Origin of the sequence: Reyranella massiliensis 521 (assembly GCF_000312425.1) — a bacterium.
Taxonomy (GTDB): domain Bacteria; phylum Pseudomonadota; class Alphaproteobacteria; order Reyranellales; family Reyranellaceae; genus Reyranella; species Reyranella massiliensis.
In genome coordinates this window covers 9,002-339,001 of sequence record NZ_HE997181.1, presented here as the reverse complement: position 1 = coordinate 339,001, position 330,000 = coordinate 9,002, and the positions used below count along the sequence as shown (strand labels likewise).

Below are 330,000 nucleotides of genomic sequence, written 5' to 3'. Positions count from 1 at the left end.
CGACGTCGATTTTCAGCGCGAACTGAAGGAAGGTCAGAAGTTCACCGTGCTGCTCGAGCAGCTCGTAACCAGCGACGGCCTGGTTACGCACCCGGGGCGCCTCCTCGCCGGCGAACTACGCCTCTTGAAGCGCACCGCGACGGTAATCCGCTTCCGCCCGCAAGGCGGCGCCGATGGCTTCTACAACCCGCAAGGCGAGAGCGTCATACGGTCGTTTCTGCGCACACCCATGGATGCCTCGCGAATCACATCGCGCTTCGGCATGCGCGAACACCCGATTCTAGGCTTCAGTGCGCTGCATGCCGGTGTGGACTTTGCAGCGCCTTCCGGCACGCCGATCCTCGCCGCCGGTACAGGAAAGGTCGTCGCCGCCGGACCGAACGGTGGCTACGGACTCTACGTGAAGTTGCAGCACACGAGGGACGTTGCGACAGCCTACGCCCACATGTCGCGCATCGGCCCGGGCATCAAACCCGGTGTCTCGGTGCGTCAGGGTCAGGTGATCGGTTTCGTCGGGTCGACCGGAATGTCGACCGGCCCGCACCTGCACTACGAGTTCCACCGCGGTGGAAAGCAGGTCAATCCGCTCAGCCAGAAGTTCGCGATGCGCGGCACTGTCGGCGGCAAGGACGCCGCGCGCTTCCGCGCGCTGGCGCGCCAGTATCTCAGCCAGATGAAGAACGCGCCGGCTGCCTCTGATCTCGCCAAGAAGGCTGCAGAAAAGAAAACGACGCAGACTCCGAAGGAATCTGCGTCGTCGCAAATGGCCAGAATCAACTAACGCGACCTGCGTCCGGCTGCATCGAGCCGGACGCACAAGTGCCGGTTTCTAGTCGGCGGCTTCGCTCATCACGCGTTCGCCGCCGACCGTCAGCTCGCCGTTCTCGACACCGATATCGACGGTGTCGCCGTCCTTGACCTTGCCCTCGAGCAGGAGCGAGGCCAGCGGATTCTGCAGGCTGCGCTGGATCACCCGCTTCAAGGGTCGCGCGCCGTAGACCGGGTCGTAGCCACGGTTGGCCAGCCACTGCAGCGCCTTGCTGTCGATGTTGAGTCCGATCTTGCGATCGCTCAGCAGCTTGCGCAGCCGGTTGAGCTGGATCTCGACGATGTCCGTCATGCTCGCGCGGCTCAGTCGGTTGAACAGCAGGATCTCATCGAGGCGGTTCAGGAACTCCGGACGGAAGGCCGCCCGCACGTCCTCCATCACCTTGTCGCGCACCGTCTCGGCCGATTCGCCGTCGCGCAGCGCGGCAAGATGCGAACTGCCGAGGTTCGAGGTCAGCACGATCAGCGTGTTCTTGAAGTCGACCGTGCGGCCCTGTCCATCGGTCAGGCGACCGTCGTCCAGGACCTGCAGCAACACGTTGAACACGTCCGGGTGCGCCTTCTCGACCTCGTCGAACAGGATCACCTGGTAAGGCCGGCGGCGGACCGCTTCGGTGAGCACCCCGCCCTCGTCGTAGCCGACATAGCCCGGCGGCGCGCCGATCAGACGGCTGACCGAGTGCTTCTCCATGAACTCGCTCATGTCGATGCGGACCATCGCCTGATCGTCGTCGAACAGGAATTCGGCGATCGCCTTGGTCAGCTCGGTCTTGCCGACGCCGGTCGGGCCCAGGAACAGGAACGAGCCGATCGGCCGGTTCGGGTCCTGAAGGCCTGCCCGCGCGCGCCGCACCGCATTCGCCACGGCACGGACGGCTTCGTCCTGGCCGATGACGCGCTTGCCGATCTGTTCCTCCATACGGAGCAACTTGGCGCGCTCGCCTTCCAGCATCTTGTCGACCGGCACGCCCGTCCAGCGCGACACGACCGCGGCGATGTCCTCGGGCGTGACTTCTTCCTTCACACCCTTGCCGCCCGCGACCTCGTGGCCCTCGGCTTCCTTGAGCTTCTTCTCGAGGTCGGGAATCACGCCGTAGGCCAGCTCACCGGCCTTGGCCAGCTCGCCCTTGCGTTGCGCGATCTCGAGCTCCGAGCGTGCCTTGTCGAGCTGCTCCTTGAGCTTCTGCGAGTCCGCGAGCTTGTCCTTGGCCGACTTCCATTGCGCCGTCAGGCCCGCCGACTTCTGCTCGAGCTCGGACAGCTCCTTCTCCAGCCGCTCCAGCCGGTCCTGCGAAGCCGTATCGCTCTCCTTCTTCAGCGCCTCGCGCTCGATCTTGAGCTGCATGATGCGCCGGTCGAGTTCGTCGAGCGCCTCGGGCTTGCTGTCGACCTGCATGCGAATGCGGCTCGCGGCCTCGTCCATGAGGTCGATCGCCTTGTCCGGCAGGAAGCGGTCGGTGATGTAGCGGTTGGACAGCGTCGCGGAAGCCACGATCGCCGCATCCGCGATGCGCACGCCATGATGGAGCTCGTACTTCTCCTTGATGCCGCGCAGGATCGAGATCGTGTCCTCGACCGTCGGCTCGGCGACAAACACCGGCTGGAAACGCCGCGCCAGGGCGGCATCCTTCTCGATGTGCTTGCGATATTCGTCGAGCGTCGTGGCACCCACGCAATGCAGCTCGCCGCGCGCCAGCGCCGGCTTCAGCATGTTGGAGGCATCCATCGCGCCATCGGCCTTGCCCGCGCCGATCAGGGTGTGCAGCTCATCAATGAAGACGATGATGTCGCCTTCGGCCGCAGAGATTTCCGAGAGCACGGCCTTCAACCGCTCCTCGAATTCACCGCGATACTTGGCGCCGGCGACCATCGCGCCGAGATCGAGCGCCATCAGTTTCTTGTCCTTGAGCGACTCAGGCACGTCGTCGTTGACGATGCGCAGCGCCAGCCCTTCGGCGATGGCGGTCTTGCCGACGCCGGGCTCGCCGATCAGGACGGGATTGTTCTTGGTGCGACGGCTCAACACCTGGACGGTGCGGCGAATCTCTTCGTCGCGACCGATCACCGGGTCGAGCTTGCCGTCTCGCGCCGCCTGGGTGAGGTCGCGCGCATACTTCTTCAGGGCGTCGTAGCTGCCCTCGGCGGACGCGGAGTCGGCCGTCCGGCCCTTGCGCAGGTCCTGCACGGCCTTCTCGAGCGCCTGGGGCTTCACCCCGCCCTTGGCGAGGGCGTCTGCTGCCTCGGTGCCCTTGGCGAGCGCAAGCGCCAGCAACATGCGTTCGACCGTGACGAAGGAATCCCCCGCCTTGTCGGAGATGGCTTCGGCCTGATCGAACAGGCGCGCGGTCTCGGGCGCCATGTAGATCTGGCCCGCGCCCTGGCCCTCCACCTTGGGCTGCTTGGCCAGATTGGCCTCGACAGCGGCGTGAACGGCCCGCGAATCGCCGCCGGCGGCGGTAATCAGGTTGGCTGCGAGACCCTCGGGATCGTCGAGCAGCACCTTCAATATGTGATCTGGGACGAGGCGCTGATGACCTTCCCGCAACGCCAGCATCTGGGCGCTCTGCAGGAAGCCGCGCATGCGATCGGTGTACTTTTCCTGGTTCATTCCTAACCCTTTCTTTTACGCCCCCGTCGAGTGGCGGGCGGAAGAGCGGACCCTCGGAGAGGCATCCTGCAGGCGATATGGGGAGAGTTCTACGGCGTGCAAGACCGTAGGGCATGTGCGGCTTTGCGCCGTCTTCGAGCTGCGCTAAGAACGCCCGCCCTCGCGGGGCGGAAGACAATAACGGAGAGCAAGGCATGTCCGGCGGACACGGTCACGTCGATAGTTCGAACAAGAAAATCGCCCTGCTGGTGGCCGTTCTGGCCGCATTGCTGGCCATCTCGGAGATGGGCGGCAAGAGCTCCCAGACCAACGCTCTCTCGAGCCACATCGATGCCTCGAACACCTGGACATTCTTCCAGGCCAAGACGATCCGTCAGACCATCATGAGAACTGCCGCCGAGGAGGCGGAAGCGACGTTCAAGGACGGTCCGCAGGACCTGCCGCCGGCACTGAAAGTGCAGATCGACCGCTGGAAGCAGACGGCCCAGCGCTACGAAACCGAGCCCGAGACCAACGAAGGGCGGCGGGAGCTGATGGCGCGGGCCAAGGCGAAGGAACAGCAACGGAACACGTCGTTGGCTGCCTATCACATGTTCGAATATGCATCGGCGGCCTTTCAGCTCGCGATCGTGCTGGCAGGTGCGGCCGCCCTGACGAGTGTGATCTGGCTGACCTTCCTGTCCCTCGGCCTCGGCGCGGTAGGCGTGGCCTTCACCGGCCTCGCCTTCCTGGCACCGACACTTATCCACCTATAGGAAACGCCCGGAGGCTACTGCCTCCGGGCGTTTTCCAAAGATATCGGAAGATCTGAGGACTCAGCCGCCGCGGCGGCCCGTCGCCGGCGTGAATGCCGGCACGTCGGGCTGCTCTTCGGCGGCAGGGTCTTCCCCGGCCGGTGCATTGCGCCCGTTCTGGAGAAAGGCGACGCTGCCCAAGCCGGGCTCGCTGTCGTCGCGGTCCTCGCCGCGGCCGCCCTGACGCTCGCCGGAAGCTTGACCGTGGCCATTGCCATTGGCCTGCGGTTGACTGCCACCCGGCTGGCCTTGCGGCTGCTGCTGGCCCGCCTGACCTTCCTCGCTACCCTCGCCCCAACCCTGGTTGTTGCGCTGGACGAAGCCGCCCATGGACTGGATCATTCGGAAATAGTGGTCGGCATACTGCCAATAGGCCTCGGCCAGGATGCGGTCACCCGAGGCTGCCGCCTCGCGTGCCAGTGCCTGGTACTTGTCGAAGACCTGGTGCGCGTTGCCGCGGACCCTCACATCGGGGCCGCTGCTGTCGAATATCTGGTTTCGATTGGGCGGGCGGTTGGGATTGTGATGCTGCTTGTGATGATGACCGCCGCCACCGCCGCCGCCACCACTGCGACCGCCGCGCGACCGCTGACGATTGTTTGGTCTCATTAAACCTAAGGCCAGTTACACGCCGGACGGATGGTTGTTGTTCGGGCCCCTTTGCCCTTCCCTGGGCGCCGTCCCGGCTGATTTTAGAGGGTTGGTGTCCGCCGCCACAAACCGGTCGGACCAAAGCCCCCTCCAAGGGGCAAACGAAAGCTAGTCCGATTCCATGAGGTTGCCAACCCTTAATGCTGAAAAGCTACAACTCGTTCCACACCCCCGAGATCTTTCCGAGGAGGGCGAGGGGACATCCCTGCTGCCGAAAAAATGCGAGATATATCAATAGCTTGACCCTCTCCACCTTCGACCAATGCCCAGCCCCCCGGCACAATCAGCCCCGGAGCGGCTGCGGCAATGATGCGATAGGCCTCGAGCCCGTCCGGGCCGCCGTCCAAAGCGAGCCGGGGCTCGTGGTTGGCCACTTCCGGCATCAGGGTCATGATTGTGGACGTTTCGATGTAGGGCGGATTGGAGACAAGCAGGTCGAAGGGCCCGTCCAACCGGCCCGCCCAGCCCGCCCGACGCCAGTCATCGACCACCAGCCGCAGACGCGGCGCAACGCCCAGCGTTCCAGCATTCTCTCCGGCGATGACGACCGCCTCGGGGGAGGCATCCACGCCAGTTCCGGTCGCATTGGGATACTCTCTGAGCAGGGTGAGCAGCAGACAGCCTGAACCGACGCCCAGGTCGAGGATGCGCAATGGACGCTCGCGCTCCGGCAACAGATCCAGCACCGTCTCGATCAATGTCTCGCTGTCGGGACGCGGTACGAGCACGGCCGGCGACACCTTGAACGGCAGCCCCCAGAATTCCCGCTCTCCCAGGATGTAGGCCATCGGTTCGCGCCGCACCCGCCGGCCCGTGAGTTCGCGCATCGTCGCCACGACGCCGGCCGGCGCCGGGTCGCCGCCATGCGCGACGAGCTGCTCGACGCTGAGGCCGGCGGCACGGCCCAGCAACAGGCGCGCTTCGAAGCGGACATTATCGATGCCGGCTGCCGTAAGGGCGACGGCGGTATCGCGGAGCAGCGCGTCGTAGGTCGGGCCTGCAACCACCGGCTAGGCCGCGAGCTCCGCCAGACGGCCGGCCTCGTCGTCGGCGATCAGCGCGTCGATGATCTCGTCCAGCGCCCGCCCTTCCATCACCTCGTCGAGCTTGTAGAGCGTAAGGTTGATGCGATGGTCGGTGACGCGGCTCTGCGGAAAATTGTAGGTCCGAATCCGCTCGCTGCGGTCGCCGCTGCCGACCTGGCCCTTGCGGTTGGCGGCACGCTGGGCATCGAGCCGCTGACGTTCGGCATCGTAAAGGCGCGCGCGCAGGATCTTCATCGCCTTGGCGCGGTTCTTGTGCTGGCTCTTCTCGTCCTGCTGGCTGACGACGACGCCCGTCGGGATATGGGTGATACGGACCGCCGAGTCGGTCGTGTTCACTGACTGACCGCCCGGGCCGGAGGCGCGGAACACATCGATGCGAAGGTCCTTCTCGTCGATCTTGATGTCGACATCCTCGGCCTCCGGCAGCACCGCCACCGTCGCGGCCGACGTGTGGATGCGGCCCGACGCCTCGGTCGCCGGCACGCGCTGCACGCGATGCACGCCCGACTCGAACTTGAGGTGAGCGAAGACGTTGCGGCCGGTCACGGTGGCGATTGCCTCCTTGTAGCCGCCGATGCCCGTGTCGGAGAGCTCCATGACCTCGAACTTCCAGCCATGCTCGGCGGCATAGCGCTGGTACATGCGGAACAGGTCGGCAGCGAACAGGGCTGCCTCGTCGCCGCCGGTTCCCGCCCGGATTTCGAGGATGGCATTCTTCTCGTCGGCCGCATCCTTGGGCAGCAGCATGCGCTTCACGTTGCGTTCGAGGTCAGGAAGCTGCTTCTTGATCTCGGCCGCCTCTTCCTCGGCAATCGCCTTCATGTCGGGATCGGAGGCCATCGCCTCCGCATCCTTCAGTTCCTGCTCGGCCTTGCGCCAGGCATTCACGGATTCGACCAATGGGCCGAGATCGGCATATTCCTTGGAAGCCGCCACGAATTTCTGTGAATCAAGATTGCCGGCCGAAAGCTGGGCTTGCAGTTCGGCGTAGCGCGCGACGATCTGTTCGAGTTTCAGAAGAAGCGACACTTCAGACCTTCAAAGCTGCAGCGAGGCCGTCGAGCGGCACCTCGCGTTGAGTGCCACTGTCGAGATCCTTGAGCTGGGCGACGCCCTTGGTCAGTTCGTCGTCGCCCAGGATGATCACCGCGCGGGCGTTGACCTTGTTGGCCCGCTGCATACGCCGCTTCATGTTGCCGCGATAGTCCTGCTCGACGGCGATGCCGTCCCGGCGCAGGACGCGGGCAATGCCCAGGGCCTTGCTTTCGGCAGCGGCCCCAAGCGGTGCGATCACGACAGGCCGCGGCGGCGGCGCTGGCTCGTTGCACAGCATCATCAGACGCTCGATGCCTCCCGCCCAGCCGATGCCCGCGGTCGGCGGCCCCCCAGTTCGGCGATCAGCCCGTCGTAGCGACCGCCGCCCAGCACCGTGCCCTGGGCGCCGATGTGGGTGGTCACGAACTCGAAGGCCGTGTGGGTGTAGTAGTCGAGGCCACGGACCAGGCCCGGATCGACCTCGAAGGCGATGCCGGCGGCAGCCAGGCCATCCTGCACCGTCTTGAAGAAATCCCGGCTCGCCTGGTTCAGGTGGTCGGCGAAGGACGGTGCGTTGGCGTTGATCTCCTTGTCGCCTTCGTCCTTGCTGTCGAGGATGCGCAGCGGGTTGCGCTGCAGGCGGCCCCTGGAATCCTCCGACAGCTTGTCGACATGGCCCGAATAGTAGTCGACCAGCACCTTGCGATAGCCGGTCCGGCTCTCGGGGTCTCCCAGCGAGTTGATCTTGAGGACGCAGCGGTCGAGGATCGTCAGCCGGTCGAGGATATCGGCAGCGACCGAGATCACTTCGATATCGGCTCCCGCCTCGGGCGCCCCCAGCACCTCGAGGTCGATCTGATGGAACTGGCGCTGGCGCCCCTTCTGGGGCCGCTCGTAGCGGAACATCGGACCCGCCGCGAAGACCTTCAGCGGAAGCTGCTGGACGAGTTCGCCGTTGGAGACGAAGGCCCGGCAGATACCGGCCGTATATTCCGGCCGCAAGGTGAGCGATTCGTTGCCGCGATCGTTGAAGGTGTACATCTCCTTGGAAACGACGTCGGTCGTCTCGCCGATGCCGCGGGCAAACAGCTCGGTGAACTCGAAGATGGGCGTCGCCATCTCCCGGTAACCGTAGAGTCGCGCCACGTCGCGCGCCGTGTCGACGACATGGGCGAAGCGCCGGTATTCGTCGGGGAGAAGATCGTGCGTGCCGCGCACGGGCTGCATTTTGCTCACGGGAAGTCGCCTTGAAAATTCGTCGAAGGAAGGAAGCCTGTGACCGCTACTCTGCGGCGGCTCGATGTCGATCCGCCTCGGCGGCCTTGGCAGCCTCGATCTCGGCCGCCTTCTTCTCGATCAGGCCCGCCAGATGCTCGACGATGTCGGTGTCCTTCATGCGATGGTGCGGAACACCCGCGATGTAGACCTGGTGCGTGCCGTTGCCGCCGCCAGTGAAGCCGATATCGGTCTCGCGCGCTTCGCCGGGACCGTTCACCACGCAGCCGATGACCGACACCGTCATCGGTGTGGTGATGTGGGCCACACGCTTTTCCAGGGCCTCGACGGTGCGAATGACATCGTACTGCTGACGGGCGCAGGACGGGCAAGAGATGATGTTGACGCCGCGATGACGCAGGTTCAGCGCCTTCAACATCTCGAAACCGACCCGCACCTCTTCTTCCGGCTCGGCCGAGAGCGAGACGCGGATGGTATCGCCGATGCCGGCCCACAGAAGCGCGCCAAGCCCGATCGATGACTTCACCGTGCCGGTGCGCAGACCGCCGGCCTCGGTAACGCCGATATGCAGAGGATAGTCACAGGCGTCGGCGAGCTGTTGATAGGCCGCGACGGCGAGGAAGACGTCGGATGCCTTCACGCTGATCTTGAATTCGTGGAAGTCGTGATCTTGCAGGATGCGCGCGTGATCGAGAGCGCTCTCGACCATCGCCTCAGGACAAGGCTCGCCGTACTTATCCAGCAGATCCTTCTCCAGCGACCCGGCATTGACGCCGATCCGCATGGAGCAGCCATGGTCCTTAGCCGCCTTCACGACCTCGCGGACGCGTTCGGCTGAACCGATATTGCCGGGATTGATGCGCAGGCAGGCCGCACCGGCCTCGGCAGCTTCGATGGCCCGCTTATAGTGGAAATGGATATCCGCCACGATCGGGACCTTGGCGGCCCGCACGATCCGCGACATCGCCGCCGTCGAGTCTTCGTCGGGGCAGGACACGCGAATGATGTCGACCCCGGCCTCTTCGCAGCGGCGGATCTGCGCGATCGTCGCCTCGGCGTCCGCCGTCAGCGTGTTGGTCATGGTCTGGACCGTGATCGGAGCGTCACCCCCCACAGCCACGGATCCAACCATCACCCGCCGCGACTTGCGGCGCGCGATGTCGCGGTACGGTCTGATGCTCATGCTTGGCAATGTAGCGGCGGCAGGCCGGCTTATCCAGCCGGCGGACTGCCGCGACCTTCTACGCTACCGGGCTTCGGTAATGCGGTAGGCGATCCCGGCCGGGACGGTGTAGCTCTCGCCAGCACGCACATAGGTCTGCGTCAGCACGTCGCCATTCGGTGCCCGCAGCTCGACCCAGCTGTTGCGCCGGACGCTGATCGGGGTGTTGACCCTCACAGGCAGCGGCGGCGGCACGGCGGCAACATCTGCTGCCGGCTGACGTGCGTTGGCCTCTTCGACCGGAGGCTGTCCCTGCGTCGGCTGCCCCTGCACGGGCTGTCCGGCGAGGTTGAGGCGCGGCAGCTCGATCGGGGCCGGCGGCTGCGCAGCCTGAGCCTGACCGATCGCGGGGATCGACATCACTACCTGCGGCGGCGGTGCGGGAACGGCAACGACGACGGGCGGCGGCAATGCGGGCATGACGGCCGGCGCGGGAGCGGCCGGCGCTACCGCCGTCATCGGCGCAGCGGGGGCTAGCGACGGTGCAGGCTCCGGGCGGTGAGCCGGCCATATCTCGGCCGGCAGATTGCCCGACGCACTCCGGGTCTGGCGAGCCGGCGCAGGCGGCGTCGCCTCTGCTTGCGCGGGTGCAGTCGTTTCCTTTTCCGACGGCCGTGCCGCCAGCAAACGATCCGGCACCGGCGGAACCTTCTCGGCAACGACAGCCTGTTCACGCGGCATGTAGTGCCACACGCCGTAGCCGGCGCCGACAACGAGCAGGACCGTCAACACGGCGAGACCGATCGGAGCACGCTTCTCGACGATCGGGAAATCAGCAGGCAGCGCCACGGGGCGCTTGATGGGAACGGGGCCCGACAGATGATAGGCCGTCATGACCTTCTCGGGATCCAGGTCGACATGCGCTGCATAGGCGCGCAGGAATGCCGGGATGTAAGCCGCGCCAGGCAACTTGTCGAAGCGACCCTCTTCGATGGCTTCGATGTGATTGCGACGAATGCGCAGACTCTTTTCGACTTCAGGCAGACTCAATCCACGCGCTTCACGCTGGTCGCGAAGGAGTCGACCGACCGCTCGGCCCGGTGCGGCCTCACGTTCAATCGCCCGCCAGTCAACCTGATCCGGCATCGAATATCCCTGCTTGTCCCCTCGTCGCGACTTTTAGCAGAGGCCCGATGACAGGGCAAAAGCGATTCGAGATGTCGTCGTTAAATTTCGATCGCGTGATCGGCGGCGAAGAGGCGCAGTGTCTCACGCAACGGTCGATCCGGTTGTGAAAGCGCAGCGGTCATGAAACCAACCGCGTCGTCGAGATCGAGCGAACGAATCATTGCTTTGACGGGACCAATCGCACCTGGCGACATCGAAAGCGTACGCACGCCAACGGCGAGCAACGCGAGAGCTTCGACAGGGCGACCTGCCATCTCGCCGCAGACGGCAAGATCGACACCGGCAGGCCGCGCCTTTTCCACCACAAAATGTAGCAACCGAAGCAGAGCTGGGGACAAACTGTCGTAGCGACCCGCAAGCCGGCTGTTGCCGCGATCAGCAGCGAAGAGAAACTGCATAAGATCGTTCGTTCCCACGGAAATAAAATCGACATGGGGCAGCAGGCTGTCGAGCTGCCATGCCAGGGCGGGAACCTCGAACATAACGCCAACACGCAGACGCTCGGGTTCGACCATACCTCGCCGCCTAGCGCGCTCGAGCTCGAGGTCGAGCAACTTACGCGCGCTCAGAAGTTCTGCGACATCGGCGATCATGGGGAACATCACCGACAACGGCCGTCCGTTGGCGGCCTGAACCAATGCGCGGAGCTGACCGCGCAGCATCGCCGGGCGGTCGAGGCCGATGCGGATCGCACGCCACCCCATGGCGGGGTTTTCGTCGCCGAACGCACCGACGTACGGCAACACCTTGTCGCCCCCAACATCGAGGGTGCGGAACGTTACAGGGCGTCCATCGGCGAGGTCGAGCACGCGGCCATAGAGCCAAGCCTGTGCATCGACATCGGGAAACTCCGAACGCACCATGAACGGAATCTCGGTCCGGTACAGACCGACGCCGTCGGCTCCCGTGTCGTCGAGATGCTGCATGTCGATCAGCAGGCCGGCATTCATGTGCAGCGAGATCGGCGCCTGGTTGCGTGTCACCGAGGGCAGGTCGCGCAGCGCCGCGTACTTGCGACGACGTTCGGCGCGTGCATCGATCGCCGCATAGACGCCCTGAAGGATGTCCTCGGCCGGCCGAACGAGGACCTGGGCATTGTCGCCATCGACGACGATCGGATCGCCGGCCTCCACGCGGGACAGCACATCGGGCGCCCGGCCGACGACGGGAATGTCGAGGGCGCGTGCGACAATGGCGACATGGCTGAGTGCCGACCCCTCTTCGAGCACCACGCCGCGCAGCCGCGTGCGGTCATAGTCGAGAAGTTCGGCGGGGCCCATGTCGCGCGCGATGACGATCATGTCATCGGGCAGCGTGCTTGGATCGACGGCAGCGCGGCCGGTAAGGCGCAGCAGCAGGCGGTTGCTGAGATCCTGCAGGTCGCTCAGCCGCTCGCGGATATAGGGATCTGTGGACTGTCCAAGCCGGGCGCGCACATCGTCGAAGGCGCGCTGCACGCCTGCTTCGGCCGTGAGGCCCGAGTCGATGGCCTCGCGCACGCGCTCGATCCAGCCGCGATCGTCGACAAACATGCGGAACGTTTCCAGGATCTCACGCTGCTCGCCCGACTGCATGTCGTGCGCTTCGAGCATGCGATCGACATCCTCGCGCACGCCGTGCAGAGCCTCCTGGAAGCGCTGCTGCTCCTGCGCCGCATCCTCCGCAACGATGCGCTGAATGACGATGCGCGGCTCGTGCAGCACGGCTCGCCCGATCGTGACGCCCGGGGTGAGCTGGACGCCGTCGACACGCAAGGGCAGCAGACCGATCCCGTCGACCTGCTGCACCTCGTTGGGGCTGACGATGTGGCCGGCCGAGACCAGTTCCGCCAGCACCATGGCGATGGTCTGCAGCGTCTCGATCTCTTCCTCGTCGTACTGGCGACGCGTGCGGTTCTGCACCACCAGCACGCCCAGCACGCGACCGGCGCGCAGGATCGGGACGCCGGCAAGCGAGTGATAGATCTCTTCGCCGGTTTCCGGCCGGTAGGCGAATTGGGGGTGGGCCTGCGCGTCGGCGAGGGCCAGCGGCCGACCATGGGCGGCAATGTCACCGACCAGACCTTCGCCCACCCTGAGGCGCGTGCGGTGCACGGCCGACGGATTGAGACCCTGGGTGGCGAACAGCTCCAGCACCTCGCCTGCGCGCAGCAGGTAGATGGAGCAGACCTCGGCCACCATCTCGTTGGCAACCAGGCGCGCAACCTCCCCGAGCGTGACCTCGACCGCGTCGGCACGCGCCATCGTGTCCCGGAGCCGCTTGAGGAGCATTCGCGGTCCGGCCGGAGGAGTGGATCGCTCCATGGTCAGACCGCAGGATGCTTGAGTCGGATTACGACAAAGCTGCGGTTGACGATGCCGGCACGAACTCGCCCATAAGCTCGCCACTCCTCGGCCGCCGGAATGGTCGGACAGAGGTCTTGGCAAGCCATAGGGAGCTCGGCGCGCATAGCCCGCTTATAGCAAGACCCGCGCCGAACTGCCTACCGGCTAATTCGCATAGAGAACGTGGGATTTGCGATCAGGCCGCGTCCAGCTCATAGGCCGTGTGAAGGGCGCGGACGGCAAGCTCCGTATACTCGGCGGCCACGAGAACGCTGATCTTGATCTCCGAGGTGGAGATCACCTGGATGTTAATCCCCTTGGCCGCAAGGGTTTCGAACATCTTGAGCGCGACACCGGCATGGCTGCGCATGCCGACGCCGATCACCGACACCTTGGACACGTTGATGTCCGACTTGATCTCGGAAAAGTGGAGTTCGGCCTTGGCCTGCTCAAGTCGCTGCACCGCGCGAGCAAGATCGGCCTTGGGCACCGTGAAGGTGATGTCGGTCGAGCTGCCGTCGAGCGAAACGTTCTGCACGATCATATCGACGTTGATGTTTGCCTCGGCCAGAGGGCCGAAGATCGCCGCCGCCACGCCTGGCCGGTCCGACACTTGGGTCACCGTGATCTTGGCTTCATCCCTGGCGAAGGCGATGCCGCTCACGACAGACTTCTCGAGCCCCTGGGCCATGATTTCTTCCTCGTCCACAACCAGCGTTCCGGGGAGGTCGCTGCCGAGCGCCTCGTCGAACGACGACAGCACCTGCACCCGCACATGATGATTCATCGCTAGCTCGACGGAGCGCGTCTGCAGCACCTTCGAGCCCAGCGACGCCATTTCCAGCATCTCTTCGTAGGTCACCCGGTCGATCTTCTGGGCCTTTTCCACAATCCGGGGATCGGTCGTGTAGACGCCATCGACGTCGGTATAGATGTCGCAACGATCGGCCTTCAGGGCCGCCGCCAGCGCCACCGCCGACGTATCCGAGCCGCCGCGGCCCAGGGTCGTGATGCGGCCCTCGGGCGACACGCCCTGAAAGCCCGGCACGATCGGGACCTCGCCCGCCGACATGGTCTTGTCCATCTCGGTCGTATCGATCTCGATCACCCGGGCCTTGGAATGGGCAGAATCGGTCTTGATCGGAAGCTGCCAGGAAACCCAGGAGCGCGAATTCACGCCTTCCTGCTGGAGCGCCATCGCCAGGAGGCCGATCGTCACCTGCTCGCCCGTCGCGACGACAACGTCATACTCGCGCGGATCATGCAAAGGCGTGATCTCGTTGACCCACTTGATCAATTGGTTCGTGGCACCCGACATGGCCGAAACCACCACCGCGACCTCGTTGCCCCGCGCGACTTCGGCTTTTACTTTACGCGCAACATTCTTGATACGATCCGTGTCGCCGACCGAAGTACCGCCGAATTTTAGAACAATGCGCGCCATAGCCCTACTCGAAGGGGAAGCCCCCGCCTGGAAAGCGGGCTATAGACACCGCCGGCGCCATATGGGTCAAGGGTAGCCATGGTCGAAAGCGCGCATATCCCCGCTGCCGGAACGGTCGATCCTGCCGAGGTCGAACGCTTTTCGCGTATTGCCGACGAGTGGTGGGATCCCAGGGGCAAGTTTGCCCCGCTCCACCGGCTCAATCCGGTGCGGATCGGCTATATCCGCGACCGCGCTGCCGCCCACTGGCAGCGCGATGCCCTGTCGGGCCGACCGCTCGACGGTCTGTCGCTGCTCGATATCGGCTGCGGCGGTGGCTTGCTGAGCGAACCGATGACCCGGCTGGGCGCAAGGGTGACCGGCGTCGATGCCTCCGCACGCAACATTACAGTCGCCGCCCTCCATGCCGAACGCCAGGGTCTTTCGATCGACTACCGCCAGGGTACCGCCGAAGCACTGGCCGGCAGCGGTGCGCAGTTCGACATCGTGATGGCGCTCGAGATCGTCGAGCATGTCTCGGATGTCGATCTTTTCCTGCGTTCCTGCGGGAACATGGTGAAGCCGGGAGGCCTGCTGTTCCTCTCGACGCTCAATCGCACGGCCAAGGCCTGGGCGATGGCCATCGCCGGCGCCGAATACGTGCTGGGCTGGCTGCCGCGCGGCACCCACGACTGGAAGAAGTTTCTGAAACCTTCGGAAGCCGTGCACGGTCTGCGAGACGGCGGCATCGACGCGCAGGAAATCGTTGGGGTCGTCTACAGTCCGCTCAGCCGCCTCTGGTCGCTGAACAAGAACGACCTGGATGTGAACTACATGCTCTACGGAATCAGGCGCGCGGCCTAACGGCCGGCGCCGACACGGCGGATACCGATTGCGTCAGTTGCCGCGCGGGATCCAGGGCAGGCGACCGAACTCGATACCCTCTTCGGCAAGCGCCTCGGCTTCCTCGTCGCTCGTCTCGCCGTAGATGCCGCGCCTGTCGCTCTCGCCGTAATGGATCTTGCGTGCCTCCTCGGCAAACTTGTCGCCGACATGCTCGCAGTTCTTCTCGACTTCGGCGCGGACCTTGAGCAGCGCCTCGCGCAGCTCCTTCGGCATGTGCCTGGCAAGGGCCGCCATCTGCTGCTGCTCTGCCGACGGGGCTGCGGGCGCCGCCACGGGAGCCTCGGCAACCTCGATCGGCGCCTCGTCGCTGCCCTTCTTGCCGATGCGGGGCGCCATGATGGCGCGCTCCACCTTGGACGAACCGCAGACGGCGCAGCCGATCAGCGACTTCTTTTCCTGGCGCTCGTAAGTCTTGCTGTCCTTGAACCAGCTGTCGAATTCGTGGCCCTTGGCGCAACGCAGGCGATATAGAATCATAACGCCGTCGAAAATGGTGGCTTGTCGCGCCAGACGCAAGGCCCGATTGTCGCGCCCCATTCGCCCCTTTCGCACCAAGACACATACGGAATGACCGCCTCTCCCTGGATCGTCACCTGGGCCGGCCTGCTGCCGGCGGACGCCACCGTCCTCGACATCGCGGCCGGCAAGGGCCGGCATAGTCGATACTTCGCCGCCCGCGGCCATCGCGTGACGGCGATCGACCGCGACGTGAGCGAACTTGCCGCCGCCGACGGCATCGAAGTCATCGCCGCCGATCTCGAAGACGGTTCGCCCTGGCCGCTCAGCGACCGCCGTTTCGGCGCCGTCGTCGTGACCAACTACTTGCACCGGCCCTTGTTTCCCGTCCTTTTCGAGGCGCTACAGCCGGGCGGCATCCTGCTCTACGAGACTTTCATGGTCGGCAACGAGCGCTTCGGCAAACCGAGCCGGCCCGAATTCCTGCTGAAGGATGGCGAACTGCTCGACCTGGTGCGCGGTCGTTTCTCGGTAACCGCCTACGAAGCGCGGATGATCAGCGAACCCAGGATGGCGATGGTGCAGCGAATCGCGGCCCGAAAGACATCTTAGGGCCGACAGTCCCGTCCCGCCGCCTATTCCGCCGCCTTCGCCGCTGCCGCCTTGTGCAGGGCCGGTGCCGTATATTCCCGGTCGTGCGTCAGCGACGGCACCATCTTGCGGGCCTCGCCGATCTTGGCCGCATCGATGTCGGCCACGACGAAGCCGGCCTTCTCGCCACCGGCATCGGCCAGCACCTCGCCCCACGGCGCCACGACGATCGAGTGGCCGTAGGTCTTGCGGTTCGAGCCCTTGTGCGTGCCGACCTGCGCCGGCGCGAAGACGAAGCACCCGGTCTCGATAGCCCGCGCCCGCATCAGCGTATGCCAGTGCGCCTGTCCGGTCGGCACGGTGAACGAAGACGGAATCGACAGCATCGTCGCCCCGGCATGGGCGAGATCGCGATAGAGGTAGGGGAAGCGCAGATCGTAGCAGATGGTCATGCCCAGCACGCCCCACGGCGTCTCGGCCAGCACCGCCCTCTCGCCCGGCCTGAACGTCGAGGACTCGCGATAGCTCTCGCCGCCCGCGAGCTGGACGTCGAACATGTGGATCTTGTCGTAGCTCGCGATGATGCCGCCTGTCGGGTCGATCAGGTAGGAGCGATTGCGGATCTGCTCTTCGCCCGGAACACGTACATGGATGGATCCCAGCAGGAACCACGCGCCGATGTCGCGGGCGCTGGCCCGGCAGGCCGCGAGCATCGCGTGCTCTTCTTCGGTCTGCGCCTTGGCCAGGGTCTCGGTGCGATTCGCCCCGATCAAGCCGGTGTTCTCGGGCGTCATGATGAAGTCGGCGCCGGCATCGCGGGCGAGCTTTGCCTGCTCGCGCACGAACGCCACGTTCTCCAACACTTCGTTACTGACGTTGGTCTGGACGAGACCGGCCTTGAAGGACGACATCGCCGCGGCTCAGCCCGGCTGGGCGAGCAGCGCGTCGAGCTTGCCCGCGCTTTCGAGAGCAGCAAGTTCGTCGGAACCGCCGACATGCTCGCCGTTGATGAAGATCTGCGGCACCGTCGTGCGCCGGGACCGTTCACGCATCTCGCTGCGCTTCTTGTCGTCCATCATCACGTCCATTTCCTCATAGGCAGCGCCCTTCCTGTCGAGCAGACCTTTTGCCCGAGCGCAGTAACCGCAGAACGGCGTGGTGTAGATTTCGATCTTGGCCATGGTGGGTGAACCTCTTTCCGAAACTATACAGCCGGCCGGATGACCCGCGCCAGCGTCAGGACATCGACGCAATCCGCCCCGGCGCGTTCCAATACGCGGCTGCAAGCTTCGACCGTCGCCCCGGTGGTGAGCACATCGTCGACCAGCAGAATGCGCTTGCCGGTCACTTCAGATCGCCAATGCGGATGGACATCGAACGCCTCGCGAACATTGCGCCGACGCTCCCGGGCGCGCAGGCCGGTCTGCGAACCTGTCCAGCGATGACGACGAAGCAGATCCGGCGCCAAGCGCACCTTGTGGGGAGGAACGAGCTGCCGCACGAGAACGCGCGCCAGCAAGGCTGCCTGGTTGTAGCGACGCATGAAGAGACGCCGCCAATGAAGCGGCACCGGCGCGACGAGATCAGCCGACGCCAGAAGTTCGGCGCCTGCTCGCGCCATCCAGCCGCCGCAGGCCCGCGCGATATCGGTGCGGTCACCGTGCTTGAAGGGCAGGATCAGGCGTCGACTCTGATCGTCGTAGATCAGTGCGGCGCGCGCACGATTGTAGTGCGGCCGTCGAGCCATGCAGCCGGCGCAGAGAGCTTCCGCTCCCAGGTCCTCCTCGAACGGTGTGCCGCAACAGGCGCAATGCGGCGCCGACACGAAGCTGAAATCCTGCCAACACGCGGCACACAGCCCTCCAGGCTCGCCGACGATCTCGTTGCATCCGAGGCAAAGCGGCGGCAGGACGGCGTCCAATGCCGTCCGCCCCGCCCGCGTGCAGGCTTGGCCGAGCCCAAGAGGCAGGCGTGTAAACATCGAACCGATTGGGCCGTGCAAATACGCCGACAGGATGGCGTCCCCTACCCGCCGTCGCTCTTTCGCCTTACATACCCCCTGTGACGAGCCCTGATCCCCTGCTGGTTTTCGACCGCGCGACCCTGCGCCGTCGGCGCGAGCGCGCTGCGCGGGACTGGGAGAGTCACGCCTTCCTCAAACGCGAGATTGCCGGACGGCTGGTCGAGCGGCTGGACGATGTCCGCCGCCACTTCGCGCTCGCGCTCGACCTCGGCAGCCACGGCGACGAGATCGCAATCGCGCTCCGCGACCGGCGCAGCGTCGGCGATTTGATCCGCAGCGATCTTGCCGAGCGCTTTGCTCGTTGCGCGGGCGGATCGGCCGTCGTCGCGGACGAGGAACATCTTCCCTTTGCCGCCGCCAAATTCGATCTCGTCTTGAGTGCGATGAGCCTGCATTGGGTGAACGACCTGCCCGGCACGCTGATCCAGATCGGCCGCATCCTGAAACCCGACGGGCTCTTCCTTGGCGCCCTGCTCGGGGGAGGAACGCTCTGGCAGTTGCGCCAGGCCTTTGCCGCGGCAGAGAGCGAAATCGACGGCGGGCTCAGCCCACGCATCTCCCCCTTCGCCGATCTGCGCGACGCAGCGGGCCTCCTGCAGCGTGCGGGCTTCGCCCTGCCGGTCGCCGACAGCGAGACGATCGATGTCGACTACGAGAATGCGCTGGCACTGATGCGCGACCTCAGTTCCATGGGCGAGAGCAACCTCGTGGTCGAGCGCCGTCGTCAGATCACGCGGCGCGCCACGCTTCTGCGGGCAGCCGAACTCTACGGCGAGCGCTTCGCCCGCCCGTCGGGCCGGGTCACGGCAAGCTTCGAGGTGCTCTTCCTGCATGGCTGGGCGCCGCATGCCTCCCAGCCCAAGCCGCTCAAGCCGGGAAGCGCCGCGCAGCGCCTGGCCGACGCCCTGGGCGCCCCCGAACAAAGCGCCGGCGAGAAAGTGGAGCGGAGCTAGATCGTGCCATCTGTGAAATTGCGGTTCAGCGAAGTGCTCACCGAGAGCTTCGGTTTCTTCTTCGGCAACATCCGCCTCTTCTTTCATATCGTGACGATTCCCTGGATTCTGTCCCTGGTGATCCGCCTCATCGGCTCGCAGATGCCGCGCGAATCGCTGATCCCCGTGCTGGCCGAAAAGCTGATCGACGTCGTGCCGATGGTCATGTTCATGGTCGCCTGGCAGCGAGTAGTGCTGCTCGGCCCGCATCGGCTGGACCGGCTGCCGGGGCTCGGCTGGTCGGCGCGCGAGACGGCCTTCCTCGTTCACCTGGTCAAGATCGCCGGCGTCACCTTCCTGCTGCTCTGCGCCTTCATCCTGACGATGGGCGAGATCGACCCTGCGGCTTTTACCGCCGGTGTGCCGCCCGATCCCGAGGCCGCGGCCAAGCAGACGCTGCTGGCGCCGCTGGCTTCGGCCTTCATCGTGTCGGCCTTGATTGCCCTGCGCGTCAGCTTCGGTCTCGCAGCGACCTCGGTCGACGAGCAGGGTTCGCCCGTTCAGTCCTGGGCGCTCAGCCGCGGCAATGGCTGGGTCATCGTCGGTTCGTTGTTCTTGATTTCCTTTGCCGGCACCATGGTGACGGCGGCCTCGGTCCTCCTGCTGCTGGGCTTCATGCGCGGCGTGCTGGGAGCCGACTTCGCCTCCTATGTCGTGACCTGGACCTTTGCGCTTCTGGTCTCGTATGCCGGCAACGGCGTGCTGGCGACGGCCCAAGCCATCATCTTCCGCAGCCTGACCGGCTGGCGCGAAGGGGTGAGCCTGCCGTCGACCGTCTCGGAGCGCGGCTAGAGAAGGTCGCGCAACAGGCCGACCAGAGGCAGGTCGGCCGGGGGCATGGGATAGCGCGCGAGTTCGACCGGCGGCACCCACTTCAAAACCTGGCCCTCGCGTGGCCTGGGCGTGCCGCTCCACTTGCGGCAGGCAAAGACCGGCATCAGCAGGTGGAACTTCTCATAGCCATGGCTGGCGAAGGCGATGGGTGCGAGGCAGCTTGTCGCGGTCTCGATGCCGAGTTCCTCGTGCAGTTCCCGCACCAGCGCCTGCTCGGGCGTCTCGCCCGGATCGACCTTGCCGCCCGGAAACTCCCAAAGGCCGGCCATCGACTTGCCAGGCGGCCGCTGAGCAATCAGCACCCGGCTGTCGACGTCGACCAGCGCAACCGCCGCCACCAGCACAAGCGGCCGGTCGCCCAGCGGCGGGGTACCGCCGGGGCAGTCCTCGTCGAACGTCTGGCTCAAGAGCGGTAACTGCCGTTGATATCGATGTAGCCGTGCGTCAGATCGCAGGTCCAGACGGTGGCCCGGCCGCGACCGATGCCGAGGTCGATGTCGATCACCACGTCCTGGCCCTTGATATGCCGGACGACCGGCTCTTCGTCGTAGTTCGGCACGACTTGGCCGCCGTCGGTGATACGGACGCCCCCGATCGAAATCCGCAGCTTGTCGCGATCAGCCCGCTCGCCCGACTTGCCGACCGCCATGACGATGCGGCCCCAGTTGGCGTCCTCGCCGGCGATCGCGGTCTTGACCAGCGGCGAGTTGGCTACGGCCAGCCCGATCTTGCGCGCGGCACCGTTCGAGGAGGCACCGCCGACATTGATGGTCACGAACTTTGTGGCACCCTCGCCGTCGCGCGCCAGAAGCTGCGCCAGCTCGATCATCACCTCGTCGAGCGCACGCTTGAAATCGACCAGGACCGGATCGTCGGCCTCCTCGATCGGCGCATGGCGGGCCGCCCCCGTTGCCACCAGCAGGAGTGTATCGCTGGTCGAGGTGTCGCCATCGACGGTCACGCAGTTCAGGGATTTGTCGGTCGCATCGGCCAGCAGCTTCTGCAGCACGGGGCCGGGAATCTTGGCGTCGGTAAAGGCGAAACCAAGCATCGTGGCCATGTCGGGCGCGATCATGCCCGAGCCCTTCAGGAAGCCGTTGATGGTCACGGTCCGCTCGCCGATCTTGGCCTGGCGCGTCGCGAGCTTGGGGAAAGTGTCGGTGGTCATGATGGCGGCTGCGGCGGCCGCCCAGCCATCCTCGCGGCCCGACTTGACGAGCGCCGGTACGACGGCGGCAATCTTTTCCCAGTCGAGCGGCTGCCCGATCACGCCGGTCGAGGCCATGAAGACCTCGTTCCGCGGACAGCCCAGCGCCTGGGCGATGGCGCGGGTGCTCTCTTCGACGGCCTTGTCGCCGGCCTTGCCGGTGAAGGCATTGGCATTGCCGGCATTGACGACGATGGCGCGCACCTTGCCGCGCGCCAGGTTCTTGCGGCACCAGTCGACCGGGGCCGAGCAGGTCTTGGATTTGGTCAGGACGCCCGCGATCGTGGCGCCCGCCGGCACCACCGCCAGCATGACGTCATCGCGGTCCTTGTAGCGCACCCCCGAACTTGCCGCGCCGAGCTTCACACCCGCAATGCGCGGCAAGGTTGGCGTCGTCTTCGGCGCAAGCGGTGATTGGGCGTGCGTGGCAGCCATGGAACTCCCCTTGTGACGGCCGCAGGGGCGGCCGCCGGACGGCGGAGCCTACACCAGAAACGCCCGAAAACGTGAGGTTTACTTGGGGGCCGCCGGAGCCGCCGGCTTGGCAGGGGTTGCTGCCGGCGCGGCGGGCTTGGCGGGGGCGGCGGGAGCCGCCTCGGCCTTGCTGCCGTCCATGTTGAATTTCTCGATCTTGGCGCCGGCCCGCAGCTTGTCGAGCTGGGCCGTGACGGCCTCGCGCGCCAACTCCTCGCGGATCTGGTCGGAAAGCTCCTCGAGTGCCGGCGGCGGCGCCGTACGGCGATCGTCGATCTGGATGATGTGGAAGCCGAACTGCGTCTTGATCGGCGTTTCGCTGAGCTCGCCCTTCTTGAGACCAAAAGCCGCGTCGGCGAATTCCTTCACCATGTCCGACTTCTTGAACCAGCCGAGATCGCCGCCTTCGGCGCCCGAAGCCTTGTCGGTCGACTTCTCCTTGGCGAGTTTGTCGAAGGCCGCCCCCTTCTTCAGTTCGGCGATCAGCGCCTTTGCCTCGTCCTCGGTCGACACCAGGATGTGGCGCGCGTGCACCTCCTCCTCGGCCGGCAGCGACTTCAGCCGCTCCTGGTAGCGCTGCTGGATCTTCTCGGCCGTCACCATCTTGGCGATCTCGCGCTGGATCCAGAAATCCTGCAGCACCTGCTCCTCGACGAAGGCCATGCGCTTCTTGAACGCCGGATCCTCGTTGGCCTTGCTCTTCTTGCCTTCCTGGACGACCAGCTTGCTGTCGATGATGCGCTCCAGCAGCGCCGGGAACACCGCCTGCAGGGGCATGCTGCGATACTGCTGCGGCAGCGACTGCTGGGCGACTTCGAGGTCGGAAAGGCGAACGGGCTGACCGTTGACCGTGGCGACGATCGGATCCTTGAGCGGCTGGGCCTGCGCTGGCGCCTTTGCCGGCGGCTTGGCAGGCTGCTGGGCGAAAGCCGAGCCTGCGATTGCGGCGGCCGCGCCGCTCAGGAGGAAGAGGCGCAGGGGGCGCAAACGATGGCTCATGGCAGGCTCCGAAGACAACTCGTGGCGGAAGGCGCAAACCGTTTACACAGGCCCTGTCGGACCAAGCAAGCGCCGCCTCCCCGTTGTCATGGCTGATGGCGGTGAATTGCGGCACTTTTTCGTGAGCATGGCGTCGACGGCAGGGCGATGGCGGTCCAGTCCTTGCTACGGCGAGCGGTGTCACGGCACCTTACGTTGACACTCCCCGGGCCGCTCTCTATCTCTGGTTGGGATGGCGGGCCGCAGGCCCGCCTAAGTCATTAGAATATCGAGGTTTTCATGCTGGGGGCGCTCGCCCGGAGCCTCTTCGGGACAGCCAATGACCGCATCGTCAAAGGCTTCGACAAGCCTGTGGCGAAAATCAACGCGCTTGAACCGGAGTTCTCCAAGCTTTCCGACGACGCCTTGCGCGCCAAGACCGTCGAGTTCCGCGAACGCCTCGCCAAGGGCGAAACGCTCGACGACATCCTCGTCGAAGCCTTCGCCACCGTACGCGAGGCGGCCAAGCGGACGCTCGGCCAACGCCACTTCGACGTCCAGCTCAAGGGCGGCATGGTCCTGCACGGCGGCAAGATCGCCGAGATGAAGACCGGCGAAGGTAAGACGCTGGTGGCAACCCTGCCGGTCTACCTCAACGCCCTCGAAGGCAAGGGCGTGCATGTCGTGACCGTGAACGACTACCTCGCCCGCCGCGACTCCGAGTGGATGGGCCGGGTCTACCGTTTCCTCGGCCTGACCGTCGGCGTGATCGTGCACGAACTGGACGACGAGCAACGCAAGGCCGCCTATGCCTGCGACGTCACGTACGGCACGAACAACGAGATCGGCTTCGACTATCTGCGCGACAACATGAAGTACCGCCAGGACGCCATGGTCCAGCGGCCCTTCAACTACGCGATCGTCGACGAAGTCGATTCGATCTTGATCGACGAGGCGCGCACGCCCCTGATCATCTCGGGCCCGGCCGAGGATTCCTCGGAGCTCTATCGCCGTGCCGACACGGTGATCCCGCGCCTCAAGGCCGAGCATTTCGAGAAGGACGAGAAGAACCGCACCGTCGTGCTGACCGATGCCGGCGTCGAGGCGGTCGAAGATATCCTGCGCAGCGACGGCCTGCTGCCCGAGGGCATCAGCCTCTACGCGCCAAACATGGTTTCGGTGCTGCATCATGTGACGCAGGCACTCCGCGCCCACAAGCTGTTCTCGCGGGACGTCGATTACATCGTCAAGGACGGCCAGGTCGTCATCATCGACGAGTTCACCGGCCGCATGATGGCCGGCCGCCGCTACTCCGAGGGCCTGCACCAGGCGCTCGAAGCCAAGGAACAGGTCGAGATCCAGCGCGAGAACCAGACGCTGGCCTCGATCACCTTCCAGAACCTCTTCCGCATGTACCCGAAGCTCGCCGGCATGACCGGCACGGCGCTGACGGAAGCCTCCGAGTTCGCCGAGATCTACAAGCTCGAAGTGGTCGAGATCCCGACCAACGTGCCGGTCGCCCGCAAGGATGCCGACGACGAGATCTACCGGACCCTGGGTGACAAGACGCGCGCCATCGTGAAGCTGATCGAGGAGTGCCGCGCGCGCCAGCAGCCGATGCTGGTGGGCACGGTGTCGATCGAGAAGTCCGAGGAACTCTCCGCCGCCCTCAAGAAGGCGGGCATCGCGCACAACGTGCTGAACGCCCGCTTCCACGATCAGGAAGCCCAGATTGTTGCCCAGGCAGGCCGCCCGGGCTCCGTCACCATCGCGACCAACATGGCCGGCCGCGGCACCGACATTCAGCTCGGCGGCAACCTCGACATGCTGGTGGCCCAGGCCGAAGCCGAACTCGTGACCAGGATCGCGGACGAGGCGCAGCGCAAGATCGAACTCGAACGCATCACCCAGGAGCTCAAAGCCCAGGTCGAGCGCGACCGCGAGTTGGTACGCGCCGCCGGCGGTCTCTACGTCGTCGGCACCGAGCGGCACGAGAGCCGCCGCATCGACAACCAGCTCCGTGGCCGTTCCGGCCGCCAGGGCGATCCAGGCGCCTCGAAGTTCTTCCTGTCCCTGGAAGACGACCTGATGCGCATCTTCGGCAACAACAAGGTGCTCGACTGGGTCCAGAAGAAGGGCATGGCCGACGATGAGGCGCTGACCCATCGCTGGCTCAACAAGGCGCTCGAGACGGCGCAGGGCAAGGTCGAAGCCCGCAACTTCGAGATCCGCAAGAACCTGCTGCGCTTCGACGACGTGATGAACGCCCAGCGCCAGGAGATCTACCGCGAGCGTATCGAGCTGATGGCCACCGAGGATGTCTCGGAAACCATCGCCGGCATGCGCCGCGACGTGGTCGACGCGGTGGTGAAGCGGACCGTCCCCGAAGACGTCTATGCCGAGCAGTGGAAGATCCCCGAGCTCAAGGAAGAGGTGAAGCGCATCTTCGGCCTCGACCTGCCGGTCGACGAATGGGCCAAGGAAGAAGGCATCGCCGACGAGGAGATCAAGTCGCGCCTCAACGAGGCGGTCGACCGCGTCTTCGCCCAGAAGGCTGCGCAGTACGGCCCCGATGTCTGGCGTCAGGTCGAGAAGAGCGTGCTGATGCAGATCTTCGACCAGAACTGGAAGGAGCACCTGCTGCACCTCGACCATCTGCGCCAAGGCATTGGTCTCCGCGCCTACGGCCAGAAGGATCCGCTGAACGAGTACAAGCGGGAGGCCTTCAATCTCTTCGAAGATTTGCTGACCGGGCTGCGCGAGCAGGTGGTGACGCTGCTGGCGACCCTGCAGATCCGCATGGAACCGCCGCCGATGCCGGAAATGCCGACGCAGATGCACGAGGTTCACGAGGACCCTGCGCTCGCGTCCTCGATGAGCGACGACCCCGCCTACGACCCGGCCGATCCGGACGGCGGCGGCGTGGCGACGTTGCAGCGGCCCCGCCAGGTGGCCAAGGGACCGGCCGACCCCAACGATCCCTCGACCTGGGGCAAGGTCTCGCGCAATGCCGCCTGCCCTTGCGGGTCGGGCAAGAAGTTCAAGCACTGTCATGGACGAGTATAAGATCGTTATTTTTCAATAACTTAACGATCTAAAACCTAACAATTTTTGTTAGGCACTTGTTATGCACTAGCGATAAGTGTTTGTTTGCTAGGCAAATGTTAGGCAAAAACTTTTGAACGTCGCGATACTTCGCTTCGCGGCTTTTGATGGGCTGGCGCTATCAATGCGCAGAGATTGCATCCATTTCGGTGACGTTTGGAATGGAGTGCAATTTGTTTGGCCAATAGGGTGATGGCGCTGTCGTTCCCTAGGACAGCTGCAAATCCGGTAGCACCCCACCGGATATCACTAAGGCAATGGCCGCCCCACACCCACCCACGATATGGGCGTGCCATTGCCACCTGGGACTTTCTAAATGGACGATGAGATTCGCCTAGAAGGCGGAAAGCTGGTGCTGTTTCGCCGCAACGGCATCTGGCAAGCGCGCATCGCTATCGGCAATCGACGATATCTATGGAAAAGCTTGAAGACAGCCAACGAAGCCGAGGCCACTCGGGCGGCCACCAAACTGTTCCATCGCACTGAGCACAAACTTGAAGAAGGTCTCCCCGTTCAATCGAGATCGCTTAGCAGTGTGCTCGAAGAATACGAAACCTATCGAGAGAACGACCACAAAATTGGCAAAGCCGCGAAACGTGGCTCAAGCATTAAGCACACGAGCCATTTCATGGTTCGACAGATCAAGCGCGTATCGAAGTTTTGGCACGAGTATGCTGGCAAGAAGTCCGTTGAGGCGGTCGACGACAAAGCACTGCGCGACTATATCCCGTGGCGGAAAGTCTACTACCACAAGAAAAAAGACATCCATCCGAACGCCAAACTCAATCCCACGGATAAGACGCTGCAGTGGGAACTGATGCTCATAAAGATGGTCCTCAAATACGCGAAGGACCGGAACTACTTAGGAAACAAGCCACTTCCTACATTCACATTCACGCCAAAGACCAAGCGTATTCGACCTCACTTTACAGCCAACGAGTTCCGCACACTTCGCTCAGCACTGCGCCGATGGGTCGACTCCACTGATAACCCGAATCGGAAAGCATCACGCCAGCTCCTGCATGATTACGTCCACGCGCTTGGTATGGCCGGGCTTCGTACTGGCGAAGCGAACAATCTTAGAATTCGAGATGTAGACGCGATCTCTGATATTGATGGCCGAGCAACAATCCAGCTGTACGTCCGCGGCAAGACAGGAACTCGAACTGTTCAGCCGCATATTGAATTAGGACCAATACTAAAGTCGATGATCGCCGGACGTGGTGACGTTCAGCCGAATGATTTGCTGTTTGTCATGCCGGACGGCGGCAAGATCATCACCCTCATCGACCAGTTCAACACGTTCCTCAAATACGTGGGCCTCACACATACCAACGAAGGGGCGAAGTACACGCTCTACAGCCTCCGTCACTATTACGCAGTTCGATCGCTCGGGCGTGCGGACATCTACTCAGTGGCACAGAACATGGGCACCAGCGTTCAGATGATTGAGCAGTACTATGGCAAACATGGCATCAGTCCGGAAAGAGCGCGAAGGCTAGCCGGCGAAGTGGGCGATGCCCAGCGAGCTCAAGATCCCGTCAAGAAGCGGAAGAAGCTCGGACCGAGAAGCATTTCCCAAGTGGCGCTGTTCGTCGCGTCCTTCATGCTGTGGTCAGAGTTGCAGCGTCAGTGCACTGCACAGCCGAATGAACGGCGAGCCTGGGTCGAGTACTACTTGGATGAAGACTATCGACGCTTTACCAAGGCTGATGTGGCTACTATCGATCAACTGGCATCTTCTCTCGATATTGTCGACGTAAAGCGTGCTGCCAAGAAATTTGGCTGGCTAGACTGGTTTAGCGCCAACAAGCATCACATCGACCGTCAGACGAAGCCGGCTGCGCCTCCAATTGAGTTGGCTAAACAGTCAGCGCAAAGCTGACAGGATCACAATCTAATTAGCTTGCACATTCTTGCCACGACGTTTCGAAGCACAGAGCGTGTGCGTGGATTGTCTTTGTCTTTTGAAGTGAGGCTGTGTTGAAGAAGATCAAGAATATGACACTCGATGAGTTGATCCGAACTGGAGCATCGATCAATGCCGAGATCGCGCTGCGTAGCGCCGTGGAGCGCAAGCTCATTCTCGATGCGCTCGCGAAATCCGTGCCAACAGCAAAGGCCGGCAATCGAGCCTCAAAGAGCGGGCACGCTCTCAAAGGGCGCAAGCTTCCGCCACTCTATCGTAATCCTGGAAATCGATCTGAAACATGGGCTGGTCGCGGCCACAAGCCGAGATGGCTCACTGCAGCGCTCAAACGTGGCAAGAGACTTGAGCACTTTGCGATCAAGTAGATGCAAATGAGAGTGATCCAGCTAGAGCGATCGGTCAGACCTAGTTGGCCGCCCTCCTGTTCCTCAACATCAAACCTTCATTCGGCGACAACATCTTCATCTCGTTAGTTCGTAGCGGGCGTCCCGCACAAGGCTTCACTTCAAGACGAGCGGTCCAGCATCGAACGAAGCTGGCATAGGGCACTCTGTTCAGATCAGTTGAAAGCCAGTAACTCCAATAACGGAGTACCGGCAACGATCGCGGCTCCGACTACGGCCAGAGCGATCACAGACCAACCCGCCATCTTCAATAGCGAGATCACTTCAAATCGGAGCGCCCGGCGGCGCATCGCGCGTGGCGCCACTCGTGGCCCTTATTACCTTCTTAAACTCAATGCCGTCCCAGCCGGCTTGTCTAGCGGGCTGCGGGCTTCTTCTTTGAACGAATTTTGGAGGGTCGCCGACCGGCCGGTAGTGGCCTTGGTGGCTTCTCCCCTGGAGCTGGCTCTACGACTAAATCCGCCAATCGAATCCCCAATGCTTTAGACAACCGTTCCAGTCGGTCAACACTCACATTGACCTCACCACGTTCCAGGCGTGCCAAGTAAACAGGATGGCTGTCGGCTGCGTCGGCAAGGTCCTCAATCGTCAGCAGCTTGCTAACGCGCAAGCGTCGCAAATTCCAGCCGACAATCCTCCTCGCCTTCATCCAGTGAAGGCAACAGGTTGCTCACCTTTATTACAGAATATATATGTTTCTTATTAATATCCTCGAGGGGGCACTACTTCCAATGAAATCAACACTCGGCATTGGTGTTTCGCTTGTTGTGATGGCCTTTTCACCAGGCATCAACGCTCAGACTGCACCATCCTGTCAGCGTTATGCCGTTACGCCCTTGAGCACGGAGATCGACTTGCTTGCCGACCCGATGCCCACCTTCGAGACAGGACAGGTTCTCCCGTCCTTTGGAGCCTTCGCGGTCAAGCTAAAGCCGGCAAAGAGCGTCGTTTACCCCTACAAATCCCCCAACGATCACGATGCTGGCATGGGAGCTGTCCTCGCTATCGAGTACGGCCCCACCGCAAGATATCGGGTTGCTCTGTCGGCCAATGCCCAATTCGATGTCATCCAGGAGAACGTTCGCCAACCCGTCAAAGAAGTTCGAGAGGATCAAGACTGTCCTGGCATTAGCCACAACTTTGATGTGCAGCTGACGGCAGGACCAATTGTTCTTCAATTCAGTGGGGCGAATGTTGAGCTACTCAAGGTCTTGATCACTCCGCTCCCCGCAGATGGGGCCGAGGTTCCCAATCCAGTCAGCACTGCCGCCGCTCAATAGATCGCGCGGCTGACATGAAACTCGCTCTTTCTACATCAACCATCATGCTGTGGCTGATAGTTTCAGCCTCTGCTCAAACACCAAGCCCCTTCATCGGCTCGTGGTGCGCCCTTGCGCCGGGTGGCTCCCTTTCCAAGCTCGACATTCACCGTGTCGACGGGCAGGCAGCCACAGGCCACTACAATTACAATGGCTTGCCGACACAACTGGACGAACCGATCACAGGCGTCATTGCCGATGGTGTCTTCCGTGCACGGATCGGCAACATCAGCTGGACGCTGACCCGTAAAGGAAGCGCGCTGGAGGGCACGGCCGCCAACAACCGCACGGGCGTGACTCATTTCATGCAGCTGAAGTCCTGCTAAGCCACGATCGGTGGTGCTCTTCGCGGTCCTGCTGCTTGGAATTCCAGTCCTGCTCGTCGAGCTGTTGGACTGGCGATACCCACTCCTCTTCTGGACCGTCTTGTTTGCGGGCAGCGGCATTCTCAAGCTGCTCGGTCTGGGCTTCTAGACCACCATGTACACGGTCTCGGAGCTCGTGGTTGCCGGTGGGGGGATTACCGTTCTTGGCGGTTGCACGGGATTGGTCCTCGGACTGCCGGGTGCATGGCGCTGGGGGCGCAATGCCTTCTTCAGCCTCGGTATGTACATGTTTTTCCTGGCATGGCTGCAGCTGATCAGCTTCGATGGCAGTTGGCCCTTGGATCAGCCGCCCGACAAGGGTATCGCGGCCAGACGCACCAAGGCGGAAGCAGCCAAGCTGGAAGCACATCTTGGCGCTTTCGACACCATGACCAAGCAGGACTGGGACGACTACCACCGTTGTAAGGATCTAAACGTCTGCGTCAGGCTGTTTCAGGGTCAACGGACAGAGCCGGGAACGTCAACGCCCCCGGCCGCTCCTGGTCATTCCCTGCCAACCGTCGAGACACGCTGCGTCGTGATGGACGGCGTCTTACGGTGTCACGACTACATTAGGCGTTAGTCGTCTCTCCGTTGCGTCCCTCAGCGCCCAATCAGTCTTTCACCGCGTCCTCTGGCACCTAGTTCACCTAGCGATATTGGTCACCACCTTGCCCCGATAGTTTTTCCGCTCTTCGTACTTGCTGAGGAGCGTTAGATGCATCCATGTGACCAATGGCTTTCGCCCATACCATAGGCAGCGGACGACCGCGCGCTGCTTACCCCGCAGTATGCGTATTGGATTTTCAATGTCGTCCAGCTGGAACACCCCTCCCTCGACAACTGCCCGCCGTATTGTCGCTTTCGGAACGTAGATACACCGCGCCCCCGGCGTAGCTGGCCCCCACTCGATAACTGTTGCTTTCGGATCCGTAAGCCTGATTCCTGTCCAATCAGTATTGTACTTCTTCAACATCTATCCCCTTCACCTCAGCTCAGATCGACAATCTGCACTGAAGCCTACCGAAATCAGAAAGGTCAATCTCCGCAGCTACGGCAAATGATCGAAATACTGGCCCCAATGAACGGCTCACCCACTAAATCGGCCGCGTCCGACTTCGAAATTGCTAGCTTCTCTAATGTCGAACCCGGTCGTCGACAGGCGCGGTGTCGTGATTCTCGGTGTCCCGCTATGAAACGAATATCAGGCCCTGGCCGCAGACGTACGAAGACGTTGCAGTAATTTGCCCGTTTCGGCCTTCTGCTGCTCCAGCCATCTCAGATAGCTCTTGTACTCGCTATTCAAGACCTTGAAGTCGAACTTCGGGCGCCGAATGTCTGGGGCCAAGGGATCGAGGGATGGAAACTTCCCTCGCGCCGCATTCTCAGCGAGAAGATAGGCACGATGGAGTTGTCGACTCGTCATTATTTCATTCAGTCTTCGCATGTGGCGGTCGGCCGAGCGCGGAACGCCTTCAGTCGCCAAATGAGCGCGCGAGACTTTCGCTCTATTGCCGATAACGAAGAGGCGAGCACTCGGTAAAGCGGCGCGGGCCCGCACAATCTTCCGCGCGTTGTCGACTGTTTGTTTACGAAGCTTATTGCGAATGAGCCGAAAAGGCGCAACGGCAGTCGGTTGTTCAAATGCCTCCGAGGCCGCTTTCAACAGCATCCGGACCATCCTTTGCATCGTTGCCTTATCATTCACGATCGGCAACGCCGCGATAACAAAGGCCGCTTTGCCTTGCGCCGGCCGATCTACTTCAAGCCAGTCAGCTGCTGCCGCTTGAACTGCTTGTAAGTGATCATCGTCCACCGTATCTCGACGCCCCATGCGTAAGAGAACCTTGGGTTCGGACTTCACGTTGACCCCAAACTGAAACTGGGCGGTGGCGATCCACCACTCCCAAAAGTACGTCCGCGATACATCTCCAAACGCCGAGTACGTTTGCTCCACGAGATCGAAATCTCTCGGTAGATCGACAGATTTCCGCTTCAACACTCCCATCCTGAGGAGGCGGGCCAGCCGATAACTAGGGCTGACCTGCAGAAAATTGAAGAACTGAGAATATCGCCAGTCAGCGCCAATCGCGCGTTCATGCCGACGCTGACTCAATAGAAGCGCCGCTCGGGATCCAAGCTTAGTCATGTTCGGATGTTAACCCAAATACCTCACTACAAACACAGTGGGCATCAATTCAGATAGCACCCCGTATCCTTGCGACTGGGTGAACGGGCCAATCCCGCACCGTCGGCACAATTCCGTGCCGTCACTTGCAATGGAGACGTTGACTATGACTAAGCCAAACTCAAACAGCCGCGCTACTCAGACTGTCACCGCTGACGCGATCCAGCGTGACATCGATGCAGCCATCAGCTGCCACAACACTTCAAAGGGCCAAGCCGCCGAGGCCGTCGCCCATGCCTTGCTGGCCTGGCGCGCCGCGCAGGGCCCGAATGCAACGCCGAAGGCGAAAGCGTGGGCCGACGCCGAGATTGCCAAGCGGAATCTAGCGATTGATCAGCGCAACGAAGAATTTCGCAAGGCAAAGAGCAAGGAGCGCTTGGTCCGTGTCGACATGAAGGAAACCGCTGCTCGCTTCACGAAGTGGATCAAGTTCGTCTTTAACTTTCAGCAAGTATCACAAGCGTCGCTCGTTTCGCGATACTCAACTGTAATCGAATGGGCCGATTGGAAATTCAAGGATCGACAGATTCACGCGGTGTCCGAGATCACCGACGCGATCAACGCGGCCGGCGGATTTGAGGAAGTATTGTCCCTGAAGCGCGGTAAGCAACCCAAGCCTGCGGCCAATGACAATCAGGAGCTTGCCAAGAAGGTACTTACTCAGATCAAGGCCTCTGCGACGAGTAGTCCATCCGTAAGCACCTATTCAACCGCGATTGACGGAGCCGACAAACTGGTCGTGTCCTTGGGCCGAAGCAATAATGGCAAAGTCGAAGTTGTCAGCACTGTACCACTGCCCACCGAGGGAGCGGACCACGTGCTATGGCTGTTCGAAGAAGATCTTGGGCCTAAGGTGCCGGAAACTACGGCCTTTGTTGCGCAAGTGCTCGAACTTGCTGACCTCGTCACCGAAGGACGGGCTACTCGACACAAGGAAGACGGCATTTCCGCTGGAAAGCCGCTCAAGGAAGAGCGTGTCCTCACGCTTGCCGCGGTGGGCAACACCGTCATCCTCGGGGCATCGGCTCGTCATGCTGACGCCAGCGTCGTACTCGAAGCGCAGCCTACGTCTGCTCAGATCAAGCTCGACGCTCCAACGCAGTGCATGGTCATGCAACGACACGATCATAAGGTGCTCGCGGAAGTGCTTCGGGGTCGAAGCACCCGTGCGCTAGTAACTCTCAGCGCCAACGTTGATGCAACGCGCGGTTCGCTCACATGGACGACGACGCCAGAAGTAGGTGACGCCAATACCTATACTTGGCAACCGATAGCCAATCACACCCATAAGCCGCTCACAACCGACGGCTTCGTCGCCAGCTTCTCGATCGACGTCAAGGCCGCGGACATTGCAAAGCTACTCAACGAACGTCTGGTGGTGTGGGAAAAAATGGAGAGGAGTGCTCCCAAGTCTACGAAAACAACGCGCGTATCCAAGCGGCATTCGAGAAAGGAGATCACGCTGACATTCACTCAGGATGCGCTCCGATACTCTATGGAAGCTGACACTGATCTCGCTCTTCCGACAACAGGTACAGTCGCATCTCCCGTTGCACTGAAGTTCCGACCTCGCGACGCTCTCACACTTATGCGCAAGCTCAAAGATCAGAAAGCAACCGCGTTCAAATTATCCGGAGATGTCGGGGGAATGCTTCGCGTGTCATGGTCCGACCACCTCGGCACGTACAAGATCTACCAGCCCACCGTTAACCGTAATGGCGATCTGGAGACGAAGCGCCTAGTCGCCATGACGCCTCCTGCCGTAGCCCCGCTAGCCGCCTAAGCGTCAAGGAAGGGGGCCTTAGTGCCCCCTTCTCTTTCTTCTCCCGCTCTTCTCTGAGGACACATCTATCATGGATACGCTAATGCACTGCCCCGCCAGCGGGCATTACCCAATCGTCCCCAACCACATCGCCATCGATCCAACGCCCAAGGATCAAGCAATCTATGTTCCGTCTGTAACGCCAGGATATTCGCGGGACGTGCACTCGCAAACGAACTTTACAAGGAAGCTGCCGGCCGGACTGCACGTCGCTGATTTGAACTTTCTCGATCCCAACAACAGGCTGTTCCGAGTCAGCCATGTGATGAGTTCAGCTGGGCAAGCCCTTAATCAAAAGGCCCCCTGCATCATCACGACACGCGATCGAAAGAACACACTCCTTATCTGCGATTCTGGCGGCTACCAAATCGCTAGTGGCCGACTTCGAATTGGTGGCGATGGCGATCGTTTGGCAATCCTGCGTTGGATGGAGCGGCACGCTGACTATGCAATGACGCTGGACGTCCCAACGGGGCCGCTTTCGAACCCCAACTACGCATTCAGCTCGTTCCAAGATTGCCTCAGCACGACACTCGGTCACTTAGCATTCTTTCGGCGCAACCGATCACCCGGAAAGGTAAAGCTGCTGAATGTTTTGCAGGGTAATGATCCAGCTGAAAGCGACCAGTGGTACGATGCCGTTAAGCAGTATGAGTTCGAGGGCTGGGCATTTGCTGGCAAGCTCCGCCATAGCATGTACCATTTCTGCAAGCGCATCCTGCAGATGGCTGACGAGGGCCAGCTTCAATCCAAAAGCTGGATCCACGTGCTGGGTACAGCTGAACTTGATACTGCAGTGCTACTGACCGCACTCCAACGGACAATCAACAAGCATATCAATCCGAACCTTCGGATCAGCTTCGATACGTCCAGTCCATTCCGACTTCTGGCATTCAATCAAGTCTACTTTCTGCCAGGATTCGATAAGAACAACCTCATTACGATGCCATCGCGGGCTGCACCGAATGGTGTCCAGTATGTCAACTCCCCCGTGCGATGGCCGTGGCCTAGTCCATTAGGGGACAGAATGGTGATGGGCGACTTTTGTGTCTCCATGCCGCCCACACATAGCGGTTACCGGGATGTTCAAAGTTACCACTACTTAGCTCATCACAATTTGGCGGCACTATGCTGGGGCGTAGCCATGGCGAACCGTGTTTTTGACGCAGAAGCGATCACGCGCCAACACACGATAGCGACTTCTGTCGGGGCAGCCGTCGAAGCCATCGAGAAGGTCATCGGTTCGGGCAGCATGCAAACCCTACAGGCGCATCAAACGACCTTCAGTCGCCTCCGGCACGGGCTTGTTTACGACATCGCCAACGACGCGGGCGATGAGGACGAACGAACATTTGAGACTGCCTACTAACAACGGCGCACGGCTTCCGGCCGAGTAACAACCTGCCGGAGGCCTATCTACCATTCTGAGTAATTCAATGCTTTTTTTGGAGTTGTTATTGTCATGACTGCAATTACGGTAAATCGGATCGGCACTTATCTCGAAACGAAGAGAGATATCGTTTCTGCCATCGAAGAAAAGCTACACCCACTCTTCAAAGGTCTAATGGTTGAACTAGAAGAGGCCGCTCGTGAGGTAGTGGGTCCGCGCGGTTCTGTGGATTGGTACTCGAAGATGATGAATGTGCTGCACGCTTTGGGCTCAGATTCGTCTCTCTATGGTCACGACTCCGGTACGCTCGTGACATTGCAGGGTATCTTGAAGGCTTATGTCGATGGCGCCGGCATTCGCCTATCGAGCACTTTCATGCATGAAAGTGGTATGGATCAAGACGAGGTGTGTTTCTCCTTCGACTGCGATCCCTGGCGTTTGTTGCTTCGCGCAGAGTTCGGTAGCACATACGAACTGAATACGGGAGCCTTCATCTGGGTTGCCCAGCCCAACGACGACAATGCCGGCGTTTACCTTAAGGAGCTGTATCACCTTGAGTTAGCCGATCTTCAGATTGTCCACGATACTTTTGCCGCCTACTGGAGTGGCGCTTTACTATGGGGAAAGATGCGGCGCCCCCATCTTGAGTAACTCAAGATCAGCATAGCCGAGGGCGGTGTGTGCGGAGGGTTTCGAACTTCTCTTCAGAGGGTAGTTTTTGAAGCACCAGGCCTTCGCACACGCCGCCTTCACTTTTTGCCACGGTTCCACAGCACCAAATTTTGGCGCCCTGCTTAACTGAGGTTGTTCGTCCAACCCCACACTAGGCGCCCTCGATTGAATGCTTAAACACCTGCTGAGCCCTCGGATTGAGCACGTTTTCTTCTCATTCTCGCGGCGTTAGCGGCTTTGACCTCGGCAGCATCGGCAAACTTGCGTGGTCGTCCGCGCCCTCTGCGTGGCGCAAGCACTTCATGTTCGATAATTTCGGATCCGGGCGCCTTGGACTGCACATACTCGCAGGCCGCCCTATCCGGCAATATGGCGCGCACCCGTTCCTGACGGTCTATCTGACGCGCGGCACTGCGAAACATCGATTGATAGACATTGCTATGATAGTACTCGCCGCGAATATCGTCGTCCGTGAAGCCTAGCCAGTTCAGGAACCGCCACTTCGCGGGGACGGGCAGCAAACTCGGCATGAACGCTACATTGCTGTAGTGGCTGTGCTCGTTCTTCCCGTGCTGGACGACGCTGATCTGCTTTGCGTGCCGGCCAAGTGTGCCCTTCCAGCCGCTGTTTGCGCAAAAGATGAAGTGGTCATCACCAAACTGCGCCCTGATCAGCCTCTCCAGCTCCCGCTGTGGCGTATCCGATGCGTTGCTGGATCGTCCGCCATTCTTTACCCAGGTGCTCCAATGCCTGATGTTCATACAGTGGAGCTCGATGCCAGTCCCGTTGTGCGAGTGCATTTGGAGAGTTGACATCACTGCATCATCGAGTACGAACTCGTTGCCGTCCTTGATCCATAGTTTATAGAGCAGGCGATCGGTGAAGCATGCACTGGCCATTGTGACATCCAGCCCCTCCCTCTCGAACCATGGCTGCTGCACTAGCAAGAACCTCAGCTCGGCTGCCTTTTCCCGTTCATCGACCAGGCTCGTTCTTCCAACGCCGCTGAGAACGGTCCTGTAGTTCTCGCACTCGACATAGACCTTCCATCTGTCTGGTAGTGCCAGGCAGCTCGTGACCGCCCCGACAACGCGATCTACGTCATCCAGGCCATCGCGCATTTGCTCCAGTGCCTTTCTCATCTTTCCGGCAACACGCACTTCGCTGAACATCTCGGAGGGAGTAACGAGCTCCAGGATATCGGTGATGACGGCATAGTTGCGCGGCAGCTTGAGCGACACGCACTGCACCGGGTCAAACAGCTCATCGACGTAGAATGTCCAGTCTTTGCGGCCAATCCAGTTTGTGCAGTCATTGAACGTCTTATGTGTCGTGAACAGCAGCGCAGGCCGATGGGTGCCGATTGATTTCAGAAGAGTGTCGAGGCCGGCGCTTACATTCTCGCACCCAGGCACGTCTCCGTGGACCCTGCGCACGTTGATCCGGCCATCCGCGATTCTCAGCGCATCCTGATACTTTTCTTCGATAACTTCCTTGGTCGGCAGGCTAATGTTCACCGGCCGCTTTTCTTGTATTGCCCGCTCAATTGCCGTTTGGACGATTGCCGTCGTCTTTCCGCTGCCGGCTACGGCATCAATCATTCCTATTGTCATTATTGCTGTCCTCCTTGTTTTGGCGGAGGAGCTTCTTGCGGGCGCGGTAGTCTCGCATGTATGCGGCCCACCTCACCCTATGCACATCACCAAGCCTTTCTCGATAGCGCGCTACATTCCGGCGATTTTGGCTTCGCCTGCGTTCTTTCCTCGCTTCGCTGATTGGGTTGTTAGCTCTCTCCATATGCTTACTTATGCCGATCTGACGCAGCGAAGAGCTATCTACTGATGAATTATTTTGGACGAGTGAGTTTCCGTTCCGTACAGTCTCATAGAGAGAGTGCGTTTTAATGCATAAAGCACTTATGCATTATTCTGCACATCTGATTGATGTGTACTGGATTCGGTTCCAGTAGCAACGCGATGAGAAGCACGTCGGGCTGTCGATCTCGATGCGCTTTAGCGCAGAGCAGATGACAGACACGACAGATCGCTGCATGGCGGCGATCTCCCAATCTCTCCTAATGTCGATAGAATGAAGCAGATCACTGGCACATGTTCCGTCAGGTCCCTTCTAGATGAAGCGGCTGCGCTGCGCTCATCCGGTGACGGAATAGTCGCTCATGCTCGCTTGCTCGCATTTCTCGACTAGTCCGTCACGAGGTTCTAATCGGCATTCCTCAGAAGGAGAGATCTACCCCTGTTCATCACTGAGGTACCGAAGCGAACTCGTCCTGCAAGAGACTGTACGGAGCCATTAAGGCACTTCGACAATTGGGGAATGAACCACTGGAAACGGCAAATATCCGCCAATGATCTCAAGGGGATATTTCCGCTGTTCCTGCTACCGGCTGCAGAACGCAACAACTGCGTAGAAAGAGGGAGTGCCGCCCTGCGTTGAAGTGGTGCGTGCCCCAACGCAGGCGATCGGGTACGTATTTCGATCGACACCAAGGATGTGCAGCTTGGTGCGCGGACCCTCTTCTTATAGCAGCATGCTTGTGCGCGCAGTTGCTGCTTTTGGCGGATGCAGCACGAATAAAGCCCCCTACAGCGCTGATCCGTGCCCTGCGCGCAGCAGCAGTAGCGGCCCACTCCGGATTTTGCTGTAGACGTCGTTTTGAGCACCTAGCAGCTGTCTTGTTACAAGATCACTCTATGCGCTGTGATCGAGCGATCTTCTGTGTCGGATCAAGACCCATCCGGCCGCGCTAGCAGCGTATGCCTCATACGCCCGAGAGCAACCGAACTTTTGGCAGGGACCCGTCAATCACCGGCCTGATTTCGGTAGGAATAGCACCTGCATGACCACAGTTTGCGCTCAGCACAAACACACGAGGAGACGTGCTATGAGCATCATGGCGAAACTCAACCTCACGCAGCTGAAGCGGCCCACCAGTAAGAGCCCGCTGGAGAAGCGGCGTGACAACCTGATCCAGAAGCTCGAAGAGCAGTCCAAGCTGGCCGAGCATGAGGCCAAGGGCACGAAGTACTCCGTCACCAAGAACGTCTGGACCCGCGACGATGCCGGCAACAAGACCCGCATCACTCGCGACAAGCTGATCAGGCCTTGGTACTTTGCCGACGGTCAGGGTGTGAGCCTCACCATCCGTTATGGGGCACGCGTGCTCGATCTCGGCAAGGGGCGTAAGGCCGTGTCTGTCCCGGCGGTGTCGGCCATTCCCGAAGTGATCGCGACCGTCATCACTGCTGTGAAGGCGGGCGAGCTGGATGCTGCGATGGATGCAGCCGTCCAGGCTGGAAAGGCGAAGTAGTCCCCACCGCGCTGATCGCGCGCCCTGCTTCGCCCTGGGCCAGCGCTGTGGGTCCCCCTGCAGCGCTGGTTTCATGACTATTCTCATGGTCAACCAGCCCCTGATGGGTCAGCCTTGCTGCACAGGTAGCCTCCATGCCCCCCATCACTGCCTCCCTGCTCTATGCCTTGGTCGAGTGCCCGCACAGGGTATGGCTGGACGCTACCGAGGACCCGGCCGAACGGGACGAGGTCAGTCCCTTTGTGGAACTGCTTTGGGAACGCGGATCAAAGTTCGAGCGGGAAACGATCCAGAAGCTGGACCTGCCGTTCACCGACCTGTCGGGGCTGTCTCCCGCTGAGCGGCAACGCGAGACGCTGGCAGCGATGCGGCGTGGGGACCAGCTGATCTATGGCGGCCGAATCGCTGCCGGTGACTTGCTGGGCCAGCCCGATCTCCTGCTCAAGGAGGGTGACGGATACCTTGCCGGAGACATCAAATCGGCGGCTGGCGAGGAAGGAGCCGACGAGGACGACCGTAAGCCCAAGAAGAAATACGCGGTTCAGCTGGCCCTCTATACCGACATCCTGGCCAAACTGAACTTTTCAGCAGGCCGGCGGGCCTTCGTTTGGGACATTCGCGGGGATCATGTCGACTACGAGTTCGACATCCCACAGGGCGTCCGCAATCCCCAGACCTTATGGCAGTTCTATAGTGCCTGCATTGCTAGCGCCCGGACCATACTGGCTGGCCATGAGCGCACCCTTCCTGCGTCCGCCTCAGGATGCAAGCTATGCCATTGGTATACGCATTGCCGCGAACAGGTACGGGCAACGGATGACCTGTCTCAAATCCCCGAGCTGGGACGGGCCAAGCGCGATGCCATGAAGGACGAGATTGCCACGGTGGCCGATCTCGCGGGCATCAATCCTGACGGCTTCATCAAAGGCAGCAAGACGCCGTTCAAGGGAATTGGCCCGACTTCACTGCGTAGGTTCCATGAGCGGGCGAAGCTGCTGAAGGCTCCCGATGCACGCCCCTATCTGACGCAAGCCGTTCGATTGCCCATCGCCGAGCGCGAGCTGCATTTCGATATCGAGGCCGATCCCATGCGGGATCACATCTATCTTCATGGCTTCGTCGTGCGGGATCGTGGCGTTGCCGACAGCCGGTTCGTTTCCTTCGTCGCCGAGCAGCCGACGCCGGATGCAGAACGGCAGGCATTTTCCGACGCGATGGCCTTCTTCAGGGCGTCCCCCAACGCAGCCATCTATGTCTACTCGCACTACGAGCGGACGACCTATCGTAAGCTGCAGCAGCGCTACCCTGATGTCGCTACGGTCGAAGAGATTGAGGCGCTGTTTGCTGAAGACCGCACCATCGATCTCTACAGAATCGTAAAGTCCTCGACGGAATGGCCCACCTGGGATCACTCGATCAAAACCCTGGCCAAGTACTTGGGCTTCAAATGGCGGGACACCAATCCATCAGGTGCCGCATCGATCGAGTGGTATGATCGCTTCGTCGAGACAGGCGATCGAGCGCTGCTGCAGCGCATTCTAGACTACAACGAAGACGACTGCCGGGCGATGATTGTGCTGCTGGATGGACTTCGCGCTCTTTAATCCGCTGCCCTCCGAAAGCAGAGGTCGTGAGTTCGACTCTTGCCGGGTCTGCCGTTAACTCATTGAAATATCGATGAACACGACTCGTGTGTTATCCACCGAGGGCGCACGTTCGCGCGGAACACCTCCTGGACCTTCGCGAGCCAGAGATCGTCAGCTCCAGCATCGATGCCTACTGAGGCAAGACGACTGAATGGGTGAAGTCCCGAAAGAAAACCTGACGGCGGCAGATTGTTGGAGTTTGCGGCGGAGATCACTGCTGTAACTCCAGTTGCTTGTTCAAGAACCCACTGAAAGTACACTCTTCCTAGGGTCCTCATTAACCAGCAGCGATCATCGGTACTTCTGAATGGGTCTCTCCGGCTACCTGCAGAGGACCTCAGACTCCATGGCGCTACGCAATCGAGAATGCGATTCGGGTGCGTAAGTACGTCACAATCAAATGGCAGTGTTACGCCGCAGCGGCACTGTCGTGATCCAATGATGCAGCTGCAATAATAGCCTTGAACTGACCCAGTATTTCACTGTGGTTCTGTGCGAGATAGCGTTCGACCTTCTTGTTTGCCACCAGCTTGGATAGATATCCGGTAGCGATGACGAGAGCGAGGACATCGTCGCCGTAGGTCGTGTCAACTGCCTTGAATTCCAGTTGGAGCGATTCCATCTCTCGCTCCATTCGCGCCATCTGCTCCGGGCTCATGCCCCGCAAACTCTTTGGTTGATCGGACTTCGCAAGGTCGGCTTGCCGAGTTCCTATGAGAAGAGCTTGGGCATAAGTGGCCGAGAAATTTCCCGTCGAGGTCATCAGTTCCGCGACCTCAATCTGGCGTAACGCTTTCATCTTGCGCAGCGCCTCAAAAGTGACGGCACTTACCTGATGATCCTTGAGCATTTCGACCACTTCGGGCTGTATGCCATCAAGCATGGTCCGTCGCCGCTTGATAAATTTGACATCCACGTCGAGTGCCCGGGCTAGCTTCTCCTCTGAAACACCTTTTTCTAGTGCTCGCACCAGCATGAAGTGTTCCTGAACGGTGGACAATCGATTCACTCGTTTGTTGTAAGTAAATGCCTCATCATCATCCGCGAGGAGACAAAGTGTTTCAGAGTCCCCTCGTTCGAGAAGGACCGAGTAGCGCAGATGCCCATCGAGAAGCAGGTATTGATTGCTGTCACCGCCCTGCGCAGCCACGACTATCGGCTCGATAACTCCGACCTCCGCGATAGACGTAGCAATGCGCCGATACCTGACGGATCTTCTTACTGTATCAGGGACTTGCTTCAGTGGCAGAATCGACGCGAGCGGCAATAGAATGACTTTGCTTGCGAAGGCGATACGGATGTCCGCCGGCATGGCTATCCTCCCGTTGCGGCAAATCGTTGCGACAGCGGCTTGGGCAAAGTGTCTAGAGACTCCGCCTGGAGCAACGACACAAATTGTTTCTCAACTAAGAGGTTCTTCAACGCGGTTGCTATGAAGAGCAAGCGTCGTTGTGCAAGCGTGGCCTTCTTGACTAGCAAGGTTTGGCGTTGTGTTTCTCTCCGATAGGCGCGCACCAAAGCGTCTGCGGTCACTCTTTTTGTTTGCTTCTGCGGCACAGTCTTACTGTGGATGCCCTTTCCCGTGACATTTCGCTGTTCGATGATCTTGCGGATTGCCAGGACTTGATTTCCAGGAAGCGTACCCCGCTCATATGCATCGGCGAGAGCCTCCTGCACTTCGCCGTCTTTTGCTCTCGATATCTCCATGGCGATTGTTGGAGGTAAGACACCCCGATCTATGCCAGCCAGCAGCCTATCTTCGCCATGATCCAAGAGGTAGCAAATGGCATATGCGTACTCTTGGCCGAATCCAGTCTTCTTGGCGATTTGAGCTATTGAGTATCCTCTCTTTTTGAGTGCTCCGACTTCCTGCATCAATTCGATAGGCGTGTGCTGTCGTCGCGCCATGTTTTCGGAAAGGCTCATCACGAAACAGTCGTCTCGTGAAGCCTCTATTACAATGGCCGGAATCTGCTCTTGGCCGAGCGCTACAAAAGCCTCTAGTCGACCTTGGCCACAGACCAGATTGTACGAATCGGCCCCCGCTTGACTCACCGTGATTGGCTTCTTCAACCCGAGCGTTGCAATGCTGTTTACCAATTCCTGAAAGATCTTCTTGTTGCGTGATCTCGGATTGAGAACGGTGATCGACGAAACGGCAATCATTCGGATTTCGCGCGCGGTTTCACTCATGCAACCTCCTGCAATATAGTTCGACTGCAAAGGTGAGAGAGACTGTCGAGCGTGTCGAAGCGGTAGCCGTCGAGAAAAACGCCGTTGTCCTCGGCGATCCTCAGCATCGCAGCTTGGAAATCGATACGAGGCAATAGGTAGTAGTCGAGAATCGCCTCGTTCGACGCATTCATCCGGATCGCTAGCGTTATGTCCGGAGACAATCCAGCATCGAACCGTACTTTCCACCGTAACGCTCCGCCTGGCGTCATCTGGGCTCGCACGACAACAACCGAAACCGTAAATTCTCGGTTGATGGTCAGTAGGTCTGTATCAGCGTCGCGTTGGATAACGCCCCCTACATTCTCGATATTCTTGATCGTCTCCGTGATCACATCGGCGTATACCGTGCGGAGTGCTCTATTGATCTCGATGTATGAATAGTCGTGCGCCGGCGTATATCCCACGAGCCGGTAGGCGCGAAGCAGTGAACCAAAGCGCTGCCGGTACACGGTGCTCGACGCTAGCTCTTCTTTTTCGTCGATGATCAATCCCGACAGTGTGCCCCGGTCCTTGAATAGGCTCCTTAGGCCAGTCAAGAGCTCTTCATCGGTAAGGTGTCGGCTGCGCTCCTCAATAATCTGCTGCGCTGCCCGAAACGTCACTTGATCGACTATCGCTTCAAATGCTCCGGGCATGCGGACCCACATGTCCGGCGAGTTTACTACCCGCTTCTGCCTCAGCTTAAAGGAGACACGATTGTAAACGTTGTTCCCGATGTACTTTTCATTAGTCAGAATCTGGTGAATCCCGGCACGGCTCCACGGCAGACCGTGCTCGTTTGCTATTCCTTCGTTGTTCAAAATTTCTGCAATCTGTGCTTCCTTGGATTGCTGTGAAACGAATAATCGATAGATACGGCGCACGGTTTCGATCTGATGCAGTTGCCCCGGCACGAGAATCACGCGATCTGTCTGAAGGCTTTTGCGTTCGCCTCGACTAAGAAGAGCCTTGGGGTTCCGATGCTCGTCGATAAGCTGCCTCCGGAGACCATATCCAGGTGGCCCACCCTGCCTAAAGCCCAATCTGATCAGGCGGCATTGACCGGCGAAAACTTTCGCGGAAAGCTCTCGGCTGTACTCGCCAGCCATAACACGCTTCACGCTCTTCAAGAGTGTGGCCGAGATACTTCCATCGTTGTCAAACTGCTCAGCACAATAGTGCACTGCGATCCCTGCGTTTCTGCAAAGGAATTCGTAGTGAGCACTTTCGTCGGCATCCTGGAAGCGGCCCCAACGGCTGACATCATAGACTAGGATCGCTCCGTAGTCCGCACGGCCAGATTGAACGTCTTCGATTAGAAGCTGCAGCGCTTCTCGACCATCCAAACGCAGACCACTCTTCCCATCATCAGAATACGTCCTACAGATCGTCAATCCTCGCGCAGCTGCATAGCGCGCAATTGCTTCCTCTTGGTTCGATGTTGAGTACTTCTGATGCTCCGTCGACATGCGGACGTACTGCGCAGCTCGCTCATCTCGCTCAGAACGCTGCTTATCGTCACGCCGCTGAAGATTTGGCTTTGACACCGGCTAGCACCTCACCGCTGTGTCCACAGGATCGATGAAGGGGGCGGAGATTTGTTGGGAGGCCCTTCTTACGAGGCGGCCCCATGTCGCCGATGTTGGATTGCCGAAAGATGTCGGTTTCGAGAAATTATTGAGACAGGCTGTTGATAGCCTTCAATTTCGGCTCTGACTCCAGAGTGTAGAAACCTCATGAAATGCACAAAACATTAGGTTTCACGCTAACCCACTGAGATCACTCGTACTTCTACAAGTGCCTTTCCGGTCGCTTTTTCAGAACACCAGACTTTACGCTGCTGCGCGTGAAATCATGAGATTTTGGAACTGCAGCACATGCCTAAAACAATGAGTAAGCGTCCGATCTTGGCAGCTTTGAGCTGACGTGGTGCGGCGCTAATAATGTGGGGCGATGCGCTCCCTCCGGCGCGCGTGTTCGCGCATCCGCTCATCTAAACACTAGTTGTCTCGGAGCCGTTCATCTTAGCCGAAGTAAGATGAAGTGATCTCAAGACGCCGCCCTTAGCTTAAACTTTACAGGTCAATCGGACCGCGAAGCAGCGCACTCGCACAATCATAGTGCCAGTTCGTCTTCCTGTTCGTCGCACAACGAACAAGGCGACAGCCCGGAGCATGCGGTATCTCTGCAGAATTGTAGAACACTGTGCGAGGCGACGTAGTACTTGTGGTCAGCCTCAAAAAGAGGGGCAAATAATCCTTTCCGCCCAAGAACACTATCGGTTCGCTAGAATTGGTGGGAAGCATCGACAGGTCTCTACCTATATCGCGTTGTCTTCTTCGCTTCCAAGCATCTGCCCTTGCCGAAAACGTAATGTCATACTGGGGCGTTAAGAAAGACGCTGATATCAGCCCCCAGCCCGCTGAGAGAATGAAAGTCTTATCAAATCCGAAGTGATTCCCGAGGCACTGGTAAGTTCTTTCTTTGTAGAGTTCAAGTGCCGGAAGAAGTGCCAGAGGGTTGTCTTGAGGCGTCTCGTTGTATCGCAACAGATACTCTCGCCAGGTCCCTCCGTGATCAGAAGGATCATCCGGCCGCGCGTAGATGCAGGCATCGGACGTAGGCGCTATAGTCGGATCAGAAATAAACACAACGCGCTTGCCATCGCGCGTCTGTAGATGACCTGCGTCCTTGCGCTTCCTCGCCGCGCATTGAATTACGACAATCACGGCTCACCTTCCGTCTCTTCGACCAGCCGCTCTAACGTTGCGAGAAAGCCGGGGTCGTAAGGTTCATCGACGTGGTTAGAGTTCCAGAGCCCCGAGGCACGAACCCGCGAACGATTACAACGGTATCCAAGCCACTCAGGGGACGGCGCATCAAGCGCCTCCTTTCCCAGATTGCTCAGGAGCGCGATCGAGTTCCTTTCAATGTAGCCGCGAGAACTCGTTGGTCCCGCCTTGTCATCGATCGCCAGCCATAGGAATGGCATTGCACCTATTACCTTACTCACTTCGCATTCTAACGGAACCTCGGTTATCCGCACTTCTTTCGGTGCATTGCTACCTTTGCCCCACATCGGATACTCATATCCACGCTGCGCAATGAGCGATTGGCCAACCATCAGTCGGAAAATTGAACCGCGATGATTGCCGCTGCCGCTACTTGAGTGACCTCTATGTTGCGAGAGCCGATCCCAAAGCGTAGTCGTGCCTCCTTCCTTAAGCGCATGCGTGCCGACGCGAACTACACGTAGGCCGCAGCCACTATTGGAGCGCTCCTCGCCCAGCTCACCAAAAAAATAGACGCCACGCCTGGGCCATTTCATCTGCCCAGAGCATAGCCCTAATGTCCGCGCTCCTCCCGATCGCCGTTTCAAAACCGAAAGCGCAGCATAGAATCTCTGAAGGTCATTAGTCCGCATTTCGCCTACATCGCAATATGCTGCCAGTAGAGTTTCCGAGACGCCCCGAGCTAGAGGTGCCTGTTATCTACCGGGCTAAGAATGACAGACAGCGCTCATAGAAGCGGCTAAGTTCTTCGCCGGCATCTCTATCGACGCTGGCCACCGCATCAATGCAAGCCTCCCAGGTCACCACCTTGAGCGACTCGCGATCGATCAGACACTGCACTAATGGAAGGAAGTACCGCACCTCCCATGCGCGAAGCCTTGCCGCCTCAGCCCGGCTTGCCTCCTCGTAGGCCTTGATTCGCTTGGAAATCGCGGCGCGGATTTGGGCTGGATCCAGAAAGGCTTCCAGATTGGAAAAGCCCGCGCGCCGCTTTGTGGGGATTGGGGCCATGACGAAAAAGCCCACCGATGAAAAGCTCTCTGGCGTCCGCCCGGCACGAGCAATTTCTTGGGCCATGCAAGCCACATTGCGTGCCGCTTGGTTATAACCTGGTGCGTTCTTGGTGCCGCTCGAGAGATTGCTGAACATTTTGGCTTCAATGACAATGAACTGCGTCGCATCGGATGCCAGCTCTAGTCCTGTCTGCGTCATCGGACGAAATGCAAACTGACCGACCACACCGTCGGCATTCGTAAATCCTTCCGCCAGGACGTCTGCCTTCTGCTGCGCGGCGAAAGGCGAAGCGAGCAAGGCTTCCGAGTACCATTTTGCTCCAGCCTCAAACTGTATTGGCAAGGACAATGGCCGACAGTGGCGCAAGGCATCCAGTACTAGGCGCAGCATCCAACCTTCGTTGAAGACTTCCGTTGGCGGAAACAGAGGAGCAGCAGCGGCCTCGCTGGAACGCAGTATGCGGATGAGCCGATCGGGTATCATTTGCGCTCCCTAATTGCTCGTGGCCATCACTGCTGCCATCGGTACACCTAGCGACCTTGCCCGGGGATGCCCCAGTATTGGCGCCAACGTACATATTCGGTAGCCGTGTTGAGGCGGTTCCAACCACTGCGTTCAGCTTCTGTCAGTGCCTCACTATGTTTTGGTGGTGCTCCTTTCTCGTCGCGGAAAGCCTGGCACCAATCCCACACCCCGCGACACTTACCGCCTTTGCGAGGCATTCTTATGCCATTGCGGATCGGCTCGACCGCACCTGGCCCCTGTTTACGCTTGCCATCATCTTCGATGGTAATCATCTGAGATGGATAGTTGCCTCCAAGCGGACTCCCGAAAACATCCCATCCGACGGAGTCTTCCTGCACACTTGGATCGAAGCTATGCCAGAACTCGTACCAGACGGAACCGGTGCTGCTGATACTGACCTTCGTAGCGGCGGCTACTCTTTCGCTGGGGACGATCAGAAACTGAGGCGGTTTATTCTTCCTTATATTTACAAATGCATACACGTAGCTTTGCGATTTGAGGTGCTGTGCATTGCTACCGACCAGCCAGAACGACGCTTTCTTGCCGTTCGTCTTTACTTGAACAGACCATGCCTTCTGACACCGTTGATCCGTCACAAGTAAGTCAGCACCGGTCGCGCTTCGGGACGCAGTGGAGACTATGAAGCCGCGAGCCGAAAGCTCAGCCGCGACCAGGAACACTCCATGCATTCCTGTGATATAGCCACGCTTTGACACAGTCTGCCCCACCTTCCCTGCAATCGTTGCCAGTCCGGTGGCGGCTTGCTCGACGCAGCTGTCTTCCCGGAGCGGACCCACGCAGCTACCGGAGAGGAAAGACGTAGCCCGCATACAAGGCAATGGTCCTTCACGGACCCATGCGTCGCCACTTAGCAGGTCTCAAATAGCCAGCCTCTCCTCAAAAGGCGGCGACACTAAGAGCGAAAAGCACAAGAAGGGGATCGACTTGTCACCGTCTTGAGCTTCTTGAGACCCAGCACGTTCAGAACCTAATGAAACTACAGAAACCTTTGGTTTTCCTGCGACAAGGGCAACCACACTCTTACCATCATCTTACATGCTGGAGCGACGGCTGGTGCCGACTGATCGCCAAGCAGATCGAAGCGATGACATCGTAGACACACGCCCGCATCCGCGATGAGTGGCTGCCTTCCTGCACGGACTGACACCCCAGCACGGCAGAGGGCGAGAAGCCCGTTCGGTCGGCACCGAAACCCAAAACGCCTGGGCAGGCAGCAGCTTCTTTAATCCAAGCGGGTAAGTCGCTGCGTCGCAAACTTCTCGACGGCATAGGGCGCGAGCTTGGGCATAAGCGTCGCCATGTGCGCAGACTTGAAATGGGCCTGGATGGCATCGCCATCTGACCAGCGCTCCACCAGAATGTAAGTGCCCGGCTCGTCGGCGCGATACCATTCGTAGCGCAGGCAGCCTTTGTCGTTTGCGAGGGTCGCTAACTCGACCTCTCGAAACAGTGCCTCTCCCTCCACTTCGAAGCCGGGCTTGATCCGCTGTGTCACAACAACATCGATCATGGATGTCCCCTTCGGTTCGGCACCCTTCTCTAGGAAGCCAGAGTGCTTCCAGGATGGGGGAGCTATGCCGGCATAGCCTATTTCAAAGATGCCCACGGGGCGACTGGTCGTTTAGCTTAGGCAGTACCGGCGTGATTGAACGATTCCTCTCTATCCGTCACAGCAAGAAACAACGGGCCACACTTGGGCATCCGAGCTACTTAATCATCTCGCTCAGTTCACGGGAAGCATCCCCCCCAACGACACGCGCTCATACGCCGAGTGCTCATAACTGAAGGCGTCGTGTTCCTGGCGAACGCGGCCGGCGCTCACTGGCTCACCGATTCCATTGCTAGTTACCTCGTTCATGAGCTCGTTCTCGTAGAGCCGTTCCAGGTTTGGAAGCTCAAGGTCGACACCGCTTCGCGGCAAGGTGAGTTGGCGACGACAGATGGCAATAGCTCTACGCCAATCGTCACCCAGATATTGGACTACACCGACTTCCCGTTTGGCGAGATTGTAGTCTGGCTCGTCTCCGATGGCAGCCACTGGGTCCTCATGTTGCCATCCGAGTACTAGCGGCCGGTCAAGTTGACGGCAGCGGCTGCAACGAACTACATTCATCACTAGGCAGCACAATAGCCACGATCGAAGAATCAGCGACCGGCGCTGACAAGATGCAAGATCAGCAAAAAGCCGAGAGCTTCCACTTCCACCTCGAATTTTTCTTGGCCACTCGTGTGCTGTGGTGGGACATCCACGTTCGGCAAGAGGATCTCCATGAAGTTTGCTGCTGTCGAAGGCTGCCGTCAGGAAGCTCAACCTGGCCTGTCAGCGACATGCCCAGTTTGTAGAGAAGCGGTGGTCGCAAAATGCGGACCGCAGCGGGTCTGGCATTGGGCACATCGTGGAACTAGGAATTGCGATCACTGGTGGGAGCCTGAAACACCGTGGCATCGCGCTTGGAAAGACCACTTCCCCAAGCACTGGCAGGAGCATGTTCATACGTCTCAATCTGGCGAAAAGCACATCGCGGATGTGAAGACGGACGCAGGCTTAGCTCTCGAATTCCAGAATTCCTTCCTGAAGCAGCAAGAGCGTCTATCACGCGACGCCTTCTACAGTAATTTAGTTTGGGTCATTAACGCCCGGAGACGAACACTCGATCGGGCGCGGTTCTTCGCGGCCATTAACGCAGGCACGATCATCCACCCCAAGCCACTGCTGATTTCTGTGCCTTCAAATAGGAGCGCGCTGCTGCGCGACTGGGAGGGAGGCGTTGCGCCAGTCTACTTCGACTTCGGGAACAACGAGCCAGAAGATGGCTTTCGGTCCGATGAGCCATTATTGTGGCGCCTCGATCCTCATCGATTGGGTGCCCAAGCACTCCTTTTCCCGATGAACAAAACTCTGTTCTTACAGGCGCATCTTATCGGCGAACCTCTAGAAGCGACCTCCGCGCAATTCGTGATTGATGCTGCAGCACATTACTCGCACACTACACGGTCGAGCATGCCCTCTCTATCACAGCGTCACCATTTGCGACGCCGCTTTTAACTGTCATCACGTGCGTAGGGTCGCTCAAGCCGTAGAACATGTGGCTAACAGCAAGCGACCAAACTCACGGTAAAGGCTAACTGCTTAACGCTGCACCTGACTGGTCGTCGCGATGGCGCGCGAAACGAGGCGCCAAACTCGCCCTTTACCAGAGGTTATTGCATTACTACCGCGCAACTTGTGGTAGGCTCTCTAGGAGAGAATTGAGAGCTGATGCATGAAACGCCTAATAGTCTGTTTCGACGGCACTTGGAATCGATTGGATGCCCCGGAATCCACCAATGTAGTACTGACAGCCGAAGGCGTTGTGCCGATGGCGTCTGGAGCAATTGCTCAAGTCATCTTCTACGATGAAGGCGTCGGGACTCGACGTTTTGAAAAGCTTACGGGTGGAATGTTTGGCCACGGACTTGTGGACAACATGAGCGATGCCTATCGCTTTCTCATTTTTAACTACACGGTGGGAGACGAGATTTACATCTTCGGCTTCTCACGTGGCGCATTTACCGCGCGCTCCTTCGCGAGTTTGCTGAGCACATGCGGTATCCTGCTCCGGAGCAAAGCATCGCAGGTTACTGAAGCGATCAAGCTGTACCAAGCCCGCACAGACTCGCCTGAATATGCAGATAGGATTCTACAGTTCCGGAAAGAGCATTCGCCACAGGTCTGTGTATCGGAAGATGAGGACGCATGGCGTTGCGCGAACCTGCCCGGTTACTCAGCCGGGAGCGTGCCGCGACTGCAGATCGCATATCTGGGTGTCTGGGACACTGTGGGCGCCCTGGGCGTCCCGAGCCGCTATCGCTGGCTACAATTCTTCAATCGCAAGCACCGTTTCCACGACACTAATCTTTCGAGCTTCGTGCGAAGCGCTCGTCATGCCGTCGCCATAGATGAAAGGAGAGCAGACTTCACTCCGACGCTCTGGAGCAATATCGACGATTTGAACGTAAGAAGCGGCTCAACAAGCCAGCGACTCGACGCCCCATATCAGCAGAAATGGTTTCCAGGAGTACACGGGGCAGTAGGTGGCGGTGGAGAGCATCGTGGACTCTCTGATCAAGCGCTCGACTGGGTCCTTACCGGAGCCCGAAAGATGGGGTTAGAGTTGGATGGCGAGCACCACTCACGTCTGTACAAGTTACGTCCGGATCCGACCGACTACCTTTCGAATGAGCCGCCGCCGTCTCTCCTGTCGGTTGGTGGTTTGCTCGCGGTGCTCTGGAAAAAGGCCGATAGAGACGGGCCAGACAAGCTGGCTGAAGTTAGTCTCAGCGCCCGTAGACGCTGGCATGAGAAGGCTGCCTCCCTTCGGGACAAGGTACCGTACAAGCCCAAGACTCTGGCGAAGGTAGAGAATGCACTAGACGCCCTCAATCCCGCTGACCTTGGCGTGGGAATTGACGAAGCCGCCCTCGGACCCTTCGATCTGTACGTTGTGTTGCAAGGAGAGACACTCAGCAGCATAGCGTTCAGACATTACGAGAACGCCAACGCCTGGACAGACATCTACAGAGCAAACCTGGACAAGATTGAGGATCCCAATCTCATCTATGTGGGACAGGAGTTGCGATTGCCAAAGCTAAAGGAGCGTACTATCCCCCCGGCTGGCAATACCTAATGAAATTAGCATTTTCTTAGGTTCTGCGCTAACTCGCTGAGATCACTGTATCTTCAGCACACGTCTTTCCGGTCGCCCAGTCGAAACATCAGAACTTACTTTGCAGCTCGCTGAAACATGATGTTTGGAGCTGCGCACATGCCTCAAGCAAAGACGCTCACACCCAAAGAGCTTCGTAGGGTCCTGGACAGCATTGCCAGCAACCCTCACTCCGCTAGAAACAGGCTCATGCTGCTAATGACCCATTGGGCCGGCATGCGAGTTGGTGAGGTAGCCGCTATAACAGTCGGTGACGTTCTAAACACCGATGGGAGCGTAAAGCACGAGATCAGGCTGGATGCAGCACAGACCAAAGGCAAACATGCTCGCGTAGTTTTCATGAACGACAGGCTCCGGAAGGAGATAAGCACGTACCTGAAACAGATTGGAGCGAAGAACGATGGTCTCCCGCTCTTCCGCACGCAGAAGCGATCTGCGTTCTCGGCCAACACACTCTGCCAGACGATGAATGGCATCTACAGGCGTGCTGGGATCGAAGGGGCTACAAGCCACTCCGGTAGACGAAGCTTCGTTACTACCCTGGCCAGTAAAGGCATTGGGGTTCGAGTGCTTGCATCGCTAGCGGGGCATCGCTCGATTGCAACCACACAGGCATATATCGACGTGAACGACGAGATGAAGAGAGCCGCGGTGGAGTTGATTGCTTAACTCCTGCTAGCAGATTTCTTGTTCGTGTTTACTAACGCGCCAGCGGCTGCAATGCCCTCTAAAGGACTATCGCGCCACCAATCTGGCACACATCCCCATGAGTCGCGGCTCACCTTCTTGGGCTGATCCGAAGAGGATAAGCCGGCCGTTCGGATGCCAAGCCGGATCCCATTCATCGCCAGTCAGATCTGTAAGCTTGAGTGTCCGCCTGGGATCGGACGTAGATTGAACAAGTACATCCCAGTTGCCATCACGTTTCGACGCAAATGCTAGCCATCGCCCATCCGGTGAAACGGCTGGATCCCATTCGTCCGCAGACGAGGCCACTACTTTTTCGATTGTGCCTGTAATGGCTCGCCGATAGATGGCGAATCGCCCCCCTTCGTCGGAAATGAAATAGATTCCGCCCGACGGGGATCCGACAGGCCGCCACTGCTCTGCATTCGACTTGGTCAACCGCTCTACGGTGCCCGTCCTTGGATCGAAGCGATACAGGTTCGGCATCCGTGACCCACTCTCGTCACGGCTGCCAGCAAACAAAACCTGTTGCCCTTGCACAGTCGGAATCGATCCCAGCAGCGTCACGTCATCGATAAGTGGTCTGGTGCGACCCGATGGATGGTCGCGCACCATCAGTCTTTCCTGGCCTTCCTGCTCACCAATCGTACCGTGACCAAAGACAATGCTGAAACCATCCTCCGATGAGTCCAGGAATGCTGGGTGCCGTTCGTGAACCTTGGTGTCAGGAGAGGTCAGATTCAGAATCTCTCCGTCGGATAGCCTTTGCGCCCGGAGGCGATCTAAACCTCCCTCGCGCGTCTGGTACACGAGCCATCGCCCATCCGGAGATACGGAGGGATAGCGCCCGCTTCCGCCGACAATTTGATGCAACTTTGGTGGCGACCTTGGATCGCCTCGGTCTGGTGCTGCGCACTGATCAGCTAGTTCCGAAAGTTTGGTTAGACCAGAGTCGGTCGCCGGGCGCGAGTACCGGAAGCCAAACCGCGAGGCCAATTCAGCGGTGATAATTTGCGCCACCTCGCGCGATCCGCGATTGCTGAGATGGATGTTATCACCGAGATAAGCCCAGGCTCGGTCCACTGGAAGCGCTGCATCCAAGTCAATCAGCTGTGTTCCGGTTTCACCGGCAATTTTGCGGATTGATTCGTTAAACATTACCTGCCCAATTGAGCGGGTGCCCAATGCCTGCGTCATGAGCACTGGCTGCCTTCCCAACGCTCGAACGGCAGCAACGAAGACCTTCAAGTTGGCTTCGTACAATGCTTTTTGCGGCTGAGTGGGAGGCGGCAGCTCCTCAAGGGTCCGCTCTGTCACGTAGCCTTGAGAGGTCGCCCCCCTACCGAGCCACGATGTCGAGTTCATCGCGAAGAACAGAGCATTGCTACGATATGCCAAGTACTCCCATGCGGCCATTATGGTTGCTGAAGCGGCTCCCAGTATAGCATCACCGGTCGTGGGAGCTTCACGGCCTGGTGCACTTCCATAGCCATTGCGAATAGCAAGGAGCAGGCGGTCGTTGATGTTCTCCATCAGTACAACTGTCTGAGCATCCCCCAGCTCTGGCCTGTTTAGCAAAGTGTTGATGGCGTCGAGGGTAGTATGCCCTCTGACACCGGCATTAGTGGTTTCTACCTTTACGCCTTGCTCCCTGAGCAACCTGCCCACCATGGCCGGAAAGCGAAAAGGCTCGTCAACTTCGTTGCACTCCGTAGTCGACCCACCCAAGAAGAGGATCCGCTCCGTCGAGGGCGGCTGCGTCACCGCCACTGCTCCCACCGCGTCAGTGGAGAATCGCCTGGCCTGCCCCGCCGGAACCAGAGCATGCCCTTCCGGCCGATACGGATCCCCATAAGTGTGGTCTAGGCCCGGCAACAGGGCGCGCGTCGTCATCCGCAGGGGGGCCGCCTCAGCCCGGAACTTCCGAGCATCCTCGCGGATGGTAGCGATTCCCGACAACTGCCCGTAGGCGTAGTCCATGCCCCACACTACCGGCACCAATGCCAGAGCAAGCAAGACGCCGAATATCCTTCGCTTCAGGTACCCGCTTCGGTTGTTCGGACCGCTATCAGACCTACGATTCATGAGCACGCAGGGGTTTATTTGTTCACCGCCAGTGATATTATAGTGACAATTGGGGGAGACGAGAATGTCCAAATCTAGGTCATTTTTGACTTCGGTAGCCGCTGCGGTGGCAGCTCTGGCTAGCGTGTCGAAGGCCGATGCCACCACAACCAAGGATGCGACACCACGCATCGATGACACGGTCGACAAGAGTGCGGTGGCAAAGTTCGAGCTACCGGAGTTCCTTGTCATCACGCGTTCGACGCAGACGGGCGAGCTGATGGCCTACCACTCTTCGCACCGTTCACATTCGTCTCACAGTAGCCATCGGTCGCATTATTCGTCGCGCTGATCGATCATGAGCAATCCGAGTGCGTCCGTTCGCCTGGACGGCTCCCTCTTCTCGGCCGAGACAATCAAGCGCGCCGCTTACACCATAGCAGCGCAAGCTTCCGTCGATATCCGCAAAGTAGGCACTGACTGGGTCTGCGAACTGATGTTCCTGAAGAACGTCACGTCTGCAGAAGTCGACGAAGCAGTAGCAAGCTTTCGCATAGAAGTTCTGGATCAAGACCTTCGCCAGACTATCGCCAACGAAACTCGCGACATTAGAAACGCCATCCTCGCTGTTGCTTTCTCTAAGACTGGTCTGCAGTCCGGTGGCTAGGTTCGCGACAGAGGTCGCATTCGATCGGCGCTCAGCCAGTCCGTACCGGCTCCTTCCCTTCCGCTTCTCTAAGCTCGACAGTCAAAGGTATGTCGCAAGCAACTTAGTTGGCGAGTACCTCGTCCTCTACCGCTCTGTCATCGAGGACCTCACTCGCCATCGCCTGACACCGCAAACCGATGTCTACAAGGATCTCGCCTCTAAGCACTTCTTGATCGATGCCGACTCGGATGTCGCGGCGGACTTGCTGGCTCTCAAGATGCGCACTCGCACGGAGCGACTGGCAGAGTTCACCGGTCTCCACTTGTTTGTCGTCACTTTGCGGTGCGAGCATTCCTGCCCATACTGCCAGGTGTCTCGCCAGAACATCGATACCGATCTCACGTTTGACATGTCGGAGGACACGGCAAACAAAGCAATTGACCTCGTGTTTCGTTCGCCAGCTCAACATCTCAAGATTGAGTTTCAAGGAGGCGAACCTCTTCTAAACTTTCCTTTGATTCGCCACATCGTCGTTCGCGCCAAGGCGATCAATGAGGCTTCACACCAGCGCGACTTGCAGTTTGTCATTGCGACAAATCTGGCGCCCCTCACAGATGACATCCTTGCATTCTGCAAGGAACATGACGTCGTCATTTCTACCTCACTGGATGGTCCGCGAGACCTTCACAATCGCAATCGTCCAAGGCCAGGACGTGACAGCTATGAACGGGCAGTCGATGGCATCGCACGAGTCCGATCTGCATTGGGCCATGATCGAGTGAGTGCGCTAATGACCACCACTAAGGAAAGCCTCTCGCGGCCACGGGATATTGTCGACGAATACGTGAGACAAGGCTTCGATTCGATCTTTCTTCGGCCTCTTTCGCCTTATGGCTTCGCCGTGAAGACTAAGTCGTATGCGGCGTATGACGTAGATGCCTGGCTCGCCTTTTACAAGGAAGGTTTGGATCATATCCTTGAGCTCAATCGCAATGGCGTGCGGATCGCCGAAAGCTATGCGTCGATCATACTCTCCAAGATGCTTACGCCCTTCAATTCTGGTTACGTGGATCTGGCCAGCCCTGCGGGTATTGGGATTGGCGCCCTGCTTTACAACTACGACGGTGGTGTCTACGCGTCTGACGAGGCTCGCATGCTCGCTGAAATGCGTGACGAGACCTTCCGGCTCGGGAATGTTCACACAGATTCCTACGACGAGTTGATCCTGTCAGATAGCCTTCTGGATCCGATTGAAGAGTCCATGACCGTGTCCGCGCCGATGTGCAGTGACTGCGCATTTGAACCATACTGCGGTGCAGAGCCGGTATTCCACCATGCTACTCAGGGCGACTTCTTGGGCCGCAAGCCAACGTCAACATTCTGCCACCGCAACATGGCGCTTTTCCGCCACCTCATTCAGCTAATGGAAGGTGATCGCGAAGTTCGGCACCTGTTTAGAAGCTGGGCGGCAAAAGGCTAATGCTCGCACAATCAGCAAGAGGCGTGGAGTGCCGGGGCTTCTCGCCCAATGAACAGCGTGTGGTTCTTCGCCTGCGATCTGCTGACTCTACCGCCCCTCCTCTCTCATCCGACTGTTTGCTGGAACCTGAGAACGTCAACGGAAGTCCAACAATAGCAACATTCGCGGCCAGTCCCAGGAGTTACACAGGCGCGTTTCGGACCGTACTGTTGCCGCCCGAGTTGGAATATCTCGGAGATGGCGATGTGGTTGCACTCGAACCTTCGCGCGGCGTCCTACGCGTGCTGTATAGGCGCAACTCTCCGAGCAATAGCCTTCTGGTCACGGAACGCTGCAACCACTACTGCCTCATGTGCTCGCAGCCGCCAAAGAACATTGACGACTCCTATATCTACGCTGAGCTCGACGAAGCGATCCCCCTGATCAGCAACGACACTCGTGAAATCGGCATTACCGGAGGTGAACCCACCCTCGGTGGTGATCGCTTTCTCAACCTTGTTCGGTCTATGAAGACCTACCTTCCCAGGACGGCCCTTCACGTACTGTCCAATGGACGACGATTTGTCGACCCATCATTCGCAAAGGCACTCGCAGGCATCTCGCATTCCGATTTCATGATCGGGATACCGATCTATGCAGACTACGCAGCGCTCCACGACTACATCGTCCAGTCAGATGGCGCTTTCGATGAAACAGTCCGGGGCATTCTTAATCTCAAGGCACAGGGAGTTCGGGTCGAAGTACGTATCGTTGTTCTGAAGCAAAATTCAGAGCGCTTGGTCCAGCTAGCCGAATTCCTTGCTCGGAATCTAACATTCATCGACCATGTAACGTTCATGGCCCTTGAGGTTACCGGCTTTGCGCGCGCGAACCTTGAACTCATCTGGATAGATCCACACGACTATCGCATCGCTCTCACCGAGGCCGCCCGGACGACAGAAGCGGCAGGTATACGCACCTCTCTCTACAATCATCAGCTATGTATCGTTGAGCGAGAGGTTTGGCATTTGGCGCGCAAATCGATCAGCGATTGGAAGCAGGAGTATCTACCTACTTGCGCGACCTGCTCAATCCAGGACCAGTGCGCTGGCTTCTTCGCAACCGGACGCACACGGCACAGTGCTTACATCGTCGCTCAATGACGGCAATACCTGGCGAGAAGATCATGGGATGGGTAACCACTCTTTACTGATTCTGAAACTCGGCGTTAAATGTATAATTCTGATGCGTTGAAGTAAGGCCGGTCGGCCGCGCTATTTGTTCAAGCAATTGATGCACCGTCCAGTAGCTAGCATCAGAGGGTGGGGGACGCTCGATGCCACAGCAGTGCGAGTTTTCGGAGTTTGGTTACGGGTACGCATTTACTGAAGAGCGTTTGCACAATCGCCTTGTCCGTGTAGCGCCAGTCTTTCCAACGCTTCGCCAGGAAAATGCGCTTGGCTATGACGTAAAGATCGCTAGCTTCGGCTTCATTCAGTTTAAGCGTCCCGAAACACTCATTGGAAACCGCTCCCGCGAGCGCAGCCTGAATATGCGTGGTGATATCTATCGGATGCATTTGAACAACCATCAACATCGTCAACTTCTACGACTTACGCGCAGGAACAAACGCTTTCGTGGTGCTAGAGTTTACTATGCATGCCCTTCATTCTTCACTGCGCACGCCTTAAATTCCTGCTACGAGCAACGCACCATTCTCAACTCGTCATTATTCATAGAAGCTTCGTGCATTGGACCGATTCCAGCTGGGCGTCACCACATAAGTTACAATAATCACACCCGGCGGGCCGGATACTTCTGGCTATTCTCCGAACCAAAGAAATTGGAGTTTTTCACCCTGAGTTTCGATGAGTGGGTGACGAAAGCCGCCGATCAGCCGCCGATGACCGCGGAAGATCTTGGCAACTCTCTGAAAAGCCTCCAGAGGCTGGCAAAGGGGACCGGCTTCATGATTGACGCCGAACCACCGAATCACGCAGGGATACTTAGTGAAGAGGAACGAGCGTTGGTAGGGATGGCGCGTTTGGCCCGAAGTGCATTTGACGCCGAGCTTCTGATTATCGAAAGCACACAGCCACGTAGTTGAGTTTTCTTGCAAGTTGGACTGGCGACTTGATCAAAGAAAAGCATGCTTGTGCCGTCTTCAAAAGGACAGGTTTGGGCAAGGAGTTCGAGATTAGCGACGAAGTGCAGCTCACTTTAGTTCTCGGAAGCACCCGGTAATCAACTGGTTCGACGTAAAGGTGCTCGCATTTCCGATGCGACATCGGATACATCGCTACAATGCAGGCATCTATCGACGTAAATGAGGGCGATAAAGCGCGCAGCTATCGAGCGCCTTTGGCTTCTCGGAAATCGTTGCCTCCTCGTGTCATACTCCGTTCCATATTGTTGATGCTGCTTTCAGCAGGCGCCGACTAGCCTATGTTCAAGACACAGAGGCGCACGGCATTCTCCGCAAACACTCTCTGTCAGACGGTGAATGCAATGTACAGACGGGCTGGAATTTCAGGGGCTATTAGTCACTCCGGTAGACGAAGCTTCATCACCACACTAGCTACCAAAGGGATCGGTGTCCGAGTGCTTGCCTCGTTAGCGGGGCACCGGTCGATAGCAACAACACAAGCTTACATTGACGTTAATGATGCGATGAAGCGGGCGGCTGTTGAACTCATCAATTGACACTTCTCGCCTGCCATAAGGTTGCAACTATATGTGTCTGTCCCGCCCACCGTGCTAATAGCTTTCAGGGAGAAGTGGCAAGGCCACGAAGTGCGCGACCAAGCCGTTCAGCAATAGGCCGCCGTTCCTTGCAAATTGGGCTATAAGACCTTCCGACGAGCTTTGCGCTCAGAGGGCAGATAATAATGACCAAACCGACAATACCGTTCAACTTCGACCCGCCGCCGGACAACCATGTCCATCACCTGACAATCGTCAAGCAGGGCGAAAACGAGCTCGTTACCTGGGCTCCTGCCGGCGTCACATTTAGTGTACCGCCTTCAAAATATTCTCGTGAATATCCAGACTTTTCATGGAGTGCATCCAGGGACAAAGTTGAAGAATCTAATTCAGGTCTCGTGAAGTTCCACACCGACAACGGCTTTTCCATCGGTTCATATCATGAGTTCTTAGTTTACATGCGGAATCTGCCACATCATGGCTTTCGCATGGGGCGCGTCGAGGTCACATTCGGACAGGCCACGCCGCTAATGGCATTCTTGTTCGATGAAATACATCGATCAAAGCATTATGGAGAATGGGCGAGCATCAGCACCGCTCGTATCATCGGCGCGAATGACATCGAGGAAGTTGAGCTCGCATTCAGCAATGCTGCGATTCGGTACAACAAAAAGTACAACGGACTCCCGATACTTTGGGAGATGAACCTAGATGATGTCGTTCCGTTGTACGACGACGACGAGGAATCGCCCGCTGTGTCGGAGGTGCTGGTTGATGGACCAGTCATACGCGACATGGTGCCCATTCGCTTCTTTCACAAAGGCCTTAGTCAGGAAGACGACGTCGCCGCCTGCCTCTATTTCTATCGCGTGCTCGAATTTTACGCCTTCTCATCCATGATGAGAGAGTTTGCCAAAGCTCGACACGATACTTCTATTAGCGACGACTATTTCCCCGGCGAAATTCTTAAGTTGATCAGTAGGGATGAAAAGGGACCTCTACTGAAGCTCGTCAATCAAGCGACGGACGATCGCCTAATGGAAGATGCCGTGCGTGCTGGTCTGATTGAGAGCGCGAGCACCAATCTTCTCGGAGAACGCCTATACGCATTTCGCAATTCTATAGTGCATGGGAAAAGCAGCTATGGCTATGAACTCCACGCCCCGTCACTATTTGAAAAGCAATCGCTGCCACGAGTGTGGAAGCCTATCCTGCGAAGTCTCTCCCGTATCGTTGTCGAACGATTTGGCCGAAAACTTCTGTAAGACAGCATCCGACGCTTGCCGTTAAGGCAAGCAATTCCGATGGGGTTTGCCAGAAGTTCTACGAGCCTGCCTCCTACGGCTAGTTGCCACCTGTTCAGTACGCAAAGCTGCTGCATTCTCAGCTAACGCTCTGAGTCAGACGATGAATGTCTTTGCAGGCGCGCAGCGATAGAGGGGGCTACGAGCGACTCTGACCACGCACCTTCATCACAACACTAGTCAGCAAAGAGATTGGCGCACGGGTGCTAACATCGCTAGCCGGTCATGGATCAATTTCAATGACCCAGGCCTATATCGATGTGAACGATGAGATGAAGAGAGCTGCCGTAGAACTGTTTAGTTGAGCGGAGGCTTTACAGTGGGCTGCAATGGAGCAGCTTACATGCGCAGAGATCACTGTACATCGAACCAGTCGATGCAAAGTTCACGAGGCAAGGCGTCGAGACCGACCTAATGTAGCCCAGCAAAGAGTTCATCAAATATCATATCTGCTCCCCATGCTTGCGCAGACGTGAAAGCCAATTTTCGCCTATCGTCTGAGGTCAGCGTTCTGCCGCCTGGCTTGTATCCGAGGTCATGATTAGCTTCCGACCAAGCATGTTGAAACAAGGTCTTGATTTGAAGCTCGAACACCTTCGGCAGTAGCGCACGATCCAAGCCACTCGAAGCATCTGATGAAACGAAGAAGATGTAGTGTTTTCCAAAATAGCTGAATTCAGAGTCTCGTTCAGGAACGTGGTCCTTCTTCTCGATCGCTTTAAAATATCTTTCGACCACGGCAGCAATTCGCAATACGTCCGATTTATAGAACGTTACAACGCGAGCGCCGACCTGGTCTTGGATTTCAGTCAATGGGTCAGCATACTTGAGTACGCCACTACTATCGGTCGCACTACTCTTCTTCAGGAAGCGCTCTACGGATTTCGGCCTTGCTGAAATGCGGTCGATGCGCACTTCGTTACGAAGATACATTCTAAGTTCACGCTCTATCGCCTGCGCAAGGGGCGTCAACGCCCCATCAAAGCGCTCACGATACTCCGCTTCTAAAGATTTCATGACGCCTTCTTCAGCCTCTCGTTAAGCACCTTGCCTTCGACCGATAACCGCACTTTGTCTTTGTCCAACTTCTGGCGTTTGACGACTTCGTTGAACTCCGCGGCCTCTGCAGTGACGATTGCACCGGAATCGAGTTCGACCGAGCGATAGGCAACCTGTGTTGTGAACTCTGTCCAGTTGAACTGGAACGTTTCACTCGCGACGTCCGGCGACGGCAGCTCGCGCAATATGGCATCGCGCGCAGCATTCGACAGGCCAAAGCGCTGGATAAAGTCATCAACGCTGGTATTTCTTCCTTTCACCCCCTTCGCGAGGGTGACTGCAGCTACAAGCTCCTCTTTCAACGCGAGTTGCTTGGTAGATCTGGTCGCATTTCTCAGGGCTGCTGCTAGTCGATATGTGCCCGCCGCGCTCGTCACCCGCAAGCTCGACGCCAGGAAATCATTTATCCAATAGTCGGAGATGCGCTTGATGGGATCATTGTTCTGCTTATCTACGCAGCGACCATCCCAAAATCCACTGGTCAACGATGCATCCTGGTACAGAGCCGCTTTGTAACTGTAGGCACTTTTCATAAAGATGCGTTCAAGGAAGGAGACGCTCAGCGTCGACCGGTTCTCTTCGGCAAGGATCCCATTGTCCGCTGGGAATCGGGAAATGACGAACTTGGTCTCCTTTCCCTCTTTGCCTGACATCAGAAAGAGCAATCCGTGCCCTGCACTGCCGGTAGTAAATCCTTCAAGCCGAGTGGCCAGCGCTTTCCCTGCCTCAACGCTAGGCGCCTTGATATAGTCTACGATGAGACTGCGGCAATCATTCTTCTGGGAGCCGTCTGGCGCATGATTAAAGGCAATGTCGATCTTGCATTCGACGTTGGATTTACCATAGACCGCCTCGAGCATATCGAAGAGAAGCCCGCTCAACCCGACGTCGGTTCCGGTTACACGAGAAATGCCTTCGCGCTTTTGTCTCGGCCGCACAAGATACGTGTGAACATGTTGGATAGCCAATCGCCCCCCTCATCACTGGATTAATCCAGTGTCTTTCGAGCAGTGTAGATCGGAACCGTTATCTCGCAAAGGTTGTTGCTCGGACAGCTCGGCCGCCGGGCTGCGCCTCCTTGGCGGACCGGGACGGCTCACGCCAGCGTTGCGCACAACTCCACTCAATACTTAAGGGCTACCCTGACGCTACAAACGACAATCTTTGAATCTGACGGAGATGCCAGCCGACGCAGGCAAATATGTCGCCGCTTTAGACACAGGAACGAGCCGCGTTCTCGCCAAACACCCGGCGCCGGACATTGATAGCTTGCGATAACGCATGGCCTATATCAGTTTTAACGATGAGATAATGTGCCACAGTTGAGTTGATCGACAATTTGAACTCAGTATTTGGTGGATCCGCTCTGCGACAATCCTGATCCGATCATGCGCCATCTATAAAGGATGGCCTTCCTCTCTTGGCACTATCTTCATTTTTCGAAAGGTGATTTGGCCGCCCGCAGCGTTTGCGAAGCGGAGACGTCTTGCATAGCTCCCCTGTACTATAAGTCACGAGTTAAGTGCAGATAAGTGCAGAGAAGCTAATAGACGGTTAGTCTCTCGCCGATTTCGCCATCAATCAGCTCTGCAAATTCTCCTTAAGATCCTCGCAGCTCAGCGCTGTTTGCTCTTGGCGTTCATTTCCTTCCAGCCATGCTCAGTGATCTCGCAAGGTAGCGGTGCGCCCAGAACGTAAATCGGCAAGGTATGCCGACGAACGTATCGCCAGTTCTCAAGTTCCTCAAACCAGTACTGATTTGCAGTGTCGTGGGAGACTTGGAACTGCCGGGAGCCGCCTGCGCGCCACGTGGTTAAGTGCTGCTGCTGAACGAGCGAGAGAAGGCAGAATTGTCTCTTAACGCCGGATCGAAAGACATAGTTGCAGACTACAAAAATTGCAGCGACTGCAAAGAGCATGCTTCCTGTTGCCAAGATCGCAAGCAACCAGTTGGGAACTAGGGTTTTCCCCCAAAACCAGAGAAGGCTATGCGCGGCCGAGCTTACCATTTCCATGGTCCATGTGACGACTCGGTCCCAGAACACCCAAGTAGGTACGACCAAGATCACACCCGCTATGACCTTACTCAAGACAGGGTCGTGCCAGATTTTCCTAAGCATAGGCTGAGCGCTTCATCAGTGTGCCTTCGCTAACTTCTCAACATTATGCATTACGGAAGGCCAGGGAGTCGCTTGCCTCCATCCTGTGATGGGTCAACGCTGGCACTGGTTCGCTCATGAATAACTTCGATCAGCACGTGCGTTTAAGTAGTAGAACTTCGCTTTAATACTCGACAATAGCCACTTGGCATTTGGCCATCCTTCTCAGGCTATAATCGCGCGCTAGCTCCCCTGAGAAACTATTCACCCATCTAGGATGCACACTGAGGGACTTGATTGCGTAGCAGGCCCGGCTACGATTCTGTAGCGTCGCCGTTGAATCCAAATGCACGTCCGGTCGAGTTCCCAATCGCTCCTTCAAAGTCGAAGCGGACCGACCGCCATAGAAAGCGGTGCGTGATTAACCTAGAAAACCTCGGCAAGACCTACGCACCGCTCAATTTAGGAAGATTTATCCTGATATTTCAACATCTTATCAGGTCACACGGAAGTTCTTGAACTGGCGCGGCTCACATTGCCCACAGAGAGCTATGATCCACTGGGGATTGGCCATGGCAGTTTGTTAGGCAAATGTTAGGCACCACTATTCTTGGCTCGTTTGTTGGCGCAAACACGGAATTTTATCTCACAAGCAAGCAGTTCAAGCACTGCCACGGGCGAGTATAAAGCCGTTATCTTCGGAAACCGCCTGGGTAAGTGTCGGACGCCGCTTGCATCCATTCCGGCTCCGTTATGGCTGGAGTGGAACTTGCCAGGCGCTTAGAAATCTTTCCGCTGTCTTCCCAACGACAGCTACGGGTCCGGCAACTTCCCAACATCCGCCGGATTCACCATTAGCAATGGCCGCCCCATCCATCCCACCCTTAAGGATGTGGGTGCGCCATTGCTGCTTGGGCTTCCTTTCAGGGCGCGTGCGCTTGCCGCCACACTGAGGGGGCCATGCCCGCCCATGAACGGAAAGCACGGCTGAATGCACTGACGTCGGTGTAGCTCAGCGTCGCGGCGACTTCGGTAAAAGGCAGATCGGTCTCCACCAGCAGCTGCCGGGCGATCTGGAAGCGCACCTCGCCAAGGATCTTGGCGAAACTCGTACCCTGCTGGGCCAGCCGACGATTGAGCGTGCGTTTGTGCAGCCGCAGCATGCCCGCCACACCTTCGATGGAAACGTCATCCTGGGTAAACTGCGAATAGAGCGCACGCCGCACCCTGACCGTCAGTTCGAGGTCCTGCTGTCGCAGCATGTCCGCGACAGCCTGCTCGATGCTCTTCCTCAACGCGGGGCTGGCGCCGATCACGCTGCGATCGAGCCAGGCGGCAGAAAACAAGAGTGCGGAACGGTTCGTGCCGAACCGCAAAGGGGCCTTGAAGAATCGACGGTAGGGGCGGACGTCCACGGGCGCGCGATGGGCGACAAGCACTTCGGCCGGCGCCCACCGAGGACCGCACAGGGCACGCATGGCCGTACAGGCAGAGGCCAATGTGAAGTCCGTGGCGTGGAACGAACCCTCGATGGCGTCGTCGTAAAGCGAGAATGAGAGCGCGGCGACCCGGTCGCGGATAGAAATCGCGGGCACCATCGCGCGGCCATTGAGGTGCAGGCTGAGCACAAGGCCGCGCAAGGCCGCTCCAACGGTCGGAGCGTGCATCATACGCATCCCGACCAGACCATACTGCGCAAGGACCACTCCTCGGCCAGCCAGCAATCCGAAGTGAGGCCGCCCCGTAAACGCAGCGCAGGCCGTGATCAGACTAATGGCCTTGCTCACCGGAACGATATTTTCGGGTCGCGACAACGCGCCGGACGGCAAGCCTGCTGCTCGCAGGACCTTCTCCGGCTTCACACCGAGTGTCGTCAGCAATGACGGGATGTGCTGCAACGGGGCCGCTCGCAACATGCCCTCGCCGACGCGCGCCATGCCCGTGAGGTTGTGCTCCATCACCCTCGATTCCTAGCCCAGCGGCCTCTTGAGGGAAACGCCGGGCTGCTCGTATACCGAGTAATTGTCGCGAACTGCAAACTTTGTCGCGAATTGTCATGCATGCATACTGGGCGGCGCCTAGCTTGCAATCGATTGCATGGCCGAGGGAAACAATGACGGACAGCCGCCGCAAGTCGCGTTCGTCGAGTCCGGTATGGGACGCCGCCTTTGCTTCCTTGCGCTCGCCGTCCGAACGCTTGGCGGAGCGCTTCCGGCAGCGGGCCGAACAAGCGCCCAATCTCCGACAAAGACCCTCACGGTCATGGGCGTGCGTCTTCGGCATCAGTTCGGGCCCCGACACCGCGGGTATCAACGAAGTCCTCTACGGTCCGGTGATCGGCGTCAGTAACCGCTTCTAGCCTCAACCGATGGCCTGTCCCGTCGCGTACCCGAGTTGATCTCACAAAAGGAGTCTTCGCCATGTCCATCAAACGTCGTTCCGCCCTGACGGCCGGCCTCGCCGGCATCCTCTCGGCGGCAACCTGGTCGGCATCGCGCGCCGACACCGGATTCCAGGTCGGCATCGTCGACGGTCTCGAGGATTTCTGGCTCGCAACCGACGCCTACGTCTTCGGTTACCCGCTGGTCACGATGGAAATGACGCGTCGGATCATGACCAACGTCGCCGCGCCGGTGGGCACCCGCGGACCAATGGGGCAGTTCGTCAAGGCGCGGCACTATCCCGATGCCTCCTTCCGGGACGTAACTGCCCCCAATGCCGACACGCTCTACACGACCGCGTGGATCGACGTCGGCAAGGAGCCCTGGGTGCTGAGCATCCCCGACATGAAGGGCCGCTACTTCCTGTTCCCGATGCTCGACGGCTGGACCAATGTCTTCCAGGTTCCGGGGACCCGCACCACCGGCACCGGCGCCCAGACCTATGCCATCACCGGCCCGGGCTGGACCGGCACGCTTCCGCCGGGCATGAAGGAGTACAAATCTCAGACCAGCCTCGTGTGGATCCTCGGCCGCATCTACTGCACCGGGACGCCCGAAGACTATGCCGCCGTGCATGCGCTGCAGGACCAATGCGGGCTCGCCCCGCTTTCGAGCTGGAACAAGGACTACACGCCGCCCGCCGGCGTTGTAGACGCGAGCATCGACATGAAGACGGCGGTTCGCGAGCAGGTGAACCGGATGGATGCCGTCGCCTACTTCACGCTTCTGGCCCAGCTGATGAAGACCAATCCGCCCTCGGCGGCGGATGCACCTGCAGTGGCGCGCTTCGCCAAGATCGGGCTCGTGCCCGGAAAGGATTTCGACGCCAGCAAGCTCAATGCGGACTTCGCCAGCCGCATCCCGCAGGTCGCCTTCGATCGGATCATGCTCCAGTTCAAGGTTGGCAAGAGCGTCAAGAACATCAACGGCTGGATGTTCGACTCGGTGACCGGCCTCTACGGCACGGACTATCTCAACCGGGCGTTCGTCACTGCGATCGGCCTCGGCGCCAACCGGGTGCAGGACGCCGTCTATCCGACATCCCTGAAGGGTGCAGACGGGGAGGCTTACAGCGGCGCCAACAAGTACACGATCCGCTTCCCCAAGGGCCGCTTGCCGCCGACCAAGGGGTTCTGGTCGATCACGATGTACAATGCCGACTACTTCTTCGTCGACAACCCGATCAACCGATACTCGATCAGCCCTCGGCAGAACCTGAAGGCCAATGCCGACGGATCGACCGACATCTACATCCAGAACCAGTCGCCCGGCGTCGACAAGGAATCGAACTGGCTGCCGGCGCCGACCGGGAAATTCATCCTGATGCTGCGGATGTACTGGCCGACCGAAACGCCGCCGTCGCTGCTCGACGGTTCCTGGACGATGCCTGCCGCCAAGAAGGTCGGCTGACGAAGCTGGGAACTCGGCGACGGGCAGGGTTCCCTACTTCTCCAGGCCCAGAAACTTGAAGGGCGCGCTGTCCTTGAAAGCGTCCGTCGCGTTTCCAGAATAGATATGGTCCTGGTTCTCGCCCAGGTCGAGCTTCTTCACGGCGCCGGTCTCCTTCGAGAAGTCGATTGCCTTCATGTCCACCCAGAACGTGTTGGGCGTCAGCGCCGATTCGAAAAAGTAGAGCTTCCGCTTGTGATCGACCACGGCGCGCCAGCGCGTCGACGAGATGTTCGGTTCGTCCGGCGTCGTCAGCCCGTAAGGCACGGAGACGTTCCGGATGACGCTGAACACGCTGGCCAGCGTACGATTGGGGTCCTCGTCCTTGGGAATCGCGTTCACGTAGAAGGAGGCGCGCGCAAAGCGGTCGGCGGCGCGATTGGTGCCGGGCAACATCACGGTTCCGCCGATCTGCTTCCAGTAGGCATTGAGCGCGAGTTGCTGCTCGAAGATCGGCGAATTCGTCATGACCTGGTACTTGCGGTCGTGATGAATGACCTGCTTGCCGCCGATGTATTCGACGATGGCGCTGTCGCCGGTCGCGTCCGACATCGACAGATGGAGCGTCGTCAGGCGGTTCTCGCCGGGCACGTTGGCCGTGACGATCGTGAAGGGCTCCTTTTCCAGCGCAGCGACGGCCTCGGCGACCGTCGCAAAGTTGTCCAGGACATACTGCGCCCAAGCCGCGATCGTCAGGCCGGGCTTGCTGCCCTTCTCGAACTTCGGATACTCGGACTCGGCCAGCCAGAGGACGTTTGCGTTAAGGCCCGCTTCGTTCACGCCGTCGGTCGTCGAGACGTCGTATCCCGTCGCGACGACGCTGCCGTACTTGGATGTCCATTCGATGGAATTCGGCCCCGCTTCTCCGCTCCGCTTCATCCCACGCGGCAGCACCCACAGATTGGTCGCGACATCGCTTTTCCAGTCCATCGACCGGGCGGTAACGATGTTGTCATTGGGCCCTAGATAGACGAGGCGCGTGCAGGCGCTGGCCGGGATCTGCCAGGACGTCATCAGCGATGCGGCAATCAGGGCGAAGATCGAAGCGCTTCTCGATAGCATGTGTCTCTCCCTTTGCGTCGCACATCAGGTCCTCGTCATACCAGCAAGTCGGCCTGGCAGATGCGGACGAGGCGCCATCCACTGGTAGAGCGGCACTTCCCTGCTGGCGATCAACGTATCAGGCCAATATTCCAGGCTTCAACATCGAGCATGCAAAAGGCAGAAGGCGAGAGCCTCAGGGCGAATTCCAAGCCTCTGTTTTTCGTAACCAAGGTGAGGTAAGCCGACGCCATGGCGACGAAGCAGAAGTCGAAGAAGAAGACTGACAGCAAAAAGAAAGCTTCTGCAGTCTCAAAATCAGGGCCGCCGAGACAGCCCCGTACGCGGATGCGTCCGCCGCCGCCGCCCACGTCGACGCTCAAGCAGGAGCTGATGGTGATGGCGCGTGATGGCGCGCAATCTCTGGAGCGGCTGTTTATGACTCTCATCGTTCTCATGGTGATTGCCGGAGCAGCCTTTGGCGCATGGTCGCTGCGGCCGGTCCCGAGCTACACGTCGGACGAAGTGAAGGACGGCTCGCCCTTCGATGTGACCTTCACGGTGGAAAACAAGGATTCCTGGTTTGCTCTGGCGAACCTGAAGGTCGGTTGCGTGCTGGATCACGTCCGGGCCTCCGGGCTGCCGCCGACACTGCTCGAAGCGACCGACGTGCGGTTTTCCTCTCGTACAGGCACGGGCCTCGAACCCGGCGAATCGGCCACCTTCACCTGCCCCTTCCGATCGTTGATCGGCCATCCGATCAACGACGATCCGGGCATCGCCCAACGGTCTGAAATCTATTTCCAGGCCAAATACGACGTGCCGCTGATCGGCTCCATCCGGCTGACTGATAACAGCACGCCCTTCTTCCTCAACACCCGCCTGCTGCCGCCCCGCTGGACGAAAAAACCGTAGCGGCCGCTGCTAGGCATGCCAGCGCGCCGGTCTGCTTTGTTGATTACCAACAATGTTATATCGTAACGTTACGACATAACATTACAGACAGGAGCAGAAATGCGGCGGCGACTTGGTGTATCGGCATTGGCCCTGACGGCTTCTCTTTCGGCCGCGGCGCCCTCCCTCGCCCAAACGGGCCCGGCGCCGGGTCCTGCCGCAGGTTCGGGGCCCGTCCTCACCGTCCCGCCGCTCGAAGTCGTCGCCAAACAGCTCGATCGTGAGCGGACCGAGATCCAGCCCAGCCTCGGCGCGACCCGCTACGACTTTGCCGCCTCTGCGATTCAGAACATTCCTCTGGGAGACAATGCCTCGCTCAACCAGGTGCTCCTGCGGGCGCCCGGCGTCGTCCAGGATGGCTTCGGCCAGATCCATGTTCGCGGCGACCATGGCAGTCTGCAGTACCGGCTCGATGGCGTGCAGCTTCCCGAGGGCCTCGCCCTCTTCAGCCAGATCCTGTCGCCGCGCTTCGCCGACTCCCTGTCGCTCATCACCGGCGCGCTGCCTGCCCAATATGGTCTGCGCACCGCGGGCGTCGTCGACATCAGCGTGAAGTCCGGCACGACCAATCCCGGCGGCGAAGCCTCGACCATGCTCGGTTCCTACAACTGGGTGCAGCCCGCCCTGGAGTATGGCGGCCGCAGCGGCGCGATCGATTACTTTGCCGTCGGCCAGTACGTCAGCAACGGCATCGGCATCGAGAATCCCACGGGCTCGGCATTACCGATCCATGACAATACCGCTCAATGGTATGCGTTGGCCAAGGTGACGGGCATCGTCGACGAGAGCACGCGGCTGAGCTTCATCGGCGGCGGCGCCAGCGCCCGCTACCAGATTCCCAACGTCCCGGGACAGATACCTAACTTTACCGTAAACGGCATATCCAACCAGAACAGCTCGTTCCTCGACCAGCGCCAGTGGGAGGACACCTACTTCGGCATCGCGTCGCTGCAGAAGAGCTACCAGAACTTCAATCTGCAATTCTCAGGCTTCGCCCGCTATTCCAATCTCTCCTACCAGCCCGACGCGCTGGGCGACCTGCTCTATAACGGCATCGCGCCCTGGGCGAAGCGCACGAGCTTCGCCGTCGGCACCCAGGCCGATGCGAGCTGGAAGATCGCGGCGAACCACACGATCCGAGGCGGCTTCCTCGTGCAACGCGAACGCGTCACGAGTTTCTCCCAGACCAACGCCTTGCCCCTCGTGCCCGATCCGAGCGATCCAGATGCCGAGTTCATCCCGGGCGAACAGACCGTCGGCTTTGCCGACGGCTCCGAGCTGATCGGCTGGACCTACAGCGTCTACCTGCAGGACGAATGGAAGGTCACGCCGACACTCACCATGAATGTCGGCGCCCGCTTCGACGCCATCTCCGCGGCAACGACCGAGAACCAGCTCAGCCCTCGTATTAACCTGGTCTGGGAACCCGACCCGAAGATCGCCCTGCGCGCCGGTTACTCGCGCTATTTCGTGCCCGCCCCGCTCAACCAGGTGGGCTTCAACTCCATCGCCGTTCGTGCCGGCACGACGGCCGCAACCGAAGTCACACGCAACGATCCCGTGCGGGCGGAGCGGTCCGACTATTTCGACATCGGCCTCACGGTGAAGCCGGTCGACGGCCTGACCGTGGGCTTCAGCGGCTTCTACAAGTTCGCCGAGAACTACCTCGACAAGGGCCAGTTCGGCGCGCCGGTGTTCCAGACGGCCTTCAACTACGCCTACGCCCAGGTGAAGGGCTTCGAGGTCTTCGGCAACTACGACAAAGGGCCGTGGTCGGCCTACGCCAACCTCGCCTGGTCGCGGGTGTCCTCGACCAACATCAACTCCGCCCAGTTCAATTTCGAGCAGGCCGATCTCGACTATATCGCCAACCACTGGATCTTCGCGGACCACGACCAGAGCTGGACGGGATCGGCGGGAGCCGCCTACGTCTTCAATCAGGGCAGCGAGTGGGCGACTCGCGTCTCGGCCGACATGCTGTTCGGCAGCGGCCTGCGCACCAGTGTCGTGACCCCCAACGATACGGCGCTGCCTGCCTATGCGACGGTCAATCTCTCCGTTGCACAGAAGATCCCGCTGCCCGGCAGCAAGGGCACGACGATCCGTTTCGATGCGATCAACTTGACCGATCTTTCCTATCAGTTGCGCGACGGCACCGGCGTGGGGGTCGGCGCACCGCAGTACGGAATGCGGCGGGCCTTCTTCGTGACGCTGTCGCAAAAATTCTGACCCGGATCCGACATGATTCGGAACGGTCCGGCGTGATAAAATGCCGACATGCCCGATCAATCCCTGCCCTTTATCGTATCGCTGAAAGGCGGTTCCAATTTCCGTGACCTCGGCGGCTATCGCACCGCCGACGGTCGTCTCGTGCGGCGCGGCACCGTGTTCCGCTCGGCCCATCTCGGCAGCCTGACCAACGAGGATCGCTCCGCCCTCAGCCAGCTCGGCGTGCGCACCATCGTCGATCTGCGCGGCGTGAGCGAAGCGGCGGAGACGCCGCACCTCGTCGAAGGTGTGTCGTGCCGCATCGTCGGCGCCCATATCGAACCGGGCGTCGGCGACAAGATCCGTGGCGCGGTTGCCGACGGCACGGCCAGTCCGCATCTGATGATGCAGTTCCTGACCGACCACTATCGCGACTATCCGCGGCGCTGCGCACCCGGCTTTCGCACCCTGTTCGCTACCCTGAGCGACGGCGAGCACCGCCCGTTAGTGTTCCATTGCACGGCCGGCAAGGACCGTACCGGCTTTGCCTCGGCCCTGCTGCTGACCCTGCTGGGCGTGCCGTGGGAAACCGTGATGGAAGATTATCTCCGCACCAACGAGCTGTGGACCGGACATGTCGGCCGCTATCCTGAACTCGATATCGATACTCGCGCGGCCATCATCGAAGCCCGCACGCCCTATCTCGAAGCCGCCTTCGAGGTGGTGCGCGGCGATTTCGGCACGCCTGAGGATTTCGCCGAGAAAGCCCTCGGCATCGGCGCCGATCTGCGCGAGCGGCTGAAGCGCGATTTGCTGGAAGGGTGAGTTCCGCGCTACGCCTGTGCCCATGGGCGATACGCGCTACGACACTCCCGAACCTTTCAAGGTCGATATCCCCGAACGGGCATTGATCGACCTCGACGAGCGGTTGCGCCGCTGGCGGCCGCCGGTCGTCATTGCCGACGACGGCTCCTGGGCCTCCGGCACCGACCCGGCCTTTCTCGCCGATCTCGTGGATCATTGGCGTCACGGCTACGACTGGCAGCGCTGCCAGGAGGCGATCAACCGCTGGCCCAACTATCTCGTCGATATCGGCCCGCAACGCCTGCATTTCATTCGCGAGCCCGGCACCGAGGTCGAGGACGCGCCGCGGCCCTTGCCGCTGGTGGTGACGCACGGCTGGCCGGGCTCGATCGTCGAGTTCCTGCACATCATCGACGTGCTGGCCCATCCGGAGAACCATGGCGGCGATCCGCTCGACGCCTTCGACGTCATCGTGCCGTCGCTGCCGGGTTACGGCTTTTCCGGGCCGCCGATTCGCGAGGATGGTAGCACGGGCCCGATCGGTCCGCGCGCGATTGCCGGCCTGTGGCACAAGCTCGTCACCGAGAAGCTCAACTACGGCAGGCCCTACGGCGTGCAGGGCGGCGACTGGGGCGCGGTCGTTTCTTCCTGGCTGGCCTTCGATCATCCGAAGCAGGACGACTCAGGCGTGCTCGGCCTGCACCTCAACATGATGGGCCTGCGGCCCGGCATCGACCTCAAGACAGCCAGCCTCAGCGCCGACGAGCAGGCATGGCTTGCGAAGATGGGCGGTGCGCTGGACGACAAGACCGCCTACCAGCGCATCCATGCGACGCGGCCGCAGACCTTGGGTGTTGCCCTCACCGATTCGCCGGTCGGCCTCGCCGCCTGGATCGTCGAGAAGTTCCAGGCCTGGAGCGATTGCGGCGGCGATCCGCTCAAGCGCTTTCCGATGGACCTGCTGCTCGACAACATCATGGTCTACTGGCTGACCGGCACCGCCGGCACGGCGACGTGGCTCTATCGCGGCGCCGCGCAGCAGAAGCCGCGCGCCCTGCCCGAAGGGGCGAGAGTCGAAACGCCGACCGCCTTTGCAGCCTTTCCGGCAGACATCGCGCCGGCGCCCCCTCGGGAATGGATCGAGCGCGCCTTCAACCTGCGCCAGCACACGGTCATGCCGAGCGGCGGCCATTTCGCCGCCCTCGAGGAGCCCGAGCTTCTGGTCGAAGACATCCGCGCCTTCTTCCGCCCGTTGCGCTACGGCGCGGCGAACGACTAGGCGGGCTGAATTGCCCTCAACCGTGGCTGTCGCGCCGCGAGAGCCGCCAGCACGGCGAGAGCGGCCAGCGCGCCGAACAGCAGAAGGGAGTCCGTGTAGGTGCCGCTCCAGTCGCGCAGCATGCCGGAGACCAACGGCCCTGCCGCCTGTGCCGTCACCTGGAGCGACAAGGCCACGCCGCGGATCGCGCCGTAGCTCTCGCGACCGAAATAGTCCGCCCAGGCCATGGGCAGCAGCATCATGACGCCGCCGATCCCCAGGCCGAACAAACCCGCCGGCAAGGCGGCCATCTCCGCCGACGAGACGCCGATCAGGCCGAAGCTGCCGGCCGAGAGCATTACTGCCGTCGCCGCCATCAGGTAACGCACCGGCCAGCGGCGCGGCAAAAAGCCGATGCCGAACGCGGCAAGCGCCGACACAGCCGACAGGAAGGCGATGATGGTGGCAGCCGCGACCGGCGAGAGGCCCCGCTCGATCAGGTGCGGCGCCTGATGCAGGCTGACGCCGGCCTGCACGGGATAGACGAGCACCGTGTAGAGCGAGAGCAGCCAGAAGGCCGGCGTTCGCATCGCCTCGGCGCGCTTCCAGCGCGGCTCGACCGGCGCCTGCGTCTTGCCGTCGGACAGCCGGTCGGGCTGCAGCCCGACATCCTCGGGCCGCCGCACCAGCAGCAGCCAGCACGGCAGGAAGCCCACCATGAGCACCACCGTGCCGACCGCCACCCAGCCAGCCCGCCAGTCGCTTCCGTTCATGGCGAGCTGGGCAATCAGCGGCAGCGCCACCAGACCCGAGAGCTGGGCAAGCGTGACGATCGACGTGGCGATGGCGCGCCGCGCCACAAACCAGTTGTTGAGGGCGCTGTAGAGGCCGAGATCGTACGGCCCCGCCCACACCATGCGGGCAAAGCAGAACAGCAGATAGAAAACCAGGAGCGATTGGGTGAACGACAATGCCAGCGCCGCCACGCCGGTGCCCGCCACGGCGAGGCAGAGGATCAGCCGCGCGCCGCGGCGGTCGACAATCGGCCCGATCACCGGCGAGATGAACGCCGCCAGCAGGCCGCCCAGCGACACCGCTCCTGACATCTCCGTGCGCGACCAGGAGAAGGCCTCGGTCATCGGCACGACGAAGACGGAGAGGACGGCGACCGCCGGTCCCTGGCGGGCAAACCCCGCCAGGCAAAGACATCCCAGGACCACCCAACCATAGAAAAACGGCAGCCGCGGAATCAGAAACCGCGGCAGGGGTGGCGCTTGCATGTCCCTAGGCGAAGGTCGCGGTGGCCTGCGCGGCGATCGTGCCCTTGGGCGTCACCGTCCACAGCTCGGCGCCCTTGCCATCCGCCGTCGGGCGGCCGACCGCCTCGAACGGCGCCGTGTCGAACAGCGGCGCCCGGGCGCGGATCGCAAAAGTCTTGATCGTGCGGCCCGGGGCGGAATCGCGCAGCAGGTCGAACAGGCATTGCTGTGCAAACGGACCATGTATGACCAGGCCAGGATAACCTTCGGTCTCGATGCAGTAGGTGCGGTCGTAATGGATGCGGTGCGGGTTGAAGGTGATCGCCGAGTAGCGGAACAGCATGACCGGATCGGCCTTGATCGTCCGCCGCCACGGAACATCGGTGGGCGCCGCCTCGCGCACCGGCACGCCGCTCTTCTCGCCGGCCTTCACCTCTTCGCGGAACACGGTGTTGGCGACCTCGGTCACGGCCAGGCCGCGCGGCGTGTAGATGCGCCGGGTCTGGCTGGTCACGATCAGAGTGCCGGTACCGCCGCCCCTCACCTGGACGTCGGAGAACTCCGTCTCGCGCCGCAGCTTGTCGCCGACGCGGATATCGCCGTCGAAGGTGAAGGTCGAACCGGCGTACATGCGCCGCGGCAGCGGGATCTTGGGCAGGACGCCGCCTTCGGTCGGCAGCCCGTCCTCGGCCAGCACGTTGCGTCGGGCGTAGGAATGCAGGAAGCAGAGGTGCCAGCCCGGCGCAATCGGCTCACCCTCGCCGGGGACCTTGTCGTTGCGATCGAAGGTGGCGATCATCGCTTTCAGCGGCGCCTGGGTGACGACGTCTTCGTCCTCAATCTTGCGGCCGAGTTCCTTCTTCAGCGGTTCGATATCGATCGTCATGACACATCCTCCAGTGCAACCAACAACGTAGCCAATCCCCTGTCATGATTCGCCCGCCGCATCTGCATGAAATCGAATTGTTGCCGCAGATCGAAAACGGGGCCGACCTGCGCTATCGCAAAGTCGGCCTGCAATGCGTCCTCGACATGCCGCCCCACTCCATCGTCTCGTTGGCGGAGGGTTGGCGAAACGGCCGGCTCTGGGTCGCCGTCTCGCCGCTTGGCCGTCCCGTGGGCTTCGCCTTGATGAAGCTGCCGGGCAATACCGCCTGGCTCGATCAACTCTCGGTGCTCGATCGCTGGCAGGGTCATGGCTATGGATCGGCGCTGATCGACCGCGCCGGCATGGCCGCCCGCGCCTTGGGCTACGACCGGCTGCATCTCTCGACCTATCGCGACGTGCCGTGGAATGCACCGTTCTATAGGCGGCGCGGCTTCGAGGAACTCCCGCGCGGCGACTGGCCCCACGCCTTCCGTCTCCAGTTCGCCCTGGAGAACAGCGCCGGCCATCCCTCGTGGCGGCGGACGATCATGCGGCGGCTACTCGGCAGCGACCGCTAGCCCCATCTGCTCGCAGGTCGGTGCCACGTCCGAAACCGTAGCGCGGCGCATGTCGCGCTTGTAGCGCTGATCGTCGAACTCCATGCCACGATGCATGGTGCAGCGATTGTCCCAGATCACCAGATCCTTGACCCGCCAGCGATGCGAATAAACGAACTGGCGCTGCGTGGCATGTGCCGTGAGCTCGTCGAGCAGTTTGCGCGCCTCGCCGTCTGCCATGCCGCGGATCGCACCGGCATGGCTCGCGATATAGAGGCTCATGCGGCCGGAGTCCGGCAGCTTGCGCGCCAGCACCTGCGGCACAGGCGCGAAGGCCCGGCGTTCGTCTTCGTCGAAGTCCTTGAAGCCGAGCTTGGCGCGCGACGTCATGATCGAATGTTCCGCAACCAATCCGGCGATCCGCTGCTTGGTCGTCTCGGGCAGTGCGTCGTAGGCGGCGCGCATGTCGGCATATTCGGTCTGGCCGCCGATCGGCGGGATCGAACGCGCATGCAGCATCGAGCAATAGGCCGGCAGGCGCTTGAAAGAGGAATCGGTGTGCCAAAGGCGATTGCCGAGATTGTAGAGCCGTTGCCGGTTGTCGGCAGCGAGGACGCGGTTCTCGGAATCGAGATTACCGACATCGGCCATGTTCTCGTGCAGGCGCAGCTTGTGATCCTTGCGCGCCTTGAAGACGGTCGTTTCGAGCGGGCCGAAGTTACGCGCGAAGGCGAGCTGGCTTTCGTCGTCGAAGTCCTGATCGGGGAAGATTAGGATCGCGTACTTGGTGAAGGCCGCGCGGATTGCCGTCAGGTCATCCGGCGCGAGAGGCCTGTTGAGCGCGACGTCGCCGACTTCCGCGACGAAGTCCGGGGTCACGGCATGCACCGAAATAGGCATGGGTCTGGTTCCTCCGCAGCCTTGTTCGCCTAGCTTTCACCTGGCGGCAATTGGAACACCGAACCGTCATTCCCGCAATTGCCGGATAGGCAATCGCAGGGCTAGAGTTTCGCACTGCCTATCAATGGGATGAAACAGCCAATGCTCAAGGATCGCTACGGAAACGAACTGAGCACAAGCTCGGTCGCGGCGCGCGACGCTTATCTGGCCGGTGTCGACAGCCTGATGGCCGCGACGCCCGGCATGGATACGGCCTTCCAGGCCGCCGTGACGGCTGACGACGGTTTCGCCCTCGGACATATCTCGCTGGCGCGGGCCAAGCAGCTTTTGGGCCGCGGACACGAGGCAAAGGGGCCGCTCGCCCGCGCCAAGGAGCTGGCCGCCGGCGCGACCGCGCGCGAGCAAAGCCAGATCGCGATCTTCGACAAGATCCTGACCGGCCAGGGCGTTGCTGCCCTCGAAGCGATCCACGAGCACATGAAGAGCTGGCCGCGCGATGCCATGGCGCTGGCGCCGGCGACCAGCGTGTTCGGCCTGATCGGCTTCTCGGGCAAGGTCGGCCGCGAGGTCGACCAGCTCGCGATCCTCGAACCCTTCGAGAAGCACTATGGCGACGACTGGTGGTATCGCACCCAACTCGCCTTCGCGCAGATCGAGCTGGGCAAGCTGGACGAGGGGCAGCGCAACATCGACACGGCGCTCGCCGGCTATCCGCGCAGCGCCCATGCTGCCCATATCCGCGGCCACCTCTTCTACGAAATGGGCGAGCGCGAAGCGGGCCTGACCTTTCTGAAAGATTGGATGAAGGACTATTCGCGCGATGGCCTGATGCACTGTCACAACAGCTGGCATCTCGCACTTTGGCTGATGGAGACGGGCCGACATGCCGAGGCCTGGAGCGTCTACGACGATGCGCTGCGGCCCGGCGCCTCCTGGGGACCGCAAATCAACGTGGCGACCGACTGCCCGGCCTTCCTGCTGCGCGCGGAGATGGCGGGCGAAGAGCGTCAACCCGATCGCTGGAAGGAGATCGCCGACTACGCCACCAAATGGTTCGGCAAGTCGGCCCTCGGTTTCGTCGACATGCACACCGCACTGGCCTACGCCATGGCCGGCGACAAGGCGACGCTCGCGACCTTTGTCGAAAGTCCGCGCGGCGCCACGGCCGACATGCTGCCGGCGATGGCCCAGGGCTTCGAGGCCTTTGCCGACGGCGAGTGGTCCCGTGCCGCGGACGAGATCAGGCCGCTGCTCGACACCCACGAACGGCTGGGCGGCAGTCGCGCGCAACGTGACTTGCTTGAATATGTCGTGACGACGTCGCTGGCGCGGGCCGGCCGTGCTGCCGAGGCGCGCGAGTTGATCTCGACCCGACGGCCACAGAACGGCAAGGGCAACGGCTTCCCGGTGGCCGGGCTCTGACTTACTGCGGCGGAACCTTGTTCAGCCCGAACTCTTCCGCCAGCAGCTCGTAGGAGCGTTTGCGCTTCTCGAAGTCGAAGCAGATCGTCACCGCCATGATCTCGTCGACCTCATAGCTGGCGGCGTGCTTTTCGAGGCCGGCGCGCACGGTCTTGGGCGAGCCGACGACTGAGCGGCGGCGCAGCGCCGGCAGCCAGCGTTCCGCTCCGGGCGCCTTGGCTGCCTCCAGCGCCTCTTCGACCGACGGCACCGGGCCGGGATTGCCGAGCGTACGCAGCCGCATCGCCCAGACTTCGCGGCTGCGCGACAGCAGGTCGGCCTCCTCGTCGGTCTCCGCACACAGAACCGAGATCGCCATCATCGGCTCTGGCTTCGGATGAAGCGACGACGGCTTGAAGTGCGCGCGGTAGGCGCGGGTAACGCCATCACCACCGTCGGGATTGATGAAGTGCGCGAAGCAGAACGGCAGGCCGAAATGCGCGGCCAGAGCCGCACTGTCGTCGCTCGATCCCAGCAGCCAGACGTCGGGGGCACTGGGTCCGATCGGCTGAGCGGTAATGCCCGTGCCTTCGTGGTTCGGCGGCAGCGCGTCGTGCAACCAGGCAACAAGATCGCGCACCTGATAGGGATACTTGTCGGGGTTGCTCCAGTTCGGCTTGCCGTCCGCCAGGAGGCGCATGGTGCGCTGGTCGCTGCCCGGCGCCCGCCCGATCCCGAGGTCGATGCGGCCGGGAAACAGCGTCTCCAGCATGCGGAAATTCTCCGCCACCTTGTAGGCGCTGTAGTGCGGCAGCATCACGCGCCCCGAACCGACGCGCATACGCTCGGTCAGCCCCGCGACGCGTGCGATCAACACTTCCGGCGTCGAGCCCGCCAGCGCGTCGCTGCTGTGATGCTCGGCCAGCCAGTAGCGCTCATAGCCCAGACGGTCGCAAAGCTGCGCCAGTTCCAGGGTCTCGCGCACGGCGTCTGCCGGCGTGCCACCTTTGCGGATCGGTGATTGATCGAGAACGCTGAGACGCAGCGGCAACGGCGTCAGAGGCCCTTCTTGCCCATCGCCAGGAACTTGTCCTGGCGGTGCTCGCGCAAGGCATCGGCGTCGAGCTTGGAGAGTTCACCCAGCGCCTCGCTCACCACTCGGCCTACAACGTCGATCGTCTCGTCGGGCGCACGATGGGCGCCGCCCATCGGCTCGGGGATCACGTCGTCGATCACGTCGAGCTTCTTGAGATCGGCCGCAGTCACCTTCATCGCCTCGGCGGCGTCCTGCGCATGCGCATTGGAGCGCCACAGGATCGAGGCGCAGCCTTCCGGCGTGATGACCGAATAGACGGAATTCTCCAGCATGTAGACGCGGTCGGCCGAGGCGATGGCCAGCGCACCGCCCGAACCGCCTTCGCCGATCACCACGCTGACCAGCGGCACGCCGAGCGAGAGACAAGTCTCGATGGAAGCCGCGATGGCTTCCGCCTGGCCGCGCGCCTCGGCATCGATGCCGGGATAGGCGCCGGGCGTGTCGACCAGGGTCACCACCGGCAGCTTGAAGCGATCCGCGAGCTTCATCAGCCGCTGCGCCTTGCGATAGCCTTCGGGCCGCGCCATGCCGAAATTGTGCTTGATGCGCGATTCCGTGTCGTCGCCCTTCTGCTGGCCAAGCACGACGACGCTGCGGCCCTTGAGACGGCCCATGCCGCCCACGATGGCGGCGTCTTCGCCGAACGCACGATCGCCCGCCAGCGGCGTATAGTCGGTGATCAGCCGGTCGATATAGGCCTGCGCATGCGGTCGCTCCGCGTGGCGCGCAACCTGGACCCGCTGCCACGGCGTCAGCTTGGCGTAGGTCGCGCGCAACTGCCTCTGCACCTTGTCCTGAAGGCGCATGACCTCCTCGGCGATGTCGACATCACCCGAGTTGGGCAGGTGCCGGAGCTCGGCAATTTTGCTTTCGAGCTCTCTGATCGGCGTCTCGAAGTCGAGATAGGTCGTCATTGAAGGTCAGGTGTCGCCCGGTCGCGGAATCCTGTCAACCGGCGCGTCCGGTCGACGATCCCCGCTTTCGCTTAGCCAGTGGATGATGATCCTCGACCAGCGAGCGCACCTTTTCCGGAAGGACGTGGGTATATATCTCCGTCGTGGCGATATCCGCATGCCCCAACATGAGCTGCACGCTGCGCAGATCCGCCCCGGCTTCCAGCAGGTGGCTGGCAAAGGCATGCCGCAGAACGTGCGGTGAAACGCGCGCCGGATCGATATCCGCCGCCAGCGCGGCTTCCTTTAGCAACTGCGCAAAGCGTTGGCGCGTGAGATGGCCGGCGCGGCCCCGCGACGGAAACAGATAGCGCGACGTCTCGCCGTCTTCGAGCGCCGCGGCGCGTACCTTCAGCCATCGCGCAATTGCCAGTCGCGCCGGATCGGAAAGAGGAACGAGCCGATCCTTGCTGCCCTTGCCGCGCACGATCAGCATCGCCGGATCGCGCTCGGCCGCGGCGAGCGGCAGCGCTACAAGTTCGGACACGCGCAAGCCCGAGCCGTAGAGGATCTCGAGCAGCGTTTCCATGCGGCCGCCATCGACGCCGCCTTTGGCCTGCGCCGCTTCGATCAGTCGATCGACCTCGACGCGCGACAGGACCTTGGGCAACGGCCGGCCGAGCTTGGGCGAATCGAGCGTGCTGGCGGGATCGTCCTCGCGCAGCCGCTCGGCCAGCAGGAAACGGAAGAACTGCCGCATCACCGACAGCCGGCGCGCCACCGTGCGCGGTGTCATGCCGAGATAGTCGAGCGATTTCAGATAGGCCCGCAGCGCCGTCGCATCGGCCGTCGCTGGCCCTTGCTTGCGCCGCGTCAGGAACTTCTGGAGATCGACGAGGTCGGCGCTGTAGGCGAGAACCGTATTCCTCGACGCGCCGCGTTCGGCCTGGAGCATTTCGAGAAAGGCCCCGACCTCGCGAGAAAGCTCGGGAGCCGGCTGGCGCTTCACAGCCCCTGTCACAATCCGTGCGCGATCGCGATCTCGATCGCAAACAGGCGGCCGGCATTCTCCTCACCGATCTGACGCAGCGCACGGATGATGCCGCTTACCGCCGCGGGATGAAGGTCGGACAATGCCGTCTCGCCCGTTGCGATCGACGCCAGCAGCGCCGTTTCGGCCCGGCGCCGGCCGTTGCCGGCGACTTGCAGCGACTGCATCGTCGCCGGCGCCGGCATGACCAGACGCGCCCCACCCGGCATCGTTTCCGGCAAGGTCGTCGCCCCTTGGGGCACGTCGATGCCGACGGCACGCAGCAGTTCCAGCATCAGGTAGCCGCGCAGCGGCGCCTGCGCCGGATTGTCCTGGCGCATCACCTCGTACCAGCGATTGAGCTCCTCGGCCGGCATACGCTTGCGATCGTCGACGCCCGCAATGGCAATCAAAGGCATCAACCTGTCGAGCGCTTTCATGGCGCGCGCATCGTTGAAGGCTGCGGAAAGCGCCAGACTCATCCATGCCTTGGTCTGCTGCTTGTCGCCCAGCAGCAGGAAGCCGCGCATCGCTTCCTGCGCGACATTGGCATATTCGGGCTTGGGCGGCAGGCTGAGCAGTGCCTGGGCGCCGGCTCGCGCGACCGTCGGGAAAAGCGCACCGCCGCGCTCCTCGCCATAGACGGCCGCAATCGAACTGATGAGCTGCTGCGCGTTGGAAGCTCCACGCGCTGCCGCCACCAGCCGGGCACGGCGTGCCATCGGCGCGGGCATGGCAACGCCGTCACGGACGGCATCGAGATAGAGGTCGCCAAGGCGCGTCGCTTCGATCACCGCGAGCGCCTCGCCACGCTCGGCGATCTCGAGGCGCGTGACCGGCGGCAGGGTCCGATGGACCACCTGCGAGCGGATCATCGGCGGCTGCGTCGAACGGATGGCGGCCGCCGACGGCTGCACGTAGGCGAGGTCGAGCATGACCATCGCCGGGCCGTCGAGCTGGGCCGGGGCCGAGGCGGCCGGCGACAGCCCATTGGCCGCAATATCGACCAGCTTGTAGAAGGCGGGATCCGAGGAGCGCAGCGGCTGGGCCGTGGCCAAGGCGCCGGCATTGTCGCCGGCCACGAGCTTGCAGACGACGTCCGCACGCAGGGCGAAGGGTTGCGGCAGCGGGTTGCTGCGGACGATCGCGCAGGCGCCGTCCTTCGCCCCGACCATCATCAGCGCGTTGACGACCATGGCGGCGATCGCCGGATCGGCATAACCGCCGACGCTGCGCACCATTTCGTTCAGGTTCTCGGCCTCGCCCATGGCCGCAAGCTTCTCGACCTTGCGCGCGAACAGGCCGGGCGGCGGACTGCCGTCGGGTGCCGGCGGCGTCAGCTCGCTCACCATCACCTTGAACTGCAGGTCGCGTAGCGCCCGACTGCGGGGCGCTGCCGGCAGGGCGGAGACCAGCCGCTTGGCCGTGGCGAGGGTCGTGCCGGCCCAGGCATCGGCGGCCATGCCGCCGGTCTTGGCATTCAGGAAGCCGGTCGGTCGCTGGTCGAAATCGGGTACCTGGGCAACGGCAGGCCCCGTCATCGCCACCGACACGGCCAGGAAGAGGCCGAACATCGGGGCGGCCAGAACCATGCTAGCGCGCAAGGCGTTCACTGGGCACCGGAACCTCGAATTGCCGGAGCGGCGGCCGCGGCTCGATGACGGCCAACGCCACCAGGCCCCCAATTAGCAGGCACAGGGCAATTACCCCTAGCACGGGGCCGAAGCGCAAGGTGGGTACGCTGAAGCGGTTTCGGGAACGGAACATGGGCACGACGCGGGCAAACTACCCAACCGATGCCACAGCGGCAATCGTTGCGGCCCAATCGCTTGAAACACAGGGAATTATAGGCGACATGCAAGGGGCAGCTCGCCATGGACGCCTCTTCTCCCCTGTCCTTGCCGCGCACCGTGGCCCTTGTCGGGCTGATGGGCGCGGGCAAGAGCGCCATCGGTAAGCGGCTGGCGGCAAGGCTTGGCCTGCCGTTCGTGGACGCCGACGACGAAATCGAGCGCGCCGCAGGCTGCACCATCTCGGAATTCTTCGAGAAGTACGGCGAGCAGGAGTTTCGCGCCGGCGAACGCCGGGTGATTGCCCGCCTGCTCGAACAGCCCCCGCTGGTGCTCTCGACCGGCGGCGGCGCCTATATAGACAACGAGACGCGCGCCCTGATGCGCACCAAGGCCATAACCGTGTGGCTTCGCGCCGAACTCGACGTTCTGTTCGATCGCGTGAAGAAGCGCACCCATCGCCCCCTCTTGCGCCAGGGCGATCCCAAGGAGATTCTCGACCGCCTCATGCAACAACGTTATCCGATCTACGCCGAAGCCGATCTCACCGTTGAATCGACGGCCCAGCCTGCCGACCGCACCACGGAGCAGGTGATCGACGCGTTGCGCGCCCATCTCCAGGCTCCATCCGCCGGAGTGGACAGATGAGCGCCGCCCGCACGATCCGGGTCGATCTCGCCGGCCGCAGCTACGATATCGCGATCGGCCCCAGCCTGATCGACCGCGCCGGCGACTTGTCGCGCCCGCTGCTGGCCGCCCCGCGCGTCACCATCGTCAGCGACGAAACCGTCGCTCCGCTCTATGGCGCTCGGCTCGCGGCCTCGTTCGAGAAGGCTGGCATCAAGGCGACGACAGTCACCGTGCCCGCGGGCGAAAGCAGCAAGGAATTCTCAAGCTTTGCCCGGCTGATGAATGAGCTGCTCGACCACCGGCCGGACCGCAAGACAACCCTGGTCGCACTGGGCGGCGGCGTGGTCGGCGACCTCACGGGCTTTGCTGCCTCGGTGCTGCTGCGTGGCGTCGATTTCATCCAGGTACCGACCACCCTCCTTGCCCAGGTCGATTCCTCGGTCGGCGGCAAGACCGGCATCAACACGCGCCACGGCAAGAACCTTGTCGGCTCCTTCTATCAACCGCGCCTCGTGCTGGCCGATACCACAGTGCTCGACAGCCTGCCGCGTCGCGAGCTGCTGGCGGGCTATGCCGAAGTGGCCAAGTACGGGCTGATCGACGATCCGGCGTTCTGGGATTGGTGCGAGGCCAACGGCTCGGCGGTGCTCGGCGGCGATGCCGCGGCACGGACCTATGCCATCGAGCAAAGCTGTCTCTCGAAGGCCCGCATCGTGGCCGCCGACGAACGCGAGACGACCGATCTGCGCGCTCTCCTCAACCTCGGCCATACGTTCGGCCATGCGCTGGAAGCGGAAACCGGCTTCGGGTCGGAACTGCTGCATGGCGAGGCGGTCGGCGCCGGCATGGCCATGGCCTTCGATCTCTCCGCGCGGCTGGGCCTCTGCCCGGCGGCCGATGCCCAACGCGTGCGTCGCCATCTCGGCGCCGTTGGACTGCCGGTGCGGCTGCGTACGATCGGCGGCGACAATTCGCGGCGCTGGGACGCTGCACGGCTGGTCGAGCACATGCGCGGCGACAAGAAAGCCGAGGGTGGCAAGCTCACCTTCGTGCTGGCCCGCGGTATCGGCAAAGCCTTCGTGACGCGCGAGGTCGACGAGACAGGGTTGCGCGGCCTGCTCGACGACGCCATCGCGGCCTAGGGCCCGGCGGCGATGGACACGGAGCTTCATTTCGATCTGCCGCTTTCGATTGCAGTGCCGCTGGTCGTGCTCTGCCTGCTGCTGGCGGCCTATCTTTCGGCGGCCGAGACGGCGATCACCGGCGCGTCGCGGCCCCGCATGCATCGCCTTGCCCAGCAGGGCAACAAGCGGGCGACCATGATCAACCAGCTGCTCGACCGCAAGGACGAGACCGTCAGTGCCGTCCTGCTCGGCAACAATGTGGTCAACATCTTCTCGGCCTCGCTGACGACGGCGGTTCTGACGGCCCTGTTCGGCGCGGCCGGCATCCTCTATGCGACCCTGGCGATCGGCGTGATGATCGTGATCTTCGCCGAGGTCATGCCCAAGACCTGGGCGCTGATGCGCGCCGACCGGGTGGCGCTGACCCTGGCGCCCTCCATCCTGTTCACCGTGGCGATCCTGGGGCCGCTGGCACGCGGCGTGGCGTGGATCTCACGCTTCTTCCTCGGCCTGATGAACGTGCGCACCGACCGTTCGCTCGACGCCAAGGAACATAGCGACCTGCTGCGCGGCGCCATCGAACTGCATGGTGCAGATCTTACCGACGAGGACGCGCCCGCCGAAAAGGCGATGCTGCGCTCCGTGCTCGACCTCGGCGACCGCACCGTGGGCGACGTCATGACCCACCGCGGCAATGTCGCGTTGATCGATGCCGACCAGCCGGTCGACGCGATCGTGGCCCAGATGCTGGCGGCGCCCTATACGCGCATTCCGCTCTATCGCGGCGAGGCGGACAATGTCGTGGGCGTGATGCATGCCAAGGACCTGTTCCGCGCCATCAAGGCGGCACAGGGCACCATCGACTCCGTCAAGATCGACGCGGTGATGACGCCCCCCTGGTTCATTCCGGAGTCGACGATCCTATTCGATCAGCTCGAGGCATTTCGCGCACGCCACGAACATTTCGCCATCGTCGTCGACGAATACGGCGCCCTCCGGGGAATCGTCACCCTCGAAGACATTCTCGAAGAGATCGTCGGCGACATCGAGGACGAGCACGATGCGATCCGCCGCGGCGTCCTGCGCCGCGACGACGGCAGCCTGCTCTGCCAGGGCGATGTGCCGATCCGCGACCTCAACCGCGAGTTTGGCTGGGGCCTGCCGGAGGGCGTGGCCACGACCATCGCGGGCCTGGTCCTGCACGAGGCACGCCGCATCCCGGAAGTGGGCCAAACCTATGCCTTTTACGGATTTCGCTTCGAGATATTGAAGCGCGAAGGCACCCGCATCGCCGAGTTGCGAATCGTGCCGCCCGCGGCCATACAAGCGGCCGACTGACCCCATTTACCAAGGGAACGACCATGCCGCTTCCGCCGCCAGTCGGCCGACAGCATCTCCACACGCGTCGCGTCACCTGCCAGGGCTTCTTCCGCGAGGACGGACTTTGGGACATCGAAGGCCGTATCACCGACGAGAAGTCCTACGAGCACGCCAATGAATGGCGCGGGCCGCTCCAGCCCGGCGACTTCGTGCACGACATGTCGATCCGCCTGACCCTCGACCACAAGTTCACGATCGTCGATGTAGAGGCGGTGACCGACAAGTCGCCCTATCGCATGTGCGGCGACATCACGCCCGCGTTCAAGAAGCTGATCGGCTTGCGGATCGGCGGCGGCTTCCATCGCGAGGTGCGCGCGCGACTGGGCGGCGTTCACGGCTGCACGCATATCGTCGAACTGCTGGGGCCGGTCGCGACGACGGCGTTCCAGACCGTCTCCTCGAAGAAGGCCGCCGAACTCAACCGCGCCCATCGCGAGAAGGCAGGCACGTTGCCCGCAACCGATCCGGATGCGCCCAAGAAGCCGCGGCGCAGGCCCTACATGCTCGACACCTGCCACACCTGGGCATCGGACAGCGAGATCACCAAGCGCTGGGTGCCGGACTTCTACACCGGCCCCGACGCCGAAGCCGTGCGCGCCGCCAACGCCGGCAAGGAAGTGGAGATGGAAGGCTAGCTTCGCTTCGCGTCTTCGGCCGGCGTCAATGTCGTCAATGCGAGCGCGTGCAGGCCGGCGTCGAGTTCCTGCTTGAGCGCGGCGTAGACCAAACGCTGCCGCGCCACGCGGTTCTGTCCCTCGAAGGCCGCCGACACGATCTCGACCCGGAAATGCGTCTCGCCGCCTTCGCGCCAACCCGCATGGCCATGATGCTTTGACGATTCGTCTTCGATGGCAAGACGCGCCGGCGCGAATGCCGTCCGGAGTTTACTGTCAATCGCCATCGCAACCTTGCCCATCACTTGCCTCTCTTGCTCACTGCAACTCCCGAACACATATTAGCCGAATGTCTCGACGGCGAGCCAAACCACTGACGGCCACAGACGGGCCGCTCCCGCATCAGCGGGTCTGCGAAGCGCCCGGCTGCCGGATGCAGGGCGAGTTCCGCGCGCCTCGCGCGCGCGATCGTCTCGACGAGTACCGCTGGTTCTGCCTGGAGCACGTCCGCGAGTATAATAAGAAGTGGGACTACTTCGCCGGCCTCGGCGCCGATCAGATCGAAGCTCATATCCGCGCGGATACGACCTGGCGCCGGCCGGTCTGGCCGCTCGGCGCCCGGCGCAACGGCAATTCCTACGCCAATCTGAAGGACCCGCTGGGCCTGGCCGACGATGCGGGCCTGGGCGAGCGGCCGCCGCCCAAACTCGATGGCAGCGAGCAACTGACACCGGCCGAGCGCAACGCCCTCGATGTCCTTGAACTTTCATGGCCGCTTACTCAGGCTGTCGTGAAATCTCGTTACAAGGCGCTGGTCAAGCTGCACCACCCGGATGCCAATGGCGGGGCCCGGGCGGCCGAGGAAAAGCTCAAGGAAATCAACGCCGCCTATTCCACTCTGCGGGCCTCGGAGCACCTTCCCGTGGAGTGATTAGCCCTGCTCAGGGCAGACCCGCCAATTGGCCGCTTGCGGTGCACAAACTGGCCTGCGACTATTGTTTTGCCCGCAATTTGGCGGGCATTGTTTTGTAGGATCCGTGTGATGGCTTCGACGACGACCGCGGCCCGCCAGAATGTGTCGGGCATGCCGGATATCAAGGTTTCCGCCCGCCAGCTGTTTGGCATCGACACCGACATGGAGGTGCCTGCTTTCAGCGCGGCGACCGAACATGTCCCCGAAGTCGATGACGCCTACCTGTTCGATCACGACACGACGATGGCGATCCTCGCTGGCTTCGCCCACAACCGCCGTGTCATGGTCCAGGGCTATCACGGTACCGGCAAGTCGACCCACATCGAGCAGGTCGCGGCGCGCCTCAACTGGCCTTGCATCCGCGTCAACCTCGACAGCCACATCAGCCGTATCGATCTTATCGGCAAGGATGCGATCGTGCTGCGCGACGGCAAGCAGATCACGGAATTCCGTGAAGGCATCCTGCCCTGGGCGCTGCAGAACCCGACCGCTCTGGTGTTCGACGAATACGACGCCGGCCGCGCCGACGTGATGTTCGTGATCCAGCGCGTGCTCGAAGTCGAAGGCAAGCTCACCCTGCTCGACCAGAACAAGGTGATCCGCCCTCACCCGGCCTTCCGCCTGTTCTCGACCGCCAACACGGTCGGCCTCGGCGACACGACCGGCCTCTATCACGGTACGCAGCAGATCAACCAGGGCCAGATGGACCGCTGGTCGATCGTGACGACGCTGAACTACCTGCCGCACGATCAGGAAGTGAACATCGTCTCGGCCAAGACGCCGTTCTACGACAACGACGAAGGCCGCAAGACGATCTCCGCCATGGTGGCGCTCGCCGACCTGACGCGCGCCGGCTTCATCGCCGGCGATATCTCGACCGTGATGTCGCCGCGTACGGTGATCACCTGGGCCGAGAACGCGCGCATCTTCGGCGGTGATGTCGGCTTCGCATTCCGTCTCACCTTCCTCAACAAGTGCGACGAGGTCGAGCGCAGCACGCTCGCCGAGTACTACCAGCGCTGCTTCGGCAAGGAATTGCCGGCCGGCAGCGCCAAGGGCGGCAAGCTGCACTAGGTAGAGAGCGCCTCCATGGCCAAGGACACGACTCCCCTCGAGGAGTTCCGCCGCGTCACCGCCACCACAATGCGGGCGGTTTCGCGCAAGGAAGTGAACGTCTCGTTCGTTCCCGATGGTGGCTCGCTGCTCGGCAGCGAGGCCCGCATCACCGTGCCGGCGCGGGACTTGCCGGTCGAGGATGTCAGCCGTGTCCGCGGCGAAGCCGATTCGATGGCGCTGAAGCTGCGCCATCACGACCGTAAGACCCATCTGCGCCGCGTGCCGCGCGGCGAGACCGCCCGCGCGATCTTCGAGGCGGTCGAACAGGTCCGCGTCGAGGCTCTGGGCGCCCGCAAGATGGCCGGCGTCGCCGACAATCTCGCGGCCCTGTGGCGCCAGCGCTCCGACCAGCGCGGCCACGCCCGCATCAAGACCAAGGAAGATGCGCCACTCGCCGACGTGATCGGGCTGATCGCGCGCGAGCAGCTGCTCGGCGCCGCACCGCCTGAGTCCGCCAAGGCGATGGTCGACATGTGGCGCGCCGATGTGGAGAGCGCGGCCGGCCGTGACTTCCAGAAGCTGCGCGATTCTCTCGGCAACCAGGAAACCTTTGCGCGCGCCGCGCGCCAGCTCATTCGCGACCTCAAGCTCGGCGACGAAACGGCCGACCTGCAGGACGACGACACCGAAGAGAGCCAGGATCAGGAGAACGCGGACGGTCAGTCCAACGAGACCGGCGACGATCAGAGCGATTCGAGCGAGACCCAGGGCTACGGCGCCCAGGGCGAAGAGACTGAGGACGCCTCCGAGCAGGAAGATGCCTCGGAGACCGTCGCCGACCAGGCCCAGACCGAGATGCAGATGGGCTCGGGCGACGAAGAGGAGCCCGGCCGCGCGGAACGTCCGTGGCTGCCGCCGGGTGCGCTTTCCAACGAGCCGCTGGGCCAGCAGTATCACGCCTATACGGTGAAGTTCGACGAGATCGTCGAAGCCGACCAGCTGTGCGACGCCGAGGAACTCGGCCGCCTGCGCAATCACTTGGACCAGCAGCTCTCGCACCTGCAGGGCGTGATCGGCAAGCTGGCCAACCGGCTGCAGCGCCGCCTGATGGCGCAGCAGAATCGCTCCTGGGACTTCGACCTCGACGAAGGCACGCTCGACGCGGCGCGTTTGGCCCGCATCGTCGCGAATCCCATGCATGCCCTCTCCTTCAAGAAGGAGAAGGACACGAACTTCCGCGACACCGTCGTGTCGCTGCTGATCGACAATTCCGGTTCCATGCGCGGCCGGCCGATCACGGTCGCGGCCATGAGTGCCGACATCCTAGCTCGCACGCTCGAGCGCTGCGGCGTCAAGGTCGAGATCCTGGGCTTCACGACGCGCGCCTGGAAGGGTGGCCAGAGCCGCGAGCAGTGGCTCGCCGCCGGCAAGCCGGCCAATCCGGGGCGTCTCAACGATCTGCGCCACATCATCTACAAGCCGGCCGACGCCCCGTGGCGGCGCGCCCGCAAGAATCTCGGCCTGATGCTGCGCGAGGGTATCCTCAAGGAGAACATCGACGGCGAAGCGCTGCTCTGGGCACACAACCGCCTGCTGCCGCGCCCCGAAGAGCGCAAGATCATGATGGTGATCTCGGATGGCGCGCCGGTCGACGATTCCACGCTGTCGGTCAATCCGGGCAACTATCTCGAACGCCACCTGCGCGACGTCATCGACTGGATCGAGACGCGCTCGCCGGTCGAGCTGATTGCCATCGGCATCGGCCACGACGTCACGCGCTACTACCGCCGCGCCGTCACCATCGTCGACGCCGACCAGCTCGGCGGCACGATGATGGAGCAGCTCGCCTCGCTGTTCGACGAGGAGGACGCCAAGGACGTGCGCGCGGCTCGCGGCGGCGGCCAGCGTGGCCGCGGCGGCGCCAAGGCGACTCCAGGCAAGACCAGCGGTAAATCCGGCAAGCGCGCCGCCTAACCCCGGTGGCGAACCGCTTCCTTCTTACGCTCTGCCTGCTTGTCGCGGCCTGCACCAGCGTCTCGCCGCCTCCGGCCGAGGCGCAGGAAAAGCCGGTCGCGATCCACAGTTCTGCGCTCACCTTCAAGCTCGACGAGCCGGACGCGACCCGTATCGGCCGTCTGATCTGGCGCGGCGGCATCGAGATGAAGGCGGATTCGCCCCACTTCGGCGGCTGGTCCGACCTGCACGTCACGCCTGATGGCCGCTCGCTCACCTCGATCTCCGATGAAGGCGCCTGGCTTACCGCCATCATCGACTACGATGCCAAGGGCGATCTCGCCGGTCTGAGTACGGCAACCATCGGCCAGATGCACGGTCTCGACGGCAAGCTGATCGAGAAGAAGGCCGAGGCCGATGCCGAAGCGATGGCACGCCTGCCCGACGGATCGTGGCTGGTGGCCTTCGAGCGCCGGCATCGGCTGTGGCAGTACCGCACGCTCGATGCCCTGCCGCTGCCCATCGAGGGGCCGGCCGATATCGGCCGCCAGCCTTCTAATGGTGGTATCGAGGCGCTGACGGCGCTGCCCGACGGCACCGTGATCGCGATCAGCGAGGAATACAGCCTCAAGCCCGAGAGCGTCGTTGGCTGGATCGGGCAGCCCACCGGAAACGGCCGCTACACCTGGAGCAGCTTCAGCTACGCCACGATCCCCAACTTCAGGCCGACCGCCATCACCGTGCTCCCCGACGGGTCCTTCGCTACTCTCGAACGGGCGTTCGATCTGATACGCGGCGTGCGCGTGCGGGCCATGCATTTCGAGGCCGCACAGCTCAAGCCGGGCGCGACGGTGAAGGCGGAAGAACTCGCGTTCCTCGCCTCGCCCTATCCTGTCGACAATCTCGAAGGCCTGTCGTCGAGCCGCGGCGCACGCGGCGAGACGTTGCTGTGGCTGATCTCGGACGACAACTTCAATCCGCTTCAGCGCAATATCTTGATGCTGTTCGAGCTGGCGCCATAGCGCCGTCCTCCCCAATCGATTGGGGAGGAGAGAAAGGAAGAGCTTAGGCCGCGGCTGCGACCTTGGCGTCCTTCTTGGTCTTGGCCGACACGACGCGACGCTTCAGCACCTTCATCTCCGGGCTGAGCTTGCTGTCGTTGGTGCCGAGCAGGTAGGCGTCGATGCCGCCATTGTGCTCGATCGTCTTGATGCCGCGCGGCGTCAGACGCAGGCGCACAGAGTGGCCCAACGCGTCGGACAGGACCGAAGCGACCTGCAGGTTGGACATGAAGCGACGCCGCGACTTGTTGTTCGCGTGGCTCACATTGTTGCCGTACTGAACGGCCTTGCCCGAAAGGGCGCAACGACGAGGCATGGCGATATCCGCTAAAAAACGATCCCGCCGAAGGGCGGGAAGGCGGGCTTTTTACGGGCCGAAGCGGGTCCCGTCAAGCAAACCAGTCCACGACTCTTTCGCTGATATCCTCGACCTGATCCTCGGGAATTACCCGGCCGCGGGCCGAGATTCCGGCATCGTGCACAGTGTTCGGATCGCCCGAGATCAAAGGATGCCACCAATAGAGGTCCTGGCCGAAATGGACCAGCCGGTACCCACAGGTCTTGGGGAGCCAATCCATCTTGGCCACAACCTTTGGGGTGAGCTGGATACAGTCGGGCACGATCTTCTTACGGTTCTTGTAGTCCCGGCAGCGGGCCGTCTTGGGGTCCAGGAGCTTGCAGCAGGTATCGGTCTGGGCGAGCTCGCCGGTGCCCTCGTCTTCCAGCTTGTTGACGCAGCACATGCCGCAGCCGTCGCAGAGCGATTCCCACTCCTGCTTGGTCATCTGCGCCAGGGTCTTGCGCTTCCAGAAGGGTTCCTTCTGGGCTTCGGCAGCGCGGCGGGCGCGTCTCAGGAGCGATTTAGCGGCCATGGAAGGCCTCCAGCATACGCCGGGCCGCTGCCGCCGGGGTAGCCCGACCTGCCTCGACTTCGCGCTCCAGCCCGCTCACCAGCTTGCGGACCTCGGGGTGTCGGCGCAGCTCGGCCAGGAGCGTCTCGCCGACCTCGTTCCACATCCAGGCTCGGGCCTGCTCCGCCCGGCGCCGGGCGATACCCTTCTCGCCGACGGCGGCATTGAATCGTTCGACGATCTGCCAGATCTCCGCCACGCCCTCGCCCGTCTGGGCGGAGGAGGTCGTGACCTCCGGTGTCCATCCAGCAGTCGGCGAGCGCAGCATGCGCAGCGCGTGCTGATAGTCGGAAGCCGACCGCTTCGCCGTGGCCTTGAGATCGCCATCGGCCTTGTTGACCACGATGAGGTCGGCGAGTTCGATCACGCCGCGCTTGATGCCCTGCAAATCGTCGCCGCCTGCCGGCAGCAGCAGGACGATGAACATGTCGACCATGTCGGCGACGGCCGTCTCCGACTGGCCGACGCCTACCGTCTCGACGATCACCGTGTCGAAACCCGCGGCCTCGACCAGCAGCATGGTCTCGCGGGTCCGCCGGGCCACGCCGCCCAAGGTGATGCCCGCCGGCGACGGCCGGATGAAGGCCTCATGCCGGCGCGACAGCTCCTCCATGCGTGTCTTGTCGCCCAGGATCGAGCCGCCGCCGCGCTTCGAGGAAGGATCGATCGCCAACACGGCCAGCGAGCGCCCGCGCTCCAGCAGCGACAGGCCGAAGCGTTCGATCAGGGTCGATTTGCCGACGCCGGGCACGCCGGTGATGCCGAGCCGCACCGACTTGCCGCTGTGCGGCAATATCGCGGCGAGCAACGCATCGGCGCGCGCGCGATGGTCGCTGCGTGTCGATTCGATCAGGGTGATGGCCTGCGCCAGTGCCCGCCGGTCGCCCGCGAGCAGCGGCGCAAGCAGCGGATCGGCGGAACTATCCGATATGGCGACAGACGCGCTCATGCGGCGGAGGTTTATCAGCCGCGACGGCGCATTGCCAGCAAGGCGGCCACGCCCGCAAAGGCGTAGAAAAACATCACCGTGAAGGTCATGCCGGACCGGCCCATCACATCCATGGCGCCGCCGGCAATCGGCCGGCCGACCAGACCCGCCACGGTATACATGATGGTGAAAGCGGCATTGGCGCGGGCAATGTCGCCGCCGCTGAAATGCTGGCCCAGCAGCGCCAGGCCGACGGTGTAGATGCCGAAGGAAATGCCGCCCCACAGCACCAGCACGCCCAGGATGCCGTACGACTGCGGATCGATGAATCCGATCGACGCCACCAGCGCGGCACTCGCCAATGCGCAGACAGCCAGCACGGAACGGCGATCGAGTTCGTCGGCCGCCCAGCCGATCGGCCACTGAAGGACGATGTTGCCGATCACGAACGCCGAGAGCCACAGCGCCCCCGTTTCGGCCGAGACATTTGCGCCGACCGCGAAGATTGGCAGAAAGCTGAAGGCGACCTGCTCGCCCAACCCGCAGGCAAAAGCCGCCAGCATGGCCACGGGCGCCGCCCGTATGACACGCCACAGGCCGCTATTCTCGACCAGCGTCACGGGTGGCGCCGACTTCCATGCCGGCAGCAGCGGCAGAATGACAACGAGCATGATCCCGGCGGCCACCAGAAAGGGGCGCGGCCCATAGAGGCCGACGAACTGCAGGATCAGAGGACCAAGCGCCATGCCGGCGGCGATCAGGGTCGCGTAGACCGCCATGGCACGGCCACGGCGTTTCTCGTCGACCACCAGGTTGATCCAGATCTCGCTCACGACCCACGGCACGCCGCCGACCACGCCTTGAAGCAGCGTGAGCGTGAACCACAGCGGCACGCCCTCGGTGAGCGCGAAAGCCACCGACAATGCGGCGCTGACGACCGCCGATCCGCAGATCAGCGGCACCGCCCCCAGCCGTGCGACAAGGGCCGGCACGAACGGCGTGGTCGCGATCATGCCCACACCCCAGGCCGCCCCCACGATACCGATCATGAACTTGTCGACGCCCTGCCGCTCCAGCGCCAGCGGGACCAGCGGCATGGAAGTGCCGACCTGGATGCCAAAGGCAAGGCAAGCGAGGTAGATCGGCAGCAGCGCGCGCCAGGGATTGGCGACGCCCGCGGACGCTACGTTACTCGGCGACACGCAGATGGCCTTCCGACCGCAGGGACGGCGGCTCCTCGACCTTTCGCTCGGCTTCGGCTGCGGCTTCCTGCTGGCGCCGCCACATCTCGGCATAGGCGCCGTTCATGGCCAGCAGATCTGCATGATGCCCGCGCTCGACGACCCGGCCGCGATCGAGCACGATGATCTCGTCGGCATTGATAATGGTCGAGAGCCGGTGCGCGATGACTACCGTCGTACGGCCGCGGCTCACCTCTTCCAGCGAGCGCTGGATTTCCTGCTCGGTGCGCGTATCGAGGGCGCTGGTCGCCTCGTCGAACAGCAGGATCGCCGGGTTCTTCAGGATGGTGCGGGCTATCGCCACGCGCTGCTTCTCGCCGCCCGAAAGCTTCAGCCCGCGCTCGCCGACCGTCGCCTCGTAGCCCTGCGGCAGCGCCATGATGAAATCGTGAATGCGGGCCAGGCGCGCGGCCTGCTCCACCTCTTCGCGCGTCGCGTCCGGCCGGCCGTAGGCGATGTTGTAGTAGATCGTATCGTTGAACAGGACAGTGTCCTGCGGCACCACACCGATGGCCGCCCGCAGGCTCGACTGCGTCACGTCGCGGATGTCCTGACCGTCGATGCGCACGCTGCCAGAAGCCACGTCGTAGAAGCGAAACAGGATGCGCGACACGGTCGATTTGCCGGCGCCGCTCGACCCCACGATCGCTACTGTATGGCCAGCCGGCACGCGGAAGCTGACATCGTGCAGGATCGGCCGCGCCGGTTCGTAGTGGAAATCGACATGATCGAACACGATCTCGCCGCCCTCCACCTTGAGCGCAGGCGCGCCCGGCCGGTCGGCGATCTCCGCCGGCACCTCGAGCAGACCGAACATCTTCTCCATGTTGACGAGCGCGTTGCGGATTTCCCGGTAGGCGAAGCCCAGCATGTTGAGCGGCATATAGAGCTGGATGAGGAAGGTGTTCACGGCGACGAAGTCGCCGATCGTCATCGTTCCCTGCACGACGCCCGAACCCGCCATCACCATGACGGCGACCAGGCCGATCGAAATGATGGTTCCTTGGCCGACATTGAGCAACGACAGGGTTCGGCTGGAACGAATCGCGGCAATCTCGTAGCGGCGCCGCCCGACATCGAAACGGCGCGCCTCGTGCACCTCGTTGCCGAAATACTTCACCGTCTCGTAGTTCAACAGGCTGTCGATCGCCTTGGCGTTGGCCTCGGTATCGGCATCGTTCATGCGCCGCACGAACTTGATGCGCCATTCCGAAAGCATGATCGAGAACACCACATAGCCGGCGATGACCACGAGCGTGACGGCTGAAAAGCGCCAGTCGTAGAGGCTCCACAGGATGCCGCCGACCAGCATGATCTCGAGCAGTGTCGGCAGGATGTTGAAGGTCGTGAAGCGGATCAGGAATTCCATGCCCTGGGTGCCGCGTTCGATGACGCGGCTCAGCCCGCCGGTCTGCCGCTCCAGGTGATAGCGCAGCGACAGGGCATGCAGATGATCGAAGACCTCCAAAGCGAGATTGCGGATCGCGCGCTGCGAGACGGGCGCGAACACCGCGTCGCGGATTTCGCCGAAGGCCTGCGAGAGCACGCGCGCCGTGCCGTAGGCCAGGATCAGTACGACAGGGACGGCGACAGCTTGGGCCGCCGTCGACCCCAGCGCATCGACCGCCTGCTTGTAGAGAAGCGGGACATAGACCGCGACGACCTTGGCCAGGACCAGCATCGCCAGCGCAATGACCACGCGCACCCGCAGGGTCTTTTCACCCTTCGGCCACAAATGGCGACCAAGTATGGCCATGACCCCCCAGGTACGCGAGGCATTCACCTTGGGAACAGTTTCGTTATCGGACGGCGACATGACCAAAATTGCCTTATTGGACGTACAGTCTTAGTGGCGCAGGGGTCGTCGGCCTTCTATCGTGCTGGGACACCTGAAGTAAGCCCCCTTTGGAAAGGGATTTCATGAGATTTCGTAAGGCCTTGCTGACGGTTGCTTTGAGCATGGGCATCACGGGCGGCCTCACCCTAACCACACCGGGCGCCGCGCAGGAAGCCCGCCAGGTCGACATCTCCTATGAAATCACTTTTGCGGGCCTCTCCGGCTTTCGCATCGACCTGACGGCGCGCTTCAACGGCGCGAAATACGATGTCGAGACCCGCACCTTCAAGGAAGGGCTGCTGCGCGCCGTCACCATCCATTACGATGGCCGCAACCGCGCCTGGGGCGGGTTCACGGCGGCAGGCGCCCAACCCAGCGCCGGCTCGCTTTCGATCGTCGTCGGGGACAAGCCGCGCACCTGGATCGCGCAGTATGCCGGCGGCGCCATGAAGGAAACGCACAATCCCGAGTGGAAGCCCGCACCGCAGCAGTCGATCTCAGACGACCAGAAGCGCGGCTCTCTCGATCCCCTGTCGGCGGCGCTGAGCGTCGGCTTCGCCGGCGACAATGCCTGCGACCGCACGGTACCGAGCAACGACGGCAAGCGGCGGATCGACGTCATTCTGAGGAAGGTCGGCACCGAGCCGGGCGCGACCTCGGACGTACCGGGTGTGCAAGGCGATCTGCTGGTCTGCGAGATCTACACGAAGCGTGTCGCCGGCGAATTCTACGACGCACCGAAGGAAGCCGAGACCGAACGCGAGCGGCCGATCAAGATCTGGCTGGCACGCATGGACCAGACCCAGATCCGCTATCCGGTCAAAATGGAAGCCCGGACCGGCTTCGGCACCCTGCGCGGCCGGACACTCTCCTTCCGCGAACGCCCGCTTACACCCGAAGAAAGCCAGGCGATGCGACGCTAACCAGCCGTCGACCCGACTTCGGCACGACCTGGAGACAAGGTGGTAAGGCCGGCCGGCATCGCAACGACGACGCCAGCCGGAATCTTGAGCAGCGAGGCCCTGTCCTAGGCTGCGCGCTTCTGGTCGCGTTTGCGCAAGATCGACAGGATCTCGGCCGCAGCGGCGGGAATGTTGGTGCCCGGCCCGTAGATCGCCGCAACACCGGCGTTCTTCAGGAAGTCGTAGTCCTGCGCAGGAATGACGCCGCCGACCACGACCATGACTTCTTGGCCGCCCTGCTTGGCCAGCTCCTCGATGAGCTGCGGCACCAGGGTCTTGTGGCCGGCAGCCTGGCTCGACACGCCGATCACATGCACGTCGTTCTCGATGGCCGCCCGCGCGGCTTCCTGCGGCGTCTGGAACAGCGGGCCGATATCGACGTCGAAGCCGAGATCGGCGAACGCCGTAGCGATCACCTTGGCGCCGCGATCGTGGCCGTCCTGGCCCATCTTCACGACCATCAGGCGAGGGCGGCGGCCCTCTTCTTCTGCAAAGGCGGAGATGTCGGTGCGGATGCGCTCCAGACCGGCATCGCCTTCCCACTCGCCGGCATAGACGCCGGAGATCGAGCGGATGGTGGCCTGGTAGCGGCCATAGACACCTTCCAATGCCGACGAAATCTCGCCCACCGTCGCGCGCGCGCGCGTCGCCTCGATGGAGAGCGTCAGCAGGTTGCCCGTGCCGTTGCGCGCGGCATCGCCCAGCGCCTTCAATGCGGCAACACACTTCGCTTCGTCGCGGGTTTCGCGGATCTTGTTCAGGCGGCTCACCTGCGACTCGCGCACGACGTCGTTGTCGACGTCGAGAATCTCGATCGCCGGCTCTTCCTTGAGCTGGAACTTGTTGACGCCGACCACGATCTCCTCGCCGCGGTCGATACGGGCCTGCTTGCGCGCGGCCGCTTCCTCGATGCGCATCTTGGGCATGCCGGCTTCGACGGCCTTGGTCATGCCGCCCAGCGCCTCGACCTCGCCGATCAGCTTGCGCGCCTCGGCGATGAGGCTCGCGGTCAGCGACTCGACGTAGTAGCTGCCGGCCAGCGGATCGACGACCTTGGTAATGCCGGTCTCGTGCTGGAGGATGAGCTGGGTATTGCGGGCGATGCGCGCCGAGGTCGGCGTCGGCAGGGCAATCGCTTCGTCGAACGAGTTGGTGTGCAGCGACTGCGTGCCCCCGAGGACGGCCGCCATCGCCTCGTAGGCGGTACGGATCACGTTGTTGTACGGATCCTTCTCGGTCAGCGACACGCCCGACGTCTGGCAATGCGTGCGCAGCGACAGCGAATCGGCCTTCTTGGGCTCGAACGGCTTGACCAGCTCGGCCCACAGGAAACGCGCGGCACGAAGCTTCGCCACTTCCATGAAGAAGTTCATGCCGATGCAGAAGAAGAACGACAGGCGCGGGGCAAAGGCGTCGATGTCGAGCCCCTTGGCCTTGGCCGCGCGTACATATTCGAGACCGTCGGCGAGGGTGAAAGCCAGCTCCTGCACCAAGGTCGCTCCGGCCTCCTGCATGTGATAGCCGGAGATCGAGATCGAGTTGAACTTGGGCATGTGCTGCGCGGTGTGCTCGATGATGTCGGCCACGATGCGCATGGAGGGTCCGGGCGGATAGATATAGGTGTTCCGGACCATGAACTCCTTGAGGATGTCGTTCTGGATCGTGCCCGCGAGCTTGTCCTGCGGCACGCCCTGCTCCTCGGCCGCCACGATGTAGCCCGCCAGCACCGGCAGCACGGCGCCGTTCATCGTCATCGACACGCTCATCTTGTCGAGCGGGATGCCGTCGAACAGGATCTTCATGTCTTCGACAGAATCGATGGCCACACCGGCCTTGCCGACGTCGCCCACGACACGCGGATGGTCCGAATCGTAGCCACGGTGGGTGGCGAGATCGAAGGCCACCGAGAGGCCCATCTGACCCGCCGCCAGGTTGGCGCGGTAGAACTTGTTGCTCTCCTCGGCCGTCGAGAAGCCGGCATACTGGCGGACCGTCCACGGACGACCGGCATACATCGTCGCCTTGGGCCCGCGCGTGAACGGCGGGAAGCCCGGCAGCGAGCCCAGCGTCTCGAGCTGCTCCAGGTCGGCGGCCGTGTAGAGGGGTTTCACCGCGATGCCCTCGGGGGTCATCCACGTCAGATCGTCAAGCGGGCGCTCGCGCAGCTCCTTGGCGGCGAGCTTTTCCCAGTCGGCGGAGGTCTTCTTCGGGAAGTCGGTCATAACCCTAATGTACTGCGGATTTCCGGCTAGAAAAGGCCACTGTTCGTTGCCCAGAATTGCATTCCGCACCTGGATCGATCTGCCCGCTCAACCTCCTGAGCCTGCGCCCGGTAAAAGCATTGCGCGAGCAACAAGGGCAGGCGCAGACTTCGGCCAGCGAAGGCGGAGGAAACGATGACCATCACCCGCCGCGGCATTGTCGCGGGGCTTGCGACGTTTCCGGCGTTGGGGGCGGCCGCGCAACAGCCCTTTCCCAGCAAACCCCTGATCCTCATCGTGCCCTTTCCGGCCGGCGGACCTGCTGACACGTTCGGCCGGCCACTGGCGCAGGGCATGAGCCAGCGGCTGGGCCAGTCGGTCGTGGTCGAGAACAAAAGCGGCGCGGCCGGCGTCACCGGCATCGATTTCGTGGCCAAGGCCGCCACCGACCCGCACATCCTGGGTCTGATGAGCGCCAGCGCCGGCGCGATCATGCAGAGCCTCATGCCCAGGATGCCCTACGACCCCGCGAAGGACATCGCGCCGATCACGCTGGTGGTCCGCGTACAGGAAGTGCTGGTGGTCGGCGCCAAGCTCGGCATCGCCGACTTCAAAAGCTTCATGGCCCGCGCCAAGGCCAATCCCGGCAAGCTGACCTACGGCTCCGCCGGCACCGGCGGCATCACCCACCTCGCCACAGAGCTTCTGAAACGCGAGGCCGGCATCGATCTGTTGCATGTGCCCTATCGCGGGGCCGCGCCCGCCACCAACGACCTGATCGCCGGCACCGTCGACTGCGCCCTGCTCGACGTGCCGGTGCTGCTGCCGCATATCCGCTCCGGCGCGGTGAAGGCTCTGGCCGTCAGCTCGGACACGCGCGCCGCCCTGCTGCCCGACGTGCCGACCATGGGCGAGCTCGGCTTGCCCAGAGTCAACTCCGACAATTGGTATGCCTTGGTCGCGCCCGGAGAATCGAGCCTGGCCGCGCGGCAGAAGATCCATGACGCCGCGGTCGCGACCTTGCGCAGCACGGAAGTGGCCGACGCCTATGCCAGAGTCGGCGGCGTCGCTGTCGGCGGCACCGCGGCCGAGCTGGCGGCCTATCTCAGGGCCGAGTCCGCAAAATGGGCCGAAGTGATCAAGCTCGCCAACGTGAAACTCGAATAACGCACGACGACCTTTCCATGACACTGCCGATAGAACGCGGCCTGGCGAGGACCTTCGCCGGCCATATCCACTGGCGGGCCTGCGGCAGCGGCCCCGTCGTCATGGTGAGCCACATCAACCAGCAAAGCTCGGCGCTGATGATCGAGCTGTTGCAGGTGCTGGGCCCGCACTTCCGCGCCATCGCCATCGACTATCCCAGCCACGGCCATTCCGACCATATCGACTGGCAGCCGCGCATCGAGGACTATGCGCGTGCCGTCATCGAAACCATGGACTCGCTGGGCATCGACCGCGCCTTTGCCCTGGGCGAAGCCGTGGGCGCTGCCGTCTCGATTGCGCTCGGCGCCGGCTGGCCGCAGCGCATCGACAAGGTCACGCTGGTGAACACGCCCTACTTCACCGACGCCGACACCGCGACCCGGGACATCGCCGACATCGCCAAGGTCCGGCCCAGCGACGCGACCGGCTTCCCGGCGCCGCGCAGCATCGAGTTCCTGCTACAGAACGATCCCGAGCATGCGCCGATGCAGCCCTCGCAATCCTGGATGGATCGCATCAATGTCGCCCAGTTCGAGATCGGGCGCGACCGCTGGCAGGCGATGCAGGCCTTGGCAAAGTTCGACACGCTCGACGGAATGGCGGCTCTCCGCTGTCCGACCCTCATGCTCTATGGCGAGCATTTCATCTATGGTCGCCACAGCGCGCTCCTGCAGGCGAAATGCCCGCATGCAAGGATCGAGATCGTTTGCGGCGGTCGCTTCTGCATGAGCTGGGAGCGCGCTAAGGAGATCGCGGGACACGTGCATGCTTTCTTCCGTTGAACGTCTGACCCGCCGGCTGGCCCGCTTTCCGCGACTGGGACTTGCCCACCTGCCGACGCCACTCGAGCCGATGAAACAGCTCACGGCGCATCTCGCAAAGGACGGAGTGTGCCCGCGGCTCTGGGTGAAGCGCGAGGATTGCACCGGCGTGGGCTTGGGCGGCAACAAGCTGCGCAAGCTCGACTATGTCCTGAGTGAAGCGATTGCTGCCGGTGCGGACACGCTGGTATCGGGTGGCGTCGTGCAATCGAACAGCCAGCGGCAGGTCGCGGCGGCCGCGGCACGGCTCGGCCTCGATTGCCATCTCGCCGTCTATCACGGCCGGCTCGCCCCGCCCTCGCCCGACTACGGCAAGACCGGCAATGCGCTGCTCAACAAGCTGTTCGGCGCCATCCTGCACGACGTGCCGTGGAACGGCGATCGCAATGGTGCGATTCGTGACCTCGCCGAACGCCTCCGCGCGCAGGGCCGCAAGCCCTATATCGTACCCTACGGAGTCTCCAGCCCGCTGGGCGCCGTCGCCTACGCCTCGGCGGTGGCGGAGATCGCGGCCCAGGCCGCCGCACTTGGCTTCACGCCGCACGCCATCGTTCACTGTACCGGCAGTGCCGCAACCCAGGCCGGCCTGGTCGTCGGCGCGCGCGCCTGCCTGCCCGATACGAAGGTGGTCGGCATCGACATCGACGCGGAGCCCGAGCGCGTGCGTGCCGACGTGTTGCGCTTCGGCCAAGGGGCCGCTGACCTGCTGGAGCAGCCCTTCATCCCCGAGGATGTCGAAGTGGTCGCCGGTCTGGCCGGGCCCGGCTATGGCGTGCCGCACGCCGCGACGATCGAGGCGATCCGTCTCGGCGCCCGCCTCGAAGCGCTAGTTCTCGATCCCGTCTATTCCGGCAAAGGACTGGCCGGCTTGATCTCGCTGATCCGGGCTGGCCGCTGGACAGCGGAGCAGAATATCGTGTTCGTCCATACCGGCGGCGCGCCAGCCTTGTTCGCCTACCGTCATCTGTTCGACTGACTTCGGAGACTCAAATGCTCGATCAAGAAGCCCGCGCCCTGCTCGACCTGATGGATCAGGCCAACAAGGCAGGCCGCCCGAAGCTGGAAAGCTTGCCGCATGCCGTGGGCCGCGCAGCCGTCGACAAGATGTCCGAGGACAGCGAGGCCGATCCGCCGGAAGTCGCGGCCGCCATCGACGGCACGCTGCCGGGCCCCGGCGGTGCGATCCGCTTCCGCCGCTATCGGCCGCTCGGGTCTACGGCCGGGCTGCTGCCGACCCTGATCTACTATCACGGCGGCGGCTTCGTGATCGGCAACATCGAGACGCACGACTCGACCTGCCGGCGCCTCGCTAACAAGAGCCGTTGCCAGGTGATCTCAATCGACTACCGCCTGTCGCCGGAGCATCCCTTTCCGGCACCTCTGGACGATGGCATTGCCGCCTTCCGCCATATCCGTGACAAGGCCGCTTCCTTCGAGGTCGATCGTGAACGTATCGCCGTCGGCGGCGATTCGGCAGGCGGCGCCGTCGCGGCCGTGGTCTGCCAGGCGTGTCGCGATGCCGGCGAGCAAGTGCCCGCGTTCCAGATGCTGATCTATCCTGCGACCGACTCCAGCAAGCAGAGCGCGTCGCGTGCGGCCTTCGCCGAAGGCTACTTCCTGTCCGGCTCGCTGATGGAATGGTTCTGGAAGGCCTATGTACCGGCCAACACCGACCTCTCCGACCTGCGCCTCTCGCCTCTACTGGCCAAGGACTTCAAGGGCTTGCCGCCGGCCTTCGTCTTGACCGCAGGCTTCGACCCGTTACGCGACGAGGGTCGCGCCTATGCCGATCGGTTGATCGATGCGGGCGTAAAGACGACCTACGTCAACTACCCCGGCACCATCCACGGCTTCTTCTCGCTGACCCGCTTCCTGAAGCAGGGCCTGAAGGCCAACGACGAGGCCGCCGCGGTGATGGCGGCGCACTTCGGCGTGTAGGCTAGGAAGAAGGCTGCAATCGCAGGAAGCCGACGGGCTGGTCGAAGCCCTTCAGCTTCACCTCTTCGGCCTGCGTCGATATATCGGCCAACACGTCCTGCACAGCCGGATCGTCGGCGACGGTCCGGCTCAGAACGATGTCGCCACCTCGGCTCTGACCCTGCAAGCGGGCGGCCATGTTCACGGTCGAGCCGAAGTAATCCAGCCGGTCGTTCAAGGTCACCACGACGCTCGGACCGACATGGACGCCGACCTTGAGGATGAACTCCGTATCGGCCGAAAGCTTCGCCTGCATGGCGAGCGCCGCCTTCACCGCATCGGCGGGATCGCCGAACGAGGCCATGACCGCATCGCCGATGGTCTTCACCACCGCCCCGTCGTGATCGCGCACGATGGCGGCCAGCAGCGCGAAATGTTCGCGCACCATGTTGTAGGCCGTCGCGTCACCCACCCGTTCATAGAGCGCGGTCGAGCCCTGCAGATCGGTGAAGAGTAGCGCCACCTGGCTGACTCCCGCCTCGTCACCGGGTCGCAGTGTTGCTGCCGCGAAAAGGTCTCGGAAGGCCTGCAGCGAGATCACCTCGGGTGCCGTCAGCGTCTCGCGTGTCCAGGTGCGATCTTCGATCAACGCCGCCAGCTCGAAGCCGGCGTCGTTCACGAACTCGATCTTGCCGGCATCGGACGAGAGGCTCGCCTCTACGCCCGATGCGGTGATGCGCAGACCGGGGAAGGCCGCGCCTTCTTCGTGGTCGATGTCGACAACACTGCCGGGATGGAGCGTGCGCAAGCGATAGCGGCCGGACTGCAGTGTCGCTTCGATAGTGCGTCGCTCACCCGGCGCCAGCAGGACCTGCACCACGACATGCGGCGTCGCCATGGGGCCGCTCAAGCAGAAATCGCCCACCATCAGCGGCCGCACCGCCGCGGCCGGCGCGAAAGAAAGCTCGACGTTCTTCTCGAAGTCGCGGTCATAGTCGATGTTGCACGAAGGACAGTGCGCGCCCCGCGGCAGCTCGGCGAGCGCCGACGCGCTGAGCTTGGGGCCGCGGCAATTCGTGCAAAGCAGATCCCACTTCATCGTCAGCAGTCCGCTGCGCACGGCAGCGAGGCAGGCCTCGATGGCGACGCGCGGCGAGACACCGAGCTGGCGCGCCAGTCGCTTGGGCTTGAGATGCGAGAGATCGGTCGCCATGCCGCCCAGCACCGTGGCGGCCAGCACGCGGCCGAGATTGTTGCCGTAAGGGTTGCGGTCGATTTCCACTGCCAGTGCTTCGGCTCGTTCCTGGGCACCCTGCGGCAACGAAGGCGGCGGCAGTTCGAACGGTGTCAGCCGCTCGCCGCGCAGGAACCCGACAGCCTCGACGATACGTCTGCCCACGGCGCCGCCGGCCTGCTCGGCCAGACGTGCCCCGAACAGGCGGCCGGTGAGGCTGAGCGGTTCCCACTCAAGGGAATAGCTGACCTTGCTGCCAGCCTTGCCCTCCGGCTCGAGGTCGAACACGGGCCCGAAGCGGCGGAACGGTCCTTTGGAAAAGATGCGCAACTGACGGAAATGCCGGTCGGCGATCCATTCGTAAGGCTTCTCTTCCCATTCCAGGGTGAAGCCCACCGCCTTGCCGCGACCGCGGCGCAGGACCGTGCCGTCGGGTTGTGGCGTCTCCTCCAGCGTGTAGGCGGGCAGCCCCATGGCCTCGTTGAACCGGCTGGTGTCGGCCAGCACCGGCCACAACTCATGGGGCGGCAGGTCGAAGCTCCAGGTCCAGGTACGGCGCGAGAGGGACGGCATGAGGTCGATACTGTAGCATCCGTCGCGATGGATGCCCCTCCACAGCATCACAAGCGGGTGATTTGCAGGGCCTGTATGCGCAAGGCTGGCTTCCTTTGGTGGTTCCGCTCCGCATTTGACGCAGTACAATCGCGTCCAAGGAACCACCACGATGGCAGCCATGTCGGACAAACACGAAGCACACGACGATCGTCACCATGATCACCATGGTCATGACCATCAGGGGCACGGCTCGGAGCTTTCCGAGATGCAGTTGCGCGTGCGGGCGCTGGAGACGGTTCTGACCGAAAAGGGATATGTCGATCCCGCGGCGCTCGACCGGATCATCGAAGCCTACGAAACGCGGATCGGCCCGCATATCGGCGCCCGGGTCGTGGCGCGTGCCTGGGTGGACCCGGCCTTCAAGCAGGCGCTGCTCGCCGATGCGAGCCAGGCCATCGAGACGCTGGGGCTGGAGCAGAAGGTCGGCGACCATCTGATCGCCGTGGAGAACACCCCCTCGACGCACAACATGATCGTCTGCACGCTCTGCTCCTGCTACCCGTGGGATGTGCTGGGGTTGCCGCCGGCCTGGTACAAGTCGACGCCCTACCGCGCCCGCACCGTGAAGGAGCCGCGCGCCGTGCTCGCCGATTTCGGTGTGACCCTGCCCGCCGACAAGACGATCCGCGTCTGGGATTCGACGGCGGAGACGCGCTTCATCGTGCTGCCGATGCGCCCCGACGGCACCGAAGGCTGGAGCGAAGAACGCCTTGCCTCGCTCGTCACGCGGGATTCGATGATCGGCACCGGCCTGGCGAAGGCAGCGAACGAGGTGGGCGCATGAACGGTATCCACGACCTGGGCGGCATGGACGGCTTCGGCAAGGTCGACGCCCCGCCCACCGAGCCGCCGTTTCACGACGCCTGGGAAGGCCGCGTGTTGGCCATGAACCGCATCATGGGCGCAACCGGCGAGTGGAACATCGATGTCGGCCGCTACTGGATCGAAACCCTGCCGCCCGCGGTCTACCTCTCCTCTTCCTATTACAAGAAATGGATGCTGCGGCTGGAGCGGTTGTGCCTCGCGCGCGGTTTGGTCACGGAAGCCGAACTCGGATCGGGCCATGCGTCGGGCCCGGGACGGCCGCTCAAGAAGAAGAGCGTTACACCGGCCGAGGCCGACAGGCTCCTCGTTCGCCAAAGCTACAGCCGCCCGGCAACGGCCGCCGCACGCTTCCGGGTCGGTGACCGCGTGCGGGCGAAGAACATCCACCCGGTCTCTCACACGCGCCTGCCGCGCTTCGCGCGTGGCCGTACGGGCACGATCGAACGTATCCAGGGCTGCCACGTTTTTCCCGACGCCACCGTCGCCGAAGGCGTGGAACGGCCCGAATGGCTCTACACGGTGACGTTCGAGGCAACGGAACTGTGGGGGCTCGACGCCGACCCGACGGTGCGCACCTCGATCGAGGCTTTCGAGCCCTATCTGGAGGCCGCGTGATGGAGAACGCAGAAGCCGGCGCCGTCCGCGCGGCACTGGGTGTCGTTCCGGGAATCCCCTGCGAAGGCGAGGCACCCGTGTTCGAGGAGCCGTGGCAGGCGCAGGCCTTCGCAATGGCGCTCACCCTCCATCAACGCGGCGTCTTCACCTGGAGCGACTGGGCCACTTTGCTGGGCGAGGAGATCCAGAAGGCGCGGGCCAATGGCGATCCGGACGATGGCAGCACCTACTACCGGCACTGGCTCGCTACCCTCGAGCGCGTGGTTGCGCTCAAGGGCATCGCGTCTTCCGATACGCTCGACCGATATGCCCATGCCTGGGACCATGCCGCCGATCGCACGCCGCATGGACAGGCGATCGAACTCAGGCCCGAGGACTTCCGCTAGGACGGTCGCTTCCTAGAGTCCCTGCCCGCCCGCGACGGCGATCGTCTGGCCCGTCACCCACGAGGCGTGCGGCGAGGCGAGGAACAACGCGACGTTCGCCACTTCCTCCGGCGTGCCGAAGCGGCCGAAGGGAATCGACGCCAGGGTGCCGTTGTAGAGTTTCGGATTGTCGGTCTTGCGGCGATCCCACACGCCGCCCGGGAAGTCGATCGAGCCGGGTGCGATGCAGTTCACGCGGATGCGGTCGGCGGCATACAACGCGGCCTGGGTGACTGTGTAGTGGATGACCGCCGCCTTGATGGCGCCGTAGGGCGGCTGGCGTCCCGAGGGATGCAAGGCGGCGATGGACGAGATGTTCAGCACGCTCCCCTGCACCTTCTTGAGAGACGGCAGCGCTTCCTGGGTCGCATGGACGATCGACAGCATGTCGACGGCCAGACTGCTCGTCCAACCCGTGTCGTCGTCCGACGCCCCGAAGGCCGAAGCGTTGTTGACCAGGAAGTCGACGCCGCCGAGTGCTGCAACGGCATCGCGGACATAGCCGCGGACCGCATCGCCCTTGGAGAGGTCGGCGCTCGCGGCGTGGGCCTTGTGTCCGTGTTTGGCGATCTCCGCGCGGGTCTCGTCCAGCGTCTTGGGATCGCGCGCGCAGATGGAAACGTCGCCACCGCAGGCCGCGAAACCCAGGGCAATCGCCCGGCCGATGCCTCGGCTGCCGCCGCAGATAATGGCCTTCTTGCCCGTCAAATCGATCTTCATCGCTCTCTTCCTTCAGATGATGCCTCGTTTCGCCAGCTAACCCGAACTCGCGGCGAGACTCACGCCGTCCGTTGACCATCGCATCGCCTGGCGATGGCCGCTTTAGCGACAAGGGAGGACGCTCGAACAGCCGTCGCCTATCTTCGCCCTCTTCTCTGCGAGAGCAGGACCGTTCGTGTTGGAGTGATGCATCATGGAAAAGGAACTGGGCTTGCCGGATGGCGCCTGCGATTGCCACGTCCACGTCTACGGCCCCTTCGACCGCTTTCCGCCGGTGCGCGAAGGAAAGTTCGCGCCGGCACGCGAAGCGCCGGTCGAGACGCTGCTGGCCCTCTGGGATTCCATGGGTATCGCCAAGGGCGTGATCGTTCATGCCTTGGCAGCGGGCGCCGACAACGACGTGACGCTCGATGCCCTGAAGCGCCATCCAGATCGGCTGCGCGGCGTGGCTCTGCTGAAGCCCGACGTGACCGACCGGCGGCTCGACGAGCTGACCGATGCCGGATTTCGCGGCGTGCGAATCAATCTCCTGCGGCAGGACGGCAAGGCGGTGTCGTCGGGCGGGATGAGCCTGGACGATCTGCGACCGCTGGCGCCGCGACTGGCCGAGCGCGGCTGGCATGTGCAGCTCTGGATCGAGACCGGCGACCTGCAGGCGCTGGCGCCTGACCTGGAGAAGCTGCCCTTCGACTTCGTGATCGACCATATGGGCCGCACGATGGCCGACAAGGGCATCGACTATGCAGGCTTCCGCGACTTCTGCGAAAAGCTGAAGACGGGACGCTACTGGTGCAAGCTCTCGGGCGCCGACCGCAACACGCGCCGGGGCTCGGGCAAGGGCGCGTCGTTCGACGACACGGCGGCCTTCATGCAGGCCCTGGTGGCGGCCAACCCCGACCGGCTGGTGTGGGGCAGCGACTGGCCTCATGTCGGCCATGCGCCGGCGGACGTGCCGCAGGAGGACGATCTGCTGCGATTGTTCTTCCGATGCGTGCCGGACGACGCGGTGCGCCGCAAGATTCTGGTCGACAATCCGTCGCGACTGTACGGCTTCTGACACAGCGCAACCACTCGCGCGCGCCTGTCGTTGCTTCGGCATGCGCGCCGCTTCGTCCGCCACTGCCCGCCTTCTGCTCGCGAGCCTCGCACTGCTCGTCTTGTGGCCCGACGCGGCCGCCGCGGAGAGCTGCCTAGATCAGGTTCGCCAGATGGCGGAGCGCCATGGCGTTGCGACCGATCCCCCCGTCGCTGCGCCCGATCGTAGTACGCCGAGCCGGCCTCCGGGGACGAGCGCAGAGGAGCTAGGGCGTTCGGGCGGCGTCATCGCGCCGCCGCAGACGGAAGATCGGTCAGTGATCGCGCCGCCCCCGAGCGCGGCCAATCGCATGCCGACGATGCCCGACGTCACGCCCTCAAGGCGGGGGGCGCCTTCCGGCAACAGCGGCGGCGACAAGGAGGTCGCGTCGGAGCGGACGACCTTGCAGGCCTTGCTGGTGGCAGCCCGCGCCGAAGCCGAGCGCGGCCGCGAAGATGGCTGCCTCGACCGGCTGGCCAAGGCGCGCGAGCTGGAACAGCGCACGAAGTAGGCAAGTTCTGGATGCTTGAATCGCCGCGGCCGGCCGCCAATCATTCGGCATGCGCGTGTCGACCTGCCTGGGAATTGCGATCGTTCTGTTCGGCCCGGCCGCTGCGGCGCAGGTCCAGACGCAGGACCTGCCAGCGCCCTCGCAGCAGCATCCCCCGCCGACTCCCGCACCGGCCCCTCCGCCGCCACAGGGTGCCTGGATCGCCGATACCGCGACGCGCTGCCGGGTCTGGAATCCCGCGCCCGAAGGCAAGGAAGCGATCCGCTGGGAAGGCGCCTGCCCGGGCGGCACCGCGCAGGGAGCAGGCGTGCTGCAATGGTTCAAGGACGGCCAGCCGACGGACCGCTACGAGGGCGACGTGAAGAACGGCCGACCGGAGGGACCTGGCGTCTGGCTCTCGGCCAACGGCGACCGCTACGATGGCGCCTTTCGCAATGGCCAGGCCGACGGCCGGGGCACTTGGCGCTACGCCAATGGCGACACCTACAGCGGCGAGATGAAGAACGGCGACTATAACGGGCGCGGCGTCGCCACCTACGCCAACGGCGATCGCTACGAGGGGATGTTCAAGGACGGCGACTACGAAGGCCCCGGCGTCGCGACTTACAACGATGGCCAACTGCGCATCGACGGAGTCTATCGCAAGGGCGAACTCGTCGCGCTTACCGTCGCCACGCTCGGCGATGGCAGCCGCTACCAGGGCCAGTTCCCGTTCGGTCGCGGCGTGCTCGTCCGTCCCGACGGCACGCGCTTCGAAGGTTGGTTCAACGACCTCAAGCTGAACCGAAAGGGCGTGGCGACTTACGCCAACGGCGAGCGCTACGAAGGCGACTTCCGCGACGGCGAGGAACATGGCCATGGCACCTTGAAGCTGCCGAACGGCGCGATCTACGAAGGCGACTTCTATCGCGGCAAGCCCGAGGGCATGGGCACGTTGAGAGAGGCCGACGGCAAGAGCCTCACAGGCGCATGGCGCGACGGCTGCTGGAGCGACGGCACGACATGGCGCGTCGTGCGTACGAGCGCCGAGGCATGTGGGTTCAAGTGATCGCCGACTTATCGCGGGCGGCGATCCGATCAAGTTCTTCTTTCGACCACCTAGCTCTGGGGCCTTGTATTCACAATGGGAGCTACAGTCGCCCCATTTGCGATGGCGACAAAGCGGTCATCGGCCAGCAGCCCTCTCACTGCCCTTGCGAAGGCCTCTCGCCACAATTCACCAACTGGGTTAGCCATACTACTGCTGATAATGGCATAGCCTTTCTGTACGCTGGTATAGACCACGCTCTTTGTTGCGTTCGAATAGACTTGCCACTCGACCGTCAGGCTCGCCTCTCCCTTGCCAGTGGTAAAGTTGCCGAACCCCGCCATAGGAAAACAGACGTTCATCTTAAGTTTGGTCACGACGCCGGCGATACGGAAGTCGGCAGCAATGTCTTTCTTGTCGGTGAAGAGGTCACCGCTCCCTACCGTCTTCGCAATTCGGTAGCCGGCTCGCGCAAATTCCTCCTGAAAGGCATTTTCAAAAGCCTGGTTCGTCGCGGCATACTGTTCCGATTGGGCGAGGCCCTGAGCATGCGGCACGCATGCGAGGCCTCCCTGCACCGTTACCACTCCCTCACCACGTTCGCCGCGAACGACGGCTCTCTCATACACGAACGACTTCGTTTGTGCGAAAGCTTCGGCCATCTTCGGGTCTACTTCAGGAACCCTTTCGATCTGCTGCATTGGCGCGCAGGCGCCCATCAGCATTAGCGATGCCGCAACGACCAGAATTTTCATTGGATCTCCCCCCACTTGGTTGAAGATCACCCCTTTCAAGCAACTACGTCAAGCCCTTGTGCGAAATCACGAGGGTTTGCCCCGGAGAACCCATCACCCGTAAATTGCCTCCCTATCAAATGGCAGCGCATACCCCTTTGGAGGAAACGAGATCATGAGTACGTCCGACATCGCCTACACACCGATTCTGCCGGAAGGCTGGCCACGGCCGCGCGGCTTCTCGCATGCTGTCGTGGCGACCGGGACGAAAAGCGTCCGCATCGCGGGACAGATCGGCAAGGAGCCGGGACAGGCGAACATCCCGCAAGGAACGGATGCCGGCGCACAGTGGCGGCTGGCGCTTGGCAATGTCGTCAGCGTGCTGAAGGCCGCAGGCGGCGAACCATCGCATCTCGTCGCGTTACGTGCCTATGTCACGGATATTGCGGAATTCAATGCCGCCGGCAGGGCCATCGGCGAGGCCTGGGGCGCAACGCTCGGCAAGCATTTTCCCGCAATGACGCTGGTCCAGGTATCGGCGCTGATCGATCCCAATGCCAAGGTCGAAATCGAGGCCGACGCGATCCTGCCGTAGGACAGGCCGCGTCAGCGCAGGGCCGCATGGACGGCCTTGCGCAACGGCGGCAGCACCTCCGCCTCGAACCAGGGATTGCGCTTCATCCAGATGCCGCTGCGCCATGACGGATGCGGCAGCGGAAAGAACGACGGAGCGTACGACCTGAAATCCCTCACCGCATCGGTGAGGTTCTTTTTGGCTCCGGCCCCGGCAAGATAACGTGACTGGGCGTAACTGCCGACCAGCAGGACCAGCCGCTTCTCGACCAGCAGATCAAAGACGCGATCATGCCATTGCGGCGCGCATTCGGGACGCGGCGGGAGATCGCCGTTCCTGCCCTTGCCGGGATAGCAAAAACCCATGGGCACAATTGCGACTCGCTTCGGATCGTAGAATTCCCCGGGGCTGAGCCCTGTCCAATCCCGCAATCGGTCGCCGCTCGCATCCTGCCACGGCACGCCGCTTTCATGGACCTTCGTCCCGGGGGCCTGACCGACAATTATCAGGCGAGAGCTTTTGGCGAACTGAACGACGGGATTCGGCCCGTTCTCCAAGGTCGATGCGCAGATCGTGCAGGCACGAATATTGCGCAACAAGGAGGTAACTGTGTCGGCCACGTCAGTCGTGCTTAATTTTGCTGCCACCTGCACGGGATAGAGACTTGCAGCGTATTGTAATGGTGCGCCCCCATGCTCCGGCGCACCAGCGCCTTTTCGTCACGTCGGCCGGAGAGCGAGAGCTAGCGGCCCTCGCGCCAACCTGTCCTGGTTGCGCGCCGGCGATTAAAACGCAAAATACTAATGTGGGGCGTAAAAGCCTTGGTGTAGGGCGAGGCAAGTCGCCTTTTCCAGGGTGTTCGAGGGTTTGAGGTTGCCGCGCAGACCGCGCGGTACCAAATAGGGATCAGCCGGCCGGGTGACAGCGTTACCTTTCCGAGCAGGAGGAAAGACTATGAACACAGTGTCGGAACGGGTCAGCCGCGTTATGGCGGCGAAATTCCAAATCGACGCCGACAAGATTACCGAAACCGCACGGATGGACGAGCTGGGTGTCACCAGCATCGACGTCGTCGAGACGATCATGTCGCTGGAAGATGAGTTTGACGTCGAAATTCCCGATGCGGCCGCGGAGAAGTTCGAGACCGTCGGCGATGTCGTCGCTTTTCTCGCGACTCACGATCGAGGCGGCAAGCCTAGCGGCTTGCAAGAATAACGGCTCTGACGGCGTCGTCGGGGCCTTCGATCTCGCCTTGGCGCAACACGACGTTCGATTGCACTTCAGGCGACGACCGCCACGCGTAGGCAATTGTCGCTTCGGGATGTCCATGGAGATCGAATACGTGGACGGTCCGCTCCTCGACGATCTCACCCTTCAGAAGTTCCCAGACGACAACTGACTCGACGAACCGAGCCGTGCATTTCTGTCGGACTTCGACGGCGTGCCGCAGGTAATTGATCGTCAATGCGTCGGCGACGAAAGCGGGATCGGGCAATGTGCCGTGCGGAACATCCGGAGGCATGGATACTCTCCTAGCTTCGCAGATCCACGACGAAAGACGATGCGTTGTCGGCCGACAGGAGAAGCCACGACCGGACAACCGGAACGATGATCGAGTCGGTTTCGATATCCTGCATCGCCAGACTCAACACCACTTGAACTTCGTTCGATCGATCCTAGGACAGGGCATCGCGCAGATAAAGGCGACGGCTCCCTTCATGAATGCAGACCTGCCGGCCGCCGACAATGACCAAAGCCTCGCTTGTGGCCAGGCGGCACCCACGCGACATCCCCCAAATGGGTGACCGGGAGCAACAAAGGCGCGCATCACGGCGATTGCGCCGGGCGGCTCGCTTCATCCTCTAGATGATCTTCCGGGTCCGCAGGTCGGCAAGTTCGGCCGGGCTGTAGCCCAGCTCACCCAGCACCGCATCGTTATGCTCTCCTAGTTCCGGCGCGATGCCGGGCTTGGCCGGCGTCTCGGAAAACTGCCACGGCGTGCCGTGCACCTTGAGGCGACCGTGCTTGGGGTGCTCGACATGAGTGACATAGCCGTTGGCCACCACATCGGGATCGTTCGAGGCTTCGAGCAAAGTGTTGATCGGCGCCGAGACGATGTCGGCGCCGCGCAGCCTCGCCACCCAATCTTCGCGGGTGCCGGTGGCGAAGAGTTCGTCGAGCAATGCCAACAGATCGGCACGCCGGCCGACATCCTCGATGATGACGCCCAGCTTCTCGAAGCCCGCCGCCTTCAGCCGGTCGTAAAAACCAAGTGACGTCATCGCGTCTTGCCAGTCCTCGGGGCCGACGAGCTGGAAGACCAGCGGCTTGCCGTCGCGATCGTTGAAACTGGCGCTGATGCCCGGCCGTTCGACCGTGCCGGTGATGCGCGCCTGGCCGGTGATGGGATTCTGATTGCGCCACATCGCGGTGGTGAGCGTCCAACCCATCAATCGGACCTGGCCGCCCAGCAGCGACAGGTCGATCTTCTGGCCGATGCCGGTGGTGCGCGCATAGGTCAACGCCGCCAGCGCACCGCCAAAGGCCAGGAAGGCGCAGGTTTCGTCGGCTACCGAGACGATGCCGGTGCGCATCTTCTGGCCGGGCATGGAATAGGCCTCGGCGATGCCGCCCAGCGCCTGCGCCATCGAATCGGTTCCTGGAAGATGGGCATGCGGTCCCTTGGGGCCATACCCCGAGATCGAAACATAGACGAGCTTCGGGTTGATCTTGTGCAGCTCCTCCCAGCCGAAGCCGTTCTTTTCGGCGGCGCCCGGACGAAAGTTCTGACCGAAGATGTCGGCCTTGGCGGCAAGCTTGTGCAGGATCGCGCGACCTTCGGCGGACTTCAGGTTCAGAGTCACGCTCTTCACGCCGCGATTGTTGGTCTCAAAAAAAGTGCTGCCCATTCCCGGCAGCACCGTCATGCGACGCGAAGAATCGCCGCCGTCCGGCGTCTCGATCTTGATCACGTCGGCGCCGAGATCGGCCATCAGCATCCACGGCACGGTGCCCGCCTGCGCCGTCGAACAGGAGACGACCTTGACGCCCTGCAGCGGGCCGTGCGGCGACTGAGACATGACAGAACTCCCCTTGCTCTCTCCTCCCTATGACGGACGCCGAGGATGAACCACTGGAATTTTCCATGGGGAGTGATTGCCAGGAACGCTGCTCGCGCATGCGTGCCGCAATTCGATTGAACGTTTCATTTAACGCAACGGGTAGCGCTGCCACCTTCGGATGAGCCCCTCAATCGACAGGTTTTTCATGTCCGCTTCCACCGTTACCCGCCGCCGCGTTGCCGCTCTTCTCTCCGGCGCGGCCGTGATGTCGCCCTACATATTGCGCGCCCAGGATGCGTCGCGCCCGCTTCGCATCGTCGTGCCCTGGCCCGCGGGTGGCGGCGTCGACACCTTTGCGCGCGTGATTCAGGCTCCGCTCGGCAGGCAGCTCGGCCAGACGGTCCTGATCGACAATATCGGCGGAGGCTCGGGCCGGGTCGGGACGCAGACGGCGGCGCGCGCCCAGCCGGACGGGTTTACGGTGCTCCTGGCGAACGACACGTTCGCCGCCACCGAGGCTCTGCCGCTTCCCGGTACCGTGTCCAGACGCGCGTCCTTCGCGCCGGTGACGCTGGCGGCGTCCGCGCCGCAAGGCGTGTTCACCCATCCCCGCTCCGGTCTCAAGACCCTGGCCGACTACGTTGAGGCAGCAAAGGCAAAACCTGGCGCGCTCAATGTCGGCATACCGGGGATCGCGAGCTCGCAGCATCTCACCAGCGAACTGCTGTTGCGCGCCGCCGGGAATGCCGTGGTGGCGCATGTGCCCTATCGCGGCGGTGGCCCGCTCATCCAGGACCTCATCGCCGGCAACATCGACGCGGGGGTCGTTACCTTCGCTGCGGCCGCTCAACAGGCAGCTGCCGGCCAGTTGATTGCGCTTGGCGTCACAAGCGCCGAGCGAGCCGTCGCCTTTCCCACCGTGCCGACAGCCACGGCAACGGTTGCGCCCGGTTTCGTGCAAACGACGTGGATGGGAATATTCGCGCCTAAGGGAACACCGGAGCCGGCGCGTGGACGCCTGCACACGGCATTGCTGGCCGTGCTGAAGGACTCGGCCGTGATTGAACGTCTTCAGACATTGGGATTCGACGCCGTCGGCCTCAACGGCGCAGGCTTCGCGAAACTCTTCGAGCAGACCATCTCGACATTCGCTGGCATTGCCGCCGAACGCGGAATCAACGCGGAGAGCTGACCCTTCAGCTCTCCGCGCGTCTCCCGTCGGTTAGTAGCCTCTGTAATAATAGTCGTTACGCGGGGTCGTCGCGGCGCCGATCGCGGCACCGCCCAGACCGCCGACGACAGCGCCAGCAACCGGCGCGCCCATCGTCGAGCCCACCACTGCGCCGGTACCGGCGCCAATGGCGCCACCCGTCAGGGCACGATCCGTCGGGTTGTTACCGCACGCAGCCACAGTCGCCGCAAAGGCGGCAAGAACAGCGAATTTTGCAACATGCACCATCGAAGCCTCCATTCGTCCCCTAAAGAACGGCCTACAGGGTGCCGGGTTGCCAATCGCTCGTAGCTGGATCGTGACCATATCGAGGCGCCTTACAACACGGCCAGTTCGAGTTCCGCCAATCGCTGCGGATCGGCGATGGCTTCGACCTCTATGATGAAGCCGTTGGCAATCTTGGCACGCAGGACCAGCAGGAGCTTGCCGTTTGGCGCCACGACGACGCCGGGCGCGCCATCGACCAACGCCACCTGCGCGTTGCGGGCGCGACCCTTGAAAGCGCTGGCAACGGCATCGGCACCGCGCATCTCCGGCGCAGAGCCGAATTTCACGGCCGCACCGTCGGCACGCACCACCACGTCGGGATCGAGCACGGCCAGCAGCCCATCGAAATCGCCGCCACGCGATGCAGCAAGAAAAGCCTCGATGACACCGCGCTGACGATTGAGGTCGACCTCGGGCACGGTAGGCTGGCCCTGCACGCGGCGACGGGCACGGCTTGCGAGCTGGCGTGTGGCGACCGGCGTACGGCCGACCACCGAGGCGATCTCGTCGAAGGAAAGGTCGAACATGTCGTGCAGCACAAAGGCGACACGCTCGGCCGGTGCAAGCGTCTGAAGCACGACAAGGAGCGCGAGGCCGACCGAATCGGCCAGCAGCGCCTCCTGCTCGGGATCAATCGTTCCCGGGACGACGGATGCCGCAGCGGGCTTTTCTTCTCCGCCTTTTTCGTCGGGAGCTTCCAGCGGCTCTTCGCGCCGCGTCTTGCGGGCACGCAGCATGTCGAGGCAGATGCGCGCCACCACCGTGGTCAGCCAGCCCGAGAGATTGTCGACATCATCGGCGCCGGCACGACTCAGCCGAAGCCAGGCTTCCTGCACCGCGTCCTCGGCCTCACCCGGCGAGCCCAGCATGCGATAGGCAACCCGGTAGAGATGCTTGCGGTTGGCCTCGAAGCGATCGCCGAGAATTTTCTGCTCGTCCATGGTCACACTTTCCTCTGCCGGTCCGTCAAAGCCATGACGAACGAAACCCGGCCGATGTGACACGTGACGTGGCGACGGCCGGGCGACGGAAACGTCGAGACCGAATCAGGAGATTCATCATGCAAGCACGAATGAAGCACCCCGCCATGATCGTTCCCGGCGCCATGCAGGCGCTGATGGCGCTGAACGAAAGCTCGATCAAGGCTGGCCTGCCCAAGCAGATCGTCGACATGGTTCATTTGCGGGCGAGCCAGATCAACGGCTGCAGCCTGTGCGTGGCCATGCACGCCAGCGACCTCAAGAAGGGCGGCGAGACGGACGAGCGGCTCTACACGGTGGCCGCTTGGCGCGAGGCGCCGTGGTTCAGCGAGGCCGAACGGGCTGCCCTGGCGCTGACCGAATCCGTCACCCGGCTCAGCGACCGGGCTGACCCGATATCGGACGATGTCTGGGCCGAAGCGACCCGGCACTACGACGAACGCGCCCTGTCGGCGCTCCTGCTCGCCATTTCCACGATCAATGTGTGGAATAGGCTGAATGCCGCCACTCGGCAGGTGGCGGGGTCGATCACAGCCTAAGCCGGGATCTCCTCCCTTTTGCGTGGCGAGCGATCATTGCCCGCTTGCTTGGCACGGTTTCTGCTGTCTTAACTTGTATAGACAGGCAAGAGGGGGATGCATGGGCGGGGAGCGAGCATTTTCTGAGCAGGATGGCGCCGCGGCAGCCTACCAGGCCGATGGCGCCATTGTGCTGCGCGGCGTCTTCAAGGATTGGGTCGAGCCCCTTCGGGCAGGTATCGAGGCCCTAATGGCCGATCCCAGCCCGCTGGAACGGACGGTCCGACCGGCAGACGGCTCCGCCCCCTTCTTCCAGGACCTGTGCAACTGGCAGCGCATCCCCGAGTTCGAAGATTTCGTGATGAAATCGCCGGCGGCGGAATTCGCGGCCGGCTTGATGGGCTCGAAGACTGCCCGCTTCTTCCACGACCATGTGCTGGTCAAGCAACCCGGCGGCAGCACTGTGACGCCGTGGCACCAGGACCAGCCCTACTACTGCGTCGAGGGCCGGCAGAGCGTGAGCTTCTGGATCCCGCTCGATCCCGTTTCGCGCGACGTGGTGATGGAGTGCGTGCGCGGTTCGCATCGCTGGGGCAGGGGCTTCCGCCCGATGCGCTTCGACGGCACCCGCCTCTATGCCAACGACGATTTCGAGGTCATGCCGGACATCGAGGCCAAGCGCGGCGAATTCGACATCGTTGGCTGGGAAATGGAGCCGGGCGACGCCATCGCCTTCAGCTTCCGCACGGTGCATGGCGCGCCGGCCAATCATTCGCCGCGGATGCGCCGAGTCTTCTCGGCACGCTGGGTCGGCGACGATGCCGTCTATGCCCAACGCGCAGGCAAGGGCTCGCCGCCCTTTACAGGCCTCACCATGAAAGACGGCGACCCCTTCGATGCGCCGATCTTCCCCGTCGTCTATCGTTCGTAGTCGCTCAGCCCCATCGACAAATAAAGGGAGCCTTCCATGTCGAGATCGTTCAAGACTTTCGTCGCTGCACTCGCCGTCCTTGCCGGCGGCACGGCGCTTGCTCAGGCACAGGAAACCAAAGTCGCCATCGGCATTTCCGGCTGGACCGGCTTTGCCCCGCTGACGCTGGCCAAGGAGGCCGGCATCTTCAAGGCCAACGGCCTCGACGTCTCGATCAAGAAGATCCCACAGAAGGACCGCCACCTCGCCATCGCATCGGGCGACATCCAGTGCGCAGCCACGACGGTCGAGACCTGGATCGTGTGGAACGCCAACGGCATCGCCACCACCCAGCTCTTCAAGATGGACCAGGGCATGGGCTCGGACGGCATCGTCGCACGCAACACCATCTCCAAGGTCGCCGACCTCAAGGGCAAGACGGTCGCGGCTTCCGCGCCCGGTACCAACCCGCACTTCACCCTGGCCTGGATCCTGAAGAAGAACGGGCTGAGCTTGAAGGACGTGAAGCTCGTCACGCTCGAACCCGCGCCCGCGGCCAATGCCTTCGTGGCCGGCACCGGCAATCTCGACGCCGCCGTGACCTATGAGCCCTATCTCAGCCTGGTCCGCGACAAGCCTGAGTCGGGCAAGCTGATCGCCGATTCGCTGCAGTACCCGATGGTGTTCGACACGTTCGGCTGCACGCCGAAGTTCATCAAGGAGAACCCCAAGGCCGCTAAGGCGCTGACGGAGAGCTACTTCCAGGCTTTGGAGATGATCAACAAGGATCCGAAGAAGGCCTTCACGATCATGGGCGCCGACGTCAAGCAGACGGCGGAGCAGTTCGAGAAGTCGCAGTCCAAAATCAAGTGGGCCGACCGCGAAGCCAACAAGAAGTTCTTCAACGGCGAGATCCAGGCCTTCAACAAGGAAGCCGCCGAACTGCTCCTCGAGATCGGCGTGATCAAGGCCAAGCCGGCCAATCTCGACACGCTGTTCGACACGACGTTCCTGAACTGACGCCTTCACCGGGAGCGTGCCTCCGAAAGGCACGCTCCCGGCCTCAAGCCAAGAAAAGCGACCTATGAAACTGCTTGTTCCTGTCAGCCGGGAGAAAAGAACTCTCCTCGGCGTGGCCTTCTTCGTGGGCTTCGTGGGCCTGTGGGCGCTCATCACCTGGAGCGGCGCGGTCCCGAAACACTTCCTCGCTTCGCCTTGGCAGACGCTGCTGTCCGGCTGGGACCTCTTCGCAACGCAGGGATTCAGCTTCGACGTCGGCATGACGATCTGGCGCGTGGTTGGCGGCTTCCTGTTCGCTGCCGTCATCGCCGTGCCGCTGGGCATCGCCATGGGCACCTACAAGCCAATCGAGGCCTTCTTCGAACCCTTCGTTTCCTTCGCGCGTTACCTGCCGGCCTCGGCCTTCATCCCGCTCCTGATCCTGTGGGTCGGCATCGGCGAGGCGCAGAAGCTCACCGTCATCTTCATCGGCTGCTTCTTCCAGCTCACCCTGATGATCACCATGATCGTAAGCGCCACGCGCCGCGACCTGATCGAGGCGGCCTACACGCTGGGCTGCAAGGACACCGCCGCCATCCGCCGCGTCGTACTGCCGGGCGCAGCCCCTGAGATCGCCGAAGCGCTGCGCCAGGTGCTGGGCCTGGGCTGGACCTACATCATCGTCGCCGAACTGATCGGTGCCTCCTCCGGCATCGGCCATATGATCACCGACAGCCAGGCGCTTATGGCGACCGACCACATCATCGCCGGCATCGTCGTCATCGGCCTCGTGGGCCTGGTCTCCGACCTGATGTTCAAGTGGGTCAACCAACGCCTCTTCGCCTGGAGCTTCCAGCGATGAGCCGCCTGTCGATCCGCGGCGTCGGCAAGACCTTCGCCAGCAACCGTCGTGGCGTGCCACCGACCCAGGCCCTGCAGCCGGTGTCGCTCGAAGTCGGCGACAACGATTTCATCACCGTGCTGGGCCCCTCGGGCTGCGGCAAGTCCACCCTGCTCCGCCTCGTGGCCGGGCTGGAGACGCCCTCGACCGGCGAGATCCTGCTCGACGGCGTGCCGATCTCCGGACCGGGCGCCGACCGCGGGGTGGTGTTCCAGAGCTACACGCTGTTTCCCTGGCTGACGGTGCAGGAAAACATCTGCTTCGGCCTGCGCGAGAAGAACATGCCGGCGGCGGAGCAGCGCGACATCAGCGAGCGCTTCATCGCCCAGGTCGGTCTGCGCGGCTTCGAGAAGCACTATCCCAAGCAGCTCTCAGGCGGCATGCAGCAGCGCGTGGCGATCGCCCGGGCGCTGGCCAACGACCCCAAGATCCTGCTGCTCGACGAGCCGTTCGGCGCGCTCGACAACCAGACGCGCGTGCTGATGCAGGAGCTGCTGCTCGGCATCTGGGAGCAGGCGCAGAAGACGGTGATGTTCGTCACCCACGACATCGACGAGGCGATCTTCATGGCGAGCCGCGTCGTGGTGATGAGCGCGCGGCCCGGCCGCATCAAGGCCGAGGTCGAAGCCGACTTCCCGCATCCGCGGCACTACACGATCAAGACCTCGTCCGAGTTCATGGCGTTGAAGGCGCGGCTCACCGAGGAGATCCGCGTCGAAGCCATGGCGGCCGACCACTAGAGGAGCGGATAGAGGGACGGATGGGACCGACGGCGCGCTATCAGCAGGTCGAGGACTATATCGTCCGGCGTATCCAGGACGGCTCCTGGCCGCCTGGCCATCGCCTGCCGTCGGAGCACGAGCTGGTCCAGCAGTTCGGCATGTCACGCATGACCGTCAATCGCGCGCTGCGCGATCTTATGCAGAAGGGCCGCATCGTGCGCGTCGCCGGTGTCGGCAGCTTCGTCGCCCAGGACAAGCCGCAGCTGACACTGCTGCAGATCGCCTCCATCGGCCGCGAAGTCCGCCAGCGCGGCCACGACTATCGCTGCGCCCCGCTCGCAGCCGACCGGGTCGCCGCCCCTCCCGACGTCGCCGCCTGGCTCGGCCTGCAGGCCGGCTCGTCGGTCTTCCACGCGGTGTGCCTTCACCTCGAAAACGAGGTCCCGGTGCAGCTCGAGGATCGCTACGTCAACCCGAGCGTCGTGCCGAACTTCCTGGATCAGGATTTCAGCACCGTGCCGCCGGGCGACTATCTGGTGCAGAACGTACCGTTCGACGAGATCGAGCATGTCGTCGATGCCGTTCTGCCGACCGACGAACAGGCCGCGCATCTGAAGATCGCAGCGCCCGAGCCCTGCCTGCTGCTGACGCGGCGCACCTGGACGCGCACCACGCCGGTCACGATGGTGCGCTGCCTGCACCCCTCCTCGCGCTATCGCCTCGGCAGCCGCTTCGACGCCGTCGGAAACCAGCGTTTCGGCTAGCTCACTGGCTCAAAAGCTGCGCCGGAGCGTTTGCGGCGGGTGCCCCAGATTCCTGAGAAAGGCCCGCCGCATACGGCCCGCATCCCCGAAGCCGGTCTCCTCGGCGATCCGGTCGAACGGCGCATGGCCCGCCTCGACGGCAGCCCGCGCCACGTCGATACGCAGCCGTTCCACGGCCTTAGCCGGTGTGGTGCCGGTTTCCGCGACGAAAGTTCGGGCAAAATTACGGGGGCTCATCGCCACTTGGTCGGCGAGGTGCTCGACGGTCAACGGCTCGGCCAGATGCTCGCGCACCCAGTCGATCAAGCCGGCGAAGCGGCCCGTGCGGCCACCCAGTTCCACCAGCGCCGAGAACTGCGACTGGCCACCGGGCCGACGTTGGTGAACCACAAGCTGCTGCGCGGTGCGGCGAGCGACATCGGCGCCAAGATCGTCCTCGATCAGCGCCAAGGCCAGGTCGATACCCGCCGAAACGCCGGCGGAGGTCCAGATATCGCCGTCACGGATGAAGATGCGGTCTGTATCTAACCTGACGTTCGGATAGCGATTGGCGAAGTCGCCTGAGCTTGCCCAATGGGTGGTAGCGCGTCGCCCCTCGAGCAGCCCCGCCTCTGCGAGGAAATAGGCGCCCGAACAAACGCTGGCGATGCGTCGCGCGATCACGGACCTGAGCCAGCCGAGAATTTCCCGTGCAGCCTCTTCAGACTGGATGATCTCTCCGCCGGCGATCACGACGGTGTCGAACGGGCCGGCACCCAACGGTCGAGCCGAAAGCCTCACGCCGGAAGAACTCTCCACCGCACCTTCGCCTGGCGCCATCAAATGCAGGTCGTAGCTGTTCGGCCGAAGACGCCCGGCGATCTCGAAAGCCGCCGTGGGGCCGGCAGCGTCGAGGATTTGAAATCCAGGGTGAATGACGAGAGCGATCTTTCGGGACATGGCAGCATTTGCTCGATTCATGTCATTTCAGCCAAAAAATAGGAACGCTAGCCTCTGGTTCAACGTCGCGGGGACGTCCCAAAGAAGTCGAGCCGGAGTGTCATGCATCGTCGGTTGGTTCTTTGGAGTGGCTTGAGCGTTGCGATCCTTCTGGCTATCGGGGCCGGCTGGATGGTTTCCCTGCCGTCGGCTCCTACTGCCACAAGGACCCAGCCAGTTCCACAGGCCGAAGTCGATGCCACTCTGGCGGCGCTGAAGCCGCCGAAGCGCGCGCGTCCGGTCGTGGCGATTATCGGCATCAACGACGGCACCGAGACTACCGATTATCTGATGCCTTACGGCATTCTTCGCCGCGCCGACGTTGCCGATGTGACTGCACTCGCGACCTCGCCCGGTCCGGTAGCACTCTATCCGGCGTTGAAGGTCGAGCCCGACGGCACCATTGCCGATTTCGACGCCCGTCATCCCGACGGCGCCGACTACGTGATCGTGCCGGCGATGCATCGCGACGATGATCCGGCGGCATTGCAGTGGATCCAGCAGCAGGCGGCGAAAGGCGCAATCATCGTCGGCATCTGCGCCGGCGCCAAGGTCGTCGGCGCCGCCGGACTGCTCGACGGTCGGCAGGCCACAACGCATTGGTACTATCGCGATCAGTTGCTGAAGCGACACCCGTCGATTCGTTTCGTTCCTGACCGGCGGTTCGTGGTCGACCGCGGCGTCGCCACGACGACTGGAGTCAGCGCGTCGATGCCGATGTCGCTCACGCTGATCGAGGCGATCGCGGGACGCGGCAAGGCCGAACAGATGGCGCGCGAACTGGGAGCCGCGAGCTGGGATGCGCAGCACGACAGCAGCATCTTCGTCTTCACGCGGCCTTTTGCCTTGACTGCGATCGGCAATACCCTCGCCTTCTGGAAGCGCGAAACCCTCGGCATTTCGCTCGGGTCCGGCGTCGACGAAGTATCGCTGGCTCTGGTCGCCGATGCCTGGTCCCGAACCTATCGGTCGCACGTCGTCACCGTCGCCGACCAGGCACGGCCCCTTCGGAGCCGCAGCGGTCTTGGCATTCTGCCCGACCTGGTCGCGACGTCCCGGCCGACGGATGGGATGCTCGACTCCGCCATCGCACACCGTCCTGTTTCAGCCTTGAACGAAACGCTGCAGGCAATCGCCGGTCGTTATCGGGTGGACACCGCCAACCTCGTCGCCATGCAGCTCGAATACTCGAGACAGGCTGCGTCAGGGGAGCCTCGGGAATGAAAGTCCTGATCGCAGGCGGCGGCATCGGCGGGTTGACGACGGCCCTTTACCTGCAACGCGCCGGCATCGATGTCGAGATCTTCGAGCGCGCCGACGCCGTTCGCGAACTCGGCGTCGGTATCAACATGCTGCCGCATGCCGTCAAGGAACTGGCCGAGCTCGGATTGATGGGCGAGTTGGATGCCGCCGGCATCCGGACGCGCGAGCTGATCTACACAAACCGATTCGGTCAGGTCGTATGGCAGGAACTGAGGGGGCTCGATGCCGGCTACAATGTCCCGCAGTTCAGCATCCACCGCGGCCGGCTTCTTGGCCTGATCCATAGAGCGGCCCTCGCGCGGCTCGGCGACAATGCCATACACACCGGCTGGAATGTCGCAGGCTTCACCGAGACCGAGAGCGGCGTCACGGTCCGCCTCGTGCGGCCGGACGGCTCGGTCGCTACGCGGCAGGGCGATCTGCTTGTCGGCGCCGACGGCGTCCATTCGAGCGTCCGCGCCGCGCTCTACCCCGACGAAGGGCCGCCGATCTGGAGCGGGATCATGCTGTGGCGTGGGGCGACCCGCTGGCCGATCTGGCGCGACGGCCGCACGATGGCGATCGCCGGCGGCAACGTCGCGAAGTTCGTCTACTACCCGATCGCCGTCGATCCTCAGTCTCCCGATATGCGTCTGACGAACTGGGCCGTGATGGCGCGGACGGGCGAAGCGGGCATGGGGCCTCCGCGACGCGAGGACTGGAGCCGCATCGGCGTCATGGAGGAGGTCCTGCCGTTCGTGCGCAACCGCTTCCGCCTGGACTTCGTCGATCCGGCCGCGATCATCGAGGCGACCGGAAGCTTCTACGAATATCCGAACTGCGATCGCGATCCCCTGCCGCGCTGGTCCTTCGGGCGCGTGACGCTGCTCGGCGATGCCGCTCATCCAATGTATCCTGTCGGCTCCAATGGCGCGAGCCAGGCGATTCTCGACGCCAAATGCCTCGCCACCTGTCTGGTATCCGGAGACACGATCGAAGCGTCTCTCGCCCGCTATGACAACGAGCGGCGACCGGCCACGGCGGAAATCGTGCTGGCCAATCGCCGTGGTGGACCGGAGGGCGTTATCGACATGATCGAGGCTCGGGCACCCGATGGCTTCGCCGCCATCGACGAGATTGCCTCCTACGAGGAACGCAAGGCGATGGTGCGCAACTACGCCTCCCTTGCCGGATTTGCCCGGCCAGACGGCGGACCTGATGGCAGGAAAGCGGGAAAGGAGCGGGAGCGTTGACAGCAGGCCGCTCTCGCCGGCAGTCGCCATGACGATGGCACCGGCAATGCCACCTTCCCGATCGTTCGCCGGTCCGATACCGTATCGCCGGTAGCGACAAAAGAGAGGGAATGCATGGTGAGCATCGGGTTCCAACTGCGGAGCAGCAGTCTTGCCTTGGTCGTCGCACTGGGCCTGGCGGTCCCGGCTGGCGCAGTCGACATGGCCACTCAGCGCGCCGCGATCACGCGTAGCCTCGACACCCAGTATTCCCGCCTCGATGCTCTCTACAAGGACATCCACACTCATCCCGAACTCGGCTTCCAGGAGACCCGGACGGCCGCCAAGCTCGCTGCCGAGATGCGCGCGCTGGGCTACGACGTGACGGAGAAAGTCGGCCGGACCGGCATCGTTGCGATCTACAAGAACGGGCCAGGCCCCACGATCATGGTCCGCACCGACCTTGATGCCTTGCCGATGCCGGAAAAGACCGGCCTACCCTATGCGAGCAAGGCCACGCAGATCTGGCGCGGCAAGGAAACGCCGGTGATGCATGCCTGCGGTCACGACATCCACATGGCGGTGTGGGCGGCCGTCGCCAAGATCATGCTCGACATGAAGGACCAATGGAGCGGCACTCTGGTGTTCGTCGGGCAGCCGGCCGAAGAAGGCGGTGGCGGCGCCAAGGCGATGGTGGCCGACGGGTTGTTCACCCGCTTTCCCAAGCCGGATTACGGCTTCGCGCTGCATGTCGGCCCAGGCCCCTACGGCTATGTGAGCTACAAGCCGGGTGTCTGGAACTCGACTTCCGACGGCCTGGAAATCAACTTCATCGGCAAGGGCGGCCACGGTTCTCGCCCGCACGTCACCATCGACCCGATCATGATGGCCGGCCGCTTCATCGTCGACGTGCAGAGCGTGATCAGCCGCGAGAAGGATGCCGCCAGATTCGGCGTGGTGACGATCGGCGCCGTACAGGCCGGCAGCGCCGGCAACATCATTCCCGATACCGCGCTGCTGCGCGGCACGATCCGCTCGCACGACGACGCCACGCGCGCCCGGATGATCGACGGTGTCGAGCGGACCGCCAAGGCGGTGGCCATGATGGCCGGCGCACCGCCGCCGGAGATCAAGATCACGGCCGGCGCGAAGGCCGTCTTCAATGACGAAAAGCTCGCGGCCCGCAGCGGCGCGGTGCTGAAGGCAGCGTATGGTGACAAGGCACGGCTCATGCGGGAGCCAGGCTCGGCGAGCGAGGACTATTCCGAATTCGTCATTGCAGGCGTCCCCTCCTTCTACTTCGGCATCGGGGGACTCGACCCCAAGGATCTCGCCCAGGCGGCGAAGGACAAGAAGCCGGTGCCCGGCAACCATTCGCCGGAGTTCGCGCCGGTGCCCGAGCCGACAATCCGGACCGGCGCCGAGGCGATGAGCCTGGTGCTGCTGGACGTACTGCAGAAGAAGTAGCGATCACCGCCGCGTGCGCCTAGCGGGCCATGTTGGGAGGTGGTGATGCCTGCTCGGGATCGACGGTGCGCGTCACGTAGGCATCGGCCTCGGTCTGATAGAGCGACCGGAGACGGGAAAGCTCCACGATCGGCGTAAGGTGATCGTCGACACGGAGCTCGACATAGGGGAAAGACTCCTTATCAACCACGATCAGCGCCGCCGACATCACCGGCACTCGTTCGCCACCAGCAGCTTCGCCGGCTGCAAGTGCTTCGACGAGGCGTTGCGCCAACGGGCGATCCGAGAGCGCTCGAACCTCTCGACCATGGTGCGAGGGATCGTCTCGGACCGGACGATGTTGGCGATGGCGGCGCAACCCCGGCCCTGGGCCTCGGCACGCTCGCCACGAACATGGGCGCCGGAATAGACCGCAGTACGACCGGCGGCGTCGATCACGGCGAGCTGACGCCAGTTGCGATAGGGCGTTGCCGCGACGATGGCCTTCATGGCTTCGTCGGCGGTGAAACCACGTGCCAGCAGATCGAGAGCAAGCGGCCCTAGCCGTGGATCGGTGCGGTGCTGGGTCAAGGCGGCACCGACGCCCGCTCGCGCGTGCTGGCACCGCGAGCCGACCGCGATCGAGGAGGTTGTGACGGCGGCGCCGAGCCTTCCAGTCCGCGCGCAGCGTCCGACGAAGGAAAAAGTCATGACGATGCTAGATGTGAAGTGCCTCGCCGAGCGCCCGCAGGCTGGCTTCATGGAAAGCCTCGCCCAAGGTCGGATGCGCGTGGATGGTGCCGCCGATGTCTTCCAGACGCGCACCCATCTCAAGCGCGAGGGCAAAACTGCCAGCAAGTTCCGATACGCCGGCACCGACCGCCGCAATGCCAAGGACCAGGTGATTGTCGGCACGCGCCGTCACGCGCACAAAGCCATCCTCGGCCCCCAACGTCAGGGCGCGGCCGTTGGCCTGGAACGGGAAACTGGCGACGCGCACCTCGCGCCCAGCCTGACGCGCGGCCTCCGGCGAGAGGCCGACGGTGACGATTTCGGGGTCGGTGAAGCAGACAGCCGGAATCACGGCGCTGTCGAAAACGCGGCGATGGCCGGCGATAACCTCGGCGACCACGGCGCCCTGCGCCATCGCGCGATGCGCCAGCATCGGCTCGCCGGTGATATCGCCCACCGCCCAGACATTGCGCATCGACGTGGCGCAGCGCTCGTCGACGGCGACGAAGCGGCCGTTCATCGTGAGGTCGAGCCGCTCCAGGCCGAAGCCCTCCAGCCGGGCGCGTCGGCCGGTGGCGACGAGGATGCGGTCGGCCGGCAGGCTGCGTTTCGATCCGCTTCCGTCTTCGATCAGCACCGAGCCGCCATCTTCAGCGAGGCCCGACGCGCGTGCGCGCAGAAGGATGTCAACGCCCAGCGCCTGGAGGCGCCTGGCGACCGGCCGCACCAGCTCGGTATCGTAGGCCGGCAGGATGCGATCCTCGGCCTCGACGATTGTCACCTTGGCGTCGAGTTTAGCGAAGGCAGTTCCGAGTTCGAGACCGATATAGCCGGCGCCAACCACGACGAGACGCTTGGGAATAGTCTGCAGCGACAGCGCTTCGGTCGAAGAAATAACCTTGCCGCCGAACGGCAGCGGCGGCAGCGGCGCTGTTACCGAACCCGTTGCCAGAATCACATGCTCAGCACGTATGGTTTGCGGTCCCGTATCGGTCTCGACCTTGCAGGTTTTGCCGTCCACCAGCTCGGCGTGCCCCTGCACGATCTTGACCTTGTGCCGCTTCAACAATGCACCGACGCCGCTGGTCAAACGGCCAACGATGCCGTCCTTCCACTCGACCGTCCGTGCGAAGTCAATCGCCGGGTGTTCGACACGCAGGCCGAAGGGCGTGACGGCCGTCTGTTCGACGGCGCGATGATAGGCGTCGGCAGCATGAATGACGGCCTTGGAGGGGATGCAGCCGACATTCAGGCAGGTGCCGCCCAGCCCGCCTTCGGCACCGCCCTGCTCGACCAGCACGGTATCGAGGCCGAGCTGGCCCGCGCGAATAGCGGCGACGTAGCCTCCGGGCCCGCCACCGACGACCAGTACCTTGGCTGTTATCTCGGCCATCTCACGCCTCTAGAAAAAGGGTCGCCGGCGTTTCGAGCAGGCTCTTGATGCGCTGGACGAAACGAGCGGCGACATAGCCGTCGATGACGCGGTGATCGAACGACGACGACAGGTTCATCATGGTTCGCGGCACGAACTGAGAGCCTTGCCACACCGGCCGCACGACCTGCCGGTTGACGCCGATGATCGCCACCTCGGGCCGGTTGACTACCGGAGTCGTGACGATCCCCCCCAGAGCGCCGAGACTGGTGATGGTGATGGTGGAGCCGGCCAGCTCGGCCCGGGTCGCGCGGCCTTCGCGAGCAGCCTCGGCGAGTCGCTGCACTTCGGCCGCGCACTCCCAGAGGTCGAGCGACTCGCAGTGGCGAACCACAGGCACCATCAAGCCGGACGGCGTTTGCGTGGCAATGCCGATATGCACACCGCCATGCCGCTCGATGGTTTCCGCCTCGTCGTCATACAGCGCGTTCATCTCGGGGAAATCGGCGACGGCTTTGACCAGGGCCTGCATGAGGAACGGCATCAGGGTCAGGCGCGGACGGTCCTGCCGGTGTTCGGCATTCAACGACGCGCGCAGCTCTTCGAGCGCCGTGACGTCGATCTCCTCGACATAGGAGAAGTGCGCAACCCGACGCTTGGCCTCCGCCATCTTCTGCGCGATGCGCCGGCGCAGGCCGATGACCTTGACGGTCGTGACCTCGGTGTTTGCCGAACGCACCGCCTTTGCCGACGTCGTGCCGACGCGCAGATAGGCGTCGAGATCGTCATGGCCGATACGGCCCGCCGGGCCCGTACCGCGGACCTGACGCAGATCGACCCCGGCATCGCGGGCACGGCGTCGTACAGCCGGCGAGGCGATCGGCTTCTCACCCGGCGGACGTGGCGGTCCCATCGGCGCGCGGCTTGTCGGCAGGGGCGCCGAGGCGGGCTCAACAGTCGGTGAGGCTGGCGGCGGTACCGGCAGCTTCGGCGCCGGCGCCGCTGCAAGCGGTTGCGCGGGCGGCGGTGCGGCGGCGGCTTCGCGCGGCGCGGCGGCGACTTCGGCATTGCCCTCGCCGGCCACTTCGAGCCGGATCAATTCAGCCCCAACGGCCAGCACACCGCCGACCTCGGCGCCCAGCGCCACCACCGTGCCGGCAACCGGCGACGGGATCTCGACGGTTGCCTTGTCGGTCATGACGGCCGCAAGGATCTGGTCCTCCAGCACCGACTGGCCGACCGCGACGTGCCACTCGACGACCTCGGCCTCAGCCACGCCCTCGCCGACATCGGGCAGCTTGACGATGCGGATTCCCATCTCAGGCCTCCATCACGGCCTTGAGGGCGCGGCCGACCCGCGCCGGTCCCGGGAAGTAGTCCCACTCCTGCGCATGCGGATAGGGCGTATCCCACCCGGCCACGCGCGTGACGGGCGCTTCGAGATGGTAGAAGCAATTTTCCTGCACCAGTGCGCTCAGCTCGGCGCCGAAGCCCGACGTCAATGTCGCCTCGTGCACGATCACGCAGCGTCCGGTCTTGTTCACCGAGGCGACGATTGTCTCGAGGTCGTAGGGCACGAGCGTGCGCAGGTCGATGACTTCGGCATCGATACCGGCTTCGGACGCCGCCGCTTCCGCGACGAAAACCATGGTGCCGTAGGCCAGCACCGTCACCGCGCTGCCTTCGCGACGGATCGCGGCCTTGCCCAGGGGCACGGTGTAGTGGCCGTCGGGGACTTCGCCTTGAGGATGGCGCGCCCACGGCGTCACGGGCCTATCGTGATGGCCGTCGAACGGGCCGTTATAGAGGCGCTTGGGTTCAAGGAAGATCACCGGATCGTTGTCCTCGATGGCGGCGATCAGCAGCCCCTTCGCGTCGTAGGGATTGGACGGCACGACGGTCTTGAGGCCGGCGACATGGGTGAACAGCGCTTCCGGGCTCTGGCTGTGGGTCTGGCCGCCGAAGATGCCGCCGCCCGTCGGCATGCGCACGACCAGCGGTGCTGTGAACTGGCCGTTCGAGCGATAGCGTAGCCGCGCCGCTTCCGACACGATCTGGTCGTAGGCTGGATACATGTAATCGGCGAACTGGATCTCGACGCAGGGCCGCAGCCCGTAGGCGGCCATGCCAACGGCCGCACCGACGATGCCGGACTCACTGATCGGCGCATCGAAGCACCGGCTGGAGCCGAACTTCTGCTGAAGGCCCTGCGTGCAACGGAAGACACCGCCGAAGTAACCAACGTCCTCACCGAAGACGACGACATTGTCGTCGCGCTGCATGGCGACATCCATTGCGTCGCGGATCGCCTCGACCATGGTCTTGCGCGGCATGGTCTAGACTCCGCCCTGCTGGCGCTGTCGCCGCAGGTGCGGCGGCATCTGTTCGTAGACGCCCTCAAACATGTCGCGAGCTGAAGGATGCGGCCCAGTGTGCAACGTGCCGTGCGTTTCTGCTTCCTTCTGGGCCGCAATGACGGCCGCCATCACTTCGGCCTCGGCCTGCTTGTGGCGATCCTCCGACCAGGCGCCGCGGTGGATCAGGTGGTTCTTCAATCGCAGCACGGGATCGCCGAGCGGCCACGCATCGGACTCGGTCTTGGGCCGGTAAGCCGAGGGATCGTCCGAACTCGAATGCGCGCCGACGCGATAGGTCACGTATTCGATCACGGTCGGACCGAGGTTGCGGCGCGCCCGCTCGACGGCCCACTTGGCCACAGCATGCACCGCCGGATAGTCGTTGCCGTCGACCCGCAACGCCGGAATGCCGAAGCCCAGGCCGCGCGCAGCGAAGGTGCCGGCGCCGCCGCGGGCGATGCCCTGAAAGGTCGAAATCGCCCATTGATTGTTGACGATGTTGAGCACGACCGGCGCCTTGTAGGTCGAGGCGAAGACCAGCGCGGCATGGAAGTCGGATTCGGCGGTCGAGCCGTCGCCGATCCAGCCGGCGGCGATCCGTGTGTCGCGCTTCATCGCCGACGCCATCGCCCAGCCGACTGCCTGGATGTACTGGGTCGCGAGGTTGCCCGAGATCGAGAAGAAGCCATGCTCGCGCGACGAATACATCACCGGCAACTGCCGCCCTTTCATCGGGTCGAGCTCGTTGGAATAGATCTGATTCATCATGTCGAGCATGGGGTAGTCGCCGGCAATCAAAAGGCCCGCCTGACGGTAGGTCGGGAAGTTCATGTCGCCGGGCTCGAGTGCCTTGCGGAAGGCGCAGCTCACCGCCTCCTCCCCCAGGTGCTGCATGTAGAACGAGGTCTTGCCCTGGCGCTGCGCCATCTGCATGCGGGCATCGAAGGCACGCAGCGTCATCATGTGGCGCAAGCCTTCGAGCAACTCCTGGTCGCTCAGCAGACCGGCCCAGGGGCCGACCGCTTCGCTGTTGCGGTCCAGCACCCGGATGATCTGGAAGGCGAGATCGCGGATGTCTGCGGGCGCGACGTCGACGTCCGGCCGCCGCACTTCGCCGGCGCGCGAAATCTTCACGTCGCTGAAATCCGGCGTGCCGCCGGGCCGCACTGCCGGCGCGGGCACATGGAACGACAAAGGCCCTGGTTCGGACATGGACTGAGACATGGCCACCTCGCGCATCAACCGCCGGTTCGATCATACAGGTCCGCACGCCGATCTGTTCTTGCTTTCACACGGCCGGGTTCGGTCGTCATATTGCTGCCGGCCCCTGTGTTGGAGAATATTTCCATGAGCCGCCGAGCGTCACGCCGCCGCTACGTTCTGGACGAGCAGATCGGTTTCATTCTGCGCCAGGTCGTGCAGCGTCATGTCGCCATCTTCGACGGGCTGATGGACGGCGATCTCACGCCGACGCAATGGGCGGCGCTCTCCAAGCTTGCCGAAGTCGGCACCTGCTCGCAGAATCAGCTTGGCCGACGGACGGCCATGGACGTGGCCACGATCAAGGGCGTGATCGACCGGCTTTCCGCGCGCGGATTGACCAAGACCAGCGCCGACCCGGACGATGGCCGCCGGCTGCTGGTCGCGCTGACGCCGGCGGGACAGGCCAAGGTCGACCAGGCGGTTTCTGGCGCCTTCCAGGCCACCGAGGACACGCTGGCGCCGCTCACCCCGGCCGAGCGGGAAACCCTGAAATCCCTACTTTTCAAGTTGAGATAAGCCGCCTTGATGCAGCCACGTCGTTTGTGTACGAACGATTATGGCCAACTTCACCCAGGAACGGGTGCTCGACGTTCATCACTGGACCGACACGCTGTTCAGCTTCACGACCACGCGTGACCCTTCGTTCAGGTTCCGCAATGGCGAGTTCACCATGATGGGCCTCGCGCTCGGCGAGAAGCCGCTGCTGCGTGCCTACAGCGTCGCCAGCGCCAACTACGAGGAGAATCTCGAATTCTTCTCGATCAAGGTGGCGGACGGCCCCCTCACCTCGCGCCTGCAGCACCTCAGGACCGGCGACAATGTCATCGTCGGCCGCAAGGCCACCGGCACGCTGGTGATCGACAACCTCAAGGACGGCCGCAATCTCTACCTGATCGGCACCGGCACCGGCCTGGCGCCGTTCCTGAGCGTCATCAAGGATCCCGCGACCTACGAACGCTTCGAGAAGGTCGTGCTGCTGCACGGCTGCCGCCGCGTCGCCGAGCTCGCCTACGGCGAGCTGATCACCGAACGCCTGCCCAAGGACGACCTGATCGGCGAGATGGTGCGGAACCAGCTCATCTATTTCCCGACGGTGACGCGGGATCCGTTCCGCAACCGCGGCCGCATCACCGACCTGATCACCTCGGGCAAGCTGTTCAGCGAGATCGCGCTGCCGACGCTGGATCCGGCGCACGACCGCGTCATGATCTGCGGCAGCCCGGCTCTGCTTGCCGACACCAAGCAACTGCTGCTCGACCAGCACTTCGTCGAGGGCAATCACGGCGAGGCCGGCGACTTCGTCGTCGAGAAGGCCTTCGCCGAGCGCTAGAGGCTCGGCAGATTGAGTCCCTTCTCGCGGGCGCAGGCGATCGCGTCCTCGTAACCCGCATCGGCGTGACGCATCACGCCGGTGGCCGGGTCGTTCCACAGAACGCGCTCCAGGCGCTTGGCCGCCTCCGGCGTGCCGTCGCACACGATCACCATGCCGGCATGCTGGGAGAAGCCCATGCCGACGCCGCCGCCATGGTGCAGCGACACCCAGGTTGCGCCCGAGGCGCAGTTGAGCAGCGCGTTCAGCAGCGGCCAGTCCGACACCGCATCGGTGCCGTCGCGCATGCTTTCGGTCTCGCGATTGGGGCTGGCGACCGAGCCTGAATCGAGGTGGTCGCGGCCGATCACGATCGGCGCCTTCAGTTCACCCTTGGCCACCATCTCGTTGAAGGCGAGACCGAGCCGATGGCGATCGCCCAATCCCACCCAGCAGATACGCGCCGGCAGGCCCTGGAACTTGATGCGCGTCTTGGCCATGTCGAGCCAGGTGTGGAGATGCTTGTTGTCGGGAAGCAGTTCCTTGACCTTGGCGTCGGTCTTGAAGATGTCCTCGGGATCGCCCGAGAGCGCGGCCCAGCGGAACGGGCCGATGCCGCGGCAGAACAACGGGCGGATATAGGCCGGCACGAAACCCGGAAAGCTGAAGGCGTCGGCCACACCCTCTTCCAGCGCCATCTGGCGGATGTTGTTGCCGTAGTCGACCGTCGGCACGCCGAGCTTGTGGAACTCCAGCATCGCGCGCACATGGCCAGCCATCGACTGCTTAGCCGCCTTGGTGACGGCGGCGGGATCGCTGGCGCGCTTGGCTTCCCATTCGGCAAGCGTCCAGCCCTTGGGCAGGTAGCCGTTGACCGGATCGTGTGCGGACGTCTGGTCGGTCAGGCAATCCGGGCGCACGCCGCGACGCAGCAGCTCGGGCAGTACCTCGGCGGCATTGCCGAGGAGCGCGACGGAGACCGCTTTCTTCTCCGCCGTCGCCTTCGCGATGATCGCCAGTGCATCGTCGAGATCCTTGGCCTGCACGTCGACATAGCCGGTGCGCAGGCGGAACTCGATGCTGCTCGGCCGGCATTCGACGGCCAGGCAGGAGGCGCCGGCCATGGTGGCCGCCAGCGTTTGCGCGCCGCCCATGCCGCCCAGGCCTGCGGTCAGGATCCAGCGGCCGGCAAGGCTGCCGTTGTAGTGCTGGCGCGCCATCTCGACGAATGTTTCGTAGGTGCCCTGAACGATGCCCTGGCTGCCGATATAGATCCAGGAGCCGGCCGTCATCTGGCCGTACATCATCAGGCCCTTGCGATCGAGCTCGTTGAAATGCTCCCAAGTCGCCCAGCGCGGCACGAGGTTGGAGTTGGCGATCAGCACGCGCGGCGCATCGGCGTGCGTGCGGAACACGCCGACCGGCTTGCCGGACTGCACGAGCAACGTCTCGTCGGCGTTCAACTTGCGCAGCGACTCGACGATGCGGTCGAAGCTGCCCCAGTCGCGCGCCGCCCTGCCGATGCCGCCATAGACGACCAGTTCGCCGGGCTTCTCGGCCACGTCGGGATCGAGGTTGTTCATCAACATGCGCAGCGGCGCTTCGGTCAGCCAACTCTTGGCCGAAATCTCGGTGCCGCGCGGCGCGCGGACGACGCGGGCGTTATCGATGCGGGTCATGCTGTTCCCTTTCGATTCAATACTGGCAGGAAGCCGTCACCGACGGCTTTGACCACGGCGCCTCCGGCGACCAGCGCCTTGGCTTTCTCCAGGTCGGGATGGAAATGGCGGTCGTCCTCGAGATGCGGCACGTCGCGGCGCAGCAGGGTCCGCACCGCTTCGAGCGGCGGGCTCGACGCCAACGGACGATGGAAGTCGCAGCCTTGTGCTGCAGCCAGAAGCTCGATACCGACAATGGCGCAACCATTCTCTGCCATATCGAGCAGGCGGCGCGCACCGTGCGCGGCCATCGAGACATGGTCCTCCTGGTTGGCGGAAGTCGGGATGGAATCGACGCTGGCGGGATAGGCGCGCTGCTTGTTCTCCGAGGTGAGTGCCGCCGCCGTGACCTGCGGGATCATGAAGCCCGAGTTGAGGCCAGGCCGCGGCGTCAGGAACGCCGGCAGGCCCGACAGCGCCGGGTCGACCAGCATGGCAATGCGGCGTTCGGCCAGCGAGCCGATCTCGCAGATCGCCATGGCGATGATGTCGGCTGCAAACGCCACGGGCTCGGCGTGGAAGTTGCCACCCGACAGCGCTTCCATCGTGTCGGCGAAGATCAGCGGATTGTCGGTGACGCCGTTGGCCTCGGTTTCGAGCGTCGCCGCAGCCTGTCCAAGCAGATCGAGCACGGCGCCCATGACCTGCGGCTGGCAGCGCAGGCAGTAAGGATCCTGAATGCGCTCGTCGCCCACGAGATGCGAGGCACGAATGGCCGAGCCGGACATGAGACGGCGCAATGCTTCGGCGGCGTCGATCTGGCCCCTGTGACGGCGCAGGCGATGGATGCGCGCATCGAACGGCGCATCGGAGCCTCGCGCGGCGTCGGTAGACAGAGCCCCCGTCACCAGCGCGGCGGCAAACAGATTTTCCGCCTCGAAGAGGCCGGCCAGTGCATAGGCCGTCGAGAACTGCGTGCCGTTCAGCAGGGCCAGCCCCTCTTTCGGACCGAGTTGCAAGGGGGCAAGGCCCGCGTCGGAAAGCGCTTCGGCAGCCGGCACGACCTTATCGCCGACGAAGAAGGAGCCGACACCGATCATAGCCGCGCTCATATGGGCGAGCGGCGCCAAGTCGCCGGAAGCGCCAACCGAGCCCTGGCGGGGCACGACCGGCGTCAATCCCTTGGCCAGCAATCGCTCAAGCATACGGATCGTGGCACCACGCACACCCGAAGCACCCTGTGCAAGGCTCGCGAGCTTCAGCGCCATCATGAGTCGCGCCACGGGAACCGGCATCGGCTCGCCGATTCCTGCGGCATGCGAGAGCACGATATTGCGCTGCAGGGCCGCGAGATCGGCAGTCTCGATGCGTACGCTGGCGAGCTTTCCGAAGCCCGTGTTGATGCCATAGACCGGCTGGCCCTTGGCGAGGATGGCGGAGATCGCCTGCGCCGACTTCGAGACTGCCGGCAGGGCCGCAGGATCGAGCGAGACATCGGCGCCACGATAGACATCGCGCCAGACCGAGAGCGGGACTTCACCCGGCGACAGGACGACTGGCTTCATCGGCCCCTCCAGACACGCACATGCAACGGGTTGAAGCCCATGCGGTAAACCAGCTCGGCGGGACGCTCGATGTCCCAGATCGCAAGATCGCACCACTTGCCCGGCTCCAGCGTGCCGACCGTATCGAGGCGGCCCAGCGCCCGCGCCGCTTCGCGCGTCACGCCGGCCAGGCACTCATCGACGGTGAGACGGAACAGGGTCGCCGCCATGTTCATCGCCAGCAGCAACGAGGTGAGCGGCGAGGTGCCGGGGTTGCTGTCCGACGCGATGGCGAGCTTCACGCCATGGCGGCGCAGCAGCTCGACCGGCGGCTTGTGGGATTCGCGCACGAAGTAGAAGGCGCCCGGCAGCAACACGGCGACGGTACCGGCCTGCGCCAGAGCCTCGACTCCCGCCTCGTCCACATGCTCCAGATGATCCGCCGACAGAGCGCCGTAGCGTGCCGCAAGCTTTGCACCGCCCAGATTGGAGAGCTGTTCGGCGTGCAGTTTCACGCGAAGGCCATGCGCCTTCGCCACCTCGAAGACGCGGCCGATCTGCTCCGGCGTGAAAGCAATGCCTTCGCAGAAGCCGTCGACGGCATCGGCCAAACCGGCCCGCGCTACGGCTGGCAGCATCTCGTCGCAGACTTTGGCGATGTAGGCATCCTTGTCGCCGTTCGCTTCCGGCGGCAGCGCATGCGCGCCGAGAAAGGTCGTCGTCACCGCCACTGGCCGCAGTTCGCCGATGCGGCGGGCGGCACGCAGCGATTTTTCCTCGGCGGCGAGATCCAGCCCATAGCCCGATTTGATTTCGAGAGTGGTCACGCCCTCGCGCAGGAGAGCATCGACCCGCGGCAGCGCACTGCGGACAAGATCCTCTTCGCTCGCCTGACGGGTGGCGCGCATCGTCGACACGATGCCGCCGCCGGCACGCGCGATCTCCTCGTAGCTTGCGCCGGCCAACCGCAACTCGAATTCATGCGCGCGGTTGCCGCCATAGACGATGTGCGTGTGGCAATCGACCAGGCCCGGCGTGATCCAGCGGCCTTCGCAATCGACGGCTTCCGCAGCCTCGAACGACGGCGCCCCTGCGGCGGACCCGGCATAGACGATGCGGCCCTCGCGCGCGGCGATCAGCCCGCCCTCGACGAGGCCGAGCCCTTCCCCTTCCAGGGTGGCAAGTCGGGCGTTCTTCCAGAGCCGGTCACATTGCATGGTGCCATTATTATGACTATACATAATCACATGTCCAGAACCGGCCTGTGGTTCCATTCGCTGCTGTTGCCCGAGGGCTGGGCCGACAATGTGCGGCTCACCCTGGCCGACGGCCGTGTCGAGGCCATTACACGCAACGCACCGGCAGAGTCGGGCGACGAGCGCCATGAAATCGGCCTGCCCGGCCTGCCCAACCTGCACAGTCATGCCTTCCAGCGCGGCATGGCGGGTTTCACCGAGCAACGCGGCCCCCGCCTTGATAGTAACGAGGACAGCTTCTGGACCTGGCGCGAGGCGATGTACCGCTTCGTCGACCGAATGGAGCCCGACGATGTCGAGGCCATTGCGGCCCAGGCTTTCCTGGAGATGCTCGAAGGCGGGTTTACGCGCGTCGGCGAGTTTCACTACGTCCACCACGACACCCGCGGCACGCCCTACAGCGATATCGCCGAACTCGCGTCGAGGGTCGCCGCGGCCGCGGCGGCAACAGGCATCGCGCTCACCCTGCTCCCGGTCTTCTACGCCCATGCCGGTTTCGGCGGACAGCCTGCCGCGCCCGGTCAGCGCCGGTTCGTCAACGACGTCGATCAGTACGGTCGTCTGATCGAGGCCAGCCGGCGGGCCGTTTCCTCCTTGCCGGACGCCATCATCGGGATCGCGCCGCATAGTCTGCGGGCGGCCACGCCGGAGGAGATCGCGGAGATCCTGCCGCTGGGGGCCGGCGGTCCGGTACACATCCACATCGCCGAACAGACCAAGGAGGTCGAGGACTGCCTGGCCTGGAGCGGCAAGCGCCCGGTCGAGCTGCTGTTCGATCGTCTGCCTGTCGACGAGCACTGGTGTCTTGTTCACGCCACGCATGTCACCGACGACGAAGTCGACGGCATGATCTCACGCAGGGCCGTGGCGGGACTTTGCCCGATTACGGAGGCCAATCTCGGCGATGGAATCTTTCCCGCCCGCCGCTTCCTCGACAAAGGCGGCCGGTTCGGCGTCGGCTCGGATTCCAACGTCCTGATCGACGCCGCCGAAGAGTTACGGCTTCTGGAGTATGGGCAACGGCTCGTCCTGCGCTCGCGCAATGCGCTCGCCAGCGCCTCGGCACCGTCGACCGGACGCCGCCTGTTCGAGGGCGCTCTCGCCGGTGGCAGCCAGGCTCTTGGAGCAGCAAGCGGCATCGCCGTCGGCGCACCGGCCGATCTCGTCAGCCTGCTAGCCGGCGACAATGCCCTCGTGCATCGACGCCACGACCAATGGCTCGACGCCTGGATCTTTGCCGGTCGTCACAGTCTCGTGGATTGTGTCTGGCGCGCCGGCCGCAAGCTGGTGGCTGGCGGCCGGCATGTGCAGCGCGAGGAGATCGGCCGGCACTATCGGCAGACGCTTGCCCGCATGCTGCGGGACGCATGACGCGGATGTCCGACAAGGCGGGTACGACAGCGTCGCTTCATCAGAGGATTCTCGGCGACATCGAGGGCCGCATCCTGTCCGGTGCCTTGGCGCCGGGCGCCCGCATCGCCACCGAGCACGAGCTGGCGGCAGCCTACGACTGCTCGCGCATGACGGTCGCCAAAGTGCTGACCCAGCTCGCCAATGCCGGCCTCGTCGAGCGGCGGCGCAAGGCCGGCACGTTCGTGCGGCAGCCGAGTTCGCAGGCAGCCGTTCTGGAAATCCACGACATCAAGGCCGAGGTGCTGGCGCTCGGCCAACCCTATCGCTTCGAGATGATTTCCCGGACTGCGCGACGCAGCGACCGCCGCGACAGCGACTTCCTGGGAGCCAAGATATCCGGTCGCCTCTTGGAGATTTCCTGCCGTCACTTTGCGCGGCGCAAGGTCTTCTGCCTGGAAGAGCGTCTGATCAATCTCAAGGCGGTGCCGGAAGCCGAAGCGGAAAGCTTCGCGGAAATCTCGCCGGGCCGATGGCTGCTCGACACGGTGCCTTGGACCGAAGCCGAACACCGCATCCGCGCCACCGCGGCGAGCCGCGTCGAGGCTTTGCAGCTTGGGGTTCCACAAGGCACGCCCTGCCTCGTCGTCGAGCGACGAACCTGGCGCGGCAAACTGCCGATCACGCACGTGCGCCTGCTCTATCCCGGCGACGCCCACCAGCTCGTGGCTCACTTCACGCCCTCTCAGCGGTAATTTACCGGCGGAGCCCGATTCATATAGGATGACCTCAACTATAAAGCAGTGGAGGCTCATTCAAGATGGCAAAGTTGTTTCTGCGTCGCCGGCGCGCGCTCGCCCTGTCGGGTGGTCTGCTCGCCGCCCCCATGGTCGCATCCGGCATCGCACGGGCGGCCGATGACTGGCCGAACAAGCCGGTTCGTTACATCGTGGTCTTCCCGCCAGGTGGGCCGACCGACACGCTCTCGCGTATCGTCTGTGCCCAGCTTTCGGAACTGACCGGCCAGCAGTTCATCATCGAGAACAGAGCCGGCTCCGGCGGCAACATCGGCGCCGACGTGATCGCCAAGTCCGCGCCCGACGGCTACACAATCGGGCTCTACACGATCGCCGCACACGCGATCTCGCCGACGCTCTACGCCAAGCTGCCGTTCGACGCGGCCAAGGACTTCACCGGCATCGCCATGCTCTGGTCGGTGCCGAACTTCCTCATGACGCGGCTCGACTTCCCGGCGAACACCATTCCCGAGCTGATCGCACTCGCCAAGGCCAATCCGGGCAAGTACTCCTTCGCCTCTTCAGGGGCCGGCACCAGCCCGCATCTGACCGGCGAGATGTTCAAGCAGATGGCCGGCGTCAATATCCTGCACGTGCCCTACAAGGGCAGTGCGCCCGCCCATCAGGACATTCTGGCGGGCCAGGTCGACATGATGTTCGACAACATCCCCGGGCCGCTCGGCCTGATGAAGGGTGGCAAGGTAAAAGGCATCGCCGTGACGTCCAAGGAGCGGCACCCCGCCGTGCCCGACAAGCCGACGATCGCCGAGTTCCTGCCTGGCTTCGAGATCAGCTCCTGGGGCGGCGTCTGCGGTCCGGCCAACCTGCCGCCGGCGATGGTCGAGAAACTCTCGGCCCTCACCAAGAAGGCACTCGATACACCGACCGTGAAGAAGGCGTTCGAGCAGCAGGGCGCCACCAACATGTGGCTGTCCCCCCAGGATACGGCCGCCTATCGCGCCAACGACGAGAAGAAGTTGGCGCCGATCATCAAGGCGTCCGGCGCCAAGGTCGAATAGCCGGTCAGTCGTTCAGCACCGTGCGCCCGAGCACCACGTCCTCGTAGACATGGAGCGAGGGCAGGCCGCCGGTGTGCATGAACAGCACCTTGGCATTCGGCTTGAAGTGACCCTGGCGGGCCAGACCGATCAGGCCCGCCATGATCTTCCCGGTATAGACGGGGTCGAGCAGGATGCCCTCGGTGCGCGCCAGCATCTGGACAGCTTCCACCATCTTCGCATTGGGCACCGAGTATTTCGGCTGCCAGTAGCCACCGAAGCTCTTCACCGCCTCGCGCGGCACCTTGCCGATGCCGAGAAGATCGGCCACGGCCTGCGCTTCCTTGTGAACCAGCGGCTCCTGGTCGGCCGGATCGCGGCTGACGCCGATGCCGATCAGCGGGATCTTGATGCTGTTGCCGAAGAAGCCCGCCACCATGCCGCCGTGCGTGCCCGAGCTGCCGGAGCCCACCACCACGGCGTCGAGCGCCAGGCCCATGTCGAGCCACTGCTGCTGCATCTCCTGCACGCAGGCGACATAGCCCAGGCCACCGATGGCGTTGGAGCCGCCGCCGGGGATGATGTAGCCCTTGCGGCCGAGGGAGGCGACTTCCTGCGCCACCTTCGACATCGCCGCCGCCATGTCCGAACCGCCGGGCACCACGGTGATGGCCTCGACGCCCATCAGTTCGAACATGAAGTTGTTGCCGCCAGCTTCCTTCTTGTAACTGCCGGGCACGCGCTCCTCGATCACGAAGCGGCACTTCAACCCCTCCTTGACCGCGGCCGAGAGCGTGATGCGGCAATGGTTGGACTGGGGGGCGCCGCAAGTGATCAGCGTGTCGGCGCCCTGCGCCAGCGCATCCGCCGCCAGGAACTCGAGCTTGCGGGTCTTGTTGCCGCCAGGGAAGAGGCCCAGCAGATCGTCGCGCTTGATCCATATCTCGGGACCAACGCCCCCCGGGCAGCTCGCCGCCAGCGCCTTGGTAAAATGCGGCAGCAGCTCTATCGGCGTGGGCGCATGCGTGTAACGACGACGCGGGAAACGGGCCAAATCCATTCTATCGACTCCAGTCCTTGGCTTTAGAAAGCGACAGCTACTCGGTGATCACGCCACAGGCGATGCGATCCCCGGCATTGCCCGTCGGATCGGTTTTATAGTCGTCGGCACCAGCGTGAATGATGATGGCCGAGCCGTCCGCATCGAACACCGAGTTCGGCTGCCCCTTGGCCAAGGTGACCATGTGATTGGCCACATCGACCGTCAGCTGACCGTTGGCCGGTACATAGAGGTTCGGCATGTCGCCGGCGTGCGAGCCTTCCTTGGCTTCCATCCCGTGCTTCTTGTTGGCCGGATTGAAGTGGCCGCCGGCGCTGGTGAAGGGCGGCTCGCACTTGCCGACAGCGTGGATGTGGAAGGCATGCTCGCCGGGGGCAACGCCCTTCAGTGCCATCTTGAGCAGCACACCATGTGGTGTCTGGATGAGCTGGACCGTGCCCACGTCCTTGCCGCCGGCGTCCTTCAGCGCCGCCTTGGCGGTCTGGGCGTGGGCCGGAAGCGAGGCAGCAACGCCCAGGGTGCAGACGACAGACAAGGCAGCGACAAATCGGCCAATACGCATCGTGTCCTCCGGTTGGTTCAGGGCCCGATAAAGGCGCACAGAGACTACTCCAGCACCTTTGGCGGACGATAGAGCGGAAAGCCGTTGAACGGTTTGGACCGGTCGTGATCCGGCACTTCGTAGAAGCTCGACTTGCCGGCATTGTGCAGGCCGCCGTCTACGCGCAGCGACGTGCCGGTAACATAGGCGGCGGCATCGCTCAGCAGATAGACGATGGCCGCGGCGATCTCCGACTCCGTGCCATGCCGCTTCAACGGCACGCGGCTCTTGACCCCGCGCAGCACGTTGTGCGCGCGTTCGGGATAGCGGTCCAAGCCCGAAGAAGCGATGAAACCTGGCAGCACGGAGTTCACGCGCACGCCGGAATGGGCCCATTCGACCGAGGCCGTATAGGTGAAGTTGGTCTGGCCGGCGCGCGCGGCACCATTGTGGCCCATGCCGGGATTGCCCAGTTCGAAATCGGCGCCGACATTCACGATGGCGCCGCCGTGCTTTTCCATCGAGCCGAGATAGACCGCCTTGGAGACCAGGAAGGTCGCGGTCATGTTGTTGTTTACCACGGCATTCCAGCCATTCAGCGAGATGTCCTTGAGCTGGGCCGGAAACTGGCCGCCAGCGTTGTTCACCAGCCCGTCGATGCGCCCGCCGCTCCAGGCCAGCACACTATCGACCATGGCCTTGACCTCCTCCTCGCGCCTGAGATCGGCAGCGAAGGTGAAGGTGTCAGGATCGCCCAGCTCCTCTTTCACCCGATCGAGCTTCTCCTGGGTGCGGCCCGCGATCGCCAGCCGCGCGCCGAGTGATTTCAGTTCATGTGCAGCACACCGCCCCAGGCCGGAACCTCCGCCGGTGACGAGGATGGTGCGGCCGGCGAACAGGCCGGGACGAAAGACGGACGCATACTGCAGATCATTGCTCATCCCGGCAGCCTAGCCCTGACGACCGCGCAATGCGAGGTGGCCGAGCCAATGCTGCAACAGCCGCATCAGAGCAAAACCCGCCTGCAGCGTGATGCCGAAGCAGACGATGCCGATGGCAAACAACACCATCTTGTCACCAAGCGTCGGCATCCGCTCGGCCTCGCGCAGGATCACCGCAATTCCCTCGCTGACACCGATGGCTGCACCGGCACTGGACGACATCACGAGCACGAAATAGGCGCGCGTGACATTCGGCAGGAAGAGCAAGGCACCGAGCGGCGAGCCGTCGCGAAGCTGCTTCAGGGCCTCGCTTCCATTGTCGGCAACATAGGCCGCGGCATAGGGCACCAGCGACAGGGCGACCGTCATGACGCCGGACGGCGCGACATTGATGCCGAACAGGCTTGCATCGGACGGGATGATGTTCAGCAGGAAGAACATCACGACGAAGGTCGGCGCTGCCCGCATCAAGCCGATGAGCGTCGTGGCAAGCGCGCCCACCACGCCGCCGCCCAGCTTCGCCCAGGTGAGCAGGCCGCCAACGGCAAGGCCGATCACGAGCGCAATCGCCGCGATCTCGAAGTTGACCACCATGCCGGCCAGGAGTTGCGGCAGGAAATCGGGCGAGATGCGGCTCATGCTGCCACCTGACGGCGTTCGAGCCAGAGTCGCAGCTTGCCGCAGAGCCAGACCACGACGATCACGACGGCGATGTAGAACACCAGCAGCAGCGAATAGGTGCTGGCCCGGCCGCTGGCGAAGGAGGTGATGTCGGTCAGGGCGCTGAGCAGTTCCGGCGCACCGATGAAGCTCGCGATGGGCGTACCCTTCGCCGCGTTGATCAGGAACGACACGATCTGCGTGGCCGACCGGCTGACGGCGCGGCCGTACAGCTCGCTCGTCGGCGCCGGGGGCCCGCCCTTCTCCGTCCGCAGCGAATGCATGGCCTCGGCAATCGCCTGGCCGGCATTGCTGCCGTTCATCAGGCCGAGCGCCACGATGGCCGCCCCGATCGCGACAGCAGACGAATAGGGAAAGAGAGCGTGGGCCACGGCGGCGGAGATGACCAGGGTCAGTACGACCGGCGAGGATTGCAGAATGATGGTGAGGAGCCGCGCCGGCCAGCGCGCCACGAAGGAGCGCGAGCTCTGGAGCGCGCCGAGGATCAGGGCGAAGAGCAGCGTCGCTGCCAGCGCACCGGCCACCAGGATGAGTGAATTGATGATACCGGCCTTGAAGATCTGCCACGCCGGCATGGTCTTGAACATCGGGAGCTGCAGGGCAATTCCCGTATGCCTTTCTATCCAGGTCTCGAAGCCGGCAACGCGCCCGGCGATGGGCGTCGGCTCCAGCACGGCGGAAAGTGCGGGCAGAACGCAGGCCGGATCGGAGCTGCCTGCGGCCGTGTTGCAATCCGGCCGGCTCCAGACCGTGCGCTGGCGTTCGAGGAAGCCGGTACCGACATGGTTTTCCCTCGCGATCCTCAGGAACTCGCCATCGCGATGGAATATCTGGCTGATGAGATCCAGCGCCCTTGCCAATCGATCGGTACCAGACTGGGCAACGGCCACCCCCCAGGGCACCTGGGCGAACCCGAACTTCTGGTCGAAGCGCGCGGTGAAAGCCGGGTCGGTGAAATAATAGGCGAAGAAGCTGTCGTCCTGTGCTGCCAGGGTGCAGATCTCGTCGCGCAGCCTGTCGGGCAGAACGCCGGCTTCGTCGAACAGCATCAGGCGCGCGCCATGAGAGACGATCTGTGCATTCGAGCCGTTGCCGACGGTGACGCAGATCGTCCGATTGGCGATGTCGGACCAATCCTTGATCTCCAGCGACTTCGGGCCGACGATCGTCGTTTCGGACTGATAGTAGTGCGGCCGGATGAATCGCACCTGATCGTCGCGCTGGGCATTGTGGCCCATGGTGGCGATGGTGAGGTCGATCTTGTCATCCGCCAGCCGCGGGATGCGGCTGGCAGCATTGACTCGACTGAACTCAGGCGTGACGCCAAGACGCTCGGCCATGGCGCGGCCGACATCGACGTCATAGCCGATACGTTCCTGGCCCTCGCGCGTGCCGAACAGCGGATAGTATTCGCGCACGCCAATGCGAATCGTGCCGGTGCAATAGAGCCGGACGAGGCGGTCGACGCCCGATTGACTACAGGCGCCGGGCACTGCCGCGGCAACGCGCGCCTCGTCGAGCAGCGCCGCCAGCGCCGCATCCGGCGTTTCCGCCCGGGCAGCGGGAGCGGCGAACAAGGCAAGCCACGCCAAGACCAGGAGCAGGCCACGCCGGATGGACATCTCAGTCCTGCGTTCCGAGGGGAGAGATCTCCACGATATGAAAATCGGCGAAGACATGCGGGCCATAGCGATGGATCGACTTGCCCTCCTCCGCCAGCAGCACCGACGGGGTCATCAGCGCGAGTTTCTCGTTGGCGATATGGACCAGCACCGAGGCAAGAATCGTGAGCCCGAGTCCGTGGCGTGCCGCGAGGCGGCGCGAACGCTCGATATCGACAAAGGCATTGTGAGTGAGAACCGCCCGCGCCTTGGCGGTAAAATGGTCGGCCAGACCTTCGATGAAGGGATCCAGGAACTCCCGGCCATCGGCGCCGCCCGAACTCCAGGTCGGAAGACGGCCCGCCACTTCGATATGCTCCATCGGAAAGTGCGGCAAGTTGGCGACGACCAGGTCGAAGCGACAACCGGCGACGGGCTGCCACATATCGCCATGGAAAAGTTCGGCATCGAGACCTAGTTCGCGCAGCAACGACCGGCCGCTGGTCACGGCTTCGCCCTCGATGTCGATACCGCTCAACGAGCCCGCCCCCATCGCACCGAGCGCCGCCAGCACGACGCCGCTGCCGCATCCCATTTCAAGGACTTTCGCGCCCCTCACACACTCCGGCCGGCGCCGCAGGACCTGGATCAGAGCAGCGGTGTACTCGCTTGGCCGCAGGGCAATCGTGGCAGGGGAAGGCTTGGCAACATCCAGCATGAAACGGCGATCCATCTCTCGGTCAGCGCGACATCTGACGCTGGACTCGCGGCGTGGTTTCCGTAGCGACGAGGCGCTTGGCCATCTCGTTCGCTACCGTATCGTCGGGATACTCGTTCAGGATCGCGCGATAGCGCTCGAGCGCCAGCGCGAAGTCTTCGGCAATCAGCGCCTCGTAGGCCACCCGCGTCATGCGGCAGAGCTTCTCGGTGGCGGCATCGGGCTTGAACTCTTCGCCGATCCCGTAAGCGCCGACCAGCTCGTAGATCGGCACCTTCGAGCGCCGACCCTTGACCACCACATCGTCGATCGGCCGGACGCAGAGCTGGTCGCCCGCCTCCTTGAAGACCGAGTGACTGATGCAGATGCGCGTGCCGTACTCCTTGTTGATGCCTTCGAGGCGTGAAGCGACGTTCACGCCGTCGCCTATCACCGTGTAACTCATGCGCTCCTTGGAGCCGATGTTGCCGACCAGGACGGCATCGCTGTGGATGCCGACGCGGATTCGCAACGGCTTGCCGCCTTCGGCTTCCCAACGGGCATTGAGTGCAGCCATCGCCTGACGGATGCGCAGGGCAGAGTAGCAAGCGCGCAACGCATGGTCGTCGAGCAAAGCCGGTGCGCCCCAGAAGGCCATGACGCCGTCGCCGATGAACTTGTCGATGGTGCCGTGCTCCTCGTTGACGGCCTTGGTCACGACTTCGAGATAGGCTGACACACGCAGCAGCAGCTCCTGCGACGGCAGTTCCTCGGACAGGGTTGAAAAGCTTTCGAGATCGGAAAAGAAGATGGTCAGGAAGCGGCTGTGGCCCCCGAGCTCGAGCTTCTGATCGGAATCGAGCAATTCACGGACGAGACCGATGGGCACGAACGCGGCAAAGGACTTCACTGCGGCGTCGAGCGTGTCGATCGCGCGCGACAGCAGGGCCACTTCGCGGATCGGCGAGTGCAGCGCGGGCAGGGTCTCGCCGCTCCCGAGATCCTGAATCTGCGTCACCTTGCGCGCGAGCTTCTCCAGCGGCGCGGAAACGACGCTCGACAGGAAATAGATGATGAGGATCTGCAGTGCGATGGCGATCAGACCGAAGGCGAAGAGCTTGTTGTTGTGCTCCACAAAGATGCTGGTGAAGTCCGAAAGCGGCGAGACGACGAAGAGCTGCCACTTCTTTCCGAACGACGGCGGCAAGGTCGTGAGGCTCGCGACGTAGTCCTTGCCGCCGTGGGAAAAGGAGAACATCTGTTCGTCGCCACGCGGACGAAAGCTGAAGGCCACGGCAGGCAGGTCGTTGCCCAGCGAGGTGATGTGCTGCAGCTCCACGCGACCGGCATGACTGGCATAGGTCCTGGCGCGCTCGGAGTTGGCAATGACCCGGCCCTGATGATCGAGAATATAGGAGAGCGTACCGGGGCTCACCTTGCGTTCGGCGAGATAGTTGGAAAGATCGTCGAGCGTGATGTCGGCGGCGGCTACGCCCTGCAGCGTGTCGTCCTTATAGAACGGCGCGCCAACCGTGAAGCCGACAAGCCCGAGCGTCGCGAAGACGTCGACGTCGCTGACGGAAATCCCACCTGTCTGCTGTGCCGTCCGATACCACAGCCGTGCTCGCGGATCGTAGGAAGTCGTCAGCTCCGAGCTGCCCAGTTCACGACGCTCGGCATCCAGAAAAATATAATGATCGACAGGTGCAGACCGCAGCGACGGATCGATCCAGCGTTCGGCATAGCGCGTACCGGGTGGCGGCAGCTTGCCCTGGATTTCGACTGCCGGATTGATCTGGCGAGCCTGACGAAACGCACCGTCGGTCATGCCGACATAGACGCTGATGATCCGCTGACTGTGCTGGAGAATGCTGAAGAGATAGGCGACCGAGCTCTTGCTTTCGAAGAAATCGGGCTGCTCGCTGCCGACGGCGGCCGCGCTGCGCACCAGCGACTTGATGGGCTCGAAGACGTTCTGGATGTTTTCGACCGCCTCGACGTTGAAACGCTTCAGTAGGCTCTCGGCGTTGTCTCGGGCGATCCTCTCGTTCGAAACATAGTTCACCGCCACGATCGCGATGAAGACAGGCACCGTCAGAAGGACAAACAGCGTCAGGATGCTTGGGCGCAGGCGCAGATTTGTATCGCGAAGAATTTTCATGCACCCACTGCCTTGCCCCACCTCCCCCAAGGCGATTCATTCACTATAATTGAAAGGAGATTCAGCGTCCAACACGGGCAGAGAGTCTTCTGAGAAGACCGTCTCACGAGGGAGGGCGCTTCAGATGCCAGTCCGTGACCTGCTGATAGGCATGGCCGGCCGCCAGGATGGCCGCCTCGTCGAAGGCCCGCGCAGCGATCTGGAAGCCGGTCGGCACCGCATCCCGCGTCATTCCACCGGGCAAGGTGAGCGTGGGATGGCCGCTCATATCCATCGGCGCGGTGTAACGCAGCCGGCCGGCAACGGCCTCGACCTCGCGGCCGCCTGCAGCCAGGGCCTCGAGCGACCAGACAGCCCGCTCCATCACCGGCAGAAGCAGGAGATCGACCGACGCCAGGAGCTTGTCGAGCTCGCCCTTCAACGTCGCCCGCCGCAGCAGCAGCCGCTGGAGGTCGAGCCCCGAGAGCTTCAGGCCGGTATCGAGAAGGCCCGCCAACACGGGGCCGTAGTCGCCGGCATGCTTTGGATACATCTCGGCATGTGCCACGGCAGCCTCGACGGCACAGAGCGGCACCCAATCGTAGGACGCCTGAAAGAAGCTCTGCGGCAGGGTCACATCGACAATCGTGGCTCCTGCCTTCTTGAAGGCCTCGACCGCACCGGCGATTGCCTGTTCGGAATCATTGTCGAGATTGCGAAGGTTCGTCGGCAAACCGATGCGCCTGCCCTTCACGCCCGTTGAGATGGCGGCGGCATAATCGGGCACCGGCAGCCCTGCCGCCGTCGCGTCGTCCGGATCGGCGCCGGCAATGACGCCCAACACGATCGCGGCGTCGAGAGCACTGCGCGCCATCGGACCAATATGGTCGAGAGACTCGCCCAGCGGGAAGACGCCGGCGCGACTCACCCTGCCCCAGGTCGGCTTGAGACCGCTCAATCCGTTCATCGTCGAGGGAAAGCGGATCGAGCCGCCCGTATCGGATCCCAGCGAGGCAAAGCAGAGACCGGCCGCCGTCGCAGCACCTGAGCCCGACGAGGAAGAGCCCGTCCAATAGGCAGCATTCCAGGGATTGAGCGGCGCCGGAATCGTGGGATGGTGTGCGCCATAGGCGCCTTCCGTCATCTGCAGTTTGCCCAGGATGACGGCACCCGCTTCCTTGAGCCGCGCGACGACCGTGGCATCCTTGGCCGGCACGTTGGCGCGATGGATCGCCATGCCTGCCGCAGTGGCTACACCTGCCGTATTGCACAGATCCTTCACCGCAATCGGCACACCATGCAGCGCGCCGCGCGATCGTCCGGCCGCCGTCTCGGCGTCGAGACGCGCCGCATCTGCCAACGCACGCTCCGGGGTCAGCGTCGCATAACTCTTGAGCTTGGGGTCGACCTTGGCGACGCGATCGAGCATCGACTGCGTCGCTTCGACGGACGACAGCTTGCGCGCCTTCAGGCGCCGCGCGACCTCGTCGAGCGACAGGTAATGCAGATCGGCCGGCATGCGGACTCCTTCACAACGACTTATCCATCACCTGGATATGTTCGCCGCGATAGTCGCGCAGCTCAAGCGCTCTCCAGCCGAGGCCGGCATAAAGCGTCGGGGCCGAAGACGTAAAAAGGTAGAGACGTGTGTAGCCCAACCGGCGCGCGGCATCCTCGACGGTGCGCACGAGCGCCGACGCGATACCTTTCTTGCGATGTTCGGGAGGAACGAAGACGCTCGCAAGCCAGGGATTGCGGGGGTCTCCTTCAAGGTCGTCGAAGATAAGCGAGGCAGTGCCGGCGATCCGGTCTTCCTCATCGAGGGCGACGAACGCGATCGGAACACGATCGACGTTCATCTTTCCTCGGACCCTGACCGTGCGCTGTTCGAGCGTCTGGCCAGGATTGAGATGGCCCCACTCGGCGAAACCCCAGGCCGAAACTTGCTCGACCAGATCGGGACGTTCGACGAGCGGGACTACTCTCATGCCGTCAGTCGGCAGCCTTCAGATTGACGGCTGCGGAACGGCCACGCTCGGTGGCGATCTCGTAGCTGATCTTCTGGCCTTCGTTGAGGCCGTTCAGGCCCGAACGCTCGACGGCGCTGATATGGACGAACACGTCCTTGCCGCCATCGCTCGGCTGAATGAAGCCGAAGCCCTTGGTGGCATTGAACCACTTAACCGTGCCAGTAGCCATCTCTCTCTCCTAGGCTGTTTGACGAGACACACAAATGCGCACTGACGGAGCGCTCGCTGCAACCGTCTGCGACAACCGTGGAATTTGGGGAAAAGCTCGTGGTGGGAAGTCCGTGGCCGCTGTGGGCTGGGCCGCCAAGGCAAGGCCAAGTTCGTGAGTCGTAGGGCCGCATATGGGTGAGTAACGTTTGGAAGTCAAGTTGGCTCCCAGAGAACCGTCACATTGTAGCGCCGATCTTCCATGGCTCGAATTCGTCGTCACCAATGCCCAAAGCTTCCGACTTGGTTTTCTGGCCCGACGCCGTGGCGAGAATAAGGTCGAAGATGCGCCGGCCGCTTTCCTGAATTGTTTCTTCACCGTCGACGATACTTCCACAGTTGATGTCCATGTCATCAGTCATGCGCCGATAGAGGGAGGTATTCGTTGCGAGCTTGAGCGATGGCGTCGGCTTGCAGCCGAAAACACTGCCACGTCCCGTCGTGAAGCACAAAACATTGGCACCACCGGCGACCTGCCCCGTAGCAGACACGGGGTCGTAGCCAGGCGAGTCCATGTAGACGAACCCTTTTGCGGTGATCAGCTCTGCATATTTGTACACGTCGACCAGGTTGGTTGTGCCGCCTTTGGCTACTGCACCCAGCGATTTCTCGAGGATCGTCGTCAGGCCGCCGGCCTTGTTACCGGGCGAGGGGTTGTTGTTGATCTCACCGCCAGTGCGAGCACAATGCTCCTCCCACCACCGGATGCGCTCGACGATCTTCTCGCCGACTTGCTTGCTGACGGCGCGGCGCGTCAGCAGGTGTTCTGCTCCATAAATCTCGGGCGTCTCGGACAGAACGGCGGTGCCGCCATTGCGCACGAGGAGATCGACCGCGGCGCCCAGCGCGGGATTGGCAGAGATGCCTGAATAGCCATCGGAGCCACCGCATTGCAGCGCCAGGATCAGCTCGCTGGCCGGCAGCGGTTCGCGCTTTACGTCATTGGTCTCGGGCAAGACGTCCTTCAGGAAGTCGACGGCACGGCCCACGGTCTTGGCAACGCCGCCCTCGTCCTGGATGGCCATCGGGATGAGCCTGGGACCTTCCTTCAGTCCCTCCGCATTCATCAGACCTGCAATCTGGTTGGTCTCGCAGCCCAATCCCAGGACCACGACCGCCGCCATGTTGGGGTGCTTCGTGTAGCCGGCGAGGGTGCGTCGCAACACATCCATTTCGAGGCCCGATGCGGCCATGCCGCAGCCGCCGCCATGCGTCAGCGGCACGACGCCATCGATATTGGGATACTGCGCCAGCAACGGTTCGAGCTTCGCGGCAATCATGCGACTGGTCGCAGCGGAGCAGTTCACCGTCGTCACGATGCCCACGTAGTTGCGCGTCGCCGCGCGGCCATCGGCGCGTCGATAGCCCATGAACGTTGCGGGCGGTGTGATGTAGTCGGTCGGATGCGCATCGGCGCAGAAGGCATAGTCCCGCTCGAAGTCGCCCATCGCACAGTTGTGCGTATGGATGTGCGCCCCCGGCGCCAGATCTTCCGTCGCGAAGCCGATGATCTGATTGTACTTGCGCAGCGGCTCGCCCTTCCTGATGGCCCGGGTCAGGATCTTGTGGCCGGGCGGCACGCGCGTCGCCGCGGCGACCTCACCTTCGATCTTGGTGCCCGGCAGGATGTCCATGCGCGCCACGACGACGTTGTCGGCCGGATGCAGCCGGATGGTGAGCGGTGCCGTCATTGTCGTTCCTCCGAGACCCGCGGAGCGTAACCGCTGATACCGAGCCCGATCAACAGACCTTCGTACGCCGCCAGCCGGCAGCGACTGCTTCTTGCTCGCTGCAGAACCACCGTTCGCCGCGTTTGGGATCGATCACGGTCGAACCGTAGTACTTGCAGCCGGGCGGATGGTAGATGCGCACGCCCTTGCTGTTGATGTTTCCCTTGATCAGGCAGTGTCGCTCGGGCTGCGCCGCCAGCGGCGGTGCCGCGAAGACGGCAACGAGAAAGAGTGCGCTACGCAGCGCGCCGCGATCGAATGGCATCGATGGCCGCAAACAGCTCAAGACACTCGGCCTGGCCGAGCGACCGGAGCGGCGCGCGCATGCGCGACCAGGCCGCCGCATCGTTGCGGCGATGCCCCACCAGCGCCTTGACAGCGGCCGTCACGGCAAAGGGCAACACTGCCTCGACCATCGCATTGACGCGAGGCTCCTCGACGCCATCGAGCAGGGGTCGCATCAAATCGGGAGCAACATTGGCAAGACCCGTGATCGCGCCCGAGGCGCCGAGCTTCATAGCGCGCGCCAGCAGGCGTTCGTCGCCGATCAGGACATGCAGGTTGCTATGTTGCTTCAGGAGCGCCTGGGCATTGTCCCAATCGCCGGAGGAATCCTTCACGCCCTTGATCTGCGCGGGAAAGGCCTTCTTCAGTTTGCCGATCAGCTCCATCGACAGCCCGACCGCCGTGACCTGCGGGATGTGGTAGAGGACGACGTTGCTCGCCTGCGGACCGAGCCCCGTCAGCACCGCAGCGATCCAGTCGAACAGGCCTTCGTCGCCGGGGCTCTTGAAATAGAAGGGCGGCGCCAGAAGGAAGCTCGGGCATCCCAACATCAGGCCCGCGCGCCCCTGGGCGATCGCTTCCTCGACCGAGCTGGCAGCAATCCCGACGACAAGCTGCGTCCTTGGTTCGATGCCGGCGCCGACCAGAGCCCCCAAAGCCCGCTGCCGCTCGTTCAGTCCGAGTGAAGCGCCCTCGCCCGTCGTCCCAAACGCCGTGATGCTGGTGCAACCATCGGCCAACGACTGTCGTGCATGGGTGACGAGCCGCGGCAGGTCGATCGACCGATCCTCGGCGAAGGGTGTGGCGAGGGCAACGGAAAGGCCAAATCGATCGGTGCGCATGACGGCATGATAGGCCGCCCTCTCGGAAAGAAAAGCAGAGGGAAGAAAGGCGGGGCGCCGAAGCACCCCGCCATACTCGCCGACTTCACCTAATCATGGCCCCAGCCCCAGCCGCGATTCCAGGCGGGCGGCGTCTGCCAGGGGCCCGGCCTCCAATAGGCGGCCGGCGGCGGCCCACCCCGCCAGCGTCCGTCGACCCAGACCTGACGGCCATGATGCCATCGCCAATAGCCTGGCACCCAGACTCGCTGGACGGGCGGCGCATAGTAAGGCGCCGGTAGCGGCGTACCGACATAGATACCGAACGACTGAGCGCTGGCCGGTGAGACGGCCGCGGTACCGAGCGCCACCGTCAGGAAACTGGCGGCGGCGAGCGTGGTGAGAGCGATACGCTTCATCATAGTCAGCCTCCGTTCTCGGCGGATCACACCGCCTCAAAAGGAGATACGCATCGACACCTGTGAAAGTGCCTCCTCATCTGGGGAATTCGCGCGCCCATTCCGCCGTCTTTTGGACACGCTCATTTTCCGCCCAAGAGCAGGAGAATGACACCAGCCACACTGACCACGATCCCGAGCAGGCCGATGGCATGCAACTTCTCGTGGCGCAGCAAGAAGTAGCTGAGCACGACGGCGATCAGAGGGAAGAGCGCGACCAGCGGCGCCACCAGGGCGATCGAGCCGAGGCCCAGCGCGGCGTAAAGAAGAAAGGTCGCCGTACCGTTGGCAAAGCCCACGCACAGAAACCAGTAGACACCTTCGCGAATCGCAGGTCCTTCGCGGAAAGCGCGGCGGCCAACCAGCAGAAGGATCACGATGGAGGAAAGCGTGTAGCCGATGGCCGCCGCAGCCAAGGGTTCATGCCAGATCGCGAGGCCTGCCTTGATCGCGGGCTGGATCGAGCCGCGCACCAGCGCCGCCGCCAAGGGCAGGCCGAGCACCCAGACCGACCATTGCCGGCCGCCGGCCCCACCGCGCAACGCGAGCAAGGCGACGCCGCCCACCACCATCGCAAGCCCGGCGAGCTGCGCGAACAGCAAGCGCTCGCCCAGGAACAGCACAGCCCCCAGTACGGCAAAGAGCGGCGTGACGTTGCCGACCGCCCCGGCCACGGCCGGCCCCAGCTTCTCGTTGGAGCGCACCGACAGGATCGATACGACCACGGGAAAGATGCAACCGACCCCGGCGAAGATAGCCACGGCCCGCCAATTGAGCGCGCCCCAGTCGACCAGAGGTAGCGCCAGCAGCCACGCCACCACCGCCGAGCCGATGATGGAATAGAGCGGCGAGCGCCAGGACGGCATGGTCCGGAGCCCAAACTGCGTCAGGATTAGTGCCAGGGCGAAGCAAAACGCCGCGCCGAGGGCCAGAAAGGCTGCCTCGCTCATCGGAATCTGCTATTCTCGCCGGTTTCCAAGAACGAGGAAAACTATGGACACGCTCACCTACTGGAACGGCACTTGGCACGAGGGCAACCCGGCTATCCTGGGCCCGCGCGACCATGCCTTCTGGCTGGGCTCCATGGTATTCGATGGTGGCCGCGCCTTCGAGGGCTGCGGGCCGGATCTGGACCTCCATGCGGAACGCGTCGTGCGGTCGGCCCGCGCCATCGGACTGAACCCCACCCAGACGCCGCAGGACATACTCAAGTTAATGCATGAGAGCGTGCGTCGCTTCGGCCCCAAGGCCGAGCTCTACGTGCGGCCGATGTTCTGGGCCGGCAAGGGCGGCGCCGGTCCGATCTCGGTCGATCCCGACTCCGCGCAGTTCCTCCTCTGCACCTATATCTCGCCGATGCGCGCAGGCACGCCGCTGACCCTGGGCCTCTGCCGCTCGATCCGCCGGCCGACGCCGGAAAGCGCGCCGACCGACGCCAAGGCGAGCTGCCTCTATCCCAACTCCTCGCGCGGCGTCGCCGAGATGATGAAGCGCGGCTTCAACAACGGCATCGTGCTCGACGCCATCGGCAACGTCGCCGAGACCTGCAGCTCCAACATCTTCCTCGCCAAGAACGGCACGGTGGCGACGCCGGTGCCGAACGGTTCGTTCCTGGCCGGCATCACGCGCAATCGCACCGTGAAGCTGCTGCGCTCGGCGGGCATCACGGTCGAGGAGCGCACCGTCACCATGGCTGACCTCGAAGATGCCGACGAGCTCTTCACCACCGGCAATGCCGGCAAGGTCCAGCCGGTCAGCCGCTACGAAGGTCGCGACCTGCAGCCCGGCCCGATCGCGGCCCGCGCACACGAGCTCTACATGGCGTTCTCGCGCACGCAGCGGATAATCTGACGCCTCAACGGGGAAGATGCCGGTCCAGCCACGACTGGACCTGCGCGTCCTCGCCCGCCGACCATGCCGTGCCGCGCGGGATGCGCTCCAGGTAAAGGAACTGGACTGTCCTGATTCCCAGGGTTGCCAACACCGCCTCGAGATACGGCGTCAGAAAGTCCGGCTGCCGGGCATGTTCGCCGGTGACGAAGCCGCCCGTCGCGACGACGACATAGGTCGGTCTATCCGCCAGCAGACCGACCTTTCCCGCGGGCGTCGAACTGAAAGTACGTTCCAGGCGAAGCACCTGATCGATCCAGGCCTTCAGCACGGCGGGCACGGTGAAGTTGTTCATCGGCGTGCTGATGACGAGACCGCTCGTTTGCTCCAGCTCGCCGATCAGCACCTCCGACTGCGCCAAAGCCCGGCGCTGCCCCTCGTCCTGCGTGGCTGGCGGCACGTACATGGCTTCGGTGAAGGCCTCGTCGATCAAAGGCGGAGGCGCCGCCGCCAGATCACGCCGAAGAACACGCAGCACCGGCTCACGCGCCTTGAGGCGACAGATGACCTGCTCCGCCGCGGCGCGGCTCTGCGAGCGGCCGAAGCGAGGACTCGCTTCGAGCAGCAGCGCGGCGTTCATCGCAGAGGCTTTCCAAAGTGCAGGGCCGTCGAGAGCATGCCCCAGCGGAAGTAGAACCTCTGCCCCAGCGAATTGTTGAGCGCGGTGTCCAGCGTCAGCCAGTCGTAGCCGGCGCCCTTGGCAATCCGCGACAACTCGTCCAGCAAAAGCGCGCCGATGCCGCTGCGACGTTCGCTGTCGAGCACGACGAGGTCGTCGACATAGACGAAGCGACCCCGGATCAGATTCTCCTGGAATCGATAGCCGGCGGCGCCGACGGGATGGCCGTCTCGCCAGGCTGCGAGCAACCGATAGCTCCCCTTCTCCTGCCGTCGCACGCGCGCGAGCAGTTCCGCGCCGTCGGCAAGATGCGGCCGCAACTGCCGCATCAGCGGAAAGCAGGCCGCGAGGTCCTCGTCGGTGTCGGCGTGACGCAGTTCAAGCGCGCTCACGCATTGCCTCCACCCTGTCCACCGGATGCTGGGAGCGCATGCCGATCGCGATCCGGTTCCAGAGATTGATCATGCCGATCAGAATCGTGAGATCGGCAATCTCCTTGGCCGAAAAGTGCTTCTGCAGGAGTTCGTAGTCGGCATCCGGCGCATGGGTCTCGGCGACCAGCGTCAGAGACTCGGTCCAAGCCAGGGCCGCCCGCTCGGCCGGCGTGTAGATTGGCGATTCTCGCCAGGCGTTGAGGAGGTAGAGCCGCTGTTCCGTTTCCCCGAGCTTGCGCGCGTCCTTGCTGTGCATGTCGAGACAGAAGGCGCAGCCATTGATCTGCGACGCACGCATCTTCATCAGGTCGACCAGGCGTGGCGGCAGCCCGCTGCGCTGGATGTAAGCTTCGATGGCAGCGAGAGCGGCATATCCCTCGGGAACAGTCTTCGGGATTGAGAGGCGCTGAACGGACATGGATGCTCCTGAAAGTGACGTCCGTTAGATGGCACTCTTATGGCCTATATAGATGATCCAAGATTTGAGAAAATCACTAGGCCATGCCACGCCATTCCGAACGCCTCGTTTCCGCGCCCCTGGTGCGGTCGGCGCTCCCTCTGCAGGAGCAGCTTTACCAGCGGATCCGGGCGGCGATCGCCAAGCGGCAGCTGACGCCCGGGGAGAAGCTGCCTTCGGTCCGTACTCTGGCGAGTGAGCTGGGCGTCGCGCGCGGGACCGTGGACACGACTTACGCCCGACTGGCCGGCGAAGGCTATCTCCTCTCCCGGGGTCCGGCCGGAACGATCGTCTCGCCCGACCTGCAGATCGGGGCCCCGCCGACGCGTGCCGTACGCAGCAGGCTGCAGCTCGCGCCCGAGGAGGAATCGGGCGGCGAGCCGCGGCCGTTCCAGTTGGGCTTGCCTGCCCTGGACGCGTTCCCGCGGGCTCTGTGGACGCGACTGACTGCCCGCGCCGCCAAGCGACTGAGCGGCGGCGCCCTCGCCTATCCCGCCTATGCGGGACTGCCCAATCTTCGCGAGGTGATCGCCTCGTACCTCGCCGTCTCGCGTGGCGTGCCGTGCCACGCAACACAGGTGATCATTACCGGCGGCTATCAGGATGCCCTCAGCCTGATGGCTCGCCTGCTCCTGCAGCCGGGCGACGGGGTGTGGTTCGAGGAGCCCGGCTATTTCCTGGCGCGCCACGCTCTGGAAGCGGCATCGGCCCGGGTGCTGCCCATCCCTGTCGACGATCAGGGGCTGGACGTAGACTTCGCGCAAGCGAACGCGCCCCGCGCCCGGCTTGCGGTCGTCACGCCCGCCCATCAGAGCGTGCTCGGCGTCGCCCTCTCCCTGGCCCGCCGACAGAAACTCCTTGCCTGGGCCAACGAGACGAACGCCTGGATCGTCGAAGACGATTACGACGGCGAGTTCCACTATGTCGGGCGAAAGCTTCCGGCGCTGAAGAGTCTCGATCTCGCCGACCGCGTGATCTACGCCGGCAGCTTCAGCAAGACCCTCTTCCCCGGCCTCTGCCTCGGCTATCTCGTCGTGCCTCACTCCCTGATTCGGCAGGTCATCGAGGCGAAGCGCGCCACCGCCCACGGCCAACCCGTGTTGGGCCAGCGCGTCGTCGCCGACTTCCTTTCCGAAGGGCACTTCGGTCGGCATCTCAAGCGCATGCGCGGCCTCTATGCCGCCCGGCGCGACGCTCTTGCCACGGCGCTGCGCAGTACCTTCGGCAATCGGCTGGAAATGACCCTGCGTCCGGGTGGCATGCACCTGCTCGCCCGCTTTCCCGAGCAGGGCAACGATGTCGAACTCGCGTGCCGTGCTTTCCGGCACGGGCTCCTGCCGGCCGCGCTCTCCGCCCAGTATCTCGGACGCACGCGCGACTCGGGCCTGATGCTGAGCTTCACCAACATCCCTGAAGACCAGGCCCTCTCGCGGACAAGGGCCCTGGCGCGCGCGCTCGGGATGGGTGCTCGCTAGGTCAGCGCAAAGCCCTCATAGCCTTTCGCCACGATCTCTTCGCACTTCTGGCGATACTTCGGCGCGCCGCCGGCATAGGCCATGAAGGTGCGCTTCTGACGGCCGGCGACATTCTTGTTCACGCCGGTCATCCAGGAATCGACCTTCGTCAGCAGCAGCCGCGCCGCCGTATCGTGGACATGGGCGGTCCAGGTCTCCTCGGCGTCGGGTGTCGCCTCGATGCGGGTCAGGCCCTTGTCGCGCATATGCTCCAGAAGATCGCTCACGAACTCGACGTTCTGCTCGATGCAGCGCGGCAGGTTGCAGAATGTCGCGGCGTTGTGCGGACCGACCAGGGTCAGCATGTTGGGGAAGCCCGCGACGTTCAGGCCGAGATAGGTGTGCGGACCGTCGGCCCACTTGTCCCGGAGCTTCTCGCCATTGCGGCCGCGGAAGTCTATGCGATCGAAGGCGCCGGTGATGGCGTCGAAGCCCGTGGCATAGATGATCATGTCGAATTCGTATTCGGCGTCGCTGGTCTTGAGCCCCTTCTCGGTGATGCGTTCGATCGGCGTCTCGCGCAGATCGACGAGCTTCACGTTGGGCTGGTTGTAGACCTCGAAGTAGCCGCTCTCGAGCGGCACGCGGCGGGTGCCGTAGCCGTGGTTTGTCGGGATCAGCTTGTCGGCGAGCTTCTGGTCCTTCACGCGCGCCCGGATCTTCTTGATCACGAACTGGGTGAGCGCGTCGTTGGCCTTCTGGTCCATCAACACGTCACGGAAGTTGCCCTGCCAGAAGGCGAAGCCCGGCATGTTGTAGAGTTCCTCGAAGAACGCATCGCGCTCCTCGGGCGTGACTTCGGTGGCGTGACGGGGGTCGGCGGTGTGGATGAAGCAGCCCCAGTTGTCGCGGCACTGCGCGAAGATCTCGTTGTAGCGGGCGCGGATCTTCTCCATCTCCTGCGGCGCGATGGGGCTGTTGCGCAGCGGCGTGCACCAGTTGGGCGTGCGCTGGAACACGGTGAGATGGCCCACCGTCTTGGCGATCTCGGTGATCGCCTGCACGCCCGAGGCGCCGGTGCCGATCACCGCCACGCGCTTGCCGGCGAAAGTGACGGGGTGATGCGGCCACAGGCCGGTGTGCCAGGCCTCGCCCTTGAAGTCCTCGACGCCGGGGATCACCGGCATGGTCGGCGACGAAAGCGGTCCGAGGGCCGTTATCAGGAAACGCGCGCGGGCGCGCTTGCCGTTCTCGAACGTGGTCTCCCACTCATTGGCAGCCTCGTCCCAGTGCGCGGACGTCACGCGCGTGTTGAAGGTGATGTCACGACGCAGGTCGAACTTGTCGGCGACGAACTCGCAGTAGCGCAGGTTCTCGGGCTGGCCGGAGAAGTGCTCCTTCCAGCTCCATTCCTTCAACACCTCGGGCGAGAAGGAGTAGCCGTAGGTCCAGCTCTCCGAATCGAAGCGCGCACCGGGGTAGCGGTTCCAGTACCAGGTGCCGCCGACGCCGCCGCCGGCCTCGTAGCCATGCGCCTTGAAGCCGAGCTGGCGCAGTTTCAGGAGCTGGTACATGCCCGAAAGGCCTGCGCCGATAATGATGACGTCCCAGCGCTCGGTATCGGCGGTCATGGCGGTGCCTCCTCAGATTTTGTTCCAGCATACAGGGCGGCGTGGCGGCAGGGCAGAACCCACTGACAGCCCTCTGCCGACCTGCAAAAGGGGCGAACAATCCAAGACCGAGGGCAACCGAACCGCAGCAGGCGGCGTTTGTCGGTCAGAAGGAGAGTTTCGTCATGCTCCTCCGGCTTTGCACCGCCCTCGGCGTACTGCTGATGATCGTGAATGCCTGTGGTCCGGTCATTCAGCTCGCCCCCTCCAGCGAGTACGAAGTCGTCGCCCTGACGGCCGAGTAGAGGGTTCGTCCTCAGCCGTAACGCCAGAATACCCATCCCGCCACGCAGGCGAGGCCAAGAGCGGTCAAACCGAAGAAGATGAAGAAGCTCTGAAAGGCCCGCTTGAGGTGGTGGCGGCCATCGTCGGTCAATTCGTGCCAATGGAGCCGGCGCGTCAGCGAGAACTTGGGAACATGGCCGGCCGCATGTGCGCGGGCGTGGACGACCGCGAAACGCACGCCGTGCCAGAGCGCCGCCACGATCGCGACCGTCCCCAGCAGCCAGAACGGCAAGAACATCAACCAGACTTCGAGATCCTGATTCACCGGCTTCTCCCACCACGAGAGCGGACCAGTCGCACATCCTGAACCGGCGGCCAAGCCGCGCGTTGCCTTGGCTTAGCGGCCAAACCGGGGCTCGAAGGGAAAGCGGCGCCAGCGCCGGTCGTCGAACAGGACGAGGAAGAGCTGGGCGAACATCGCGCCCAGCCGCGGATCGTCGGGACCGGCCGCCGGGGTCCACGCGGTGGTTTGCGACAAAGCGAGGTCGTTGCGGCAGTAGACGCCGAATACATAGACCCGGCCCGGAGTAGGCGGCTTCAGGAAGGCCTGCCCGGCGCAGACCCGCGCCGCCGTCAGGTCGTTGGCGGGGTCGAACATCAGAACCAGCCGATAGCTGGGCCGGACTTCCTCAGGCGGCGTCTCGTAGGTGAAGGTGAGATTGGGCCGGGGCTTGTTCGCCTGCATGACCGGCAGCAGGCGGTGCATGACCTCGTCCGCCGGCAGCGCCGGAAAGGGATTGCCGGCCACGACCACCTGAAAACGCCGCCCATCGGTGGCCGCCCAGAACTCCGAGAAGTCGTACTGCGGGGCATAGTCCGCCCCGCCCACGGTCTGCGCCCGCCCCGGCGGGGCGACCCAGAGCACGGTCAGGATCACAGGAAGGACACAGCGCCAGAGGGCCATTTATGGAACAGTACACCTCCGCGGTCGTTGTTGTCCGAGCGCGCGGCGGCAGGACGGTGTTCCTGTTGTCAGCCAAGCCACTGGGAGCCAGTCAATATGTTGAAATTCATCACCACTTCCGCTTTGGCCCTCGGCCTCGCCGCTTGTGGCGAGACATGGGGCCAGAGAGCCGTCACCGGCGGCGGAATTGGTGCCGGTACGGGCGCGCTGATCGGCGCCCTGACGCCGATTGGCCTTCTGCCGGGCGCCCTGGTCGGCGGCGCCGTTGGCGCCGGCGTCGGCGCCGCGACGGCCCCCAGACGCTAGTTGAGGAGCTCTGCCTAGGTACGAACTCGGTCCTCCCACCCACCCACCACGGCCCGACTGCGTTGCCTAGGCAAGTGAGAGGGGCGCGAACCTTGCGGTTCGCGCCCCCTTTTTTTGGCCTTCGTTATTGCCCGCGCCAGCGAACAGGTCGGACGCGGATCGCAGCCCGTGCTGCCGCCCCTGAGACCGGAACAGGTGTTCGTGCTGTCGCGCATGATGGGAGCCATCCGCGCCGCGATGCTGGAAGAGCAGCCCTTTCTCGGCTGCCGCGCCTTCGAGAACGAAGTCGTGCGGCTGGTGGCGGCCTACCTCGAGGCCCTCACGAGAGCGGCAGCGGCACGTTGAGCAGGACACCGAACTCGCGGGAGAGGTCGCAGCTCACGCGCGCATGCACCTTGCCCTGCTTGTCGAAGAACCGGCCCGTCGGGTTCACCGGAAACACACCTTCGTGCCAGACGCCGGGATGGATGTAGATGCCGAAGGTGCCGTCCGACCAGAAGGCCTTGAAAGCTTCGGGCTTCAGGTCGTCGCCCGGCAACGATACCGGCACTACGAACGGGCGCCCATCGAGCGGCCAGAAGAGCTGGCCGCCGTCGGGGTGGTAGTTGCAATGCCACAGGAGAACACGGCCATCGCTCAACTTCACGCCGGACCTCGCCGTCTCCGGCTGATCGCGGAAGCCGATGACATAATGGCCGCCGACCGCCTCGTTGCGGCCGATCAGCTCGTTGCCCCTCCACTCGCAGGCGAAGATGCCTTCGGTCGTGCCGCCCTCGATGCCGGTGCCGGCATCGAGCCGCCGCCAGCCCGTCAACGGCCAGGGAACGATCTCGATCCGGTGCTTCTTGGGGTCGCGCACGACCTCACCGTAGCCCTTGAGCGACTTCGCGTCGGCGCGAACCAACGGCACGTCGAGGAGCCGCAACCCTGGCGGAACATCCGGATTGAGATAGTCGAAAACGACCGAATCGCCCACGTTCAGGCTGCCTTGCCCAGATCCTCGCCGGCGAGCGCACGCTCGATCAGCTTCACGACGTTGTCGCGGCCATAGAGCTTGATGAACGCACCCATGCGCGGCCCCTGCTCGCTGCCCAGCAGCACTTCGTAGAGGGCCTTGAACCACTGGCGCAGCTCTTCCTTGGCGAAGTGCCGTTTGCCCGCCTCGTAGACCTCGTCCTGGATGACCTCGGCCGTCGCCGTCTCGTCGATCTTGCGCAGAGTCGCGGCAAGGTCCTGCAGCGCCGCACGCTCCTTGTCGTTGGGCAGGCGGAACTTCTTCGAGGCCTTCACGAAGTCCTGGTAGTAGGCCACAGCACCGGCCAGCAGCCGGTCGAGATAGGGAGCGTTCTCCGGCGTCGCACCCGGCACGTAGCGGCGCAGATACTGCCACAACACGTCCTTGTCTTCGGTATTGGCCACGCCGGCGAGGTTCAGCAGCATGCCGAAGGTGACGCCGGCCGCCGTGTTGGCGGGCGCCTTGCCGTCATGGATGTGCCAGGCGGGATTCTCCAGCGCCTTGGCCGGTTCGTCGGCCGGCAGCTTCTCGACGGCAGAGAGATAGTCGTCGACGGCACGCGGGATCACGTCGAAGTAGAGGCGCTTCGCACGCCGCGGCTGCTGCTGCATGTAGAGCGCCAGCGACTCCGGCGGCGCATAGCGCAGCCACTCCTCGACCGAGAGCCCGTTGCCCTTGGACTTGGAGATCTTCTTGCCCTCCTCGTCGAGGAAGAGCTCGTAGTTGAAACCTTCCGGCGGCTTGCCGCCCAGAATTTTCACGATCTTGGCCGACAGCTCGGCCGAGGGAATGAGATCCTTGCCGTACATCTCGTAGTCGACGTCGAGGGCGAACCAGCGGCCGGCCCAATCGGCCTTCCACTGCAGCTTGACGTTGCCGCCGGTGACCGGCGTCTCGACGAGCGTGCCGTCCTCGTCGCGATAGGCAATCGTGCCGGCATCGGCGTCGAGCTTGACCAGCGGCACCTGCAGCACGCGCCCGGTCTTGGGCGAGATCGGCAGGAAGATCGAGTAGGTCGCTCGGCGTTCCTCGCCGAGGGTCGGCAGCATCACCGCCTGCACTTCGTCGTAGTGCTGCAGCATGGCCAGCAGCATCTTGTCGAAACGGCCGGACTTGTACCAATCGGTCGCCGACTGGAACTCGTACTCGAAGCCGAAGGAATCGAGGAAGGCACGCAGGCGCGCATTGTTGGCCGCACCGAAGCTCGGATGTTCGTTGCTGAACGGATCCGGCACCGCGGTCAGCGGCTTGCCGAGATGCTGAGCCAGCATCTCCTTGTTCGGCACGTTGTCGGGCACCTTGCGCAGCCCGTCCATGTCGTCGGAGAAGCAGAACAGACGCGCCGGCACGTCGCTTAGGCGCCGGAACGCCTGGCGCACCATCGTGGTCCGCACGACCTCGCCGAACGTGCCGATATGCGGCAGCCCCGACGGGCCATAGCCGGTCTCGAGCAGCACGTAGCCTTTCGCCGGCGCTTTTTCGCCGATTCGGGCGACGAGCTTGCGGGCTTCTTCAAACGGCCACGCGCGCGCGGCCTCGGCGAGGGTACGATCAATCTGGGACATGGATCGGGCAAACTAGGTGCGGGGGCCAATTGCGTCAATTGCGCGAAGCGCCCAAAGTGCCGCGCCTGCAATGAAAAAACGCCCTCTCCTGCTCGCGATTGGCGGTCTTCTGGCGATGGCGGCCGGCCTCGGCATCGGACGCTTCGTCTACACGCCGATCCTGCCGCCGATGGTCGAAGCGCTGCAGCTCACCAAGAGCCAGGCCGGCCTGATCGCCTCGGCCAATTTCATCGGCTATCTCGCAGGCGCCCTGCTGGGGGCGCTACGGCTTCCCGGCTCTCGGCGCACCTGGTTGCTGGCCGCGCTCGCCGTCAATACGATCTGCCTCGCCGGCATGGGCGCGGCCGCGACCATGCCGCTCTTCATCGCACTGCGACTGATCGCCGGAGCCGCCAGCGCCTTTGTCCTGATCTTCAGCTCGGCCCTTGTGCTCGACCGTCTCGCCGCCGCCGGCCGCGCGTCGCTCTCCGCCGTACACTTTGCGGGGGTCGGCGGCGGCATCGCCCTTTCCGCAATCCTGGTCGCGGCGTTGCTGACGGCACATGCCTCCTGGCAGACGCTCTGGTTTGCCAGCGCCGCTCTGTCCTTCGCCGCAGTCGTCGCCGTTGCCGCCTTGGTGCCACCCGACGAAGCTATGCCGCAGACCGCACGAACGCAGAGTGCCGCCGGCGCCTCGCCGGGCTTCGCCGCGCTGATCGTGGCGTATGGCCTGTTCGGCTTCGGCTACGTGATCACGGCCACCTTCATCGTCGATCTGGTGCGCGGCGCGCCGGCCATCGCCCATCTCGAACCCTACATATGGCTGGTGGTTGGCCTGAGCGCCGTGCCGTCGGTCGCGCTCTGGACGGCGCTGGGCGCCCGATGGGGCGTGATGCGTGCCTATGTCGTGGCGAACCTCGTCGAAGCCGTGGGCGTGGCGGCCAGTGCCCTTTGGGTGCAGACGGCCGGCGTGATCGTCGCAGCGATCTTCCTGGGCGGTACGTTCGTCGGCCTGACCGCGCTCGGTCTGGTCGCGGCCCGCCAAGGCAGCACCGGCGATCCCCGCCGCAGCATCGCGCTGATGACCGTCTCCTTCAGCCTCGGCCAGATTCTGGGTCCGATCTTTGCAGGCTATGTCTACGACGCCACCGGCAGTCTCTCGACGCCATCGCTCGCCGCCGCGGCAGCGCTTGTGGTGGCCGCACTCCTCTCGCTGCTCGCCGAACGGCAACGCCGCGTTGCCCCCTCCCAGCTCAACCTTTCCAAGTGAAAGGGAAGAGCTGCTGGTGCACGAAGCCCGGCGGCATGTAATCGCCCAACACACCGTATTTGCCGGGGAAGCGGCGCTCCGATTTCACGGCCGTGCCGAAGATGTAGTCGATGAAGGCGAAGTGAGCGGCATAGTTGCGGTCGATCGCCTCGCGCTCCGAGCTGTGATGCCAATGATGGAAGTCCGGCGTCACGATCAGCCACTTGAGCGGCGCCTTGGCGAAGATCGCCGGCACCCGCACGTTGGCGTGATTGAACACGGCCTGGAAGCCGACGATCACGATGTAGATGTCGGTCGTCGTCTGGTTGAAGCCCAGGACGTAGAGCATGCCAAGGATCGACACGCGTGTCGTCAGCAGTTCGAACAGGTGCAGCCGCGACCCCGCCATCCAGTCCATGTATTCGGCACTGTGATGCACGGCATGGAAGCGCCAGAGGAAGGGGATTTCGTGATAGGCGCGGTGCGTCCAGTACTGCACCAGATCGGCGACCAGGATGACGAGGAACAACTCGGCAAAGAACGGCAGGCCACCCACCCATTTCTGCAGCGGCGGCCATACCATCCAGCCGAACAGCCGATGGATGGCGAAGTTCACGATCAGCAGTGCCAGCCCCACCAGCAGATGGTTCACGATGAAGTGCGTGAAGTCGGTCTGCCAGCCCGGCCGGAACACCGGCTGATTGCGGTGCAGGGGAAACATCTTCTCGATCAGGATGAAGATCATGCTCGAGCCGAGAAGGTCGATAATGAACCAATCCAGGCCGACATAGGGCACGTTGTCGGGGAAGTCGCCGACCGGCACGCGATGGCCGCCCAGTGCCGCCGCCAGGAGGATCAACGCCAGCGCCGTGCCGTTCAGCCAGCGATTGCGGAGTTGGATCAGGTTGGCGATCGCCATGCCGCCCGCGATCACCATGCCGACCAGCATGATCTCGCGCAGGACGGCGACGTCGTACTTCTTCCGGAGATCCGGCGTCGTCAGATACTGCGGAAAATGAAATGCCAGCACCGCCAGCACGGCAAGGCCGCCCAGGGTCAGGGCGATCACCCCAGTGACCTTGCCTTTCCCTTTGTCCATGGCGCCGGACTGACGGAAGACGGCAGTCATCCTGCCGAGGAGCGTGGGAACCTTCATGAGCCGGGATTCTAGAAGCAACCGACGGTCGCTGCATCGGACAATTGGCCTGTGCTATGCCCGCCCGGTGACTTCTTCCGCGCTACCTCCCTGGCCGGCCCTGGTCGCCACGGCGCGCGGCGCGCTCTGGCGCACGCCCGACGGCACGATCGAACGCCTGTCGGGCAGAGACACCAGTCTGCGCGCCATGGGCACCCCGCCCCTGGTCTGCCATGCCCCTGCGATCGCGGCCCGGCTAGGCCTGGAAGATCTCAAGGCCCGCGACCTGCTGGCGCTTTTTGCCTTCGTGCGGCCCGCGCGTTTCTGCCTGCCGACCGTGCGCGGCCTGTGCGAAGCGCTCGATCTCGACGTACCGACGACGCCCGAGGAAGAAGTTGCCGCCCTCCCCGAGATTGCGCGGGCGCTGATCGACGAACTCGAGGATATGGCAGCCCTTGCCTCACCCGAGATGAAAGACACGGCGCTTGCCATGGCGCGGGGCCTCTGGGAATGGGGTGACGCCGTGCTGGCCGCGCTCGGGATCGACCAGGGGGTGAAGAAGCCCAGGCCCGGCGCCGGCCTCGATGTCTGGAAGAGCCTGCCTGTCTGGGAGGAGCCGCCGCCGGCGCCACCGCCCGGCAGCGAGCCGGTCGAACCGCGCGAAGCACGGTTGCGCCTCGCCCAGCTCGTCTCGGCCGGCAGCAACATCGCCGAAGCGCGGCCGACGCAGAGCGACTACGCTTCCGCCGCCAGCCAGGCCTTTGCGCCGCGCACGGAAGAGGACAAGCCCAATGTCGTCCTGGTGGAAGCAGGCACCGGCGTCGGCAAGACGTTGGGCTATGTCGCGCCGGCGAGCCTCTGGGCGGAGAAGAACGGCGCGCCGGTCTGGATCGCGACCTACACGCGCAACCTGCAGCGCCAGATCGACAACGAACTCGACCGCCTGCATCGCGACAGCGCCGAGAAGCGCCGCCGCGTGGTGGTTCGCAAGGGACGCGAGAACTATCTCTGCCTGCTGAACTTCCAGGAGGCGGTGATGCGCACCGGTCTGGTGCCCGAGAACGCCGTCGGCCTCGGCCTGCTGGCGCGCTGGGCGCTGGCCAGCCGTGACGGCGACATGATCGGCGGCGACCTGCCGGCCTGGTTGCTCGATCTCGTGGGCCGCAGCCGCGTGCAGCGGCTGGCCGACCGGCGCGGCGAATGCATCTATTCGGCGTGCGAGCACTATCGCAAGTGCTTCGTCGAGCGCACGATCCGCCGCGCCCGCCAGGCCGATATCGTGATCGCCAACCATGCGCTGGTGATGATCCAGGCCGCCATGGGCGGGCTCGACGACGGCACACGGCCGCTGCGCTACGTGTTCGACGAGGGCCATCACCTGTTCGATGCCGCCGATGGTGCTTTCGGTGCGCATCTCAGCGGCGTCGAAGCCTCCGACCTCCGCCGCTGGCTGCTCGGCGCCGAGGGACGTCGCGGCAGCCGCGCACGCGGGCTGGAGCGGCGCCTGAGCGACCTGATCGGCGAGGATGTCGAGGCGCAACAGGCGCTGCGCCGTCTGCTCGACCTCGCCCAGCAGCTTCCCTCGCCCAACTGGCAGACGCGCCTCGCCGACGGCACTGTGCTGGGCCCTGCCGAAGAATTCCTGGCGCTGGTGCGAATGCAGGTCCGCGCCCGGTCGGCCGGCGACGACCAGGGCTTCGGCCAGGAATGCGACGTGCGGCCGCTCAATCCAGGCCTGATCGAGGCGGCGGATCAACTGGCCGATGCGCTGGACAAGATGCTGGTACCGGTCCGCAAGCTGCGACAGGTACTGCGCGCCAAGCTCGAAGGCGAAGCCGACAAGCTCGATTCCGGGCAGCGCGCGCGCATCGAAGGTGTGGCGCGGTCGCTCACCAACCGCTGCGAACTTACACTCGAGTCCTGGCGCGCCATGCTGCGCGGCCTGCATAACGACCCTGATCCCGCCTTCGTCGACTGGTTCGCCGTCGAGCGTAGCCAGAGCCGCGAAATCGATGTCGGCATGTACCGTCACTACCTCGATCCGACCGAGCCGTTCGTGAACTCGGTCATTCGGCCGGCCCATGGCGCGGTCATCACGTCGGCAACCCTGCGCGATTCGCTCGGCGTCCCGGCCGCCGCCAACGACGAGGATCCGCGCGGGCTGGCCGATTGGACGGTGGCGGAGGCACGCACCGGAACGAAGCATCTCGCGGCCCCGGCGATGCGCGCCGCGATGGCCTCGCCCTTCGACTATGCCAATGCCACCAAGGTCCTGATCGTGAAGGACGTGAAGCGCGACGACTCCGATCAGGTGGCCGCTGCCTATCGCGAGCTTTTCCTGGCAGCCGGAGGTGGCGCCCTCGGCCTCTTCACGGCAATCGGCCGCTTGCGCGCCGTCCATCAGCGCATCGCACCTGCACTGGAAGAAGCCGGCCTGCCGCTCTATGCCCAGCATGTCGGCGGCATGGATGCGGCCACGCTGGTCGATATCTTCCGCGCCGAGGAGCATTCCTGCCTGCTCGGCACCGATGCCGTGCGCGACGGCGTCGACGTACCCGGCCGCTCGCTGCGCCTGATCGTGTTCGATCGCGTGCCCTGGCCGCGCCCCGACATCCTGCATCGCGCCCGCAAGGCCTACTGGAAGGCGGCGGGTGCCGGTGCCAACGCCTACGACGACATGCTGGCCCGGCTACGTCTCAAGCAGGCCTATGGCCGACTGATTCGCCGTGCCGACGATCGCGGTGTCTTCGTGATGCTCGACTCGCGCCTGCCCAGCCGCCTGCTCAGCGCTTTCCCGCCCGGCGTCGTGATCGAGCGCACCGGGCTTGCCGAAGCCGTGGCCGAGACCAAGACATTTCTCGAAAGGAACTGACTCTTGTCCCCATTCAAGATCCTCGTCGTTTCAGCCGCAGGCCTTGCCGTGGCGGGCGTCGCTACTGTGCTTACCGTCGGCTATGTCAATTCGCCCGCGAGGCCGGAAGCCGAAAAGGCGCCGACACCCGCGTCCGCCGCGGCGCCGACATTGTCCGCGGCCGAAGTGAAGGCGGCTTATGACGAGTGTGTACAGAAGGCGTTTCCCACGACGGCCGATGCCGCGCAGCGGTCGGCCGCCTGCTCCAAGGCGTTGGGCAGCCGTCAGCTCCAGCCCGCAGAAGTGGCGATGGCGCGGCTGACGCGCGGCGTCGCCCGTACGATGCTCGGCGACAAGGTGCTGGCCAGCGAGGACTATCTCGATGCCATTCGGCATTACGATCAGCTGATCAACGCAGCCAACCCAGATGCGTTGAACCTCTTTCGTCGCGCCGCAGCATTGGATGCCGTCGGACTGACCGACAAGGCGCTCACCGACTACAGCGATGCGATCAAGCTCGACCCCAACGCCTCGCTTGCCTTCCTCAACCGCGGCGTCTTGCTGGCCACACGCAAGCGCGCCTATGACCGTGCGATCCAGGATTTCGACCGCGTCCTTGTTCTGGAGCCCGACAATGTCGATGCCTTGATCCGGCGAGGCGACGCCTTCGTTCAGCTCGGCGACTTCGGCCGCGGCATGGGCGATCTCGACCGTGCGGTGAGCATGGCTCCCGAGAACCCGCTGGCCTATCTGATGCGTGGTCTGGCCTATGGGCGGCGCGGCAACGCGATGGCAGCGCTGCAAAACTACGATGCCGCCCTGAAGTACGACCCGCGCAATGCCGATGCGTTGAGCAATCGTGCCGCCATCTACCTAGGGCAGGGCCAGCTCGACATGGCAATTCGGGATCTCGATCTGGCCATCTCGATCGATCACACCAATCCGCTGGCCTTCTACAATCGCGGCTACGCCCATTTCGCCAAGAAGGAGTACGACAAGGCAATCTCCGACTACAGCTCGGCCATCGCCCTCAACCCGCAGCTCGGCCTTGCCTACAACAACCGCGGCCTGACGCGCGCGATCGCCGGCCAGGACCTCGTCCAGGCACTCGCGGATTGCGACACGGCGTTGAAGTTGATGCCGATCAACCTGGATGTCCGCGACACGCGCGGCTTCATCTATCTCAAGCTCGGCGATCCGGCATTGGCCTTGAACGAGTACAACGCGGCGCTCGATATCGACCCCAACCGCGCGCTGTCGCTTTACGGCCGCGGCCTCGCGAAGATCAAGAATGGCGATGTGGCCGGCGGCGAGGCCGACCAGCGCGCCGCGGAAACGATCAATCCTGAGGTCGCGCAGCAATTCTCCATGTATGGCCTCAACTAGGACGAGGCCAGGCCCTGCGCGCCCGACGAATGATCTGCCGAAAGCTCCCCCTCTTCAGTCTGCGAACCCATTTGAAACTTCCGCAATCCAGCGGCGCGCCTCGTGGATGCTGCGAAACAGCTTCACGGGGCGGTCACTCTGAGTAGCGTCGGCAAAGTTCTGCGCCAGTTCTTCGCGCTCCGGATCGACCACGAACGCCACGGCGCCGCGTGTCACCTCGCCGGCACGCAACCACGATGCAATGTGCCCGATCTGATCCGCCGTCACTTCCGAGGTCGACGTCGAGACGTCGATGATCTTGGCGAAGTGCCGTACGTTCCCGTCGACGATCTCACGAGCACACCGATCGACATCTTCGGCCGTGATCTCGCCACGCGCAACGACGACGATGGTTCGGGACAGCCGGTGGATTTCTACATGCAAGGGCATGACCCAGAGAGTAGGTCATGCCGGTTCCGAATTTCTATGACAGATCGATCAATGCCAAACCCAGTTCCGGTCGCTGACGGCGGCGCAGCCTTGCCGGCGTTTCGTTGATGGTGACTTCGAGGGTTGGCCGCACGACGCCCTTCAGGAAGTGCCCCCCGCGCGTGGTGCCATCGCTCAGGCCCATCACGGCATGCATGTGGAGACTGGGCTTGCCGTCGTCGGCCACCGCGATATCGCCCAAAAGGCTCAACCCCTCGCACTGACTTTCGATGTGGATCGGCTTGTACGTCTTGTTTGCAAGGTCGAACCACCCCAGCGTGGCACGCTCGAAGGCTCCGATCGCCGTCAGCGACGCCGCCGACAGGCTCTCTCTAGCCGCGAAATCGCTGATCGCTGCAAAGGCTTCTTCGCCAGCGGCCAGCACGAGGACGAACGTTCGCTCGCCTGCTTCTTCGAAGACGAGTTTGGATTGCATCGGGAAGGCTCCTGTCGCGAGACAACGGTCGCGACTTAACCCATCAACCGCCCGGTCGTTGCAGGAGACCGGCAGATGGGGGATTGACATGAATTGAATACAGGTTCATTTCTTTATCAAGAATTGAACCGGAATTCACATCATGGCCTATCGCCATACCGAGCGGGTTCAGGAACAGCTCCAGGACAAGCGGGATCGCATCCTGCAGGCCGTTCGCTCTGTCGTGGGCGAAGTGGGCTTCCGGGGGGCCCAGGTCGCCACGGTGGCCGAGGCCGCCGGCGTGGCGACCGGCACGGTCTACCGGCACTTCCCCTCCAAGGGTGAACTCTTCGCCGAAGCGCTGAGCCTGAACGCCGGTCACGAGCTCGCGGTGCTGGCGGCCGTGGCACGCTCCGAAGGTACGGCGATGGATCGACTGGCCGATGCGGTGCGGGTCTTCGCGCTGCGCGCCGTACGAGCGCGGCGGCTGGCTTGGGCGATGATCGCCGAGCCGGCCGAGCCGGAAGTCGATGCCGCCCGCCTCGCGTCCCGCCGCGCCTTCGCCGATGTGTTCGAAGGCCTGATCACCGACGGAATTGCGGCCGGCGACTTCCCACCGCAGAACGCCCGCCTCGCCGCGGCCGGCCTGATCGGTGCGTTGACGGAAGGGCTGATCGGCCCGCTGGCGCAGGATGCCACCCACCAACCCGACGCCGCCGCGTTGGCGCGCGACGTAACTGCCTTTTGCCTGCAGGCCGTCTCGGCCCGCCCCTACAAGGAGTCCTGACCATGACGACGATGGCGGCAGAACCTTACTGGCAAAACATCTTCCAGCGCCTGCTGGGCGAGATGGATCGGCGCACCAGCCCGGACTGGAAGGCTGATGAAGCCAGCCTCGATCCCGCCATCTACATCGACCGCAACCGCTTCGACCAGGAGCAGGCGCGCCTGTTCCGCCGCCTTCCGCTCTGCCTCGGGCCCGCCGACCAGTTGTGCGAGCCGGGCAGCGTAATGGCGCGCGAGATTTGCGGTGTGCCCCTGCTGGTGACGCGGACGCGCGAGGGCAACGTAAAGGTTCTGCTCAATGTCTGCCGTCATCGCGGCGCACGGCTGATCGTCGAAGAGGGCGAGCCGTGCCGCCGCCAGAGCCTCGTCTGCCCCTACCATGGCTGGGCCTACCGCCTCGACGGCTCGCTTGCCGGCGTGCCGCGCGCCGAGGCCTTCCCGACTCTGGACAAGCACCTGACCGGCCTGCGCGAGCTTCCCTCCGTCGTGCGCCACGGCATGATCTGGGCAATACTCGATCCGGCAGCCAGCCTGCCCGACATGGCGTCGTTCCTGGAAGGCGTCGACGGCGATCTCGACGCAGCCGGTCTCGGCAGCCACCGCTTCTATCGTCAAAGCACCAGCCGCCGCGCCACCAACTGGAAACTGATCGTCGAGGCCTTCCTCGAGATCTACCATGTAACCCGCCTGCATGCCGGGACCATCGGTCCCTTCTTCACCGACTCGGTGTCGGTGAGCGACACGCTCGGCCCGCACATCCGCTTTCTCGCGGCGCGCGAACGCACCAGGGAAATTCGCGACCTGCCGCCCGAGCGCTGGACGCTCAGCGAGCATGGCACGCTGGTGCATTACGTTTTCCCGAACACGATCATCATCTACCATCCCGACTATGTCAGTCATCTCGGGCTGTTCCCCATCGCCCCGGGCGAAACGTTGTTCGTGCATTCCATGCTGACGCCGCAACTTCCCGGCGACGAGAAGGCCGAAGCACATTGGGCGCGGTCCTTCGACCTGATCGACCGTGGCGTGTTCAACAGCGAGGATCTGCCGATCTGCGAGCAGATCCAGCGCGGGCTGGCCAGCGGCGCCAACGACCGGCTGATCGTCGGCCGCCTGGAACAGAATCTTAAGCGCTTCCATGCCAGCCTCGACCGCGCCCTGAACTGACGCCTCGACCGGCGGAACGCGCCGCCTTTGCGCACGGCCAGGGCGTGCTAGGCTGACGGTTCCAATGCCGAGCAAAAAAGTCCTGATCGCTGGCGCTACCGGCCTTGTCGGGTACGCCGCCATGAAGCACTTCGCGACCGAACCCGGCTGCGAGGTCGTCGCGCTCTCCCGGCGGCGTCCCGCCGAAACTCACGGCGCGCGCTGGTTGCCCCTCGACCTCACCGACCGGGCGGCCTGCGCCAAGCTCGCGCCCGAGTTTGCAGGGGTGACACATCTCGTCTACGCCGCGCTCTACGAACGACCGGGTCTGGTCGCGGGCTGGCGCGAGGACGAGCAGATTCGCACCAACGACCAGATGCTGCGCAACCTGTTCGGCCCGCTGGAGCAAGCCGCGCCTGGACTGCGCCATGTCGCCCTGCTGCAGGGCACCAAGGCGTATGGTGTGCATGTCCGCCCGCTCACTGTGCCGGCACGCGAGAATCGTTCGGAGATGCACGAGCAGCCGAATTTCTACTGGAACCAGGAACGCTTTCTCGCCGCTCAACAAAAAGGCAAGGACTGGACCTGGTCGATCCTGCGGCCGGTGCTGATCGTGGGCGATTCGGTCGGCAGCGCCATGAACGTGATCCCCGCTCTGGGCGTCTACGCCGCCATGATGCGCCGCGCCGGCAAAACCAGGCTCGACTATCCCGGGGGCGTGGGACGGGTCGCCCAGGCCGTAGATGCCGACCTGTTAGCGCGTGCCATCGCCTGGTCCGGCGAGGCCGCTGCCGCGCGCAACGAGATCTTCAACGTCACCAACGGTGACGTGTTCGTCTGGCCGAACGTCTGGCCCGCCATCGCCGACGCCCTGGGATTTGCACCGGGCGAGCACGTACCTCTGGCACTCGACCAGAAGATCCGACCGCAGGAAGCCGAATGGGCGGAAATCCGCGCCGCCCACGGCCTCGTATCGGGAACGCTCAAGGAGTTCGTCGGCCTCTCCTTCGAATATGCCGACTATACGATGGGCTTCGGCCGCACCGAGCCCGGCCCGGCGGCCCTCGTCTCGACGATCAAGTTGATGCAAGCCGGTTTCACCGAGGTCATGGACACCGAGGCGATGTTCCGCAAGTGCTTCGCCGAGATGCAGGCAAAACGTCTCCTGCCCCGCCCCTAAAGGCTCCTTCCGGCTGTCGCGAAACTGTCATCGGCAGCGCTCACCTTCCGCCGGCGTTATATGGCGGAACGTGACGGAGGGCCTGCCATGGACAGAAAATCGAACCGGGATACACTCGAAGACCGCGTCCGCCGCGAGCTGGCCGACAGTATCGACGAGGAGCTCGAACTGGAGCTTGGCGACGAGCTGCTGTCGCACCTGCCCGATCAACCCGATCTGACGCGCCACGACGAAATAGACCGCAAATTCTACTTCACCGAGCTGCTGCGCCTGCAGCGCGAGCTGATCAAGCTGCAGACTTGGGTGATCAACCACAAACTCAAGGTCGTGGTGCTGTTCGAGGGCCGCGACGCCGCCGGCAAGGGCGGCGTCATCAAGCGTGTGACCCAGCGCCTCAATCCGCGTGTCTGCCGCACCGTGGCCCTCTCGGCGCCCAGCGAACGCGAGCGCACGCAATGGTACTTCCAGCGCTACGTGGCGCACCTGCCGGCCGCCGGCGAAATCGTGCTGTTCGACCGCAGCTGGTACAACCGCGCCGGCGTCGAACGCGTCATGGGCTTCTGCAGCGAGGCCGAGATCGAGGAGTTCTTCCGTACCGTCCCCGAATTCGAGCGCATGCTGGTCCGCTCCGGCATCATTCTGGTGAAGTACTGGTTCTCGATCACCGACGATGAGCAGAACCTGCGCTTCCTGATGCGCATCCACGACCCGATGAAGCAATGGAAGCTCTCGCCCATGGATCTTGAATCCCGGCGGCGCTGGGAAGAATACACCAAGGCGAAGGAAGAGATGCTGGCGCGCACCCACATCCCCGAGGCCCGCTGGTGGGTGATCGAAGGCAACAACAAGCGGCGGGCGCGACTCAACTGCATCCACCATCTCCTGCAACAGGTGCCCTATCAGGAGGTGGCGCACGACGCTATCGTGTTGCCGCAGCGCGAGCACAAGCCCGACTATCTCCGCACGCCGGTCGCCCCCGAACTCTACGTCCCAGCAGTCTACTGACGGATCTCAGCCGATGGATTTCTTCAGGCGCTTCACCTTCCTCTTCTGTACTCCGGCCTTCGACACCGACGATCTCGAAGGCCACCGGCTGGGGGAGATCACAGCCGCCATCGACAGGATGGGCTTCCAGGTCGTGCGTGCCCGGCGCATCGAAGACGCAGAGATCGCCGTCCAGACCGACGCCGCCGTCGGCTGCATGGTGGTCGACTGGGGCAAGAAGGGCCTCGAAGGCAAAGCCGTCGCCCTGATCAACCTGATGCGACGGCGTGGCCTCGAAATGCCGATCGTCATCCTGGTGCGCCGCAAGCGCTTCGAGGACATCCCCGTAGAGGTGCTGGACTATATCGACGGCTATATCTTTCTCTCCGAAGAGACGCCGGAATTCATCGCCAAGAACCTGGTGAGCCGGCTGAAGCAGTACGCCGAGACGCTGAAGACGCCGTTCTTCGGCGCACTCGTCGACTATGCTCAGGAGGGCAACCAGCTCTGGACCTGCCCCGGCCACAATGGCGGCATCTTCTACAACAGGAGCCCGATCGGCCGGATCTTCGTCGAGCATCTGGGCGAGGCGGTATTCCGCGACGACCTCGACAACTCGGTGCTGGATCTGGGCGACCTGCTGGTCCACGAGGGGCCGGCGCTGAAGGCCCAACAGGAGGCGGCGGCGATCTTCGGGGCCGAGAAGACCTACTTCGTGCTGAACGGCACGTCGTCCTCCAACAAGATCGTGCTGCAGGCGCTGGTCGCCGAAGGCGACCTGGTGCTGTTCGACCGCAACAACCACAAGGCGGCACACCATGGGGCGCTGTTCCTGGGCGGCGGCATCCCGGTGTTTCTCGAAACCGACCGCAATACGCACGGCCTGATCGGCCCGATCTTCCATGAAGCCTTCGACGAAACCCGCATCCGCGAGAAGATCCGCACCCATCCGCTGATCGAGGACAAGGACGCCTGGAAGCGCGAGCGGCCGTTCCGCGTCGCCGTGATCGAGCAGTGCACCTACGACGGCACGATCTACGATGCCCGCATGATCGTCGAGAAGATCGGCCATCTTTGCGACTACATCCTGTTCGACGAAGCCTGGGCGGGCTTCATGAAGTTCCATCCGATCTACGCCGGCCGCTTCGCCATGGGCCTCGCCGGCCTCGGCCCGGATGCCCCCGGCATCATCGCCACGCAATCGGCGCACAAGCAGCTCGCCAGCTTCAGCCAGGCCTCGCAGATCCACGTCAAGGACAGCCACATCGAAGGCCAGCGTCGCCGCATCGAACACCGGCGCTTCAACGAGTTCTTCATGCTGCACGCCTCGACGTCGCCTTTCTATCCGCTGTTCGCCTCGCTCGATGTGGGCGCGCAGATGATGAAGGGCCGCTCGGGCGAAGTGCTTTGGGACGACACGATTCGCCTCGGCATCGAGTTGCGCAAGAAGGTCCGCGCGATCCGGCGGGAATTCGAGGACAAGGAGCGCGATCCGGCTCGGCGCTGGTTCTTCGAGGCCTTTGTTCCCGACCGTGTAACCGTCGCCGGCCGGAACTCGGCGTGGGAAGACGTGGCGACCGACGACCTCGCCACCGACGCCCGTTACTGGGAACTGGCGCCCGGCGCGCGCTGGCATGGCTTCAGCCATGTGGCGCCAGGCTATGCCATCACCGACCCCAACAAGCTGATCCTGCTGACGCCGGGCTTCGACCGTGAAAGCGGCCTCTACGCCACGCATGGGATTCCTGCGCCCGTGGTCGCTCAGTATCTGCGCGAAAACCAGGTCGTGCCGGAGAAAAACGACCTGAACTCCCTGCTCTTCCTGCTGACGCCGGGCGTCGAATCGAGCAAGGCGGGCACATTGCTGTCGAGCCTGGTGGCCTTCAAGCGGCTGCACGACGACAATGCACGGCTGGAAGACGTCATCGGCGAATTCGTGCGGCGGCGGCCGGCGCGCTACGCGGGCCTCCGGCTACGCGACCTCTGCGCGCAAATGCATGCCTTCTTCCGCGACAGTGCCGTCAGCACGCTGCAGAAGGCGCAGTTCGCACCCGAACACATGCCGACGCCGGCGATGCCGCCGCACGAAGCGGTGCGCCAGCTCGTGCGCAACAATGTCGACTATGTACCGATCGATCAGGCGGCCGGGCGCATCGCCACGACCATGTTCGTGGTCTATCCGCCCGGTATCGCCAGCGTCGTCCCCGGCGAACGGCTCGACGAACGGGCCAAGCCGATGCTCGACTATCTCGGCATGTTCGAAAAAGCCGCCAATCTGTTCCCCGGCTTCGACGTTGAGATCCAGGGCATCTATCGGGAAGTTGACAGGAACGGCGCTGTCCGATTCCACACCTACGTGGTGCGGGAGTAGGCCTATTTGGCCGGAGGGGTCGTCGCGCCGTCGCCGATGGCGCGCTGCATCAGGAGGCTGTCGGTCCAGGTGCCATACTTGAAGCCGACACCTTCCAGCAGGCCGACCCGCCGGAAACCATGAACCTCGTGCAGGTTCTGCGAGGCCGTATTGTCGGCATCGATATACGCGAACATCTGCCGGAAGCCTGCGCTTGTACAGGCGTCGATCAGGGCCGGCAGAAGCAGCCGGCCAATGCCCGAATGCAGATGCTCCGGATGCACGTAGATCGAGTGCTTCACGGCATAGCGATAGGCCGGCCGTTTGCGGAAGGGCACTGCATAGGCGTAGCCCACGACGGCCCCATCGCGCTCGGCGACGAGATGCGGCAGGCGGCGACGCAGCATGTTCTTGCGCCGTCGCTTGATATCGTCGGCGTGCGTCGGTTCTAGATCGACTTCGCCCAGTCCGCGCGTGATGTGGTGCGTGTAGATCGCCAGCATCGCCGGCACATCGCTCTCAATGGAAGGCCGCACGCCGACGCCGCGCGACTTCTCTCGAACCGCATCACCCGCTGCACCATTCAATGGACGCCTCCACCAGACCAGATACCATGGTCCGGATCAAACACGGGGCGATGACGGTTTGATGTCGTTGATAGGTGGTGCCTGAAAAAACAAGGGGCCCGGAAAGCGAACTCTCCGGGCCCCTTGGACGCCCCCTCTTGAACTCTCTATCTCGCCCGGTCGACGGCCGCCTTGACGCCGGCCTGCGCCTTGTCTGCCAACTCGCCGAGGCCGTTGGCGCGCTCCGCCCATTGGTGCGCCTCGCGCGGCACTTCGTAGCCCATCACGGTCTGCGGCAGCTTGAGCGACAGGCCGCCGGTCAGCGCCAGATAGGCGACGCCAAGGAGACCAAGCTTGAAGCCCCAACCGAGGAGAAATCTCATGCGCGCGAAGATACGGCCCGAGCCGCCGTCTCGACAGGTGTCGCTTGGTATCAATTGTTGGACATCTGGTTCCCGCGCGGCCGGCCGGAGAAACTCGCGCGCACGTGATCTGCGAGATCGCGTGCGGCCGGACTGAGGCCAGGTGGTGCGTAAAGATTGATGCGAAACTCCGGCAGCGACGGCAGCTTCGCGGCACGCGCGGCCGCGCCGGCAAGAATTTCAAACCGTTCGGGCACCGAGGAACGCAACAAGGGCGCGACAGCAAGGCCTGCTTCGAGAACGGCGTAGACGGGCTCCAGCCGACTGACCTCGCAGACCGCGCGCCAGTCGCGCCGCGTCTTGCCCAGCGCCTCGATGGCAATGGGCCGGAAGACACAGGTCGGCGCACCGAGAGACACCGGCAGCGGATCCTTGAGATGCGCATCGCCTCCCGGCGTGCCGACCCAAACCAGACGGTCGGTCCGCAAGGTTTCACCGTGGCGGCCGCATTCCGTCTCCGTCGTGAGCGCGAGATCGACGCCTCCCGACTTCAACTGCTCGCGCACGATCTTCGAGTCTTCGCAGACCAGCGAGACGCGAACGCGCGGCTGCGCCTTGGCAAAACCACGCAGGATCGGCGGCACGAAGCTGCCGATGATGTCATAGGGCACACCGAAGCGGACCTCGCCCTCGAACTGCGGTGTGCGCATCGACGACCAGACTTCGTCGTTCATCGCCACCAGCCGTCGCGCCTGCGCGAGCAACCTCTCGCCGGCCGGTGCGAGAACAATGCCACGCCCCTGGCGCTCGAACAGGCGGCAGTCCAACGCCTCTTCCAACCGCTTGATCTGTTGGCTGGCGGCCGCCTGACTCATGCCGAGCGCGGCGGCCGCACGTGTAATGCCGCCGGATTCGACGACCGTCAGAAAGGCACGCACCAGCGCCAGATCTAGATCCCTACGCATCGAGATATATAATGATAGGTGAACGATATTATCAAAAACATTCGATTTTCTTATTCCAGGAGCAAGCATAGCCTAGCCCAATGACCACTCGCATTTCCGGCCTTTGGGTGCCGCTGATCACGCCGTTCAAGGATGGCGCCGTCGACTTCGAGAGCTACGACCGTCTGGTCGAGCACTATATCAAGGCCGGTGCCGACGGCTTGTTTCCGCTCGGTACCACCGGCGAGTCCCCGACCCTCGACGAAGCAGAGATCGACGCGGTGGTCGAGCGCACCACCGCCGTTGCGCGCGGCCGTGTGCCGATCCTGGTCGGGGTGGGCGGCAATGCCACGCGCAAGGTCGAGAAGACGCTGAAGCGGCTCGAACGCATTCCCTTCGCGGGCATCGTCTCGGTCTGCCCCTACTACAACCGGCCCAGCCAGGACGGATTGATCGCCCACTTCCGGCAGATTGCGGCGGCGACCGACCGCGCCGTGCTGATCTACAACATCCCCTATCGCACGGCTGTGAACCTCTCCAACGACTCGCTGCTGGAACTCGCCGAAGTGCCGAACATCGTGGGCGCCAAGGACAGCTCGGGCAGCATCGCGCAGTCGCTCGAACTGCTGGCCCGCAAGCCGGAGGACTTCTCCGTGCTGACGGGCGAAGACGCGCTCTACTTCACCATGATGGCGCACGGTGCGGAGGGCGGCATCCTGGCGGCCAGCCATTTGATGACCGAGCGGTTCATCGAGGTCGGCCGCCGCTTCGCGGCCAACGACGTGGCGGGCGCACGCACTGCCTGGGCACCGCTCGCCCAGTTCGTGCCGCTGCTCTTCGCCGAAGCCAATCCGATGCCGATCAAGTACCTGCTGTGGCGCCAAGGCCTGATCGCCTCGCCGGAATGCCGGCTGCCCCTGACGCGGATTTCGGACGGCCTGGCCAGCCGGCTCGATGCCTATTTCGAGCGGCGCGCCGCCGCCTAGGGCGACGCCTCGCGCAGGAAGAGGGCGACGGCACGCCGATAGATGATGTCGGCGATGCTGCGCGGCGGGGCATCGATGACGACGGTGCCGACGGTGCGCGACGTCGTCGTGCCGAGCGGCCGCTCGCCGCCGACCAGCAGGACGCGATAGAGGGCGTGCTCCGGCACCAGCGTGTTCTGTGCCCCGCGACGGACCGAAATCGGGCCCTCGTGCGTCGAGGCGAGTTCGATCACTTCGAGCGCCCGCGTCGAGGCATGCGCCACTTCCGCGACCTTGAGCACAAGTGTGTCGCCGTCGACCTGGATGAAGCGCGCCGCGGCGCCGGGCCGCACGCGGTCGAGATCGGCCTCCGAGACGAACGCCTCGACCACCGAGCTGTCGGCCGCGACCAGCACGCCCAAGCGCTCCAGCCGGCGGATCTGCGCGCCGACCCGTAGGTCAGTCGGGATATCCCGCACCTCGCCCGCGAAGGGGGCCGTAACTTCGAGGCTGCTGGCGCGGCTTTCCGAGCGGGCCAGAGCTGCGCCTGCCTCCGAGGTGCGCGCCAGGGCTGCCTGCTGGGCACGACGACGTTCGGGATTGTAGGTGCCGGCCGTCTGCTCCGCTTGTGCTGCTTCGAGCTGGGCGCGGGCAGCAGCGATATCATGATCGATCTCGACAGAGTCCATGCGGAACAGAACCTGCCCCTCGGTGACTCGCGCCTTCTCGCTGACCATCGAAACCAGCCGGCCCGGTTCAGCCGCCATCAGCACCATCTGCCGTTCCGCCCGAAGCAGGGCCGGCGCATCGACCCGGCCACGCCACGGCACCAGCAAAGCCAGCATCAGTAACGCCAACAGCGCCAGCGTCCCCCAGGTGTAGCGGTTGGGCTTTCGGACCGTCGGCAACTTGGCCCACACTCCGAACTCCTTCACGATCGGCCGGGCGACGAAGAACCAGATCTCGATCACCATCAACACCACGCCTAGGACCTTGAAGGTGAGGTGGTAGACCAGCACCGCAATGCCCATGAACAGGAAGAAGCGGTAGATCCAGGTCGCGATCGACCAGGTGACGATCACCCGGACGAGATGCGGCGGCAATTGCTCCGGCGGTGCGACATTGGGCCGGAACAGCATTTCCCGCATCAGCCAGCGCGTATAGGCAAAGCCGCGCTCCTGCAGATTTGGAAAGTCCAGCAGGTCGGAGAGGATGTAGTAGCCGTCGAAACGCATCAGCGGGCTGATGTTGACCAGCAACGTCAGCAGCCACGTCGAGCTCGAAAGCACGAACATGGCACTGCGCGTCGGCCCGTCCGGCAGTACCGCCCAGGCGATCGAGGCCACCGCGGCGATCAGGATCTCGGCTCCCATGCCGGCCGAGTCGATCACCAGCCGTTGCCGCCGGTCGGTGAGGCGCCAGGCGTCGGTCGTGTCGGTCCACAGCACCGGCCACATGACCAGAAAGGCAATCCCCATCGACGGCACGCGACAGCCATAGAGCTTGGTCGCAAAGCCATGCCCCAGTTCGTGAAACACCTTGGCGAAGGAGATGGCGATGCCCATCTGGATCAGCCCGTCCAGCGTGGTCTGCTCGATCAGACTGTGGCTGTAGCGTTCCCAGTCGCGCGAGATCAGGAACAGCGCCAACACACCCAAGGTGGCGATGCCGATCATGCCGGCGCGCGTGAATATCCAGCGGACCAGCGGCAACGCCGCCGTCAGAAAGCGATCCGGATTGACCAGCCGCAGGCGCAGGAAGAGGTAATTGTGCACCAACCACGAGGCGGCAGACTTGCGCTCGAACGCGCGCTCCGCGGCCATCTGCTGTGTCTCGGCGGCCGTCGTTGCCTGTAGCAGTCCTGCGCCGCGCGCAAACTTGGCGAAGCGCACGATGTCGTCGGTGCTGGGTCGTAAGGTCGTTTCGGCGGCAATCGCAGCCAGGATCGCGTCCGGCGCACGCAGGCCCCAGCGGCTCAGAATCTCGAAGTCGAGCCAGCCTAGCCGTACGAATCGATGGCGTGCCGGATCATAGATCGACCAAGTGGGCTGGCCTTCCGACAGCGGTCCCGGCGTTAGGGTAAGATCCTCACGCAGCGGTGGCAGAACACCGGCTGCCGCAGTCATGCCACGAGCTGGCGCAGATAAGCCAGCGGCCGGCGCAGCAGCCAGACCGCGAGCGGCCGCGGCGGTCCGAAGATCTTGGCCGTTCCCTTCAATCCCAGCCGCAGGTCTGCGCCGCCGGCAAGATCGGCACGCGCGGTGTAGGCCAAGACGCCGCTCGGCGTCACAGTCGTGGCGTAGCTTACGAACACGACCTTGCCGGTCACGGGCCGATCGGGCGTGAGGTTGCTGAAGAAAGTCACCTCGGCGCCCTCCTCCAGGCTCGTCGCCTCGGTCACGGGCAGCTCGATCTCGATGCGCGAGGAGGTCGGGGGTGAAACCTGAAGGATGCGCTCGCCGACCTCGACCGGCTTTCCGATCCATTCGGCCGGATCGTTGAACACGGCGATGCCATCGGCCGGAGAGAGGATATCGGCCCGCCCCAGTCGTGCCTGGCGGTAGTCGAAGTCGGCACGCGCCTCGTCGAGACGGGCGCGCAGGGTGGCGAGTTGCTCGCGCGCCCGCGGATCGGTGATGGCTTCCTGCGAGGTTTGGCGGAACTGCGCCGTTGCCGTCTCCAGCACTTTGGCCGCAACTTTGTATTCGGCATCGAGCTGCCGCCGCTCCAGGCGCACGATGAGCTGCCCCGTCTTAACCTGGGCGTTGGGCGCTACCTCGATGGCATCGACCACCCCCGCGAACGGCGCACGCACGAAGGCCGGCGTCTCGGCCACGACGTCAGCTGGCGCGATCGCGCTGGAACGGACCGGCACCAGACCTGCGCCGACGAGAAGGGCAATGACCGCCGCGATGGCGATGCGCTTGATCTTGCGGCGGCCACCCAGCTTCACTGGCGCCAGCCGCGCACGCGCGAGTTCCCAGGCCTGGCCATAGCTGCCGCAGAGCACGTTCAGGAGCGGCTGTTCATTGTCCTGCCAGGCCGTGCGACGGCCGAGCATCAGGATCGCCACGGTGTTGCCACGCACGCGAAGCGGCCACCATAGGAGATGCGGTGCCAGCCAGGCCTTGGCGCCCTCTTCATCGCCCTTCACGGCCTCGGGGCCGAGCTTCTGAACCTCGTCGCGCTTGCCGGACGAGACAACGCTGCGATAGAGCCGCTCCAGCAGCAGGACATAGGGCGCACCGGCTTCGAGCCGTGCCGCCCCCGACAGCGCCACCACGCGCTCGGTTCGGGCATCCCACAGTACGGCCTGATCGTAGGCCACGGCCCGTACCGTCTCGTTGACAATGACAAACGGCAGCTCTTCGCGACCGGCGTCCCGCGCCCGCGCGGCAAGCTGCAGCACCTCCGTCATGCGCAGGAGCTGCTGGTTCAGCCGGCCCACTTGAGCAGGCGCCGAGAGTGGCGCCTGCGGCGGCGTCTGCCCCTGAGCCGGTCGCGCCGGTTGAGGAACCGGACCCATTGCGAATGGCCTAGCGCGACGCGCCGGCGAACTGGGCGGTCCCGCTCATGCCGGGCAGCAGGTTCCCGGTATCGCCCTCGATGCGACCATAGATCTTGATCGTCTGGCTGGCGGCGTCGACCTTGCCCGAGATGCGCGTGATCTTGGCGTCGTAGCCCTGCTGCATCTCGCTTACATGCAGCCGTGCCGCGGCGCCTGGCTTCAGCCAAGCGAGCCATAGCGAGGGCACGATGAACTCGAGTTCGAGGTCGCGGTCGTCCACGACATCGAGCAGCGGCGCCCCGGCCTGGACGAACTGGTAGTTGCGCACAGAGGTGGCGGCGACCCTGCCGCTGAAGGGCGCCTTGATCACACAGTTCTCGACCGCCGTCTGGGCGACGGCGACATCGGCCGTGGCGACGCCCACATCGTTCTGCGCCGTCGCAAAGTCGGCCTTGGAGTAGGCATTGAGCGCCTTCAGCGCCTGCTGCGTTTTCAGGAGGTCCTGACGCTTCGTCAGTTCCGCCTTGGCGCGGGCGAGCATTGCGTCCTGCTGGGAGCAGTTGAAGCGGACCAGAACCTGGTCTTCCTTGACGCTGTCGCCGTCGGCAGCCGGGAACTCGACGAGTTGACCGGCCATCGGCGCAGCGATCACGGCCGTCGCCCGGGCCGTGACCTGCGCTCCGATCGGCTGCGCGGCGGAAGAGGCCCCGTTGGACGCCAGATTTGCCGCTCCGTTGCCAGCTCCGTTCTGGCCGGCAGCGCCGGTGGTCAGGCCGATGGAGAGAATGCCGAGAGCTACGCCGGCAAGTACGGATTTGGTCATGATCAGTCCGCCTTTGCTGTTTGGAGAGGCGCTGCGGGAGTCGCAGAGGTGGAGGGCGCGGGCTCGGGAGCCGGGGCTGCCGTCGGCAGTTCGGGCAGCTGGCCGGCCTGCCAACGGATGATCGCCTGCTCGACCTGGGAGGTGAGCGTCGGCAGATCCTGCAACTCGGCGCCGGCGGGTACGAGGTCCATACCGGTCGCGGAGTAAACCGACGCCAGCGAGGACAGCACACGGACCTGTGCTCGGTCGCGGGCGATGCGCGTTGTCAGCACGGTGAGCTGACGGCGAATGCGATCGGCTTCCGATTGTGCTCCGGCTTCCGACACGCTGTCGGCAACGCGGCCGATCTGCACGCCGACGCGATCGACATCCTTGGCCGTCTTGTAGGTGTCGAGCGAGTTGGCATACTCGTTGATGGCGAGATTGATCTGGCTCAGGATCGCCACGCTCAACGCAACACGCCGTTCTTCGGACAGATCCACCGCCTGCTTGGCCACGGCAATGGCGCGCGGCCCCTGGATCATGCTCATCAGGTTGAAGGTAGCGCGGATGCCGATCTCGCCCCAGGTGTTGGTGTAGAGCAGGTTGTTCGAATTGAAGTTGAAACCGCCGATCATGCCGATGCCCGGCAACATCTTCAGGATCTCCTTGTAGATGTCCTGCTGGTCGATCTTCTTCTGATAGGCCTCGATGCGCAGCTCCGGACGCAAGGTCAGGCCGATATCCTCAAGCCGATGGTTGTTCAGACCGAACTGCGGTTCGATATTGTCCGCCAGACCGCCCGAGAAGACCACGTTGGTGCTCGACGGAATATTGATCAGGGTCGCGAGCTCGATGCGCGCGGCCGAGAGTTCGTTGCGGATAGGCGCCGTTCACATCGGTAGTCGTCGTCGACGTGCCGGTGATCCAGGCTCCGGTCAGGGTGACACCCTGCAGCCGCGTGTCGGATGCCGAGTTCGGTCCAAGGTCCTGCCCGTTCAGCGCCGAGCCGACGTCGTTCCAGACATTGCCCTGCACCAGGCCCAGGCCGATGGACGTGTTCGCCGCATAGTCGTTGACGCCGCCAGAACCATTGCGCTCGCCTGTAGCGGCACCCGACGTGCCGATGCCATCGCCATCGTAGGCCGTGCCATGGAAATTGCCGGCCGTAATGAAACCATTGGTGTCGTCGAGCGACGCATAGGTCACCGTCGCCGTGGCATCCGCAACCGACTGGGACCGGTCGATCACCGTCGTCGTATAGGTGAAGCTCTTCGACACGCCGACCCCGAGAGTCATCGAGGCCAGCAGCGCACTCGTACCGTCTCCCGAAGAGATGAACAGATCGTCGGCCGATCCAGACTCCGTGAGGCCGCTGATCGCGCTCTGATTGCCGGCAAGAGTATCGTTGAGGTTGACGTTATAGGCAGTCGTATTGCCGTTGTTGGTGAGCGTGACCTTCCACTTCACTTCACCGGTCGCCTGATTGATCGATTCGACGACCTTGGTGATGCTGACGCTGGGCTCCCGCACCGTCACCACGGTGTTCGTGGATGTCGTGGAGCCTACCGCGGCGAACGTATTGAGGGTGGTGCCACTCTGATTGGCAGCACTGTTCAGGACGACCGCCGTGAACTCCACAATGGCGTAGTTCTTGACACCCGAATTGGCGTTATTCTGAACGGTGCCAAGGCTGAAGGTGACATCGCCACCATCGCCCGCGCCGCCGGTAATAGCAGCGCCGGTCAGAGGCGTCGTCAAATCGTAGGTTGCAGGATTGAAACCGCCGATGCTGCTGTCGGCTTGAATCCCTGCGATGTTGCCGGCCGGATCGACGACGGACGAAATCATCGAGCCATTGGCGCTCGCCAAGACGACCTCGGCACCGCCGACGTACTGCAGACCGTTGGGAATGTTGACGACGATATTGACGTTGTTGTTGAGGCCCGTGGGAATTTCCACGTAGACCCTCATCCGCACCAGCTCGCCGGGAACCACGTCGGCGGTTGTCGCCGGGCTCGCGGGCGTGGGCGGAGTCGTGTCGGTGCCATTCGACTCGTCGACGATCACCAGGACCGGCGTAAACACGCCCGTCGTTACCTCCTTCGACGCCGTCGTCGTATAGGTGCGCTCGCCCGTCACGGTGCCTGGCATCGAGGTGTAGGTGCCGGGCGCGTTCGAGGTCTTGACCTCCAGCGACGTATTCGCCGCCAGGTCATTGTTGACCGTCGCCTGGAAAGTGAAGGTCGCCGTGCCGCTTGCCGCCAGCCGCTCGATCGAAACCGTCCGAGCGGCATCGTTGACGACGACATTGGTCGCTCCGGTCGAGCTGACCAGAGTCAAGCTACCCGGCACCCAGGTCAGGCCGCTCGGCAACACGATGGTATCGAAGAAGTCTTCTGCCGGGGCGCGGGGCAATGCGCCGTTGGCCACCGTGAAGGTGTAAGTCAGCACCTGGCCGCTATGGACCACGTTGTCGGGATCGTTGACCGTGATGGTCTCGGTGACGCTGGGGTCGCGCTCTGTCGCCGTGGCGGTACCGTCCAGCGTGTGATTATCCCAGTTCAGCGTGCCGGTGTTGGGCAGCGTCGAATTGTTACCGACGGTACCATCATTGGCGACCTTTGCCGTGACGGTGAAGGTGACCGTGCCGTTGGCATCGACATTGGCGTTCTTGATGTCGCCGAAGTTGGCCGTGACGGTCCGCGTCCCGGCGTTGTAGTTGAGCGTCAGCGTGCCGTCGGCCGTCACGTTCGTTCCGAGCGTGACGCTGCCCATGACGACGTCAGTCAGGTACTGCGGCAGCACGTCCGTAAACGTCACATTGTCCATCTGCCCTTCGGGAAGGGTGATGGTGAAGGTGTAGGTGATCGTCTCGCCGACGACGACGTTGTCGCCGGTCGTGTTGGGGTTATCGGTGCTCGAGATGACCTTGGTGAAGCTGGCGTTGTTGGTGGCGACAGTCGCACCGTCGGTGATGCTGGAGGCGTTGCCGCCGACCGGCGTGGTACCGCTGACGAAGCCAGGGCCACCATTGGCGCCCGACCAGTTCAGGATCGAACCGGCCAAGGCGAGCGTCGTGCCGACCGCCTGGGTGTCGGTGAGCTTCAGATCGTAGGTGACGTAGAGGATGTCGTTATTGGCAGCGTCGCCCGCACCTTGGAGCACGACCGAATTCTGCGTGCCGTCGCCGCCATGGATCTGGATACCCGTAGCCGAGAAGAACTGGGCCGTGGTGCCGGTGAAGGCCAGCACCGTACCATCGCCGCGCGTGACCTTGAGATTCGTGACGTCGGTCGCGCTGTAACCGGACGGCAGGGTGCCGCGCACGATGACGTCGTACGCCACGCCATGGCCGGTATTCTCGACGGTCTGCACGACGCGCACGGAATCGCGGCCGTCGGCGCCCGAGACGTTCTGGTTGAGGGCGTCGTTGCCCGTGATCGTGCTGGGAATCGTGCCGATGAAAACGTTGCCATTCCCGGAGGGCTGGAACACCGTCGTCGGGTTCGCGTTGCCGGTTCCGTCGCCAGTATAGGCCGCGCCGCCCTCGGTCGTGCCGGTATTGCCGACCAGCGAGACGACGCCGGTCTTCGTAATCAGGCTCGGCTCCAGCATGGTCTGCTGGCGGATCGCAGTGTCGGAGACGTTGGTCCCGGAGGCGCTGGTGTAGGACGCCTGTGCCTGGCTCGTCAGCGCGAGCCCGTCGGCGAAGGGCTGATCCGATGCCCGCACGGTGAACTGTACCGTGACCTTCTGGCTGCCGGCGTTGCTCGTGCTGTCGTAGGTGCCAAAGTTGAAGCTGATGGCATTGCCGACCGTGTCGACGGTGGCCGTCGGCGTGACGCCCGACGGATCGCTGAGCACCGTGAACGTGTTAACGTCGGTGCCGTTGCCGGCCGTCATCGTCGTCAGATTGTAGACCGGCAGCGGCAGGAAGGCCTTGAGGTCGAGATTGCCGTAGTCGCCCTGCGTCAGATCGTAGGTCACCGTATAGGTGACGAGTTCTCCGGCCTGCACCTTCACCGGGTCGCCGGGGTTGATGGTCGTGCTGCCGACCTTGACGATCTCCATCTTGAGGTCGCCGTTGACCACCCGATTGGTGACGCCCGAGGTGTCGGACTCATCGACGGCTGTGGAGCCCGGCACGTGGCTGGTGACCTTGCCGGAACCCGTGACGGTGTTGGTCGTCTGATCGCTCTCGCGCAGGCTCGCGCCGCCGTTGATGTCGGTATAGCGATCGAGCACCTGGGCATAGAAGGTGACCGTTCCTTCGGTGCCGTTCACCGTACCCTGAAGCACTGAGTCGCCACCGGGCTGCGCGCCCAGGAGGCCACCGACATCGAAGCTGATCACGGTCTCGCCGTTGGCGTTGCGCGCGACATAGTTCCAGAAGGCGGCCGTACCGGACGTCGCCACGGTCTGGCCGTTGTCGGTCGTCATGCCATCGGCGATCGCACCGAAATTGATGTCGACGGCCGTTCCACCGTTGCGGATGACACTCAGCACAGGCGACATGCCCGGGAGCAGAGTCATGCCGTCGCCCAGGATGTCTTCGAGCTTGAGCTGGCTCAGGTCGAAGTAGTCCGAGACCTGGAACTTGATCGTGTATTTTACGACGTCGCCCGGCGAGAAGCCGGTCGCGGCCGTATCGGAGACGATGGCGCTCTCGACCTGTACGGCCAGCGACTTCGCCGTGAAGGTCGGGTCAACGCCGTTGCCGCTGCCACTGACCGCCTTGGGACCAACATCGAAAGAGTCGGCGGCGGGCGTCCAGCCGTTCGCGGTGTAGGTGTAGGTCGGGCTTAGATTGATCGGCTCGGGATCACCGTTGCCGGGCGCAATGATCTGGCCGCCGCCGGCCGCGGTCTGCGGGACGAAGATCGGGATATCGATCGTCTGCTGCGCCGAAAGCGAGGCAAAGCGCACCGTAAGCGTGCCGCCCGGGCCGCTGCTCGACGGCGTGACTTCCGCAACACCGCCGCCGCTGATGGCGATGGCGCTGCCTGTCCACTGCACGTCGTTCGGAAGCTGCAAGGTGAAGGCGAGGTTGTTGATCGGCTGGCCACTGACAGCGGGCGCCGGCTCGAGCGTAACGCGATACATGCCGGGATGGCTCGAACCGGTGGCGGTCTCGCCCTCGCCCGGCTCGGTGGTGACCTCGGTCTTCACGTTGAGCAGCTTGACGTTGAGGCTCGACGTCGCGCTGGCTCCGAGGATCGCAGCGTCGGTTCCCGGGTTGTTCAGCGCGTCGGCACCATATTGATAGCCACCGACGGCGACCATCTTCAGGTCGCCGCTGTTGGTGAGCTCGCTGCGGCTGTCGAGGTTGAAATTGAGCGTGACCTCGACCTTCGGCTGGGTGGCCGTGAAGCTGCCAAACGGCAGGGTGAGCACGTACATCGTGTCACCGACCTGGAAGCCCGGAGGCGCCGTCACGAAAGTCGGCTGGCCACTGGCGTCGAGGAGCAGCGGATTGATGGCACCCACGGTACCGACATGGCCCGGAATCTGATCGGACAGCACGATCGTCTGGACGCTGACATTGACGCCGAGATAGGTCGCGGAGGTGAGCGTCGCGCGATGGTCGGCAACGGCTGCCGCACCCTCCGCCGTCGGCACGAAGAGCTGGACGAACGGGCCGTAGCCCACGCCGTTCGCCGCCGTATTGTCGAAGGTGAGTGTCTGCGTGAAGGTGCTGCCCAGCAGAACGTCGGTCGAGCCCGACAGGGTCACGACAGCAGTCGGCGCATCGAGCACCGAATCGTAGGCCGCCATCGCCGACGCGCTGAACGGCATGGTCGGATCGACGGTGCCGGCGGTGCGCTCCAGCGCCCAGTCGCCGCCCAGAGTCGAAAGACCCGTCGCATCGGTCGACGCCGCGACACCGACGCCGGTCAGTGCATGCAGATCGTTCACGAAGGCGGCACCCGCGGCGCCGGCGCCGACGTCGCAGCCCCAGAACTGGATCTGCGCATTGTCGGCCAGGCTGTCGCGCCAGCCGGCGATGTCCTGCGCACGGGCATGCAGGGTCGCGTCGTTCACAGTCGAGGCGCCCAGCTCGATCTGGCCGGCCTGGCCGTAGGTCAGGAAGTCGACTTCCTTGACGCCATGCATCCCGTCGAGTGCCTTGGTGACCTGCGTGATGCCGTCGAGCGTCGGATCGATGACCACGACCTTGGTGTTGGACGAGACGCTGTCGGCCAGCGCCTTCCAGCCCGACACCCGGGGATCGACGAACAGAACGGAGTCGACGGGCGCGTCGGAGGACTGCGGGCCGCCGTCGGCCTGGCTCGCCTTGTCATTGGCAGCTGGGGTATCTGCGTCGTTCTTCTGCGCAGCGTGTTGCGGGTCCTTTACGGCTGCGGAGTCCGCTGGCTTTACCGTCGCATCGCCCCCCGGGACGTCGTGGCTCGACGCTGTGACGGCCGCGCGATCCCCCGCCGAAGTTGCAGATCGTATTGCAATATTATTGTCTTTCGGCTGCGTCGACGCTGCAACAATGCTCGCGTCGAAAAGCATGCGAGGCTCGAGAACGAAACTCATGGCACACACCCACCAACTGTAACCACAAAGAATCGGCTGCAGATTGCTAACGCAATGCAGTTACTGACGCAGCCTCTAGGCGAGGTCGCTCCGAATTAGCCGATTCTTCACCCACATCCCCAACTCAACACGATAATGCCAAAAAACTTACCGCATTAAAAATGCTATTATACGAAATTCAGTGAATATTCGCCCAGGAATTCCGCTTGGCAGTTTTTTCACTTTTATGGCGATTTCAGATACGCCAAGCAGGCAAAAAGAAACGCCCGCGGAGGAGCGGGCGTTTCGAAATCCGTCCGGTGGACGAGAAGGCTAAGTGCGCGCCTTCAGCAGGTCGCGGATCTCCGTCAGAAGCTCCTGCTCCTTGCTGGGGGGCGGGGGCGGAGGCGGTGTCGCCTCTTCCCGCTTTGCCACTCGGTTGATGCCCTTGATCACCAGGAACAATACCCAGGCGATGATGAGGAAATTCACGGTCACGGTCAGGAAGGTGCCGTAGCCCAAAGTCGCGCCGGCCTTCTTGGCGGCATCGTAGGTCGTGGCCTGGCTGGCCGCCGGCGTCAGGCCGATAAAGTAGTTGGTGAAGTCGAGCCCGCCCGCGATCCGGCCAATGATCGGCATGATGATGTCGCCGACTAACGAGTCGATGATCTTGGAGAAGGCAGCGCCGATGATCACGCCGATGGCGAGATCGACGACGTTGCCCCGCATCGCGAATTTCTTGAATTCCTGGAGCATCTCACCCTCCTTGTTGTGGTCAGGATACGCGCAGCCAGACCAGCAAAGCAGAAACCGTGATCACCGAGAAGGCCGTAGAAAGCAGAACGGCTGCAGTGTTCTGCTCGACGGACACGTCGAACTGCTTGGCAAGCACGAAGGCATTGGCCGCCGTCGGCAAGGCCGCCATCAGAAGAGCGACCTGTCCCGGAATCGAGCGAATATCGATGAAGGCCGGCAGGATCAGCGCCGCCAGGAGAGGCTGCAACAGCAGCTTGATCAGGGTGGCGAGGCCCGCTTCGGCCAGCCCGCTCTTGATCGACTTGTCGGAGAGGAACAGCCCGATGGCGAACAGCGCACAGGGCGCCGCGGCAGCCCCCAGCAGGTCGATCCATTTTTCGACCGGCACCGGCACCGGGACGCCGATCCACGAAGCCGCGATCCCGAAGCCGATGGAAAGCGGCAGCGGATTGCGCACCACGTTGAAGGCGGCGCGGAAGAAGGTACGGATCGGCCCGTGCCCGGCGGCGACCTCAAGCTCGATCAGCATCACACCGAACACCATCGAGACCACCGCGGTCACGATGACGGTCAACATCGCCGGCGGCAGTCCGGACTCGCCGAACGCCGCAAGGCAGAGCGGAACGCCCATGTAGCCGACATTGCCCCACGACGAGGCGATACCCTGCAGGCTCATTGCCGCCAGGCCGCCCCGGGAAACCAGGCGCGTGGTGATCATGCCGACCGCGAAGGTGGTGACCACCGCCAAGCTGAAACCGCCGAGAAGGGCCGGGTCGAGAACCGCCTGGACAGGCGTGCGGGCCAGCGTCCCGAAGAACAGCACCGGCAAGGCGAAGTAGCTTACGAAGGCGTTGAGCGCCGCCGTGGCCTCACCGCCCAGGATGCGCCAGCGACCCGCGAGGTAGCCCGCGAGGATCACCCCGAAGATCGGGAAAGCGACGTTGAGGATGGCCTGCACGGCGTAGATTTCACTTGCTGTAAACCATTAAGAATTTGACATAAATGGCACAAATCACATAGATTTTTCACCATATTAGGGTCGCACCGTCCCCTCATCGCAAGCGGCCCGGGAGAAATCGAAATGCGTCTGTTGATCGCTGGCATGGCCGCCTTGGCCGCGGTCGCGTTTGCCGCTCCGTCCTTTGCCCAGGACGAAACCATGCCGTCGCCGACCCCCTCGCCCACGGCCAAACCGAAGGCAGGCTCTGTAGCCTCCTGCAACAAGATCAAGAATTCGAGCCAGCGCAATGCCTGCCTGAAGAAGGTCAACATGGCCAAGGCGCAGCCAACGAAGAAGACCAAGAAGCCGACGGCGACGCAGACGCCCAAGCAGCCCGATCTCGGCCAGGCCCCGGCCCCCTCCGCCGCGCCGATGCCGTCGGCCCAGCCGTCGAACGGTCCGGTCGCCGTGCCGCCGCTGCCCTCGAAAACGATCTAATTCCGCACCCCGCACTCCCCGCCATTGGGGAGATGGCCGACAGTCGGCAAGGGCCTTAGTCTCCGCTCTCCTCACTCACGGGAGAGCAACATGGCCCATTCGGCCAACCTGATCTCGACGGACGATCTCGCGCGCCAGCTTGGCGCGCCCGCGGTGCGAGTCTTCGACTGCACCACCTATCTCAAGCCCGGACCCGACGGACGCTACGTCGCCGAGAGCGGCCGCGCCAACTACGACAAGGGCCATATCCCGGGCGCCGCCTTTCTCGACCTCCAGGCCGATCTCTCCGACAAGAACTCGAAGCTGCGCTTCACCCTGCCGCCGCTCGAAGAGCTGACCAAGGCCTTCGCAGCCAAGGGCGTGGGCCACGGGACCTTCGTGGTGCTCTACAGCCACGGGTCGCCGATCTGGGCCAGCCGCATCTGGTGGATGCTGCGCGCCGTTGGCTTCGACGATGTGGCGATCCTCGATGGCGGCCTCGACAAGTGGAAGGCGGAGAACCGCCCGCTCTCGACCGAGGCCACGAGCCATCCGGCGGCGACACTTACCTTGCGAGGCCGGCCCGAAATCTTCGTCGACAAGGACAAGATCAAGGGCGCGATCGGAGCGCCTGATACGCTGACCCTGAATGCGCTCAGCCTTGACCAGCACAGGGGCACCGGCGGCGTGGTCTATGGCCGCGCCGGCCGCATCGCGGGCTCCTCCTGCGTGCCGGCGGCGAGCCTGTTCGGGCCCGACAAGGCGCTGAAGCCGATTGCCGACCTGCGTGCCGCCTTCGAGGGCGTTGGCGCCGCGCCCGACAAACGCGTGCTGGTCTATTGCGGCGGCGGCATAGCGGCCACGCTCGACGCCTTCGTGCTGACGGCGCTGCTCGGCCATAAGAACGTCTCGGTGTACGACAATTCCATGCAGGAATGGGCCAACGATCCCGGCCTGCCGATGCAAACGGGCTGAGGAGGAAATCACATGGCCGCCTATATCATCGTCGAGGTCGAGACGACCGACGAGGCCTTGATGGCCGAATACCGCAAACATACGCCGGGGGCCGTCGCCAAGTTTGGCGGCAAGTTCATCGTGCGCGGCGGAACGTGCAGAACCCTGGAAGGTGGCTGGGCCCCCTCCCGAATCGTGGTGCTGGAATTTCCGACCTTCGCCCAGGCCGAGCAGTTCTATGACTCCGAGCACTACAAGCCCATCCTCGCCATGCGACTCAAAGCCGGCAAGTCCAAGGCCATCCTGGTTGACGGTTACAATGGCTGACGCGAAAGTCGACACGGCCGCCTACAAGGCGGTCGGCACGCTCTACAATGCATTGATGACCGCGCTGATCCTGGGCCTCGTCACCCGACGGGGCGAGGATACGGCGCGCGAGTATGTGTTCCGTCACTTCCGCCGCCAGCACCTGGAGAAGTTCCTGCCGGGCCTGCAGAAGCTCGGCCTCGCCGACGAGAAGGACGCTCCGGCCTGCGCCCTCTATCACTATCACTCCAATGCGCTGGGTGGCGTGAAGACCGGCTACCTGCGCGAGAGCGACACCAAGGCCTGGGTGCGCTATCCGCCGCCGCGCTGGATCTGGAAAGGCACGGCGATCGCGGCGGTGCCGCATTCGGTGTCGGCGGCGATGCTGCACGGCTGGCACGGCCACAACGGCGAGTCGCTCGGCAATCCACGTCTGGGTTTCGTCTGCACCGGCATGACGGTCGACGGTCTGCCGGGCCTCGAAGGCTACTATTTCGACTACGGCCATCCGATCAAGGAGGAGGAGCGCATCCGCTTCGCCTACGGCAAGGAAGAGATGCCGCGGGTCGACTGGGCGAACCAGCCCAAACTGGAAACGGCGAACTGGCCGGAGGAGCGCAAGCAGCGCACCTTCCGCTCCTATGCGCTGGAGTATCTGCGCACCATGCTGCCGACCCTGCAGGAGCTGCTGGGCCCCGAAGACACGAAGAAGGAACTGGGCCGCGTCGCCCGCCTCGTCGGTCTTCAGTTCCACGAGGAGACGGCGCGCGACATGGACCTGCCGACCGATGTCGAGCGCGGCGACCTCGCCAGCGCCCGCGACTTCGGCCGCTGGCTGTCGGCCGTGCTGGCCGCCGGCGGCGAGGATGTCGCAGTCGAGGAGAAGGACGGCGGCGTGATCGTGCGGCAGGCCGGCTGGCGCGCGGTGCGCGACCTCACCCTTGTCGATCCCGTTGCGGCATTCGATGCCTGGAACGAGCTCTGGCTCGGCGCTGCCGCCGCGCAGGATCGCTTCCTGGGCGTTCAAACCTCGCGTGTGCTCAGCGACAAGGGTTGGCAGATCGCCTGGCGTATCGCGCCGAGGTAACCGCTTGGCAGCCTGTAGCCTCCGAACGTCTCGGCGAGATCGGCGACAGGCACCCAGCGAATCTCCTGATGCTCGTGGCTCACCACCACGGGCATCGCGCTCTCCAGGGTGCAGGCATAGGCGACGATGCGCACGAAGCGCTGCGGCAGCACTTCGAACAGATGCTCGTCGAGCCGGGCGCCGACCGTGACATCGAGCCCAGTCTCCTCGCGCACCTCCCGCATCAAGGTCGCGCCGTGATCCTCGCCGGGATCGGGCCGCCCTCCGGGCAGATCCCATTCGCCGCGCTCGTTGGCCAGCAGGAGCACGCGCCCCCGGTGGAGCACGACGCCCTTGATGGAAAGAGGGTGGGACGACATCGCCCGATCATACCACGCTGCCCTCCGATCAAAGAAAAAGGCCGGGGATTGCTCCCCGGCCTTCTCCAACTCTTGTCGTCGACTGGACTTAGAAGTCCATGTCGCCGCCCATGCCACCGGCACCCGGCGGCATCATCGGGGCCTTCTTCTCAGGCTTCTCGGCGACCATGGCTTCGGTCGTCACGAGGAGACCCGCAACCGAAGCGGCGTCCTGCAGAGCGGTGCGCACGACCTTGACCGGATCGATGATGCCGGACTTGATCATGTCGGTGTAGTCGCCCTTCTGGGCGTCGAAACCGAAGTTCGCGTCCTTCTGGTCGAGCATCTTGCCCGCGACCACCGCGCCGTCGAAGCCGGCGTTCTCGGCGATCTGACGGACCGGCGCCTGCAGCGCACGACGCACGATCTCGACACCGACCTTCTGGTCGTCGTTGCCGGCGCGGATCTTGTCCAGCGCACGGATCGCGTAGAGGAGAGCCGAGCCGCCGCCGGCGACAATGCCCTCTTCGACCGCCGCCTTGGTGGCGTGCATGGCGTCGTCAACGCGGTCCTTCTTCTCCTTGACCTCGACTTCGGTGGCGCCGCCGACCTTGATGATCGCAACACCGCCGGCGAGCTTGGCCAGGCGCTCCTGGAGCTTCTCGCGGTCGTAGTCCGAGGTGGTCTCCTCGATCTGCGCGCGGATCTGGGCGATGCGGGCCTGGAGGTCCGCCTTCTTGCCCGAGCCGTCGACGATCGTGGTGTTTTCCTTCTCGACGATGACCTTCTTGGCCTTGCCGAGCATGTCGAGCGTGACGTTCTCGAGCTTGATGCCGAGGTCCTCGGAGATCAGCTGACCGCCGGTCAGGATCGCCATGTCCTCGAGCATCGCCTTGCGGCGATCACCGAAGCCCGGCGCCTTGACGGCAGCGATCTTGAGGCCGCCGCGCAGCTTGTTCACGACCAGGGTCGCCAGGGCTTCGCCCTCGACGTCCTCGGCGATGATCAGCAGCGGCTTGCCCGACTGCACGACCGCTTCGAGAACCGGCAGCATCGCCTGCAGGCCCGAGAGCTTCTTCTCGAACAGCAGGATGTACGGCGAGTCGAGCTCGGCGATCATCTTGTCGGCGTTGGTGATGAAGTACGGCGAGAGATAGCCGCGGTCGAACTGCATGCCCTCGACGACGTCGAGTTCGGTGTCGAGGCTCTTCGCCTCTTCGACCGTGATCACGCCCTCGTTGCCGACCTTCTTCATCGCCTCGGCGATCATCTTGCCGATCGACTTGTCGCCGTTCGCCGAGATGGTGCCGACCTGGGCGACTTCGTCGGAGCCCGTGATCTTCTTGGCGCGGCTCTTGATGTCCTCGACCGCCGCGTCGACCGCCAGGTCGATGCCGCGCTTGAGGTCCATCGGGTTCATGCCGGCCGCGACCGACTTCACGCCTTCGCGCACGATCGCCTGGGCGAGCACGGTCGCCGTCGTCGTGCCGTCGCCGGCGATGTCGTTGGTCTTCGAGGCCACTTCGCGCACCATCTGGGCGCCCATGTTCTCGAACTTGTCGGCGAGCTCGATCTCCTTGGCGACGGTGACGCCGTCCTTGGTGATGCGCGGTGCGCCGAACGACTTGTCGAGGACGACGTTACGGCCCTTCGGACCCAGCGTCACCTTGACGGCGTTGGCGAGGATGTCGACGCCACGCAGCATGCGCTCACGGGCATCGGCGCTAAAGCGGACTTCTTTGGCTGCCATTACTCAGTTCCTCTCGATGTCTGGATGAATGGATCGTTGGGAGCGATCAGGCGGCCTTCTTGCCGGCCGCTGCGGAACCTTCGACGATTCCCATGATGTCGCTTTCCTTCATGATCAGGTACTCGACGCCGTCGAGCTTGATCTCGGTGCCGGACCACTTGCCGAACAGGATGCGGTCGCCGGCCTTCACATCGAGAGCGACGAGAGCGCCTTTCTCATCCCGGGCGCCAGGACCGACGGCGACGACTTCGCCTTCCATCGGCTTTTCCTTGGCAGTGTCCGGAATGATGATGCCGCCCTTGGTCTTCTCTTCCTCCGCGACGCGCTTGACCACGACGCGGTCGTGAAGCGGACGGAACTTCATGCTTCTTCCTCCAATGATCCTGGTTGAGCCTGCGCAGCCGGACGGCCGCGACGGGAAGGACTGCTGTCAGCACTCTCGAGTGAAGAGTGCCAACGCGCACCGGATTTAGGGTTGCGCCCTGCCCGAGTCAAGGCAGCGAAACGAAGTCACTTCGCAACAGCAGCAATCACCTGGAACTGCTGCTAAACCATTGTTATGGAACGAATTTTGCTGACTTTTTGTTAAGACTGCATGACTATTTCCCGACGCGCCCCCGTCAAGGAGTGCCGCATGGACCGTAGTTTTTTTGCGCAACTCAACAACTATCGCATCACAACGGCCGAAATCCTCTACTGGATGCCCGATCACGAGCACGTCCTGCAGAGCTTCGTCTGGCAGAACCTCGATCTGGCCCCCCGCTTTCCCGCTCTGACCAAGTTCCTCGACTTCTGGGAACACAATCTCGACGGCAGGCTGCACCGCGTCCGTGTCGCCAACGCCGCCCTGATCAAGCCGGCCGAGTTCCGTTTTTCGAGCGGGCTATACGCGCTGCATTGAGCGAACGGCTGCGTCGTATTCCATGGCGGTCCGCTCGATGAGATCCGCCACCGAGGGCACATCGCTGACGCCGGAGACGGAGTGTCCGGCGCTCCAGATGTCTTTCCAGCGCTTCGGGTCGGGCTTATCGCGGGCCGAGGCGTTGATGTCCTTGGAGATGTCGATGGCACCCCGCGCCGGCAGATTGTCGGGATCGAGACCCGCCGCCGCGATGGAGGGCCGCAGCATGTTGGTCTCCAGGCCGGTGAAGGCACGCGTCAGCAGCACATCGTCGAGCCGGCTGTCGACCAGCATCTGCTTGTAGGCGTCCTTGGCAAGGCTCTCGCGCGTGGCGATGAACTTGGTGCCCATGTAGGCGAGATCGCAGCCCAGCGCCGCGGCCGCCGCGATGGCGTGGCCGTCAGCCATGCCGCCCGCCATGACCACGATGCCATCCCAGAACCTCCGCACCGCGCGCACGAAGGCAAAGGGATTGACCCAGCCGGTCTGACCGCCCGCCCCTGCCGTCAGCAGCACGAGACCGTCGACACCCGCCGCGACGGCCTTTTCGGCGTGACGCACCGAGGCGACGTCGGCCAGCACCAGGCAGCCGGCATCCTTCAGCGGCTTCATCACCGGCTCTGGGGATCCGACCGAAGTGATCACGATCTCCGCCTTGTGGCGCAGCACGGCCGCGAGATCGTCGGGCACGCGCGGATTGGAGCGATGGACAATGAGGTTGGGACAGAGCGGCGCGGGCGCGCGACCGCTCTCGTCAGCGGCACGCTTCAATTCGTCGTTCATGCCGACAAGCCACTGGTCGAGTTCTTCGACGGTGCGACAGTTGGCGGTCGGGAATGAACCGATCACACCGGAACGGCAGGCTGCCGTCACGAGCGCGGGACCGGACACCAGGAACATGGGCGCCGCGATCAGCGGCAGGCGGAGACGTTTTTCGAGATTTGCAGGCAAGGACATGAGGACAGCTTACCTCAGGGCGCAAAGGCGAGAAGCGCGATCCCGCCAACGACGAAACCGGAAGCGACGATCCGGCGAACGCCAAACCCTTCCTTGAGCACAAGCGCTCCCAACACGGCGCCGAAGATCACACTGGTTTCGCGCAAGGCGACGACCGGGCCGAGCGGCAGGCTCTGCGCGGCGACCAGGAAGGCAAGGAATCCGATCACCGAGGCGGCGCCGGCCAGCAGGCCGATCGCCCCGTGGCGTCGCGCGTAAGCAAGAAGACCGCTGCGTCGTGTCGCGAGGGCGTAGGCCACCATGCCGAGGCCAGTGACGATTTCCAGACAGGCCTGGAACCCGAGCACGGTCCCCGCTGCCCGAACGCCGACGCCGCTGGTGAAACTGTAGGCCGCCACCGAAACGCCGGTCGCCAGCGCAAAGCCCACCGCCTCGCCGCCGGCCCCTGCTCCAAACGACAAGGCCATGATGCCGAGCGAGATCAGACCGACGGCTGCAAGCTTTGCAGTGCTCAGGCTTTCGCCAATCGCCAACGCCGCCACGATGGCCGTCAGCACCGGCGCCACGCCGCGCGCCAGCGGGTAGACGACGCTCATGTCGCCTACGCCATACGAACGGATCAGCAGTGCATAGTAGCCGAACTGTATGAGAGCCGTGAGACCGAGCCATTTCCAGCTCTCTGGCGCTGGCCAGTCGACGAGCGGCAAGGCGCAGAGGCCGAGGGTCAGCCCGGCGACCCGGATCGCCACCATGGTGAGCGTGCGGTCGCCGGCCGATTTGACGAGCGCATTCCAGACCGAATGCGCAATGGCCGACAGAATGACGAGACCGTAGAGCAACGCCGCGGACATGACGTCCGATTTGGCGGCGCGCCCTACAGGCGGTCAACGACGCGAATGCCGTTGAGCCGCCACGCAAACAGGCTCCGAAGCGGGAGCCGCGAGGAGAAATCAGGCCGCGGCGGCCAGACCTTCCTGTTCCAGCACGCGCTTGACGGCAGGACGCGCCTTCATGCGCTCGTAGTGGGCGGCGACGTTCTTCGGCAGCGGCATCTTCATGCGGCCATGCGCCCAGAACGAGACATAGAACAGCGCCGTGTCGGCCACCGAGAATTTGCCGGCGAGGTATTCCTTGCCTTCCAGCGCCTTGTCCATGAGCGCCAGGCCCTTCTCCATGATCTCCTTGCCGCGCGCCTTGACCTTGTCGTGGTCGGCTTCGGTCGGTGCGTAGTTAGCCGGGCGGAACATGCGCGAGAAGCCCTGCATGTGCATGGTCGAGACGGCGTAGTCCATCGCCTCCAGCGCACGCGCTTCGGCATCGGCATCGCTCGGCAGCAGGCCGGCCTCGGGGTTCTTGCGGGCGAGCCACACCGCGATCGCGGGATACTCGGTCAGCACCGACCTGTCGTCGCGCACCAGCGTCGGCACCTTCGACTTCGGGTTGAGTTTCACGAAGTCCGGCCCGTATTGCTCCTGGTTGGCGCCGTCGACCTTGTGCAGATCGTAGGGCTTGCCGATTTCCTCGAGGAGCACATGGATGCCGAGGGAACAGGCGCCGGGCATGTAATAGAGCTTCATCGCTTTCTCCCTTGAGAAGCAGGTGTTTGATAGAGACGGTCCACGCTAGCATCGCGGCCGCATAGGGGGAAATGACAATGGCGAATGACACTCTGCGCGGCCTCGTCGGCACGAACTCGACCAAGATCGGCACATTCCTTTTCGAGTTCGCGACGCCCGGGATCGGCCAGATACTGAAAGCTGCCGGCGCGGACTTCGCGGTCCTCGACATGGAACATACCGGTTTCGGATTCGATACCGTCCGCCAAGTCGTGCGTTACATGCAGGCTGCAAACCTGCCGCTGGTCGTACGCGTCCCTTCGCAATCGCGTCATCACATCTCGCGCGCGCTCGACACCGGCGCGGACGGCGTGATGGTGCCGATCGTGTCTTCGGTCGAGCAGGCCAAGGCGGTGATCGATGCCGCCAAGTACTGGCCCGACGGCACGCGCGGCGTGGCGTTGGGCCTCGCGCACGAACGCTTTGCGATGCGCAGCGAGCCGCTGCTGCCGCGCTTTGCCGAACAGAATGCCCGCACCGCCATCATCCTGCAGGTCGAGGATCCGCGCGGTGCAGCGGCTGCCGACGAGATCGCCGCGATGCCCGGTGTCGACATGCTGTGGCTCGGCCACAACGACCTCTCTGTGGCGATGGGCGAACCCGGCGCCTTCGATCATCCCGACTTCCTCAAGGCCGAGCGGGCGACGATTGCAGCAGCGAAGAAGCACGGCAAATCGGCAGGGCGACTGGCCGTCGATGCCAAGCAGGCCGCGCAGTTCGTCAAGCTCGGCTACGACTTCGTCTCGATCGCGGGCGATGTCTGGCTGTTGCAGCAGGCCTTCGCCGCCGGTCTGCAGACAGTCAAGCAGCAGACCAGACCCTGATCAGAACGCCGGAATGTTCGGGCCGACGAGAGCAACTGCCCGGGCGAGCCGCTCCTCGGCCGCCTGGTTGTATATCGGGGTGCCGCAGCGCGGGCATTCACCCTCTGGCAGAATGACGATGTCGGTTCTGTCCTGGTGTGACAGCCAGGTCGCGAGATTGCTGAAAGGTGCCACCTGATCGACGCGCCCCTGCCAGGCACAGGTTCGACACAAACAACGCGGCGCGGTCCGGATAAACGACATGCCTCAGCCTGCACTGCCTGCATGCCGTTGCAACTTGCTAAATTGCACATGTGACCGTCGATGCGGCATCGCCCGCTAGAGGGACGCCAGGCTCAACCCGCAATCCTTACCGGCAGCGCGCGAATGCCGCGGATGAAATTGGAGTAGAGACGTACCGGCGGCCCGACGACCTCGATCTTCAGGTCGCGCTTCAGAATTTCCTCCCACAAGATGCGCAGCTGCATCTCGGCCAGCCGGTCGCCGACGCAACGATGAATGCCGGCCCCGAACGCAAGGTGCTGGCGCGCCTTGGGGCGCCCGACGAGAAAGCGCTCCGGCTGATCGATTGTCGTCTCGTCGCGATTGCCCGAGACGTACCACATCACGACCTTGTCGCCCTGACGGATCGTCTTTCCTGCCAGTTCGGTGTCCTTGCGCGCAGTCCGCCGCATGTGAATGACGGGCGACTGCCAGCGGATCGTTTCCGACACCAGGCTCGGCAGCAAGCTCGCGTCGCTGCGGACCTTGTCGACTTCCTCCGGATTGTCGAGCATGACCATCAGGCCGCCTGTCATGGAATTGCGCGTCGTGTCGTTGCCGCCGACGATCAGCAGGCCGAACGTCCCGATAAACTCCGGCAGCGGCATGTTCTGCGTCGCCTCGCCATGGGCCATCATCGAGATCAGGTCGAACTTGGGCGGCTGGGCGGCACGCTCCTTCCATAGCGCGGCCATGATCTCGGCCATCTGCATCAGTTCCGCCGTCCGCTCGGCTTCGCTGCGCACGACGGCGTCCTCGGCCTCGATATTGGCGATGGCGACGTCGGACCAATGAGTGAGCTTGCGCCGGTCCTCCTGGGGGAAGTCGAACAGCGTCGCCAGCATCATGGCTGTAAGCTCGGTCGACACCAGATCGACCCAGTCGAAGGTCTCGTTGCGCGGCAGGCCGTCGAGGACGCGCACGGTGCGCTCGCGGATCAACCCCTCCATATTGGCGAGGTTGGACGGCGCCACGATCGGCGCCACCGTCTTGCGCTGCGCCGTGTGGCGCGGCGGATCCATGCGAATGAAGCTCGGCCGCTCCGACCCCTTGGGCTGATCGGCGATCTGGATTCCCCCAAGCTCCTGAGCCGACGAATAGGTCCCGTGATCGAGTTCGACCTTCATGATGTCGGTGTAGCGGGTGATCGACCAATAGGGGCCGAACGGGCTTTCGGGATGGAAATGCACAGGGTCCTCGCGGCGCAGGCGCGCAAAGGGGGAGCCCCAGCTGTCGTCGCGATAGAGTCGCGGCTGGCTCACGTCGACAAATTCGTCCAATACAGGTGCGTTCATAGGGCCCCGGCTGCAATTCGATAGGCGTGGCTCGATCGACGATCCTGCACGGCGCCCGCAAGCCCCGCGCAAGTCAAGCGCTTTCGTCGCAACAACCCCACATCTGGTGCGTTGACAGGCCGAAGGCAGGAGAGCACACCCTCGCCCCGCCGCCGCCGCAATCGGCGGCGTTTCAGCTCATGGCCCCAGCCGACACCAATCAGACATCCGTTGCCCACCCCGCCCCCCATGGATCGCCTGCACACCATCCCGCAGGCGCTGCCTTGGTCGTCGGGGCGCTGGGCGTCGTCTTCGGCGACATCGGCACCAGCCCACTCTATGCGCTGCGGGAAACCTTTCTGCATGGGACGGGCCTGGCACCGACGCCCGACCACGTGCTGGGCGTGCTCTCCATGCTGTTCTGGGCGGTGACCCTCACCGTCACCATCAAGTACGTCGTGTTGATCATGCGTGCCGACAACAAGGGCGAAGGCGGCGTGCTGGCCCTGGCGACACTGGCGACGCGCGGTCTTGACGGCAAGGCACGCCGGATCCGGCATGCCGTCATTCTCTTCGCCGTTGTCGGCCTCGCCCTCTTCTATGGCGACGCCATCATCACGCCGGCAATGACCGTGATGAGTGCGGTCGAGGGCCTGTCGGCGATCACACCGGCCTTCACGCCGCTGGTCGTGCCGCTGTCTCTGGTCATTCTGGTGGCGTTGTTCATGCTGCAGTCCCGCGGCACGGCAAATGTCGGGCGGCTGTTCGGGCCCGTGATGCTTCTGTGGTTCGTGGTGCTGGGCGTGCTGGGCGCCTGGCAGGTGGTGAAGTATCCCGCCGTGCTGATCGCCATCAATCCGATCTACGCCTACCATCTCGTGACCGATCAGGGATTCGGCATCTTCTGGGCTTTCGGCTCCATCGTTCTGGCCGTCACCGGCGCCGAGGCGCTCTATGCCGACATGGGCCACTTCGGCCGCAGGCCCATCCGCATCGCCTGGCTGGGGCTCGCCATGCCGGGGCTGGTGCTGAACTATTTCGGTCAAGGGGCACTGATCATTGCCAACCCCTCCACCGTCCATCACGTCTTCTTCGAGCTCGTTCCCCAGGACTACATCATCGGCTTGGTGATCCTCTCGACCATGGCCGCGGTGATTGCCTCGCAGGCCGTCATCACCGGCGTGTTCTCGCTCACCCGCCAGGCGATCCAGCTCGGCTATCTGCCGCGCATGGAGATCCAGCACACGTCTGAGACGGCGATCGGCCAGATCTACATTCCGCGGGTCAACTGGCTGCTGATGGCAGGTATCGTGGCGCTGGTCGTGGGTTTCGGCTCGTCGGGAGCGCTTTCCGGCGCGTACGGCCTCGCCGTCACGGGCGCCATGCTGGTCGATGCCGCACTCGCTACGGTCGTGGCGATCCTGGTGTGGCGCTGGTCGTGGCCGCTCGCTGTCCTGGTGTTCGGTTTCCTCGGCATTCCCGACGTTGCCTTCTTCATCGCCAACGCACTGAAGATTCCCGACGGCGGCTGGCTGCCGCTGGTCGTGGCGGGGCTGATCTACTTCACCATCACCACCTGGCGCCGCGGCCGCCGCCTGGTCGCTGCCGAAATGAGCGAAGGCGCCCTGCCTCTGAAGGAATTCCTCGAGCGTATGGAGCGTGCGCCGGACCGTGTAGCCGGCACTGCCGTCTTCCTGACCGCCGACGCTACGCACACGCCAGCGGCTTTCCTGCACAATCTCAAGCACAACAAGATCCTGCACGAACGCATCATCATCCTGCAGGTCGATACGATGGATGTGCCGCTCGTGTCCGACGCCAACCGCGTCAAAGTCGAGCGCCTCGGCAAGGGGTTCCACACAGTGATCGCCCATTATGGCTTCACCGAGCAGCCCGACATCCCGGAGGCATTGCGCGCCTGCCGTCCGCACGGCATCGCCTACGACGAGATGGAAACCTCGTTCTTCCTGGGTCGCGAAACCCTGGTGCCGTCGCAGCATTCCAAACTGGGCAGGTGGCGCCGCGACTGGTTCATTTCGCTCTCCCACTCGGCCTCAGCTTCCAAGACTTTCTTCCGCATCCCGCCCAATCGCGCTATCGAACTCGGCAACCAGATTCAAATCTAGGGTCACAAGCCCGTATCAGGGGGAGCCGACATGCCGAGTACACCGCTCGTCCTGCTGCCGGGACTGCTCAACACGCGGCGTGTCTACGAGCACCAGATCGAGGCGCTGCAGGACATCGCCGACATCACCATCCCCGAGCTATGGCAGGACGATACGATCGGCGCGATGGCCGATGCCGTGCTGGCAGCCGCGCCGCCCAGGTTTGCCCTGGGCGGTTTCTCGATGGGCGGCTACGTGGCCTTCGAAATCTTCCGCCGCGCGCCAGCCCGGATCGAGCGGATCGCACTCATCGATACCCAGGCCGCCCCCGACTCGGCCGAAACGAGAACGCGGCGTCAGGCCTTCATCGAGCAGACGAGACTCGGCCGCTTCCACGGTGTGCATCCGACCCTGCTGCCGCAGATCATCCATCCCTCCCGACTGAAGGACGCTGCCGTCACCCAGCCCATCCTCGACATGGCGAAGGAAATTGGCGGCGACGGTTTTGTGCGCCAGCAGCAGGCCATCCTGGGTCGCGCCGACAGCCGGCCACTGCTGGTCGAAATCGAGGTGCCGGCGGTGGTGATCGTCGGCCGCCAGGACATGGCGACGCCGCTGCCGCGCGCGCAGGAAATGGCCGCCGACATCGCCAACGCCCAGCTTGTGATTCTCGAGGAATGCGGGCACGTCTCGCCTCTGGAACGGCCGGCCGAAGTATCGGCGGCTTTGAGGAGATGGTTGACGCAATGAACACGATCTACGCCCGCGAGGATTATCTCGGCGCCGACGAATACATCGATGTCGTGAACAAGTCGGGCCTCAACCGGCCAGTCGGCGATCGCGGCCGCATCGAACGCATGCTGGCGCACGCCAACCTGATCCTCACGGCGCGCCAGGACGGCCGGCTCGTCGGCTTCGCCCGCTCCCTCACCGATTTCTGCTTCTGCTGCTACCTCTCCGATCTCGCCGTCGACAAGGCATGCCAGGGCCAGGGGATCGGCCGGCGGCTGATCGAAGAGACGCGCACGGCGGCAGGCGGTCCCAACACGACGACGTTGCTGCTCTCCGCACCAGGGGCGATGACCTACTACGAAGGCATCAAGATGCCGAAAGCCGACAACTGCTTCCTCTATCGCCGCGAGCGGTGACCGAAAACGCATGACTGGAGGGCGCCGGCCATGCTCTGGCGTTCGACATGTTTTCCGGGCAGGGTCTTTCTCGTAAGATCCGACAGCAATTGCTCAGAAGTAGGAGCTTCCATGCGTACCCGTCTCGTCAGCCTCTTCTCACTCGTTGCGGCCATCGGCCTGACTGCCGGCGCCGCACAGGCCGCCGACAAGTTCGAGTGCCCGGCCCCGGGTGGACAAGATGCACCGAAGCTCTCGGCCGATCTGGTCAAGAACCTGCCGACCGGCGGAGCGCTCGACAAACTGGACGCGCTTCAGAACGCTGTCGACCTGCTTCAGACCGGCGGCGTTCGGGCTTCGAGCACCGTGAACTACCTCATGGCCAGCTACTGTCCCTGGCTCGCCGGCAACAGCCAGCTGTCGGCCGCCGACAAGACGAAGCAGATGCGCCGCTTCGCCAACCGGGTAACGGGCCTCGTCTATTCCAGCCAGAGCGCCGAAGAGATCATCTTCAGCGTGCCGCTCAATCCGAAGGAGGCGGCCGACCTGGAAGCCCGGGCCCGCGAAGCAAAGATGACGCCAGGCGACTGGATCGCCAAGTCGCTCCGGTCGACGCTGAAGACTCCGTGACCCTGGCGGCGAGCAATAGCTCGCCAGCAGTGTCGGGATCACGCCAGAAAGACCACCACGCCAAGCCCGGCTGTCACTAACAGCACGACCGCGACCTGCCAGGATCGTAGCCGGAAGAATGCCGGCCGGCTGCGCCCGATCTCTTGCTGGATTCGCTTCCAGACTTCGCGCGAAGCGAAGGGTTGCTCGGGCAGAAACTCCGTGAGCATTGCCAGTTGCGCCTCCCAGCGATCGGCAGCGTGGCAGAACCGGGCGTCGCGTTCGCGCCGCCGTTCAAAGCCACGCCGCGCCGTACCCTGCAGACTGCCGATGGCATAGTCCGCCGCCACGAGCGCTCGCCGATCCGCGAGATCTTCCTTGAGAAGGCATTTGCTCATCTGCGCCAGGCCGCGCCTGACCCAGCTCTTGGCCGTCCCGAGCTGGACGCCCAGCCGCTCCGCGAGTTCCAGGTGCGTCAGCCCTTCGAAGTAGACCAGCGCGACGGAACGACGATGATTTGCCGGTAGGTTACCCAGGCACGCGTTCACGCGGCGCGCCTCGTCGCTGCGGATGGTCAGCATGAGGGGATCGGGTGCATCGGACACCATTGTCTCGACATCGATCTCGGCATGACCGACATCGCGACGGCCCGTGCGCAAGCGCGCCGACAGCGCACGGTTGCGCACGATCCGTACCAGCCAGGCATAGGCCGGTCCCTTGGCGGGATCGTACTGATAGGCCGCACGCCAGATGCGCAGGAAGGACTCCTGCAAGACGTCTTCGGCGAGGTCGTCGCGTTGCACGATGCGCCGCGCGACGGCGAACAGGCGCGGGCTCACGAGTTCGTAGAGCCTCGCGAAGGCTCGGTCGTCGCCGACTGCGGTTTCGGCCAAGAGCCGCGCCAGCGGATCGAACGACGACGGCGCCGGATTGCGAGGATCGAGCGCGAGGAGCGAAGGTGGCATCGGTGCCGGCCGCGAAGCGTCGTGAAGCCTGAGAATCTCGACCATATCGAAAGACCTCCTCGGGCCAACTACCCCGCTGCCGCGCCGTTGGATGCAGGTCCCGCCAAATAAAAAACTGCATCCAAGTCCGGGGGTGCCGGGGTTCTGCTGAGTACGAACGACATCCTGCCGTTCGCCGAACCAAGGAGCTCCCCATGTCCTCGATCACCCCACAGGCAAGCATGACGACGCCAGCGCGGCGCAGTTTCCTGTCCGGCTTCGGCAAGTTCACCCTCTCGGCAACCGCCATCGCTCTTCTCGCAGGCCGCGACCGTCTGGCACTGATCGGATCTGCCGAGGCCAAAGCCGCCGGCAACGACGTGACGATCCTTAACGCCGCATTGGCGGCCGAGCAGGAAGCAATCGCGGCCTATCAGGTCGGCGCCTCCAGCGGCCTGCTCCAGAAGCCGGTCCTCGACCTCGCTGTCCAGTTCCAGGGCCACCACAAGGAACATGCCACGGCCCTGGCAACGACCGTGAAGAAGCTCGGCGGCACGCCGGTCGCCGCGAAGGCCAAGTACACCTTCCCCGTCGAGAAGCTGAAGACCCAGGCCGACGTACTGGGCTTCGCCGCCGAACTCGAGCGAGGCGCCGTCAGCGCCTATCTCGGGGCGATTCCCATCCTCGACGATCGCGAACTCGCGAAAGTGGCAGCCTCCATCCTCGGCGACGAGGCCATGCACTGGGCTGTGCTGCGCCAGGCGCTGGGCCAGCCGCCAGTGCCCTCGGCCTTCGTGTCCTGAGCAAAGTCGCGTCGCGAGCATCGACATGAAACTCCCGTTCGCTCTCTTCATCGGCCTCACGCTCGGGGCCTCCCTGTGTCAGGCAGCGGACGGCGATGCCGGGAAAGGCGCGCAGATCTACCAGCGATGCCTGGCGTGCCATTCCCTGGAACACAATCGGAGCGGGCCGCGCCATTGCGGCCTGTTCGGCCGGCCCGCCGCCGCAGTGCCCGACTTCACCTATTCGCAGGCCCTGAAATCGGCCGGACTCACCTGGGATGCGGCTACCCTCGACCGCTTCCTGGAAAATCCTCTCAAAGCCGTCCCCGGCACCAAGATGGCCTATGCCGGCGTCAAGAACGCACAGGAGCGCGCGGACCTGATTGCCTATCTCAGGCAGGCCACGCACGATCCGGTAAAATGTCCGCCGGGCTCATCCCGCTAACGTGCCGCTTTCCGTAACGATCATGTCCATCGCGATGTCGTGAGGCTGCGGGTAGATGGTCGGAATGGCCAGCTTCTCGTAGCCTACGCCGATGATCCGTGGCCGCCGCGGCAAGGCTGCCAGTGTGCGATCGTAGAAGCCGCCGCCGTTGCCGAGGCGATAGCAGGCACGATCAAAGCCGACGACGGGAGAGATGACGATGTCCGGTGTCGCCTCCTGCTGCTCGACGGGCACCGGAATGTTCCATACGCCCGGCTCGAGCGCGTCACCGCGCCGCCAGACGCGAAATGCGAGAGGCATCTGGGGGCCGACGACCACCGGCAACACGCAGACGGCGCCCCGATCTCCCAATCCTTCCATCCAGGACCGCAGATCGGGCTCACCACGGAACGGCCAATAGACGCCGACGATCCGGCCTGAAATGTCCCCCAGCACCTTGTCGAGTTCCTCGACGATCCTTGCCGAATGCCGGCGCCGTTCCTCGGCGGGGATTGCCACGCGCAAGGCGATCAAACGTTCGCGCTCGGCCTTTCGCCATCTCTTCAGGTCGAGCTGCTGGCGGAAATCGGCCTCCGGCAGCACCTGCCCCGAGAGGGGATCGACGAGGTGCATCATGCAAGGCGGCGAGCTGTACGCCTGCGATACGTCCTCGTCGTCACTATTGTCGTTGGCGGAGTTCATCCCAGCGCACTGTTCGTCAGGTTGATGTTGGCGACATGAGAGGAGAGCATGTGGCTCAAGTCGGCAAGGAGCGCATCATCCCTCACCCGGGGCGTGACTTCGCGCAGCTTGCGGACGACCCAGCCCTGGCCGCGATTGAGAAACGCCAGACGCTCCTTCAAGTCCCCGATGGCCATTGCCTTGCCATGGAAGGCTCCCATGCGTGGCGAGGCGGCGCCATCGAGGACCCGGATTTGCCGCAACAGCATCGCGCACCACCGCGCCTCGTCGTCCTGGATGGCCTTCAGCAGTTTGACCGTTTCGGGATCTTTGGCGTCGCGGGCGCTGTCGAGCGCGACACGCGCCCCGGCGCGCTCGGCTTCGAGCAGCTCGTTCAGGAAATCGATCAGTTCGTCCCGGCTGATCGGTCCGGTTGGTGCAAGGGTCTGATCTGTCATCGTTACTCCTACAGCCGCCATGGTAAGAGGTCGGATTACATCTGGAAAACGAAGAAATGTGGCAAATGATATCGAATTAATCGATATTAAGCCAAAGAGAGGCTCTCCTTGGATACCGAGCTGGCCCGCACCTTCCTGGCCGTCGTCACCACCGGCAGCTTTGTGAATGCCGCCGAGCGGCTGCATGTGACGCAATCGACGGTCAGCACGCGGATTCACACGCTGGAGACGGCGCTGGGGTGCCGGCTGTTCGTCCGCAACAAGGGCGGCACAACGCTGACGCCGCCAGGCAAGCACTTCCAGAAGCATGCCTCCACCCTCGTCCGGACAGTTGAGCAGGCGCGCCACGACGTCGGCGTCGCCCGCGGCTTCCGCGCCGCCGTCACGATCGGTGCGCGACTGGGTCTATGGGAGCAATTCCTGATCAAGCAGATGCCATCGCTGCTGGAGAAGGCTACCGACATTTCGGTGCGCGCCGAGATCGGCCTGGAGAGCGACCTGATGGAAGGGCTGGTCGAGGGACGGCTGGATGTCGCCGTCATGTACACGCCCGAAAGCCGGCCCGGCCTCAACGTGGAGTTCCTGTTCGACGACAGGCTTGTCCTGGTCTCCACCAAGGTACAGCGGCGGCCGGTCCTCGACTCCAGCTACGTCTACATCGACTGGGGACCGGAGTTCTTCGCGCGCCACAGCGCGAGCTTTCCGGAATTCTTCGGCGCTGCGCTCACCGCCAACATCGGCTGGCTGGGCCTGCAACATGTGATCGAGAATGGCGGCTCGGGATACTTCCCCATCCGCCTCGTGCGTCCGCATCTACACAGCCGGAAACTGACGATCGTTCCCGGCGGACCGGAATTCTCGATTTCCGCCTATGTCGTCTATCCCACGGATGCCGACATGGGCGTTATCGGCCCGGCGCTCGAACTCATCCGCGACGCGGCGGCAGAAGAGAGAAGGCCCGACGGCCTTCCCTAGGATTCACCAGGAGCTCAGCCGCCGCGCTGCGCCGCGAGGGCCTTCTGCAGTTCATTGTCGAAGCCGCTCAACGTCTGCTGGAACGGACCTGCCATTGTGTTCTGCAGCTGGATCTGCACCTGGATCTGCGACCCGGAGCGCATCTCCCCGAGAAGCTGGGCCGACTTGCCGGTGTTGTACTGGCAGATCCCCTGGCCGCAGATGCTGGTCGAGATGAAGGGGTTGGAGTCGACCTGAATGCTGGCCTGGACGCCCTGGCCATCGCCGACCACCGAAAGCTTCCGGTAGGCTGCCGAATAGCGCACGACGAGGAACTGGCCGAGCAGGCTGTTGCCGTCGATCGTCGCCTGCACGCCGCAATCCCGGCCGCCTTCCTGGGTGCAGTACATCACCCATTTGTTGGGCGGTTGGTCCTGCCCAAAAGCGCCGCTCGCGGCGACCGTCGCCAGAAAACCCAACCCGCCGGCAATGAATCGCTTCATAAGTCTCTCATCTCCCTTGCCTTCGCCGGTCAACACTTATCAGCTCGCCGCAGCCTCGCCCACTGGCTCACTGGCCCGCGTTGCCAAATCGCTCCGCAACCTCTTATGTAGCCACTGGCCGTTTTCCGACGAAGGAGCGACTCGCATGACAGACTCTCTGAAGCTCGTCGCTTTCTGCGGCAGCCTGCGCAAGGCTTCGTTCAATCGCCTCTCGTTGCAGGCCTTCATCGAACGCGTTCCGGCGGGAACCTCGGTGCAGACGATCGAGATCGGCGACTGGCCTCTCTACGATGCCGATATCCAGGCCAAGGGGTTTCCCGACAAGGTGCAAGCAGCCCAAAAGTCCATGCTCGAGGCCGACGGAATCGTGCTGGTGAGCCCAGAGTACAATTACGGCATCTCGGGTGTCTTGAAGAACGCCATCGACTGGCTGTCCCGCATGACGCCGCAACCGTTTGCAACCAAGCCGATCGCCCTGTTCGGCGCATCGATGGGCCTGCTCGGCACGGCGCGCGCGCAGTATCAATTGCGCCAGACCCTGGTGTTCCTCGACGGCCGGCCCCTCAACAAGCCGGAGGTCATGATCGGCCAGGCGCAGAACAGGTTCACCGACGGCAAGCTCACCGACGAAGCCACAGGCAAGATGCTGTCGGACCTCGGCGTTGCGCTGGCGCTCGCCATCCGTCAATCCAAGGCGGCAGCGGCGGTCAAGTAGAGAACACGGCGCTGAGGCGACGGTCTCGGCACGTCGCTAGACGGACCCTTCGGTCCACGCCGAAGGAAAGCCCCGGCGGAGCGTGCTAGCAGAGAGACCATGGCGTCGAGAGTGCCGCTCCTTGTCCTGCTGATCGCAGTCACCTGCCTCAGCCAGTTTTACCGTGTCTCCAACAGCGTGATCGCGCCCGAACTGGTGCGCGACCTTGACCTCTCGGCGCGTCAGCTCGGCTGGGCGGGAAGCGCCTTCTTCTTTGCACTGTTTGCCGTGCAGATCCCGGTCGGCATGTGGTTCGACCGCTTTGGGGCGCGTCGTACGGTGGCCACGCTGTCGATCGTCGCCATGGCGGGAGCCCTCTGGATCGCGGTTTCCGCGAGTGCCTTTGACCTGATCGGCGGACGCGCGATCGTCGGCGTAGGCTGCGCCGCCTCCTTCATGTCGGTGGTGTTTCTGTGCTCGCGCTGGTTCCCACCGGCCAGGCTCGCCACCGTGCTCTCCTGGGTTTTTGCGGCGTCCAACATCGGCACGCTGGCGGCCGCTACGCCGCTTGCCTGGGTGGCCGCCACGGTCGGCTGGCGCACGGGTTTTGTGGGTCTCGCCGCCGTTACAGTGCTGGTCGCCGTGTGCTTCTACGCCTTCGTCCGCGATCGTCCGCCCGAGATGGCCGCACCGCCGGCTAAAAAGGAAAACCTCGCCGAGATCGTGAAGGGCCTCTTCGAGGTCTGGTCGACTCCGGGCCTGGGCCCCGTGCTCGCCATGCACTTCTTTGCCTACGCCACGATGCTCACCGTTCTCGGCGTCTGGGGCGGCCCCTATCTCTACGACGTGCACAAGCTCGACGCGGTGGCGCGTGGCAACGTGCTGCTGGCGATGGGCGTGGCGCAGATCCTGGGCATTCTCGCCTACGGCCCGATGGATCGCCTGCTGCGCTCGCGCAAGAAGGTGGTGCTGGGCGGGGCCGCCATCTCGACCGCTCTGCTGGCCATGCTGGCGCTCCTGCCGCAACCACCGCTCTGGCTCGCCGTCGGGCTTCTGTCGGCCTTCTGCTTCGCGTGCGCCTTCGGCACGGTGATCGTGGCGCAGGGCCGCGCCCTCTTTCCCGACCGGCTGGCCGGACGCGGCGTCACGACCGTCAACATGGCGCAGTGCCTGGGGCTCGCCGTGCTGCCGGCCGGCATGGGCTATGTCGTCGAGGCCTTCGGCGCCAACGACACGGCCTATCGCATCTCCTTTGCGGCGCTGGGCCTCGGCCTCGTTTTGGGTGCCATCGTTTATCTGCGCTCCCGCGACAGTGCCACGGTGCACAGCTAGACTGCCGCGTTCTTGGAGAAACGCATGCTGGTTCGGAAGTTCTGCACCTTCACGGCTGTCTGCTGCGCCCTGTTGGCGTTCACCGTCGGAAGCGCCATCGCGCAGAACGCACCGCCCCGCATCCCCGCTCCCGATCGGGAGCCGGTGACGGGGCTAGTGTTCCCCGCCGAGATCACCAACGCACGGCTGGCAACCTCGGTGGACTACGGCAAGACAATGAACCGGCCGGACCTGGGTTACGCCTGGAACTACCAGACGAACCAGCAGCTCTTCGTGACGCTTTACGTGTATCCGCCCAGGACCGGATCGATTCCGGACGGTCCGATGGACGACGCGGTCCTTGCCCAGTTCCAGCGTGCATTGGCCGACATCTACGAAGGCGCAAAGCTCGGCCGCTACGATCAGCTCAAGCCCGTCGACGGGCCGGACAAATGCACGATCGGTGGCCTTACCTTCCTCTGCACGACCCTGTCGGCCATCCAGCCCACCACCAAGAAGCCGCTCCATACCGCGTTGATGGTGACGGGTTATCGCGATCGCTTCCTCAAGCTGCGGCTCGACTGGATCGACACGCCGGCCAACAGCCGGACGGCGGTCGATGGATTCATGCAGACGCTGATCAACACGATCAGGCGCTGACTACTTGGTCGCTTCTTTGAGATAGGCGACGAGATCGGCGAGCTGGCCGGCCTGCTTCACGCCGTTGAACACCATCTTGGTGCCCGGCACCTTGCCCTTGGGATCGCGGTTGTACTCGGTCAGGGTCGCATCATCCCAAACGATACCCGAATTCTTCATGGCGTCCGAGAAGGCATAGCCTTCCGCCGTGCCAGCCTTGCGGCCGAACACGCCGTGCAGGTTGGGACCTGCCGTCTGCGCGCCGTCCTTGTCGAGCGTGTGACAGGCACGGCACTGCTGGTTGAACACGCGCTGACCGCGACTTGCTTCGCCTGACTGCGCCCATGCCGGCAACGCCGCCATGCCCACAGAAACCGCAACGACCGTACCCATCCAGCTCTTCATTCTCTCTCTCCTGTGTTTTCAGGTAGATGCCGTCCCATGTGGGTCGCCTGGGAACCCAGGCAAGGACTGTGCCCCTGCCTCGCGCTCTATCAGCGCCCGCTTGCGTCGGACACCCCAGCGATAACCCGAAATGGAACCGTCCTTCTTCACGACCCTGTGACAAGGCACAACGACCGCCAGCCTGTTGGCAGCGCAGGCTCCGCCAACTTCACGCGCCTGGCGCGGAACGCCGAGCTTCTTGGCGATTTCGCCATAGGTCGACGTTCGGCCAGCGGGAATCTGCCGCAGCGCTTCCCAGACATTCAGTTCGAAGACAGAGCCTTGCAGGTCGAGCGCAAAATCCGAAGCGGAACCCGGATACTCGATCGCGTCGGCAAGATGACCGACCACGTCCCGCAGCCCCGCCGTATCCTCGATCAGCGTCGCGTCCGGAAATCGAGCAGCGAGGTTCGCTCGCATCGCCTCGTTCATCTCGCCGAACTCGACCATGACTAGTCCCTTGTCGGACATCCCGGCGACGAAGGACCCGAGCGAGCTTTCGGCCTTTGCATAACGCAGGGTCGTTGCCATGTTTCTCTCCTCATTGTCCCTCTTGGGGATCGATAGCGGGAAGATAGGACGAGCCGTTTGCCGTTACGCTCCGGCAACGGATTGGAATTCTCGGACATGCGGGATTTGTTCGAACCTTCGGGCGATCAGGAAGTCCTCCACGAACCTCTGGGCGAGGGCGCCGTGTTGTTGCGCGGCTTCGCGGCGGCACGAAGCGCAACGCTCCTCGCGGCCATCGACAGCATTGCCGACGCGGCTCCGTTCCGCCGCATGATCACGCCGGGCGGCTTCGAGATGTCGGTCGCCATGACCAACTGCGGCACCGCCGGCTGGGTCACGGATCGAAAGGGCTATCGCTACACGACGCACGATCCCGACAGCGGCAAGCCATGGCCGCGCCTGCCTCGGGAATTTCTGGATCTCGCCGAGGCCGCCGCAGTCGCAGCGGGATTTCCGGGCTTCTTGCCCGACGCCTGCCTGGTCAATCGCTACGAGCCCGGCGCGCGGCTCTCGCTCCATCAGGACCGCGACGAGGCCGACTACGGCCATCCGATCGTATCAGTGTCGCTCGGCCTGCCCGCGACCTTCCAGTTCGGCGGCCCGAAGCGCAGCGATCCCGTGAAGAAGGTGGCGCTGCGGCATGGCGATGTCGTGGTCTGGGGCGGCGCGTCGCGCCTCTTCCATCACGGCGTGCTCACGCTCAAGGACGGCGAGCACCCGTCGACCGGCCGCCGCCGGTTCAACCTCACGATGAGGAAGGCTCTGTAGCAGGCCTCACTCCGGCTTGATGTTCTGTTCCTTGATCAGCGTCACCCAACGCTTTTCTTCCTTGTTCAGGAAGTCCTTGAACTCGGCCTGGGTAGAAGAGCGAATTTCCACGCCCTGGACCTTGAAGCGCTCGATCACTTCCGGGTCAGCGGCGATCTTGGCAATCGCCTTCTGCAGCTTGTCGACGATCGGCTGCGGCGTGCCGGCCGGGACGACCATGCCCTGCCAGAACACGGCCTCGAAATCCTTGAGGCCTGCCGCTTCGACCACGGTCGGCACATCCGGGAAAGCAGGCGAGCGCTTGGTGCTCGAGATCGCGATGGCGCGCGTGCGGCCCGTCGCCAGCACCGGCTTCGCTTCGAGCGCCGCCGAGAACATCATCTGCGCCTGCCCCGAGGCCACGTCCTGGCCCGCCTGCGCCCCGCCCTTGTAGGGCACGTGGATGATGTTGAGTCCGGCCTGTGCTTTCAAAAGCTCCGCCGCAAGATGGTTGGTCGCGCCGATGCCCGAGCTCGCGATGTTGAACTTGCCGGGGTTGGCTTTCACCACGGCGATCAGCTCGGCCATATTCTTGGCGGGGAAGTCGGCGTTGACGTGCAGGATGAACGGCGTGAACGACATCAGCGACACGAGCTCGAAGCTCTTGTGCGGATCGTACTGCACCTGGCCCGTGAGGGTCGGGTTGATCACCAGTGACGTGCCGCCGGCATAGATCGTGTAGCCGTCGGGCGGCGCCTTGGCGACGAAGTTGGAGGCTACGGTGGTCGCCGCGCCCGCACGGTTGTCAACGATGACTGGCTTGCCGAGTTCGGTCGAAAGCTTGTCGGCGTAGACGCGCGCCACCGCGTCGTTCACGCCGCCTGGCGGATAGGGCACCACCATGGAGATCGGCTTCTGCGGCCAATCGGTTTGAGCAACCGCCGGCGCCATGACGGCGAACGGCAACGCGAACGCGGCGAGACCCGCCGCGATGAAAGTGGAACGCTTCATCCTCTTCCTCCCAGATTCTTGTCCGCTGACGCTACTCCGCCACGAAGAACGGCAACGTCACCTCTTTGTTGACCGGCTCGAAGGCAAGCTTCACGCGCTGGCCGATCTTGATGTCGGCTTCGGCGACGCCTCTGAGCGGTGCATTGACCCGCACGCCGGCGTCCATGTCGACCAGCGCCACGATATAGGGCACGGCCGCCTTGAAGAAGAAGTTGAACGGATGGTGGCACACCGTCCAGGTGTGGATCGTGCCGCCCGTCGGGGCTTCCTTGAACTCGCTCTCCATCGAGAAGCAGTGCGGGCAGACCGGCCGCGGATAGTGCCGGACCTTGCCGCAGGCCGAGCAGTGCTGCAGCAGGAAACGGCCTTCGCGCAAACCATCCCAGTGCGGCTGGCTCTCGCGCGTCGGCGTCGGCATCGGACGTTCCGGTGCCGGCGGCGTTACTGCAGTGCTCATGCCGCCCTCCTCAGGATCGCGATCGAACCATCGCCCATGTCGCCGTAACCGGTAACGAGGCCGACTTCGGCATCCTTGACCTGCGCCTTGCCCGCCTCGCGGCGGAGCTGACGAGTCAGCTCGATCACGTGGTTGAGGCCCACGACGTGACCCTGGCTCAGGAGCCCGCCATGCGTGTTGATCGGCAGTTCGCCGCCGAGCGCAATGCGGCCATTCATGATGAACGGCCCGCCCTCGCCCTTCTTGCAGAAACCCAGGAGCTCGAGCTGGTTGATCACCGTGAACGTGAAGCAGTCGTAGATCTCGGCAACGTCGATGTCCTTCGGACCGACGCCGGCCATCTCGTAGGCACGCGGGGCAGACTTGGCGAGGCCGAACTCCAGCAGGTCCGGCCGCTGCGCAATCGAGGCCGGCGATTCGGGATGCCCCTCGGCCACGCCCATGATGGTGACCAATGGCTTCTTCAGGTCACGTGCCCGGTCGCTGCGGCTCACGACGATGGCCGCACCGCCGTCGCTCTCCAGGCTGCAGTCGAACAGCCGGAACGGATCGGAGATCATGCGCGAGGCATGATGGTCCTCGACCGTGAGCGGCTTGTTCATCACGACATTGCCATTGAGGATGGCGTGCTGGCGCGTCACGACGGCGACTTCGGCGAAGTGCCGCTCGGTGGTGCCGTAGAGCTCCATGTGGCGGCGTGCGCCCGGGGCATAGAGCTGCGCGGGGGCAAAGATGCCGATCGGCGCCTCGAATTCGGCCGCCAGCGCGAATTGCGGGAACTGCTGCAGCCGGGTGCTGACCCGGGCGCCCGAGTAGCCGGTACGGCCGACGGCGATCAGTACGTTGTTGCAGACGCCGGACGCCACCGCCATGGCGGCGCTCTGGATGGCCGCCACGCAGGTGGCGCCGCCCATCGGCACGAACAGCGACAGCTTGAGGTCGGGCAGCCCGAGGTTGGCGATGAAATCCTCGGCGATACCACCGCCTGGAAAATAGGGGATGACGCCGTCGATATCGCGGGGGCTGAGGCCGGCGTCGGCGATCGCCGCGAGGCTCGCCTCGAGTTGCAGAGCCAACGCACTCTTATGCGTGCCGCGCGTATACGCGGTTTCACCGATGCCACTAACGGCCGCCTTCTCCCGAAGCGGATGCACCATGTTTGATTTCCTCCGGCGCGCATCGTGCCCTAAGCTCCTTCCCGAGCGAAGGGGGAAGAATGTCAAAGCAAGAGCTGGTTTCGCTGTCTGCAGTCGAGATGCGTCGTCGCATCGGCACCAAGGAGATTTCGCCGGTCGAATTGCTCGAGGCCTGCCTCGGTCAGATCGAGGAAGTGAACCCGGCCGTGAATGCCGTGACGGCAATGTGCGTGGCCCGCGCGCGCAAGGAGGCGAAGGCCGCCGAGACCGCGGTGCGCCGCGGCGAGGAGTTGCCGCTGCTCCATGGCCTGCCGACCGGCATCAAGGACCTCGAAGAGACGAAGGACCTCCTCACCACCTACGGGTCGCCGCTCTATCGCGACTACGTGCCGAACTACGACAACGTGATGGTGAACCGCGTACGCACTAACGGTGCGATCGTCGTGGGCAAGACCAACGTGCCGGAATTCGGCGCGGGCTCGAACAGCCGCAATCCGGTGTGGGGCGCCACAGGCAACCCCTTCAATACGACCCTGAATGCCGGCGGCTCGTCGGGCGGCTCGGCAGCGGCGCTGGCGACCGACCTCCTGCCGGTCTGCACCGGCTCCGACACCGGCGGCTCGCTGCGCAATCCCGCCGCCTATTGCGGCATCGTGGGCTTCCGCCCCTCGCCCGGCATGGTCGCCGTCGAACGTCGCTCCATGGGCTGGACGCCGATTTCGGTGCTGGGCCCGATGGGCCGCACGGTGGCCGACACTTGTCTGCTCTATGCCACGCAGATCGGTCAGCACGATCAAGACCCCCTGTCGTTCCCGATCGACGGGGCGGCGTTTGCCGAACCCTGGCCGGTCGATCTCGGCAGCCTGCGCGTGGCCTGGACCGAGGATTTCAGCGGCGCGCCCGTCGAGAAGGGTATCCGCTCGACGATGCGCGAGAAGATCAAGGCGATGAAGCCGCTCTTCCGCTCGCTCGATAAGGTCGAGGTCGACTACGGCGAGGCCGATCGCTGCTTCGACGTGGTACGCGCCGTGAGCTTCCTGTCGCGCTATCACGACGCCTACACCAACAACCGCAAGATGCTCGGCCCCAACATCGTCGCCAACTACGAGATCGGCGCGAAGCTGAGCCTGGCCGACTTCGCCTGGGCGCATGGCGAACAGACGCGCATCTTCCGGAAGTTCCAGGACCTCTACCGCGACTACGATCTGGTGCTGGGGCCGACAGTCGGCTTCTCGCCCTTCCCCTGGAAGCAGCTCTACATCGACCAGATGGACGGCAAGAAGCTGCGCAACTACTACCACTGGATGGCGTCGGTCTATTTCGTGTCGCTGGCCACCAATCCGGCGGTGTCGCTGCCCTGCGGCCTCGATCACAACAAGATGCCGTTCGGCCTGCAAGTGATCGGCCGTTTCCGCGGCGACGGCGAAGTGCTGGGCGCCGCCCACGCGATGGAGCAGGCCTTCAAGAGCATCCCGGGCCTGGCGCGGCCGATGCCGAATCTCGCCAAGCTCAAGAAGCCGACGCCGGCGCTGAAGTCGATCGTGACGCATCCGCCGAAGCTCAACGCCAAGGTATCGCGCGGCCCCGCTCCCGGCGCCCTGTAGCGTCCGATAACGCACGGTGCTGGCAGGGTTGCCAGTGCCGTGCGCTTTACAGAACTTCATCTTTTCGCCCGTGTGGTGCCACCTCGGGCTGCTTACCTCGTTGTGTGGGAAGTCCCGCCTCCAGGGCGGGTCCGAAATCCCAACGGAGGTAAGATGAGCAGGATCATGATCGTGGTCGCGGCCGTCGCACTCGGTGCACTAACTGCCGCGTGCAACCAGACCGCGGGTTACGGCTATCCGAACTATAGCTCGAACAACTACAGCTCCAACAGCGGCTACTGGCGCAACGGCACTTACTACAGCAATGCCAACGCCTATCAGCCCGGCTACTACAACCAGGCGCCGCGCCGCGGCCCGAACGGCGACTATGATCGCGACGGCGTTCCCAACCGTTACGATCGCGACGCCAACGGCGACGGCGTGCCGGACCGCTATCAGCGCCGGTAACGTTCCCATCAAAGAAGCCGGCTCCCCAATGGGAGCCGGTTTTTTTGCGTCTGCGTGCCTTCAACAAATCTCAGTTGCGCCGCTGCCACGCCATCGTCGATGCGTTTCATTCATCATGGGCTTTTCTCGGTGGAGGGATTGGATGCGCAACGCGAAGTGGCTCGCTGCCGCCGGTCTGCTGGTCGTAACGGCGGGATGCGTCGAACAGTCGGGTTCCTATCCGACGACCTACGGCTACAGCCCGGGTTATTCGTCCGGATACAGGTATCCGACCTACGCCAACAGCTACTACAGCCAGCCTACCTACTATCGCAGCCAGCCGACCTACTATCAGCCGGCGACCTACTACACGCCGGCGCCGCAGTATCATCGCCACCGGCGCGATCGCGACGGCGACGGCATTCCGGACCGCTATGATCGGGACAAGAACGGCGACGGTGTTCCCGACAAGTACCAGCGGCGCTGGCGCTAGGACCGCGGCTTCTTCTTCCGGATTTCACCGTCGTGCTGGCCGAGTGTCGGCGCGGCACGACGGACACTTCCGGGAGTTGCCGAGAGCTTGAGCGGCACGCCCAGCGTTTTCTGGCGGCCAGCCTTGGCATGGTCGACTTCCGCCACCATGCCGCGGGCCAGGATCTGCGGATCGGCGAACACTTCGTCGTGGTGCAGCACAGGCCCGGCGGGGATGCCCTCGGCTTCGAGGATCGCCATCCAGTCGGCCGTACTGCGTTTGCGCACCTCTTCCTGCAACAGCCCCACAATCAGCTCATTGTTGCGCACGCGGTCGGCATTGGCCTTGAAGCGCGGATCGTCGGCGAGTTCCGGCTTGCCGATCAGCGCGCAAAGCCTGCGGAAGAAATTCTGCTGCGCTCCACCGATGGTCAGCCAGCCGTCGCTGGTCTGGAACACCTGATAGGGCGAGGAACCGCGATGGGCCTGGCCGAGCTTCTCCGGCCGCTTGCCGTTGGCGAAGTAATTTGCGGCCTCGTAGACGCCCAGCGACACGGTCGACTCGAGCAAGGAGGTCTCGACCCACTGGCCCTCGCCGGTCTTGTGCCGTGCCTGGAGGGCCGACAGTACGCCGATGGTGAGATAAAGGCCCGCGCCGACGTCTGAGATGGCCAGCGGGATGCGGTAGGGCGGACCGTCCTTGGGGCCGGTCACCGACATCAGGCCGGACATAGCCTGGATCATCAGGTCGAAGCCGCCGCGGCCGGCATAGGGGCCGGTCTGGCCGAAACCCGAGATCGAGCCCAGCACCAGCCGCGGATTGCGCGCGTGCAGCGCCTCCCAGCCAAGGCCCAGTCGCTTCATCACGCCGGGCCGGAAATTTTCCAGCACGACGTCGGCGCCATCGACCAGCTCCCAGAAGGTGGCGAGATCGTCCTTGTCCTTGAGGTCGAGCTTGAGGCCCCGCTTGTTGCGGTTCCACAGCATGAAGGGCGCCGACTCGCCTTCGACAAAGGGCGGCGCGCCGCGCATGGCGTCACCCTGCGGGCTTTCGATCTTGATGACGTCGGCCCCGAGATCGGCAAGCTGCATGCCGCAGAAAGGACCGGAGAGATGGGTGGTGAGGTCGAGAACGACCAACCCGTCGAGAGCGCCTGCCATGGTGCTAGTGCAGAATCTTGTGAAGATCAGACATGGTCTGTGTCCATTTGTTGGTGCCAAACTCGTTCGACACGATCTTGCCGTCCTGCACGATCAGGAAACGCGGCGTGCCGGTCTTGCGCGGGAGCTGATCGAGGATCGGCTTGAGATCACCTAGCCAGTAGCGCTCCTGGTAGGCCTCCTTGAGCTTGGGGGGGATCGACCTCGACCCAGGTCACCTTCTTGAATTCCGGCGACGCGAGCCAGGCCGCCTTGTACTGGTTCTTCCAGTTCGAGCAGGGCTGGCAATCCCAGCCGCCCACGTAGATCACCTTGATCTCCGACGCCGCCCGCGCCGGCCCCAGCACCGTCGAGGCGAGCAGGCCGGCAACGAAAAAGGCGCGACGATTCATGATCACTCCAAGGACGGCAGACAGGCTAATCTAGGATCACATGGCGCAGGCTAACAAACCCTCTCTCGTCACACTGGGTGACTTCTTCCATTTCGCGGTCCGCCGCTTCCGCCAGGCAAGGCTCAGCTATGGCCACGGCACGACCAACGCCGTGGACGAGGCCGCCTTCCTGATGTTGGAGGCCCTGCGCCTCCCGATCCACCGCATCGACCCCTGGCTCGACCTCAAGCCGACGCCGGCCGAACGGGCGCGGCTCCTCACCTTGATCGATGCCCGCATCGGCCTGCGCATGCCGGCACCCTACCTGTTGGGGGCGGCCTACATGCAGGGCGTGCGCTTCCATATCGACCAGCGCGCGCTGATCCCACGTTCCTTCATCGGCGACATGCTGGCCGGCGGCGTCCTGCCCGTCGCCAAGCCGCGCCGTATCCTCGATCTCTGCACGGGCTCCGGATGCCTTGCGATTCTGGCCGCACTCGCCTTCCCACGCGCCACGATCGATGCCGTCGACCTTTCGCCCGGGGCGCTGGCGCTGGCGCGGCGCAACGTGGCGGCCCACCGGCTGGGCGATCGCATCTCCGTTCACCGAGGTGACCTGTTCAAGCCGCTCGTGGGACGACGCTACGATCTCATCATCAGCAACCCGCCCTATGTCGATGCCGGCGGCATGGCGAAGCTGCCGCCCGAGTTCCGGCACGAGCCACGCCTGGCGCTGGCCGCCGGCAAGGACGGGCTCGACCTGGTGCATCGGATTCTGGCCGAGGCGCCGCAGCACCTCACCAAGAACGGTGGCCTGGTCTGCGAGATCGGCCGCGGCCGGGAACCGCTGGAAGCGGCCTATCCCCGCCTGCCCTTCCTCTGGCTCGACACCGAGCTCAGCGAAGGCGAAGTGTTCTGGATCACGCGCTCCGATCTTGCCGGCTGACCTTGTTGTCTGATTAGGGTCGTCTGATCAGGCCGTATCGCCAAGGCAGATGTCCAGCGCCCGGGCGGTGCGGATCAGCGTGCCGTCGGGATCGACAGTCTGTGACCTACCGACCACCTTTTCGAGCGGCACGTCGATCACCTGACGATTCCACCACGCGACCATGTGGTCGGCCTTGCCCTCCGCCAGCAGGTCGACGGCCCGCACACCCAACGCCGCAGCCAACAATCGGTCCTCGGCCGTCGGCATGGCGCCGCGCTGCACATGCCCCAGCACCGTCGCTCGTGCCTCCGCGCCCGTGGCCTTGACCAGGCGCTTGGCCAGCCAGTCGCCCACGCCGCGGTCGGGCGCGTCGGTGGCAGGGTCGGCCGCCTCGTCCGACTGGCCGGCCGCCTCGGCAACGACGACCAGTGCAGAGGTCCGGCCGGCCGCCCGCAGGCGGGCGATGCGGCTTACCACCCGCTCCAGGTGCCAGCGAACCTCCGGGATCAGCACGACGTCCGCACCGCCCGCGATCGCGGCCGCAATGGCGATATGGCCGGCGTCGCGCCCCATCACCTCCAGCACCATGGTGCGCTCGTGGCTGGCGCCGGTGGGCTGCAGGCGATCCAGCGCCTCCGTGGCGATGGCGACCGCCGTCGAGTAGCCGACGGCGCGTTCCGTGTAGCCAACATCGTTGTCGATGGTCTTGGGGACGCCGACGAAGGGAATGCCCGATGACGCCAGGAGACGGCGCAGGATCGCCAGGCTGCCGTCGCCACCCACGCCGATCAGACCTTCGAGGCCCAGCAGCTTCAGACCCTCCACCATCTCGCCCGAGCGATCCTTCTTGCTGCCGTCCGGCATGGGAAAGGCGAAGGGATCGCCGCGATTGGTGCTGCCGAGAAACGTGCCGCCCTGGCGGGCAAGCGCTGCATCCAGCCGCGCAGGATCGAGAGTCACCGCGTCGACGGGACGCTCGAGCAGGCCGAGCGTTCCATAACGCAAACCCACCGTCGTCCAGCCATAGCCATGCTGGGCGCGCAGGGCGACCGCCCGTATCGTGGCGTTGAGGCCGGCGCAGTCGCCGCCGCTCGTGAGAATGCCGATTCGCTTGGTCATCAAGATACTCCTGCGTACTACGGGCTACCGATTGGCGGACAGCTTGAACGGTTCAATCAATCTTGAACTCCATCGTTGCAGCATCAAGATGGCACCCATGAAGGAACACTACCGGACTTTCGCAGGCTACAACGCCTGGGCCAACCGCCGTCTGTACGCGGCGGCGGCGCAACTGTCCGATGCCGACTACCGTGCCGATCGAGGTGCCTTCTTCAAGTCCATGCACGGCACGCTCAATCATCTGCTGGGCACAGATCGCATCTGGATGAAGCGCTTCACCGGCGAAGGCGCTGCGCCCGACCGGCTGGATACCATCCTGCACGAACGTTTCGACGAACTGCGCGCCGCGCGCGAAGCCGAAGACCGCCGCATCGTCGGCTGGATCCAAGATCTAGACGACGCGCGACTGGCGGGTGTGATCCGCTATCGCCGCGTCTCCTCGCCCGAGGAGTTCGTGCAGAAGCTGATGCCGGCGCTCGATCACTGGTTCAATCACCAGACTCACCATCGCGGCCAGGCGCATGTGATCCTCACCGGCCTCGGCAAGCCGGCGCCGGAACTGGACATGCTCTACTATCAACGCGAAGTCGCGGCCGGCAGAGCTACTTGAGTTCGCAAACCGAGCGGGCATGGCCGGGGCCCGGCCAGCGCGAGTCGCAGACCGCAAGCACCCCTCCCTCCGTGCCGTAGAGCGCGCTGGTCCAGGTCCCGTCCTCCACCGGATTCACCACCATGGTCGCAAAGTCGCGCAGCCCCACGACAAAGGCGTCGCTGCGATCGAGGCCGGGCACGCGGACAGGTCTCTTGGGATGCTCGGGCGAAGGGACCGGCTGGACGTGCGACAGTTCCATGCCGCCCGTGCCGACGGCGAGGTGCGGCGGCTGGCGGCTGTCGAAGCCGATTGCCTGGAAGCGATGCATGTGGCCGGCAATGACCACTTTGACATGCGGCGGCAACCCGTCTGGGAAAACACGGCGCACCGCTTCGCGCTGGGTTTCGTTGACGAAGCCATAGGGCGTCGGGCTGAGCGGGCCACCCTTGTCGCGCTTCACGACACCCCAGATCGGTCGATGCGTGACCAGCCAGGTCGGCGTGCGATCCTCGGCCAGCAGACGCGCAACCTCGCGATACTGACCAATATAGAGGTCAAGGTTGAAGAGGACGGCATCGGCGGCATTGGCCGAATCGACTGCGACGATATTGAGCTTGCCGAACTTGAGGCGAAACGGCGCGTTGGTGAGGGTCGGGAAGACTTGACCGGCAAAAGGAAGCGCCGGCGGCTGGGGCCAGGCACCGAGTTGCCAGCCCGGTGGCGTCTGCGGCGGGCACTCCTGCTGCTTCGCGCCGGGGCCGAGCAACGTCGAGTTGGCGTCGAGCAGAAAGAACCAGCCGGGACCGGCCCGGCTGCACAGTTCGTGATTGCCGCGGCTCAGCAGCCACGGTGCGACAGGCAGCAGGCGGGCTGCAGGCAGAAAGAAGTCGTCGCGCCAGTACGCCCATTTGTCGGGGATCGGGCTGCCCTCCATGTTCTGGCTCCAGTATGCGGCGCCAATGGGGAGGTCCGGCTCGTCTTCGTCGTCGAGATCGCCGGTATCGTAGAAGCTCACGGACATGTCGCGGCCATAGCCCGAGACGCGCGCTGGCACGACCATGCCCCGCGGCGTGCCGCGATAATTGTAGTCGCCGACATGGATAATCAGGTCGGGCCTGTTCCCCACCTCTTCGTCGGCCATCGTCCCGAAGGGCCAGACATTGGCGAAGCCGTCGCCGGTGCAGGGCTGCGGCTTGTCCTTGGTGTCGCCACGACAGCCGCTGTCACCCACGAGTACGACCCGGCGCGGCGTGCCGAGTGACACGACTGGCAGATCGATGCGCCGATCACCGAGGAACACGCTCGCCGACTCGCCAATCGGGTAGCGCGCCTCGCAAACCAGCACATCGTCGAACTGGCCGCCCGCGGGACGTTGGCGAGGCGTCAGGGTGACGAAGGTGCCGCTGTGGGACGAGCGCAAGGCCGGGCACGCCGTCGCCCGCTCGGCGACGCTGCGGACCATCGGAACAGGCTTGCCATCCGTACCCTCCCCGAACAGTACGAAGGCAAAGAAGGGAGGAGCCGTCCGCTGCGCCTGCGCCGCGCCATTCCCGACGTGCACAGCGAGAACAGATGCGAGGAAGAGCCAGACAAAGCGCATGGCGAAAGACTCCGGAACATTGCCGCGACGGCAAAGCTCACGCAGGATGTCAGAAATGAACGGTGAGGAAAGTGCGATGAGCCAAGCGTCGAAAGACAAGCGAGACGATGCGCAGGATATCCGTGCCGTTCCCTACATGGAGCGCACGCGGCAATACTATCGCGCCCTGGGATACGAGCAGGACTATGTCTGGGCGCGCTTCGACGACGTGCCGTTCGCGCCGCTCGCCAAGCCTCTCGCCGCCGTCCGTCTGGGGCTTGTCACGACGGCAAGCCCGCCCGGCCTCGGCAATCGCGATGCGCGCGGCGTGCGTCACGTCTGGTCGGGCGAGATCGCCCCGCCTCCGGCCACGCTGTTCACCGACAACCTCGCCTGGGACAAGGAATCGACACACACGGAGGATCGCGAAAGCTATCTGCCGATCGAAGCCGCGTCGGCACTGGCGCGCGAGGGCCGGTTCGCAGGCCTTGCGTTACGCTTCCATGGCGTGCCGACCGAGTACAGCCAGCGCAAGACCTTGTCCGAAGATGCGCCGGAGGTGCTGGCGCGACTACGAGCCGACGGCGCCGATGCCGCGCTTCTCTGCGCGCTTTGACCCGTCTGCCACCAAACCGTGAGTTTGGTCGCCCGACATCTCGAAGCCAACGGACTGCCGACCGTGATCGTGGGCTCGGCCCGCGACGTGGTGGAATATTGCGGTGTGCCGCGCTTCCTCTTTACCGACTTCCCGCTCGGCAATCCATGCGGCCTTCCCTGGGAGCGCGCCATGCAGCGCGCGATCGTCGGCCAGGCGCTCGACCTACTGGAAACCGCGGACCGGCCGCGCACGACAGTGCAGGCACCGTTTACCTGGAAGGCAGACGATCCCGGCTGGCGTGGCCGCTACGGCCGCGTCGACCCGGCGGAGCGCGACCGCCTGCTGGCCGCCGGCCGCGAGCGTCGCGAACGCCAGGCCGCCGCCAGCGCGTTGAAAGAGGGCTAGACGCGATCAGGAGTTCCAAAGCTGCGGTGATCCGCGCACGACGACGCGGCGGCCCATCGCGGTGATCGCGGGTCCGCTGTCTGTCACGACGGCAAGTTCGGACGCGACGAGATTGCGGACGGCGTTGTTATCGAGCAGGCGACGATCGCGGCTCCAGCCGCCGATGGCTTTCAAAGTTTCCCATTCACTGGGGCTCAGTCGGAGTTCGTTTTCCATATCCATGCTGCCTCCGATGCACTGGTGGCAGATCGTTTACTCGCCAAACGTGACAGATCGGCGACCGGCCCGGATTTGTCACAACCCCAAATCGGAAACACGCGCGACCCGGGCCCGCCGCCGGGGCCATGGCAGCAACGATGTCAGAACATGACGATCCTGCCGTTCTCGCGCCGGAATCTCTCGATGATGGCGAAAGCATCGCCGCCGCCCGACGAGCTCGCACAGCCCGAGAGCCAAGATTGATTCGCTAAGTGCTTGCCGGGAATGGTGGGCGCACCAGGGCTCGAACCTGGGACCCGCTGATTAAGAGTCAGCTGCTCTACCAACTGAGCTATGCGCCCCCCGAAAACCGGAGGCATTGCCCGGAAGCGGCGCGGCTATACCAAGGCCTTTTCCCCTTGTCGAGTCATCCGACGCTCCGACCGGGGGAAACCTGCCTACCGCGTGCGCGGCAATTGCGCATCGCGGTAGACATTGACCCCGATCAGCAGCCCGCAGGCGAACATGACCGACAGCAGCGCCGTCCCGCCGTTGCTGACGAGCGGCAGCGGCACGCCTACGACCGGCAGCAGGCCCATGACCATGGCCGTGTTGATGAAGACGTAGAGGAACATCAGCGACGTGACGCCCAGCGCCAGCAGGCGGCCGAAATGGTGCTGGCTGCGGAAGGCGATCGAGAAGCCCCAGACCAGCACCAGGGCGAACAGGGCAAGCAGCACGCAGGCACCGACCAAACCCCATTCCTCGACGAAGGTCGTGAAGATGAAGTCGGTCTGCTTCTCCGGCAGGAAATTCAGCGACGACTGGGTGCCCTTCAGGAAGCCCTTGCCGAACAGGCCGCCCGAGCCAATGGCGATCTTGGACTGGGTGATGTGATAGCCGGCGCCCAGCGGATCCCGGTCGGGATCGAGGAAGGTGAGCACGCGTTTGCGCTGGTATTCGTGCATGAGCGTCCAGGCGATCGGCAGACTGGCGACCGCCGAGATCCCCGCAACCAGGAACATCCAAATTCGCACGCCAGCCACGAACAGCAATGCGCCACCGCCCATCAGCACCATCATCGCCGTGCCGAGATCGGGTTGGACCATGACCAGCGCCACCACGACCAGGATCATGGCCAGCGGCGGCAGCGTGTAGAGGAACTGCGACGCCTGTTCCTTGCGCAGTCCGTGATAGTAGCGCGCCAGCACCAGAATCACCGCCACCTTGGCGATCTCCGACGGCTGGATCTGCAGCGGCCCGATCACCAGCCAGCGCTGCGCACCCATGCCGATCTTGCCGATGATATCGACGGCCACCAGCATCAGGACGGAGACGATATAGATCGGCCAGGCCATCGCCAGCCAGACCTTGGGGTGAACCAGCGCGACCACCAGCATCAGTCCGAAGGCCATGCCATAGCGCACGGCATGTCGCGCCGCCCAGGGCTCGAAGCGGCCGCCGGCAGCCGAATAGAGCGCCAGGACGCCAACCCCGGCGATTGCGGTGAGGACCAGGACCAGTCCCCAGTTGATGCGCCAGATCTTCTCGGCAAAACCGATCGGGGCGGGTGCATCGAGGGCGAGGCTCATCGCGACGCCATTTTCTTGAAGCCGTCGGTGCGGCGCGACGGATCGCGCTTGATGGTTTCGGCCAGCACATCGCGGCCGATGGGACCAGCGGTCGCGCCACCGGCCATGCCGTGCTCGATGATGACGGCGCAGGCATAGCGCGGCTTTTCCGCCGGGCCGAAACAGACGAACAGCGCGTGATGGCGCAGGTGCCAGGGCAACTGCGCCTGGGTAATGCCGAGCTCGCGTTCGCGCTCGGTGATGCGCTTCACCTGGGCGGTGCCGGTCTTGCCGGCGAAAGTGAAGTCGAGCAGCTTGCCGCTCGCATCGCGCCGCAAGGCGCCGGCGGTGCCGATGCTGCTGTTCACGACGTCGACCATGCCCTGGCGGACGATCTGCAGGTGCTGCGGATTGAAGCGCAGCGACGGTGCCGTCGGCTTGTCGCGCGGCGCCGGCGGTGCCAGCTCCTCGCGCGGCGCCGTTTTGGCCAGCAGCAGGTTGGGCTGAACCTCGTAGCCGCCATTGGCGATGCGCGCCGTCATGATGGCAAGCTGCAGCGGCGTCGCGGTCATGAAGCCCTGGCCGATGCCGAGATTGAAGGAATCGCCCGGCTGCCAGGGTTTGCCGACCTTCTCCTGCTTCCAGGCCCGCGTCGGCTGGTTGGCCGACGATTCACCCGGCAGGCCGAGTTCGCTCACCTTGCCGAAACCCAGCCGGTTGGCCATGTCGGCCATGCGATCGACGCCGGTGCGCCGTGAGGCTTCGTAGAAGAAACAGTCGCAGGAGCAGGCAATCGCCTCGGTGACGTTGGTCGAGCCGTGACCGCCCTTCAGCCAGCAATGGAACTTGATGTTGCCGAGTTCGAGATAGCCGGGACAGGGCAGTCGCGTCCAGGGATCGATCACCTTGGCTTCGAGCGCAGCCAGCGCCGTCACCATCTTGTAGGTCGAGCCCGGCGGATAGACGCCGGCGATCGCCTTGTTGTGCAGCGGCCGCTCGGGGTTGTCGAGAAGCTCGCGCCATTCGCTCTGCGTGATGCCGCGGGCAAAGGTCGAAGGATCGAAGCCCGGGGTCGATACCATCGCCAGCACGTCGCCGGTGATCACGTCCATGACCACGACCGAACCGGACTGATGTTCCTTCACCTTCTCGGCCACGAAGCGCTGCAGATCGAGGTCTATGGTGAGCAGCGCATTGGCGCCGGGCTGGCCTTCGGTACGGTCGAGCTCGCGGACGACGCGGCCTACGGCATTCACCTCGACCTGGACCACACCGGCCCGGCCTCGCAGATCGTCTTCGAGCGCACGCTCCATACCCTTCTTGCCGAAGCGTATGGTGGGAAGGCTCAACACCGGATCGTCGCGACCGGCAAGATCTTCGTCGGAGACACGGCCGGTGTAGCCCACGATGTGGCTCATCAGCTCGCCTTCGGGATAGTCGCGCGACTGGCCGAGATCGATGAAAACACCCGGAAGATCGGGCGCATTGAATTCGAGCCGCGCCACTTCTTCCCAGCCAAGGTTCTCGCGGACGACCGCGGGCTGGGAGTTGCGGCTGCGACGCAGCTCACGCAGCAGGCGGATCTTGTCGGCCTCGCCCAGTGTCAGGATCTGATCGAGACGTTCGATCAGGATGTCTGCGCCGCGTCCGCGGTCGGACGCGACCATCGCACGGAAATTGTTGCGATTCACCGCCAGCGGATGGCCGCTGCGATCGAAGATCAGCCCGCGCGACGGCGGCAACAGCCGCAGATTGATGCGGTTGTCGTCGGCCAGCGATGCGAAGCGCTCCGTCTCGACGACCTGGAGCTGATAAAGCCGGCCGGCCAGCGCCGTCAGCAGCGCGGCCTGCGCGCCGCCCAGCACCAGGGCGCGGCGCGTGAAGAGGCCGCTGCGCTCGCCGTCACCCTTGCGGAAATGCTTCATGATGTGGTCTCGCCCGGCCGCGCCGTGCCCCGGGACAGTTCCGGCACGTTCAGCGGATCTCGTGCGCGCACTCGGGCAAGCAACGGCGCCAGCAGGGGATAGAACACGACCACCACGAGATACTGCATGATTGCCGGCAGAGGATCGATGGCCGTCCAGGTCCACAGCGACGTAAAGGCCCAGACCAGCACCACGAAGCCGAACATCAGAATGCAGAAACCAAACCACTGGAAGAGAAACGGTACGCCGACCAGGTAGCGGCGGTTGGCGATGACGGCGGCGCGGATCAGCACGAAGCCCAGTGCGCTGACCCCGACCGGCGCCCCCGGCCCGCCCAGCAGCAGATCGAGCAGCACGCCCATGACCAGCAGCAGCGGCCCCGGCAGGCGCTCGGGCGTCGCCAGGCTGAACTGGAAGACGACCAGCGCCGGCAGGAGCGGCAAGGTGTCCGAGAGATAAGGTGCGCGCAGCGGCGCCAGGGTCAGCAGCACGAAGAAGAGCAGCACCGAGCCCGGTAGGGCAGCCCTGCCCCAGCGGTCGAGAGCGGCGAGGATACCATCGGCACGCATCTCAACGCGCCTTCTGGCCAGGCATTGGTGTCACGGGCTGCGAAGCCCCCGTCCCGCCCACCAGGCCGGTGACGCCATAATCGATGACACGCACAAACTCCAGTCGCGAGAAATCAGTGAAAGGCCGCACGCGTACACTGCCCTCGTTCGTCTCGACGACTTCGCCGACGGGAATGCCGACCGGGAAACTGCCACCATGCCCCGAGGTCACGATACGATCACCGCGCTGTACGCCTGCGACGCTTTGCAGGAGAGTGAGCCGCAGGCGAGTCGAATTGTCCCCGGCCAGAATGGCACGCTCGCGCGTGCGCTCGATCAGCACAGGCAGGCGCGAATTCACGTCGGTGACGAAGAGGACGCGGGCGCTGTTCTCGCCGACCTCGGCGATACGGCCGGCAAGGCCTTCTCCGGTAACGACGGCTTGGCCGGGTTCGACGCCCACCCGACGGCCGACATTGAGGAGCGCCCCGCGCATATAGGCGTTGATGCTGTCACCCACGATACGGGCCGTGATGAACGAAGCTTCGGGTCCTTCCCGAAAGTTGGCGAGCCCGCGAAGCCCCTCGTTCTCGTTCTCGAGCCGCCGGGCGGCGGTCTGCCAGGCAAGCAGCCGGGCGTTCTCCTCGCGCAGGCGGGCATTCTCCTCGCGCAGCGAGGCAAACTCCCTCAGGTCGGCAATGGCGCGGTTGGCATAGGCGACAGGCCGGGCAATGGCTTCGAGCACCGGGCTGGCGACATCGAGGGCAACCACGCGGGCATGTTCGACGAGGACCGTATCGGCCTTGCCGATCAACATGATGACGAAGGCAGCGACCACGAGCAGACCAAGGGCGAAGCGCTGCACGACTGTGCGCACCTGGCCCGCGACCACCTCGAAGTCGTCCCGAATCGCCATGTTCGGCTATTCTACTCCAACTCGCTCGACTTCTCCTCCCCAGCTTAGTCAGGGAGCGCGCGAAGGGGAGGCGTTTCTCTTAGTACATCGAGGACAGAACGCCGCGCAGGCGTGTGATGTTCTCCACGGCGTGGCCGGTGCCCAGCGCCACGCAGAGCAGCGGGTCTTCGGCCACCGACACCGGCAGGCCGGTCGCCTGGCGCAGCACCGTGTCCATGTTGGCGAGCAGCGCGCCGCCGCCCGTGAGCACGATACCCTTGTCGACGATATCGGCCGCCAACTCGGGCGCAGTGTTCTCCAGCGCCACCTTCACGGCCTCGACGATCGCGCTCACCGGCTCCTGCAGGCTCTCCGAAATCTGCCGCTCGGTGATGATCAGTTCCTTCGGCACGCCGTTCATCAGGTCGCGCCCCTTGATCTCCATGGTGCGGCCTTCGCCGTCGTCCGGCGGGCAGGCGGACGCGATGGTCTTCTTGATGCGCTCGGCCGAGCTTTCGCCGACCAGGAGGTTATGGTTGCGGCGGATATAGGCGATGATCGCCTCGTCCATCTTGTCGCCACCGACGCGGACGGACCGTGGATAGACGATGCCACCCAGCGACAGCACGGCCACCTCGGTGGTGCCGCCGCCGATATCGACGACCATCGAGCCGGTCGGCTCGGTGACGGGCAGGCCGGCGCCGATCGCCGCCGCCATCGGCTCCTCGATGAGCCACACCTTGCGGGCGCCGGCGCTCTCGGCCGATTCCTGAATGGCGCGCCGCTCAACGGCGGTGGAGCCGGACGGCACACACACCACGATCTGCGGATGGGCGAAGCTGCGCCGATTATGCACCTTGGAGATGAAGTGCTTGATCATCGCTTCGGCGACTTCGAAGTCGGCGATGACGCCATCGCGCAGCGGACGGATCGCCTGGATGTTGCCGGGGGTACGGCCCAGCATCATCTTCGCTTCCTCGCCGACGGCAAGGACCTGTCGTTTGCCGCTCTGCGTGGTCAACGCCACGACGGACGGTTCGTTGAGAACGATGCCCCGACCCTTCACATAGACCAGCGTGTTGGCCGTGCCGAGGTCGATGCCCATGTCCGCCGAGAATAGCCCGATGACGCGCGACAGCATTGAGTTAAGTCTCTGTAATTGCGGCGAAATCTTGATTTTAAAGCGCCATTCCTGCGTCCGGCGCCAAGGTGCGACCGGGTTTAGACCGGCAGGCCAACGCTCGCAAGGCGATTCAAGCCATGCGAGCTGCAACCATGCTGGGGACGTGTTCTTCTTTCGTGCGACGCGAAGAACAGACGCGCCGCCTGCAGCTACAGCCCCATCATCTTGGCGATGGTGTTGCGTTGGATGTCGTTGGTGCCGCCGCCAATCGAGCCGACGCGCACGTCGCGGAAGAGGCGCTGGATGTCGTGCGCCATCGTGTAGCCCGCGCCACCCATGATCTCCATGGCGAGGTGGGCGCATTTGAATTCGCCGTCGGTGCCCTGGATCTTGGCGATGGCGGTCTCCTCCACCGGATCGAGCCCGGCATCGAGCATGTCGGCCAGGCGATAGGTCAGCGCCTGCGTCGTGCGCAGCATGATCCGCATGTCGGCGAATTTGTGCTGGATCGCCTGGAACTTGGAGATCGGCTGGCCGAACTGCACCCGCTCCTGGGCGAAGCGTTTGGCGTACTCGATGGCGAAATGCATGTTGCCGCAGGCTTGCGCGGCGAGGCACAGGCGCTCGAGGTTCAGCCCCTTCATCAGGCCGGACCAGCCCCGGTTCTCCTCGCCGATCACATGATCGGCCGGCACGAACACGCCATCGAAGAAGATCTCGTTGGCATGCGTGGTCCGCCGGCCGAGCGTCTCCAGCGGCTTCATGGTGAGGCCGGCCGCCTTGGCATCGACCCAGAACAACGTCACGCCCTTGTGCCGCGCATCGCCGTCGGTCTTCGCCACCACCATCAGATAGTCCGCGACGTGAGCGGCGCTGATGTAGAGCTTCTGGCCGGTAATCCGGTATCCGTTGCCGTCGCGCACGGCGCGCGTCTTGATGCCGGAGGCGTCGGAGCCGGTGTCGGGCTCCGAAAGCGCGAAGGCCGACTTCAGCTTGCCGGCGCAGATCTCCGGCAGATAGCGCCGACGCAGGTGCTCGCCGGCGGTGAGCTGCAGATGCATGCCGCCATAGACGACGGTCGGCAGGTAGAGCGATGAGGCGCCGCTGTAGTGGCGCGCCAGCGCCTCGACCAGGATGACGAGATCCTTGCGGCTGCCGCCCATGCCGCCATAGGCGGGATCGTAGGGCAGCGACATGTAACCGGCTTCAGCCAGCGCCTTGAAAGCCGCATGCGGGAACTCGCTCGCGGCATCGAGCCGGCGCACCTCCTCTGCCGGCAACACGCGTGCCAGCAGTTCGGAGACATTGCGCCGGATCAGCTTCTGTTCGTCGGTCAGCCCGAAATCATCCAAGTCAGTCATCAAACTCTCGAAATAACAATCCAGCTTCAGTCGAACACGACGACGCCACGAGCAACTTCGCCGGCCATCATCCTCTTGAAGCCGTCGTTGATCTCCGAGAGCTTGTAGGTGCGGCTGATCAGCCCGTCGATGTTCAGGCGCTTGTTCATGTAGTGGTCGACCAGCATCGGGAAATCGAGGTCGGGCCGCACGGAACCGTAGAAGGTGCCGCTCACTTTCTTCTCACTGAACACCATCATGAAGGGCGAATACTGCGCCTTCATCGACGGTGCGGAGATGCCGACGGCAACCGCGTGCCCGCCCGGCGCCAGCGCGTCGAAGCCCAGGGCCTGGGTCTTGTCGATCGAGACCGCATCGAAGGAATAGTCGACGCCCAGCCCGCCGGTGATCTCCTTCACCTTCTTCACCGGATCGTTGTCGGTCGCGGTGTTGACGGTGTGGGTGGCGCCGAAGGTCTTGGCCATCTCGAGCTTGTTGTCGAGGATGTCGGCCGCGATGATCTTCGACGCGCCCGAGAGCATGGCGCCCTGGATGGCGTTGAGGCCAACGCCGCCGCAGCCGATCACCAGCACGGTCGAGCCCGCTTCGATCTTGGCGTGACGAGTCACCGCACCGACGCCGGTCGCCACGCAGCAGCCGACCAGGGCCGCCTGGGCCCAGGGCATGTCCTTGCGGATCGGGATCACCATCTCCTCCGGCACCACGACTTCCTCGGCGAAGGTGCCGATGCGCGCCATCTGGTTGATGCCCTGGCCCTTGTGCTTCAGCCGCAGGGTGCCGTCGTAGAGAGAGCCCGGCGGTACCGAGGCGCGGCCGATGCACAGCACGGTGCGGCCCTGCGTACAGTAGCGGCATCGCCCACAATGCGGACGGAAGGAGAAGATCACATGGTCGCCGGGCTTCACCGTCGTGACGCCGGCGCCGCATTCGAGAATCTCGCCGGCCGCTTCATGGCCCGGCACGATCGGCATGGGAGACGGCCAGTCCCCGTTCATGACATGCCAATCGCTCTGGCAAACGCCCGAGGCCCGCATCTTCACGCGCACTTCCTGCGCCTTCGGCGGATCGAGCTCGCACTCGACGACCTGCAAGGGCTCGTTGGGCTTGAACAGAACAGCGGCCTTCATGTTTTTCCTCCTGAATCGTTGGCGGGACTATATCATCGCCCGCATGACCAACACCCTTCTCATCACCGGCGGCGCCTCAGGTATCGGCGCCGAGACCGCCCGTCGCGCCGCGACGCGCGGCTACAGGATCGCCATCAACTATCGCTCGCGCGATGCTCAGGCCAAGGCTGTCGTGGCCGACATCGCCGCCAAGGGCAGCCAGGCCATCGCATTGCCAGGCGATATGGCGAACGAAGCCGATATCGTGCGTCTGTTTGCAGAGACCGAGCGGGCGCTGGGGCCGATCACGCATCTGGTCAACAGCGCCGGCATCGATCCCGGCAAGGCACGCGTCGAAGACTATGACGCCGCCACCCTCCATCGCCTGTTCACCATCAATGTCACCGGCCTGATGCTGTGCTGCCGCGAAGCCACGCGGCGCATGTCGACCAGGAACGGCGGCAAAGGCGGCGCGATCGTCAACGTCTCGTCCATGGCCGCCACGCTCGGCGGACGGAAGGGCGCTTCGGCCTACGCCGCCACCAAGGGCGCGGTCGATGCCTTCACCAAGGGCTTTGCCCGCGAAGTGGCGGCCGAAGGCATCAGGGTCAATTCGATCCGCCCCGGCGCGGTCATGACCGAGATGACCGAAGGCCGACTGAACGACGAAGCCGTCCGCACCGCCATAGCCGCGTCGATCCCCATTCAACGCATCGGCGAGGCGCACGAAATCGCCGAGGCGATCCTGTGGCTCCTGTCGAATGAAGCCTCCTTCATCACCGGCGCCATGCTCGATGCATCCGGAGGCGGCTATGTCATCTGAGGCCAAGACACTTCTCATCACCGGCGGCGCCTCGGGCATCGGCGCCGAAACGGCACGTCGCGCGGCAGCGCACGGCTACAAGATCGCCATCAACTACCGCTCGCGCGACGCTCAGGCCAAGGCTGTCGTCGCCGACATCGCCGCCAAGGGCGGCCAGGCCATCGCCCTGCCGGGCGACATGGTGCACGAGGCCGACATCGTGCGGCTGTTCGAGGAGACCGAGCAGGCGCTGGGTCCCGTCACGCATCTCGTCAACAGCGCCGGCATCAACGGCCGGCGCGGCCGGGTCGACGAATACGACGCGGCTATCCTCGCCAATCTGTTCGCCGTGAATGTCGTGGGCCTGATGCTCTGCTGCCGCGAGGCAGCGCGGCGCATGTCGACAAAGAACGGCGGCAAGGGCGGTGCGATCGTCAACGTCTCGTCAATGGCCGGCACGTTGGGCGGACGCCCCGGCTCGTCGGCTTATGCCGCCAGCAAGGGCGCCGTCGATGCCTTCACCAAGGGCTTTGCCCGCGAAGTCGCGGCCGAGGGCATCCGCGTAAACTCGCTGCGACCGGGCATGGTGCTGACCGAGATGACCGAAGGCCGGCTGAACGACGCCACGTTCCGTGCCAGCATCGAAGCCTCGATCCCGATGGGACGAATCGGACAGAGCCACGAGATGGCCGACACGATCCTATGGTTGCTCTCGGACCAGTCGTCCTTCATCACCGGCGCGATGCTCGATGCCTCGGGCGGTGGATACAAGATTTGAAAACAAAAACGGGCCCCGAAGGGCCCGTTTCATTAGCGTCCGGAAGGACTAGTTCTTGGCCTTGTCGACCAGGGCCTTTTCCTTGATCCACGGCATCATGCCGCGCAGCTTCTCGCCGATCTCTTCGATCGGGTGCTCCGACATGCGCTTGCGCATCGCCTTGAACGAGGCCTGGTTGACCTTGTTCTCCAGCATCCAGTCGCGCGCGAAGCGGCCGGACTGAATGTCCTCGAGAACGCGCTTCATCTCGGCCTTGGTCTCGGCCGTCACGATGCGCGGGCCCGAACGATACTCGCCGTATTCCGCGGTGTTGGAGATCGAGTAGTTCATGTTGGCGATGCCGCCCTCGAAGATGAGGTCGACGATCAGCTTCACTTCATGCAGGCACTCGAAGTACGCCATCTCCGGCGCATAGCCCGCCTCGACCAGCGTCTCGTAGCCGGCCTTGATCAGCTCGACCAGACCGCCGCACAGCACGACCTGCTCGCCGAACAGATCGGTCTCGCACTCTTCCTTGAACGAGGTCTCGATGGTGCCGGCGCGGCCGCCACCGACTGCCGAGGAGTAGCTGAGCGCGATCTCGAGCGCGTTGCCCGACGGGTTCTGCGCCACCGCCACGAGGCAGGGCACGCCGCCGCCACGCACGTACTCGGAGCGCACCGTGTGGCCCGGGCCCTTCGGCGCGATCATGAACACGTCGAGGTCGGCACGCGGCGACAGCAGGTTGAAGTGGACGTTGAGGCCATGGGCGAAGGCGAGCGCGGCGCCCTGCTTCATGTTGGGGGCGAGGTCGGCGTTGTAGATGTCCGACTGCAGCTCGTCCGGCGTGAGCACCATCACGATGTCGGCCCACTTGGCGCCATCGGCCGGGCTCATGACGGTGAAGCCGGCGCCTTCGGCCTTCTTCGTCGTCGCCGAGCCGGGCTTCAGTGCAATGCGCACGTCCTTGACGCCGGAATCGCGCAAGTTCATGGCGTGGGCGTGGCCCTGGCTGCCGTAGCCGACGACAAGGACCTTCTTGCCCTTGATCAGGTTCACATCGGCGTCACGATCGTAGTAGACACGCATAGGGCCCATTCCTCCTGGCAGTGCGCTCTTGGCAATAAACGGGGCTTACTAGACAACCCAGCCCGCAAACACCAGTCTGGAATCCTGCCTCTTCGCATGTCCGCCCTGCATTCCCTCCTGCCCCTGCTCGCTATGTCCTTTTTCCTCGGCGGCTGCTGGTACAGCTCCTCCGTTTCCGGCAGCAAGGATGGCACGTCGCAGATGCGGCGGATCGACCAGGCCAATGCCAGCACCACGCCGCAACAGGCCCAGGCGCTCATCAGCGGCAAGACCTGGCGCGCGGCCGGCACTCTCTACGGTCCGGCCGCCCATTATTCTACACCTGACGGACGGGATTTCGCCTGGTTCTATGAAGGGCGTCAGGTCATCGCGGGCGAGTGGAGGGTCGAAACCGGCCCCTCAGGCCCCAGCGGAGCCCAGGTGACGAAGGTCTGCCTGCGCTACCCGGGCGAAGCGGTCCATCCGATCAGCAAGGCAGCGGGCGCCAACTGGTACTGCCAACCTGCCGGTTCGGTCTTCGAATGGGTGCGCGAGCGCGTCGACGGCGATCCGCTCGGTCTCGCCAGCCGGAGCGAGGTGCCGTTCGTCTCTCGCCACAAGAACCTGACCATCAGCCAGTTGCAGGCGCTGCTGCCGCGCTAGACCTCAGAGGATCTCAACGCCCATGTCGACCTTCCGCCTTTCGTCGCTCCTCGCCATGGCCGTCCTGGCCCTCGGCGCCTGCTCCAATCCCGATCCGGAGGCGCCGACAGGCCCGGCCGTGGCCATGCCGGGCATCGACTATGCCGTCGCCAACTCGACACCCGGCGGCGCGGAACGGGCGATGAGCCACAAGACCTGGATGTGGACGCGCGGCGGTGGTCCGGCGCAGATCCACTATTCGACGGCGGATGGCCGCGACTTCGCCTGGCTGGTCGGCCAGCGGCGGATCTTCCAGGGTGAGTGGAAGACGCAGACGACGACCGAGAACGGCGGCCAGCCGCTGATCCAGGTCTGCCTGCGCTATCCCGGCGTCAATCTGGGCGGCCTCAGCAGCAACTGGACCTGCCGACCGGCGGGAACCTTCTTCGTCGAGATGCAGCAGCGCGAGAGCGGCGATCCGCTGCGCATTGCGGGCCGTACGCAGGCGCTGTTCGTCCTGACCCAGACTCCGGCCAACCTCGCCGAGGTCGAAGGACGGGTCGCGGCCATTCAGGGCATTCGCAACTAGGGTCAGATCAGCAGGTGCACGATGGTAAGGCCGGCCAGCAGGCCGATCGACGTCACCATCAAGGTCAGGAAACCGACCGCGCCGACGAGGATCGCGAACAACGGTACGAGCAGCAGGCCGAGGACGCCCAGCACTGCGGCACGGCCGGGGTGAGCCGCCAGGGTCTTGAGATCGACGGTGCGGCCGCTCTCCCGTGAGGCCGCGCCCATGGCGCTGAGTCGCACCAGTCGCTCGCTCGTGGACGGTGTCAGCGCCAGCGCCAAGGTGCGCCGATCCATTGCCCTGCGATGCGCCGTCGCGGGCGCGGCGATGAACAGATAGGCGAAGGCCTCGCCGCCCGGCGGCGGATCGGCCGCGCCGATCTTTTCCAGCGCTTGCGCGAAGGCCTCCGGGTTACGCGCCAGCTGCACGACCTTGGCATCCGTCCAGTAGCAGCGATTGCGCCAGAGCCGGGCCAAGGGCGGTCCCAGGAACAGCGACGTCCAGAGAAACAGGATGAGCTTGTAGAAGACGGCCACCAGGTAGAAAGGCAACAGCAGGAAGCGCACGACCTTGGCCACGAGCAGCGGCGCGCCGCCGGCAATCTTGTCGAGATCGGGGATAGCATCACCCTGCATCCCCTCCTCCACACCTTCGCCGGCCCGCCCCAGACGATCGGCGCTGGGGTGTCGAGTTACCGATACAAGCAGCAGGTCCTTCAGCGTGCGCCATGCTGATCCGCGCAGCGGCAGGTCGAGCACGGTCAGGAAAAAGCCGAAGGTCCGCAGCGCAGCCATGATGCCGGCGGCAACGCGCAGGTCGCCCGCACCGATGGCGGAGATCAGGCGGGCCGCGACGGCTTCGGTTTCGCTGCGATTGAGCTTTTCCAGCAGGCCGCGGGTGACGAGCACGATGCCGTCCTTGTGCGAAGCTCCCAGTGCCGCGGCGTTGACGATCGGCGAATCGATCAGCAAGAGCCGTGGAACCGGCGCCCCGGCACCGATCGCGACTTCCTCGACGATGTTGCCGAGTTGCCGTTCCTCGAAATCGTCGAGCCTCGCCGGCCGCGCCTTCAGTCGAGCCAGAAGATCTGCGCTGGCGGCTCCGCTAAAGACTGCCCGCAGCCAGAGCCAGACCAGCATCGCCGCCAGCAGCGCCGGCAAGGCAATGCGTGCCATCCGGACCAGCGACGGTCCCAGCAGCCCCAGATCGCCCACGCCATTCATTTGGTCGAGCGCCAAAGACAGCGCGTCGAAATTGGCGAGCTGCGCGACGACGAACGCCTGGATCGAGGCCGTGCCGAAGCCGCCGATCAGCTTCAGGAAGGCTCCCGCGACCAGCAGCAAGATCGGCGTGACGATGGTGCTCAACACCAGTCCAATGCCGGCGGCAACCAGGGCGCAGACAAGAGATACGATCCAAGCCGCACGCCGTCGGCGAATCAGCTCCTCGTAGAAAGTGGTTCTCTGCGCAGGCGCCGGTGCGTCGCTCATGACCAGTCGACTCGCCGTCCGCGCCTTGCGTCCGAGAGGCTACTGGTTGGACAGCACGAGGCGCACGCCGAGGGCCGCCAACAAGCCCCCCATGATGCGGTCGAGCCAAATCTTGGTGCGACGATAGAAGGCGCGCGCGGTGCTGCCGGAGAAGAGCAGCGCCAGCAGGGCGAACCAGGCGAATTCGTTAATCGCCACAATGGCGAGCACCGTCGCGTCCATCCAAGTGGGCGGCTGGGCAGGCAGCAGCGAAATGAAGATGCTGCCCATGAAGACCATGACCTTGGGATTGCTGAGCTGCAGCAGCAGCGCCTTGACGAAACCCTGCCAGGCGCCGGCCTGCGCCGCCGCGGGATCGGCCTCGGGCAGCGGCGCGCCGGCATGGCGCAGCAGCATGAAGCCGAGATAGATCAGGTAGATCGCGCCGGCGATGCGGAAGGCGACGTAGAGCCATTCGAAACGGGCGAACAGGATCTGCAGGCCATAGAGCGCGGCGGCCGCCCAGACCAGCGCTCCCAGCATCATGGCAAAAGCTGCCAGCAGACCAGCACGCCGGCCGGACACGGCCGACGTCTGGATCACGAGAACGGTCGACGGCCCCGGGCTCGCGACGGCCAGCAGATGGACCAGCGCAAGCCCCGCCAGGGCGGCGACGTACTCCACTAGAGCTGCTCGGCCCCGCGCGACATGGCGACGATGCCGGTACGGCCGACATCGACCAGGCCGAGCGTCTCCATGAGACCGACGAAGGTCTGCACCTTGTCGGAATTGCCGGTGACTTCGAAGACGAAGGAGTCGGTCTTGGCGTCGATCACCTTGGCGCGGAAGACGTCGGCGAGCCGCAATGCTTCGACACGCTTTTCACCGACGCTCTTGACCTTCACCAGCGCCAGCTCGCGCTCGATATGGGGCCCCTCGACGGTGAGGTCGCGCACGCGATGGACCGGCACCAATCGGTCGAGCTGCGCCTTGATCTGTTCGATCACCATCGGCGTGCCGCTGGTCACGATGGTGATGCGCGAGAGGTTCGCCTTGGCGTCGGTCTGCGCCACGGTCAGGCTCTCGATGTTGTAGCCGCGGCCGGAGAACAGCCCGACCACGCGCGCCAGGATGCCGGGCTCGTTGTCGACCAGGACGGAGATGGTGTGGCTGGAGGCAAGTTCCTGCATGACTACACCAGCACCATGCCTTCTTCGGACACCGGCTTCTGCGCCTTGTCCTCGGGTCCCAGGAGCATGTCGTTATGCGCAGCGCCCGAGGGGATCATCGGGAAGCAATTCTCCTTCTGGTCGACGATGACATCGACCACGACGGGGTGCTTCAGCGCGATCATCTCCTTGATCGTATCGTCGAGCTTCTCGGGCTCGTGGCAGCGCAGGCCCTTGGCGCCGAACGCCTCGGCCAGCTTCACGAAGTCGGGAAGCGATTCCATGTAGCTCTCGGAGTAGCGGCTGCCGTGCAGCAACTCCTGCCACTGGCGGACCATGCCCATGTACTGGTTGTTGAGGATGAAGATCTTCACCGGCAGGCGATACTGCGCCACCGTCGAGAGCTCCTGGATGTTCATCAGGATCGAGGCTTCGCCTGCCACGTCGATGACGAGTGCGTCGGGATGCGCGATCTGCACGCCCATCGCCGCCGGGAAACCGTAGCCCATGGTGCCGAGCCCGCCCGACGTCATCCAGCGGTTGGGCTGCTCGAACTTCAGGAACTGCGCCGCCCACATCTGATGTTGGCCCACTTCGGTCGTGATGTAGTGGTCCTTGTCCTTGATGTGGTGATAGAGCCGCTCGAGCGCGTATTGCGGCTTGATCGTGCCCTTCTCGGTCTTGTAGGCGAGGCAGTGGCGGGCCCGCCATGTCTCGATCTCGGCCCACCAGGCCTTCAGCGCCTTCTGGTCGGTCTTCGGCTGCTTGGCCTTCCAGACCTTGATCATCTCCTCGAGCACCAGCGTGGCATCGCCCACGATGGGGAGATCGACGCGCACGTTCTTGTTGATCGAGCTCGGGTCGATATCGACGTGAATCTTCTTCGAGCCTGGCGAGAACTTGCCGAGGTTGCCGGTGATGCGATCGTCGAAGCGTGCGCCGATGTTGATCATCACGTCGCAGCCGTGCATCGCCAGATTGGCTTCGTAGGTGCCGTGCATGCCCAGCATGCCGAGGAACTGCTTGTCGGACGCCGGGAAGGCGCCCAGTCCCATCAGCGTGTTGGTGACAGGATAGCCCGTCATGCGGACGAACTGCGTCAGCAGCTTCGAGGCCTTGGGCCCCGAATTGATGATGCCGCCGCCGGCATAGAAGATCGGACGCTTGGCGTGCGCGATCATCTCGATGGCCTGCTCGATCTTCTTCGGATCGGGCTTGGTCTGCGGACGGTAGCTCTTGTGCTGCACCGGCTTCTTGGGCGCCACATAGTCGTGCTTGTTCATCAGCACGTCCTTGGGCAGGTCGATGACGACCGGGCCGGGACGGCCGGAGCGCGCCACGTAGAAAGCCTCGTGAACGGTGCGAGCGAGGTCGCCCACGGCCTTCACCAGGTAATTGTGCTTGGTGCAGGGCCGCGTAATGCCGGTCGTATCGGCTTCCTGGAACGCGTCGTTGCCGATCAGATGAGTCGGCACCTGGCCGGTCAGGCAGACGATCGGGATCGAATCCATCAGCGCGTCGGTGAGGCCGGTCACGGCATTGGTGGCGCCAGGGCCGGAGGTCACCAGGACGACGCCGACCTTGCCGGTCGATCGGGCATAGCCTTCGGCGGCATGCACGGCCGCCTGCTCGTGGCGCACCAGGATGTGGCGCAACCGGTTCTGCTTGAAGATCGAATCGTAGATCGGAAGGACCGCGCCGCCGGGATAGCCGAAGACGACCTCGACTTCCTCGTCGATCAAGGCTTTCACCAATAGATCGGCGCCGGTCGTGGCTGACTCCTCGGGCTTCATGACAGCAGTCTCCTTCTGACAAATGTGCCGCAAAACGGGGGTTTTGCGGCGGCCGGAAGATAGAGGCCGGGCCGGAGGGGGTCAACTCGAAATGCACGAAACGTAAAGTTTCAGACCCCAGAATTGTCCAAAAATTTCTCGGCAGTGGTCAAACCAAGGTCTGCCTCGGGAGACAGCACCAAATCTGGTGCCAGCTGATGCCGGAACCACGTCATCTGGCGTTTGGCATATTGGCGAGTGTGATCGATTGCGATGCGCCGAGCTTCCGCCAGCGACAACTCGCCCCGGAAGTGGCGAAACAGCTCTGGGGCGCCGTGCGCCTTGAGGCCAGGCCAGTGCGGATCGGGATTGCCGTCAAATACCGCGCGCGCTTCCGCAAGAACGCCTTCGGCCAGCATCGCGTCGAACCGCCGCTCGATCCGGTCGCGCAACCAGCCGCGTTCCGGCGCCAGGAGAAGGCTCGCAAACCGCCATGGTGCCGGCTTGGCCTCGACCGCCTGCCAAGTGCTGAGAGGTCGGCCGGTCGCCAGCCACACTTCCCAGGCCCGCACATGGCGCTGGCGATCACCTGGCTTGAGGCGGGCCACGATGACCGGGTCTTTTTCGCCCAGCCGGGCGCGGAAGGCGTCGGCCCCCATCGCCTGCCAGTCCTCGTTGGCCTGCTGGCGCAATTCGGCGGGCGCGTCGGGAATGGGCGCAATGCCCTGCATCAGGGTCCGAAGATAGAGGCCCGATCCGCCACACAGGATGGGCAGGCGGCCCTCAGCGCGGGCGCGTTCGATCTCCGCCGCGGCCAAGGTGCGCCAACGCGCAGCGGAGAGCGTCTCGCTGAGCGGCAGGAGGCCATACAGGACATGCGGCGCCCTCGCCCGCTCTTCGGTGCTGGGCTGCGCCGTCAGGATGGGAAAGGCATCATAGGTCTGCATGGCGTCGGCATTGATCACGACGCCGTTGCGCCGTTCGGCAAGCGCCAGCGCCAGCGCCGACTTGCCGCTGGCGGTCGGGCCGGTGACGACGATGACGCGATCCTGTGCCTTTGAACTCATGAGACCGGCGCACAGATTGCAAATCCACGACCCCACCGCTAGAGCCGGAGCGTGAAAAACGTCCTCGTCCTGATCTCCGATCCCGCCCGGCCGGCACTCACTGCCGCCGTTCTCGAAGCTGCGACAGAAATGCTGCACACCGCCGGCGCCAGGGTCGGCACGCCCGACTGGCTGGCACCCGGCATCGCCTGCGATCTACCGTTCGACGGGCCGGCAGGTCCGGTCAAGCTGGCCGGTGTCGATGCCGTTGCGCTGCCTGCCGCCGGCCGGCGCAAGAAGCTGCTCGTGGCCGACATGGAATCGACCATGATTCACAACGAAATGCTGGACGAACTGGCCGACTTCCTGGGCCTGCGCGAGAAGATCGCCGGCATCACGGCCCGCGCCATGAATGGCGAGATCGATTTCGCCGGCGCCTTGAGCGAGCGCGTGGACCTGCTGAAGGGTCTGTCCGTAGGAAAGCTCGACGAGGCCGCGACACGCATGCGCTATATGCCCGGCGGCGCCACGCTGGTCGCTACCATGAAGAAGCACGGCGCCTATTGCGCGCTGGTCTCCGGCGGGTTCACCTATTTCACCGCGATGGTGCGCCGGTCATTGGGCTTCGATTTCGACGCCGCCAACGTCCTGAAGCATGACGGCAAGGCGCTCCTGGGAACGGTCGAACCGCCGATCCTCGGCAAGGAGGCGAAGCTCGCCGCCCTTCAGCGACTCGCCGGCGAACGCGGCGTCGCGGCAGCCGACGCCGTCACCGTCGGCGACGGCGCCAACGATCTGCCGATGCTGCAGGCCGCAGGCCTCGGCGTCGCCTACCACGCCAAGCCGACCGTCGCGGCACAGGTTCGGGCGCGTATCGACCATGGCGATCTCACCGCCCTGCTCTACCTGCAGGGCTATCGCCGCACCGACTTCGAAGAGAGGAAAGACCCATGACCCAGATCCAACGCATCGTCCTCGCCAAGCGCCCGGTAGGCGACGTCACCGCAGATTGCTTCCGCAACGAAACGGCGACCCTGGCAGCGCTTGCCGACGGTCAGATCCTGATCCGTTCGCGCTTCCTCTCGCTCGATCCCTACATGCGGCCGCGCATGACCGAGCTGCGCTCCTACACGCCGCCCTTCGAGCTCGACAAGCCGCTGACCGGCGGCTCGGTCGGCGAGGTGGTGGAGTCCAGGAACCCGCGCTTCGCCAAGGGCGACATCGTGATGGGCATGCTGGACTGGGCGACCCACACGCTCCACGACGGCAAGGGCCTGCGCAAGATCGACGCGTCGGGCATCCCCCTCTCGGCCCACCTTGGCGTGCTGGGCATGCCGAGCTTCACCGCCTGGTACGGCATGAAGCACATCTGCAAGCCCAAGGCCGGAGAGACCGTGTTCGTCTCGGCCGCCACCGGCGCGGTGGGCCAGGTGGCGGGCCAGCTCGCCAAGCTCGCCGGCGCGAAGGTCGTGGGCTGCGCCGGAGACGAGCAGAAGTGCCAGTGGGCGGTGCGCGAGGCGGGCTACGACGCCTGCTTCAACCACAAGACGGAGCGCGACTATGGCGCCGTGCTGGACAAGCTCTGCCCGCAGGGCATCGATGCCGATTTCGAGAATGTCGGCGGCAAGATCTTCCACGCCGTGTTCGAGCGGCTGAACAATTTCGGCCGCGTCGCTTTCTGTGGCGCGATCTCGGAATACCAGGACAAGGAGCCGATGGCCGGGCCGCCCAAGATGTTCACCATCGTGCAACGCCGACTCAACCTGCAGGGCTTCATCGTCTCCGACCACGCAGCCCTGATGGGCGACTTCGTGAACGAGGTCGGCGGGCTGGTGAAGGCGGGCAAGCTCAAGAGCCGGGAGACCGTGGTCGACGGCCTGACCGCCGCCCCGCAGGCCTTCATGGGCCTGCTCAAGGGTGAGAATTTCGGCAAACTCGTGGTGAAGGTCTAGCGTCTTAAGGGGCGCTCCATGGAAAAGGGCCCAGCTCTTGCGAGCAGGGCCCTTTTTCTTTCGTAGTGGCCGCGGCGCTACTTCGTCAGGCGCAGCGCGGCGAAGCGCGGATCGCCCTGGCGTTCGACGAACAGCAACACCGAACGCTTCTTCTGCTGCTGCAGCTTCGTCACCAGATCGGTGACCTCCTGCGGGGTCGTCACCGGCTTCTGGTCGACTTCAAGGATAACGTCGCCCGCCTGAAGCTGCTTCTCGGCGGCCGGGCTGTTGGCCGCAACCTTGGTGATGACCACACCCTTGATCTGGTCGCTCAGACCATAGCGCTCGCGCAGCTGGTCGGTGACCTTCTGCAGGGTCAGGCCGAGCTGCTCGATCGTCGAGGTGATCTGCTGGTCGGGTTCGGCGGGCTTCTTTTGGGTGCCCTGGGCCGAGGCGTTCTGCTTGTCCGCCTCTTCTTGCTCGCCGACGCGCAGCTTCAGCGGCACTTCCTTGCCACCACGCCACACCACGACGTCGACCGTGCTGCCGACGCGGGAGTTGGCGACCACCCGGGGGAAGCGGCGCAGGTCGAGCACGTCCTGCCCCCCGAAGGAGAGGATGATGTCGTTGCGCTTGAGGCCGGCCTTGGCAGCCGGGCTGTCGACAGTGACATTGGCCACCAGTACGCCGCGCGCGCGGTCGAGGCCGAAGGAGTCGGCGATATCGTCGGTGACGCTCTGGTAGCTGACGCCGATCCAGCCGCGCTTCACCCGGCCGAACTCGCGCAGCTGGTCGGCGACCTGCTTCACGAGGTTGGACGGGATCGAGAAGGCGAGGCCCGCATTGGTGCCCGACGGCGAGTAGATGGCCGTGTTGACGCCGATGACCTCGCCGTCCTGGTTGAACAGCGGACCGCCCGAATTGCCCTTGTTGATGGCGGCGTCGGTCTGCAGGTAGTCGTCCAGCGAATCGTTCAGCGAACGGCCGCGCGCCGAGATGATGCCCGCGGTCACCGAATGGCCGAGGCCGAACGGATTGCCGATGGCGATCACCCAGTCGCCCACGCGCTCCTTGTCGGAATCGCCCCACTTCGCCGCCGGCAGCAGCTTCTTGTTCGGCGGTTCGACCTTGAGCAGGGCCACGTCGATGCGGCTGTCGGAACCGATCAGCTTGGCCTTGAGCTGGGTGTCGTCCTTGAAGATGACGGTGATGTCTTCGGCGCCCTGAATGACGTGATTGTTGGTGATGATGTAGCCTTCACCGTCGATCACGAAACCGGAGCCCAGCGACGTGCCGCGGCGCTTCTGCTCCTCGCCGCCGCCCCGGCGGTCGAAGAATTCCTTGAACAGCTCCTCGAACGGCGAGCCCGGCGGCAGCTGCGGCATGTCGCGCAGGCGCGGCCCCTGCTGAGGCACGTTCTGAGTGGTCGTGATGTTGACGACAGTCGGCATCAGCTTGTCGACCAGCTCGGCGAAGCTCTCATTAACCTGATTGGGTTGTCGAGCCAGGGCGGGCTCTGTCACCACGAGGCCGAATGCTGCAACAGCCGCAAGAGCGGCGCCCCGAAAAAAGCGATGAGAATCAGCCAGAATCACGTCCGACCTCCAACGGCGCTCAGGGCCCTACGGTCGGTAACGGCCGGCGCCGCGCGTTAGAGTGACTGTCTACATGTGGGCAGATTGTGGCGCAAATAAAGAGGCCGTCATGTTGCCGATTATTTCGGCCTTTTACGGCTTTGACCAAAAAAGAACCGGCGGCGTGGCAGGACTGCCACAGCCGCCGGCTCCGTACGGTTTCAGGTGATACTACTTCTTGCTGTTCGGCCCCGGTCCAGACGGATCGTTGAAGTAGCGGAAGAAGTCGCTGTCCGGGCTCAGCAGCATGGTCGAGCCACCCGAGCTGAACGCCTGCTTGTAGGCTTCCATGCGCCGGTAGAAGGCATAGAAATCCTTGTCCTTGCTGAAGGCCTGGGCGTAGATCCGGGTCGCCTCGGCATCGGCTTCACCTTTCAGGATCTGGCCCTTGAGGCCGGCATCCGCCTTGATGACGGCGACCTCGCGGTCGGCCGTTGCCTTGATGCGGGCATTCTCCTCGTCACCCTCGGCGCGCAGCTGGCCGGCCTCGCGCTCGCGGTCCGTCTTCATGCGGTTATAGACCGACTGCGAGTTGGCCTGCGGCAGGTCAGCGCGCTTGATGCGCACGTCCACGGTCTGGACGCCCAGCTCCTTGGTCTTGCTGTTCACGCGCTTCGTGATCTCGTCCATCAGGTTGGCGCGCTGGTCCGTCAGGACTGCATGCAGGGGCACTGAGGAAAGAACGCCGCGGATTTCCGAGTTGATCAGCGAGTCGAGCAGCCCGCGCAGGGCCGGTTCCCCACCGGGGACGGTCTGGGCATAGAGCTTGGCCGCCACGATCTTGTAGCGGGCGTAAGCATCGACCACGAGGCGCTTCTGATCGCCGGCGATGACCTCGAACTCCTCGGCTTCGTAGTCGAGCAGCCGGCGGTCGATCCGCTGGATGTCCTGCACCAGCGGAATCTTGGCGTAGAGACCGGGCTCAGTCTTGGGATCACCCACGATGGCGCCAAACTGGCGCACCAGAACCTGCTTGGTCGGGTCGACGGTGTAGAAGGTCTGGGTCACCAGGAAGCCCAGGACCGCGAGCGCAATCAGCGCAATGATCGAACGGTTGCTCATCGCGTTGCTCCCGGCAGCGGCTGTGGCTGTCTGGGTGGTTGCGCCGCGCCAGTCGCGGGCTGCTGGCCGGACCTAAGCTCGGACAACGGCAGGTACGGCAGCACACCGCCTGTGCCGGAGGTGTTCTTGTCGACCAGCACCTTGTTCACATTGCGCAGCACCTCTTCCATCGTGTCGAGGTAGAGGCGCTCGGTCGTGATGTCCTTGGCCTTGGCCCACTGCTCGTAGACCTGGTCGAAACGCTGAGCGTCACCGCTGGCGCGCGCTACGATCTCCGCCTTGTAGGCCTCGGAGCGCTGCACGATCGACTCCGCTTCACCCTTGGCGCGCGGAAGCTGCTGATTGCGATAGGTGTTGCCTTCGTTGATCAACCTTTCCTTGTCGGCACGTGCCGCCTGGACGTCGCGGAATGCCGCGATCACTTCCTGCGGCGGGTCGACGCGCAGAAGCTGGATCTGCGAGATGCGCACGCCCAGCCCGTACTCGTCGAGAATGCCCTGCAGCAAATCCTTGGTGTCCTGCTCGATACGGCTGCGGCCCTCTGTCTGGGCATATTGCAGGTTCGACTTGCCGATCACCTCGCGCATCGCGGCTTCGGCGCCGGCGCGCACGTTCTCTTCGGGATTGCGCACGTCGAAGGCGTACTTGAACACGTCCTTGATCTGCCACAGCACCGCGAACTCGATGTCGACGATGTTCTCGTCGCCGGTCAGCATCAGGTTTTCCGTCGAGGTCGGGCGCGGGCCACGATTGTAGGGCGTGCTGACCTGATTGCCGCGCGAACCGATCACGACGCGGCGCTGATCCTGCACGTTGACCACGACGACGTTACCGATCGGGCTGGGCAGGTTGTAGTGCAGGCCGGGCTCGACCGGCTTGCCATAAGGCTTGCCGAACACGAGCTGAATCGCCTGCTGGTTGGGCTGCACGCGGAAGAAGCCGGTGACGAGCCAGACCACCAGCGCACCCAACACGACGAGCGCGATGCCCTTGTAGGAGCCGAAGCCGCCGGGGATGAGATTCTTGAGGCGCTCCTGGCCCTTGCGAATGACGTCTTCCATGTCCGGGGGGCGCCGCGAACCGAACGGGCCGCCGCCACCGCCGCCACGGTTCCCGCCGCCGCCGCCACCGCCGCCCCAAGGGCCGCCGCCGCCGCTGCCGCCGCTACCACCGCCGCCGCCCCAGGGGCCGCCGCCGCCGTTGTTATTCCACGCCATTTTCACCTCAGAGCCGCTCTCACTGCCTCGCCTTGGCGCATTGTCGCTTTTGATTTCACGCCGCGCTGCATATATGTGACGGCAGGCACTCCTTCAATCAAGCGGCGACACGAAATTGCCGGTCAGCGGAAGCATCGGATCATGGCGGAAATAAGCGAATCAGCCGTCCGCAAGGTTCTTGAGACCATCATCGATCCCGCGACAGGACGCAGCGTCGCGGCTCTCGGCATGGTGGGCGGCATTGCCACACGCGGCGGGCACGTCGCAATCACCCTCGACGTCGACCCGTCACGCGGTCCCGCACTGGAGCCTTTGCGTCAGGCCTGCGAACAGGCAGTACGCGCCATGCCGGGCGTGTTGTCAGCGACGGCCGTCATGACGTCCGAACGGCCTGCACAGCCGCCCCCTCCCGCACCGGGCGGCCGGCACGGACACAGCCACGCTCCCGGCGGCAAGACCACGGGCGGCGGCGGCCGCATCGAGGTGCCGGGCGTGAAGCACATCATTGCCGTCGCCTCGGGCAAGGGCGGTGTCGGCAAGTCGACGACAGCGGTCAATCTGGCCCTCGGACTGGCCGCCAACGGCATATCGACCGGCCTTCTCGACGCCGACATCTACGGCCCCTCCATGCCGCGCATGCTCGACGTCAAGGAGAAGCCCGAGTCGATCGACGGCAAGCAACTGAAACCGATCGAGCGTTACGGGATCAAGACGATGTCGATCGGCTACATCGTGGCCGAGGACACGCCGATGATCTGGCGCGGCCCCATGGTGTCGAGCGCGCTGGAGCAGATGCTGCGCGACGTTCAGTGGGGCGATCTCGACGTCCTGGTGGTCGACATGCCGCCCGGGACCGGCGATGCCCAGCTCACCCTGGCGCAGCGCGTGGCGCTGGCCGGCGCCGTCATCGTCTCGACGCCGCAGGACATTGCCCTAGTCGATGCGCGCAAGGGTCTCAACATGTTCCGCAAGGTCGCCGTGCCCGTCCTCGGCATCGTCGAGAACATGAGCTACTTCCTCTGCCCCAAGTGCGGCGAGCGCGCCGAGATTTTCGGCCATGGCGGCGCCCACGAAGAAGCCGACAAGCTCGGCGTGCCCTTCCTGGGCGAGATCCCGCTGCATCTCGATATCCGCACGACCTCCGACAGCGGACACCCCATTGTCGTTTCGAAGCCCGAGAGCGCGCACGCGCAGGTCTACAAGAACATCGCGGGCCGGGTCTGGAAGCAGCTCTCGGCCAACCAGCGTGGCCCCCGCGCCGCGCCGCGGATCGTGGTGCAGTAGCTACTTCTTGCGCTTGCGGCCGGGGCGCCAGCCGGGCTGCCATTTTCCGATCATGCCGTGGACGCCGATCATGGCGCCGGCGACGAGTTCGAGGGCCAGGAACCGGCGCTCCTCGACCCAGCCGGGAAGCTGGATGTTGAGTGCCAGATCGCGGCGAAAGCCGAACTGATTATAGTATTCGGGGTCGCCGACCAGGATGATGCGGCTGTGGCCCAGCATGCGCGACTGCGCCATCGAGTGCCACATCAACGCCTTGCCGTAGCCCAGCCCGCGCAGTTCGGGCGCAATGGCGAGCGGGCCCAGCAGCACCGCCGGCCAGCGCTCGTTGATCAGGATCGGCCAGTTGCGGATCGACGCCACCATGCGGCCCTTCTGGTCGATGGCGACGAAGCAGAGTTCCTTGATTGGCTTCACGTCCTCACGCAGGCGATAGACCGTCTTGTGCTGGCGGTCGGGCCCGAAGGCCGCCTCGTTCATGCCCTCGATCGCTTCGCCATCGCGCACGCGCTCACGCAACAGGCGCAGCCGGCCAGGATCGCGGATCGGCGTTTCCATCGTCCGCCTGCCGTCAGGACCGGCCGAGTGCAGCCATCAGCTCGCGCCATTCGCGCGCGCTCATGCCGCTCGACTTCTGGTCGACCGCCTCGCCCGCCAGCAGGCGCTTGACGATCGCGAGGCCGGTCTTCGACAGATGCGTGCCGCCCATCCGGTATTCGACGAACGCGTCGTGGCTGATCGGACACCAGCGCTTGAGCGTGTCGAGCATCACCTCGGCGTAGACGCGGATCTCATACTGCGCATGAGCATCGGCGCGCAGCGACAGGAAATGCATGAGATTGTGCAGGTTCGTCTTCCAGTACCACTGGGTGTAGAAGCCGAGCGACAGGTTCATGCGCGCCAGCTCGCGCGCCAGACCGGAACGTTCCGGGTCGAGCGGCTCGCCGGTATCGCCCTCGTTCAGCATCTCCATATAGTGCTCGTAGACGAGCTCGGCGTCCTTCTTCAGCAGGGCGAAGACGCGCTCCGCCTCCTTGCCGGCCAGCACGGCGTCGCGACCCTGGCGGTTCTGCTGGCTTTGCGCCGCGAGATGCTCGGGCTTCGGAATGTAGAATTCGTTGTCGAGGATCGAGTAGCGCGCCGAGTATTCGTTCACGTTGGCGGTGCGATGGCGGATCCACTGGCGCGCCACGAAGATCGGCAGCTTCACGTGATATTTGATTTCGCACATCTCGAACGGCGTCGTGTGACGATGCCGCATGAGATAGTTGATCAGCCCGCGATCCTCGCTGACCTTCTTGGTGCCGCGACCATAGCTCACACGCGCCGCCTGCACGACGGCCGCATCGTCTCCCATGTAATCGACGACGCGAACGAAGCCGTGATCGAGCACCGGCAGCGCCTGATAGAGAATTTCTTCCAGCGCCGGGGCGATCGGGCGCAGGGTGGGCTGCGCGCCGGCCCGGGCCTGGTCGATCTCAGCCTGTTGGTCGGTGGAGAGGGGCATTGTTCGTTTTCCTACGTTGGCGGCGGACTCTATGGGCCGCCGGTCGGGGCCACCATGGGGAAAAGCGGAGGGCTCCGCCTTGCCTTCAAAAACGCCTCGGAAGCGCCTATATAGGAACTGTCGGGAAACCGACTATGGCGATAAACGCCGCGTGGCATAAGCGTTTCGGACCCGGGGGCAGTACCCGGCGCCTCCACCATTACCCTCTGCCTTCGGGCGGAGTCGATGGGGGCGAACCAGGATCGACGAGCGTGGTAAAGGCGCGGTTTTTGCCCGGTATGGTTCCGCCGTGACGGGCCATTCACAAGTGCTAACGATAACACCGTTACACTCGCTGCTGCCGCCTAAACAGCGGACGTAAGCGCGGTCCGGGGGGCACCGGGCAACAGAAGCCCCCCACTTTCCTTCTCCTCATTTGCCCGCTATTGGCATCGTTGACTCTCCCGCGACGCGGGCCGATGCTTTTTCTGAAATTTTCCGACAGGCCATGAACGATCGCTTTCACTACGACGCTCTCGTCGACGATGCGCTGCGCAGCGTTGTGCGCAGTGTGCTGACGCAAGTGGCGGAGAAGGGTCTGCCCGGCTCACATCACTTCTACATCAGCTTCCGCAGCACCGATCCCGGTGTCGAGCTGCCGGAGTATTTGCGCGCCAAGTACCCCGAAGAAATGACGATCGTGCTCCAGCATCAGTACTGGGACCTGATCATCGGCGACACTTCGTTTGAAGTGACGGTGAGCTTCAACAAGCAGCAGGAACGCATAAAGGTGCCGTTCACTGCGTTGTCGGCCTTTGTCGACCCCTCGGTGCGCTTCGGTCTGCAGTTCGACCGCCGCGACAAGGCGGCGGGCGACAAGCCGGAGGACACCGCGGCCGCCCCTACGGCACTGCCGACACCGGAGAAGCGTCCGCAGGCTGCCCCCCTGGCCGACCAGGAAGCGCAGCCGGAAACCGGCGCCACCGAGGCCGACGCCAAGCCCGAGGATGCGGCCTCCAAGGTCGTCAAGCTCGACAGCTTCCGAAAGAAGTAGGTAGACGCCGCGGCCCGGCTGCGGCAGGGAATGCGCGCCCCGACAGGGTCGCCAGGAGAGAGCCATGCCCGAATTTCAGTTCCAGGAGATGTTTCCCAGCCACGCGGATACGACCTCCTACCGAAAGCTCACCTCCGACTTCGTCGGTACCGCGAAATTCAACGGCCGCGACGTCCTGACGGTCGATCCCGAGGCTCTGACCACGCTGACGGCGGCCGCCTTCCACGACATCTCCCACCTGCTGCGCCCAGGACATCTTCAGCAGCTCCGCAACATCCTCGACGATGCCGAGGCGTCCCCCAACGACAAGTACGTGGCTCTGGAGCTTCTGAAGAACGCCAACATTTCGGCCGGCGGCGTCCTGCCAATGTGCCAGGACACCGGCACCGCCATCGTCATGGGCAAGAAGGGCCAGGCGGTGTGGACCGGCGGCGGCGACGAGGAGGCGATCTCCAGGGGCGTCTACAAGACCTATACCGAGACCAACCTGCGTTACAGCCAGGTCTCGCCGATCTCGATGTTCAAGGAAGTGCAGACCGGCACCAACCTGCCGGCGCAGATCGACATCTATGCGACCGATGGCGATGCCTACAAGTTCCTGTTCATCGCCAAGGGCGGCGGCTCTGCGAACAAGAGCTACCTGCACCAGCAGACGCCGGCGGTGTTGAACGAAGCCTCGCTGCTCAAGTTCCTCGATACGCAGATCCGCACGCTCGGCACCGCGGCCTGCCCGCCCTATCACCTTGCCATCGTGGTCGGCGGCACTTCGGCCGAGATGAACCTCAAGACGGTGAAGCTCGCCTCGACGCGCTACCTCGACGACCTGCCGAGCGAGGGCAACAACAAGGGCGTCGCCATCCGCGACCGCGAGATGGAGCAGAAGGTCCTGGAACTGACGCGCCAGATGGGCATCGGCGCGCAGTTCGGCGGCAAGTATTTCTGCCACGACGTACGAGTGATCCGCATCGCCCGCCACGGCGCCTCGGTTCCGATCGGCATCGGCGTCTCCTGCTCGGCCGACCGCCAGGCGCTGGGCAAGATCACCAAGGACGGGATCTTCCTCGAACAGCTCGAAACCAATCCGGCGCACTTCCTGCCCGAGGTCGAGCCGCAGCAGCTCTCCGGCAACGTCGTGTCGGTCGACCTGAACAAGGGCATGGCGCACACGCTCTCGGTGCTGACGAAGCATCCGGTGAAGACGCGCGTCAACCTGACCGGCACGCTGATCGTCGCGCGTGACTCGGCGCACGCGAAGCTCAAGGAGCGACTCGACCGCGGCGAAGGCCTGCCCGACTACTTCAAGCAGTTCCCCGTCTACTACGCGGGCCCTGCCAAGACGCCCGACGGCATGGCGTCCGGATCGTTCGGCCCGACCACGGCCGGCCGCATGGATTCCTACGTCGACCTGATGCAGGCCAATGGCGGCTCGATGGTGATGCTGGCCAAGGGCAACCGCAGCAAGCAGGTCGTCGACGCCTGCAAGAAGCACAAGGGCTTCTATCTCGGCTCGATCGGCGGTCCGGCCGCCATCCTTGCCAAGAACTGCATCAAGAAGGTCGAGGTGCTGGAGTATCCCGAGCTCGGCATGGAAGCGATCTGGCGCATCCAGGTCGAGAACTTCCCGGCCTTCATCGTCACCGACGACAAAGGCAACGACTTCTTCAGCGAACTGAAGATTTAGGCGTTATGCTTGGCGCATGAACCTCGCCAAGCAGCACCTGGATATCGGCCTCTTCTCCAACAATCGCGACGGTCAGCTCGCCTTCTGGCAGCAGACCGTCGGCCTGCCCTACGACCATATGGGCAAGCTGGGCGGCGGCATGCAGCAGCATCGCCACCACATGAACGGTTCCATCCTGAAGATGAACCATGCGCGGGGGCCCCTCCCCGACGTGCCGCCCTCGGGCATTGTCGGCCTCGAGATCGCGCGCGAAGGTTTGACCGCTCCGCAGAAGCTTGCCGATCCTGACGGCAACCAGGTCACGCTGGTGCCCAAGGGTTTCGAGGGCGTGCAGGGCATCGCGATCCTGCTCAAGGTGAACGACCCCGCGCAACACGACCGCTTCTGGACGGAAGCCATGCAGTTCGAGCGCGTGGGCGATGGCCGCTATCGCTGCGGCGACTCGCTGATCGTCGTCGCCGAGCGCGGCAAGGTGGAGCCGAGCGTCGGCCAGTGGCGAGGCCCCGGCTACCGCTATCTGACGGTCCAGGTCTGGGATTGCCTCGCCGAATACGACGGCATCCTGGCGCGCGGCGGCGCCTCGGGCGGCGAGCCCCGCCTGCTGGGCGATACGGTCCGCTATGCCTTCGTCTGCGATCCCGACGGCAATCACATCGAGATCAGCCAGCGCGCCTCGCTTACGGGCGGAACGCTCTAGGCGTTCCGCAGCGGAGCCACTTACCTCTTCTTGTTCTTGCGGGCCTTGCGCGCAGCGTAGCGGGCGTCGCGGGCCGCCTTCTGTTCGGCTTCGGTCAGCACAGGCTTCGCAGCACGCCGGGCTTCCCGCTCCAGTCGTGCGGCCTCTTCAGCCGCCGCAGCAGCGGCCTCGGCAGCAAGTCGAGCCGCCTCGCGCTCAGCGGCGATCCGGTCTTCTTCGGCCTTCTTTGCGGCGCGGCGTTCGGCCTCGCGAGCCTCGCGAGCCGCGGCGATCGCGGCACGTTCGGCCTGTTTCTTGGCGAGTTCCGGATCGTTGGCTTTCGCCCGCGCCTTCTCGAGCAAGGCCTGCTTGGCCGCGGCCGCTGTTGCCAGACGGTCGCCGAAATCAACGTTCCTACCGCTCATCTTCCGCTCTTGTTCCTCTAGTTGTCTTACTCGGCCGCCGCGGCAGCCTGCTTCTTGGCGCGCTTGCGATCCTCGGCGTTGAGGAAGCGCTTGCGCAGCCGGATCGATTTCGGGGTGATCTCGACGAGTTCGTCCTCTTCAATATAGGCGATTGCCTGCTCGAGCGACATCTTGCGCGGCGGCGTGAGGCGAACCGCCTCGTCCTTGCCCGCAGCGCGGATGTTGGTGAGCTGCTTGCCCTTCAGGACGTTCACTTCGAGGTCGTTGCCGCGGCTGTGCTCGCCGATCACCATGCCCATGTAAACGGGCACGCCCGGCTCGATGAACATCGGGCCGCGATCCTCGAGGTTCCACATCGCGTACATCACCGCGTTGCCCGCGGCGTTGGCGATCAGCGCACCGTTGCGGCGGCCGGCGATCGGGCCGCGATAGGGGCCGTACTCGTGGAACAGGCGGTTCATCACGCCGGTGCCGCGCGTGTCGGTCAGGAACTCGCCGTGATAACCGATCAGGCCGCGCGACGGGGCGTAGAACACGAGGCGGGTCTTGCCGGCGCCCGAGGGGCGCATGTCCTGCAGCTCGCCCTTGCGCAGCGAGATCTGCTCGACGACGACGCCGGTATAGGCGTCGTCGACGTCGATCACGACTTCCTCGATCGGTTCCTGGCGCTGGCCCGTGACCGGGTCGGTCTGGAACAGCACGCGCGGACGGCCGACGGCGAGCTCGAAGCCTTCACGGCGCATCGTCTCGATCAGCACGCCGAGCTGCAATTCGCCGCGACCGGCGACTTCGTAGGAGTCGGCGTTCTCGGTGTCGCTGACGCGGATCGCGACATTGCCCTCGGCTTCGCGCATCAAACGCGCGCGAATCATGCGGGTCGTGACCTTGTCGCCTTCGGTGCCGGCGAGCGGCGAGTCGTTGACCGAGAAGGTCATCGCCAGTGTCGGCGGATCGATCGGCTGAGAGGTGATCGGCTCGGCGATCGTCAGATCGCCGAGCGTGTCGGCCACGGTGGCGACCTTCATGCCGGCAACGGCGATGATGTCCCCGGCCTCGGCCGACTCGAGCGCCACGCGCTCGAGGCCGCGGAACGCCAGGATGCGCGAGATGCGGGTCTGCTCGAGTTCCTTACCGTCGCGGCCGAGCGCCTTGACCATCGTGTTGGGCTTGATCGAGCCCGACAGGATGCGGCCCGTCAGGATGCGGCCGAGGAAGTTGTCGGCCTCGAGTGTCGTCACCAGCATGCGGAACGCGGGATCGGGATCGACCTTCGGCGCCGGCACGTGATTCACCAGGAGCTCGAACAACGGCGTCATGTCCGTATGCTCGGCCTCCAGCGAGGTCGCGGCCCAGCCCTGGCGGGCCGAGGCGAAGAGCGTCGGGAAGTCGAGCTGCTCATCGCTGGCTTCGAGTGCCGAGAACAGGTCGAACACCTCGTCATGCACCTCGTGGGCGCGGGCGTCGGAGCGGTCGACCTTGTTGATGAGGACGATCGGCTTCAGGCCGAGGCGCAGCGCCTTGCCCAGCACGAACTTGGTCTGCGGCAGCGGCCCTTCGGCCGCGTCGACCAGCAGGACCACGCCATCGACCATCGACAGGATGCGCTCGACTTCACCGCCGAAGTCGGCGTGGCCGGGCGTGTCGACGATGTTGATGCGCGTCCCACGCCACTCGACCGAGGTCGCCTTGGCGAGGATGGTGATCCCGCGCTCGCGCTCGAGATCGTTGGAGTCCATGACACGCTCGGCGACCTGCTGGTTCTCGCGGAAGGTGCCGCTTTGCTTCAGCAGGCAGTCGACCAGTGTGGTCTTGCCATGGTCGACGTGCGCGATGATCGCGACGTTACGGATTTCCATAAAATGTTTGTCCGGAGGGGTTGGTTGGCGGCGCTTATACGCACGCTCTGTGACGGCGGCAAGGCGGGTTGAGGGGGCGACTTGCCGCTGTCACAGTCCGGACATGCATAAACGCTCGGTCACTATCGACGGCCACCGGACCAGCATCTCCCTGGAAGATGCCTTCTGGGCTGAACTTTCCGCGATCGCCCGTGCCCGCGGCCTCTCCCTCAATGCGCTGGTGGCCGAAATCGACCACGCCCGCGGAACGCCCGAGGCCGGAAACCTGTCGAGCGCGCTCCGCCTCTACGTGCTCGAAGAGTTGAAGAAGCAGCGAGGCTAATATCAGTCGAGCTTGAAGCCCTTGGCGCGCACGAATGCGCCGAAATCGGCGCGCTCCTGTACCGAATATTGCCGAGCCTTGTCCTCCGACCAGCCATAGGCCGGGTCCTCGCCGAACTTGTCGACGAAGCGCTGGCTCTTGTAGGGCTGGGTCTCGTTACGCCTTTGGTCGTAGGCCGCGACCTTTTCGCGAAGGCCGGTCTCGTCGTAGCGGTCGCGATGAATCGACACGTCGAGGCCAAGGCGCGGGCTCATCACCCCCTCGAAGGACGGCCAGCCAATCCCCAGCCCGGCCACGGGAAACACATGCTGCGGCAGGCCCAGCACCTCCGAAACCTTGGCAGCCTGGTTGCGGATCTGGCTGATCGGGCAGGTGCCGAGGCCGACCCGGTCGGCGGCCGCGATGAAGGTCGCCAGCACGATGCCGGCATCGACCGCCGCATTGAAGAACGGATCGAGATAGTCGTTCACGAAGGGCCGGCCCCGCCATTCGAACATCAGCCGATGGCGACGGTTGTTGCCGCAGAACACCAGGAGGGCCGGACCGGCGGCGGCCCAGGGATTTTCCGGGATCAGCGCCTGGAGCTTCTCGCGCTGCGCCTTGTCGGTGACGACCACGATGTCGGCCTGCTGCAGATCGCTCTTGGAGGGCGCCGACAGGGCCACGGCGCAAAGCGTCTCCAGCAGGGCCGGATCAATCGGCTTGTCGGAGTAGCGCCGCACGACGCGGCGATTGGCCATCTCTGCCAGCACATCGACTCCCTTGGGGGCTTCGTCGAGTGCGGGCGCTGTACCGAACCGTGCCTTGAGCACGGTCTTGAGACGATCGAGCACTTCAACTCCTCAGCGGCCGAAAATGTTGGGAAGGGGAATGTTCGGGATCGGCGAACGCGACGGCTGCTGTTGCTGCTGTTGCTGCTGGCCGCCCGGAAGGACGTTCGGCGCGCCCGGCAAGGTGCTGGCCATGCCCGGCGGATCCTTGGCGGTGCCGCGCACCACGTTGAGCGACGGCGACGAGGTCGAGCCGCGCGCGGTGGTGATCAGGTACGGCGCCGATGGATCTTCGGCGATGATGAAGTTGATCGTGGTGTCGGTCGTCGAGTTGCCGAGGTTCGTCCGGGTCGAGATCCGCGCCGTCGCGCGATTGCCCTGCACCGTCAGCCCCTTGTCGGTGACGACGCCGCCGGCAATGGAAAGCTGACCGGCGATCGGGCTGTCGTGGTTCACGAATCGGTTCAACACCAGGGAGATGGCATTGAGAAGATTGCCGACGCCCACGCCGCCTTTCTGGCCCACCGCGCCCAGCAAGTTGCCCAGCGTCTGATCGATGACGCCGCTGGCCGCGCCCGTGGCCGCAGTGCCCAGAATCTGCAGGGTCTTGTCGGCGCCGACGAAGACATGGCCGCTGAGCTGCGTGCCGCCTGCCATCGAAGCCCTGATCTGGTCTGCCGTGGTGCCGCCGGCACGCATCGAGATGCCGTTGGCATTGAGCTTGCCGTCGATCGTCACCTTGACGGCGCCACCGAACTGATTGCTGCCCGAGGTGCTGCGCAGCATCTCGCCGATGATCAGGTTGTTGGCGTCGCCCTTGAAATCCAGGGCAAGCGCTGGCTGGCTGCCATTGACGGTGCCGGCCAAAGCCAGCGAACCGCCATAGAGTCCACCCTTGAAGTGCTGCACCGTCAGAACGCCGTCCTTCAGCGTCGCTGCGAGATCGGCATTGCCGATGCGCAGCGACCCGCTGGTCAGCGTGCCGGCCGACAGCTTCAACGAGCCATCGACCGAACGCAGCGGCGCTGTATCGATCGGCTTGGCAGCCGCGGCCCGCTGGCCGCGCGCCGGGGCACGTGCGGCCGTTCCACCGCCACCGCCGCCCCCGAGCTTGTCGAGATCGAGCGCATTGGCGCGCAGGTCGGCGGTGATGACCGGCTTGCCGGTCAGCCTGGCATCGATCGTCCCTTCAATCGCCTGACCGTTCAGCACGACGGAGCCCTTGTAGGCGGCTGATTGCGGCGCGCCCTTCGCTGCCCCCGGCAGCGCCAGCGTGCCGCTCGCCTTCACGTTCTGGCCCGCGGCATTGACAGTGAGTTCGCGCAGCGTGAGTTGTTCGATCGTGCCGGCGATCCCGCCACTCGCACTGACCGCACCGAGGTCCGACGGACCGGAAGCGCCCACGACCTTGAGCACGCGGCCCATGTCGGGGGCTTCGAAATTGAACGCGATGTCGGGCCGCGGCTGCGGCGCCGAATAGTTCGCCACCGTGCCGCGTACGGCGAACCTGCCGCCGCCGATATTGCCGACCTTGACGTCGTTCAGCCGCAGCGTGCTTCCTTGCAACGCCACGTCGACATCGACGCCCTGGATCGTCTCCTTGTTGTAGACGAGCTTGGCCACCTTGGCCTTGAGCCCGATCGAGGGGCCGGCGGCGGGCTGCCGTGCCGATGGTGCAGGCGCCGACGCAGCCGGCGCCGATGCTGCGGGCTTCTGTGCCGCCGCCGGCACCAGGAAGGAGTCGAGATCGAGCGTGTCGATGTTGAGGCTGGTCACGATCGACAGCGGCACGCCGAATGTCACCACGACACCGCCATTGCCCTTGAGATCGTCGAGTTCGAAGACCGCGTCGCTCACCTGCACGTTGCCGCCCGAGGACGCCATGCGCCCCTTGAGGCTGAGCTTCTGCAGCTTGGAGGCAGGCACCGACGCCATGTCGACTTCGAGCCAGCTCAACGTCTCGCGCAGCTTCGGCCCGACGAGGCTGAACTCGCCGGTGACATTCGGCTTCGCCGCATCGCCCGTCATGGTCGACCTGGCCTGCAGGACCATGTCGCCCGGCAGGGTGGCGGAAAGCTTCGGTACGGCGACGGCACCGCCGCGTGCATCGAGTTCGACCACCGCGTTACGGATAGTCTTCTTATTGTAGACGATCTCGCCGATATCGAGGGCAAGCTTGGCCGTAACGTTGCCCAGCATGCTGCCGCCGGACAGGGCGGGAGCAGCGGCCGGCCGGTTGGCGGCTGGCGGCGGGTTGGCAGGCGGCGTGGCTGGCGGTGCCGCAGGACGCGCAACGGCTGCCATCCACTTGTCGAGATCGAGCTTGGGGATGGCGATTTTGCCGTCGACGGCCAGCGTTGGCTTCAGAGCTACCGCGAACGAACCCGAACCGCTGTCCTGGCCCAGCGTCATCTTGAAGTCCTTGGCGGCAAAGGCAGTTTGCGACGCCTCGACGGCGCCGTCGAAAACGAACCTGCCCGCGAGCAACGGCGGCAATGCCGGCTCGGGCTGTCCGGCAAGCTTGACCAGCGTGCCGACGAAGCCCGTGAGGGAATCGGTCGCCACGGAAGCAATACCGGCAATCTGCGCCGTCGGTCCGAGTTCGCTCAGCGTTCCCCGGAACGAGAGCTTGCCCCCTCCCGCCTGCAGAGTGACCTCCGCATTGTGTCCGCTGCTGCCCTTGGGGCCGACAGCAAGATCGAGCTTGAGAGGCGAGCCGTTGATGTCGGCGCCGCCGGCCAGAGTATAGGGGCCGTCGAGCGAACCGACCGATGCGGAGAAGTTCGCCTTGTCGGCGACTACGGAAATGCCCGCCTTGGAATCGCTGAAGATCAACGTGCCGTTTTCAATCGTGAGCCGGCCGAGCGACAGCGGCTTGGGCGAGACCGGCTTGGGAGCAACAGGCTTCGCTTCGGCGACCGACGGCGCGAACTCCCAGTTCGGCTTACCCTCGGCGTTGATTTCGAGCACGATCTTGGGCTCGATCAGCGTCACCTCGCTCACCTCGATATTGCCGGCAAGCAGACCGAACAGCGACGGCTTCACGGTAACCGACTTCATCTCGACCATGCTGGGATTCTTGGCACCCGGCACGTTGGAGAACTTCACGCCGGTGACCGAGACCGTCGGCGTCGGCAGGATCGACAGCGAGATCGGACCGTCGATCACGAGATCGCGGCCGGTCATGGCCTTCACCTCCGACACGATCATCGGCTTGTACGAATTGACATCGACAAGAAGCGGCGCCGCAACCGACGCCACGACCACCAGACCGACTACGCTGCCGCCACCGATCAGGAGTTTCTTGCTCAGGCTCGAAGGCATGGATTCTCCTGTAATCCGACTCGGGGCGAACACTAGCGCATCGCCCCAACACACGGCATAGAGAAATCGGAGCTTCTCACATGACCGAGATCGTCAACCTGCAACGCGCACGCAAGGAACGGGCCCGACGGGAACGCGAGGCGCAAGCCGATGCCAACCGTCGCCGCTTCGGGCGAACCAAGGCGGAAAAAGCGTCCGACCGGGACACCGCAAGCCGAACGACGCGCACACTCGACGGCAAGCGCCTCGACGATCCCGCAAAGAAAGACTGAACTCAGCGTGGCGTCTTGTTGACCGCAAGGCGCTCGAAGAAGGAGCGCGTGTTCTGGTCGGCCCCCGGTCCGGCAACGGCTCGCACGTTGGTGAGCTCGATCCGCCGGCCGGTGTCGGAGTCAATCAACACCGGATCCAACGGACGGCCGTCGCCACGATCGACGAGGTCCATCGGCCTGCCGCCGCGTGCCGCCGCCCCGTAGCGGTCGCCCCACTGCTTCAGGCCGACGATCACCGTGAAGAGCGCCGCGCCTTTGTCGGTCAGACGATACTCATGGCGCAACGGGCGCTGGCGATAGGCCGTCTTCCGGAACACGCCTGCCTCGACGAGTTTCTTCAGCCGCGCCGTCAACACGTTGCGTGCGATGCCGAGATTCTCTTGAAAGTCGTCGAACCGCCGCACGCCGTAGAAAGCGTCTCGCACGATCAGCAGCGTCCACGGCTCGCCCACGACATCGAGCGCCGAAGCGATCGAACAGTTCATCTGCTCGTAGGAGGTGCGCCGCATGGGGAAAGTATAAGGCGGCAGGCGCAGGGCGCAATCTGCCCTGCCGCGCAGACCTGACGTGCTAGTTGCGACTGCCCAGCCGCAACACGAGGTAGCCGACCACGGCCGAAAGCAAGGACCCCGCCAGCACGCCCAGCCGAACTGCGGCTTCATAACGGGGATCGTGGAAGGCGAGCGTGCCGATGAACAGGCTCATGGTGAAGCCGATGCCGCCCAGGATGGAGACACCATAGAGAGTACGCCACGAGCCGCCGGCCGGCATGGCCGCCACCCCGGAGAGGATCAATAGGGCCGCGCCCAGGACAATACCGATCTGCTTGCCGACAAACAGGCCGGCCATGATGCCGAGCGGCACCGGCTCGAACAGGCTGCCAAGCGACAGGTCGGCCAGCGAAAGCCCCGCATTGGCAAAGGCAAAGGCCGGCATGATCAGCCACGCCGACCAGGGTTTCAGCGCATGTTCGAGATGGATGGCGGGCCGCTTGTCGTCGGCGACGCCGGACACGCGCAGCGGAATGAACATCGCCAGCACGACACCGGCCAGGGTAGCGTGGACGCCCGACTTCAGCACCGACACCCAGAGGACCGCCCCCACGACGGCATAGGGACCGATACGTCGCACGCCGGAGGCGTTGAGGACGGCGAGGACGGCGACGCAAAGAGCTGCAACGGCCAGTGCCTCGGCCGAGAGCTGGCCGGTATAGAAGATGGCGATCACGACGATGGCGCCGAGATCGTCGACGATGGCGAGGGTCGTGAGGAAGACCTTCAGAGCGAGCGGCACGCGCCGGCCGAGGACGGCCAGCACCCCCAGCGAAAACGCGATGTCAGTCGCCGCCGGGATCGCCCAGCCATGCAAGGCTACCGGATCGCCCCAGTTGATCGCGGCGTAGACAAGGGCGGGAACGGCCATGCCGCCCACCGCACCGGCAATCGGCAGAGCGACCTGCGAGGGTCGCGACAGCTCGCCCTCGACCACTTCGCGTTTGATCTCCAGGCCGACCAGCAGGAAGAACACGGCCATCAGGCCGTCGTTGATCCACAGCAGCAGCGGCTTGCTGAGGCCGATCTCGCCATAGGACACGGTGAGCTTCTCGCCCACCAGCGACTTGATGGCACCGTCGAGGGGCGAATTGGCCAGCACCAGGGCCGCCAGCGCCGCCCCCAGGAGCGGCACGGCGGATGCCGCTTCGCTGTCCATGAAGGATTTCAGTCTGCCCGCCATCGGTGCGTCTCCTGCAAAGCAAAACGCCCGGGTCTTTCGACCCGGGCGTTTCTTAAACTGTCTCTCTAGGCCAGGGCTAGTCGCGGTTCTGGCCCATGAAACTCATGAGGAACTGGAACAGGTTCACGAAGTCGAGATACAGGCTCAGCGCACCGAAGATGGCGACCTTCTCCTGTACGTCCGTGCCCCAGGCCTCGGCATACTGCTCCTTGATCTTCTGGGTGTCGTAGGCAATCAGGCCCGAGAAGATCAGCACGCCGGCGGCCGAGATGATGAAGCTCATCGTGCCCGACGGCCAGATCATGTTGACGAGGCCGGCCAGAATCAGGCCGATCACGCCCATGAACAGGAACTTGCCGAACGCGGTGAGGTCACGCTTCGTCGTGTAGCCATAGAGGCTCAGCGCGCCGAAGGCGGCGGCCGTCACGAAGAAGGTGCGCGCGACCGACGCGCCGGTGTAGCGGAACAGCAGCAGCGACAGGCTGACGCCCATCAGTGCCGTGACTGCCCAGTAGACGGCCTGTACCGCACCCGTGCTCATCTGCGCCGCGCGGAACGACGTCAGCAGCAGCAGGCCGAGCGGCGCGAAGATCGCGATCCAGCCCAGAATGTTCAGACCAACGACGCGGCCTGCCTGGACCTGAAAGAACAAGCCCGCCAGAGCCGGCGAGCTGAACAACGCAAAGGCAACAATGCCCGAGAGCGCGAGGCCGGACGCCATGTAGTTGTATACGCGCACCATATGGGCGCGTAGACCGACGTCGAACGACGCCTGGTCGGCAACTGTGCCGGCACGGTTGAAGGTGTCGAAGTTTGCCATATGAATTCAGCCTCCAAGGGGGCCTCGTTTTGCCGAGCCCCTTCGCCGGGTAATTTGGGGTTACAGCTCGACTGAATCAATAGGGATTCGAGCGTGCGAGATTGCGATTTCGCCCACCCCGGAGAACTTTTTGCGTCACTCGTTACGCAACAAGGCCAGCGGCCGCTGCCGCAAAGCCGCCAAGGTGCCGGCCAGACCGAAGGCCAGGGTGAGCGCCATCGCGCCCAGCGCAACGGCGATCGCCACCGTCGGCAGGAAGGTCCACTCCAGGTTCATCAGCCGGCGGACCACGAGATAGGCACCCAGGGTGCCGACGCCCAGTGCCGCGGCGGCGGTCGCGAGGCCAAGCGCGGCGAACTCCCAGGCGAAGATGCCGGCGATGCGCCCGCGCGTGGCGCCCAGCACCTTCATGACCACCGCCTCGTGCACACGCCGCCGTTGGGTCGCCAGCATGGCGCCCGCCAGCACCAGCACGCCGGCCAGGATGCTGAGGAAGCCGATGACGCGGCTGGCCAGACCGATGTTGCCCAGCACGCTCGCGGCGGTCTCGATGGCGTCGCGGATGCGCACCACGGTGACGTTGGGGAACTTGTCCGTTATCGCCTTGAAGATCGCCTCCTCTGCCTCCGGCGTGGACTTCACCGTGGCGAGGAAGGTGTGCGGCGCCTTGTCGAGCGTGCCCGGCGAGTAGACGAACACGAAATTGATGGCGAGCGTCGTCCATTCGATGCGCCGCAACGAGGCGATCTTTGCTTCGATGTCGCGGCCGAGCACGTTCACCGTGATCGTGTCGCCCAGTCCGAGGCCGAACTGCCGCGCCAGGTTCTCGTCGAAGGAGATGAGCTGCGGCCCGCGATAGTCGGCCGGCCACCATTCGCCGGCGACGATGCGAGAGCCTTCGGGCGGCGTCGCCGAATAGGTCACACCGCGATCGCCTTCGACCGCCCAGCGCGCATCGGACGGCACGGCAATCTCGCTCACCGGCTTGCCGCCGATCTTGACGATGCGGCCGCGCAGCGACGGCACCTTCTCCAGAGGGCCGGCGCCGGGGACCTCCGAGATGGCCCTTTCGAAGTCGGCGATCTGGCTCGACTGGATATCCACGAAGAAGAAAGCCGGCGCGTCGTTCGGGATGCGCCGCGTGATCTGTTCCCGCAGGTTGCCCTCGATCAGCGCCGTCGCCACCAGCACGGTGAGGCCGAGGCCCAACGACAACATGACGATCGGCGTCGGTGCACCCGGGCGATGCAGATTGGCGAGCGCCAAGCGCAGCGCGGCGAGCTTGGGCTTGCCGACACGGGCGGCGGCCATCATCAGCAGCCGTGCCAGCAGCGGGAAGGCGATGAAGGCCCCGATCGCACCCAGGACGAAATAGGCCGCGATCCGCCGGCTGTCGGCGGTGAAGATGGTGAAGGCCGCCAGCGCCACGGCGACGGCGCCGATCAGCAACGCATCGCGCCAGGCGAGCCTGCCCTGCTCGACCACGGCGCCGCGCATCAAGGTGGCCGCCGGCACGCCGCGGGCGCGAATCAGCGGCACCAGCGCGAACAGCAGCGAGACCAGCAGGCCAAATCCCGCGGCGGTCGCCAGCGGACCGGCATAGAGAGCGACCCGCGCCCGCACCGGCAGGACGTCGGCAATCAGCGACTGCGCGACAAAGGGCAAGGCCGCGCCGACCACAAGGCCGACAGCGACGCCGAACGCGGCCAGCACGGCGAGCTGCAGGAAGTAAGTCGTGAAGACCAGCCGCTCCGGCGCCCCCAGGCACTTCAAGGTAGCGATGGTGCGCAGGCGTCCTGCCAGAAAGCTCGAGATCGCATTGCCGACACCGACACCGCCCACCAGCAGCGAGGCCAGGCCGATCAGGCCGATGAACTGCGTCAGCCGGTCCAGCCAGAAGCGGATGCCGCCGCCGGCTTCGTCGAGCCCTCGCACGCGCCAGCCGGCGTCGGGAAAGCGCGCCTTGAGCGCATCGATCGTCGCGCGGTCGGACCGGCCCGGCGGCAGACTGAGCCGGTATTCCCAGTTGAGCAGGCTGCCTGGCTGAACCAGTCCCGACTCGACCACCGCGTCGAAGGGAATCATCAGCCGCGGCCCGAGGCTCGCAAAGGCGTTGAGGCCACGATCAGGTTCGCGGGCAATGATCCCGCGCACCTCGACCACGACTTCGCCGACGCGCAGCATGTCGCCCGGCGCCATGTTCATGCGGCGCAGCGCCGACTCCTCGACCACGGCGCCCCAGATGCCGTTACGCTTGGCAAGCGCATCTCCCAGGGTGCCACCGCCCTGAAGTTCGACCGCGCCATAGAGCGGATAGGCGGGCTCGACTGCCTTGAGCTGAACCAGCGCGGGCCGGCCATCTTCCTTGGTCGGGCGCGCCATGGCACGGCTGTCGATCCAGCGCACGAGCCGCCCCTGCTCGCGCATGAAAGCCATCTGCTCCGGCGTCGCTTCACGGTAGAGGATCGAGATCGCGACATCGCCGCCCATGATCTCGCGGGCGTCGGCGCGCAGCCCTTCCTCGACGGCGCGGCTGAACGACAGGATCGCGGCGATCGCCGCCACACCCAGCGCCAGACAGGCGATGAACAGGCGAAAGCCACCAAGGCCGCTTCGCATCTCGCGACGGGCGAGGCGCAGCGCGAGATTCATGTCGGGCGTCTCACTGTGCCGCCAGAGCGGCCGGGCGCATGCGCTCGTCAGCCACCAGCAGGCCGTCGGCGATTCGCAGCATGCGATCGCAGCGCTCGGCGAGCCCCATATCGTGGGTGATCAGGATCAGGGTCGTGCCGTGGGCACGCGCCAGCTCGAACAACAGATCCATCACCTGCTTGCCGGTCGCACCGTCAAGATTGCCGGTGGGTTCGTCGGCCAGCATCAGCTTCGGTTGACCGACGAAGGCGCGTGCCACGGCGACGCGCTGCTGCTCGCCGCCCGAGAGCTGCGCAGGATAGTGACCGATACGATGGCCGAGCCCGACTCGTTTGAGTGCCGCTTCTGCCAGCTCGAAAGCATCGTTGCGGCCGGCAAATTCCAACGGCAACGCGACGTTCTCGAGTGCCGTCATCGTGGGAATGAGGTGGAACCCTTGGAAGACGATGCCGATATGGTCGCGCCTCAGGCGCGCGCGGTCGTCGTCGCCGAGCGCCCCGAGATCGCGGCCCACGACCTCGACGAGGCCCGATGAAGCGCGCTCCAGGCCGCCCGCCACCATCATCAGGCTCGACTTGCCGGCACCGGATGGCCCGACAACCGCCGCAATCTCGCCCGCAGCGATGTCGAGAGTAATGCCGCGCAGGATATTGACCGTGCCTGCATCGCTTGCCATGTCGAGGTGGACGTCCTTCAGTCGGACGATCGGCGGCGTGGTAGGCAAGCAGGCTCCTGGGATGGGCGACAAGGCGGGCGAAACGATGAAATTGCAGACTGCATATGGTCGTTTTGCGGCACGGGTCAATTCACGGATCGCGGCGCTTCTGGTCTTTCTGATCTGCCTCGCAGCCCTGCCGGCTGCTGCACAAACCGGACCAGTCAAGCTCGCCATCCTGGGAGACAGCCTCGCGGCGGGCTATGGACTGAGCCCCGCCCAAGCATTCCCGGCCCGGCTAGATGCGGCGTTGAAGGCCCAGAACCGCAACGTCACCATCATCAATCACGGTGTATCCGGAGACACGACGGCCGGTGGGCTGGAGCGCATCGACTGGATGATGGCGGACAAGCCCGACATCGTGTTGGTCGAACTCGGCGGCAACGATGGGCTGCGCGCCCTCGATCCTGCCGCCACCGAGCGCAACCTCGACGCCATCGTCACCAAGCTCAAGGCCGCCGGGGCGACGGTGTGGCTGGCCGGCATGCTGGCGCCGCGCAACTTCGGCGCCGAATACGCCAAAGCCTTCGACGGCATTTTCAAGAAGGTCGCTGACAAGCACGGCGTGCCGCTCTACGCCTTCTTCCTCGACGGTGTGGCGCAAGAGCCCGCTCTCAACCAGCCCGACGGCATCCATCCCAACGCCAAGGGCGTCGACGTCGTTGTCGAACGCATCCTGCCTTTCGTGACCAAGAACCTCGACGATCATGCCGCGTCTGTTCGCCGCCCTGCCCGTCCCTGAAGAAGTCGCCGACGAACTCTCGGCCCTGCAGTCGGGCGTGCCCGATGCGCGATGGGTGCCGTCGGAGAATTTCCACGTGACCCTCTGCTTCGCCGGCGAAGTGCAGGGCGCCACGATGCGCGACCTCGAAGACGAACTGTCGGATATCGAAGGGCCGCCCTTCTCGGTGTCCATTGCCGGCGTCGAGCAATTCAGCAGCGGCAAGCAACCCCGCGCCCTGGTCGCCACCGTCGAGCGCAGCGAGCGGCTCGACTGGCTGCAACAGAAAGTGTCGACCGTGGCACGCAACTGCGGCATCGAGGTCGAACGCCGCAAGTTCCGCCCGCACGTCACCCTCGCCCGCTTTTCGAGCACCGCCGAGACCGGCCATCACCTCGCCCAGTTCATGGCGAGCAACGGCACCCTGCGGGCCGGCCCCTGGATCGCCGAGCACTTCTCGCTCTATTCCAGCCGCACCGGCCGCAATGGCTCGATCTACACCGAAGAAGCGACCTATCCGCTGACCTTCTGAGACGTCGGCTAGATGAACGTCAGCAGCCGCCGCGGATTGTGCACCAGGATGGCGTCGATCTCGCCCTCGCTGTAGCCACGCCGCTTCATCATCGGCACGACGTTGCGGAAGATGTGGCCGTAGCCGTGGCCGCCGAAGCTCGCGAGCCGCGTGCGGTAGCAGATGTCGTGGCTGATCACGACTCGCTCGAGATGACCCGCGGTAATCAAAGCCCGGATCAGCCGGAGACGCGTCGCGTCGTTGGGCATGTCGATATCGGAGAGACCGTAGTAGCTCGCCTCCTGCCCGAACAGATCGAACTCGACCGTGACGCCGCTGTCCGCGAGCTTCAGCAGGCGCGGCTCGTCGAAGATCGTGCGGTCGATATGGCTGATGACGATGCGTTCCGTAGGAAAGCCCGCGGCCTTGGCGAAGTCGGCGACTTCCTGCGGCTGGTCGGGATCGCGGCCGGGATGGACGTTGATCGCCGCACCCGTTTCCTGCGCGGCGACGAATGCCGCCTGCATGACGCGCTTCTCCGTATCGGTCCACGGCGCCTGACAACCGATCTCACCGATCATGCCGGCGCGCACCTCGGTGCCCCAGGCGCCATCGAGGATCTGGCCGATCATTTCGGCGGCAAAGTCGTCGACCGAGCGCCGGTGGTTCTTCGGATCCTGGTAATCGTTGACGTAGTAGCCGCAGCCCATGACGAGGTGCACGCCGGTGCCGGCGGCGATGCGCTGCAGTCCCTTCGGATCGGGCGAGAGGCCGCCGCAGGTCAGCTCGACGATGGCGTCGCCGCCGTCGTGCTTCATCATCGCCACCTCGCGCGTGGCAATGTCCTCGAGGTCGAGCATGTACTTGCGGCCGGAGCGCTTCAGCCCGTGGCCGTAGTTCATCTGCCAGACATTCTCGAGCGTGATCTCGGGGCCGAGATCGTTGTCGGAACGCGTGCCGGGCGGACGGATGTCGCAAAGCACATGCTCGTGCATCAGAGTCCGGCCAAGCGCCTCGGGCTCGATGAGCCCGAGGACGGTCTGGATCATTCCCTTTAGGTCCTTGCGGGTCACTGGGGCTCCAGCTTGGCGGCCGTGACGACTTTCTGCCACTTCGCGGTTTCTGCCACCATGTGCTTGGCGAGATCCTCCGACGATCCGCCGAGTTCGGCGGCACCTGCGTCGCGGATCTTCTTGATGATGTCGGGTGACTTCGCCGCCTTGACCAGCTCGTCGCTCAACTTCTTCACGATATCGGGCGGCGTGCCGGCAGGAGCCGCGACATACCACCAGGGCGCCGCATCGAAGCCGGCGAAACCCTGCTCGGCGATGGTCGGCACGTCGGGCAGCGAGAACCAGCGCTTGCCCGAGCTCACGCCCAATGCGCGCAACGCGCCCGACTGGATGTGGGGCAGGTAGGGCGGCAGATTGTCCATCGTGCTGGGAATGTGACCTGCCAACAGGTCCTTCAGCACCAGGGAGCTGCCGCGATAGACGACATGCTCCACCTTGAAGCCGGCCAGCGACTGGAAATACTCCATCGCGAGATGGCCGGTGCCACCGATCGCGGGCGAGCCGAAGCTTACCTTGCCCGGTCCCTGCTTCTTGCAATACTCGACATATTCCTTCGCGGTCTTCACCGGCATGCTGGGATGAACGGCAAGCACGTTCGCGACTTCGCCGAACAGCGCCACCGGCGCAAAGCTCTTCGTCCCGTCGTAGGGCATGTTCTTGTAGAGGAACTGGTTGGTGACGGCGGTGCCGACCGTACCGAGCAGCAGCGTGTAGCCATCGGCCGGCGACTTGGCGACGATCTCGGCGCCGACATTGCCCCCGGCACCGCTCTTGTTGTCGACGACGACCGTCTGGCCCCAGGCCTCGGTGAGATGTTGTGCCGCGATGCGGCCCAGAAGGTCGGTCGTGCCGCCCGGCGCGAACGGAACCACCACGCGGATCTGCTTGTTGGGATAGGTCGACTGCGCCCAGCCGTGGCGGGCCAGCATGGGCGCCGCCAGCGATGCCGTGATCGTCGATGCGATCACCCTGCGGCGGGTGATTTTATTGGTCATAGAAATCCTCCCTGAATTCGGGCGACTATATCGCCGACATCGGGGGAGACAAAAGTGACAGCAGCGTTGATTGGTTACTCCGACCGCATCTCGGTACGCAGCGGCGAAAAAATCGCTTTCAAGATCTCGAGCACCGGCCCCAATCCCTATAACGCCACCTTGGTGCGCATCGTCCGCGGCGACACCAATCCCGGTGGACCACCTCCCAAGCTCGAAGACATGTCGGATCTCTTCGATGGCCGCTTCGCGTCGCGCGTTCAACACGCATGGACAGGTTCGTACGGTCTCGTAGAGAACGCACGCGATGCAAAACTGCCGTCATCCCTGCAGATCGAAGCGCTGATCTGGCCAACTTTGCCCGAAGATGCACCGCAGGCCGTGCTGTCGCGCCGCGATCCCGCCACCGGTGCAGGCTTTGCGTTGGTCCTCACGCCCGATGGCATGGTGCTGGAGACCGGCAGCCATCGCGTCGCGGTGGGCAAGAAGCTCCGCGCGCATGTCTGGTATCGCGTCTGGGCCAGCGCCGATCCTGAGACCGGAACCTTGCGCGTCGGCCAGCAGCCGCTGAAGCGCGCTTTTGCCGCCGACGACGAAGGGGAAGCGAAAGCCACGGTAACGGGCGGGCTGACGCTCGATGCTCCGGCACCTCTGCTGATCGGCGCGGAAGCAGCGAGCGACCGGCCGGCCCGCCACTGCTTCAACGGCAAGATCGAAGCGCCGCAGGTGGTGGGCTTCGCCGCCTGGGATTTCTCGCGGCGCATGGACTCGATGGAGATCGAGGACACGGGCCCCAATGGGCTGCATGGCAGGCTGGTCAACCTGCCGACGCGCGCCATGAAGGGCGCAGCCTGGACCGGCGCCGAGCGCGACTGGAAGAAGGCGCCGCACCATTATGCCGCCATCCACTTCCATGACGACGATCTGCATGACTGCGGCTGGGAAGACGATTTCAGCTTCACCATCCCCAAGGACATGAAGAGCGGCGTCTACGGTATGCAGCTGAGCTGCGGGCCGCACCGCGACGTCATCCCCTTCTTCGTGCGGCCGCAGATGGGCAAGCCGCAGGCCAAGGTCTGCTACCTCGCCGCCACCTTCACCTATCAGGTCTATTCGAACTTCGCGCGCGGCATGTACGACGACGCATTCCGCAAGAAGGTCGCCGACTGGAAGGCCTATCCGAACAATCCCGACGAGCACAAGGACTATGGCCTCTCGACCTACAACCTTCATCGCGACGGTTCGGGCGTCAGCTATTCCTCGCGCCTGCGGCCGCTGCTGACCTGGCGACCGAACTATCTTTCCTTCAACGACGAAGCCGGCTCTGGCCTGCGCCACCTGCCGGCCGATACGCACCTCACCGGCTGGCTCGACCGCATGGGCATAGCCTTTGACGTGATCACCGACCACGATCTCGACGAAAAGGGAGTCGAGTTCCTCTCCTCCTACAAGGTCGTGCTGACGGGCTCGCATCCCGAGTATCACACGGAAGGCACGCTCGATGCGTTGCAGGCCTATACCGAGAATGGCGGGCGGCTGATGTATCTCGGCGGCAACGGGTTCTACTGGCGCGTCGCGCTCTCGCCCAAGGTGCCGGGCGCCATCGAGGTGCGACGGACCGAAGGCGGCATCCGCACCTGGGCCGCCGAGCCGGGCGAATACTATCATGCCTTCGACGGCGCCTATGGCGGCCTGTGGCGGCGCTCCGACCGGCCGCCCAATCTGCTCTGCGGCATCGGCTTTTCGAGCCAGGGCACCTTCGTCGGCGATTCCTACCGGCAATCGCCGGCAGCGCGCGACAATACCCATGCCTGGGTCTTCGAGGGCGTAAAGGACGAGCTGTTCGGCGGCTACGGCTTCTCGGGCGGCGGGGCGGCAGGATTCGAGCTCGACCGTCTCGACCATCGGCTGGGCAGCCCGCTCAATGCCGTCGTGCTCGCCTCCTCCGAAGGCCACGACCGCAAGAACTTCGTGGTGGTTCACGAGGAGCGGCTGGGCTTCACCACCACCATTCCCGGCCAGACCCTGGAGCAGTTGATCCGCGCCGACATGACCTACATCGAGAAGCCGAAAGGCGGTGCAGTGTTCTCGGTGGGCTCGATCACCTATTGCGGCAGCCTGCCCCACAACAAGTTCGACAACGACGTGTCGCGGCTCACCTTCAACGTCGTGAACCGCTTCGGCGAGCTTGGCCTCAAATGGCCCTTTTGACCTGAGGTATCAGGCGGTCGAGCAGGCCGCGGCAAGCCACTTCGATCAGCCCGAGCGCGCGTTCGTACTCGGGCCTGTCGAGGCCATAGGGATCGGCCACGTCGAGAATGCCGGCCGGCGGCGCGAAGCTCATGAGGAGCTTCGGCTTGTCTGCGAGCGCACGCGGCGCCAGCCAACGCATCTCCGCGAGATGGCCGCGGGTCATCGCGAGCACATGGTCGAAATGCGCGATATCCTCGCCGGTGATCTTCCGGGCGCGCCCCGCAGAGATATCGTAGCCGCGCGCGGCGGCGACTTCGACGGCAAAGGGGGACGGGGGCTCGCCGGCCTTCACATCGGACGTGCCGGCGGAGGCGATCTCGAAGCCGGCAGCAAGGCCCGCCTTGCGAGCCATCTCCCGAAACGCCCCCTCGGCCATAGGCGAGCGGCAAATATTGGCTGTGCAGACGAAGAGGACGCCGATGGTCATGGCACGGCACCCTAGCACGGCGCTAGAGTGAGAGCATGCATCAGGATTTCCTTCCACCGGGCATCGCCGTGCTGACCGGCGCCGGCATCTCCAAGGAAAGCGGTATCGATACGTTTCGGGACGATGGCGGGCTGTGGACCCGCGTGAATCTCGAGGAGGTCGCGACCGTCGACGCTTGGTTTCGCGACAAGAAGAAGGTGCTCGACTTCTACAACGAGACCCGCCGCGCCTTCCGCGCCGCTCACATCACACCGAATGAAGCGCACGAAGCGTTGGCCCGGCTGGAGCGCGAATACGAGGGTGAAGTCACGATCATCACCCAGAATATCGATCCTCTGCACGAGATGGCGGGCTCGCGAAAGGTCATCCACATGCATGGCCGCGATGGCGAGGTCCGCTGCATGGTCTGCAAGACCGAATTCGCCTCCGACGCCGATCTCACTCCCGAGTCCGTCTGCCCCAACTGCCGGTCCATCGGCGAGCTACGGCCCAACATCGTCTGGTTCGGCGAGATGCCGATACATCTCGACGAGATCTACGAGGTGCTGGAACGCTGCGGTCTCTTCATTGCCATCGGCACTTCCGGCGAGGTCTATCCCGCCGCCGGCTTTGTCTTGCATGTCCGACGCTACCGACCGCGCGCCCACACGATCGAGCTCAATCTCGAACCGACCGACAACAAAGCCCTATTCCACGAGCACATCTACGGCCCCGCCACGAAAGTCGTCCCTCCCTATGTGACGCGCATCCTCAAGCAAGGTTGGAGATAGGGAAGGCGGTCAAGCCGCCAGAACGCTGTCGAGCGCGGCCGCATCCTCCTCGTCCCGCAGGGGGTCTTGCGGCAACAGCCGGTGCGTCAGAACCATACGCGCCAGAGCCAGGCGATGCGGCGTACGCAGTTCCGCCGCCTCGTGCGCAAGGCCGATGGCGGTGGTGATGTGATAGAGCGCCGACGCAGACTGCCGCGCCAGAACGTCTGACTTCCGGGCCGCGACATCTGCGGCGAAGGCGCAGGCCCGATCCAGAGCGTCCGCGAACAACGCCTGCGTCTTCGCATCGAGTGCCGCCCCGCGCAGCAATTCCTCGTTATGGGCCTTGAGCGCCGGAAGCGCGTCGTCGCGCGAGATCGCCCGCGAGACGTCGAGCGCAACGATGTTGGACGTGCCTTCCCAGATCGACCCGAGATGGGCGTCGCGGACCAACCGCGCATCCGACCATTCTTCGATGTAGCCGCAGCCGCCGCGGACTTCCATCGCATCTCCGGTCACCTTGCGGGCATCGCGACAGGCGCGGAACTTGATCAGCGGCGTCATGATGCGGGCAAGCTTGGCGCCGGTCGCATCGTTGTGGTTGGCACGGTCGAGGGCGTCTGCCGTCAGGAACATCATGCTCCGCGCCTGCTCGGCCCACACCACCATCTTCGCGAGCTGGCGACGCATCAGCGGCAGTTCGATCAGCCGCTTGCCGAATGCCTGCCGATGGCGGGCGACGAACAGCGCCTCCGTCGTGGCACGCCGCATCAGGCCGGCGGCACGCACGCCGTTCGACAGTCGCGAATTGTTGACCATGTCGGCCATCTGGTTGAAGCCGCGCCCGCGCTCGCCGACGAGATAGGCTTCCGCCCCGTCGAGGCGGATCTCGCCGCTGGCCATCGAACGGGTGCCGAGCTTGTCCTTCAGCCGCAGGATCCGATAGTCGTTCGGTCGGCCGTCGGCTTTCACCTTCGGCAACAGGAACAGCGAGATGCCCTTCATGCCGGGAACGTCCTCGCTGCGCGCCAGGACCATCGCCAGATCGGCATCGGCGTTCGAGCAGAACCACTTGTCGCCGGTCAGCTTCCAGGTGCCGTCGGACTGCAACGCAGCGCGCGTGGCGGTGGCGCTGACGTCGGAGCCGGCGCCCTGCTCGGTCATGAACATAGCGCCCTGCGCCAGCTCGTCGAAATCGACCGACGTCAGGCGCTCGAGGAAGCGCCCCACCAGTTTGGGATCGCCGAAACGCCGCAGCGTGCGGGTCAACGAATCCGTCATGCTGACCGGACACATCAGGCCGAACTCGGCCTGCACGAAGAGATAGGTCAGCGCATACTTGGCTGCGGGCGGCATCGGCTCGTTCCAGCCCAGCACGCCGCGGTGCGACATCGCCGCCAGCCCCAGCTCGGAAAAGGCCAGCCGCTCCATCTCGACATAGGCTGGATGCTTCTCGACGACATTGCAGTCCTCGCCGGTGCGTCGCCGCACCGACAGGGTCGGCGGATTGTGGTCGGCAATGCCGGCAAGTTCGTCGAGGTGTCCGCCCGCGAGGCCGCCCAGCCGGTCGAAGGTCGGCTCGAGATGGCGGAACAGCGGCCGAGGCAGGTAGTGGGCGAACAGGGCCGCGGCGTCGCGATCGGCGCGATAGAGGTTGATCCCGCGCGAATCGGGGATGGCACCTGAGAGATCGATATCGGCCTTCATGGAACGAGCCTCTGGGCAGGAAACGAAGCAGACATCTATGGTCTGCCCGATCTATTGATACCGTCCAATATTACTTTATTCGAGATTGATATACTTTTCATATCGATCATCGGAGCCGGCCCATGGACCTTCGCAAGCTGCGCTACTTCTCCGTCCTTGCCGAGGAGAAGCATTTCGGCCGTGCCGCCCAGCGCCTGTCGCTGTCGCAGCCGCCACTCAGCCTCGCCATCCGCCAACTCGAAGAGGAGATCGGCGCGCGGCTGTTCGAGCGCACCAGCCGCAACGTCAGTCTCACCGCGGCGGGCGTGGCCTTGCAGCGCGAAGCGGAAGTGCTGCTGCGCCGGACCGGGGAAACGCGTCTCCTGGTGAAGGCGATCGCCGACGGAAAGGAAGGACGGCTGCGGCTCGGCTTCGGCAGCTCCATGCTCTATCGCGGCTTCCCGAAGATCCTCGACGCATTTCAGGCCGCATCGCCCGACATCGAGCTGTCCGTTCAGGAACTGAACTCGACCGAACAGATCGAGGCCCTGCAACGCGACGAGATCGACCTCGGCTTCATCCACGGCCGCGACGTCCCGAGCCGGTTGGAGGGCTTTCGCTATCACGCCGAACCTTTCGTCGCCTGCGTCCCTCGGGATCACCCTTGCGCCGGCGCCCGCACGCTCCGCCTGTCGCGACTCAAGGACGACGAGTTCGTGCTCTTCTCCCGCAACGTCTCGCCGGACTACTACGAATCGATCATTGCGACCTGCCTTTCGGCGGGTTTCTCGCCGCGCGTCCGCCATCAGGTCCGTCACTGGCTGAGCGTGGTCTCCTTCGTCGCCAACGGCCTCGGAGTGGCCCTCGTTCCGAGCACTCTCAAGGCCTCGAACATGGCCGGAGCGGTCTTCGTGCCGCTGCGGGAGGCGAAGATCCTCTCCGAGACCTGGTGCGTCTGGAAAGCCGGGGGCCCGCAACGCCCCGCACTCGACATGCTGATACAGGCCGCGCGGAAGCAATCGCAGGCGATGAGTCAACGCCCGCGCTTCAATACCTCTTCCGTATGCTCGCCCAGCAACGGCTCGCGATAGAGCGGCCGCGACGGCTCGTCCTGAAAGCGGACAACGGGGGCGAAGTGTTTGCGGCCCTGTCCGTCGGTCACGATCATGCCGCGCTTGGCAAGGTTCGCATCGGCAATCGCCTCGGGCAGCGTGTTGACCGGGCCGTAGCAGATGTCGAGCGTGTCGAGCCAGCTCATCCAATGCGCCAGCGGCTTTTCGCGGAAGGTCGCCGCAAGGAAATCCACGACCGGCTTCTGATGCGCACCTGGCCATTCGCAAAGCGGCGCCATCTCCGGTTTACCGAGCGCCCCCAGCAGGTTCTTGATGAACTTCATCTCCTGGCCGGCCAGTACGAGCTGACGGCCATCGGACGTATCGTAGACGCGATAGAAGGCCGAGCCGCCCGTCGTCCGCTGCTGCTTGACGTCGGGGTGCTTGTTCTCGGCAAAGGTCGAGCCGACGACGTTGGCGCAGGAGGCGATCAACGCCTCGTGCATGGAGACGTCGATATAGTCGCCACGGCCCGTATCCTTGCGGCGCAGCAGCGCCATCAGCACGCCGGACAGTCCATGAAGGCCGCTCACCAGGTCGGCGATGGGAATGCCCGGAATTGCCGGACGGCCATCATCGCCCAGGGTCAGGCTCAACACACCGGCCATCGCCTCGAGCGCGAGGTCGTGCGCGGCGCGGCCGGGATAGGCGCCGTCCTGGCCGAAGGCGCTGATCGAGCAGTAGACGATGCCGGGGTTGGCGGCTTTGACCGCCTCGTAACCGATACCGAAGCGCGCCGCGACACCCGGCCGGAACGACTCGACCAGCACGTCGGCTTCGCGGGCGAGGCGAAAGAGATCGGCGCGTCCCTGCTCGCTCTTGAGGTCGAGCACGACGCTTTTCTTGCCGCGGCCCATGTTGCGAAAGAACACGGAGGTGCGTTCGTCGGCTGGCCGGATGTGGCGGCCGGGGTCGCCTTCGCCCGGTGGCTCGATCTTGATCACCTCGGCGCCATGGTCGGCCAGCGCCGTGGTGAGGTAGGGACCCGGCAAGAACCAGGAGAGATCGACGACCTTGATACCTTGAAGTTTCATGTGCGTTCCAACACGGACTCGTTGTCGGCACCGAGGGATGAACAGGCCGCCTGCGAAGGCCGCTGTCCGTCGATGCGGAGAGGATTGGCAAGCACGCGCAGCTCGCCCTTCACGGGATGCGGCACCGCGGAGACCATGCCGGCGGCGCGTGCGAAAGAACTGTCCAGTGCCTGGTCGAGCCGGTGGACCGGCGCCGCCGGCAACAGCCCGTTGAGCTTCGACAACCATTCCGCCGTCGTGTGTGTGCGGAAGGTCGGATCGAGCGCCTCGGTCATCGCGGCGCGGTTCGTTGCGCGGGTATTGGGATCGGCAAAGCGCGGATCGTCGAGAAGATCGGTGCGGCCCATGACCTGGCACAGCGACAGCCAGAACTTCTGCGTCATGCACATGATGAAGATCCAGCCGTCCTTGGTCGGGAAGGTCTGGACCGGCGCCAGGGACAGATGGGCGCTGCGCGGGACCCGCGGCGAGACATCGCCCTCGTTCAGGTACCAGAGGCCAGGATAGGTGAGCTGATGCATGGCGACGTCGTAGAGGCAGGTATCGACATCGCACCCCTGCCCCGTGGTCCGGGCGCGCAGCAGGCAACTCAACAGGCCAACGATCCCCGTGAGCCCGCTCATGCTGTCGATCAGGGAAACGCCGACCCGCGTCGGCGGCCCGTCCGGCTCGCCGGTCAGCTCCATCAAACCCGCCTCGGCCTGCATCAGGAAATCGTAGCCCGGCCAGTCCCTGCGTTCGTTGTCGCGGCCATAGGCCGAGATGTGCAGGCAGACGATGGAGGGCTTCAGATGCTTCAGGCTCGCATAGTCGATGCCGAGCTTGGCGGGCTGCGTGCCGCGCATGTTGTTCACGACGCAGTCCGCGCCCTTAACCAACGCTTCGAACTGCTTGCGGCCCTCGGCGCTCTTCAGGTCGAGCGTCACGCTCTTCTTGCCGAGATTCCAGGCCTGGAAATACTCGCTGTCGTCGTTGCCCAGCTTGTAGGGCCCGACCTGACGCGAGGGATCGCCTTCCGGCGCCTCGATCTTGATCACCTCGGCGCCCAGTTCCGCGAGGAACATTGTGCCGTAGGGCCCGGCCCCGAACTGCTCCAGGGTGAGGACGCGAATACCTTCGAGAGGCTTGGCGTTCATACGACGGCGTTCCGCTTGACCCACTGCCGCGCGATGATGATGCGCTGCATCTCGTTGGTGCCCTCGCCGATGCAGGTCAGCGGCGCATCGCGATATAGACGCTCGATATCGTACTCCTTGGAATAGCCGTAGGCGCCATGGATGCGCATGGACTCGATGCTGTTTTCCAGCGCCGCCTCCGAGGAGAAATACTTGGCCATGCCGGCTTCGAGATCGCAGCGGTCGCCGCGGTCGAAGGCCTCCGCTGCGTCGAGCGTCAGCAACCGCGCCGCCCGGGCCCGCGTCGCCATCTCGCCAAGCTTGAGCTGGATCGCCTGATGCTCGCAGATCGGCTTGCCGAAGGTCTTGCGGATCTGGGCATAACTCGTGGCAAGCCGCAGCGCCCCCTCGGCAATGCCGACGCCGCGCGCGGCCACATTGATGCGGCCCAGTTCGAGGCCGCCCGCCACCTGGGTGAAGCCCCGGCCCTCGACTTCGCCGATCAGGTGATCGGCCGGTACGCGATAGTTCTCGAAGATCAGCTCGCCCGAATCGATCGACTTGTAGCCGAGCTTCTCGAGCTTGCGGCCGACCGTGAAGCCCGGCCCCTTGGGCGCGATGAACAGGCTCATGCCCGAGTAGCGCGGACTGGCTTCAGGATTGGTCTTCACCAGCAGCGCGAAGCACGAGCCCTCGATGCCGTTGGAGATCCAGGTCTTGGTGCCGTTCAGCACATAGTGGTCGCCTTCGCGGCGTGCAGTAAGCCGGATCGCCTGCAGGTCGGTGCCCGCATCGGGCTCGGTGAGCGCCAGTCCGCCCCTCACCTCGCCGCTCGCAAGCTTCGGCAGCCAATGGCGCTTCTGCGGCTCCGTGCCGAACTTCTCGATGGCGAGCGCCAACATCAGGTGGGAGTTAAAGATGCCGGTGATCGCCATCCACACGGACGACACACGCATCACGATTTCGGCGTAGGTCCGGGCCGGCAGGCCGAGGCCGCCATACTCGGGGCTTACCGTGGCGCCGAATAGCCCCAGTTCCTTCATCTGCTCGACGATCTCGGCGGGCCATTTGTCGGCGTGATCGAATTCTTTCACCCGCGGCGCCACTTCGCGCTCGATCCAGCGGTCGATGGTGGCGAGAAGCTGCGCTTCGTCAGCCTTGTCGATCGTATGCATGCCTGTCCTCCCAGCCTCCATCATGCCCGACGGAGGAAGGTGGACAAGGCCACGGAGCCTCAGGTCGAAATCCTAGCGGGCCAGCAGGCCGCGAATATGCCGTTGGAGGTCGCGGTGATCGTAAGGCTTGGCGAGAAAGGGCCCTTCCTCGCAAAGATCGCCGGCGGCCTTGGCGGCGCGGGCGACGCCCGAGGTCAGGATCACCTTCACGCCGGGTCGCTCGCGGCGCACCCATTGCGAGAGGGCGAAGCCATCGGCGTCGCCCGGCATGTGGACATCCGAGAAGACGATATCGACTGGGATGCCCGCTTCGAGCACCCGGATCGCCTCGTCGCCGCTCCCCGCCTCGACCACATGAAAGGCGCAATCGCGCAGGTAGTCCGACACCGCCATACGGATCAAAACCTCGTCTTCGACCACCAGGATCGTGGGCGCCGCCGCTGGCGCCGCGTCACGTGGGGTTTTGAAAGCGGCGTTCATGGTTTGGCAACGTACCCGCGCACGAATTGTTCCGGCGGGCAGCCATCGCCAAGCAATTTGCTGCCTCCGCAACCTCTAGGCGTCTCGTCAGGGCTCGTGCATCATCGACACCGACGGGGATCGATCGTGAAGGAAGAACAAGGATGAGGAGACGTCTTTTCTCTGCCGCTCTGGCGGGCCTGCCATTTGCGCACTTGGCCGGGGCCTCCCGGGCCTTCGCCCAGGCCGACGACTGGCCGAACCGCAATGTGCGGATCGTCTGTCCGTTCACGCCGGGCGGCTCGCAGGACAACATCGCGCGCCGCCTTGCCGTAAAGCTCAGCGACGCGTTCGGCCAGTCCTTCGTGGTGGAGAACCGCACGGGCGCCGGCGGCTCGATCGCCGCCGACAATGTCGCCAAGTCACCAGCCGACGGCTATTCGGTGCTTCTGGGCAATATCGGCAGCCACGCCTTGGTTCCGCATCTCTATGCCCGCCCCGCTTACAACGCCGTGACCGATCTCGAAACCGTGGCCTGGATCGGCACCCAGCCCAATCTCCTGTGCTGTCACCCGAGCTTCCCGCACGACACCCTGCCCAAGCTGCTCGCCGCCGCGAAGGCGGAGCCGGGCAAGATCACCTTCGGATCGTCGGGGCTCGGCACCTCGCCGACTCTGACCATGGAACTCTTCAAGCAGAAGACCGGCGCCGACATCACCTTCATCAGCTATCGCGGCGCTGCGGCTGCAGTGGCCGACGTGCTGGCGGGCCACGTACCGCTCGTCATCTCCAACATCGATTCGCTGATGAGCCAGGTGAGCGCGGGCAAGCTGAAACCCGTCGCATCGAGCGGCGCCAAGCGGTCGCCCGTCACGCCCGATACGCCGACCTTCGCGGAGAGCGTGTCGCCCGACCTCGTGGTGACCTCCTGGTCGATCTGGGCCGTCCCCAAGGGCACCCCGGCCAAGATCAAGGACAAGCTCAGGGCGGCGACCGAGAAGGCATTGCAATCGCCCGACGTGATGGCGAGCATGAAGGCGGGCGGCTTCGAGCCGGGCACGATGACAGTTCCCGAGATCGACGCCTATATCCAGACCGAGATCAAACGCTGGGGCGAGGTCATCCGTGCCGCGGGCATCAAGCCGCAATAGACAGCTCATTCCCGACCTGCTGGCGCCGGGCCTCGATCTCGTCTTCTGCGGCACGGCGCCCAGCCCCATCTCGTTCAGGGCGCGCGCCTACTACGCCAATCCCGGCAACGCCTTCTGGCCGACACTGTATGCGGTCGGCCTGACGCCGGAGCGCCTGGCCCCACAGCGCTTTCCCGAGCTGCTGAGCCTTGGGATTGGCCTCACAGACCTCAACAAGACCGAGGTCGGCTCCGACCATGAGCTGACGCCTGCGGCGATGGACGCCGCGTCGCTGCACGCCAAGCTGCGGCAGTACCGGCCCGCCGCCATTGCCTTCACCAGCAAGAATGCTGCCTCTCTGGGGCTTGGCGTGAAGTCGCCAGTCTACGGACGACAGCAAACATTGCTCGAAGGGGCCGTCGTGTTCGTGCTCGCCTCTCCCTCGGGACGGGCGCGCTCCTTCTGGACGCTCGCCCCTTGGCAGGAAGCAGCCGCTTTCGTGGCCGAGCGCCGGAGGTTGCGGGAGCGGGCGGCATGAAGATAGGGCGCCGCACTGCGCTGGCGGGCATGATCGCCACACCGGCGCTTGCGCGGGCTCAGGACACGCCGTCGTTGCGTGAACTGGCCCGGCGGGCCGTGATCTACCTCTTCCCGATCTACGAGATGTATCGCGCGCGCTGGCAGGCGACGGCGAGCGAAGCCAATCCAGCGCGGCAGAGGCTGAACCGCTTTCGACACATCACGACGCTCGCCGATCCGCAAACACGCGCCGTGTCGATGCCGAGCGGCGACACATTGCAATCCTTCGCCTGGCTCGACCTCTCGAACGAACCGATGTTCCTGGTCGTGCCACCCGTCGGCGACCTCTTCTATAGCTATGCCTTCCTCGACCTCTTCACCGATACGTTCGCGACGGTCAGCCATCGTCTGAACGGAGGCCGGCCACCGCCCCAGATGATCGTGGGCCCTTCCTGGAAGGGCGATCCGCCGGGCGAAGTCGCTCTGGTACGGGCACCGACCAATTCGGTCTGGTTGCGCGGGCGGTTGCTGGTCAGCGACTCCGGCGAGCTCGACCGCCTCGCCATCCTGCAGACGCGCGTACTGCTCGAAACGCCGGACATGCGCAATGAGCGGCGCATCCTGGAAACGCGCGAATTGATGCGCCAGCGTACCCAGGCGCCACCGGAACCCACGGCCGACTGGCCGGCGCCGCAGCCGGCCGATCCTTTTGATATTCTGGCGACTGGCATGAGGGCCCTGGGCGAGAGCCTGCTCTCAGATCGCGATCGCAATCAGATCCAGGCGTTCGCGCCGCTCAAGCTGGCACCGGGACGCAAGCTCGACTTGCGTGCTTTCAGCGATGGCGAGCGGCGCGCGATCCGCGTCGGCATCGAGCAGGGCTTGGCCGATATCCGCGCCGCTGCCACACGACCCGCAAGGACAGTCGACGGCTGGTCCTATGCCGAAGCGCATCTCGGCAATTTTGGCGACGACCACCTCTATCGTGCGGCGACGGCCCTCACCAATCTCGGCGTCTCGGAGCCGGCCGAACTCGTGAGCATCGTTGGTTCGGCCGATGCGGCCGGCCGCCCTCTTGCCGGCGGACACTCCTACACGCTGACCTTTCCCGCCAACGGCTTGCCGCCGGTCCGCGCCTTTTGGTCGCTGGCCATTTACGAGAGGATGGCCGACGGTCGCGCCTTCTTCTTCGACAATCCTATCGCGCGCTACGCGATCAGCGAAAATACGGCCGGGCTGATGCACGCAGTCGATGGCGCGCTTACTCTTTATATACAGCGCCAACCACCGGCTGGTCATCGCATGGCCAACTGGCTGCCCGCACCTGCAGGCCCCCTGCGGCTCGTTTTGCGTGCCTATGAGCCCGACGCGGCCCTCCTGGAAGGCCGCTATCGTATGCCTCCGGTGCTGCGCAACTCATCGCCTTGATGCGCGTTCCCTTTCAGGGACACGCAGGAGTTCGACTATGACCAACATCCCCCGCCGCTCTCTGGCCGCGGGCGTTGGCCTGTTGCTTGGGGCGATGGCCATCCCGGCTCGCAGTCAACAACTCGCCATCAGCGCCACAACGCTGCGACTCACGCCCAAGCCGCTCACGTTCAATCCCGACAAGGTGAAAGGCCTCTCGGCCGATCTCCTGCGCCACCACTACGATGAAATCTACGTGCGTGCCATCAAGCGGGTGAATGCGCTCAACGAGGAGCTGTCGAAGCTCGATTTCAATCAAGCGCCGCCGGAGGCCCTGGCAAAGCTCAAGAGCGAGGAGCTGGCCAGCTACAACACCACGATCCTGCACGAACTCTATTTCGACGGAATCGGCGAAGCGCCGACGAACCCTTCGGGCCTGCTTGCCCAGGCCATGTCGCGCGATTTCGGCAGCCTCGACCGCTGGAAAGCGGAGTTCATGGCGACCGGCCGGTCACTGGCGGACGGCGACGGCTGGGTGATCCTGTCCCACTCGGCGCGCGACAAGCGCCTGTACAATCACCGAACTGCCAGCGTCTCGGAAGTGCCGGCCGGCAATACGCCGCTGCTGGCTATGGACGTGCATCGCCATGCCTACGAGAAGGACTACGACAGCGATGCCGAGAAATACATCGAGGCGTTCGTGCAGGCCATCAAGTGGACCAATCCCGAGCGGCTCTATCGTGAAGCAATGAGGCTCTGATGCCGGGAGCGCGCCGGTGGACTGGCGCGCCCTGTCGTTAGGCGCCCGGCTGGACGCGCTGCGACTCTTCTTCGGCTTTGGCTTCGATTGCTTCCATATCGTCGTCGCTCAGGCCGAAGTGATGGCCGATCTCATGGATCAGCACGTGCCGCACGATGTGCGGCAGGTCCTCGCCCGACTCGCACCAATAGTCGAGGATCGGGCGGCGATAGAGGAAGATGCGGTCGATGTCGTTGGCGACATGGCCGGCACCGCGTTCCATCATCGACACGCCCTGATAGAGACCGAGCAGATCGAAGGGCGTATCGAGTTCCATTTCCTTCTCGACGTCGTCGGACGGAAAGTCGTCGACTTGAATGCGCACGTTGCCGACGTGCCGACGGAACTCCTCGGGAATGGTGGCGAGGGCCTCAGCGGCGATCGCTTCGAAGTCCTCGAGGGTTGGCGCCGTGCCGAAGCAGGGCGTGCGCCGCGGGTTCGTGAAGATCGGCATGACTCCCCCATATAGGAGCAGCGCGCCCTAGCCAAGCACCCCTCGCCGGGGATTGTGCACCATCGGCCCTTGCAATTTGGCGCGAGATTCGCATGGTCGCTTTGGGGAAGGATCCGCACTAAGCTCGCTGCCGCACATGCTCCAGTTCATTGTCCGCCGTCTGATCGTGGCGCTGCTCGTTGCCGCGACGGTCATGACCCTAGCCTTCGTCCTGACACGGCTCTCGGGCGACCTCGCGGTCTCGATTGCCGGCCCCAATGCCACCCAGGAAGATATCGAGCTGGTGCGCAAGGCCTATGGCCTCGACCGGCCACTGACGACCCAGTTCTTCGACTGGGTCGGCCGCGCCGTCACCGGCGACCTGGGCGAAAGCTATTTCTTCAAGGCCCGCGTCTCCTCGCTGATCGCCGAGCGCATGCCGATCACCATCACCCTGGGGCTGACCGGCCTCGTCATCGCCCTGCTCGTTTCCTTGCCACTGGGCATCCTGGCGGCAGTACGCGAGAATACGACGCTCGACCGGGTGGTGCAGATGGTGGCGCTGCTCGGCCAGGCGATGCCGTCCTTCTGGCTGGGCCTGATCCTCATGATCACACTAGGTCTGCAGCTCGGCTGGCTGCCGATCTCCGGTACCGGGTCATGGCAGCACTATGTGATGCCGGGCATCGTGCTGGCCTTCTCTGCCATCCCCGCGCTCACACGGCTTACCCGTGCCGGCATGATCCAGGCTCTGGGCAGCGACTACATAAGGACGGCGCGGGCCAAGGGCCTGTCGCGCGCCTCGATCCTGCTGAAGCATGCCCTGCGCAATGCGGCGATCCCGGTGGTGGCCATCGCAGCCGTCCAGCTCGGCTTCATGCTGGGCGGCTCGATCGTGATCGAACAGGTCTTCGCCCTGCACGGCGTCGGTTTCCTTGCCTGGGAATCGATCGGCAAGAACGACTTTCCCGTGGTTCAAGCCGTGGTGCTGGTGCTCGCCGTGATCTACGTGGCGCTGACCATGCTGGCGGACCTGATGAACGCCGTCCTCGATCCCAGGCTGCGTTGATCATGAGAGCAGAGCGATGAGCGTCGTCTCCGTCACGACAGGCCCCCGACGGGGCTGGAAAAGCGTCAGCACCTGGATCGGCGCTGTCATTGTCGGCATTGCGGCCATCTGCGCCCTCTTCGCGCCGCTGCTCGCCCCCCACGATCCCTTCGCGCAGGATCTCGGCAAGCGCCTGCTGGTGCCGTTCTGGATGGAAGGCACCGACCCCGCGCACCTTCTCGGCACCGATCAGCTCGGCCGCGACTATCTCTCGCGCCTGATCTACGGCTGCCGCATCTCCATGCTGATCGGTGTAACGGTCACCATCGTCTCCGCCGTGATCGGCATTGCGATCGGCGTGCTGGGCGGCTTCCTGGGCGGCCGGGTCGACGACGCGGTGCTGTTCGCCATCACCACGCGCCTTTCCATCCCCGTCGTGCTGGTGGCGCTGGCGGTCGTGGGCCTGCTCGGCAGCTCCATGCACCTGCTGGTGATCACGCTCGGCCTCCTGCTCTGGGACCGCTTCGCCGTGGTGGCGCGCTCTACCACCATGCAGGTGCGCAATCTCGACTTCGTAGCCGCCGCCTGGTGCGCCGGCTGCTCGCGCTTCCGCATTCTCAGCCGCGAGGTGCTGCCCAACATCGCGAGCCATCTGGTCGTGGTGGCAACGCTGGAGATCGCACTCGCCATCCTGCTGGAAGCCGCCCTCTCCTTCCTGGGCCTCGGCGTGCCGCCGCCATTGCCCTCGTGGGGCCTGATGATCGCCGAAGCCAAGGACTACATGTTCTTCTCGCCCTGGGTGATCGTGATCCCCGGCATCGCCCTCTTCGTACTGGTGCTCGGCATCAACCTGCTGGGCGACGGGCTGCGCGACGCCTTCGGCACGCACAGGACGGATACATGAGCGCCCTGCTCGAAATCGAAGATCTCGCCGTCAGCTTCGGCCGGACCGGCGCGGTGCGCGGAACCTCGCTCACCGTCGAACGGGGCGAGACGCTCTGCGTCGTGGGCGAATCGGGCTGCGGGAAATCGGTGACGGCGCTTGCCGTCATGAACCTGCTGGCGCGCGGTGCCCGCCGGACCGCCCGCAGCATGCGCTTCCAGGGCGAGGACATGCTGGGCCTTTCCGAGGCCGGCATGGCACGCCTGCGCGGCAACGACATAGCGATGATCTTCCAGGAGCCGATGACGTCGCTCAATCCCGCCTACACGGTGGGCTCGCAGATGACCGAAGTCCTGCGCCGTCACAAAGGCACGCCGCAACGGGTCGCCGTCGACCGTGCCGCCGACCTGCTGGCCCGGGTCGGCATCACCGCGCCCGGCCTGCGGCTGGGACAGTTCCCGCATCAGCTCTCGGGCGGCCTGCGCCAGCGCGTGATGATCGCCATGGCGCTGATGTGCGAACCCAAGCTTTTGATTGCCGACGAACCGACGACGGCACTCGACGTCACCGTCCAGGCGCAGATCCTGCGCCTGCTGGCCCAGCTTCAGCGCGATCTCGGCCTCGGCATGATGCTGATCACCCACGACCTCGGCATCGTGGCGCGAGTCGCGCACAAAGTGGCTGTCATGTACGCCGGTAAGGTGGTCGAGAACGCCGCCACCGCAGAGTTGTTCGCGAGCCCGCGGCATCCCTATACGCAGGGCCTGCTGCGCTGCGTACCGGTGCCCGGCAAGATCAAGCGCGACGAACCGCTGGGTTCGATCCCCGGCACGGTGCCCCGGGTCGGCCCCGACTTCGAAGGGTGCGCCTTCCGCGAGCGCTGCTCCTTCGCCGATCCGACCTGTATGCAGGACATTCCACGCCGCCGGATCGGCGGCACTCACGACTTCCTCTGCAGGCTGCCGGCATGAGCGCGACCTCCACGACTCAGTTGCCAGCCATCGAAGTGAAGGCCGTCCGTCGCACCTTCAAGGTGAAGGGCGGCATGTTCGGCGCCGACCGCCACGTCGTGGCGGTGGATGACGTTTCCTTCGCCGTACCTCCCGGTGGCGTGCTGGGCGTGGTGGGCGAGTCGGGCTGCGGCAAGTCCACCCTGGCGCGTCTGATCCTGGGCCTTCTCGAACCGACGGCCGGCGACATCGCCGTCGAAGGCCAGCGTGTCACCGACATGGACCGCAAGGCGCGCGCGCGGTTGATCCAGCCGGTGTTCCAGGACCCCTTCTCCTCGCTCAATCCGCTCACCAGGATCCGCGATATCGTGGCGATGCCCCTGGTCGCGCAAGGCACCTTCGGTCGCGCCGAGATCGCCAAGCGCGTCGACGAGATGCTGGAACGCGTCGGCCTGCGCGCCGAGATGGGTCAGCGCCTGCCGCCGGAACTGTCGGGCGGGCAGCGCCAGCGTGTGGCGATCGCCCGCGCCCTGGTGCTGCGCCCGCGCATCGTGGTCTGCGACGAGCCGACCTCGGCGCTCGACGTCTCAGTGCAGGCTCAGATCCTGAATCTGCTGGGCGAGCTGCGGCGCGATCTCGGCCTTACCTATCTCTTCATCAGCCACAATCTCGCCGTCGTCGAGCATGTCGCGAGCGAGGTGGCGGTGATGTATCTCGGCCGCATCGTCGAACGTCAGCCGACCGAGACGCTGTTCCGTACGCCCGAGCATCCCTATACCAAGGCGTTGCTCGCATCGGTGCTGACGCCCGAGCCCGGTCTCGGCGTGCCCGACGTCGGCCTTGGCGATATCATGCCCGATCCGGCCAACATCCCGCCGGGCTGCCGCTTCCATCCGCGCTGCCCCATCGCCGAGCCGCGCTGCTCAAACGAAACGCCGCCGCTCAAGCCGAGGCCTGGCGGCGGCGTGGAATGTTTGCTGGTGCCCTGAGCCAGGTGCCGATTACTTCCACTTCGCGAAGTAGAAACGCGGCAGCTCGTCGGGGAAGGTCTTCATCTCGAGCTGCTTGGAGAAGGCGTAGATGTTCACGTAGGTGAACAGCGGCAGCCAGTAGGCCTTCTCGGTCATCAGCTTGACCGCGGCCGAATAGTTCTTCTTGCGCACTGCCGAATCGGCCGTCGCACCGCCGTCGGCAACCAGCTTCTGCAGCTCGGGATCGCGTGCATAGTCGTCGCCGCCACCGCCGTACATCACGGGGAAGATCGCCGACACGTCGTTGATCGAGTAGCTGCCCCAGCTACCGTGATAGAGCGGGTTCTCGCCCTTCTGCGCCTTGGCGATCGCGGCCGCGACCTGGAGCTGCGAGATCTTGGCCCGGATCCCGACTGCCTGCAGGTAGTTCTGGATCGCCGCGCTCCACGTGGTCGGCTGGACGTAGGTCACGAACTCGACGTCGAAGCCGTTGGGGAAACCCGCCTCGGCCAGCAGCGCCTTGGCCTTCGCCGGATCGTAGGCGTACTTCACCGCAGCATCGGCGTCGCAACCGAACTGGGTCGGGAAGCAGGGTGCCGGCGGCACGCGGCTGCCATTCTGCACCAGCTTCTCGGCCATCTCCTGACGGTTGATGGCGTGCCAGATGGCCTGCCGCACCTTCTGGTTGGTCAGCGGATTGCCGGCGCCGGTGCGGCCGGCGGCGTCGATCGAGAGATAGCCGATGCGCATGGACTCCTGCGGCACTGCCTGCAGATGCGGCATGCGGTTCACATCCTTGGCCTGGTCGGGATTGATGTTCCAGATCCAGTCGGTGCGCTGGGCGAGCAGCTCGGTCATGCTGGTGGCAAGATCGGGCACGAAGCGCACATGCAGCTTCTTGATCGCCGGCTTGCCCTTGGGTGAGCCCGCCCAATAGTCGTCGAAGCGCTCGAAGACGATTTCCTTGGCCTGCTCGTTCTTGACGATCTTGTAGGGGCCGGCGCCGACCGGCTTGGCAGCGAAGCCTTCGGGGCCGACCTTCTCGCGATAGGCCTTGGGATGGATCGGCGTCACCATGGCGAGATATTCGAGCGCCGCCGGCGTCGGCCGCTTCATGTGGATGCGCACGGTCCAGTCGCCGGTCTTCTCGGCCTTGTCGATCCAGGCATAGTTCGACGGCGTCGCCAGCTTGTTGTCGGGATTGGCCGCCATGTTGATGGTGTAGACCACGTCGTCCGGCGAGAGCGTGCTGCCGTCGTGGAACTTCACGCCCTGGCGGATGGTGAGGTCGAGCGCCGTGTCGCCGACGAACTTCCAGTCGGTGGCGAGCGCCGGCTTGATCTCGAAGGTCGAGGGATCGCGATGGACCAGCATGTCCCAGGCCTGATGCGCCAGGATCAGGCCGGTGCGCTGGCTGTTGAAGTACATGTCGACGTTGGGCACCGCGTCGGTGAAGATGATGCGCAGCGTATCGGCGGCCTTTTGCGCCGACGCAGGCGCGGCCACCGCAAACGACGCGGCAGCGAGAAGCAGAGTTCGACGTAACGAATTCACGGAAACCTCCTGTTGGTTGGCCAACCCTAGGCTGCCCACCGGGAATGAGGCAAGCTTCGCGCCATATCAGGAGAACGCACATGACCGACAAACTGACTGGCGATGCCCGCAAAACGGCCCTCGCCACGCTGAAGGACTGGAAGGAAGTCCCGGGCCGCGACGCCATCCAGAAGAGCTTCAAGTTCGCCGACTTCAACGCGGCCTGGGGATTCATGACCCGCGTGGCGCTGGCCGCCGAGAAGGCCGACCACCACCCCGAATGGTCCAACGTCTACAACCGGGTCGAGATCGTCCTCTCCACCCACGATGCCGGCGGACTCTCGGAGAAAGACATTGTGCTGGCCAAGGTGATCGACGCCGCCGCCTGAGCGGTCGCCGCTCCGCGGCTGCAGGTCGAGGAGTAACGGGCCTCACAAGTTCGCGAGCATCTATTGAGTTGCGAGGCCCGAACGGCGCGAGGGCGTCGATGATCGGTCGACGATCACCGATCGCGATGACGGCGCGCTGCAGCCCACTGCAAGCACTGCCTTCACGGGAATAACGTGATCCATCGGCGTGATGACGAGCAGCTCTGCAGCGCCGCTTGTCCGACTGCTCGATCCGGTGGCTTGCCGACCAAGATCACGCGCTCGAAGGCGCAGGCATCGCGCGGTCATCTTTTTGACATCCGAGCACAGCATCAGCTCTGGCAATTGACCGGCCCGCTTCCCAAATGCTGCGCCGGAGAAAGATCATGATCAGTACCTTCAGCCCCCGCGCGTTCCTCCTTGGGATGTTCACGCTCGTCGCATTGCTCGGCCCGCCGCACGCGATGTCGCTATCGGCATCGGCGACGCAGCCCGGCTTCTTCGGCGATTCCGCCGACAGCGATACGGCGGCTGCGGCAACGGACGAGCGACTGGTGCGCGGCAAGGTCGTCGCCGTCGACGCGGCGCGTAACCAAATCACCCTCGAGTACCGACCGGTCCCCGAGCAGTTCCTCGAAGGCGGTACGCGCATCTTCGACGTCGCCCAGGACGTGGCCCTGAGAGGGCTCAGCGCCGGCGACAAGGTCCGCTTCGACGTGGAGCGCGACGGCCGGCGCTACATCGTCATCCGTCTGGAAAACAGCAACTGAAAATGCAAAAGGCGGTCGTCGGGCCCACCCGGCGACCGCCCTCGTCTACGTAGCCTTGCCTTAGAGCTACATGCCTCTGCCGCGGGCTTCGGCGCCCTGATTGTGCTCGCCGCCCGGCTGGGCGATGTCGCGATAGGCGTTGCCGACGCGCCGGCCATCCGCTTCGTGCGAGGCCACGTCGGCCAGCGAGAGGATTCCCACCAGTCGCTTGTCGCGGTCGACCACCGGCAGGCGGCGAAGCTGCTGCTCGCCCATGTTCTTCGCAACATGCGCAGTATCTTCGTCGATGAAACAGTATTTCACGTCCTGCGTCATGACATCACCCACCGGAGTCGCGGGCCCCTTGCCTTCGGCGATGGCGCGTACCGCGATGTCGCGGTCGGTAATCATGCCCAGCAGACGATCATCGGCGCCAACAGGCAGTAAGCCGGCATCGATCGCAAGCATCATGCGCGCGGCTTCCTCGATCGTATGGTCGGGTCGCACGACACAAACATCACGCGTCATGGCTTCACTTACTCGCATGGCCAGATTCCTCCATTGATTTGAGGGTTCAGTCGAGGAACGCCTCCTTTCACGAGCGGTTGCACACGAATCCGGGAACCATCGGCGCTTCGAGACGTTAAATCCTGTTATGGAAAGAATAATCGATTGGGTGGAGAGCACCTCGACATGGGTGCCTGACTGGGTGATCGCATTAGCCTGCCTCGTTACCGCCGCAGCCCTCGCCATAACTCTGCACGGCGCCACGTTGCGCCTCCTGCGACGACTCGTACCCGAGTCCCACGAGTTTCTTCATTCGTTGATCTCAGCCATCCAACCGCTGCTGCGCGTCGGCCTCGCCGCCTTCGCGGTCGCGCTCGTGCTTCCGGCGGTGCCGCTCGAACGCGAGGCTCGCGCCTTCATCGGCCATTGGTTGGTGGTGACATTCATCATCCTGCTCGGATGGAGCTGCACGGCCGCCATCACCCTCGCCTCCGACTACTATCTGCGTCGCCCCGGCATCGATTTCAGCGGCGATCCGCTCGGCCGCAAGCACCTGACCCAGATCCGCGTGCTGCGCCGGGTCGCTTCGACGGTCGTGGTGCTGGTCACCGTCGCGGCGGCCCTGATGACGTTCGAATCGGTGAAGCAGTACGGCGTAAGCCTCATCGCCTCCGCCGGCGCGGCCGGCCTCGTTGTCGGTCTCGCGGCGCGACCGTTGCTCACCAATCTCTTCGCCGGCATCCAGATCGCCATCACCCAGCCGATCCGCATCGGCGATGCCGTCATCGTCGAGAACGAATGGGGCTGGGTCGAAGAAATCACCAGCACCTATGTCGTCATCAAGATCTGGGACTGGCGTCGCATGGTGGTGCCCCTCTCTTACTTCCTCGACCGCCCCTTCCAGAACTGGACGCGCCAATCCTCCGACCTCATCGGCTCGGTGATGCTCTGGGTCGACTATACGGTGCCGGTCACCCGCATCCGCGCCAAGCTCGAGGAGCTGGTGCAGGCGTCGCGACTGTGGGATGGCCAGGTCGTCAATCTACAAGTTGTCGACAGCAGCGAGCGCGCCCTTCAGCTTCGTGCCCTGGTGAGCGCCCGAACGTCACCTGAAGCCTGGGACCTGCGCTGCGAGGTGCGTGAAAAGCTGATCGCCTTCCTGCAGGAGCAGCACCCCGGCGCCTTGCCCAAACAGCGCGCCGAACTGATCCCGGCCGAGGCCGCCGGCCTTCCGGGCCGCGAAAGAGCCAACCCGATTTGATTGGCGTCCCGACAACTCCGATCCGATGCTTTTGCCGCACGCCCGTAGAAGGCGCAGGCAGAAGCATGACGGAGAAAACATCGTGACATCCAAGCGGCGGACGTTCCTGGCTGGTCTTGCGGCAACGACGACAACGCTCACCGGCGCGCGCACCTGGGCGCAATCCTTCCCATCGAAGCCGGTCCGCTTCATCGTCCCCTTCGCCGCCGGCGGCAATGCCGATGTCACCGCGCGCCTTGTGGGCGAAGGCATGTCGCGAAAGTTCGGGCAGCTCGTGGTCGTCGACAATCGACCGGGCGCAGGCGGCGTCGTTGGCCAGGAGCTGGTCCTCCAGGCACCGGCCGACGGCTATACGATGGTCATCAGCGCCTTCGGCCCGCTCTACGTCTCGCCATTGATGGCCGGCAGGCCTTCGATGATCCCATCCTTCGCACCAGTCGGCATGTTGAGCACGGTCCCGATGATCGTCGTGGTGCCGGCGACCAGTCGCTTCGCCGACTGGCCTGCCCTGTTGGCGGCAGCCAAGGCCAAGCCGGGCACGATCAGCCTCGGCCACGCCGGCAACGGTACGCCCAACCATATCGACATCCTGCGCCTGCAGGAGAACGAGAAGGTGAGCTTCAGCGTCGTGCCCTATCGCGGCTCAGGCGTTGGCCTGAACGACGTGCTGGCCAGCCAGATCGACGCCTATGTCGACCAGCTCACGAGTTCGCTACCGCACATCCAGTCGGGAAAGCTGCGCGCAATCGTCGTCATCGGGGAGAAGCGCATTCCTGAGTTGCCCAACGTGCCCACGTTGGCTGAAACCGGCTGCACACCGTTCGATGGCGGCACGACCTTGGGCATCTTCGTGCGCACCGGCACGCCTCAGCCAGTGATTGCCGCCCTGAACGCAGCCATGGTCACGGCCCTCGACGATGCGACCGTGAAGCAGAGACTGGTGGAACTCGGCGCCAGCGTGCGACCCTCGACTCCTGAAGCGTTCGCCGCGGCCCTCAAGATCGAGGAAGCCGGCATCGGCGACCTCGCCAAGAAGGGGCTGCTCAAACCGGAGTAGCGGCGTGCCTCCGGAGAAAAGCGCGAGGCGGCGGACGGTTAGCACCGTCGCCGCGATCGGCGATCAAGCCCTGGATCGGGCTCCGGCCGGTCAGTACCGACGTGTAGTAGCCATACCTACTTGAGAACGTAGCGCCGCAAGATTTCGATCTCCGCGTCGAGCGCAATGGAACGTGCTTCTGCGCCTAATCGTGCGAACTCGGCGGCCGCCTCTAGACGCGCCTTCATCTCGCCCAGCATCAGGGCATGCACATCTCTCCGAGTGAGGACCCGGCGCTCGCCTTCGGCCGATCCATCGCCGAAGGCATGGCGGTCGACCGATGGACGCTCCTGTCGGAGCGGCACTGCTTCGGCGTTGTCGAGCGCGGCAACCAGCTCTCGAAGCAGTGCGGTTTCGCCTTTGTCGCCCCGCCTCATGGCGGTGCGCAGGTCGCAACGAAGCTGGGCCTTCATCGCCGCGCCCGCATTCTCAGCCGTAGAACTTGCAGATCCTTTCATATTACCTATTATTCCCTATACACTCCTCCATAAGACCATATAGGTAATATTTAGGAATATCCTCCATGTCGAACATGCTCATGACGGTCGAACAAGCCGCAGAGGAGCTGAAGCTCCACCCCAAGACCGTCCTCCGCTACATCCGGGAAGGCCGCCTCCCGGCAACGCGGATCGGCAAGGCCTATCGCATCGACCGTTCCAAGCTGGACGCTTTCGCCGGTATGGCGAGCGGACGCACACCTCCTCCTCGCGATGTCCGCGCGACCGTAATCGTCGAGGTTCCGGCCTTGGCTATAGATGCGGCCGAGCGCATGACGAACTTCCTCGGGGCCGCGGCCCTGGGCGGCGATGCCGAGACCAGACCACTGCATCTCAACACGGCCTTCGATCCGACCAGCGGCAATCTGAAGATCGTGCTCATCGCCGCTCCGTCCGACGCAGCAAGACTGCTCGAGCTTATCGAGTTGCAGTTGGGACTGTCGCGATGAGCGACGCTGTCTTTCGCAGCGAGGCCGATGCGGCGGAAGTCTTGCAGGAGTACCGCGCCGTGCTCGGCCACTGGCCCGTGCCGAGGCAAGAGATTGAACTGCCGACCTCGCAAGGCGCGACATTCGTCCTCGCATGCGGTCCCGAGACGGCGCCTCCGGTGCTGCTGCTGCACGGCGCTCAGGCGAACAATGCCGCCTGGTTGCCGGATGTCGCGCTCTGGTCGAGTCGCTTCCGGCTTTACGCCGTCGATATGATCGGCGAGGCGGGCTTCAGCGCCCGGGTGAGGCCGCCGCTCATCGGCGACTCCCATGCGACATGGCTCGACGACGTCTTCGCCGGGCTAGGGCTTGGCCAAGCGGCACTGATCGGCACATCGCTCGGCGGTTGGCTGGCACTCGACTATGCCATGCGACGACCGTCACGAGCCTCGGCGCTGGCACTCATCTGTCCCGCGGGCATCGGAAGGCAGAAGAACTTCCTCCTCGCCGTCGCACCGTATCTGCTGCTGGGGGCCTGGGGAAAGCGCAAGATCCTTGAAAAGGTGTTCGGGCCGGCGCCGGAACAACTGCCGGCCGATCTTGCGGCGATCTCCGGCCTCATGGCCAGCATCGGTCGCGCGATCAAGCCGCGGACCATCAAAATTCCACGGCTCAGCGATGCGGCGTTAGAAGCATTCGCAATGCCGATCCTCGCGATTGCGGGAGGGCGCGATGCGCTCATCGACTCCTATGACACCCGCGCTCGGCTCAAGCAGCATGCGCCGCATGCCGAGATCTGCTTCATCGAGGAAGGGTATCACTTCCTGCCGGATCAGTCGCAGCGGGTGTTTGATTTTCTGGTCAGCAGCCAGGAGCGGCACGGTACCTGAGCCCATCATGCTTCCAGGTGATTAACCCCCTCTCGCCGCTTCGGCCGCGTTGTCGCGATCCTTCAATACGGGGGACATGCGTCTCGCTAGGAGGGTGAACACTTCTGCGTCGGGAGCCCGCGATGATCTTCAGATACACTATTCTCTACGTCGACGATGTTGGAGCTTCGATCGATTTCTACGAACGTGCCTTTGCGCTGAGTCGCGGCTTCCTTCATGAGTCCGGCGACTATGGGGAGCTTGTAACCGGCGAGACGAAGTTGGCATTCTCCTCCGTCGCCCTCATGCGCCGCCTTGGGAAGCATCCCGCCAAACCGGACGCCAAGGCGCCAGTCTTCGAATTGGCGTTCGAGACCGGAGACGTTTCCGGCGCGCTTCGCCGGGCGTTGTCGGCCGGCGCCGCCCTCGTGCAGGATGTGCGGGACGAACCTTGGGGCCAGACAACTTCCTATGTCAGCGATCCCGATGGTTACCTGGTCGAGATCTGCTCGCCGGTCCAGTTGCCGAGTCCCGGCTGAGACAAGAGATGGTGAAGGTGGACATCACGACGTATCCGCGCCGGGCTCTTTTGAAACCATCTAAGGGTTTCGCGCGTCATATGGGCCTGGTCGCTGTACCCGCAATCGCCCGCGATATCTGCCAAAGAGGTGCTCGATTGCAGGAGGCCGACCGCCCGCCTTGCCCGAGCGAGCAGGCGCCAGAAGTCCGGAGGTGGCAAAGCGGCGGCTCGGAATAGCCGCTGTATCGTCCGGACCGACACTCCGAGATTGCCGGAGATGGCGCCCAGACCGCCGACGGACTGCGTGCAAGCGCCGATCACCTCCTCCAGGTCGGACGGCAAGGCGACGACTTCGGCGAGAATGGACGGCGCTTTCTCGGGCGCGAGAGAGATTGCGTGCAGGACGGCCTTGTCGACTACCGCGCCGGGCCGAAGCCGATAGCCAGTGATTTCCGTCCCAGCCGCAAGGCCGATGGTGCGAACGCGAAGATCAAGTTGGGTCAGGACCACACTGGGCGCTTCCCTCGGCTTTCTGATCACCAGGACGTCGCGACAACCGTCTGGAAAAATTGACGATAGGGCACCGTCTGCCGATCGATGATGCCATTCGTGAAAACCTGGGTGGGAAACCATTGCTTGACGGTAGCAAACCTGCTGCCGAAACCGAATGCGCAACCCGACGATGCTGACGATCCTTCGATCATCCACCCGGTGCGCGCCCCGGCATCAGCGGTTCGATGCGCACCCCTTTCCATATCGAATACTGACGCTAGGGATCGAGGCCCGCTTCCTTGAAGTAACACACCACGCCGGCATGCAATCGTCCGCCGGGCGTCACGGCCAGAGTATTCTTGGCCGTTGTGTCTGCAAGCCGACGCGACGGCTGGGCCTCGGCCGCGTGCAGCGCCTTGGCCAGACGATAGACGACGGCCTCGTCCAGCCCGGGCCGTGTCAGCACGCATCGCCGTCTCAATGTTCACCGGGGCACTGATGGACCTCGACCGTGACATGCGAGAGGCCCGCGATGTCGGCCAGCCGCACCTTGTAGGTCTGGACCGGCTGCGGCTGATCCACGACCAGCGAGACGATTGCACCGTGATGGCCGGGCCCGAGGCGCCAGACATGGAGGTCCACGATGCTGTCGTGGCCGCGTTCCAGCCGGGCGCGGATCGTCTGCGCCAGCGCCGCATCGGGCGCGGCATCGAGCAACACCGCGCCGGCGTCGCGGATCAACCGCCACGACCAATGGGCGATCACGATGGCCCCCAGAATGCCGACTGCAGGATCCAGCCAGGTCCAGCCATAGGCCCAGGCAGCCAACAGCCCGACGATGGCCAGCACCGATGTCAGCGCATCGGCCATCACGTGCCAGAACGCGGCACGCATGTTGTGATCGGTGTGCCGGTGATGGTCGCGATGATGAGCCCGTTCATGATGGTGCCCATGATCATGTCCGTGATCATGATCGCGATCATGGTCGTGATGGCGATGGTGATCGTGGCCATGCGTGTGATCGCCGCCCAGCATCCAGGCGCTCGCCAGATTGACGAACAATCCCACGACGGCGATGGCGGTGGCTTCAGGATAGTGAATGGTGACGGGCTGGAAGAATCTCAGCGCCGATTCCCAGCCGATTGCCAGGGCGATGAGCGCCAGCACGACGGCGCTGGCAAAGCCCGCGAGATCGCCCAGCTTGCCGGTGCCGAAGGCAAAGCGCGGATCGTGCGCATGGCGCCGGGCGTAACGATAGGCGAAGGCCGCAATGGCCAGCGCCCCCGCATGGGTCGACATGTGCCAGCCGTCGGCCAGCAGGGCCATCGAGCCGAAGAAGGTGCCGCCGGCGATCTCGATCACCGTCATGGCGGCTGTCAGGCCGACGACGGCCCAGGTGCGCCGCTCGTTGCGCTCGTGCGCGGCGCCCAGAAAGACGTGCTCGTGCTGCCAGCTATCGAGCGTATGACTGTGCATGCCTCATGCCTTTTTCTCGAGATAGGGCTCGACCTTGCCCTTGAGCTTGACGGTGAGCGGGTTGCCGTGGCGATCCATCGTCTTGCCCACGGCGACGCGGATCCAGCCCTCGCTCACGCAATACTCTTCGACGTTGGTTTTCTCTTGCCCATCGAACTTGATGCCGACACCGCGCTGTAACAGCGCTTCGTCGTAATGGGGGCTCTTGGGATTGGTGGAAAGGCGGTCGGGGAGTGTGTCGGTCATGATGCCCTTCTATAGCATCAATGCGTAGAGGATACCGGCGATCGAGCTGGCCAGCAGGACCGGAACCATCCCGAACTTGAAGCGAAAGATCGCGACGGCGCAGCAGGCGGCCAGGGCGACGGCCGGCAGGCTGGCCGAGGCCAGCACTGGCAGATCGAAAGTCGCCCCCAGCACGGCGACCGGCCGCAATTCGGCGAAGAGGACTTGCAGGCCGAACCAGACGGCAAGGTTCAGGATCACGCCCACGACCGCTGCGGTGATCGCGCTAAGCGCACCGGCCAGCGCCCTGTTGGCGCGCAACGCCTCGACGAACGGAGCACCGACGAAGATCCAGAGGAAGCACGGCGTGAACGTGACCCAGGTGGTGAGCAGGCCGCCCAGGGTTCCCGCCAGCAGGGGGTTCAGTCCTCCAGGGTCGCGCCAGGCGCCGAGGAAGCCCACGAACTGCGTCACCATGATCAGCGGACCGGGCGTCGATTCCGCCATGCCGAGCCCGTCCAGCATCTCACCGGCGGTGACCCAGCCATAATTGTCGACGGCCTGCTGGGCGACATAGGCCAGCACGGCATAGGCGCCGCCGAAGGTCACGACCGCCATCTTGCTGAAGAACACCGCGATCTGCGCGAAAGCATCTTCCGGGCCGCGGCCGAACCATAGCAGCGCCACCGGCACCAGCCACAACGCCAAGAACAGGCTGCCGATCGCCAGCGTCCAGCGCAGGTTGGGCCGGGCATGCGGCGGCGTTTCCTCGCCCAGCAGCGACTGCGCATCCGAGATCTGACCGGGCCCCGCCGCGCCATGGCCGCCGCCGCTCCGGAACGGCGCCCAACCGAGCTTGGCCCCGACGAAGCCGATCAGCCCCGCGGTCGCAATGATCAGGGGAAAAGGCATGCCATAGAAGAAGATGGCGACGAAGGCCGCGGCCGCCAGCGACCGCATGACATTGTTGCGCAAGGCCCGCTTGCCGACCCGCAGCACCGCCTCGACCACGATCACCAGCACGGCCGCCTTCAGGCCGAAGAACAGCCCCTGGACCAGCGAGATCTTGCCCAGCAGCACGTAGACCCAGGACAGGACCATGATGCAGGCGAGGCCCGGCAGGACGAACAGCGTGCCCGCAACGAGCCCCCCGGCCGTGCGATGCATGAGCCAGCCGATATAGGTCGCCAGCTGCTGCGCCTCCGGGCCGGGCAGCAGGGTGCAGTAGTTCAGCGCCTGCAGGAAACGCTGCTCGCCGATCCACTTCTTCTCCTCGACGATGATGCGATGCATCACCGCGATCTGTCCGGCCGGCCCGCCGAAGGAAAGGGCGGCGACGCGCGCCCATACCTTCATGGCTTCGCCGAAGGGAACGCCGTGCTCTTTCATATGCTGACCTGCTTGCCTGAAAAGGACCGGTAGAGATCGTCGAAGACCGCTGCACCGCGCTCCAGACGCTGACTATCATTGTTATGTGAAGAAGCGATGCCCGCGATCAGGATTCGTATGCCTGCCGCTTCTTCGCGCCCGTACTTGCCATCCTTGAGGTCGATGTCGTGGATGATTTCCCCGATGGCGGCCAAGGCCGGATCATCCAAAGCAGCTTCCTCCAGCAGGACCTCGAAGGTGCAGCGATCGCCACGATGGGTGAACTCGCCTTCGAACATGTCGAAGCGCAGTTCACCCGGCAGTGCCACATAGCCCGTACCCGGCACGAACTTGAAGCTGGCACGCCTGTCGATGAAGCGACGGATCAACCACGTCGAGGCAATGCGATCGATCTGCACGCCCTGGCGCGTTACCCAGACGCGATCCTGCAACTTTCCAGTGGGCAGGCCTTCGCTATCATCAGCGCTCATAGCCTCCTCCTCGCGCTGCAGTTCGGCTTGCAGCCCCGACACGAGACCTTCCGTGGGCTCGCGCCCATCGGCGCCGAAGAAATCGATGGCGATGATCTCGTCGAGCTGCTTGCGCAATCGCGCCACCGGGCCGGCCAACTCGGCGCGACTCGAACTCGAACACCTGGCAGACAGCTCGCGCGCTGCCGCAGCGACCTCTGCATAGTCTTCGTCGCGCGCAGCACCGAACAATGCCCGGACCTCGCCATCGTCGAGGCCGTCGACAAGGGTCGCCTCACAGACGAAGCCCTCGCCGCCCAGTTCAGCGATCTCCTTGATCAGCCAGGTGAAGTCCTCGCGGGTCTCCACATTGCTGGGCAACGCGTAGACCGAGTTCTTCACCGTCACCGCGCCCAGCCCCTTCAGGCGCCGCCAGATCTTCACCCGCGCATAGGCAGGCTTGGTCGGCAGTTGGTGGATCAGCAGCAGCCATCGCGCGGCTTGGGAGGCTTCACCATTCATTCTAGTTCACTCGTATCTCATATCATAATTTTTTGAAACATTTATATCATATTTCCCTTGCGCAGCCAGACCAACGGCAGTATTTCCCCACTGATACGAGTGTATCACCGCCGAGGGTCCGATGTCTTTCCGCGCCCGCCCCCTCTCCTTCAAACCACCCCGGTTGAACGGCCTGTCGGCCCGGCTGATCGCCAGCCACTACGAGAACAACTACGGTGGAGCCGTTCGCCGGCTGAACGCCATCCACAGCGAGTTGTCGGCCCTCGATCCGACGACTGCTCCAGGTTTTCGCCTCAATGGGTTGAAGCGCGAGGAACTGATCGCGACCAACTCGATGCTCCTGCACGAGGCCTATTTCGAGAACCTGGGTGAAGCAGGCGGCGGCGATCCGACCGGCGCGCTGGCCCAGTGCATTGTGCGTGACTTCGGATCGCTGGCGCGGTGGCGCGCCGAGTTCGTGGCGATAGGCAAAGCGCTGGGCGGTGGTTCGGGCTGGGTGCTGCTGACGCGCTCGCCGCGTGACGGCACGCTGTCGAACGTATGGGCGCCCGACCACATGCACGGCCTCGCCGGCGGAACACCGCTGCTGGCGCTCGATATGTACGAGCACGCCTATCACGTCGACTTCGGCAGCAATGCCGCGGCCTACGTCGACGCCTTCATGGCCAATATCGCCTGGCCACGCGTTGCTGCCCGCTTCGAGGGCACGTCGGCAGAGCCCAAGCCGCACGTTGTCCAGACGATCGCTGCACAAAAGATGCTCGAAGCCGACCCCGATCTCATCGTGATCGATGCCCGACTGGCCGACGACGCGACTTCCGTCCCGATGCGACTGCACGGCGCGCGCCGGGCGCCGCCCGACAAGGTCGACGAGATCGCGGCCTCGCTTCCCCGCGGCGCCAAAGCGCTCGTCTATTGCGCCTGGGGTTTCGAGATCGGCGGCAACTGCGCGGCCAGGCTGCGCGAGCACGGCATAGATGCAGTCACGGTCGCCGGCGGCATTGGCACCTGGCGTGCCGACGGCCTGCCGACCGAACCGCTGCAGGAAGGAGAAAAGACATGAAGTGGGTTACTCGCGAACGTCCCAAGATCGACCGCATTGCCTGTCCATGGCTGATCCAGCGCTTCATCGAGAAGGAGCCGGAGTTTCTCTACGTTCCTGCCGATCGCGTGCTGGCCACTGCCAAGGAAACCGGCGCCGTGCCGTACGACATTCCCGACGTGAAGTTCAGCCATGTCGGCGAGAAGTGCAGCTTCGACGCCTTCATTTCCGAGTATCGGCTCGATGCACCGGGCCTCGACAGGTTGGCCGACATCGTACGCGGTGCCGATACATCGCGCCTCGACCTGACGCCGCAATCGGCCGGGCTGTTCGCCATCTCGCTTGGCCTCAGCCACGTCTATCCCGACGACCATGAAATGCTGAAACACGGGATGGTGATGTACGACGCACTCTATGCCTGGTGCCGCAGCCTCACAGGCGAGACGCACAACTGGCCACCGAAGATGTAGGCAATCACGTCATCAACGTGAGCGAAACCGACCGGAGGACTACACCCAAGCGAAAAGGAGGAAGCCATGCGAACACCATGCTCTCTCGCACTGATCAGTGCGGTCATGCTGATGGGCACTCCCGCAAGTGCGCAGAATCCGACCACGCTCGACACTGCCAAGATCGAAGCCATGTCCGGCCTCAAAGGCACTTTCATCGCCGGTGAGCACGTCTTCAAGATCGGCAAGCCCCGCACCGATGTGAAAATTCAAGTCGATGGCTGGCCGATGCCACCCTTCATGGGGCTCGGTTCATGGGCAGCATTCACACCAGCCCAAGGCGGCAAAGTCATGATGATGGGGGACACTGTCGTCTTCGAGGACGAGGTCAATCCAGTCATGAGTGCCGCATTCTCGGCGGGCCTGGAAGTGACGGCACTGCACAATCACTTCTTCTTCGACGAACCCAGAGTGTACTTCATGCACATCGGCGGCATGGGTGATGCCGGAGACCTCGCCGCAGGTGTGAAGAGCGTCTACGACAAGATCGCGGAGATTCGTGCAGCCACGCCCACCCCGGCAAAGAATTTCCCAGTCAATATCACTTTGACCAATGCGATCGCGGCCGCGCCGCTCGAGACCATACTGGGCATGAAGGGACAGTCTGAACGCGGCATGTTCAAGGTCGTTATCGGCCGGTCGGCGACCATGCACGGCACGCATGTCGGCAAGGAAATGGGCATCAACACACGGGCATCCTTCGGCGGCACAGACGAGGGGCCGTCGTCGATGGCGACTTCGCCATGACGGAGAACGAGCTTCAGCCGGTCCTGAAGGCGATGCGCACCGAAGGTATCAACATCGTCGCGATCCACCAGCATATGAGCCACGAGGAGCCACGATACCTGTTCCTCCATTACTGGGGAAAAGGCAAGGCGGCGGCCTTGTCGGAGTCTCTCAAGAAGGTTCTCAATATTCAGGCAAGCATTCGGTAGCGACATGCACCTCAAAACGATTCGGATCATTGAGATACCCGACTGCACCAGTTCGTCGTTCGATCACGGCGCTTTCGACCCGACGACCCGACGGGTGTTTGTGGCGCATACCGGTCGGGATCGCGTCGAGGTGATCGATCACGATCGAGGTTGCCACAGGCGCGGCCGAACGGCGTGGCATTCGTCGCTGCCACCAACCTGGCCATCGTCGCCTGCATCGGCGACGAAACCCATCGCGCCGAACTGCAGACCATCGATCTTCGGACCGGACAGCGCTGGGCGATCGGCCTGGCCGGACGACCGCGATGGTGCGTGACCGACTCCGCAGGCGAGCGCGTTTTCCTCGCGATCCGCGACCCCTCGATGATGCTGGTGGCCCGCCTGCCTGCACTCGACACCGTGCATCATTGGCCGCTTCCGGTCACTGGCGCCCACGGCATCGACATCGACCACGCCAGCCGGCGGCTCTACATCGCTTGCGATGAAGGTGCGCTGGTCAAGATGGATGCAGAGGACGGACGGGTCCTCAGTCAATGGCCGCTCGCCGGTTCGCCCGACGCCACCTTCTTCAATTCGACGCGCGGCCTCGTGCATGTCGCGATCGAGGAACCCGGACTGATCCAGTCGATCGATCCACGCACCGGCTTCACGACCCGGTTCGTTATCGCCAGTGGCGCCAAGACGACGGCACTGGTCCCGCCTGACCGCCTCTATGTGTTTTCGGCAAGCCACACTGGCGCTCTCGACCTTCTGGAGGAGCCATGAGCAAGAAGTTCATCGCGAGCCCTCGTCGCCGCACCTTGGCGATGCTCGGAGGTGCCCTCGCATCCTGCCGGTCGTTGTCGGCCCAGGCTCAAACCGTGATGCACCTCGACTTCGCTCTCGGCCAGTTGCCATCCGACATGACGATGGCGTTGACCGGCGATGGCGGTCCGGTGAACTGGACCGTCATCGAAGACAAGACTGCGCCCGCCGGGGCGAAGGTACTGGCGCAGACCAGCGCCGACCGCACGGACAATCGGTTTCCGCTGGCGATCCTCGACGCCACGACACCGGCCAACCTGCGCATCAGCGTGCGTTTCAAGCCTGTGGCCGGTTCTGTCGATCGCGCTGCAGGCATCGCACTCCGGCTCCGCGACGCAAACAACTACTATGTAGTGCGCGCCAACGCGCTCGAGGACAATGTACGGCTGTATCGGGTCGTTGCAGGACGCCGCATCCAGTTCGAGGGCGCCGATATCAAGGTACCGTCCGGCGTTTGGCAGGAACTTGCCATCGAAGCTCGCGGCTCACGGTTCGAGGTTTTCCTGAATGGCAAGACCCTGTTCGCGGCAACGGACACGACCTTCACCGCACCGGGCCGTGTTGCCCTATGGACCAAGGCCGATAGCGTCACCTATTTCGACGATCTGCTTGTACGACCCTGAACCTGACTGTTCGAACCTGCTGACCCCACTCCCTCTTCCACAATTGTGAGGCCCGATGCGGCAGCTCCGTGATTTCTCGGCAAGAACCGCTTTTCTCCGAGCTGTGCTAGAAGTCTCGTTGTTCGCTGGTATAGCAGCGATTGCACAGGCGGCGGCCAGCGCCTAATTGCATTGCAGACGCGATAATATGTAGATAGGTTGGCGCCGCACGCGGGGGAAACATGAAGTTGGGTCGTCTTTTTGTATTCGCAGCCCTTTGCATCGGCGCGGTCGCCGCCTGCAGCTATACGATCCGCCCTGTTCAATCGACAGCCCTGATCAAGAAGGCCTATTGGGGCCTGCCCCAGGCCGGCCCCGCGGCGGACGTCACCAGCCTGGTCACCTGCCCCGGCGGCTACCCCTGCGATGTTCTGGCGAACGGCCCGACCTTCAACGATACCCGCGCCAACCTCGACAAGAAGCTGACCGTGATCTGGACCTGCCAGCCGCAGAACTTCGTGCTGGCCGAGGTCGCCCCGCCCACGTTCAAAGTTCACATGGCCTGCGTCGGCGAAAGCCCGGTGAAGCCACGCCGCATCGACATCATCGACGCGACCTGGGGCGGGCCCGATGGCCGCCAGGCAGACGTCACCCAGCTCGTCCGCGATATCTGCAGCGGCGGCCCCACGCGCTGCCAGGTGCCCGCCATGGCCTATATCTTCGGCATGCCGGACCGCGGCACCAAGTCCTTGCGAATCCGCTATACCTGCGACGGCGAGCGCACGCCCGCGCGCATGGCGACGGAAAACAGCGTTGCCGACCTGCGCTGCGAGCGCATCAGCGACCTCAGCTACCCGAGCTGAGATCGCGGTACCTGCCGCAGCGCGTCAACGCGCCGAGGCCGGCGCGTTCGGCGGCGGCGCGCTGCGCCGGCACTCGCCATGCAGGATGCCGCCATAAGTGTTCTCGACCGGCGTGACGGCGAGCGCCCCGTCGTTGCGGTTGTAGATCACCACGAACGGCGGGAAGCGTGTCCGTATCGACTGGAAGGTGATGGCCGTGCTGGTCCCGTCGACCAGCGCCGCCCCATCCCATAGGGCTGCGACGTTGCGACGGTCGTCGAACATCATCATGAATGTCGGCGTCTTGCCGCGGCCATCGTTGAACTTGCAGGCGAGCCAGCGTGGTTCGGCCAGTGCCGGCGTGGCGACAGCAATCACCATCGCCAACGCCAGACCGAGCTTCGCTGTCACTTCGGGGCCATCCGGATGGCGCCGTCGAGACGGATCGTCTCGCCGTTCAGCATGTGGTTCTCCACGATGCTCATGGCGAGCTGGGCATATTCCTTCGGGTCGCCCAGCCGCGAGGGGAACGGCACCTGCGCACCCAGGCTCTTCTGCGCCTCGGCCGACAGGCCCATCATCATCGGCGTGAGGAAGAGACCCGGCGCGATGGTGCAGACGCGGATGCCCATGCTGGCGAGGTCGCGGGCGATCGGGAGCGTCATGCCGACGACGCCGCCCTTGGAGGCGGAATAGGCCGCCTGCCCGATCTGGCCGTCGAACGCCGCCACCGACGCCGTGTTGATGATCACGCCGCGCTCGCCGTCGTCCATCGGCTCGGCCTGGCTCATCGCCCACGAGGCGAGACGGATCACGTTGAAGGTGCCGATCAGGTTAACCTGGATGACCTGGGCGAACATGCCGAGGTCGTGCGGGCCGTTCTTGGAGATGGTGCGGGCCGCGCGGCCGATGCCGGCGCAATTCACCGCGACCCTCGGGGCGCCCAGTTTCTCGACGACCGTCTTCACCGAAGCCTCGGTGTTGGCGGCGTCCGCGACGTTGGTCTTGACGTAGAGGCCGCCGATTTCCTTGGCCTTCTTCTCGCCGAGTTCATCCTGCAGATCGAAGATCGCGACCTTGGCGCCCGCAGCCGCCAGCGCCGACGCCGTCGCGCCTCCCAGACCCGATGCGCCGCCGGTGACGATGACGGCCTGACCCTTGACGTTCATTGATATCCTCCGTGGTTGGGCGCTTTTAGCACGGCTACCCCCCTTGCCAAGCGGGCCGGCCATGCCAACGTTTCCGCCCATGAGCGATACCGCAGAGCTGACCCGGAACGAGGCGACGGTACGTCGCGGCTTCTGGAAAAAGGCGCGCCGGACCCTGGGCCGCGTCCCCTTCACCGAGGATGCCGTGGCGGCATTTTATTGCGCGACGGACAGCGCCACGCCGCTGGCGATCCGGGCGACGCTCCTGGGCGCGCTGGCCTACTTCGTCCTGCCCTTCGATGCCGTCCCCGACCTGCTGCTGGGGCTGGGCTTCACGGACGACGCCGCCGTGCTGGTTGCGGCCTTCACTGCGGCGCGCATGCACATTACCGAGACGCACCGCGAGCGGGCGCGCGCCTGGCTGCTCAAGGCCCAGGCGAATCCGTCGGCAGTTTGACCGCCGCCAGCGCAGCTCGCCGCCGTTCGCGTGCGAGCTGGTGTTCGCGATGGGCAATGTAGAGCGCCGAGGCGATGACGATGGCCGCGCCGACATAGGTCCAGACCACCGGCATCTCGCTCCAGATCAGCCAGCCCATGAAGACGGCGAACGGCAGGCGCAGATACTCGAACGGCGCCACCGCCGACATCTCGCCGGCCTTGAAGGCCTGCACCCAGAAATACTGGCCGATCGTCGCGCTGACGGCGATGCCGACAGCCAGCACCCAGCCCCACAGGTCGGGCCAGCGCCATACCCAGAGCGCCGGTGGCGCCAGGAACAGCGTCGAGAAGATCGCAAACTGGGTCAGGATCATCAGCGGCGCTTCGGTATCCGACAGGCGCTTCACCAGATAGATCGAAACGGCGACGCAGGCGGCGTTGGACAGAGCCACCAGCGCGCCGAGCTGCAGGCTGCCTTCGCCCGGCCGCACCATCACGAGCACGCCGACGAAGCCCACGATCGTCGCTGTCCAGCGGCGCCACCGAACCTTCTCCTTGGCGATCATGGCAGCCACGACGACGGAGAAGAGCGGCTGGGAGAAGGCGATGGCCGTGGCATCCGCCAACGGCAGCAGGGCGACGGCATAGAAGCCCAGTACCATCGACGTCGTGCCCATGAAGGTGCGCCAGAAGTGGCCGGCGATTCGCGGACTCTGCCAGGGCTTCACGCGCCCCATGGCGATGTAGGGCAACAGCAGCAGAAGGCCGATGGCGGCGCGGAAGAAAGCCGTCTGGACGCTTTCGATCTGCTCCGACAGGAGCCGGATCATCACGCTCGTGGAGGTGAAGATGAACCCGCCGCTCACCAGCCACAGCGCACCCTGCACGTTGGGCGGAAGCCGCCGCAGCGAGTCCAGCATCAGATCTTGCGCTCGTGGCCGGCCCAGTAGGGCTCGCGCAGGGTCTTCTTCAGGACCTTGCCGACGGGGCTGCGCGGCAGGGCGGCGATGAAATCGACGGATTTCGGTGCCTTCACGCCGCCGAGCTTTTCCTTGGCGAGGGCGATCAGCTCCTCGGCGGAGGCCGTCGCACCGGGCTTCAGCTCGACCACGGCTTTCACCGACTCGCCCCACTTCTCGTCGGGCACGCCGATCACCGCGCAATCCTGCACCGCAGGATGCCCCCACAGGACCTGCTCGACCTCGCTCGGAAAGACATTGAACCCACCAGAGATGATCATGTCCTTCTTGCGATCGACGATGTAGACGAAGCCGTCTTCGTCGATAACGCCGATGTCCCCCGTATGGTGCCATCCGAAAGCCGATGCCTCGGCCGTGGCTTCGAGGTTGTTGTAATAGCCCTTCATGACAAGAGCGCCACGCACGACGATCTCGCCGCGTTCGCCACGCGGCAGGATGTTGCCCTGATCGTCCATGACTTCGAGCCGCACCAGCGGCGAGACCTTGCCGCAGCTCGCCAGCCGGTGGCGGTTATTGGTCTCCAGCGCCGCCACATGGTCCTCCGGCGAAAAGAAGGTGCAGATCATGCAGGCTTCGGCCTGACCGTAGGTCTGCGTCAGCACCGGACCGAAGACCTCGATCGCCTCGACCAGCTTGTCGACCGACATGGGCGCGGAGGCATAGACCAGATGCTGGAGGGAACTGTAGTCGTATTTGCGCACGTCGGGGTGGGCGAGCAGCATGTAGATCAGGGTCGGCGGCATGTAGATGTGCGTGACCCGGTGCTTCTCGATCGCGGCCAGAATCGCGCCGGGATCGGCCGTCCCCATGAAGATGTTGGTGCCGCCATAGGCCAGCAGCGGGAAGGAGCAGACGCCCGCCGCGTGCGTCATCGGCGCCACCATCAGATGGACCGGCAGCGGCTTCACGGGCATGCAGGCCCAGAAGATCGAGTTCATCGCCTCGATGTTGCGGTTGGTGATCTGCACGCCCTTGGGCCGGCCCGTGGTGCCGCCGGAACTCGCGAGGAAGGCGACATCGTCGGGCGCTTCCGGCAGGTCCGGTGCAAGAGGATCTTGGTCGGCCAGCCAGATCTCGAACGAGGGCTGGTCGATGCAGATGAATTCGCGGATCTCCGCGCAGGCTTCGCGGATGCGCGGCAGGTAGTCCTCGAAGCTCGAATGGTAGAACAGCACCTCCACATCGGTGTTGTTCAGAATGTAGAGGTTCTCCTCCAGGGCATTGCGCGCATTCACCGGGGCCCAGGTGACGCCAGCCCGCACGATGCCCAGCAGGCAGGCATAGGCCGCGGCATGGTTGGGGCTGTAGACCGCCGCCTTCGAGCCTCGGCCCAGGCCCAGCGCCAGCAGCCCGTTGGCGACGCGATGCGTCTGCCCGCGCACCTCGGCATAGGTCCAGCCGCGCGTGCCGTCGTGCAGGCAATGCCGCTCGGGATAGAGATCGGCGCCACGGTCGAAATAGTCGATCAGGCGCATGGCGTCAGCTCCGCTTTGGAAGGTTGAGGTCCTCGGGCGCCATCGTATCGCCCGTTCCCAGTGCCCGCTGCATCAGCACGCTGTCGAGCCAACGACCGAACTTGAAGCCGATGCTCTTGAAGGTGCCGACCATCTCGAAGCCGCAGGCTTCGTGGAGCTTGATCGACGCCACATGCTGGGAATCGCCGATGATGGCGACCATCTGCCGGCGACCAGCCCGAGTACAGAGGTCGATCAGGGGTGGCAGCAGGGCCTTGCCGACCCCCAGCCCCACGGCATCCTTGTCGATGTAGATCGAGTTCTCGACGGAGTAGCGATAGGCCGGGCGCGGGCGATAGGTGCCGGCATAGGCATAGCCGAGGAGCCGGCCCTCTTTCTCCGCGACGATGTAAGGCAAGCCGAGGTCGAGGACGGCGGCACGGCGTTTTTTCATCTCGGCCAGATCGGGCGGCGTTTCCTCGAAGGAGGCCGTGCCGTACAGCACGTGATGCCCGTAGATTTTTGCGCAGCGCGCCACGTCGGCCTCGGTCGAGGCCCGCACGATCAGTCCGTTCACGTCTTGCCGTCCCCACGCCTTGTCGGGCGCAGGTTACAGCGCCTCAGCGACCACCGCGACGAATAATGCTGGCATCGGGACCGTCGAACTTGAAGAGCGAATCGGCCAACTGCAGGCCGGTCTGCAGGCCGTTCAGCGAAACGTCGACCCGTTGGCCGCGATTGTCGATGATCGTCCAGCCACGCAGCACCATCGGGTTCTCGGCAAGCCGCACGATCACCTTGCCTTCCTGCGGCTTGCGGGCCTGGCTCAGCGTGAGCTGCAGCATGCCGTCGGCGCGTTCGACCTTTTCGACGGTGAGATCGCCGCCCTGCAGGACCATCGGCTCCTTCACCAGGAACGAAGCGGCGGTCCAGCCGATCGGCCACTGGCCAAAGTCGCGGTTGGCGATGTCCCACATGGTGACTTGGCTGCCGTCGGCCACGATCTTGAGCTGCGAGGGCGGATCGTACTCGAAGCGCATGCGGCCCGGACGCCGCACCGAGAGAGTGCCTTGCACGACGGTGCCGCCGGGATTGGATTGCACGAACCGTGCCTGCATGGTTCGCAGGCCGTTGAAGTAGCGCTCGACCGCGGACACGTCCGGGTTGGCCGTCTGCGCCGAGGCAAAGGAGCCGGTGAAACCTGCAGCCGTGGCAGCGCCAAGGCCCGCGAGAAACGTACGCCGGGAACGGGTGTTCATGGGCGGGATATGACGGTCGAATACGGCGGAATCAAGCATTCGAGGGGGCTTTCCAATCATGTGAACGGCCGTTTACCATAGTGAAAACCAACGAGAGGAAACGCTGTGCACACCGGAATGGCTGCAGTCTTTCAGAATACCGGCCGAGCAGTTACCGACCGGCAGATTTACCTGAACGAACTGGCGCTGGCCGACATGGCCGAGCCGCTGGGCTTCGACTCGATCTGGTCGGTCGAACACCATTTCACCGACTACACGATGTGCCCCGACGTGGTGCAGTTCCTCTCCTACATGGCCGGCCGCACCAAGAACGTCCGGCTCGGCTCCATGGTGGTGGTGCTGCCGTGGCACGATCCCATGCGGGTTGCCGAACAGATCTCCATGCTCGATCACCTTTCCGGCGGGCGCATGATCCTGGGTCTCGGCCGTGGCGCGGGCAAGGTCGAGTTCGACGGCTTTCGCCTCGACATGGGCGACAGCCGCGAGCTGTTCGTCGAATACGGCGACGCGCTGCTGAAGGGTCTCGAAACCGGCGTGATGGAATATCAGGGCAAGCATTACAAGCAGCCGCCGGTCGAGATCCGCCCCGCCCCCTTCAAGAGTTTCCGCGGCCGCACCTATGCTGCCGCCGTCAGTCCGGAAAGCGCGCGCATCATGGCGCGGCTGGGGGTCGGCCTGCTCATCATCCCGCAGAAGCCGTGGCGCGAGGTCGAGAAGGAACTGGCCGAGTACAATCAGCTCTATCGCGAGATCAACGGCACCGACGCGCCGCAGCCGATCTCGGCCGGCTGGACCTTCGTCGACGAAAGCGCGGAACGGGCGCGCGAGATGGCAGTGAAGTATATCGGTGGCTACTACCGCACCGTGCTCGACCACTATCAGTTCGCCGGCGCCCACATGAAGAACCAGCGTGGCTACGAATACTACGCCAAGATGAATGAGAAGCTCGCCGTCTACGGCGACCAGAAGGCAATCGAGTTCTTCGCCGATCTTCAGGTCTACGGCACACCCGAGCAGGTCTACGAGAAGATCATGGCGATCCACAAGCAGACCCGGAACTGCGGCTATGTCGGCGTCTTCTCCTATGCCGGCATGCCGCACGAGGAAGCGGCGCGGAACATGACCATGTTCGCCAGGACCGTGATGCCGGAGCTGAAGAAGTTCGATGCCGGCGCGCCGATCGACCGTTCGACGATGCTGCCCGATCTCCGCTTCGCCGCAGCGGCCGCGGAATAAGGCGCCGGCTCAGAAACGGCTGGAGATGGCGTGCGCGGCCAGGCGGAACGGCCGCGTGATGCGATAGAGCGGCCATAGCGATGCCGGCAGCGGCATAGCGCGGTAGTCGCTGGCGGTGGGCGTCAGCGCCAGCTTGATGCTCGCGGCGATCCTGTCCCAGCGCCGGTCGCAGACGTCGATATCGGCGAGGTTGCGCACCGCTTGCGGGCCGTGCCCACCGTGTCGCAGCTCCTCGATCAACGCCGCGGCCAGCATCTCGACGCGAGTGCTGCGGCCGAGCGGCAGCGCCAATGCCTGCGGCACGGCGACACCCAGCAGGCGTTCGGCCAGCGCGCACGCCAACAGCACGTTGTCGCCGCACCCCTGCGCCTGGGCGCGGGCATGGATCGACGCCCAGTCGAGATCGCCTCGGCGCTCGACCAAGACGGCGAAGTCGACGACCCAGCCCAGGCTGCGCCACCGCTCCTTGGTGCCGTGGCCGGCCAGCAGCAGCGCGAGATCGGGGCCGGCGATGGCGGGAACATGCCGGTGGCCGACCTCCACCGTCTCGAGCGCGCGCCAGATATCGGCAGGCGACAGCGGGAATGGCAGATGGCTGCCCGTAAAATCCCAATGGAGGTCGACCGTGGCCCGGTCGGGATGGGTAAAGGCGAGCTGCCGCTGATACCCCTGAAAGGCATGCCGGAAGCGCCGGTCGCTGTGGTCGTTGACGTAGCCCAGCGCTTCGACGACATCCTCGGCGGCGTCGAGCGCTTCGGCCGGGACGATGAGATCGATATCCGTGTACTCGCGTGCCGACAGATCGCCATACAGGATGATCGCGAGGGTCACGCCCTTGAAGGCGGCAAAGCGAACGCCGCGCGCGGCAAGCGCGTCGGCGATCCGGCCGAGCTGCTCGGCGTTCGCGAGCGACATGGCGCTGTGAAGCTGCCGGAAGCTTTCAAGAGACGATCGCTCCGCTGGCGGCACCCGCGACCAGCCGAACTCAGCCAGGGACCGGATAAGTTGGGGCCGCAACGAATGTATCTGCGCCGCGTGGAGAAGGTCCGTAACGTCCACGCCCTCGTCGAGAAACTGTCGCGCACGGTCGAGTTCCGGCCTCGGTCTCACCAACATGCAAAGGAGGTCGAAGGCGGCATCTCCGGGTGGACTGTTGCGCAAGGTCTATTCCTCGCCGGCGGCAACGCGCGCCGCGATCAGGCCTTGACCGCTTCGATCAGGCCGGCTTCGGACAGGCTGTCGAGGAAGCCCATGACGTCTCGCCGGCAAATGTCCGGCGGCACGTCGAAATTCGCCAACACATCGTCGCAGATCGCCGCGACCGAACGCGGCTCCTCCAGCCTGTCCCAGACATAGGCGCCGACACCCTGCAAACCGAAGTAAAGAGCGCGCTCGACGTTCAGCACGGCAACCTCTTCGTTGAGGACGCACGACACCTGGGCGGCCGACTTCTTCACCACGGTGGACATGTCGAGCATAGGCACTCTCTACCGACCCCTCCGGGCACCGGCAATAGGGTCCGGTCAGCCGTTCCGGGCCAGCCAGTGATCGAGCGCATGGACGCGGATGAGCTGATCGAGTGCCGCCCCGGCGGGCAACCGGCCAGGCAAGGCGCCGACGTCGACATAGCGGGCAAGCTGCGGGGCGTTCGATAGCGGCGGCAGGCCTCTCGCCGCAACGAGATCGGCCAGCGGCGCACCGACCAGGGGCGTCTTGCGGCGGCCCAGCACGATGTCGGGCAGCCGGCCACGCATGGCGGTGCGCATCAGGAGCTTTCCCCGAGCCCAGGGCACTGGGGGAACGGCGAGGAGGAAGCCAAGCACGCGCAAGTCGAGATACGGGTGCCGCCAGACCATCGGCGCCAGCCTCTCGTCGCTGTCGAAGTCGTCGAACAAGGCAGGCCAGATGGCATCCGTAAAGGAGGCGATGGCGCGGGGCCGCCAGGGATGCGCCGGACCGCCGGCCCCTCCCAGATGCCCGAGACGTTCTTCCTGACCCAGGCGCTCGACCAATCCACGGTCGAGCCAGCTCGGCACATCGGAACCGTCCACTGGAGATTCGCCGCGGCGAGCATAGCGGCGCAAGGTCTCGCCCCATCCGCCGATTCCCTTGGCCTTGAGATAGAGCAGCGCCGCCCGACCGAAACGCAGCCATTCGCCACGCCTGGCCAGCCACGCGAAGTAGGCGTCGCGCTCGAACGTCAGCGCATTGTCCGGCCCCTCGCCGAAGAACCAGACCGGCGCGCGCCGCGCCTGTTCAAGAGCCATCAGCCGGTCGGGATGGCGAGCGACGACATTGGCCGAAGGTTCAGCCAAGCTCTCCGACCGGCTGCTCCAGTCGGGATCGTAGATGAAGTCGTCGATCGCCTTTACGTGGAGCTCGATCCCAAGATGCCTGGCTGCGAGCCTCGCAAACGAGGCTTCGTCGTCCGGCATCAACCGTTCGAAGTGCGTGCATTCGGCAACGACACGCGAAGCATCGCCCGTGGCCGCGATGGTGCAGACAGCGAGCGTCGTCGAATCGATCCCGCCGCTCATGGAGATGCCCACCCGACCCGCCGGCAAGCGGTCGCCGATGGCGTGTGACATCAGCTCGAGAAACCGCTCGGCATAGGCTGCACCACTTTTGAGATAAAGCGGTTCGTCAAGTTCGAGATGCCAATAGCGACGCACCGCTACGGCCGTGTCGGAAATCTCCAGCAGATGGGCGGGCGCAAGCCGCTTCACGGCACGATAGACCGTCCGCTCGACGTCGAGACTGGAGCCTGCCGTCAGGAAATCGGCTATCCATTGTTCGTCGTGTTCGCGATCGATCGGTTGGCCCGCGAGCGGAGTGCTGACGATCCAGTCGAGAGAATCGCCGAGAACCAAGACACTGTCTTTCTCGGCATGGAACAGGGTACGCACACCAAGCTGATCGCGTGCAGCCAACAGCCGGCGACGCTCACCGTCCCACAGGACGAAGGCAAAGTCGCCGGCCAGATGCTCCACGCAGCGATCACCCCACGCAGCATAGGCCTGGAGGCAGAGCTCGCCGTCTGTCGGCGTCGGTGGCATCGCCGCGAGTGTCTTCGCGAGCCGTGCCGCCAGGTCGCGACGCGCATCGAGGCGTATGCGGCCAGCAATCCAGTACCGGCCCTGCAGGTTCGCGCAGCCACGCCATTCACCGTCGAAACTTTCGCATGAATGGACGAAGGCAAGCTGCGGCGCACCGGATGGGCTCTCGACGACAAGGCCGGCACGCATCAGCAACCGGCGATCGACGGGCTGACCCGACCTATCGTAGATCGCGGCAAACAAGATCAGGCCGGATTGGAAGGCCAGGCGACGAGCTGCGTGAAATCCTCATGCTGTTCCGCACCAATCAGGATTTCACCGTGGTGCGTGAGCCAGGCATGGGCCGCGAAGGCCCCGGCCTGCCGGGCGACCCCGATATGCAGCTCGGAAACGAGGCCCTGCTGCGAGAGAAGGCGTTGCAGCGCGAGCGCCGATGCCAGGCAACTCGTGCCCGGCAGGCGGCGCGCAGCGACCTGCACGGCCCATGAAAGCCGGTCGGCTGGAATCTCGCCTGCTTTCGCCTGCTGCGACCATGCCTTTAATCGCTCGATGGATTGCAGGCGCAAGCCAATGCGCACCCTGGCGATCGTCGCCAGAGCGCTGAGCAGCAGCCTGCGGTCGGAACCGGACAGCGCGAGGAATGTCGCGACAGACCTCATTGCCACCTATCATAGCATCCTGAAACATCATGATGTACCGGCAATGAAAATCGACTGCGGCGGCTTCGCCGACATGGGGGCGCCCCCCGACCTCCTGGCTCAGACCGAACCAGCCCGCCAGGCCTACGATCATCTCGTGAAGGACGGCTACGTCGTCCTGGAACGGGTGCTGGCACCAACCACGCTCGCTGCGCTCGACGCTGCCTTTGCGGGCCGACACGATCCACCCGACGATTGCTTCAAGATCGGCGGCCGGCGCTACGTCCTGCCGGTCGAACTCTCGGGCGCCTTTGCCGAACCGCTGGTCTATGCCAATCCGGCCATCGTCGCGATTGTGCGCGTAGCGCTCGACCGCAGCGCGGTCCTCAAGGGCTTCGGCGCCGAAGTGGCTCTGCCCAATGCCGAGCCCCAGCCTATCGATCGCAACGGCCGCCGTTGTTCGATGCCGACCTCTCACCGCTGCTGCCGGCACATGCCCTCACCTGCCTCCTGCCGTTGGGGAGAGCGCACCGCGTCGCCCTCTGGCCAGGCAGCCACCGCTGGAAGATGCCAAACGAGGAAGCCGTGCCCGAGCTGCTCGAGATCTCGCCGGGTAGTGCCGCGATCCTCGACTCGCGGCTGCTGAACGGCGCAACCGCCAATCGTTCGGATCGGCCGCACACGGTGCTGCACGCCGTCTATGCCCGGCGCTGGTTCCGCGACGCCAGCTACGGACTGCGCCTGGCCGGGGCAAGGTTGGCCCTCGGCCCCGAATTCCTCGCCGGCGTAGCCGAAGTCGATCGCGGCCTGTTTGCCCACATCAAGAAGCAGACGTGAGGAGCGCGAGCAGAGACGCTCACAAAGCACGCACGATCTTGCGGATTTCTTCGGCTACGCGACCAAGCAGCCCGTAGTCGCGGGGATAGACGAGAGCGTGGACCGGCAGGGCCCGCGCGACCCGCTCGGCGAAGCGAAGCTGCCTGGCCAGACGCGACGGGCTGTAGTCGCGGATATTCATGGCCGAAGAAGTCAGGATGCGCATGAGTTCCATCCCGCGAAGACGGGTTACGCGTACCTCGCCAACCGCGGAAGAATCGGCAGGCGGCTCGTCGCCCAGCCAGAAGAGCGCCGTGAGCGGCAGCGGCGTTCGACGGGAACCGAGGGGGTCTTCGGGCTGCACCATGAGCTTGCCGCTCAAGGAGTTGAAGTATCCCGCCGCGATGGAGCCGGGCAGCAGACGCTGCGCCGGTTCGTCGAGCAACTTGAGCCGATTGGGCCCGTAATGCGCATAGCCGCGGCCTTCGATGAAGGTGAGCCGCAGCATGTCGTCGGTGATCAGTCGCGCACCGTGGCCGATCAGGAAGGCTGCGAGCGTCGATTTGCCGGCGCCGCTCGGCCCGAGCAACGCGACCACGCCCTCCTCAAGGGCGAGCACGGTAGCATGCAACGGCTCCTCGCCCTGCAGGGTCAGTGCCGCGCTCAACACGAAGTTCAGCAGATTGGCCTCGAACGACCCCTGATCCGCCTCATCCGGCCGCATGCAGGCGACCGAACGACCGTCCGCTGCGACAATCGCCTCGAAGATGCCTCTGATCTTCATATGGACCGAGCCGTCCTCCAGGACTCCATGCTGGATCCAGTCGTCGGGATTGGCGGCAGGACGCGCAGCCTTCCGACGAAAATACTCAGGCGGAGCCAGTGTCAGACGGATCGATGTCTCCATCCCTTCGTCCGGCACCTCGCCGATCGAGACGAACGGGAAGTCGCTTTCGAGGGCGAGACCATAGACGAGGTGCCGATACGGGCCGCGCCCCTGCGCGGGGCTGCGGTCCTGAGAAGACTTGGCAACCGCACTCAATTACGTCTCTTATCGCGAGGCACGAAATCCATGATCCGAATAGACTGCACGCAGATATCCCGGGAACTTCCGGGAAGCGACCTGACCGACAGCGAGCCGGTCCGGCAGGCCCATGATTGCCTCGTCAAGAACGGCTACGCAATCCTCGATAATGTCCTGCCCACGGGGCTGGTCGCGACTTTGAAGGGCGCCTTCGAGGCACGCTACGCCGCCTATTTCAGCGACGACCCCAGCGAGGAGAAGCTGACGGTCGGCGACCGGCGCGTGCTGCTGGCGCTGCACATGGCCGACGGCTTCGGCGATCCGCTGGTCTACGCCAACCCCTCGGTCGTGGCTCTGGCGCGGCTGGCGATGGGTCGCGACGCCATTCTCGAAAGCTACGGCGCGGTCCTCTCCCTGCCCGGCGCAGCACGCCAGCACGTCCATCGCGACGGGCCGCCTCTCTTCGACTCGGCGATCTCCCCGCTCCTGCCGCCGCACGCGATGACCGTCGCCTTGCCCATGGTCGAGATGAACGAGCAGCACGGCACGACCACTCTCTGGCCGGGCAGCCACCGTTGGCCAAAACCGGACGAAACGGCACCTTCGATCTCGCCGGTCGTTCCCGTGGGTTCCTGCATGCTCTGGGACTTCAGGCTCTATCATTGCGGCACGCCCAACCAGTCCGCTCACCGCCGGCCCTTCGTCTATGCAACCTATGCGCGGCGCTGGTACCAGGACCCGATCAACTTCGAGCAAGGCACCCACGAGCGCCTGGCCTTCGACGGCGATTTCCTGGGCGGCGTACCCGAGGGTGCCCGCAGCCTGTTTGCACATCTCTGACTCACCGTTTAGGTACCGTGAAGCGGCGAGATAGCCCACCCGGGCTGGCCCGACGCATGCTAGGTAGGCATCGTCCGGCCGGTGGTTAGGAGCGAGGGAGAGACGCGACATGGCGATCAAACGAGTGTCGACCCGCCCTCCATTCGAACGGACCGCCCTGCTGCTACAGGGCGGCGGCGCGCTTGGCTCCTATCAGGCCGGCGTCTACCAGGCCCTCGCGGAAGCCAATCTTCACCCCGACTGGGTCGCCGGCATCTCGATCGGCGCGATCAACTCCGCCCTGATCATCGGCAACGCCCCGGAACAGCGAGTCGAGAAACTACGCGCCTTCTGGGAACAGGTCAGCCGGCCGCCGCTCGGCATCCCCTACTTCGAGAAGCACCAGATCAAGAGCGATCTGCAGCATCAGCTGATCAATCAGTGGCGGTCGTGGGGCACCTTGATGTGGGGCGCGCCGGGCTTCTTCCAGCCGCGCTTTCCACCACCGCTGGCGCTGCCGGCCGGCAATCCCGGCAACCTCGCTTACTACGATGTCTCGCCGTTGCGCAGCCTGCTCGAAAGCCTGATCGACTTCGACCGCATCAACGCCAAGAAACAGCGTTTCAGCGTCGGCGCGGTGAACGTGAAGACCGGCAACTTCGTCTACTTCGACAACCAGACCCACAGGATCGGCCCGCAGCACATCATGGCTAGCGGCGCGTTGCCGCCCGGCTTTCCTGCCATCGAGGTCGACGGCGAATTCTATTGGGATGGCGGCATCGTCTCCAACACGCCGCTGCAATGGGTACTCGACGCGCTGCCGCGGCAGGACACACTGGCCTTCCAGGTCGACCTGTGGAGCGCACGGGGCGAGCTGCCGCGCGACATGATCGAAGTCGATGTCCGGCAGAAGGATATCCGCTACTCCAGCCGCACCCGCGCTGGTACCGACCAGTTCAGGAAGATGCAGGCACTGCGGCGTGCTGCCGCCAAGCTCCTGGACTCCGTACAGCCCGAACTCCGCCAGACGCCGGAGGCCGAGCTGCTGGCACAGGCGGCCGACGACAAGGTCTACAACATCATTCACCTGATCTATCACGCCCACAAATACGAGGGCGCCTCGAAGGACTACGAGTTCTCGCGCCGTACGATGGAGGAGCATTGGAAGTCCGGCTACGAGGACATGGCGCGCACGCTGAAGCATCCCGAAGTGCTGCAACGGCCCCGTAGCCCGGACGGCGTATTCACCTTCGACCTGGCCATCCAGGGCCGCGAGTAGGACAAGCAGGAGACGACCGCGATGAAACTGGCCGACGTCCGCAAGAACGCCTTTGCGATGCCCCTCAACAACCCGGCCTATCCGCGCGGGCCGTACAAGTTCTACAACCGCGAATTTGTCGTCATCAGTTACCGCACGGATCCCGATGTGCTGCGCGCGCTCGTGCCCGAGCCACTCGAAGTCGTGGGCGATACGGTGAACTACGAATTCATCCGCATGCCGGATTCGACAGGCTTTGGCGACTACACCGAGACCGGACAGGTGATCCCGGTCCGCTTCAAGGACAAGAGCGGCGAGGTGCAGGAAGGCGGTTACGTGCACGCCATGTATCTCGACGACAATTCGCCGATTGCCGGCGGTCGCGAGATCTGGGGCTTTCCCAAGAAGCTCGCCACGCCACGCGTCGCGCACGAGAGCGAGACCCTGGTGTGCACCCTGCACTACGGCTCGGTGCTCTGCGTCAACGCCACCATGGGCTACAAGCACCGCGAGATCGACCATGCGCCGCTGCTGAAGAGCCTGGCCAAGCCGAACTTCATGATCAAGATCGTGCCGCACGTGGATTGCACGCCGCGCATCTGCGAGCTGGTGCGCTACTACACCGAGAACGTGACACTGAAGGGCGCCTGGTCGGGGCCGGCGGCGTTGCAGTTCTTCGACCATGCGATGTGCGACGTCTCGCGCCTGCCGGTGCGCGAAGTCCTGTCGGCCAGCCATTTCGTCACCGACCTCACGCTCGGCCTTGGCGAGGTCGTGTACGACTACCTCAAGGACTGATTGTCGGAAGGCGTCGCATTCAAACGGAAGGAGTCTCTGCCATGTCGCGTTTCAAAGGACGTATCGCCATCGTTACCGGCGCCGCTTCGGGCATCGGCAAGGAGATCGCGCTGCGCATCGCTGCCGAAGGCGGCGTGCCGGTCATCGCCGACCTCAATCTCGATGCCGCCAATGCAACCGCCAAGGAGATCGCCGCCAAGGGTGGCGATGCTTTCGCCGTCGCGATGAACGTCACCGACGAGGCGCAGGTCGAGAAGGGCGTCGCCGACACGATCGCCAAGTATGGCAAGATCGACATTCTCGTGAGCAATGCCGGCATCCAGATCGTGAAGCCGATCGTCGACTTTCCGTTCGCCGACTGGAAGAAGTTGCTGGCGATCCATCTCGATGGTGCGTTCCTCACCACCAAGGCCTGCCTCAAGCACATGTACAAGGCGAAGTATGGTCGCGTGGTCTACATGGGCTCCGTGCATTCCAAGGAAGCTTCCAAGCTCAAGGCGCCCTATGTCACCGCCAAGCACGGATTGATCGGCCTCGCCAAGGTGCTGGCAAAGGAAGGCGCTGAATACAACGTCTCGGCCAATGTTGTGTGTCCGGGCTTCGTGCGCACACCATTGGTGGACAAGCAGATTCCCGAGCAGGCCAAGGAGCTGAACATCACCGAAGAACAGGTGATCAAGAACGTCATGCTGAAGGACACGGTCGACGGACAATTCACCACGACGGATGAAGTTGCCGACGCCGTGCTTTTCTTTGCTGCAGCGTCCAGCACAGCGTTTACGGGCCAATCCGCCGTTGTCAGCCACGGCTGGTTCATGCAGTAAACCTGCGACACTGTTGCGTTACGGCCACGGTGATGGAGGAGTTCCGCCTCCATTGCCCGAGTGACGGCAACTTCGCCTCATTTCCCCTCGTAGATGCGATGCGTCCATCAACGAGGGTACCGCACATGAAAAAGATCCTACTCGCTGCAGCAGCTTCCCTGCTCGCTCTGCCGGCGGCTGCGAATGCGCAATCCCTGTTTTCGCAAGGCCAGGCCAATCCCGGCATCTACATCGGTGCGCAAGGCGGTCTGAACTGGCTGCTGAATAACAACAGCTACCAGATGAACACCGGCTGGGCCGCCGGTGGCGTCGTGGGTTACGACTTCGTCGGTCCCAGGATCGAGTTGGAAGGCACCTACCGTTCGAACAACGGCACCGGCAATGTCGCCTTCCCGACGGGCTACGCCAATGTCTACGGCAAGGTCGACCAGCTCTCGATCATGGCCAACCTGCTCTACGACTTCATGCCGGGCGCCACGATCACACCGTACGTCGGTGCGGGTGCCGGTATCGCCTTCGTCGACTCGACGATCCAGGGCTGCGGTCTGTGCTCCACGCAGTTCGCCTATCAGGGCATCGTCGGTATCGGCTGGAACGTCACCGAGAGCCTGCGCGTCAATCTCGACGGCCGGTACTACGGCACGACGAGCCCGAATGCCTACAACAACAACAACATCACCGCGATGCTGGGCGTGACCTACAAGTTCGGCCAGCCGGCGCCGGCGCCGGCTGCACCGCCGCCAGCGGCCGCTCCGGTAACCCCGCCGTCGTTCATGGTGTTCTTCGACTGGGACCGCTCGAACCTGTCGGCTCAGGCATTGGGCACGATCAAGCAGGCGGCCCAGGCCTACAAGACCAAGGGCAACGCGCGCATCACGGCGACGGGCCACACGGATACGTCGGG

At 64.0% G+C, this 330,000-nt stretch carries 330 protein-coding genes, 1 tRNA gene, 1 other RNA gene and 3 pseudogenes (1 of these 335 running past the window's edge); 156 read left to right on the top strand and 179 right to left on the bottom strand.

Annotated elements, in window-relative coordinates:
* Window positions 1–781, top strand: the 3' portion of a protein-coding gene (locus tag BN60_RS01700; protein WP_177324737.1) for a peptidoglycan DD-metalloendopeptidase family protein. The gene continues 749 nt to the left of window position 1, outside the view; the window shows 781 of its 1,530 coding nt (coding positions 750–1,530); the start codon falls outside the window, past its left edge; its stop codon occupies window positions 779–781.
* Window positions 782–829: 48 nt separating this feature from the next.
* Here BN60_RS01700 and clpB read toward each other — a convergent pair whose 3' ends face one another.
* Complete coding sequence (gene clpB, locus BN60_RS01695; RefSeq protein ID WP_020694247.1) at window positions 830–3,436, bottom strand: ATP-dependent chaperone ClpB; 2,607 nt, start codon at window positions 3,434–3,436, stop codon at window positions 830–832.
* A gap of 194 nt (window positions 3,437–3,630) precedes the next feature.
* Between clpB and BN60_RS01690 the strand changes: the two genes are divergently transcribed.
* Window positions 3,631–4,191, top strand: a complete 561-nt coding sequence (locus BN60_RS01690; protein ID WP_020694246.1) for a DUF4337 domain-containing protein — start codon at window positions 3,631–3,633, stop codon at window positions 4,189–4,191.
* Between the two features lie 60 nt (window positions 4,192–4,251).
* Here BN60_RS01690 and BN60_RS28475 read toward each other — a convergent pair whose 3' ends face one another.
* The 9 genes from BN60_RS28475 to BN60_RS01650 all read right to left on the bottom strand — a co-directional run bounded on the left by BN60_RS28475 (window position 4,252) and on the right by BN60_RS01650 (window position 14,316).
* Window positions 4,252–4,839 carry a DUF4167 domain-containing protein gene (locus tag BN60_RS28475; protein ID WP_020694245.1) on the bottom strand — a complete coding sequence of 196 codons (588 nt, stop codon included), beginning with the start codon at window positions 4,837–4,839 and terminating at the stop codon, window positions 4,252–4,254.
* A gap of 179 nt (window positions 4,840–5,018) precedes the next feature.
* On the bottom strand, window positions 5,019–5,888 hold the full coding sequence (gene prmC / locus BN60_RS01680) for a peptide chain release factor N(5)-glutamine methyltransferase (protein ID WP_020694244.1): 870 nt from the start codon (window positions 5,886–5,888) through the stop codon (window positions 5,019–5,021).
* Between the two features lie 3 nt (window positions 5,889–5,891).
* Complete coding sequence (prfA, locus tag BN60_RS01675; protein WP_020694243.1) at window positions 5,892–6,956, bottom strand: peptide chain release factor 1; 1,065 nt, start codon at window positions 6,954–6,956, stop codon at window positions 5,892–5,894.
* Between the two features lies 1 nt (window position 6,957).
* Window positions 6,958–7,263, bottom strand: a complete 306-nt coding sequence (locus BN60_RS31265) for a His/Gly/Thr/Pro-type tRNA ligase C-terminal domain-containing protein (protein WP_215905878.1) — start codon at window positions 7,261–7,263, stop codon at window positions 6,958–6,960.
* Window positions 7,263–8,189: a histidine--tRNA ligase gene (gene hisS / locus BN60_RS01670; RefSeq protein ID WP_245539855.1), complete on the bottom strand. Its 927-nt coding sequence runs from the start codon at window positions 8,187–8,189 to the stop codon at window positions 7,263–7,265. Before hisS ends, BN60_RS31265 begins: the two co-directional genes overlap by 1 nt.
* Window positions 8,190–8,244: 55 nt before the next feature.
* On the bottom strand, window positions 8,245–9,381 hold the full coding sequence (gene ispG, locus BN60_RS01665) for a flavodoxin-dependent (E)-4-hydroxy-3-methylbut-2-enyl-diphosphate synthase (protein ID WP_020694242.1): 1,137 nt from the start codon (window positions 9,379–9,381) through the stop codon (window positions 8,245–8,247).
* Window positions 9,382–9,444: 63 nt separating this feature from the next.
* The gene (locus tag BN60_RS01660) at window positions 9,445–10,506 is read right to left on the bottom strand and encodes a helix-turn-helix domain-containing protein (protein WP_083855908.1); all 1,062 of its coding nucleotides are present in this window, start codon (window positions 10,504–10,506) and stop codon (window positions 9,445–9,447) included.
* 80 nt (window positions 10,507–10,586) lie between these two features.
* Window positions 10,587–12,818: a phosphoenolpyruvate--protein phosphotransferase gene (ptsP, locus tag BN60_RS01655; RefSeq protein ID WP_020694240.1), complete on the bottom strand. Its 2,232-nt coding sequence runs from the start codon at window positions 12,816–12,818 to the stop codon at window positions 10,587–10,589.
* 250 nt (window positions 12,819–13,068) lie between these two features.
* Window positions 13,069–14,316, bottom strand: a complete 1,248-nt coding sequence (locus tag BN60_RS01650) for an aspartate kinase (RefSeq protein WP_020694239.1) — start codon at window positions 14,314–14,316, stop codon at window positions 13,069–13,071.
* Between the two features lie 78 nt (window positions 14,317–14,394).
* On the opposite strand from BN60_RS01650, the gene ubiG reads away from it, so the two are divergent.
* Window positions 14,395–15,159, top strand: coding sequence for a bifunctional 2-polyprenyl-6-hydroxyphenol methylase/3-demethylubiquinol 3-O-methyltransferase UbiG (ubiG, locus tag BN60_RS01645; protein WP_020694238.1), 765 nt, complete (start codon window positions 14,395–14,397; stop codon window positions 15,157–15,159).
* A gap of 33 nt (window positions 15,160–15,192) precedes the next feature.
* Here ubiG and BN60_RS01640 read toward each other — a convergent pair whose 3' ends face one another.
* Window positions 15,193–15,678: a DUF1178 family protein gene (locus BN60_RS01640; RefSeq protein WP_043284524.1), complete on the bottom strand. Its 486-nt coding sequence runs from the start codon at window positions 15,676–15,678 to the stop codon at window positions 15,193–15,195.
* Between the two features lie 90 nt (window positions 15,679–15,768).
* On the opposite strand from BN60_RS01640, the gene BN60_RS01635 reads away from it, so the two are divergent.
* Window positions 15,769–16,269 (top strand): class I SAM-dependent methyltransferase, encoded by a 501-nt coding sequence (locus BN60_RS01635; RefSeq protein ID WP_020694236.1) that lies wholly within the window; start codon window positions 15,769–15,771, stop codon window positions 16,267–16,269.
* Between the two features lie 23 nt (window positions 16,270–16,292).
* Here the strand turns inward: BN60_RS01635 and BN60_RS01630 are convergent, their stop codons facing one another.
* From BN60_RS01630 to BN60_RS01620, 3 genes are read right to left on the bottom strand one after another with little or no spacing between them, the layout of a single operon-like run.
* Entirely contained in the window at window positions 16,293–17,159 is an 867-nt protein-coding gene (locus tag BN60_RS01630; RefSeq protein ID WP_020694235.1) for a carbon-nitrogen hydrolase family protein, read from the bottom strand.
* Between the two features lie 9 nt (window positions 17,160–17,168).
* Window positions 17,169–17,429, bottom strand: a complete 261-nt coding sequence (grxC, locus tag BN60_RS01625) for a glutaredoxin 3 (protein WP_020694234.1) — start codon at window positions 17,427–17,429, stop codon at window positions 17,169–17,171.
* A gap of 23 nt (window positions 17,430–17,452) precedes the next feature.
* Window positions 17,453–18,229: a ComF family protein gene (locus tag BN60_RS01620; RefSeq protein ID WP_043283545.1), complete on the bottom strand. Its 777-nt coding sequence runs from the start codon at window positions 18,227–18,229 to the stop codon at window positions 17,453–17,455.
* Window positions 18,230–18,309: 80 nt separating this feature from the next.
* Between BN60_RS01620 and BN60_RS01615 the strand changes: the two genes are divergently transcribed.
* Both BN60_RS01615 and BN60_RS01610 read left to right on the top strand, forming a co-directional pair.
* Window positions 18,310–19,224, top strand: a complete 915-nt coding sequence (locus BN60_RS01615) for a methyltransferase domain-containing protein (RefSeq protein WP_020694232.1) — start codon at window positions 18,310–18,312, stop codon at window positions 19,222–19,224.
* 3 nt (window positions 19,225–19,227) lie between these two features.
* On the top strand, window positions 19,228–20,055 hold the full coding sequence (locus BN60_RS01610; RefSeq protein WP_148283305.1) for a hypothetical protein: 828 nt from the start codon (window positions 19,228–19,230) through the stop codon (window positions 20,053–20,055).
* Here BN60_RS01610 and BN60_RS01605 read toward each other — a convergent pair.
* The 3 genes from BN60_RS01605 to BN60_RS01595 form a co-directional block, all read right to left on the bottom strand.
* Window positions 20,052–20,504 carry a (deoxy)nucleoside triphosphate pyrophosphohydrolase gene (locus tag BN60_RS01605; RefSeq protein ID WP_020694230.1) on the bottom strand — a complete coding sequence of 151 codons (453 nt, stop codon included), beginning with the start codon at window positions 20,502–20,504 and terminating at the stop codon, window positions 20,052–20,054. The genes BN60_RS01610 and BN60_RS01605 overlap by 4 nt on opposite strands.
* The gene (gene argJ, locus BN60_RS01600; RefSeq protein ID WP_020694229.1) at window positions 20,501–21,739 is read right to left on the bottom strand and encodes a bifunctional glutamate N-acetyltransferase/amino-acid acetyltransferase ArgJ; all 1,239 of its coding nucleotides are present in this window, start codon (window positions 21,737–21,739) and stop codon (window positions 20,501–20,503) included. The genes BN60_RS01605 and argJ overlap by 4 nt, the downstream gene beginning before the upstream one ends.
* A gap of 78 nt (window positions 21,740–21,817) precedes the next feature.
* Window positions 21,818–22,777, bottom strand: a complete 960-nt coding sequence (locus tag BN60_RS01595) for a peptidylprolyl isomerase (RefSeq protein WP_020694228.1) — start codon at window positions 22,775–22,777, stop codon at window positions 21,818–21,820.
* 279 nt (window positions 22,778–23,056) lie between these two features.
* Here BN60_RS01595 and secA point away from each other — a divergent pair, with 279 nt between their 5' ends.
* From secA to BN60_RS29385, 3 genes are all read left to right on the top strand, one after another.
* Window positions 23,057–25,822, top strand: coding sequence for a preprotein translocase subunit SecA (secA, locus tag BN60_RS01590; RefSeq protein WP_020694227.1), 2,766 nt, complete (start codon window positions 23,057–23,059; stop codon window positions 25,820–25,822).
* Between the two features lie 355 nt (window positions 25,823–26,177).
* Window positions 26,178–27,746, top strand: a complete 1,569-nt coding sequence (locus BN60_RS01585) for a site-specific integrase (RefSeq protein WP_020694226.1) — start codon at window positions 26,178–26,180, stop codon at window positions 27,744–27,746.
* Window positions 27,747–27,844: 98 nt separating this feature from the next.
* Window positions 27,845–28,156, top strand: a complete 312-nt coding sequence (locus BN60_RS29385) for an H-NS histone family protein (protein WP_202949769.1) — start codon at window positions 27,845–27,847, stop codon at window positions 28,154–28,156.
* A 394-nt stretch (window positions 28,157–28,550) separates the two neighbouring features.
* On the opposite strand, the gene BN60_RS31770 is transcribed toward BN60_RS29385, so the two are convergent.
* The gene (locus BN60_RS31770; protein ID WP_083855907.1) at window positions 28,551–28,844 is read right to left on the bottom strand and encodes a helix-turn-helix domain-containing protein; all 294 of its coding nucleotides are present in this window, start codon (window positions 28,842–28,844) and stop codon (window positions 28,551–28,553) included.
* Window positions 28,845–28,926: 82 nt separating this feature from the next.
* Between BN60_RS31770 and BN60_RS01580 the strand changes: the two genes are divergently transcribed.
* The 3 genes from BN60_RS01580 (at window position 28,927) to BN60_RS01570 (ending at window position 30,462) form a co-directional block, all read left to right on the top strand.
* The gene (locus BN60_RS01580; RefSeq protein ID WP_148283304.1) at window positions 28,927–29,475 is read left to right on the top strand and encodes a hypothetical protein; all 549 of its coding nucleotides are present in this window, start codon (window positions 28,927–28,929) and stop codon (window positions 29,473–29,475) included.
* A gap of 14 nt (window positions 29,476–29,489) precedes the next feature.
* Window positions 29,490–29,840: a hypothetical protein gene (locus tag BN60_RS01575; protein WP_148283303.1), complete on the top strand. Its 351-nt coding sequence runs from the start codon at window positions 29,490–29,492 to the stop codon at window positions 29,838–29,840.
* 154 nt (window positions 29,841–29,994) lie between these two features.
* Complete coding sequence (locus tag BN60_RS01570; protein ID WP_020694222.1) at window positions 29,995–30,462, top strand: hypothetical protein; 468 nt, start codon at window positions 29,995–29,997, stop codon at window positions 30,460–30,462.
* Window positions 30,463–31,083: 621 nt separating this feature from the next.
* Here the strand turns inward: BN60_RS01570 and BN60_RS01565 are convergent.
* Window positions 31,084–31,878: a hypothetical protein gene (locus tag BN60_RS01565; protein ID WP_148283302.1), complete on the bottom strand. Its 795-nt coding sequence runs from the start codon at window positions 31,876–31,878 to the stop codon at window positions 31,084–31,086.
* A 295-nt stretch (window positions 31,879–32,173) separates the two neighbouring features.
* On the opposite strand from BN60_RS01565, the gene BN60_RS01560 reads away from it, so the two are divergent.
* The 3 genes from BN60_RS01560 (at window position 32,174) to BN60_RS01550 (ending at window position 35,930) form a co-directional block, all read left to right on the top strand.
* A complete protein-coding gene (locus BN60_RS01560; RefSeq protein ID WP_020694220.1) occupies window positions 32,174–33,850 on the top strand; it encodes a hypothetical protein in 1,677 nt (558 codons plus the stop codon).
* 70 nt (window positions 33,851–33,920) lie between these two features.
* A complete protein-coding gene (locus tag BN60_RS01555) occupies window positions 33,921–35,258 on the top strand; it encodes a hypothetical protein (protein WP_148283301.1) in 1,338 nt (445 codons plus the stop codon).
* A gap of 93 nt (window positions 35,259–35,351) precedes the next feature.
* Entirely contained in the window at window positions 35,352–35,930 is a 579-nt protein-coding gene (locus tag BN60_RS01550) for a hypothetical protein (protein WP_020694218.1), read from the top strand.
* 194 nt (window positions 35,931–36,124) lie between these two features.
* On the opposite strand, the gene BN60_RS01545 is transcribed toward BN60_RS01550, so the two are convergent.
* Window positions 36,125–37,564, bottom strand: a complete 1,440-nt coding sequence (locus BN60_RS01545; protein WP_215905876.1) for a DEAD/DEAH box helicase family protein — start codon at window positions 37,562–37,564, stop codon at window positions 36,125–36,127.
* A gap of 1,289 nt (window positions 37,565–38,853) precedes the next feature.
* On the opposite strand from BN60_RS01545, the gene BN60_RS01540 reads away from it, so the two are divergent.
* Both BN60_RS01540 and BN60_RS01535 read left to right on the top strand, forming a co-directional pair.
* Window positions 38,854–39,279 carry a hypothetical protein gene (locus tag BN60_RS01540; RefSeq protein WP_020694216.1) on the top strand — a complete coding sequence of 142 codons (426 nt, stop codon included), beginning with the start codon at window positions 38,854–38,856 and terminating at the stop codon, window positions 39,277–39,279.
* Window positions 39,280–39,413: 134 nt separating this feature from the next.
* The gene (locus tag BN60_RS01535) at window positions 39,414–40,883 is read left to right on the top strand and encodes a TM0106 family RecB-like putative nuclease (RefSeq protein WP_020694215.1); all 1,470 of its coding nucleotides are present in this window, start codon (window positions 39,414–39,416) and stop codon (window positions 40,881–40,883) included.
* Between the two features lie 451 nt (window positions 40,884–41,334).
* On the opposite strand, the gene BN60_RS01530 is transcribed toward BN60_RS01535, so the two are convergent.
* The 7 genes from BN60_RS01530 to BN60_RS01510 all read right to left on the bottom strand — a co-directional run bounded on the left by BN60_RS01530 (window position 41,335) and on the right by BN60_RS01510 (window position 49,001).
* Window positions 41,335–42,237 carry a plasmid partitioning protein RepB C-terminal domain-containing protein gene (locus BN60_RS01530; RefSeq protein ID WP_020694214.1) on the bottom strand — a complete coding sequence of 301 codons (903 nt, stop codon included), beginning with the start codon at window positions 42,235–42,237 and terminating at the stop codon, window positions 41,335–41,337.
* A 2-nt stretch (window positions 42,238–42,239) separates the two neighbouring features.
* Window positions 42,240–43,118 (bottom strand): plasmid partitioning protein RepB C-terminal domain-containing protein, encoded by an 879-nt coding sequence (locus tag BN60_RS01525; RefSeq protein ID WP_020694213.1) that lies wholly within the window; start codon window positions 43,116–43,118, stop codon window positions 42,240–42,242.
* The gene (locus BN60_RS01520) at window positions 43,115–44,686 is read right to left on the bottom strand and encodes a recombinase family protein (protein WP_051150073.1); all 1,572 of its coding nucleotides are present in this window, start codon (window positions 44,684–44,686) and stop codon (window positions 43,115–43,117) included. Before BN60_RS01520 ends, BN60_RS01525 begins: the two co-directional genes overlap by 4 nt.
* 1,178 nt (window positions 44,687–45,864) lie before the next feature.
* Window positions 45,865–46,563 (bottom strand): GIY-YIG domain-containing protein, encoded by a 699-nt coding sequence (locus BN60_RS31890; protein ID WP_083855905.1) that lies wholly within the window; start codon window positions 46,561–46,563, stop codon window positions 45,865–45,867.
* A gap of 67 nt (window positions 46,564–46,630) precedes the next feature.
* On the bottom strand, window positions 46,631–47,428 hold the full coding sequence (locus tag BN60_RS01515; protein ID WP_020694210.1) for a hypothetical protein: 798 nt from the start codon (window positions 47,426–47,428) through the stop codon (window positions 46,631–46,633).
* 47 nt (window positions 47,429–47,475) lie between these two features.
* Window positions 47,476–48,150 carry a hypothetical protein gene (locus BN60_RS30240; RefSeq protein WP_148283300.1) on the bottom strand — a complete coding sequence of 225 codons (675 nt, stop codon included), beginning with the start codon at window positions 48,148–48,150 and terminating at the stop codon, window positions 47,476–47,478.
* A 563-nt stretch (window positions 48,151–48,713) separates the two neighbouring features.
* A complete protein-coding gene (locus tag BN60_RS01510) occupies window positions 48,714–49,001 on the bottom strand; it encodes a putative quinol monooxygenase (RefSeq protein ID WP_020694209.1) in 288 nt (95 codons plus the stop codon).
* Between the two features lie 231 nt (window positions 49,002–49,232).
* Between BN60_RS01510 and BN60_RS01505 the strand changes: the two are divergent.
* The 4 genes and pseudogenes from BN60_RS01505 to BN60_RS01495 form a co-directional block, all read left to right on the top strand.
* Window positions 49,233–49,559: pseudogene (locus tag BN60_RS01505) on the top strand (DUF6876 family protein); the annotation flags it as partial.
* Between the two features lie 201 nt (window positions 49,560–49,760).
* Complete coding sequence (locus BN60_RS30235; RefSeq protein ID WP_148283298.1) at window positions 49,761–50,537, top strand: competence protein CoiA; 777 nt, start codon at window positions 49,761–49,763, stop codon at window positions 50,535–50,537.
* 217 nt (window positions 50,538–50,754) lie between these two features.
* On the top strand, window positions 50,755–52,158 hold the full coding sequence (locus BN60_RS01500) for a phospholipase effector Tle1 domain-containing protein (protein ID WP_043283542.1): 1,404 nt from the start codon (window positions 50,755–50,757) through the stop codon (window positions 52,156–52,158).
* Between the two features lie 138 nt (window positions 52,159–52,296).
* Window positions 52,297–52,866 carry a tyrosine-type recombinase/integrase gene (locus BN60_RS01495; RefSeq protein WP_043283540.1) on the top strand — a complete coding sequence of 190 codons (570 nt, stop codon included), beginning with the start codon at window positions 52,297–52,299 and terminating at the stop codon, window positions 52,864–52,866.
* A gap of 66 nt (window positions 52,867–52,932) precedes the next feature.
* Here BN60_RS01495 and BN60_RS01490 read toward each other — a convergent pair whose 3' ends face one another.
* Complete coding sequence (locus BN60_RS01490) at window positions 52,933–54,864, bottom strand: GDSL-type esterase/lipase family protein (protein ID WP_177324734.1); 1,932 nt, start codon at window positions 54,862–54,864, stop codon at window positions 52,933–52,935.
* A 169-nt stretch (window positions 54,865–55,033) separates the two neighbouring features.
* Between BN60_RS01490 and hxsA2 the strand changes: the two genes are divergently transcribed.
* From hxsA2 to BN60_RS01455, 7 genes are all read left to right on the top strand, one after another.
* On the top strand, window positions 55,034–55,300 hold the full coding sequence (gene hxsA2, locus BN60_RS31765; RefSeq protein ID WP_177324733.1) for a His-Xaa-Ser repeat protein HxsA2: 267 nt from the start codon (window positions 55,034–55,036) through the stop codon (window positions 55,298–55,300).
* 6 nt (window positions 55,301–55,306) lie between these two features.
* Window positions 55,307–55,615, top strand: coding sequence for a His-Xaa-Ser system protein HxsD (gene hxsD, locus BN60_RS01480; protein WP_020694202.1), 309 nt, complete (start codon window positions 55,307–55,309; stop codon window positions 55,613–55,615).
* Window positions 55,608–57,077, top strand: a complete 1,470-nt coding sequence (hxsB, locus tag BN60_RS01475; protein ID WP_020694201.1) for a His-Xaa-Ser system radical SAM maturase HxsB — start codon at window positions 55,608–55,610, stop codon at window positions 57,075–57,077. The genes hxsD and hxsB overlap by 8 nt, the downstream gene beginning before the upstream one ends.
* Before the next feature lie 245 nt (window positions 57,078–57,322).
* Window positions 57,323–58,219 carry a His-Xaa-Ser system radical SAM maturase HxsC gene (gene hxsC, locus BN60_RS01470; protein ID WP_202949767.1) on the top strand — a complete coding sequence of 299 codons (897 nt, stop codon included), beginning with the start codon at window positions 57,323–57,325 and terminating at the stop codon, window positions 58,217–58,219.
* A gap of 173 nt (window positions 58,220–58,392) precedes the next feature.
* Entirely contained in the window at window positions 58,393–59,163 is a 771-nt protein-coding gene (locus BN60_RS30230; protein WP_148283297.1) for a hypothetical protein, read from the top strand.
* A 338-nt stretch (window positions 59,164–59,501) separates the two neighbouring features.
* Complete coding sequence (locus BN60_RS29365; protein WP_083855902.1) at window positions 59,502–59,759, top strand: site-specific integrase; 258 nt, start codon at window positions 59,502–59,504, stop codon at window positions 59,757–59,759.
* A 185-nt stretch (window positions 59,760–59,944) separates the two neighbouring features.
* Entirely contained in the window at window positions 59,945–61,024 is a 1,080-nt protein-coding gene (locus BN60_RS01455) for a hypothetical protein (protein ID WP_148283296.1), read from the top strand.
* 450 nt (window positions 61,025–61,474) lie between these two features.
* Here BN60_RS01455 and BN60_RS01450 read toward each other — a convergent pair whose 3' ends face one another.
* From BN60_RS01450 to BN60_RS01435, 4 genes are all read right to left on the bottom strand, one after another.
* On the bottom strand, window positions 61,475–62,080 hold the full coding sequence (locus BN60_RS01450; RefSeq protein ID WP_020694196.1) for a GTP pyrophosphokinase: 606 nt from the start codon (window positions 62,078–62,080) through the stop codon (window positions 61,475–61,477).
* Window positions 62,077–63,090 (bottom strand): hypothetical protein, encoded by a 1,014-nt coding sequence (locus tag BN60_RS01445; RefSeq protein WP_148283295.1) that lies wholly within the window; start codon window positions 63,088–63,090, stop codon window positions 62,077–62,079. Before BN60_RS01445 ends, BN60_RS01450 begins: the two co-directional genes overlap by 4 nt.
* A 648-nt stretch (window positions 63,091–63,738) precedes the next feature.
* Window positions 63,739–64,137 (bottom strand): hypothetical protein, encoded by a 399-nt coding sequence (locus BN60_RS01440; RefSeq protein WP_148283294.1) that lies wholly within the window; start codon window positions 64,135–64,137, stop codon window positions 63,739–63,741.
* Between the two features lie 1,007 nt (window positions 64,138–65,144).
* Window positions 65,145–66,179, bottom strand: coding sequence for an AraC family transcriptional regulator (locus BN60_RS01435; protein WP_020694193.1), 1,035 nt, complete (start codon window positions 66,177–66,179; stop codon window positions 65,145–65,147).
* 462 nt (window positions 66,180–66,641) lie between these two features.
* Here BN60_RS01435 and BN60_RS01425 point away from each other — a divergent pair, with 462 nt between their 5' ends.
* On the top strand, window positions 66,642–68,072 hold the full coding sequence (locus BN60_RS01425; protein ID WP_020694191.1) for a DUF1254 domain-containing protein: 1,431 nt from the start codon (window positions 66,642–66,644) through the stop codon (window positions 68,070–68,072).
* 33 nt (window positions 68,073–68,105) lie between these two features.
* Here the strand turns inward: BN60_RS01425 and BN60_RS01420 are convergent, their stop codons facing one another.
* Window positions 68,106–69,125 (bottom strand): linear amide C-N hydrolase, encoded by a 1,020-nt coding sequence (locus tag BN60_RS01420; protein ID WP_245539853.1) that lies wholly within the window; start codon window positions 69,123–69,125, stop codon window positions 68,106–68,108.
* Between the two features lie 279 nt (window positions 69,126–69,404).
* Here BN60_RS01420 and BN60_RS01415 point away from each other — a divergent pair, with 279 nt between their 5' ends.
* The 4 genes from BN60_RS01415 to BN60_RS01400 all read left to right on the top strand — a co-directional run bounded on the left by BN60_RS01415 (window position 69,405) and on the right by BN60_RS01400 (window position 74,397).
* Entirely contained in the window at window positions 69,405–70,067 is a 663-nt protein-coding gene (locus BN60_RS01415) for a hypothetical protein (protein ID WP_148283293.1), read from the top strand.
* Between the two features lie 99 nt (window positions 70,068–70,166).
* On the top strand, window positions 70,167–72,335 hold the full coding sequence (locus tag BN60_RS01410) for a TonB-dependent receptor (RefSeq protein WP_043283536.1): 2,169 nt from the start codon (window positions 70,167–70,169) through the stop codon (window positions 72,333–72,335).
* A gap of 48 nt (window positions 72,336–72,383) precedes the next feature.
* Window positions 72,384–73,139 (top strand): tyrosine-protein phosphatase, encoded by a 756-nt coding sequence (locus BN60_RS01405; RefSeq protein WP_020694186.1) that lies wholly within the window; start codon window positions 72,384–72,386, stop codon window positions 73,137–73,139.
* 22 nt (window positions 73,140–73,161) lie between these two features.
* Complete coding sequence (locus BN60_RS01400) at window positions 73,162–74,397, top strand: epoxide hydrolase family protein (RefSeq protein WP_020694185.1); 1,236 nt, start codon at window positions 73,162–73,164, stop codon at window positions 74,395–74,397.
* On the opposite strand, the gene BN60_RS01395 is transcribed toward BN60_RS01400, so the two are convergent.
* Both BN60_RS01395 and BN60_RS01390 read right to left on the bottom strand, forming a co-directional pair.
* A complete protein-coding gene (locus BN60_RS01395; protein ID WP_020694184.1) occupies window positions 74,394–75,656 on the bottom strand; it encodes an MFS transporter in 1,263 nt (420 codons plus the stop codon). The two genes, BN60_RS01400 and BN60_RS01395, sit on opposite strands and share 4 nt — an antisense overlap.
* A gap of 4 nt (window positions 75,657–75,660) precedes the next feature.
* Entirely contained in the window at window positions 75,661–76,521 is an 861-nt protein-coding gene (locus BN60_RS01390) for an HTD2 family dehydratase (protein ID WP_020694183.1), read from the bottom strand.
* A gap of 44 nt (window positions 76,522–76,565) precedes the next feature.
* Here BN60_RS01390 and BN60_RS28470 point away from each other — a divergent pair, with 44 nt between their 5' ends.
* Window positions 76,566–77,081, top strand: a complete 516-nt coding sequence (locus BN60_RS28470; protein WP_020694182.1) for a GNAT family N-acetyltransferase — start codon at window positions 76,566–76,568, stop codon at window positions 77,079–77,081.
* Here the strand turns inward: BN60_RS28470 and BN60_RS01380 are convergent.
* Complete coding sequence (locus tag BN60_RS01380; RefSeq protein ID WP_020694181.1) at window positions 77,061–77,960, bottom strand: TauD/TfdA dioxygenase family protein; 900 nt, start codon at window positions 77,958–77,960, stop codon at window positions 77,061–77,063. The genes BN60_RS28470 and BN60_RS01380 overlap by 21 nt on opposite strands.
* Before the next feature lie 141 nt (window positions 77,961–78,101).
* On the opposite strand from BN60_RS01380, the gene BN60_RS01375 reads away from it, so the two are divergent.
* A complete protein-coding gene (locus BN60_RS01375) occupies window positions 78,102–79,382 on the top strand; it encodes a tetratricopeptide repeat protein (RefSeq protein WP_043283535.1) in 1,281 nt (426 codons plus the stop codon).
* 1 nt (window position 79,383) lies between these two features.
* Here the strand turns inward: BN60_RS01375 and BN60_RS01370 are convergent, their stop codons facing one another.
* The 4 genes from BN60_RS01370 to BN60_RS01355 are packed head-to-tail and all read right to left on the bottom strand — an operon-like array spanning window position 79,384 to window position 83,972.
* Complete coding sequence (locus BN60_RS01370; RefSeq protein WP_020694180.1) at window positions 79,384–80,412, bottom strand: LLM class flavin-dependent oxidoreductase; 1,029 nt, start codon at window positions 80,410–80,412, stop codon at window positions 79,384–79,386.
* Window positions 80,413–80,417: 5 nt separating this feature from the next.
* Window positions 80,418–81,371: an acetyl-CoA carboxylase carboxyltransferase subunit alpha gene (locus BN60_RS01365; RefSeq protein WP_020694179.1), complete on the bottom strand. Its 954-nt coding sequence runs from the start codon at window positions 81,369–81,371 to the stop codon at window positions 80,418–80,420.
* Between the two features lie 34 nt (window positions 81,372–81,405).
* Window positions 81,406–82,359, bottom strand: a complete 954-nt coding sequence (locus BN60_RS01360) for a site-specific tyrosine recombinase XerD (RefSeq protein ID WP_020694178.1) — start codon at window positions 82,357–82,359, stop codon at window positions 81,406–81,408.
* 8 nt (window positions 82,360–82,367) lie between these two features.
* The gene (locus BN60_RS01355) at window positions 82,368–83,972 is read right to left on the bottom strand and encodes a hypothetical protein (protein WP_020694177.1); all 1,605 of its coding nucleotides are present in this window, start codon (window positions 83,970–83,972) and stop codon (window positions 82,368–82,370) included.
* A 282-nt stretch (window positions 83,973–84,254) separates the two neighbouring features.
* Between BN60_RS01355 and BN60_RS01350 the strand changes: the two genes are divergently transcribed.
* Genes BN60_RS01350 through BN60_RS01335 form a run of 4 tightly spaced genes read left to right on the top strand, consistent with a single transcriptional unit; the run spans window position 84,255 to window position 87,939 of the window.
* Entirely contained in the window at window positions 84,255–84,818 is a 564-nt protein-coding gene (locus BN60_RS01350) for a shikimate kinase (protein WP_020694176.1), read from the top strand.
* Complete coding sequence (gene aroB / locus BN60_RS01345) at window positions 84,815–85,942, top strand: 3-dehydroquinate synthase (protein WP_020694175.1); 1,128 nt, start codon at window positions 84,815–84,817, stop codon at window positions 85,940–85,942. The genes BN60_RS01350 and aroB overlap by 4 nt, the downstream gene beginning before the upstream one ends.
* Before the next feature lie 12 nt (window positions 85,943–85,954).
* Window positions 85,955–87,262 carry an HlyC/CorC family transporter gene (locus BN60_RS01340; RefSeq protein WP_020694174.1) on the top strand — a complete coding sequence of 436 codons (1,308 nt, stop codon included), beginning with the start codon at window positions 85,955–85,957 and terminating at the stop codon, window positions 87,260–87,262.
* A gap of 23 nt (window positions 87,263–87,285) precedes the next feature.
* Window positions 87,286–87,939: a DUF2889 domain-containing protein gene (locus tag BN60_RS01335; protein ID WP_020694173.1), complete on the top strand. Its 654-nt coding sequence runs from the start codon at window positions 87,286–87,288 to the stop codon at window positions 87,937–87,939.
* Here the strand turns inward: BN60_RS01335 and BN60_RS01330 are convergent.
* On the bottom strand, window positions 87,936–88,220 hold the full coding sequence (locus tag BN60_RS01330) for a BolA family protein (protein WP_020694172.1): 285 nt from the start codon (window positions 88,218–88,220) through the stop codon (window positions 87,936–87,938). The two genes, BN60_RS01335 and BN60_RS01330, sit on opposite strands and share 4 nt — an antisense overlap.
* A 131-nt stretch (window positions 88,221–88,351) precedes the next feature.
* Between BN60_RS01330 and BN60_RS01325 the strand changes: the two genes are divergently transcribed.
* The 4 genes from BN60_RS01325 (at window position 88,352) to BN60_RS28465 (ending at window position 92,922) form a co-directional block, all read left to right on the top strand.
* The gene (locus BN60_RS01325; protein WP_020694171.1) at window positions 88,352–88,849 is read left to right on the top strand and encodes a J domain-containing protein; all 498 of its coding nucleotides are present in this window, start codon (window positions 88,352–88,354) and stop codon (window positions 88,847–88,849) included.
* 111 nt (window positions 88,850–88,960) lie between these two features.
* Window positions 88,961–89,965 (top strand): cobaltochelatase subunit CobS, encoded by a 1,005-nt coding sequence (cobS, locus tag BN60_RS01320; RefSeq protein ID WP_020694170.1) that lies wholly within the window; start codon window positions 88,961–88,963, stop codon window positions 89,963–89,965.
* 15 nt (window positions 89,966–89,980) lie between these two features.
* A complete protein-coding gene (cobT, locus tag BN60_RS01315; RefSeq protein ID WP_020694169.1) occupies window positions 89,981–91,921 on the top strand; it encodes a cobaltochelatase subunit CobT in 1,941 nt (646 codons plus the stop codon).
* Between the two features lie 5 nt (window positions 91,922–91,926).
* Complete coding sequence (locus BN60_RS28465; RefSeq protein ID WP_020694168.1) at window positions 91,927–92,922, top strand: esterase-like activity of phytase family protein; 996 nt, start codon at window positions 91,927–91,929, stop codon at window positions 92,920–92,922.
* Between the two features lie 43 nt (window positions 92,923–92,965).
* Here the strand turns inward: BN60_RS28465 and rpmB are convergent, their stop codons facing one another.
* The 5 genes from rpmB to BN60_RS01285 form a co-directional block, all read right to left on the bottom strand.
* Complete coding sequence (gene rpmB, locus BN60_RS01305) at window positions 92,966–93,277, bottom strand: 50S ribosomal protein L28 (protein WP_020694167.1); 312 nt, start codon at window positions 93,275–93,277, stop codon at window positions 92,966–92,968.
* Window positions 93,278–93,350: 73 nt separating this feature from the next.
* Window positions 93,351–93,833: a YcgN family cysteine cluster protein gene (locus BN60_RS01300; protein WP_020694166.1), complete on the bottom strand. Its 483-nt coding sequence runs from the start codon at window positions 93,831–93,833 to the stop codon at window positions 93,351–93,353.
* The gene (gene meaB / locus BN60_RS01295; protein WP_020694165.1) at window positions 93,823–94,821 is read right to left on the bottom strand and encodes a methylmalonyl Co-A mutase-associated GTPase MeaB; all 999 of its coding nucleotides are present in this window, start codon (window positions 94,819–94,821) and stop codon (window positions 93,823–93,825) included. The genes BN60_RS01300 and meaB overlap by 11 nt, the downstream gene beginning before the upstream one ends.
* 14 nt (window positions 94,822–94,835) lie before the next feature.
* A complete protein-coding gene (locus tag BN60_RS01290) occupies window positions 94,836–96,002 on the bottom strand; it encodes an MFS transporter (protein ID WP_020694164.1) in 1,167 nt (388 codons plus the stop codon).
* Entirely contained in the window at window positions 95,989–97,857 is a 1,869-nt protein-coding gene (locus BN60_RS01285) for an ABCB family ABC transporter ATP-binding protein/permease (protein WP_020694163.1), read from the bottom strand. Before BN60_RS01285 ends, BN60_RS01290 begins: the two co-directional genes overlap by 14 nt.
* 104 nt (window positions 97,858–97,961) lie before the next feature.
* On the opposite strand from BN60_RS01285, the gene BN60_RS01280 reads away from it, so the two are divergent.
* Window positions 97,962–98,801, top strand: coding sequence for a DUF3108 domain-containing protein (locus tag BN60_RS01280; RefSeq protein ID WP_020694162.1), 840 nt, complete (start codon window positions 97,962–97,964; stop codon window positions 98,799–98,801).
* Between the two features lie 104 nt (window positions 98,802–98,905).
* Here BN60_RS01280 and scpA read toward each other — a convergent pair whose 3' ends face one another.
* Window positions 98,906–101,062 (bottom strand): methylmalonyl-CoA mutase, encoded by a 2,157-nt coding sequence (scpA, locus tag BN60_RS01275; RefSeq protein WP_020694161.1) that lies wholly within the window; start codon window positions 101,060–101,062, stop codon window positions 98,906–98,908.
* A gap of 174 nt (window positions 101,063–101,236) precedes the next feature.
* Between scpA and BN60_RS01270 the strand changes: the two genes are divergently transcribed.
* From BN60_RS01270 to BN60_RS01255, 4 genes are read left to right on the top strand one after another with little or no spacing between them, the layout of a single operon-like run.
* Entirely contained in the window at window positions 101,237–102,208 is a 972-nt protein-coding gene (locus BN60_RS01270) for a Bug family tripartite tricarboxylate transporter substrate binding protein (protein WP_020694160.1), read from the top strand.
* A gap of 17 nt (window positions 102,209–102,225) precedes the next feature.
* Complete coding sequence (locus tag BN60_RS01265; protein WP_020694159.1) at window positions 102,226–103,029, top strand: alpha/beta fold hydrolase; 804 nt, start codon at window positions 102,226–102,228, stop codon at window positions 103,027–103,029.
* Window positions 103,013–104,044, top strand: a complete 1,032-nt coding sequence (locus BN60_RS01260) for a D-cysteine desulfhydrase family protein (protein ID WP_020694158.1) — start codon at window positions 103,013–103,015, stop codon at window positions 104,042–104,044. The genes BN60_RS01265 and BN60_RS01260 overlap by 17 nt, the downstream gene beginning before the upstream one ends.
* 14 nt (window positions 104,045–104,058) lie before the next feature.
* Window positions 104,059–105,006, top strand: a complete 948-nt coding sequence (locus tag BN60_RS01255) for an alpha/beta hydrolase (RefSeq protein ID WP_020694157.1) — start codon at window positions 104,059–104,061, stop codon at window positions 105,004–105,006.
* Between the two features lies 1 nt (window position 105,007).
* Here BN60_RS01255 and BN60_RS01250 read toward each other — a convergent pair whose 3' ends face one another.
* Window positions 105,008–106,792, bottom strand: a complete 1,785-nt coding sequence (locus BN60_RS01250) for an adenylate/guanylate cyclase domain-containing protein (RefSeq protein ID WP_148283292.1) — start codon at window positions 106,790–106,792, stop codon at window positions 105,008–105,010.
* Between the two features lie 160 nt (window positions 106,793–106,952).
* Here BN60_RS01250 and nthA point away from each other — a divergent pair, with 160 nt between their 5' ends.
* Genes nthA through BN60_RS01235 form a run of 3 tightly spaced genes read left to right on the top strand, consistent with a single transcriptional unit; the run spans window position 106,953 to window position 108,660 of the window.
* On the top strand, window positions 106,953–107,618 hold the full coding sequence (nthA, locus tag BN60_RS01245) for a nitrile hydratase subunit alpha (RefSeq protein ID WP_043284507.1): 666 nt from the start codon (window positions 106,953–106,955) through the stop codon (window positions 107,616–107,618).
* Entirely contained in the window at window positions 107,615–108,274 is a 660-nt protein-coding gene (gene nthB, locus BN60_RS01240) for a nitrile hydratase subunit beta (protein ID WP_020694154.1), read from the top strand. Before nthA ends, nthB begins: the two co-directional genes overlap by 4 nt.
* Entirely contained in the window at window positions 108,274–108,660 is a 387-nt protein-coding gene (locus BN60_RS01235) for a nitrile hydratase accessory protein (protein WP_020694153.1), read from the top strand. The genes nthB and BN60_RS01235 overlap by 1 nt, the downstream gene beginning before the upstream one ends.
* A gap of 12 nt (window positions 108,661–108,672) precedes the next feature.
* On the opposite strand, the gene BN60_RS01230 is transcribed toward BN60_RS01235, so the two are convergent.
* Window positions 108,673–109,419 (bottom strand): SDR family NAD(P)-dependent oxidoreductase, encoded by a 747-nt coding sequence (locus BN60_RS01230; protein ID WP_020694152.1) that lies wholly within the window; start codon window positions 109,417–109,419, stop codon window positions 108,673–108,675.
* Window positions 109,420–109,612: 193 nt separating this feature from the next.
* Between BN60_RS01230 and BN60_RS01225 the strand changes: the two genes are divergently transcribed.
* From BN60_RS01225 to BN60_RS28460, 3 genes are all read left to right on the top strand, one after another.
* A complete protein-coding gene (locus BN60_RS01225; protein ID WP_020694151.1) occupies window positions 109,613–110,476 on the top strand; it encodes an amidohydrolase family protein in 864 nt (287 codons plus the stop codon).
* A 295-nt stretch (window positions 110,477–110,771) separates the two neighbouring features.
* Window positions 110,772–111,005: a hypothetical protein gene (locus BN60_RS01220; RefSeq protein WP_043283533.1), complete on the top strand. Its 234-nt coding sequence runs from the start codon at window positions 110,772–110,774 to the stop codon at window positions 111,003–111,005.
* Window positions 111,006–111,054: 49 nt separating this feature from the next.
* Window positions 111,055–112,053 carry an MORN repeat-containing protein gene (locus BN60_RS28460; RefSeq protein ID WP_020694149.1) on the top strand — a complete coding sequence of 333 codons (999 nt, stop codon included), beginning with the start codon at window positions 111,055–111,057 and terminating at the stop codon, window positions 112,051–112,053.
* Between the two features lie 50 nt (window positions 112,054–112,103).
* Here BN60_RS28460 and BN60_RS01210 read toward each other — a convergent pair whose 3' ends face one another.
* Window positions 112,104–112,787 (bottom strand): hypothetical protein, encoded by a 684-nt coding sequence (locus tag BN60_RS01210; protein WP_020694148.1) that lies wholly within the window; start codon window positions 112,785–112,787, stop codon window positions 112,104–112,106.
* A 154-nt stretch (window positions 112,788–112,941) separates the two neighbouring features.
* Here BN60_RS01210 and BN60_RS01205 point away from each other — a divergent pair, with 154 nt between their 5' ends.
* The gene (locus BN60_RS01205; protein ID WP_020694147.1) at window positions 112,942–113,361 is read left to right on the top strand and encodes a RidA family protein; all 420 of its coding nucleotides are present in this window, start codon (window positions 112,942–112,944) and stop codon (window positions 113,359–113,361) included.
* Between the two features lie 11 nt (window positions 113,362–113,372).
* Here the strand turns inward: BN60_RS01205 and BN60_RS01200 are convergent, their stop codons facing one another.
* A complete protein-coding gene (locus BN60_RS01200; RefSeq protein WP_245539796.1) occupies window positions 113,373–113,993 on the bottom strand; it encodes a uracil-DNA glycosylase family protein in 621 nt (206 codons plus the stop codon).
* Between the two features lie 301 nt (window positions 113,994–114,294).
* Between BN60_RS01200 and BN60_RS01195 the strand changes: the two genes are divergently transcribed.
* Window positions 114,295–114,555 (top strand): acyl carrier protein, encoded by a 261-nt coding sequence (locus tag BN60_RS01195; protein WP_019117387.1) that lies wholly within the window; start codon window positions 114,295–114,297, stop codon window positions 114,553–114,555.
* Here the strand turns inward: BN60_RS01195 and BN60_RS01190 are convergent.
* Together BN60_RS01190 and BN60_RS01185 are read right to left on the bottom strand one after the other, a co-directional pair.
* The gene (locus BN60_RS01190; RefSeq protein ID WP_020694145.1) at window positions 114,536–114,862 is read right to left on the bottom strand and encodes a hypothetical protein; all 327 of its coding nucleotides are present in this window, start codon (window positions 114,860–114,862) and stop codon (window positions 114,536–114,538) included. The two genes, BN60_RS01195 and BN60_RS01190, sit on opposite strands and share 20 nt — an antisense overlap.
* A 340-nt stretch (window positions 114,863–115,202) precedes the next feature.
* The gene (locus BN60_RS01185) at window positions 115,203–116,420 is read right to left on the bottom strand and encodes a CaiB/BaiF CoA transferase family protein (protein ID WP_020694143.1); all 1,218 of its coding nucleotides are present in this window, start codon (window positions 116,418–116,420) and stop codon (window positions 115,203–115,205) included.
* Window positions 116,421–116,607: 187 nt separating this feature from the next.
* On the opposite strand from BN60_RS01185, the gene BN60_RS01180 reads away from it, so the two are divergent.
* The gene (locus BN60_RS01180; protein WP_020694142.1) at window positions 116,608–117,594 is read left to right on the top strand and encodes a Bug family tripartite tricarboxylate transporter substrate binding protein; all 987 of its coding nucleotides are present in this window, start codon (window positions 116,608–116,610) and stop codon (window positions 117,592–117,594) included.
* Window positions 117,595–117,624: 30 nt separating this feature from the next.
* On the opposite strand, the gene BN60_RS01175 is transcribed toward BN60_RS01180, so the two are convergent.
* Window positions 117,625–117,861, bottom strand: coding sequence for a hypothetical protein (locus BN60_RS01175; RefSeq protein ID WP_043284502.1), 237 nt, complete (start codon window positions 117,859–117,861; stop codon window positions 117,625–117,627).
* Between the two features lie 89 nt (window positions 117,862–117,950).
* The gene (locus BN60_RS01170; RefSeq protein ID WP_020694140.1) at window positions 117,951–118,841 is read right to left on the bottom strand and encodes a sigma-70 family RNA polymerase sigma factor; all 891 of its coding nucleotides are present in this window, start codon (window positions 118,839–118,841) and stop codon (window positions 117,951–117,953) included.
* Window positions 118,842–118,960: 119 nt separating this feature from the next.
* Here BN60_RS01170 and BN60_RS01165 point away from each other — a divergent pair, with 119 nt between their 5' ends.
* The 6 genes from BN60_RS01165 to hutC (BN60_RS01140) all read left to right on the top strand — a co-directional run bounded on the left by BN60_RS01165 (window position 118,961) and on the right by hutC (BN60_RS01140) (window position 123,694).
* Window positions 118,961–119,419 carry a carboxymuconolactone decarboxylase family protein gene (locus BN60_RS01165; RefSeq protein ID WP_043283531.1) on the top strand — a complete coding sequence of 153 codons (459 nt, stop codon included), beginning with the start codon at window positions 118,961–118,963 and terminating at the stop codon, window positions 119,417–119,419.
* Window positions 119,420–119,519: 100 nt separating this feature from the next.
* A complete protein-coding gene (locus BN60_RS01160; RefSeq protein ID WP_020694138.1) occupies window positions 119,520–120,329 on the top strand; it encodes a phytanoyl-CoA dioxygenase family protein in 810 nt (269 codons plus the stop codon).
* A gap of 36 nt (window positions 120,330–120,365) precedes the next feature.
* Window positions 120,366–121,328 (top strand): ABC transporter substrate-binding protein, encoded by a 963-nt coding sequence (locus BN60_RS01155; RefSeq protein ID WP_020694137.1) that lies wholly within the window; start codon window positions 120,366–120,368, stop codon window positions 121,326–121,328.
* 64 nt (window positions 121,329–121,392) lie between these two features.
* Window positions 121,393–122,169, top strand: a complete 777-nt coding sequence (locus BN60_RS01150; RefSeq protein ID WP_043283530.1) for an ABC transporter permease — start codon at window positions 121,393–121,395, stop codon at window positions 122,167–122,169.
* A complete protein-coding gene (locus tag BN60_RS01145) occupies window positions 122,166–122,948 on the top strand; it encodes an ABC transporter ATP-binding protein (RefSeq protein WP_020694135.1) in 783 nt (260 codons plus the stop codon). Before BN60_RS01150 ends, BN60_RS01145 begins: the two co-directional genes overlap by 4 nt.
* 20 nt (window positions 122,949–122,968) lie before the next feature.
* Window positions 122,969–123,694, top strand: coding sequence for a histidine utilization transcriptional repressor HutC (hutC, locus tag BN60_RS01140; RefSeq protein ID WP_020694134.1), 726 nt, complete (start codon window positions 122,969–122,971; stop codon window positions 123,692–123,694).
* 9 nt (window positions 123,695–123,703) lie between these two features.
* On the opposite strand, the gene BN60_RS01135 is transcribed toward hutC (BN60_RS01140), so the two are convergent.
* Window positions 123,704–124,633, bottom strand: coding sequence for a GlxA family transcriptional regulator (locus tag BN60_RS01135; protein WP_020694133.1), 930 nt, complete (start codon window positions 124,631–124,633; stop codon window positions 123,704–123,706).
* Window positions 124,634–124,735: 102 nt separating this feature from the next.
* On the opposite strand from BN60_RS01135, the gene BN60_RS01130 reads away from it, so the two are divergent.
* The 3 genes from BN60_RS01130 to BN60_RS01120 all read left to right on the top strand — a co-directional run bounded on the left by BN60_RS01130 (window position 124,736) and on the right by BN60_RS01120 (window position 128,613).
* Window positions 124,736–125,896 carry a DJ-1/PfpI family protein gene (locus BN60_RS01130; protein ID WP_043283528.1) on the top strand — a complete coding sequence of 387 codons (1,161 nt, stop codon included), beginning with the start codon at window positions 124,736–124,738 and terminating at the stop codon, window positions 125,894–125,896.
* Entirely contained in the window at window positions 125,893–127,167 is a 1,275-nt protein-coding gene (locus BN60_RS01125) for a flavin-dependent oxidoreductase (protein WP_020694131.1), read from the top strand. The genes BN60_RS01130 and BN60_RS01125 overlap by 4 nt, the downstream gene beginning before the upstream one ends.
* A 201-nt stretch (window positions 127,168–127,368) precedes the next feature.
* Window positions 127,369–128,613: an amidohydrolase gene (locus BN60_RS01120; protein ID WP_202949766.1), complete on the top strand. Its 1,245-nt coding sequence runs from the start codon at window positions 127,369–127,371 to the stop codon at window positions 128,611–128,613.
* Between the two features lie 19 nt (window positions 128,614–128,632).
* On the opposite strand, the pseudogene BN60_RS01115 reads toward BN60_RS01120, so the two are convergent.
* From BN60_RS01115 to BN60_RS01095, 5 genes and pseudogenes are all read right to left on the bottom strand, one after another.
* Window positions 128,633–129,303, bottom strand: a pseudogene (locus tag BN60_RS01115) (DUF1028 domain-containing protein).
* A gap of 7 nt (window positions 129,304–129,310) precedes the next feature.
* Entirely contained in the window at window positions 129,311–130,717 is a 1,407-nt protein-coding gene (gene lpdA / locus BN60_RS01110; RefSeq protein WP_020694128.1) for a dihydrolipoyl dehydrogenase, read from the bottom strand.
* 1 nt (window position 130,718) lies between these two features.
* The gene (locus BN60_RS01105) at window positions 130,719–132,014 is read right to left on the bottom strand and encodes a dihydrolipoamide acetyltransferase family protein (RefSeq protein WP_020694127.1); all 1,296 of its coding nucleotides are present in this window, start codon (window positions 132,012–132,014) and stop codon (window positions 130,719–130,721) included.
* 1 nt (window position 132,015) lies between these two features.
* The gene (locus BN60_RS01100; RefSeq protein ID WP_020694126.1) at window positions 132,016–133,029 is read right to left on the bottom strand and encodes an alpha-ketoacid dehydrogenase subunit beta; all 1,014 of its coding nucleotides are present in this window, start codon (window positions 133,027–133,029) and stop codon (window positions 132,016–132,018) included.
* Window positions 133,030–133,032: 3 nt separating this feature from the next.
* Window positions 133,033–134,265 carry a 3-methyl-2-oxobutanoate dehydrogenase (2-methylpropanoyl-transferring) subunit alpha gene (locus BN60_RS01095; RefSeq protein WP_043283526.1) on the bottom strand — a complete coding sequence of 411 codons (1,233 nt, stop codon included), beginning with the start codon at window positions 134,263–134,265 and terminating at the stop codon, window positions 133,033–133,035.
* A 135-nt stretch (window positions 134,266–134,400) separates the two neighbouring features.
* Here BN60_RS01095 and BN60_RS01090 point away from each other — a divergent pair, with 135 nt between their 5' ends.
* A complete protein-coding gene (locus BN60_RS01090; protein WP_020694124.1) occupies window positions 134,401–134,832 on the top strand; it encodes a MarR family winged helix-turn-helix transcriptional regulator in 432 nt (143 codons plus the stop codon).
* Window positions 134,833–134,872: 40 nt separating this feature from the next.
* On the top strand, window positions 134,873–135,646 hold the full coding sequence (locus BN60_RS01085) for a ferredoxin--NADP reductase (RefSeq protein ID WP_020694123.1): 774 nt from the start codon (window positions 134,873–134,875) through the stop codon (window positions 135,644–135,646).
* On the opposite strand, the gene hutU is transcribed toward BN60_RS01085, so the two are convergent.
* Genes hutU through hutI form a run of 3 tightly spaced genes read right to left on the bottom strand, consistent with a single transcriptional unit; the run spans window position 135,643 to window position 140,044 of the window.
* Window positions 135,643–137,304, bottom strand: a complete 1,662-nt coding sequence (gene hutU / locus BN60_RS01080) for a urocanate hydratase (protein ID WP_020694122.1) — start codon at window positions 137,302–137,304, stop codon at window positions 135,643–135,645. The two genes, BN60_RS01085 and hutU, sit on opposite strands and share 4 nt — an antisense overlap.
* Entirely contained in the window at window positions 137,301–138,848 is a 1,548-nt protein-coding gene (gene hutH / locus BN60_RS01075) for a histidine ammonia-lyase (protein ID WP_020694121.1), read from the bottom strand. The genes hutU and hutH overlap by 4 nt, the downstream gene beginning before the upstream one ends.
* On the bottom strand, window positions 138,845–140,044 hold the full coding sequence (gene hutI / locus BN60_RS01070; RefSeq protein WP_020694120.1) for an imidazolonepropionase: 1,200 nt from the start codon (window positions 140,042–140,044) through the stop codon (window positions 138,845–138,847). The genes hutH and hutI overlap by 4 nt, the downstream gene beginning before the upstream one ends.
* A gap of 30 nt (window positions 140,045–140,074) precedes the next feature.
* Here hutI and BN60_RS01065 point away from each other — a divergent pair, with 30 nt between their 5' ends.
* From BN60_RS01065 to BN60_RS01055, 3 genes are all read left to right on the top strand, one after another.
* Window positions 140,075–141,454: a formimidoylglutamate deiminase gene (locus BN60_RS01065; RefSeq protein ID WP_020694119.1), complete on the top strand. Its 1,380-nt coding sequence runs from the start codon at window positions 140,075–140,077 to the stop codon at window positions 141,452–141,454.
* A complete protein-coding gene (hutC, locus tag BN60_RS01060; protein WP_020694118.1) occupies window positions 141,451–142,188 on the top strand; it encodes a histidine utilization transcriptional repressor HutC in 738 nt (245 codons plus the stop codon). Before BN60_RS01065 ends, hutC (BN60_RS01060) begins: the two co-directional genes overlap by 4 nt.
* A gap of 65 nt (window positions 142,189–142,253) precedes the next feature.
* Window positions 142,254–143,249 (top strand): Bug family tripartite tricarboxylate transporter substrate binding protein, encoded by a 996-nt coding sequence (locus BN60_RS01055; protein WP_020694117.1) that lies wholly within the window; start codon window positions 142,254–142,256, stop codon window positions 143,247–143,249.
* A 4-nt stretch (window positions 143,250–143,253) separates the two neighbouring features.
* Here BN60_RS01055 and cuyA read toward each other — a convergent pair whose 3' ends face one another.
* The 15 genes from cuyA to BN60_RS00980 form a co-directional block, all read right to left on the bottom strand.
* A complete protein-coding gene (gene cuyA, locus BN60_RS01050) occupies window positions 143,254–144,288 on the bottom strand; it encodes a D-cysteate sulfo-lyase (RefSeq protein WP_020694116.1) in 1,035 nt (344 codons plus the stop codon).
* Between the two features lie 37 nt (window positions 144,289–144,325).
* Complete coding sequence (locus BN60_RS01045) at window positions 144,326–144,850, bottom strand: superoxide dismutase family protein (protein ID WP_020694115.1); 525 nt, start codon at window positions 144,848–144,850, stop codon at window positions 144,326–144,328.
* 44 nt (window positions 144,851–144,894) lie between these two features.
* Window positions 144,895–145,770, bottom strand: a complete 876-nt coding sequence (locus BN60_RS01040; RefSeq protein ID WP_020694114.1) for an SDR family oxidoreductase — start codon at window positions 145,768–145,770, stop codon at window positions 144,895–144,897.
* A 9-nt stretch (window positions 145,771–145,779) separates the two neighbouring features.
* Window positions 145,780–146,409 carry an ABC transporter permease gene (locus tag BN60_RS01035; RefSeq protein WP_020694113.1) on the bottom strand — a complete coding sequence of 210 codons (630 nt, stop codon included), beginning with the start codon at window positions 146,407–146,409 and terminating at the stop codon, window positions 145,780–145,782.
* Complete coding sequence (locus BN60_RS01030; protein WP_020694112.1) at window positions 146,406–148,073, bottom strand: transporter substrate-binding domain-containing protein; 1,668 nt, start codon at window positions 148,071–148,073, stop codon at window positions 146,406–146,408. The genes BN60_RS01035 and BN60_RS01030 overlap by 4 nt, the downstream gene beginning before the upstream one ends.
* A 1-nt stretch (window position 148,074) precedes the next feature.
* The gene (locus BN60_RS28455; RefSeq protein WP_215905875.1) at window positions 148,075–148,770 is read right to left on the bottom strand and encodes a methyltransferase domain-containing protein; all 696 of its coding nucleotides are present in this window, start codon (window positions 148,768–148,770) and stop codon (window positions 148,075–148,077) included.
* 22 nt (window positions 148,771–148,792) lie between these two features.
* The gene (locus BN60_RS01020; RefSeq protein WP_020694110.1) at window positions 148,793–150,910 is read right to left on the bottom strand and encodes an adenylate/guanylate cyclase domain-containing protein; all 2,118 of its coding nucleotides are present in this window, start codon (window positions 150,908–150,910) and stop codon (window positions 148,793–148,795) included.
* A 103-nt stretch (window positions 150,911–151,013) separates the two neighbouring features.
* Window positions 151,014–152,408 (bottom strand): amidase, encoded by a 1,395-nt coding sequence (locus tag BN60_RS01015; protein WP_020694109.1) that lies wholly within the window; start codon window positions 152,406–152,408, stop codon window positions 151,014–151,016.
* Window positions 152,409–152,418: 10 nt separating this feature from the next.
* A complete protein-coding gene (locus tag BN60_RS01010; protein ID WP_215905874.1) occupies window positions 152,419–152,748 on the bottom strand; it encodes a GNAT family N-acetyltransferase in 330 nt (109 codons plus the stop codon).
* Between the two features lie 133 nt (window positions 152,749–152,881).
* Window positions 152,882–153,088: a cold-shock protein gene (locus tag BN60_RS01005; RefSeq protein ID WP_020694107.1), complete on the bottom strand. Its 207-nt coding sequence runs from the start codon at window positions 153,086–153,088 to the stop codon at window positions 152,882–152,884.
* Window positions 153,089–153,305: 217 nt separating this feature from the next.
* A complete protein-coding gene (locus BN60_RS01000; protein WP_020694106.1) occupies window positions 153,306–154,817 on the bottom strand; it encodes a UxaA family hydrolase in 1,512 nt (503 codons plus the stop codon).
* 49 nt (window positions 154,818–154,866) lie between these two features.
* Window positions 154,867–155,121, bottom strand: a complete 255-nt coding sequence (locus BN60_RS30665; protein WP_020694105.1) for a sunset domain-containing protein — start codon at window positions 155,119–155,121, stop codon at window positions 154,867–154,869.
* Window positions 155,093–155,983 (bottom strand): dihydrodipicolinate synthase family protein, encoded by an 891-nt coding sequence (locus BN60_RS00990; protein WP_020694104.1) that lies wholly within the window; start codon window positions 155,981–155,983, stop codon window positions 155,093–155,095. The genes BN60_RS30665 and BN60_RS00990 overlap by 29 nt, the downstream gene beginning before the upstream one ends.
* 89 nt (window positions 155,984–156,072) lie before the next feature.
* Window positions 156,073–156,384: a YXWGXW repeat-containing protein gene (locus BN60_RS00985; RefSeq protein ID WP_020694103.1), complete on the bottom strand. Its 312-nt coding sequence runs from the start codon at window positions 156,382–156,384 to the stop codon at window positions 156,073–156,075.
* Window positions 156,385–156,503: 119 nt separating this feature from the next.
* The gene (locus BN60_RS00980) at window positions 156,504–157,370 is read right to left on the bottom strand and encodes a DMT family transporter (protein ID WP_020694102.1); all 867 of its coding nucleotides are present in this window, start codon (window positions 157,368–157,370) and stop codon (window positions 156,504–156,506) included.
* A gap of 43 nt (window positions 157,371–157,413) precedes the next feature.
* Between BN60_RS00980 and BN60_RS00975 the strand changes: the two genes are divergently transcribed.
* Window positions 157,414–158,271 carry a branched-chain amino acid aminotransferase gene (locus BN60_RS00975; RefSeq protein WP_020694101.1) on the top strand — a complete coding sequence of 286 codons (858 nt, stop codon included), beginning with the start codon at window positions 157,414–157,416 and terminating at the stop codon, window positions 158,269–158,271.
* 4 nt (window positions 158,272–158,275) lie between these two features.
* Here the strand turns inward: BN60_RS00975 and BN60_RS00970 are convergent, their stop codons facing one another.
* From BN60_RS00970 to BN60_RS00960, 3 genes are read right to left on the bottom strand one after another with little or no spacing between them, the layout of a single operon-like run.
* A complete protein-coding gene (locus BN60_RS00970) occupies window positions 158,276–158,890 on the bottom strand; it encodes an FMN-dependent NADH-azoreductase (protein ID WP_020694100.1) in 615 nt (204 codons plus the stop codon).
* A complete protein-coding gene (locus BN60_RS00965; protein WP_020694099.1) occupies window positions 158,887–159,321 on the bottom strand; it encodes a GNAT family N-acetyltransferase in 435 nt (144 codons plus the stop codon). Before BN60_RS00965 ends, BN60_RS00970 begins: the two co-directional genes overlap by 4 nt.
* Window positions 159,308–159,781 carry a carboxymuconolactone decarboxylase family protein gene (locus BN60_RS00960; protein ID WP_020694098.1) on the bottom strand — a complete coding sequence of 158 codons (474 nt, stop codon included), beginning with the start codon at window positions 159,779–159,781 and terminating at the stop codon, window positions 159,308–159,310. The genes BN60_RS00965 and BN60_RS00960 overlap by 14 nt, the downstream gene beginning before the upstream one ends.
* Window positions 159,782–159,864: 83 nt before the next feature.
* Here BN60_RS00960 and pdxR point away from each other — a divergent pair, with 83 nt between their 5' ends.
* Entirely contained in the window at window positions 159,865–161,295 is a 1,431-nt protein-coding gene (pdxR, locus tag BN60_RS00955) for a MocR-like pyridoxine biosynthesis transcription factor PdxR (RefSeq protein WP_020694097.1), read from the top strand.
* On the opposite strand, the gene BN60_RS00950 is transcribed toward pdxR, so the two are convergent.
* The 3 genes from BN60_RS00950 to BN60_RS00940 form a co-directional block, all read right to left on the bottom strand.
* Window positions 161,292–162,905 (bottom strand): flavin-containing monooxygenase, encoded by a 1,614-nt coding sequence (locus BN60_RS00950; protein ID WP_020694096.1) that lies wholly within the window; start codon window positions 162,903–162,905, stop codon window positions 161,292–161,294. The genes pdxR and BN60_RS00950 overlap by 4 nt on opposite strands.
* Before the next feature lie 295 nt (window positions 162,906–163,200).
* A complete protein-coding gene (locus BN60_RS00945; protein WP_020694094.1) occupies window positions 163,201–163,494 on the bottom strand; it encodes a hypothetical protein in 294 nt (97 codons plus the stop codon).
* Between the two features lie 72 nt (window positions 163,495–163,566).
* On the bottom strand, window positions 163,567–164,133 hold the full coding sequence (locus BN60_RS00940) for a hypothetical protein (RefSeq protein ID WP_020694093.1): 567 nt from the start codon (window positions 164,131–164,133) through the stop codon (window positions 163,567–163,569).
* Between the two features lie 96 nt (window positions 164,134–164,229).
* Between BN60_RS00940 and BN60_RS00935 the strand changes: the two genes are divergently transcribed.
* The gene (locus BN60_RS00935; RefSeq protein ID WP_020694092.1) at window positions 164,230–164,439 is read left to right on the top strand and encodes a hypothetical protein; all 210 of its coding nucleotides are present in this window, start codon (window positions 164,230–164,232) and stop codon (window positions 164,437–164,439) included.
* 168 nt (window positions 164,440–164,607) lie between these two features.
* Window positions 164,608–164,784 carry a hypothetical protein gene (locus BN60_RS30660; protein WP_215905873.1) on the top strand — a complete coding sequence of 59 codons (177 nt, stop codon included), beginning with the start codon at window positions 164,608–164,610 and terminating at the stop codon, window positions 164,782–164,784.
* On the opposite strand, the gene BN60_RS00925 is transcribed toward BN60_RS30660, so the two are convergent.
* Both BN60_RS00925 and BN60_RS00920 read right to left on the bottom strand, forming a co-directional pair.
* On the bottom strand, window positions 164,759–165,415 hold the full coding sequence (locus BN60_RS00925; protein ID WP_020694090.1) for an ureidoglycolate lyase: 657 nt from the start codon (window positions 165,413–165,415) through the stop codon (window positions 164,759–164,761). The genes BN60_RS30660 and BN60_RS00925 overlap by 26 nt on opposite strands.
* A gap of 2 nt (window positions 165,416–165,417) precedes the next feature.
* Window positions 165,418–167,019, bottom strand: a complete 1,602-nt coding sequence (locus tag BN60_RS00920) for a lysine--tRNA ligase (RefSeq protein ID WP_020694089.1) — start codon at window positions 167,017–167,019, stop codon at window positions 165,418–165,420.
* A gap of 70 nt (window positions 167,020–167,089) precedes the next feature.
* Here BN60_RS00920 and BN60_RS00915 point away from each other — a divergent pair, with 70 nt between their 5' ends.
* Entirely contained in the window at window positions 167,090–168,268 is a 1,179-nt protein-coding gene (locus BN60_RS00915) for a YbfB/YjiJ family MFS transporter (protein ID WP_020694088.1), read from the top strand.
* Here the strand turns inward: BN60_RS00915 and BN60_RS00910 are convergent.
* Window positions 168,252–169,403: a sterol desaturase family protein gene (locus tag BN60_RS00910; protein ID WP_020694087.1), complete on the bottom strand. Its 1,152-nt coding sequence runs from the start codon at window positions 169,401–169,403 to the stop codon at window positions 168,252–168,254. The two genes, BN60_RS00915 and BN60_RS00910, sit on opposite strands and share 17 nt — an antisense overlap.
* A gap of 67 nt (window positions 169,404–169,470) precedes the next feature.
* On the opposite strand from BN60_RS00910, the gene BN60_RS00905 reads away from it, so the two are divergent.
* Both BN60_RS00905 and BN60_RS00900 read left to right on the top strand, forming a co-directional pair.
* Window positions 169,471–172,254, top strand: a complete 2,784-nt coding sequence (locus tag BN60_RS00905) for an ATP-dependent DNA helicase (RefSeq protein ID WP_020694086.1) — start codon at window positions 169,471–169,473, stop codon at window positions 172,252–172,254.
* A 3-nt stretch (window positions 172,255–172,257) separates the two neighbouring features.
* Window positions 172,258–173,619: a tetratricopeptide repeat protein gene (locus tag BN60_RS00900; RefSeq protein WP_020694085.1), complete on the top strand. Its 1,362-nt coding sequence runs from the start codon at window positions 172,258–172,260 to the stop codon at window positions 173,617–173,619.
* Window positions 173,620–173,673: 54 nt separating this feature from the next.
* On the opposite strand, the gene BN60_RS00895 is transcribed toward BN60_RS00900, so the two are convergent.
* Together BN60_RS00895 and BN60_RS00890 are read right to left on the bottom strand one after the other, a co-directional pair.
* Entirely contained in the window at window positions 173,674–174,048 is a 375-nt protein-coding gene (locus BN60_RS00895) for an STAS/SEC14 domain-containing protein (RefSeq protein WP_020694084.1), read from the bottom strand.
* A 34-nt stretch (window positions 174,049–174,082) separates the two neighbouring features.
* Window positions 174,083–174,523 (bottom strand): PPC domain-containing DNA-binding protein, encoded by a 441-nt coding sequence (locus BN60_RS00890; RefSeq protein ID WP_020694083.1) that lies wholly within the window; start codon window positions 174,521–174,523, stop codon window positions 174,083–174,085.
* A 142-nt stretch (window positions 174,524–174,665) separates the two neighbouring features.
* Between BN60_RS00890 and BN60_RS00885 the strand changes: the two genes are divergently transcribed.
* From BN60_RS00885 to BN60_RS00865, 5 genes are all read left to right on the top strand, one after another.
* Entirely contained in the window at window positions 174,666–175,289 is a 624-nt protein-coding gene (locus tag BN60_RS00885) for a TetR/AcrR family transcriptional regulator (RefSeq protein WP_020694082.1), read from the top strand.
* 2 nt (window positions 175,290–175,291) lie between these two features.
* A complete protein-coding gene (locus BN60_RS00880) occupies window positions 175,292–176,455 on the top strand; it encodes an aromatic ring-hydroxylating oxygenase subunit alpha (protein ID WP_020694081.1) in 1,164 nt (387 codons plus the stop codon).
* A 64-nt stretch (window positions 176,456–176,519) separates the two neighbouring features.
* The gene (locus tag BN60_RS00875; protein ID WP_020694080.1) at window positions 176,520–177,614 is read left to right on the top strand and encodes an NAD-dependent epimerase/dehydratase family protein; all 1,095 of its coding nucleotides are present in this window, start codon (window positions 176,520–176,522) and stop codon (window positions 177,612–177,614) included.
* 87 nt (window positions 177,615–177,701) lie between these two features.
* On the top strand, window positions 177,702–178,619 hold the full coding sequence (gene ppk2 / locus BN60_RS00870; RefSeq protein WP_020694079.1) for a polyphosphate kinase 2: 918 nt from the start codon (window positions 177,702–177,704) through the stop codon (window positions 178,617–178,619).
* Window positions 178,620–178,632: 13 nt separating this feature from the next.
* Window positions 178,633–180,969 carry an Orn/Lys/Arg family decarboxylase gene (locus tag BN60_RS00865; protein WP_020694078.1) on the top strand — a complete coding sequence of 779 codons (2,337 nt, stop codon included), beginning with the start codon at window positions 178,633–178,635 and terminating at the stop codon, window positions 180,967–180,969.
* Between the two features lie 2 nt (window positions 180,970–180,971).
* Here the strand turns inward: BN60_RS00865 and BN60_RS00860 are convergent, their stop codons facing one another.
* From BN60_RS00860 to BN60_RS00850, 3 genes are all read right to left on the bottom strand, one after another.
* Window positions 180,972–181,535, bottom strand: a complete 564-nt coding sequence (locus BN60_RS00860; RefSeq protein ID WP_020694077.1) for a GNAT family N-acetyltransferase — start codon at window positions 181,533–181,535, stop codon at window positions 180,972–180,974.
* A gap of 146 nt (window positions 181,536–181,681) precedes the next feature.
* Window positions 181,682–181,897, bottom strand: a complete 216-nt coding sequence (locus BN60_RS00855; RefSeq protein ID WP_020694076.1) for a hypothetical protein — start codon at window positions 181,895–181,897, stop codon at window positions 181,682–181,684.
* A gap of 50 nt (window positions 181,898–181,947) precedes the next feature.
* Window positions 181,948–182,841: a LysR family transcriptional regulator gene (locus BN60_RS00850; RefSeq protein ID WP_020694075.1), complete on the bottom strand. Its 894-nt coding sequence runs from the start codon at window positions 182,839–182,841 to the stop codon at window positions 181,948–181,950.
* A gap of 80 nt (window positions 182,842–182,921) precedes the next feature.
* Here BN60_RS00850 and dapA point away from each other — a divergent pair, with 80 nt between their 5' ends.
* Window positions 182,922–183,806 carry a 4-hydroxy-tetrahydrodipicolinate synthase gene (gene dapA, locus BN60_RS00845; RefSeq protein ID WP_020694074.1) on the top strand — a complete coding sequence of 295 codons (885 nt, stop codon included), beginning with the start codon at window positions 182,922–182,924 and terminating at the stop codon, window positions 183,804–183,806.
* Here the strand turns inward: dapA and BN60_RS00840 are convergent.
* From BN60_RS00840 to BN60_RS00815, 7 genes are all read right to left on the bottom strand, one after another.
* Entirely contained in the window at window positions 183,803–185,911 is a 2,109-nt protein-coding gene (locus tag BN60_RS00840; protein WP_020694073.1) for an HlyD family efflux transporter periplasmic adaptor subunit, read from the bottom strand. The two genes, dapA and BN60_RS00840, sit on opposite strands and share 4 nt — an antisense overlap.
* Window positions 185,908–187,311 carry an efflux RND transporter periplasmic adaptor subunit gene (locus tag BN60_RS00835; RefSeq protein WP_083855895.1) on the bottom strand — a complete coding sequence of 468 codons (1,404 nt, stop codon included), beginning with the start codon at window positions 187,309–187,311 and terminating at the stop codon, window positions 185,908–185,910. Before BN60_RS00835 ends, BN60_RS00840 begins: the two co-directional genes overlap by 4 nt.
* 10 nt (window positions 187,312–187,321) lie before the next feature.
* Window positions 187,322–188,116 (bottom strand): efflux RND transporter periplasmic adaptor subunit, encoded by a 795-nt coding sequence (locus BN60_RS00830; RefSeq protein ID WP_020694071.1) that lies wholly within the window; start codon window positions 188,114–188,116, stop codon window positions 187,322–187,324.
* Between the two features lie 2 nt (window positions 188,117–188,118).
* Window positions 188,119–188,910: a TolC family protein gene (locus BN60_RS00825; RefSeq protein ID WP_020694070.1), complete on the bottom strand. Its 792-nt coding sequence runs from the start codon at window positions 188,908–188,910 to the stop codon at window positions 188,119–188,121.
* Complete coding sequence (locus BN60_RS28450; protein ID WP_083855893.1) at window positions 188,843–194,641, bottom strand: DUF4347 domain-containing protein; 5,799 nt, start codon at window positions 194,639–194,641, stop codon at window positions 188,843–188,845. The genes BN60_RS00825 and BN60_RS28450 overlap by 68 nt, the downstream gene beginning before the upstream one ends.
* 312 nt (window positions 194,642–194,953) lie before the next feature.
* Window positions 194,954–195,376 (bottom strand): large conductance mechanosensitive channel protein MscL, encoded by a 423-nt coding sequence (gene mscL, locus BN60_RS00820; RefSeq protein ID WP_020694068.1) that lies wholly within the window; start codon window positions 195,374–195,376, stop codon window positions 194,954–194,956.
* 19 nt (window positions 195,377–195,395) lie between these two features.
* Complete coding sequence (locus BN60_RS00815) at window positions 195,396–196,334, bottom strand: AEC family transporter (protein WP_020694067.1); 939 nt, start codon at window positions 196,332–196,334, stop codon at window positions 195,396–195,398.
* Between the two features lie 123 nt (window positions 196,335–196,457).
* Between BN60_RS00815 and BN60_RS00810 the strand changes: the two genes are divergently transcribed.
* From BN60_RS00810 to BN60_RS00795, 4 genes are all read left to right on the top strand, one after another.
* Complete coding sequence (locus BN60_RS00810) at window positions 196,458–196,814, top strand: hypothetical protein (RefSeq protein ID WP_020694066.1); 357 nt, start codon at window positions 196,458–196,460, stop codon at window positions 196,812–196,814.
* 90 nt (window positions 196,815–196,904) lie between these two features.
* The gene (locus BN60_RS00805; RefSeq protein WP_020694065.1) at window positions 196,905–197,768 is read left to right on the top strand and encodes a sulfurtransferase; all 864 of its coding nucleotides are present in this window, start codon (window positions 196,905–196,907) and stop codon (window positions 197,766–197,768) included.
* Between the two features lie 12 nt (window positions 197,769–197,780).
* The gene (locus BN60_RS00800; protein ID WP_020694064.1) at window positions 197,781–198,074 is read left to right on the top strand and encodes a DUF1330 domain-containing protein; all 294 of its coding nucleotides are present in this window, start codon (window positions 197,781–197,783) and stop codon (window positions 198,072–198,074) included.
* A complete protein-coding gene (locus BN60_RS00795; RefSeq protein WP_020694063.1) occupies window positions 198,067–199,140 on the top strand; it encodes a hypothetical protein in 1,074 nt (357 codons plus the stop codon). The genes BN60_RS00800 and BN60_RS00795 overlap by 8 nt, the downstream gene beginning before the upstream one ends.
* On the opposite strand, the gene BN60_RS00790 is transcribed toward BN60_RS00795, so the two are convergent.
* The 3 genes from BN60_RS00790 to groES all read right to left on the bottom strand — a co-directional run bounded on the left by BN60_RS00790 (window position 199,077) and on the right by groES (window position 201,592).
* Window positions 199,077–199,499, bottom strand: coding sequence for an NUDIX hydrolase (locus tag BN60_RS00790; protein WP_020694062.1), 423 nt, complete (start codon window positions 199,497–199,499; stop codon window positions 199,077–199,079). The genes BN60_RS00795 and BN60_RS00790 overlap by 64 nt on opposite strands.
* Before the next feature lie 88 nt (window positions 199,500–199,587).
* A complete protein-coding gene (groL, locus tag BN60_RS00785) occupies window positions 199,588–201,228 on the bottom strand; it encodes a chaperonin GroEL (protein ID WP_020694061.1) in 1,641 nt (546 codons plus the stop codon).
* Window positions 201,229–201,274: 46 nt separating this feature from the next.
* Window positions 201,275–201,592, bottom strand: a complete 318-nt coding sequence (gene groES, locus BN60_RS00780; protein ID WP_020694060.1) for a co-chaperone GroES — start codon at window positions 201,590–201,592, stop codon at window positions 201,275–201,277.
* A gap of 270 nt (window positions 201,593–201,862) precedes the next feature.
* Between groES and BN60_RS00775 the strand changes: the two genes are divergently transcribed.
* Entirely contained in the window at window positions 201,863–202,129 is a 267-nt protein-coding gene (locus BN60_RS00775) for an usg protein (RefSeq protein WP_020694059.1), read from the top strand.
* On the opposite strand, the gene BN60_RS00770 is transcribed toward BN60_RS00775, so the two are convergent.
* The 3 genes from BN60_RS00770 to BN60_RS00760 all read right to left on the bottom strand — a co-directional run bounded on the left by BN60_RS00770 (window position 202,112) and on the right by BN60_RS00760 (window position 204,663).
* Window positions 202,112–203,086, bottom strand: coding sequence for an NAD(P)H-dependent flavin oxidoreductase (locus tag BN60_RS00770; protein ID WP_020694058.1), 975 nt, complete (start codon window positions 203,084–203,086; stop codon window positions 202,112–202,114). The two genes, BN60_RS00775 and BN60_RS00770, sit on opposite strands and share 18 nt — an antisense overlap.
* A gap of 14 nt (window positions 203,087–203,100) precedes the next feature.
* Window positions 203,101–203,937 (bottom strand): DMT family transporter, encoded by an 837-nt coding sequence (locus BN60_RS00765; protein WP_020694057.1) that lies wholly within the window; start codon window positions 203,935–203,937, stop codon window positions 203,101–203,103.
* Between the two features lie 99 nt (window positions 203,938–204,036).
* Complete coding sequence (locus BN60_RS00760; protein WP_020694056.1) at window positions 204,037–204,663, bottom strand: glutathione S-transferase family protein; 627 nt, start codon at window positions 204,661–204,663, stop codon at window positions 204,037–204,039.
* A gap of 77 nt (window positions 204,664–204,740) precedes the next feature.
* Between BN60_RS00760 and BN60_RS00755 the strand changes: the two genes are divergently transcribed.
* The gene (locus tag BN60_RS00755) at window positions 204,741–205,526 is read left to right on the top strand and encodes an HpcH/HpaI aldolase family protein (RefSeq protein ID WP_020694055.1); all 786 of its coding nucleotides are present in this window, start codon (window positions 204,741–204,743) and stop codon (window positions 205,524–205,526) included.
* On the opposite strand, the gene BN60_RS00750 is transcribed toward BN60_RS00755, so the two are convergent.
* Entirely contained in the window at window positions 205,527–205,769 is a 243-nt protein-coding gene (locus BN60_RS00750) for a hypothetical protein (protein WP_020694054.1), read from the bottom strand.
* 92 nt (window positions 205,770–205,861) lie between these two features.
* On the bottom strand, window positions 205,862–207,049 hold the full coding sequence (locus tag BN60_RS00745; RefSeq protein WP_202949763.1) for a cytochrome P450: 1,188 nt from the start codon (window positions 207,047–207,049) through the stop codon (window positions 205,862–205,864).
* Window positions 207,050–207,261: 212 nt separating this feature from the next.
* On the opposite strand from BN60_RS00745, the gene BN60_RS00740 reads away from it, so the two are divergent.
* From BN60_RS00740 to BN60_RS00725, 4 genes are all read left to right on the top strand, one after another.
* Entirely contained in the window at window positions 207,262–209,187 is a 1,926-nt protein-coding gene (locus tag BN60_RS00740) for a potassium transporter Kup (RefSeq protein WP_043283515.1), read from the top strand.
* A gap of 30 nt (window positions 209,188–209,217) precedes the next feature.
* Window positions 209,218–209,916 (top strand): alpha/beta fold hydrolase, encoded by a 699-nt coding sequence (locus BN60_RS00735; protein ID WP_020694051.1) that lies wholly within the window; start codon window positions 209,218–209,220, stop codon window positions 209,914–209,916.
* Window positions 209,913–210,314, top strand: coding sequence for a GNAT family N-acetyltransferase (locus BN60_RS00730; RefSeq protein WP_020694050.1), 402 nt, complete (start codon window positions 209,913–209,915; stop codon window positions 210,312–210,314). Before BN60_RS00735 ends, BN60_RS00730 begins: the two co-directional genes overlap by 4 nt.
* Before the next feature lie 111 nt (window positions 210,315–210,425).
* Window positions 210,426–210,923, top strand: coding sequence for a hypothetical protein (locus tag BN60_RS00725; protein WP_020694049.1), 498 nt, complete (start codon window positions 210,426–210,428; stop codon window positions 210,921–210,923).
* A gap of 38 nt (window positions 210,924–210,961) precedes the next feature.
* On the opposite strand, the gene BN60_RS28445 is transcribed toward BN60_RS00725, so the two are convergent.
* Window positions 210,962–211,912: a sigma-70 family RNA polymerase sigma factor gene (locus BN60_RS28445; protein ID WP_020694048.1), complete on the bottom strand. Its 951-nt coding sequence runs from the start codon at window positions 211,910–211,912 to the stop codon at window positions 210,962–210,964.
* Between the two features lie 149 nt (window positions 211,913–212,061).
* Between BN60_RS28445 and BN60_RS00715 the strand changes: the two genes are divergently transcribed.
* Window positions 212,062–212,649, top strand: a complete 588-nt coding sequence (locus BN60_RS00715) for a ferritin-like domain-containing protein (protein ID WP_020694047.1) — start codon at window positions 212,062–212,064, stop codon at window positions 212,647–212,649.
* Between the two features lie 25 nt (window positions 212,650–212,674).
* Window positions 212,675–213,073 carry a c-type cytochrome gene (locus BN60_RS00710; RefSeq protein WP_020694046.1) on the top strand — a complete coding sequence of 133 codons (399 nt, stop codon included), beginning with the start codon at window positions 212,675–212,677 and terminating at the stop codon, window positions 213,071–213,073.
* Here BN60_RS00710 and BN60_RS00705 read toward each other — a convergent pair.
* Both BN60_RS00705 and BN60_RS00700 read right to left on the bottom strand, forming a co-directional pair.
* Entirely contained in the window at window positions 213,062–213,754 is a 693-nt protein-coding gene (locus tag BN60_RS00705) for a 5-formyltetrahydrofolate cyclo-ligase (protein WP_020694045.1), read from the bottom strand. The two genes, BN60_RS00710 and BN60_RS00705, sit on opposite strands and share 12 nt — an antisense overlap.
* A complete protein-coding gene (locus BN60_RS00700) occupies window positions 213,751–214,191 on the bottom strand; it encodes a DUF6306 domain-containing protein (protein ID WP_020694044.1) in 441 nt (146 codons plus the stop codon). Before BN60_RS00700 ends, BN60_RS00705 begins: the two co-directional genes overlap by 4 nt.
* A gap of 108 nt (window positions 214,192–214,299) precedes the next feature.
* Here BN60_RS00700 and BN60_RS00695 point away from each other — a divergent pair, with 108 nt between their 5' ends.
* On the top strand, window positions 214,300–215,166 hold the full coding sequence (locus tag BN60_RS00695) for a LysR family transcriptional regulator (protein ID WP_020694043.1): 867 nt from the start codon (window positions 214,300–214,302) through the stop codon (window positions 215,164–215,166).
* A 14-nt stretch (window positions 215,167–215,180) separates the two neighbouring features.
* Here BN60_RS00695 and BN60_RS00690 read toward each other — a convergent pair whose 3' ends face one another.
* Window positions 215,181–215,648, bottom strand: coding sequence for a hypothetical protein (locus tag BN60_RS00690; protein WP_020694042.1), 468 nt, complete (start codon window positions 215,646–215,648; stop codon window positions 215,181–215,183).
* 145 nt (window positions 215,649–215,793) lie between these two features.
* Here BN60_RS00690 and BN60_RS00685 point away from each other — a divergent pair, with 145 nt between their 5' ends.
* From BN60_RS00685 to BN60_RS00675, 3 genes are all read left to right on the top strand, one after another.
* On the top strand, window positions 215,794–216,363 hold the full coding sequence (locus BN60_RS00685; RefSeq protein ID WP_020694041.1) for an NADPH-dependent FMN reductase: 570 nt from the start codon (window positions 215,794–215,796) through the stop codon (window positions 216,361–216,363).
* Window positions 216,364–216,462: 99 nt separating this feature from the next.
* On the top strand, window positions 216,463–217,674 hold the full coding sequence (locus BN60_RS00680; RefSeq protein WP_020694040.1) for an MFS transporter: 1,212 nt from the start codon (window positions 216,463–216,465) through the stop codon (window positions 217,672–217,674).
* 24 nt (window positions 217,675–217,698) lie between these two features.
* Window positions 217,699–218,313 (top strand): hypothetical protein, encoded by a 615-nt coding sequence (locus tag BN60_RS00675; protein WP_020694039.1) that lies wholly within the window; start codon window positions 217,699–217,701, stop codon window positions 218,311–218,313.
* On the opposite strand, the gene BN60_RS00670 is transcribed toward BN60_RS00675, so the two are convergent.
* Window positions 218,314–218,697: a c-type cytochrome gene (locus BN60_RS00670; RefSeq protein WP_020694038.1), complete on the bottom strand. Its 384-nt coding sequence runs from the start codon at window positions 218,695–218,697 to the stop codon at window positions 218,314–218,316.
* A gap of 18 nt (window positions 218,698–218,715) precedes the next feature.
* Window positions 218,716–219,186 carry a methylated-DNA--[protein]-cysteine S-methyltransferase gene (locus tag BN60_RS00665; protein ID WP_202949761.1) on the bottom strand — a complete coding sequence of 157 codons (471 nt, stop codon included), beginning with the start codon at window positions 219,184–219,186 and terminating at the stop codon, window positions 218,716–218,718.
* 177 nt (window positions 219,187–219,363) lie between these two features.
* Between BN60_RS00665 and alkB the strand changes: the two genes are divergently transcribed.
* Window positions 219,364–220,014 carry a DNA oxidative demethylase AlkB gene (gene alkB, locus BN60_RS00660; RefSeq protein ID WP_020694036.1) on the top strand — a complete coding sequence of 217 codons (651 nt, stop codon included), beginning with the start codon at window positions 219,364–219,366 and terminating at the stop codon, window positions 220,012–220,014.
* 6 nt (window positions 220,015–220,020) lie between these two features.
* Here the strand turns inward: alkB and BN60_RS00655 are convergent, their stop codons facing one another.
* The 3 genes from BN60_RS00655 to BN60_RS00645 are packed head-to-tail and all read right to left on the bottom strand — an operon-like array spanning window position 220,021 to window position 222,618.
* Window positions 220,021–221,004: a Bug family tripartite tricarboxylate transporter substrate binding protein gene (locus tag BN60_RS00655; protein ID WP_020694035.1), complete on the bottom strand. Its 984-nt coding sequence runs from the start codon at window positions 221,002–221,004 to the stop codon at window positions 220,021–220,023.
* Between the two features lie 31 nt (window positions 221,005–221,035).
* Window positions 221,036–221,461, bottom strand: a complete 426-nt coding sequence (locus BN60_RS00650; protein WP_020694034.1) for a Zn-ribbon domain-containing OB-fold protein — start codon at window positions 221,459–221,461, stop codon at window positions 221,036–221,038.
* Window positions 221,458–222,618, bottom strand: a complete 1,161-nt coding sequence (locus tag BN60_RS00645) for a thiolase family protein (RefSeq protein WP_020694033.1) — start codon at window positions 222,616–222,618, stop codon at window positions 221,458–221,460. Before BN60_RS00645 ends, BN60_RS00650 begins: the two co-directional genes overlap by 4 nt.
* A gap of 59 nt (window positions 222,619–222,677) precedes the next feature.
* Here BN60_RS00645 and BN60_RS00640 point away from each other — a divergent pair, with 59 nt between their 5' ends.
* The 3 genes from BN60_RS00640 to BN60_RS00630 all read left to right on the top strand — a co-directional run bounded on the left by BN60_RS00640 (window position 222,678) and on the right by BN60_RS00630 (window position 225,120).
* A complete protein-coding gene (locus tag BN60_RS00640) occupies window positions 222,678–224,201 on the top strand; it encodes an amidase (protein ID WP_020694032.1) in 1,524 nt (507 codons plus the stop codon).
* A gap of 153 nt (window positions 224,202–224,354) precedes the next feature.
* A complete protein-coding gene (locus BN60_RS00635; protein ID WP_020694031.1) occupies window positions 224,355–224,648 on the top strand; it encodes a hypothetical protein in 294 nt (97 codons plus the stop codon).
* 142 nt (window positions 224,649–224,790) lie between these two features.
* On the top strand, window positions 224,791–225,120 hold the full coding sequence (locus BN60_RS00630; RefSeq protein ID WP_020694030.1) for a thrombospondin type 3 repeat-containing protein: 330 nt from the start codon (window positions 224,791–224,793) through the stop codon (window positions 225,118–225,120).
* On the opposite strand, the gene BN60_RS00625 is transcribed toward BN60_RS00630, so the two are convergent.
* Both BN60_RS00625 and BN60_RS00620 read right to left on the bottom strand, forming a co-directional pair.
* Window positions 225,117–226,259, bottom strand: a complete 1,143-nt coding sequence (locus BN60_RS00625; RefSeq protein WP_020694029.1) for a CaiB/BaiF CoA transferase family protein — start codon at window positions 226,257–226,259, stop codon at window positions 225,117–225,119. The two genes, BN60_RS00630 and BN60_RS00625, sit on opposite strands and share 4 nt — an antisense overlap.
* Window positions 226,260–226,408: 149 nt before the next feature.
* Complete coding sequence (locus BN60_RS00620; RefSeq protein ID WP_020694027.1) at window positions 226,409–226,651, bottom strand: hypothetical protein; 243 nt, start codon at window positions 226,649–226,651, stop codon at window positions 226,409–226,411.
* 40 nt (window positions 226,652–226,691) lie between these two features.
* Between BN60_RS00620 and prmB the strand changes: the two genes are divergently transcribed.
* On the top strand, window positions 226,692–227,576 hold the full coding sequence (gene prmB / locus BN60_RS00615) for a 50S ribosomal protein L3 N(5)-glutamine methyltransferase (protein ID WP_020694026.1): 885 nt from the start codon (window positions 226,692–226,694) through the stop codon (window positions 227,574–227,576).
* A 27-nt stretch (window positions 227,577–227,603) separates the two neighbouring features.
* On the opposite strand, the gene BN60_RS00610 is transcribed toward prmB, so the two are convergent.
* A complete protein-coding gene (locus BN60_RS00610; RefSeq protein WP_020694025.1) occupies window positions 227,604–228,677 on the bottom strand; it encodes an ATP-dependent 6-phosphofructokinase in 1,074 nt (357 codons plus the stop codon).
* A 97-nt stretch (window positions 228,678–228,774) separates the two neighbouring features.
* Here BN60_RS00610 and BN60_RS00605 point away from each other — a divergent pair, with 97 nt between their 5' ends.
* Window positions 228,775–229,287: a DinB family protein gene (locus tag BN60_RS00605; RefSeq protein ID WP_043284475.1), complete on the top strand. Its 513-nt coding sequence runs from the start codon at window positions 228,775–228,777 to the stop codon at window positions 229,285–229,287.
* Here BN60_RS00605 and BN60_RS00600 read toward each other — a convergent pair.
* On the bottom strand, window positions 229,280–230,869 hold the full coding sequence (locus tag BN60_RS00600) for a metallophosphoesterase (protein WP_020694023.1): 1,590 nt from the start codon (window positions 230,867–230,869) through the stop codon (window positions 229,280–229,282). The two genes, BN60_RS00605 and BN60_RS00600, sit on opposite strands and share 8 nt — an antisense overlap.
* 76 nt (window positions 230,870–230,945) lie before the next feature.
* Here BN60_RS00600 and BN60_RS28440 point away from each other — a divergent pair, with 76 nt between their 5' ends.
* Window positions 230,946–231,464, top strand: coding sequence for a hypothetical protein (locus BN60_RS28440; RefSeq protein WP_020694022.1), 519 nt, complete (start codon window positions 230,946–230,948; stop codon window positions 231,462–231,464).
* Window positions 231,465–231,482: 18 nt separating this feature from the next.
* The gene (locus BN60_RS28435; RefSeq protein ID WP_148283291.1) at window positions 231,483–231,851 is read left to right on the top strand and encodes a hypothetical protein; all 369 of its coding nucleotides are present in this window, start codon (window positions 231,483–231,485) and stop codon (window positions 231,849–231,851) included.
* Window positions 231,852–231,857: 6 nt separating this feature from the next.
* Here the strand turns inward: BN60_RS28435 and BN60_RS30220 are convergent, their stop codons facing one another.
* The 9 genes from BN60_RS30220 to BN60_RS00550 all read right to left on the bottom strand — a co-directional run bounded on the left by BN60_RS30220 (window position 231,858) and on the right by BN60_RS00550 (window position 240,599).
* Entirely contained in the window at window positions 231,858–232,073 is a 216-nt protein-coding gene (locus BN60_RS30220; RefSeq protein WP_020694020.1) for a hypothetical protein, read from the bottom strand.
* Between the two features lie 262 nt (window positions 232,074–232,335).
* Window positions 232,336–232,411: transfer RNA gene (locus BN60_RS00585), tRNA-Lys, on the bottom strand.
* Between the two features lie 96 nt (window positions 232,412–232,507).
* A complete protein-coding gene (gene rodA / locus BN60_RS00580) occupies window positions 232,508–233,641 on the bottom strand; it encodes a rod shape-determining protein RodA (RefSeq protein ID WP_020694018.1) in 1,134 nt (377 codons plus the stop codon).
* On the bottom strand, window positions 233,638–235,545 hold the full coding sequence (mrdA, locus tag BN60_RS00575) for a penicillin-binding protein 2 (protein ID WP_020694017.1): 1,908 nt from the start codon (window positions 235,543–235,545) through the stop codon (window positions 233,638–233,640). The genes rodA and mrdA overlap by 4 nt, the downstream gene beginning before the upstream one ends.
* Window positions 235,542–236,114, bottom strand: a complete 573-nt coding sequence (locus tag BN60_RS00570; RefSeq protein ID WP_020694016.1) for a hypothetical protein — start codon at window positions 236,112–236,114, stop codon at window positions 235,542–235,544. The genes mrdA and BN60_RS00570 overlap by 4 nt, the downstream gene beginning before the upstream one ends.
* 1 nt (window position 236,115) lies before the next feature.
* Entirely contained in the window at window positions 236,116–237,009 is an 894-nt protein-coding gene (gene mreC, locus BN60_RS00565) for a rod shape-determining protein MreC (RefSeq protein ID WP_020694015.1), read from the bottom strand.
* Window positions 237,010–237,088: 79 nt separating this feature from the next.
* Window positions 237,089–238,129, bottom strand: coding sequence for a rod shape-determining protein (locus tag BN60_RS00560; RefSeq protein WP_020694014.1), 1,041 nt, complete (start codon window positions 238,127–238,129; stop codon window positions 237,089–237,091).
* 191 nt (window positions 238,130–238,320) lie between these two features.
* The gene (locus tag BN60_RS00555; RefSeq protein WP_020694013.1) at window positions 238,321–239,472 is read right to left on the bottom strand and encodes an acyl-CoA dehydrogenase family protein; all 1,152 of its coding nucleotides are present in this window, start codon (window positions 239,470–239,472) and stop codon (window positions 238,321–238,323) included.
* Window positions 239,473–239,498: 26 nt separating this feature from the next.
* Window positions 239,499–240,599: a Zn-dependent alcohol dehydrogenase gene (locus tag BN60_RS00550; RefSeq protein ID WP_020694012.1), complete on the bottom strand. Its 1,101-nt coding sequence runs from the start codon at window positions 240,597–240,599 to the stop codon at window positions 239,499–239,501.
* Here BN60_RS00550 and BN60_RS00545 point away from each other — a divergent pair.
* Window positions 240,598–241,401, top strand: coding sequence for an SDR family oxidoreductase (locus BN60_RS00545; protein WP_020694011.1), 804 nt, complete (start codon window positions 240,598–240,600; stop codon window positions 241,399–241,401). The genes BN60_RS00550 and BN60_RS00545 overlap by 2 nt on opposite strands.
* Complete coding sequence (locus BN60_RS00540) at window positions 241,391–242,158, top strand: SDR family NAD(P)-dependent oxidoreductase (protein WP_020694010.1); 768 nt, start codon at window positions 241,391–241,393, stop codon at window positions 242,156–242,158. Before BN60_RS00545 ends, BN60_RS00540 begins: the two co-directional genes overlap by 11 nt.
* 48 nt (window positions 242,159–242,206) lie before the next feature.
* Here BN60_RS00540 and ilvC read toward each other — a convergent pair whose 3' ends face one another.
* The gene (gene ilvC / locus BN60_RS00535) at window positions 242,207–243,226 is read right to left on the bottom strand and encodes a ketol-acid reductoisomerase (RefSeq protein ID WP_020694009.1); all 1,020 of its coding nucleotides are present in this window, start codon (window positions 243,224–243,226) and stop codon (window positions 242,207–242,209) included.
* A gap of 96 nt (window positions 243,227–243,322) precedes the next feature.
* Between ilvC and BN60_RS00530 the strand changes: the two genes are divergently transcribed.
* Entirely contained in the window at window positions 243,323–243,868 is a 546-nt protein-coding gene (locus BN60_RS00530) for a hypothetical protein (RefSeq protein WP_020694008.1), read from the top strand.
* Window positions 243,869–243,890: 22 nt separating this feature from the next.
* The gene (locus tag BN60_RS00525; protein WP_020694007.1) at window positions 243,891–244,436 is read left to right on the top strand and encodes a hypothetical protein; all 546 of its coding nucleotides are present in this window, start codon (window positions 243,891–243,893) and stop codon (window positions 244,434–244,436) included.
* 2 nt (window positions 244,437–244,438) lie between these two features.
* Here BN60_RS00525 and BN60_RS00520 read toward each other — a convergent pair whose 3' ends face one another.
* The 5 genes from BN60_RS00520 to miaA all read right to left on the bottom strand — a co-directional run bounded on the left by BN60_RS00520 (window position 244,439) and on the right by miaA (window position 249,895).
* Window positions 244,439–245,908 carry a M48 family metalloprotease gene (locus tag BN60_RS00520; protein ID WP_020694006.1) on the bottom strand — a complete coding sequence of 490 codons (1,470 nt, stop codon included), beginning with the start codon at window positions 245,906–245,908 and terminating at the stop codon, window positions 244,439–244,441.
* Window positions 245,909–245,947: 39 nt separating this feature from the next.
* Window positions 245,948–246,571 (bottom strand): LysE family translocator, encoded by a 624-nt coding sequence (locus BN60_RS00515; protein ID WP_020694005.1) that lies wholly within the window; start codon window positions 246,569–246,571, stop codon window positions 245,948–245,950.
* Window positions 246,571–247,077, bottom strand: coding sequence for an acetolactate synthase small subunit (gene ilvN / locus BN60_RS00510; RefSeq protein ID WP_020694004.1), 507 nt, complete (start codon window positions 247,075–247,077; stop codon window positions 246,571–246,573). Before ilvN ends, BN60_RS00515 begins: the two co-directional genes overlap by 1 nt.
* Before the next feature lie 2 nt (window positions 247,078–247,079).
* A complete protein-coding gene (locus BN60_RS00505; RefSeq protein WP_020694003.1) occupies window positions 247,080–248,849 on the bottom strand; it encodes an acetolactate synthase 3 large subunit in 1,770 nt (589 codons plus the stop codon).
* Between the two features lie 110 nt (window positions 248,850–248,959).
* Window positions 248,960–249,895: a tRNA (adenosine(37)-N6)-dimethylallyltransferase MiaA gene (miaA, locus tag BN60_RS00500; protein WP_020694002.1), complete on the bottom strand. Its 936-nt coding sequence runs from the start codon at window positions 249,893–249,895 to the stop codon at window positions 248,960–248,962.
* A gap of 51 nt (window positions 249,896–249,946) precedes the next feature.
* Here miaA and serB point away from each other — a divergent pair, with 51 nt between their 5' ends.
* A complete protein-coding gene (gene serB / locus BN60_RS00495) occupies window positions 249,947–250,828 on the top strand; it encodes a phosphoserine phosphatase SerB (protein WP_020694001.1) in 882 nt (293 codons plus the stop codon).
* On the top strand, window positions 250,825–251,826 hold the full coding sequence (locus tag BN60_RS00490; RefSeq protein ID WP_020694000.1) for an NADP-dependent oxidoreductase: 1,002 nt from the start codon (window positions 250,825–250,827) through the stop codon (window positions 251,824–251,826). The genes serB and BN60_RS00490 overlap by 4 nt, the downstream gene beginning before the upstream one ends.
* A 77-nt stretch (window positions 251,827–251,903) precedes the next feature.
* Here the strand turns inward: BN60_RS00490 and BN60_RS00485 are convergent, their stop codons facing one another.
* From BN60_RS00485 to hflK, 3 genes are all read right to left on the bottom strand, one after another.
* Window positions 251,904–253,400: a DegQ family serine endoprotease gene (locus BN60_RS00485; RefSeq protein WP_020693999.1), complete on the bottom strand. Its 1,497-nt coding sequence runs from the start codon at window positions 253,398–253,400 to the stop codon at window positions 251,904–251,906.
* A 210-nt stretch (window positions 253,401–253,610) separates the two neighbouring features.
* Window positions 253,611–254,501, bottom strand: a complete 891-nt coding sequence (hflC, locus tag BN60_RS00480) for a protease modulator HflC (protein WP_020693998.1) — start codon at window positions 254,499–254,501, stop codon at window positions 253,611–253,613.
* A complete protein-coding gene (gene hflK, locus BN60_RS00475; RefSeq protein ID WP_020693997.1) occupies window positions 254,498–255,718 on the bottom strand; it encodes an FtsH protease activity modulator HflK in 1,221 nt (406 codons plus the stop codon). Before hflK ends, hflC begins: the two co-directional genes overlap by 4 nt.
* A 141-nt stretch (window positions 255,719–255,859) precedes the next feature.
* Between hflK and apbC the strand changes: the two genes are divergently transcribed.
* Window positions 255,860–257,002: an iron-sulfur cluster carrier protein ApbC gene (gene apbC, locus BN60_RS00470; RefSeq protein WP_020693996.1), complete on the top strand. Its 1,143-nt coding sequence runs from the start codon at window positions 255,860–255,862 to the stop codon at window positions 257,000–257,002.
* Here apbC and BN60_RS00465 read toward each other — a convergent pair whose 3' ends face one another.
* On the bottom strand, window positions 257,003–257,557 hold the full coding sequence (locus BN60_RS00465; RefSeq protein WP_020693995.1) for a GNAT family N-acetyltransferase: 555 nt from the start codon (window positions 257,555–257,557) through the stop codon (window positions 257,003–257,005).
* 13 nt (window positions 257,558–257,570) lie between these two features.
* Window positions 257,571–258,506, bottom strand: a complete 936-nt coding sequence (thyX, locus tag BN60_RS00460) for an FAD-dependent thymidylate synthase (RefSeq protein WP_020693994.1) — start codon at window positions 258,504–258,506, stop codon at window positions 257,571–257,573.
* Between the two features lie 80 nt (window positions 258,507–258,586).
* On the opposite strand from thyX, the gene ssrA reads away from it, so the two are divergent.
* The 4 genes from ssrA to BN60_RS00445 all read left to right on the top strand — a co-directional run bounded on the left by ssrA (window position 258,587) and on the right by BN60_RS00445 (window position 261,917).
* Window positions 258,587–258,907: a transfer-messenger RNA gene (gene ssrA, locus BN60_RS29360) on the top strand.
* Window positions 258,908–258,993: 86 nt separating this feature from the next.
* Window positions 258,994–259,539 (top strand): SspB family protein, encoded by a 546-nt coding sequence (locus tag BN60_RS00455; protein ID WP_020693993.1) that lies wholly within the window; start codon window positions 258,994–258,996, stop codon window positions 259,537–259,539.
* A gap of 64 nt (window positions 259,540–259,603) precedes the next feature.
* On the top strand, window positions 259,604–261,220 hold the full coding sequence (locus tag BN60_RS00450; RefSeq protein ID WP_020693992.1) for a fumarate hydratase: 1,617 nt from the start codon (window positions 259,604–259,606) through the stop codon (window positions 261,218–261,220).
* A 16-nt stretch (window positions 261,221–261,236) separates the two neighbouring features.
* Window positions 261,237–261,917, top strand: a complete 681-nt coding sequence (locus tag BN60_RS00445; RefSeq protein ID WP_020693991.1) for a VOC family protein — start codon at window positions 261,237–261,239, stop codon at window positions 261,915–261,917.
* A 20-nt stretch (window positions 261,918–261,937) separates the two neighbouring features.
* On the opposite strand, the gene BN60_RS00440 is transcribed toward BN60_RS00445, so the two are convergent.
* Together BN60_RS00440 and typA are read right to left on the bottom strand one after the other, a co-directional pair.
* Window positions 261,938–262,321 (bottom strand): DUF6481 family protein, encoded by a 384-nt coding sequence (locus BN60_RS00440; RefSeq protein WP_020693990.1) that lies wholly within the window; start codon window positions 262,319–262,321, stop codon window positions 261,938–261,940.
* Window positions 262,322–262,347: 26 nt separating this feature from the next.
* Window positions 262,348–264,177: a translational GTPase TypA gene (gene typA, locus BN60_RS00435; RefSeq protein ID WP_020693989.1), complete on the bottom strand. Its 1,830-nt coding sequence runs from the start codon at window positions 264,175–264,177 to the stop codon at window positions 262,348–262,350.
* A gap of 103 nt (window positions 264,178–264,280) precedes the next feature.
* Here typA and BN60_RS00430 point away from each other — a divergent pair, with 103 nt between their 5' ends.
* Window positions 264,281–264,499: a ribbon-helix-helix domain-containing protein gene (locus BN60_RS00430; protein ID WP_020693988.1), complete on the top strand. Its 219-nt coding sequence runs from the start codon at window positions 264,281–264,283 to the stop codon at window positions 264,497–264,499.
* Window positions 264,500–264,501: 2 nt separating this feature from the next.
* Here BN60_RS00430 and BN60_RS00425 read toward each other — a convergent pair whose 3' ends face one another.
* Window positions 264,502–265,332, bottom strand: a complete 831-nt coding sequence (locus BN60_RS00425; RefSeq protein ID WP_020693987.1) for a nitroreductase family protein — start codon at window positions 265,330–265,332, stop codon at window positions 264,502–264,504.
* Between the two features lie 9 nt (window positions 265,333–265,341).
* Window positions 265,342–268,593, bottom strand: coding sequence for an AsmA family protein (locus BN60_RS00420; RefSeq protein WP_020693986.1), 3,252 nt, complete (start codon window positions 268,591–268,593; stop codon window positions 265,342–265,344).
* 80 nt (window positions 268,594–268,673) lie between these two features.
* On the opposite strand from BN60_RS00420, the gene BN60_RS00415 reads away from it, so the two are divergent.
* Window positions 268,674–268,865 (top strand): DUF4169 family protein, encoded by a 192-nt coding sequence (locus BN60_RS00415; protein WP_020693985.1) that lies wholly within the window; start codon window positions 268,674–268,676, stop codon window positions 268,863–268,865.
* Window positions 268,866–268,867: 2 nt separating this feature from the next.
* Here BN60_RS00415 and BN60_RS00410 read toward each other — a convergent pair whose 3' ends face one another.
* The 5 genes from BN60_RS00410 to BN60_RS00390 all read right to left on the bottom strand — a co-directional run bounded on the left by BN60_RS00410 (window position 268,868) and on the right by BN60_RS00390 (window position 274,747).
* On the bottom strand, window positions 268,868–269,374 hold the full coding sequence (locus tag BN60_RS00410) for a winged helix-turn-helix transcriptional regulator (RefSeq protein WP_020693984.1): 507 nt from the start codon (window positions 269,372–269,374) through the stop codon (window positions 268,868–268,870).
* A 61-nt stretch (window positions 269,375–269,435) separates the two neighbouring features.
* Window positions 269,436–270,599, bottom strand: a complete 1,164-nt coding sequence (gene nhaA / locus BN60_RS00405; RefSeq protein WP_020693983.1) for a Na+/H+ antiporter NhaA — start codon at window positions 270,597–270,599, stop codon at window positions 269,436–269,438.
* A gap of 76 nt (window positions 270,600–270,675) precedes the next feature.
* On the bottom strand, window positions 270,676–271,419 hold the full coding sequence (locus BN60_RS00400; protein ID WP_020693982.1) for a Bax inhibitor-1/YccA family protein: 744 nt from the start codon (window positions 271,417–271,419) through the stop codon (window positions 270,676–270,678).
* Between the two features lie 135 nt (window positions 271,420–271,554).
* Window positions 271,555–274,071, bottom strand: a complete 2,517-nt coding sequence (locus tag BN60_RS00395) for an ABC transporter permease (RefSeq protein ID WP_020693981.1) — start codon at window positions 274,069–274,071, stop codon at window positions 271,555–271,557.
* 10 nt (window positions 274,072–274,081) lie between these two features.
* Entirely contained in the window at window positions 274,082–274,747 is a 666-nt protein-coding gene (locus tag BN60_RS00390) for an ABC transporter ATP-binding protein (RefSeq protein ID WP_051150208.1), read from the bottom strand.
* A gap of 85 nt (window positions 274,748–274,832) precedes the next feature.
* Here BN60_RS00390 and BN60_RS00385 point away from each other — a divergent pair, with 85 nt between their 5' ends.
* Complete coding sequence (locus BN60_RS00385; RefSeq protein ID WP_051150207.1) at window positions 274,833–275,528, top strand: arylesterase; 696 nt, start codon at window positions 274,833–274,835, stop codon at window positions 275,526–275,528.
* Entirely contained in the window at window positions 275,494–276,039 is a 546-nt protein-coding gene (gene thpR, locus BN60_RS00380; RefSeq protein ID WP_020693978.1) for an RNA 2',3'-cyclic phosphodiesterase, read from the top strand. The genes BN60_RS00385 and thpR overlap by 35 nt, the downstream gene beginning before the upstream one ends.
* A gap of 8 nt (window positions 276,040–276,047) precedes the next feature.
* Here the strand turns inward: thpR and BN60_RS00375 are convergent, their stop codons facing one another.
* Window positions 276,048–277,067, bottom strand: coding sequence for a phosphotriesterase family protein (locus tag BN60_RS00375; RefSeq protein ID WP_020693977.1), 1,020 nt, complete (start codon window positions 277,065–277,067; stop codon window positions 276,048–276,050).
* Between the two features lie 20 nt (window positions 277,068–277,087).
* A complete protein-coding gene (locus BN60_RS00370) occupies window positions 277,088–278,086 on the bottom strand; it encodes a Bug family tripartite tricarboxylate transporter substrate binding protein (RefSeq protein WP_020693976.1) in 999 nt (332 codons plus the stop codon).
* Window positions 278,087–278,140: 54 nt separating this feature from the next.
* Here BN60_RS00370 and BN60_RS00365 point away from each other — a divergent pair, with 54 nt between their 5' ends.
* Entirely contained in the window at window positions 278,141–280,294 is a 2,154-nt protein-coding gene (locus tag BN60_RS00365; RefSeq protein ID WP_043283507.1) for a N,N-dimethylformamidase beta subunit family domain-containing protein, read from the top strand.
* Here BN60_RS00365 and BN60_RS00360 read toward each other — a convergent pair.
* On the bottom strand, window positions 280,278–280,763 hold the full coding sequence (locus tag BN60_RS00360) for a low molecular weight protein-tyrosine-phosphatase (protein WP_020693974.1): 486 nt from the start codon (window positions 280,761–280,763) through the stop codon (window positions 280,278–280,280). The two genes, BN60_RS00365 and BN60_RS00360, sit on opposite strands and share 17 nt — an antisense overlap.
* A 35-nt stretch (window positions 280,764–280,798) precedes the next feature.
* Between BN60_RS00360 and BN60_RS00355 the strand changes: the two genes are divergently transcribed.
* Window positions 280,799–281,533, top strand: a complete 735-nt coding sequence (locus BN60_RS00355; RefSeq protein WP_020693973.1) for an NAD-dependent deacylase — start codon at window positions 280,799–280,801, stop codon at window positions 281,531–281,533.
* Between the two features lie 9 nt (window positions 281,534–281,542).
* Here BN60_RS00355 and BN60_RS00350 read toward each other — a convergent pair whose 3' ends face one another.
* Entirely contained in the window at window positions 281,543–283,219 is a 1,677-nt protein-coding gene (locus BN60_RS00350) for an acyl-CoA dehydrogenase family protein (RefSeq protein WP_020693972.1), read from the bottom strand.
* Window positions 283,220–283,341: 122 nt separating this feature from the next.
* Here BN60_RS00350 and BN60_RS00345 point away from each other — a divergent pair, with 122 nt between their 5' ends.
* Window positions 283,342–284,289, top strand: a complete 948-nt coding sequence (locus tag BN60_RS00345; RefSeq protein ID WP_020693971.1) for a LysR family transcriptional regulator — start codon at window positions 283,342–283,344, stop codon at window positions 284,287–284,289.
* Here the strand turns inward: BN60_RS00345 and BN60_RS00340 are convergent.
* From BN60_RS00340 to BN60_RS00325, 4 genes are all read right to left on the bottom strand, one after another.
* Window positions 284,232–285,344 (bottom strand): CaiB/BaiF CoA transferase family protein, encoded by a 1,113-nt coding sequence (locus BN60_RS00340; protein ID WP_020693970.1) that lies wholly within the window; start codon window positions 285,342–285,344, stop codon window positions 284,232–284,234. The two genes, BN60_RS00345 and BN60_RS00340, sit on opposite strands and share 58 nt — an antisense overlap.
* Window positions 285,341–286,480, bottom strand: coding sequence for a CaiB/BaiF CoA transferase family protein (locus BN60_RS00335; protein ID WP_020693969.1), 1,140 nt, complete (start codon window positions 286,478–286,480; stop codon window positions 285,341–285,343). The genes BN60_RS00340 and BN60_RS00335 overlap by 4 nt, the downstream gene beginning before the upstream one ends.
* Window positions 286,477–287,634, bottom strand: a complete 1,158-nt coding sequence (locus BN60_RS00330; RefSeq protein WP_020693968.1) for an acyl-CoA dehydrogenase family protein — start codon at window positions 287,632–287,634, stop codon at window positions 286,477–286,479. The genes BN60_RS00335 and BN60_RS00330 overlap by 4 nt, the downstream gene beginning before the upstream one ends.
* A gap of 72 nt (window positions 287,635–287,706) precedes the next feature.
* A complete protein-coding gene (locus tag BN60_RS00325) occupies window positions 287,707–288,114 on the bottom strand; it encodes a response regulator (protein ID WP_020693967.1) in 408 nt (135 codons plus the stop codon).
* A 143-nt stretch (window positions 288,115–288,257) separates the two neighbouring features.
* Between BN60_RS00325 and BN60_RS00320 the strand changes: the two genes are divergently transcribed.
* Genes BN60_RS00320 through BN60_RS00305 form a run of 4 tightly spaced genes read left to right on the top strand, consistent with a single transcriptional unit; the run spans window position 288,258 to window position 291,909 of the window.
* Window positions 288,258–289,244: a Bug family tripartite tricarboxylate transporter substrate binding protein gene (locus BN60_RS00320; protein WP_020693966.1), complete on the top strand. Its 987-nt coding sequence runs from the start codon at window positions 288,258–288,260 to the stop codon at window positions 289,242–289,244.
* Complete coding sequence (locus BN60_RS00315) at window positions 289,219–289,761, top strand: mismatch-specific DNA-glycosylase (protein ID WP_020693965.1); 543 nt, start codon at window positions 289,219–289,221, stop codon at window positions 289,759–289,761. The genes BN60_RS00320 and BN60_RS00315 overlap by 26 nt, the downstream gene beginning before the upstream one ends.
* Entirely contained in the window at window positions 289,758–291,170 is a 1,413-nt protein-coding gene (locus BN60_RS00310) for a DUF1254 domain-containing protein (RefSeq protein WP_020693964.1), read from the top strand. Before BN60_RS00315 ends, BN60_RS00310 begins: the two co-directional genes overlap by 4 nt.
* Window positions 291,171–291,207: 37 nt before the next feature.
* Window positions 291,208–291,909, top strand: a complete 702-nt coding sequence (locus BN60_RS00305) for a superoxide dismutase (protein ID WP_020693963.1) — start codon at window positions 291,208–291,210, stop codon at window positions 291,907–291,909.
* A gap of 37 nt (window positions 291,910–291,946) precedes the next feature.
* Here the strand turns inward: BN60_RS00305 and BN60_RS00300 are convergent, their stop codons facing one another.
* Window positions 291,947–292,402: a metallopeptidase family protein gene (locus tag BN60_RS00300; protein WP_020693962.1), complete on the bottom strand. Its 456-nt coding sequence runs from the start codon at window positions 292,400–292,402 to the stop codon at window positions 291,947–291,949.
* A gap of 136 nt (window positions 292,403–292,538) precedes the next feature.
* Between BN60_RS00300 and BN60_RS00295 the strand changes: the two genes are divergently transcribed.
* From BN60_RS00295 to BN60_RS00280, 4 genes are read left to right on the top strand one after another with little or no spacing between them, the layout of a single operon-like run.
* On the top strand, window positions 292,539–293,450 hold the full coding sequence (locus tag BN60_RS00295) for an ABC transporter permease (protein WP_020693961.1): 912 nt from the start codon (window positions 292,539–292,541) through the stop codon (window positions 293,448–293,450).
* A gap of 16 nt (window positions 293,451–293,466) precedes the next feature.
* On the top strand, window positions 293,467–294,333 hold the full coding sequence (locus BN60_RS00290) for an ABC transporter permease (protein WP_020693960.1): 867 nt from the start codon (window positions 293,467–293,469) through the stop codon (window positions 294,331–294,333).
* Window positions 294,330–295,283, top strand: a complete 954-nt coding sequence (locus BN60_RS00285; protein ID WP_020693959.1) for an ABC transporter ATP-binding protein — start codon at window positions 294,330–294,332, stop codon at window positions 295,281–295,283. The genes BN60_RS00290 and BN60_RS00285 overlap by 4 nt, the downstream gene beginning before the upstream one ends.
* Window positions 295,280–296,251: an ABC transporter ATP-binding protein gene (locus BN60_RS00280; protein WP_020693958.1), complete on the top strand. Its 972-nt coding sequence runs from the start codon at window positions 295,280–295,282 to the stop codon at window positions 296,249–296,251. The genes BN60_RS00285 and BN60_RS00280 overlap by 4 nt, the downstream gene beginning before the upstream one ends.
* 12 nt (window positions 296,252–296,263) lie before the next feature.
* Here the strand turns inward: BN60_RS00280 and BN60_RS00275 are convergent, their stop codons facing one another.
* A complete protein-coding gene (locus tag BN60_RS00275) occupies window positions 296,264–297,787 on the bottom strand; it encodes an ABC transporter substrate-binding protein (RefSeq protein ID WP_020693957.1) in 1,524 nt (507 codons plus the stop codon).
* A gap of 80 nt (window positions 297,788–297,867) precedes the next feature.
* Here BN60_RS00275 and BN60_RS00270 point away from each other — a divergent pair, with 80 nt between their 5' ends.
* Both BN60_RS00270 and BN60_RS28430 read left to right on the top strand, forming a co-directional pair.
* Window positions 297,868–298,155, top strand: a complete 288-nt coding sequence (locus BN60_RS00270) for a 4a-hydroxytetrahydrobiopterin dehydratase (protein ID WP_020693956.1) — start codon at window positions 297,868–297,870, stop codon at window positions 298,153–298,155.
* 365 nt (window positions 298,156–298,520) lie between these two features.
* Complete coding sequence (locus tag BN60_RS28430; RefSeq protein ID WP_020693955.1) at window positions 298,521–298,904, top strand: copper-binding protein; 384 nt, start codon at window positions 298,521–298,523, stop codon at window positions 298,902–298,904.
* A 66-nt stretch (window positions 298,905–298,970) separates the two neighbouring features.
* Here the strand turns inward: BN60_RS28430 and BN60_RS00260 are convergent, their stop codons facing one another.
* A complete protein-coding gene (locus BN60_RS00260; protein WP_043283502.1) occupies window positions 298,971–299,429 on the bottom strand; it encodes a CBS domain-containing protein in 459 nt (152 codons plus the stop codon).
* A gap of 277 nt (window positions 299,430–299,706) precedes the next feature.
* Here BN60_RS00260 and BN60_RS00255 point away from each other — a divergent pair, with 277 nt between their 5' ends.
* Window positions 299,707–300,651: a mechanosensitive ion channel family protein gene (locus tag BN60_RS00255; RefSeq protein ID WP_020693952.1), complete on the top strand. Its 945-nt coding sequence runs from the start codon at window positions 299,707–299,709 to the stop codon at window positions 300,649–300,651.
* A gap of 82 nt (window positions 300,652–300,733) precedes the next feature.
* Window positions 300,734–301,708 (top strand): Bug family tripartite tricarboxylate transporter substrate binding protein, encoded by a 975-nt coding sequence (locus BN60_RS00250; protein ID WP_020693951.1) that lies wholly within the window; start codon window positions 300,734–300,736, stop codon window positions 301,706–301,708.
* Between the two features lie 116 nt (window positions 301,709–301,824).
* On the opposite strand, the gene BN60_RS00245 is transcribed toward BN60_RS00250, so the two are convergent.
* Entirely contained in the window at window positions 301,825–302,160 is a 336-nt protein-coding gene (locus BN60_RS00245) for a GatB/YqeY domain-containing protein (RefSeq protein ID WP_020693950.1), read from the bottom strand.
* 110 nt (window positions 302,161–302,270) lie between these two features.
* Here BN60_RS00245 and BN60_RS00240 point away from each other — a divergent pair, with 110 nt between their 5' ends.
* The 3 genes from BN60_RS00240 to BN60_RS00230 all read left to right on the top strand — a co-directional run bounded on the left by BN60_RS00240 (window position 302,271) and on the right by BN60_RS00230 (window position 304,080).
* A complete protein-coding gene (locus tag BN60_RS00240; RefSeq protein ID WP_020693949.1) occupies window positions 302,271–302,693 on the top strand; it encodes a helix-turn-helix domain-containing protein in 423 nt (140 codons plus the stop codon).
* The gene (locus tag BN60_RS00235) at window positions 302,690–303,562 is read left to right on the top strand and encodes an alpha/beta fold hydrolase (protein ID WP_020693948.1); all 873 of its coding nucleotides are present in this window, start codon (window positions 302,690–302,692) and stop codon (window positions 303,560–303,562) included. The genes BN60_RS00240 and BN60_RS00235 overlap by 4 nt, the downstream gene beginning before the upstream one ends.
* Window positions 303,563–303,684: 122 nt before the next feature.
* Window positions 303,685–304,080 carry a VOC family protein gene (locus tag BN60_RS00230; RefSeq protein ID WP_020693947.1) on the top strand — a complete coding sequence of 132 codons (396 nt, stop codon included), beginning with the start codon at window positions 303,685–303,687 and terminating at the stop codon, window positions 304,078–304,080.
* On the opposite strand, the gene BN60_RS00225 is transcribed toward BN60_RS00230, so the two are convergent.
* From BN60_RS00225 to BN60_RS00200, 6 genes are all read right to left on the bottom strand, one after another.
* Window positions 304,032–304,571 (bottom strand): helix-turn-helix domain-containing protein, encoded by a 540-nt coding sequence (locus tag BN60_RS00225; RefSeq protein ID WP_020693946.1) that lies wholly within the window; start codon window positions 304,569–304,571, stop codon window positions 304,032–304,034. The genes BN60_RS00230 and BN60_RS00225 overlap by 49 nt on opposite strands.
* 259 nt (window positions 304,572–304,830) lie before the next feature.
* Window positions 304,831–305,019, bottom strand: coding sequence for a hypothetical protein (locus BN60_RS00220; RefSeq protein ID WP_020693944.1), 189 nt, complete (start codon window positions 305,017–305,019; stop codon window positions 304,831–304,833).
* A gap of 11 nt (window positions 305,020–305,030) precedes the next feature.
* Complete coding sequence (gene dmeF, locus BN60_RS00215; RefSeq protein ID WP_020693943.1) at window positions 305,031–306,029, bottom strand: CDF family Co(II)/Ni(II) efflux transporter DmeF; 999 nt, start codon at window positions 306,027–306,029, stop codon at window positions 305,031–305,033.
* A gap of 3 nt (window positions 306,030–306,032) precedes the next feature.
* On the bottom strand, window positions 306,033–306,275 hold the full coding sequence (locus BN60_RS00210; RefSeq protein ID WP_020693942.1) for a DUF3297 family protein: 243 nt from the start codon (window positions 306,273–306,275) through the stop codon (window positions 306,033–306,035).
* A 9-nt stretch (window positions 306,276–306,284) separates the two neighbouring features.
* Window positions 306,285–307,643 carry a chromate efflux transporter gene (chrA, locus tag BN60_RS00205; RefSeq protein ID WP_020693941.1) on the bottom strand — a complete coding sequence of 453 codons (1,359 nt, stop codon included), beginning with the start codon at window positions 307,641–307,643 and terminating at the stop codon, window positions 306,285–306,287.
* Window positions 307,640–308,614 (bottom strand): chromate resistance protein ChrB domain-containing protein, encoded by a 975-nt coding sequence (locus BN60_RS00200; protein ID WP_020693940.1) that lies wholly within the window; start codon window positions 308,612–308,614, stop codon window positions 307,640–307,642. Before BN60_RS00200 ends, chrA begins: the two co-directional genes overlap by 4 nt.
* 121 nt (window positions 308,615–308,735) lie before the next feature.
* On the opposite strand from BN60_RS00200, the gene BN60_RS31730 reads away from it, so the two are divergent.
* The 6 genes and pseudogenes from BN60_RS31730 (at window position 308,736) to BN60_RS00170 (ending at window position 313,369) form a co-directional block, all read left to right on the top strand.
* Window positions 308,736–309,677 (top strand): Fe-Mn family superoxide dismutase, encoded by a 942-nt coding sequence (locus BN60_RS31730; RefSeq protein ID WP_043283499.1) that lies wholly within the window; start codon window positions 308,736–308,738, stop codon window positions 309,675–309,677.
* Window positions 309,674–310,126 (top strand): chromate resistance protein ChrB domain-containing protein, encoded by a 453-nt coding sequence (locus BN60_RS00190; RefSeq protein ID WP_020693938.1) that lies wholly within the window; start codon window positions 309,674–309,676, stop codon window positions 310,124–310,126. The genes BN60_RS31730 and BN60_RS00190 overlap by 4 nt, the downstream gene beginning before the upstream one ends.
* A 66-nt stretch (window positions 310,127–310,192) precedes the next feature.
* Window positions 310,193–311,100 (top strand): annotated as a pseudogene (locus BN60_RS00185) (DUF1259 domain-containing protein).
* A 174-nt stretch (window positions 311,101–311,274) separates the two neighbouring features.
* A complete protein-coding gene (locus BN60_RS00180; RefSeq protein WP_020693937.1) occupies window positions 311,275–311,865 on the top strand; it encodes a YncE family protein in 591 nt (196 codons plus the stop codon).
* A complete protein-coding gene (locus BN60_RS00175; protein WP_020693936.1) occupies window positions 311,862–312,527 on the top strand; it encodes a hypothetical protein in 666 nt (221 codons plus the stop codon). Before BN60_RS00180 ends, BN60_RS00175 begins: the two co-directional genes overlap by 4 nt.
* A gap of 221 nt (window positions 312,528–312,748) precedes the next feature.
* Window positions 312,749–313,369, top strand: coding sequence for a hypothetical protein (locus tag BN60_RS00170; protein WP_020693935.1), 621 nt, complete (start codon window positions 312,749–312,751; stop codon window positions 313,367–313,369).
* A 24-nt stretch (window positions 313,370–313,393) separates the two neighbouring features.
* On the opposite strand, the gene BN60_RS30655 is transcribed toward BN60_RS00170, so the two are convergent.
* Together BN60_RS30655 and BN60_RS00160 are read right to left on the bottom strand one after the other, a co-directional pair.
* Window positions 313,394–313,759 carry a hypothetical protein gene (locus BN60_RS30655; protein ID WP_020693934.1) on the bottom strand — a complete coding sequence of 122 codons (366 nt, stop codon included), beginning with the start codon at window positions 313,757–313,759 and terminating at the stop codon, window positions 313,394–313,396.
* Complete coding sequence (locus tag BN60_RS00160; protein ID WP_020693933.1) at window positions 313,756–314,517, bottom strand: SDR family NAD(P)-dependent oxidoreductase; 762 nt, start codon at window positions 314,515–314,517, stop codon at window positions 313,756–313,758. Before BN60_RS00160 ends, BN60_RS30655 begins: the two co-directional genes overlap by 4 nt.
* Window positions 314,518–314,596: 79 nt before the next feature.
* Between BN60_RS00160 and BN60_RS00155 the strand changes: the two genes are divergently transcribed.
* Window positions 314,597–314,953: a DUF1232 domain-containing protein gene (locus tag BN60_RS00155; RefSeq protein WP_020693932.1), complete on the top strand. Its 357-nt coding sequence runs from the start codon at window positions 314,597–314,599 to the stop codon at window positions 314,951–314,953.
* On the opposite strand, the gene BN60_RS00150 is transcribed toward BN60_RS00155, so the two are convergent.
* The 4 genes from BN60_RS00150 to BN60_RS00135 are packed head-to-tail and all read right to left on the bottom strand — an operon-like array spanning window position 314,922 to window position 318,627.
* Window positions 314,922–315,854 carry a DMT family transporter gene (locus tag BN60_RS00150; protein WP_020693931.1) on the bottom strand — a complete coding sequence of 311 codons (933 nt, stop codon included), beginning with the start codon at window positions 315,852–315,854 and terminating at the stop codon, window positions 314,922–314,924. The two genes, BN60_RS00155 and BN60_RS00150, sit on opposite strands and share 32 nt — an antisense overlap.
* Window positions 315,854–317,389, bottom strand: a complete 1,536-nt coding sequence (locus BN60_RS00145; RefSeq protein ID WP_020693930.1) for a class I adenylate-forming enzyme family protein — start codon at window positions 317,387–317,389, stop codon at window positions 315,854–315,856. The genes BN60_RS00150 and BN60_RS00145 overlap by 1 nt, the downstream gene beginning before the upstream one ends.
* A 4-nt stretch (window positions 317,390–317,393) precedes the next feature.
* On the bottom strand, window positions 317,394–317,945 hold the full coding sequence (locus BN60_RS00140; protein WP_020693929.1) for a GNAT family N-acetyltransferase: 552 nt from the start codon (window positions 317,943–317,945) through the stop codon (window positions 317,394–317,396).
* Between the two features lie 43 nt (window positions 317,946–317,988).
* Complete coding sequence (locus BN60_RS00135; protein ID WP_177324731.1) at window positions 317,989–318,627, bottom strand: LolA family protein; 639 nt, start codon at window positions 318,625–318,627, stop codon at window positions 317,989–317,991.
* Between the two features lie 117 nt (window positions 318,628–318,744).
* On the opposite strand from BN60_RS00135, the gene BN60_RS00130 reads away from it, so the two are divergent.
* Window positions 318,745–319,863 (top strand): LLM class flavin-dependent oxidoreductase, encoded by a 1,119-nt coding sequence (locus BN60_RS00130; protein WP_020693927.1) that lies wholly within the window; start codon window positions 318,745–318,747, stop codon window positions 319,861–319,863.
* Between the two features lie 9 nt (window positions 319,864–319,872).
* Here the strand turns inward: BN60_RS00130 and BN60_RS00125 are convergent, their stop codons facing one another.
* The 4 genes from BN60_RS00125 to BN60_RS28425 form a co-directional block, all read right to left on the bottom strand.
* The gene (locus BN60_RS00125; RefSeq protein ID WP_083855885.1) at window positions 319,873–320,979 is read right to left on the bottom strand and encodes a nucleotidyltransferase domain-containing protein; all 1,107 of its coding nucleotides are present in this window, start codon (window positions 320,977–320,979) and stop codon (window positions 319,873–319,875) included.
* An 80-nt stretch (window positions 320,980–321,059) separates the two neighbouring features.
* The gene (locus tag BN60_RS00120) at window positions 321,060–321,341 is read right to left on the bottom strand and encodes a PqqD family protein (protein ID WP_020693925.1); all 282 of its coding nucleotides are present in this window, start codon (window positions 321,339–321,341) and stop codon (window positions 321,060–321,062) included.
* 45 nt (window positions 321,342–321,386) lie between these two features.
* Entirely contained in the window at window positions 321,387–323,108 is a 1,722-nt protein-coding gene (locus BN60_RS00115) for an asparagine synthase-related protein (RefSeq protein ID WP_148283288.1), read from the bottom strand.
* Window positions 323,109–323,164: 56 nt separating this feature from the next.
* Window positions 323,165–323,578 carry a lasso peptide biosynthesis B2 protein gene (locus tag BN60_RS28425; RefSeq protein ID WP_020693923.1) on the bottom strand — a complete coding sequence of 138 codons (414 nt, stop codon included), beginning with the start codon at window positions 323,576–323,578 and terminating at the stop codon, window positions 323,165–323,167.
* Between the two features lie 43 nt (window positions 323,579–323,621).
* On the opposite strand from BN60_RS28425, the gene BN60_RS00105 reads away from it, so the two are divergent.
* Together BN60_RS00105 and BN60_RS00100 are read left to right on the top strand one after the other, a co-directional pair.
* Entirely contained in the window at window positions 323,622–324,203 is a 582-nt protein-coding gene (locus tag BN60_RS00105) for a phytanoyl-CoA dioxygenase family protein (protein WP_020693922.1), read from the top strand.
* Window positions 324,143–324,394, top strand: coding sequence for a hypothetical protein (locus tag BN60_RS00100; RefSeq protein WP_020693921.1), 252 nt, complete (start codon window positions 324,143–324,145; stop codon window positions 324,392–324,394). The genes BN60_RS00105 and BN60_RS00100 overlap by 61 nt, the downstream gene beginning before the upstream one ends.
* Before the next feature lie 19 nt (window positions 324,395–324,413).
* Here BN60_RS00100 and BN60_RS30650 read toward each other — a convergent pair whose 3' ends face one another.
* Window positions 324,414–325,415 carry a phosphoenolpyruvate carboxykinase (ATP) gene (locus tag BN60_RS30650; protein ID WP_020693920.1) on the bottom strand — a complete coding sequence of 334 codons (1,002 nt, stop codon included), beginning with the start codon at window positions 325,413–325,415 and terminating at the stop codon, window positions 324,414–324,416.
* 30 nt (window positions 325,416–325,445) lie between these two features.
* Between BN60_RS30650 and BN60_RS30645 the strand changes: the two genes are divergently transcribed.
* The 5 genes from BN60_RS30645 to BN60_RS00070 all read left to right on the top strand — a co-directional run.
* Window positions 325,446–326,237 carry a phytanoyl-CoA dioxygenase family protein gene (locus BN60_RS30645; RefSeq protein WP_020693919.1) on the top strand — a complete coding sequence of 264 codons (792 nt, stop codon included), beginning with the start codon at window positions 325,446–325,448 and terminating at the stop codon, window positions 326,235–326,237.
* A 109-nt stretch (window positions 326,238–326,346) separates the two neighbouring features.
* Window positions 326,347–327,495: a patatin-like phospholipase family protein gene (locus tag BN60_RS00085; protein WP_020693918.1), complete on the top strand. Its 1,149-nt coding sequence runs from the start codon at window positions 326,347–326,349 to the stop codon at window positions 327,493–327,495.
* 21 nt (window positions 327,496–327,516) lie between these two features.
* Entirely contained in the window at window positions 327,517–328,272 is a 756-nt protein-coding gene (locus BN60_RS00080; protein ID WP_020693917.1) for an acetoacetate decarboxylase, read from the top strand.
* Window positions 328,273–328,313: 41 nt separating this feature from the next.
* On the top strand, window positions 328,314–329,096 hold the full coding sequence (locus BN60_RS00075; protein WP_020693916.1) for a 3-hydroxybutyrate dehydrogenase: 783 nt from the start codon (window positions 328,314–328,316) through the stop codon (window positions 329,094–329,096).
* A 125-nt stretch (window positions 329,097–329,221) separates the two neighbouring features.
* Window positions 329,222–330,000 (top strand): P44/Msp2 family outer membrane protein (locus BN60_RS00070; protein ID WP_020693915.1); only part of this gene is annotated, 779 nt, incomplete at its 3' end.

Coding starts and splice junctions, on each gene's coding strand:
- thpR (WP_020693978.1), top strand. CDS start 275,494: ATGCCGCGTCTGTTCGCCGCCCTGCCCGTCCCTGAAGAAGTCGCCGAC.
- BN60_RS01335 (WP_020694173.1), top strand. CDS start 87,286: ATGCCGCTTCCGCCGCCAGTCGGCCGACAGCATCTCCACACGCGTCGC.
- BN60_RS00445 (WP_020693991.1), top strand. CDS start 261,237: ATGAACCTCGCCAAGCAGCACCTGGATATCGGCCTCTTCTCCAACAAT.
- BN60_RS01380 (WP_020694181.1), bottom strand. CDS start 77,960: ATGCCTATTTCGGTGCATGCCGTGACCCCGGACTTCGTCGCGGAAGTC.
- BN60_RS00150 (WP_020693931.1), bottom strand. CDS start 315,854: ATGCTGGACTCGCTGCGGCGGCTTCCGCCCAACGTGCAGGGTGCGCTG.
- BN60_RS00160 (WP_020693933.1), bottom strand. CDS start 314,517: ATGAACGTCAAGGGTCAGGCCGTCATCGTCACCGGCGGCGCATCGGGT.
- BN60_RS28430 (WP_020693955.1), top strand. CDS start 298,521: ATGATCAGTACCTTCAGCCCCCGCGCGTTCCTCCTTGGGATGTTCACG.
- BN60_RS01510 (WP_020694209.1), bottom strand. CDS start 49,001: ATGATCGATGTTGTTGTGACACAGCGGATCAAGCCCGGCTTCGAAGTG.
- BN60_RS01455 (WP_148283296.1), top strand. CDS start 59,945: ATGACCAAACCGACAATACCGTTCAACTTCGACCCGCCGCCGGACAAC.
- BN60_RS00810 (WP_020694066.1), top strand. CDS start 196,458: ATGCGTCTGTTGATCGCTGGCATGGCCGCCTTGGCCGCGGTCGCGTTT.
- BN60_RS01270 (WP_020694160.1), top strand. CDS start 101,237: ATGACCATCACCCGCCGCGGCATTGTCGCGGGGCTTGCGACGTTTCCG.
- BN60_RS00520 (WP_020694006.1), bottom strand. CDS start 245,908: ATGAGCGACGCACCGGCGCCTGCGCAGAGAACCACTTTCTACGAGGAG.
- BN60_RS01620 (WP_043283545.1), bottom strand. CDS start 18,229: ATGTTTACACGCCTGCCTCTTGGGCTCGGCCAAGCCTGCACGCGGGCG.
- BN60_RS00555 (WP_020694013.1), bottom strand. CDS start 239,472: ATGACTGACTTGGATGATTTCGGGCTGACCGACGAACAGAAGCTGATC.
- BN60_RS01440 (WP_148283294.1), bottom strand. CDS start 64,137: ATGGAAATGGTAAGCTCGGCCGCGCATAGCCTTCTCTGGTTTTGGGGG.
- BN60_RS00260 (WP_043283502.1), bottom strand. CDS start 299,429: ATGCGAGTAAGTGAAGCCATGACGCGTGATGTTTGTGTCGTGCGACCC.
- nhaA (WP_020693983.1), bottom strand. CDS start 270,599: ATGGCGGGCAGACTGAAATCCTTCATGGACAGCGAAGCGGCATCCGCC.
- BN60_RS01005 (WP_020694107.1), bottom strand. CDS start 153,088: ATGGCTACTGGCACGGTTAAGTGGTTCAATGCCACCAAGGGCTTCGGC.
- BN60_RS01190 (WP_020694145.1), bottom strand. CDS start 114,862: ATGCCTCCGGATGTTCCGCACGGCACATTGCCCGATCCCGCTTTCGTC.
- BN60_RS00625 (WP_020694029.1), bottom strand. CDS start 226,259: ATGGCAGGCGCTCTCGACGGGTTGGTCGTTCTCGACCTCACCACCCAT.
- scpA (WP_020694161.1), bottom strand. CDS start 101,062: ATGACCGACTTCCCGAAGAAGACCTCCGCCGACTGGGAAAAGCTCGCC.
- BN60_RS00280 (WP_020693958.1), top strand. CDS start 295,280: ATGAGCGCGACCTCCACGACTCAGTTGCCAGCCATCGAAGTGAAGGCC.
- BN60_RS01375 (WP_043283535.1), top strand. CDS start 78,102: ATGCTCAAGGATCGCTACGGAAACGAACTGAGCACAAGCTCGGTCGCG.
- BN60_RS00395 (WP_020693981.1), bottom strand. CDS start 274,071: ATGAATCTCGCGCTGCGCCTCGCCCGTCGCGAGATGCGAAGCGGCCTT.
- BN60_RS00155 (WP_020693932.1), top strand. CDS start 314,597: ATGAGCGATACCGCAGAGCTGACCCGGAACGAGGCGACGGTACGTCGC.
- mscL (WP_020694068.1), bottom strand. CDS start 195,376: ATGCTCCAGGAATTCAAGAAATTCGCGATGCGGGGCAACGTCGTCGAT.
- clpB (WP_020694247.1), bottom strand. CDS start 3,436: ATGAACCAGGAAAAGTACACCGATCGCATGCGCGGCTTCCTGCAGAGC.
- BN60_RS00420 (WP_020693986.1), bottom strand. CDS start 268,593: ATGCCTTCGAGCCTGAGCAAGAAACTCCTGATCGGTGGCGGCAGCGTA.
- BN60_RS01540 (WP_020694216.1), top strand. CDS start 38,854: ATGAGCATCATGGCGAAACTCAACCTCACGCAGCTGAAGCGGCCCACC.
- groL (WP_020694061.1), bottom strand. CDS start 201,228: ATGGCAGCCAAAGAAGTCCGCTTTAGCGCCGATGCCCGTGAGCGCATG.
- BN60_RS01020 (WP_020694110.1), bottom strand. CDS start 150,910: ATGAAAATTCTTCGCGATACAAATCTGCGCCTGCGCCCAAGCATCCTG.
- BN60_RS00910 (WP_020694087.1), bottom strand. CDS start 169,403: ATGAAGGTTCCCACGCTCCTCGGCAGGATGACTGCCGTCTTCCGTCAG.
- BN60_RS00210 (WP_020693942.1), bottom strand. CDS start 306,275: ATGACCGACACACTCCCCGACCGCCTTTCCACCAATCCCAAGAGCCCC.
- grxC (WP_020694234.1), bottom strand. CDS start 17,429: ATGGCCAAGATCGAAATCTACACCACGCCGTTCTGCGGTTACTGCGCT.
- BN60_RS31730 (WP_043283499.1), top strand. CDS start 308,736: ATGTCTTTCCGCGCCCGCCCCCTCTCCTTCAAACCACCCCGGTTGAAC.
- mrdA (WP_020694017.1), bottom strand. CDS start 235,545: ATGAAGCATTTCCGCAAGGGTGACGGCGAGCGCAGCGGCCTCTTCACG.
- BN60_RS01490 (WP_177324734.1), bottom strand. CDS start 54,864: ATGGACTACGCCTACGGGCAGTTGTCGGGAATCGCTACCATCCGCGAG.
- BN60_RS00415 (WP_020693985.1), top strand. CDS start 268,674: ATGACCGAGATCGTCAACCTGCAACGCGCACGCAAGGAACGGGCCCGA.
- ubiG (WP_020694238.1), top strand. CDS start 14,395: ATGGTCGAAAGCGCGCATATCCCCGCTGCCGGAACGGTCGATCCTGCC.
- BN60_RS01690 (WP_020694246.1), top strand. CDS start 3,631: ATGTCCGGCGGACACGGTCACGTCGATAGTTCGAACAAGAAAATCGCC.
- ilvN (WP_020694004.1), bottom strand. CDS start 247,077: ATGCAGGAACTTGCCTCCAGCCACACCATCTCCGTCCTGGTCGACAAC.
- ppk2 (WP_020694079.1), top strand. CDS start 177,702: ATGGACAGAAAATCGAACCGGGATACACTCGAAGACCGCGTCCGCCGC.
- BN60_RS00855 (WP_020694076.1), bottom strand. CDS start 181,897: ATGAGATTTCTCCTCGGTTGGGGCTTCAAGCTTGGTCTCCTTGGCGTC.
- BN60_RS01545 (WP_215905876.1), bottom strand. CDS start 37,564: ATGACAATAGGAATGATTGATGCCGTAGCCGGCAGCGGAAAGACGACG.
- BN60_RS01355 (WP_020694177.1), bottom strand. CDS start 83,972: ATGGTTCTGGCCGCCCCGATGTTCGGCCTCTTCCTGGCCGTGTCGGTG.
- BN60_RS01225 (WP_020694151.1), top strand. CDS start 109,613: ATGGAAAAGGAACTGGGCTTGCCGGATGGCGCCTGCGATTGCCACGTC.
- BN60_RS00970 (WP_020694100.1), bottom strand. CDS start 158,890: ATGAACGCCGCGCTGCTGCTCGAAGCGAGTCCTCGCTTCGGCCGCTCG.
- BN60_RS01300 (WP_020694166.1), bottom strand. CDS start 93,833: ATGGCCGCTAAATCGCTCCTGAGACGCGCCCGCCGCGCTGCCGAAGCC.
- hisS (WP_245539855.1), bottom strand. CDS start 8,189: ATGCAGCCCGTGCGCGGCACGCACGATCTTCTCCCCGACGAATACCGG.
- BN60_RS01650 (WP_020694239.1), bottom strand. CDS start 14,316: ATGGCGCGCATTGTTCTAAAATTCGGCGGTACTTCGGTCGGCGACACG.
- BN60_RS01155 (WP_020694137.1), top strand. CDS start 120,366: ATGTCGAGATCGTTCAAGACTTTCGTCGCTGCACTCGCCGTCCTTGCC.
- BN60_RS00600 (WP_020694023.1), bottom strand. CDS start 230,869: ATGCGCTTTGTCTGGCTCTTCCTCGCATCTGTTCTCGCTGTGCACGTC.
- BN60_RS01555 (WP_148283301.1), top strand. CDS start 33,921: ATGGATACGCTAATGCACTGCCCCGCCAGCGGGCATTACCCAATCGTC.
- BN60_RS28440 (WP_020694022.1), top strand. CDS start 230,946: ATGAGCCAAGCGTCGAAAGACAAGCGAGACGATGCGCAGGATATCCGT.
- BN60_RS00230 (WP_020693947.1), top strand. CDS start 303,685: ATGATCTTCAGATACACTATTCTCTACGTCGACGATGTTGGAGCTTCG.
- BN60_RS00080 (WP_020693917.1), top strand. CDS start 327,517: ATGAAACTGGCCGACGTCCGCAAGAACGCCTTTGCGATGCCCCTCAAC.
- BN60_RS00800 (WP_020694064.1), top strand. CDS start 197,781: ATGGCCGCCTATATCATCGTCGAGGTCGAGACGACCGACGAGGCCTTG.
- BN60_RS01500 (WP_043283542.1), top strand. CDS start 50,755: ATGAAACGCCTAATAGTCTGTTTCGACGGCACTTGGAATCGATTGGAT.
- hflC (WP_020693998.1), bottom strand. CDS start 254,501: ATGAGCAACCGTTCGATCATTGCGCTGATTGCGCTCGCGGTCCTGGGC.
- BN60_RS01425 (WP_020694191.1), top strand. CDS start 66,642: ATGTCCATCAAACGTCGTTCCGCCCTGACGGCCGGCCTCGCCGGCATC.
- BN60_RS01065 (WP_020694119.1), top strand. CDS start 140,075: ATGTCCAGAACCGGCCTGTGGTTCCATTCGCTGCTGTTGCCCGAGGGC.
- BN60_RS01180 (WP_020694142.1), top strand. CDS start 116,608: ATGTCCGCTTCCACCGTTACCCGCCGCCGCGTTGCCGCTCTTCTCTCC.
- BN60_RS00630 (WP_020694030.1), top strand. CDS start 224,791: ATGCGCAACGCGAAGTGGCTCGCTGCCGCCGGTCTGCTGGTCGTAACG.
- BN60_RS00465 (WP_020693995.1), bottom strand. CDS start 257,557: ATGGAAACGCCGATCCGCGATCCTGGCCGGCTGCGCCTGTTGCGTGAG.
- BN60_RS00400 (WP_020693982.1), bottom strand. CDS start 271,419: ATGGCAAACTTCGACACCTTCAACCGTGCCGGCACAGTTGCCGACCAG.
- BN60_RS01435 (WP_020694193.1), bottom strand. CDS start 66,179: ATGGAGCACAACCTCACGGGCATGGCGCGCGTCGGCGAGGGCATGTTG.
- BN60_RS00990 (WP_020694104.1), bottom strand. CDS start 155,983: ATGCGCACCGATCGATTTGGCCTTTCCGTTGCCCTCGCCACACCCTTC.
- BN60_RS00770 (WP_020694058.1), bottom strand. CDS start 203,086: ATGTCCTTGCCTGCAAATCTCGAAAAACGTCTCCGCCTGCCGCTGATC.
- BN60_RS00540 (WP_020694010.1), top strand. CDS start 241,391: ATGTCATCTGAGGCCAAGACACTTCTCATCACCGGCGGCGCCTCGGGC.
- BN60_RS00340 (WP_020693970.1), bottom strand. CDS start 285,344: ATGAAACTTCAAGGTATCAAGGTCGTCGATCTCTCCTGGTTCTTGCCG.
- BN60_RS00350 (WP_020693972.1), bottom strand. CDS start 283,219: ATGAAGGCCGATATCGATCTCTCAGGTGCCATCCCCGATTCGCGCGGG.
- BN60_RS01390 (WP_020694183.1), bottom strand. CDS start 76,521: ATGACGATCGATATCGAACCGCTGAAGAAGGAACTCGGCCGCAAGATT.
- BN60_RS01410 (WP_043283536.1), top strand. CDS start 70,167: ATGCGGCGGCGACTTGGTGTATCGGCATTGGCCCTGACGGCTTCTCTT.
- BN60_RS00320 (WP_020693966.1), top strand. CDS start 288,258: ATGAGGAGACGTCTTTTCTCTGCCGCTCTGGCGGGCCTGCCATTTGCG.
- BN60_RS01325 (WP_020694171.1), top strand. CDS start 88,352: ATGCAGGGCGAGTTCCGCGCGCCTCGCGCGCGCGATCGTCTCGACGAG.
- BN60_RS01210 (WP_020694148.1), bottom strand. CDS start 112,787: ATGAAAATTCTGGTCGTTGCGGCATCGCTAATGCTGATGGGCGCCTGC.
- BN60_RS01495 (WP_043283540.1), top strand. CDS start 52,297: ATGCCTCAAGCAAAGACGCTCACACCCAAAGAGCTTCGTAGGGTCCTG.
- BN60_RS00895 (WP_020694084.1), bottom strand. CDS start 174,048: ATGCCCTTGCATGTAGAAATCCACCGGCTGTCCCGAACCATCGTCGTC.
- BN60_RS01185 (WP_020694143.1), bottom strand. CDS start 116,420: ATGTCTCAGTCGCCGCACGGCCCGCTGCAGGGCGTCAAGGTCGTCTCC.
- BN60_RS00680 (WP_020694040.1), top strand. CDS start 216,463: ATGGCGTCGAGAGTGCCGCTCCTTGTCCTGCTGATCGCAGTCACCTGC.
- BN60_RS01040 (WP_020694114.1), bottom strand. CDS start 145,770: ATGAGCAATGATCTGCAGTATGCGTCCGTCTTTCGTCCCGGCCTGTTC.
- BN60_RS00700 (WP_020694044.1), bottom strand. CDS start 214,191: ATGACAGATCAGACCCTTGCACCAACCGGACCGATCAGCCGGGACGAA.
- BN60_RS00705 (WP_020694045.1), bottom strand. CDS start 213,754: ATGAACTCCGCCAACGACAATAGTGACGACGAGGACGTATCGCAGGCG.
- BN60_RS01585 (WP_020694226.1), top strand. CDS start 26,178: ATGGACGATGAGATTCGCCTAGAAGGCGGAAAGCTGGTGCTGTTTCGC.
- BN60_RS00455 (WP_020693993.1), top strand. CDS start 258,994: ATGAACGATCGCTTTCACTACGACGCTCTCGTCGACGATGCGCTGCGC.
- BN60_RS01130 (WP_043283528.1), top strand. CDS start 124,736: ATGCATCGTCGGTTGGTTCTTTGGAGTGGCTTGAGCGTTGCGATCCTT.
- BN60_RS00440 (WP_020693990.1), bottom strand. CDS start 262,321: ATGAGCGGTAGGAACGTTGATTTCGGCGACCGTCTGGCAACAGCGGCC.
- BN60_RS00115 (WP_148283288.1), bottom strand. CDS start 323,108: ATGCGTGCCGGCCTTGTCGTCGAGAGCCCATCCGGTGCGCCGCAGCTT.
- BN60_RS01175 (WP_043284502.1), bottom strand. CDS start 117,861: ATGGTGCATGTTGCAAAATTCGCTGTTCTTGCCGCCTTTGCGGCGACT.
- BN60_RS00305 (WP_020693963.1), top strand. CDS start 291,208: ATGACCAACATCCCCCGCCGCTCTCTGGCCGCGGGCGTTGGCCTGTTG.
- BN60_RS00390 (WP_051150208.1), bottom strand. CDS start 274,747: ATGGCAAGCGATGCAGGCACGGTCAATATCCTGCGCGGCATTACTCTC.
- BN60_RS00235 (WP_020693948.1), top strand. CDS start 302,690: ATGAGCGACGCTGTCTTTCGCAGCGAGGCCGATGCGGCGGAAGTCTTG.
- BN60_RS30220 (WP_020694020.1), bottom strand. CDS start 232,073: ATGGATATGGAAAACGAACTCCGACTGAGCCCCAGTGAATGGGAAACT.
- BN60_RS00430 (WP_020693988.1), top strand. CDS start 264,281: ATGCATAAACGCTCGGTCACTATCGACGGCCACCGGACCAGCATCTCC.
- BN60_RS00715 (WP_020694047.1), top strand. CDS start 212,062: ATGTCCTCGATCACCCCACAGGCAAGCATGACGACGCCAGCGCGGCGC.
- BN60_RS28445 (WP_020694048.1), bottom strand. CDS start 211,912: ATGGTCGAGATTCTCAGGCTTCACGACGCTTCGCGGCCGGCACCGATG.
- BN60_RS01365 (WP_020694179.1), bottom strand. CDS start 81,371: ATGACGACCTATCTCGACTTCGAGACGCCGATCAGAGAGCTCGAAAGC.
- BN60_RS28425 (WP_020693923.1), bottom strand. CDS start 323,578: ATGAGGTCTGTCGCGACATTCCTCGCGCTGTCCGGTTCCGACCGCAGG.
- ispG (WP_020694242.1), bottom strand. CDS start 9,381: ATGAGCATCAGACCGTACCGCGACATCGCGCGCCGCAAGTCGCGGCGG.
- BN60_RS00175 (WP_020693936.1), top strand. CDS start 311,862: ATGAGCAAGAAGTTCATCGCGAGCCCTCGTCGCCGCACCTTGGCGATG.
- prmB (WP_020694026.1), top strand. CDS start 226,692: ATGGCGCAGGCTAACAAACCCTCTCTCGTCACACTGGGTGACTTCTTC.
- BN60_RS01160 (WP_020694138.1), top strand. CDS start 119,520: ATGGGCGGGGAGCGAGCATTTTCTGAGCAGGATGGCGCCGCGGCAGCC.
- BN60_RS01145 (WP_020694135.1), top strand. CDS start 122,166: ATGAGCCGCCTGTCGATCCGCGGCGTCGGCAAGACCTTCGCCAGCAAC.
- BN60_RS00940 (WP_020694093.1), bottom strand. CDS start 164,133: ATGGCCCTCTGGCGCTGTGTCCTTCCTGTGATCCTGACCGTGCTCTGG.
- BN60_RS00880 (WP_020694081.1), top strand. CDS start 175,292: ATGACGACGATGGCGGCAGAACCTTACTGGCAAAACATCTTCCAGCGC.
- dmeF (WP_020693943.1), bottom strand. CDS start 306,029: ATGCACAGTCATACGCTCGATAGCTGGCAGCACGAGCACGTCTTTCTG.
- hxsA2 (WP_177324733.1), top strand. CDS start 55,034: ATGTCCAAATCTAGGTCATTTTTGACTTCGGTAGCCGCTGCGGTGGCA.
- chrA (WP_020693941.1), bottom strand. CDS start 307,643: ATGAAAGAGCACGGCGTTCCCTTCGGCGAAGCCATGAAGGTATGGGCG.
- BN60_RS00960 (WP_020694098.1), bottom strand. CDS start 159,781: ATGTCCGTTCAGCGCCTCTCAATCCCGAAGACTGTTCCCGAGGGATAT.
- BN60_RS00285 (WP_020693959.1), top strand. CDS start 294,330: ATGAGCGCCCTGCTCGAAATCGAAGATCTCGCCGTCAGCTTCGGCCGG.
- BN60_RS00805 (WP_020694065.1), top strand. CDS start 196,905: ATGGCCCATTCGGCCAACCTGATCTCGACGGACGATCTCGCGCGCCAG.
- BN60_RS00640 (WP_020694032.1), top strand. CDS start 222,678: ATGTCAAAGCAAGAGCTGGTTTCGCTGTCTGCAGTCGAGATGCGTCGT.
- BN60_RS00655 (WP_020694035.1), bottom strand. CDS start 221,004: ATGAAGCGTTCCACTTTCATCGCGGCGGGTCTCGCCGCGTTCGCGTTG.
- BN60_RS01525 (WP_020694213.1), bottom strand. CDS start 43,118: ATGAGTGAAACCGCGCGCGAAATCCGAATGATTGCCGTTTCGTCGATC.
- BN60_RS00085 (WP_020693918.1), top strand. CDS start 326,347: ATGGCGATCAAACGAGTGTCGACCCGCCCTCCATTCGAACGGACCGCC.
- BN60_RS30235 (WP_148283298.1), top strand. CDS start 49,761: ATGAAGTTTGCTGCTGTCGAAGGCTGCCGTCAGGAAGCTCAACCTGGC.
- BN60_RS00410 (WP_020693984.1), bottom strand. CDS start 269,374: ATGCGGCGCACCTCCTACGAGCAGATGAACTGTTCGATCGCTTCGGCG.
- BN60_RS00545 (WP_020694011.1), top strand. CDS start 240,598: ATGTTTTTCCTCCTGAATCGTTGGCGGGACTATATCATCGCCCGCATG.
- BN60_RS00330 (WP_020693968.1), bottom strand. CDS start 287,634: ATGCATACGATCGACAAGGCTGACGAAGCGCAGCTTCTCGCCACCATC.
- BN60_RS00920 (WP_020694089.1), bottom strand. CDS start 167,019: ATGTCCCAGATTGATCGTACCCTCGCCGAGGCCGCGCGCGCGTGGCCG.
- BN60_RS01260 (WP_020694158.1), top strand. CDS start 103,013: ATGCTTTCTTCCGTTGAACGTCTGACCCGCCGGCTGGCCCGCTTTCCG.
- BN60_RS00980 (WP_020694102.1), bottom strand. CDS start 157,370: ATGAGCGAGGCAGCCTTTCTGGCCCTCGGCGCGGCGTTTTGCTTCGCC.
- BN60_RS00665 (WP_202949761.1), bottom strand. CDS start 219,186: ATGGTCGAGTTCGGCGAGATGAACGAGGCGATGCGAGCGAACCTCGCT.
- BN60_RS00765 (WP_020694057.1), bottom strand. CDS start 203,937: ATGTCCGCGGCGTTGCTCTACGGTCTCGTCATTCTGTCGGCCATTGCG.
- BN60_RS01515 (WP_020694210.1), bottom strand. CDS start 47,428: ATGATACCCGATCGGCTCATCCGCATACTGCGTTCCAGCGAGGCCGCT.
- BN60_RS01405 (WP_020694186.1), top strand. CDS start 72,384: ATGCCCGATCAATCCCTGCCCTTTATCGTATCGCTGAAAGGCGGTTCC.
- thyX (WP_020693994.1), bottom strand. CDS start 258,506: ATGCCCCTCTCCACCGACCAACAGGCTGAGATCGACCAGGCCCGGGCC.
- BN60_RS01170 (WP_020694140.1), bottom strand. CDS start 118,841: ATGGACGAGCAGAAAATTCTCGGCGATCGCTTCGAGGCCAACCGCAAG.
- BN60_RS00190 (WP_020693938.1), top strand. CDS start 309,674: ATGAAGTGGGTTACTCGCGAACGTCCCAAGATCGACCGCATTGCCTGT.
- argJ (WP_020694229.1), bottom strand. CDS start 21,739: ATGGCTGCCACGCACGCCCAATCACCGCTTGCGCCGAAGACGACGCCA.
- BN60_RS00385 (WP_051150207.1), top strand. CDS start 274,833: ATGAAATTGCAGACTGCATATGGTCGTTTTGCGGCACGGGTCAATTCA.
- alkB (WP_020694036.1), top strand. CDS start 219,364: ATGCGGGATTTGTTCGAACCTTCGGGCGATCAGGAAGTCCTCCACGAA.
- BN60_RS28475 (WP_020694245.1), bottom strand. CDS start 4,839: ATGAGACCAAACAATCGTCAGCGGTCGCGCGGCGGTCGCAGTGGTGGC.
- BN60_RS00125 (WP_083855885.1), bottom strand. CDS start 320,979: ATGTTGGTGAGACCGAGGCCGGAACTCGACCGTGCGCGACAGTTTCTC.
- BN60_RS01120 (WP_202949766.1), top strand. CDS start 127,369: ATGGCCACTCAGCGCGCCGCGATCACGCGTAGCCTCGACACCCAGTAT.
- BN60_RS00360 (WP_020693974.1), bottom strand. CDS start 280,763: ATGACCATCGGCGTCCTCTTCGTCTGCACAGCCAATATTTGCCGCTCG.
- rodA (WP_020694018.1), bottom strand. CDS start 233,641: ATGAGCCTCGCCCTCGATGCACCCGCCCCGATCGGTTTTGCCGAGAAG.
- BN60_RS01230 (WP_020694152.1), bottom strand. CDS start 109,419: ATGAAGATCGATTTGACGGGCAAGAAGGCCATTATCTGCGGCGGCAGC.
- BN60_RS01265 (WP_020694159.1), top strand. CDS start 102,226: ATGACACTGCCGATAGAACGCGGCCTGGCGAGGACCTTCGCCGGCCAT.
- BN60_RS00835 (WP_083855895.1), bottom strand. CDS start 187,311: ATGGGTCCGGTTCCTCAACCGGCGCGACCGGCTCAGGGGCAGACGCCG.
- BN60_RS00675 (WP_020694039.1), top strand. CDS start 217,699: ATGCTGGTTCGGAAGTTCTGCACCTTCACGGCTGTCTGCTGCGCCCTG.
- nthA (WP_043284507.1), top strand. CDS start 106,953: ATGTCGGACAAACACGAAGCACACGACGATCGTCACCATGATCACCAT.
- BN60_RS00690 (WP_020694042.1), bottom strand. CDS start 215,648: ATGAAGCGATTCATTGCCGGCGGGTTGGGTTTTCTGGCGACGGTCGCC.
- BN60_RS00645 (WP_020694033.1), bottom strand. CDS start 222,618: ATGGTGCATCCGCTTCGGGAGAAGGCGGCCGTTAGTGGCATCGGTGAA.
- BN60_RS00890 (WP_020694083.1), bottom strand. CDS start 174,523: ATGCAATCCAAACTCGTCTTCGAAGAAGCAGGCGAGCGAACGTTCGTC.
- BN60_RS01340 (WP_020694174.1), top strand. CDS start 85,955: ATGGACACGGAGCTTCATTTCGATCTGCCGCTTTCGATTGCAGTGCCG.
- BN60_RS28450 (WP_083855893.1), bottom strand. CDS start 194,641: ATGAGTTTCGTTCTCGAGCCTCGCATGCTTTTCGACGCGAGCATTGTT.
- BN60_RS00865 (WP_020694078.1), top strand. CDS start 178,633: ATGGATTTCTTCAGGCGCTTCACCTTCCTCTTCTGTACTCCGGCCTTC.
- BN60_RS28470 (WP_020694182.1), top strand. CDS start 76,566: ATGATTCGCCCGCCGCATCTGCATGAAATCGAATTGTTGCCGCAGATC.
- BN60_RS01420 (WP_245539853.1), bottom strand. CDS start 69,125: ATGACGTCCTGGCAGATCCCGGCCAGCGCCTGCACGCGCCTCGTCTAT.
- pdxR (WP_020694097.1), top strand. CDS start 159,865: ATGCCACGCCATTCCGAACGCCTCGTTTCCGCGCCCCTGGTGCGGTCG.
- BN60_RS00875 (WP_020694080.1), top strand. CDS start 176,520: ATGCCGAGCAAAAAAGTCCTGATCGCTGGCGCTACCGGCCTTGTCGGG.
- BN60_RS01550 (WP_020694218.1), top strand. CDS start 35,352: ATGACTGCAATTACGGTAAATCGGATCGGCACTTATCTCGAAACGAAG.
- BN60_RS00290 (WP_020693960.1), top strand. CDS start 293,467: ATGAGCGTCGTCTCCGTCACGACAGGCCCCCGACGGGGCTGGAAAAGC.
- BN60_RS01630 (WP_020694235.1), bottom strand. CDS start 17,159: ATGTCGTCCTTCAAGGCCGGTCTCGTCCAGACCAACGTCAGTAACGAA.
- BN60_RS00740 (WP_043283515.1), top strand. CDS start 207,262: ATGGCCCCAGCCGACACCAATCAGACATCCGTTGCCCACCCCGCCCCC.
- BN60_RS01135 (WP_020694133.1), bottom strand. CDS start 124,633: ATGTCCCGAAAGATCGCTCTCGTCATTCACCCTGGATTTCAAATCCTC.
- hutU (WP_020694122.1), bottom strand. CDS start 137,304: ATGACCCGCATCGATAACGCCCGCGTCGTCCGCGCGCCGCGCGGCACC.
- BN60_RS01150 (WP_043283530.1), top strand. CDS start 121,393: ATGAAACTGCTTGTTCCTGTCAGCCGGGAGAAAAGAACTCTCCTCGGC.
- miaA (WP_020694002.1), bottom strand. CDS start 249,895: ATGAGTTCAAAGGCACAGGATCGCGTCATCGTCGTCACCGGCCCGACC.
- BN60_RS01125 (WP_020694131.1), top strand. CDS start 125,893: ATGAAAGTCCTGATCGCAGGCGGCGGCATCGGCGGGTTGACGACGGCC.
- cuyA (WP_020694116.1), bottom strand. CDS start 144,288: ATGGATTTGGCCCGTTTCCCGCGTCGTCGTTACACGCATGCGCCCACG.
- BN60_RS01580 (WP_148283304.1), top strand. CDS start 28,927: ATGAAATCAACACTCGGCATTGGTGTTTCGCTTGTTGTGATGGCCTTT.
- BN60_RS00760 (WP_020694056.1), bottom strand. CDS start 204,663: ATGAAGCTCTATTACATGCCCGGCGCCTGTTCCCTCGGCATCCATGTG.
- BN60_RS01045 (WP_020694115.1), bottom strand. CDS start 144,850: ATGCGTATTGGCCGATTTGTCGCTGCCTTGTCTGTCGTCTGCACCCTG.
- BN60_RS01030 (WP_020694112.1), bottom strand. CDS start 148,073: ATGTCCATCCGGCGTGGCCTGCTCCTGGTCTTGGCGTGGCTTGCCTTG.
- BN60_RS31890 (WP_083855905.1), bottom strand. CDS start 46,563: ATGCGGACTAATGACCTTCAGAGATTCTATGCTGCGCTTTCGGTTTTG.
- BN60_RS01660 (WP_083855908.1), bottom strand. CDS start 10,506: ATGCCGGATCAGGTTGACTGGCGGGCGATTGAACGTGAGGCCGCACCG.
- BN60_RS28455 (WP_215905875.1), bottom strand. CDS start 148,770: ATGCTGGATGTTGCCAAGCCTTCCCCTGCCACGATTGCCCTGCGGCCA.
- BN60_RS01395 (WP_020694184.1), bottom strand. CDS start 75,656: ATGCAAGCGCCACCCCTGCCGCGGTTTCTGATTCCGCGGCTGCCGTTT.
- BN60_RS29365 (WP_083855902.1), top strand. CDS start 59,502: ATGTTCAAGACACAGAGGCGCACGGCATTCTCCGCAAACACTCTCTGT.
- BN60_RS00295 (WP_020693961.1), top strand. CDS start 292,539: ATGCTCCAGTTCATTGTCCGCCGTCTGATCGTGGCGCTGCTCGTTGCC.
- BN60_RS00950 (WP_020694096.1), bottom strand. CDS start 162,905: ATGACCGCCGATACCGAGCGCTGGGACGTCATCATTATCGGCGCAGGC.
- cobT (WP_020694169.1), top strand. CDS start 89,981: ATGGCCAAGGACACGACTCCCCTCGAGGAGTTCCGCCGCGTCACCGCC.
- BN60_RS00130 (WP_020693927.1), top strand. CDS start 318,745: ATGGCTGCAGTCTTTCAGAATACCGGCCGAGCAGTTACCGACCGGCAG.
- BN60_RS00570 (WP_020694016.1), bottom strand. CDS start 236,114: ATGCGTGCCGATGGTATCCTCGCCGCTCTCGACCGCTGGGGCAGGGCT.
- BN60_RS01095 (WP_043283526.1), bottom strand. CDS start 134,265: ATGTCCGAACCAGGGCCTTTGTCGTTCCATGTGCCCGCGCCGGCAGTG.
- ptsP (WP_020694240.1), bottom strand. CDS start 12,818: ATGCTCCTCAAGCGGCTCCGGGACACGATGGCGCGTGCCGACGCGGTC.
- apbC (WP_020693996.1), top strand. CDS start 255,860: ATGGCGGAAATAAGCGAATCAGCCGTCCGCAAGGTTCTTGAGACCATC.
- BN60_RS00145 (WP_020693930.1), bottom strand. CDS start 317,389: ATGCGCCTGATCGACTATTTCGACCGTGGCGCCGATCTCTATCCCGAG.
- BN60_RS00120 (WP_020693925.1), bottom strand. CDS start 321,341: ATGCTCGACATGTCCACCGTGGTGAAGAAGTCGGCCGCCCAGGTGTCG.
- BN60_RS00345 (WP_020693971.1), top strand. CDS start 283,342: ATGGACCTTCGCAAGCTGCGCTACTTCTCCGTCCTTGCCGAGGAGAAG.
- hutC (WP_020694134.1), top strand. CDS start 122,969: ATGGGACCGACGGCGCGCTATCAGCAGGTCGAGGACTATATCGTCCGG.
- BN60_RS00685 (WP_020694041.1), top strand. CDS start 215,794: ATGACAGACTCTCTGAAGCTCGTCGCTTTCTGCGGCAGCCTGCGCAAG.
- BN60_RS01635 (WP_020694236.1), top strand. CDS start 15,769: ATGACCGCCTCTCCCTGGATCGTCACCTGGGCCGGCCTGCTGCCGGCG.
- BN60_RS01250 (WP_148283292.1), bottom strand. CDS start 106,792: ATGCCGTCCCTCTCGCGCCGTACCTGGACCTGGAGCTTCGACCTGCCG.
- BN60_RS00300 (WP_020693962.1), bottom strand. CDS start 292,402: ATGCCGATCTTCACGAACCCGCGGCGCACGCCCTGCTTCGGCACGGCG.
- BN60_RS01570 (WP_020694222.1), top strand. CDS start 29,995: ATGTACACGGTCTCGGAGCTCGTGGTTGCCGGTGGGGGGATTACCGTT.
- BN60_RS00635 (WP_020694031.1), top strand. CDS start 224,355: ATGAGCAGGATCATGATCGTGGTCGCGGCCGTCGCACTCGGTGCACTA.
- aroB (WP_020694175.1), top strand. CDS start 84,815: ATGAGCGCCGCCCGCACGATCCGGGTCGATCTCGCCGGCCGCAGCTAC.
- BN60_RS00505 (WP_020694003.1), bottom strand. CDS start 248,849: ATGAAGCCCGAGGAGTCAGCCACGACCGGCGCCGATCTATTGGTGAAA.
- BN60_RS01595 (WP_020694228.1), bottom strand. CDS start 22,777: ATGAGCCATCGTTTGCGCCCCCTGCGCCTCTTCCTCCTGAGCGGCGCG.
- BN60_RS31770 (WP_083855907.1), bottom strand. CDS start 28,844: ATGAAGGCGAGGAGGATTGTCGGCTGGAATTTGCGACGCTTGCGCGTT.
- BN60_RS00075 (WP_020693916.1), top strand. CDS start 328,314: ATGTCGCGTTTCAAAGGACGTATCGCCATCGTTACCGGCGCCGCTTCG.
- BN60_RS00605 (WP_043284475.1), top strand. CDS start 228,775: ATGAAGGAACACTACCGGACTTTCGCAGGCTACAACGCCTGGGCCAAC.
- BN60_RS00490 (WP_020694000.1), top strand. CDS start 250,825: ATGACCCAGATCCAACGCATCGTCCTCGCCAAGCGCCCGGTAGGCGAC.
- BN60_RS00560 (WP_020694014.1), bottom strand. CDS start 238,129: ATGCTGTCGCGCGTCATCGGGCTATTCTCGGCGGACATGGGCATCGAC.
- BN60_RS01000 (WP_020694106.1), bottom strand. CDS start 154,817: ATGACGGCACCGCTCACCATCCGGCTGCATCCGGCCGACAACGTCGTC.
- BN60_RS00975 (WP_020694101.1), top strand. CDS start 157,414: ATGGACACGCTCACCTACTGGAACGGCACTTGGCACGAGGGCAACCCG.
- BN60_RS00730 (WP_020694050.1), top strand. CDS start 209,913: ATGAACACGATCTACGCCCGCGAGGATTATCTCGGCGCCGACGAATAC.
- dapA (WP_020694074.1), top strand. CDS start 182,922: ATGACCACTCGCATTTCCGGCCTTTGGGTGCCGCTGATCACGCCGTTC.
- BN60_RS00240 (WP_020693949.1), top strand. CDS start 302,271: ATGTCGAACATGCTCATGACGGTCGAACAAGCCGCAGAGGAGCTGAAG.
- BN60_RS00670 (WP_020694038.1), bottom strand. CDS start 218,697: ATGAAGAGCTGGATGGGTACGGTCGTTGCGGTTTCTGTGGGCATGGCG.
- BN60_RS00355 (WP_020693973.1), top strand. CDS start 280,799: ATGCATCAGGATTTCCTTCCACCGGGCATCGCCGTGCTGACCGGCGCC.
- BN60_RS00840 (WP_020694073.1), bottom strand. CDS start 185,911: ATGACTGCGGCAGCCGGTGTTCTGCCACCGCTGCGTGAGGATCTTACC.
- BN60_RS00650 (WP_020694034.1), bottom strand. CDS start 221,461: ATGAGCACTGCAGTAACGCCGCCGGCACCGGAACGTCCGATGCCGACG.
- groES (WP_020694060.1), bottom strand. CDS start 201,592: ATGAAGTTCCGTCCGCTTCACGACCGCGTCGTGGTCAAGCGCGTCGCG.
- BN60_RS01090 (WP_020694124.1), top strand. CDS start 134,401: ATGAGCCGCCGAGCGTCACGCCGCCGCTACGTTCTGGACGAGCAGATC.
- BN60_RS01235 (WP_020694153.1), top strand. CDS start 108,274: ATGGAGAACGCAGAAGCCGGCGCCGTCCGCGCGGCACTGGGTGTCGTT.
- BN60_RS00830 (WP_020694071.1), bottom strand. CDS start 188,116: ATGACCAAATCCGTACTTGCCGGCGTAGCTCTCGGCATTCTCTCCATC.
- typA (WP_020693989.1), bottom strand. CDS start 264,177: ATGGAAATCCGTAACGTCGCGATCATCGCGCACGTCGACCATGGCAAG.
- BN60_RS00710 (WP_020694046.1), top strand. CDS start 212,675: ATGAAACTCCCGTTCGCTCTCTTCATCGGCCTCACGCTCGGGGCCTCC.
- BN60_RS00335 (WP_020693969.1), bottom strand. CDS start 286,480: ATGAACGCCAAGCCTCTCGAAGGTATTCGCGTCCTCACCCTGGAGCAG.
- BN60_RS01195 (WP_019117387.1), top strand. CDS start 114,295: ATGAACACAGTGTCGGAACGGGTCAGCCGCGTTATGGCGGCGAAATTC.
- BN60_RS30230 (WP_148283297.1), top strand. CDS start 58,393: ATGCCACAGCAGTGCGAGTTTTCGGAGTTTGGTTACGGGTACGCATTT.
- BN60_RS00750 (WP_020694054.1), bottom strand. CDS start 205,769: ATGTCGTTTATCCGGACCGCGCCGCGTTGTTTGTGTCGAACCTGTGCC.
- hutH (WP_020694121.1), bottom strand. CDS start 138,848: ATGAAGCCAGTCGTCCTGTCGCCGGGTGAAGTCCCGCTCTCGGTCTGG.
- meaB (WP_020694165.1), bottom strand. CDS start 94,821: ATGAGCGCGTCTGTCGCCATATCGGATAGTTCCGCCGATCCGCTGCTT.
- BN60_RS00935 (WP_020694092.1), top strand. CDS start 164,230: ATGTTGAAATTCATCACCACTTCCGCTTTGGCCCTCGGCCTCGCCGCT.
- BN60_RS00170 (WP_020693935.1), top strand. CDS start 312,749: ATGAAGTTGGGTCGTCTTTTTGTATTCGCAGCCCTTTGCATCGGCGCG.
- BN60_RS01530 (WP_020694214.1), bottom strand. CDS start 42,237: ATGCCGGCGGACATCCGTATCGCCTTCGCAAGCAAAGTCATTCTATTG.
- secA (WP_020694227.1), top strand. CDS start 23,057: ATGCTGGGGGCGCTCGCCCGGAGCCTCTTCGGGACAGCCAATGACCGC.
- BN60_RS00270 (WP_020693956.1), top strand. CDS start 297,868: ATGACCGACAAACTGACTGGCGATGCCCGCAAAACGGCCCTCGCCACG.
- BN60_RS00790 (WP_020694062.1), bottom strand. CDS start 199,499: ATGTCGTCCCACCCTCTTTCCATCAAGGGCGTCGTGCTCCACCGGGGG.
- lpdA (WP_020694128.1), bottom strand. CDS start 130,717: ATGGCCGAGATAACAGCCAAGGTACTGGTCGTCGGTGGCGGGCCCGGA.
- BN60_RS00525 (WP_020694007.1), top strand. CDS start 243,891: ATGTCGACCTTCCGCCTTTCGTCGCTCCTCGCCATGGCCGTCCTGGCC.
- BN60_RS00755 (WP_020694055.1), top strand. CDS start 204,741: ATGGCGAATGACACTCTGCGCGGCCTCGTCGGCACGAACTCGACCAAG.
- BN60_RS00985 (WP_020694103.1), bottom strand. CDS start 156,384: ATGATGAAGCGTATCGCTCTCACCACGCTCGCCGCCGCCAGTTTCCTG.
- BN60_RS01285 (WP_020694163.1), bottom strand. CDS start 97,857: ATGTCGCCGTCCGATAACGAAACTGTTCCCAAGGTGAATGCCTCGCGT.
- BN60_RS00610 (WP_020694025.1), bottom strand. CDS start 228,677: ATGACCAAGCGAATCGGCATTCTCACGAGCGGCGGCGACTGCGCCGGC.
- BN60_RS01400 (WP_020694185.1), top strand. CDS start 73,162: ATGGGCGATACGCGCTACGACACTCCCGAACCTTTCAAGGTCGATATC.
- BN60_RS01330 (WP_020694172.1), bottom strand. CDS start 88,220: ATGGGCAAGGTTGCGATGGCGATTGACAGTAAACTCCGGACGGCATTC.
- BN60_RS01205 (WP_020694147.1), top strand. CDS start 112,942: ATGAGTACGTCCGACATCGCCTACACACCGATTCTGCCGGAAGGCTGG.
- BN60_RS01035 (WP_020694113.1), bottom strand. CDS start 146,409: ATGAGCCGCATCTCGCCCGATTTCCTGCCGCAACTCCTGGCCGGCATG.
- rpmB (WP_020694167.1), bottom strand. CDS start 93,277: ATGCCTCGTCGTTGCGCCCTTTCGGGCAAGGCCGTTCAGTACGGCAAC.
- BN60_RS00530 (WP_020694008.1), top strand. CDS start 243,323: ATGTCCGCCCTGCATTCCCTCCTGCCCCTGCTCGCTATGTCCTTTTTC.
- BN60_RS00310 (WP_020693964.1), top strand. CDS start 289,758: ATGAAGATAGGGCGCCGCACTGCGCTGGCGGGCATGATCGCCACACCG.
- BN60_RS00775 (WP_020694059.1), top strand. CDS start 201,863: ATGGACCGTAGTTTTTTTGCGCAACTCAACAACTATCGCATCACAACG.
- BN60_RS00375 (WP_020693977.1), bottom strand. CDS start 277,067: ATGATCCAGACCGTCCTCGGGCTCATCGAGCCCGAGGCGCTTGGCCGG.
- BN60_RS01575 (WP_148283303.1), top strand. CDS start 29,490: ATGAAACTCGCTCTTTCTACATCAACCATCATGCTGTGGCTGATAGTT.
- BN60_RS01350 (WP_020694176.1), top strand. CDS start 84,255: ATGGACGCCTCTTCTCCCCTGTCCTTGCCGCGCACCGTGGCCCTTGTC.
- BN60_RS00105 (WP_020693922.1), top strand. CDS start 323,622: ATGAAAATCGACTGCGGCGGCTTCGCCGACATGGGGGCGCCCCCCGAC.
- BN60_RS00725 (WP_020694049.1), top strand. CDS start 210,426: ATGCGTACCCGTCTCGTCAGCCTCTTCTCACTCGTTGCGGCCATCGGC.
- BN60_RS01255 (WP_020694157.1), top strand. CDS start 104,059: ATGCTCGATCAAGAAGCCCGCGCCCTGCTCGACCTGATGGATCAGGCC.
- BN60_RS00135 (WP_177324731.1), bottom strand. CDS start 318,627: ATGAACACCCGTTCCCGGCGTACGTTTCTCGCGGGCCTTGGCGCTGCC.
- BN60_RS00620 (WP_020694027.1), bottom strand. CDS start 226,651: ATGAATCGTCGCGCCTTTTTCGTTGCCGGCCTGCTCGCCTCGACGGTG.
- BN60_RS28460 (WP_020694149.1), top strand. CDS start 111,055: ATGCGCGTGTCGACCTGCCTGGGAATTGCGATCGTTCTGTTCGGCCCG.
- BN60_RS01010 (WP_215905874.1), bottom strand. CDS start 152,748: ATGAACGTCGATCGTGTTCCGATCGCGTTCGTCGCCCTCGATGAGGAA.
- ilvC (WP_020694009.1), bottom strand. CDS start 243,226: ATGCGTGTCTACTACGATCGTGACGCCGATGTGAACCTGATCAAGGGC.
- BN60_RS01415 (WP_148283293.1), top strand. CDS start 69,405: ATGGCGACGAAGCAGAAGTCGAAGAAGAAGACTGACAGCAAAAAGAAA.
- BN60_RS01560 (WP_020694220.1), top strand. CDS start 32,174: ATGACTAAGCCAAACTCAAACAGCCGCGCTACTCAGACTGTCACCGCT.
- BN60_RS00450 (WP_020693992.1), top strand. CDS start 259,604: ATGCCCGAATTTCAGTTCCAGGAGATGTTTCCCAGCCACGCGGATACG.
- BN60_RS31265 (WP_215905878.1), bottom strand. CDS start 7,263: ATGATGCTGTGCAACGAGCCAGCGCCGCCGCCGCGGCCTGTCGTGATC.
- hutI (WP_020694120.1), bottom strand. CDS start 140,044: ATGCAATGTGACCGGCTCTGGAAGAACGCCCGACTTGCCACCCTGGAA.
- BN60_RS01105 (WP_020694127.1), bottom strand. CDS start 132,014: ATGGGAATCCGCATCGTCAAGCTGCCCGATGTCGGCGAGGGCGTGGCT.
- BN60_RS01450 (WP_020694196.1), bottom strand. CDS start 62,080: ATGAAATCTTTAGAAGCGGAGTATCGTGAGCGCTTTGATGGGGCGTTG.
- BN60_RS00245 (WP_020693950.1), bottom strand. CDS start 302,160: ATGAAGGCCCAGCTTCGTTGCGACCTGCGCACCGCCATGAGGCGGGGC.
- BN60_RS01535 (WP_020694215.1), top strand. CDS start 39,414: ATGCCCCCCATCACTGCCTCCCTGCTCTATGCCTTGGTCGAGTGCCCG.
- BN60_RS01280 (WP_020694162.1), top strand. CDS start 97,962: ATGAGATTTCGTAAGGCCTTGCTGACGGTTGCTTTGAGCATGGGCATC.
- BN60_RS30665 (WP_020694105.1), bottom strand. CDS start 155,121: ATGCCATTCGATCGCGGCGCGCTGCGTAGCGCACTCTTTCTCGTTGCC.
- hutC (WP_020694118.1), top strand. CDS start 141,451: ATGACGCGGATGTCCGACAAGGCGGGTACGACAGCGTCGCTTCATCAG.
- BN60_RS30645 (WP_020693919.1), top strand. CDS start 325,446: ATGATCCGAATAGACTGCACGCAGATATCCCGGGAACTTCCGGGAAGC.
- BN60_RS00370 (WP_020693976.1), bottom strand. CDS start 278,086: ATGACCAATAAAATCACCCGCCGCAGGGTGATCGCATCGACGATCACG.
- BN60_RS01015 (WP_020694109.1), bottom strand. CDS start 152,408: ATGCCGGCCGATCTGCATTACCTGTCGCTCGACGAGGTCGCGCGGCGC.
- cobS (WP_020694170.1), top strand. CDS start 88,961: ATGGCTTCGACGACGACCGCGGCCCGCCAGAATGTGTCGGGCATGCCG.
- BN60_RS01165 (WP_043283531.1), top strand. CDS start 118,961: ATGCAAGCACGAATGAAGCACCCCGCCATGATCGTTCCCGGCGCCATG.
- BN60_RS01100 (WP_020694126.1), bottom strand. CDS start 133,029: ATGCCGCGCAAGACCATGGTCGAGGCGATCCGCGACGCAATGGATGTC.
- hflK (WP_020693997.1), bottom strand. CDS start 255,718: ATGGCGTGGAATAACAACGGCGGCGGCGGCCCCTGGGGCGGCGGCGGT.
- BN60_RS01085 (WP_020694123.1), top strand. CDS start 134,873: ATGGCCAACTTCACCCAGGAACGGGTGCTCGACGTTCATCACTGGACC.
- BN60_RS00325 (WP_020693967.1), bottom strand. CDS start 288,114: ATGAACGCCGCTTTCAAAACCCCACGTGACGCGGCGCCAGCGGCGGCG.
- BN60_RS01640 (WP_043284524.1), bottom strand. CDS start 15,678: ATGATTCTATATCGCCTGCGTTGCGCCAAGGGCCACGAATTCGACAGC.
- BN60_RS00850 (WP_020694075.1), bottom strand. CDS start 182,841: ATGCGTAGGGATCTAGATCTGGCGCTGGTGCGTGCCTTTCTGACGGTC.
- mreC (WP_020694015.1), bottom strand. CDS start 237,009: ATGGCGATTCGGGACGACTTCGAGGTGGTCGCGGGCCAGGTGCGCACA.
- BN60_RS00915 (WP_020694088.1), top strand. CDS start 167,090: ATGAAAAAACGCCCTCTCCTGCTCGCGATTGGCGGTCTTCTGGCGATG.
- BN60_RS00200 (WP_020693940.1), bottom strand. CDS start 308,614: ATGAATGGTGAAGCCTCCCAAGCCGCGCGATGGCTGCTGCTGATCCAC.
- BN60_RS00550 (WP_020694012.1), bottom strand. CDS start 240,599: ATGAAGGCCGCTGTTCTGTTCAAGCCCAACGAGCCCTTGCAGGTCGTC.
- BN60_RS00735 (WP_020694051.1), top strand. CDS start 209,218: ATGCCGAGTACACCGCTCGTCCTGCTGCCGGGACTGCTCAACACGCGG.
- BN60_RS00885 (WP_020694082.1), top strand. CDS start 174,666: ATGGCCTATCGCCATACCGAGCGGGTTCAGGAACAGCTCCAGGACAAG.
- BN60_RS00795 (WP_020694063.1), top strand. CDS start 198,067: ATGGCTGACGCGAAAGTCGACACGGCCGCCTACAAGGCGGTCGGCACG.
- hxsD (WP_020694202.1), top strand. CDS start 55,307: ATGAGCAATCCGAGTGCGTCCGTTCGCCTGGACGGCTCCCTCTTCTCG.
- BN60_RS01055 (WP_020694117.1), top strand. CDS start 142,254: ATGGCAAAGTTGTTTCTGCGTCGCCGGCGCGCGCTCGCCCTGTCGGGT.
- nthB (WP_020694154.1), top strand. CDS start 107,615: ATGAACGGTATCCACGACCTGGGCGGCATGGACGGCTTCGGCAAGGTC.